Source organism: Frondihabitans cladoniiphilus (assembly GCF_039544345.1).
Taxonomy (GTDB): domain Bacteria; phylum Actinomycetota; class Actinomycetes; order Actinomycetales; family Microbacteriaceae; genus Frondihabitans; species Frondihabitans cladoniiphilus.
Genome location: NZ_BAABLM010000010.1, coordinates 1 through 360,027, shown reverse-complemented (window position 1 = coordinate 360,027; position 360,027 = coordinate 1). Strand labels below are relative to the sequence as shown.

General features: G+C 69.1%; 335 protein-coding genes, 2 tRNA genes and 3 pseudogenes. 193 read left to right on the top strand and 147 right to left on the bottom strand.

The genetic code is table 11. The features are described from left to right. Nucleotides 1-969: 969 nt before the first annotated feature. The 17 genes and pseudogenes from ABEA39_RS17165 (at nt 970) to ABEA39_RS17085 (ending at nt 17,846) form a co-directional block, all read left to right on the top strand. Complete coding sequence (locus tag ABEA39_RS17165; RefSeq protein ID WP_345377176.1) at nt 970-1,800, top strand: hypothetical protein; 831 nt, start codon at nt 970-972, stop codon at nt 1,798-1,800. 28 nt (nt 1,801-1,828) lie between these two features. Next, nucleotides 1,829-2,800, top strand: coding sequence for an HAD-IIA family hydrolase (locus tag ABEA39_RS17160; RefSeq protein WP_345377175.1), 972 nt, complete (start codon nt 1,829-1,831; stop codon nt 2,798-2,800). A 118-nt stretch (nt 2,801-2,918) separates the two neighbouring features. Continuing rightward, nucleotides 2,919-3,065, top strand: coding sequence for a hypothetical protein (locus ABEA39_RS17155; RefSeq protein ID WP_345377174.1), 147 nt, complete (start codon nt 2,919-2,921; stop codon nt 3,063-3,065). Then, the gene (locus ABEA39_RS17150; protein ID WP_345377173.1) at nt 3,065-3,943 is read left to right on the top strand and encodes a TlyA family RNA methyltransferase; all 879 of its coding nucleotides are present in this window, start codon (nt 3,065-3,067) and stop codon (nt 3,941-3,943) included. Before ABEA39_RS17155 ends, ABEA39_RS17150 begins: the two co-directional genes overlap by 1 nt. 39 nt (nt 3,944-3,982) lie before the next feature. Beyond that, nucleotides 3,983-4,930: an NAD kinase gene (locus tag ABEA39_RS17145; protein ID WP_345377172.1), complete on the top strand. Its 948-nt coding sequence runs from the start codon at nt 3,983-3,985 to the stop codon at nt 4,928-4,930. Next, nucleotides 4,930-6,636 (top strand): DNA repair protein RecN, encoded by a 1,707-nt coding sequence (recN, locus tag ABEA39_RS17140; RefSeq protein WP_345377171.1) that lies wholly within the window; start codon nt 4,930-4,932, stop codon nt 6,634-6,636. The genes ABEA39_RS17145 and recN overlap by 1 nt, the downstream gene beginning before the upstream one ends. Before the next feature lie 144 nt (nt 6,637-6,780). Beyond that, nucleotides 6,781-8,436, top strand: coding sequence for a CTP synthase (locus ABEA39_RS17135; RefSeq protein ID WP_345377191.1), 1,656 nt, complete (start codon nt 6,781-6,783; stop codon nt 8,434-8,436). Beyond that, entirely contained in the window at nt 8,429-9,031 is a 603-nt protein-coding gene (locus tag ABEA39_RS17130; RefSeq protein ID WP_345377169.1) for an NUDIX hydrolase, read from the top strand. Before ABEA39_RS17135 ends, ABEA39_RS17130 begins: the two co-directional genes overlap by 8 nt. Nucleotides 9,032-9,082: 51 nt before the next feature. Continuing rightward, nucleotides 9,083-10,060: a site-specific tyrosine recombinase XerD gene (gene xerD / locus ABEA39_RS17125; RefSeq protein WP_345377168.1), complete on the top strand. Its 978-nt coding sequence runs from the start codon at nt 9,083-9,085 to the stop codon at nt 10,058-10,060. 182 nt (nt 10,061-10,242) lie between these two features. Then, a complete protein-coding gene (locus ABEA39_RS17120; protein WP_345377190.1) occupies nt 10,243-11,118 on the top strand; it encodes a ParA family protein in 876 nt (291 codons plus the stop codon). After that, nucleotides 11,102-11,974: a segregation and condensation protein A gene (locus ABEA39_RS17115; protein ID WP_345377167.1), complete on the top strand. Its 873-nt coding sequence runs from the start codon at nt 11,102-11,104 to the stop codon at nt 11,972-11,974. Before ABEA39_RS17120 ends, ABEA39_RS17115 begins: the two co-directional genes overlap by 17 nt. Next, complete coding sequence (scpB, locus tag ABEA39_RS17110; RefSeq protein WP_345377166.1) at nt 11,964-12,575, top strand: SMC-Scp complex subunit ScpB; 612 nt, start codon at nt 11,964-11,966, stop codon at nt 12,573-12,575. The genes ABEA39_RS17115 and scpB overlap by 11 nt, the downstream gene beginning before the upstream one ends. After that, nucleotides 12,565-13,347, top strand: a pseudogene (locus tag ABEA39_RS17105) (pseudouridine synthase); the annotation flags it as partial. The gene scpB and the pseudogene ABEA39_RS17105, both read left to right, overlap by 11 nt. A gap of 398 nt (nt 13,348-13,745) precedes the next feature. Further along, the gene (locus ABEA39_RS17100) at nt 13,746-14,840 is read left to right on the top strand and encodes a prephenate dehydrogenase (RefSeq protein WP_345377165.1); all 1,095 of its coding nucleotides are present in this window, start codon (nt 13,746-13,748) and stop codon (nt 14,838-14,840) included. A gap of 4 nt (nt 14,841-14,844) precedes the next feature. Further along, nucleotides 14,845-15,654, top strand: coding sequence for a (d)CMP kinase (cmk, locus tag ABEA39_RS17095; RefSeq protein ID WP_345377164.1), 810 nt, complete (start codon nt 14,845-14,847; stop codon nt 15,652-15,654). A gap of 54 nt (nt 15,655-15,708) precedes the next feature. Continuing rightward, nucleotides 15,709-17,178, top strand: coding sequence for a ribosome biogenesis GTPase Der (der, locus tag ABEA39_RS17090; protein WP_425556995.1), 1,470 nt, complete (start codon nt 15,709-15,711; stop codon nt 17,176-17,178). A 116-nt stretch (nt 17,179-17,294) separates the two neighbouring features. Beyond that, nucleotides 17,295-17,846: a hypothetical protein gene (locus ABEA39_RS17085; protein ID WP_345377162.1), complete on the top strand. Its 552-nt coding sequence runs from the start codon at nt 17,295-17,297 to the stop codon at nt 17,844-17,846. A gap of 4 nt (nt 17,847-17,850) precedes the next feature. On the opposite strand, the gene ABEA39_RS17080 is transcribed toward ABEA39_RS17085, so the two are convergent. Further along, complete coding sequence (locus tag ABEA39_RS17080; RefSeq protein ID WP_345377161.1) at nt 17,851-18,306, bottom strand: winged helix-turn-helix transcriptional regulator; 456 nt, start codon at nt 18,304-18,306, stop codon at nt 17,851-17,853. Between the two features lie 54 nt (nt 18,307-18,360). Here ABEA39_RS17080 and ABEA39_RS17075 point away from each other — a divergent pair, with 54 nt between their 5' ends. Further along, on the top strand, nt 18,361-19,584 hold the full coding sequence (locus ABEA39_RS17075; protein ID WP_345377160.1) for an MFS transporter: 1,224 nt from the start codon (nt 18,361-18,363) through the stop codon (nt 19,582-19,584). A gap of 10 nt (nt 19,585-19,594) precedes the next feature. Here ABEA39_RS17075 and ABEA39_RS17070 read toward each other — a convergent pair whose 3' ends face one another. Then, nucleotides 19,595-20,350, bottom strand: coding sequence for a dienelactone hydrolase family protein (locus ABEA39_RS17070; protein WP_345377159.1), 756 nt, complete (start codon nt 20,348-20,350; stop codon nt 19,595-19,597). Nucleotides 20,351-20,525: 175 nt separating this feature from the next. On the opposite strand from ABEA39_RS17070, the gene ABEA39_RS17065 reads away from it, so the two are divergent. Both ABEA39_RS17065 and ABEA39_RS17060 read left to right on the top strand, forming a co-directional pair. Next, entirely contained in the window at nt 20,526-20,798 is a 273-nt protein-coding gene (locus ABEA39_RS17065) for a hypothetical protein (RefSeq protein WP_345377158.1), read from the top strand. Continuing rightward, nucleotides 20,795-22,825: a primary-amine oxidase gene (locus ABEA39_RS17060; RefSeq protein WP_345377157.1), complete on the top strand. Its 2,031-nt coding sequence runs from the start codon at nt 20,795-20,797 to the stop codon at nt 22,823-22,825. Before ABEA39_RS17065 ends, ABEA39_RS17060 begins: the two co-directional genes overlap by 4 nt. 270 nt (nt 22,826-23,095) lie before the next feature. On the opposite strand, the gene ABEA39_RS17055 is transcribed toward ABEA39_RS17060, so the two are convergent. Together ABEA39_RS17055 and ABEA39_RS17050 are read right to left on the bottom strand one after the other, a co-directional pair. Then, a complete protein-coding gene (locus ABEA39_RS17055; RefSeq protein WP_345377156.1) occupies nt 23,096-23,479 on the bottom strand; it encodes a hypothetical protein in 384 nt (127 codons plus the stop codon). A 111-nt stretch (nt 23,480-23,590) separates the two neighbouring features. Further along, the gene (locus ABEA39_RS17050; protein ID WP_345377155.1) at nt 23,591-24,643 is read right to left on the bottom strand and encodes an SLAC1 family transporter; all 1,053 of its coding nucleotides are present in this window, start codon (nt 24,641-24,643) and stop codon (nt 23,591-23,593) included. A 273-nt stretch (nt 24,644-24,916) separates the two neighbouring features. On the opposite strand from ABEA39_RS17050, the gene ABEA39_RS17045 reads away from it, so the two are divergent. Further along, nucleotides 24,917-24,993 (top strand) — tRNA-Pro (locus ABEA39_RS17045). A gap of 191 nt (nt 24,994-25,184) precedes the next feature. Here the strand turns inward: ABEA39_RS17045 and ABEA39_RS17040 are convergent. Both ABEA39_RS17040 and ABEA39_RS17035 read right to left on the bottom strand, forming a co-directional pair. Beyond that, a pseudogene (locus tag ABEA39_RS17040) lies at nt 25,185-25,370 on the bottom strand (tyrosine-type recombinase/integrase); the annotation flags it as partial. 691 nt (nt 25,371-26,061) lie between these two features. Continuing rightward, nucleotides 26,062-26,334, bottom strand: coding sequence for a DUF3892 domain-containing protein (locus tag ABEA39_RS17035; protein ID WP_345377154.1), 273 nt, complete (start codon nt 26,332-26,334; stop codon nt 26,062-26,064). Nucleotides 26,335-26,601: 267 nt separating this feature from the next. Here ABEA39_RS17035 and ABEA39_RS17030 point away from each other — a divergent pair, with 267 nt between their 5' ends. The 3 genes from ABEA39_RS17030 (at nt 26,602) to ABEA39_RS17020 (ending at nt 29,743) form a co-directional block, all read left to right on the top strand. Further along, a complete protein-coding gene (locus tag ABEA39_RS17030; protein WP_345377153.1) occupies nt 26,602-27,141 on the top strand; it encodes a hypothetical protein in 540 nt (179 codons plus the stop codon). Between the two features lie 606 nt (nt 27,142-27,747). After that, nucleotides 27,748-29,109, top strand: a complete 1,362-nt coding sequence (locus ABEA39_RS17025; protein WP_345377152.1) for an AAA family ATPase — start codon at nt 27,748-27,750, stop codon at nt 29,107-29,109. Between the two features lies 1 nt (nt 29,110). After that, on the top strand, nt 29,111-29,743 hold the full coding sequence (locus tag ABEA39_RS17020) for an RloB family protein (RefSeq protein ID WP_345377151.1): 633 nt from the start codon (nt 29,111-29,113) through the stop codon (nt 29,741-29,743). 1,413 nt (nt 29,744-31,156) lie between these two features. On the opposite strand, the gene ABEA39_RS17015 is transcribed toward ABEA39_RS17020, so the two are convergent. Beyond that, entirely contained in the window at nt 31,157-31,918 is a 762-nt protein-coding gene (locus tag ABEA39_RS17015; protein WP_345377150.1) for an SDR family NAD(P)-dependent oxidoreductase, read from the bottom strand. A 371-nt stretch (nt 31,919-32,289) separates the two neighbouring features. Between ABEA39_RS17015 and ABEA39_RS17010 the strand changes: the two genes are divergently transcribed. Together ABEA39_RS17010 and ABEA39_RS17005 are read left to right on the top strand one after the other, a co-directional pair. Beyond that, on the top strand, nt 32,290-33,066 hold the full coding sequence (locus ABEA39_RS17010) for an SDR family NAD(P)-dependent oxidoreductase (RefSeq protein WP_345377149.1): 777 nt from the start codon (nt 32,290-32,292) through the stop codon (nt 33,064-33,066). A 60-nt stretch (nt 33,067-33,126) separates the two neighbouring features. After that, complete coding sequence (locus tag ABEA39_RS17005) at nt 33,127-33,426, top strand: hypothetical protein (RefSeq protein WP_345377148.1); 300 nt, start codon at nt 33,127-33,129, stop codon at nt 33,424-33,426. 22 nt (nt 33,427-33,448) lie between these two features. Here ABEA39_RS17005 and ABEA39_RS17000 read toward each other — a convergent pair whose 3' ends face one another. Beyond that, nucleotides 33,449-34,399 carry an aldo/keto reductase gene (locus ABEA39_RS17000; RefSeq protein ID WP_345377147.1) on the bottom strand — a complete coding sequence of 317 codons (951 nt, stop codon included), beginning with the start codon at nt 34,397-34,399 and terminating at the stop codon, nt 33,449-33,451. A 98-nt stretch (nt 34,400-34,497) separates the two neighbouring features. On the opposite strand from ABEA39_RS17000, the gene ABEA39_RS16995 reads away from it, so the two are divergent. Next, complete coding sequence (locus ABEA39_RS16995; RefSeq protein WP_345377146.1) at nt 34,498-35,088, top strand: TetR family transcriptional regulator; 591 nt, start codon at nt 34,498-34,500, stop codon at nt 35,086-35,088. Nucleotides 35,089-35,157: 69 nt separating this feature from the next. Further along, nucleotides 35,158-35,754 (top strand): PH domain-containing protein, encoded by a 597-nt coding sequence (locus ABEA39_RS16990; protein WP_345377145.1) that lies wholly within the window; start codon nt 35,158-35,160, stop codon nt 35,752-35,754. 50 nt (nt 35,755-35,804) lie between these two features. Here the strand turns inward: ABEA39_RS16990 and ABEA39_RS16985 are convergent, their stop codons facing one another. Then, nucleotides 35,805-36,476, bottom strand: coding sequence for a TetR/AcrR family transcriptional regulator (locus tag ABEA39_RS16985; protein WP_345377144.1), 672 nt, complete (start codon nt 36,474-36,476; stop codon nt 35,805-35,807). A gap of 122 nt (nt 36,477-36,598) precedes the next feature. Between ABEA39_RS16985 and ABEA39_RS16980 the strand changes: the two genes are divergently transcribed. Together ABEA39_RS16980 and ABEA39_RS16975 are read left to right on the top strand one after the other, a co-directional pair. Next, on the top strand, nt 36,599-37,534 hold the full coding sequence (locus tag ABEA39_RS16980; protein ID WP_345377143.1) for a zinc-binding dehydrogenase: 936 nt from the start codon (nt 36,599-36,601) through the stop codon (nt 37,532-37,534). Between the two features lie 66 nt (nt 37,535-37,600). Further along, nucleotides 37,601-38,380 (top strand): GntR family transcriptional regulator, encoded by a 780-nt coding sequence (locus ABEA39_RS16975; protein WP_345377142.1) that lies wholly within the window; start codon nt 37,601-37,603, stop codon nt 38,378-38,380. Nucleotides 38,381-38,419: 39 nt separating this feature from the next. Here ABEA39_RS16975 and ABEA39_RS16970 read toward each other — a convergent pair whose 3' ends face one another. Next, complete coding sequence (locus ABEA39_RS16970; protein ID WP_345377141.1) at nt 38,420-38,563, bottom strand: hypothetical protein; 144 nt, start codon at nt 38,561-38,563, stop codon at nt 38,420-38,422. After that, nucleotides 38,560-39,639 carry a DMT family transporter gene (locus tag ABEA39_RS16965; RefSeq protein ID WP_345377140.1) on the bottom strand — a complete coding sequence of 360 codons (1,080 nt, stop codon included), beginning with the start codon at nt 39,637-39,639 and terminating at the stop codon, nt 38,560-38,562. The genes ABEA39_RS16970 and ABEA39_RS16965 overlap by 4 nt, the downstream gene beginning before the upstream one ends. A gap of 71 nt (nt 39,640-39,710) precedes the next feature. Between ABEA39_RS16965 and ABEA39_RS16960 the strand changes: the two genes are divergently transcribed. The 5 genes from ABEA39_RS16960 to ABEA39_RS16940 all read left to right on the top strand — a co-directional run bounded on the left by ABEA39_RS16960 (nt 39,711) and on the right by ABEA39_RS16940 (nt 44,344). After that, nucleotides 39,711-40,259 carry a CGNR zinc finger domain-containing protein gene (locus ABEA39_RS16960; RefSeq protein WP_345377139.1) on the top strand — a complete coding sequence of 183 codons (549 nt, stop codon included), beginning with the start codon at nt 39,711-39,713 and terminating at the stop codon, nt 40,257-40,259. Nucleotides 40,260-40,299: 40 nt separating this feature from the next. Then, nucleotides 40,300-41,931: a molybdopterin-dependent oxidoreductase gene (locus tag ABEA39_RS16955; RefSeq protein ID WP_345377138.1), complete on the top strand. Its 1,632-nt coding sequence runs from the start codon at nt 40,300-40,302 to the stop codon at nt 41,929-41,931. 100 nt (nt 41,932-42,031) lie between these two features. Then, the gene (locus ABEA39_RS16950) at nt 42,032-42,706 is read left to right on the top strand and encodes a TetR/AcrR family transcriptional regulator (protein ID WP_345377137.1); all 675 of its coding nucleotides are present in this window, start codon (nt 42,032-42,034) and stop codon (nt 42,704-42,706) included. Nucleotides 42,707-42,769: 63 nt separating this feature from the next. Continuing rightward, a complete protein-coding gene (locus tag ABEA39_RS16945; RefSeq protein ID WP_345377136.1) occupies nt 42,770-43,555 on the top strand; it encodes an SDR family oxidoreductase in 786 nt (261 codons plus the stop codon). Nucleotides 43,556-43,558: 3 nt separating this feature from the next. Further along, the gene (locus ABEA39_RS16940) at nt 43,559-44,344 is read left to right on the top strand and encodes an SDR family NAD(P)-dependent oxidoreductase (RefSeq protein ID WP_345377135.1); all 786 of its coding nucleotides are present in this window, start codon (nt 43,559-43,561) and stop codon (nt 44,342-44,344) included. A gap of 69 nt (nt 44,345-44,413) precedes the next feature. Here the strand turns inward: ABEA39_RS16940 and ABEA39_RS16935 are convergent, their stop codons facing one another. Continuing rightward, on the bottom strand, nt 44,414-45,253 hold the full coding sequence (locus ABEA39_RS16935; RefSeq protein ID WP_345377134.1) for a hypothetical protein: 840 nt from the start codon (nt 45,251-45,253) through the stop codon (nt 44,414-44,416). 231 nt (nt 45,254-45,484) lie between these two features. On the opposite strand from ABEA39_RS16935, the gene ABEA39_RS16930 reads away from it, so the two are divergent. Continuing rightward, a complete protein-coding gene (locus ABEA39_RS16930) occupies nt 45,485-45,874 on the top strand; it encodes a hypothetical protein (protein ID WP_345377133.1) in 390 nt (129 codons plus the stop codon). 70 nt (nt 45,875-45,944) lie between these two features. On the opposite strand, the gene ABEA39_RS16925 is transcribed toward ABEA39_RS16930, so the two are convergent. Beyond that, nucleotides 45,945-46,163 (bottom strand): hypothetical protein, encoded by a 219-nt coding sequence (locus ABEA39_RS16925; RefSeq protein WP_345377132.1) that lies wholly within the window; start codon nt 46,161-46,163, stop codon nt 45,945-45,947. Between the two features lie 107 nt (nt 46,164-46,270). Here ABEA39_RS16925 and bla point away from each other — a divergent pair, with 107 nt between their 5' ends. Further along, nucleotides 46,271-47,272 (top strand): class A beta-lactamase, encoded by a 1,002-nt coding sequence (gene bla / locus ABEA39_RS16920; RefSeq protein ID WP_345377131.1) that lies wholly within the window; start codon nt 46,271-46,273, stop codon nt 47,270-47,272. Between the two features lie 27 nt (nt 47,273-47,299). On the opposite strand, the gene ABEA39_RS16915 is transcribed toward bla, so the two are convergent. Genes ABEA39_RS16915 through ABEA39_RS16905 form a run of 3 tightly spaced genes read right to left on the bottom strand, consistent with a single transcriptional unit; the run spans nt 47,300 to nt 50,032 of the window. Beyond that, nucleotides 47,300-47,911 carry a hypothetical protein gene (locus tag ABEA39_RS16915; RefSeq protein WP_345377130.1) on the bottom strand — a complete coding sequence of 204 codons (612 nt, stop codon included), beginning with the start codon at nt 47,909-47,911 and terminating at the stop codon, nt 47,300-47,302. Next, complete coding sequence (locus ABEA39_RS16910; protein ID WP_345377129.1) at nt 47,908-49,737, bottom strand: alpha/beta hydrolase; 1,830 nt, start codon at nt 49,735-49,737, stop codon at nt 47,908-47,910. The genes ABEA39_RS16915 and ABEA39_RS16910 overlap by 4 nt, the downstream gene beginning before the upstream one ends. Continuing rightward, complete coding sequence (locus ABEA39_RS16905) at nt 49,730-50,032, bottom strand: hypothetical protein (protein ID WP_345377128.1); 303 nt, start codon at nt 50,030-50,032, stop codon at nt 49,730-49,732. The genes ABEA39_RS16910 and ABEA39_RS16905 overlap by 8 nt, the downstream gene beginning before the upstream one ends. A gap of 76 nt (nt 50,033-50,108) precedes the next feature. Between ABEA39_RS16905 and ABEA39_RS16900 the strand changes: the two genes are divergently transcribed. Beyond that, complete coding sequence (locus tag ABEA39_RS16900; RefSeq protein ID WP_345377127.1) at nt 50,109-50,258, top strand: hypothetical protein; 150 nt, start codon at nt 50,109-50,111, stop codon at nt 50,256-50,258. A gap of 1 nt (nt 50,259) precedes the next feature. Here the strand turns inward: ABEA39_RS16900 and ABEA39_RS16895 are convergent, their stop codons facing one another. The 3 genes from ABEA39_RS16895 to ABEA39_RS16885 all read right to left on the bottom strand — a co-directional run bounded on the left by ABEA39_RS16895 (nt 50,260) and on the right by ABEA39_RS16885 (nt 53,876). Beyond that, on the bottom strand, nt 50,260-50,400 hold the full coding sequence (locus tag ABEA39_RS16895) for a hypothetical protein (RefSeq protein WP_345377126.1): 141 nt from the start codon (nt 50,398-50,400) through the stop codon (nt 50,260-50,262). Between the two features lie 129 nt (nt 50,401-50,529). Further along, complete coding sequence (locus ABEA39_RS16890) at nt 50,530-53,292, bottom strand: glucodextranase DOMON-like domain-containing protein (RefSeq protein WP_345377189.1); 2,763 nt, start codon at nt 53,290-53,292, stop codon at nt 50,530-50,532. Further along, complete coding sequence (locus ABEA39_RS16885) at nt 53,217-53,876, bottom strand: hypothetical protein (RefSeq protein ID WP_345377125.1); 660 nt, start codon at nt 53,874-53,876, stop codon at nt 53,217-53,219. Before ABEA39_RS16885 ends, ABEA39_RS16890 begins: the two co-directional genes overlap by 76 nt. Before the next feature lie 368 nt (nt 53,877-54,244). Here ABEA39_RS16885 and ABEA39_RS16880 point away from each other — a divergent pair, with 368 nt between their 5' ends. Further along, nucleotides 54,245-55,303: an iron-siderophore ABC transporter substrate-binding protein gene (locus ABEA39_RS16880; RefSeq protein WP_345377124.1), complete on the top strand. Its 1,059-nt coding sequence runs from the start codon at nt 54,245-54,247 to the stop codon at nt 55,301-55,303. A 251-nt stretch (nt 55,304-55,554) separates the two neighbouring features. Here the strand turns inward: ABEA39_RS16880 and ABEA39_RS16875 are convergent, their stop codons facing one another. Next, a complete protein-coding gene (locus ABEA39_RS16875; RefSeq protein ID WP_345377123.1) occupies nt 55,555-55,788 on the bottom strand; it encodes a hypothetical protein in 234 nt (77 codons plus the stop codon). 225 nt (nt 55,789-56,013) lie between these two features. Between ABEA39_RS16875 and ABEA39_RS16870 the strand changes: the two genes are divergently transcribed. From ABEA39_RS16870 to ABEA39_RS16850, 5 genes are all read left to right on the top strand, one after another. After that, nucleotides 56,014-57,753 (top strand): alpha/beta hydrolase, encoded by a 1,740-nt coding sequence (locus ABEA39_RS16870; protein WP_345377122.1) that lies wholly within the window; start codon nt 56,014-56,016, stop codon nt 57,751-57,753. Nucleotides 57,754-57,866: 113 nt separating this feature from the next. After that, nucleotides 57,867-58,262 carry a hypothetical protein gene (locus tag ABEA39_RS16865; RefSeq protein ID WP_345377121.1) on the top strand — a complete coding sequence of 132 codons (396 nt, stop codon included), beginning with the start codon at nt 57,867-57,869 and terminating at the stop codon, nt 58,260-58,262. 200 nt (nt 58,263-58,462) lie between these two features. Then, a complete protein-coding gene (locus ABEA39_RS16860) occupies nt 58,463-58,873 on the top strand; it encodes a hypothetical protein (protein ID WP_345377120.1) in 411 nt (136 codons plus the stop codon). Between the two features lie 83 nt (nt 58,874-58,956). Continuing rightward, the gene (locus ABEA39_RS16855; protein ID WP_345377119.1) at nt 58,957-59,400 is read left to right on the top strand and encodes a hypothetical protein; all 444 of its coding nucleotides are present in this window, start codon (nt 58,957-58,959) and stop codon (nt 59,398-59,400) included. Nucleotides 59,401-59,464: 64 nt separating this feature from the next. Continuing rightward, on the top strand, nt 59,465-59,995 hold the full coding sequence (locus ABEA39_RS16850) for a hypothetical protein (protein ID WP_345377118.1): 531 nt from the start codon (nt 59,465-59,467) through the stop codon (nt 59,993-59,995). A gap of 100 nt (nt 59,996-60,095) precedes the next feature. Here ABEA39_RS16850 and ABEA39_RS16845 read toward each other — a convergent pair whose 3' ends face one another. The 9 genes from ABEA39_RS16845 to ABEA39_RS16805 all read right to left on the bottom strand — a co-directional run bounded on the left by ABEA39_RS16845 (nt 60,096) and on the right by ABEA39_RS16805 (nt 70,442). Beyond that, nucleotides 60,096-60,560, bottom strand: a complete 465-nt coding sequence (locus ABEA39_RS16845; protein ID WP_345377117.1) for a hypothetical protein — start codon at nt 60,558-60,560, stop codon at nt 60,096-60,098. Between the two features lie 122 nt (nt 60,561-60,682). Continuing rightward, nucleotides 60,683-61,255, bottom strand: a complete 573-nt coding sequence (locus ABEA39_RS16840; RefSeq protein WP_345377116.1) for a hypothetical protein — start codon at nt 61,253-61,255, stop codon at nt 60,683-60,685. A gap of 427 nt (nt 61,256-61,682) precedes the next feature. After that, nucleotides 61,683-63,050 carry a hypothetical protein gene (locus ABEA39_RS16835; protein ID WP_345377115.1) on the bottom strand — a complete coding sequence of 456 codons (1,368 nt, stop codon included), beginning with the start codon at nt 63,048-63,050 and terminating at the stop codon, nt 61,683-61,685. A 236-nt stretch (nt 63,051-63,286) separates the two neighbouring features. Next, on the bottom strand, nt 63,287-63,754 hold the full coding sequence (locus ABEA39_RS16830) for a hypothetical protein (RefSeq protein WP_345377114.1): 468 nt from the start codon (nt 63,752-63,754) through the stop codon (nt 63,287-63,289). A 110-nt stretch (nt 63,755-63,864) separates the two neighbouring features. Further along, nucleotides 63,865-65,844, bottom strand: coding sequence for an alpha/beta hydrolase (locus ABEA39_RS16825; RefSeq protein ID WP_345377113.1), 1,980 nt, complete (start codon nt 65,842-65,844; stop codon nt 63,865-63,867). Next, on the bottom strand, nt 65,844-66,137 hold the full coding sequence (locus ABEA39_RS16820; RefSeq protein ID WP_345377112.1) for a hypothetical protein: 294 nt from the start codon (nt 66,135-66,137) through the stop codon (nt 65,844-65,846). The genes ABEA39_RS16825 and ABEA39_RS16820 overlap by 1 nt, the downstream gene beginning before the upstream one ends. Nucleotides 66,138-66,723: 586 nt before the next feature. Continuing rightward, on the bottom strand, nt 66,724-68,634 hold the full coding sequence (locus ABEA39_RS16815) for a DUF262 domain-containing protein (RefSeq protein ID WP_345377111.1): 1,911 nt from the start codon (nt 68,632-68,634) through the stop codon (nt 66,724-66,726). A 657-nt stretch (nt 68,635-69,291) separates the two neighbouring features. Further along, on the bottom strand, nt 69,292-69,720 hold the full coding sequence (locus ABEA39_RS16810) for a BRCT domain-containing protein (RefSeq protein WP_345377110.1): 429 nt from the start codon (nt 69,718-69,720) through the stop codon (nt 69,292-69,294). Between the two features lie 92 nt (nt 69,721-69,812). After that, nucleotides 69,813-70,442 carry a hypothetical protein gene (locus ABEA39_RS16805; protein ID WP_345377109.1) on the bottom strand — a complete coding sequence of 210 codons (630 nt, stop codon included), beginning with the start codon at nt 70,440-70,442 and terminating at the stop codon, nt 69,813-69,815. Nucleotides 70,443-70,976: 534 nt separating this feature from the next. Between ABEA39_RS16805 and ABEA39_RS16800 the strand changes: the two genes are divergently transcribed. Beyond that, nucleotides 70,977-71,315 carry a hypothetical protein gene (locus ABEA39_RS16800; RefSeq protein ID WP_345377108.1) on the top strand — a complete coding sequence of 113 codons (339 nt, stop codon included), beginning with the start codon at nt 70,977-70,979 and terminating at the stop codon, nt 71,313-71,315. Between the two features lie 103 nt (nt 71,316-71,418). On the opposite strand, the gene ABEA39_RS16795 is transcribed toward ABEA39_RS16800, so the two are convergent. After that, nucleotides 71,419-71,703, bottom strand: coding sequence for a hypothetical protein (locus ABEA39_RS16795; protein ID WP_345377107.1), 285 nt, complete (start codon nt 71,701-71,703; stop codon nt 71,419-71,421). 403 nt (nt 71,704-72,106) lie between these two features. Between ABEA39_RS16795 and ABEA39_RS16790 the strand changes: the two genes are divergently transcribed. Continuing rightward, entirely contained in the window at nt 72,107-72,454 is a 348-nt protein-coding gene (locus tag ABEA39_RS16790; RefSeq protein WP_345377106.1) for a DUF4234 domain-containing protein, read from the top strand. A 155-nt stretch (nt 72,455-72,609) separates the two neighbouring features. Next, nucleotides 72,610-73,152 carry an HNH endonuclease gene (locus tag ABEA39_RS16785; protein ID WP_345377105.1) on the top strand — a complete coding sequence of 181 codons (543 nt, stop codon included), beginning with the start codon at nt 72,610-72,612 and terminating at the stop codon, nt 73,150-73,152. 152 nt (nt 73,153-73,304) lie between these two features. Here ABEA39_RS16785 and ABEA39_RS16780 read toward each other — a convergent pair whose 3' ends face one another. Beyond that, the gene (locus tag ABEA39_RS16780) at nt 73,305-75,479 is read right to left on the bottom strand and encodes a nuclease-related domain-containing DEAD/DEAH box helicase (protein WP_345377104.1); all 2,175 of its coding nucleotides are present in this window, start codon (nt 75,477-75,479) and stop codon (nt 73,305-73,307) included. Nucleotides 75,480-75,734: 255 nt separating this feature from the next. Further along, entirely contained in the window at nt 75,735-76,301 is a 567-nt protein-coding gene (locus ABEA39_RS16775) for a hypothetical protein (protein WP_345377103.1), read from the bottom strand. Between the two features lie 286 nt (nt 76,302-76,587). Here ABEA39_RS16775 and ABEA39_RS16770 point away from each other — a divergent pair, with 286 nt between their 5' ends. Next, the gene (locus ABEA39_RS16770; RefSeq protein WP_345377102.1) at nt 76,588-80,235 is read left to right on the top strand and encodes a TM0106 family RecB-like putative nuclease; all 3,648 of its coding nucleotides are present in this window, start codon (nt 76,588-76,590) and stop codon (nt 80,233-80,235) included. A gap of 371 nt (nt 80,236-80,606) precedes the next feature. Here ABEA39_RS16770 and ABEA39_RS16765 read toward each other — a convergent pair whose 3' ends face one another. The 5 genes from ABEA39_RS16765 to ABEA39_RS16745 form a co-directional block, all read right to left on the bottom strand. After that, nucleotides 80,607-81,758, bottom strand: a complete 1,152-nt coding sequence (locus ABEA39_RS16765; RefSeq protein WP_345377101.1) for an ABC transporter substrate-binding protein — start codon at nt 81,756-81,758, stop codon at nt 80,607-80,609. Between the two features lie 79 nt (nt 81,759-81,837). Then, on the bottom strand, nt 81,838-83,199 hold the full coding sequence (locus ABEA39_RS16760; RefSeq protein ID WP_345377100.1) for an NtaA/DmoA family FMN-dependent monooxygenase: 1,362 nt from the start codon (nt 83,197-83,199) through the stop codon (nt 81,838-81,840). 79 nt (nt 83,200-83,278) lie between these two features. Then, nucleotides 83,279-84,274, bottom strand: coding sequence for an adenosine deaminase (add, locus tag ABEA39_RS16755; protein ID WP_345377099.1), 996 nt, complete (start codon nt 84,272-84,274; stop codon nt 83,279-83,281). Nucleotides 84,275-84,537: 263 nt separating this feature from the next. Beyond that, entirely contained in the window at nt 84,538-85,137 is a 600-nt protein-coding gene (locus ABEA39_RS16750) for a TetR/AcrR family transcriptional regulator (protein WP_345377098.1), read from the bottom strand. Between the two features lie 322 nt (nt 85,138-85,459). Further along, nucleotides 85,460-86,206, bottom strand: a complete 747-nt coding sequence (locus tag ABEA39_RS16745; protein WP_345377097.1) for an SDR family oxidoreductase — start codon at nt 86,204-86,206, stop codon at nt 85,460-85,462. A 125-nt stretch (nt 86,207-86,331) separates the two neighbouring features. Here ABEA39_RS16745 and ABEA39_RS16740 point away from each other — a divergent pair, with 125 nt between their 5' ends. Further along, nucleotides 86,332-87,186, top strand: coding sequence for a helix-turn-helix domain-containing protein (locus ABEA39_RS16740; protein WP_345377096.1), 855 nt, complete (start codon nt 86,332-86,334; stop codon nt 87,184-87,186). Here ABEA39_RS16740 and ABEA39_RS16735 read toward each other — a convergent pair. From ABEA39_RS16735 to ABEA39_RS16715, 5 genes are all read right to left on the bottom strand, one after another. Next, nucleotides 87,183-88,655: a GmrSD restriction endonuclease domain-containing protein gene (locus tag ABEA39_RS16735; RefSeq protein WP_345377095.1), complete on the bottom strand. Its 1,473-nt coding sequence runs from the start codon at nt 88,653-88,655 to the stop codon at nt 87,183-87,185. The genes ABEA39_RS16740 and ABEA39_RS16735 overlap by 4 nt on opposite strands. A 410-nt stretch (nt 88,656-89,065) precedes the next feature. Then, nucleotides 89,066-90,241: a hypothetical protein gene (locus ABEA39_RS16730; RefSeq protein ID WP_345377094.1), complete on the bottom strand. Its 1,176-nt coding sequence runs from the start codon at nt 90,239-90,241 to the stop codon at nt 89,066-89,068. A 182-nt stretch (nt 90,242-90,423) separates the two neighbouring features. Next, nucleotides 90,424-92,343: a carboxylesterase/lipase family protein gene (locus ABEA39_RS16725; protein WP_345377093.1), complete on the bottom strand. Its 1,920-nt coding sequence runs from the start codon at nt 92,341-92,343 to the stop codon at nt 90,424-90,426. A 674-nt stretch (nt 92,344-93,017) separates the two neighbouring features. Beyond that, nucleotides 93,018-93,395: a hypothetical protein gene (locus tag ABEA39_RS16720; RefSeq protein WP_345377092.1), complete on the bottom strand. Its 378-nt coding sequence runs from the start codon at nt 93,393-93,395 to the stop codon at nt 93,018-93,020. A 461-nt stretch (nt 93,396-93,856) separates the two neighbouring features. Beyond that, on the bottom strand, nt 93,857-95,989 hold the full coding sequence (locus ABEA39_RS16715) for a RecQ family ATP-dependent DNA helicase (protein WP_345377091.1): 2,133 nt from the start codon (nt 95,987-95,989) through the stop codon (nt 93,857-93,859). Nucleotides 95,990-96,133: 144 nt separating this feature from the next. On the opposite strand from ABEA39_RS16715, the gene ABEA39_RS16710 reads away from it, so the two are divergent. Beyond that, nucleotides 96,134-96,547: a VOC family protein gene (locus tag ABEA39_RS16710; RefSeq protein WP_345377090.1), complete on the top strand. Its 414-nt coding sequence runs from the start codon at nt 96,134-96,136 to the stop codon at nt 96,545-96,547. Between the two features lie 49 nt (nt 96,548-96,596). Here the strand turns inward: ABEA39_RS16710 and ABEA39_RS16705 are convergent, their stop codons facing one another. Beyond that, nucleotides 96,597-97,187 (bottom strand): hypothetical protein, encoded by a 591-nt coding sequence (locus ABEA39_RS16705; protein ID WP_345377089.1) that lies wholly within the window; start codon nt 97,185-97,187, stop codon nt 96,597-96,599. A 578-nt stretch (nt 97,188-97,765) separates the two neighbouring features. On the opposite strand from ABEA39_RS16705, the gene ABEA39_RS16700 reads away from it, so the two are divergent. Then, on the top strand, nt 97,766-98,296 hold the full coding sequence (locus tag ABEA39_RS16700; protein WP_345377088.1) for a DUF427 domain-containing protein: 531 nt from the start codon (nt 97,766-97,768) through the stop codon (nt 98,294-98,296). Nucleotides 98,297-98,348: 52 nt separating this feature from the next. Here the strand turns inward: ABEA39_RS16700 and ABEA39_RS16695 are convergent, their stop codons facing one another. From ABEA39_RS16695 to ABEA39_RS16685, 3 genes are all read right to left on the bottom strand, one after another. Next, entirely contained in the window at nt 98,349-98,864 is a 516-nt protein-coding gene (locus tag ABEA39_RS16695; protein ID WP_345377087.1) for a DoxX family protein, read from the bottom strand. Between the two features lie 3 nt (nt 98,865-98,867). Beyond that, nucleotides 98,868-99,167 (bottom strand): hypothetical protein, encoded by a 300-nt coding sequence (locus ABEA39_RS16690; RefSeq protein WP_345377086.1) that lies wholly within the window; start codon nt 99,165-99,167, stop codon nt 98,868-98,870. Nucleotides 99,168-99,228: 61 nt separating this feature from the next. Further along, entirely contained in the window at nt 99,229-100,179 is a 951-nt protein-coding gene (locus ABEA39_RS16685) for an NADP-dependent oxidoreductase (RefSeq protein ID WP_345377085.1), read from the bottom strand. A 163-nt stretch (nt 100,180-100,342) separates the two neighbouring features. Between ABEA39_RS16685 and ABEA39_RS16680 the strand changes: the two genes are divergently transcribed. Further along, the gene (locus tag ABEA39_RS16680) at nt 100,343-100,822 is read left to right on the top strand and encodes an SRPBCC family protein (RefSeq protein ID WP_345377084.1); all 480 of its coding nucleotides are present in this window, start codon (nt 100,343-100,345) and stop codon (nt 100,820-100,822) included. Nucleotides 100,823-100,858: 36 nt separating this feature from the next. On the opposite strand, the pseudogene ABEA39_RS16675 reads toward ABEA39_RS16680, so the two are convergent. After that, a pseudogene (locus ABEA39_RS16675) lies at nt 100,859-101,920 on the bottom strand (ATP-dependent DNA ligase). Between the two features lie 300 nt (nt 101,921-102,220). Here ABEA39_RS16675 and ligD point away from each other — a divergent pair. Continuing rightward, nucleotides 102,221-103,243 carry a non-homologous end-joining DNA ligase gene (ligD, locus tag ABEA39_RS16670; RefSeq protein ID WP_345377083.1) on the top strand — a complete coding sequence of 341 codons (1,023 nt, stop codon included), beginning with the start codon at nt 102,221-102,223 and terminating at the stop codon, nt 103,241-103,243. A 28-nt stretch (nt 103,244-103,271) separates the two neighbouring features. Here ligD and ABEA39_RS16665 read toward each other — a convergent pair whose 3' ends face one another. The 5 genes from ABEA39_RS16665 to ABEA39_RS16645 form a co-directional block, all read right to left on the bottom strand. After that, on the bottom strand, nt 103,272-105,356 hold the full coding sequence (locus ABEA39_RS16665) for an acyltransferase family protein (RefSeq protein WP_345377082.1): 2,085 nt from the start codon (nt 105,354-105,356) through the stop codon (nt 103,272-103,274). A gap of 7 nt (nt 105,357-105,363) precedes the next feature. Next, on the bottom strand, nt 105,364-105,522 hold the full coding sequence (locus tag ABEA39_RS16660; protein WP_345377081.1) for a hypothetical protein: 159 nt from the start codon (nt 105,520-105,522) through the stop codon (nt 105,364-105,366). Then, nucleotides 105,519-107,282 carry a glycosyltransferase family 2 protein gene (locus ABEA39_RS16655; protein ID WP_345377080.1) on the bottom strand — a complete coding sequence of 588 codons (1,764 nt, stop codon included), beginning with the start codon at nt 107,280-107,282 and terminating at the stop codon, nt 105,519-105,521. Before ABEA39_RS16655 ends, ABEA39_RS16660 begins: the two co-directional genes overlap by 4 nt. Nucleotides 107,283-107,424: 142 nt before the next feature. Continuing rightward, nucleotides 107,425-108,015, bottom strand: a complete 591-nt coding sequence (locus ABEA39_RS16650; protein ID WP_345377079.1) for a hypothetical protein — start codon at nt 108,013-108,015, stop codon at nt 107,425-107,427. Then, nucleotides 108,012-108,614 (bottom strand): TetR/AcrR family transcriptional regulator, encoded by a 603-nt coding sequence (locus ABEA39_RS16645; protein ID WP_345377078.1) that lies wholly within the window; start codon nt 108,612-108,614, stop codon nt 108,012-108,014. The genes ABEA39_RS16650 and ABEA39_RS16645 overlap by 4 nt, the downstream gene beginning before the upstream one ends. A 96-nt stretch (nt 108,615-108,710) precedes the next feature. Here ABEA39_RS16645 and ABEA39_RS16640 point away from each other — a divergent pair, with 96 nt between their 5' ends. The 6 genes from ABEA39_RS16640 (at nt 108,711) to ABEA39_RS16615 (ending at nt 116,935) form a co-directional block, all read left to right on the top strand. After that, nucleotides 108,711-110,051: an ABC transporter substrate-binding protein gene (locus ABEA39_RS16640; protein WP_345377077.1), complete on the top strand. Its 1,341-nt coding sequence runs from the start codon at nt 108,711-108,713 to the stop codon at nt 110,049-110,051. Then, nucleotides 110,048-111,004 (top strand): carbohydrate ABC transporter permease, encoded by a 957-nt coding sequence (locus ABEA39_RS16635; RefSeq protein WP_425556988.1) that lies wholly within the window; start codon nt 110,048-110,050, stop codon nt 111,002-111,004. Before ABEA39_RS16640 ends, ABEA39_RS16635 begins: the two co-directional genes overlap by 4 nt. Then, on the top strand, nt 111,001-111,951 hold the full coding sequence (locus ABEA39_RS16630; RefSeq protein ID WP_345377076.1) for a carbohydrate ABC transporter permease: 951 nt from the start codon (nt 111,001-111,003) through the stop codon (nt 111,949-111,951). The genes ABEA39_RS16635 and ABEA39_RS16630 overlap by 4 nt, the downstream gene beginning before the upstream one ends. Beyond that, entirely contained in the window at nt 111,948-115,154 is a 3,207-nt protein-coding gene (locus ABEA39_RS16625) for a glycoside hydrolase family 2 TIM barrel-domain containing protein (protein WP_345377075.1), read from the top strand. The genes ABEA39_RS16630 and ABEA39_RS16625 overlap by 4 nt, the downstream gene beginning before the upstream one ends. 87 nt (nt 115,155-115,241) lie before the next feature. Then, entirely contained in the window at nt 115,242-116,315 is a 1,074-nt protein-coding gene (locus ABEA39_RS16620; RefSeq protein ID WP_345377074.1) for an alkene reductase, read from the top strand. A gap of 95 nt (nt 116,316-116,410) precedes the next feature. Continuing rightward, nucleotides 116,411-116,935, top strand: coding sequence for a MarR family winged helix-turn-helix transcriptional regulator (locus ABEA39_RS16615; protein WP_345377073.1), 525 nt, complete (start codon nt 116,411-116,413; stop codon nt 116,933-116,935). A 177-nt stretch (nt 116,936-117,112) separates the two neighbouring features. Here ABEA39_RS16615 and ABEA39_RS16610 read toward each other — a convergent pair whose 3' ends face one another. Then, the gene (locus tag ABEA39_RS16610) at nt 117,113-118,000 is read right to left on the bottom strand and encodes a patatin-like phospholipase family protein (RefSeq protein WP_345377072.1); all 888 of its coding nucleotides are present in this window, start codon (nt 117,998-118,000) and stop codon (nt 117,113-117,115) included. 190 nt (nt 118,001-118,190) lie between these two features. Between ABEA39_RS16610 and ABEA39_RS16605 the strand changes: the two genes are divergently transcribed. Continuing rightward, a complete protein-coding gene (locus tag ABEA39_RS16605) occupies nt 118,191-118,754 on the top strand; it encodes a hypothetical protein (RefSeq protein ID WP_345377071.1) in 564 nt (187 codons plus the stop codon). 337 nt (nt 118,755-119,091) lie between these two features. On the opposite strand, the gene ABEA39_RS16600 is transcribed toward ABEA39_RS16605, so the two are convergent. Beyond that, nucleotides 119,092-121,254: a S9 family peptidase gene (locus tag ABEA39_RS16600; protein WP_345377070.1), complete on the bottom strand. Its 2,163-nt coding sequence runs from the start codon at nt 121,252-121,254 to the stop codon at nt 119,092-119,094. A gap of 150 nt (nt 121,255-121,404) precedes the next feature. Here ABEA39_RS16600 and ABEA39_RS16595 point away from each other — a divergent pair, with 150 nt between their 5' ends. Then, a complete protein-coding gene (locus ABEA39_RS16595; RefSeq protein ID WP_345377069.1) occupies nt 121,405-122,352 on the top strand; it encodes a type IV toxin-antitoxin system AbiEi family antitoxin domain-containing protein in 948 nt (315 codons plus the stop codon). 998 nt (nt 122,353-123,350) lie between these two features. On the opposite strand, the gene ABEA39_RS16590 is transcribed toward ABEA39_RS16595, so the two are convergent. The 3 genes from ABEA39_RS16590 to ABEA39_RS16580 all read right to left on the bottom strand — a co-directional run bounded on the left by ABEA39_RS16590 (nt 123,351) and on the right by ABEA39_RS16580 (nt 126,108). Further along, nucleotides 123,351-124,991 (bottom strand): long-chain-fatty-acid--CoA ligase, encoded by a 1,641-nt coding sequence (locus ABEA39_RS16590; protein ID WP_345377068.1) that lies wholly within the window; start codon nt 124,989-124,991, stop codon nt 123,351-123,353. Between the two features lie 62 nt (nt 124,992-125,053). Beyond that, complete coding sequence (locus ABEA39_RS16585) at nt 125,054-125,470, bottom strand: acyl-CoA thioesterase (protein ID WP_345377067.1); 417 nt, start codon at nt 125,468-125,470, stop codon at nt 125,054-125,056. Next, nucleotides 125,467-126,108: a QsdR family transcriptional regulator gene (locus ABEA39_RS16580; RefSeq protein WP_345377066.1), complete on the bottom strand. Its 642-nt coding sequence runs from the start codon at nt 126,106-126,108 to the stop codon at nt 125,467-125,469. Before ABEA39_RS16580 ends, ABEA39_RS16585 begins: the two co-directional genes overlap by 4 nt. A 122-nt stretch (nt 126,109-126,230) precedes the next feature. On the opposite strand from ABEA39_RS16580, the gene ABEA39_RS16575 reads away from it, so the two are divergent. The 5 genes from ABEA39_RS16575 (at nt 126,231) to ABEA39_RS16555 (ending at nt 131,144) form a co-directional block, all read left to right on the top strand. After that, complete coding sequence (locus tag ABEA39_RS16575; RefSeq protein WP_345377065.1) at nt 126,231-127,424, top strand: acyl-CoA dehydrogenase family protein; 1,194 nt, start codon at nt 126,231-126,233, stop codon at nt 127,422-127,424. After that, the gene (locus tag ABEA39_RS16570) at nt 127,421-128,647 is read left to right on the top strand and encodes an acetyl-CoA C-acetyltransferase (RefSeq protein ID WP_345377064.1); all 1,227 of its coding nucleotides are present in this window, start codon (nt 127,421-127,423) and stop codon (nt 128,645-128,647) included. Before ABEA39_RS16575 ends, ABEA39_RS16570 begins: the two co-directional genes overlap by 4 nt. 8 nt (nt 128,648-128,655) lie before the next feature. After that, nucleotides 128,656-129,804, top strand: a complete 1,149-nt coding sequence (locus tag ABEA39_RS16565; RefSeq protein WP_345377063.1) for a zinc-binding dehydrogenase — start codon at nt 128,656-128,658, stop codon at nt 129,802-129,804. Between the two features lie 69 nt (nt 129,805-129,873). Then, nucleotides 129,874-130,668: an SDR family oxidoreductase gene (locus ABEA39_RS16560; protein ID WP_345377062.1), complete on the top strand. Its 795-nt coding sequence runs from the start codon at nt 129,874-129,876 to the stop codon at nt 130,666-130,668. Then, the gene (locus ABEA39_RS16555; protein ID WP_345377061.1) at nt 130,665-131,144 is read left to right on the top strand and encodes a MaoC family dehydratase; all 480 of its coding nucleotides are present in this window, start codon (nt 130,665-130,667) and stop codon (nt 131,142-131,144) included. Before ABEA39_RS16560 ends, ABEA39_RS16555 begins: the two co-directional genes overlap by 4 nt. A 300-nt stretch (nt 131,145-131,444) precedes the next feature. Here ABEA39_RS16555 and ABEA39_RS16550 read toward each other — a convergent pair whose 3' ends face one another. Both ABEA39_RS16550 and ABEA39_RS16545 read right to left on the bottom strand, forming a co-directional pair. Then, complete coding sequence (locus ABEA39_RS16550) at nt 131,445-131,924, bottom strand: heme-binding protein (protein ID WP_345377060.1); 480 nt, start codon at nt 131,922-131,924, stop codon at nt 131,445-131,447. 68 nt (nt 131,925-131,992) lie between these two features. Continuing rightward, entirely contained in the window at nt 131,993-132,787 is a 795-nt protein-coding gene (locus ABEA39_RS16545; protein ID WP_345377059.1) for a hypothetical protein, read from the bottom strand. A 198-nt stretch (nt 132,788-132,985) separates the two neighbouring features. Here ABEA39_RS16545 and ABEA39_RS16540 point away from each other — a divergent pair, with 198 nt between their 5' ends. Beyond that, on the top strand, nt 132,986-133,969 hold the full coding sequence (locus ABEA39_RS16540; protein WP_345377058.1) for an NADPH:quinone oxidoreductase family protein: 984 nt from the start codon (nt 132,986-132,988) through the stop codon (nt 133,967-133,969). On the opposite strand, the gene ABEA39_RS16535 is transcribed toward ABEA39_RS16540, so the two are convergent. Next, nucleotides 133,966-135,669, bottom strand: a complete 1,704-nt coding sequence (locus ABEA39_RS16535; protein ID WP_345377057.1) for an AMP-binding protein — start codon at nt 135,667-135,669, stop codon at nt 133,966-133,968. The genes ABEA39_RS16540 and ABEA39_RS16535 overlap by 4 nt on opposite strands. Nucleotides 135,670-135,782: 113 nt before the next feature. Between ABEA39_RS16535 and ABEA39_RS16530 the strand changes: the two genes are divergently transcribed. Then, nucleotides 135,783-136,679: an SDR family oxidoreductase gene (locus tag ABEA39_RS16530; protein ID WP_345377056.1), complete on the top strand. Its 897-nt coding sequence runs from the start codon at nt 135,783-135,785 to the stop codon at nt 136,677-136,679. A gap of 67 nt (nt 136,680-136,746) precedes the next feature. Here the strand turns inward: ABEA39_RS16530 and ABEA39_RS16525 are convergent, their stop codons facing one another. From ABEA39_RS16525 to ABEA39_RS16505, 5 genes are read right to left on the bottom strand one after another with little or no spacing between them, the layout of a single operon-like run. Continuing rightward, entirely contained in the window at nt 136,747-137,889 is a 1,143-nt protein-coding gene (locus tag ABEA39_RS16525) for a phosphotransferase (protein ID WP_345377055.1), read from the bottom strand. Next, nucleotides 137,886-138,791 (bottom strand): DUF7064 domain-containing protein, encoded by a 906-nt coding sequence (locus ABEA39_RS16520; RefSeq protein WP_345377054.1) that lies wholly within the window; start codon nt 138,789-138,791, stop codon nt 137,886-137,888. Before ABEA39_RS16520 ends, ABEA39_RS16525 begins: the two co-directional genes overlap by 4 nt. Nucleotides 138,792-138,838: 47 nt before the next feature. Beyond that, the gene (locus tag ABEA39_RS16515) at nt 138,839-139,672 is read right to left on the bottom strand and encodes an enoyl-CoA hydratase/isomerase family protein (protein WP_345377053.1); all 834 of its coding nucleotides are present in this window, start codon (nt 139,670-139,672) and stop codon (nt 138,839-138,841) included. Beyond that, on the bottom strand, nt 139,669-140,505 hold the full coding sequence (locus ABEA39_RS16510) for an enoyl-CoA hydratase/isomerase family protein (RefSeq protein ID WP_345377052.1): 837 nt from the start codon (nt 140,503-140,505) through the stop codon (nt 139,669-139,671). Before ABEA39_RS16510 ends, ABEA39_RS16515 begins: the two co-directional genes overlap by 4 nt. After that, complete coding sequence (locus ABEA39_RS16505) at nt 140,502-141,626, bottom strand: beta-ketoacyl-ACP synthase III (protein ID WP_345377051.1); 1,125 nt, start codon at nt 141,624-141,626, stop codon at nt 140,502-140,504. Before ABEA39_RS16505 ends, ABEA39_RS16510 begins: the two co-directional genes overlap by 4 nt. Nucleotides 141,627-141,794: 168 nt before the next feature. Here ABEA39_RS16505 and ABEA39_RS16500 point away from each other — a divergent pair, with 168 nt between their 5' ends. Beyond that, nucleotides 141,795-142,004, top strand: coding sequence for a ribonuclease PH (locus ABEA39_RS16500; RefSeq protein WP_345377050.1), 210 nt, complete (start codon nt 141,795-141,797; stop codon nt 142,002-142,004). Then, nucleotides 142,001-142,414 carry a hypothetical protein gene (locus tag ABEA39_RS16495; protein ID WP_345377049.1) on the top strand — a complete coding sequence of 138 codons (414 nt, stop codon included), beginning with the start codon at nt 142,001-142,003 and terminating at the stop codon, nt 142,412-142,414. Before ABEA39_RS16500 ends, ABEA39_RS16495 begins: the two co-directional genes overlap by 4 nt. A 102-nt stretch (nt 142,415-142,516) precedes the next feature. On the opposite strand, the gene ABEA39_RS16490 is transcribed toward ABEA39_RS16495, so the two are convergent. Beyond that, a complete protein-coding gene (locus tag ABEA39_RS16490) occupies nt 142,517-143,530 on the bottom strand; it encodes an NADPH:quinone reductase (protein ID WP_345377048.1) in 1,014 nt (337 codons plus the stop codon). A gap of 72 nt (nt 143,531-143,602) precedes the next feature. Here ABEA39_RS16490 and ABEA39_RS16485 point away from each other — a divergent pair, with 72 nt between their 5' ends. Next, nucleotides 143,603-144,046, top strand: coding sequence for a hypothetical protein (locus ABEA39_RS16485; RefSeq protein ID WP_345377047.1), 444 nt, complete (start codon nt 143,603-143,605; stop codon nt 144,044-144,046). A gap of 176 nt (nt 144,047-144,222) precedes the next feature. Then, a complete protein-coding gene (locus ABEA39_RS16480) occupies nt 144,223-145,593 on the top strand; it encodes an ABC-2 transporter permease (RefSeq protein ID WP_345377046.1) in 1,371 nt (456 codons plus the stop codon). 181 nt (nt 145,594-145,774) lie between these two features. Here the strand turns inward: ABEA39_RS16480 and ABEA39_RS16475 are convergent, their stop codons facing one another. Further along, entirely contained in the window at nt 145,775-147,163 is a 1,389-nt protein-coding gene (locus ABEA39_RS16475; protein ID WP_345377045.1) for an MFS transporter, read from the bottom strand. Between the two features lie 119 nt (nt 147,164-147,282). On the opposite strand from ABEA39_RS16475, the gene ABEA39_RS16470 reads away from it, so the two are divergent. After that, nucleotides 147,283-148,140, top strand: a complete 858-nt coding sequence (locus ABEA39_RS16470; protein WP_345377044.1) for a LysR substrate-binding domain-containing protein — start codon at nt 147,283-147,285, stop codon at nt 148,138-148,140. A gap of 285 nt (nt 148,141-148,425) precedes the next feature. Continuing rightward, nucleotides 148,426-148,824: a DoxX family protein gene (locus ABEA39_RS16465; protein WP_345377043.1), complete on the top strand. Its 399-nt coding sequence runs from the start codon at nt 148,426-148,428 to the stop codon at nt 148,822-148,824. On the opposite strand, the gene ABEA39_RS16460 is transcribed toward ABEA39_RS16465, so the two are convergent. Together ABEA39_RS16460 and ABEA39_RS16455 are read right to left on the bottom strand one after the other, a co-directional pair. After that, nucleotides 148,784-150,067, bottom strand: coding sequence for an MFS transporter (locus ABEA39_RS16460; RefSeq protein WP_345377042.1), 1,284 nt, complete (start codon nt 150,065-150,067; stop codon nt 148,784-148,786). The two genes, ABEA39_RS16465 and ABEA39_RS16460, sit on opposite strands and share 41 nt — an antisense overlap. Further along, nucleotides 150,064-150,660 carry a winged helix-turn-helix domain-containing protein gene (locus ABEA39_RS16455; RefSeq protein ID WP_345377041.1) on the bottom strand — a complete coding sequence of 199 codons (597 nt, stop codon included), beginning with the start codon at nt 150,658-150,660 and terminating at the stop codon, nt 150,064-150,066. Before ABEA39_RS16455 ends, ABEA39_RS16460 begins: the two co-directional genes overlap by 4 nt. 87 nt (nt 150,661-150,747) lie before the next feature. Between ABEA39_RS16455 and ABEA39_RS16450 the strand changes: the two genes are divergently transcribed. Together ABEA39_RS16450 and ABEA39_RS16445 are read left to right on the top strand one after the other, a co-directional pair. Further along, complete coding sequence (locus ABEA39_RS16450) at nt 150,748-152,238, top strand: NCS2 family permease (RefSeq protein WP_345377040.1); 1,491 nt, start codon at nt 150,748-150,750, stop codon at nt 152,236-152,238. A 4-nt stretch (nt 152,239-152,242) separates the two neighbouring features. Further along, a complete protein-coding gene (locus ABEA39_RS16445) occupies nt 152,243-154,021 on the top strand; it encodes a cytochrome c biogenesis protein DipZ (RefSeq protein ID WP_345377187.1) in 1,779 nt (592 codons plus the stop codon). Between the two features lie 138 nt (nt 154,022-154,159). Here ABEA39_RS16445 and ABEA39_RS16440 read toward each other — a convergent pair whose 3' ends face one another. After that, nucleotides 154,160-154,999 carry an aldo/keto reductase gene (locus tag ABEA39_RS16440; RefSeq protein ID WP_345377039.1) on the bottom strand — a complete coding sequence of 280 codons (840 nt, stop codon included), beginning with the start codon at nt 154,997-154,999 and terminating at the stop codon, nt 154,160-154,162. A gap of 189 nt (nt 155,000-155,188) precedes the next feature. On the opposite strand from ABEA39_RS16440, the gene ABEA39_RS16435 reads away from it, so the two are divergent. The 6 genes from ABEA39_RS16435 to ABEA39_RS16410 all read left to right on the top strand — a co-directional run bounded on the left by ABEA39_RS16435 (nt 155,189) and on the right by ABEA39_RS16410 (nt 160,654). Beyond that, nucleotides 155,189-155,686, top strand: coding sequence for an RNA polymerase sigma factor (locus ABEA39_RS16435; protein ID WP_345377038.1), 498 nt, complete (start codon nt 155,189-155,191; stop codon nt 155,684-155,686). After that, nucleotides 155,686-156,288 carry a methylated-DNA--[protein]-cysteine S-methyltransferase gene (locus ABEA39_RS16430; protein ID WP_345377037.1) on the top strand — a complete coding sequence of 201 codons (603 nt, stop codon included), beginning with the start codon at nt 155,686-155,688 and terminating at the stop codon, nt 156,286-156,288. The genes ABEA39_RS16435 and ABEA39_RS16430 overlap by 1 nt, the downstream gene beginning before the upstream one ends. Nucleotides 156,289-156,336: 48 nt before the next feature. Next, entirely contained in the window at nt 156,337-157,047 is a 711-nt protein-coding gene (locus ABEA39_RS16425; protein WP_345377036.1) for a haloacid dehalogenase type II, read from the top strand. Nucleotides 157,048-157,418: 371 nt separating this feature from the next. After that, nucleotides 157,419-157,700, top strand: a complete 282-nt coding sequence (locus ABEA39_RS16420; RefSeq protein WP_345377035.1) for a metal-sensitive transcriptional regulator — start codon at nt 157,419-157,421, stop codon at nt 157,698-157,700. 180 nt (nt 157,701-157,880) lie between these two features. Next, nucleotides 157,881-158,174 carry a heavy-metal-associated domain-containing protein gene (locus ABEA39_RS16415; protein WP_425556987.1) on the top strand — a complete coding sequence of 98 codons (294 nt, stop codon included), beginning with the start codon at nt 157,881-157,883 and terminating at the stop codon, nt 158,172-158,174. Nucleotides 158,175-158,176: 2 nt separating this feature from the next. Then, nucleotides 158,177-160,654 carry a heavy metal translocating P-type ATPase gene (locus tag ABEA39_RS16410; RefSeq protein ID WP_345377034.1) on the top strand — a complete coding sequence of 826 codons (2,478 nt, stop codon included), beginning with the start codon at nt 158,177-158,179 and terminating at the stop codon, nt 160,652-160,654. A gap of 103 nt (nt 160,655-160,757) precedes the next feature. On the opposite strand, the gene ABEA39_RS16405 is transcribed toward ABEA39_RS16410, so the two are convergent. Then, nucleotides 160,758-161,261, bottom strand: coding sequence for a hypothetical protein (locus ABEA39_RS16405; RefSeq protein WP_345377033.1), 504 nt, complete (start codon nt 161,259-161,261; stop codon nt 160,758-160,760). A gap of 48 nt (nt 161,262-161,309) precedes the next feature. Then, entirely contained in the window at nt 161,310-162,245 is a 936-nt protein-coding gene (locus tag ABEA39_RS16400) for an AraC family transcriptional regulator (RefSeq protein ID WP_345377032.1), read from the bottom strand. Between the two features lie 173 nt (nt 162,246-162,418). Here ABEA39_RS16400 and ABEA39_RS16395 point away from each other — a divergent pair, with 173 nt between their 5' ends. Both ABEA39_RS16395 and ABEA39_RS16390 read left to right on the top strand, forming a co-directional pair. After that, nucleotides 162,419-163,162: an SDR family oxidoreductase gene (locus ABEA39_RS16395; protein WP_345377031.1), complete on the top strand. Its 744-nt coding sequence runs from the start codon at nt 162,419-162,421 to the stop codon at nt 163,160-163,162. Nucleotides 163,163-163,339: 177 nt separating this feature from the next. Next, on the top strand, nt 163,340-163,609 hold the full coding sequence (locus ABEA39_RS16390; RefSeq protein ID WP_345377030.1) for a hypothetical protein: 270 nt from the start codon (nt 163,340-163,342) through the stop codon (nt 163,607-163,609). Here the strand turns inward: ABEA39_RS16390 and ABEA39_RS16385 are convergent, their stop codons facing one another. Next, nucleotides 163,610-164,020, bottom strand: a complete 411-nt coding sequence (locus ABEA39_RS16385) for a MarR family winged helix-turn-helix transcriptional regulator (RefSeq protein ID WP_345377029.1) — start codon at nt 164,018-164,020, stop codon at nt 163,610-163,612. A 78-nt stretch (nt 164,021-164,098) separates the two neighbouring features. On the opposite strand from ABEA39_RS16385, the gene ABEA39_RS16380 reads away from it, so the two are divergent. Both ABEA39_RS16380 and ABEA39_RS16375 read left to right on the top strand, forming a co-directional pair. Next, on the top strand, nt 164,099-165,055 hold the full coding sequence (locus tag ABEA39_RS16380; RefSeq protein WP_345377028.1) for a zinc-binding alcohol dehydrogenase family protein: 957 nt from the start codon (nt 164,099-164,101) through the stop codon (nt 165,053-165,055). A gap of 106 nt (nt 165,056-165,161) precedes the next feature. Continuing rightward, the gene (locus ABEA39_RS16375; RefSeq protein ID WP_345377027.1) at nt 165,162-165,953 is read left to right on the top strand and encodes an SDR family oxidoreductase; all 792 of its coding nucleotides are present in this window, start codon (nt 165,162-165,164) and stop codon (nt 165,951-165,953) included. 21 nt (nt 165,954-165,974) lie between these two features. Here the strand turns inward: ABEA39_RS16375 and ABEA39_RS16370 are convergent, their stop codons facing one another. Both ABEA39_RS16370 and pdxA read right to left on the bottom strand, forming a co-directional pair. Then, on the bottom strand, nt 165,975-166,775 hold the full coding sequence (locus tag ABEA39_RS16370; protein ID WP_345377026.1) for a DeoR/GlpR family DNA-binding transcription regulator: 801 nt from the start codon (nt 166,773-166,775) through the stop codon (nt 165,975-165,977). Continuing rightward, a complete protein-coding gene (gene pdxA, locus ABEA39_RS16365) occupies nt 166,772-169,246 on the bottom strand; it encodes a 4-hydroxythreonine-4-phosphate dehydrogenase PdxA (protein WP_345377025.1) in 2,475 nt (824 codons plus the stop codon). The genes ABEA39_RS16370 and pdxA overlap by 4 nt, the downstream gene beginning before the upstream one ends. Nucleotides 169,247-169,367: 121 nt before the next feature. On the opposite strand from pdxA, the gene ABEA39_RS16360 reads away from it, so the two are divergent. Genes ABEA39_RS16360 through ABEA39_RS16330 form a run of 7 tightly spaced genes read left to right on the top strand, consistent with a single transcriptional unit; the run spans nt 169,368 to nt 176,345 of the window. Then, nucleotides 169,368-170,945: an ABC transporter substrate-binding protein gene (locus ABEA39_RS16360; protein WP_345377024.1), complete on the top strand. Its 1,578-nt coding sequence runs from the start codon at nt 169,368-169,370 to the stop codon at nt 170,943-170,945. 3 nt (nt 170,946-170,948) lie between these two features. Then, nucleotides 170,949-171,881 carry an ABC transporter permease gene (locus ABEA39_RS16355; protein WP_345377023.1) on the top strand — a complete coding sequence of 311 codons (933 nt, stop codon included), beginning with the start codon at nt 170,949-170,951 and terminating at the stop codon, nt 171,879-171,881. After that, nucleotides 171,878-172,834 (top strand): ABC transporter permease, encoded by a 957-nt coding sequence (locus ABEA39_RS16350; protein WP_345377022.1) that lies wholly within the window; start codon nt 171,878-171,880, stop codon nt 172,832-172,834. Before ABEA39_RS16355 ends, ABEA39_RS16350 begins: the two co-directional genes overlap by 4 nt. Further along, nucleotides 172,831-173,748, top strand: coding sequence for an ABC transporter ATP-binding protein (locus tag ABEA39_RS16345; protein ID WP_345377021.1), 918 nt, complete (start codon nt 172,831-172,833; stop codon nt 173,746-173,748). The genes ABEA39_RS16350 and ABEA39_RS16345 overlap by 4 nt, the downstream gene beginning before the upstream one ends. 16 nt (nt 173,749-173,764) lie before the next feature. Further along, the gene (locus ABEA39_RS16340) at nt 173,765-174,583 is read left to right on the top strand and encodes an ABC transporter ATP-binding protein (protein WP_345377185.1); all 819 of its coding nucleotides are present in this window, start codon (nt 173,765-173,767) and stop codon (nt 174,581-174,583) included. Further along, nucleotides 174,580-175,524, top strand: a complete 945-nt coding sequence (locus tag ABEA39_RS16335) for an aldo/keto reductase (RefSeq protein WP_345377020.1) — start codon at nt 174,580-174,582, stop codon at nt 175,522-175,524. Before ABEA39_RS16340 ends, ABEA39_RS16335 begins: the two co-directional genes overlap by 4 nt. Before the next feature lie 50 nt (nt 175,525-175,574). Further along, entirely contained in the window at nt 175,575-176,345 is a 771-nt protein-coding gene (locus ABEA39_RS16330; RefSeq protein WP_345377019.1) for an HpcH/HpaI aldolase family protein, read from the top strand. Between the two features lie 16 nt (nt 176,346-176,361). Here ABEA39_RS16330 and ABEA39_RS16325 read toward each other — a convergent pair whose 3' ends face one another. Further along, on the bottom strand, nt 176,362-176,601 hold the full coding sequence (locus ABEA39_RS16325) for a hypothetical protein (protein WP_345377018.1): 240 nt from the start codon (nt 176,599-176,601) through the stop codon (nt 176,362-176,364). Between the two features lie 717 nt (nt 176,602-177,318). On the opposite strand from ABEA39_RS16325, the gene ABEA39_RS16320 reads away from it, so the two are divergent. Then, a complete protein-coding gene (locus ABEA39_RS16320) occupies nt 177,319-178,182 on the top strand; it encodes an IclR family transcriptional regulator (protein WP_345377017.1) in 864 nt (287 codons plus the stop codon). 586 nt (nt 178,183-178,768) lie between these two features. Here the strand turns inward: ABEA39_RS16320 and ABEA39_RS18855 are convergent. From ABEA39_RS18855 to ABEA39_RS16300, 5 genes are all read right to left on the bottom strand, one after another. Further along, nucleotides 178,769-178,981, bottom strand: a complete 213-nt coding sequence (locus ABEA39_RS18855; protein WP_425556994.1) for a pentapeptide repeat-containing protein — start codon at nt 178,979-178,981, stop codon at nt 178,769-178,771. A gap of 3 nt (nt 178,982-178,984) precedes the next feature. After that, a complete protein-coding gene (locus ABEA39_RS16315; RefSeq protein ID WP_345377016.1) occupies nt 178,985-179,527 on the bottom strand; it encodes a YbhB/YbcL family Raf kinase inhibitor-like protein in 543 nt (180 codons plus the stop codon). Between the two features lie 69 nt (nt 179,528-179,596). After that, nucleotides 179,597-181,174 carry a GMC family oxidoreductase gene (locus tag ABEA39_RS16310; protein ID WP_345377015.1) on the bottom strand — a complete coding sequence of 526 codons (1,578 nt, stop codon included), beginning with the start codon at nt 181,172-181,174 and terminating at the stop codon, nt 179,597-179,599. Continuing rightward, complete coding sequence (locus tag ABEA39_RS16305; protein ID WP_345377014.1) at nt 181,171-181,788, bottom strand: hypothetical protein; 618 nt, start codon at nt 181,786-181,788, stop codon at nt 181,171-181,173. Before ABEA39_RS16305 ends, ABEA39_RS16310 begins: the two co-directional genes overlap by 4 nt. A gap of 59 nt (nt 181,789-181,847) precedes the next feature. Continuing rightward, the gene (locus ABEA39_RS16300) at nt 181,848-182,876 is read right to left on the bottom strand and encodes an NAD(P)-dependent alcohol dehydrogenase (RefSeq protein WP_345377013.1); all 1,029 of its coding nucleotides are present in this window, start codon (nt 182,874-182,876) and stop codon (nt 181,848-181,850) included. Between the two features lie 120 nt (nt 182,877-182,996). Here ABEA39_RS16300 and ABEA39_RS16295 point away from each other — a divergent pair, with 120 nt between their 5' ends. Both ABEA39_RS16295 and ABEA39_RS16290 read left to right on the top strand, forming a co-directional pair. Next, nucleotides 182,997-183,725: an alpha/beta fold hydrolase gene (locus tag ABEA39_RS16295; RefSeq protein ID WP_345377012.1), complete on the top strand. Its 729-nt coding sequence runs from the start codon at nt 182,997-182,999 to the stop codon at nt 183,723-183,725. A 2-nt stretch (nt 183,726-183,727) separates the two neighbouring features. Further along, nucleotides 183,728-184,378 (top strand): DUF1345 domain-containing protein, encoded by a 651-nt coding sequence (locus tag ABEA39_RS16290; RefSeq protein WP_345377011.1) that lies wholly within the window; start codon nt 183,728-183,730, stop codon nt 184,376-184,378. A 24-nt stretch (nt 184,379-184,402) separates the two neighbouring features. Here the strand turns inward: ABEA39_RS16290 and ABEA39_RS16285 are convergent, their stop codons facing one another. Then, nucleotides 184,403-184,804, bottom strand: a complete 402-nt coding sequence (locus ABEA39_RS16285) for a DUF3224 domain-containing protein (protein WP_345377010.1) — start codon at nt 184,802-184,804, stop codon at nt 184,403-184,405. 77 nt (nt 184,805-184,881) lie between these two features. Between ABEA39_RS16285 and ABEA39_RS16280 the strand changes: the two genes are divergently transcribed. Next, on the top strand, nt 184,882-185,490 hold the full coding sequence (locus ABEA39_RS16280; RefSeq protein WP_345377009.1) for a hypothetical protein: 609 nt from the start codon (nt 184,882-184,884) through the stop codon (nt 185,488-185,490). Nucleotides 185,491-185,583: 93 nt separating this feature from the next. Here ABEA39_RS16280 and ABEA39_RS16275 read toward each other — a convergent pair whose 3' ends face one another. Then, nucleotides 185,584-186,459, bottom strand: a complete 876-nt coding sequence (locus tag ABEA39_RS16275; protein WP_345377008.1) for an aldo/keto reductase — start codon at nt 186,457-186,459, stop codon at nt 185,584-185,586. A 64-nt stretch (nt 186,460-186,523) separates the two neighbouring features. After that, the gene (locus tag ABEA39_RS16270; protein ID WP_345377007.1) at nt 186,524-187,495 is read right to left on the bottom strand and encodes an aldo/keto reductase; all 972 of its coding nucleotides are present in this window, start codon (nt 187,493-187,495) and stop codon (nt 186,524-186,526) included. A gap of 101 nt (nt 187,496-187,596) precedes the next feature. Between ABEA39_RS16270 and ABEA39_RS16265 the strand changes: the two genes are divergently transcribed. The 4 genes from ABEA39_RS16265 (at nt 187,597) to ABEA39_RS16250 (ending at nt 191,112) form a co-directional block, all read left to right on the top strand. Next, a complete protein-coding gene (locus ABEA39_RS16265; RefSeq protein ID WP_345377006.1) occupies nt 187,597-187,968 on the top strand; it encodes a TIGR02611 family protein in 372 nt (123 codons plus the stop codon). Nucleotides 187,969-188,163: 195 nt separating this feature from the next. After that, nucleotides 188,164-188,676 (top strand): hypothetical protein, encoded by a 513-nt coding sequence (locus ABEA39_RS16260; RefSeq protein WP_345377005.1) that lies wholly within the window; start codon nt 188,164-188,166, stop codon nt 188,674-188,676. A 22-nt stretch (nt 188,677-188,698) separates the two neighbouring features. Next, nucleotides 188,699-189,226 carry a hypothetical protein gene (locus ABEA39_RS16255; protein WP_345377004.1) on the top strand — a complete coding sequence of 176 codons (528 nt, stop codon included), beginning with the start codon at nt 188,699-188,701 and terminating at the stop codon, nt 189,224-189,226. Next, the gene (locus ABEA39_RS16250; RefSeq protein WP_345377003.1) at nt 189,223-191,112 is read left to right on the top strand and encodes a LamG domain-containing protein; all 1,890 of its coding nucleotides are present in this window, start codon (nt 189,223-189,225) and stop codon (nt 191,110-191,112) included. Before ABEA39_RS16255 ends, ABEA39_RS16250 begins: the two co-directional genes overlap by 4 nt. A gap of 9 nt (nt 191,113-191,121) precedes the next feature. On the opposite strand, the gene ABEA39_RS16245 is transcribed toward ABEA39_RS16250, so the two are convergent. Beyond that, complete coding sequence (locus tag ABEA39_RS16245) at nt 191,122-191,673, bottom strand: hypothetical protein (protein ID WP_345377002.1); 552 nt, start codon at nt 191,671-191,673, stop codon at nt 191,122-191,124. A 24-nt stretch (nt 191,674-191,697) separates the two neighbouring features. After that, complete coding sequence (locus ABEA39_RS16240) at nt 191,698-192,843, bottom strand: glycerol dehydrogenase (protein ID WP_345377001.1); 1,146 nt, start codon at nt 192,841-192,843, stop codon at nt 191,698-191,700. Nucleotides 192,844-193,060: 217 nt separating this feature from the next. Here ABEA39_RS16240 and ABEA39_RS16235 point away from each other — a divergent pair, with 217 nt between their 5' ends. From ABEA39_RS16235 to ABEA39_RS16220, 4 genes are all read left to right on the top strand, one after another. Further along, entirely contained in the window at nt 193,061-193,987 is a 927-nt protein-coding gene (locus ABEA39_RS16235; protein ID WP_345377000.1) for a J domain-containing protein, read from the top strand. A gap of 44 nt (nt 193,988-194,031) precedes the next feature. Then, nucleotides 194,032-194,412 (top strand): VOC family protein, encoded by a 381-nt coding sequence (locus tag ABEA39_RS16230; RefSeq protein ID WP_345376999.1) that lies wholly within the window; start codon nt 194,032-194,034, stop codon nt 194,410-194,412. A 67-nt stretch (nt 194,413-194,479) separates the two neighbouring features. Then, on the top strand, nt 194,480-194,869 hold the full coding sequence (locus ABEA39_RS16225) for a hypothetical protein (RefSeq protein WP_345376998.1): 390 nt from the start codon (nt 194,480-194,482) through the stop codon (nt 194,867-194,869). A gap of 51 nt (nt 194,870-194,920) precedes the next feature. Then, nucleotides 194,921-195,829: an NUDIX hydrolase gene (locus tag ABEA39_RS16220; RefSeq protein ID WP_345376997.1), complete on the top strand. Its 909-nt coding sequence runs from the start codon at nt 194,921-194,923 to the stop codon at nt 195,827-195,829. Between the two features lie 238 nt (nt 195,830-196,067). Here the strand turns inward: ABEA39_RS16220 and ABEA39_RS16215 are convergent, their stop codons facing one another. Beyond that, entirely contained in the window at nt 196,068-197,744 is a 1,677-nt protein-coding gene (locus tag ABEA39_RS16215; protein ID WP_345376996.1) for a S1C family serine protease, read from the bottom strand. 190 nt (nt 197,745-197,934) lie between these two features. On the opposite strand from ABEA39_RS16215, the gene ABEA39_RS16210 reads away from it, so the two are divergent. The 3 genes from ABEA39_RS16210 (at nt 197,935) to ABEA39_RS16200 (ending at nt 199,934) form a co-directional block, all read left to right on the top strand. Continuing rightward, nucleotides 197,935-198,435 (top strand): FHA domain-containing protein, encoded by a 501-nt coding sequence (locus ABEA39_RS16210; protein ID WP_345376995.1) that lies wholly within the window; start codon nt 197,935-197,937, stop codon nt 198,433-198,435. Next, a complete protein-coding gene (ftsR, locus tag ABEA39_RS16205) occupies nt 198,435-199,133 on the top strand; it encodes a transcriptional regulator FtsR (protein ID WP_345376994.1) in 699 nt (232 codons plus the stop codon). Before ABEA39_RS16210 ends, ftsR begins: the two co-directional genes overlap by 1 nt. Nucleotides 199,134-199,451: 318 nt before the next feature. After that, a complete protein-coding gene (locus tag ABEA39_RS16200) occupies nt 199,452-199,934 on the top strand; it encodes a MerR family transcriptional regulator (RefSeq protein ID WP_345377184.1) in 483 nt (160 codons plus the stop codon). A gap of 255 nt (nt 199,935-200,189) precedes the next feature. Here the strand turns inward: ABEA39_RS16200 and ABEA39_RS16195 are convergent, their stop codons facing one another. Next, a complete protein-coding gene (locus ABEA39_RS16195) occupies nt 200,190-200,999 on the bottom strand; it encodes a ParA family protein (protein WP_345376993.1) in 810 nt (269 codons plus the stop codon). A gap of 98 nt (nt 201,000-201,097) precedes the next feature. Between ABEA39_RS16195 and ABEA39_RS16190 the strand changes: the two genes are divergently transcribed. Both ABEA39_RS16190 and ABEA39_RS16185 read left to right on the top strand, forming a co-directional pair. After that, nucleotides 201,098-204,499 (top strand): pyruvate carboxylase, encoded by a 3,402-nt coding sequence (locus ABEA39_RS16190; RefSeq protein WP_345376992.1) that lies wholly within the window; start codon nt 201,098-201,100, stop codon nt 204,497-204,499. Between the two features lie 168 nt (nt 204,500-204,667). Further along, on the top strand, nt 204,668-205,159 hold the full coding sequence (locus ABEA39_RS16185; protein ID WP_345376991.1) for a peptide deformylase: 492 nt from the start codon (nt 204,668-204,670) through the stop codon (nt 205,157-205,159). Here ABEA39_RS16185 and ABEA39_RS16180 read toward each other — a convergent pair. After that, nucleotides 205,156-206,769, bottom strand: a complete 1,614-nt coding sequence (locus ABEA39_RS16180; RefSeq protein ID WP_345376990.1) for an AMP-binding protein — start codon at nt 206,767-206,769, stop codon at nt 205,156-205,158. The two genes, ABEA39_RS16185 and ABEA39_RS16180, sit on opposite strands and share 4 nt — an antisense overlap. Nucleotides 206,770-206,897: 128 nt before the next feature. Between ABEA39_RS16180 and ABEA39_RS16175 the strand changes: the two genes are divergently transcribed. The 3 genes from ABEA39_RS16175 (at nt 206,898) to ABEA39_RS16165 (ending at nt 210,062) form a co-directional block, all read left to right on the top strand. Beyond that, nucleotides 206,898-207,848 (top strand): ROK family glucokinase, encoded by a 951-nt coding sequence (locus ABEA39_RS16175; RefSeq protein ID WP_345376989.1) that lies wholly within the window; start codon nt 206,898-206,900, stop codon nt 207,846-207,848. 60 nt (nt 207,849-207,908) lie between these two features. Beyond that, a complete protein-coding gene (locus ABEA39_RS16170) occupies nt 207,909-208,598 on the top strand; it encodes a lysophospholipid acyltransferase family protein (protein ID WP_345376988.1) in 690 nt (229 codons plus the stop codon). A gap of 129 nt (nt 208,599-208,727) precedes the next feature. Beyond that, nucleotides 208,728-210,062: a class II 3-deoxy-7-phosphoheptulonate synthase gene (locus ABEA39_RS16165; protein WP_345376987.1), complete on the top strand. Its 1,335-nt coding sequence runs from the start codon at nt 208,728-208,730 to the stop codon at nt 210,060-210,062. Nucleotides 210,063-210,272: 210 nt separating this feature from the next. On the opposite strand, the gene pknB is transcribed toward ABEA39_RS16165, so the two are convergent. Then, nucleotides 210,273-212,237, bottom strand: a complete 1,965-nt coding sequence (gene pknB, locus ABEA39_RS16160) for a Stk1 family PASTA domain-containing Ser/Thr kinase (protein WP_425556993.1) — start codon at nt 212,235-212,237, stop codon at nt 210,273-210,275. 148 nt (nt 212,238-212,385) lie between these two features. After that, entirely contained in the window at nt 212,386-213,738 is a 1,353-nt protein-coding gene (locus ABEA39_RS16155; protein WP_425556992.1) for a LysM peptidoglycan-binding domain-containing protein, read from the bottom strand. Between the two features lie 125 nt (nt 213,739-213,863). Between ABEA39_RS16155 and ABEA39_RS16150 the strand changes: the two genes are divergently transcribed. Continuing rightward, complete coding sequence (locus tag ABEA39_RS16150) at nt 213,864-214,211, top strand: Rv2175c family DNA-binding protein (protein WP_425556991.1); 348 nt, start codon at nt 213,864-213,866, stop codon at nt 214,209-214,211. A gap of 79 nt (nt 214,212-214,290) precedes the next feature. Here the strand turns inward: ABEA39_RS16150 and ABEA39_RS16145 are convergent, their stop codons facing one another. Then, the gene (locus ABEA39_RS16145) at nt 214,291-215,412 is read right to left on the bottom strand and encodes a polyprenyl synthetase family protein (RefSeq protein ID WP_345376983.1); all 1,122 of its coding nucleotides are present in this window, start codon (nt 215,410-215,412) and stop codon (nt 214,291-214,293) included. Between the two features lie 153 nt (nt 215,413-215,565). On the opposite strand from ABEA39_RS16145, the gene ABEA39_RS16140 reads away from it, so the two are divergent. From ABEA39_RS16140 to ABEA39_RS16025, 24 genes are all read left to right on the top strand, one after another. Next, complete coding sequence (locus ABEA39_RS16140) at nt 215,566-215,967, top strand: DUF3040 domain-containing protein (protein ID WP_345376982.1); 402 nt, start codon at nt 215,566-215,568, stop codon at nt 215,965-215,967. A gap of 238 nt (nt 215,968-216,205) precedes the next feature. Further along, nucleotides 216,206-216,637 (top strand): division/cell wall cluster transcriptional repressor MraZ, encoded by a 432-nt coding sequence (mraZ, locus tag ABEA39_RS16135; RefSeq protein WP_345377183.1) that lies wholly within the window; start codon nt 216,206-216,208, stop codon nt 216,635-216,637. 106 nt (nt 216,638-216,743) lie between these two features. Next, on the top strand, nt 216,744-217,733 hold the full coding sequence (gene rsmH, locus ABEA39_RS16130; RefSeq protein ID WP_345376981.1) for a 16S rRNA (cytosine(1402)-N(4))-methyltransferase RsmH: 990 nt from the start codon (nt 216,744-216,746) through the stop codon (nt 217,731-217,733). After that, nucleotides 217,730-218,359, top strand: a complete 630-nt coding sequence (locus ABEA39_RS16125) for a hypothetical protein (RefSeq protein ID WP_345376980.1) — start codon at nt 217,730-217,732, stop codon at nt 218,357-218,359. Before rsmH ends, ABEA39_RS16125 begins: the two co-directional genes overlap by 4 nt. A gap of 42 nt (nt 218,360-218,401) precedes the next feature. Then, nucleotides 218,402-220,207, top strand: coding sequence for a peptidoglycan D,D-transpeptidase FtsI family protein (locus ABEA39_RS16120; RefSeq protein WP_345376979.1), 1,806 nt, complete (start codon nt 218,402-218,404; stop codon nt 220,205-220,207). A gap of 46 nt (nt 220,208-220,253) precedes the next feature. After that, the gene (locus ABEA39_RS16115) at nt 220,254-221,816 is read left to right on the top strand and encodes a Mur ligase family protein (protein ID WP_345376978.1); all 1,563 of its coding nucleotides are present in this window, start codon (nt 220,254-220,256) and stop codon (nt 221,814-221,816) included. After that, on the top strand, nt 221,813-223,222 hold the full coding sequence (locus ABEA39_RS16110) for a UDP-N-acetylmuramoyl-tripeptide--D-alanyl-D-alanine ligase (protein WP_345376977.1): 1,410 nt from the start codon (nt 221,813-221,815) through the stop codon (nt 223,220-223,222). Before ABEA39_RS16115 ends, ABEA39_RS16110 begins: the two co-directional genes overlap by 4 nt. After that, the gene (mraY, locus tag ABEA39_RS16105; protein WP_345376976.1) at nt 223,219-224,310 is read left to right on the top strand and encodes a phospho-N-acetylmuramoyl-pentapeptide-transferase; all 1,092 of its coding nucleotides are present in this window, start codon (nt 223,219-223,221) and stop codon (nt 224,308-224,310) included. The genes ABEA39_RS16110 and mraY overlap by 4 nt, the downstream gene beginning before the upstream one ends. Beyond that, a complete protein-coding gene (gene murD / locus ABEA39_RS16100; protein ID WP_425556990.1) occupies nt 224,307-225,854 on the top strand; it encodes a UDP-N-acetylmuramoyl-L-alanine--D-glutamate ligase in 1,548 nt (515 codons plus the stop codon). Before mraY ends, murD begins: the two co-directional genes overlap by 4 nt. After that, on the top strand, nt 225,811-227,109 hold the full coding sequence (gene ftsW / locus ABEA39_RS16095) for a putative lipid II flippase FtsW (protein WP_345376974.1): 1,299 nt from the start codon (nt 225,811-225,813) through the stop codon (nt 227,107-227,109). The genes murD and ftsW overlap by 44 nt, the downstream gene beginning before the upstream one ends. Beyond that, a complete protein-coding gene (locus tag ABEA39_RS16090; protein WP_345376973.1) occupies nt 227,106-228,209 on the top strand; it encodes a UDP-N-acetylglucosamine--N-acetylmuramyl-(pentapeptide) pyrophosphoryl-undecaprenol N-acetylglucosamine transferase in 1,104 nt (367 codons plus the stop codon). Before ftsW ends, ABEA39_RS16090 begins: the two co-directional genes overlap by 4 nt. After that, a complete protein-coding gene (murC, locus tag ABEA39_RS16085) occupies nt 228,206-229,672 on the top strand; it encodes a UDP-N-acetylmuramate--L-alanine ligase (RefSeq protein ID WP_345376972.1) in 1,467 nt (488 codons plus the stop codon). The genes ABEA39_RS16090 and murC overlap by 4 nt, the downstream gene beginning before the upstream one ends. Before the next feature lie 182 nt (nt 229,673-229,854). Beyond that, nucleotides 229,855-230,673: an FtsQ-type POTRA domain-containing protein gene (locus ABEA39_RS16080; protein WP_345376971.1), complete on the top strand. Its 819-nt coding sequence runs from the start codon at nt 229,855-229,857 to the stop codon at nt 230,671-230,673. Between the two features lie 171 nt (nt 230,674-230,844). Further along, on the top strand, nt 230,845-231,999 hold the full coding sequence (gene ftsZ / locus ABEA39_RS16075) for a cell division protein FtsZ (protein ID WP_345376970.1): 1,155 nt from the start codon (nt 230,845-230,847) through the stop codon (nt 231,997-231,999). 6 nt (nt 232,000-232,005) lie between these two features. Next, entirely contained in the window at nt 232,006-232,701 is a 696-nt protein-coding gene (locus ABEA39_RS16070; protein WP_345377182.1) for a YggS family pyridoxal phosphate-dependent enzyme, read from the top strand. A gap of 37 nt (nt 232,702-232,738) precedes the next feature. Next, nucleotides 232,739-233,290 (top strand): cell division protein SepF, encoded by a 552-nt coding sequence (locus tag ABEA39_RS16065; protein ID WP_345376969.1) that lies wholly within the window; start codon nt 232,739-232,741, stop codon nt 233,288-233,290. A 107-nt stretch (nt 233,291-233,397) separates the two neighbouring features. Then, nucleotides 233,398-233,703, top strand: coding sequence for a YggT family protein (locus ABEA39_RS16060; RefSeq protein ID WP_345376968.1), 306 nt, complete (start codon nt 233,398-233,400; stop codon nt 233,701-233,703). A 164-nt stretch (nt 233,704-233,867) separates the two neighbouring features. Beyond that, nucleotides 233,868-234,710, top strand: a complete 843-nt coding sequence (locus ABEA39_RS16055; RefSeq protein ID WP_345376967.1) for a DivIVA domain-containing protein — start codon at nt 233,868-233,870, stop codon at nt 234,708-234,710. A 4-nt stretch (nt 234,711-234,714) separates the two neighbouring features. Beyond that, entirely contained in the window at nt 234,715-235,380 is a 666-nt protein-coding gene (gene lspA, locus ABEA39_RS16050) for a signal peptidase II (RefSeq protein WP_345376966.1), read from the top strand. Continuing rightward, nucleotides 235,377-236,300 (top strand): RluA family pseudouridine synthase, encoded by a 924-nt coding sequence (locus ABEA39_RS16045; RefSeq protein ID WP_345376965.1) that lies wholly within the window; start codon nt 235,377-235,379, stop codon nt 236,298-236,300. The genes lspA and ABEA39_RS16045 overlap by 4 nt, the downstream gene beginning before the upstream one ends. A gap of 129 nt (nt 236,301-236,429) precedes the next feature. Then, nucleotides 236,430-239,891, top strand: a complete 3,462-nt coding sequence (dnaE, locus tag ABEA39_RS16040; protein WP_425556989.1) for a DNA polymerase III subunit alpha — start codon at nt 236,430-236,432, stop codon at nt 239,889-239,891. A 98-nt stretch (nt 239,892-239,989) separates the two neighbouring features. Beyond that, complete coding sequence (hisD, locus tag ABEA39_RS16035) at nt 239,990-241,300, top strand: histidinol dehydrogenase (protein ID WP_345376963.1); 1,311 nt, start codon at nt 239,990-239,992, stop codon at nt 241,298-241,300. A gap of 63 nt (nt 241,301-241,363) precedes the next feature. Beyond that, a complete protein-coding gene (nrdR, locus tag ABEA39_RS16030; RefSeq protein WP_345376962.1) occupies nt 241,364-241,897 on the top strand; it encodes a transcriptional regulator NrdR in 534 nt (177 codons plus the stop codon). After that, entirely contained in the window at nt 241,894-242,976 is a 1,083-nt protein-coding gene (locus ABEA39_RS16025; RefSeq protein ID WP_345376961.1) for a quinone-dependent dihydroorotate dehydrogenase, read from the top strand. The genes nrdR and ABEA39_RS16025 overlap by 4 nt, the downstream gene beginning before the upstream one ends. Nucleotides 242,977-243,084: 108 nt before the next feature. On the opposite strand, the gene ABEA39_RS16020 is transcribed toward ABEA39_RS16025, so the two are convergent. After that, a complete protein-coding gene (locus ABEA39_RS16020; protein ID WP_345376960.1) occupies nt 243,085-243,669 on the bottom strand; it encodes a DUF3043 domain-containing protein in 585 nt (194 codons plus the stop codon). 40 nt (nt 243,670-243,709) lie between these two features. On the opposite strand from ABEA39_RS16020, the gene ABEA39_RS16015 reads away from it, so the two are divergent. The 5 genes from ABEA39_RS16015 to ABEA39_RS15995 all read left to right on the top strand — a co-directional run bounded on the left by ABEA39_RS16015 (nt 243,710) and on the right by ABEA39_RS15995 (nt 248,904). Beyond that, complete coding sequence (locus tag ABEA39_RS16015) at nt 243,710-245,131, top strand: dipeptidase (RefSeq protein ID WP_345376959.1); 1,422 nt, start codon at nt 243,710-243,712, stop codon at nt 245,129-245,131. 48 nt (nt 245,132-245,179) lie between these two features. Next, entirely contained in the window at nt 245,180-245,566 is a 387-nt protein-coding gene (erpA, locus tag ABEA39_RS16010; protein WP_345376958.1) for an iron-sulfur cluster insertion protein ErpA, read from the top strand. A 254-nt stretch (nt 245,567-245,820) separates the two neighbouring features. Then, nucleotides 245,821-246,717 carry an aa3-type cytochrome oxidase subunit II gene (ctaC, locus tag ABEA39_RS16005; protein WP_345376957.1) on the top strand — a complete coding sequence of 299 codons (897 nt, stop codon included), beginning with the start codon at nt 245,821-245,823 and terminating at the stop codon, nt 246,715-246,717. Between the two features lie 11 nt (nt 246,718-246,728). Continuing rightward, entirely contained in the window at nt 246,729-248,474 is a 1,746-nt protein-coding gene (gene ctaD, locus ABEA39_RS16000; protein ID WP_345376956.1) for an aa3-type cytochrome oxidase subunit I, read from the top strand. A 7-nt stretch (nt 248,475-248,481) separates the two neighbouring features. After that, nucleotides 248,482-248,904 (top strand): cytochrome c oxidase subunit 4, encoded by a 423-nt coding sequence (locus tag ABEA39_RS15995; RefSeq protein ID WP_345376955.1) that lies wholly within the window; start codon nt 248,482-248,484, stop codon nt 248,902-248,904. Nucleotides 248,905-250,417: 1,513 nt separating this feature from the next. Here ABEA39_RS15995 and qcrB read toward each other — a convergent pair. The 4 genes from qcrB to ctaE form a co-directional block, all read right to left on the bottom strand. Next, nucleotides 250,418-251,989: a cytochrome bc1 complex cytochrome b subunit gene (qcrB, locus tag ABEA39_RS15990; RefSeq protein ID WP_345376954.1), complete on the bottom strand. Its 1,572-nt coding sequence runs from the start codon at nt 251,987-251,989 to the stop codon at nt 250,418-250,420. 59 nt (nt 251,990-252,048) lie between these two features. Further along, nucleotides 252,049-253,116, bottom strand: coding sequence for a cytochrome bc1 complex Rieske iron-sulfur subunit (qcrA, locus tag ABEA39_RS15985; RefSeq protein WP_345376953.1), 1,068 nt, complete (start codon nt 253,114-253,116; stop codon nt 252,049-252,051). A gap of 69 nt (nt 253,117-253,185) precedes the next feature. Further along, on the bottom strand, nt 253,186-253,995 hold the full coding sequence (gene qcrC, locus ABEA39_RS15980) for a cytochrome bc1 complex diheme cytochrome c subunit (protein WP_345376952.1): 810 nt from the start codon (nt 253,993-253,995) through the stop codon (nt 253,186-253,188). 21 nt (nt 253,996-254,016) lie between these two features. Further along, complete coding sequence (gene ctaE, locus ABEA39_RS15975) at nt 254,017-254,661, bottom strand: aa3-type cytochrome oxidase subunit III (RefSeq protein ID WP_345376951.1); 645 nt, start codon at nt 254,659-254,661, stop codon at nt 254,017-254,019. Between the two features lie 176 nt (nt 254,662-254,837). Here ctaE and trpD point away from each other — a divergent pair, with 176 nt between their 5' ends. The 4 genes from trpD (at nt 254,838) to dhaM (ending at nt 258,362) form a co-directional block, all read left to right on the top strand. After that, nucleotides 254,838-255,890, top strand: coding sequence for an anthranilate phosphoribosyltransferase (gene trpD / locus ABEA39_RS15970; RefSeq protein WP_345376950.1), 1,053 nt, complete (start codon nt 254,838-254,840; stop codon nt 255,888-255,890). 95 nt (nt 255,891-255,985) lie between these two features. Further along, a complete protein-coding gene (gene dhaK / locus ABEA39_RS15965; RefSeq protein WP_345376949.1) occupies nt 255,986-256,987 on the top strand; it encodes a dihydroxyacetone kinase subunit DhaK in 1,002 nt (333 codons plus the stop codon). A gap of 47 nt (nt 256,988-257,034) precedes the next feature. Further along, complete coding sequence (gene dhaL, locus ABEA39_RS15960) at nt 257,035-257,676, top strand: dihydroxyacetone kinase subunit DhaL (protein ID WP_345376948.1); 642 nt, start codon at nt 257,035-257,037, stop codon at nt 257,674-257,676. A 2-nt stretch (nt 257,677-257,678) separates the two neighbouring features. After that, nucleotides 257,679-258,362, top strand: coding sequence for a dihydroxyacetone kinase phosphoryl donor subunit DhaM (gene dhaM / locus ABEA39_RS15955; RefSeq protein ID WP_345377181.1), 684 nt, complete (start codon nt 257,679-257,681; stop codon nt 258,360-258,362). A gap of 17 nt (nt 258,363-258,379) precedes the next feature. On the opposite strand, the gene ABEA39_RS15950 is transcribed toward dhaM, so the two are convergent. Further along, nucleotides 258,380-258,790, bottom strand: coding sequence for a YchJ family protein (locus ABEA39_RS15950; protein ID WP_345376947.1), 411 nt, complete (start codon nt 258,788-258,790; stop codon nt 258,380-258,382). A gap of 90 nt (nt 258,791-258,880) precedes the next feature. Here ABEA39_RS15950 and ABEA39_RS15945 point away from each other — a divergent pair, with 90 nt between their 5' ends. Next, nucleotides 258,881-259,072 carry a hypothetical protein gene (locus ABEA39_RS15945; RefSeq protein ID WP_345376946.1) on the top strand — a complete coding sequence of 64 codons (192 nt, stop codon included), beginning with the start codon at nt 258,881-258,883 and terminating at the stop codon, nt 259,070-259,072. Between the two features lie 23 nt (nt 259,073-259,095). Here the strand turns inward: ABEA39_RS15945 and ABEA39_RS15940 are convergent, their stop codons facing one another. After that, nucleotides 259,096-259,689: a hypothetical protein gene (locus tag ABEA39_RS15940; protein WP_345376945.1), complete on the bottom strand. Its 594-nt coding sequence runs from the start codon at nt 259,687-259,689 to the stop codon at nt 259,096-259,098. Then, entirely contained in the window at nt 259,686-260,264 is a 579-nt protein-coding gene (locus ABEA39_RS15935; protein ID WP_345376944.1) for a TetR/AcrR family transcriptional regulator, read from the bottom strand. The genes ABEA39_RS15940 and ABEA39_RS15935 overlap by 4 nt, the downstream gene beginning before the upstream one ends. Nucleotides 260,265-260,342: 78 nt before the next feature. Between ABEA39_RS15935 and ABEA39_RS15930 the strand changes: the two genes are divergently transcribed. Together ABEA39_RS15930 and argG are read left to right on the top strand one after the other, a co-directional pair. Further along, complete coding sequence (locus ABEA39_RS15930) at nt 260,343-261,323, top strand: amidohydrolase family protein (RefSeq protein WP_345376943.1); 981 nt, start codon at nt 260,343-260,345, stop codon at nt 261,321-261,323. Nucleotides 261,324-261,413: 90 nt separating this feature from the next. Further along, complete coding sequence (gene argG, locus ABEA39_RS15925; protein ID WP_345376942.1) at nt 261,414-262,856, top strand: argininosuccinate synthase; 1,443 nt, start codon at nt 261,414-261,416, stop codon at nt 262,854-262,856. Between the two features lie 83 nt (nt 262,857-262,939). Here the strand turns inward: argG and ABEA39_RS15920 are convergent, their stop codons facing one another. The 4 genes from ABEA39_RS15920 to ABEA39_RS15905 form a co-directional block, all read right to left on the bottom strand. Then, the gene (locus ABEA39_RS15920; protein WP_345376941.1) at nt 262,940-264,568 is read right to left on the bottom strand and encodes a glycosyltransferase family 39 protein; all 1,629 of its coding nucleotides are present in this window, start codon (nt 264,566-264,568) and stop codon (nt 262,940-262,942) included. Beyond that, the gene (locus ABEA39_RS15915) at nt 264,565-265,821 is read right to left on the bottom strand and encodes a CDP-glycerol glycerophosphotransferase family protein (protein WP_345376940.1); all 1,257 of its coding nucleotides are present in this window, start codon (nt 265,819-265,821) and stop codon (nt 264,565-264,567) included. The genes ABEA39_RS15920 and ABEA39_RS15915 overlap by 4 nt, the downstream gene beginning before the upstream one ends. 101 nt (nt 265,822-265,922) lie before the next feature. Beyond that, nucleotides 265,923-267,017 carry an acyltransferase family protein gene (locus ABEA39_RS15910; RefSeq protein ID WP_345376939.1) on the bottom strand — a complete coding sequence of 365 codons (1,095 nt, stop codon included), beginning with the start codon at nt 267,015-267,017 and terminating at the stop codon, nt 265,923-265,925. Between the two features lie 244 nt (nt 267,018-267,261). Continuing rightward, nucleotides 267,262-267,873: an NADPH-dependent F420 reductase gene (locus tag ABEA39_RS15905; protein ID WP_345376938.1), complete on the bottom strand. Its 612-nt coding sequence runs from the start codon at nt 267,871-267,873 to the stop codon at nt 267,262-267,264. A 113-nt stretch (nt 267,874-267,986) separates the two neighbouring features. Between ABEA39_RS15905 and ABEA39_RS15900 the strand changes: the two genes are divergently transcribed. After that, nucleotides 267,987-268,649 carry a TetR/AcrR family transcriptional regulator gene (locus ABEA39_RS15900; protein WP_345376937.1) on the top strand — a complete coding sequence of 221 codons (663 nt, stop codon included), beginning with the start codon at nt 267,987-267,989 and terminating at the stop codon, nt 268,647-268,649. A gap of 123 nt (nt 268,650-268,772) precedes the next feature. Here the strand turns inward: ABEA39_RS15900 and ABEA39_RS15895 are convergent, their stop codons facing one another. Together ABEA39_RS15895 and ABEA39_RS15890 are read right to left on the bottom strand one after the other, a co-directional pair. Next, a complete protein-coding gene (locus tag ABEA39_RS15895; RefSeq protein WP_345376936.1) occupies nt 268,773-270,290 on the bottom strand; it encodes a GH25 family lysozyme in 1,518 nt (505 codons plus the stop codon). 124 nt (nt 270,291-270,414) lie between these two features. Continuing rightward, nucleotides 270,415-272,628: an acyltransferase family protein gene (locus ABEA39_RS15890; protein WP_345376935.1), complete on the bottom strand. Its 2,214-nt coding sequence runs from the start codon at nt 272,626-272,628 to the stop codon at nt 270,415-270,417. Nucleotides 272,629-272,838: 210 nt separating this feature from the next. Between ABEA39_RS15890 and ABEA39_RS15885 the strand changes: the two genes are divergently transcribed. Both ABEA39_RS15885 and ABEA39_RS15880 read left to right on the top strand, forming a co-directional pair. Then, on the top strand, nt 272,839-274,125 hold the full coding sequence (locus tag ABEA39_RS15885; protein WP_345376934.1) for a sensor histidine kinase: 1,287 nt from the start codon (nt 272,839-272,841) through the stop codon (nt 274,123-274,125). Further along, complete coding sequence (locus ABEA39_RS15880; protein WP_345376933.1) at nt 274,122-274,793, top strand: response regulator transcription factor; 672 nt, start codon at nt 274,122-274,124, stop codon at nt 274,791-274,793. Before ABEA39_RS15885 ends, ABEA39_RS15880 begins: the two co-directional genes overlap by 4 nt. Nucleotides 274,794-274,817: 24 nt before the next feature. Here ABEA39_RS15880 and ABEA39_RS15875 read toward each other — a convergent pair whose 3' ends face one another. The 4 genes from ABEA39_RS15875 to ABEA39_RS15860 form a co-directional block, all read right to left on the bottom strand. Beyond that, nucleotides 274,818-275,999 carry a glycosyltransferase family 2 protein gene (locus ABEA39_RS15875; protein WP_345376932.1) on the bottom strand — a complete coding sequence of 394 codons (1,182 nt, stop codon included), beginning with the start codon at nt 275,997-275,999 and terminating at the stop codon, nt 274,818-274,820. Nucleotides 276,000-276,179: 180 nt separating this feature from the next. Beyond that, nucleotides 276,180-278,186, bottom strand: coding sequence for a S9 family peptidase (locus ABEA39_RS15870; RefSeq protein WP_345376931.1), 2,007 nt, complete (start codon nt 278,184-278,186; stop codon nt 276,180-276,182). Nucleotides 278,187-278,206: 20 nt separating this feature from the next. Continuing rightward, nucleotides 278,207-278,662, bottom strand: coding sequence for an NUDIX hydrolase (locus tag ABEA39_RS15865; protein ID WP_345376930.1), 456 nt, complete (start codon nt 278,660-278,662; stop codon nt 278,207-278,209). A 6-nt stretch (nt 278,663-278,668) separates the two neighbouring features. Further along, nucleotides 278,669-279,433: an SDR family oxidoreductase gene (locus ABEA39_RS15860; protein ID WP_345376929.1), complete on the bottom strand. Its 765-nt coding sequence runs from the start codon at nt 279,431-279,433 to the stop codon at nt 278,669-278,671. Between the two features lie 143 nt (nt 279,434-279,576). Here ABEA39_RS15860 and ABEA39_RS15855 point away from each other — a divergent pair, with 143 nt between their 5' ends. The 4 genes from ABEA39_RS15855 to ABEA39_RS15840 all read left to right on the top strand — a co-directional run bounded on the left by ABEA39_RS15855 (nt 279,577) and on the right by ABEA39_RS15840 (nt 282,343). Continuing rightward, on the top strand, nt 279,577-280,062 hold the full coding sequence (locus ABEA39_RS15855; protein ID WP_345376928.1) for an NfeD family protein: 486 nt from the start codon (nt 279,577-279,579) through the stop codon (nt 280,060-280,062). After that, nucleotides 280,059-281,045, top strand: a complete 987-nt coding sequence (locus ABEA39_RS15850; RefSeq protein WP_345376927.1) for an SPFH domain-containing protein — start codon at nt 280,059-280,061, stop codon at nt 281,043-281,045. Before ABEA39_RS15855 ends, ABEA39_RS15850 begins: the two co-directional genes overlap by 4 nt. After that, nucleotides 281,042-281,836, top strand: coding sequence for a glycerophosphodiester phosphodiesterase (locus tag ABEA39_RS15845; protein WP_345376926.1), 795 nt, complete (start codon nt 281,042-281,044; stop codon nt 281,834-281,836). Before ABEA39_RS15850 ends, ABEA39_RS15845 begins: the two co-directional genes overlap by 4 nt. Nucleotides 281,837-281,977: 141 nt before the next feature. Then, complete coding sequence (locus ABEA39_RS15840) at nt 281,978-282,343, top strand: RNA polymerase-binding protein RbpA (protein ID WP_345376925.1); 366 nt, start codon at nt 281,978-281,980, stop codon at nt 282,341-282,343. A gap of 104 nt (nt 282,344-282,447) precedes the next feature. Here the strand turns inward: ABEA39_RS15840 and lnt are convergent, their stop codons facing one another. From lnt to ABEA39_RS15795, 9 genes are all read right to left on the bottom strand, one after another. Further along, entirely contained in the window at nt 282,448-284,133 is a 1,686-nt protein-coding gene (lnt, locus tag ABEA39_RS15835; protein ID WP_345376924.1) for an apolipoprotein N-acyltransferase, read from the bottom strand. Beyond that, nucleotides 284,130-286,691: a DEAD/DEAH box helicase gene (locus tag ABEA39_RS15830; protein WP_425556986.1), complete on the bottom strand. Its 2,562-nt coding sequence runs from the start codon at nt 286,689-286,691 to the stop codon at nt 284,130-284,132. Before ABEA39_RS15830 ends, lnt begins: the two co-directional genes overlap by 4 nt. After that, a complete protein-coding gene (gene tatC / locus ABEA39_RS15825) occupies nt 286,657-287,490 on the bottom strand; it encodes a twin-arginine translocase subunit TatC (RefSeq protein WP_345376922.1) in 834 nt (277 codons plus the stop codon). The genes ABEA39_RS15830 and tatC overlap by 35 nt, the downstream gene beginning before the upstream one ends. 77 nt (nt 287,491-287,567) lie before the next feature. Continuing rightward, nucleotides 287,568-288,542, bottom strand: coding sequence for a helix-turn-helix transcriptional regulator (locus ABEA39_RS15820; protein WP_345376921.1), 975 nt, complete (start codon nt 288,540-288,542; stop codon nt 287,568-287,570). A gap of 2 nt (nt 288,543-288,544) precedes the next feature. Continuing rightward, the gene (locus ABEA39_RS15815) at nt 288,545-289,555 is read right to left on the bottom strand and encodes a helix-turn-helix transcriptional regulator (RefSeq protein WP_345376920.1); all 1,011 of its coding nucleotides are present in this window, start codon (nt 289,553-289,555) and stop codon (nt 288,545-288,547) included. Nucleotides 289,556-289,570: 15 nt separating this feature from the next. After that, nucleotides 289,571-290,494, bottom strand: coding sequence for an FKBP-type peptidyl-prolyl cis-trans isomerase (locus tag ABEA39_RS15810; RefSeq protein ID WP_345376919.1), 924 nt, complete (start codon nt 290,492-290,494; stop codon nt 289,571-289,573). A 67-nt stretch (nt 290,495-290,561) separates the two neighbouring features. Further along, nucleotides 290,562-291,527 carry an FKBP-type peptidyl-prolyl cis-trans isomerase gene (locus tag ABEA39_RS15805; RefSeq protein ID WP_345377180.1) on the bottom strand — a complete coding sequence of 322 codons (966 nt, stop codon included), beginning with the start codon at nt 291,525-291,527 and terminating at the stop codon, nt 290,562-290,564. Between the two features lie 10 nt (nt 291,528-291,537). Then, the gene (locus ABEA39_RS15800; RefSeq protein WP_345376918.1) at nt 291,538-292,581 is read right to left on the bottom strand and encodes a tRNA (adenine-N1)-methyltransferase; all 1,044 of its coding nucleotides are present in this window, start codon (nt 292,579-292,581) and stop codon (nt 291,538-291,540) included. Next, the gene (locus ABEA39_RS15795; RefSeq protein ID WP_345376917.1) at nt 292,578-293,333 is read right to left on the bottom strand and encodes an HAD family hydrolase; all 756 of its coding nucleotides are present in this window, start codon (nt 293,331-293,333) and stop codon (nt 292,578-292,580) included. The genes ABEA39_RS15800 and ABEA39_RS15795 overlap by 4 nt, the downstream gene beginning before the upstream one ends. Nucleotides 293,334-293,458: 125 nt before the next feature. Between ABEA39_RS15795 and ABEA39_RS15790 the strand changes: the two genes are divergently transcribed. Next, a complete protein-coding gene (locus ABEA39_RS15790) occupies nt 293,459-294,379 on the top strand; it encodes a proteasome assembly chaperone family protein (protein WP_345376916.1) in 921 nt (306 codons plus the stop codon). 31 nt (nt 294,380-294,410) lie between these two features. Here ABEA39_RS15790 and mshC read toward each other — a convergent pair whose 3' ends face one another. The 3 genes from mshC to ABEA39_RS15775 form a co-directional block, all read right to left on the bottom strand. Next, nucleotides 294,411-295,670 carry a cysteine--1-D-myo-inosityl 2-amino-2-deoxy-alpha-D-glucopyranoside ligase gene (gene mshC / locus ABEA39_RS15785; RefSeq protein ID WP_345376915.1) on the bottom strand — a complete coding sequence of 420 codons (1,260 nt, stop codon included), beginning with the start codon at nt 295,668-295,670 and terminating at the stop codon, nt 294,411-294,413. After that, nucleotides 295,670-296,512, bottom strand: a complete 843-nt coding sequence (locus ABEA39_RS15780) for an undecaprenyl-diphosphate phosphatase (RefSeq protein ID WP_345376914.1) — start codon at nt 296,510-296,512, stop codon at nt 295,670-295,672. Before ABEA39_RS15780 ends, mshC begins: the two co-directional genes overlap by 1 nt. A 68-nt stretch (nt 296,513-296,580) precedes the next feature. Next, on the bottom strand, nt 296,581-297,888 hold the full coding sequence (locus ABEA39_RS15775; protein WP_345376913.1) for a M20/M25/M40 family metallo-hydrolase: 1,308 nt from the start codon (nt 297,886-297,888) through the stop codon (nt 296,581-296,583). 113 nt (nt 297,889-298,001) lie between these two features. Here ABEA39_RS15775 and ABEA39_RS15770 point away from each other — a divergent pair. The 5 genes from ABEA39_RS15770 (at nt 298,002) to ABEA39_RS15750 (ending at nt 303,873) form a co-directional block, all read left to right on the top strand. Beyond that, a tRNA-Leu gene (locus tag ABEA39_RS15770) sits at nt 298,002-298,085 on the top strand. Nucleotides 298,086-298,284: 199 nt separating this feature from the next. After that, on the top strand, nt 298,285-299,262 hold the full coding sequence (locus ABEA39_RS15765; RefSeq protein WP_345376912.1) for an aldo/keto reductase: 978 nt from the start codon (nt 298,285-298,287) through the stop codon (nt 299,260-299,262). A 26-nt stretch (nt 299,263-299,288) separates the two neighbouring features. Next, nucleotides 299,289-300,614, top strand: a complete 1,326-nt coding sequence (locus tag ABEA39_RS15760; protein WP_345376911.1) for an NAD(P)/FAD-dependent oxidoreductase — start codon at nt 299,289-299,291, stop codon at nt 300,612-300,614. 1,390 nt (nt 300,615-302,004) lie between these two features. Further along, a complete protein-coding gene (locus tag ABEA39_RS15755; RefSeq protein ID WP_345376910.1) occupies nt 302,005-303,144 on the top strand; it encodes a hypothetical protein in 1,140 nt (379 codons plus the stop codon). A 123-nt stretch (nt 303,145-303,267) separates the two neighbouring features. Then, nucleotides 303,268-303,873 carry a hypothetical protein gene (locus ABEA39_RS15750; protein WP_345376909.1) on the top strand — a complete coding sequence of 202 codons (606 nt, stop codon included), beginning with the start codon at nt 303,268-303,270 and terminating at the stop codon, nt 303,871-303,873. A 65-nt stretch (nt 303,874-303,938) separates the two neighbouring features. Here the strand turns inward: ABEA39_RS15750 and ABEA39_RS15745 are convergent, their stop codons facing one another. From ABEA39_RS15745 to ABEA39_RS15730, 4 genes are all read right to left on the bottom strand, one after another. After that, the gene (locus ABEA39_RS15745; protein WP_345376908.1) at nt 303,939-304,157 is read right to left on the bottom strand and encodes a hypothetical protein; all 219 of its coding nucleotides are present in this window, start codon (nt 304,155-304,157) and stop codon (nt 303,939-303,941) included. Nucleotides 304,158-304,188: 31 nt separating this feature from the next. Next, complete coding sequence (locus ABEA39_RS15740; protein WP_345377179.1) at nt 304,189-305,970, bottom strand: DEAD/DEAH box helicase; 1,782 nt, start codon at nt 305,968-305,970, stop codon at nt 304,189-304,191. A 119-nt stretch (nt 305,971-306,089) separates the two neighbouring features. After that, complete coding sequence (dinB, locus tag ABEA39_RS15735) at nt 306,090-307,427, bottom strand: DNA polymerase IV (RefSeq protein WP_345376907.1); 1,338 nt, start codon at nt 307,425-307,427, stop codon at nt 306,090-306,092. A gap of 77 nt (nt 307,428-307,504) precedes the next feature. Continuing rightward, nucleotides 307,505-308,695, bottom strand: coding sequence for an acyl-CoA dehydrogenase family protein (locus ABEA39_RS15730; protein WP_345376906.1), 1,191 nt, complete (start codon nt 308,693-308,695; stop codon nt 307,505-307,507). A 22-nt stretch (nt 308,696-308,717) separates the two neighbouring features. Here ABEA39_RS15730 and ABEA39_RS15725 point away from each other — a divergent pair, with 22 nt between their 5' ends. Beyond that, a complete protein-coding gene (locus tag ABEA39_RS15725) occupies nt 308,718-309,524 on the top strand; it encodes an SGNH/GDSL hydrolase family protein (protein WP_345376905.1) in 807 nt (268 codons plus the stop codon). A gap of 12 nt (nt 309,525-309,536) precedes the next feature. On the opposite strand, the gene ABEA39_RS15720 is transcribed toward ABEA39_RS15725, so the two are convergent. Beyond that, on the bottom strand, nt 309,537-310,766 hold the full coding sequence (locus ABEA39_RS15720) for a D-alanyl-D-alanine carboxypeptidase family protein (protein ID WP_345376904.1): 1,230 nt from the start codon (nt 310,764-310,766) through the stop codon (nt 309,537-309,539). Beyond that, nucleotides 310,763-311,575 carry a TrmH family RNA methyltransferase gene (locus tag ABEA39_RS15715; protein ID WP_345376903.1) on the bottom strand — a complete coding sequence of 271 codons (813 nt, stop codon included), beginning with the start codon at nt 311,573-311,575 and terminating at the stop codon, nt 310,763-310,765. The genes ABEA39_RS15720 and ABEA39_RS15715 overlap by 4 nt, the downstream gene beginning before the upstream one ends. 112 nt (nt 311,576-311,687) lie before the next feature. Between ABEA39_RS15715 and ABEA39_RS15710 the strand changes: the two genes are divergently transcribed. Continuing rightward, nucleotides 311,688-312,551, top strand: coding sequence for a Sir2 family NAD-dependent protein deacetylase (locus ABEA39_RS15710; RefSeq protein ID WP_345376902.1), 864 nt, complete (start codon nt 311,688-311,690; stop codon nt 312,549-312,551). A 54-nt stretch (nt 312,552-312,605) separates the two neighbouring features. Continuing rightward, nucleotides 312,606-313,244, top strand: coding sequence for a histidine phosphatase family protein (locus tag ABEA39_RS15705; RefSeq protein WP_345376901.1), 639 nt, complete (start codon nt 312,606-312,608; stop codon nt 313,242-313,244). Between the two features lie 3 nt (nt 313,245-313,247). On the opposite strand, the gene ABEA39_RS15700 is transcribed toward ABEA39_RS15705, so the two are convergent. Next, entirely contained in the window at nt 313,248-314,345 is a 1,098-nt protein-coding gene (locus ABEA39_RS15700; protein ID WP_345377178.1) for a glycosyltransferase family 4 protein, read from the bottom strand. Next, a complete protein-coding gene (locus ABEA39_RS15695) occupies nt 314,345-315,244 on the bottom strand; it encodes an alpha/beta fold hydrolase (RefSeq protein WP_345376900.1) in 900 nt (299 codons plus the stop codon). Before ABEA39_RS15695 ends, ABEA39_RS15700 begins: the two co-directional genes overlap by 1 nt. A 101-nt stretch (nt 315,245-315,345) precedes the next feature. Between ABEA39_RS15695 and treS the strand changes: the two genes are divergently transcribed. The 13 genes from treS (at nt 315,346) to ABEA39_RS15630 (ending at nt 328,896) form a co-directional block, all read left to right on the top strand. Continuing rightward, nucleotides 315,346-317,142 carry a maltose alpha-D-glucosyltransferase gene (gene treS / locus ABEA39_RS15690; RefSeq protein WP_345376899.1) on the top strand — a complete coding sequence of 599 codons (1,797 nt, stop codon included), beginning with the start codon at nt 315,346-315,348 and terminating at the stop codon, nt 317,140-317,142. A gap of 81 nt (nt 317,143-317,223) precedes the next feature. Continuing rightward, nucleotides 317,224-317,922 (top strand): 3'-5' exonuclease, encoded by a 699-nt coding sequence (locus ABEA39_RS15685; RefSeq protein WP_345377177.1) that lies wholly within the window; start codon nt 317,224-317,226, stop codon nt 317,920-317,922. Nucleotides 317,923-318,043: 121 nt separating this feature from the next. After that, nucleotides 318,044-319,189, top strand: a complete 1,146-nt coding sequence (locus ABEA39_RS15680) for a DUF475 domain-containing protein (protein WP_345376898.1) — start codon at nt 318,044-318,046, stop codon at nt 319,187-319,189. Between the two features lie 46 nt (nt 319,190-319,235). Beyond that, nucleotides 319,236-319,826 (top strand): TerD family protein, encoded by a 591-nt coding sequence (locus ABEA39_RS15675; RefSeq protein ID WP_345376897.1) that lies wholly within the window; start codon nt 319,236-319,238, stop codon nt 319,824-319,826. A 58-nt stretch (nt 319,827-319,884) separates the two neighbouring features. Beyond that, a complete protein-coding gene (locus ABEA39_RS15670) occupies nt 319,885-320,466 on the top strand; it encodes a TerD family protein (RefSeq protein ID WP_345376896.1) in 582 nt (193 codons plus the stop codon). A gap of 19 nt (nt 320,467-320,485) precedes the next feature. Further along, nucleotides 320,486-321,064: a TerD family protein gene (locus ABEA39_RS15665; protein ID WP_345376895.1), complete on the top strand. Its 579-nt coding sequence runs from the start codon at nt 320,486-320,488 to the stop codon at nt 321,062-321,064. A gap of 46 nt (nt 321,065-321,110) precedes the next feature. Next, on the top strand, nt 321,111-322,373 hold the full coding sequence (locus ABEA39_RS15660) for a toxic anion resistance protein (protein WP_345376894.1): 1,263 nt from the start codon (nt 321,111-321,113) through the stop codon (nt 322,371-322,373). Between the two features lie 22 nt (nt 322,374-322,395). Beyond that, nucleotides 322,396-322,911, top strand: coding sequence for a hypothetical protein (locus ABEA39_RS15655; protein WP_345376893.1), 516 nt, complete (start codon nt 322,396-322,398; stop codon nt 322,909-322,911). After that, nucleotides 322,911-323,462 (top strand): TerD family protein, encoded by a 552-nt coding sequence (locus ABEA39_RS15650; protein WP_345376892.1) that lies wholly within the window; start codon nt 322,911-322,913, stop codon nt 323,460-323,462. Before ABEA39_RS15655 ends, ABEA39_RS15650 begins: the two co-directional genes overlap by 1 nt. A gap of 288 nt (nt 323,463-323,750) precedes the next feature. After that, the gene (locus tag ABEA39_RS15645) at nt 323,751-324,257 is read left to right on the top strand and encodes a hypothetical protein (protein ID WP_345376891.1); all 507 of its coding nucleotides are present in this window, start codon (nt 323,751-323,753) and stop codon (nt 324,255-324,257) included. 6 nt (nt 324,258-324,263) lie between these two features. Then, nucleotides 324,264-325,436 carry an HpcH/HpaI aldolase/citrate lyase family protein gene (locus ABEA39_RS15640; protein ID WP_345376890.1) on the top strand — a complete coding sequence of 391 codons (1,173 nt, stop codon included), beginning with the start codon at nt 324,264-324,266 and terminating at the stop codon, nt 325,434-325,436. After that, nucleotides 325,433-328,084 carry a phosphoribosyltransferase domain-containing protein gene (locus tag ABEA39_RS15635; protein WP_345376889.1) on the top strand — a complete coding sequence of 884 codons (2,652 nt, stop codon included), beginning with the start codon at nt 325,433-325,435 and terminating at the stop codon, nt 328,082-328,084. Before ABEA39_RS15640 ends, ABEA39_RS15635 begins: the two co-directional genes overlap by 4 nt. Further along, the gene (locus ABEA39_RS15630) at nt 328,081-328,896 is read left to right on the top strand and encodes an HAD family hydrolase (protein WP_345376888.1); all 816 of its coding nucleotides are present in this window, start codon (nt 328,081-328,083) and stop codon (nt 328,894-328,896) included. The genes ABEA39_RS15635 and ABEA39_RS15630 overlap by 4 nt, the downstream gene beginning before the upstream one ends. A gap of 249 nt (nt 328,897-329,145) precedes the next feature. Here ABEA39_RS15630 and ABEA39_RS15625 read toward each other — a convergent pair whose 3' ends face one another. The 3 genes from ABEA39_RS15625 to glgA form a co-directional block, all read right to left on the bottom strand. Beyond that, nucleotides 329,146-329,397, bottom strand: coding sequence for a type B 50S ribosomal protein L31 (locus tag ABEA39_RS15625; RefSeq protein WP_345376887.1), 252 nt, complete (start codon nt 329,395-329,397; stop codon nt 329,146-329,148). Nucleotides 329,398-329,524: 127 nt separating this feature from the next. Continuing rightward, nucleotides 329,525-330,307 carry an ABC transporter ATP-binding protein gene (locus ABEA39_RS15620; protein ID WP_345376886.1) on the bottom strand — a complete coding sequence of 261 codons (783 nt, stop codon included), beginning with the start codon at nt 330,305-330,307 and terminating at the stop codon, nt 329,525-329,527. Between the two features lie 64 nt (nt 330,308-330,371). Continuing rightward, the gene (glgA, locus tag ABEA39_RS15615; RefSeq protein ID WP_345376885.1) at nt 330,372-331,553 is read right to left on the bottom strand and encodes a glycogen synthase; all 1,182 of its coding nucleotides are present in this window, start codon (nt 331,551-331,553) and stop codon (nt 330,372-330,374) included. Between the two features lie 47 nt (nt 331,554-331,600). Between glgA and ABEA39_RS15610 the strand changes: the two genes are divergently transcribed. After that, entirely contained in the window at nt 331,601-332,842 is a 1,242-nt protein-coding gene (locus tag ABEA39_RS15610) for a glucose-1-phosphate adenylyltransferase (protein WP_345376884.1), read from the top strand. A gap of 72 nt (nt 332,843-332,914) precedes the next feature. Beyond that, nucleotides 332,915-333,553 (top strand): phosphoserine phosphatase SerB, encoded by a 639-nt coding sequence (serB, locus tag ABEA39_RS15605; RefSeq protein WP_345376883.1) that lies wholly within the window; start codon nt 332,915-332,917, stop codon nt 333,551-333,553. Between the two features lie 41 nt (nt 333,554-333,594). Here serB and fabG read toward each other — a convergent pair whose 3' ends face one another. Further along, nucleotides 333,595-334,305 (bottom strand): 3-oxoacyl-ACP reductase FabG, encoded by a 711-nt coding sequence (gene fabG, locus ABEA39_RS15600; protein WP_345376882.1) that lies wholly within the window; start codon nt 334,303-334,305, stop codon nt 333,595-333,597. A gap of 162 nt (nt 334,306-334,467) precedes the next feature. Between fabG and ABEA39_RS15595 the strand changes: the two genes are divergently transcribed. From ABEA39_RS15595 to ABEA39_RS15585, 3 genes are read left to right on the top strand one after another with little or no spacing between them, the layout of a single operon-like run. Next, nucleotides 334,468-335,124, top strand: coding sequence for a DUF3099 domain-containing protein (locus ABEA39_RS15595; RefSeq protein ID WP_345376881.1), 657 nt, complete (start codon nt 334,468-334,470; stop codon nt 335,122-335,124). A gap of 11 nt (nt 335,125-335,135) precedes the next feature. Next, nucleotides 335,136-335,390 carry a hypothetical protein gene (locus ABEA39_RS15590; protein WP_345376880.1) on the top strand — a complete coding sequence of 85 codons (255 nt, stop codon included), beginning with the start codon at nt 335,136-335,138 and terminating at the stop codon, nt 335,388-335,390. Continuing rightward, nucleotides 335,390-336,280, top strand: coding sequence for an SURF1 family cytochrome oxidase biogenesis protein (locus ABEA39_RS15585; protein WP_345376879.1), 891 nt, complete (start codon nt 335,390-335,392; stop codon nt 336,278-336,280). Before ABEA39_RS15590 ends, ABEA39_RS15585 begins: the two co-directional genes overlap by 1 nt. A 530-nt stretch (nt 336,281-336,810) precedes the next feature. On the opposite strand, the gene ABEA39_RS15580 is transcribed toward ABEA39_RS15585, so the two are convergent. Next, nucleotides 336,811-338,409, bottom strand: coding sequence for an ABC-F family ATP-binding cassette domain-containing protein (locus tag ABEA39_RS15580; RefSeq protein ID WP_345376877.1), 1,599 nt, complete (start codon nt 338,407-338,409; stop codon nt 336,811-336,813). A gap of 159 nt (nt 338,410-338,568) precedes the next feature. Here ABEA39_RS15580 and ABEA39_RS15575 point away from each other — a divergent pair, with 159 nt between their 5' ends. Together ABEA39_RS15575 and ABEA39_RS15570 are read left to right on the top strand one after the other, a co-directional pair. After that, the gene (locus ABEA39_RS15575; RefSeq protein WP_345376876.1) at nt 338,569-339,195 is read left to right on the top strand and encodes a biotin transporter BioY; all 627 of its coding nucleotides are present in this window, start codon (nt 338,569-338,571) and stop codon (nt 339,193-339,195) included. Nucleotides 339,196-339,319: 124 nt separating this feature from the next. Beyond that, on the top strand, nt 339,320-339,967 hold the full coding sequence (locus ABEA39_RS15570; RefSeq protein WP_345376875.1) for a hypothetical protein: 648 nt from the start codon (nt 339,320-339,322) through the stop codon (nt 339,965-339,967). A 315-nt stretch (nt 339,968-340,282) separates the two neighbouring features. Here ABEA39_RS15570 and ABEA39_RS15565 read toward each other — a convergent pair whose 3' ends face one another. The 5 genes from ABEA39_RS15565 to sufB are packed head-to-tail and all read right to left on the bottom strand — an operon-like array spanning nt 340,283 to nt 344,529. Next, complete coding sequence (locus tag ABEA39_RS15565) at nt 340,283-340,618, bottom strand: metal-sulfur cluster assembly factor (protein WP_345376874.1); 336 nt, start codon at nt 340,616-340,618, stop codon at nt 340,283-340,285. Nucleotides 340,619-340,620: 2 nt separating this feature from the next. Beyond that, the gene (sufC, locus tag ABEA39_RS15560) at nt 340,621-341,418 is read right to left on the bottom strand and encodes a Fe-S cluster assembly ATPase SufC (RefSeq protein ID WP_345376873.1); all 798 of its coding nucleotides are present in this window, start codon (nt 341,416-341,418) and stop codon (nt 340,621-340,623) included. 28 nt (nt 341,419-341,446) lie between these two features. Further along, nucleotides 341,447-341,773 carry a Rieske 2Fe-2S domain-containing protein gene (locus ABEA39_RS15555; protein WP_345376872.1) on the bottom strand — a complete coding sequence of 109 codons (327 nt, stop codon included), beginning with the start codon at nt 341,771-341,773 and terminating at the stop codon, nt 341,447-341,449. After that, nucleotides 341,773-343,110, bottom strand: a complete 1,338-nt coding sequence (gene sufD / locus ABEA39_RS15550) for a Fe-S cluster assembly protein SufD (RefSeq protein ID WP_345376871.1) — start codon at nt 343,108-343,110, stop codon at nt 341,773-341,775. The genes ABEA39_RS15555 and sufD overlap by 1 nt, the downstream gene beginning before the upstream one ends. Then, a complete protein-coding gene (gene sufB, locus ABEA39_RS15545; RefSeq protein ID WP_345376870.1) occupies nt 343,111-344,529 on the bottom strand; it encodes a Fe-S cluster assembly protein SufB in 1,419 nt (472 codons plus the stop codon). A 238-nt stretch (nt 344,530-344,767) separates the two neighbouring features. Between sufB and ABEA39_RS15540 the strand changes: the two genes are divergently transcribed. Further along, entirely contained in the window at nt 344,768-345,733 is a 966-nt protein-coding gene (locus ABEA39_RS15540) for a COX15/CtaA family protein (RefSeq protein ID WP_345376869.1), read from the top strand. Nucleotides 345,734-345,897: 164 nt separating this feature from the next. Here the strand turns inward: ABEA39_RS15540 and ABEA39_RS15535 are convergent, their stop codons facing one another. Further along, on the bottom strand, nt 345,898-346,872 hold the full coding sequence (locus tag ABEA39_RS15535; RefSeq protein ID WP_345376868.1) for a heme o synthase: 975 nt from the start codon (nt 346,870-346,872) through the stop codon (nt 345,898-345,900). A 363-nt stretch (nt 346,873-347,235) separates the two neighbouring features. Here ABEA39_RS15535 and tkt point away from each other — a divergent pair, with 363 nt between their 5' ends. The 6 genes from tkt to pgl all read left to right on the top strand — a co-directional run bounded on the left by tkt (nt 347,236) and on the right by pgl (nt 355,515). Continuing rightward, nucleotides 347,236-349,338: a transketolase gene (gene tkt, locus ABEA39_RS15530; RefSeq protein ID WP_345376867.1), complete on the top strand. Its 2,103-nt coding sequence runs from the start codon at nt 347,236-347,238 to the stop codon at nt 349,336-349,338. Between the two features lie 44 nt (nt 349,339-349,382). Continuing rightward, a complete protein-coding gene (tal, locus tag ABEA39_RS15525) occupies nt 349,383-350,504 on the top strand; it encodes a transaldolase (protein WP_345376866.1) in 1,122 nt (373 codons plus the stop codon). After that, nucleotides 350,501-352,099 (top strand): glucose-6-phosphate isomerase, encoded by a 1,599-nt coding sequence (locus ABEA39_RS15520; RefSeq protein ID WP_345376865.1) that lies wholly within the window; start codon nt 350,501-350,503, stop codon nt 352,097-352,099. Before tal ends, ABEA39_RS15520 begins: the two co-directional genes overlap by 4 nt. A gap of 92 nt (nt 352,100-352,191) precedes the next feature. Beyond that, a complete protein-coding gene (zwf, locus tag ABEA39_RS15515) occupies nt 352,192-353,748 on the top strand; it encodes a glucose-6-phosphate dehydrogenase (protein WP_345376864.1) in 1,557 nt (518 codons plus the stop codon). After that, nucleotides 353,745-354,713: a glucose-6-phosphate dehydrogenase assembly protein OpcA gene (locus ABEA39_RS15510; protein WP_345376863.1), complete on the top strand. Its 969-nt coding sequence runs from the start codon at nt 353,745-353,747 to the stop codon at nt 354,711-354,713. Before zwf ends, ABEA39_RS15510 begins: the two co-directional genes overlap by 4 nt. Before the next feature lie 31 nt (nt 354,714-354,744). Beyond that, nucleotides 354,745-355,515: a 6-phosphogluconolactonase gene (pgl, locus tag ABEA39_RS15505; protein ID WP_345376862.1), complete on the top strand. Its 771-nt coding sequence runs from the start codon at nt 354,745-354,747 to the stop codon at nt 355,513-355,515. A 423-nt stretch (nt 355,516-355,938) separates the two neighbouring features. On the opposite strand, the gene ABEA39_RS15500 is transcribed toward pgl, so the two are convergent. The 6 genes from ABEA39_RS15500 to ABEA39_RS15475 all read right to left on the bottom strand — a co-directional run. Next, the gene (locus tag ABEA39_RS15500; RefSeq protein WP_345376861.1) at nt 355,939-356,307 is read right to left on the bottom strand and encodes an RNA polymerase-binding protein RbpA; all 369 of its coding nucleotides are present in this window, start codon (nt 356,305-356,307) and stop codon (nt 355,939-355,941) included. 2 nt (nt 356,308-356,309) lie between these two features. Beyond that, nucleotides 356,310-356,558 carry a preprotein translocase subunit SecG gene (gene secG, locus ABEA39_RS15495; RefSeq protein ID WP_345376860.1) on the bottom strand — a complete coding sequence of 83 codons (249 nt, stop codon included), beginning with the start codon at nt 356,556-356,558 and terminating at the stop codon, nt 356,310-356,312. A 58-nt stretch (nt 356,559-356,616) separates the two neighbouring features. After that, the gene (tpiA, locus tag ABEA39_RS15490; protein ID WP_345376859.1) at nt 356,617-357,405 is read right to left on the bottom strand and encodes a triose-phosphate isomerase; all 789 of its coding nucleotides are present in this window, start codon (nt 357,403-357,405) and stop codon (nt 356,617-356,619) included. Then, nucleotides 357,399-358,610, bottom strand: a complete 1,212-nt coding sequence (locus ABEA39_RS15485; RefSeq protein WP_345376858.1) for a phosphoglycerate kinase — start codon at nt 358,608-358,610, stop codon at nt 357,399-357,401. The genes tpiA and ABEA39_RS15485 overlap by 7 nt, the downstream gene beginning before the upstream one ends. Nucleotides 358,611-358,634: 24 nt before the next feature. Beyond that, the gene (gene gap / locus ABEA39_RS15480) at nt 358,635-359,639 is read right to left on the bottom strand and encodes a type I glyceraldehyde-3-phosphate dehydrogenase (RefSeq protein WP_345376857.1); all 1,005 of its coding nucleotides are present in this window, start codon (nt 359,637-359,639) and stop codon (nt 358,635-358,637) included. Nucleotides 359,640-359,803: 164 nt separating this feature from the next. After that, the coding region (locus tag ABEA39_RS15475; RefSeq protein WP_345376855.1) for a superoxide dismutase at nt 359,804-360,027 on the bottom strand (224 nt) is incomplete at its 5' end.

Here is a 360,027-nt window from a genome sequence, read left to right as displayed (position 1 = left end):
CCGCCGGACTCAACTTCAGCACCACCAAGAAAGCCACCCCCACAGGGTGGCTTTCTTGCGTTAAGCGGCCACCCTGTGGGGTGGCCGTTCTGCGTTGAGCGAGCCCCTCAGGAGGTGGGGAGTGCCTGGTAGGCTGGCCGTTCATAACACCACAGCAGGCCCCGCAGGGAACTCCGACGGAGCACGTGCATCCCACCTTTCGATGCCGTCTTCGTACGACGCGTTCCCTGCCCCACAGGCAGAGTCACCCATCAGAAGGAGCACCCCGTGAGCGATCGCGACGACGAAAACACCGAGCGTCCGCGACGCTCGAATGACGGAGGCACCGGGGGAGGCGCCCGTGGCGAGGGGGCCGGCCGCGATCGGAGCTGGAGCGCCAGGCCGCCGCGCGGGGGATCGGATCGGCCAGGCGCCGGTCGTCCGTCGTCGGATCGCGGTGCATCCTCGCGTCCGCCTCGGGGTGACGGCCCGGGTGGCAAGCCTCGATTCGATGGTGCTCCGAGAAGCGAGCGGCCGTCGGGGGATCGACCGTTCCGTTCCGGAGATCGGCCTTCGGGTGGGCGCCCTCCACGAGACGGCGACCGTCCGGCCCGCAGTGGCGACCGCCCGAGTGGCGGACGCCCTCCTCGCGACGGCGATCGTCCCGGCAGCGGCCGTCCGTCGTACGGTGATCGCCCGAGTGGCGACCGTTCCGGGCGTCCTACGGGAGACCGCGGCGCCCAGGGGCGACCCAGCAACGGACGACCCGGTACAGGTCGGCCCAGCACAGGACGGCCCGGCGAGGGACGACCCAGCACGGGACGACCCGGCGAGGGACGACCGGGCGCCGGCCGACCGAGCTTCGGCGACCGCAGCGGCAGTCGCACCGGGCGCGATGCGCGGGACAGCGGCGGCCAGTGGGAGGACCGCGATCCGCTGGGTCTTCGTTCGGTCCGCCCGCGGCAGTTCGAGCCGCACCTGCCGGACGAGGTGGAGCCGCGACAGCTCGACAAGGTCGCCCGCGCCGAGCTCAAGACCCTGAGCAAGGAGAACGCCGACTTCGTGGCCCGCCACCTCCTAATGGCCGGGATGATGATCGACGAGGACCCCGCGCTGGCTCACCAGCACGCCCAGGCCGCCGGCCGTCGTGCGGGTCGCGTGGCCGTCGTCCGCGAGACCATCGCCATCACCGCCTACGCGAACGAGGACTACGCGCTCACCCTCCGGGAGCTCCGTACCTACCGTCGCATCTCCGGTCGCAACGACCAGCTTCCCCTGATGGTCGACAGCGAGCGCGGTCTCGGCCGACCCGACCGGGCTCTCGAGCTCGGCCGCTCGGTCGAGGTGGAGACGCTCGACGTGCCCGTTCGCGTGTCGCTGGCCATCGCGATGTCCGGTGCGCGCCTCGATCTCGAGCAGACGGACGCCGCCCTCCGCGAGCTCGAGATCCCCCAACTCGATCGCACCCGGGCCTTCAGCTACAGCCCGGACCTGTTCGATGCCTACGCCACGGTTCTGGAAGAGTTGGACCGTGAGGCGGAGGCTGCCGACTGGCACGCGCTCGCTCGCCGCGCCCGTGGCGCCCTGAACCAGCTGCAGTCCGAGGAGGACGATGAAACTGTCGAGATCGTGGAAGAAGAAGTCGCAGGATTCGACGGAGACGACGTCGCCCTCGACGACGAGCTCGCGGGGGAGCAGCCCGCAGGCGAACCCGTCGACGAGCCCAGCGTCGTCGACCAGCCCGCAGCCGTCGACGAGCCCGGGGACGCCGCAGCAGAACTCGCCGACGACTCCGACGAAGGAGACGAGCCCGTTCGCTGAGCCCCGGTTCCCCCTCGAGGGCGTCGACGTGGTCCTCGCCGACCTCGACGGGGTCGTGTACACGGGCAAGAACGCGATCGATCACGCGGTCGACAGTCTCAATCGCGTGGCTGCCGACCGCCGGATGGGCTACATCACGAACAACGCGTCCCGGACCGCCGAGACGGTGGCCGAGCAGCTGAGCGGGTTCGGACTGACGGTCACGGCGGACGACGTGGTGACGAGCCCGCAGGCGGCGGTCCGACTGCTGGCCACGCTGGTCGACCCGGGAGCGCGCATCCTCGTCGTCGGTGGGGTCGGTCTCACTGCGGTTCTCGAGGAGTCGGGTTATTCCGTGACCCGTTCCGCCGACGATGGTCCCGCCGCAGTCGTCCAGGGGTTCGCCCCGGACGTCAGCTGGAAGGACCTCGCCGAGGCGTCGTTCGCCCTGGGCAAGGCGGACATTCCGTGGGTCGCGACGAACCAGGACTGGACGATCCCGCAGGAGCGCGGCATCGCGCCCGGGAACGGCACGCTGGTGTCGGCCGTGCACACGGCCGTCGGGAAGCTCCCGATCGTGGCGGGCAAGCCCGAGAAGGCCATCTTCGAGGCGGCGATCGACCGCTTCGGAGCCACCAGGCCGCTCTTCATCGGTGATCGGCTCGACACCGACATCATCGGGGCGAATCGCGCCGGGCTGACCTCGGTGCTGGTGCTCACCGGCATCGACCACGCCAAGCAGGTGCTGGCGGCGCCCGAGAACTCGCACCCCGACTTCGTCCTCGCCGACCTCCGCGAGCTGCACGAGGAGTACCCGGCCACGACGGTGACGGTGGATGCGCGCGGCACGAAGACCTTCCGAGTGCGGGATGCACGGGTCGAGCTGGCCGGGAACCGCGTCCGTGCGGTGGCCGAGGGCTCGTCGCGGATCGACCTGCTGCGGGCCGGCGCCGCTGCCGTCTGGGGCAGCGGGCTGAAGATCTACGGGCTGGACGTCGACCCGAAGCTCTACGAGGACTGAGGCGTGCATCCCCCGGCTCGCTCGTGGGGCCGGTGACGCTGTCGGCGTAACCGGGTGGGGCTCGTCCTGTGGAGAGCCTGCCCGGACCGTCGGTGGCAGCGGTTAGTGTGGACCGATCATGAGCGAACCAGAAGAGACGTCCTCGGCCGTCGACGGCCTGATCTCTCGGCTCACGGTCATCGACCAGCAGCCGCTCGATCAGCGTGCCCACGCGTTCGCTCAGGTCCACGACGAACTGCGGGCCGTTCTCGAGGGCCGGGGCTGATGCACGGCCCGGCGACCAGCCATGCGGCGAACCGCTCGGCCGAAGAGGCTGCGGCGAGCGGTGCCACGGCTTCCGAACAGGCTCTCGAGCGTCTCGATCTCGCGCTCACGTCGCGAGGGCTCGCGCGGTCTCGCACCCATGCCCACCGCATTCTGAAAGACGGCCTCGTCACGGTCGACGGCAAGGCGCAGCTCAAGCCCTCCTTCCCGGTGCGGGAGGGCGCCCGGATCGACGTGGCGGGTATCGACCACTACGTCAGTCGTGCCGCGCACAAGCTCGTCGGCGCCCTCGACGCCTTCGCGGTCGACCCCCGGGGGCGCGGCGCCCTCGACGTGGGTGCGTCCACGGGCGGCTTCACGCAGGTGCTCCTCGAGCGCAGCGCCGAGTTCGTTGTCGCCCTCGACGTCGGGCACGCGCAGCTGGCGGCCTCGATCCGGAGCGACCCGCGAGTGACGACGGTCGAGGGGGCGAACGCTCGGTATCTCGACGAGGCGACGCTCGTCGGGTTCGAGCCCCGGGCATCCACCATCGATCTCGTGGTCGGCGACCTGTCGTTCATCTCGCTGACGATGGTGCTTCCGGCACTCGTGGCGAGCGTGGGCCTCGAGGCCGACTACGTGCTGCTGATCAAGCCGCAGTTCGAGGTGGGCCGCCAGGGCATCAAGGAGGGGATCGTGCGTGACGCCGGTCTCCGGGCCGATGCGGTGAACGCCGTGCTCTGGGCCGCGCACGATCAGGGGCTCGGCACGGCCGGGCTGATCCCGTCGCCGATCGTCGGCACGAACGGCAATCGCGAGTACTGCGTCCATCTGTCGGCCTCGCAGGGTGCGAATCCGACAGAATGGATCGCACGAGTCGACACCATGACAGGGGAGTGAACCGCCATCAGCACCGAACGCCCGACGGCGCAGCACCCCATGCAGCAGGGCCCCGTTCCCGACCGACCCGTCCACGAGCGCCACATCCTCATCGTCTCCCACACCGGGCGCCGTGACTCCGTCGACGCCGCTCTCGAGGTGTGCAGCATCCTCGCCGGCGCGGGTCTGGTGCCGGTGCTGCCGCAGGACGAGTTCAACGACATCTGCGCGGCCGAACCGAGCTTCGGCAACGTCGACATCCTCGGCGACCGGGTGCTCGTCGACGAGGTCGAGGCCGTGGTGGTCCTCGGCGGCGACGGCACGATCCTCCGCGCCGCCGAACTGGTCCGGGGCACGACCGCGCCCATCGTCGGGGTCAACCTCGGGCACGTCGGCTTCCTGGCGGAGAGCGAGCGTGACGACCTGCACGACACCGTCAAGCGGGTCCTGGCCTTCGACTACGAGGTCGAAGAGCGCTTCGCCCTCGACGTCGCCGTGATGGTCGACGGCAAGTGCGTCTACCAGACCTGGGCACTGAACGAGGCGACGGTCGAGAAGGCTTCTCGCGAGCGGATGCTCGAGGTCGTCATCGAGGTCGACGGACGCCCGCTGTCCTCCTTCGGCTGCGACGGTGTGGTCATGTCGACGCCGACGGGCTCCACGGCCTACAACTTCTCGGCAGGCGGGCCCGTCGTGTGGCCCGAGGTCGAGGCGATGATCCTCGTCCCGCTGAGTGCCCATGCCCTGTTCGCCCGGCCACTGGTCGTCGGCCCGAACTCGACGTTCGCCGTCGAGGTCCTGAGCCGCACCGACGGGTCGGGCGTGCTTTGGTGCGACGGGCGCCGGGCACACGAGCTCGAGCCGGGCGCTCGAGTCGTCGCCGGTCGTTCCGACCAGCCCGTCCGTCTCGCGCGACTCCGCCGGGCCCCGTTCACCGACCGTCTCGTCGCCAAGTTCCACCTGCCGGTGACCGGGTGGCGCGGTCCGCAGGGGCCCGACAACTCCTGATGATCGAAGACATCTCGATTCGCGACCTCGGGGTCATCGGGCAGGCGTCGCTGCCGCTCGGGCCGGGGTTCACGGCGGTGACCGGCGAGACCGGCGCGGGCAAGACCATGGTGGTGTCGGCGCTGGGTCTCCTCCTCGGTCAACGCGCCGACGGCGGTTCGGTGCGCTCCGGCAGCACGCAGGCCGTGGTGGACGGCCGCTGGTCCGTGCCCGACGATGGGCCGGTCTCGGAGCGGGTCCGCGACGCCGGTGGCGACGTCGACGACGGCGAGCTCTTCCTGAGCCGCATCGTCTCCAGCGAGGGGCGCAGTCGGGCCGTCGTGGGCGGTCGATCCGCACCGGTCGGCGTCCTCGCCGATCTCGCCGATCATCTCGTCGTGGTCCACGGCCAATCCGAGCAGATCCGCCTCAAGTCCGCCACGGCGCAACGCGCAGCGGTCGATGCGCACGGCGGTCCTGCGCTCGCCTCGGCCGCGACCGCCTATCGCCGCGCCTACGACGCCTGGCTCACCGCGCAGGCCGAGCTCGACGAGATCACGAACGACCGCGACGCCCGGGTGGCCGAAGCGACGAGGCTGCGGGCCGCGATCGACGAGATCGAGGCCGTGGCGCCCCAGCCCGGCGAAGACGTCGAGCTCGACGCCACCGCCGAACGGCTGAGCAATGCCGAAGACCTGCGGCTCGCCGCCGGCCTGGCCCACGAGGTGCTCTCCAGCGACGCCCTCGACGGCAGCCGGGACGTCATCACCCTCGTCGAGGAGGCCCGTCGACAGGTCGAGCGGGTGTCGCAGCACGACCCCGAACTGCAATCCATCGCCGACCTGCTGGCCGATGTCGGCGCACAGGTCGCCGAGTCGTCCACCCGGCTGTCGAGCTACCTCGGGTCGCTCGACGCCGATGTGTCGCGCGAGCTCGAACTCGTCCAGACCCGTCGTGCCGACCTGAGCTCGCTCGTGCGCAAGTACGGCCCGACGCTCGACGACACGATCGCCCTCCTCGACGACGGCTCACGCCGGCTGGTCGAGCTGGACGGGGACGACGACCGTGTCGCCCAGCTGACCGAGGAGGTCGTGCTGCACCAGGGCGAGGCGTTGGCGGCGGCGGACGTCCTCAGCGAGCGGCGCCGTGCATCCGGCGCCGATCTCGCCTCGCGAGTGACGAGCGAACTCGCAGCCCTCGCCATGGGAGGCGCCGAACTCGTGGTCGAGGTCGAGCCGCGCGACGAGCTCGGCTCGTCCGGCGCGGACCGGGTCGAACTGCTGTTGCGGCCGCATTCGGGCAGCGAGCCCCGACCTCTCGGCAAGGGTGCGTCGGGCGGTGAGCTGTCGCGCGTCATGCTCGCGATCGAGGTCGTCATGGCGGCATCGAGCGACGTGCCCACCTTCGTGTTCGACGAGGTCGACGCCGGCGTGGGCGGTTCGGCCGCCATCGAGATCGGGCGACGGTTGGCGATGCTCGCCGAGCGGGCGCAGGTCATCGTCGTGACGCACCTGGCCCAGGTCGCCGCGTTCGCGACGAACCACCTGCGCGTCGTCAAGGACGCCTCCGGGGCCGTGACCGCCTCGAGCGTCCAGCAGCTCCACGGCGACGAGCGCGTGGCCGAGATGGCGCGCCTCCTCTCGGGGCTGCCCGACAGCGAGAGCGGTCTCGAACACGCTCGGGAGCTGCTCGAGATGGCTGCCTCGCGGACCGTCACACGCTCGTAACACCGAGCGCTTGGGGCGGGCGGAGAACGTGACGTAGGATGGAAGCCCGTGGTGGTCAATCAGAACTCGGGTCCATTTTCGGAGACTGACAGCGCGGCATCGGCCGGCTCGACAGTCAGCAACAGCGCGAAAGTCACGAAGCACATCTTCGTGACAGGGGGTGTCGTCTCCTCCCTCGGCAAGGGTCTCACCGCCGCCAGCCTCGGCAACCTCCTCACGGCGCGTGGTCTGCACGTCGTCATGCAGAAGCTCGACCCGTACCTCAACGTCGACCCGGGCACCATGAACCCGTTCCAGCACGGCGAGGTCTTCGTCACCGACGACGGCGCCGAGACCGACCTCGACATCGGGCACTACGAGCGGTTCCTCGACATCAACCTGAACCAGGCCGCCAACGTCACGACCGGCCAGGTCTACTCGACGGTCATCGCCAAGGAGCGCCGGGGCGAGTACCTCGGCGACACCGTGCAGGTGATCCCGCACATCACTGACGAGATCAAGCGACGGATGCGCGCGCAGTCCCACGACGCGATCCAGCCCGACGTGATCATCACCGAGGTCGGCGGCACGGTCGGTGACATCGAGAGCCAGCCCTTCCTCGAGTCCGCCCGCCAGGTGCGTCACGAACTCGGCCGCAAGAACGTCTTCTTCGTGCACGTCTCGCTCGTGCCGTTCATGAACGCGTCCGGCGAGCAGAAGACCAAGCCGACCCAGCACTCCGTCGCAGCCCTCCGCTCGATCGGCATGCAGCCCGACGCCCTGGTGCTTCGAAGCGACCGCCCCGTCTCCGACAGCAACAAGCGCAAGATCGCCCTCATGTGCGACGTCGACGAAGACGCCGTCGTCAACTGCATCGACGTGCCGAGCATCTACGAGATCCCCGTCATGCTGAACGACCAGGGTCTCGACGCCTACATCATCGAGCACCTCGGTCTCGGCGACCTGGCCGGCGAGGTCGACTGGTCCGGCTGGAGCACGCTGCTCGACGCCGTCCACGACCCCAAGCACGAGGTCACCATCGGCCTGGTCGGCAAGTACATCGACCTGCCCGACGCCTACCTCTCGGTCACCGAGGCCCTGAAGGCCGGCGGGTTCGCGCACCAGACCAAGGTCGTGCTGCGGTGGATCCCGTCCGACGACTGCGAGACGGTCGAGGGGGCGAGCAAGGCGCTCGCCGAGGTCGACGGCATCTGCGTTCCCGGCGGGTTCGGAATCCGCGGCATCGAGGGCAAGCTCGGCGCGCTCCGCTTCGCCCGTGAGAACGGGATCCCCGCGCTCGGCCTGTGCCTGGGGCTCCAGTGCATGGTCATCGAGTACGCCCGCAACAAGGCCGGCTTCGAAGGCGCCTCGTCGTCGGAGTTCGACCCCGAGACCCGGTTCCCGGTCATCGCGACCATGGCCGAGCAGGTCGAGATCATCTCCGGCGGCGACCTGGGCGGGACCATGCGTCTCGGCCTCTACCCGGCCGCGCTCGACAAGGGCTCGCTCGCCGCTTCGCTGTACGGATCCGAGCTCGTCGAAGAGCGCCACCGTCACCGCTACGAGGTGAACAACTCCTACCGCGACGACATCGCCGCGGCCGGCCTGCGCTTCTCCGGCACCTCGCCCGACGGGAGCCTCGTGGAGTACGTCGAGCTCGATCGGGCCGAGCACCCGTTCTACATCGGAACGCAGGCCCACCCCGAGCTCCGGTCGCGCCCCAACCACGCGCATCCCCTGTTCGCCGGTCTCGTCGAGGCTTCGCTCGAGCGACAGAACGCCACCCGCCTGTTCGAGGTCGAGGCGGTCGAGAATGTCTGACGCTCCCTCGGCATCCGTCTCGGCATCGACTCCCGGGGTCCTGTCCGACGACGACTTCGCAGTCGACGTCACAGAGAACCGGGTCGTCTTCGAAGGCGCGGTCTGGAACATCGTCCGCGACACCTTCCGCTACGGCGACACTTCCCTCAAGCGCGAGTACATGGACCACACGGGTGCCGTGGCGATCGCGGCGCAGGACGACCAGGGCCGCATCCTCCTGATCAAGCAGTACCGGCACCCCGTGCGGTCGCGCGACTGGGAGCTGCCGGCCGGCCTCCTCGACATCCCGGGCGAAGACCCTCTCCTCGCGGCCAAGCGCGAGCTCGCCGAGGAGACCGACCTGCAGGCTGCGACGTGGGAGCACCTCCTTACCTTCAACACGACGCCCGGCGGCAGTAACGAGCACGTCGCCATCTACCTGGCGACCGGGGTGCGCGCCGCCGACGAGGCGTTCGACCGCGAGGCCGAAGAAGCCGACATCGAGAAGCGCTGGGTCCCGGTCGGCGACGTCGTCGACGGGGTGCTCGGCGGTGGGCTGCACAACTCGATCCTGTCGATCGCCGCGCTGGCACTCCACGCGCGCGCGACCCGCTGAGAACCGTCCCGCCTCGGCCGCTCTGACGGTGGCCGGCCCTAGCGTGGAGACATGACGGCGATCGAGGAGGCGCGGGCCCGGTATCTCCGCCACGTCACGGTCGAGCGCGGGCTGTCGCCGAACACGGTCGCGGCGTATCGGCGAGATCTGACGGTGTACGAGGAGTTCCTCGCGACACGGGGGATCGCCGACGCCGCCGGAGTCTCGGCAGGGGACGTCGCGGAGTTCGCCCAGTGGTTGCGGTCGAGGCCCGGGCATCCCCTCGCTGCCTCGTCCGTCTCTCGAATGCTGAGTGCGGTCAAGAGCTTCCATCGGTTCTTGACGGAGGAGGGCCTCGTCGCGGACGACGTGACCACCACGGCCCGGCCACCGAAGCTGCCGGCCCGGTTGCCCAAGGCGATCTCGATCGCCCAGGTCGAGGCGCTGCTCGCGGCGACCGACGGCGACTCGGCGCAGCGTCTGCGCGACAAGGCCCTGCTCGAGCTGATGTACGCCACCGGCGCCCGGGTGTCGGAGGCGGTCGACCTCAACGTGGACGACGTGATCGAGGGCGACGTCGTGCGGCTGTTCGGCAAAGGCAACAAGCAGCGCATCGTTCCGCTCGGCAGCTATGCCCGGAAGGCGCTCGACGCCTATCTCGTGAGGGCGCGACCGGTCTTCTCGGTGCGAGGAACGGCGACGCCGGCCCTGTTCCTCGGGGCTCGCGGGGCGCGGGTGTCGCGGCAGAACGCGTGGTTGATCATCCAGGGTGCGGCTTCGCGCGCGAAGCTCGGAATCGAGGTGTCGCCGCACACGCTGCGGCACTCGTTCGCGACGCACCTGCTCGAGGGCGGGGCCGACGTGCGCGTCGTGCAGGAGCTGCTCGGGCACGCATCGGTCGCCACGACGCAGATCTACACGCTGGTGACGGCGGATGCCCTGCGAGACGCCTACGCGGCGGCTCACCCTCGGGCGCGGTGGGCGCCGGGGGAGCGGGAGGCGCGGGAGGCTGCGGCGATGCGGGCTGGTGCCGCGGCTGTTGGGCGCTGAGATTTGCGGGGGATGCGCGGGGCCGGGCAACAGGCCGGGGGACCGCCCCGGCGACGACGGGGGACGCCGGTAAGCTTGCCGACGTGAGTACGACGCCGAACCCGAGCACCGACGACCGTGCGGCCGCGCCCTCGCGGGGTGCCGCTTCCGGGGCCTCCGTCCCGCTGGACGGCGTCGGCGAGCTGTCGACGGCCCCTGCCCGACCCGCCGGCTCCGACGCCGACCTCGGCCCGACGGGCCGACCCCGCACCGCGTTCCCCGTGCCGGCGCCACTGCCGAGCCACGGCCCGGCCCGCATCATCACGCTCTGCAACCAGAAGGGCGGCGTCGGCAAGACGACGACCACCATCAGCCTGGGTGCCGCGTTCGCCGAATACGGTCGCCGTGTCCTCGCCATCGACTTCGACCCGCAAGGCGCTCTGAGCGCCGGCCTCGGTGTCCGCACCCACGACGTGCCCACGGTCTACGACCTCCTCATCGGCACCGTGAAAGACCCGAACGAGGTCATCCAGACCACCGGCGTGCCCGGTCTCGACGTGATCCCGGCGAACATCGACCTCTCCGCCGCCGAGGTCCACCTCGTCAACGAGGTCGCCCGCGAGCAGATCCTGTCCCGCGTGCTCCGCAAGGTGCGCGACGACTACGACGTCATCCTCATCGACTGCCAGCCGTCGCTCGGCATCCTGACCGTCAATGCCCTCACCGCGGCGCACGGTGTCCTGATCCCCCTCGAGTGCGAGTTCTTCGCCCTGCGCGGCGTCGCCCTGCTCGTCGAGACCATCGACAAGGTGCGCGAGCGCCTCAACGAGGACATCGAGCTCGACGGCATCCTGCCGACCATGTACGACTCCCGCACCCTGCACAGCCGCGAGGTGCTCGAGCGGGTCGTCGACGCGTTCGGCGACGATGTTCTCGAGACGGTTATCACACGCACGGTGAAGTTCCCCGACGCGTCGGTCGCCGCATCCCCCATCACGCAGTTCGCTCCGAACCACCCCGCGGCCGAGGCCTACCGGCAGCTGGCCAGAGAGCTGATCGCCCGTGGCGCCGCAGCGTAGCCTCGGCACCCCCGACAGCGACGTCTCGGCCGACGTTTCTGCCGACGTTTCGGCCGACGTCGAAGCAGCGACGGACTCCTCGTTCTCGGTCAGTCTTGCCAACTTCTCCGGCCCGTTCGACCTCCTGCTCTCGCTGATCACCAAGCGCGAGATGGACATCACCGAGGTGTCGCTCAGCGCGGTCACCGACGAGTTCATCTCGTACCTCCGTGGCCTCGACTCCGACGAGGAGCTCGACAAGGCCAGCGAGTTCCTCGTCGTGGCGGCGACGCTGCTCGACCTCAAGGTCGCCGGCCTCCTGCCCCAGGGCGAACTCGTCGACGCCGAAGACGTCGCCCTGCTCGAGGCCCGCGACCTCCTGTTCGCCCGCCTGCTGCAGTACCGCGCGTTCAAGCAGGCCGCCGAGTGGTTCGCCAGCCGCGGCGAGGCCGAGGGCGACCGGCACTCGCGCAGCGTCCGCCTCGAGCAGAAGTACCGCGTCTCGACGCCCGAGCTCGTGTGGACCCTGTCGCCGGACGACTTCGCCGCGCTCGCCGCGATGGCCCTGTCGCCGAAAGAGGTGCCGACGGTCGGGCTCGACCACCTGCACGCGCCGCTGATCAGCATCCGCGAGCAGGCCGCGATCGTGGTCTCGATGCTGCGACGCGGAGCCGTGATGAGCTTCCGCGAGCTGATCGACGGTGTTGACGTCAAAGGCGTCGTCGTAGCGCGTTTCCTCGCGATCCTCGAGCTCTACCGACACGCGAGCATCAGCTTCGAACAGCTCGAACCGCTCGGCGAGCTCACCCTGCGCTGGACCGCCGAGCACTGGACCGAAGAGAACCTCGCGAACCTGGGGGCCGACTATGATGGATGAGCCGCAGACGGCGGACCACCTCCCGACCCCGGGCGTCGCCATCGCCCGCACGCTCGAGGCCATCCTCATGGTCGCCGACGAGCCGCAGAGCCTCGTCTCCCTCGCGACGGCGATCGGTGCGCCCGTGCCCGCGGTCCGGCAGGCGATCGAGGCGCTCGTGGCCGACTTCGACGGCGTCGCACCCGGCGTCGACGGGGCCTCGGGCATCCGCCGCGGTTTCGAGCTCCGCGAAGTGGGCGGCGGTTGGCGCTTCTACGTGCGCGAGGAGTTCGACCCGATCGTCCGCGACTTCGTGCTGACGCAGAACCCGACGCGCCTTTCGCAGGCCGCCCTCGAGACCCTCGCCGTCATCGCCTACAAGCAGCCCATCACCCGCGGCGCCATCGCGCAGATCCGGGCCGTCAACGTCGACTCCGTGGTCCGCACCCTCCTGGGCCGTGGCCTGATCACCGAGTCCTTCACCGACGCCGAGACCGGCGCCATCAACTACGAGACGACCGAGCTCCTGCTGACGCATCTCGGAATCAACACCCTCGACGAGCTGCCGCTGATCTCACCGCTGCTCGCCGACGGGTCGAAAGGCTTCGACGATGCCCAGTAACACGCACTCCGACGAGGATGCCCGTGCCCCGCAGGGCGAGCGCCTCCAGAAGGTCATGGCCGCGGCCGGCATCGCGAGCCGCCGCGTCTCCGAAGACCTGATCGCCGCCGGCCGAGTGACCGTGAACGGCGAGGTCGTCACCGAGCCCGGACGCCGCGTCGACCCGACCGTCGACCAGGTCGTCGTCGACGGTCAGGCAGTTCAGCTCGACCCGAGCCGCCGCTACCTGATGCTCAACAAGCCGGTCGGCGTCGTCTCGTCCCTGCGCGACGAGCGCGGACGCCCCGACCTGACCGAGTTCACCCGCCACTACGAGGAACGCCTCTTCAACGTGGGCCGCCTCGACGCCGAGACGAGCGGGCTCCTGATCCTCACCAACGACGGCGAGCTGGCGCACGTGCTCGCGCACCCGTCGTTCGGCGTGCTGAAGACGTACATCGCCAAGGTGCAGGGCTCGATCACGCCTGCAACCGTCAAGAAGCTCATCGCCGGCATCGATCTCGACGACGGCCCGATCAACGCCGACTCCGCGCGCATCGTCGACCGCGGAACCGGGCAGGCGGGCGGCACGAGCATCGTCGAGGTGACCCTGCACTCGGGTCGGAATCGAATCGTGCGCAGGATGCTCGAAGCCGTCGGCCACCCGGTGATCGACCTCGTACGGCGGCAGTTCGGCCCCCTCACACTCGGCACCCTCCGTATCGGCGAGGTGCGCGACCTGACCCGCGACGAACTCGGCGACATCCTGACGATCGCGCGCGACGCCGGTCTCGGCTCGACGACGATCGGCGGCGCCTCGGACACCGGTTCGGTCGACGGCGACGGCGACGGCGTCCGCGACATCGTGTCCGACGCGGTCCAGGGTGCCCTAGACGACTCCGGCGCCGACCTCGAGGCCGACGTCGACGACGACCTCGCGGACTCCGAGAAGGAGTATTACGACGAGGACGACGAGGAGTTCGAACCCGAGTTCGACGCGCGCGACGAGAGCCGGCGCGGGCGTGCTCCCGCTGCGGGTGCGGGTGCGGCCTCTCGTGCCGTGCCGAAGCGGCAGTACGACAGCGACGGCAACCGCCGCGTGGCGCTGAACGGCGACGCGTCCGGCGGGCAGGCGCCGAGCCGACGCGCCCAGGTCCGGCGGCAGCAGGAGGATCGCCGGAGGGGCAAGCGATGACGGATGTCCCGCAGCGCCGTCTGCAGGGCACCGTCCGCGTCGTCGGCTCTGGCCTGCTCGGTGCAAGCATCGGCCTCGGTCTCCGGCAGCAGGGGGTCGACGTGATCCTCGAGGACGTCTCGCCCGCGGCCCGGAACCTGGCGATCGATTACGGTGCCGGTCGCGTCGGTGGCGCGGACGATCATCCCACGCTCATCGTCGTCTGCGTGCCGCCCGATGTGACGGCCGACATCGTCGAACGCGAGCTCGCCGCCTACCCGGAAGCGCTCGTCACCGACGTGGCCAGCGTGAAGGTGGCGCCGCTGCGCGAACTGGAGAAGCGCGGCGTCGACGTCTCGCGGTACATCGGCTCGCACCCGATGGCCGGGCGGGAGCGTGGGGGGCCGCTCTCGGCTCGCGCCGACCTGTTCGTCGGGCGCCCGTGGGTGGTCGCCGGCCACGACGGGATCGGCTACCGAGCGGCGGCCGCACTTGAAGACCTCATCCTCGACCTCGGGGCGACGCCGATCGAGATGACTCCCGAAGAGCACGACGCCGGGGTGGCCGTGGTGTCGCACGCTCCTCAGGTCGTCGCGAGCCTCATGGCCGCACGGCTCCGAGACGCCCCCGACACCTCTCTCGGCCTCGCCGGGCAGGGAGTCCGCGACGTCACGCGCATCGCTGCGAGCGATCCGACGCTGTGGGTGCAGATCCTCGGGGCGAACGCAGGCGGCGTGGCGGAGGTGCTGCGGGCCCTGCGGGAGGACCTCGACGGCGTGATCTCGGCACTCGACGAGCCCGAGCATCCCGGCGCCCTGCGGGTTCTCGCCGAGACGATCGGTGCCGGCAACGCGGGAGTCTCGCGGCTGCCCGGCAAGCACGGGCAGTCGAAGACCTATCGCCAGGTGATCGTCATGGTCGACGACACCCCCGGCCAGCTCGGACGCCTCCTCACGGAGATGGGCGAGATCGGGGTGAACCTCGAAGACCTCCGGCTCGAGCACTCGCCCGGAGCCCAGTTCGGGCTCGCGGAAGTGAGCGTCGTGCCCGAGCACGAAGAACGACTGATCGACGACCTGGTCCGCCGCGGCTGGACCATTGCAGGAGCATGAACGCATGACGACCACCCCCGCCGACTCCTCCCCCTTCTCCGACGATCCCGGCGCCACCTCCGACGAGCTGGCCGCCTGGAAGGACGACCTCTTCGCGCGCTACCAGGCGAGCGACCTCTTCCGCCCTGTCGTCGTGGCGGTCGACGGCCCGGCCGGCAGTGGCAAGTCCAGCGTCAGTCGTGCCGCGGCTCGGGCCCTCGGGTTCGACTACCAGGACACCGGGGCGGCCTACCGGGCCTTCGCGCTGCACGCGGTCCAGGAGGGCGTCGATCTGACGAGCTCCGCTGCGGTGGTCGCGACCCTGCCGACCTTCGACTACGAGATCGGTATCGATCCCGGCGACCACTTCGTGAAGGTCGGGGGAGTGGACGTCAGCGAGGAGATCCGGACCCCGCGGGTGACGGCCTCGGTCGCCCACGTCGCGAAGATCCCCGAGGTGCGGGCGTTCCTGGTCGAGCTGTTCCGCTCGGTGATCGCCGGGTCGTCGAAGCCCGGCATCGTGACCGAAGGGCGTGACATCACGACGGTGGTCGCACCCGATGCCCAGGTGCGAATCCTGCTCACGGCGACGGAAGAGGCTAGAATGGCCAGGCGTTCCGCGGAGATCACGGGGCAGAGTGCCGAAGAAACTGCCCGGCAACTGTCGAAACGAGACCAGCAGGACAGCAAGGTAGTCGACTTCATGACAGCCGCCGAAGGCGTCACGACACTCGACTCCACTCATCTCGACTTCGATCAGACGGTGCAGGCCGTGGTCGAGCTCGTCCGGGCCTCCGCAGCGGCGGCCACAGCGGCGGGCACCAACACCCCCTAGGAGCCACCCATGGCACACGACGACGACGACAGCTTCCCCGACCTCGACGACGGCATGGCCGATCGTCTCGCGACGCTCGAAGACGTCGATGCGGACCAGCGGGCGGATGCCCTCCGCCGCGGTCTCGAGGACTTCGAGCTCGACGAAGAAGACGTCGACCTCCTCGAGAACGCCGAATGGGACCCGGACGCGATCACGTACGCGCCGGCCCTTCCCGTCCTCGCCGTCGTCGGGCGCCCGAACGTCGGCAAGTCCCAGCTCGTCAACCGCATCCTCGGCCGCCGCGAGGCCGTCGTCGAGGACAAGCCCGGCGTCACCCGCGACCGCGTCTCGTACAAGGCCGAGTGGGGCGGGCGCCGCTACACGATCGTCGACACCGGCGGGTGGGAGCACGACGCCCTCGGCATCGACGCGTCCGTCGCCATGCAGGCCGAGATCGCGATCGACCTCGCCGACGCCGTCCTCTTCGTCGTCGACGTCAACGTCGGTGCCACCTCGACCGACGAGCACGTCGTCTCGATGCTCCGCAAGACGCACAAGCCCGTGATCCTCGTCGCGAACAAGACCGACGACGACCGCAAGGCCCTCGAGGCGTCCGAGCTCTGGAGCCTGGGTCTCGGAGAGCCGTTCCCCGTCTCCGCCCTCCACGGCCGCGGCGTCGCCGACCTGCTCGACAAGGCGATGGCCACGCTGCCCGCCGTGTCGGCCGTCGCGAAGGAGGAGATCGGCGGCCCCCGCCGCGTCGCCATCCTCGGCCGCCCGAACGTCGGCAAGTCGTCGCTCCTCAACCGCGCTGCAGGCGAGGAGCGCGTCGTCGTCAACGAGCTCGCCGGCACCACCCGCGACCCGGTCGACGAGCAGGTCGAGATCGGCGGTCGCATCTGGACTTTCGTCGACACCGCCGGCATCCGCAAGCGTGTGCACCTGCAGCAGGGCGCCGACTTCTACGCGTCCCTCCGCACCTCGTCCGCGCTCGAGAAGGCGGAAGTCGCGGTCGTGGTGCTCGACGTCTCCGAGACCATCTCCACGCAAGACCTCCGCATCATCGACCTGGTGCTCGAGTCGGGCCGTGCGCTCGTCCTCGCCTTCAACAAGTGGGACCTCCTCGACGACGACCGCCGCCGCTACCTCGAGCGCGAGATCGAGCAGGACCTCGAGCACGTCTCGTGGGCTCCGCGCGTGAACATCTCGGCGAAGACCGGCCGGCACCTCGAGAAGCTGGTGCCCGCGCTCGAGCTGGCTCTCGAGTCGTGGGACACGCGGATCCCGACGGGCAAGTTCAACGCGTTGCTCGCCGAGCTCACGCAGGAGCATCCTCACCCCGTCCGTGGTGGAAAGCAGCCGCGCATCCTCTTCGGCACCCAGGCCGCCAACCGGCCGCCGACATTCGTCCTGTTCACGACCGGGTTCCTCGACCCGCAGTACCGCCGCTTCATCACGAGGCGCCTGCGCGAGATCTTCGGCTTCGAGGGCACGCCGATCAACGTGAACATGCGCGTGCGCGAGAAGCGCAAGCGCTCGTAATCCCGACTCGATCCGCTCGAACACCCTCGGGCGGCACGGACACCCCTCCTCGGAGAGGTGCTCGCGCCGCCCGAGGGTGTTTCGCGTGCCGCGGAGGGTGCGAGAATTGGCCCATCATGGTGGAAGCGTCGGCGCAGCGGAGCGGTCGGTGGGGGCGGGCGGAGCTCGTGCTCGAGCGGCTCTGGCGCACGTGCCAGGTCGACCGGCTGGCGGGCGGCAGGCAGCACGCCTATGTCGTCCGCCAAGACATGCGCGAGCATCCCACGACCGTTCGCACTTTCCGCACTTTTCGGTGGCTGCTCCTCGGCGAGGTGACCGTCGGCGTCTCGGCGATCCTCATCGCGATCGTGCTGACCGCGCACGGCGTGGTCGTGCCGTGGGCGGTGTGGTTCCGGTCGACGGTCGTACTGATGATCACGCTGTCGCTGTACGTGTTCGCCTGGCGCGCGCAACTCGGCTATTACTGGGCGTATGCGCGATTGAAGTTGTTCTCGCGAATCTTTCCGGTCGTGACACTGATCATCGCGTGCATCCCCGGTCTCTACCCGACCTGGATGGTCGTCGAGCAGATCGTCTTCTCCGCCCTGATGGTCGCGATCGCGCTGCTGCTGTCGACGCGGCACATGCGAGCGGTCTTCCCCGCGCCGGCTCGGCTCGGCCGCGGCTGAGGCCTCAGGCCGGGGTCGCCACGCGCACCATGGCGACGTCGGGGGTCTCCACGACGCGACCGGACGAGTCGACGAAGGCCACCCGGAGGTGCTCGCCGCTGGTCTCGTCGACGTACGCGTAGCGACGGGGATGCTCGAGCGGGCGATGCTCGAAGCCCCACGCCCCGAGGGTGGCCACCACGGGCAGCAGGTCGTGCCCCGCCGGCGTGAGGAGGTACTCCTCGCGCTCGCGTTCTCCCGGTGCCTGGTACGACCGTCGCTCGAAGACCCCGTGCTCGACCAGGGTGGCCAGACGCGCCGTGAGGATGTCGGGCGAGACCCCCAGCGACGAGCGGAACTCGGAAAAGCGCGTCGACCCGACCAGGGCGTCGCGCACGATGAGGAGCGCCCAGCGCTCGCCCACGACGTCGAGACTGCGGGCGATGCCGCAGGAGGGATCGAGGCTGGAACGCGGTGACATGCCCTCACCCTAGCTCAGTTGGGTTTTCCTATCCAGCCTGCTAGGTTCGTTCCCATGCCTTCCACAGCCGATGCCCCGGCCTCCACCCGCCTCTCGTTCTGGACCTGCGCCGCCGTCCTGGCCGTCGCCCTCTGGATGAGCGGCGCGGCGACCCCGGTCTACCCGCTCTACGCGAAGGACTGGCACCTCACCCCGATCGTCACGACGTCGATCTTCGCCGTGTACCCGATCGTGCTCGTGATCGTCCTCCTCGTCTTCGGGTCGCTCAGCGACGTGGTCGGGCGGCGCACGAGCATCCTCCTCGGCATCTCCGCGTCACTGATCGGCGTGTTCCTCTTCGCGATCGCGCCGAACGTGGGCATCGTTCTGATCGGCCGCGCCTTCATGGGCATCGGAGTGGGCCTGTCGCTCAGCCCGGCGACCGCCAAGATGATCGACATCGCCGGCCCCCGCAACTCGGCCCGGACCGGCGGCATCAGCACGGCGTCCACCGCGGTCGGCCTGGTCTTCGCCACGCTCGTCGGGGGCGCCCTGGTGCAGTACGCGCCGTTCCCGCTCCACCTGACCTACTGGGTGCTCTTCGTCGTCGAGGCGCTCGTGTTCGCTCTGGTCTGGCGACTGCCCCGGGACCGGGATGCCGAGGCCCCCCGCTGGCGGCCGCGTGGCGTGTCCGTGCCCCGGGCGCTTTGGGGCCCAGTCGCGGCGGCCGCCCTGTGCGTGAGTGCGTCGTACTCCCTCGGAGCCGTGATCCTGTCGCAGGGCGCCTCCATCGGAGTGCAGCTCGTCGGCAGCAGCAACGCGCTAATGACGGGAGCGCTCCTCGCCATCTCCATGCTGGTGATCGGAATCGTCGCCCTGGCCTCCCGCCGGATCCCGCTGCCGATCGCGGCTGTCATCGCCCTCGTGGCCACGGCCCTCGGCTTCGGCTCGCTCGTGCTCGCCGCGTCGCAGCACTCCCTGGCGCTGTTCCTGGTCTTCTGCGTGCTGGGCGGGATCGGCTACAGCCTGTTCTTCGCCGCCGGCCTGCAGATCGTCTCTCGGTTCGCGCCCGAACACCACCGCGGCTCGATGTTCTCGACGGTGTACCTGGTCGGGTACGTCTTCCAGGCGGCGACGGCCCTCTGGCTGGGGAGCGAGGCGACGTCCGGCGGACTCGCGCACGCCGTCGACCTCGGGGCACCGGTCGTCTCGGCGCTCGCCGCCGTCGCGCTGATCCTGGTGCTCGTGCTGGCGGTTCCGCGGCGGACCCGAGGAGCGTCGGTCGTCGAAGCCTCCTGAGAACGGGAGGTCAGTCGGCCTTGACCGTGTGCTCTTCGAGGAAGTGCAGTGTTGCATCCCACGCTCGAGCGGCGTAGCCGGCGTTGTACGCGTGCGGATTCTGGTCGTTGAAGAACGCGTGACCGGTGTTCTCGTAGACGACGGGGGTGAAGTCGACGCCGGCCTCCTCCATCGCGCGAGTGACGTCGGGAAGCCCGGTGATGAGGCGTTCGTCCTGGTCGCCGTAGAACGCGAGGACGGGGGCCTCGATGAGGTCGACGTCGGACTCCTCCGGCGGAGCGCCGTAGAACGGGATCGCGGCGGTCACGCGCGGATCCGCCGCGGCCAGAGCGAAGCTGTAGGTGCCGCCGAAGCAGAAGCCGGTGACGGCGAGGTGGCCGCGGCATCCCGGCTGCTCGTCGAGGAAGTCGAGAACGGACTGCAGCGCGCCGACGGCCCAGGCCGCGTACTCGGGGGAGCGCATGGGGGAGGCGGCCTCGCGCATCCGCGGCTGGACCTCGCTCTTCTTCGCGTCGTCGTCGCCGGCCATGATGGCCAGGAGTTCTTCGCCGAGGTCGGGCTGCATGCCGGCGCGGCTCAGGATGTCGGGTGCCGCGACCAGCCAGCCCTCGGCCGCGAACCGGTCGGCGACGCTGCGGATCTGATCGACCGCGCCCCAGATCTCGTGGATGACGATCAGGCCTCCCTTGACGGGCATGCCTTCGGGCGGCGATGCCAGGTACACGTCGAAGGGGCCGTCGTGGTCGAGCTGCACAGTGTGGGGCATGAGTGTCTCCAGTGGATCGAGGTTCGGGGTCGTTCTCTTGACTACTCCACCCGGGGGATGCGCGGCTGATGTCGGTGCAGAGGTCTAAGTTATTGATTTGTCTGATGAAGGATGCGAAACCGTACTTCGCTCCTCGGCTCGACAGCACGGGCGACTCGTCGTCCGACTCCTGCTGTTGGGTTGCGGCTTTTCGGCGATTCAACTCGCCTTCAAGCTGCTGCACGAGGGGCCGCTCTCCGAAACCCTCACCGAGCCCTACTACGCGACCGGCAGCGGGCTCGTGCTGCTGGCCGGCCTCGGGGCCGTTGGGGTGAGCTTCGAGAGACACGCCTCGAGCCGCCGAGCCGCCTCTCGTCGGGATGACGCCGCCGGCTCCCGCGCCGCCTCCGCCTCCGGCGCCCCGCCGCGGCCGCCTGACGGTGTGGCAGGCGACGACGCCTCGTCGTGACGGAGTGGCACCCGGGTGCGCGCGGCCACCCCACTACGGTCGAACCACCCCGCACCACCGCTGATCGGAGACCCATGCCCAGCCATCCCCTCGAACCGTTGTCCGGGTCGGAGCTCGCGAGCGTCGCGACGATCCTCCGTCGCGACCGGGGTCTCGCGCCGACGGCGCGGTTCGTGTTCGTCGAGCTGGCCGAGCCGCCGAAGGCCGACGTGCTCGCCTGGACTCCCGGCGCCGCGTGGGAGCGGCGCGGGTTCGCCATCGTCCGCGAGAGCGCCGAGCACAAGACCTATGAGGCGGTCGTGTCGCTGACGTCCGACTCCGTCTTGTCGTACGTCGAGATCGTCGACGCGCAGCCGCCGATCACGGTCGAGGAGTTCGACATCTCGGAGCGCCTGGTGCGGAGCGACCCGCGCTGGCAGGCGGCCGTCGCCCTCCGAGGCGTGACCGACTTCGACCTGCCGATGATCGACAAGTGGTCGTCGGGCTACACAGGGCCGGGCGACGAGCCGAGCCGCCGCCTCGCGCGGCTTCTGACGTTCGTCCGCACCGCCCCCGGCGACAACGGCTACGCCCACCCTGTCGAGGGCCTCATCGTCACGATCGACATGGACACCTGGGAGGTGCTCGACGTCGTCGACCACGGTGTCGTCCCGCTGCCGCCGACGAACGGCAACTTCGAGGCGGAGCAATTCGGCGCCGAGGACAACTACCCACGCATCGCCGAACAGCGCGAGGCCATGAAGCCCATCGTCATCACGCAGCCCCAGGGGTCGTCGGTCAAGCTCGACGGGCATTCGCTCGAGTGGGGTCCGTGGCGGTTGCAGGTCGGCTACACGCCGCGGGAGGGAGTGGTCCTGCACGACGTGCGGTACGTCGACAGAGGGGCCGTCCGACCGGTGCTCTACCGAGCATCCCTCGCGGAGATGTACGTGCCGTACGGCGATCCGGCGGCCACGCACTGGAACAAGAACGTGTTCGACGAGGGCGAGTACGGCCTCGGGGTGTTGGCCAACTCGTTGGAGCTCGGCTGCGACTGTGTCGGCGAGATCCTCTACCTCGACGCGGTCGTCAACGACCAGGAGGGGGCGCCGGTCGTGATCCCGAACGGGATCTGCATCCACGAGGAGGACGCGGGGATCGGCTGGAAGCACACGGAGTACCGCGACGGTCGCGGCGAGGTGCGACGCAACCGGCGGCTCGTCATCTCGTTCTTCGTGACGGTCGGCAACTACGACTATGGCTTCTACTGGAACCTGCACCTCGACGGGTCGATCGAACTCGAGATCAAGCTCACCGGCATCATCTCGACCGGGGCGCTGCTGCCGGGGCAGCTGCAGCCGGGCACCGAGCCGGGGCACGGCACGCTCGTCGCGCCGCAGCTCTACGGCCCGCACCACCAGCACTTCTTCAGCGTGCGGCTCGACATGCAGGTCGACGGGCAGCGGAACAACATCGACGAGCTCAACTCGGAGGCCGTGCCCGCAGGGCCGGAGAACCCGTGGGGGAGTGCGTGGCGCCAGACCCGCACCCGGCTGACGTCAGAGAACGAGGGCGCCCGGTCGGCGTCACCGTCGACGGCGCGCGCCTGGCTCGTGACCTCGGCCGACACCGTCAACGGCGTCGGAGGCCGCCCCGGCTACCTGATCGAGCCCGGCACGGCCGCGCCGTTCTTCGCGCAGGAGGGGTCGCAGCAGATGAACCGCGGGCGCTTCGCCACGAAGCAGTTGTGGGTGACGAAGTTCGACCCGGCCGAGCGGTACGCCGCCGGCGACTACATCGCGCAGCGCGAGTTCGCCTCGGGCGTCTCGGAGTACGTCGAGCAGGGGCGCCCGCTCGTCGACGAAGACCTCGTCGCCTGGTACACCGTCGGCGTGCACCACGTGGTGCGGCCCGAGGACTGGCCGGTGATGCCGGTGGCGAAGGCCGGGTTCCACCTCAAGCCGGTGGGCTTCTTCGACGGCAACCCGATGCTCGACCTGGCGCCGGAGCCGATGGGAGACGACGCGAGCTGCCACCACCACGGATGAGGTCGGGGCGGGGGTTCGGCGCTGTGCCTCTGCTTGCACGCTCTGTCTGCAAGTGAGGAAATCCTGACTTCTACTGAGGAACCCTGCGCCGTGTGCGCCAGCAAGTGAGGACTTTCGGCCGCGCGCTGTCTGCGATTGAGGAAATCCTTCGCCGGGTTCCTCGGAAAGCGACAGGGCGCCGAACGGGGCAGCAGGGCGAAGTGGCGACCCGCCGGCCGGCGCAGGGCAACGGGGTGCCGGGCAGTGGGGCGCACCTCCGGGGATGCGCTGTCAGTGCGCGCTGGGCACCTGGGTCAGGGTGACGATCTTCGTCGAGCCCTGAGTGATCGCGATCGTCTTGTCGCCGTTCGAGAAGCTCGCCGTGTAGTTCTGCGCCTTGCCGGCCTGCGTGACGCGCAGCGAATAGGCGCCGTGGTCGGCCGTGCCGGTGATGTGGCACATGCCCGGCACCTGCGATTGGAAGACAGCGCCGCCCCGGTAGAGCATGTTGGTGCAGTTGCCGTCGTCGCTGATCGTCTTGTTCGCCGTGCCGTCGGAGGCCTTCCAGACGCCGGCGATCGAAGGGTAGCCGGTGCTGCACCCGGTGAGAGCAGCGCTGCACCCCACGGCGAGAACGAGGGCGGCGGAGGCGACGAGGGGGAGGCGATGCTTCACGGTGCGGCTTTCGATCGTGCGCCGGACGGGGTGGCGACGCAGCTTCCAGCCTAGCCAGGTGGGGCAGCGCGACCGGCGGGGCGGGCGGGGGAGCGCCGGGCGTGTGCGTGTTCAGGCGGGGGCCGGTGCATCCTGCGCTCGAGGCTTTTCGGTTCTTCGACCCCGGGGGATGCTCCCCAGCGCCACGACCACGACGAACACCGTCGCCGCCCCGAGAATCCCCCACGCCCAGGCCTGCCAGCCGATCAGGTGCGTCGTCGTGAAGAAGCGCACCGCGTAATTCGTGGTGGAGGCGATGGGGAAGGTGAAGATCCAGAACGAGAAGCCCAGGCGGAGCTTGCCGTACTCGGGGATCAGGAGGAACTGCACGACGAGCATGATGACGAGGATCCCCGTCAGTCCGAGCTGGACCTCGTCGATCGGGCCGGGGTGGGAGATGATCCAGGCGAGGCTCGAGGTGGCGGCGGCGGCCAGGAACGCCGACAGAGCGGGGCGGAGCGGGACGGGCAGCGGCTCGTGCGCGACGAGGCGGACGATGACGGCGGTGCCGATGACGAGCCAGAAGAAGAGGCCGGCCGCGAAGGCTCCGATGGCGGCGTCGTGCTGACCGATCTGCGAGAGTCCGATGCTGGCGACGTTGGCCCCGGCGACGACGGGCACGAAGTAGCCGGGGTGGAAGTCCTGCAGGCGGATGCCGCCCGTCATCCAGTGGCTGACGAGTTGCGCGGCGACGATGGCGAGGGCGGCCACCGCGGCGAACGTCACCCAGGGGCCGGCGTTGGGCAGGTACAGCGAGTAGTGGCCGGCGACCAGGATTCCGATCAGGGGGATGTACGCCGCGAACGGTCCGAAGACGGGGTGCTTGAGATCGCTGCGGAAGCCGCCGGTCGTGGCTCGCAGGCCCGAGACGATGTAGACGACGCTCAGCACGATCCACAGCGCGGTGCCGATGCCGTACAGCACCTCGTCGGGCCACGCCGGGGCGCCGAGGTCGGTCCGCGCCGCGTACCAGCCGCCCGCGAGGCCGATGACGCCGAGGGGCATGCCGAACAACGCGAGCGGGAGGGTGGTGCGCTCGCGGGTGGCGGCGTGGTGGTGGTGCGCGGGGTGCCCGGGGTGCGCGGGGTCGCTGTGCTCGGGGTGCGCCTGCTCGGGGGTGCTCATTCGCTCACCATAGCTTGCGGGTCGCAACTCAGCCGGGGCGGTTCTCGCTGGGTGAGCGCCATCGGGCCGTCGTGGCGCACTCGCTCGTGCCGAATGGTCACTTTCGGGGCTCCTCTAGCAATTCCGGGCCCCGAAACTGACCACTCGACCGGGTGCGAGGTGGCCGAGCCGCCGATGACGAGCATGGTGCACGGGGGATGCTCGGGGTCGGGTATGCTTGTCAGGTTGCCTCGGTCGGGGCAACACCAGGGCGCAGGCTTCGGCTGGCGCTCTCGGGCTGTGGCGCAGCTTGGTAGCGCACTTGACTGGGGGTCAAGGGGTCGCAGGTTCAAATCCTGTCAGCCCGACCAGAAAAGCCCCGGAAATACGCGGAATCCGCGTGGACCGGGGCTTGATCTCTTAGGCCGTGGTCATGATTTAGTCATGATGACAGCGTGGGATCGCCAGCAAGGGCGCGACGACGGGCCTCCTCAACAGCATCTGCAACCTCGTCGAGCCAATAGGGCCACAGGAATCCTTATGTGTCCGGCGTCTCGGACGCCTAAGCGTGGCCGAGTCGCCGCTGGATTACTTTCACGTTAGCCCCGCTAGCGATCATTATCGACGCCGCCACGTGACGTAGGTCATGAGGCGTCGGACCCTTGGCGATGAGCCGAGCCCCTCCGACGGCCGACGTCCACATCCGGCGTCGCCAGTTGCCGTCACTGATGTCGTCCCCGGGACTGGCTCGGAAGACAAAAGGATCAGGGTGGGACCACCCGCACCATCCACGGCGTGCCTTACATCGTCTCCCCGCACGTCCTGTCCGGCACGGTCTGGGGTATCCCGAAGAGCCGCGCCTTCAGGGTGCTGCGCGAGGACGTCTCCGTCGATGAGTCGGTCTTCTTCACCTCCGACCAGGTTGCGATCCGCGGAGTCGCCCGTGTCGGCTTCGGCTTCCGCAGCCTGAGGCGATCCTCAGGATCAAGGCAGGCGGCTAACCACCCCTGCGTCAGACCGGGGCGAGCTGGTGACTCGCACGCTGAGGGCCACTGACCAGGGGGCCGACCCGTCAATACCCACGCCGGGCGTCCTCGGCTTCCCCTTTCACATGGAGGCCCGGCACCCTCAACCTCACCGACTGGGGCGCACAGGAATAGCGCCCCCAGGCCGCCCCCAGCAGGCAGGTGCACGGCCAGCCCCATGGCCGGGCATCCGATCCTCTTAGTCGTTGGTCACTGGATGTCCGGCCGCTAGCCCGCCGACGAGACACGCGCGCACCATCCGACCACCGGAGTTCCGAGGCCACTCATGACGCCCACATCATCGAGCCACACCAGCTTGTAAACAGGCGGCGCTCAGCGCCCCGCATCTAATCGGGCCGCCTCGCGGGCACGCGAAAGGCCCCCGGGGACTCTCGAGGGCCTTTCTTTGGCTAGCTAGAAGCGCGGGAGCGACAGGAGGTTGTCGTTCCAGTAGCCGTCCGCATGTGTCCGGAGGTACGGCAGCTTGCCCACCTCCTGCCAAACGCTGACAGCGACGGTGCGGCCACCGTGGTTCACGAAGGTGTCACCGGGGTGGGCGGTGACATAGCTCACGCCCTGCGCCTTGGTCCAGGTGCCGGTGAGGCCGTTCTGGTTCCAGGCATAGTGCGTGATGGTCTCGTGTGAGGCCGGGTCGGCGACGCGGATATGGGTGATCTGTACTGCCATGTTCGTTCCATTCTCGGTGCGGATATGAGTGCCCGTTTTAGAGCTGGGCGGTTGCTCATTACGCAAACGAGAATAGCTCAGTTGACCGAACATGTGTTCGATAACTACACGACTGTTATTAGTCCGTTATGAGGGGGACTGGATGGGGTACATAATGCAGACCAATCAGGCCGAGCTTGGCGAAGCGAAGGATAGAGCTCTCCGAGCAAGAGAAGGAAATCCTGTGGAGAACGGCCGCCTATCTGTCGCAGACGTGACTTCCAACTGATGTTCCCGCTGGTCCTTCACCTTGCCGCAGGTCGGATTTCGATCGCGGTGACCTGCCGGGTGCTGGGCTCTAGCAAGCAAGCGTTCTCCGAATGGCGAGCGAGCCCCGTCTTGCAGCGCGACTGGGACAACGCCCACCTGATGAACGCCGCGATCGATCTGCGCCGCGGAGACCCTGCGTTCGAGTATCGATTCATCTCCGAGGAGATCGAGGCCGAAGCCGGATTGAGAGTCCTTGAGGGGCACACATGGCAACTGAGCTCCGAGCAGCGGCTCTGGTCTTTGCATTGGAAGAAGCGGGGCCTGAACCGCAAGGCCGGCCCACCCGTTCACGACGATCTCGTGCTCTGCGACTTCACCGCGACCGAGCTGAACTGGCTGTGGCTAACCGACATCTCCGAGCATTGGACGGACGAAGGAAAGCTTTGTCTCTGCGCGGTTAGGGGCGTCTGCTCGTATCGGATCGTGGGCTACACGATCGACTCGAGAATGACCGCCGAGCTGGCCGTCGCGGCCCCTTCGGAACGCGGTCGCCCTTAGAGCGCTCCTGCGCTGCACTCGGACAGGGGCTCGCTTCTGCAAAAGAACGTCCTGAACCGACAACGGTGGCATTCACTGCAGGAACTGCGGCTGACGATCGTGACCTGGATCGAGCGGACCTACCACCGCCGCAGACGACGACGTCGCCATGGACGCTCACCTCGATCGAGTTCGAGGTAATGAACTCACAAGCCGCTCACGCGGCCTGAAATCGCCAAGCAAGACGAGTCAGCTCAATCGACCGCAGTCCCATCTGCTTCGACGGTAACCGGCCCTTCCGGGCCACGGCTACGACATCGTCACGGAACGCTCCCGGGTATGCCCTCGCCATGATTGACAACCTTCCAGCGAAAAAGAATCCTCACAGGTTGGCCGACAATCAAATATCTACGCAGACCCCTTCGATCTGATCTACGACCACGCGGAATCGCACATCGTGCTCGGCGAGAATGCTGGCGACAAAATGCCAGCCGTCCGTGCCGGGATGCCACTCACGCCGACTAAGTAGCGCTGGGGCGGATCCTTGAATCGAGGTTTGACTTCTGAAGCAATTGCTCACAGCGAAAAACGTGCAGATTCTAGCCCTCAGGTCTCTAGGATGGTGAAATGATCCTTTTGAGCTTCACGGTGCGCAACCATAAAAGCATTCGGGACGAGATCACCATCGACTTCGTCAAGCCTTCACTGCGCACGCTGGCGCCGAAAGGCGGTACCTGGGCGGACCATACCTACCCGCTCGTCGGCATCTTCGGACCGAATGCCTCTGGCAAGTCGGCGGTGCTCGATGCGATCCTCTATGCGATGGCTGCCATCGAGTACTCATCCACCGCGTGGCAAGCACGATCGAAGTTCACCAGAGAGCCGTTCCGTTTGGATGAACGTTCGCGGCAAGCATCGAGCGTCTACGAGTTCCAATTCGTTCACGAGGAACGTCGCTACAACTACGGTTTCGAAGTTGACGGCAAAGGCGTAGTGAGTGAGTGGCTCCGCGAGGCACCCCTTCGCTGGCGAACGCTGCTCGAGCGTCACCGAGGGGAGAAGCCCGTTAGGAGCCAGAGGACGCTCTTGGCACTCGGCAGCGTCAGTGATCGGGAACTCGCTCTGAGCCGCGCACTCGTGCTGAACGATGGTGTGCTTGCACCGATTGCTCGTGACCTGATTGAGTCATTCGACATCGTCTCAGTGAAAGATGTGCACCGCGACAGCCGGTTGCGAAGCATCGCCGAGTCGCTCGTCGACGGCTCTCTGTCGCCACTTGACATCGAGACATTGCTCCAGGTCGCGGACATCGGTATCCAGAAGGTCACAGTCGAGGAAGACGATCTCCCGTTGCACGTCCGGAAGGCCTTGGCGCAGTTCAAGCGCGCTCTAGAGGTTGAGCCAGAGGGCATTTCTGACGCTGCTGACGAGAACGACCCGCCCGACGGCGACAGCGAAGGGCCAGCCATCGACTCGGCCGAGCTGGATGAGGAAGACTCCAAGCAGATCGTTCGGAACCTCCTGTTCACGCATCGGGGCGAGTCCGGGGACGTGAAGCCTTTCTCCGTGTCACGGGAGAGCGATGGCACGATCGCGTGGCTGGCTCTCATGGTCCCTGTCATTGACACGCTTCGGAAGGGCGGGCTGCTGCTCGTCGACGAACTTGACTCCAGCTTGCACCCGCATCTCCTCGACGTGGTTCTGGGGCTCTTCGTGGATCGTGAACTGAATCGACACCACGCTCAGCTGCTGTTCACGAGTCATGAGACGTATGTGCTCTCGCCGTTGAGCGACACACAGCTCGCACCGGAACAGGTCTGGTTCACCGACAAGAGCTACGACGGAGTCACTGAGTTGACGTGTCTCGCGGACTTCGCGCGGCACGCCGACGCGAACGTCGCAAAGCGGTACCTTGCGGGCCGCTACGGAGGCACACCGAGATTGGCGCCGAGCATGTTGGCGTCGCTGCTCGTGACCGTGGACGCTTGAATTGGCCGGGAAAGCGAAGGGGGCGGGTTCGCGAGGGGATAGCTCGTATGGGCGCTCGGGCAGGCAAAAGCGCCAGACATACCGCAGGATCCTCGTCGCGAGTGAAGGCGAGATCACCGAGAGGCAGTACGTCGAGCGGCTGAGCCAGATCCTGCGGACAAAAGGTGTCAACGTGTCGGTGACGCCGGTGCACGGAGCTTCGGATCCTGTTTCGGTTGTCGAGAAATGCATGGAGGAGCGCGAACGTGAGAAGAGATCCAGGCGGGAACCGTTCGATCACTGCGTGTGCCTGGTCGACGTCGATACCCATGCACATCTTGAGGACGCTATCGATTTGGCCTCGGCAAACGGCATCCAGCTGATCATCACGAACCTAAAGTTCGAAGTCTGGCTGCTCTGGCATGTTAGCGACAGTCTGGGCGAACGAACATCGAAGGAACTCGACGCGCTCACGAAGACGCACTCGCTCTTCCACAAGGACAAGCACCTGGCGGTGGACTTCCCGTTCGATGGAGTCGATCGGGCGACGAAGAACGCCTATAGCGCCGATCCGAATCTTGCGGCCAACAGGAAAGGCCCCGATCCGTCGAGCGCGATGCCGGTGCTCGTTCAATTAATGCGCGGAACGCTCTGAGGCGGCACTCCAAAGGCAAGTTTGTTGAGCACTCACTCTTATTCGAGGTCGTACGGTATCTACCCCGAGGTGTCGGAAGCGCTGCGTGGCCACGCCGCGGGATCGGGTGTTTCTTCAGCGATCATGTCGGAATTCTGGCGCTCATGCTTCGTAACCCAAGAGGCACGTGAGTTAGATGTCCGAAACACTCGCAACCACATTCTGTCGCTTTTGGCGCCGCGACAGTGCTCGCGGACGTCGTAACTTGCGTGTCACGCACTGCGCGGATCACGATGTAGCCAAGTGCTTTCGGGTCCTGTGGATGAGTCACGCGCCGAGTCTCATCGGCCCCAGCCGAGCATGCTGCGGCTAAACACCTTTTGGTCTGACGTCACACGTTGTCGGTAGGGTCCCAGGGGCCTGATGAAATTTGGTTGACTCGGTTTGCATCGTGTTCAGAGTCGTAAGTTCGTGGCGTCTATTGTGCGACCGGGGGCAGGGTGGTCCCAGTGCCGCCTGGAACATCACACAATGCTTTCTGGCCGCTGTGGTCCTTTGGATGAGAGAAGGCGGCGCCTCGCAGGCGAGCTGCGATGTGGTCGAGGACATCGCCGTAATCGTCGTCGCCGTCTTCGTCCTGGCCCAGCACCGCAGGGCTGCGGCGAGATCGAGAAGGAGAGGCCGCCGTGACTGCGGGCGGTTCTCCTTTCCGTCGCACTTGATAGGGCGACGAGGCTGGTCGAACAGCGACTTGCCGCTGCGGAGACGAACTACAGCGCCGGCATGGATGCGTGGTCTCGGTGAAGGTGACGTTCACATCACCTCATTCACGAGCGACGCAGGAATAGACGTCCCGCCCATGATCTTCATCGCCCAGGCGAGGAGCTACTCCGGAACAGTTGACGTCGGCGCGGTCAGCGGATTCTCCCGAGCTGCCACCATGAAGGTCGCCGCTCCCTCTACTTCACCGCCGGTGGGTAAGCCGGGGGAGCCTTGGGTTCGGCGAGGGGTGGGCACTGACATGTTTGTCTAAGGGGTCGCCGTAGGAGGTATCCGAGGAGCAAACCACACCGCGAAAGCCTTTATGAGCGGTGGGCCGCGCCAGGCAAAGCGTCCAACGACCCCAGGAGGGACCTATGACGGCACCGGATAGCGTTCCTTTACCGCTTGAATGCACCGCCCTTCTACAAGACTGAACCGGACAGAGAATTACTGATCAGCGCCAAGTTCGTCTGACTGGCTCGTCGGTCAGAGGTTGGTGCGGTTGTCCGCAGAGGCTAGAGGTTCTCGTCGCCCTCTCGAGATCGCTCGTCAACCCCGAGAATTCAGGGCTATTTGAGTCTTTAAGACAGCCCACCAGAAGAGCAGATCGCCCACGGGCGGTCGGCTCGCCGATGAGGTGGAGCGAACCACTCCACCCCATCCCCTCCGGTGTCAGATGGAGTTGCTGCCGCCGTCGACCGCGTAGAGCGAACCCGTCGAGTAGGCGGAGGCGTCGGACAGCAGCCAGGCGGCCTGCTCGGCGATGTCCTCCGGCTCGCCCGCGTGGCCGATCGGCTGTCCCTTTTCGAGTTCCTCGCCCACCGGGCCGGTGGCGTCGAGCATGGGCGTCTTGATGAGCGCGGGCAGGATCGCGTTGACTCGGATGCCGCGCGCTGCGTACTCCTGCGAGGCCGCGCGAGTGAGTCCGACGACGCCGTGTTTCGAAGCGACATATGCACCCATGCCGAAGACGGATTTGACGCCGGCGAGAGAAGCGGTGTTCACGATCGACGCGTTTCCGTGTTCGAGGAAGTAGGCGATCTCGTGCTTCATCATGTTGAAGATGCCGGTCAGGTTGATGCCGATGATGCGCTGCCAGAGCTCGTCGCTCGTCTCGTGCAAGGGCTGAACCGGGCCGATGCCGGCATTGTTGAAGGCACCGTGGAGCCCGCCGTACTGCGTGACGGCGGCATCGACGAGCGCCTTCGCATCGGCGCTGTTCGACACGTCCGTGTGCACGAACGTGGCGGTGCCGCCCGCTTCGCTAATTTCGGCGACGAGCGCTTCGCCGGCCTCGTCGTTGATGTCACCGAGGGTCAGAAGTGCACCCCGGGCCGCGAACAGGACAGCAGAGGCGTGACCCATACCGGTCGCGGCACCCGTGACGACGATGGAACGACCGGTGAGGTCGAGTTTTTCGTAGGCATTGGACATCTTTTTCTCCCTTGAATAGATCCGGTGCGTTCGAGTCGACATCACCACATCGCACCGTCTTTCATTACGGTACTCTGTTCCGCAATCTCAGTCGCGGGGTCGCGGTTCAGATATCGAGTCCTGGCATGGCTGCGCCTCGAGGAGGATCGGCGACCGCCCTGAGGGCACTATGGACGCCCTCACCGAAGCGATAGTCGCTGCGTTCGAATCGTCGTGCGATCGCCATCTGTGAGGACTGGGCTGCGGCGCCCGATCTCTCGCGTCGCCGCCCTATGACTCCGCGGTGGCCCGATGAACGCTGACGTTAACGGAACGGAGTACCGTAAAACTCACTCGCGACCCCCTACGAAAGGCATGAAATGAACACGGATATGACTGGACGCGTCGCACTCGTCACTGGGGCAGGATCGGGAATCGGCCGAGCCAGCGCACGCAAGTTCGCATCGAACGGCGCCAAGGTCGTTGTCACGGACCTCTCCGCCAAGAGTGCTGCCGAGACCGTGGCGCTCATCACCGAAGATGGTGGGACCGCCATCGCCTACCAGCTCGACGTCTCGGACCACGATCAGGTGGAGGCGGCCGTCGCGTTCGCCGTCGAGACCTACGGCAGCCTCGACTTCGCCCACAACAACGCGGGAATGTCGGGCCGACCGTACCTCCTCGAAAACGTGCCGCTCGAGGCCTGGAATCAGGTCGTCAGCGTCAATCTCAATGGAATCTTCTACTGCCTGAAGTACGAACTCGCGCAGATGAACAAGCAGGGCCACGGTGCGATCGTCAACACGGCGTCCACGGCGGGCCTCGGCGGGACCCCGCTCATGGGCGCCTACTCGGCGACGAAGCACGGTGTGGTCGGGCTCACGAAGACGGCCGCCATCGATTACGCAGCGAAGGGCATCCGCGTCAACGTCATGGCTCCCGGCACGACCGCGACACCGATGCTCGACGCGCTGATCGGCACCAGCGAAGAGCAGAAGGCCTCGTTCGAGTCCTCGTCGCCCATGAACCGTCTCGGCACCGTCGACGAGCTCGGTGCTGCCGCGGTCTGGCTCTGCTCCGACGAAGCCGGCTACATCACCGGACAGGCGCTGGCGGTCGACGGCGGACTCTCGGCGATGATGGGTGCCGGCTCAGGGGAAGAAGGCTAGGCCGCGTTGCACGCGCCTCGGTGACGGCGGGGCCCTGCACTCGATGGCCCCCACTCGGACGTGTCGCTTCGTGACCCCCTGCCGCAGCGACTCGCTGAGCTCGAACTCGTCGCAGCCGGGCTGGGCGTCGCATTGCTGCCCTCGAGCGTGGCGTCGGCCTACACGTCGGTCGACGTCGCCCGGGTCCACGTCCTCGACGCACCCGCCCATGAACTCTGCGTCTCCATCCTCAGCTCCAGGCGTCAGCCGCACGTTCGAGCGTTCTTTCAGGGAGCCGTCGAGATGCTCACGCGGGCAGATGAGACTCGGAACCACCCGGCCGAGCGCAGGCCGGAGGCCGGACTGCACATCGTCGCGTGAGTCGCGACCGGCGCCTCCCTGGCTACTCGCGCGTCCAGACCTGCTCGCCGGCCGCACCGGTGGGCGCGATGCGGGCGATCTCGGCGAGGTCCTGCGCGGTCAGGGTGACGTCGGCCGCACCGACGTTCTGCGCGACACGGTCGGGGTTCTTCGAGCCGGGGATCGGGACGACGTAGGGCCGCTGAGCGAGGAGCCAGGCGAGCGACAGCTGCGAGAGCGAGATGCCCTTGTGTGCCGCGAACTCCGCCAGCGCATCGGCGGTGTGCTTGTTCTCGTCGAAGTGCTCGGGAGCCCACCACGGGTGCATGTGCCGCATGTCGTCCGCGTCGTACTCGGAACGCGGGCGGACGGCGCCGCTCAGGAAGCCGCGGCCCAACGGCGAGTAGGCGACGAGACCGATGCCGAGCTCCTCGAGGACGGGGAAGAAGGCCTCGGACTCGCGGGCGAAGAGGGAGTATTCGGTCTGGAGTGAGGAGATCGGGTGGACGGCGTGCGCCGCGCGCAGTCGCTCGGGCGAGGTGTTCGACAGGCCGAGGTACTTCACCTTGCCGGCCTCGACGTACTCCTGCATCGTGCCGACGACGTCCTCGATCGGAACCTCGGGGTCGTCGATGTGCTGGTAGAGCAGATCGATCGAGTCGACATTCAAGTTCTTCAAGCTGGTGTCGACGACCTCGCGGATGTGGTCGAGCTGCGAGTTCGGCCGATACGTGTCGGGCGTGAACCCGAACTTGGTGGCGATGGTGACCTCGTCGCGAATGGGTGCGAGCGCCTTGCCGAGGAGCCGCTCTCCGGTACCCCAGCCGTAGAGCTCCGCGGTGTCGAAGTGCGTGACGCCGAGGTCGTGGGCGCGGCGGATGGCGGTCGTCGACTCCGTGTCGTCCGTGGCGCCATACGCGAAGGCGGTGCCCATGGCCCCATAGCCGATTGCGGAGGCGGTCAGGCCCTGGCTGCCGAGTGGTCGTTGCTGCATGGCGGTCGTCCTTTCGCGGCGTCCGCTCTGGACGCCTAACGTCAGACTACGCCATAACTGTCAGAGCCTGACAAGTGTGGCTTGGTATGTTCTTCTCCATGGCCACTGAACGAGCGACGACGGGTGGGCTCCGGGCGATCACCCGCGACGCCGTTCGGACCCGCCTGTCCGACGTCGCCGTCGATCTCTTCCTCGAGCACGGGTTCGACAGCGTCACCATCGAGCAGATCGCCGCGGTTGCAGGCGTGTCGGCTCGCAGTGTGCACCGATACTTCCCCACCAAGGAAGACATGGTCGTCGGCGACCCCGCCGCGTATGGATCCGTGGTCTCCGACGTTTTCACCGACAGGCCGGTCGACGAACCCGCCCTCACGTCCCTGCGAGCGGCTTTCACTCTGCTGCTCGAACGGCGCGGACAGGACATCCGCGGCAAGGCGGCCCTGTGCGTCATCACGACCGTCCCGTCGCTTCGGGCGCGAAATCACGAGAAGCATCTCCTCTGGGCGTCGCTCCTGACGCCGCTCGTCGCCGAGCGCCTCTCCGGCGCGGACGCCGGCCTCAGGGCTCAGGTGCTCGTCCAGACCGCACTCGCGTGCTTCGATGTCGCGCTCACTGCGTGGGTGGTGCCGGGCGAGCCTCGGACTCCAGCCGAACTCATTGCGGTGGCCTTCGACGCGCTGCCCGCCTGACGGCTGGAAGTCGTCAGATGACGAGAGCAGCGCGTGCCGGCGGCACCCGCCCCAGCAGCAGTGGCCGGCGTGGCAGCATCAAAGGTGTCCTCTATTCTGGGGCAAATCGAAAGTTGGGGAGACTTGGCAATGGCGAAAGAAAAAACTGATCTGCGAGCCGACATTCAGGCGGCGGCGAATCTTGCGGGTTCAACCTTTGGGGGTAAACGTGAGATCAAAAAGCTTGAGTCACACCTCTGGGAGGGAGAAGTGGTGGTGCAGCTCGCGACCGGAACTTACGGTTCGGGCACCGGCATAATTGCGCTCACAGATCGCCGACTGCTGTTTTTGAAGGACGGCATCATGCAGCAAGTGTCCGAAGATTTCCCTTTCGAGAAGATCTCGTCTATTCAGTGGAACTCTGGCTTGGTGCTGGGCAAGATCACCGTTTTCGTGTCGGGCAATAAGGCAGAGATCACAAATGTCACGAAGCAAACCGGAAAGGCTATCGTGGACGCCGTGCGCAACCGAATCAGCTCTGGAAGTGCCCCCTCCGAAGCGGCAACTACGTCAGCGGCCGATGAAATTTTTGAGCAGATAAGCAAGCTCGGTGCGCTCCGCGACAGTGGCGTTTTGACGGCCGAGGAGTTCGACGCTAAGAAAACGCAGCTTCTCGCTCGACTCTAGGGACCTCAAGATAACGGCCGTCCTCTGGGCGGTCGTTTTCTCTTTGCCACTCAAGCCTTGGCCGCAGCCGTGAATGGTTGCAAAGAGCCGACGGCAGCACCCGCCACCGCACCCGCCGCCAACCGTGCCGGCGGCGGCAGCACGCCGGCACCCGGCGCCGACCGGAACCCCTCCAGTGCCAGCGCTGCAAAGCGCCGCGCCGCAGCCGCACGCGCCGAAACAGGAGCAGCCGCGAGGCCTCGTCCGGCCAGGAGCACCAGCACGAGGTCGTCGAGGACGAAGTCGGCGCGGAGCGATCCGGCAGCCTGGGCGCGAGCGGCGAGCCCGGACAGCTGCCCGAGCAGATCCCGGCGGTGGGCCGCGAAGACGTCGGCCGCGGGGTGCGCCGAGGTGAAGGCGTCGACAAAACCTTGGTTGGCCGTATTGAGCACGGTGAGGTGCTCGAGGACGAAGGCGAATCCCTGCCAGGGGTCGGGGCGCGTGCATCCCACGCTCACGATTCGCCGACAGGCGAGCAGCTCGTCTTCGAAGGCGGCGTCGATGAGCGACTGCTTGGTCGGGAACCGTCGGTAGAGCGTGGCGGGGCCGACCTCGGCGCGGCGGGCGATCTCGCGCATCGGCACAGCGAGGCCGCGGTCGGCGAAGAGGGCGCGGGCGGCTTCGAGGAGGCGGTCGCGGTTCTCGGCGGCGTCGGCACGCAAACGAAGCAGATCGGTGGTCACGGTTCTCACTTCGGCTAAGTGGACGGGTGCGTCCGTTACCGTCACGAAGGTACAGCAGCGAGCGAGAAGAGGACAGCGCAATGCGAGCAGTGGCGATTCAAGAATTCGGGGATCCGAGTGGCATGGCGCTCGTCGACCTGCCCGAGCCCGAAGCGGGCCCCGGTCAGGTCGTCATCGAGACCGAGGCCATCGGGGTGGGAGGAGTGGACGCGGTGATCCGCCGCGGAACGCTCGGCGGGTTTGGGTTCGCTCCGGGGCACGTTCCGGGCAGCGAGGTCGCGGGCACGGTGACGCACGTCGGCGACGGGGTCGACACGACGTGGCTGGACCGCCGCGTCTGGGCCTTCACCGGCACGGGCGGCGGCTACGTCGAGCGGGCCGTGGCGAAAATCGGTGACGTGATCGCGCTCCCCGAGGGGCTTTCGTCCGTCGACGCGGTGACCCTCGGCAGCGCCGCGCCGGTGGCCCACTTCGCACTCGAGCACGCGCGCTTCGCCGCGGGGGAGTCGGTGCTGGTCCGCGGAGCCTCCGGCAGCATCGGGATCGCGGCCGTCGAACTCGCGGCACGCGGCGGTGCGGGCCTCGTCGCGGTGACGACCTCGTCCGCAGAGCGCGGTCAGCGCCTCCGAGGCTTCGGCGCGACGGTGGTCCTCGACCGGCAGGGGCACGAGGCGAACCCCGACAGCCCGCGGGATGCACCCCCGCCCTTCGACGTGATCATCGACATCGTCGGCGGCGCCGACCTCCCGCTGTTCGTGGATCGCCTCGCCCCGAACGGCCGCCTCGTCGTCGTCGGTGTCGTTGCGGGGATGCCTCCGGCGGACTTCGGGATGACGCTCCTGCGAACGTTCCAGCAGTCGCGCTCGATCGCGACCTTCAGTCTCGACACGGTGCCGACAGCCTCCCGCGACGGCTATCGGGCGCAGGCGTTCGCGGCGGCGGCCCGAGGCGAATTGCACGCGGTCGTGGACGACGTGCTGCCGCTCGACCAAGCGGTCGAAGCGCACCGGCGGATGGATGCGGGTTCGGTGTTCGGGCGGATCGTGCTGGTGCCCTGACGGCGAGAGGGAGGCATACGAACCTGTCTGCTTTTGTCGAGAGCGACTCAGGTATATCGTCACGGCATGCCTGTTCCCTCGACGAAGAGAGACCCGAAACTCGCCCACGTCGTCAGCGACGCCACGCGCCTGCACCTGCAGCGCGCGATCCTCGACCGGACTCTGACACCCGGTGAGGTCCTCGATCCGCAGGTCCTCGGCGACTGGCTCGGAGTCACGCCGCGATCGGTGGAGGACGCGACGATCGGCCTCGTGTCGGACGGCATCGCAGAGTACGACCCCGACGGCCTCGCCCGGGTGACGGTTTCGACCCCGGAGAAGGTCGAACAGTCACGACAACTCGACAGTCAGATCTCCGCCATGGTTCTGGAGTGGGCCGCTGTCGCGCCACTGGACAAGCCGACCCGGGTCGACTTGTTCGACAGGCTCATGGCGCTCCAGCCGCAGGTGCAGGAACGCTCCCACGAGGTGTGGGATCGCGCCGATGCCGTCTTCGACGATCTCGTCACGGCGATCGACAATCCCTACCTGACCGAACTCCAGCGTCAGACGGCGGTCCGTGCACGCTTCTTCGGCAGGCCCGCACTGACAGATGAAGAGTGGCAATCGGCTCCCGGCGAACTGGAGGTCATGGCTCTGAATCTGCGCTATCGCGCAGGACGCATGACCATCGGGTATCAGCTCGCCGATCCTTCCACGAACTGGGAGAACCTGGCCGAGAAGCTTGGGGTGATCCTTCGGGAACGCGAAGCGGCCGACGAGAAGGCGAAGGCCGAGGCAGAAGCCGAAGCCGCCCGACCCAAGGAGGTCGCGTTCGACTACCCGATCGACGTGGCCGACAGCTGAACTCACCTGGCCGCAGCGGGTGTCTGCGTGGAGCGGCTGTCAGCCCGCGGCGGAGTCGCTCTTCGCCGTGAGCGCGTCGTCCTCCGGGCTGGGGATCTCGACCGGCACGAAGTCGGCGAGGCGGGGGTCGTCTTCGAGGCTCGCGGGAAGGCCGGGGTTCTTGGGCAGATCGGTGGCGGTCACAGGGCTCCTTGATCGAGGCGGTCGCGGCGCTCGACGGGGAGCGTGCGACCATCATGCCGTGTCGGAGCGGTGGATGCGTCAGCCGGAGAGGAGCCGGCCTCGACGGGTACCGCCTCCACCGGCACGGCGTCGACGGGCACCGCCTCCACCGGCACCGCCGCCACCTCCTTCTCCGACCGCACGAACCCGATCCCGACGAGGATCAGCGCCCCGCCGATCAACTGCGGCAGGTCGAGGCGCTCGCCGAGCAGGAGCCACGCGTAGAGAGTCGCGGCCACCACCTCGAGCAGGCCGACGAACGACGCCAGGCGCGATCCGAGCAACTCGCTCGCCGTGATGCTCAGTGCGTAGGCCGCACCGGTCGCGATGACGCCGACGATCAGGAGCGGCACCCACCACGACACGAGGCCGCCGAACAGATGCACCGACGAGAACGAGACGGTGAAGGGCACCACGCGGGTCAGGCTGACCAGGGCCAGGGCCACTGCGCCGACGACGAGCCCCGAGCCGGCCAGCGCGACCGGGGGGAGGCCGTCGCTGGGGGCGGCCGCGATGATGTAGTAGACCGCGCACCCCACCATCGCAATCCCGGCGAAGCCGAGCCCTAGCAGGTCGAGGGAGCCATGAGCTTCGCCGCCGAGGATGCCGACCACGAGGACGAGGCCGACCAACGCGATGACGGAGCCGACGAGCACGACGGCCTGGGGCATCCGCCGGCTGCGCGCCCAGACGAAGGCCACGAGAAGAAGCGGGGCCATGTACTCGAGCAGGATCGCGGTGGCGACGGGGATGCGGGTGAGGGCGGCGAAGTAGACGAGCTGCGTGCCGGAGACGCCGATCAGCCCCATGGCGAGCACTCGCCAGCGCGCGTGCCAGAGCGCCGCCCAGTTGCCCCGGAGCGACACGATCGTCACCGGCAGCAGCACCACTCCACCGATGAGTGCCCGCACGGTGACCGCGGCGGCGGGGCTCCAGCCGGCCTCGAGGAGCGGCTTGATGAACGCGCCCGACATGCCGAAGGTGAACGCGGAGAGAACCGCGATGAGAAGGCCGCGGGATGCACGGGAACGCTTCATGGGGACGCCTTCGCTGAGGGATTGTCGGGTGGTGATTCCGACGATAGTGTTGCCGTGAGTAAGGAGTCAATTTGCATTTTGCCCCTGACACGGAGGAGTCGCTGGCCTTCGCGGTCGCGCTCGGCAATACAGTCGCCGGCGCTAGCCGAAGTGGTGCTGACGAGCTCGCCACGACGGCCGAGTTGGATGCCCTGCTGACCCGTTATCGCTACTCCGGCCGCATCGACCACGACGGCGACGAGCTCTCCCGAGTCCGCTCGACCCGGGCCCGTCTTCGCCAGGTCTGGCTGCTGCCGCGCGACGAGGCCGTCCTGGCGGTGAACAGCATGCTCGAGGATGCCGCGGCTCTGCCCCGTCTCGTCCGGCACGACGACTTCGACTGGCATCTGCACGCGACCTCGCCCGACGCGCCGCTCGACGAGCGGATGCGCGTGGAGGTGGCCCTGGCGCTGGTCGACGTGCTGCGCTCGGACGAGATGCATCGGCTGCGGGCCTGCGGCGCCCCGGACTGCGAGGGCCTCCTGCTCGACCTGTCGCGCAACGGATCGAAGCACTACTGCAGCGTGCGCTGCGGCAACCGGATGAACATGGTGGCGTTCCGCGAGCGGGCCGGGGGCTGACCCCAGGTCGTTCACCGGTCGGCGTCCTACTCTCGAGGACATGTCCCTCCGCGCCGCCCCGCCGAAGGCGCCCTCGCCCACGCCGTCCTCTCCTGTCGCGCTGCCGCCGCGGGTCGCTCGCGCCTATGCCGCGCTCACCGGCCTCATCGGCATCGCGGTATTCCTCGCCAGTGCCGAGATCGTCGCCCTCTTCGTCGGCGCCCCGTCGAGCCCGCTCTTCGCCGTCGGCTCGGCGGCGATCGACTTCGCCCCGCACGGGGTGAAGCAGATCATGGTCGACCTGTTCAGCACCGGCGACAAGGCGGCGCTGTTCGTGCTGATGGGCGTGATCCTCGTCGTGATCTGCGCGCTCGCCGGCATCGTCGAATGGAAGAAGTCCCCCTGGGGTCGCGCGATCTTCCTGCTGGGAGCGGCGCTCGCCGCCGCCGCAGTCCTGACCCGGTCGGGCAACGGCGTCATCGCGGTGGCGCCGACGGTCGTCGGCCTCGTCGTCACGCTGCTCGTGTTCCGCCGCCTGATCGTGCGGCTTCTCCGCTGGGAGGCGTCCACGGCCGGCGTCGAGTTCCCGACGGCGTTCGTGCCGCCGATGCAGACCCCCGTCATCGAGCGGCGCGCGTTCCTCCGGTTCGCGATCGTCGCAGGCGCGGCCTCGGCCGTGCTGGGCACGGGGGCGCGCCTGATCAACGCCACGGCCGTCAACGCCGTCGCTCTGCGGGCGGCGCTGAAGCTGCCCAAGGCCGCAGTCGCCGAGAAGGCGGTGCCGGCGGGAGCGTCGCTCGACGTCGAGGGCATCACCCCCTACGTCGTCTCGAACGCCGACTTCTACCGCATCGACACGGCGCTCACCGTGCCCCAGATCGACCCGGCCAAGTGGACTCTGAAGATCACCGGCATGGTCGAGAACCCGGTCGAGATCTCGTTCGACGAGTTGATGAAGCTGCCGCTCGTCGAGCACATGGCGACGCTCAGCTGCGTGTCGAACGACGTCGGCGGCAACCTCATCGGCAACGCGCTGTGGCTCGGGTATCCGATCCGCGATCTGCTCGCCCGGGCGAAGCCGACCGCCGGTGCCGACATGGTGCTCTCGCGAAGCCAAGACGGCTTCAGTGCCGGCACGCCGCTCGATGTCCTGCAAGACGAGGGCACCCAAGCCCTTCTCGCGGTCGGCATGAACGGCGTGCCGCTGCCACTCGAGCACGGCTTCCCGGTGCGGATGGTCGTGCCCGGCCTCTTCGGCTACGTCTCGGCGACGAAGTGGGTGGTCTCGATGGAGGTCACTCGCTTCGACAAGGCCGAGGGCTACTGGACGCCGCGCGGCTGGTCCGAGCGAGGGCCGGTCAAACTCGAGTCGCGCATCGACACCCCCTCGAACGGCTACTCGGTGCCGGCGGGCGTCGTCCCGGTTGCGGGTGTCGCCTGGGAACCTCATACCGGCGTCTCGAAGGTCGAGCTCAAGATCGACAAGGACGACTGGGTCGAGGCCACCCTGGCCGACTCCGTGTCGGCCGACACCTGGCGGCAGTGGGTCTACCGGTGGGATGCCCCCAAGGGGTCGCACACGATCCAGGTCCGGGCCACGAGCGCCACGGGCAAGGTCCAGCCGAGCACGTATCGGCCGCCCGCACCGAACGGTGCCGAGGGGTGGGACCAGATCACCGTGACGGTGACCTGAGCCGACTGCCGCTCACCGCATCGAGCCGTCCTCCGAGGACGGCTTGGAAAACGCCGTGACAACTATCGGACACCTGTGCAAGAAGAGTAGCGTCGGCGGCATGGCGATCGACGATGATGCACGCAAGGCCGCGAGGGCGAACCCGACCACGGACCTGTCTCTGGCCGATGTGCGCGACTCGATGCGAGCATCCCGCGACCCCCGCGCGGAGCGCACTCGGCAGGCGATCCTCGAGGCCGTGGAGTCGCTCGACGTCCAGATGGCCGACGAGGCGACGGTCAGCGGCATCGTCCGAGCGGCCGGGATCAGCCGGAGCTCGTTCTACACGCACTTCTCCGGCATCGACGAGTTGGCGCTGACCATGCTGGCGCGCGCGTTCGACGAGATCGGGTCCGGCGACCTCGCCCTCCGACAGGCTCGGGGGATGACCGGGGCCGCCGCCGCCCGCGCGGCACTCGACCGTCTGACGCAACACCTCGACGAGCACCGGGGCCTCTACGTCTCCGTGTTCGGGCTTCCGGCCACCTCGCAAGCGTTCGGGCAGGCCGTGACGCTCTACGCGGAGCACGCCATGGAGACGTTCGCGCTCCTGACCGGAGTGCCGGCGGGCCTGGATCTGCCGACGGTCGCCACCTACATCGCCGGCGGCACGCTCACCGTGCTGAGTGCGTGGCTGCGCTCCGACGCGCCGGCACCGCGAGAAGAGGTCGTCGCGCTGCTGTTCGCGCAGCTCCCGGCGTGGCTCGCCGCGCCGTCGGGCATCGACCGCGCCTGAGGGCACGCCGCACCGAGCTTCCCGGCGACGACGCCGGGATCACCGAGAGAAAGACAGGAATCCATGTCACGGACCTACGTGGTCACCGGTGCCGCCTCCGGCATCGGCAAGGCGCTCACCGAGCGTCTCCGAAGAGAGGGCGACACCGTCATCGGCGTCGACCTGCGCGACACCGACGTCACCGTCGACCTCACGACGGCGGAGGGGCGCACCGCTCTCGTCGATCAGGTCACGGAGAAGTCGGGCGGAACCATCGACGGCATCGCCGCCGTCGCAGGCCTCGCCCTCCCCATCCCCGCCACGGTCGGAGTCAACTACTTCGGCATGATCGCAACGCTTGAAGGGCTGCAGCCGCTGCTCGCCACCTCGTCGGCGCCCCGAGCCGCGCTGGTCGCGTCGCTCGCCGCCATCGAACCTTTCGACGACGAGCTCCACGCCGCCCTGGTCGCGGGAGACGAGCAGGCCGCTCTGACTCGCGCCGCCGCGATCGCCGCCGACTCCGGCAGCGGCGCCAGCAACACCATCTACAACTCCACCAAGAACGCGATCGCTCTGTGGATGCGCCGAGTCGCGCCGACCGAGACCTGGGCGGGAGCGTCCATCCCCCTGAACGCCATCGGCCCCGGTGTCATCGCCACACCGATGACCGCGGATCTGCTCGCGACCGAAGAGGGCCGCGCCGCCCTCGGCGCCGGCGCTCCGTCGCCGCTGAACGGTCCCGCGGCCCCGCCGACGGCACCCGCCGCACTCCTGCACTGGTTGATCAGCGAGGAGAACACGCACGTGACCGGACAACTCATCTTCATCGACGGCGGTGCCGAGAGCATCCGTCGCGGAAAGGACATCTGACCCATGGCAGACATCACTCGACCCGGACGCCTCGACGGCAAGGTCGCCCTCATCACCGGAGCCGCCAGCGGCATGGGCCTCGCGGCCGCCCAGATCTTCGCCGCCGAAGGTGCCAAGGTCGTCGCGACCGACGTCTCCATCAAGGCTCTGAACGACGCGGTGGATGCGATCACGGCCGACGGCCACGACGCCCTGGCGTTGGAACTGAACGTGGCCTCGCCCGAGTCGTGGGCCTCGGTCGTCGAAGCCACGCTCGCGAAGTACGGCACCGTCGACGTGCTCGTCAACAACGCGGGGATCCACAAGGCCAAGGGAATCCTCGACGCCGAGCTCGACGACTGGAACCTCGTCATGGCTGTCAACTCGACCGGCGTGTGGCTCGGCATGAAATCCGTGATCCCGATCATGCAGAAGAACGGGGGAGGCTCCATCGTCAACGTGTCGTCGATCGCCGGCATCGTCGGGGGTCTGCCCGACGCCGGGGGAGCGGCGTACAGCGCGTCCAAGGGCGCCGTCCGCTCGCTGACCAAGCACGCCGCGCAGTGGTTCGGCAAGGACGACATCCGGGTCAACTCGATCCACCCTGGATCGATCTACACCGGGTTGGCCGTCGCGGCCGGCGTCAGCCGTGAGCAGGCCGCGGAATCCGTGGCGAACGAGGTGCCGCTGCCGGGGAAGGTCGGCGACCCCTCGGACATCGCCTACGGGATGCTCTACCTCGCGTCGTCGGAGTCCAAGTACGTGACCGGCACGGAGCTCGTCATCGACGGCGGGTGGATCTCGCACTAGACGAGGTCGAGGGCGGCACGCTGCGGGTCAGGGGCAGCGTGCCGCTCCGGGGGGAGACGGGCGACGCGACTACTGGGTGAAGGAGACGGCCGTCAGAGTGAGGTTGCCGTAGGCCCAGCCCGCGGTCGTGCTGCCGGCCACCACGGGGGTGCACTTCACGGTCAGGGTGGTCGGCGCCGCGAAGTGGACGAGGGTGGTCGCGTTCAGGGTGTTGGTGACCGCGGCGCGACTGGCGTTCACGGCGACGGGGCTCGTCGTGAGCACAACCGCGCCTCCGGCGTCGATCGCGCTGCAGTAGATCGTGTCCGCCTGGGTGTCGGCGGGTGCGGACCCGGCGGCGCCGCCCCAGGTCAGACCCAGCGAGACGCTCACCTCGGACGTGCCGGCGGCGACCGCGAGCTGGGTGGAGGGCGACGCGGCGATGGCCATCGCACCGTCGCTCGTCGGCTGGAGGGAGCCGGTGGCCGAGGTGACGGGGGCGCCGGCCGTCACGCCGGACTTGCCCTGGGGCCCCACGGCTCCGGTTGCGCCAGTGGCACCCGGGGCCCCGGTAGCACCTGTCGCGCCCGTGGCACCGGTCGCACCGGTGGCTCCCGTGGCGCCGTTCGCTCCGGTCGCGCCCGTCTTGCCTGCGGATCCGGCCGTGCCGGACTGGCCGAGGAGCCCCATCAGGCCCGCGGCTCCCGTCGCTCCGGTGGCTCCGGTCGCGCCGGCGGGCCCGGTGGCCCCTGTCGCTCCGGCTGCACCGTTCAGCCCGTTGACGCCGTCCGCGCCGTTCACGCCGGCCGGCCCGACGACGACCTTGGCGGCCGCTGCCGTGGGGGTGGGCGACGCGGAGGCGCTGGACACGCCCCACGCGCCCCCGACGACGACGAGGGTGCAGACGACGGAGAGAAGCACTGTGCGCACGAGGAAACCTTTCGAGTCCGGATCCGGGAAGGTCGGGGACGCCTCTGACCCTAGGGAGCGAAACCCCTTCTGACCAGCGTTTCCGTACCCCCAGGTCGGGGCGGCCGACCACCCAATCCGGGTGACGCCGCGCTCCGAACACTCTTCTTCGCCCGTCGGCCGGATCCCAGACTCGAGGGGCAGACTGAAGGGTAAGAGGTCGTCTTCCGAGAAGACGACGGAAGGGCCGACATGGAACTGCTCAGTACGAGTCTCTCCGCGGTCCTCTTCGCGCTCATCCTTGCCGAGACCGGGGTCTCGCTGCGCGCGCGGCAGGCGGTGAAGGGCTCCCGAGAGAGGTACGTCGCGCTCACGCAGCGTCGCATCCTCAGCTGGGCCGTGACGATCGGCTTCGTGGTCCAAGGCGTTCTCGGCCTCGCGACCGGATCGACCTGGGGCGGGTTCAACCTCCTGTTCGCCCTCTACCTGGCGTACGTCGAGATCAAGAACCACAAAGACGACGACGACTGGTTCAAAGGGCGCGGGAAGAAGATCTGGAAGGGCGTCAAGTCGGGCCTCGCGAAGCTGCGTCCGAAGCCGATCCACCTCCCCTCGCCGGTGCCCTCGCCCGTCTTCGGCTAGGACGCCTCGAGGGTCGAGACCGGCAGGTCGAGCGGTGTCAGTGCAAAATCAGTGCAGAGTCGATGCGACGTCAGTGCAGCGTTAACAGCATCTGCGCGAAAAAGAGCGCTGAGCCGGCGGCCGCACCGAACGCGCTCACGCCGAGGATGGTCGAGAGGCGCTCGCGGCGGCGCTCCTGCAAGCGAGCGAGGCGGCGGCCCGCAGCGGAACGGGCATCCTCGACGTCGGCGACCAGATCGGCCATGCTCGAGCGTGCGGTGACTGCGAAGCTCATCGTGGTGTCGGTCATGGTGTTCCCGTCGGTCGGAGGGCGGCTGCGGTGCCGTTCACAGGAGATTCGGAGGTCGAGGCCGGACGGATTGGTCGCTTCTCGCCGGGCATGACATCGTGGGCGGGATGCCCGTCCCGAACCACCTGAGAACTGCCCGCCCGGCCGCCCGCCGAACTGCCCGGCGAGCCACTTTCGCCGCCGCCGGACTGCTGCTCGTGGCGCCCCTGGTGGCGTGCTCGGCGGGAGCCTCCTCGACCGGCCGGCCAGTGCATCCCCCGCTCTGGACGCCCCGCTCGACCTCGGCCTCGCCGTCGGTCACGCCCGCGCCCGTCGACGACGACGCCGCGTTCGCCGCCCTCGAGACGTCGCACTCCGCGAGGGTCGGAGTCTTCGCGATCGACACCGGCACCGGCGCCTCGGTCGGCTACCGCGCCGACGAGCGGTTCGCGTTCGACTCCACCTACAAGGCGCTGGCCTGCGGGGTCGTGCTGAAGACCGAGTCCGATGCCGAGCTCGCGGCGGTCGTCCACTACTCGGCAACCGACCTGGTCGCGAACTCGCCGATCACCGGCCAGCACGTCGCCACCGGCCTGTCGGTCAGCGCCCTCTGCGACGCTGCGATCCGCTACAGCGACAACACCGCCGCGAACCTGCTGTTCGGCGTGCTCGGCAGCCCGTCGGGGTTGCAGGCGAAATGGCGGATGCTCGGCGACACCACCACGAACAGCGACCGGACCGAGACGGCCCTCAACGAGGCCGCTCCCGGCGATCCGCGCGACACGAGTACGCCGCGGGTGCTGGCGACGGACCTTCGGGGGTTCGCCGTCGACGACACGGGTTCGTTCGCGCTGACGGCGGCTCGTCGCGCCGTGTTGAACGGCTGGCTCGACGCGAACACCACCGGGGCCACCCTGATCCGTGCGGCGGTGCCGGCCGGGTGGACGGTCGGCGACAAGTCGGGGTCGGGGGGACACGGCTCGCGGAACGACATCGCCGTGCTGACGCCTCCCACCGGGGCACCCATCGTGATCGCGGTGACGACCACGCACGCGGCGAGCGATGCGGCGACCGACGATGCGCTCGTCGCGGCTGTCGCGGGGGAGGCCCTCAAAGCGTTGGGGCGCTGAGTCTCTCGCGCCGCGTGCGGGACCGGGCTACTTCGTCGTCTCGTCCATCGCCGGGTCGGTCGAGCACTCGCTCTGGGCCTCGATGCCCGTGATGTCGTGCGACACGGTGAAGACCAGTCCGCCTCCGTCGGCGTCGGTCGTGAAGTCGGCGGCGACCTCCGTGTAGTCGGCGTTGGCCGCCTGGACCGGCACCACCGTGCGCACGATCCAGCCCTGCTTCTTCCAGAGGGCGGTGACCGTGGCGGCAGAACCGGCGGGATCCGCCGACCCCTTCGTCGTGAGCGTGACCTTGTACTGCTGCGGCCCGGCGTCGTCGATGCCGCAGGGCTCGGCGGTGTAGCCGGCCGTGGCGGTGGTCCACCCCGGCCACGTGCCTCCCGCCGCCTTCACGGTCGCGTCGGTGCGGGCGATCAGGTCGCGGAGCACGTCGTCGGCCGGGCGTGCTCCGGCCGCCGCCGTGGACGGGGATGCCGACGCGGGCGAGGACGTGACGCCGGCGCCGGGCGTCGAGGAGGGATGGGACACGAGCACTCCGATCACGAGGGCGAGGACGACGAGGGCCGCGACTCCGAGCCAGAGCCCGGGCTGTGTGCGCAGAGGTCGGCGGGGGCGGGGCGGTCGCGGCGCGCTGGTCGTCATCCCGACGGGACCGGGGCCGGAGAGGCGCCCGGCGTCGGGATCGGGACGTCTTGGAGCAGCAGATCAGTGCGCCCGAGCGACGCGGCCGCCGTGTTGTAGAGCGACTCCGTGCCCGTGTCGAGGTAGCCGTGGCCGCGGGTCGCCTGCGACCCGGTCAAGCCGTAGCCGATGGGGTCGTGGCCCGTGACCGGCTTGTAGTACGTGCCGTCGACCTGCGTGCCGCTCGACCCGTAGCGGATGGTGTCGGCCAGAGGCCCGTCCGGGTTCCAACGCAGACTGCCCACACGCCCGAGGGTGGCGACGCTGTCGTGGACCGACTGCGTGGCGTAGATCTGCGGTGCCCCACCGACGGTGTCGACGTGCATCGAGCCGGTCGTCGGCACCTGGTCGGAGTCGATGCCGGCGGACGCCAGCAGTTCGACGTTGGTCACGTCGTGCTTCGTCTGCACGAGGGCGTCCGCCACCGTCGTCGTCCCGTACGAGTGACCGAGAGCCGAGACCTGGGGGATGCCCTGGCCGCCGTTCGCGCGCGTGTCGTGCAGGGCGTCCAGCTCGCTCGCCAGTCTCGTTCCGCCGTCGTAGGCGAGGCCCGAGGTGAGCACGCTGTCCGCGCCCGCAGGCGAGTGCTCCGTCTCGGCGAGCGTCGGCGTCTTGTAGCCGATCCACGAGACGACGGCGAGCGACTCGCTCGGGTCGATCGAACGCTGCTGGTCGTAGAGGTTCTGCGCGGCGCCGGTCCAGCCGGCCATCGCCGTCGAGACCTTCGTGTCCATTCCGGGAACGGCCCAGGTCACGTGCCCTGCCGTGTCGAGGTCGCCGATGACGACGGCGGCGAGCGGGGGATCGGACTCGAGGGTGAAGTCGAGGAGACCGCGCGGGGCGGGCGGGACCGACTTGCGGGCCTTCAGCGCCTTGGCGGTCTGCTCGACCGCGGTTCGCTGTTCCTTCGTCAGGTCGGTCCGCGCCTGGGCGTCGCGGAGCTGCAGGCGGTTCGCCTCGAGCCGGATCGAGTAGGGCACGCCGCCGAGGTTGCCGATGATCGACGAGGCGCCGGCGGTCAGTGCCGCCTTCTGCTCGTCGGAGAGGGTGCTCCACCACGATGCGACCTGCGCTGCAGGCGGGGGTTTCTTCCAGAAGGTCTGAGCCAGCGAGGGGTCGGCCTCGAGCACGTCGTTCAGGTCGGTCGCCGAGAGGGAGCCGAGCGTGGTCAGGAGGTCGGTGGTCGACATCGAGTCGAGGCCCGACACGGTCAGGCCGCCCGGGAGAGCGACCAGCCCGGCGGCGCGGGCGTCGAGGCGGGCGTCGTGGATGCTCGACACGAGAGCACTGTCGGCCGCCTGCCGCTCCTCGGCCAGCTTCTGGAGGGCGAACTGGGCCGCGAGCCTGTCGCTCGAGGCCTGCGACCGGGCGGTGAGGTCGAGGCCGGACGCCGTCGCGTCGGTCGAGTCCGTCGTGCCGGTCAGCGTCGGGTCGGCGAGCATCGAGTGCGGCGCCGCCAGGACCTGCTCGGCGCTCGCCAGTCGCCCTTTCGCCTTGGCGGCGCGCTCCTTGATGTCCTGCACTGTCGCGACGTACCGCCCGAGAGCGCTGTATTCGTTCTGGGCCCAGGTGTGGAGGGTGTTCCAGGCGACCTCGGCCTCGGCGGCCTTGCGAGCCCAGGCCGCGTGGCCGGTGCCGGTCCAGGCGGCGTCGACCCGTGCATCCTGCGTGCCGACCAGGTTCTTCAGGTCGAGGGCGTGATCGAGCTGCTTCTGGAGCTTGGTCATGCGGGTCTGGAGAGGCTCGAGGTCGCCCGCACCGGGATCGGTGGTGGTCCAGTCAGCCACGGCCGTGCCCCGTGCCGGCGGAGGCCCCCTTGCTCGCCTTGGCGACCTCGGCTTCGGCGTTCCGGTAGGCGTCGACGGCCTTGACCGCCCCGGTGGAGAGCGACATGGTGAGGTCGGTGGCCTGCTTCCAGGCGGTGTCGAAGTCGGTGCCGTCTTCGCCGAGCAGGCTCTCGACGCGCGGGCTGCCGCAGCCCCAGGCCTGGGGCAGGTCGCCGCTCGGCCCCGTGTCGGCGCCGGCACTGAGCGAGTGCGCAGCGGCGAGGACGAGATCTGCGTCGACTCGGTAGGTCGTCATCGTTCCCCCTGTTTCTCTGCGTCCTCGACGTTACACGACGGTAGACAGGAGGGTGCACCCCACGTTCGCGTGGTGCGTGCCCGCCTCAACGGCCATCGACACCCCCGTGCCCGGCGCCTTCGTGCCGGGCGCCTTCGTGCCGGGCGCCTTCGTGCCGGGCGCCTTCGTGCCGGGCGCCTTCGTGCCGGGCGCCTTCGTGCCCGGCGCCTTCGCGCCCGACGAGTGAGCTACATGCCCAGCAGCGACGTCAACCCGAAGGTGCCCGCGCTCGCGACCAGGACCAGCGCCGTCGTCATCAGGCTGATCCGGCGCTCGCGCTCGCGATCGGTCTCGGCTTTGGCGGACGGCTGCGTCAGGCGGCGGAACATGAGACTCCCGGATGTCTCGAGGACGGATGGACTGCGTGGTGTTCGCAGCCCATCCGCCTCGGGTTTGGTCCGGTGGGACGCCGGGACGCCCCCAGAACAGGATTCGCACGTCTCCGGCAGCGGCACGCCCTACGGCAGCGGCACCCCCTGCAGCACGACCGGCCCGGCCGTGTAGTCCAGTTCGGACGCCTGCGAGACACCCGCAGGCGTCAGCGTGTCGACCACCTTCGGCACCGAGTCGGGGGATGCACTGCACAGTGCCGACGCCGGAGCGCCCGCCGCGCAGACCCCGAACGAGTACGCCCCCGGCGTCGCCGTGAAGGCTCGGGTCTGGTCCGTGCCGTGCGTGCCGTCCTGGCCGGTGAGCGCCACCGTGAACGCCCAGCCGCTGCCGGGCGTCCCGCCGAGCGCGGCCTTGTCCACGCTGAACGTGATGTAGCGGGTCACCGAGTTCGCGCTCGACGTGACCGTGCCGAGCGACGCGCCGGATGCACTGGCGAAGGTCCCGGCCGTGAAGCCGTTCACCTCCACCCTGCTCGACCACGCGTCCGCGGGGCTCACCGTGTAGTTCATCCCCGGGTAGGCCGCGGCGGTCGACGTCGCCGCCGCACCCGGCGTGTGCACGTACAGGTCGACGAGCTGCGCGCCGTTCGTCGACCCGAAGGTGCCGGTGAGGTCGGCCGTCTGCACCCGGAACGTGACCGTCGAGCCGGTGTCGTACACCTGGAACTGCCTCAGGTCGAAGGCGCCGGCGTGGAAGTCGGACGCGGTCGGATAGGCGTAGGTGCCCGGCCCGTTGTCGTCGCCCGCGGGGTCGGCCTGGCTGAACAGCAGCGTGCCGGCGACCTGGTCGTTGATCACGGCGCGGGTCAGCTGCGCGGTCGCTCCGGCCTTCGTCGTCGAGCTCACCACGAGCTGGTTGCCGCCGGGGAGCGACTTCACGGTGACGCTCCAGGTGCCCGATGCCGGGACGATGGTGGTCGCAGTGGAAGCGGCGGAATCGCCATCGGTGGCGATGTCGGAGACGTCCACCGTGGATCCCGCCGTCGCCGTTCCGGTCACGGTGACGCTGCCGGCGGTGCTTCCGGTGCCGTTTCCGACCACGCTGCCGTCGGCCGGCGAGGTGATGGTCAGCGGCGTCGTGCCCTGCGTGTGCGTCACGTACCGGTTGCGCACCTCGGCCGGCTGCTCGAGCGAGCGCCCGGCACCGAGGTCGGCGGTGAGGCGGACCTGCGACGCGGAGCCCCAGCTCAGCGGGGAGGCGCTCCCGTCGGCCTGGCCGTTCACGAAGCCGATCGAGGCCGTGGCCGGGTCGGTGCCGAAGGGAGAGGCGGCGACGTCGGGGTAGTCCCAGACCTGTTCGGGGACGAGGCCGGGGCCCGAGTTCTCCTTGTTGATCGTCGCGAGCTGCGCGGTCGCGCTGGTGAGCTGCCCGGTGGCGAGGTACTGCTGCGCACGCTCGGCTCCGAGCACGGGCCACGGGTGTCCGGTGCCGATGTTGCCGTTCGTCCAGGGCGCGCCGGTCGTCGTGCAGCTCGTGTCGCTCGGCTGGTAGCAGTCGCCGTAGCCGTCGCCGTTGTACCGCAGCCAGCCCGGGCCGGAGGCGGTCTGCCGCTGGAGCGTCGCATCCGCCACCTTCACGGAGTTCGCGATCGTCGGGTCGGTGGCAGGCAGGATGCCCAGCCGCACGTACTCGAGGAACCCGAGGTCCATGACGCTGCGCTGGTCGAGCGTCGGACCGCCGTTGCCCACGTTGTAGCTGATCGCGGCGTTCGGGTCGCCCGTCTTCGAGAGGCGGATGAAGTACGGCTGTTTGCTCAGCGACCCGGTCGTCGTGACGCCCCAGGCCTTGATCGTGCGCTGGTACTGGTCCGCGGTCGCCAGGTAGAGACGCTGGTCGGCAGTGTCGCCGTGCTGGCCGGCGATCGTTCCAGCAGCTACCAGACCGGCGATCTCGGCGGCGATCGTCGAGGGGGAGTAGCCGGTCTGCTCCTCCCAGCGCTCGACGCCGAAGCTCGGGCCGTGGCTGACGAGGAAGTCCGCTTCCTTCTTGATGTGCGGCCAAAGCGTGGCGTCACCGCCGAGGCCCGATTGCAGTGCCATCAGGATCGGGTAGCTCGACTCGTCGAGCTGGTCGTTGAACGAGTCCGCCGCCTTCGTGCCGTCGAGGTAGGAGTTGCGCGGCTGCGAGCCGTTCGCCTGCTGCGACTTCGTGAGGAGGTAGCGGACGGTGTCCTGAGCCGTCGCGCGGTCGCCGTCGGTGTAGAGAGCGGTCCAGGCCTCGTAGAGGTCGCGAGCGAACACTTCGCCGTAGCCCGCGTGGAACTGGTCGGCCGGGTCGGTCGCCGAGACGCTCTGCCCCCACGGAGCGTCGAGCCCCGCCACGATCGCGCCGGGGAACGTCTTGTCCTCCGACGCCTTCACCACGTTCGCCGACTGGTAGTAGTTTTTCGCGGCGGTGAGCTTCTGGGTCGTCGTCAGACCGGTGAGCGAGAAGCTCGGGTGCGTGAGGCGGGCGTCGTAGTCGAGCCACTGGGAGACGTACCGGGTGAGCATCCCCGGTTCGCTGCTGGCGCTCGTCGCCTTGGCGGTCGAGACTGCGGCCGCCTGCGAGGTGCCGAAGCCGAGGCTCAGCGTCGTCGTGCTGTTTCCGGGATCGAGCGAGACGGCAACGGTCTGCTCGACGTTGCCGTTGGTGGCGGTCTTCGTCGTGGTGCCGTTCGTGCCGAGGGTGTGCGTCGCGTCGAGCTGCGTCATGCCATCGCTCGCGGTGCCGACGAAGCCGCTGCTCACGGCTGCGAACGCCCGGTCGGCGGTCAGCGCGAGATAGCTGGGCACCGCGTAGGCGCGGTTCGCCTGGCTGGTCGTCTTCGTGTCGAAGGAGACGGGGATGCTCGTGCCGGTCGTGGTGTCGACCGTTGCCGTGTCGCCCCCGCGTTCGTGGCGCCGCCACCGCCGTTGCCGCCTGCCGTGGCGTCGAGCCTCACGTACAGATTAAAGCTCTTCGCGGCTTTGGTCAGGGGGATGAACGTCGTGCGGGCGACGACGCTGGCGCGAGCCGGGTCGGCGAAGTAGGTCGTCTTCAGCTGGTAGGCCTTCGACTTGGCCGTGCTGAGGACCGTGCAGGTCATGCCGGTCGGGTCGCTCGAGACCGTGTACGTGGTGTCGCGGGTCTGGAGGTCGGTGAAGGTCGAGCCGTCGGTGACCAGATACTGCAGGTCTTTCACGTTCGTCGCGTCGACGGTCGGGGCGTAGACGTCGGAGAGGACGCCGTTCGCCACCGTGAACCAGATCTTGCTGGTCGTGTTGCGGGCGGTGTCGACGCAGTCCTTGCGGGACTGGTCGTGGGTGGAGGCGATGCCGGGGGAGCCCGGAGCCTCGCCGGTGGCGGGCGCGGTGGTGGCTGCTGTGGCGGCGACCGCTGCTGCGGTGGCGGCGTTCGCTGGGGACGCCGAGACAGCTAGTGCGGCTATCACTGCTGCGCTCGTCGCGATCGGGATGATTCGGGTGATTGCTCTGTTGCTTGCTCGACGCTGAGGCAGCACGGCTTCTCCTGCGGGTTCGATGCGCCCGCGACGATGCGGGTGGGCGGCCCGCGCCAGTGCGGGTGCTGTGGGGAGCCTATGAGCGGCGAGGTTGCTCGTCAACGGGCACGAGCATCCCCCTGTACCCCGTTCTACCGTTTTCGCAGTCGGGGCGCGCAGACCGAACGCCGCCCCCGTCGTCGGTAACGGTCGGGTGACGGTTGCGTGGATCTGGCCTGAGAACTTGGTTAGGTAAGCCTATCCTTAACGCCGTTCGCGCTTCTCTGCGAGCATCCCCCGACCCCCTCGAAAGGGCCTCCATGTTCCGTTCACCGCTCCGTCGACGCCTCGGTGTCGTCGCCGCTGCCGCTGCCGTCGTCGCGCTGTCGCTCAGCGCGTGCAGCACCTCGTCCACCTCGTCGTCGGGCTCGTCCGCCGGTTCTTCGGGCTCGTCGTCGTCCGTCGACGCGTCGGCGTTCCCCGTCACGATCAAGTCGGCCCTCGGCTCGGCGACCATTCCCGCGGAGCCGAAGCGCGTCGTCACGCTGGGCTGGGGCTCGGCCGACACGGTCGTCGCGCTCGGCACGACGCCGGTCGGCATCGAGAACGTCACCTGGGGCGGCGACAGCCACGGCGACTACCCGTGGGTCACCTCGGCGATCGAGAAGAAGGGGGATGCCCTTCCCGCAACCTTCAACGTGTACCCCGACATCGACGTCTCGGCGATCGCGGCTCTCACCCCCGACGTGATCATCGCCCCGCAGTCGGGCCTCACGGCGGCGCAGTTCACGACCCTCAGCGCGCTCGCCCCGACCGTGGCCTTCCCCGACAAGGAGTGGGGCACCCCGTGGGACGAGCAGATCGCCATCATCGGCAAGGCGCTCGGGAAATCGACGAAGGCGGCGTCGCTCGTCACCTCCCTGAAGGACAAGCTGGCGGCGACCGCGGCGGCTAATCCGTCGTTCTCCGAGTTGACCTTCTCGTACGTGTACACGGCCGAGCCCGGCTCGCTGTCGATCTACCAGAAGGGGGATCCGCGGGTCGACATCATCTCGGGCCTCGGCCTGAAGGAGGACAAGACCACCTCCGCGCTGCCTCTCACCGCCGGCACCTTCGTGTCGACGGTCGGTCTCGAGAAGGCGAACGTGCTCGACAAGACCGACGTGCTCTTCACCTGGTTCAACGATGAAGCGAACGAGAAGGAGATCGAGGCGCAGCCCCTCTTCGCGCAGATCCCCGCGGTGGAGCGCGGCTCGTACGTCGCGAACGTCGACCAGCAGCTCGCGACGGCGTCGACGGTCATCACGCCGCTGAGTCTGCCGTACGCGCTCGACCGCTACGTCGGGATGATCAAGGCGGCGGCGGCGAAGGTGGGGTAGGGGGGCGCGGCGCTTTGCGCCTTTCGCGGCCGCTCGGACGCGCGCGGCTCGCGCCTGCGCGGCATCGCGCGGCCCTGCGGCTCGAGACACCGGTTACGGCTCGAAACACCAGTCGTTACAGGTGTTTCGGGCCGTTTGTGGTGTCGGGAGGGTTCTTCGGTGGCTTGGTACTCGAATGGGACAGGAGGCTTGCCGGATGCGCCTGTGGAGAACCGAACGCGCGACGTGTGACATGCATATTTAACGCTACGCTAGCCGGGCTGCAGGGGTGTCAGCGAGCTGCGAGGGGTGTCCATGTCCGAGTACCGGGTCGATCCGGAGGCGTTGCACGGGGTCGCGTCGATGGTGAGTTCGTCGGCCGATTCGGGGCCGCCCGGCCGCCTGCCCGAGGTCGATGACTGCGGCAGCGGCGCGGTCGCGTCGGCCTGCGACGAGAGCGGCATCGCGTTCGCCTCGAACTGGTCGGCGGCGCTGGAGGAGGCCACGGGGCTCGGGGTGGCGGCGGCTCTGGCTGCGCAACAGTACCGGGAGGCCGAGGCACGGGTAGAGCGGTCGGCGCGGTCCGCGCAGGCGCCGCACTCGTCGGGTTCGTCCGGCGGGGGTGGTCGATGAGCCCGCAGTGGACCACAGCCGATCCGGGGTGCGGTTCGAGTGAGGGGATTGCCTGCAGGCGCACCCGCCTCTCGGACGTCGCGGAGCACGCGGCTGAGATGCAGCAGGGGTTCCGCCGCGTAGCCTCCGACATCGACGCCTACTGGTCCGGCGGCGGGCACGACAGCTGGGTCGCTCGGGCTGTGGCACAGGCCGCGGTCTGGGGTCGGCTGCATGAATGGGCCGCGAGTGAACGACAGACGCTGGCCCGCTACGCCGACGACGTCGAATCGATCGCGCGGCGGGCCGAGCGCCAGAAGGCCATTCGTGCCGACGCAGTCGTCATCCTGGCGCAGGCATCGCTCGTCGGCGTGGGCGGTGGGTTAGGCGCCGCGGGTCTCGGTGACTGGCTCGTCGACAAGGCCGAGAGCGCGCGGGATCCCCGTGCCGACGACGCCCGAGACGCTTCCCTCGCGGCGGAACGGGCCCTGGCGGCGCTGGCCCTCGAACGGAAAGAGGCCGATGCACGGGCCGTCGCCGCCCTCCGCGCTGTCCGCGAGACGTTTCACGGCGTCCGGCGCCCGTCGATGCCGCACGGGATCGACACCGACGACCTGGCCGTGTTGTCGCCCGTGCAGCTCCTGGTCACCCTCGCTGCCCTGTCGCCGACGGACCTCCGCCGGGTGGCGGCCGCCGCACCGGATCTCGCCGACCTGGTGCGACAGGCCGATCCGGCTGTGGTCGTCGGGTGGTGGGCGAGCCTGGACGACCGGCAGCGTGCATCCTTCGTGCGAGACGCTCCGAACCTGGTCGGCACCCTCGAGGGCGTCGACTACGCCAACCGCGACCGGGCAAACCGGAACGTGCTCGCCGCCTCGAGGCAGCGGCTCGAGGGGGAGCGGGCGATGCTTCGCGAGCACCGCGAATGGCTGGTGGCTCATTCGACGGGGCATTCCGTGATGGAATCGCCCGACTGGCTCGCGACCGAGGCGCGGCTCGTCACGGTGGCGTCCGCGCTGGCCGCGGTCAGCTCTGTCGAAAAGACGCTGACGAAGGGCACGAAGACGCGGCCTCGCCAACTCGTGAGTCTCACCGATCTCGAGACGCACCCCAAGGCGGCCGTCGCGATCGGCGACCTCGACTCGGCCGATCACGTCACTTTCGTCGTGCCGGGCATGGGGACGACGGTCGCGGGGTCGTTGGGGGCGTATTCGAGGGGTGCCGAGAATCTGGCGACTCAGCAGGCGACCATCCTGCAGTCGAGGGGCGTCCACGAGTCGGTCGCAACCGTGGCGTGGCTCGGCTACGAAGCGCCCGGCGAGTCCGACGTGGGTGGAGTCCTCGGCAACGACCTGGCGAGCAAGGGCGGCCACCGCCTGAGTGGCTCTCTCGGGGGGATGAAAGCGCGGCGGGGATGGCCCGCCAACGGTTCACCGATCTCGGTCGTCGGGCACTCGTACGGATCGATTGCCGCAGCTTACGCCGCGACCGAAACCGGTATGGGGTCTCTCGTTCTGCTCGGTTCGGCCGGGATGCCACCCGCGATTTCCAGGGCCGGCGGGCTCAGGGTTCCTGACGGCAGGGTGTTCGCCAGCCTTTCGTGGCGTGATGGCTGGGCCCCGATCGGGCAGAAATTCGGGTTGCGCCGGGCACCGACCGATCCACTTTTCGGGGCGCAGGTCTTCTCATCCGGCGCCGGTGTCGTCGATGGCCAGGCCTATCCCGGAGTCACTAAACACGGCCCGCTGATTCATCACGGGGAGGGTGACGGCTTCAGCTACCTCGACAAGGGGACGTACTCGCTGTACAACACCGCAATCGCGTCCCTCTCCCTGCCTCCGCAGGAGATCGACCGGTGATGCGCCCCACGCCCTCGGCCCAGGCACGACGTGCTGGTCTCATGCTGTCCTTTGTCCTCCCGTCCGCCGTGATATCGGGTTGCACCGCATCACACCATTTTGAGGATCCCCACATGTCTCCGAAAGCGGCGAAAGCCGAACTGTCCGACCTCTTCGAGGAGACCAAGCAGGAACTCGGCGTCACGGACTGGCGGTACGACGAGAGCGGCGCTGTCGAGTGCACGACAGCGGAGGGGCATGACGGCCAACAATTCGGCATGAGATGGGTCGGACCTGGAACGTTGGAGCCCGATGCGGCTGTCGCTACGGTCTCGGAACTGTGGCTGCGGCATGGCATCGAGACCACCCGGGGGACATTGGACGGCGGGCATGTGCAACATCTGCTTCACGCGAGGGACTCACAGCGACTCGTCCTGGAATTCACCGCCAACGAGCACGCGATGATTCTTGATGGCGAGAGCGTCTGCGCCCCCGTCGAGATCGTCTCGCCTGGGCCGGATGACGACTGAGCTACTCGTTCGACGTCAATGAGAACGCGCTTTTTGTCTTGGATCACACCATCTGCGTTCCGGGCGCCGCCGGCCCGACCGCTGTGATGGGTCGGCGGGGCCCGCACGACCCTTGGCGCGCACGATGCGTCCCGCTCTCCCTGTTTTTCCCCTTGATGCTCGCCGGCTGCTCCGTCGCCTTTGAAAGAGAGAACCCATCCATGTCGCTCGATTCTTCGCGCGAGGAAGTCGCCGGCCTCTTTTCTCAAACGGTCACCAGGCTGGGTGGCGGGGGATGGTCCGATGACGTCTCTGCTCCTCGAGAGTGCGAACTCGGTTCGGGTGCCCCTGGTCAGCAATACCGCATTCAGCGCAGGGGCCCTGGTTCGGCTGACTTCCGGACGGCAGCAACGAAGGTCCAGGCCCTGTGGAGCGATCGCGGCTACGAGGCGGCGTTGTCGACGATCGACAGAGGTGGGGCTGTGGAGGTTCGACACGTCGAAGTCGGTAACGGGCTCTTTCTGCGCCTCCTCCTGAACGAAAATGCGGCGATTCTCACTGGTGTGAGCCGCTGCGCTCCGACTGTGACTTCCGACGACGCAGCCCTGGACGGCGATTCGAGCGAGACGTGAATCAGAAAAATGACTCTTCTTCTGAAGTTTTCTCAGGCCCTAGGCTCGGTCGTTTCCTTTTGAGCGCGAGCGTCTCAGCGTCTATGGCGCTCGCCCTGTCGGGCTGCGCCCGCTTCGAAAAGAAGGATCCCGACATGACGCCGGAAGAATCAAACGCCCAGATCACCGAACTCTTCGAGCGGACGATCGTGGCGCTGGGAGGTGGGGAGTGGTCCAACAGCATCGGAGGGGCAGAAGCCTGCGTCACTGCCGCCGGAAACCAGGGCGCTCAGTTCATCATTCAGCGGATCGGGCCGGGTAGCCGAGATCCGGAGGGCGATACCGAACTGGTTCGCAGGCTCTGGGTCGACGCCGGCTTCGCGACGACGCACGCGTTGCTGGACCGGGGCACTGTTCAGCAACTCCTGCACCCGCGCGATGCGAACGGACTCGTGCTCGAGTTCAATGCGACCGAACACGCGTTGATCGTCTTCGGCCAGACCGTCTGCGCTCCGGGCGACGACGCCGACTACCCCGGCGAGGGGTGACGGGCCTCGACAAGACGGGTGTCCGAATCCGCCCGACCGCACCCCCGCCGCCGTACAGTGGACCATGGCCGTCCAGAACGCAACCATCGTCGCCGTCATCGGAGAGCAGTCCGCCGAGGTCATCGAGAAGCTCAGCGTGCTGCGGGGTGTGGACGCACTGCAGCTGGGGGAACCCGACGCCGACGGCACACGGCGGATCAGTGCATCCCGCGGGCCTTACGTCGTTCACGACTCCGACCCGCTCGGGCACGTCGCCCACGCCTGGGTGGAGTTCTTCGACGACCGCTCGACCGGCGGCACGCTCGACCTCGAGGTGACCACGGCGCTCGCCGCGTTCAAGGCCGGCGAGCGGGTGATGCCCGACTACTACGTGATCCTCGAACCCGAGTCGCTCGAACCGACCTGGCGGCACTGGTGGTTCGGGGCCCTCGCCGAACGCGCACCCCGGCGTGTGCTGCCGCAGCCCGCGGCGGCCGGGTCGATCCGTCGGCTGCTCCGGCAACTGCCGACCGGCCCGGGCTGGTCGGACCCGGAGTCGTGGCTGCCCGGCCTGCAGTTCACGATCCCCGATGGGCGCGGGATGCTCGGGGCTTAGCGCCGCCGGTGGCTACCCCCGTGGTGGCCGAATGGTCGGTTTCGGGGCTCCGCCGTCGAACCGGAGCCCTGAAACCGACCACTCGACGCCCGACGACGGATCACGGTGCGGGGGTCGGCGTGGGCGTAGTCGACTGCTCGTCGCGGTGCTTCTCGACGGCGTCACCGAGCTTCTCGGAGTCGCCGGGCACGCAGGTCGTCACGATGGAGATGAAGGCGCGATCGCCGTTGACCACGTACTGCGCGTTGAGCTTCACATCGACGCCGGTGACGGTGATCCGGTCGTTCTTCGGGTTGGAGGACTTCGCCACGGTCGCCTCCAGCCCGAGCGACTTCCAGTACGACTGGACGTTCTCGGCCGCAGCGACCGCATCCACGTGCCCCGGCCCGAGCCCGCCACCGTCGTAGGTGACGCCCTCGGAACCGTCGTCGAGAGTGCAGGACTCGGGCGTCACGCCCAGCACGGTCGCGTCGACTGGGGGCGCCTCCCACCCGGACTCGCCGAGATGGGCGGTGGTCTTCGTGTAGAGGTCGTAGAGCGTGGCGACGGATGCTGCGGGCGTCATGGCCGGCCGGGATGGTGCTGCCGATCCCGCCGCACCAGTCCTCGGCGTGGCCGTCGAGCACGCGGTCATCAGAGCGACGGAGGCGAGCGCCACAACGCAGGCAGCCGCACGCCGAGAACGCCTCACGGTGTCGGCGTCGGTGTCGGCGTCGGGGTGGCCGACTGCTCGTCCCGGTGTTTCTGAACACCCTCGGTCAGTTCGTCGGCGTTCCCCGGCACGCACGACGTCACGATCGAGAGAGACGACCTGTCGCCATTGACCGTGTACTGCGCCGTCAGGGCGGAACTGGCACCGTCCGTCGTGATGCGATCGTTCTTCTCGTTCGCCGACTTCGTCAGGTCGGTGGTGAGGCCGATCGACTTCCAGAATGCGGCGACATTGCCTGCCGAACTCGTGGCATCGGGATGTCCGGGGCCGAGTCCGACGGTGCTGTATTTGACTCCTGCTTTTCCGTCGCGCAGCGAACACACTTGAGGGGGGATGCCCAGCACGCTCGCGTCGGAGGGCGGCGCATCCCACCCGCTCTCGCTCAAATGAGAGACGGTGCGCGAGTAGAGCGAGAAGACGGACGCGACAGCTTCTTCCGGGGTCACCTGAGAGTCGTGACTTCTGGTCGTCTTGGGGGGAGAGGTCGTCGACGTGCAGCCCGTTGTGAGGAGCAGGGCGGCCAGAAGGACACCCGTGAGAGAAGACACGTGCTTGGTTCGGGTCGATGGACTCATCGAGCGCCGCCCGTATGCAGCGCGCCGTCCAGCCGCCCGTCTGGGTCGTCGCCGCCGCGGTGCGCCGCCGGTGTCGGGAGTGCGCTGGCGCCCCCGAGATCCGCTGAACAGTCGGCCATGATCTCTCCCCGTCGCCGTACCCCACGGCGCCCCCTCCAAGCTAGCAAGCGCGTGGGATGCCCGGGGCCGGCCTCCGGGGGACGGTTCCTGTCCCCCTGCCCGCCTCCTCGCGGGCCGCTGGTGCCGAGTGTCCAGGTGATGCCGCTTTTCGGCGCGGTGGGGACCGCAACTGAACACTCGTGGAAGCGCGTGCGCAGCCCGCCGTCGAATCGCGCAGGTGTCGTCATTCCTCGCGCGAGCGTCGACTTCAACTCGATACCTTCCGCCGACGAGCGACGAGCTACGAGCAGCTGCCGGCGATGGAGTCGGGGCCGCGCTCGCGTGTGGGAGCGAGCCAATACGTGGACAAGGTTCTGACGACTGGGTCGGGTGTCACGAGAGAGTAAATCTGGCCCCCTGTCGGTTTCGCCTTGCCGCACAAGGCACTGTCCAGGACCGAGATTTGCGTGTTGCCCCGCAGATCGATGCCGGTGTCTTGGCGCGGGTCGAAGGGATCAATCGAAAAGTTTTCCCCGAAGAAGCCGACGCCGAAGAGGAATGGGACGCCCTGGACATCGAGCGCGTCAATCGTCCTCGTGATGGCGGGCCAGGCTGGGGATCCTGTGAGCTCGACCTCGGTGGGATTGCGCATACCGAAAATGCGAAGGGCGACGTCGTGGCGCGGGGTGGTGGGGGGAGCAGTCCACGTGCCGGTCGTCGGTGCGCCGGAACCGTCATTCTCGGCTAGCTCCTGGATCGTGCCACTCGTGACGAGTACGTACCCGGCGTCGCCAAAGCCGTTACTCGCCGCGACGGCGAGGTCGACGAGTGTCGAAGTCGGGAAGCCCGAGTTCGACGAGATCGTGGCTGCTGTTCGAGCAGTGGAATTGGCTCCCCTGTAGCTGGAGTCGGGGGCATGCGCATCGACGGTGACCGACCAGGGATGCGCCCGAAGGCTCGCCAGAAGAGTCTCGCGGAGTCGAGGCAGGTCGTTCTGTTTGACGTTCGCCTGGAGGTACTCGATCGGGTGAGAGCCGGTGTGGTCTTCACCGAGAGTGACCTGCGCGTTCGGATCGACGTCGCGTTGCAGGGTCAACCAGTGAGAGGCCGCACGGCGGATGTCGACAGTGGATGCAATCGTGCTCCCGATGTCGAGCTGAGCGATCGTCGTCGGCGTGATGCCGTCGAAGACTCCGCCGCTGGAGTTGCCGAGATTGTCGGTCGTCGGGCTGAAGTCGTCGAACCTTTTGCTCGCAGCGTCCTGTCGTGTGCCTGTCGAGCTCGGCGTGACAAAGAAGTCGAAGGCGTAAAGGCGAGTGTGAGTGAAAGCGTGTTTGACGTAGTCGTACACATCCGAGATCTGAGCGGCCGTGCATGACTTACTCAGCCCGACCTGAATGTCGCCACCGGGACCTGTCGATTCGCCGCCGGCACCGGTGCTGCCGGTCGCCCACGTCACGCAGGGCATGGACGCGACGTGATTCGTGACTGGTATGACGGGTTCTCGGCTGTACTGATGGAGCAGGGTGGCGAGATAGACGACGGGAACGCCGACGACGACCGCGGTGACGACGCCCACTGTGATGAGAACTATTTTGATTGTTCTCGAGAAGCCCCGCTTAGAAGGACGGATCGGTTGGCCGGACTCCGTCGTCGCGTCGTCATTCATTGCTCCTCCTGCCGAGCGCTCAGCCTCTGCTCCTGCGAACTAAAGGAGGTGAGTGACAACGAAGCCAGAACAGTTGCGCCCGCGACCGCTACGGCTACATAAATCGAGGACCGCGTCATCGTGGCGCAGCCTCGTACTCGGGAAGCTGGAGACGCCGCTGGAGGCGACTCTCCTGCGGCCGAGACCAGCAAACCCGTTTTGGTCCAGCCAGCCGACATGGCATCTGTCCCATAGGGCTATCCCGCATGCGGATCGGGCGTTGGCTTGGTGCTCTTCGCTTCGCGATGTGCCCGGACCTCGGCAATGATGGCCAGCCAGTCACCAGGGACGCATGAAGTGACAAGGTCGATCGACGAGCGATCGCCGTTGACGGTGTACTCGACACCAATGCGGGCGTCGTCGCCCTCAACTCGTATCCGATCGTTCCGCGGATTCGAGGAATGGACGACGTACGTCTCCATCCCGAGAGACGACCAGTAGTCGGCCATGGCTTGCGCGGACGCATCGGGGTCGGTGCTCGCCGGTCCGAGGAACATATCGGAGTACCGGACACCCTGTTCACCGGATCGAAGCTGGCACACTTCGGGTGGAACCCCCAGGTACGTCGCGTGCTCGGGCACGGGTTCCCACCCTTCCTGGCCGAAGTAGGCGATGGTCTTGGCGTAGAAGTCGTAGAGCAATGTCACTGATTCGGCAGGCGTCATATCGGGGCCTTTCGGTGAACGCGTCGCCGAGCACCCGGCGAGGGCAGAGGGAAGCAGGAGGGCAAGGACACAGATCCAGACTGGTAGGCCGCGGACGGCTGAGAACAATGTCATCCCGCCACCCCGGGATTGCCGTTGCTATTGAGTAACCCTTCCTCGAACGGCGTAAGTGGAGGTGTTGTGTATCTCGATGCCTCGTCTCCTCGACCTGTGGTTGCAAGGCCAATGTTGTCGAGGGACTCGGTCTTCTTGTCGAAATACCCGAACTCCTCAGGGTGCTCAAGATCTCGCGTGGCGCTGTGAGTGTTGACGCCTTGGCGCTCCCGGTCGCCAGAGACACCGTCGGCGTTCATGCGCTCGGCCCCAAAATCATCCTGCATTGGGTCCGCCCGTCCGCTGAACAGGCGGCCATACCGGGCAGTGTTGTCCCCGACCCCGACGAGCAAGACGTCTTTTGCCTGCTCGGCGTAGACGTGCGTGGCGTGGATCGCGTTCACGTTTGGAATCCACCGCTCGATTCCTGCCGACGCCACGCTGACGAACGATGCAACGCCTAAATCGGCTTCCGCGAGTGCTCGGGAGGCGACCGTCGTTCCATAGGAGTGACCTACGACGTTGAGAGCCGTCAAGGTGTCGCGGCGAGTCGTGGTCAAAGCGGAGAGATCCGCGATCAGGCGCTGTGCGCCGTCTTCCGCATATCCACCGAGCAACACACCTAGATCCGGGTTGCCGAGTGACGGCAACGGCGGGCTGGTGTAGCCGATCCAGGCGACGACCGCATGGTTGCCCTGGCCCATGAGGTTGGACTGCTTGTCATATAAGTTCTGCGCCGGCCCGACCCAGCCCGACATGTACTTCGTGGAGGACCCCATGCCCGGCACCATGTACGTCACGTTCGAGGCCGTGTCGAGATCTCCGATCGATACAGCTCCGAGAGGCGGGCTGTCTCGAGAGAAGGAGATGAGCTGCCTCGTGATGGAGCCGCTTGACTCACCCATTTCTATAGCTCCGATGACGTCCTCACACGACGCCTTGTCGACCCGAAGCTCGTCCAGGCGCCGGATGTACTGCGACATCAGGTAGCTCCCGTACGGCGCACCCTCGGCCTCCATCCGTGCGATCTCGGCCTTCGTCCAATCGAGGCGCGCTGTGAGCGTCGCCTGATTGGCCTGATCTCGCGCCCAATAGGCGACGCCGTCGAGGTTGCCGAGGACCTCCGGGAGCGCTTTGACGAGCTTGAGCTGAGCCGCCGAGTGCGACGGCGAAGCAGTGTCGGGGGCGGCGGGATCGTCGAGGCCTCGCCACCACTCCGCGACGACGGCGGGGTCCACGGCCGAAAGTTTGCGGGCCAGCGTGGGATGCGCGGTGAGCAAGGCGAGTACGCGCTCGGGGGAGAGTTCGCCGCGCTGCGCGAAGACGAGCAGGGCGGAGGCTTCGGCTGCCGTGTAGGAGCGGCCACGTGCATCCAACGTTTCCAGGAAGTCGTCGACCCGGTGGTCGATCTCGGCGGCGCTGAGGCGTTCGGGGTGCGCGATTCCGAAGGCCAGGAATGCGGCGCGTTCGGCTGGCCAGGACGAGGGCAGTGAGCCCGTCACCGACGCGACGAGTGCGTCGTCGGCAGCTCGGCGCTGGTCGGCGAGCCGGCCGAGAGCGGACCGGGCGGAGGTGAGCTGCGTCGCTGCATCCGCGTGGTCGCGCTCGCGGCGGCGGACCTGCGACTCGGTCGGGGGCGAATCGACCGAGTCGAGGTAGCTCCGGCTGACGGTGTGCTGCGCCTCGTCGAGGAGGCGGATCTGCGTGGCTGCCTCGCGCTGGATACCGTCGACGGCTGCCGCGTACGCCCGCGCCGCGCTCGAGGCCGGGCCGGCTGCCCGAAGGAGTGCCTGAATGCCGTCCCGCTCGGTGTCGAGGGTGGCCGCCCAGGCTGCCGCACCGGCCCCCGTCCAGTACGACGGCTGCGCTGCGAGAGCACCGCCCAGTGCCGACACGATGCCGGCCCCGGCATCCTCATCGTCGGCCACTCGTGAGGCCCAGCGGGCGACGACCTCCGTGTCGCCGAGCCCCGGTGCGGTGTCGGTCCAGGTCCGCATCAGCGGCGAGCCCCGACGGCCTCGGCTCCGGCTTGGATTTCGATGGACTGGTCGGCGGCTGCGTACTCCTCGGCAGCTCGGCGAGCGTTCGTCGAGAGGGACGACAGGGATGCCCGGGCCTGGTTGCAGAGGACCCGTCGCCACATCGAGTACTCGCTCAGCGCTTCGGCGACCCGGTGGCTCCCGCAGGCGTCGGCGTCGGGCAGGTCGCCCTCGGGGAGCGCATCGCTGCAGTGGCCCACCGCCGTCGCCATGTTCGCCACGGCTTCGGGGTCGACGGAGTAGTCGGGCATGCAGCGTGCTCCTCGAAGATCGCCCGCGAGCCCGAGCGGCCCGCATGAGAAGCAACACTATTCATTTCGTGTGTGAAATGTCTACTCGAAACGACGACAGCGCAATCGGGCCGTGAACTGCCGGGGTACGCCCGAACCCGAGGCCCGTGGGATGCACCTGCCAGCGTCTCGCGAAGCACCCGCCGTCACTGCCTCCGCCGCCGGTGTTGCCCGGTCAGCGCCGGAAGCGCCACCGGAACGTCGACTCCCACCGCTCCACCGGAACCGCCGCCAGCTTCGCAGTCGCCTCGGCAGCCATCCGCTCGGGGGAGTCCGAGGCGACCTTGACGTCGAGCAGGATCTGCTGCTGCGATCCACGCCCGGGTCGGCGAACCGTCGTGTCGAGGCCGATCGTGACCCGGATGAGGCCCTTCTTGGCAGGCTCTCAACTTCCGCACGACAGAGCGAATCAAACTGAATGGCCTTGTCGAGCGGGGCGTGGTCCACCTCCCAGGTTGAGGTGTCCCGACCGCGTTCGGTACGCCCTTCTTGAGCCGCAGGTATGACTTTGGATCGAGTCAGCGCGATGCTCGATCTAGCCGAGCCCCTAGTTGGACGTAACCGACAAGAGGTCGTCAGGGTTCCAGACGCGCTTCGCCAATTCTCGGTAGAGAACGCCGCGCTCAAGGACATCGGCTGCGCGAAACGTCTCGTGAGATTTAAATTCGAGTCCACTTCGCTTTACGAACGATGCAAATCCGGGATTCCTCTCGTAACTCAGCGGGTTGAGGCTCGAGGCCAATAGGTTCTGCCCAAAATAATGGGGAAGTTTTTCCTCGTACGTATCGTCGTTATAGCTCCCGTTGAACGGCTTGGGAAGCAAGAGGAGGGCACCGAAGCGGTTGCGGTGGCGACTGAAGTCGGCCTCGTGAGAAAACTCGTCTGCGTGACGTTCGGGGTGGTTGGCCCAAATGTGCTCGATCTCGTACTGGACTCCGGCGCTGCTTGTCAGCTCGATGTAACTGGAAGCTTGGCCCGATTGAACGGTGACGTAGTCGGTCATCCTTGCCAGCAGATGATGAAGTTGACTTCTGTTTTGCTGATGGACGTATAAGTCATCTCGAGAGTCGAAATTTTCATCGACGCGTATGAGATAGTCCCGCAGGGTGGTCGCGAGCTGGTGGCTTGAGAGTCCGCGTATGTCACGCATTACTGTGAACATGGCGTATTGCATCGTGGAGTATGCCGTTGAACGGGAGTTCCAAATGCGCCAGGCAAGCAAGATGTCGACGAAGCGGCCCACAATTTCAATCTTCTGATCGATGGTGCGCTGATCGTCGCTCGTATTTAGCGGGGCAAGAATCAATTGATTTTGAAGGGTGAAACCAAGATCGGCGTTGTAGCGCACGAAGCGGAGCGGTCCGGTCGCATCGACGCCCGTGGACCCGGCCGCGAGGACACGCGAATATTGAGCCCCGTAGAACTGCATGTCTTCCGCGATAAACCGGTAGTAGGAATCAGGTGTGCCCAGACCCATCTCTGCGTGCGCCTCGCGGAGCCAACGGTGGAACTCCGTTCCGATCCGATCCCAGTCCTCTGCGCGCGCGCCACGGCGTCGCTCCCGAATCTTGGTGGAGTAACGGCTACGGAGCCAAGTTTTGAGGAAGTCGGCACCAGCATCATCTGAGCTGTCGTCCAAGGCCTTGAGGCGGCGTCGCCAGAGCGCGTTTGCACTATCCCGAGGCTTCCCTTCGTCGGTATTGGTGAGTAAATAGCCCTTCAGCATGTCGGCTGGGGTGAGTTTGAGACCCCGGTCGTTCATCGTCTCGAAGATGGCGTATGCATCGTCGTCCGTGAATGCCGTGATCTGCACGAGCTGTACCCGGTCCTTTAGCCAGTCGAGGAAGTACGGCAGCGCTTCGTAACGTAGCTCGTCGGGAAAAAGTGCGTCGAATTCGCCGTATCGCGCAACGAGTACGTGAACCGATTCGGGCGCATCCGCCGGCGGTTCGTATTCGCCGCGTTCGAACAGCGCTTCCATGCACTCGTTCCGATCCGCGACATCGAGGTTGAACGATTTCTCGCCGTACTTTTCAGAGAAAATCATGGGGTCTATGTCCACCTGGTCCTCGCGCCCAAGCTGCAGTCGCCGCAAGTACGTGAGAAACAGGGTCAGGCTGGTGATGCGTTGCTGGCCATCGACGATGAAAGGCTGGCCGCCCTTCTGGGACATGATGACTGCACCTAGGTAATAGCCGGGATAGTGCGCGACATCGCGACGCGTATGAGTCGGACTGTAGATCTGTAAGAATTTGCCAGTTAGATCAGTCACGAGCTCGGCAATTTGCTTCGATTCCCACTTGTACTCGCGCTGGTAGTAGTCGATCGAGTACTTCTTCTTCTCGAGTACCTCGGCCACGGTCTTGGCGACGCCGTCAATAGTCCGGTCCGCGTCGTTCATTAGGGAGTCCCCCAGTTCTGTCGGTTCAATTCGAGGTGGCTGCGGTACGCCTGCCATGGACCGAGCCTAGGTGCTAGGGCTCTCGCGGTTTGCCGTGCGGGATGCCGCGGAGGAGGTCTTCCTGAGCAGTGGAACACATTGGTCCCGAAATGCGAGCGTTTTGGCTGGCAGGCCAGTTGTGCACGACGACTATGCCCCCTCCCGGCTCTCCGTGACTGACGATCGCAATCGAGCTGTCAAACAGATCGGAAATCTGAGGCTCGTAACTGCCTCCTTCAACTGTCATGTATTTAACGGCTCGTGGGCCGCCAAACGAGCCCAATTTGCCAAGCAGAACACTCTTGCTTATGGCGACTCTTTTGGGACAGGACTCGCATCCTCGACCGAGCTATTGAATCGTCTCTCGTTGCGACGAAGATCTGGCTGCCAGCGGACGAACTCCGCCCGTAGAGGCCTCATATCTGCGGTGCCGTCGTCCGCTACGCGGGCACGTCTGCTCTAAACTGCGGATTTTCAGCGCGTCGTTGTGCACATTGGGACGGGAACCTGGGTGAACTTATGTGACCGAACGCAACAAGAGGGCCCAGTTGCGAGCCAATACGCTCATAGGTGAGCAGTTGCGCGAAGGGAGCCAAAATCCCACCGCACTTTTTCTGCGTGTGGTCTCTCCGGCGCGCAGCCGGGACATTCTCGTCCTAGTATCCCCAACAGGCGTCACGTCACCCAACCACCCCCTCGACTGCCCCCTGCCGCGACCGGCACGCCGTAGTCGCGGCCCTTGCGGGCCTTGCCGGAGAGGCTCGTGACGTCGGCGGCGACGAGCAGGGTCGTCTTCTTCGTGGTGCCGGGCCGGACGACGACGCCGCGTGCCAGGAGGAGCTGCTCGAGGTCGTGACGGGGGAGCCACATGTCGCCCGTGAGGACCACCACGTTGCCGGGCTGGAGGTACTGCGCGATGTCGACGGGGGCCGCCTGCAAAGAGTGCAGAGCGGTGGCAGGCCGGGGCGGGAGGGCGGCGAGGAACAGCTCTTCGTCGATGTCCAACATCGCGGCGACAGCCTCGAGCTCACGCAGTTCGAGGTCGGTGAGCTCGGCGGCCTCCTTGACCGTGAGGTAGCCGTCCGAAAGGGCGCGGTCGAGCATCCCCGCGTATCCGGTTTCGGTGTGCCGGTACCTCGTCGGCGAGCAGGACGGCGCGGGGGAGGGTGTGGTCTCGGAGAAAGGGGCGTGACGCGTCAGGGAAGCCAGGGAGTTATCGTGCCGCTGGCTGAGTCGTACCGCACGGTCGCTCCGAAGCGTGAGCCGACCAGCTCGAAGCCGAACTCCGAGCCGTCCGAGCTGACCGAATAGATCACCTGCGTGCCTGCAGGGCCATCCTGCAGAACGCGGCCGGTCGGGAGAGTGATCCTCAGAAGAGTGGGCTCGTGGATGAGCTCCAGAGAAGCCGGCCAGGCGGCGCCGCTCGGGTGGGTAAGGCGGAGGTTCTGCTCCAGGCCGGCGGCGAGAGGTTCGAGTTGCGCGAGCTCTGCGGAAGCCGTGGCGGGTGTGGCGAACAGCGGGGCCGCCGGTGTTGCGACGGGCGCGGGAACCACCGCCGGCGCCGCGGCCGGTGCGGCCGCCGGAGCTGCCGGAACTGCGGCCGGTGACGAGGCGACCGAGACCGGCGCGGCGGCGGCACCCACCGGTTCGGCTCGGTTGATCGTCGACCCCTCGAGGGCGCTGGCGGCGGTCGGGGCCACGTGCGCGAGCGTCAAGGGATTTGCCGGGAGCGTGACTCCGAGCGGCGACATGCCCACGACCAGGTAGGAGTAGAGAAGCGCCGCCGAGCCGATGATGCCGAAGGCGATGCCAAGTTTGCCCCGCACGCGTGTTCCGGAGGGACCGTAGCGGGCGACCTGGAGGGCGCGGGCTCCCGCGATGATTGCGGAGATGCCGACCGTCGAGACGATGTAACCAGTGCTGTGTCCGCTGCCCGGCTGGAGGAATGCGACGGCGAGCGCGCAGAGTCCGAGAACGAGAGCCAGGGCTCCGGTCGGCCGGCGGCGAGCTGTCGGGCTTCGTGTGGGCGGGTACCGTCCCGGCGAGCGGCTTGCGGCACCGCCGAAATCCCCGGGCGTCCAGTCCCTCGGCCCTGGTCCTGCTAGTGGCATTTCTCCATCCCCCCGGACCATGTTGTTCGGTCCACAGACCATCGTGGCGGGGCCGGTGGTCGCGGGGGAGTCCCCAGACCGGGGGCGAGCCTTCGGGTCTGTCGGCGGTGCGGTCTACCTTTGAGGCATGAGCGCTTTCGTCCCTGACGCCACCGCCTCCTTCCGTGCCCTCGGGCGAGATGTCCAAGCGACTTCGGTCGTGCTACCGAGAGATTCCTCTCGGCTGACATCCCTTTGGAAGGAACAGAAATGCAGTTCTACAACCTGAACATCGAGTTCGAAAAACGTGATCTCTCCGAGCAGGAGATCGACGAGATGTACGACAACCCGATCAGGAGCGAGCTCCATGGCGCTCTGGGCGTCAATCCCGACGGTTGGGTCGAGCTGACGGCCACGGTCGAAGCATCGGGCATGGTGGCAGCCATGGCCACAGCCCTGGATCGCGTCTCGGATCTGACCGCGTGGCAGGTGAGATTCGCGGACGTCATGACGACGATCGACTTCGACAAGAAGTGGGGTCTCGACGAGATGCCGTTCCGACGCTACCCGAAGAAGCCTTGGCTGCGTCGGCTCCTGACGCGGTCGTAGCTGCTTCTTGTGCGCGGCTGCGCCGGCCATTCGTGCCGGCGTGGCCGCGTCGTCGCCTGTGCAGTGGAAATTGGCGTGTTCTTCCGACGCGCGTCGCGTGCTGTCAGCGGCTGGTGCCAGCGACGAGGCCAGAGAAGACGAGCAGGCCGAAGACCGTGATGGGGATCGGCAGGAGTCCGCAGATGATGCCCCACACGGCCGAAGACTTACGGTATCCACCGATTCGGTTAGCAGTGCCGATGCCGATGCAGCCGAAGATGATGGCGAGGAGAGCCGGGAGCCAACACAGGAACGGGCCGACGAGCGGGATCAGGGCGAGCGCAGCGCTCACGATGCCGAGGACAAGCGACGCTACCGCCAGGCCGTTCGTGACGGGCCGGGGAGCCATCTGCACAGTGAACGACGCCGACCCGCTGAAGCTGGATCCGTAGGGCGGGACCGGGGGCGGGTTGTAGGGGAGCGGTTGTGGGGCGACTGGTCCTCTCGGGCCGCCGCCGCGCATCCCACGCTCATCTGCCGAGTGCCCTGCAGCCGAATTCGGCGACCAGTCTCGGGGCCCCTTGCCTGCCAACGCCATGAATCGATCCTCCCCGGACCGCTTCGTTCGGCCCCCGTGTCCATGGTGGCCGAGCGGGTCGCCGGGTCACCATCCCCAGGGGAGGGGGCACCGGGCAAGCGCGGGATCTGCGGAGAGGGCGCGTCGTCAGCACGGCTGGCACCGGCCCCGCCCGCCACGTGGTCACCCGAAGTGGGGCGCGTGGACCCATCGGCCCGAACGCTAGCTTTCAGCAATGACGAATTATCTTCACCTTAAGCGTCGGTCCGCCGTCGCCGTTTTCTTCCTCCAAGTCATCACGATCGGCATCTACTCCATCGTGTGGCTCGCGAAGACCCGCGGCGAGGTGAACCGGAGCGGTGCCCGGGCGATCACCACGTGGTGGATCCTCTGCCCGTTCGGCGTCTTCTGGTACCTCTGGTCACTTGCCAAGGGCATCAGTGTTGCCACGGGCCTCGGTACCGGAGGCAACTACGCCCTTCTCCTCCTGCTCGGCAACCTCGGGGCAGCCATCGTGCAGGCGCGCATCAACGATCGCATCGCCGTTCCGTTCGTCGCCTCCGGCGTTCCTGCCGTTGCCTGACCCGACCTGAGCCGATTGGGGGTGGGCGAGGGGGATGCCCCGGACCCGCCCCTTTGTCGTGGACACCTCAATCGTGTCCCACGATCGGGGTCCTAGACCGAACGAACCGACCTGGATACCGTCGAAGGATCAGGTCACGAGAGGGAGGGCTCGCCTTGTTGCGTCGCGCCGAGAACATCAGAATTACCCACAAGACCGGACTTTTCAGCAAGAAGGGCCCGGTATCGCTGTGGATCGGTAAGAAGGAAGTCATTCCGTTTCGGAAGATTCCGAAAGATCAGTTTGCAGGCTGGATCGCTGCCTCGAATGAACAGCCGGTACTCCTTGGCAAATCCGGAGACAGGAACTACTGGCTCTTTCAAGGCCAGTGGCATTGGGACAACGACGGGCTCTCCGCCGATCAAATTCATGCGCTGATCGTGACGCGAACCCAGCGTCGCGATGCAACGATCAGGCGCGCACAAACGATGGTGGCGATGGCCCAGGAGCCCGTCGCGAGCCGACGCGGCGCCATTCCCGGCGACCTTCGACAGCTCGTGTGGCAGAGGGATCGAGGTCAGTGCCGGCAATGCGGGAGCAACACCGAGTTGCAGATGGATCACATCATCCCCATCGCCTACGGCGGCGCGACGAACGAAGACAATCTTCAAATCCTTTGCGGGCCGTGCAATCGTCGGAAGGGCGCAAGCGTCGCCTGACGCCGGTCCGAGTGGTCGCACCCGATCAGGGGGGATACGTGCCCGGGACCGGCGGAGCAGGCGCGGCCTGCGCAGGAAAATCGGCACGGAACGGGCCCGCAGCGCGGGTTTTGTGCCGAAATTCCTTTGGAAGCCAGCGCGAGCGCCAGCGCCTACCGCACCCCCACCCACAGCCCGTCGCGCGCCCGCGTCATCGCCACGTAGAGCTCGCGCCGCGACAGCTCGAGCTTCTCCAGGTCGCTGGGGGAGAGCACCTCGGGGTTGGGGCGACGGAGGGTCTGGCGGTCGAGACGCGAGACCAGGACCTGCTTGAACTCGAGGCCCTTCGAGCGCTTGATGGTGCCGACCTTGACCGCCGCGACGGGGGTGCCGTCGTAGCCGGCGAGGTCGAGGTAGGGCACCTCGGCACGCTGCAGGAGTGCCACCGTGGCCGCGAGCTGCCACGTCGTAGCGGCGAGGATGGCGATGTCGCCGAGCCGTGCATCCCCGTTTCGGAGGATCTCGCGGAGCCGCTCGAGCAGCGCCTCGTCGTGAGCGCTGTTGCTGGAGAAGGTGCGGAGCTCGGGGGTGGGGCCCGTCCGGGAGACGGTGGCCACGGCATCCCGCCCGCTCGCCCCGCCCTCGATGTCGCCGAACTCGTCGCCGTCGACGACCGCATTGGCGAAGTCCAGGATCTCGGCCGTGTTGCGGTGATTGACGGTCATCACGACACCGCGGCCGGCCAGCGAGATGCCGAGCTCGCCGAGGGTGTAACCGCCGGGATAGATGGTCTGCTGGCCGTCGCCGATCAGGGTGAGTCCGTCGGGGCGGTCGCCGACGAGGCCGTGAAGCAGGTCGACCATGGCGGCCGACAGGTCTTGCGCCTCGTCGATGAGCACCGCGTCGTAGTCGGTGACGGGGGATGCACGGAGCGAGTCCCGCGCGAGAAGCACGATGTCCTCGAAGTCGGTGATGCCCCGACGGCGAAGGCCCTCGGTGTAGGCGACGAAGAGGTCCCAGACGGCTTGACGCTGGTCGATCGTGACGCGGTGCCGGCGCCCGACTCGGGCGAGGTCGGCGTAGGCGTCGAACGTGGTGATGCCGCGGCCCTTGATCACCTTCGTGATCTCCTCGTGCCAGTAGCTCCTCGTCAGGCCGCCCTTGGTGAGGGGACCGGAGCCCTCGAGCCGCGACCAGGCGTCGTCGAACGCGGCAGTCGCGCCCATCGGGTCGATGCGATGCGGGATGCCGCGCTGCCGGAGCAGGTCGACAGCGAACCCGTGCACGTGGACGAACTCGACCCGGTCGGCGACTTCCGGAGCCAGACGGGCGAGGAGGGTCGCGAGCACCGGCGGCAGGGTCTTCACGTAGGTGGTGAAGAGGATCCGGCGAGGCCGGCTGAGCTGGTGCGCCAGATACGCCGCGCGATGGAGTCCGACGACGGTCTTGCCGGTGCCCGCCGCGCCGCGGATTCGAGCGGGGCCGTTGAAGCTGCGGCGCACGAGCTTGGCCTGGGCGGGGTCGAGGAAGGCCATCCACTCCTCGATCGGAGCGGCGAGCAGGGCCTCGAGGAGCGCCTGGTCGACATCGGCTTCGAGGGTCGCTTCGGGTTCGGCGGTTTCGGCGCGGCCGTCTGCGGGGCCGTGGGCGGCATCGGCGCCGAAGCCCGGGGCGGTGCTCGGGTCGAACCCCGGCTCGCGGGGGAGGACCGGTTCGAGGAGGGTCGGGTCGTGCATCCCACGGGCTTGCGGGGTCGTCGACTCGTCGAGCACGGGGAAGTAGTCGGCGAGCCGAAGCAGGAGCCGATTGACCTGGGTCGGCGTGAGGCGGTGCCCGCGGCGGGTGAGGTGGCGGAGGACGTCGTGCTCGCCGACGACGTCGACCGAGTCGACGCGGTGTGCGAAGCCGCTGCGTCCGGCCAGGACGGCCACGGCGTGGACCTCTCCGGGCGCGAGGCCGAGTTCGGCGAGGACGTCTTCGGTCTTCCAGGCGAGGTCGGCCAGTCGGTCGAGGTCGTCGGCGGCGTCGGCCTGCCCGTGGAACAGCCGGCCACCCTGCACGCTGACGTCGGCCCAGGCCTTGGTGTCGACGATGAACACGCCCGACTCGCCCACCACGACGAGATCGACCTGCGCGGTCTTGCTGCCCGGCCAGCCGCGATCGGCGAGGAGATGGAATCCGTGGGATGCGAGGGGCGCGAGCCGGTCGACCACCCGCCGCTCGGTGATGCTCGCCAGGCCGAAGCGGGCGGCGCGTTGCCGAGCGTCGTAGCTCTGCCGGTCGAGCTGCTCGACCAGCGCGAGCTGTCGCGCCTGCTCGCGCGCGGCGGATCCGCCTGCGATGGTCACGTCGTCTCCCCGGTCGTCACGGTTTCTCTCGTCGTGGTGCATGCCGGTCGGAGGGGTTCGGCTGGTGATTCGAGCAGCGTGCGTCGGCACGGTGCGCGCGATGTGCGGATCATCTCCTCCGGTCAGGCGTTGATCTGCCTGATCAGATTCGCAGGCGGGCGGCCCACTGCGGAACGCCCACTAGGGGTGATCCCACAAGGGGTGACAGTAACCCTTCAGTTCGAGGCGGGCCCGAGTCTTCGGGCAATCCGCAGGTCACCCTGTCGCTGCGTCGAGGGCGAGCGCGAAGTGCATCGAAGGGACGTCGCGCCACGTCGCCGCAGAGACGACGAGACAGGACGGGCTGACGCGAGAGGCGAAGGGTGTCGCGATGGGCAGGATGGTCACAGCGAACAGGCCCGCGTGCCACGCGTCGATGAGAGCTCTCGAGATGGCCGGACCGACCGTCAGATCAGTTGCCTCGTCGATCGCCGCCAACCACCGTTCATAGGCGGCGGCGTCGAAGGAGTCGCCATGGACGTCGCGCCACCGTGGGCGACGGAGGAGTCGGTCCTTTCGGAGTGCTTCATGCAGGTCCGGTGCCGCGACGACTTCTCCGGGGTGGCGTTGTGTCGCCAGCTCGTCGAGGCGTGTCAGCCAATGAGCGTCCCAGTCGTCGGCTTGGGGTGTCTGCCGCGAGCCACCGGACGTCGGCACGAGCCATGAATCTGGTGACGGCGCCAGCTTTTCTGGGACGTCGCGACCGGACCGGATGCCCAGCGTCGAACGGGCGAACAAGAGTGGAAGGAGGACAGGATCGAGGTGCTCGAAATAGACGACCATGTCGGGCGGCCACTCATCTCGCGTCGGTGCGCTATCGGAATGCACTGGGGTCGTCCTCCTTGCCGTGATTGGGGGCCTTGATCGACACAGGAAATAATTAACCACTTCAGATTGTCAATGAAGAATGTTGGTATATCAGATTGCCTAATTGTGGGTGGCTGGTTGGGCGCGCCGTGGGTCCCACGGCCGACCCGTTGGTGGAGACGGGGGTGCTCGGATGTCGGAGGGTGGCGCTAGTTTCGGTGGCACCGCAGAGCGCGGCACGAGCATCCACCGGGGGGCCTTTTTGTACGTTGACGGAGACCACGTCGTCACCAGCCCGTCCGACTTGAGCACCTGGGCGGCGTGCGAGTGGGCGTTCGTGCGCCGGCTCGACGCGAAGCTGGGGCGGATCGAGGCGGTGGCCGTCGACGAAGACGACATGCTGAAGCGCACGGCCGTGCTGGGCATCGCGCACGAAGAGCGGTATCTCGAGGGGCTGCGGGCACGGTACGGGGCCGAGCGCATCGTCGAGTTCACTGATCGGCCCTCGCCCTCGCAGTACCGCGAGGCCGCGGAAGCCGCCCGAGCGGCCATGGAACGCGGCGTCGACGTGCTCTACCAGGCCACCTTCTTCGACGGATGGTTCCTCGGCTTCTCCGACTTCCTCATCCGCAACGACGCCGGCGCGTACGAGGTGTACGACACCAAGCTCGCCCGGCACGCCAAGATCCCCGCCCTGCTGCAGCTCGCGGGCTACGCCGAGCAGATCGCCGCCCTGGGGCTGCCCGTGGGCGACCGCGTGCACCTCGTGCTGGGCGACAACTCCGTCTCCTCCCACGACCTCCGCGACCTGCTGCCGGTCTACCGGGTGCAGCTGGCCCGATTGCGCGGGATGCTCGCTGCCCGACTCACCGCGTCAGGCGCCGTCGAATGGGGCGACCCCGGTTTCGCCGCCTGCGGCCGGTGCACCGCCTGCACTGCCGAAGTCGAGAAGCACCGCGACCTCGTGCTCGTCGCCGGCATGCGGCTCGATCAGCGGTCTCGGCTGGTCGATGCGGGCATCACCACCATCGACGACCTCGCCGCCTCGACAGGGCCGGTCGACGGGCTCAGCAACTCGGTCCTGACGAAGCTGCGGCGGCAGGCCGCTGCGCAGATCGCGACGTCCTCGGGCGCCGGCGGTGCTGTCGCGGGTGGTGCTGTTGCGGGCGGCGTTGTCGCGGGTGGCGCTGGTGCGGGTGGCGCTGCTTCGAGCGGCGCGCCCGCCTACGAGGTGCTCGACGCCCGCGCTCTCGGCGCCATCCCGCCACCCGACGACGGAGACCTCTTCTTCGACTTCGAGGGCGACCCGCTCTATACGGAGGACAACGAGACCTGGGGGCTCGACTACCTGTTCGGGTCGGTCGAGGCCGACGAGACGTTCGTGCCGTTCTGGGCGTACGACCTCGCGGCGGAGCGGCAGGCGCTGATCGACTTCCTCGCCTACGTCGGCGCTCGCCGTGCCGCGCACCCGGGCATGCACGTCTACCACTACGCCTCGTACGAACGGACGCACCTGCTCTCGCTCGCCGCCCGGCACGGTGTCGGTGAAGAGCAGGTCGACGAGCTGCTGCGCGACAACGTCCTCGTCGACCTCTATCCGATCGTCCGGCAGGGGCTCGTAATCGGGTCCCACAGCTACTCCCTGAAGAAGCTCGAACCCCTCTACATGGACACCACCCGCGCCGGCTACGACGTGGCGAATGCGGCCGACAGCATCCAGGCGTACGTGGATGCCCGAGCCGAACAGGTCGACGGCGACCCGGTGCTCGGGCAACGCATGCTCGACCAGGTCGGCGCGTACAACGAGTACGACTGCGTGTCGACGCTGCGCTTGCGCGACTGGCTGCTCGAGGTGCGGGCGTCGGCGGCGGTCGAGGGGCCCGGCGCTTCAGGCGTGGGTTCCTCCGGCTCGGACGGTTCCGGACCCGGCGCGTTCGGTCAGGCGCTGCTCGACCTCGACCGGGACGTCATCGAGCGGATCGTCCGCGAACCCGACCCCGTGTACGTCGGGCTGATGGCGCACCTCGAGGGCGTCGACGCTCTCGATCGGACCCCCGATCAGACCGCCATCGCGTTGGCTGCGGCCGCGATCGACTATCACCGCCGCGAGGAGAAGAGCTACTGGCAGGAGCACTTCGCCCGCCTCCGCGACCCGATCGACGAGTTCGCCGACACCAAGGACGTGTTCGTCGTCGAGCGCGCCTCCGTCGAACGCGACTGGACCGCTCCGGTCGGTCGGGCTCGCACCTGGTCGCGCGAACTACGGCTGTCACTGCGTCCCGCGCCCGGCAGCAAGCTCAAGGCGGGTGGTCCGATCGGGCCGCTGCTGTACGAGTTCCCGGCGCCGCTCGGCCTGCGCGATGCCGGCTACGGGTCCCGCGGCTACACCTCCCGCGTCTCGCTCGACGACGTCGAGACGACCCCCACCGGCTTCGAGGTGTTGGTCACTGAGAAGGTACCTGCCGAAGAAGACGCCTACGATGCCCTGCCCGTCGTGCTGGGGCCGGCAGCGCCGCCGCGTGCCGCTCCGCAACCGGAGGCGATCTCGGAGTGGGGCTCGCGGCTGCTCGACGCCCTCGACGAGGGGGCGGCCGAGTTGCCCGCCGACCCGGCGCTCGACCTCCTCCGCCGAGTGCCGCCGCGAGGAGCGATCGCGCCCATCCTCGACGACGACACGATCGACGCGGTGGTCACGACGCTGCTGGGGCTCGACCACTCGTCGCTCGCGGTGCAGGGGCCACCCGGCACGGGCAAGACGTACGTCGGATCCCGCGTCATCGCCCGGCTCGTGAAAGAACACGGCTGGAGGATCGGCGTCGTCGCGCAGTCGCACGCCGCCGTCGAGAATGTCCTCGACGCGGTCGTCGCCGCGGGGCTCGCGCCCGAACGGGTCGGCAAAGAGCCCAAAGACCCCGCGACCTTCGCGGGGGAGTGGACGCCGCTCGCCAAGGGCAAAGCCGGAGGGCTCGCCGACTTCACGGCGCAGAGCGGCGGGTTCGTCGTCGGCGGCACCGCCTGGACCTTCGCGAACGCCACCAAGTTCGCGCGTCGCTCCCTCGACCTGCTCGTCGTCGAGGAGGCCGGGCAGTTCTCTCTCGCGCCGACGATCGCGGCTTCGGTGGCCGCCACGCGCATCCTCCTTCTCGGAGATCCTCAGCAGTTGCCGCAGGTCAGTCAGGGCACCCACCCCGAGCCTGTCGACCAGTCCGCCCTCGGTTGGCTCGCCGACGGTCACGACGTGCTGCCGCCCGAGTTCGGCTACTTCCTCGCCCACACGCGGCGCATGCACGCCGCCGTCTGCGAGCCCGTGTCGCAGCTCTCGTACGCGGGCGAACTGTCGTCCATCGCGCCCGCACGCTCGCTCGCGGGGGTCGAACCGGGGCTGCACGTCGTGCCGGTCGAGCACCGGCACAACACGACGTCGTCGGTGGAGGAGGCGGCGCAGGTCGTGACGATCGCGCTCGACCTGATGGGGCGCCCGTGGTCGTCGTCCCCGACGTCGCCGCCCCGGCCGCTCGAGCCCGGCGACGTGATCGTCGTGGCGCCGTACAACGCCCAGGTCGGGTTGCTGCGCGAGGCGCTCGACGCGGTCGGGCTGGGGGAGACCCAGGTCGGCACGGTCGACATGTTCCAGGGGCGCGAAGCCGCGGTCGCGATCGTCTCCCTCGCTGCGTCGTCGGCGGCCGACATCCCGCGCGGCCTCGAGTTCCTGCTCATGCCGAACCGACTCAACGTGGCCATCTCGCGTGCGCAGTGGGCCGCCTACCTCGTCGCCTCGCCCGGGCTCGCATCCGGGCTGCCGCGGTCGGTGGGCGAGCTGCGGCTGCTCAGTGGCTACCTGCGTTTGCTCGACGGGGCGGTTGCCGCAGGGCCAGAGACGGCCACGCGGGATGCCCTTGCCGCGGTCTAGCTGACCCGTGTCGTTCGCGCCCCACCTCCCGCAGGCTCTGCGCGTCGCGTCGGTGGGGCGGGCTCGTGCGGCCTGAAGAGAGGTGAGGTTCGTTTTTCGCTGATTGACTCCGGAGTCAATCAACGAAAAACGATCGTGCGTGCCCGGTCCCTTGCGCTCGGGCGGACTGCGAGACGTCGAGCGATGGGGCGCCGATCGAACCAGACGCCGAACGGTCAACGAGACGTGCCGCGGCGCGTCTCGTTGACCGTCATACGTCGCGCGGCTACCCGCGCGACCCGCGCGACCCGCGCGACCCGCGCGACCCGCGCGACCCGCGCGACCCGCGCGACCCGCGCGACCCGCGCGACCCGCGCGACCCGCGCATCCCCCTACGACGCGCTCGTCGGCAGCGTCACGATCAGGTCCGGGTTCTCCTTGTAGACCTCCTCGAGAAGGGTCAGGTCGAACAGCTTCGAGGCGGTCAGCGAGGTGCCGAGCTCCTTCAAGGCTTTGATGTTGCCGGCGACGAGGGAGTCGGTCATCGTGAAGAGGCCGTGCTTGTTGGTGTCGGCGGTCGACATGAGGGCGACCTGGGCCTTGGCCTCGTCGGTGGCCGAGCCGATCGCGAGGTTCTGGTCCTTGCCGTACTTGTCGACGGCGAAACCGGCGCCCTTGGCGGGGTCCTTGACGGCGTCCGCCCAGCCCTGCGCCTCCGCCTTCAGGAACGCCTTCAGCTCGTCGCGCTTGTTGGCGATCGTGTCGGTGAGCACGACGAAGCAGTCGCCCACGAGCGGCTGGCCGTAGTCGGAGAACTCCAGCAGCACGGGCGTGTAGCCGTCGGCCTTGGCGAGCAGGGGCTCGTTGGTCGAGAACGACAGGAAGCAGTCGACCTTGCCGGCGATGAGCGGCGCGATGTCGTACTGCACCGTCACGCCGTTGATGTCGGTCGGCTTGAGGCCGTTGGCCGCGAGGAACGCGTTCACCTGGTCGCCCGCACCCGCCTGGATGCCGACGTTCTTGCCCTTCAGATCGGCGGGCTTGCGGATCGGCGTCTTCTCGGCGAGCGACAGGAAGCACGACGGGTTCCGCACGAAGTGGGCGCCGATCACCTTGACCGCCGCTCCCTGGGCGATCGACGACGCGGGCTCCTGGATCGACGCGGCGATGCCGACCAGCGCCTGACCGGCGAGCACGTCGGAGGTGGGCGTCGTCTGGCCGCCGCCGGCGAGCAAGGTGACGCCTGTGAATCCCGCCTTCGTGTAGTAGCCGTTCTCGACGGCGAAGTACTCGCCGGCGAACTCGCTGTTCTTGATCCAGCTCAGTGCGACCGAGATGGTGCCGAACGCGCCGGCCTTGGCGGTGGCGCCGGCGGCGGCCGACGAACCGGACGAGGACGAGCCGGACGACGAGCCCGAGCCCGAGTCGGTCGAGCAGGCCGCCAGCAGCAGGCCGGCTCCGGCGACGGTTCCGCCGGCTCCGATCAGGCGCAGGAACCCGCGGCGGTCGAGAACGGACGAGGTCAGGGAAGAGCGATCGGGCACGGGGTTCTCCTGGGGGATGGGGTGTGAGAGAGGCGGGTGGAACGGGGGATGCAGAGCGGTACGAACGGGAGGGTGCAGGTCAGGCCGGAATCGAGTTCTTGCGGAACGCCGCCCCCGGGTGCGTCTCGGGAAGCCGGTTGTTGCCCGCCCCGAACAGTTGCTCGCGCAGGGTCAGCCCCGGCTGCGACTCGTTCAGCACGCCGCGGCGGCGGAGCTCGGGGAGGACGAACTCGAGGAAGTCGTCCTGACCGCCCGCGACTTCCGGCTGCAGGAGGAACCCGTCGGCCCCGGTCGCCTCGATGTAGGCGATGGCCTGGTCGGTGACCTCGATCGGGTCGCCCACGAACGGCGAGGCCATGACGCTGTTGCGCTGGAACTCCTCGAGGATCTGCCGCACGGTCAACGCGGGAGCGCCGTCCTTGCCGGAGAAGCGGTCGATGTTGGTCTGCCCCTGGTCGGAGTTCGTCTGGGCCAGCGGCTTGTCGAGGTCCATCGACATCAGGTCGAGGCCGGTGAAGTAGGCGTAGAGCACGGCGGCGTCCTCGAGCGAGGTGCGTCCGACGGCGGCCTCGCGCTTCGCGACGGCCTCCTCGTGGGTGGCGGCGACGAAGAAGGTGCCGGCGGCGAGGATCGAGATGGCGTCGCGTCCACGACCGTTGGCCTCCAGCCGGTCGCGGATGTCGGCGATCTGCTTCGTGACCGTGTCGGGCTCGGCGGCGACGAAGACGGCCTCGGCGAAGTCGGCGGCGAACTGGCGGCCGCGGGACGACGTGCCGGCCTGGAACAGCGTGGGCGTGCGCTGCGGCGACGGCGGGACGGTCAGCACTCCGCGGGCCTTGAAGAACGTGCCGTCGTGTTCGACCTCATGCACCTTCGACGAGTCGGTGAAGGTGCCGGTCTCGGCATCCACCTTGAGCGCGTCGTCCTCCCACGACCCCTCCCACAGCTCGAGCGAGAGCTGCACGTGCTCCTCGGCGCGGGCGTACCGGTCGTCGTGAGCGGTGAGCTCCTCACCGAACAGGAGTGCCGACGCCGACTGGCCGGACCCGGTCACGACGTTCCAGCCGACGCGGCCCTTCGTGAAGTGGTCGAGGGTCGCGAAGCGGCGGGCGACGGTCTGCGGCTTCTCGATCATGGTCGAGACGGTGGTGACGAGGCCGATCCGGTCGGTCGTCGCAGCCAGGGCGGTGAGCAGGACGGTCGGGTCGGCCGCCGGGAACTGAATGCCCCGCTCGACCGCCAACGGGATCACGTGGTCGTGCAGCACGGGGTAGCCGTAGGAGTCGGCGAAGAAGACGAAGTCGAGGCCCGCCTCCTCGTACCCCTTGACGGTGTCGATCCAGTGCTGCAGGTCGAGGTACCGCATCGGGTCCTCGGTGAGGTACCACTTCGCGCCGACGCCGAGGGTGTGGAACGCGCCGAGGGTGATCTTCGTGGGCATCTGGGTTCTCCTGTCGTCGGGGTGCGGGGTGCGGGGTGCGGGGTGCGGGGTGCGGGCGCTCGGCGGCGGCCCGTGCGGGTCAGGCGGAGGCGAGGGCGGGGTCGGCGGCGAGCCAGGCTGCGACGGAGGCCCGTGCATCCCGCCTGACGTGCTCGGGGGCTCCCGAGGCCTCGATCGAATCGAGGGCACAGGCGGCCAACTGGTCGTCGGTCAGGCCGAGCGTCTCGCGGCAGAGTTCGTATTCGGCGAGGATGCTCGGGCCGAACAGCGTCGGATCGTCGGCGTTGATCGAGCACCTCACCCCTGCCGCGAGCAGAGCGGGCAGCGGATGCGCGGCGAGCGACTCGACCACGCCCAGCAGCTTGTTCGACGACGGGCACACGTCGAGGCAGGTGCCGCGTTCGGCGAGCTCGGCGACCAGGTCGGGGTCTTCGACGCTGCGGACGCCGTGCTGGATTCGGGTGGCTCCGAGGTCGAGGCAGGCGCGGACGGACGAGGGGCCGTCGAACTCGCCCGCGTGCGGGGCGATGATCAGGCCGGCGTCGCGGGCGGTGGCGAACGCCTCGGCGAAGACCCCTGCCGGGAATCCGCGCTCGTCGTTGGCGAGTCCGAACGACCAGACGCCGCGGCCGGCCCAGCGCGAGGCGAGCGCGGCGACCTGGTTCGCCTCCTCGGGGGAGCCGGTGCGGTTGACGGTGAGGAGCAGCCCGACCGCGACGCCGTGCTTGGCGCCCGCTCGGGCGGCGGCCTCGGCCGCGGCTTCGACGACGGCGTCCTCGCTGCCGTAGAGGTCGGCGTAGTAGCTGGTGGAGAGGCCGAGCTCGAGGGCGACGACGCCATCGGCTGCCGCGTCCTCGACGGCCTCCTCGACGAGGCGGGCGACGACCGGCGTGCGGCGGAGGATGGCGACGAGGTCGATGAACGCGTCGACGAAGGGGTCCCAGCCGCCGAAGTCGCCGGTCTTCGGGAGCGGAAGGTCGGCGGCCCCGGCCAGCTCGGCGAGCGTGGCCGGGCGGGTGGTGGCGTCGAGGTGCAGGTGGAGGTGGCCCTTGGGCAGGGTTCGGAGATCGCGCACGGGGGCTCCCATCGGCTGCGGCGCCCCCTTGTCTTCGGGGCTCCGGCGTTGGTTGAACTGAACAGTTCAACGCTAGGGCCGCATTGTTTCCGCTCGATTTCGGCAGCGTGACCGTGTGGGGACGATTCGTGATCGGGGGTTCGGAACGCGCTGGTGGTCGCGGGGCGGGCTGCGGGAATGCGTCTTCGTCTTCGTTGATCGACTCCGGAATCACACAACGAAAAGCGAAGGACGTCTCCCTGGGAGGGAGCGGTCGTGGTGCGTCAGGCGGCGGGCAGGACGCTGACGATCATCGCGTCGTAGGCGGCGTCGAGCACCTCGCGGGGGGTGCCGAGCAGAAGGGAGAACTGCAGCCCGCGCCAGGTAGCGATGATCTGCGTCGCGACGAGGTGGGCGTCGGCGCTCGGGATCCCGGCCTCGACCAGGACGGTCTGCACTTCGGGCACCCAGCTGGCGGCGATGTGCTCGAAGAAGCTGCGGTTGCGGTTCGGGTGGTGGAGGGCGATGCCGAACGACTCGAAGAAGAGGGCCAGGAACGGCCGGTTGTCGGGGTGGGCGATGTCGCGCCAGGCAGCCTCGAGGCGCTGGCGCGGGGTGCCCGGGCCACGCTGGAGCCGGTCGATCATGCCCTCGACGTGCGGGAAGCGGGCGAAGGCGACGAGGCAGGCGGCGTTGAGGAGCTGCTCCTTCGAGCCGAAGTAGTAAAGAAGCATCCGGTTGTTCGACCCGATGAACCGCGCGACCTCGCTCAGGCTGAGCTCGCCGACGCCGCGCTCCAGGATCAGGTCGGCCACGCTCGACAGGAGCCGTTCACGCGACGAGACCTCGGCGGCGGTGCTGCTCTCGTGCGCCTGGGTGGTCATGGTGGTCCAGGGTAGTCGCGGAAACGCCGCTGTCGCCCTCCGTCGAACGGACGACCCCACGTGCCGCGGCGCGTGGGATTGTCCGTCGAACGTTGGGCGAGCAGAGGGAGCTAAGGCGTGTCTCCTGATCGGGGTGGTGGGTGTCGGTGATGCTTCAGGGGTGTCTCGTCCTTCTGTTTTGAGTGGTCCCCAGTGGTCGCGTATTCAGCCGGTGTTGCCGACCGGGGCCCTGCGCAAGCAGACGTTGGTCGACCTCGTCGCCTCTCGAAAGGACACCGATCGGAAGCACGGCACCGACCGGCGGCACGGCACCGATCGGAGGCTAGGCGATGCCGCCGTTGGCGTGGATGACCTGCCCGTTGATCCACCGGCCGGCGGTCGTCAAGAACGTGACGATCTCCGCGATGTCGCGGGGCTCGCCGATCCTGCCGAGCGGTGAGCGCGATTCGAGGTCACCGCGCACCGTCTCGCCTCCTGGTCCGGCGAGGTACGAGCCGAGCATGTCGGTCAGGATCGGGCCCGGCGACACGGCGTTGACCGTGATGTCGCGGCCCGCGAGTTCGCGCGCGAACGCGAGGGTGATGGCTTCGACGGCCCCCTTCGAGGCGATGTAGGCGATGTTGCCCGCTGCCTGCATCCGGGTCGCCGAGCTGGCGATGTTGACGATGGCCCCGCCGGGTCCGACCCGGCGGGCCGCCTGCTGGTCGACGACGAGTGTTCCTCGGACGTTTGTGCGCAAGACGGCATCGAGCTCGCCGAGGTCGAGTTCGCTCAGTGTCGTCAGGGAACTCGTCCCGGCCGCGTGCGCCACGACCTGAATGGTGCCGAAGGCTTCTTCAGCCGCGGTGAAGAGCCTCTCGACGGCTTCCGCGTCGGCCACGTCGGCCTGAACGGCAATGGCTCTGCCTCCCGCCGTTACGATTCGGTCGACGGTGTCGGCAGCCCCGGTCACGGATCCCGAGTACGCGACCGCAACCCCGAAGCCCTCTCCTCCCAAGGCGATGGCTATCGCTTGCCCGATTCCGCGCGATCCGCCGGTGACGATCGCGGCCGTCGTCTCGTTCTGCATCCTGGTCTCCCTCAGCTGTCGTTGCCGTCAGCGTGACGCGAAGCACGGGCGCCGTGAAGAGCCGAGATCGTGCCAGGGAAGAATCCGTCCCTCCCCCGTTCGAGAACGAAAGCGAGAATGGATGCATGGCAACAGTGAGCGCGCGAGCACGACAGATCGGCGACTTCCTGCGCGCCCGACGTGCCGGCCTCTCGCCCACCGACGTGAGTCTGCCGGAGTCGGGTTCGCCCCGACGCGTGCCAGGCCTCCGGCGTGAGGAAGTCGCCCACCTGGCCGCCATCAGTGTCGACTACCTCACTCGCCTCGAACAGGGCCGCGTAGCAGCGTCGACCGCAGTCATCGCCACCCTCGGTGTCGCCCTCCGCTTGGGCCACGACGACAGGACCTACCTCAGCCGGCTCCTCCGCCCGACGACAGGCGCAGCCACTCGCAGCGCACCGTCGGAGATCCGCCCCGCGCTCCGCCGTCTCCTCGACCAGCTCAGCGAGACGCCCGCACTACTTCTGGGGAACCGAATGGACATCCTCGCCTGGAACGAGTGCGCGACCGCCCTCTACCTCGACTTCGAAGCGCTCCCCCTCGAGCAGCGGAACTACGTGTGGCTGCTCTTCACTCACCCAGCCATGCGCGCTCTTCACCTCGAGTGGGAACATGACGCGCGCAGTTGCGTCGCGGCGCTTCGGATGGAGAGCTCTCGATCTCCGGAGGACCCGCAGCTGGAGGCCCTCGTCGATCGCCTGTCCACTCACAGCCGCGACTTCGCGCGCTGGTGGGCAGAACACAGGGTGTCGTCTGCGACGTACGGAAGCAAGCAGTACCGGCATCCGCTCGTTGGCCGGCTCGCGCTCGATTGTGATCTCTGGGGTGGCTCGGAGGACGACGGCCAGAGGCTCATGGTGTTGACCGCCGAGAGCGGGACTCCGTCCGCGGATGCGCTGAGGCTGCTCACCTCGTGGGACAGGACGGTGCCGGCCCCCTAGTTCTCGCAGGCCACCCCGTCGCCGTCGCGGTCGAGCTTGGACGAGTAGCCGGGCTGGCCGCGGAGAAGCGGCGCCTTGCCGGCGGCCCGGACGGCGTCGCAGTTCTGGTAGTACGCGGCTGCGGGAGCAGGTGCCGCAGGGGCCGGTGCCGGAGCGACCGGAGCCACGGGGGCCGCCTTCTTGGCGGCGGCGGCGGCTCGCGCGGCGGCAGCCGCAGCGGCAGCAGCGCGCTGCTGCTGGGCCTGCGCGGCGGCAGCGGCGTCGGCCTGCGCCTTCGCCTGGGCGGCGGCCTGAGCGGCGGCGGCAGCCTGGGCCGCGGCAGCCGCATCGGCGGCCGCCTTGGCCTGAGCGGCAGCGGCGGCGTCGGCGGCAGCCTTCGCTGCGGCGGCGGCATCCGCGGCTGCCTTCTTGCGGGCGGCGGTCTCCGTGGCGATCGTCGAGGCGCTCTTGTGGACGACGTTCAGGACGACGACGGAGCCGGGGCGTGCATCCCACGTGGCTTTCGGGGTCTGCGAGACGACGGTCCAGTTGCGGGTCACGTGGACGGTGGCGTGGTTCGGCGCAGCGAAGCGGTAGGCGAGCGAGGCGGCGACGACGGACGAGACGGCGGCGTCGGCAGAGCCGTGCGAGACGGCGGGGACGGAGACGGTGCCGGACGCGGAGACGGTGGCTGCTCCGGTGCCGGCCGCGACGGGCTGGCCGGCGCAGGACGACAGCACGCGAGCGAGGGCGTCGTGCTCGGCCTGGGTGACCCAGAGCCCGTAGCGCGACTTGACCGAGATCTGGTGCGCGACGTAGGTGCAGCGGAACGCCTTGTTCGCCGGGAGCCAGGTCGCTGCATCCCCGCTGCCCTTCTGGTCGTTCGAGGTCCCGTCGACGGCGAAGAGGTTGAGGGGATCGTTGGCGAGCGACTCCCGCTGCTCGAGGGTGAGCTGCTGTGCGCCGGTGACCCAGGCGTTCTCGAGGGCGACGACGTGGTCGATCTGCACCAGGGCGGATGTCTTCACGCCGCGGACGAAGGCGACCTTCTGGTTCGTGTACGGAGAGATCAGGGTGCCGGCGGTGACCTTGCAGGATCCCGACTTGGCGATGCCCGTCAGGTCGCGCGCGAGGACGTCGTCGCGCGTGTCGCAGCCGTTGCCGTCGACATCGAGCCAGGCCTCGCCGAAGTCGGCGGTGCGCGCGTAGCCCGTGGCTGGCGCCTTGCCCTTGATCGGCAGGGTGGCGAGGAGGGCTGCAGCGGTCGCCGTCGCCGGATCGGTGGGATCGGGCTGGACGACCTGGAGACCGGTGCTGGGTGCGGTTGCTGCTGCCGCTGGTGCGGCTGTCGCCGGGCCGACGCCGGTGAGGGCGGAGGTGGCGGCCACGGCGGCGAGGACGACCGACGCCAGCAGAGCGCGCGAGCGTCGGGGGGAGTCGGCGCGCTCGGACGAGTTCGGGTGCTTCGGGTGTTTCGGGCGGGAGATCACGCTGATCCTTTCGGGTGCCGCTACGGGGCGGCGGACGCTCGACGCGCGCGCGGACGTGCGGGCCGGACGGGGGCCCGATACTCCGACGCTCGGCCGATTCGGGTGGCGCGGGCGTGTGATCCGGAGTCGAGGATCCCCCAACTGCTGAGTGCAGCGAACCGATCATGCCAGACGCGGCGGTTCGGTGCTGACGCCCGGAAGGGGGTGTGTCGCGGGGCTGGGTGTCGGGGCGCTGTGGTGTCGGGGTTTCCGCGGGGGATGTCGCAAATCGCGAGTGAATCGCGCACCGCCTGAGACGAAACGGGGGATGCTCGCGCCGGCGCCCACGGATCACTCGCCATTTGCGCAGGGGTGGGGCCGAACCGGCGGACGGGAGGTGGGGTCGGAACGGGCGGACGGGCAGGGCGGGCTCAGGGCGCGAGGGCGGCCGACGTCAGCACGTAGTCGTTCCACGCAGCGAAGATCAGACGGAACGAGACCGAACCGGGAGCGTGCGACGAGTCCGAGGCGAGATCCGCGGTGCATGCGACCGTCGGGCCCGAGAGCGGAGTCGCCAGCGTGACGCTGGATTCCGAGCCGGCGCCGCCCGCGCCAGCCGAGCCTGCGCCGGCCGCGCCATCGCCGCCCGCGCCCGCGGCGGAGTCGGCCGGCGGTACGACGCCAGAGCAGCGCGCGGTCCCGGGCGCGAACGTCACCCCGGACTTCACGAGGTCGGCGAGCTGTGTCCGAGCCGACTCGGTGCCGACCACTGCCGCCGCGTTCTTCTCGACCGCCGCGGCGACGTCCGCTTCGACGGCCTGATGACCGTCCGCCACCCTCAGGTCGCCCGAGACAGGGCGGCCGCCGGCGATCTGGAACGACGCCTCGGCCGAGAGCGGCTGACCGGAGGTCGCCGTGGCGGTTCCGGCGGCACCGGCCCCGGCTCGGGCTCCGGCCGTCGACCCCGCGCCGACGCCCGCGACCCAGCGCACGTGGAACCCGGCGCTCGACACGCTGACGTCTTGCACGACGCCGACCGGGCCCGGCGCGAAGTCGAGGAGGTCTGCGGACGCGACCACGTGCATCCCACGGTCCCAGAAGACGACCGTGTCGGGATACTCGAGGCCGCCCCGGGTGCACTGGACGACGGCGGCGATGACCGCGGTGCCGGTGGGCTGTGAGGTGATCGCGGCCGAGGTCGGCGCCGTGGCGGTCTTCGGGTTGCGGGCCGTGCCGGCGGCGATGATGTCCTGGGCGAGTCGCACCGTGCCGGCGCCAGAGCTGGTCGCCCCGGTCTCTAGGCCGCGTTTCAGGGTGCCGGCCCGGTTGCCGCAGAGTGCGGGCACCGGTGCCGACAGCAGCGAGGTCCAGGTGGGCTGACCGGTGCCGGAACCCGTGCTGGAGCCCGACGTCGCGGACTTCTGCTGCGTGCACGCCGTCAACGCGATCGTCACCGTCAGCGCGATCAGGCCCAGCGCGACGACGGGGCCGACGGCGACCGGGGCGAACGAGGCCAGGCGTGGGCGGCGCCGACGCAGACGCGCCGAGGAGAGCGTGGGATGCTCGGGCGGAGCGCTCGGGCGCGCGGAACGATTTGGCTGCGACATCGTCGTCGCCCCCTTCGGGTCGGGGAACGTGGTGCGGGGTGCTGGTCGAACTGCTACGTGATTGCCGAACTGCTCATTTCGGGTGAGCATTCGTCAGGACGATAACTCGCGTTTGCGGCGAGCGGCAGTGGACCAGTCGGTCTGCCGCCACGTGGCATGGCCCCGTTACGAACCGAGTCGGGTCACCACAGGGTCTCGAAGATGGGCAGGAACGCCTTCCAGGCCAGACGGGCGTCGTGGCGCGGGTCGTCCTCCAGACGGTCTTCGACGTCGATGATGCGCGTGGTGCGAGTCTCCTCGCCGTAGGCCGGCCAGTCGTCGGGGAACGAGCCGTCCTTCGCGAACGCCAACCAGGCGTCGCGCATCCTCCGCCCCGCTGCCGCGTACGACTCGCGGCCGCCCAGCGAAGTCATCGCCCGGACGAGCGGAAGGTCGAAGCGGTCGAAGGGGGCGAACATCTCGACCCCGTGGGTGGCGTCGAGCCCGACGAGCCGGAGCAGGCGGGGCGCGAAGTCGAAGCGGTAGGCCCGAGTCGGGGCGTGGCGTGAATGCCAGTCGGCGAGCAGGGTGCTCGGGTACCAGAAGGCGTAGTCGCCGCCGAACGTGAGTCCGTCGTGGCGGGAGGGCAAGCCGGGGTAGGAGGCGTGCATCCTCTTCTTGCCCGCCGAAGGCGCACGGGAGAACATGCCGCCGATGCGAGGAGCGGTGGTCGGGAGGATGTCGAGCGGGCCGCGGAAGACGGAGCCCTCGCGGAAGTTCGTGCCGATGATGAGGGGGACTTGAATCCCGCGCCCCTCGCGCACGGCGCGCATCGGATGCTCGGGAACGAATTCGCCGTCGACCGTGGGTGCGAGGCAGAAGGCTCCCGGGTAGGCGTCGGGCGTTTGTCGGGAGAGCTCGCTCGTCGCGGCGACCAGCTCGTCGGGGGTCGCCTCGAGCAGGAGGGCGAGGTCGGAGGGGTCGGGGGCCGCTTGGGAGGCCTGGGTGACCTGCGTCGCGTGGGCAGCCTGCGGTGCATGCGCTCGGGCTGCACGGGCGTCGCGCGTGCGGGTGACGACCGGAATCCGGAAGCGGTGCTCGCGCGGGGCGTCGGACTTCCGGCCCCCGTTGTTCGAGGCATCGGCAGACTGCGCGAAGGCGCTATGCGCAACATCGTCGTGCGCCTCCGGATCGTAGCCGGGCTCGGACGCGGCCCGTTCGAGCTCCTCGAGGCGAAGCCGGCGCTGCTCGCGGAGGATCGTGACGAATTCCTCGGCCCAGGTCTGCGACAGCCGGGAGCGGAACACGGCCGACGGCGGCGCGCTCTGGGCGATGGCCCGGGCGAAGAGCCCGTCGGCGCGGGGCACGCCGAGCAGGGTGGTCACCGAGCCGGCGCCCGCGGACTCGCCGAAGATTGTCACGTTGGCGGGGTCGCCTCCGAACTGGGCGATGTTGTCGCGCACCCACTCGAGTGCGGCGAGCTGATCGCGAAGGCCGAGGTTGCTCTCGATGGGACGCTCGGGCGTCGCGTAGCGGGTGAAGTCGAGGTAGCCCAGCGAACCGAGGCGGTAGTTGAAGCTGACGTAGAGCACGCCGCCCTCGAGCACGAAGGACTCCCCGTGGCCCGAGAAGTCGCGGCTCGAACCGCCGCTGTAGCCGCCGCCGTGGATGAACACCATGACGGGGCGCCCCTCGCCCGGCTGCACTCCTGCCGGGGCTTGGATGTTGAGCGTCAGGCTGTCCTCGTCGGCCCCCACCGGCGCCGGGGAGTTCTGCGACCGGCGCCGCACCGGCTGCGGGTTGATGGCCCCGAAGTCGCCGGCGCTGCGCACTCCGCTCCACGGTACGACGGGCTGCGGTGCCCGGAAGCGGAGGTCGCCGACCGGGGGAGCGGCGAACGGAATGCCCCGCCACGTGTCGATCGGACCCTGCCGGGTGCCTTCGATGGTGCCGCCGGTGACGTCACGGCGGAGGAGGGGTGAGGTGAGGGTCCGTGGGATGCTCGGGCCTGCGTTCGCGGCCTCGGTGCCCGCTTCCGTGCCGGCCCCTGAGGAGGCATCGGTCAGGGCTTCGGTCAGTTCGTTCTCGTTCGTCTGGAGCTCCGTTTCTTCCCCACCAGCCAACACCCGTTGTGTGGTTCATGGTGCGATGTCGTGTGTGTGTCTGTGTATGTGTGTGTCGGGCAGCGTTGCACTCTCGTCGTCTGGGCTTGCACGCCGCTCGCGTGGAGCTGCACCCTGCTTGCGTGGAGCTGCACCCTGCTCGCGCGGAGCCGCACCCTGCTCACGTGGAGCTGCACCCTGCTCGCGCGGAGCCGCACCCCGTTCGCTCGCGCCGACCCCTAGTCGACCGTGGGTCGGGAGCGGTTTCGGGGGTGCGGCTGTGCGGCCCCCGGTCGTGTCCTCTCTCCTGCTTCGCATGTCATGGCAGCCCCGGTCTGCACCCTGCTCCCGCGGACCGGCACCCCATTCCCGCGCACCTGCACCCTGCTCCCGCGGGCCCGCACCCCGTTTGCTCGCGCCGACCCCCGGTCGACAATGGGTTCGCGGCGGTTTCGGGGGTGCGGCCGCGCAATCCCCGGGCGGGTCCCGTATTTTGCTGCGCACGTCAGGGCAGCCCCGGTCTGCACCCTGCTCCCGCGGGCCCGCACCCCGTTCGCTCGCGGCGACCCGTAGTCGACCATGGGTCGGGAGCGGTTTCGGGGGTGCGGCTGTGCAGCCCCGAGCGTGTCGTGCGCCGCGAGCCGGTGGGGCTCGCAGAGCTCCTGGAGCCTCAGGACAGCAGCCGCCGCCGGTCGTCAGCGCATGGCAGGAAGCTGCGGCAGGCCGATCGCGGGGAGGCCCGATGCGAGGAGCGAATAGGCGAGCGCGAGCAGTGAGAGGAGACCGAGAGCAAAGCCGATGCGCGCGGGAATCCGTACCGCCTTGGGAGCCGGCCCGGGCATCCGCAGCGCACTGATTGCCACAGCGAGGGCGCCGGCGGCGTCGAGCGCGACGAGAAGACCGAAGGGGAGGATGCGAGAGCTCGGCTCGAGCCAGAGCAGCGCCACTCCGAGGAGAGCCAAGAGGAACGCGATGCTCGAGCGTCCGGCGACAGTCGCCCGCTTCGGGAGGCCGAGGCTGGTGCGTTCTTGGCGGTAGGCGGGATCACGCCACCACGGGACTGTTTCGTCCACCAGCGGCGAAGCCAGCGGGCTGACCGTCCGGCCGACTGCGGGGGAGCCGGTCCTGTCGACTGTTGGGGAGCCCGTCCTGCTCGCGGACCGCCGGTCACTTGCGGACCGCCGGTCGCCTGCGGACCGTCGATCATCTGCAGACCGCCGATCGTCCACAGAACGCCGACCGTTCACGGAACGCTGCTGCCTCATCGAGGTGCGTCGGGTGGAGGCCATCGGGGTGTCCAGTCGTCGGAGGATCGGGCGGTGTCTGCTCAGTCTCGCGGGCCGAGGGCGGGCTGCGGCAGCCCCCGTGCGGGGCATCCACCAGCGGCGATCATGACCCGTCCGACCGCCGGCTGTGCCCGCCGACTGCGCCCGTCGGCTTCGACCGCCGACTGGACCCGTCGGCTGCGCCCGTCGGCTGCGCCCGTCGGCTGCGCCCGTCGACTCCGGCCGCCGGCTGTGCCCGTCGGCTCGGGCTACCCGACGACCCCGAGCGAGAAGGGCAGCACTGCGGCGACGCCCGCTTGCCGGAGAGCGCGGCCCGCCACCGTCATCGTCCAGCGGCTGTCGACGAGATCGTCGACCAGCAGAACCGGCCCCTCGTTCGAGGAGAGGCTCGCTTCGAGTTCGCTGCCCACCACCAGAGAGCCCCACAGGTCTGCCAGACGGTAGGCGCTGTTGCCGCCGCCCTGCCGGGGTGCGCCCTCCGGCCGTGCCAGGCTGAGTTCGCCGAGGAGGGGCAGTCGCCCCACAGCCGAGAGCGCGGCGGCCAGCGACCCGACGAGCTGAGGGCGCGACCGCGACGGAACCACGACGATGCCGGTGGGCCGCTCGGCCCACGGCCAGTCGGCCAGAACGCGGATGCATCCGCCCACGAGCGCCTCCGTCACCGGACGATCGGGTGCGCCGGGCGCGAAGAGTTCGCGGAGTGTGGTGCCCCAGCCGAGGTCGGTAAGCCGGGCGAGTGCCCGCCCCTCTTCGACTCGCTGGGCAGGCGGGATGTTCCCCTTGACCGGGAGCCCGAGACGATCGGCGCCCGTCGGCCACTGTGCTCGCGCGGGGATCTCCACTCCGACCCGGTCGAGGGACGACGAGGCGGCGACGGTCGCGGTCTCGGCGATGGCCGTCGGGTACCAGGCCCCCGCGCAGATGTCGCACCGGCCGCAGGGCATCGCGTTCGGGTCGTCGAGATCGTTCTGGAGCATCTGCATGCGGCAGGTGGTCGCCTGCTCGTATCGAAGCATCGACTCCTGTTCCGCTACCCGTGCCGACGCGATGCGCTCGTAGCGCTCGCGGTCGTAGACCCACGGTTTGCCCGTGCCCACCCAGCCACCCTGCACACGGTGAACAGCGCCGTCGACGTCCAACACCTTCAGCATGAGCTCGAGAGGAGTGCGTTTCAGATCGACCCGGGCCTCGAGGGCGGGCGTCGACAGGGGGGTCGTGCCGAGTTCTGCCAGCACGGCATTGGCGCGCGTCTCGGAGGGCATCGATGCCGTCGCGAAGTACTGCCAGATCTCGGCGTCTTCGCGACCGGGAAGCAGGAGGACGTCGGCGTTGTCGGTCGCCCGGCCCGCACGACCGATCTGCTGGTAATACGCGACGGGGGAGGACGGAGCGCCGAGGTGGATGACGAAACCGAGATCGGGCTTGTCGAACCCCATGCCCAAGGCACTCGTGGCCACCAGTGCCTTGAGGTCGTTGTGCTTGAGTCGCTGCTCGAGGCGCTCCCGCTCGTCGGGGTCGGTTCGCCCCGAGTAGGACTCGACGGCATGCCCGGCATCGCGGAGGAGACGGGCGGTGTCGTCGGCGGCCGAGATGGTAAGTGCGTAGATGATGCCGCTGCCGGGCAGGTCGCCGAGATGGCTCAGCAACCAGGCCAGGCGCTCGCGGCTCGTGGGCAGGTCGAGCACCCCGAGGCGGAGGGATGCACGGGCCAACGACCCTCGGATCGTGAGCACTTCGCGACCCGGCCCCGCCGTGAGCTGCTCTTCGACGTCGGCTACGACTCGGGCGTTGGCGGTGGCGGTCGTGGCGAGGACCGGGACCGTCTCGGGAAGCTCACGGATGAGTTCGGCCAGTCGGCGGTAGTCGGGCCGGAAATCATGCCCCCAGTCGGAGATGCAGTGGGCTTCGTCGACCACGAGCATGCCGAGGCGGTCGACGAGGACGGGCATCTGCTCGTCTCGGAAACGGGGATTGTTGAGGCGCTCCGGGCTGACGAGGAGGACGTCGATCTCGTCGGCGGCGAGTCTCTGCTGGATGTCGCCCCACTCGTGAGCGTTGGCCGAGTTGATCGCGACGGCCCGGACCCCGGCTCGCGCAGCGGCCTCGACCTGATCGCGCATGAGCGCAAGAAGGGGAGAGACGAGCAGGGTCGGCCCCGCTCCGCGACGGCGGAGCAGGAGCGTGGCGATGAAGTAGACGGCGGACTTGCCCCACCCCGTGCGCTGCACGACGAGCGCTCGCCGACGATCTCGGACGAGAGCGGTGATGGCCTCGAACTGGCCGTCGTGGAACACGGCGTCGGCGCGATCGGTCAACGCGCGGAGGAGGGAGGTGGCTTCGTCGGTCAGGTCGGTGGTAACGGTGTCGGTGCTGGTCGGCATGTCGTCATGATGGCAGGTACGGCCGACGTTCCGGGGAGGTTATCCACAGGCTCGGATCAGTTCTCCCCACGCGGAAATTCGACCCGCCGTGGTGTCGGTGGAATGCGTCATACTCGTTCCACCAACCCCGAGTGAGGAGTCATCATGGCCAGCGTTCTCAACCCGTACATCAACTTCCGCGGCACGGCTGCCGAGGCGATGACCTTCTACCAGAGAGTGTTCGGCGGCGAGCTCGTCCTGACGACGTTCGGCGATTTCGGCGTCACCGACTACCCGGGCGCCGAGGCGCAGATCATGCACTCGAAACTCGAAACGCCTTCGGGCTTCGTCCTCATGGCCTCCGACACGCCGGAGCCGCGCGAACTGACCTTCGGCACGAACGTGTCCGTCTCGCTCGGAGGTGACGACACCGACGAGCTCACCGGCTACTGGGAGAAGCTCGTCGAAGGCGCGACGGTTTTGGCTCCGCTGACGAAGGCGCCGTGGGGCGACAGCTTCGGAATGCTCACCGACCGCTTCGGAGTGCAGTGGCTGGTCAACATCGCCGGGGCCGCTTGAGGAGACTGGATCGGTGCTGCCTGACGAGTCGGCGCCGCGCCGCTCCGACTCAGGGCGCTGAGAGGCCGTCGACGACCTGCTCGGCGGCGGGCCAGTACTTCGCGTAGTGGTAGGGGTCGGCGTTGATCTGCACGGCGTGAGCCGCCAGAGTCGGAGCCTCCGTGTTCCAGTTCGGCACGCCGATCAGCCGGGAGAAGAAACTGGTGGCGGCGACCTCGGGTGTCATGCGCTGTTCGTAGGTGCCCCAGGTACCGTTCGCGCGCTGCTGGAAGAGTCCTCGGCTGTCCGGTCCGACGGCGTCGCCGTGGTCGACGTTGACGAGACTCGACTCGCCCATCGCCGTCATGACGCCAATGGCCTGGGCATGGGTGTCGAGCCCCATGGCCTTGCCGGCCACCATGATGTGAGCCGCGTTCACGAGGCGGTCCTGGCAGTAGCCGGCGACCGGTCCGGCGGGCACGGTGATGGTGCCGATCACGACGGGGGCCGCGGCGGGGCAGGTGACACCGGCGCCAAGTCCCGAGCTCGTGCCGCCGACGCTCGAGGGTGCGGAGGCGCCCGCCCCGGCGATGCTGGCAGCGGCGGCACCGACGACTGCCGGGAAGCTCTGATGAGTTGCCGCACTGACTGTGAGCCCCACGATGACGAGCCCCCCGATGCCCACCGCCGCTACGAGACCGAGGAACCGCGTGAAGAGACTGGGACGACGACTCGCCTGCGAGGAGCGGCTGCGCCGGCGAGAACCGCCGGGTCGGCCACTGCCGGGTCGGGCACTGCCGCGTCGGCCACTGCCGGGTCGGGCAGTGGCGGATCGGCCACTGCCAGCTCGTCCGGTGCTCCGGCTCGCGCCGCTCGGTCGAGCGTTGTTGCGGTGGGTGGTTCCCGGCTGGGGGCCGCTGCGGCGACGGGGGTTCGAACCGGCGCCACCCGCGGGACTGCTCTGCGGAGAGGCCTTCTGCGCACCCGCCGGGCGGCTGGTCGACGGGCGTCGGGCGGGGGAGGTGGGCATGACGGGGTCGAGTCTTCCATGCACGGGGGGATCGTGCATCCCCCGTTCGACGGATCGCCAGGAGGGCGCCCCGCCGAGGCGCGGCACGCCTGCCCCGCGGGCGGGCGGCAATCCTGCCCCGCGGGCGCGCGGCAATCCTGCCTCGCCGACACGCGGCAACTCTGCCCCGTCGGCGCGCGGCAATCCCCAGGAGGGCGCACGATGGTCCGATGCGACACGAGACCCGATCGAAGCCCTGGCCGACACCGCTCCCGGCCGGCCCCGGGCAAGAATCCGTCTGGAGCTATCCCCGCCCACCGCGAGTGGAACCCAGCACCGAGCACGTGGTCGTGCGCCTCGGCGGGCAGGTCGTCGCCGAGACCCGCGAGTCGTGGCGCGTGCTCGAGACGAGTCACCCTCCCGGCTACTACCTGCCCCGGGCATCCTTCGCCGCCGGTGTTCTGAGCCCAGCTCCTGGGCGCAGCCTGTGCGAGTTCAAGGGGCAGGCCGGATACCTCGACGTCTCGGGAGGAGAGGGCGGCGACCGGATCGTCGCCGACGCCGCCGCCTGGTTCTACCGGGAGCCGTGGCCTGGTTACGAGATGCTGGCCGACCACGTGTCGCTCTACCCGGGCGCCATGGACTCCTGCGAGGTCGACGGAGAACGAGTCCAGCCTCAAGAAGGAGCCTTCTACGGCGGCTGGATCACGTCGCGCATCGTCGGCCCGTTCAAGGGCGGCCCGGGCACCATGGGCTGGTAGCCCGGCCCGCGGGCCCCGCGATTGCAACGCAGGCGTGGGGCCCATGGACGAGTTACGCGGCGGGCTCTTCCGCCACGGCCGCGGGAGCGTTCCGCTTGCCTGCCTCGATCACGAGTACGGAGCTCGCGGCACCGACAGCCAGCGCGAACAGCGTGCCGCCGACACCCCACTTCTTCTTGCCGAACATCGCGTCGAACGAGACGATGCCCGGGCCCGCGGCGATCGTGCCGAGAGCGGCGATCAGGGTGGCGTTGTACTCGAAGCCGCCGCCGGAGTTGAAGAAGCCGTTGTTCCAGTGCACCTTGCGAATCGCGGTGACCATCGTCGCGACCAGACCGGCTGCAGCGAGAGGGGTGCCGGCACCGAGCACGATCGCCGCGCCTCCGGCTGTCTCGGTCAACGCCGCGAGACGGGCGTTCAGCGGAGCCGGATGCATGTCGAGACTCGTCATCATCTGCTCGACGCCCTTCAGGCCGGGGCCGTCGAACGATCCGTTGAGTTTTTGGAGGCCGTGGGCGACGAAACCGCCGCCGACCACTGCACGAAGTAGGAATGTCCCGAGGCTCATGGTTCAGTGGTACTCGCTTCCGGCGCGCGATGCGCGGGGCGCGCCGTGCCGGGGGATGCACAGAGTACCGCGGGTGGGCGCGCGCCGGGCCACCGCGTGGCGACTCCAGAAGGTGCGGGCCTGGGCGAAGGTGAGCGGCGTGTTCTGGAGTCGACGCCACGAGGGTGCGTCAGGGCCAGGCCGACTCCAGAAGAAGCAGGTCTCGGCGAAGGTGAGCGGCGTGTTCTGGAGTCGACGCCACGAGGGTGCGTCAGGGCCAGGCCGACTCCAGAAGGTGCGGGCCCGGGCGAAGGTGAGCGGCATGTCCTGGAGTCGCCCCGACGAGTCGGCACATCGGGCCGCCGCCGCCCCTCCGCACCAGGGCTCAGGGCACCAGCGCCAGCTTGCCGCCCGGGTGCCCCGTTCGCAGCAGCTCGAGGGCGTCGACGGCCGACGTGAACGAGAAGGTGCGGGCCATCGGCACGACGAGATCGCCCGAGGCGGCCAGGTGGATCAGGTGGGCCCGGGCGTGGTCGCGGAACGCCGCGCTCGCGGGCATCGCTCCGCCGATCACGCGGAAGCCGTCATCGGCCGCCCGACCGAAGGCAGCGATGCTGACCAGTCGTCGGCGGTCGTCGATCAGTGCGAGGGAGACGTCGACGGCCTCGTCCGTGCCGACGGTGTCGAGGGCTGCGGCGATCCCCTCGGGAGCCTCGTCGCGGATCCGCTGCTCCAAGCCGTCGCCGTACAGCACCGGGTCGCCGCCGAACCGCCTCACGACGTCGAACCGGTCCTGGCTCGCGGTGCCGATCACCCGCACGCCGAAGAGGCGCGCCTGCTGCAGCACGCTCACGCCCACTGCTCCCGAGGCTCCGTGGACCACGATCGTGTCGCCCTTCTGCACCCCGACCACGTCGAGCATCTCGGCCGCGGTCGCCCCGGCGAGCAACAGGTTGGCCGCCTCCGGGAAGCCGAGCGACGCCGGCTTGGCGAAGACGTCGTCGGCCGAGACGGTGAGCGCGGTCGTGTAGCCGCCCGAGATCCGGAACGCCAGGACCTCGTCGCCGACCGCACCGCCACCGCTCGCGATCTCGGTGTCGGGGCCGACCGCCGAGAGCACGCCGGCCACCTCGTAACCGATCGACAGCGGCAGCTTCGACGGGTCGTCACCAGCGGCGAACCCTTTGTAGTCGGCGGGGTTCATGCCGACGGCACGCACATCGATGGTGACCTGGCCGGGCCCGGGCGAGGGCACGTCGGCGTCGACGAGTTCGAGGACGCCGGGCCCTCCGTAGGTCGGGGCGATCCAGGTGCGGGCGGTCTTCGTATCAGGCATGCTCCGATCCAACTCCGCACGCCGGACCCGTTCTCGCAGACGAGCCGAAACGGGCGCGCAGAGAATCCGAGACGGTCGCGAACGAAGCCCACGAGCCGAGGGATGCCCGTTCCGTTCCGGCCCTCCCCGGAGGAAGATGAATCCACCGACGAAGGAGACGGCCATGAGCGATCGATCGAGCAACGAAGCGCACAGCGGCACCACCACCCACGCCCCTCGAGGGTGCGTCGCGACGGCCATGAAGGTCGTCGACGCCGATCCCGAGCAGATCTGGCGGGCACTCACCGATCCCGTGCTCGTCGAGCAGTACTTCTTCGGTACCCACGTCGAGAGCGACTGGCAGCCCGGCAGCCCGATCACCTACCGCGGCGAATGGAACGGGCAACCCTACGAGGATCGCGGCACCGTCCTCGAGATCCGCGAGCCGCTCCGCCTCGTCACCGACTTCTTCAGCCCGCAGAGCGGTCTGCCCGACGAGCCCGCGAACCACCAGGTCGTGAGCTACCGGATCCAGCCGATCGACGGGGGATGCCGCGTCACGGTCGAACAGGACAACAACGCGGACGACGAGGCGGCGGCCCTCTCGTCGAGCAACTGGCAGACGATCCTCGACGGGCTCGCGACGGTGGCGCCCACGGCCTGAGCCCCCGAGCGGACGGAGGCTAGCCCAACACCACGACTAGGCCAACACCTCGTTCAAGTCATAGGCGGCCGGTATCTCGAGCTGCTCGTACGTGCAGCTCCGTGCATCCCGGTCGCCTCGCCAGCGCTCGATCTGCACCGTGTGCCGGAACCGATCGCCCTCCATCTGGTCGTACCGCACCTCCACCACGAGCGAATCGTCGAGCTTGACGAAGCCCGTGTCCTTGCCGGAGGAGAAGCGGCTGCGCTCGGTCGCCCCATGGACCACGGTTCCGTCGTCCTCGCGGAGGACGTGCGGGTCGAGTTCCGCCACGAGCTCCTGCCGCCGCTTGTCGGTGAACGCGCTGGCGCCGCCGACGTTGCGGAGATGCCCCTCGGCGTCGTACAGCCCGAGGAGCAGCGACCCGACGCCCGAACCGCTGGTGTGCACGCGGTACCCCAGCACGACGGCGTCGGCGGTCCGATGGTGCTTGGTCTTGAGCATCCGGCGCTTGCCAGGTTCGTAGACGGCGTCCAGCGGCTTGGCGACCACGCCGTCGAGACCCGCACCCTCGAACTGCTCCAGCCACTGCCGGGCGAGGGACACGTCGACAGTGGTCTGGCTGAGGTGCAGGGGTGCATCCCACCGTTTCGAGGTCTCTTCGAGGGCCGCTCGCCGCTCGCGGAACGGCCGGTCCGTGTAATCGGTGGAACCCTCCGCGAGCAGGTCGAAGGCGACGAACGACGCAGGCGTCTACTCGGAGAAGAGGTGGATGCGCGACTCGGCCGGGTGGATCCGCTGCGACAGGGCCTCCCAGTCGAGGTGTTCGTGGCCCGGGTCGCCCCGCCGCACGACGATCTCCCCGTCGAGCACGCACGGCCCATCCACCTGCGCTGCGATGGCGGCCACCAGCTCGGGGAAGTACCGCGTCAGCATCTTCGTGCCGCGGCTGCCGATCTCGACCGTGCCGTCGGCGGCGACGTAGACGAGGCCGCGAAAGCCGTCCCACTTCGGTTCGTAGACGAGGCCGCCCGCGACCGAATCGGGCTCGGGGACGGTGGTGACAGCCTTGGCGAGCATCGGGGCGATCGGGTCGGCGGCGGAGGGGAGCGGGCTCATGTTCCGAGCATGCTCCTGCGTCGGGCGCGAAGGGCGGGTGGTCCCGGGCGCTGGCCCGGGGTGGTGCGCAAATCGCGAGTGATCTCGAGGGCCGGCCCCGCCGTTGCAAGGCGGAAGCGTCCCGGCGGCGCGAATCGCTCGACATTTGCGCAATCAGGGGAGGAAGACAGGAGGGAGGGGCGCGGGAGGGAGGGAGGGAGGGAGGGAGGGAGGGAGGGAGGGAGGGAGGGGGAGGGAGGGGCAGTGCAGGGGGGTGAAGACCGAAGGCGCAGCAGACGGACGGCCGCAGTACGGTGAGGCATGGCGAGCGACGCAGTGGTGCTGACCGTTCCGGGCCCGAACGGCGACCGGGAGGTGCGCGTGTCGAGCCCCGGCCGCGTGCTGTGGCCCGACCTCGGCATCACCAAGCTCGACCTCGCGAACTACTTCATCGCGGTGGGTGAGGCGTTCCTGCGCGCGAACGGCGACCGCCCGGTGAGTCTGCAGCGTTTCGGCGGAGGGATCGACGGCGAGCAGTTCTTCTCCAAGAATCCGCCGAAGGGCACTCCCGACTACGTGCGGGCCGTCGACGTGCCCTATCCGAGCCGCCGCGTGCATCCCCAGTTGGTGCTCGACGAGCCGGCCGCCGTGGTCTGGGCGGCGCAGATGAACACCGTCGTGTTCCACCCGTGGGCCTCGCAGGCCGAGGCGCCCGACTTCCCCGACGAACTGCGGATCGACCTCGACCCTCAGCCGGGCACCGACTTCGGCGACGCCGTCGCGGCAGCGCTCGAACTGCGGAAGGTGCTGAAGGACGGCGGCCTCGACGCCTTCGTCAAGACCAGCGGCAACCGCGGCGTCCACGTCTTCGCGGCCATCGCTCCCGAGCACGAGTTCCTCGAGGTGCGGCACGCCGTCATCGCGATCGCCCGCGAGCTCGAGCGGCGGATGCCGGACCGCGTCACCACGGCCTGGTGGAAGGAGGAGCGCGGAGCCCGCATTTTCGTCGACTTCAACCAGGCCAACCGCGACCGGACCATGGCCGGCGCCTGGTCTCCTCGTGCGCTGCCCCGAGCATCCGTGTCCTTGCCGGTCACGTGGGATGCCCTGCCCGACGTCGATCCGGCCACGCACACCGTGCTGACCGTCCCCGGCCGCCTGTCCGCCGAGGGCGATCCCTGGGAGGCGCTGCATGCGTCCGCGGGCCCGAGCATCGCCCCCTTCTTGGAGTGGTGGGAGCGCGACGTCGCCGACGGGCTCGGGGAACTGCCGTTCCCGCCGGACTTCCCGAAGATGCCGGGGGAGCCGCCGCGCGTGCAGCCGAGCCGCGCCCGCAAGCCGTAGCCCGAGCCGGCCGCCGCAGCCGCCGCACCTACTTCTTCTCGAGCAACCCCGCCTTCGCGAACAGCGCGCTCATGGCGGGCTCGAGCGCCGTCGCGGCCGACGCGGTGATGTGCGACTCGTCACGGTAGAGGAGCAGGCCGTTCCGGACCGCCGGGCACATCTTCGTGTTGCAGAGGTAGGCCGAGAGGTTGATCAGCGAAACCTGCTTCTGGTTGCCGAGGAGCGCCTGGTCTTCGACCGGTTCCTTGACGTCGCCGCGCGGGAAGTCGCACTTCGACCAGTCGGAGAGGGCCGACGACATGCAGGTCGGGATGTCCTTGTTCGGGTACGGGGTGTCCTGGATGTAGGCGATCGGCGAGCCGACGGTACGGAGCTGGTCGAGCGAGTGGTTCCAGTCGGCGAGGATCTTGGCCTCGCCCGCGGCCGAGGACCCCGAGATGTAGTTGTTGTACGACGAGACGATGATCAGCTTCGGCTTGATCGCCGTGATCTGGTCGATCGCCGCCTGCCGCCAGGTCACGCAGCTCGCGCTCGAGAGGCGGCTGCCGTCGCCGTCGGGTGCGTAGTCCGCAACGGGGCAGCCGGACTTCGCGAACATCGTCAGGTGCCACTCGTTGGCCGTGGCCATCGTCTGGAACGCGGGCAACCATTGATTCACGTGGCTGTCGCCGAACGCCACGACCTGCTCGCCGTCGGCCGGGCCGATCTCGCACCCCGCGACGCGGGCGACCGGGGCATCGAGGATGCACGCGGTCGGGTGGGGGATGTCATTGGTCGCCGCGAGGGGGTTCGGTGACACGGGGCCCGAGTTCTTGCCGGTGTCGGGCCCGAACGCCGCAGTGAGGAGGGAGGTCGAGACGGTGGCGGTCGAGGTGCCGAGCGCGTTGATGGCACCGCTCCCGACGACGAGCGGGGTCGCGACGGTGACGACCATGCAGAGCATGCCGATGGCGAGCGTCGGGCCGATGCGCTTGATCGACTTCCACGCCTTCGAGAGGGGGATCTCGACCAGGTGCAGCGTCAGGGCCGCGAGGACGAACGCGACGGCCATCAGCAGGCAGCGCGTCTGCCAGTCGAGCGTGCCCGTCTTCACCTCGACGAGGATCAGGAGCGGCCAGTGCCAGAGGTACCAGGCGTAGGAGACGCGTCCGACGTAGCGGATCGGTCGCAGCGACAGGAGTGAGCCGACGGAGCCCGGGGAGGTGCCCGCGAGCAACCCGCCCGCGATGACGGCGGTGGTGCCGAGGACCGGCAGGAGCGCCGCGAATCCGGGGAACGGCGTCGACGCGTCGTAGGCGAGGCACGCGACGACGATGGCGGCGAGACCGGCCCAGCCGAGCATCCTGCCCACCAACCGGCCGGCACGCCGGTCGCCGCCCGCCTGCAGCACGTGGGCGACGATGGCGAGGAGGCCGCCGAAGCCGAACTCCCACCCGCGGGTCTGGGTGGCCATGTAGGCCCACTTCGACTCCGACGGCGTCAGGGCGATCGAGGCGACGAGGGATGCGGCGGTCACCGCCCCGATGAGGCTCGCGAAGATCGCGGTGCCGCGCATCGGGCTCTTCTTGGCGAGCCAGACCGATCCGATGATGAGGAGGGGCCAGACGAGGTAGAACTGCTCCTCGACGGCAAGCGACCAGAAGTGGAGCACGGGCGAGTCGTCGGTGGACTGCGCCAGGTAGTCGGTGCCGAGGGCGATGAAATGCCAGTTGGCGGTGTAGAGGGCCGCGGCGAGCAGGTCCTGGGCCGTGTGGAAGACGCCCAGCAGCGGTTCGAGGACCGCGGTGGCCACGGCGGTGGCGACGAGGACGATGCCGGCGGCGGGCAGCAGTCGACGCGCGCGGCGGGCGTAGAAGCTCAGGAGCTGCACGCGCCCGGTCCGCAGCACCTCGCGGCTGAGCTGGCCCGTGATGAGGTAGCCGGAGATGACGAAGAAGACGTCCACTCCCGCGAAGCCGCCGGAGAGTCCGGGGACGGCCGCGTGGAACGCCACGACGGCGAACACGGCGAAGGCGCGCAGGCCCTCGATGTCGGGGCGGAAATGGGAGGGGCGCGGAGCCGACGTCGTGGTTCCGCGAGAGGCGGCGGCGGGGCGCGGGAGGACAGCGGTCACGGCGGGGCTACTTCCAGGTGAGCATGGCGTCGAACGCGCCGAGGGCGAGGGCGGCCACGAACGCGAGGCCGGCCGTGTAGCCGACGACCTCGATCACGGTGATGCGGCCTCCTTCGTCGGGATTCTCGGGGGATGCCCCGCGACGAATCGTGCGCCGACGGCTCATGCGTCGACCTCCTCGGTGTCGGACGACAGGATCGGCGAGACCGGGGCGGTCCTGGCGAGCGCGACGGGCGTGGCGGGCAGGGGGGACGGGAGGGCTGCGGGCTCGGCCGCGACGAGGTCCGCCACGACGTTCACCACGTCGTCCGTCGAGGTCAGGGCGTCGGGGGCGACGTCAGTTGCGGCCCGGGTGCGGACGAGCCCCGGGAACCGGATCTTCATGAACTCCACCAGGAGCGGCAGGCCGAGGTAGGCGTAGCCGAGGTCGAACAACCCCATCGGCCAGAACTGCTTGATGCCGACCGTGGCGACGTCGTAGATCAGGGCGGCCCAGGACCAGCCGAGCGTGACCGTGATCGTCACGATGCCCATCGTCGCGATGGTCCGCGAGAGGCTCGAGGACTTGCCGACGGCGCCGGTCGCCACCCAGCCGGCCGAACGGCCCGTGAGCTTGTGGATGCACGCGAGGGCGTGGGCGAACGAGTACGCCATCTGGATTCGCATCACCTCGAAGCGCCACTGCGACTTCGACATTCGAGGCAGGAGCACGAAGTACACCCACGCCCCGGCCAGGAACGGCACGAAGTGGGAGGCGCGCACGTCGTGGGCGAACCAGGTCGCCATGACGATGCCGGGGATGTGGAGGACGAAGACGTTCAGCGCCGTCGAGATGTAGTAGGCGAACCCGGAGAAGAAGCAGAGGCGCTGGATGAACGACAGCGGCCGCCTCGAGGCCTTGCCGCTCTTCATCAGCGTGAGCGATCCGTTGGCCCACCGGTACTGCTGGTTGAGGAATCCGCTGAGGTCGGACGGGCACAGGCCCTTGGAGACGATCACGGGCAGGTAGCGGAGGCTGTAGCCGCCGCGGGTCAGCTGCAGGCCCGTGAAGACGTCCTCGCTGTGCTCGATCTGCACGAAGCCGCCGACCGAGGCCAGAGCGGAACGGCGGTAGACGGCGCAGGTGCCGACGCAGATGGGAGCGCCGAGGCGGTCGCGGGACGGCTGGATCCACCGGTAGAAGAGCTCCTGCGTCGAGCCGGCCGTTCGCTCGATCCAGTTCATGCTCTCGCCACGCGTCTCGAAGAACTGCGGCGTCTGCACGATGGCGATCTGCTCGTCGTCCATGTACGGGATCGTGTGGAAGAGGAAGTCGGTGCGGGGCACGAAGTCGGCGTCGAAGATGACGATGAAGTCGCCGGCCGTCACCCCGAAGGCCGACGCGAGGTTGCCGGCCTTCTTCATGTACCCGCGGTCCTCCCGCACCCGGTAGTGGAAGCCGAACTCGGCGGCGAGCACCTCCACCTCCGGCTTGTCGGCGTCGTCCATCACCCAGACGTCGAGCTGCCCCGGCCAGTCGAGCCGGCTCACGTGCGTGAACGTGTTGCGGAGCACCGCCATCGGTTCGCCGCAGGAGGGCAGGAAGACGTCGACCGAGGGGTGGGCGGTGGGATCGGTGGCGGCGCGCCAGGCGTCGATGGTGGCGAAGTGGGTGCGTTCGCTCATTCGTCGGCCGCGGAAGCCGGTGATGATCGAGAGGAGGGAGGCGAACACGGTGACGGCGACGACGATCAGGATCGGCCACATCAGCGGCGAGCTGATGCCGAATTCGGTGAGGCTGACGGCGGCGAGGCCGAAGGAGACGAGCGTGACGACCTGGACCCAGCGCCGCTGCGGACCCAGGTACCAGACGAGCTCGGAGTCGCTCGGCGGCGAGACGGGCCCGTCGACGGCGGTGCGATTCGGGATGGTCGCTGTTTCGGGCAAGAGGTGTCCTTCGGCAGGCGGAATCCGCTCAACGTATGTCGGGCCCCGTACCCCGTCAACGGGGGACACGGCGCTTAACGCGATGTTTACAACCTGTGTCGGAAACGGGGGACGCCCGGGTCCCCGCAAGAGTGGACGGGGGTCAGCCTTCCGGGGTCGCGCCGGGATCGAAGGTGCTCTCGAGGTCGAGGAGGGCGGCGCGTTCCTCGAGGTAGGGCTCGAGCATCCGCCGGTCCGGCACCGTCGCGCTCCAGCGGACGAGGATCGCGCCCTCTCGGGTCGAACCGGCCTCGCCGACCGACAGGGGGCCGCTGCCAAGGCGTAGAGACTCGGAATCGGTCGTCAGGGGCGTCCACTCGTAGTTGACGACCTCGCCCTCCACGAACTTGCCGCGCGAGGCGGCCATCCGGTCGGCCCGACGCTGCTCCACCATGGCGGAGAACCCCTGCGGCCGCCCGGGCTCGACGGCGCGCGTCAGCTTGCCGGTGGCGTAGAGCCGTCCGTCTCGGTCGACGAGGAGCACGCCGAGCCGCCAGGCCCGCCCGACGGGCGACATCGACGAGGATGCTCGGAACGGTCCGATCCCCCGGCCCGCCTTGGGCACCGCCAGGGCCTCGTCTCGCGCGCCCCGCTCGATCAGCCCCGTCAGGATCCGCCCCACGATCGCGGAGAGGGTCTCGGCGGGATCCGGCGCGGGGCTCCGGGTGGCCGGACGACCCGGGACGTCGCTCACGGCAGGATCACCAGGTCGAGGTGGTCTCGCAGGACGGCCACGACGTCGACGGCCTCGGGGTCGAGAAGCCACTGCAGTTGGATGCCGTCCCAGAGGGCGACGAAGCCGGCCGCGGCTCGCGCGGGATCGATGCCGTCGCGGAGGCGACCCGCGTCTTTCAGGGCCTGGAATTCGGCCTCGTAGTTGCCGCGCAGGGTGGTGAACCGCTCGATGAACCAGGCACGGCCCGGGTGGTCCTGGGTCGCGGCCTCGCCGGCGAGGACGGAGTACAGCTCGATCAGGCCGGGGACCCCGGAGTTGTACTCGGCCTGCCGGAGGACCCCGGTTCGGAAGTCGGGGCCCGGCGTCCGCTGCACGCTGCCGCCGAGCAGGGAGTCGCGATGGTCGAGCACCGCCAGGAGGAGGGCCTGTTTGGAGGGGAAGTAGTGGAGAAGGCTCGTCTGGCTCATGCCGACGACGTCAGCCACCTCCTGGAACGATCCGGCCCGATAGCCCCGGGCGGCGAACACGCCGGAGGCGGCTTCGACGATGGCGGCCCGCCGCTCGGCCGACTTCGCGTAGGGTCCGCGGGGTCCGCGTCGTCGCGCCTCGGTGGTCATGGACACGAACCTACGCCCTCGGGCGTGAAATTCGAGTGAGCGCTCGAATTTAGTGTTACGTTCGATTCACCGTCCCTCCACGAAGAAGTGAGAAGAATGTCACCGCTGACACGACGTCAACTCCTGGCCACTGGGCTCTCCCTCAGCACCGTCGCCCTCCTGGCCGCCTGCGCCACCCCCGGGACGACCTCGGTCAACTCCCTCGCGAAGGTGGCCGCGGCCGCCCCGGGCGAGAAGGTCCAGCTCACCTACTGGGCCTGGCTCAAGGGGCTCGACAAGGTCTGTGCGATCTGGAACGCCGGCCATCCCGACATCCAGGTCGAAGCGGTCTTCATCCCCGGCGGCAACGCCGGCGGGTACCAGAAGATGTACTCGGCGCTCGCGGCCGGGGCGGGCCCGGACATCGCACAGGTCGAGATGCGCTCCGTGCCGGAGTTCGTGCTGGTCAACGGTCTGGTCGACCTCCGGCGGTACGGCGCCGACTCGTACGAGCACCTGTACGACCCCACCCTCTGGAAGCAGGCCAGCTACACCGGAGGGCTGTACGGAATCCCGCAGGACTCCGGCCCGATGGCCACCTTCTACCGTCCCGACCTGCTTGACGCCGTGGGTGCCGCGCCCCCGAAGACGTGGGACGAGTGGACCCAGGTCGCCACGGAGCTGCAGAAGACGAAGGTCTTCATGGACTCCTTCGCCCTCGCCGACGCCTCCGTCTTCGCTGCGTTCGCCACCCAGGCCGGAGCGCAGTGGCTGACCCCGGAGAAGGACGGCTGGGTCATCGACATGACCGACGACGCGACTCTTCAGGTGGCGCGCTTCTTCGACACCGCGATCGACAAGAACCTCGTCACGACGGCCTACGCCGCCTACTCGCCCGGGTGGTTCGCGGCCGCCGCCGACAACCAGCTGGCGACGATCACGACGGCGAGCTGGGGCGACGCACTGATCGAGGGCGTCGCGAACGCGAGCGGCAAGTGGAAGGTGGCGCCGATGCCGACCTGGGGGTCGACCGGCTACGGATCGAGCTATGTCGGCGGCTCGACGGCCGCGGTCCTCGCGAACAGCAAGCACCCCCGCGAGGCCCTCGAGTTCACGGTCTGGATGACCACGACTAAGGAGGGCATCGACGCCCTCATCAAGTACTGCGGCATCGGCTGGTCGCCGGCGTCGGACTTCATCGGCACCACGCGCGAGCAGCCGAGCACGTTCTTCAGCGGCCAGAACTACAACGAGGAGGTCTTCGTGCCGGCCACGAAGCAGCAGAACGCGGACTGGTCCTGGTGGCCCGTCACGCAGCAGTCGTTCAACATCCTGAGCGACGGCTTCCGCAAGAAGGGCTCCGGCGGCACCCTGGTCGACGCCGTCGTCTCGGCGGAGAAGCAGATCATGACCGTCTTCCAGAACAAGGGTCTCAGCATCCGGAAGGCTTCGAAATGAGCGCCGCCACCGAGACACGTCGCACGGCCGCCCGTGCCGGGCACGGTTCCACGGGCCCGTCTCGCAAGCGCACGGGCTCCATGAAACGGGCCCCGTGGATCCTCCTCGCCCCGTTCCTCGTCATGTTCGTGCTCACCTTCGTGGTGCCGATCCTGATCGCTCTCGGCTCGAGCTTCACCAAGGTGACGCGCTCCGGCCTCTTCGGCGAGAAGGGCGTGACGACGTCGTTCGCGGGCTTCGCCAACTACGCGGAGGCGCTCCAGGACGGCAACTTCATCGCGTCGCTCTGGCGCATGCTGCTCTTCGGCGTGGTGCAGGTGCCGGTCATGCTGATCTTCTGCACCGTCCTCGCCCTGCTGATGGAGTCGGCCTCCGCCAAGTGGCCCGGGTTCTTCCGGGCGGCGTACTTCCTGCCCTACGGGGTGCCGGGCGTCATCGCCACGATCCTCTGGTCGTTCCTCTACGTGCCCGGGCTCAGTCCGCTCTTCGACGTCGCCAAGCTGGTCGGCGTGACCCCGGACTTCCTCGGCCCGAACACGGTGCTGTGGTCGATCGCCAACATCGTCACCTGGAGCTACACCGGCTACAACATGCTGATCATCATCGCCCAGCTGAAGTCGATCCCGGTCGAGGTGTACGAGGCGGCGAAGGTCGACGGGGCCTCGCCGTTCCGCATCGCCACGAGCATCCAGCTGCCCCTGATCCGACCGGCGCTCCTGCTCACCGCCGTCTTCTCGATCATCGGCACCCTGCAGCTGTTCGCCGAGGCGCAGGTGCTGCAGAAGGTCGCCCCGGCGGTGGACAGCGAGTTCACCCCCAACCTCGCGGCCTACACGACCGCGTTCGCCTACAACGACTACAACGTGGCCGCGGCCCAGGCGGTGCTGATCGCGCTCGTCGCGTTCACCCTCAGCATCGTGTTCCTCAAGGTGACGAACAGGAAGGAATCATGACCCGGTCGAGCGTCGCCTTCGAGGGCACGAAACGCGAGCAGAAGGCGGTGGCACGCAAAGTCGCGCGCTCCGTCAAGACGTCGAGCGGCAAGCTGGACCGGTCGGCGGGGAAGCGTCGAACGACGACGATCATCGTGACGGGCATCCTCGTCATCGTCGCCGTGTACTTCCTGGTGCCGGTCTACTGGGTCGTCGTCGCCGCGACCAAGTCGTCGCAAGACCTCTTCGGCACCTTCGGCTTCTGGTTCGCGCCGAAGATCTCGCTGTGGTCGAACCTGCACGACGTGCTCACCTACGACGGCGGCATCTTCGTGCGCTGGCTGCTGAACTCCGTGCTCTACGCCGGGGTGGGCGCGCTGGTCGCCACCTACCTCGCCGCGGCCGGTGGCTATGCACTCGCGAAGTACGAGTTCAAGGGCCGCAACCTCGTGTTCGGCACGATCCTCGGCGGCGTGCTCGTGCCCGGCACCGCGACCGCGCTGCCGCTGTTCCTCCTGTTCAGCCAGCTGCACCTCGCGAACACGTATTGGAGTGTGCTGCTCCCGTCGATCGTCTCGCCGTTCGGCCTGTTCCTCTGCCGGATCTACGCGCAGGCCACGGTCGACACCTCGCTGATGGAGGCGGCGCGCCTGGACGGGGCTTCGGAGCTGCGCATCTTCCACACGCTCGGCCTCCGCATCCTGTCGCCCGCTCTGGTCACGGTGTTCCTATTCCAGCTCGTCGGCATCTGGAACAACTACTTCCTGCCGCTCGTCATGCTGAGCGACCCGAAGAAGTTCCCGGTCACACTCGGGCTCAACAACTGGCTCAGCCAGGTCGACCGCCTGCCGGAGTTCTACCAGCTCACCACCGGCGGCGTGCTGCTGTCGATCATCCCCCTCGGCATCGCCATGGTCGTGCTGCAGCGCTTCTGGCGCGGCGGCCTCACCGAAGGAAGCGTCAAATGACCCTCGTCTCGCCCCGCTCGTCCGCTCCCGCCGAGGACGCTCCCGCCGAGGACGCCTCCGCCACGGCCGACGCGGATCCCACCTCCTCCTACCTCACCGACACCGGCCCGGGCTCGGGCGCCCGGACGGCTGCCCGCTCCTGGCTGCACACCGACGCGCCCACTCTGTCGCTCGACGGGCAGTGGAGGTTCCGGCTGCTGCCCGCGGCGCCCGGCACGCTCGGCGGTCGCGGTGTCCTGCCCGAGGGCGAGACGACCGAGGGTGTTGCCGCCATCGACTACGACGACTCGTCCTGGGGAGAGCTGCCGGTGCCCGCGCACTGGGTGCTGGAAGGCGACGGCGCCTACGGCCGGCCGATCTACACGAACGTCCAGTTCCCGTTCGCGACCGACGCGCCGAACGTTCCCGACGAGAACCCGACGGGCGACTACCGCCGCTCCTTCGAGGTGCCGAGCGACTGGCCCGCCTCTCCTGCGGCCTTCCTCCTCCGCTTCGACGGCGTCGAGTCGCGCTACCGCGTCTGGCTCAACGGCTCGCTCGTCGGGGTCGGGGTCGGCAGCCGTCTCGCGCAGGAGTTCGACGTCACGGCCTTGGTTCGGCCGGGCGCCAACCTCCTCGTCGTCCGGGTGCACCAGTGGTCGGCGTCGAGCTACGTCGAGGATCAGGACCAGTGGTGGCTCCCCGGCATCTTCCGCAGTGTCAGCCTGCAGGCGCGGCCGGTGGGCGGCCTCGAGGACGTCTGGCTCGACGCGTCGTTCGACCCCGAGACGGGCGGGGGATGCGTCACCAGCGAAGTCCGTGCATCCCCCGATTCGTATCCGGTCACCGTGCGCATCGCCGACCTCGGCGTGGAGGTGACCTGGCAGTCGCCGACCGATGTCGCACCGATCGAGGTTCCCGGCGTCGAACCGTGGTCGGCCGAGACGCCCCGGCTGTACGCGGCGACGGTGTCGTCGGCGGAGGGCGCGGAGACCGTCGCGCTGCGCCTCGGCTTCCGTACCGTGCGGATCGTCGGCGACCGGTTCGAGGTCAACGGCCGCCGCGTCGTCTTCCACGGCGTGAACCGGCACGAGACGCATCCCGACCGCGGCCGCGTGTTCGACGAGGCCTGGGCCCGAGACGACCTCGCCCGAATGAAGCGGTTCAACGTCAACGCGATCCGCACCTCGCACTACCCGCCGCACCCGCGCCTGCTCGATCTCGCCGACGAACTCGGCTTCTGGGTCGTGCTCGAGTGCGACCTCGAGACGCACGGCTTCGAGCACCGGCACCAGCGCTCGCCCTGGGAGGGCAACCCGAGCGACGACCCGGCCTGGCGCGACGCCTACGTCGACCGGATCGAGCGGACCGTCGAACGCGACAAGAACCACCCGTCGATCGTGATGTGGTCGCTGGGCAACGAGTCCGGCACCGGTGCCAACCTCGCCGCGATGTCGGCCTGGGTGCATGCGCGCGACCGCTCTCGACCGGTGCACTACGAAGGCGACTACACGGGCGCCTACACCGACGTCTACTCGCGGATGTACTCGTCCGTGCCCGAGACCGAGTCGATCGGGCGGGATCCGGGGCTGGCCACGGGGACGGGCGAACTCCTGCTGGGATGCTCGGCCACCGAGTCGATCCGTCAGCGCTCCAAGCCGTTCCTGCTGTGCGAGTACGTGCACGCCATGGGCAACGGCCCCGGCGCCATCGACCAGTACGAGGACCTCGTCGACCGCTACCCGCGCCTGCACGGCGGCTTCGTCTGGGAGTGGCGCGACCACGGCCTCCGCTCCACGACGGCCGACGGGCGGGACTTCTTCGCCTACGGCGGCGACTTCGACGAGGTGGTGCACGACGGCAACTTCGTGATGGACGGCCTCGTCCTCTCCGACGACACGCCGACGCCCGGCCTGCACGAGTACGCCGCGGTCGTCGCGCCGGTGCGGTTCGGGTTCTCCGGGTCTGTCTCCGGGTCTGGCTCCGGCTCGGCCTCCGTGTCGGTCGACAACCGCCGCCACTCGGCGGACACCTCCGACCTCGCCTTCGAGTGGGACGTCAGCCACGACGGGATCGTGGTCGACTCGGGCCGCCTCGACGTCCCGGTCGTCGCAGCCGGGTCATCTACTCCCGTGCCGCTTCCGTCGACGACGGTCTCGGACTCCGCCGAGACCTGGCTCACCGTCCGCGCGGTCCTGGCCTCTCCGACCGCCTGGGCTCCGGCAGGCCACATCGTCGCCACCGCCCAGCTCGATCGAACGCCGGCGGCGGTGCGCACACGGCTGTCGACCCCGCCCCGTCCGGCCTCGTCCGTCCTCCCGTCGGCGGCGCCAGCGGCTTCCATCGCCCCGGACGGCCTCCTCGAACTCGGCCCGGCCACCTTCCGCGACGGTCGCCTGGTCGCGCTCGCCGGCCGTCCGGTCGACGGCCCCCGCCTCGAGCTCTGGCGGGCCCCGACCGACAACGACGAGGGGGACATGTCGGGCAGCTACGACCTCGGCGACCCCTGGGCGAACCTCGGCCACGGGGTGCTCGCACCGTCGCACGCCGAGCGCTGGCGGACGGCCGGCCTGGATCGACTCGTGGGCCGGGTCACGTCGGTGTCGCAGACGGAACGGGGGATGCGCATCCTCACCCGGTGGTCGGCCGCCGACCTGCGCGAGTCCGTCGACGTCGACGAGCACTGGGAGCTGATCGACGGCGAGCTGTGGCTCCGTGCCGACCTGACTCCGTCGGCGCACTGGGACCTCGTCTGGCCGCGGGTGGGGCTCCGCTTCGACCTGCCGCAGGAGGTGACGGAGGCGTCGTGGTTCGGCACGGGCCCACTGGAGTCCTACCCCGACAGCAGGCGGGCATCCCACGTCGGGCGGTTCTCGTCGGCTGTGGACGACCTCGTGTTCCCGTATGCACGGCCGCAGGAGAGCGGGCATCGCAGTGATCTCCGGTCGCTGACCGTCTCGGTGGGGGACCAGCCCTGGCTGACGATCGATGCGACGCGGGATGCCCGGGGTCGGCTTCCCGGGTTCACCCTCGCCCGCCACACCGCGCAGCAGACGGCTCGGGCGCAGCACCCGCACGAACTGCCGCCGTCGACCGGCGCCTACCTCTACCTCGACGCGGCGCAGAACGGGCTCGGGTCGCGAGCCTGCGGACCGGACGTGTGGCCGGAGTTCCTGCTGCGGCCGGAGGCGCGGTCGATCGTGGTGCGGGTGTCGGGGGCGTAGTCGGGCGGCTGTCGTTCATCGGTTGTCGCCAGTCGACGTGTGGAAAGAATAGTTGCATGTACACGCAAGTGTTGTACAGTGAGACTCATGACTGAACTCTTCTCTCCCTTCTCGCTCGGACGACTCGAGCTTCCCCACCACTTCGTCATGGCGCCCATGACGCGCAATCGGGCGAATCCCGATGGCGTTCCGGGTGAGTTCACGCCCGAGTACTACGCGCAGCGTGCCTCCCTCGGCCTCCTGATCACGGAGGGCACCCAGCCCAACGCCGACGGGCAGGGCTACGTGAACACCCCCGGCATCTACACCGACGAGCACGTCGCCGGGTGGCGCCGGGTCACCGACGCCCTGCACGACGCCGGTGCCGCCACGTACGTGCAGCTCATGCACGCGGGGCGGATCGCGCACGTCGACAACACTCCGCACCACCGGCAGCCGGTGGCGCCCTCGGCCATCGCTTCGGGTACCGACATGTACACGCCCTCGGGCAAGGCGCCGACGTCGACGCCGCGGGCGCTGACCACGGCCGAGGTCGAGCAGACCGTGCAGGACTTCCGGCACGCGGCGGCGTCGGCCATCGCCGCCGGGGCCGACGGCGTCGAGATCCACGGTGCCAACAACTACCTGGTCCAGCAGTTCTTCGCCCCCAACGCCAACGAGCGCACCGATCAGTACGGCGGCTCGATCGAGAACCGCGCTCGCTTCGCCCTCGAGGTGGCCGCCGCCGTCGCGGACGAGATCGGAGCCGACCGCACCGGGTTCCGCATCAGCCCCGGTTCGCAGGGCGGCGGGCTCGACGAGGGGCCGTCGGGGAACGACCTCTACCGCCACCTCGTCGGCTCGCTGAACGACCTGGGGCTCGCGTACCTGCACGTCTTCCACTTCGGCGACGACGAACTGCTCGCCGACCTCCGGTCCCTCTGGAAGCAGCCGCTGCTCGTCCTCCGCGGCGGCCGGCAGCTCGACGAGTACGAGCGCGACCTCGCCTCCGGGCTCGCCGACGGCGTCCCGGTCGGGCACCTCGCCCTCGCGAACCCCGACTTCGTCGAGCGCTACCGCGCCGGTGCCCCGATGAACGACGCCGACGTGGCCACCTTCTTCAACGGCGGGGCGCACGGCTACGTGGACTACCCGACGCTGTCGGCTGCTGCCGGGGCGTGAGCGGGGTGTCGGGGTCAGGTTCGTCTGGGGCCGGGTCGTCGGGGTCGGGTGCGTCGCCTGCCGGGTCGCCGGGGGCTGAGTCGTCGCGGTCGGGCGTGTCGGGGGCTGGGTCGTCGGGGTCGGGTGCGTCGCCTGCCGGGTCGTCGCCTGCCGGTGGTGAGCTCGGCATCGCCGACACCGCACCGGTCAGCTTCGCGATCTTCGACCTGGCGCGCAGTCATCGTGCGGTCGCCGACGGCCTGCTGACTCCGCTCGGAATGCACGCCAGCCAGGAGATCCTCCTGATGCGCCTCTTCGGCACGGAAGGCCTCTCGCAGAAGGACCTGGCCGCCGCCGTCCGATTGGACGCATCGACGGTCGCGCGTTCGGTGCAGCGGCTCGAGACGCTCGGCTACGTGACCCGGGCCCCCTCGCCGGACGACGGTCGCGTGCAGCTCGTAGCGCTGACCGAGGCCGGACGCGGGGTGCACTCGCGGACGCGCGACGCCTGGGCCGCCCTCGAGGAGCGGACGACGCAGAGCCTCTCGGCCGATGAGGCGGCGGCGTTCCGGGCGTTGGCCGCGAAAGTGGTCGCCGGGCTCGGCGCCGGTCTCGGGCCGGGTGGAATTCCGGTGGTCTGAGGGGCGTCCGCGGCCGCGGCGGCCGCCGTTACGGCCGGTCGAGTGGGCGGAAACGGCCGTTCTCTGCGCTCAGGTGGCCGATTGCGCCCACTCGAGACCGCGGCGAAGGTCCGCGCGACAGGAGACCCTTGCGTGCGGCCTCCGCGCGCGGCGCCCGCGAGCGAGCTCGAATGGCCGTCAGCCCCAGAAGGCCCGCACGGCGTCCAGCTCGCCCGCCGCCTGCCGCCGACCGGCCTGCGCGGAGGGCACGCGGCTCGTCGGAGCCAGCGAATTCGTGCCGAAGGCCGCGAGGCTGTCGGCATCGGCCCCGAGCAACAGGACATCGGCGCCGGAGTTGCGGAGCCCCGCGACGGCCGCGTCGAGCTGCGGTCCCATCGGGCTCGCGGGATCCTCCGGTCCGCACGACAGCACCAGGACCTTGTCGAACCCGGCGACCACGTCGGCGTTGGTGGCCGACCGCGCGCCGCCGTCGATGTACGGGACCCCGTCGATCTCGACCGGCGGGAAGACGAGCGGCACCGAGCAACTCGCGGCGACGGCTCGGGAGAGTGCCACTCCCGACGACTTGTCGAGCACGCGGAACTCGCCGGTGGTGGCGTCGACCACGCAGATGCCCAGGGCGCTTGCGGGCCAGCCGAACAGAGCAGGGAACTGCGCCGCCAGAGTCGAGACGAGAACCGACTCCGAGCCTCCGGCCGAGGACTCGACGGCTGCCCGCCCGAGTCGGGCCCGGGCATCCTCCGCGCTCGTGGCCCCTTGGATCGCGGTGACGAGCCGGTCTCGGAAGGTCGCCATGTCGACGGGCGCGACGGTCGGGTCGCCGGACGGCAGGTCGGGCATGTCGGCGGTGGCCTGCATCGAGTAGACGAGTTGGACCTGGCCGAAACGGAGGATGCTCCCCGCCACGGAACCCGCGGAGGTGCCGATCACCAGGTCCGCCTCGCCGAGCGGGACGCCACCGTCGAGCAGTTCGGCGAGCATGCCCAGATGCCAGGCGATCCCGGCGATCCCGCCTCCTCCCAGGACGATGGCGCGACGGGGGGACTCGGGGCTTTCGGGTGTCATGGGCTCGACTGTAGCGAGCCCGGGTTGCGGGATCGTTCAGGTGGCGGGGTGCCGCCGTTCGGGTGCCGCCGTTCGGGTGCCGCGAGTCTTGCGGTGGCCGCCCGCGTGTCGGGTCGTTCAGGCGGAGTGCCAGGAACGCCGCAGCAAAGCGAGAGGGTGCGCCCATCCGCGTCGAGTACGGTCGGGCCCTATGAGCTCCCGCCTGCCTCTCGCCGTGACCGTCGCCTCAGCTGTCGTCGCCGTCGTCTTCGCGCTGACCGGCTGCACCGGAGCAGCGACGACGCCCGCCAGCACGACGCCGGTCATCGTCCCGACTGGCGGCACGTCGACTGGTGGCACGTCGAGCGGCAGCGGCACAGGATCCGGATCCGGTGCGGCCACCGACGGCAGCTCGTCGGGAACCGGCACCACGGCAGGCGGAGCGCAGACCAAGGCAGAGGCCTGCACGATCCTGGCTAACTCGCTGCAGACGGTGAGTTCGGGGCTCCAGACGGCCTACACGACCCTGCAGACGAACCCGACGAAGGCCGTCGCACAATTGGAGGCGGCCGCGACGATGTTCCAGGCGAGCATCTCCACCGTCACCGCACCCGACGCCAAGACTCTGTCCGATAAGGCCAACGCCGACCTCCTGACTCTCGTGACGGAGACCAAGGGCGTGTTGTCGAACCCGCTGGCTGGCACGAGCGCGGCCGAGAAGCAGGCCACTGTGATCGAGGCGGATCTCACCGCCATCGGCACGTACTGCCAATAGTGCCGCTGCGCTGGTTCGGTCGGCGTTGGTCTGCGCGGCTCGGCCCGGCTCGGCTCTGGGCTGGTTTGCCGTCCGCGCCGTCGTAACCGGGTTCTTGGTTCGCCGACTCCAGAAAGTGCGGCTCGCCAGCAAGGTGAGCGGCGTGTTCTGGAGTCCAGGGCCCGCGCGCACCGGCCCGTGTGACTGACTCCAGAAGGTGCGGCTCGCGCGCAAGGTGAGCGGCGTGTTCTGGAGTCCAGCGCCCGCGCGCGCCGGCCGACTGCGCCGCGCGCTCCGTTCCGGTCCGGCCCGGTCCGGCCCGGTCCGGCCCGGTCCGGCCCGGTCCGGCCGCGCAGCCTCACCCGAGCAGTTCCGGCCGCTTCCACTCGGCCCCGTGGACGTGCACGTCGAGGAACGCGAGCACCGTCTCGTACCAGACCACCGCGTGCTGCGGTTTGAGCACCCAGTGGTTCTCGTCGGGGAAGTACAGGAACCGATGCACGGTCGACCCGTCGTCCTCCGCGTGATGCTCGGTCAGCTCCGACCAGAGCCGCAGCCCTTCGCCGATCGGCACCCGGTAGTCGCGGTCGCCGTGGACCACGAGCATCGGCGTCGAGATCTGTTCGACGAATCGGTGCGGCGAGTTCTCGATCATCGCCTCCGGGGTGAAGATGCTCTGCCAGTAGTACGGATTGTCGGTCGTGCCGGCGAACTGATCGAGAGCCCAGAGCGAGGCGTGCGTGACGATGGCGCGGAACCGGTCGGTGTGCCCGGCCACCCAGTTCGCCATGTAGCCCCCGAACGATCCGCCCATCGCCGCAGTCCGCGTCTCGTCGATGTCGTCGCGCGCGTCGACGGCGTCCGTGATCGCCAGTAGGTCGGTGTAGGGCGCGGCGCCCCAGGCGTTCCACCCGCGCGCGATGAAGTCGAGGCCGTAGCCGGTCGACAGCGCCGGGTCGGGCAGCAGCACGGCGTAGCCCTTCGCTGCCATCAGCAGAGCGTTCCAGCGCCAGCTCCAAGCGTTCCAACTCCCGAGCGGACCCCCGTGGATCCAGAGCAGCAACGGGGCGGGATGCTCGGGAGAAGCCCCCTCGGGAAGCACCAGCCAGCCCCGCACCCGTGACCCATCGGCGGTCGTCGTCTCGACTTCGGTCAGGCTGCCCGGCACCTCCGGCAGCGGCGCCGGAGTCGCCAGAGGCAGCACACGCCCCTCCCGGTCGAGGCGCACGGGGTGCGAGGGCGTCGTCCACGAGGATCGCAGCGCCACGAGGTCTCCCGTCCGTTCGTCGATCGCGACGTGCGTGTAGGCGAAGACGTCGTCGGTCAGACGTTCGACTTGGCCGGCGCCGACCTCGGTGTCGGTGAGCGGGATCCGGAAGATCGGCCCACGACCCTCGTGGTCGGCGGTGACGACGAGTGCGTCGTCGCCCAGGTCGAAGACGAGGCTGGTCACCCAGTGGTCCCACTCGGCGGCGAGGCGGACGGGGTCCGTTCCGTCGATGGCGCTGACCCAGAGCTCGGAGTCGCGAGGGGCCTCGGGCGTGCTGCGCGGCGTGCGGAGGTAGGCGAGTCGGGTCCCGTCGCGGCTCACCGTCGGGCTCTCGAAGTCGACGCCCGGCTCCTCGACGAGCAGGGTGCGCTCGCCCGTCGCGACATCGATCGAGAACAGGACCGTGCGCCCGGTGCGCTGCTCGGGCACCTGTGCGGCCACGACGAGAGTGCGCCCGTCGGGGGTGAGAGCCTGGCCCGCCGTATCGGCGAACAGCGGACCGGGATGCGGCGTCAAGTCGCGCGGGCGAGGCAGGTCGGGGGCGTAGAGGGTGGGATGCGCATCCCCCTCTTTCTCGGTCGCCACCGAATCGGCACCAGCGTCGCCGCCTCCGTTGTCGCGGTGCCCGGCTGCCTTCGCCACCGTCTCGGCCAGGGCGCCCTCGCTCAGGTCGAGCGCCAGGAGATGACTCTCGTCGGGCCCCAGATCGTGGTCCCAGAAGCGGACGGGGCTGCGATCGTGGAGGATGGCCCGGACCTTCTTGTCGTCGCGCTTCGCTCGGAGGGCGGCATCGGCTTCGAAGTCGTCGGCCCCGGGCAGCAGGGACGCGGACACGACGACCGTGTCGGAGTCTCGGGCCGTCGCGGCGACACCGGACACCCCGCCCGCCAGCCGTGTGACGGCTCGCGCCTCACCGCCCGCAGCGGGCAGGATCCACAGTTGAGAGGCCTCGCTCGAGTCGCTCGCTGCCGAGTCGGGCCGACCCGAGACGAACAGGACGTCGCCGGAGGCCGTGAACGCGGAACCCGCCTCGCCCTTGGCAGACCTCGTGAGGCGGGTGGGGACGCCCGATCCGTCGGCCGGCACCGACCACAACGACCGCTGGTACGCCGTCGCGTCGGACGAGAGCGTGGCCACGGTCAGGACGGCGCGCTGGCCGTCGGGGGAGAGCGCGAGGCTCTCGACCCGGGGGAGCGCGATGTAATCGTCGAGGCGGTGGAAGGGGGTGGGATTCGAGGTCGATTCCGGCATGACTCCAACCTAGGGCGACCCGGTGACACGCGTCGGAGGTTGTCCACAGGGCCCGCTCACGATCCCTCCACAGGCCCGTGACTCAGGGTGGTTATCCACAGATGTCTCGCCGAGCCGATTGCGGATGCGACGATGCTCGATCGTGGACGAATGCAGACCTCGACACTTCTCTACGCCGCTGACTCGACCCGACTGGGGCTGCGCTCGGACGCGCTCGCGCGGGCCGCGCACCGGGGCGACCTTCATCGCGTGGCTCGCGGCGTCTACCTTGCGGCGGAGGAGTGGGCGGAACTGGATCCGATAGATCGCTATCGAGCCCGCATCGCTGCCGTCTCGACGCCGTTGCGTGAGGGCCTGGTCCTCAGCCATGACTCCGCCGCGGCGCTGTGGGACTTCCCCGTGCTCGACGAATGGCCGCCACAGGTGCACCTTCTGGATCCTGCTCGGAGCACTGGCAAACGATCCCGGCTGGTCGTCCGGCATCCGGCTGCGGCAGCACTCCTCTCTCCGGACGACCTCACGTCGATCGACGGGCTCGTCTGCACATCGGCCCCGCGCACGGCCGTCGACATCGCGCTGTCGCAGGGTTTCGTCGCGGCGACGATGATGTTCGACGATGGTCTGCGACGTGGCCTGTTCACTCTCGACGAGATCGATCGTTTTCTCTCCCGGCGGCCTCGAGCGCGGCGAAGGCGAGACGCGTTCGCGGCCCTCCGAATCGCTTCGGCCTTGAGCGCGACCGCGGGAGAGTCGATCAGCAAGGCCGAGATGCACCTCCTCGGCTTCCCCCGGGCTGTTCTCCAGAAACGCTTCGACCATCGCGATGGAACCTGCTCGTACGCCGACTTCTGGTGGGAGAAATGGGGGCTCGTCGGCGAATTCGACGGGGCCTGGAAGTACCTCGACGCGAGTCGTCGATCGGGGCGCTCCGTCGAACAATGCATGCTCGACGAGAAGGCGCGAGACGAAAGATTGTCAGAGCAGCCCGGCGTGCGACGAGTCGTGCACTGGAACTACGCAACGGCACGCAATCCGTTCGCTCTCGCCGAGCGCCTGCTCGCTGCTGGCCTGCCGCGGCTCGGGCCTGGGGTCCGCTGAGCGGGGTCTGCTGAGCGGGGTTCGCTGACCGGCGGTGCGTTGCTCAGGAGGCGTGCTGACGGGCGGTGCGCTGACCGGGGAGCGTGCTGACCGGCGGTGCGCTGCTCGGTGGTGCGCTGCTCAGGCGGCGTGCTGACCGGCGGTGCGCTGCTCAGGCGGCGTGCTGACCGGCGGTGCGCTGCTCGGGAGGCGTGCTGACCTAGAGGCAGGCTTGCCAAGAGGCAGGCCTACTGGGAGACAGTCTGACAAGCGGCGTGCTGTCCGGTCGACGGGTTGATGGGTAGGCGCGGGGCGGATGCGCGCCCGCTCGGTTCGGGTTGCTCCGATGGTCCGCCATGTCCAGGCGAGCCAGACGTGCGGCCCTGCGCGACGGGGATGGAAAGCCGGCGCTGCGTGCATCCCGGCTCCAGGAGATCCTTTTCGGTCCGTCGAGCGTGTGCCGCGATGCGGAGTGGGGCGCCGCTCTGGGTACCCGGGGGAGTCGATCCGCCGGTTGGGGGTGTGGCTCGGCGGGGCGGGGGTGCGGGTGGGGGCTCGGAACGACCCGCACCCCTGAGCCCGCGAGGGACCCCCGGTCGACGGGGGAGCGGTGTGGGGAGGAGGGTGCGGGTCCGCGGGAGTGGGGTGCAGGGCTGCGGAGCGGGGGTGCGAGTTTCACGGCCACGCGGGACGGAGATCGCCGAGTTCGCAGTGCAACTCTGGCGGGGGAGCAGGAGGCGTGCGCTCCGACGGTGAGGCGTGCAGTTCCGCGGGCATCCGGGTGGGGGGTGCGGCTCCGCGGGGCGAGGGTGCGGGTGGGGGCTCGGAACGACCCGCACCCTTGAGCCCGCGGGGGACCCCCGGTCGACAGGGGTTCCGGGCAGGGAAGAGGGTGCGCCTCCGCGGGGCCGGGGTGCAGGTCCGCGCGAGCAGGGTGCAGTTCGCGCGAGCAGGGTGCAGGTCCGCGCGAGCGGGGTGCAGGTCCGCGCGAGCAGGGTGCGAACAAGCGGCCGCAGCACCTACGCCGAGGCACCCTCCGCCGCGAACTGCCCCACGAGCTCGCGCTTCAGCACCTTGCCGCTCGCACCGATCGGCAGCGCCTCCATCACGTGCACGACGCGCGGGTACTTGTAGGCCGCGAGGTGGTCCTTCACGAACGCGACGATCTCGTCGCAGTCGACCCGTGCGCCCGGGCGGGCGACGACGGCCGCGTGCACTTCCTGTCCGTGGACGTCGTCCGGCACCCCGAAGACGGCGACGTTCGACACGGAGGGGTGCCGCATGATGACGTCCTCGACCTCGGACGGGTACACGTTGTAGCCGTTCCGGACGATCATGTCCTTCTTGCGGTCGACGACCGTGACGATGCCCTCGGCGTCCTTGGTCCCCAAGTCGCCGGTGTGGAACCAGCCGTCGATCATGGCGGCCTCCGTCGCCTCCGGCTTGCCGAGGTAGCCCTTCATGAGGTTGTGGCCGCGGATGACGATCTCGCCGAGCTCGCCGGCGGGGAGGAACTCCACGTGGTCGGCGTCCGATTCCGAGTCGTCGCCCGCCCCCTCCGAAGCGGCGAACGCCCGCGCGATCTCGACGTCGACGCCCCAGATCGCCTTGCCGATCGTGCCGGGCCGCGGGTCCGCGAGGTCGTTGACCGTCGCGACGGGGCTGGTCTCGGTGAGGCCGTAGCCCTCCTGGACCGGGGCCCCGAACGCCTTCTCGAATCGCTCCAGTACTGCGACGGGCAGCGCCGACCCGCCCGAGACGGCGTAACGCAGCGGCGGCAGCGCCCCGGTGACCCCGCGCGTGGAGACCGCTCCGAGCAGTCCGATGTACATCGTCGGCACGGCCGTGAAGATCGTCGTCTTCGTCGCGACCATGAGATCGAGCGCGGCGGCCGGGTCGAACTTCGGCAGCAGCACGATGGAGGCGCCCCGGCGGAACACCGTGTTCATCACCGAGGTCTGCCCGAAGGCGTGGAAGAACGGCAGGCCCCCGAAGACGACGTCGTCGACGTTCATGTCGGTGCAGTCGAGGAGCTCGGCACTGACCTGCTCCACCATCGCGAGGTGGGAGCCGACGGCGCCCTTGGGATGGCCGGTCGTGCCCGAGGTGTAGAGGATCGTGGCCGCGGCGAGCGGGTTCACCGACTCGTACCGGTCGATCGGCGCGGCGGAAGCGGCTTCCACTTCGAGTCGGGCGACAGAGGCGGCGGCCGGGTGATCCCCGGGCAGCAGCACCGAGACGACGGGCACTCCGGCGCGGGTGGCAGCCGGCACGGCTTCGCCGAGCTGAGGGGCCGCGACGATGGCGAGGACGGCGCCCGAGTCGCGAAGCACGTATTCGATCTCCTCCGACTTGAACAGCAGGTGGATCGGCACGACGATCGCTCCGAGGGAGAGCACTGCGTAGTAGGCGCGGCAGAAGTCCGGAACGTTCGGGATGATCAGGGCGACGCGGTCGCCCGGGCCCACACCTCGGTCGCGGAGGGCCCCGGCGTAGGCGCGGGTCTGGTCCCACAGCTCGCCATAGGTGGTCGTCGTCCCGGCGAAGTGCAGCGCCGGCCGGTCGTGGTGGCGGCGCGCGCTCTCGCTGAGGATCGCCGCGATCGACATCGTGCCGAGGCCGGGCCCGGTGAGGAGCTCTTCGGTGGTGGTGAACGTCATTGTTCGTTCCTTTCATCAACGCTGACGACGGGGGTGGAGCAGATACAGAAAACGGGGTGGGATCAGGGTGCGGGCACCGCGAACGTGGCGGCCAACGAGTCTCGGATCGACGCTGGCACGGGAACCGGCCGCCGAGTCTGGCGGTCGACGTAGACGCTGACGAACTCACCGTCGACGAGCAGTTCCCGATTCGATTCACGAAGGATCCGAGGAGTCCAGACGACGCTCGAGTTCCCGATCTTCGCCACCTGGAGCTCGACGACGATCCGCTCGGGGAACGACGCCGACGCGCGGAACTGGCACGACGACGACACGCACAGCGCCAGCGGGTCGCCGGCCATCAGGTCGAACCCGGCCTCTTCGACCAGCCAGGTGTTGATCGTGGTGTCCATCGCCTGGTTGTACACGGCGTTGTTGAGGTGGCCGTAGACGTCGTTGTCGTTCCAGCGCGAGGCGAAGGTGTACTCGTAGCCGCTCATGACTCCCTCAGGACGTATTCGAAGGCGGCCCGGGCGCGCTCCGCGCTGGGCTTCTCACCCGTGATCAGATCGGCGTAGGTGAACGACTCGGAGATGCGCACGAGGAGGTAGGCGAGGTCGTGCGTGGAAAGCGAGTAGTGCATCCTGCCCGCCCCGGTCTCGGCTTCGAGCATGGCTTCGACGACGGCCAGGTAGCGCTGCTGCACCTGGCTCTCCTTGGTCGTGAGCACCCGCAGCGCCCGGGCCGGCTCGTGGCTCAGGAAGCCCTGGAAGTACGGGGCGGTGATCAGCGACTCGACGAAATCGCCGAGGATCGACGTGAGCCGGGCGGAGCCGGTGGCCGGGGATGCGCGTTCCAGCCGCACCAGCGTCGGCTCGGCCAGCGACCACAGCACTTCGCTCAAGAGCGCGTCGCGGTTGCCGAGCCACCGGAAGAGGGAGGTGCGATCGACGCCGAGGCTGGCGGCCAACACGTTCATGTCGACCCGTTCGCCGGCCAGGAAGGTGCGGCGGGCGAGGACGAACGCCCGGACGGTGTCGGTGTGCGAGCCCGCTTCGAGCCTCGCGGCCAACTCGGACGGCACCCGGGTCGTGGCAACGCTCGCCCACGCGGTGGGGGCGGCGGTCTGCATCGACATGCCAGCACTCTAAGCGCTGGCGACTCACCTGTGCAACATTCTCGAATTTGATGCAGGAGAGCGGAAACGGATGCACAATGGCTTCATCGGTTGTCATCCGTCAAGCAATGGAGCTGAATTCAATGACCGTCACCACCGCCACGTCGTATCTCTCGAGTGACTTCTACTACGCGCAAGACGCGTTGACCCCCCGAGAGAACGAGAACATCCACGAGCTGCGCTCCTACCTCGAAGCCGAGGTCGCGCCGATCGCCGACGACTACTGGGAGCGTGCCGAGTTCCCGATGCACGTGATCAAGCCTCTCGCCGAGCTCGGTGCCTACGGCCCGCTCTGGGAGGAGTCGCGGCTCTTCGAGAACAGCGCGAAATACCGCGGCTGGGCAGCCCTCGAGTCCGGTCGCGTCGACGCCTCGGTGTCGACGTTCATCGGCGTCACCTCCGGCCTCGCCATGGGCTCCATCGGCGTTGGCGGCAGCCCCGCCCAGCGTGCCGAGTGGCTCCCGAAGATGGCCACGGGTGAGACGATCGGCGCCTTCGGCCTGACCGAACCGCTCTCGGGATCCGACTCGGCCGGCGGTCTCCGCACGACCGCCACGCGCAACGGCGACTCCTGGACCCTCAATGGCCAGAAGCGCTGGATCGGCAACGCGACCTTCGCCGACGTCATCGTCATCTGGGCCCGCGACACGGCCGACGGCCAGGTCAAGGGCTTCCTCGTCACGAGCGACACCCCCGGCTTCGTCGCCACCAGGATCGAGCGCAAGCAGTCGCTTCGCATGGTGCAGAACGCCGACATCACCCTCACCGACGTCGTGGTCCCCGAAGAGCGTCGCCTGCAGCAGGTCAACTCGTTCAAAGACACGGCGAAGGTGCTGCTCCTGACCCGTGCCGACGTCGCCTGGCAGGCCATCGGCAACGCGATCGGCGCGTACGAGTCCGCCGTCGCCTACGTGAAGGAGCGCGAGCAGTTCGGCAAGTCGCTGTCGTCGTTCCAGCTCGTTCAAGACCTCCTGGCGAAATCGCTCGCCAACATCTCGTCGTCGATCGCTCTCTGCATGCAGACCTCCGACCTCCTCGACCAGGGGCGTCAGACCGACGCCCACGCGTCCATGGCCAAGTCGTTCGCCACCAGCCGCATGCGCGAGACCGTCGCCTGGTGCCGTGAGGTGATGGGCGGCAACGGCATCGTGCTCGACTACGGGGTCGCCCGCCGCTTCGCCGATGCCGAGGCCATCTACTCGTTCGAAGGCACTCGCGAGATGAACTCCCTCATCGTCGGCCGTGCCATCACCGGGAAGAGCGCGTTCGTCTCATGACCGAAGCAGTCATCGTGGCGACCTCGCGGTCGCCGATCGGTCGCGCCTTCAAGGGGTCGCTCGTCGACTTCCGGCCCGACGACCTGGCCACCCTCATCGTGCGCGACGTCCTCGACAAGGTGCCGTCCTTGGATCCTCGTGACATCTCCGACTTGATGATGGGGTGCGGGATGCCCGGCGGCGAGCAGGGCATGAACATCGCCCGGATCGTCGCCGTCCAGCTCGGCTACGACTTCTTGCCGGGCACCACCGTCAACCGGTACTGCTCGTCGAGCCTCCAGACCACGCGCATGGCGTTCCACGCGATCAAGGCCGGGGAGGGCGACGTGTTCCTGTCGGCCGGCGTCGAGTCGGTCTCGCACTCGGCCCGCGGATCGTCCGACTACATCCCCGGCGAGTCGCTGGAGAACCCGCGGTTCGCCGACGCCATGGCGCGCACGGCCTCCCGTAAGGCGGGCGGCCAGGGCGTCTGGCACGACCCCCGCGAAGACGACGAGTTGCCCGACCCGTACATCGCCATGGGCGAGACGGCCGAGAACGTCGCCGGCCTGATGAAGATCAGCCGCGAGGAGCAGGACGAGTTCGCGGCGCTCAGCCAGAACCGGGCCGAGCAGGCGATCGCCGACGGCTTCTGGGCGCGCGAGATCACGCCGGTCACGCGCCCCGACGGAAGGGTCGTCTCCCTCGACGACGGCCCTCGTGCCGGCACCACGGTCGAGACCCTTTCCGGACTCAAGCCGGTGTTCCGCCCCGACGGCACCGTCACGGCCGGAAACGCCTGCCCGCTCAACGACGGCGCGGCAGCGGTCGTCATCATGAGCGACACCAAGGCCCGCGAGCTCGGCCTGACCCCGCTCGCCCGCATCGTGTCCACCGGCGTCACCGGCCTGAGCCCCGAGATCATGGGCCTCGGTCCCGTCGAGGCCTCGCGCCAGGCACTGAAGCGGGCGGGCCTCACCATCGACGACATCGACCTGGTCGAGATCAACGAGGCGTTCGCGGCTCAGGTGATCCCGTCGGCCCGCGAGCTCGGAGTCGACTACGACACGCTCAACGTCCACGGCGGTGCCATCGCGGTCGGCCACCCCTTCGGCATGACGGGCGCCCGCATCACGGGCACGCTCCTCAACGGCCTGAAGACGCGGGATGCACGGTTCGGCCTCGAGACGATGTGCGTCGGCGGCGGACAGGGCATGGCCATGATCGTCGAGCGACTGTCGTAGGGGGGCGCATGCAGATCGAAGGAGCCGTCCTCGAACGGACCGACGCCGAGCGCCCGTTCACGGCGTCGCGGCCGCTGACCCTCTCCACGATCGAGCTCGACCCGCCCGGGCCCGGCGAGGTGCTGGTGCGGATCGAAGCGGCAGGAGTGTGCCACAGCGACCTCTCGGTGGTGGACGGCAACCGCATCCGCCCGGTTCCGATGCTTCTCGGCCACGAGGCCGCCGGCATCGTCGAGGAGCTGGGCGCCGGGGCCGACGCTGCGGGGGCCGACGGATCATCGGGGCTCGCCGTGGGCGACCGGGTCGTCATGACGTTCCTCCCGCGCTGCGGCAGGTGCCCGGAGTGCCTCACCGACGGGCGGCTGCCCTGCCGCGTCGGGAGCGCCGCCAACAACGACGGCACCCTCGTCGGCGGCGGAGACCGGCTGCACCGAGCTTCGTCGGGCTCGGTCGCGTCGGAGGTCGTCAAGCACCACCTCGGCGTCTCCGCCTTCGCCACGCACGCCGTGGTCTCCACGACCTCCGTCGTGCGAGTCGACGCCGACGTGCCGCCCGAAGTCGCGGCACTGCTGGGGTGCGCCGTCCTGACCGGCGGTGGGGCCGTGCTCAACGCGGGCCGACCGCGCGACGGGGAGGACGTCCTCGTCGTCGGGCTCGGCGGCGTCGGCATGGCCGCCGTGCTGGTCGCGGTCGCCACCGGCCACCGGGTCATCGGCGTCGACGCGATCCCCGAGAAGCTCGAGCAGGCACTGGCCCTCGATGCGAGTGAGGTGCACAGTCCGGACGAGGCGAAGGAGCGGGGCACGAAGGCCCCCGTCGTGATCGAGGCGGCCGGGCATCCCGCGGCCTTCGAGACGGCCTTCGCTCTGACGGCACCCGGCGGCACCACGGTGACCGTCGGTCTCCCCCGGCCGGACGCCCGCTCGTCGATCGCGCCGCTCACCCTGACCTCGGAGGCGCGCACCGTGGTCGGCAGCTACCTCGGCTCGTCGGTGCCGTCGCGCGACATCCCGATCTACGTCGACCTGTGGCGGCGCGGGCTGCTGCCCGTGGAGAAGCTCGTCTCCGCGCACGTCGGCCTCGGAGACCTCAACGAGGCGATGGACGCCCTCGCTTCGGGGCGAGCGCTCCGGCAGCTCATCGTCTTCCCGCACTGACTTCTCGCCTTTTTTCATCCTTTTTTCGTCACCCGTACCGCTTCGGAACCACTGCAAGGAGAACCACCCATGACCGACTCACCCATCGAGGACCGCACCGTTCCGGCCCCGTCCGACCAGCGCGTCGCCATCGTCACCGGCGGAGGCCGCGGCATCGGCGCCGCGGTCGGCAAGCGCCTGGCCGAGGACGGCTTCGCGGTCGCGCTGCTCGACTTGAACGAGCACGACGTCGCCGAGACCGCCCAAGACATCGTCGAGCTCGGCCACCGTGCGATCGGTCTCACCGCCGATGTGGCCGACGAGGCGAGTGTCACCGCCGCCGTCGACGCCGTCGTCGCGCAGCTCGGCGAGCCGACCGTGCTGATCAACAACGCCGGTGTGCTCCGCGACAACCTGCTCTTCAAGATGAGCGTCTCCGACTGGGACACCGTGCTCGGCGTCCACCTGCGCGGCGCGTTCCTGATGAGCCGCGAGGTGCAGAAGTACCAGACCAAGGCCGGCTGGGGGCGCATCGTCAACCTGTCGTCGTCGTCGGCCCTCGGCAACCGCGGCCAGGCCAACTACTCGGCGGCGAAGGCGGGCATGCAGGGGTTCACGAAGACGCTCGCGATCGAGCTCGGCCCGTTCGGCGTGACCGTCAACGCGATCGCACCGGGGTTCATCCAGACCGCGATGATCGAGGAGACCGCCCGTCGCATGAAGGTGCCGCTGGACCAGTTCCTCGAGGGGGCCGCCAAGGAGATCGCCGTCCGTCGCATCGGCCAGCCCGAGGACATCGCGGCCGTGGCCTCGTTCTTCTGCTCCGAGGGGGCCGGCTACGTCTCGGGCCAGGTGCTCTACGCGGCGGGCGGGCCTCTCTCGTGAGCGGGGAGTCGGGCGGCGCCACGGTCTTCGCCACGCCTCAGGACCTGATCGGCTCGGAAGGGACCACGCTCGGGCCGTCCGAGTGGGTGACGATCGACCAGGAGCGCATCCAGGCCTTCGCCGACGCGACCGGCGACCAGCAGTGGATCCACACCGACCCCGCCCGAGCGGCCACCGGCCCGTTCGGTGCGACGATCGCGCACGGCTACCTCACCCTGTCGCTCACCGCAGCATTCGTGTTCGAGCTGCTGCAGGTCGAGGGCACGCAGAACGTCATCAACTACGGGGCGGACAAGCTGCGGTTCTTGCAGCCCGTCATCGTCGGCAGCCGCGTGCGGGCGGTCGGCGAGATCACCTCGGCCGTAGCGGGAGCGGGCGGCGTGCGGCTCGGCTACCGACTGACCGTCGAGATCGAGGGGTCGGAGCGGCCGGCGCTGGTCGTCGACACGATCACGCTGTTCGTGCCTGCGGCGTAGCGCTGCTGAGGGTGGGATGCCCGGCCCCCCGCCGTCTGGAGGGGGCGCACCCCGTTCCCGCGCGGCCGTGGCACCCCCCCCGTTGTGCGCAGGGGCACCCCGTTCCCGCGGAGCGGTGGCACCCGCACCCTCGTCTCACGGAGGGGCACCCCGTTCCCGCGGAACGGCACCCCGCTCGCTGCACCGCACCCTCGTCGACCGGGGGTCCCTCGCGGAATGAGGGGTGCGCGTCGCGGCGAGCCCCCAGCCGCCCCCTGCCCCGAGCCCCCGAACCGGGGCGCGGGGCGGGGCGCGGCGACCTCAGTTGAACAGGTAGCTCCGCACCGCCGCCACGACGACCTCGTGGTCGACGACGTCCGCCGCCCCCGACGTCGTGATCGTGCCGACCAGCTCGCCGCCGACGAGGATCGGGAACGACCCGCCGTAGGCAGCGAAGTCGCGATCGTTCCAGCCGAGCTGCTCCGCGGTCCGGCCCGATTCCTCGAGGCGCAGCCGCACGAGCAGCGACGGCAGCCGGTCGCGCTTCGTCACGTTGGCCTTGCGGCGGAGCCAGTCGGTGGTTCCCTGGGGCACCCCGCCGAGCGCCGCCTTGTAGACGATGTGGTCGCCTAGCACGACCTGCACTGCCAGGGCGACCTCGCGCTCGCGGATGATCTCGGCGGCGAGGGTCCCCAGCGCGTAGGCGGCCGACTGGTCCACGACTCCGATGTCGTCGAAGCGCAGGTCGGCGAGTTCCTGCTCGAGCTGCGCGATGGAGTAGGTGGGCAGGTCGTCGGTCATGCGCCCATTCTGCCGTGACGACCTGCCCCCTCGGTTACTTCGCGGCAGCGACCACCGCGCTGCAGCGGCTACTTCGCGGCAGCGACCACTGCGTTGACGGCGTCCTCGATGGACGGCGACGGGGCGGTCGTGTCGGTGGCCGTGCCGGTCAGCCCCGCAGGAGTGGACGTGGCCGTGATCAGCAGGTTGCCCTGGACCGCGGTGATCGTCGTGATCGTGGCCGTGGTGCCGCCGGCGGCAGCGGGCAGCGTGAGGGTCTCGTCGATCGAGTACGTCTTCTCGGCGTTCGTCGTCGCGGTGCCCTTGGCGAGCTTCAGGGCGATGGCGACCGGCGTGGTCGTCCCGGCGGGCTGGACCGAGATCGACATCGTCGAGCACTTGGCGAGCGCGTCGTTCTGCTGCGCCTCGGTGCTGCTGTTGAAGGTGGCGCCCAGCGGCTTCTTGTCGTTGGCGAGCACACCCACCACGGTCGAGCCGTAGGTCAGGTCGCTGCCGATGTAGTTCGTGGACGGCGTGACGCTGAGCTTCTTGAACTCGTCGGCGCAGGCGGCCGGCTGGATGGTCACACCCGACTGGCTGAGGAGGCTCGAGAGGCCGCCGGCCCCGCCCGCCTTCTTGATGGTGGCCTGCACGGTGGCGTTGTCGAGGATCTTGCCGTCGGTCACGCCGAGCGTCTTCTCCGCTTTAGTGAGCACGGTGGTCAGGTCGTCGGCCGAGTAGGTCTTCGCGGCGGCGGCAGCGGTCTTCGTCGTGGCGGAGGTCGACGACGACCCCGACGTGGACGAGCTGGTCGAGCAGCCGGTGACGGCGGCGAGAAGGGCAGCGGCCGAGACGGCGACGACTGCAGTGGTGCGGAGCTTCATCGATACAACTTTCCCTGGAAGGTTCTGCGAAGAGCCGGGGGAAACGGAGGATGCACGGGCCGGCCCCCCACGGACTCGAATTCTGCGTACTCCGCAAGAGTATCCCCAGAGCGAGCCATGAGGGTGCGCCCGTCACGAGGGGGCTTTCGAGCGGGGGACGGGACCGTGCATCCCGCGGGCCCCGATATTCTGTACAGCGTGCAAGCAGTCGTCATCGAGAGCCTCGGGGGGCCGGAAGCGGCTCGTCTCGGGGACTTCCCCGCCCCCACCGGTAGCCACGAGCGTGCGAAGGGCGAGCGAGTCGTCGTCGACGTGCACGCTGCGGGGCTGAGCGTGATCGACGGGTTGCAGACCCGCGGGGCCTACCAGTACGGCACCCGGGTGCCCTACGTGCTCGGCAGCGAAGTGGCCGGAGTGGTGGTCGAGTCGGCGAGTGATTCCTTCGCCGTCGGCGATCGCGTAGGCGGCATCGTGTTCTGGGGCGGCGTCGCGGAGCAGTGCCTGGTCGCGCCCGAATACACCGTCAAGCTGCCCGATGCGATGTCGTACGCCGACGGCGCCGCCGTCTACCTCAACTACTCGACCGCCTGGTTCGCCTACCACCGCAGCGGCGTGCAGCCGGGCGGCACGGTCCTCGTGCAGGGCGCCGCCGGGGGAGTGGGCACGGCCGCCCTCGACCTCGCCGCAGCCTTCGGGGTCCGCGCCATCGCGGTGGTGTCGTCCGACGAGAAAGAAGAGGTCGCCCGCCGAGCCGGGGCCGCCGAGGTCGTCCGCAGCGACCGCAACTGGCTCGCCGAAGTGCAGCGCCTCACCGACGGGCACGGGGTCGACGTGGTCCTCGACCCGGTCGGCGGCGATCGCTTCGTCGACTCGCTGCGCGCCCTCCGCACCGGAGGAACCCTCGTCGTGATCGGCTTCGTCGGCGGCTCGATCCCCGAGGTCAAGGTCAACCGGCTGCTGCTGCGCAACCTGACGGTCACGGGCATCTCGATGGACACCATGGACGCCGAATACCCCGGCACCCTGCTGCAGGTGCGCGACGCCGTGCAGGCGCTGCTCGACGCCGGGCGGATCCACCCGATCGTCGGAGCGACCTATCCGATGGAGCGGAGCGCCGATGCCCTCCTCGCCCTCGAGCAACGCTCCACCCTCGGCAAGGTCGTCGTCGAGGTCCGCTCCTAGCGCTCCGCGGCGGCGGCCCGCTCGTCGGCCAGCGTCGCCGCGATCCGCTCGCGCAGCAGCTGCTTCGAGACCTTGCCCGTGGCCGTCATCGGCAGGCCCTCGACGACCTCGATGCGCTCCGGGTGCTTCTGCACGGCGATCTTCTTCGCCGTCAGGAAGGCGCTGACCGACTCGACGGTCGCCGGCGGGAAGCCGGGCTCGGTCACGACGAAGGCGCAGGCGCGCTCGCCGAGGCGCGGGTCGGGCATCGACACGATGGCCACGTCGCGGATCGACTCGTGCGTGATCAGCAGGTCTTCCACCTCACGCGACGAGATGTTGATGCCACCGCGGATGATGATGTCCTTGATGCGGCCCGAGACGCGGACGAAGCCGCCCTCGTCCATGTAGCCGAGGTCGCCCGAGCGGGAGTAGCCCCGGGGCGTGAACAGCGCCTCGGTCTGCGCGGGATCGTCGAAGTAGCCGACCATGTGCGACGGGCCACGATAGGCGATGTCGCCGTCTTCGCCGCGGGGCACCTCGAGGCCGTCGGGGCCGACGACGATGATCTCGGCGTCGGGAAGGGCGCGGCCGTCGCTCAGCACGGACTTCTCGGGGGCGTCTTCCGGCGCGCACATCGCCGTCGTGAGGTTCTCGGACCGGCCGTAGAGGCTGAGCACGCTGAGACCGCCGAACATGGTGCGGGCGTTCTGGACGACCGAGCCCGGGATCGGCGCACCCGCGCAGATCCAGTACTTCATGCCGCTCAGGTCGTGCTCGTCGGCGCGGTAGGACTGCATCACCGTGGTCAGGAACGTCGTCGACGTGACGGTCATGGTGCACTTGTTGTCGCGGATCCGTGCCATGCCCTCGTCGGGGTTCCACGCCGCCATGAAGTGCGTGCCGCCCCCGGCGAGCAACGGCACGAGGACGCCGGTGACGAGGCCGGTGGTGTGGCTGACCGGCGACGGATTGAAGAACACGTCGTCGCTGGTGACGTGCAGGCGGTCGACCATGGCCTTGCTGCCCGCGTAGAAGGTGTTGAACGTGTGGAAGCAGCCCTTGGGGCGCGACGTCGTGCCCGAGGTGTAGATGATCACGAAGCCGTCGTCGGCGCCCGCGGCCTGGCCGAGGGACTCGTCCAGCTCGGTCAGGGGACCGCTGGCGAGGAGGGAGTCGAACGCGAGCGCCGGGCCGAGGTCGTTCGCGGGCTCGGGGCGGGCGATGATCACGTGCTCGAGGGTCTCGATCTCGTCGCGGAGGTCGAGGTAGAGCTCGCGGTGGCTGAACTTGTGGAAGAAGTCGGGCCCGATCAGCACACGGGCGCCCGAGTGCTCGAGATTGAAGCGCACCTCGTCGTGCCGGAAGATCGGCATGATCGGCAGCAGGACGGCACCCAGCCGTGACACTGCGACGGCGATGGTCGTGAACTCGGCCCAGTTCGGCATCTGCGCCGCGACGATGTCGCCCCGCCCGATGCCGAGACCCTTGAGACCGGCGGCCAGGCGGATCCCCTGCTCATAAAGGTCGGCGTAGGTGAAGCTCACCGTGCCGTCGGTGACGAAGACCCGGTCGGGATGCTCGGCCACCCGGTCGGCAAGGAGCTGATAGAGCACCTTCTCCTGCCAGTCGCCGGCTTCGTAGTAGTGGGCGATGTCGTCGGCCGAATAGGGGCCGAAGGGATCGATGCTGGTGGTATCGGTTGCCGTCGTCTGGGTCACGATGCTCCTGTCCGCTGTCGGTGAGTCCGGGGGAAACGGGGCAGCGATCGTCGCTCATGAATGCCCCGCCCGGCAGATCCTCACTGAGTCCAAATTATCAGGGGAATGCCAGCATGGTTCACACTTGGGGCATGCCGAACGCCGTGTTCTCTCCCTCTCTGCTCGACGGATCCCGAATCCTGGTGACCGGGGGAGGCTCGGGGCTGGGGCTCGCGATCGCCACCGCGCTGCGGCGGCATGGGGCTGCGGTGCATCTCTGGGGCCGTCGGCCGGGTGTGCTCGAGGCCGCTGCCGACGGGATCGGCGCGACGTGGGAGTCGGTCGACGTGCGCGACGCCGAGGCCGTCGAGCTATCCGTTTCGCGCACCTGGGAGACCGACGGACCGATCACCGGTCTCGTGAACAGCGCCGCCGCCAACTTCATCGCCCCGACCGAGTCCCTCAGCCCCCGAGCGTTCCGGGCCGTCACCTCGACGGTCATGGACGGCTCGTTCTTCACCACCCACGCCCTCGGCAAGAGGTGGATCGACGCGGGAACAGCGGGGAGCGTCGTGTCCCTGCTCACCACCTGGGTCGACACCGGTTCGGCCTTCGTCGTGCCCTCCGCGATGGCGAAGGCGGCCGTCAACGCGATGACGATGTCGCTCGCCGTGGAGTGGGCGCGGTACGGCATCCGCCTGAACGCCATCGCCCCCGGCCCGATCCCGACCGACTTCGCCTGGGACGTCCTCGACCCTGGTTCGTCCAGCGTCATCGGGGCGACCGACGTGCGCGGGATCCCCGCGGGTCGCCACGGAACGACGACCGAGGTCGCCAACCTCGCCCTGTTCCTCCTGTCCGACGCCTGCGACTACCTCACCGGCGAGACGGTCGCGATGGACGGCGGGCAGCGGCTCGCCGGGCCGGGCACGTTCGCCGGACTGACCGCTCTGTCAGCCGACGACTGGGCGGCGATCCGCGAGCGGGGCAAGGCTGCCGCCGCCGCGACGAAGGCGCAGCAGCAGCACTGACGAAGGCGCAGCAGCAGCACTAGCCGCGGCCGCAGCGGTAACCGCAGCGGGTCGGGCGCGTCGGACGTCAGGCGAGGCGGGCCGCGCCCCGCGCCGCGGCGAGGAACCGCGCCACGAGCGACGGGTCGGCGTAGTACTCGTCGCCGTCGCCCGCTTCGAAACGCCGTCGGCTGTACTCGTAGAGCGCAGCGAGCTTGAAGTGGGCGAACGCCACGTACCAGTCGAGCGCACCGAGGTCGGCCCCGGTGCGGGACGCGTAGCGGGCGGCCAGCTCGTCCCGTGATGGGAACCCCGCCACGGCGGTCGCGACCCCCAGCTCTTCGATCGGCGTCGGAGCCTCGCCGGGCACGGCCCACGTCGCCAACAGATAGCCCAGGTCGACGAGCGGGTCGCCGACTGTGGCCAGCTCCCAGTCGAGCACGGCCGCGACGCGGGGCAGCGTGGGATGCGCGACCACGTTCCCGAGGCGATAGTCGCCGTGCAGCAGCGCGGCTCCCGATTCCGGCGGAACGGTGCTGTCGAGCCACGCCTCCACCTCCCGGAACGGTTCGGGCAGGGCATCCTCGCCGAACGATGCCAGGGCCGCCATGCGGGCGAGCTGACGCCGGTTCGAGCCTTCCGGGCGACCGCGGAGGCCGAGTCCGGTCCACTCGAGCGAGTGCAGGGCGGCCAGGCCGTCGATCAGGTCGAAGGCGAAGGATGCTCGGGCCGAGGCTGCCCGGAGGGACTCCGGCAGGTCCGTGGTGATCACGGGCCCCTCGACGTACGACATCACGAACAGAGGGGACTCGAGCACCTCGCCGGCCTCGGCCGTCGCCAGGACTTCCGGAACCGGCACGCGACGCCCGGCGGGGAGGCCTGCCGACGAGGCACCGACGGCCGCCATGACCCGGGCCTCGCGCAGCACGTCGTTGGCGCCGGGCGGGAGCGGGGGAGGGGGAGGTCGGCGGACCACGACGGAGCGCACCGCGCCCGCTCGAGCGGAGGACGGCGTGGCGTCGGCCGGCCGGGTGTCGTGAGGGCGGGCATCCCGCGGGCGTGTCTCGGGGGGTCGAGCGGAGGGTACGGCGACCGGAGTGGCCAGGTAGGTCAGGTTCGCGTGGCCGTCGCCGATGCGTCGCACCGTGATGCCGGAGTCGGCGGCGCCGGGCCGAGCCAGACCCTGCCGTTCGAGGAAGCCGCCGAGGGCTCGGACGTCGTCGGGAGTCACACGCCCGCCAGGTGCTCGAAGTACGACGTGGGCCAGAGGGTCTCGAACTGGCCGGCGCCGGGTTCGCCGTCGATGGTCGCGATCGAGGCGCCCTCGAGGACCGTCGTGCCGGTGCGCTCGTCGGGCAGGTGCAGGACGCCGTAGACGTCGAGCGTCAGACGGGTCGTGCCGCCGTCCACGTCGTGGAGGACGGCGTCGAGGTGCTCCTGTTCGAACGACTCGGAGTAGCGCGTCGTGGCCTCGATGGTCGAGACCGCCACCGGGCGGCCGTCGCGGGTCACGTAGCCGGCGAAGCCCCACTCGCCCCGGGCCTGCCAGATCCAGCCGTTGACCGCGCGACCGGACGGGGTGTAGGCGACCAGCCACTTCCAGTGCTGGGGTGCGCGCCAGTCGCGCAGGCCCCAGGAGTGGTCGCGGTGGCCGACGGGCCCGAGCTCCACGGTGCGGGACTCGGAGGCTCCGGTCGTGGTGAATGTCAGGCGGCCCGAGACGTGCCCGGTCTGCTCCAGACGGTCGTCGGCGAACCACGTCGGCAGGCCGTCGGGGTTGTCGCGGAAGCTGAAGGCCTCGTGCGCGCCGCGGAACGCGAGGTCGAGCTGGATCTCGGCACCGGCGACGGAGACGGACGAGGTGAGCAGCGGCTCCTCGTTGCGAATCGTCAGGGCGCCGACCGTGAAGTCGTCGAAGTCCATCGAGTCGGGGACACGACCGCCGCCCTGCTCGAGCACGAGCGTGTCGGGGCCCCAGACGGCGACGTTGTAGCCGGCCGCGCCGGTGCCGGTGACGAAGAGGTAGACCTGCACGGCGAGGCGCTCCTCGGGGAGGGCGACTTGCCAGAAGAGCGAATCGCGCATGCGTTCGCCGGGCTCGGGGCGGTGGCGGAGGTCGTCGGAGGGCTTCACGGGTGGACTCGATTCATGACTCGACTCGATTCACGCACGGTCGCGCTTCAGGCACGGTCGCCGAGCCCCGCCCGGAGCGAGACTTCGAACGAGGCCGTCTCAGAGGCCGTGGTCAGCGTGCGCTTGCCGATCCGCGCTTCGGCGAGTGAGGCGCCGCCCGAGGCCCGCACGGGGTCGGCGAGCCGGGTGGCCAGCTCGAGGGCCGTCGCCTGCAGGTCGGCGGGTGAGACGACCCGGTCGGCCAGCCCGATCGCCAGGGCCTCGTCGGCTCGGACGATGCGGCCGGTGAACGACAGTTCGGCGGCGAGCCCGGGCCCGACCGTGCGGGTGAGCATCCACGACGTGCCGAGTTCGCCGACCGAGAAGCCGACCTTGACGAAGGCCGCGTTGAAGCTGGCAGTCGACGACGCCACGCGGATGTCGGCGGCGAGGGCGAGGGAGAGCCCGCCGCCCGAGGCCGCTCCGTTGACCGCGGCGACCACGGGGAACGGGAGCTGCTGCAGCGCACGGACGGCGCCGCTGGCAACGTCTTCGATCGTGAGGAACTCGGGAACGCTCGTCGCCAGCAGTCCGCCCAACTCGGCCAGGTCGTAGCCCGCGCAGAACGCCCGATCGCCGGCGCCGGTCAGCACCAGGGCGCGGGTCCCGTCGCGCGAGACCACGCGGGCCGCCTCGCCCAGGTCGCGGAACACGTCGCGGGTCACCGAGTTCATCCGCTCGGGCCGATTCAGGGTGAGGATGCTCACGCCGTCGTGGTTCTGCGTGAGGGTCAGGCCGTCCCACTCGTGACGAGTCGTCGTGCCCTCGCCCTCGGTGGTCGTCGTGCCGTCGCTCTCGGCGGTCGCCCGGCTCGCCGCGCCCGCTGCCTCGGTGGCGCTCATTCGTTCGTGAACGAGGCCGGGCGCTTCTCGAGGAACGCCTGGAGGGCCTCGCCCATGTCCTTGGTGCGAGTGAGGAGCGTCTGACCGCGGTTCTCGAGTTCGGTCGCGGCCATGTACGACGGCACCTCGAGGTTGGCCTGCAGGGCGCGCTTCGACAGACGGACGCCGGCGGGGGAGTTGCGCGTGATCGAGGTCGCGAGGGCGATCGCCTCGTCGAGCAGGGCGTCGGGCTCGACCACACGGTTGACGAGGCGCATGGTCACGGCCTCGTCCGCCGTCACCGTGCGTCCGGTGTAGGCGATGTCGGCGGCGTGGCCGGGGCCCACCAGTCGGGGGAGCAGCCAGGACGCCCCGAGGTCGCCGGCCGACAAGCCGATCTTGGCGAACGCCGCGACGAACTTCGCGGTCGTCGAGGCGAGGCGGATGTCGGCCACCAGCGCGAGTGAGAGACCGCCGCCCGCAGCGGCGCCGTTCACGGCGGCGATCACCGGGATGCGCAGGGTGCGGATGGCCGACAGGGCGTCGGAGGCGCGCTCCTGCAGGTCCATCATCGTCATCGGCGACAGCGCACTCAGGTCGCCGGCCGCGTCGAGGTCGTAGCCGGAGCAGAATCCGCGCCCGGCACCGGTGATGATCAGCACGCGGGCCGAGTCGTCGCGGTCGAGATCGTGGGCGAGCTGCTCAAGTCGGCCGAACAGCTCGAGCGTCAGCGCGTTGAGACGTGCCGGGCGATTGAGGGTCGCGACGACGACCCCCTCGGCGGGGCGGTGGATCAGGAGCTCGTCGGGCTGCCCCGCGTCGGGCTGGGCTGCGGGCTGCGCTGCGTCGGTCATTCGGCGGCGCTCAGGTCGGCGGCGTCCTGCTCGGCGGCGGCCTCGGCAGCGGCGATGCCGGCCGCCTTGCTCTCGCCGGTCAGCACGGTCTCGGGTGCCCAGGCGTCGGGCAGCACGACGACCTGCGCCGCGTAGGCGAGGCCGGCGCCGAAGCCGAACTGCAGGGCGATCTGACCGCCCTTGGCACGGCCCTCCCGCAGGAGTCGTTCCGTCGCGAGGGGCACGGAGGCGCCGGACGTGTTGCCGGTGTCGACGATGTCGTGCGCCACGACGACGTCGTCGCGCATGCCGAGCTTCTGGGCCATGCCCTCGACGATGCGGAGGTTCGCCTGGTGCGGGATGAAGACGTCGATGTCTTCGGGCAGCAGCCCGGCGGCCTCGATGGCTCGGGCGGCCATCTTCGGCATCTCGGAGACGGCCCAGCGGTAGACGCTCGGCCCCTCCTGGCGCGCGGTCGGCCACTCGATCTCGGAACCCGGAGCGGCGTTCTTGTAGTCGAGCCAGGTGTGGGTCATGGTGATCGCGTCGGCGTGAGTGCCGTCGGAGCCCCAGATCGTCGGCCCGATGCCGGGGGTCTCGCTCGGTCCGAGCAGGGCGGCTCCGGCGCCGTCCGCGATGATGAACGAGATCGACCGGTCGGTCGGGTCGGCGTAGTCGGAGAGCTTCTCGGCACCGATCACGAGCACGTACTTGGCGAGACCGGAACGGATCATGCCGTCGGCCTGACCGATCCCGTAGCAGTAGCCCGCGCATCCCGCGTTCACGTCGTAGGCGGCAGCCGAGGGGGAGGCGCCGATCGCCGCCGCGACGATGGGTGCCATGCCCGGGGTCGGCTGCATCCACGAGACGGTCGAGATGATGACCACGTCGATGAGCGAGGGATCCACGCCCGCGGCTTCGACGGCGGCGCGCCCCGCCCCTTCTGCCAGGTCTTGGACCAGCACCGACTGGGATGCCCGGCGGCGGCTGACGATGCCCGTGCGCCGTTGGATCCACTCGTCCGACGAGTTGATCGGCTCGACGATGTCGTCGTTCATCACCGTGTACTCGCCGCGGACGCCGCCGACGGCGAGGATCCGGGAGAAAGTGGTCGGTTGTGCGCTCTGCAGGGTGCGGGACACGGGACTCCTCTGGTGCTCGACGGGCTCGCGCACGAGGGGCGAGTCCGTCTCGAAAGCCTAGTCCCCGGCTCGGGTGGCGGGATGCACGGCTCCCGGCCGCCGTCGCAGCAGAGGGATGCTGTCTATTTGTACTAGACGGCACCTGTCTAGTATGAATAGACTGCACCGATGAAGAGGCGTGCTGTTCTGACGAAGATCCGGATCGCAGCTCGAAAATCCGGGCTCGAGTTCCGGGAGGTCGAGTTGACGAACCACACGGGCGTCATCGTCGGCCAGACACGGTCGACTCTGTCGCGGCATGCCGAGATCGACGACGTCACGGCGCGAAAATTCTTCGACCAATTCACGAACGAACTCGGAAGGGGATGGTGGCGATGACGACCTACACGGTCACGGCAGAACGCTCGGGCAAGTGGTGGGTACTTCAGGCTCTCGAGGTACCCGGCGCCCTGTCGCAAGTCGCGCGGCTGGCCCAGGCCGACGAGATCAAGGAGGCGATCTCGTTCGTCGCCGGAATGCCGGTTGACGAGGTCGAGATCCGAGTCCTGCCGGTGCTTCCTCTGGCGCCGTCCAACCATCTCGATCGTGCACGTGTCCTTCAGGCCGAGGCTGCACGAGTCGAGGCGGAGGCGTCGCTCGAACTCCGCGCCGCGATCGACGGGTTCATCGAAGACGGGCTTTCGCTGCGAGACATCGGCTGGGTACTCGGCCTGTCGCACCAGCGAGTGCATCAGATCGTGAACCAGGCGCCTGCCAAGCTCCCCTCCACGACACCCAGGGCGTCCTGACGACGAGGGGCGGGAGCGCTTCCAAGGGTGCAGGCCTCGGGCGGCCGTGGCTGCGGCGGCGGTCGCAGCCACAGCCGCAGCCGCAGTCACCCGCCCGCCCGGCTAGGACGCCACGGTGATGAGCACCTTGCCCACGACGTCGTCCTGGACCGCCTGGTGCGCGGCGGCCGTCTCGGCGAGCGAGAAGTGGTGCAGCGGCAACCCGAACTCCTCGCCGACGGGAAGCGCGCCGTCGATCAGTGCTCGCGTCACGTCTTCGGCCGCCTCCTGCAGCGCCTTCTCGCCGACCGTGTAGAGCAGGACGAACTGGTAGCGGAGGTTCTTCGACATGTTGGGACGGATCGGCAGCGTGAACTCGTCGCCGCCGTTGTTCGCGTAGATGGCGATGGAGGCCCGTGTCGATGCCACGGCCAGGTCGAGCTCGACGTTCTGTGGGATCGAGACCTCGACGATCAGGTCGACGCCGTCGGGGGCGATGCTCTGGATCACGGCCGCAGCGTCTTCGGTCTTGTAGTCGACGACGTGGTGGGCGCCGGCCGCCGAGGCCAGAGCGGCCTTGGCGTCGCTCGAGATCGTGGTGATCACCGTGGCGCCGGCCCAGCGTGCCAACTGGATCGCTGCGTGGCCCACGGCCCCGGCGCCGCCCGCCACGAGGACGGTCGTGCCCGACAGGGCGCCCGGCTCGAGGCGCCGGGGACCGTCTTCGGCGACGGTGAGCGCGCGGTGCGCCGTCATCGCCGGGACGCCGAGCGAGGCGCCGACGTCGAAGCCGGTCTCGGCGGGGAGCTTGACGACGTGGGCGGCCAGAACGGTCGCGTACTCCTGCGCGGTGCCGGACGGGCGCTGGTAGGCCGACAGGTAGAGCCAGACGCGGTCGCCGACGTCGAGCCCGGAGACCCCGTCGCCCACGGCGTCGACGACTCCGGCGCCGTCCTGGTTCGGGGTGACCTCGGCGAACGGGACGTCGCCCGCGCTGCGCGACTTCCAGTCGGTCGGGTTGACGCCCGACACGACGATGCGCACCCGCACCTCGCCCGGGCCGGGTTCGACCTGTTCGCGGTCGACGAGGTGGAGCACGTCGGGCGTGCCGGTCTGGCTGTAGACGATCGATTTCATGATTCGAGTCAACACCGCGGTGGTGCATCCCATGCCCGGAGACGGCGAGCCCGTCTTGGATACGGTGAGCCTGTGGAGAATCGCTTCCGAATCGACGGTGTGGAGAACGGAGTCGACCGACGGCGGTCGGTCGCGAGCCTCGACGGCGACGGGGTGCTCGATGCGACCGTGGTGGCGGAGTCGATTCCCGAGAGCGCGGCGGAGTGGGCGACGGTGCCGCCTCGACTGCTCATCACGCGGATCCCCGTCCGGTTCGACGGAGAGGCGTTCGGGGCGCGGGTCGACCAGGACCTCGTCGACGAGCTGTCCTTCCAAGACGACGAAGACGACGGGCGAGTCGGTGACGCCGGAGTCGTCTTCCTGTTCGGCTCGCGCTTCGAGGTCTTCGGTCGCGTGACGCTGCAGGCGGGGGATCGCCTGCGATTCCGCGGGGACGTGCATCCGCCCGGCTCCCTCGAGCCGTGGGTGCTGGACGTGTCACTGGGGTTCGGCGGGCGTCGGGGTCCGAGGATCTGAGGCCCGGGCATCCCGCGAGCCGGTCTTCGGGGTCTTCAGGGGATGCTCAGCCGGGGTGGCCCCATGCCGACCCGCCCGATCGGACCCTTTTGTTGTAGTCTGTTAACTAAATACTTGAACACCCTCGGTGGAGCCTGCTCGCCGAGAGAACCCGAAGGGCCGGACGAGCCAGCAGAATGACGACGACGATCACCAAGACGCCCGCGACCGGGCATGCGGAGCACCGCCACGCCGAACACAAGCGCGGGGCGTACGACCGGTTCCGCGACCAGTACGAGAAGCTGCCGCCGGGGGTCCAGCTGATCGGTCTCCAGCTGTGGCTGCCCGTGTTCTTCGTGATCGCCTTCTGCTTCTGCTACGTCCTCGCGTTCCACGCGCCGAGCCCGCACAACATCCCGGTGCAGATCGTCTCGTCGAACAGCCAGACGAACGACGCGGTGGCCTCGGGCCTGACGAAGTCGGCGGGCGGCGAACTTCTCGTGAGCACGTCGACCGACCTCGCGACGGCCAAGACTCAGGTCATGAACGGCACCTACGCCGGCGTCTACGTGCCGGGAGCGACCTCGTCGACGCTGTACATCGCCTCGGGCAACCAGTACCAGCTCGCGACCCTCACGAAGACCGTCTTCACCGCCGTGGCCACCGCGTCGAAGACGACGCTCACCGTCGACGACCTCGCGCCGCTGCCCGCGCACGACTCGTTCGGCACCACGCTGTTCTACGTCACGCTCGCGACCACCATCGGCGGCTACATGGTCGCGATGTTCATCGGCATGATGGGGGCGGCTCTGCGCCACCGGACCCGCTTCGCGATCCTCGGCGGCGCAGCGATCGTGCTGCCGTTCATCGTGACGCTGATCACACACCTCATCGGTGCGGTCACCGCGAACTTCTTCGTGACCTGGGGGATCGCCTCCGCGACCGCGATCACGATCGGCGTGGTCGTGAACGGCCTGTCGTACTTCCTCGGCCGATTCGTGACCGGAGCCGCCCTGCTGATCTTCGTGTTCATGACCGTGCCCGCCTCGGGTGGCGCCTACCCGCCGGAGTTCCTGCCCGGATTCTTCCGCTGGGTGCACCCGTTCGTCTCCGGCACCGCGACCATCAACCTGTTCCGGCACGCGGCCTACGGAGTCGGCCCCTCGCCTCTGCTCGGCTACCTCCTGCTGGCCTGCTACGCCGCGGTCGGTCTCATCCTCACCTTCGTCGGGCGTCCGCTGTGGGTGCGTCGTCAGCGCAAGGCCGCCATCCACCACAAGCGTCCGACCATGATGGCCGCCGCGCAGATGGCCGCCATGTCGGCCGGACGCAAGGCCGCCGAAGAGGCTGCGAACAGCGTCGCGGCAGGCGGGGGATCCGGGGCGTCGCCCTCCGACGGCGAACTCGACCACTACGCCCCCGAGGTGCACGTCGAGACGGAGTCGATCCGCGTCCAGGCCCAGAACGACGGCCAGCTCAACCGCGATCACCGCGTGCCCGTGACGAGCGACGCGACCGGCGGGCCCGCTGCGGCGGCCGGTGTCGTCGCGGGCGGGGGCCACGACTAGCCCTCCCGAAGCGCCGAACGGCCCGCCGTCCCTTCGGGGATGGCGGGCCGTTCTGGGTGCGGGCGGATGGTCCACGCTGTGCGGGCGAGTGGTCGCCCTCGGTGCGCGCGAGTGGTCGCTCTCGGGGCTCCGCCGGGCAGGCAGGGCCCCGGATCTGACCACTCGGCGCCGCGAGAGCGGGTCAGCCGACGCGCTGCGCGATGTGCAGCGTCGGCACGTGGTGCAGCATCCGCACCTGCAGCGTGAGGTGGCCGCGCCGTGCGAGCACCACCCCGGCCACGAGAGCGGCGAGGGCCGGCACGCCACCGGACACGAGCATGCCGATGTGCACCCCGAAGGTCGACACGATCCAGCCCATCAGGGGTCCGCCGACGGCCTGGCCGCCGAGCAGCACCAGGACGTACAGCGACATGACCCGACCGCGCACGGCGATGTTGCTCGACAGTTGCACGAGCGAGTTCGACGCGGTCTGGAACAGGAGCGAGGCCATACCCACCGTCACGAGCAGCAGCGCGAACGGCACGATCGCCGGCATCTGACTCGTCACGGCCTGGAGCAGCCCGGTCACACCCACGCCGATCACGACCGTGCGCAGGCGGATGGACGCCCGTCGCGTCGAGAGGAGCGCGCCGGTGAGCGCGCCGATGGCGATCATGGAGTTGAAGAGGCCGTAACCGCCGGCGCCGACGTGGAAGACGGAGGAGGCGTAGGTCGCGAGGATCACCGGCATGGTCAGCCCGAACACGGCGAAGAACGCCACCAGGATCACCGGCCAGATGATCGTCGGCTTGCCCACGGCGTAGCGGAGGCCTGCACGGAGTTGCCCGGCAGCTCGCGGCGGTGGCGCGAGACGGGTCATCTGCGACGCGTTCAGCAGGGTCAGCATGACGACGACGAGGATGCACGCCGCGCCGTTGATCGCGAAAGCCCACCCGGCCCCGACCGCCAGCAGCAACGCTCCTGCGATGGCCGGCCCGATCATCCCACCCAACTGGAACACCGAGGAATTCACGCTGATCGCGTTCCGGAGGTTCTTCTGCCCGACCAGCTCGGACACGATCACCTGCCGAGCGGGGTTGTCGATGACGGTGACCAGGCCGGTGAGGAACGCGATGCCCCAGACCATCCACGCCTCGACGTTGCCCGACAGGGTGAGGGCGGCCAGCCCGAGGGCGAGGACGGCGAACACCGACTGCGTGATCATCATCAGCATGCGCTTGGAGAAGCGGTCGACGATGACCCCGCCGAGGAGGCCGAAGAACAGCATCGGGGCGAACTGGGCGGCGACCGTGATGCCGACGGCCGTGGAGCTGTGCGTCAGCTCGAGCACGAGCCAGTCCTGCGCCACGCGCTGCATCCACCCGGCGGTCATCGCCACGAGGTTGCCGGCGGTCCAGATGCGGAAGTTCGGCACCTTCAGCGCGATGAAGGTGTGACGCCACGGCGGCCGGGTCTGGACGATGGACATCGGCTCGGTGGGCGGCGAGGCCGCGAGGGTGGCGGCTCGTGCGGCCGCGGTCTCTTCGGTGGGGGAGGTGATGACGGGGATGGTCGACGTCGACGTGGTCAAGCTGATCCTGAGGTCGTGGTGGGAGATGATCTCCCACCACGGTAGGGAAGACGTTGTCATTTCGACCCGCAATGGTCAGTATTAGTGCCATTGGACTTCGTAATGAGAGGCGCCCGCACATGTACGACCCGACCCTCCTCCGCACCTTCCTGGTGGTGGCCGAGACGCACTCGTTCACCCAGGCGGGCATGCGGCTCGGCATCAGCCAGCCGACTGTCAGCCAGCACGTCTCGAAGCTCGAGAAGGCGGCGGGGCGCACCCTCGTGGCCCGCGACACCCGCGAGGTCGCCCTCACCGACAACGGCGACGCCATGGCCGGTTTCGCTCGGACGATCCTGGCCGCCCATGCGGCCGCCGAGAGCTACTTCTCGGGATCGGCGATGCGCGGTCGACTCCGGTTCGGGGCTGCGGACGACCTCGCGATCACGCAGATCCCGCGCATCCTGCGTCATTTCCGGCAGTTGTACCCGCAGATCAACCTCGAGCTGACCGTCAATCAGAGCGGTCCGTTGAGACGGCGTCTGGCCGGCGGGATGCTCGACCTCATCTTCATCAAGCAGAACACCGGCGAGTCCGACGACGGCACCCGCGTCGCCGGCGACCCCATGGTCTGGATGGCGCAGGAGCGTCTGCAGATCGACGACGGCCAGCCCGTGCCGCTGATCACCTACCAGGGCCCCAGCCTCAGTCGGCAGATGGCCATCGATGCGCTCGAGGCGGCCGGCCGCACCTGGCGGATCACCTGCAACACCCGCGACGTGAACGGGATCCTCGCGGCGGTCCGTGCCGGGATCGGGGTAGCGGTGTTCCCGTACTCGCTGATCCCGAGCGACCTCATCAAGGTGTCGAACCGCTTCGAACTGCCCGACCTCGGCGACGTCGACTACGTGCTCATCGAGAACCCGAACGGGCCGACCGAGCCGGTGCGGGCGCTCATGTCGGCGATCACGAGCCGCGGGGTCAACCGGGCGGTGTGACGGCGCGCTTCGCCTGCGGGGTTCGCCTCCGCGCTTCGTCTGCGCGCTTCGTCTGCGCGGCCGTGCGCTCTTTCGTCGTCCCGTCCTCGTGCGTCCCGCGCGCCCCGCCGACTCCAGAACACGCCGCTCATGTTCCGTCCTGCCTGTTCGTTCTGGAGTTGCCGACGGCCGCTTGGCGCGCCGCCTCCAGGAAATGCCGCTCCGCGGGAAGGTGGGCGGCGTGTTCTGGAGTCGAGGCCGCCGGGCCGCAGTCAGGGCACAGGAGGCGAGAGAAGGATGCACGTCATGAGTTCCACGAAGAAGAGCAAGAAGTCCGCGCGCCGCGACGTCACCCGCATGATCGGCCTGCTGGGCGGTTCGGGCGCGATCCACCTGGCTCGGCCCAAGACCTACGAGGGCATCGTGCCGGAGGTCATGCCCGGGTCGGCCAATGCCTGGGTCAAGGTCTCGGGTGTCGCCGAACTCGGTATCGCGGGGCTCCTGCTGTTGCCGCCGACCCGCAAGCTCGGCGCGACCCTCGCGGCGCTGCTGCTCGTCGCCGTGTTCCCGGCCAACGTCAAGATGGCCCGCGACTTCGCGGCCGACCCGACCAAGTCGAGCGCCGCCCGGGCGGTGTCGATCGCTCGGCTCCCGTTGCAGGTGCCTATGGTGACGCGGGCGCTCCGGATCCGTCGCGCCGCGTAGCCCCGCCACGGGCCGAGGCGGTGGCCCGGGGGAGAAGGACGACGGCGAGAACGGCCGCCACGGCGTAGAGACCGCCCTGGACCTCGAGGAGCGGGAGGACCCCGACGGGCCCGGTCAGAAGCCCTGCCCCGAGCATCCCCACCGCTTGGCCCACGGCCACGACGAGGCCCAGGGCGGTGAACACGCTGCCCCTCTCGTTGTCGTCCGACGCCTGCTGCAACAGGCTCGTCAACCCGGCGCCGATGAACACCGCAGGCACCCCGGCGAGGATGAAGAGCGCGACGTAGAAGCCGAGGGCGTGGGTCACGAAGACCAGGTTCCAGATGACGAGGGTGACGGCCGCGAACGACCCGACGCCGACCACGGCCAGTCGACGGACGTCGACCCGCGACGCCACGAACCCCAACGCGGCGCCGGCGACGATGGCGCCGATGGCCTGGACTCCGCGGAGGAGGCCGACGTCGGCGTCCGTCCCGCCGAGGGGGCCCCGTACGAAGAGGACGAACAGCACGACGAACAAGCCCTGGGGGATCGACGAGACGGCCATGACCACGAGGGGGCCCCGGAGTCGCCGATCTCGGAGCAGGGCCAGCAGCCCCCGGGATCGTGCACGCTCTTCTGCTCGGGGCCGCTCTCGCCCTTTCGCCCGATCCCCTACGAGCGTCGCCACGAGCACGGCCGACGCGATATAGCTCACCAGGTCGACGGCCACGACGAGTTCGAGGCCTCCTGTGACGAGGAGGACACCGCCGAGCGGCCCGCCGATCAGCCGGCCGAGGTCTTGGTTGACGGCGACGAGAGCGTTCGCCGAGACGATGCGATCTCGGCCGACGAGTGTCGGCAGAAGGGCGTTCTTCGCCGGTTCGAAGGCGGAGCTGAAGACGGCCTGGGCGATGATGACGCCGTAGATGACCGGCAGTTCGCCCGGGCCGTGCACGAAGAGCAGCGGCAGGAGCGAGAGGCCCTGCCCGACGTTGACGCCCACCATCAGGGTTCGGCGGTCGACCCGGTCGACGAGGCGCGCGACGAACGGGGCCAGGACGACCGCCGGGACGAGCTCGAGCAGGAAGGCCAGGGACGTGCCGAGCGCGGACCCGCTCAGCTTCAGCACGACGAGCGGCAGCGCGATGAACAGGAGCCAGTCGCCGCCGTCGGAGACGAGCCCCGCTACCCAGAGACGTCGGAACGCGGGGACCGCGAAGGCGGACGGAGGCCGGGTGCTCGTGCGGGACACGCTCGTCATCGCGGGCCCCAGGAGCGGGGGAACGCCATGGTCGACAGGTGCACGTGGCGGGCCTCGTCGGGGGCGTCGGAGCGGGTGGCGGAGATGTAGGGGCGGACGACGGTGTCGATCGCCTTCTGGATCTCGGTGAGCTCTTCGGGCGTGGCCAGGAGGCCGTAGGTGGCCTGGAAGTCGACCTCGCGCCACTCCGGCGGCAGGGTCTCTCGCACCCGGATGTGCTCGCGGGCGAGCTGGTGGTCGAGCTGGAGCGTCGCCGCGGCGAGAGTGTCGATGCCGTGTCGGGTCTCGGGGTCGGACTGGTCGAGGTCGAAGCCCGTGATCGTCGACCGCCATGGCTTGGTGCGCGCGTCGCCGTCGCCCTCGGCCCTCTCGACCAGACCGAACGCGCTCAGGATTCGCAGGTGGTAGCTGCAGTTGGAGGGGGTGTCGCCGACGGCCCGAGCGCACTCGGAGGCGGTCGCAGGCCCCGCGGACATGAGGTAGCCGAGGACGTCGAGCCGGACCGGATGCGACAGCGCGTCGAGAGCGCGCGGGTCGCTGAGAAGAGGGCGCTGCTCGATGAGGCGTGGTCGACGAGGGGGTTCGGCCGACATGAGGACTCCGATCTGAAAGGCTCTTTCAGACTTTAGTCGACGAGCCGTACGCTTGTCACGGCCGAATCCCCTGTCGTGGAGAAGATCATGAGCACCACCCCTGGCACCAGCCGCACCGGCACCGCCCCCACCGAGCCTCGCCCCACCGGCGTCCTGCCGCGTGTCGACCGGTTCTTCGAGATCTCGGGCCGCGGCTCGACCTACGCCCGGGAGATCCGCGGCGGCGTCGTTACCTTCGTCACGATGGCGTACATCGTCATCCTCAACCCGCTCATCCTCGGCGGTTTCTCGGGCAGTCAGGCAGCGAAGGACATCGCCGGCAACTGGCTGCAGAACGGTCAGGTCGCCGCCGTCACCGCCTTGACGGCCGGCGTCATGACGATCCTGTTCGGCCTCATCGCCCGGCTCCCGTTCGGCCTCGCCGCGGGGCTCGGCATCAACTCGTTCCTGGCCGTGAGCGTCGTGAAAGACGTCACCTGGCCCGAGGCCATGGGGCTCGTCGTGGTCGAGGGCCTCGTGATCGTCGTGCTCGCGGCCACGGGCCTCCGCTCCATGATCTTCCGGGCCGTGCCGCCCGCCCTCAAGACCGCGATCACGGTCGGCATCGGCCTCTTCATCGCCTTCATCGGCCTGGTCGACTCCGGCTTCGTGCGCTCCTCGGGTGCGGACTCGCCTCCCGTGCAGCTCGGCGACGCCGGCTCCATCGCCACGCTGCCGACCCTCGTCTTCGTCATCGGGCTCATCGTCATCGGAATCCTGATGGCACGGAAGGTCAAGGCCGCCCTCCTCATCGGCATCGTGGCGACCACGATCATCGCCATCGTGCTCGAGGCGATCTTCCACGTCGGGCCGTCCCTCGGAACGAACCCGGCGGGGTGGAACCTCAACGCTCCGGTGCTGCCCAGCGCCCTGGCGTCGCTGCCCGACCTCTCCCTCCTGGGGCACTTCTCCTTCGGCGCCTTCGGTCGGATCGGCGGCGTCGCGGCCACGATGCTGGTGTTCACGCTGGTCTTCACCAACTTCTTCGACGCGATGGGCACCATGACCGGCCTCGCCCGTCAGGCCGACGTCGCGGCCGAAGACGGCACCTTCCCCCGCCTCCGCCCGGCCCTCATCGTCGAGGGCATCGGCGCCGTGGCCGGCGGTGCGTCGTCGGGATCCTCGAACACGGTGTTCGTCGAATCGGCCGCGGGCATCGGCGAGGGTGCTCGCACCGGGCTGGCCTCCGTCGTCACCGGGGTGCTGTTCCTCCTGGCCATGTTCTTCACGCCCCTCACCGAGGTCGTCCCGCTCGAGGTCGCCGCGAGTGCCCTGGTCGTCGTCGGTGCCCTGATGGTCAGCCAGGTGGTGAACATCGACTGGACGGAGTTCTCCGTCGCCCTGCCCGTGTTCCTCACCATCATCGTCATGCCCCTGACCTACTCCATCTCGAACGGCATCGGGGCGGGCTTCATCTCGTGGGTGCTCATCCGCTCGCTCTCCGGAAAGGCCCGGGAGATCAGTCCTCTCCTCTGGGTCGTCGCAGCGGGTTTTCTCATCTACTTCGCACGGGGGCCGATTCAGGCCTGGCTAGGCTGAAACCATCGTCACGCTCATCTTCCTCGGCCTCGTCGGGGGCCTCATCACGGGCATCTCCCCGTGCATCCTGCCGGTCCTGCCGGTCATCTTCCTGTCGGGCGGCGCGCAGTCCGCTCGGCGTCGAGCGGCCGACGGCACGGTCTCCCCGGCCGACGAGAAACGCGTCGGGTGGCGACCGTTCCTCGTCGTGGCCGGCCTGGCCCTGAGCTTCAGCGTGTTCACGCTCTTCGGCACGCTGGTCCTGAGCGCTCTGCCCGTGCCGCAGGACATCATCCGGTGGATCGGGCTCGTCGCGCTCGTCCTGCTCGGCATCGGCATGATCGTGCCCGCTTTCCAACACGTGCTCGAGAAGCCGTTCGGCTGGATCCCGCAGCGCCAGGTCGGCACCGAGAAGGGCGGCTTCCTGCTCGGCCTCACGCTCGGTGCGGTCTACGTGCCCTGCGCCGGTCCCGTTCTCGCCGCGATCACCGTGGCGGGGGCGACCGGTCGAATCGGCATCGAGACCGTGCTCCTCACGGTGGCCTTCGCGGTGGGCACCGCGGCTCCTCTGCTCTTCTTCGCCCTCGCCGGCCGGGGCGTGGCCGAGCGGGTCAAAGCCTTCCGGGTTCGACAGCGCGCCATCCGCATCGGCGCCGGCGTCGTCGTCATCGGCCTCGCGGTCGCTCTGACGTTCAACGCCACCGACGCGATCCAGCGAGCGATCCCCGACTACACCGCGGCGCTCAACCACTCCCTCGAGGGCACGGGCTCCACGTCGGCCCTGAGCGGTACCGGGAGCGGGTCCGGCACCGCGAGCGGGTCCGGCTCCGGCACGTCCACGGGCGGCACCGGGACGCTCGCCGCCTGCCAGCAGGAGGCCGCCTTCACGACGCCGACGACGCTGCGCGACTGCGGTTCCGCCCCGGCGTTCACCGGCATCCAGCAGTGGTTCAACACGGCGGACGACCAGCCGGTCACCCTCGCATCGCTCAAGGGGAAGGTCGTCCTCGTCGACTTCTGGGCGTACTCCTGCATCAACTGCCAGCGCGCCATCCAGCACGTCGAGCAGTGGTACAAGACCTACTCGCCCGACGGATTCGTCGTGGTCGGGGTCCACACGCCCGAGTACGCGTTCGAGCACGTGCCCGCGAACATCCAGGCCGGAGCCGAGCGGCTGGGCGTCACCTACCCGGTCGCCGTCGACAACGACTACAAGACTTGGACCGCCTACAGCAACACCTCGTGGCCCTCCGACTACCTCGTCGATGCGACCGGCACCATCCGCCATGTCTCGCTGGGCGAGGGCGGTTACTCGACCTTCGAATCCATGATCCGCTCGCTCCTGACCACGGCCGATCCCACCGTGAGCCTGCCGCAGGCGACCGATGTCCCCGACACCACCCCGACCGACCGGGCGCAGACTCCCGAGACGTACCTCGGCTCCAAGCGCGCCAGCAACTACGCGGGGTCGCCGGCGCTCACGAACGGGGCAGGCACGTTCACCACGCCGAAGTCGTTCGACGCGTCGTCGTTCGCGCTCGGCGGTGCGTGGACGGTCGGCGACGAAGACCTCACCAGCGGCTCCGGTGCGTCCATCACGCTGAACTACACGGCGAGCAAGGTGTACCTCGACGTCGGCGGCACCGGAACGATGACGGCGACGGTGGGCGGCACGAGCACCACGTTCTCGGTGTCGGGAGCGCCCAACATCCAGACGGTGGTGTCGTCGCCCGGCGTCGGCACCGGGCAGGTCACGGTGACACTGTCGGCGGGGCTGCAGGTGTATTCGTTCACCTTCGGCTGAGCATCCCGCGTTCTTTCTGGCCCTTTTGTCTCGAATGCGGCGGGCAGGCAGGGCAGACAGGCCGGCAGGCGGGCAGCAAGCGCGGCGCGGCGGCCGGAACGAGCGGGGGAGACGGCGGGATGCGAGGGCGGGCCGCGGCTACAGCATCTCGAGCGGCGTCGCCCGGGTCGGCGCCGGGAACGCCTCATCGAGGAGATCGCGCTCGGCCTCGGTGAACGTGACGTCGCGGGCCGCGGCGTTCTGCTCGACGTGCGCGCGCGTCGAGGCCTTCACCACGACGAGCCCGTCGGGCAGCGCCTGAAGCACCCAGGCCAAGGCGAGTTGGGCCGGTGTGACTCCCTTGTCTTCGGCGATCTCGTCCAGGGTCGTGTCGTCGAGCAGCTCGCCGTGGTCGACGGGGGAGTAGGCCATCAGGGGGATGGACGAGGCGCGCTGGCGGGGCAGCAGGTCGAACTCCGGCCCTCGTCGTGCCAGGTTGAAGAGGACCTGGTTCGTCTGCAGGTTCGAGCCGCCGGAGAGGCCCTCGAGCTCGGCGAGGTCGGCCACGTCGAAGTTGCTGACGCCCCAGCCGAGGATCGACCCCTCCTGCACGAGCTCTTCCAGACCGGCGACGGTCTCCTGCAGCGGATACGCCCCTCGCCAATGCAGCAGGTACAGGTCGAGCCGGTCCGTTCCCAGCCGGTCGAGGCTCGCGTGGCAGGCCTCGATCGTGCCGGTGCGGCTGGCATTGCTCGGCAGTACCTTGCTGACCAGGAACACCTCGTCCCGTCGCCCGGAGATCGCCTCGCCGACCAACTGCTCGGCCAGACCGCCCCCGTACATCTCGGCGGTGTCGACGAGCGTGAGCCCCAGGTCGAGTCCGTGCCGGAGCGCGTCGATCTCCGACTCTCGGCGAGCGGGATCCTCGCCCATCAACCAGGTGCCCTGGCCCAGGCGGGGTGTCGTGGTGCCGTTCGGGAGTGTCACGGTAGTGGGCATGCCTCGGATGCTACTGGCGCCCGGTGTCTCCAGCCCGACCACCCTGCTTCTCCCCAGGCGGGGCGAGTCCCCGCCGAGACCGGCCATGAACGGGGGATGCACGACCCCCTGTCCGGCCGAACGGCGGGTCTGTGACACTGATCTCGTGAACGACCTCACGTTTCAGCTCCCCCCATCGTCTCCAGAACGATGAACACGAAGCAGCCATTCGAGAAGGTCGTCGCGTCGCACGCCACGACGGTGTTGCGCGTCTGCCGGGCAGTCCTCGACGTGAGCGAGGCCGACGACGCCTGGTCGGAGACGTTCCTGGCGGCCCTTCGCGCCTACCCCGACCTGCCGGCCGACGCCAACGTGCAGGCGTGGCTGGTGACCATCGCCCACCGCAAGTCGATCGACATCGTCCGCGCACGAAGTCGGGCGGCGATTCCTCTGGCCGACCTGCCCGACCGGGTGTCGACGCTCGGGGTCCCCGGGGCTGGTGATGGCGGCGATCTCATCGATGCCCTGGCCCGCCTCCCCGACAAGCAGAGACGGGCCGTCGCCTATCACCACCTCGGTGGTCTTCCCTATCTCGAAGTCGCCCAACTCCTCGGTGGCACCCCCGAGGCTGCGCGCCGAGCAGCCGCCGACGGCATCAAATCCCTGCGAACCTCCCTCGCCGACACGACCTCGAAAGGGGCGCTCTGATGGCACCCGACGACCTCTTCACCCTTCCCGCACCCTCGTCCGATCTTCTCGATCGTCTCCACCGCAGTCTCGAAGACGCAGCCGTCGCCGAGGGCATCCTCGATGTCGCCTACACGACGACCGACACGCCCGTGGGCTCTCTGCTCCTCGCGGCGACCGAGCGAGGCGTGGTCCGCATCGCCTACGACGTCGAAGACCATGAGCGCGTGCTCGAGTCGTTGTCGACTCGACTCAGCAGTCGAATCCTGAAGTCACCCCGTCGACTCGATGGCCTGCGGCGCGAGCTCGACGAATACTTCGCGGGTACCCGACGCGCGTTCGACCTCGACCTCGACCTCTCGCTGTCGAAGGGCTTCCGTCAGCTCGTCCAGCAGCACCTGCCCGACATCGCCTACGGCCACACCGAGAGCTACAAGCTGCTGGCCGAGTTCGTCGGCAACCCCAAAGCGGTCCGCGCGGTCGGCACGGCGTGCGCGACCAACCCTCTGCCGATTGTCGTCCCGTGCCACCGCGTCCTCCGAAGCGACGGCACGCTCGGCGGCTACGTGGGTGGGCTCGCGGCCAAGACCGCCCTGCTCGAGCTCGAGTCAGCGCATGCGTGAGGCATGGGCACCGAATGAGCGACAGCAACCCCGCGTAACGTCGCCCGCATGCCGCTGAGCTTTCGCCCCACCGCACTCGTGTTCGACGTCCTCGGAACGGTGGTGGACGAAGACGGCACGGTGATCCGCGCCAGCGCGGCACTTCTCGCCGGATCGACCGCCCGCACGCCCATCGCGACGAGCAGGGCCGAAGCCGAAGCATTCGCTCAGGAGTGGATGGCCCGCCACTCCGCCGACCTGCAGGCCGTCGTCGCGGGCGACCGCCCGTGGCTGAGCGGCGACGCCCTCCGCCGGGAGGCCCTCGAATCGACGCTGACGATGCATCCCGAGGTCCGCCCCACGCCCGAAGGGCTCGACGAGGCCGCGAACGTCGGCTACCGTCTCGACCCCTGGCCCGACTCGGTCGCGGCCATCAACAGGTTGGCCGACGTGTACACGGTGATCGCGCTGACCAACGGCGGCACCGAGCAGACCGAAGCCATGTCGGAGCGCGCCGGCATCAACTGGACCCACGTGCTCACCGGCGACGACGCCCGCCAGTTCAAGCCGCATCCCGCGATGTACCGGCTCCCCCTCGACGAATACCGCCTTGACCCCGAGGTCACGCTCTTCGTCGCGGCCCACCCGTGGGATCTCGACGCCGCAGCCGAGGCCGGCTACCGCACCGCACTCGTCCTGCGTCCCGAGGTCGAAGCACCCGCCGACGCCTACGACCTGCAGGTGGCCGATCTGGGGGCCCTCGCCGACGCCCTCCTCTGACCAGGCCCGCCCGCCCGGTCCCTCCACGAGGAGGTCCTCCTCTGCGCGCCGACTCCGGCCGTCAGCGCAAACGCGTGTCGCTTCGCGAGGAACTCCTGACTTCGTCTGAGGAGATCGCCCCGCAAAGTAACAACAACCGAGGAACTGGGCACCGCAGGTGCACCCAGCCGAGGAAGTCCTCCATCGAGTTCCTCGGCAAGCGACACCGGAGGCCGGCCCCACGACGACCGCCCACCCGTCGGCGGGGGCCCGCCCATCAGCATCCACCCGCTGATACCCCCTGAGGGTATCCTGGCAAACGGGGGATGCACGGGGTCGGGCCCGCCGTGCACGTGTAACGTCGATACCCCCGGAGGGTATTGGAGAGCATCATGCACGGCTACGTGGACCACAAAGACGACCTGCTGAAACGGCTGCGCCGGGCCGAAGGGCAGGTGCGGGGGATCCAGCGCATGGTCGAGGACGACACCTACTGCATCGACATCCTCACCCAGGTCTCGGCTGCGACGAAGGCCCTCGAGACCGTCGCCCTCGCCCTCCTCGACGACCACCTCAGCCACTGCGTCGCCGAGGCCACCGCGCAGGGCGGTCCCGTCGCCGAGGAGAAGATCCGCGAAGCCTCCGCCGCGATCGCCCGCCTCGTCCGCTCCTGACCGGGGCCGACCCAGCGCCCCGGCGCCTACCCAGCGACCAGGGGTCGACCCAGCTACGCCGGGCCGACCCAGATACCCGAGGCCGACCCAGCGACCGGGGCGCCGACCCAGCGACACACACATCGCCCGACTGACCGGGGGCCCACCGGCCTCCCCACCGTCTCACCGAAAGGCACGACCATGACCGACGACACCACCAGCATCAGCACCAGCACCAGCGCCACCACCACCCCCAGCACCACCCCCAGCACCACCGCCGCCACCCAGGACTTCCTCGTCGAGGGCATGACCTGCGCTCACTGCGTCGCGAGCGTCACCGAAGAAGTCTCCGAAATCCCCGGCGCCCTGGCCGTCGACGTCGACCTGCAGGTCGGGGGGCGTTCCCGGGTCGCCGTCACCAGCGACGGGCCGCTCGACGTCGAAGCCGTCCGCGAAGCCGTCACGGAAGCGGGCTACACGCTGGTCGAGGTCTGACGATGCAGCCCGACGCCGACGGTCTCACCCCGACCACGCCGATCGCCCCGACCACGCCGATCGCCCCGACCACGCCGATCGCCCCGACCACCCCGCTCGCGAGCATCACCCTCGAGATCGGCGGCATGACCTGCGCGTCCTGCGCCAATCGGATCGAGCGCAAGCTCAACAAACTCGACGGAGTGACCGCCGAGGTCAACTACGCGACCGAGAAGGCTCGGGTCCGCACCGCGTCCGTCGAGGCCGACCGGCTCATCGCCGCGGTCGAGGCCGCCGGGTACACGGCGAAGCTGCCCCCGCTCCCGGCCTCACCGGCGCCCCTTCCCGGCTCCGAGAACGCAGGCGCACAGGAACCAGGCGCACACGGGCCAGGCGCGCGCAAGGCAGGCGCGCACGACGCAGACCCCGCCACCCGCGACCTCCGCCACCGCCTCCTCGTCTCCGCCGCGCTCGCCCTGCCCGTCGTCGTGCTCTCGATGGTGCCGCTCTTCCAGTTCCCGAACTGGCAGTGGCTGGCCCTCAGCCTCGCAGCCCCCGTCGCCGTCTGGGGAGCCTGGCCCTTCCACCGCGCCGCCGCCCTCAACGCCCGCCACGGCGGCACGACGATGGACACCCTCGTCAGCGTCGGCATCATCGCTGCCTTCGGCTGGTCGCTCTACGCCCTGTTCGTCGGCGGCGCCGGCGAGACCGGCATGCACATGACGTTTCAATTCCTGGCCACGAGCGCCGGGGCGACGAACACTGGCACAGCGGGTGCCGGGGCGACGAGCGCCGCCAGCCACCCCGCCGCCGAGATCTACCTCGAGGTCGCCTCGGCCGTCACGGTGTTCCTGCTCGCAGGCCGGTACATCGAGGCGCGGGCGAAACGCGAGTCCGGCGCAGCACTGCGCGCTCTGCTCGAGCTGGGGGCCAAGGACGCGCGTGTCCTCCGAGCAGGCGTCGAGGCGAGCATCCCCGTCTCCGCCCTCGCCGTCGGCGACCGCATAGTCGTACGCCCCGGCGAGAAGATCGCCACCGACGGCCTGGTCGTCGAGGGGTCCAGCGCGGTCGACGCGAGTCTCCTGACAGGCGAATCGATCCCGGTCGAGGTCGGCCCCGGCGACCGGGTCGTCGGAGCCACCGTCAACGTCGGCGGACGGCTCGTTATCGAGGCAACGCGGGTCGGGTCCGAGACGGAACTCGCGCGCCTGGGCCGCCTCGTCGAAAACGCGCAGACCGGCAAGGCCGACGTCCAGCGCCTGGCCGACCGCGTCTCCGGCGTCTTCGTCCCGATCGTGTTCGGCCTGGCGGTCGTGGCCTTCGTCGGCTGGCTCGTCGTCGGCGGCAGCCTCGAGTCCGCGTTCACTGCGGGCGTCGCGACGCTCATCATCGCCTGCCCGTGCGCGCTCGGCCTCGCCACCCCGACGGCCCTGCTCGTCGGCACCGGTCGCGGCTCGCAGCTCGGCATCCTGATCGCCGGGCCGCAGGTGCTCGAGCGGACACGCGCCGTCGACACGATCGTCCTCGACAAGACCGGCACGCTCACCTCGGGGGCCATGGCGGTCGTCGCTGTGCACGTCGTCGCGCCGGGCGTCACGGAGCGGGGGATGCTCGAGCTCGCCGCCGCCGTCGAAAGCGGCTCCGAGCATCCCCTCGCCTCGGCCGTCGTCGCCCATGCCCAAGAGCTGGCCGGCGCCGCGCTGCTCGCAGCAGACCTGCCCGGCGCCGCCCTGCCCGCCGCCGCCCTCGTCGACTTCGCCAGCACCCCGGGCCAGGGGGTGACCGCGACGATCGACGGCCATACCGTCGTCGTCGGACGCCTCGACTGGCTCGCCACGGAGTGGTCGATCGAGGTGCCGGGGGATGCCCGGTCCCTCGCCGCCGCCCACGAAACCGCCGGCGCCACCGTCGTCGGGGTCGCCGCGGGCGGAGTCCTCCTCGGGCTCCTCGCCGTCGGCGACACTCTCAAGCCGAGCACTCCAGCGGCGATCCGTCGTTTTCGCGAGCTCGGCCTGACTCCCGTGCTGCTCACGGGCGACAACTCCGGGGCCGCCGCGCACGTCGCCGCCGAGGTGGGCATCGCCGGCGACGCCGTTCACGCGGGGCAGACGCCCGAAGGCAAGCTCGAGGTGATCCGATCGCTGCAAGCCGCGGGGCACGTCGTGGCGATGGTCGGCGACGGCGTGAACGACGCCGCGGCCCTTGCCGCCGCCGATCTCGGCATCGCGCTCGGCACGGGCACGGACGCCGCCATCGCCGCCAGCGACATCACGGTCGTCTCCGGCGACCTGCTGGTCGTCGTCGACGCGATCCGCCTGGCTCGCTCCACTCTCGGCACGATCAAGGGCAACCTCTTCTGGGCCTTCGCCTACAACGTCGCGGCGCTCCCGATCGCGATGCTCGGGCTGCTCGACCCGCTGCTCGCGGGAGCGGCGATGGCGTTCTCGTCGGTCTTCGTGGTGACGAACTCGCTGCGACTGCGGCGCTTCCGCCGGGCGTAGGTCTTGCGAGCGCACGGTGCGCGTGATCCAGTGCGCACACCGGCGCGGGCTACCGGCGCGCGACCGGCGCGCCACTGGCTCGAGACGGTGCGCCGCCCGCCGCTCAGCCCGCCGGCACCGCCAGCGCGAGCGGCGGAGTGGCCCGTGTGATGTCGCAGGAGTCGGCCGGTGCCGCCCGGGTCCAGGACGGCGTGAACGCCTGGGCCGCCACGGTCTGTCCGGCCGCGTCCAGCGCAGTGACGTCGATCTCCCTGGCATAGCCGCCGAGGTCGTAGCTCCAGATCGCCCCGGTCGCGTCGGTGAGCACGGGAATCGAACCCGACGCCGAGGTCGGAGTCGGGGACGCCGAAGGGGCATCCGGGGTGGGCGAAAGCGTCGGAGTCGCTGAGGGAGAGGGGGAGCATCCCGCGTCCGTGCAGATCCGGACCAGGGCGACCCGAGCCGTGGCTCCCGAGAGCTCGACCTGCACGGTGGCGATCCGCGCGACACCGGGGCAGCCGTTCGCCGTCTCCGGAGTCGTGGCGGCGAACACGACGATGAGCGCGATCAACCCCAGCGTGAGCAGCCCCGCCGCGACGGCGGCCACCCGGGTCGTGATGCTCCCCATGGCCCGATCTTCACACCGGCGGGCCGTCCGCGTCCAGCAGGACCGCGCTCAGGCCACGCGCCCCGCCGACCGCACCTGCGCACGGAACCGCCCGGGAGCAACCGCCCGCGCGCGACTGAACGCCCGATTGAACGCGTAGACCGAGGTGTAGCCGACGGAGGCGGCGATCGCCTCGAGTGGGTCGTCGCCGTCGCGGAGCCGGACCGCCGCGAGATCCATTCGCAGCCGGGTGAGATAGGCGCCCGGGCTCTCGCCGAGTCGGGCCGCGAATCGTCTCGCGAGGGTGGCTCGCGACACGGCGAGTTCGGCCGCGAGCAGCTCGGTGGTCCAGGGCCGCTCGGGCGAGGAGTGGAGCCGGGTCAGGGCGACGCTGAGCAGCGGATCGCCGAGGACGCCGAGGATGGTGCCCTCGGCCTCGGACGGCCGGGTCGCCAGCCAGGCCCGCAGGAGTTGCACGAGGAGGACGTCGACGAGGCTGTTCAGTACGACCTCGGTGCCGATCTGGGGCGAGGCCAGTTCGCGCGCGAGGAGGCGGACCGTGTCGCCCAGGCAGCTTCCGCCGTTGTCGCCTCGGATGTGGACGACCTCGGGGAGGAGCGCGAGGATCTGCGAGTCGACCAGGGGATCGTGGCGGTATCCGGCGCCGAGGATGTGGGTCTGGACGGCTCCCGTCCCGAAACGGAGCAGGCCGCCCGTCACGCGCGCGTGCTCGGCCGCTCCGGCGTCGCAGGAGGCCGCGGCGCTGCCGGCGTCACTGGTGAGGCTGTGCGGCGACCCGCTGGGAAGCAGGACGACGTCGCCCGGCATCATCAGGATCGGCTCGCGATCGGCCAGGCCGAGCCAGGCGGTGCCCGAGGTGACGGCGTAGAACGCCGAGCCGCGTACGTCCTCCCAGCGCACACCCCACGAGTCGGCGGCCTCGATCCGGGCGCCGAGGGTGCCGCTGACGCCGGACAGCGTGAGCACGTTCGAGAGGAGATCCATCCACGGAGTCTACCGATCGGCTCAGGTACCGCGAGGGAGTGAGCGGAACGGACACAGATGTGACTCTTTCGAGCATCGACACGTGCATCCCTCGATTTCTAGGCTCGAGGAGCGGGTCGGACGTCCGGTCCGCGGCTCGACCCTCGCACGACCGACTCAGAAAGACACCACCCATGAAGATCGAAGGATCCATCGCCCTCGTCACCGGCTCGAACCGCGGCATCGGCCGCCGGTTCGCCGAAGCGCTGCTCGCCCGCGGCGCGGCGAAGGTCTACGCCACGGCTCGCACCCCCGAGAAGATCGACATCCCCGGCGTCGAGACCCTGCAGCTCGACATCACCGACCCGGCCTCGGTCGAAGCCGCCGCTGCGGTCGCGACCGACGTCACGCTGCTGATCAACAACGCCGGCATCTCGACGCCGACCAACTTCCTCACCGGGAGCCTCGCCGACATCCGCCGCGAGATGGACACGCACTTCTACGGCACCCTCGACGTGGTCCGGGCCTTCGCGCCCATCCTCGGGGCGAACGGCGGTGGAGCGATCGTGAACGTCCTGTCGGCGCTGTCCTGGTTCTCGTACAACGGGTCGAACGCGTACGGCGCGGCCAAGTCGGCCGAGTGGAGCCTCACGAACGGCATCCGGCTCGAGCTCGAGTCGCAGGGCACCCTGGTCACGGGCCTGCACCTCGGCGCCGCCGACACCGACATCATGGCCGCCCACGAGTACGAGGGGGATCTCATCGATCCGGCCGAGGTCGCTCGTCTCGCCCTCGACGGGGTCGAGAACGACGCGTTCGAGGTCGTGGCCGACGACTGGAGCGCGATGGTCAAGGCGTCGCTGGCAGGGGAGCCGGGCGCGTTCTACCGGAGCATCGGGATGCTCGGGCAGGAGTCCGAGGCGGCTGCCACCCGCTGAGAACCGCGGCCCGGGCATCCCGCGATCAGGGCCCTGGACAGGCCGTGATCGCACGTCGTCCGTGCCCCCTCAATTGGGCTGATTTTTCGATTGTCAAGTAGTTCGTTCGTAGAGTAACTTTGCGGACAACCACCTTGATGATGAAACGAATGGGGGCGGTACGCGATGCAGGGTTACGTGCTCTTCAGAGATGCCGACGGTCAGGTCCACCGTCTGACCGAGAACGCGGCCTCGCGCGCTCGCCTGGTCCGGGAGCTGACCGAGTCGGTTCCCGCCCTGATGACGATCGTCGGGATCGTGCTCGGGCCGGAGGTCAATCGCGCCCTCCGCATCGTGCCCGAGTCGCCCCTCGTCGAGCGGCCCGTCATCGACCGGCCCCCCGTCGACCGGCCCCTCGCCGACCGGATGGCGGACGACGCACTGGGCGACGAGGTCCTGACCGGCTGATCACGGTTCGAGCAGCCGCCAGAGCAGGTGTTCGAGCATGTGCTGGTCGTCTTTCGGCAGCCGGTCGATCCACGGCCGAAGGGCCTCGGTGACCTCGCCGTAGACCCGGGTCGCCAGCTCCTGTCCGCTCGGGGTGAGCGCCACGTCGACGGCGCGTTTGTCGTCGGCGTTGGGCGCTCGTTCGACGAGGCCGCGCTGCTCGGCGCGGTCGACGAGCCCGGAGAGACTCGACTTCTCGAGCCCGAGCAGGTCGGCGAGCGTCGACATGCGGAGGCGTTCGCGGTCGCGCAGAATGCCGAAGACCCGCAGCTGCGTGAGCGAGAGATCGTTCTCAGCACCGATGCGGCTCAGCGATGCGGTGATCACGAAGGAGGTCTGGGCCAGTCCGTCGACCAGGTTGTCGGTGCTCATGGGATCAGTCTAGTTGTAATGGTTGGTGTTACGAACTACAGTGATTCGTATCACCAACCATTTACCTCGGGAGTCCTCATGCACGCCGCACTCGTCACCTCGTTCGATTCCGCCCCTCGCGACCAGGTCGTCGACGAGCCCGTCGCCGTCCGCGACACCGAGATGGTCGTCGACGTCCTTGCTGCGGGCCTGCACCCGCGGGTCCGGTCGCAGGCCGACGGCTCGCACTACACCAGCACCGACGAGCTGCCGTTGATCCCGGGCATCGACGGCGTCGGCCGGGGGAGCGACGGGCGGCTGCGCTACTTCCTGCTGCCCGACACGACGAGGGGATCGATGGCCGAGCGCGCCCTCATCGACACGAGGCGGAGCATCCCCCTCGCCGAAGGCACCGACCCGGTCGCGGTGGCCGCCGCGATGAACCCGGCCATGTCGTCGTGGGTGGCGCTCCGGCAGCGGATCTCGTTCGAGGCCGGTCAGAGCGTGCTGATCCTCGGCGCGACCGGCAGCGCCGGGCGCATGGCGATCGGTGTGGCGAGGATGCTCGGGGCGAGTCGCATCGTGGCCGCCGGTCGCGACGCGGCACGGCTCGCCGAGCTTCCCGCGCTGGGGGCCACCGAAACGGTCTCCCTCGCCGGCCCGGCCGCCGAGGTCGGGGCTCGGCTCGCTGCCGCGGCGGCCGACGTCGACGTCGTGCTCGACGTGTTCTGGGGCGAGCCCACGGCGGCCGCGATGGCCGCGATCGTCTCGGGCCGCACCGACCCCGGCCGGCCGCTCGCCTGGATCGAGATCGGGTCGCTCGCCGGGCCGACCGCGAGCATCCCCTCAGCCGCTTTGCGCGCAGCGCGCCTGCAGATCGTCGGCAGCGGTCAGGGCTCGGTGACGGCCCGCGAGATCCTGGCCGAGCTGCCGGCGCTCGCCGAGGCGATCACCGCGGGAGAGTTCGACGTGACGACCCGCACCGTGCCGCTGGCCGACGTGGAGCAGGCGTGGCTGGCGGCCGGGGATTCGTCGCGTGTCGTCATCGTCCCCTGACGTGAGCGCTCTCACTGGGTGAGACGGGCGCAAGCGAACCGGTCGGTTCGGCTGCTTCACTCCGGGAGTGCTCGCGAACGACGCGGGCCGGATCGAGGAGGATCCCATGAGTGATCAGAAGACCCAGAAGACCGTCGTCGTCACCGGAGCCGCGCGCGGCATCGGCGAGGGCATCGCCCAGCGTCTGGGAAAGGACGGCCACCACGTCGTCGTCGCCGATCTCGGCATCCAGGAGGAGGCTCTCCACGAGACGGTGAAGTCCATCACCGACGCCGGCGGCACGGCCACGGCGGTCATCGCCGACGTGACCGACCCCGACTCCGTCACCAACCTCGTGCAGACCGCCGCCAAGGTCGGCGACGGGCTGGACGCCTTCGTCGCCAACGCGGGGATCGCCCAGGTCGAGGCCCTGCTCGACTACAAGCTGGAGGACTTCAACAAGATCCTCAACGTGAACGTCGGCGGGCTCTTCCTGTCGTACCAGGCGGCGGCGAAACAGTTCATCGCGCAGGGCACGAAGGGCAAGATCATCGGCGCCGCGTCGATCGTGGCGTTCCGCCCGTTCGCCTACCTCGGCCCGTATTCGGCCACGAAGTGGGCGGTCCGCGGCCTGACGCAGGCCGCGGCGATGGAGTGGGCCGAATACGGCATCACCGTCAACGCCTACGGCCCCGGCATCGTCGGCACCGCGATGTGGGATCTCATCGACGAGAAGCTCGCGGCGCGCAACGGTCAGCAGAAGGGCGAGGCGCTCGCGGAGAACGCCAAGAGCATCCTCCTCGGGCGCGTGTCGGTGCCGAACGACGTGGCCCAGCTCGTCTCGTTCCTGGCGTCGCCCGACTCCGACTACATCACGGGGCAGACGATCCTCGTCGACGGCGGGATCCAGTTCTCCTGACCCGGCGGTGAGCGGACGGGGTCAGCGGGTGACGAGGGTCCCGTCCGCACCGACGACCCGGACGTCGACTCCGACACCGGCGAATTCGGCGACGACGTCGTCTCCGGCCGTCGCGTCGGTCACGAGCATCCAGCCGGCCGGCAACGAGGCTCGGGCGTGGAACAGCTCCCGCCCGAGCTTCGTGGCGTCGGCCAGCACGTAGACCGCCGCCGCCTGCCGGCACATCAGCTCTTTCAGTCGCGTCTGCTGCAGATCGGCCTCACAGATCTCGCCCGAGCCGCGCGTCGTGACGCCGTCGGCGCCGAGGAACACGCTGTCGAACGTCATCCGTTCGAGAGCCGCCTCGGTGAGGGGGCCGACGAAGCCGCTGGAGGCCTGACGGAGGGTGCCGCCGAGGCACTCGACGTGGAGCTGGTCGCTCTCGGCGAGCTCTTCGACGACGGCGATCGAGGTCGTGGCGACGGTGAGCGAGATGCCGCTGCGGATCTCGCGAGCGAGGGCGGCCACCGACGAACCGGCGTCCAGCAGCACGGTCTCGCCGTCCGCGATGAGTGTGCGCGCGTAGTGGGCCATGGCGGCCTTCGCCTCGGAGTGCTCCAGGTTCCGCTGCCGGAACGACGACTCGCCCGCCTGGGCGCCGATCGCCATGGCGCCGCCGTATGTACGGGCGATCTTGCCGTCGGCCGTGAGGATCGCGAGGTCGCGTCGGATGGTGGAGGCCGTGACCTCGAAGCGCGCCGAGAGCTCGTCGACACTCGTCAGGCCCGAGGTGTGGGCCAGCTCGACGATGTCGAGGCGCCGGGCCGACGCGCTCGAGATCATGCGGCGACCGGGCTCGGCGACATCTCGACGGCCTGACGCAGCGCCTCGATCATGCTGCCGACGGCGACGACGCCCTTCCCGGCGATGTCGAACGCGGTGCCGTGGTCGACCGAAGTGCGGATGACGGGCAGCCCGACGGTGATGTTGACGCCGGCTTCGATCCCGAGGACCTTGACGGGGCCGTGCCCCTGGTCGTGATACATGGCCACGATGAGATCGTAGTCACCCCGACCGCCGAGGAAGAAGGCGGTGTCGGCGGGCAGCGGGCCGGCCACGCGCATCCCCTCGGCCTGGAGGATCTCGATCGCGGGCGTGATCTTCTCGGCCTCCTCGCCGTACCCGAACAGGCCGTTCTCGCCGGCGTGCGGGTTGATCGCGCAGACACCGATGATCGGGTCCTCGACGCCCGCGCGTCGGAGGGCCTCCCACCCGCGGCGGACCGTGCGCTCGACGAGGCCCGGCTCGATCTTGGCGATCGCGTCGATCAGGCCGATGTGGGTCGTGACGTGAATCACCTTGATCTTCGGGGTGGACAGCATCATCGACACCTCGCCGACGCCCATGAAGTGCGCCAGCAGTTCGGTGTGGCCCGGGAACACGTGTCCGGCCTCGTGCAGCGCCGCCTTGTTCAGCGGAGCCGTGCAGATGCCCTGAACCTTCCCGGCCATGCCGAGTTCGCAGGCGATGCGGATGTAGTGGAACGCGGCGTTGCCGGCCTCGGCCGAGACCTTTCCCCAGGGCAGATCGGGCGAGAGCAGATGCGGGTCGATCACGTTGATGCGACCGGGCGTGAACACCGCCTCCTCGACCTCGTCGATCTCGACCACGTCGGCCTCGACGCCCAGCGCGGCCGCTCCGAGGCGGAGCCGGTAGGCGTCCCCGATCACGATCGGGCGGGCGTCGCGGTAGGCGGCCTCGTCGAGAAGTGCTCCGACGGTCACCTCCGGGCCGACTCCGGCGCCGTCGCCCATCGTGACGGCGATGAACGGCCGGGTGTCGAACGCGGTATCGGCCGACGTGTCGGACGACGCGGTGTCGACCGACGCGGTGTCGACCGACGCGGTGTCGACCGACGCGGTGTCGACCGACGTCTGGGCGGCGGGCTGGGCGGGGGTGTCGAGAGTGTCCACGGGATCTCCTGAGGGGTGGGGGAGCGACGGATGCGAGGCGCGCGGTTCGCGCAGGGCGGTGAGGGCGTCGCGCAGGGCGACGAGAACGGCGGGGCTGCCGAAGCTGCCGGGCTTGGTGGCGACGAGACGGCCGTCGGGGGTGGTCGACACGACGGCGCCGTGTTCCACCTGGCCGAGGGGTCGGAGCGTGTCGACGCCGAGGAGGTCGAGGACGCAGCGCGCCGTCTCGCCCCCGGTCAGGACGAGATCGAGCGGGGGATGCCCGGCGACCGTCTCGGCGACGATCCGAGCCAGGCGGTGCACGGAGACGTGGGCATCCACCCGCTCGTCGCTCACCAGGGCCAGGGCGACCCCGAGTCGGCCATCACGGTCGGGGGCGCAGGTGCTTTCCAGTGCGGCCGACAGATCGGCGAGCACGTCGTCGTCGGTCGTGTCGGCTCGGCCGGGGTCGAAGGTGACGACGGGCGTGCCGGAGGCGCGGAGCGCGTCGAGCTGGGCGGCCACCCGGTGGGAACCGGAGCCCACCACGATCAGGGCGGGGCGGGGACCGGAGTCGGTGAGGTCGGAGGGAGTGATGGCGGCGGAGGCCGGCCGAGGGGCCGGTGCGACGTGGGCGGCGACCGCGGCGGCGAGCGCCGCGCTGCCGACGAGGGCGATCCGTCCACCAGCGGCAGGAGATCCTTCGGCAGTCCCTGTCGAGGTGCCTGCAGCGATAGGAAGGACGAGGCCGATGGTGGCCGCGGCGACGAGGGCGAGGTCGGCGTCGGTCTCGCCGTCGGCCACGATGACGTCGGACTCGACGAGCGCCTTCGCCAGGGCAGCCGACAGCTGGGAGGACCGGAGGGTGGGGAGCGGGAGATGGCCGGCGTCGCGGATGCCGAGGGCTTCGCTTACCGTGGCGGGTGCGGGCCGCGCCTCGAGGTGCCAGTGGGGGGAGTCGGCCAGGGGTGCGCAGTCGGCGGTGGGCCGGCCGTGGACGACGGTGCGGCCGAGGGCCGGGAGGGCTCCGGCGACCACGAGGCGGTAGCCGGCGCGCCTCAGGGCGTCGATCTCGGTCGGGAGGTTGCCGCGCCACAGGGAGTCGATCTTCTTGACGAGGAGGCGGTCGCCGGTCAGGGCGTGGATCGCTCGGTGGACGGCGTCGAACGCCTGCTGCGGCGGGACGGCCCGGGAGTCCGTGTCGATGACGCGGACGGTCTCGCCGGGCACGTCGACAGGGGAGTGGTTCGTACGGTCGTCGTCACCGTTCGCAAGCCGCACGACGACGGCGTGGCCGTGCAGTCGGAACTGCTCGGCGGCCTCGGCGGCGCCGGAGAGGTCGTCTGCGATGACGGTGATCATGCGGCCATCCTGACACGACTGCGCGTTTCGCGCCAGAGCCATTGCGCGAAACACGCAGCCGTGCCACAGTGGTCGACGGACCCGACGCCGGGCCCCCGACTCACCACTCGAGAGGTCAACGATGACCGTTCCCTTCGCCGATCGTCAGCTGTCGCGCCGCGACCTGCTGCGCTGGGGCGCTGCCGCAGGCGCTTTCGTCAGCGTCGCCACGCTCGCCACCGCCTGCGCCGGCCCCACCGGGCTCCCCGGCCCCGGCACCCTCACCCTCGCGCTGAACCGCTCGCTGGTCAGCCTCGACAACAAGCTGAACCAGTTCGACGCCGCAGTCACCGTGCAGCGCGCGGTGCGTCAGGCCCTGACCGAGATCGGGCCGAACATCACTCCGCGACTTGTCCTCGCCGACCGGTTCGAGCTGACCGCCCCGACGGAGTGGACCGTGCACCTCCGCGAGGGCATCCGGTACTCCGACGGGACCCCGGTCACCGTCGAGGACGTCTCCACGGCGCTCCGCATGTACTCGCAGGTGCAGGGCGGCTTCGTGTCGAGCTTCTTCCCGGAGTTCCCCACCGTCCGCAAGATCGACGACCGCACCTTCACCCTCGACACGCAGAAGCCGCTTCCGGTGCTGGACGCGTTGATGGCCAACATCCTGATCACGCCCGCCGCCGCGAACAAACCCGCCGAACTCCAGACGGGCGTCGGCAGCGGCCCCTACGTGGTCACGAAGTTCAACCGCGGAGCCGGCACCTACAGCCTCCGACGCAACGAGAACTACTGGGGCACGCCCGCCGGGGTCGAACGCGTCGAGGTCCAGTTCCTCTCCGAGGAGTCGAGTCGCGTCATCGCCCTCCGCAGCGGGCAGGTCGATGTGATCGACAGCATCACCCCCGACTCGGCGACCCAGTTGAGCGGGCTCCCCGGCATCACCATCGACCACGCCTCGGCGCTGCGGATGAACCAGATCTTCTTCAACTTCCGCCAGCCGGCCGGTCACCCCCTCGCCGACCCGCGCGTCCGACAGGCCCTGACGATGGCGGTCGACGGTGACTCGCTCGTGCACGACGTCCTCGTGAACAGCGTCGTGCAGGCCGACAGCGTCGTCCCGCCGAGCATGAAGGGCTACGTCAAGACGGGCGAGTACGTCTACGACCCCGACCAGGCGCGCTCGCAGCTCAAGGCCCTGGGCGCCGAGAACCTGACGATGCGCATCATCTGGGAGACGGGCGAGTTCGCCGGCGACGCCTCGATCATGGAGGCGCTCGCCGAGATGTTCGGCAAGGTCGGCGTCAAGACGACGCTGCTGCAGTTCGAGCCCGGTGGCGACATCGCGACATGGCGCCAGGGCAAGGGCGGCGAGTGGGATCTCCTCGGCAACGGCTTCGGCGGACCCACCGGCCAGGCGATCAACATGCTCCAGGGCATGTACGCCGGCACCGCCGAGAAGGAGAGCACTCGCGACACCTACCAGGGCTACGTGCAGCCCGCCGTGGCCGCTCTCATCGCCCAGGCCTCCAGCGAACCCGATCCGGTCGCCCGCCAGGCGTACCTGACCCAGGCCCAGCAGGCGGCGTGGAACACCTGGCCCTGCGCCTGGCAGTTCGTGCCGAAGTCGATCCTCGCCCGCCGCACCCGGGTCGAAGGCCTCCGGCTCGACGACTCGAACTCCTATCCCCTCGCCGCCGTCCACCTGGAGAGCTGACTCATGGTCTACGTGCTGAAGCGCCTCGGACAGGGTCTCCTGACCGTGTTCCTCACCGTCTCGGTGGTCTTCATCCTCATCCGTCTCGCGCCCGGCGACCCCGCCGTCGCCTATGCCGGTCCGCTCGCCACCAGCGCCGAGCTGGCCAAGGTCCGAACCCAGTTCGGCCTCGATCAGCCGGTGCTCGTGCAGTACGGCACATTCCTCAAGGAGCTCGTCACGGGCAACCTGGGCACGTCGTACTCGTTCCAGGCCCCGGCGCTCCAGGTGGTGCTCGAGCGGCTCCCGTTCACGCTGACCCTCGCCTTCGCCTCGATCCTCCTCGCCGCGCTCGTCTCGATCCCGCTGGGCGTCTGGATGGCCCGTCGCACCGACACGAAGAAGGAACTCGGCGTCAACGTCGTGTCGATCGCCGGTCAGTCGATGCCCGACTTCTGGATCGGCATCCTTCTGCTCAGCCTCTTCGCGATCGTCTTCCCGATCCTGCCCGCCTCCGGGTTCGCCACCTGGGCGGGCCTGATCCTGCCGACCGTCACCATCGCCATCCTTCAAGTGGCTCTGATCTCGCGTCTCGTCCGACGGGAGATGGCCACGAACTTCGCGTCGCCCTACCTGACGATCGCCCGCTCGCGGGGCGTCTCCGAGCGGACCCTGACCTGGAAGTACGCGATGGGCAACTCCGCCATCCCGGTGTTCACGGCGCTCGGCACCCGGTTCGCCGCGATGTTGAACGGCGTCGTCGTGGTCGAGGTCGTGTTCGGCTGGCCCGGCGTCGGCTCGCTCATCGTCCGGGCCCTCTCCACCCGCGACTACCCGCTCATCCAGGCCACCGTGCTGGTGACCGCCGTCCTCGCCGTCGCCGTCCAGCTCCTCGTCGACCTGGCGTACCCCCTGCTGGATCCCCGCGTGCGACTCGGAAAGGCGAACGCATCATGACCACTCCCGGAGTCACCCTCACGCCCGGCCCGTCCGGTCCGGTCACGCCGTCCGCCCGGGCGAGCGCCCTCGACCGCAAGCGCGTCAAGTACTCGGAGGCCGCGAGGCGTCGGTCGGCCTCACGTCTCAAGCTCTGGATCGGGGCCGTCTGCGCCCTCGTCGTCATCGTGCCGATCGTCATCGCGCAGCTCCTACCGCTCGCCGACCCGAACGCCCAGGACCTCGGCGACCGCCTCGGCGCACCCCTCGTCGCCGGCCACCTGTTCGGCACGGATCAGCTCGGCCGCGACCTGCTCTCCCGCGTGCTCCACGGCGGGCAGGTGTCGCTGGCCATCGGCGTGCTCGCGGTGGTCGTGTCGGGCCTGATCGGAGTGGTCCTCGGCTCCATCGCGGGGTTCTACGGACGCTGGGCGGACGTGATCATCTCCCGCCTGCTCGAGGCGCAACTGTCGCTGCCGCTGCTGATGATGCTGCTCCTCGTCGTCGCCCTGTTCGGCCCGAGCATCCCCGTCATCACCTTCGTGATCGCCATCGCCCAGTGGCCCGAGGTGGCCCGCCTCACCCGATCGCTGGTGCTCGTCGAACGCGAGAAGCCCTACGTGGCCGCCGCCCGCACCCTGGGGCTGCACCGGATGCTGATCCTGCTGCGTCACGTCGTGCCGAACGTCTTCAAGCAGGCGAGCCTCGTGATCCTTCTCCTGCTCGCGCAGGCCGTGCTCCTCGAGAGCGCGCTCAGCTTCCTCGGCGCCGGACCGCAGCGGCCCTTCGCCACCTGGGGAAGCATCATCTCCGACGGCCAGGACTACATCACCACCGCCTGGTGGATGGTGACCGTGCCCGGCCTGTTCATCGTGCTGCTCGTCGTCGGAGTGAACCTCCTCGGGGACGGCCTCCGTGACCGCCCCCGCCGGACCAAGGGCCTCGTCGCCCTCCTGAAGGGAACGAAACGATGACCGACACCGAACGCCTCCTCGACGTCCGCGACCTCATGATCGAGCTGATCACCACCAACGGCATCGTCCGAGCGGTCGACGGGGTGACCTTCCACATCGACCGCGGCGAGACCGTCACGATCATCGGAGAGTCCGGCTCCGGCAAGTCGACGACCGCCATGGGCGTCCTCCAGCTCCTGCCCGACGACCTGGCAGTGCTGTCCGGCCACGTCGAGATCACCGGCATCGACATGCTGGCCGACCGGAAGGCGATCCGGAAGGTCCGCGGCCGCACGATCGCGCTGATCCCGCAGGACCCGATGACGGCCCTCAGCCCCGTCCACTCCATCGGCGGGCAGCTCTCGGAGGCGATCCGCATCGCGGGCGCCGCCTCCGGCCGCACCGCGGTCGAGGCCCGGGCCGTCCGCCTCCTCGAACAGGTGCACATCCCCGAGCCCGAAGCGGTCCTGGCCAAGTTCCCCCACCAGCTCTCCGGCGGGATGCTCCAGCGCGTCCTCATCGCAGCCGCCCTCGCCTGCGAGCCGCAGCTGATCGTCGCGGACGAGCCCACGAGCGCCCTCGACGTCACCGTGCAGGCGGGCATCCTCGACCTCCTCCTCGAACTCCAGGAGCAACGGGGGATCGGAATCCTGATGATCACCCACGACCTGGGCGTCGCGCGACTCGTCTCCGACCGCATCCACGTCATGAAGAACGGCGTGTTCGTCGAGTCCGGCGACGTCCGCCAGATCGTCGAGCATCCCGCCGAGCAGTACACCGCCGACCTCCTGGCCGCCGTGCCCACGCTCGGCGACTGGGACGAGACCATCGCCCATGCCGTCGACACCCTGCCCGCTCCGCGCGACCACGCCGACGCTCGCGCCGGTGCCTCTGCCGGAAGCCACACCGATTCGAAGGAGCCCGAACGTGCCTGACACACCGACCGGCGTCATGCTCTCCGTCCAGAACCTCTCCGTCGACTACGCCGTCAAGGGCGGCACCACCCGCGCCGTCTCCGACGTCTCGTTCGACGTGCCCCGGGGAGGCACCCTCGCCATCGTCGGCGAATCCGGGTGCGGCAAGTCGACCATCGCGAAGGCGATCATGCGTCTGCTCGAACCGGCCGAGGGGCGGATCCTCCTCGACGGAACCGACATCGCGCACCTGTCGGAGCGCAGGCTCCGGCCGCTGCGTCACTCCTTCCAGATGGTCTTCCAAGACCCCTACGGCTCGCTCGACCCCCACCTGACCGCCCGCGACATCGTCGCCGAGCCTCTCAAGAAGAAGGGCATGCGCTCCGCCGCCGAACGAGCGACCGAGGCGGCCCGCCTCATCGACCGCGTGGGCCTGCCCTCCACAGCCCTCGAGCGCCGCCCGAACGAGTTCTCGGGCGGCCAGCGGCAACGCATCGGCATCGCCCGCGCCCTCGCCTCGAAACCCGAACTCCTCATCTGCGACGAGGCCACCAGCGCCCTGGACGTCTCGGTGCAGGCCCAGGTCCTGGCCCTCCTGCGCGAGTTGCAGCAGGACGAAGGCCTCACCTACCTCGTCATCTCCCACAACCTCGGCGTCGTGCAGGAGATCAGCGACTCCGTCGTCGTCATGCGTCGCGGCGCGGTCGTCGAACAGGGCGAGACCGCCGACGTGCTCACCGCCCCCACCGAGGACTACACCCGCCGCCTCCGTCGCGCGGCGCTCGACCCGTCCACCATGAGCGGTCTCAAGCCGCGCCACCTCGTCTCCTCCCTCGCCCTCGGAAAGGCCTCATGACCCCGCGACTCGTCCTCGGCACCATGACCTTCGCCGACACCGTCGACGAGACCACGGCCCGGGGGATGCTCGACACGGCCCTCGACCACGGCGTCACCGAGATCGACACGGCCAACGCCTACGTCGGCGGCGCCACCGAGGAGATGCTCGGCCGTCTCCTCGACGGACGCCGCGACCGCGTCACGCTCGCCTCCAAGGCGGGCATGCCGCACCCCGACGCCGGACCGGACGGACCCCTCTCGGCCACCGCCCTCCGCGCCAGTCTCGAGGGCAGCCTCCGCCGCCTCGGCACCGACCACCTCGACCTCTACTACCTGCACCAGCCCGACCGGAGGACGCCCCTCGAGGAGACCCTCGGCACCATCGCGGAGTTCGTCGCCGAGGGCAAGGTCCGGGAGCTCGGCGTCTCCAACTACGCCGCCTGGCAGATCGCCGACGTCGAGCGCGTCGCCGCCGCGGTCGGAGCCCCGAAACCGGTCGTCGCCCAGCAGCTCTACAACCTCGTCGCCCGCCGCGTCGAAGAGGAGTACGTCGAGTTCGCCGCCGTCCACCACCTCGACACCATGGTCTACAACCCTCTCGGCGGCGGCCTCCTCACCGGGCGCCACCACTTCGACGCCCCACCGGCGGACGGCCGCTTCGGCGACTCCAAGCTCGCGGCCATGTACACGCAGCGCTACTGGAACGAGCAGCTCTTCACCGCCCTCGAGGCGATGGGCGCGCTCGCCGCGGAGGCCGGCCTGTCGCTGGTCGAGGTCGCCTTCCGCTGGGTCGCGTACCGACCGGGCGTCGCCGCCGTGCTGCTCGGGGGCTCGCGCGAGTCGCAGGTCTCGGGCAACATCGAGACCGTGCGGAAGGGGCCCCTGCCCGCCGACCTCGTCGCGCGGCTCGACGCCGTCGGCGAAGGCCTGCGCGGCCCGAGCCCGGCCTACAACCGCTGACCGCGCATCCCCCGTCTCTCTCTTCACCCACCGAACCGGAAGCAGGACCCATGACCTCCGCCGTCGCCACCGAATTCGCCCGAGCGATCCGAGCCCGCGAGCGACTCGTCGGCTACTGGATCACCCTCGACTCCCCGCCGTCGACGGAACGCATCGCCCGGCTGGGCTACGACTACGTGGCGTTGGATGCCCAGCACGGCCTCTTCGGCTACTCCGGCATGATGCACGGCCTGCTCGCCATCGACGCCGGCGCCACCTCGGCGGGACTGGTGCGGGTCGAGGCCAACGACATCACCCCGATCGGCAAGGCGTTGGACGCGGGCGCCGTCGGGATCATCGTGCCGCTGGTCGACACGGCCGAGGACGCCGCGTCGGCGGTCCGCAGCGCGAAGTACCCGCCTCGAGGGGGTCGCTCGTACGGCCCGATGCGGTCATCGTTGCGCGTCGGGCCGATCCCCGGCGACTCGAACGACACCACGCTCGTGTTCGCCATGATCGAGACGCCCCAGGGACTGGCGAACGTCGAGGCGATCGCCGCGACTCCCGGGCTCGACGGGCTGTACGTCGGGCCGAGCGACCTGGCGATCGCCGTCGGAGCGGCCTATCCGGGCGATCCGTCGGTCGACGACGAATTCGAGGAGGCCTTGGTGCGCGTCGCCGCTGCTGCGGAGGCCGCCGGGATCGCGGCCGGCATCCACACTCCGCACGGCGACGTCGCCGCCCGCCGCCTCGGCGAGGGCTACACGTTCGCCACCGTCGCCGGCGACCTCAACCACCTGGAGATCGCGGCGCGCGAGCACCTCGAGCGCGCCCGCGGTTGAGCGGACGCGCCCTGTGCTACTCGTCCTGCTCTCCCGGATCGCGCTCAGTTCGTCGCCCGGCCGCCCGCTTCTTCAGCGCAGCGATACCGGCAGCCATTGAGCACGACCCTGCAATGAGTACGACGATGCCGAGTGCGTGACTCCGGCCGCTGAAAGCGGCGAAGCCGAGCCAATAGAGCACGAGTGCAACGGGGAGCCAGAGCGGGCTGCGGCGGGCTCGGAACGCCCGGATCAGCGCGGAGCGGAGGTTCGACATTCGATCACACTTCCGCCGCGGACGTCGTACCAGTAGAGCTGTCGATTATTGGAACAGACGCCGTGCTTGTGGACGCAGGAGACGCCGACGCTGACGACGGCCCCGGCCAGGGCGCACGCTACTGCCCCGACCCCCGGTATGGCACAGATGGCCGCCGTCAATGCTCCCGCGATCACGACGTTGGAGAGTGTGTTCTGATCGAACTGATTGAACGAGAACCAGTACCCGCTCGAGGTTCGCCCTACTCCGAGTCTTGCGTGGGGGTCGACTGGTGCTGGAGTCACTTCTTCAGGGTCCGTCAGGGTGAGGAGAACTCCCTGGGGGAGATGAAAGGTCGCGCGCCTCGACCCATCCACGTCCGAGTACTCACGCTGAAGTCCTGTGGCGTCGAACTCCCGGAACGCTTCCTCCAGCTGGTCGGGAGTGAAGGTTGGAGCGTTCGGAATCACCGAGCTCTGATCCGGCCTAGGGGCGGAGTGGGCCGAACTTGCAGTCGCGGGTGTCAGGCTCAGTGTCGCTGCGCCGCAAGCCAGGGCCGCGGCAAAAGACATGCTTTTCAGAATCGTCATCGTTTCCTCTCTCTGCGCACGGTGCGCGTGGTGTGGAAGCATCATGACAGAAATTAAACTTTCATGTTTGTATTTCAGTTCCTGCGGATTCTCGCAGAGTGAGACGGGCGCCCTGCCACCACGGCCCGCCCCAGGCCACACTTGAGCCATGCGAATCGATGAAGCTTCGGCAGTGTTCAGCGTCCTCAAAGAGCCCCTCGGCCCCCGCCCGGCACCGGCGCCGCGAGACGGCGGGGTGGCCACGGTCGAGAAGACCCTCGCCATCCTCGAGGCGGTCGCCGAGCGCGGAGGAGCCACGGCTCGCGAGGTCTCGGAGGCCCTCGGCTTCCCCCTCCCGACCGTGTACCGCCTGCTCCAGGCGCTGGTCCAGAGCGACTACCTCGTCCACCTCACGGGGCAGCACCGCTTCGAGCTCGGCTACAAGCTCGACCGCCTCGGTGTCAGCCTGCACCGCCAGATCGGCATTCCGACCACGGTCCGCCAGGAGGTCGCCAACCTCCACCGCCTGACCCAGACGGCCGCCTACTTCGCCGTGTACCGCGGGGCCGACGTGGTCGTCGCCTACGTGGTCGACTCGCCCGCGCATCCCCGGCTCACGCCCTTGAATTTCGGGTTCCACGAGGCGACGCACGCGACGGCGTTCGGCAAGATCATGCTCTCGGGCATGTCGAGCGAACAGCGCGACCAGTACCTCGACGTGCACGGCATGGGGCGGCTGACCGACACGACGAAGACCGACCGGTCCCTGCTGTACGACGAGCTCGCCCACGTGGCGTCGAGCGGGGTGGCCTGGGAGATCGAGGAGTTCGTGCCCGGCATGACCTGTGCCGCCACCGCGGTGCGCAACGCCGCGGGCATGATCGTCGGCTCGGTCGCGATCAGCGCGCCGTCGGCGGAATTGTCCGAACGGCGGCGGCACGAGGTGGAGAGGCACCTGCGCGACTCCTCCAACGTCGTCAGCCGCTACTACCGCTCGGGTGCGCTGCGGCGGGCCAGCACCGCCACGCTGTAGGTCGCGGCGGGGCCGGTGGGTCGCTCGCACTGAAGTCTCGCGCACGGGCGCCCCGCAGCGGCGCGCACCGCACACGCGCGCCCCGCGCACCTCGGTGCCGCGCACCCGCACCCCGGTCCCGCGGAGCCGCACCCTCCGCACTTGTTTCGACCCCTTGTCCTGCGGGGTGCCGTGCGGTTCCCGGGGTGCTCTTCCCTCTCGCCGGGCACCTGCACCCCGTCCCGCGCACCCGCACCCTGCGCGGCGGAAACGCGCGCACCCGCACCGCGCGCACCTTGGTTCCGCGCACCTGCACCCCGGTCCCGCGGAGCCGCACCCTCCGGACCTGTTTCGACCCCTTGTCCTGCGGGGTGCCGTGCGGTTCCCGGGGTGCTCTTCCCTCTCGCCGGGCACCTGCACCCCCGTGCCGCGCACCCGCACCCTGCGCGGCGGAAACTCGCGCACCCGCACTGCGCGCACCTCGGTTCCGGGCACCTGCACCCCGGTCCCGCGGAGCCGCACCCCCCCCCGCACCCCGTCCGAATTCGCGAGTGATCTGCCCCGTGCAAGCGGTTGCAGCAGTAACCAGCGGGGTCGGCCGGCCGAATCACTCGCGAAATCGGAGCGATCCCGCACCGATCGCAGACCCTGCTCCGACGGCACCCGCTGCACACGCCGAAGCGGCGACCCTCCCGAAGGAGAGCCGCCGCCGCGAACCGTGAAGCGAAGTGCCGTGAAGCGAAGTGCCGTGAAGTGAAGTGCCGTGAAGCGAAGTGCCGTGAAGCGAAGTGCCGTGAAGCGAAGAGCGAGAGCGGGGGATGCCCTACTTCGCCTCCCACCAGGGCGCGATCACTGCGCGAGCCAGCGTGTGACCGCTCATGTTGAAGCCCAGGAACGCCGGGGTGGCCGATGCGTCGATGCCGAGGGTGTCGACGTCGAGAGCGTGCACGGCGACGAAGTACGTGTGCTTGCCGTGGCCGGCCGGGGGAGCGGCGCCGAGGTAGTGGGCCAGGCCGCCGTCGTTCTTCAACTGGAACGAGCCCGCCGGCAGGCCGGATCCGGCGGCATCGCCGGCACCGGTGTCGAGCGAGGTCGTCGACGCGGGCACGTCGACGACGGCCCAGTGCCAGAAGCCGGAGCCGGTGGGGGCCGAGGGGTCGTAGACGGTGATGGCGAAGCTCTTCGTCTCGGGCGGGAAGCCCGACCAGGACAGCTGCGGCGAGACGTCCTCGCCGCCGGCCCCGAAGATGCCCGAGACCTGCGCGGTGGGGAGCTCGGCGCCGTCGGAGACGTCGGTCGAGGTGAGTTCGAACGACGGGACCTCGGCGATCTGGTCGTAGGGCGAGGTGGTTGCGGTCGTGCTCATGATGGTTCCTTTCGAGGAAGGTCGATTCGGTACAGGCAACACCCGTCGACTGACGGGCGGATGGACGGGTCAGATGCCGCCGGTCTTCAGCTGCTGGGCGATGTACTCCGCCTGGCGGATGGCGAGGGCGACGATCGTCAGCGTCGGGTTCGCCGCCGCCGACGACGTGAACTGCGAGCCGTCGCTGACGAACAGGTTGGGCACGTCGTGGGCGCGGCCGTTCTTGTCGACGACGCCGTCCTGCGCGTTCTCGCTCATCCGTGCGGTGCCGAGGTTGTGGGTCGACGGGTACGGGGGAGTCCGGTGCGACGAGACCGATCCGACGGCGTCGTAGAGGAGTTCGGCCTGCTGGTAGCCGTGGTTCCGCATCGCGACGTCGTTGGGGTGGTCGTCGAAGTGCACGTTCGGCACCGGCAGGCCGTTCTTGTCGGTGACGGACGAGTTGAGCGTGACCCGGTTCGACTCCTGCGGGAGGTCTTCGCCGACGACCCAGAGGCCGGCGGTGCGGACGTAGCCGTCGATGAGCTTGGTGAACTCGCGGCCCCAGGTGCCCGGCTCGCCGAAGCTGGCGAGGAACGCCGGCCCGAGAGAGATGGTCTCCAGGTAGTAGCCGCCCGCGAAGCCGCGGTCGGGGTCGTGGCGGGATTCGTCGGCGATCACGCCGGCCATCGTCTCGCCGCGGTACATGCGCACCGGCTGCTCGAACTGGGCGTACACCGACCCGGTCGTGTGCCGCATGTAGTTGCGGCCCACCTGCCCGGAGGAGTTCGCGAGGCCGTCGGGGAACATCGGCGAGGCGCTCTGCAGCAGGAGCCGGGGCGTCTCGATCGAGTTGCCCGCGACGCAGACGAGCGCCGCCTCCTGACGCTGCAGGTCGCCGTTCTCGTCGAGGTAGAGCACGGCGTCGACGCGGCCGTCGGCGTCGTGGGTGATCTGGACCACGTGCGAGTCGGCGCGGAGGTCGAGGAGCCCGGTCTCCAGCGCACGCGGGATCTCGCGGACGAGCGTCGACCACTTCGACTTGTTCTTGTCGCCCTGGAAGTTGAAGCCGTCCTGGATGGAGGCGGGACGCCCGTCGTACTCCTCAGCGTTCGTCGCGTACGGGCCGGTCGAGTAGTGCTTGTAGCCGATCCGTTCCGCTCCGTTGGCGAAGACCTTGTAGTTGTTGTTCGCCGGGAGGGGCTTGCGGCCGTGGACGTGCGTGGATCCCATCGCGATCTCGGCCTTGTCGTAGTACGGCTCGAGTTCGGCCAGGGTGATCGGCCAGTCGAGCAGGTTCGCCCCTTCGAGACGGCCGTAGGTCGACCTGACGGCGAACTCGTGCGCCTTGAAGCGCGGCGTGGCACCGGACCAGTGGGTCGTCGTGCCCCCGACGGCCTTCACGATCCAGGCCGGCAGGTTCGGGAAGTCGCGCGCGATGCGCCATGATCCCGACGTCGTCCGCGGATCGAGCCAGGCCATCTGATTGAAGGCCTCCCACTCGTTGTTCACGTAGTCGTCGTTCGTGAGGTAGGAGCCGGCTTCGAGCACGATGACGGGGATGCCCTGCTTCGTCAGTTCGTAGGCGAGGGTCCCCCCACCCGCCCCGGATCCGACGATGACGACGCTCTTCGTCGAGTGCTCGATCGGCTTGCCGTGCTGACTCATTTCTGTGCCTCCGCGTGCGCGAGGGATCCGGCGGTGGAATTCGTGGATCCGGGCTGGGTATTGGTGTCGGACTCCGTGGAGGCGGCGCTCTGCGATCCGCCGTGAGCCGCATGCGTCGGACGCAGCGGCACGGACGAGGCGATCTCGACGATCGGCTCGCCTTCGTAGGTCTCGATCCGGGGTTCGGGCAGCCAGTCGAGGTCGTTGAAGCCGCGGTCCACGTAGCCGCCCTTCTCGACCGACGAGCCCTCGTAGCCGACGGCCTCCCAGACCTCGGGGTCGTCGTACAGGTTCAGCACGGTGGTGCGGCGGATGAAGCCGAAGAACTCCGTGGACTCGATGCGACGCAGGACGCTGGTCGCGGCGTCCTCGTCGAGGTCGCGGAAGTCCCCGCCGGCCAGGTGGGCCAGGGTCAGAAGGCCCTGGGTGAGGGCGACCCGGAACCAGGTGCTCTCCTCGGCCGCCTTCAGGATGGTGTCGGCGGTGCGCTCGTAGGGGCCGTCGGGGAACGAGTCGTGGGGGAACGCGACCCGGATGACCCGGATCAGCGTCGACCGCGCCTCGTCCGTGAGCGCCGTCTCGTTCAGGGACGGGTACTTGGCGGGAAATGCCATTTCAAGCTCCTTCGCTTGAGGGGTGGATGGGGTGTGGATTTCTCGGGGTGTCCCAGGGGCTAGGGGACGAGGATGCCTCGGCCGATGAGGCGGCCGGCGTCGAGGTCGGCGATCGCGTCGTCGAAGTTCGCGAGCGGGTAGGTCTGCGTGTGCAGCTTCACCCGGCCCTGGGCGGTGAGCGCCATCAGCTCGACGAGGTCGTTGTAGGTGCCGACGAGGTTGCCGACGACACTGATCTCGCGGGAGATGATCTCGATGGTGTCGAGCTCGACGCGACCGCCGTAGCCGATCACGTAGTGCGAGCCGCCGTTGTGGATCAGCTTCGGCGCGAGCTTCTCGGCACCCTTCTCACCCACGAAGTCGAAGGCGATCTGCGCGCCCCCGCCGGTGATGTCGAGCACCTGCTTCTCGACCGTCGCGTCGTCGGTCGCCAGCACCGTGTGGTGAGCGCCGAGCTCCTTTGCGAGCTCCAGGGCCTTCTCGCTGCGGTCGACCACCGTGATCTCGGCACTCGTGATCGCGGCGAGCGACTGGATGCCGATGTGCCCGAGGCCCCCCGCGCCCTGAACCACCGCGTGGGTGCCCGGGAACAGTTGCGAGGCCGCCTTCCGCACCGCGTGGTACGCCGTGAGCCCGGCGTCCGCGAGAGCCGCGACGTCCTTCGGCTCGAGGCCCTTGTCGAGCTTGACGACTGCGCGGGCGTTGGTCTTCAGCAGCTCGGCCATGCCGCCGTTCGCGTTCAGTCCCGGGAACGTCGCGTTCTCGCAGTGCGAGTCCTGGCCGACGCGACAGGCGGGGCAGAGGCCGCAGCTCGTCAGCGGGTGCATGATCACGGTGTCGCCCACGACGACGTTCGTCACGGCGCTTCCGACTTCGCGCACCCACCCGGCGTTCTCGTGCCCGAGGATGTACGGCAGCGACGGGTGCTGGATCGCCTCCCACTGCCCCTCGATGATGTGCAGGTCGGTGCGGCAGAGACCGGCGGCGCCGACGTCGACGATCACGTCCCACGGCCCGGTGATGGTCGGCTCCGCCACGCTGTCGAGCGTGGGCGTCTGGTCGTAGTGATGAAGCTGGACTGCCTTCACGGGTTCCTCCTCGTCGAGGTGTTCGTTCGTGTCTCCATGGTGGTCGCGGAGCCTGACAGCTGCCATCGCGTTTACCACGGAGTGAGAAAACAGCGTCTCCGGATTCGGTAGGGTCCGGGCATGGCTCCACACCTCCCCGAGACGACGCCCGTCGTCGGCATCCCCGGCACCCTCTGCTCGCCCTCGATCTTTGCGCCGCTCGAGCACGCGCTCGCCTCGGACACCGCCTTCGACGGCATCGACTGGATGACCGGAACCGGGCCGTGGGATCTCGCGAGCGTCGCCGATCGGATCGCCACGGGCATCCCGCGCTCCGCCCCTGCCGTCGTGGTCGGCCACTCGACCGGCGGCGCCATCGCCCTGCAGCTCGCTCTCGACCACCCCGACGCCCTCGCCGGGCTCGTGCTCGTCGACACCGGCGCGCACATGAACGACCACGGCGACGTCGGCGCGATCATCGACGCCCTCCGCGAGAACTGGGGCCCGGAGCTCTGGGCGTCGGTGCTCGACCGCTCGTTCGCAGAACCCCTGCCGCGGGATGCCCGGGCCGGGTTCCTGGAGTACGCCGCGTCGACCCCGCGACAGTCCGCCCTCGACGTGCTCACGAGCCAGCGGGCGACCGACTGTACGTCCCGCCTCCGGCGCCTCACGATCCCGGTCGCCGTCGTCCACGGCCGCCTCGACCCGACGCGCACCCTGGCGCAGGCCACCGCGTTCGCCGGCGGGTTCCCGGACGCATCCCTCACCCTCCTCGACTGCGGCCACACGCCGGTCTTCGAGAGACCGACCGAGACGGCGGCCGTGGTGCGTGGCGTGATCGCTGCGGCCCGGGAGCGGGCCAGACTCTGACCATGTCCTCGTTCCAGACCGACGTCCGCAGCCAGACCTCCCGCATCCGCCTCGTGGTGATGCTCGTCGTCGGGGTGATCGGGGTCGTCGTCGCCTACCTCCTCGGCGCCGGGAGCATCTCCATCGTCATCGGATGGGCGGCGGCCTGCGCCGTCTTCCTCATCTGGGTGTGGGCGGTGGTGGGTCGTTTCGACGGAGACCGGACGCGCACGCACGCCAAGCGCGAGGACCCGTCACGGCCGACGAGTCACCTCCTGCTCGTGCTCGCGAGCCTCGGAAGCCTCGTCGTCGTCGGGATCACCGTGGTGGAGGCGTCCGACAGCAAGGGGGTGCAGGCCGGGCTCCTCGCCGGGCTCGCCGTCGTCAGCGTCGTGCTCTCCTGGTTCCTGGTGCACACGCTCTACATGCTCCGCTACGCCGTGCTCTACTACTCGGGCGACAAGGAGGGCGGCATCGACTTCAACCAGGACGAGCGGCCCGACTACCACGACTTCGCCTACGTGGCCTTCGACCTCGGCATGACGTTCCAGATCAGCGACACGACGGTGACCTCGAGCGTGATCCGCCGGGTCGTGACGAAGCACTGCCTGCTGTCATACCTGTTCGGGTCGGTGATCCTCGCGACGCTGATCAACCTGGTCGCCGGCCTGTAGTCGCGGCGCCCGTCGGTGGCCCGACTAGTGCGAGAGCAGCGCGATCACGAAGAACGGGCCGTCGTCGTCGTGCTGGATGTTCGCACTGCCGGTGAAGTGTGCGAAGTCGCCGGTGCCCGTGCCCGGCACGATGTTGCCGAACGACCCCGAGTCGCTCGGCGTCTGCATCGCTCCGTGGTGCACCGTGAAGGCCCCCTGCCGGCCGTCGTCGAGCGTGCCCACGATGCGCTCGACGGCGAGGTAGCCGCGGCCGGTCTCCTCTTCGCCCGAGCTCAAGAACACCAGGTCGCTCTTGCCGGTCAGGCCCGCCGTGAACGTCTTGTGCATGGCGAGACCCGACGCCCATCCGTCGCGCACCCCGGGGAGGTCGAAGGGCGTGGCCGCCGTCACGTCGAAGCGGGCCTTGATCGTCTCCACGATGTCCATCCCGCAACGCTACCCGGTGGGGGATGCACGTCCCGTGTCGCCGCTCGGACGTCGGTGGCCCGTGGCAGGCTCGCCCCATGGATGGAACCCTGGTGGTCGAAGTAGTCGAAGTGGTCTCGACGGTCATCGCGTTCGTGGCGCTCGCGGTGTCCTTCTGGTTCTCGCGTCGACAACTCCTGCTCCAAGAGCAGCAGGCCAAAGACGCCCAGAAGCAGGCCGAGGCGACGGCGGCGCAGGCCGCCGAGTCGAACCGCGAGGCGCAGGCGGCGGCGCGGCGGGCGGCGGCGTCGGCGGCGCTCACCATCGACGACCTGAGCCGGATCGCGGGGGCGTTGGAGCAGTTGGCGGCGCATCCGGGGTCGGCCGGTCCCGCGCATCCCACCGGCTTCGAGGCTCGTACGGCGGTGCCCGTGGTGGCGTGGTCGCTGACACCCGACGGCCCGGGTCGGTTCCGTCTGGCCAACACCGGCACGGCGACGGCGCACGACGTCTGGGTCGGGGGTGCCGCGAGTCTCGACGGCCCGCACGGCATCGCGCCCGGCGCTTCTCTCGCGCCGGGGGCGGCGGCGACGTTCACCGCGACCGTTCTGCCCACGACGACCGACTCGACGCTCACGGTGACCTGGGCCGACACGACCGGCTCCTCCGAGCGGCGGTCGTGGCGGTACCCGCTGCCCGGGGTGTGAGCGGCAGCACGCGAAAACCCTCCGTTTCGGCAGGAACCCGCCGTCTGAACGACGGGTTCGTGCCGAATCGAAGGGTTTCGGTGGAGAGACCGCTTACGAAGCGGAATCGAGCCGGGCGAACTCGTCGTCGCTCAGCTTGATCGAGGCCGCGGTGGCCGAGTCCATGATCGACTGCGGGCGTGACGCCCCGGGGATCGGGATCACGGTCGACGACTTCTTGAGCTCCCAGGCGAGCGTCAGCACCTGCGGGCTGACCCGGCGGGCGTTGGCGATCTCGGCGAAGACGGCGTGGTTCGTGCCGAGGTCGGCCGCGTTGGTGATGCCGCCGAGGGGGCTCCAGGGCAGGAACGCGATGCTCATCTCGTCGCAGAGTTCGAGCTCGGGCGTCGACGACAGGAACTTCGGCGAGAACTGGTTCTGCACCGACACGAGCCGGTCGTCGAGGATCTCGTTCGCCTGCTTGATCTGGTCGACGTTCGCATTCGAGATGCCGGCCATCCTGATCACGCCCTCGTCGAGCAGCTCGACGAGCGCGCCGATCGAGTCGGCGTAGGGGACCTTGGGGTCGGGTCGGTGGAACTGGTAGAGCCCGATCGCGTCGACTCCGAGGCGCTTGGCCGACGCCTTCGCGGCCTCCTTGAGGTGTGCGGGAGAACCGTCCTGGTCCCAGCCGCCGTCCTTGGCGTGGGCGCGGGTGTGGCCGCCCTTGGTGGCGATGAGGATGTCGTCCGTGTTGCCGTGCCACTCCTTGAGCGCCTCGGCGATGAGGATCTCGTTGTGCCCCTCGTCCTCCGGCTTCCCGGCGAGGCTGTAGGCATCGGCCGTGTCGATGAACGTGATCCCCGCCTCGAGGGCGGCGTGGATCGTGGCGATCGAGCGCGTGCGGTCGGGGCGGCCCTCGATCGACATGGGCATGCCGCCCAGGCCGATGGCGCTGACCGTGACGTCTCCGATGGTGCGTGTCTTCATTCGATTCCTTACTTCGTGGTTCGTGACTGCGGTGTCGAGGCAGCGAGAGCGTGGGATGCGCGGCTCACCACGCGTAGTCCTCCGGCGCCGTCTTGTGGCCGGGGAACAACTCGTCGAGCTTGGCGAGCGCGCTGGAGTCGAGCTTCACGTCGACGGCCGCGACGGCCGAGTCGAGCTGCTCCATCGTGCGCGGGCCCGTGATCGGCCCGGTGACGCCCGGCTGGTGCAGGAGCCAGGCGAGAGCGACCTCGCCCGGGGTGTGGCCGAGCTCCTTGGCGAAGGCTTCGTAGGAGGCGAGCTGGTCGTGGTGCGTCTCGATGAAGCTCTTGTGGCGGTCGTCGAGTCGGCGGCTGCCCGACTCGGTCTTGTCGATGATCCCGCCGAGGAGTCCGCCCTGGAGGGGCGACCACGGGATGACGCCGAGGCCGTAGTGCTGCGCGGCCGGAAGCACCTCGAGCTCGATCTCGCGCTGCAGCAGGTTGTAGATCGACTGCTCGCTCACCAGGCCGACGAAGTGCCGCTGCTTCGCGGCCTCCTGCGCCTGAGCGATGTGCCAGCCGGCGAAGTTGCTGGAGCCCGTGTAGAGGATCTTGCCCTGGGCGACGGCGACCTCCATCGCCTGCCAGATCTCCTCCCAGGGGGTGGCCCGGTCGACGTGGTGGAACTGGTAGAGGTCGATGTGGTCGGTCTGCAGGCGCGTGAGGCTCGCGTCGAGGGCCCGACGGATGTTGAGGGCCGAGAGCTTGCCCTCGTTCGGCCAGTCGCCCATGTCGCCGTACAACTTCGTGGCGAGCACGGTCTTCTCGCGGCGTCCGCCGCCCTTGGCGAACCACCGGCCGACGATCTCCTCGGTGGCGCCCTTGCCCTTGTCCTGTCCGTACACGTTGGCCGTGTCGAAGAAGTTGATGCCCGACTCGTGGGCCTTGTCCATGATCGCGTGCGAGTCCTCCTCGGTCGTCTGCGGACCGAAGTTCATCGTGCCGAGGATCGCGCGGGAGACGGAGAGGCCGGTACGGCCCAGATGCGTATAGTCCATGCTTCCTGCCTAGACCCCTCCCAGCGGGCATGTCCATCGCGTACAGGAAGCTGCCACACTCCGTGGCGCCTCCGTGCATGTGTCGTGCGTACGATCGACGCATGACGACCGAATCGGAGCCTCAGGCGCACGTCCCGGTCGTCCACCACCGCCTCCGGAACACCCGTGTGGCGAAGCGAGCCCGGCTCTTCCGGGCGCGATTGAACCTCTACCCTCGGCTCCGCACGGCCTACAAGGTGGTGATCGGGGTCTTCGGGTTCCTCGTGATCATCGTCGGGATCATCATGATCCCGCTGCCCGGGCCCGGCTGGCTCGTCGTGTTCCTCGGGCTCGCCATCCTCGGCACCGAGTTCCCGGCGGCGCATCGGCTCAACATGTGGGTGCAGCGGAGACTGCACGCGATCTGGGCCTGGATCCGCGGAAAGCGGGCCGCTCGCGTCGCCAAGCGTCAGCAGCGGCTGAACGCGCGTTGACCAGGTCTTCCTCGGTGCTCGTCCGCCGTCCGGCCGACCGCGGGGCGTACCCCCAAATCGGGTGAAGATCGCTCATGAGCATTCCTGAAACGCGTCGGGGTTCGTAGCCTCGGAAGTGCCACGGATGGCGTTCAGGGGAAAACAGGACGTCGTCCCGTGACCTCCCTGATCACACCCACCCGAAGAGGCACACCCATGTCCACTGCAAGTCACGCAGCGACGACGCGCCCGAAGCGCTCGCGCAAACCCTTCATCGTCATCGCGGCTCTCGCCCTGCTCCTGGTCGGCGGCGGTACCGGCGCCTACGCGTTCTGGTCGATCACCGGGACCGGTACCGGCTCCGCAGCGACGGGCAACCCGGCATCCACCCTCACCGTGAACCAGACCAGCTCCGTCTCCGGAATGGGCCCGGGAGCGGCGGCTCAGACGCTTTCCGGAACGTTCTCCAACCCCAACTCGGGCCCGGTCTACGTCACGAACGTCGTGGTCGGGACGATCACGGTGCTCAACGCGCAAGGCGCCGTCGCCACGGGATGCGACTCCACGGACTTCACCGTCGCCGGCGGCACGATGGCAGTCAAGGCCGAGGTGCCTTCGGGGAGCTCGAAGGGCGCTTGGACCGGCGCCACGGTCGCGTTCAACGACAAGGCGACCAACCAGGACGCCTGCAAGGGCACCACGCTGAGCATCGCCTACACGTCCAACTGACCCTCCTACCGACCCCAGACCGATGAAGCACTCCCGCCGCCGAGCCCGCCGAGCGCCGTCCGCGCTGCGCCGCGGCGCGCTCGGCGCGGCGGTCGCTGCGGTCGTGGCCATCGGCGCCGGCGCTCTGCTCGTCGGCCCGGCCGCGTTCGGTTTCTGGACCCAGACCGGCGCCGGGTCCGGAGCGGCGACGTCGGCCGTGACCTCCGCGGTGACGCTCTCCCCGGGCGCCGGCGGGGGCGACCTGCTCCCCGGCGGCTCCGGCACGGTGACCACGGTGGCGGCGAATACGGCGACGACTCGAGCCCACGTCGTCGCCCTCGTGGTCGACACCTCTCACGGAACCAACGGCTTCGCCGTGGACGCGGCACACAGCGGCTGCGACACCTCCGTCCTGGCCTTCCCGAACCAGACCCATGGCGGATCCGGCTGGGACGTCGGGGCGTCGTCCTCCGTCACCATCACGATTCCGGCGTCGGTGACCATGACGACGGCTGCTGCCGCCGCCTGCCAGGGCGCCTCGATCACCGTCTACCTGAAGGCGTCCCAATGATCCGCGCCGGGCACCGTCGCCCCTCGCTCGATCGACGACGCGGACCCGTGCGTCGATCGACCTGGGTCGCCGTCGCGCCACCGGCCAGACCTGCCGCCCAGGCTCCCTGGCGAGTGCGGACGGCCGTCGTGGCCGTCGTCGGAGTCCTCGTCGGCGCGGCGCTCGTCGCCAGCCCTGCTGCAGCCTTCTGGAGCGCCGTCTCGACGGGAACCGGTTCGGGCAGCGCCACGACAGCGACGGTCGGACGCGGTGTTGCTCCCACCGCCACCGTGTCGCAGGCCTCGATCAGCGTGAGCTGGTCGGCCGCCACCGCCTCCACCGGCAGCGCGGCCACCGGCTACACCGTCGTCCGATACGACTCGAACGGGGTGGCGCAGACCCCGCTCGCCTCCTGCGCCGGGACCGTGGCGGCGACCAGTTGCACGGAGACCGGGGTTCCCGACGGGTCGTGGTCCTACACGGTGACGCCCCGCTACCAGAACTGGGTCGGCACCGAGGGGCCGAAGAGCACGGCCGTGCGGGTCGACACCACGCCTCCCGTCAACCACCTGAGCATCGTCAACGTCACCGGTGGAGCGATCCTCACCGGCACCACGCTGTGGTACCAGGGCACTTCGGCCGGATCCTTCAACGTCTCGAACGCGGTCACCGACTCCGGATCCGGGCCGGGCGGCAGCAACACGGGCGCGCTCCCCTCCCAGAGTCAGTGGCAGCACACGGCCGACTCGGTGTACATGCCCACGGGCGGCCCCTACGTCTCCTCGGTCTTCAGCTGGGCGGCCGTCCCCGCCGGCACGGCCTCCCAGTCGTTCGGCGTGGGCATCGAAGGGGGTGACGTCGCCGGCAATCGGACCCCGACCACCATCGACTTCCGCCCCGACGTCACGGCTCCGACCGGTGCCTCGATCAGCTACGCGAATGGCACCGGGTACGGCAAGACGGTCCCGATCACCCTCGGCGCCCCCTCCGATGCCGAGTCGGGAGTGAACCCGACCGCGAGTGTCTTGCAGAGTGCGGCGGCGTCGCTCGGTCCCGACAACAGCACGTGCGGCACATACAGCGCGTTCGCCACGATTGCCACCAACCCGGCGACCACCACCAGCGCGACCGTGGCCCCCGGCTCCTGCTACCAGTTCCGCTACGTGGTCGCCGACCGCGTCGGCAACTCGGCCACGGCGACCAGCGCGAGCGTCGTGAAGGTGCCCGGCTACGCATCGACGGTCCAGGCGACACCCGGCCTCCTCAGCTTCTACCGCCTCTCCGAGACGGGGACCGCGACCACCATCGCCGACTCCCAGACGCCCGCGAACCCCGGCACCTACGTCGGATCTCCGACTCTCGGGACTCCCGGAGCCCACGCCGGCGACCCCTCGACCGCCGTCACGTTCGACGGCGTCGACGACTACGGACACGTCACCCGGCAGATCTCCGACGACTTCTCGATCGAGTTCTGGTTCAAATCCACCCAGGGGCTCGCCTCCGGCACCAACTGGTTCAACGGCGCCGGTCTGGTCGACGCCGACGTGTCCGGCACCAACAACGACTTCGGCACGGGCCTCTTCTCGGACGGTCGCGTCGCGGTGGGCACCGGCACGCCGGACGTCTCCGCCATCTCGCCGAACTCGTACAACGACGGAGTCTGGCATCACGTCGTCATGACCCGGACCCGGTCGACGGGGAGCATCGTCCTCTTCGTCGACGGAGCACAGGTGGCCACGGCGACCGGCGGCACCCAGTCGCTCACCAGCCCGACCGAGATCGACTTCGGGCGCCTCGCCAACGACAAGGGCAACTACTACCGGGGCTCGCTCGACGACATCGCGCTGTACACGAGCGCCCTCACTCCCGCGCAGGTGCTGAGCCACTACCAGGCGGGTTCGCCCTGACCCGGTGGATCAGACGTCGGCGGCGGCCTCGTTCCCCCAGGAGCTGATCTCGCGGGGCACGCCGAGCTCGTGCGAACCGGCCTCGGCCACGACCGTCAGGCTGCGGACGCGCGGAGCGGTCACGCCGGCGGTGGACGCGATCCAGCCGCCCACCAGGAGGCTGTCGTCGACGGCGCTGCGGACAGCGACCCCGCGGACGTCGAACTCGCCGTAGGCCTCTTCGGCGAAGACGACGCGGACGAGGTCGCCGTGGGTGAGGGAGGCGGCGTCCGACGGAGTGGCGGCGGGTGCATCCCCCGCTTCTTCGCGTTCTGCGGAGTGGAAGGTGCGCAGGAGTTGCAGCGCCTTCTGCGGCTTCTTGTTCGAGTCGAGGGGATGGCCGCCGATCGTGAACGAGCCCAGGACCTGCGACCAGACGGCCGTGCCGCGAAGCGCGAACACGCCGTAGCGGTCGGTCGCGAGCGTGGCGACGACGGCGTCGCCGGCCTCGAGGTCGGCCAGGAACGCAGTGAGGTTCTTGACGTTGCGCTTGGCCGGGGGAGTGAGGTCGTCGTCAGTCACCCGGCCAGCGTAACGGCCCGTGGATCAGTGCGGGGCGTGGTACAGGACCGGCTCCGCGAGACCCTTCTCGGCGCGGATCGACCGCGACAGACGCTCGATCGCCTTGAGCGCGTCGACGACGAGCTCGGGGGTGACCTCGAACGGCATGTTGTGGATCGTGTCGCTCGGCAGGCACGCGGCCTCGGCCACGGCGCGGAGCTCGGCGTCGTCGTCGATCGACAGCCCGATCTCGGTCAGGGTGTTCGGCAGGCCGACCTTGGTCGTGAAGACGACGAAGTCCTCGATCTCCTCGCGAGGAGCGCCCTCCAGCACGAGCTGTGCGATGGAGCCGATGTTGACCTTCTGGCCGTGCGCGAGACCGTGCGTCTGCGGGGCGGCGGTCAGGCCGTTGTGGATGGCGTGCGCCGCCGCGAGTCCACCCGATTCGAAGCCGAGGCCGGAGAGGAGCGTGTTCGCCTCGATGAGGTTCTCTAGAGCCGGCGTGACGAGGTGGTCTCGGACGGCGTCGAGGGCCGAGAACGCGTTCTCGTGGATGATGTCCCACGAGAGCTTGGCGAGCGCGGTACCCGTCTGCGTCGGCTGCCCGCCGGCCATCGTCAGCGAGTTCGAGCGCGACGTCGCGCGGGCCTCGAGCCAGGTGGCGAGGGCGTCGCCGATCCCGGCGACGAGGAACGCGACCGGCGCGTTGGCGACCAACTGCGAGTCGATCAGCACGAGGTCGGGGTTGTGCGGGAAGAAGCGGTATTCGATGAACTCGCCCTCCTCCGTGTAGATGACCGCCAGGGCGCTGGTGGGGGCGTCGGTGGACGCCACCGTCGGCACGCTGACCCAGCGGATGCCCGCGAGGTGTCCGGCCGACTTCGCCGCATCGATGGCGCTGCCGCCGCCGAGTCCGACGATGACGTCCACTCCGCCGGCCGTGATCTTCTCGACCAGCGCGTCGACGGCCGCCGGGGTGGCGAACCGGCCGAAGCCGACCCGTTCGAACGAGATGCCGTTCTCTCCGAAATCGGAGGCGACCTGATCGCCGACGACGCCCCAGACGAAGTCGTCCGCGACGAGGAGTGCGGTGGTGCCGATCTGCTTGACGTAGCCGCCGAGGTGCGTCATTGCACCCTTGCCCTGGACGTAGCGACCAGGGCTGATGACCGTGCGGATGGGTGTGCTCATGGTGAGGTTCTTCCTGTGAGTGAGCGTCCGGCCGAGAAGTCGACCAGAGGTAGGTTTTGGCGACCCACGGGGTCAGCGTAGTGCGCCGGGCGGACCCGGAGGCAGCGCTCTCTCAGATGGCGAGAGAGGTGCGAGAACGGGGGATGCACGGCTCCCCGCAACCACGCCGGTCCCGTCCTGCCGTTCCCAGGCTCGGCCCGGTAACGTCGGTCGCCAGATGACCGACAGCCCCGCGTCCGCCACCCCCTACGAGGTGCTCGGGGTCAGCGCTGCCGCCTCGCAGGAAGAGCTCCGACGCGCCTACCGGAAGCTCGCCCGCGAGACCCACCCCGACCTCGGCGGCAGCCCCGAACGCTTCCGCCGCGTTCAACTCGCCTGGGAACGCATCGGCACAGCCGAAGACCGAGCGGCGTTCGACCGCGGACAGGCCACCCGCACCTCCCAGCCCGCAGCCCCCACGTCGAGCTGGGCCCCCGCCGCTCCCCGCCCGACCCAGCAGTCGAGGCCCCGCGCCCGCGCCTACGGCCACCCCGGAGGCCGCGCGCGCGAGCTCTACCTCACCCTGCTCCGCGAATGGGTCGGCCGCGGCGAAGAGATCGACGACCCGTACGATCCCGTCCTCGTCCGGAGCGCCCCCGGCGAGATCCGGCGCTGTCTCGCCAAGGCGCTCGCCGAGGAGGCGACGGCGACCACGATCACCGAGCTCGGCATCGGCTACACCATCTGGAGCGACGTCGCCGCAGGTGCCGAGGAGAAGATCGACCACGTCGTGCTGGCTCCCACCGGGCTCTACGCGATCCGCTCCGACGACTGGGGCGGCACCGTCACGGCCAGCCGGGGCGAGATCGTCGGCGAGGGCGTCGCCGTCGACGAGCAGCCGGTCCGGGCCCTCGCCCGGAGCGCACGGGCATTCACCAAGCGCACGCGGGTGCCGTTCGTCGCCCAGTTGATCGTGGTGCCCGACGACGATCTCGTCGACCCGGTCGAGCCCGTCAGCCTCGGGCGCCGCAACTCCGCCTTCCTCGTTCGGCGCTCGGTGCTGGCGCACGTCCTTCGCGGCGGCCTGACCGGCGGGGAGCGCACCTCGAGCGTCGACGTGTTCGAGATCCGCTCCCGGCTGACCCACGAGGTCGAATTCGTCTGACGCACCCCCTGGACGCGGCGGCGGAGAGCCGTTAGACCTGTCGCATGATCACCACCACCTCCGCCTTCAGCGGCTACAGCGTCGGCGACATCGAGGTCGCCCGCACGTTCTACGGCTCCCAGCTCGGGCTGGACGTCTCCGACGGCCAGATGGGCAATCTGTCGATCACCCTCCCGGGAGGCGCCCCCGTGCTCCTCTACCCCAAGGACGATCACGTCCCGGCGACGTTCACGGTGCTCAACCTGGTGGTGCCGGAGATCGACGCGGCGGTCGCCGAGCTCGAGGCGGCGGGCATCCCCCTCGAGAACTACGGCGGGTACGCCGACGAGCGGGGGATCCTCCGCGGCAAGTCGGTCGGAATGGGCCCGAACATCGCCTGGTTCCTCGACCCGTCGGGCAACATCCTCTCGATCCTGGAGGAGTGACGGCTCCCGGTCGTCCTCGGGCGCCGGGCACGTATCCTTGTCGGGTGCGAAAAGCAGGCAGGGCTCGATGAGCGACGAGCGACCCCGTGAGGTCACGGCGATGTCGCTCCGGGCGGAGAAGCTCCGTCGGACGATGCTCCGCGCATCCGGCGGCCACTCGGCTCGTGACGACCCCGGTCTGTCTCCGGCCCGGCCTCCGAAGAACCCCGAGCTCGTCAACCGCTGGGCCAACCTCGGTCTCGCCGTCGGTGTACTCGCCCTCTTCGTCGACTTCGCCGCGGTACCCTCCGTCGTCGCGGTCGTGCTCTGCGTGTTCGGCCTGCGCCAAGCCCGTGCGCTCGATCGACGAGACCTCGGTCGCTACGGTCGGCGCCGCTCGCTCTGGGGCATCGGCTTCGCGGCGTTCGGTGTGGCGGGCATCCTCTTCAACCTGCTGATCCGGCCGCTCTACGCCTGAGCCGACCGAGTCGTGGTGCGTTCGCCCGGCCGGACGTGGCAAGCTCGACCCGTGAGCATCCACGGACCCGCCGACGGCTGGGTCGTTGCGCCCGACGGCCAGAAATACTGGGGCAAGAACGGCGCGGCCGGCCTCGTGGTGGTCGACGCCGACGAACGCGTGCTCCTGCAGCACCGGGTCGGCTGGAGTCACCACGGCGGCACCTGGGGTGTGCCCGGCGGTGCGCGCCAGTTCGACGAGTCCGCCGTCGAGGGGGCCCTCCGCGAGTCCGCCGAAGAGGCGGCCGTGCCGCGCGACGCCCTCCGTCTCCTCTTCACCTCCGCCGTCGATCTCGGCTTCTGGTCGTACACGACGGTCGTCGCCCGCGCCACGCGCTCGTTCGACCCGGTCATCTCCGACGGCGAGAGCGAGGACCTCGCCTGGGTACCGCTGGCCGACGTCGAATCGCTGCCCCTGCACCCCGGATTCGCCGCCTCCTGGCCCCGCCTCGCCGAGACTCTCCGTCACCCGCTCCACCTCGTCGTCGACGGCGCCAACGTCGTCGGCTCGCGTCCCGACGGCTGGTGGCGCGACCGTGCCGGCGCCGCCGGTCGTCTCCTCGGTGCGCTGGAGGTCCTGGCGGCCAACGGCGTGCCGGCCTCGGCGCTCGTCGCGGTCGAGCCCGCTCTGGCCGGAGCGGTCGACGCCTGGTTCCCCGATGTGACGCTCGTCGTCGAAGGCGAGGCGAAGAGCGTGGGGGATCCCCGTCCCGGCTCCCTCGTCGAGCTGCTTCGTGCGCCGACCGACGGCGACTCCGCAGTGGTCGCCGCCGTGCAGGGTCTGCTCGCCCCCGAGTCCGGCCCCGCCGCGGCGGCACCTCGGGTCGTGGTGGTCACGGCCGACCGCGAGCTGGCGGCACGGGTGGCTGCGCTCGGTGCCTCGGTGGTCGGGCCGGGCATCCTGCTCGCCCTCCTGCCCTAGCTCTTCGTTCCGGCTGCCGCCCCCGCCTCTCCCGCCCCGCCTTCGGCCCCCTTCCTCGTAATTGCGAGGAGATTCCCGCGCGAGCGTCCCCGGTTCCGCGGAACCGCGCCCCGACCGATCCGATCTCCTCGAAATTGTGCGGCGGGCCTCGCGACCGGACCGCACCGCCCGCCCGCACGGAAACGACGAACCGCCGCCTCCCCGAGGGAAGACGGCGGTTCGACTGAGACGCGGGGGATCAGGCGGCGGGGCCCGACCCGAGCGTCACAGTGACGTTCTGCGTGGCACCCGAGGCGTCGGTGTACGTGACCACGACGCTGTCGCCGACCTTGTGCGACTGGATCACCTGGGTGAGGGTCGTCGAGTCGGGCGTGGCCGTTCCGCCGACCGCCGTGATGGTGTCGCCCGCGGTCAGACCGGCCTTGGCGGCGGCGCTGCCCGTGACGGTGCCGGCGATCGTGACACCGGAGCCGGTGGTGCCCGTCGAGGTCGAGGCGATCTCGGCGCCGAGGAAGGCGGGGAGACCGATCACGATGGTGGAGGACGATTTGCCGGCCAGGATGCTGTCGGCGATGGTCAGCGCACCCGAGATCGGGATCGCGTAGCCGGTCACGGCGGAGGTGCCGGACGACGCGGCGGTGACGATGCCGATGACCTGCCCGCTGGCGTTGCGGAGGGGCCCGCCGGAGTCGCCGGAGACGACGTCGGCGCTGATCTCGATCAGGTTCGACAGCGACTCGGTGCCGGTGCCGGACTCGCTCTGCACCTGGATGGACTGCTTGGTGGCGACGACGGTGCCGGTCGCGGTGACGAGGCTGCCGGTGCCTTCGGCGTTGCCGGTGGAGTGGATGGCGTCGCCGGCCGCGACCGTGGCGTTCTTTCCGAACGTGACGGGGGTGAGGCCCGAGGCGTCCTGCAACTTCAGCACGGCGACGTCGTTGGTCGCGTCGGTGCCCACCACGTCCGCGGTGTACGTCTTTCCGGTCGAGACGACGGTGACCTGGATGCTCGTGGCGCCCTGGACGACGTGGTTATTCGTGAGGATCTCGCCGTTCGCGGTCATGATCATGCCCGTACCGGCGGACTTGGTGGACTCGTCGTAGTTGAGCGTCGAGACGATCGTGACGAGGCCCACCTTCTCGGCGGCGGTGGCTGCGGTGGCGGCGGTCGGGACGGTGCCCGTGCCGCTGTCGCTCGAACCGCTGCCCGAGGAGTCGCCGCCGCTGCCGTAGAGCGAGGATCCGCCGCTACCGAAGGGGCTGGTCTGGGTTCCGGAGGATCCACTGCCACCCGGCAGCGTCAGCTTCTGCTGGTTCGCGGCGGCCGAGGCGGCCTGCTCGCCGGTGGTGTGGCCGATGGCGAACGCCGCCCCGCCGGCGGCACCGGCGACGATGACGGTCGCGACGGCCGCGCCGGTGACGATCATCCACGGCTTGAAGTGACGACGCTCCTTCTTGAAGGCCGGCGGCACCTGGCCGAAGAGGTACTGGCCGTTGTTCGGGCCGTACTGCGGCTGCTGCCCGGGCTGGCCGGGCTGCTGGCCGTAGGGCGCCTGGCCGTAGCCCTGCTGCCCGTAGGGCGCCTGCGGCGTCGCGTTCTGACCGGCGTACCCGTCGGCGCCCATGGTCGCGTAGGGATCGGCGATGGGGCGGCCCGCTGCGTCGTACGCCTGGTTCACGAAGTGGGCGGGGGTGGGGCCGGTGCGGTACGGAAGGGTGTGGGCCGTGGGCTGCTCGGTGGTCGGCTCGTGGCCGTCGATCGGCGCCGTGTCGGCGGGGGTGCGGGTCTCGGAGAGGTTCTCGGTCGGCGTGCCGTCGGCTGCGGTCGACGGCGTCGTCGTGCGCTCCTGACCGTTCTCGTTCTCCGGCTCCGGGGTTCCAGTCGCGCCGTGGTCGGCGTTGTGGCTGTCGTTCATGATGGCCTTCCTGGGGCTGTGGGGTGGTGACTTGAGACCATCCAACGGCCCGACCCATGGAAAACCCTATGACGCTTCTGAGCGCCTGTGGTGAAGACCGAAAGAGCACGCTTGAAACGGGGGATGCACGGAATCGGTCTTCGGACACGGTAACGATTCCGCTACGCTTGACCGTCACAGGAGGTCCACGATGGCAGAGCCCGCCAACCCATTCGCCCGACGGCCCGGCGACGCCGAACCAGGCACGCAGAGCACCCCGTCGCAGGTCGACACCACCCTCAGCTTCAACGAGGAGTTCCAGGCGCAGCTCGCCGCCCTCGAAGGCGGGGTCTCCACCGACGAACGCGAGGCCGTCTCCGCGCTCCCGTCCGGGTCCGCACTCCTGGTGGTCCGTCGCGGCCCCAACATCGGCGCTCGCTTCCTCCTCGACGCCGACGTGACGGTCGCCGGGCGCCACCCCGACGCCGGCATCTTCCTCGACGACGTCACGGTCAGCCGCAAGCACGCCGAGTTCCACCGGCACGGCACCACGTTCAGCGTCAAGGACCTCGGGTCCTTGAACGGCACGTACTTCGACGGTGTCCGCATCGACGAAGCCCTTCTCAGCGATGGCGCCGAGGTCCAGGTCGGCAAGTTCCGTCTCACCTTCTACGCATCTCGAGTCGATCTCGCGAACCTGGCGATCAAGTAGTGCCCCGCGCACTGGCCCGGGCGTCCCATGCCCCGGGTGGTCCCGACCTGTTGACCATCGGCCAGGTCCTGGCTCGCCTCAAGCCCGAGTTCCCCGACCTCAGCAACTCGAAGCTCCGCTTCCTCGAAGAGCGGCAGCTCGTCACTCCTGTCCGCACCGAATCGGGCTACCGCAAGTTCTCCGCCGCCGACGTCGAGCGTCTCCGCTTCATCCTCGCGCTGCAGCGTGACCACTACCTGCCGCTCAAGGTCATCCGTCAGCACTTGGACGACCTCGACGCCGGTCGGCCGTCGACGCTGCCCACAGGGGCCGCTCCGGCGTCGATGCTGACGGGCGCGCGCCGGGTGGGGCGCGAGGACCTGCTGGCCGAGTCGGGCGCGACCGGCGCCCTCCTCGACGACGCGATCGGTGCATCCCTCGTTCCCGCTTCCGAGTTCTACGGCGATGAGAACGTGCAGGTGGTCTCCGCCCTGGCCGAGTTGGCCAAGTCGGGCATCGAACCGCGGCACCTCCGGGCGTTCCGTGCGGCGGCCGAGCGTGAATTCGGCCTCATCGAGAGCGCTGTCGGCACGACTGCGCGGCGTCGCGATGCGGCCGGCAAGGCCCGCGTCGCCGAGCTCGCGCGGGAGATCGCCGAGCAGCTCGAGATCGTGCGCACGAGCCTCATCCGCCAGGCGCTGGGGCGTCTCGACTCCTAGGGCGCGACCGCCTCGGGGCCTAGACTCGGGGGGTCGTCGAGCAATCTTCTCGACACGCCGCACGGCGAAGACGAATGTCGTCGTCCGGCACCGGGGTTGTGGGTACCGTTGACCCCGGTACAACCATCAACCCAGACTTGAAAGTTTGGCCGGTCGTACGACACCAAACTCAGCAGTGGAAGGCAGTCGATGAGCGAGACAGGTTCTCCCGAGGGATCCCTCGATGACGGGCTCGGCACCGACGAGATCAAGGCTCGCCTCGCTCAGTCGTCGGGATCCCCGTCGGCCTACGGCCAGGACGTCCTGTTCACCGACGGCATGGTCGAGCTCGAAGACGACCACGGCTACCGCGGCACCGCAGCCGCCCGCGCCGCCGGCATCAGCTACCGCCAACTCGACTACTGGGCGCGCACCGGCCTGGTCGAGCCGACCGTCCGGGGTGCCGCCGGCTCGGGATCGCAGCGACTGTACGGCTTCCGCGACATCCTGGTCCTGAAGCTCGTCAAGCGGCTCCTCGACACCGGCATCTCGCTCCAGCAGATCCGCACCGCCGTCAATCAGCTTCGCGAGTCGGGTGTGAGCGATCTCGCCCAGACGACGCTCATGAGCGACGGTGCCTCTGTGTACCTCTGCACCTCCAACGACGAGGTCATCGACCTCGTCTCGCGCGGCCAAGGCGTCTTCGGCATCGCCGTGGGCAAGGTGCTCCGCGAGGTCGAGCACAGCCTCGTCGAGCTCGACTCCACGCCGGCCGTCGATCCGGCCGACGAACTCGCCGCCCGCCGCACCCGAGCCTCCTGACGCGGCGCCCTCCGGCGTCGTCCTCGCCCGGCACGGCTCCGGCCTAGCTGCCGCGCGACGTATGACGGTCACGCAGACGTGCCGCGGCACGTCGCTTAGACCGCGATACGTGTTGCGGACGCTCGCTCGTGCCGTCCGCCGCATTTGCGCCGCGCAACGGATCACGGTCACGCAGACGTGCCGCGGCACGTCGGTGAGACCGCGACACGTATCGCGGCGCCGCGCACCGAGCGCAGCGGCGGGGAGAAATGGCCCCTACGCGACGGGCTCGGCGTAGTCGCCGATCTTGGCCGTGCGCATGATCCGCTCGAGCAGCTGGTCGAAGTTGCGAGCCATCTCCTGCGCGCTCTCGCCGGGCCAGACGTGCAGCGGCTTCGCGGCACCCTGCGCCTGCTGGAGCGACGTGCGCTCGGGCAGTTGCGGCGAGAGCACGAGCGGCCCGAACATGTCGCGAAGCTCTTTGATGCGGAACTGGTGCTCGAGCGACTGCACGCGAGCCCGGTTGACGATGATGCCGAGGGGCTGGAGGCGCGGCGAGAGGCCGCGGCGGATCTCCTCGATGGCGCGGAGGGCGCGGTCGGCGGCGGCGACGCTGAACAGGCCGGGTTCGGTGACCACGGTGACTCGGTCGGAAGCCGCCCACGCGGTACGCGTGAGGGCGTTGAGCGAGGGGGCGCAGTCGATGAGCACGAGGTCGTAGTCGGCCTCCACGTTGGCCAACGCCTCTTCCAGCTTCCAGATGTCGCGGATCGAGGGATGCGGGCCGTCGAAGTTGATGGCCGACGGGCTGCCGATCATCACGTCGATCTTGCCGGTGCGACCCTTCGTCCACCCGCTGGGAGCGATGGCCGCGCGGACCGTCTTCTCCTTCGGGGAGGCCAGCACGTCGGCGACGTTGAGATGGCCCGCCGTGTTGATGTCGAGGCCCGTCGAGACGTCGGACTGGGGGTCGAGATCGACGACGAGGGTACGGAGACCCTTGGCGAAGGCAGCCGACGTGAGTCCGAGCGTCACGGTCGTCTTGCCGACGCCGCCTTTGAGAGAGCTGACGCTGAGTACATGCACGATCAAGACGATACCTTCACTACTGTTGAAGCACCTAAAGGCGCCTGCATGTCGGCGCCACAGCCCCGACGTCGGGGCACAGAGAAAGGTCCCTCCCTTTGTTCACGAAGATCCTCGTCGCCAACCGTGGAGAGATCGCGATCCGCGCGTTCCGTGCCGCTTTCGAGCTGGGGGCCCGCACCGTCGCCGTCTACCCCTGGGAAGACCGCAACTCGATGCACCGCCTGAAGGCCGACGAGGCGTATCAGATCGGCGAGATCGGCCACCCGGTCCGCGCATACCTCGATGTTGCTGAGATCGTGCGTGTCGCGGTCGAGTCGGGTGCCGACGCGATCTACCCGGGCTACGGGTTCCTCTCCGAGAACCCCGAGCTCGCCGAAGCCGCGGCCACGGCCGGCATCACGTTCATCGGGCCCGGCCAGCACGTGCTCGAGATGGCCGGCAACAAGGTCACCGCGAAAGAGATGGCGATCGCCGCCGGCGTGCCTGTGCTGAAGTCCACCCCGGCCAGCCGCGACATCGACGAGTTGATCGCGGGCGCCGACGAGATCGGGTTCCCGGTCTTCGCCAAGGCGGTCGCCGGTGGCGGCGGGCGGGGGATGCGTCGGGTCGACACCCCAGGCGAGTTGCGCTCCGCTCTCGAGGCCGCCATGCGCGAGGCCGACAGCGCGTTCGGCGACCCGACCATGTTCATCGAGCAGGCCGTCGTCCGCCCCCGTCACATCGAGGTGCAGATCCTGGCCGACGCGACCGGCGAGACCGTGCACCTGTTCGAGCGCGACTGCTCCGTGCAGCGTCGTCACCAGAAAGTCGTCGAGATCGCGCCCGCTCCGAACCTCGACGAGGGCACGCGTCAGGCCATGTACCGCGACGCCATCGCCTTCGCCAAGTCGATCGGCTACGTCAACGCCGGCACGGTCGAGTTCCTCCTCGACACCGCGGGGGAGCGCAAGGGCCAGCACGTCTTCATCGAGATGAACCCGCGCATCCAGGTCGAGCACACCGTCACCGAAGAGGTCACCGACGTCGACCTCGTCCTGTCGCAGATGCGCATCGCCTCCGGCCAGACCCTCGCCGACCTGCACCTCCAGCAGCCGGACATCCACCTGCGCGGGGCGGCGCTGCAGACGCGCATCACCACGGAAGATCCGAACGCCGGCTTCCGCCCCGACACCGGGCGGATCACGACCTACCGCTCGCCGGGCGGAGCGGGCATCCGCCTCGACGGCGGCACGGTCAACCCGGGCACGCAGATCAGCCCCCACTTCGACTCGATGCTGGCCAAGATGACCGCCCGCGGACGCGACTTCCCGGCTGCGGTCGTGCGGGCCAAGCGCGGTCTGGCGGAGTTCCGCATCCGCGGCGTCTCCACGAACATCCCCTTCCTGCAGGCCGTCCTCGACGACCCGTCGTTCGCCGCAGGCGACCTCAGCACCAGTTTTATCGAAGAGCGACCCGAGCTGTTCGAGGCCCACAAGTCGAAAGACCGCGGCACGAAGATCCTCACCTGGCTCGCCGACGTCACGGTCAACCAGCCGAACGGCAAGGGCGAAGGCGCCATCGACCCGGCCCTGAAGCTCCCGAAGGTCGACCTGTCGACCCCGCCGCCCGCGGGCTCGCGGCAGCGCCTCCTCGAGCTCGGCCCGGTGGCCTTCGCGGCCGACCTCCGTGCCCAGACCCGGCTGGCGGTCACCGAGACCACCATGCGCGACGCGCACCAGTCGCTGCTCGCGACTCGGGTCCGCACTCGCGACCTCGTCACAGTCGCGCCGTACGTCGCCCGACTGACCCCCGAGCTGTTGAGCGTCGAGGCCTGGGGCGGTGCGACCTACGACGTCGCGCTCCGCTTCCTCGGCGAAGACCCCTGGAAGCGCCTGGCATCCCTCCGCGAGGCTCTGCCCAACATCGCGATCCAGATGCTGCTCCGGGGGCGGAACACCGTCGGGTACACGCCCTACCCGACCGAGGTGACGAGCGCCTTCGTCAAGGAGGCCGCCGACACGGGCGTCGACATCTTCCGGATCTTCGACGCCCTGAACGACGTGTCCCAGATGCGACCGGCCATCGACGCGGTGCTCGAGACCGGCACCACCGTCGCCGAGGTGGCCCTCTGCTATACGGCGGACCTCCTCGACCCGAACGAGACGCTCTACACGCTCGACTACTACCTCCGCCTCGCCGAGCAGATCGTCGAGGCCGGCGCGCACGTCATCGGCATCAAGGACATGGCGGGGCTCCTGCGTGCCGGCGCGGCCGAGAAACTCGTCGGCGCGCTTCGCGACCGATTCGACCTCCCGGTGCACGTGCACACGCACGACACCGCCGGCGGCCAGCTCGCCACGCTGCTGTCCGCAAGCCGTGCCGGTGCCGACGCGGTCGACGTCGCGAGCGCCCCGATGGCCGGCACCACGTCGCAGCCCTCCGCGTCCGCTCTCGTCGCCGCTCTCGCGCACACCGACCGCGACACGGGCCTCTCGCTCGAGGCCGTCTCCGACCTCGAGCCGTACTGGGAGGCCGTCCGCCGCGTCTACAAGCCGTTCGAGTCGGGGCTGCCCGGCCCCACCGGCCGCGTCTACAAGCACGAGATCCCCGGCGGCCAGCTGTCGAACCTGCGTCAGCAGGCGATCGCGCTCGGGCTCGGCGACCAGTTCGAGAAGGTCGAGGACTGGTACGCCGCGGCGAACCGCATCCTCGGCCGGCCGACGAAGGTCACGCCGTCGTCGAAGGTCGTGGGCGACCTCGCCCTCCAGCTCGCCGCCGCCAACGCCGACCCGGCCGAGTTCGAGGCCGACCCCGGCAAGTTCGACATCCCCGACAGCGTGATCGGCTTCATGGCAGGTGAGCTGGGCGACCTGCCCGGCGGATGGCCCGAGCCCTTCCGCAGCAAGGTCCTCGCCGGGCGCGACGTCAAGATCGGCGTCGAGCCGCTCGACCCGGCCGACGCCGCCGCCCTCGAGATTCCCGGCCGCGAGCGTCAAGAGCTGCTGAACCGCCTGCTCTTCGCCGGGCCCACGAAGGCCTACCAGAACGTCGTCGACACGTACGGCGACCTCTCCGTCGTGGCGACCCCCGACTACCTCTACGGCCTCCAGCAGGGCGTCGAGCACACGGTGCCCGTCTCGAAGGGCGTCAATCTCTACATCGGCCTCGAGGCCATCGGCGAGGCGGACGACAAGGGCGTCCGCACCGTCATGACCACGATCAACGGGCAGTTGCGGCCGGTCTTCATCCGGGACCGTTCCATCGAGGTCTCGGCGAAGTCGGCGGAGAAGGCCGATCGGACCGTGCCCGGCGAGGTCGCGGCACCGTTCTCCGGTGTCGTCACGCTGAAGGTCGCCGTCGGAGATCGGGTCGAACCAGGCGCGCCCGTCGCCACGATCGAGGCCATGAAGATGGAGGCGGCGATCACCAGCCCTGTCGGCGGGACCGTGAAGCGCCTGGCGATCCCCGTCACCCAGCAGGTCGACGCCGGCGATCTGCTCGTCATCGTCGCCCCGTAGGCGGCCTGGTCCCCTCCCCGCCCCCACTTTTTTCGAGGAGATCCGGTACTTGCCGCGCGCATTTGGGAGATCTCCGGGGCCCGTTCCGTCGATCTCCTCGAAATTCGTGAGACCCAGACCCGAACTCAGCCCCACCAGCCACAGCAACTGCAACCAGGAGTGCCAGAAGTGAGCGAACGCCCCATCCGCCTGTTCGGAGACCCTGTGCTCCGGTCCCCGTCCGACCCGGTGAAACTCGGCGACCCCGGCCTCGCGGCGCTCGTCCAGGACTTGATCGACACCGTCACTCTGCCTGGCCGGGCCGGGGTCGCCGCGTGCCAGATCGGCGTGGGCCTCCGGGCCTTCAGCTACAACGTCGACGGCGAGATCGGCTACGTGCTCAACCCCGAGATCGTCGAGCTGGGCGGCGAGCCCGAACTCGTCGAGGAAGGCTGCCTGTCGGTGCCCGGCTTCTACTTCCCGCGCCGGCGATACCCGTTCGCCCGCGTCGAGGGCGTCGACCTCGACGGCAACCGCGTCGAGCTCGAGGGTGACGGGCTGATGGCCCAGGCCTTGCAGCACGAGACGGATCACCTCGACGGCACCCTCTACATCATGGGGCTCGACCCCGAGATCAAGAGGGATGCAATGCGGCAGATCCGCGAGAGCGACTGGTTCTAACCGGCCGCGCCGTCTCCCTTCGGCGCCGAACCCTGGGTCGGGGCGACCTCGCCGTTCCACCCAGGAGCCTCGTCGCCCTCGGGTGCCGCCTCGTCGTCCTGAAGAATGTCGTCGCCGTCGTCCTCGAGGTCCCCGTCGCCTGAAGCATCCTCGTCGTGCGAACCGTCGTCCGTCTCCTGCAGCAGCAACCCCTCCCGGTCGTCGAGGAACAGTCGCCCGTCGTCGTCGAGCCTCCCGGTCAGCCCGAGGTCGAGCCACTCGCCCGACGCACCGGAGCCCGCAGCGACAGAGCCCGACGCACCGGAGCCCGCAGCGACAGAGCCCGCAACAGCGGAGCCAGACCCGGCCGCGGGGTCCTCGATGCCGACCCCGTGCATCCTCACCGCCCCGTCGCTCTCGACCTGGACCTCGACGCCGTCGAGCGCACGCCCCACTCCGCCGGCTGCTCGGCCGGACGCGTCGTCGAAGTGCTCGATCGTCGCGAAGCCGCTGGTCTCCGGCGTTCCGTACGACTCGAGGGGGTGCACATCGAGGGCGCGCATCAGCAACCGCAGTCGGGTCGGGAGCGACGCGGTGCCGGCCAGTGCCACGGCGTGCCGCAGTCGCCCTCCGGCCGTCTTGCGCAGCCCGCGCAGCACCAAGGCGTCGGCCAGAGCGAACCGGGTCTTCAACCAGGTCGGCACGGAACCGCTCTCGAGCGCCGTGGCGTACTCGAGGGCGACGTCACGGGCCTGACGGAGGGCCGTGGTGCGGCCGGACTCCTGGGCGCGGACCGATGCCGCCTCGTCGATCCCCTCGAAGAGTGCGGGGTCGGCGACGAGCAGGGTCGGCCGGAAGGACGCCAGGGTGGGGAGGAGAGCGGACGGATCGGCGAGGTGACCGAGCCGAGTGCCGGTGAAGAGCGCCAGCAGGGTCGTGAGCCGAGCGTGCGGATCGGTCGCGGGCAGCACCAGGAGGGTCGACGCCGATGGGCCGGTCGCTTCGGCGAGGACTTCGGCGAGAGCCCGTACGCGGATCGCCGCGACAGCGTGCGTCAGAGTGTGGAGCCGGAGTCCGCCGTCGGGCGTCGTCTCGTAGTGCCGGCTCAGGACGGTGTCGGCGCCCGCGGTCGCGACGGCGGCCTCGAAGTCGGGGTCGGGCAGGCGCCGCCCGGCGAGGACGAGCTTGTCGAGGTCGGCGAGCCCGATCTGCCACACGTCGATCACCAGCGGCAGATCGCCGTGGATCTCGTCGAAGCGCGCGAAGTCGGCCGGCGTCTCGACCACCACGGCCCGGGCGCCCGAGGCCTCGAGCACGGCCGTGAGCTCGGTCTCGCCGGCCTCTGGGGGCAGAGGGACCGTCGCGATCCCGACCAGGCCGGTGGCGGCGTCGACGAGGGTGGACTCGAAGCGGGTGGAACAGAGCACCCCGATCCGGTCGCCGGGCTCGAGGCCGGAAGCCAGGAATCCTCGAGCGAGCGCCTCCGCCCGGTCCAGGAACTCGGCCAGCGAGAGGTCGAACCAGCCGCCGAACGAGTCGGGGATCGCGATCGCGGCGTGCGTGGCTGACTCGGCGAGGGCTTCGGTGAGGAGCGCCGTCACCGAGTCGTCTCGGGTGGCTGCCAGCGGCATGGAAGGCTCCTCTCGGGCTTGCGGATCGTCTCGTTCACTGTACCGACACCCCTCATCGAGAGCGGGGGATGCACGGCTCGCTCGCTGGCGTTCGGACTGTTCGAAGCACGGCAGTAGAGTGATTTCTCGTGCAGGCAATCGGAATCGACATCGGCGGAACCAAGATCGCGGGCGGTGTCGTCACCGAACTCGGCGAGATCGTCGCCGAACGGCGGGTGCCGACTCCCACCGGCGACTCCCAGGCCATCGTCGACGCCGTCGTCGAGATGATCCGCGAACTCCAGTCCGAGCACGAGGTCGTCGCCGCCGGGGTCGCGGCGCCCGGCTTCATCGACGCTGCCCAGTCGACCGTGTACTACACGCCGAACATCCCCTGGCGCAACGAGCCCCTTCGAGCTCGCCTCAACGACGAGCTCGACCTCCACATCACCATCGACAACGACGCCAACGCGGCCGGCTGGGCCGAGTTCCGGTTCGGCGCCGGTCGCCTCGTCAGCGACATGACCATGCTCACGATCGGAACCGGCGTCGGGGGCGCGATCGTCGCTCAAGACAAGCTGCTCCGCGGCGGCTTCGGCACGGGGGGCGAGCTCGGCCACGTCCGCATCGTGCCCGACGGCCTGCCCTGCGGCTGTGGCGCCTTCGGGTGCATCGAGCAGTACGGGTCCGGTCGCGCCCTGCTCCGCATGGCCGGCGAGGTCGCCGACCGCGGGGGAGCGACGGGCAAGGCCCTGGCCGACCTCCGCACCGCGAAGGGGTCGCTCTCCGGGCACGACGTCAGCGCCCTTCTCGCGTCGGGCGATGCCGGGGCGGTCGAAGCCCTCACCGAGCTCGGCACCTGGTTGGGCCAGGCCTGCGCCTCGCTCAGCGTGGTGCTCGACCCCCAGCTCTTCGTCTTCGGCGGCGGTGTCGCCCAGGCGGGCGAGCTGCTGCTGGCTCCGGTCCGCGCCGCCTACCTCTCGCACCTCCCCGCCCGCGGCTTCCACCCCGAGCCCGACTTCGTCATCGCCGAGCTCGTGAACGACGCCGGAGTGGTGGGCGCCGCCGACCTCGCCCGGCTCCACGTCTCCACCCTCTGACTTCCGGTTAGACTGCACCGACTCAGGCGGCGCCGCAGCGCCCGACGGAAGGAGACGACGATGTTCTACTGGATCATGAAGACGTTCCTCTTCCGGCCCGTGCTGCTGTCGATCTTCCGCCCCTGGGTGATCGGTCGGCAGAACATCCCCGAGACCGGTCCCGTCATCTTCGCCAGCAACCACCTGTCGTTCGTCGACTCGGTGTTCCTGCCCCTCGTCCTCGACCGCCGGCTGTCGTTCCTGGCCAAGAGCGACTACTTCACCGGTCGCGGCATCCGCGGCTGGGCCACCCGGGTGTTCTTCAACGCCACCGGGCAGCTCTCGATCGACCGCTCCGGCGGCAAGGCGTCGGAGGCCTCTCTCAAGACCGGGCTCGGCGTCCTCGCCAAGGGCGAGCAGCTCGGCATCTACCCCGAGGGCACTCGCAGCCCTGACGGCCGCCTCTACCGCGGTCGCACCGGCATCGCTCGAATGGTCCTCGAGGGGCGCGTCCGGGTCGTGCCCGTCGCCATGATCGGCACGCAGCGCGTCATGGTCACGGGCTCGAAGAGGCCGCACCTGCACCGCATCGGCGTCGTCTTCGGCGAGCCGCTCGACTTCAGCCGCTTCGAGGGCCTCGAGGGGGACCGCTTCATCCTGCGTTCCATCACGGACGAGATCATGTACGAACTGAACAAGCTCGGTGGTCAGGAATATGCCGATGTCTACGCCTCTTCGGTCAAAGAGAGGCGTGCTGCGCTTTCGCGCTAGGCTCGATCCTCGTGGCGTGCGGCCTGTTCGGGCTGCCGCCGTGCATCCCACGATGCCGTTTCCACCCCTTCTAGACGAGGACACCGAGTGCTCCAGACCACAGACCCAGTCATTTCTGCAGATCCTTCCGTGATCGCAGGACTGGACTATTGGCGGACGCTCCCCATCAAGCAGCAGCCGCAGTGGAACGACTCGGGCGCGGTCGAGGCGGCCTCCGCCGAGATCGCCACCTACCCGCCCCTGGTCTTCGCGGGCGAGGTCGACACGCTGCGCGAGCGCCTGGCCTCCGCAGCCCAGGGGGAAGCGTTCCTCCTGCAGGGCGGCGACTGCGCCGAGACGTTCGCCGACGCCACGGCCGACAACATCCGCAACCGCGTGAAGACGCTGCTGCAGATGGCCGTCGTGCTCACGTACGGCGCCAGCGTGCCCGTCATCAAGATGGGCCGCATGGCCGGGCAGTTCGCCAAGCCCCGCTCCAGCGACACCGAGACCCGCGACGGCGTGACCCTGCCGGCCTACCGCGGCGACATCATCAACGGCTACGACTTCACGCCCGAGTCGCGTCAGCCCGACCCGGCGCGTCTGGTCCGCGGCTACCACACGTCGGCCTCGACGCTGAACCTGATCCGCGCCTTCACGCAGGGCGGGTTCGCCGATCTGCGCCAGGTGCACTCCTGGAACAAGGGCTTCGCCTCGAACCCGGCCAACGTCATGTACGAGCACATGGCTCGCGAGATCGACAAGGCCGTCCGTTTCATGGTCGCCGCCGGCGCCGACTTCGACGAGATGAAGCGCGCCGAGTTCTACACCAGCCACGAGGCGCTGCTGATGGACTACGAGCGACCGATGACCCGCATCGACTCGCGCACGGGCACGCCCTACGTCCTGTCGAGCCACTTCGTCTGGATCGGCGAACGGACCCGCGACCTCGACGGCGCCCACGTCGACTTCCTCAGCCGGGTGCGCAACCCGATCGGCGTGAAGCTCGGCCCGACGACGAGCCCCGACGACATGCTGCGGCTCATCGACAAGCTCGACCCGAACCGCGAGCCCGGTCGGCTGACGTTCATCACGCGCATGGGCGCCGGCAAGATCCGTGAGGCCCTGCCGCCGCTGCTCGAGGCCATCAAGGGCGCCGACGCCACTCCGCTGTGGGTGTCCGACCCGATGCACGGCAACGGCATGACCACGCCGTCGGGCTACAAGACTCGTCGCTTCGAAGAGATCGTCGACGAGGTCAAGGGCTTCTTCGAGGCGCACCGCGACGCGGGCACGCACCCGGGCGGCATCCACATCGAGCTGACGGGCGACGACGTGACAGAGTGCCTCGGCGGATCCGAGCACATCGACGAGGCGACCCTGGCCACCCGCTACGAGAGCCTCTGCGACCCGCGTCTGAACCACATGCAGTCGCTCGAGCTGGCGTTCCTGGTCGCCGAAGAGCTGTCGAGCGCGCAGGCCTGACCCGCGGTCTCACGACGAGCCCCTTCGCTTCGGCGGAGGGGCTCGCCGCGTCTCGGGCGGTGGTCGCCGCGTGCAAATGTCGAGTGATTCTGCGATCCGGGCGCGCCGAGGCCCGAGCCGGCGTGCACCTGTCGACGGATCGCTCGCGATGTGCGCACCGAAAACAGCGCGAGAGCGTGGGATGCACGGGGCCGGCTCGCCCCGGACGGGTCAGCCGCCGATCCCGATCGCGTTGTACGTCAGCGTGATCGTGTCGCCCTTGTGCGCGGTCGCCGCACCGGCGGGACTCTGCGTGGCGACGGTCAAGATGTTCTTCCAGTTGAGCGCGGTGCAGATCGCGGCCGGCTTGCAGTCTTTGTAGGTGACCTGGAGGCCAAGGGCCTTGAGGGCTGTCTCGGCTCCGGAGATCGTCTGGCCGGTCTCGTCGGGGACGGTGATCGGCTGGGGCCCTTTGGAGACGACGAGGCCGACGGTGGCCCCCTGGTGGACCGGTGCGGCCGGGTCGGCCTGGCTGATGACCGCGCCGGAGGGGACGCCGTCGGAATACTGGCTGTCGGTCTGCTGCCCCTTGAGGCCCACGGCTTCGAGATCGGCCTGAGCGGTCGCCAGCGCCTCGCCGGTCACGTCGGGGACCGGGCCGAGCGAGACCGTCAGGGTGACGGGCTGCTTTTCGCCGTAGGTCGTCGCGTGGCTCAGGTCCTCGGTGCCGCCGGTCGCGTCCTTGCCGGTGATCGCAAGGACGGACCCTTTCGCCTCGGTGGAGAACTGGTAGCTGGAGTCGCCGACGGTGAAGGCCGCGAGGGCGGCCTTGGCTCCCTCCTCCTGGGTGCCGAGAACTGTGGGCACGGGCAGGAGTCGGGGACCCTGCGACACGACGAGTGAGACGGTCGAGCCCTTCTGGATGCTGGCGCCGCCCTGGGGACGAGTGCCGGTCACGGAGCCGGAGGGGATGGCGACGTCGAAGGTCTTGACCTGGTTCGACGAGACGGCGAAGCCGGCCGCCTTGAGTTTCGCCGTCGCGTCGGGGACGGAGACGTTGGACATGCTGGGGACGGCGACGCGCCCGCCGGGGCCGAAGTTGAACCACCATCCGGTGCCACCGGCCAGGAGGGCGAGCACGACGACGACGACCAGGAGCACGAAGCCGCTGCGGCGGCGCCGGTGCGCCTTGCGGGCGAGGGCCTCGGCGTTGGTGTCGCCTCCGAGGACGGGCCCCGTGCGGTGGCGAGCCTGGCCGGCTGCCGGCGCCTGGCCGAGGATCTGCGTGTCGCCGGTGGGGCCCTGGGGGAGCGTCGGGTTGCGGAGCGTCGGTGCCATGGCGGCGGGTAGGACCCGGGTCTGCTGCATGCCGGGCTGGACCGTGCCGCGCTGGAGGTCGAAGAGGTGATCGAGCATGGCCCGGGCATCCCGCGGCCTGTCGTCGGGGTCGCGCGCGGTCGCCCATTGGACGAGCTCGTCGAGATCGACCGGGACGCGCGGGTTGACGGCCGAGGGCATCGGCACGGTGTCGTTCGCGTGCTGGTAGGCGATCTGCATCGGCTGGTCGCCCTTGTAGGGCTGCTCGCCGGTGAGCATCTCGTAGAGCATGATGCCGAGCGCGTAGATGTCGCTGCGGGTGTCGGCGATGCCGCGGGTCACGAGTTCGGGGGAGAGGTAGGCGATGGTGCCGAGCAGGGCGGCACCGGTCGCGGTGTTGGCGCTGGCGGCCCGGGCGAGGCCGAAGTCGCCGATCTTGATGCGGCCGTCGTCGGCGAGCAGGACGTTCTCGGGTTTGAGGTCGCGGTGGACGATGCCGGACTTGTGGGCGGCGGCGAGGCCGGCGAGCACGGCTTCGAGGATGTCGGTCGCCTGTTCGGGCGTCAGGACCTTGTGCTCCTGGAGGAGCTCTCGGAGGGTGATGCCGGGCAGGTACTCCATGACGATGTAGGCGGACTCGTCGTCCTGGCCCTGGTCGTAGACGTTGACCACGTTGGGGTGGGCGAGACGAGCGGCCGAGCGGGCCTCTTGGATGAAGCGCTCTTTGAAGTTCTCGTCGTCGGCGAGGTGCCCGTGCATGATCTTGACGGCCACGGGTCGTTCGAGCCGGAGGTCGGAGGCGAGGTAGACGGTCGCCATGCCGCCGCGGGCGATGCGTGAGCGCACCTGGTATCGGCCGTCGATGAGTCGGCCGATCATCGGGTCAGTCTGGTTGACGCTCACCTCGGTGATTTTACGGATGACACGCCGGGGAGAGCGTCCAACTCACCGCGCCCGACCAAACCGTTATGCGCCGTCCGAGGGGAATCGTCCGGAGGCATGACGGTCGCAGGCGGAAGGGTCGTCGTCAGAGGGTCGCGAGCCAGGTGCGGGCCGAGCTCTCCCACTTGCCGTAGGCATCGGGGTAGGCGGAGTTCTGCACGGCCTGAGCGGCCTGCGTGACCGTGAGAGTGGACCAGCCGCGGATGTCGAGCAGGCCGCGGGTCTTGCCGGGGTTGGGGTTGCGGCTGCCGCCGAAGAAGAGCTTGGTCGCGTACGTGGTGTCGGTGAGCTGCGCGCGCGTGCCCCAGCCCTGACTCGGGCGCTGCTGGAAGAGCCCGACCGAGTCGGCGTCGCCGGAGGGCAGGTTGCGGAGACCGGACTCCTGGGCGGCGGCGGCGAGGGCGACGACGATGCCCTGGTCGCTGACGCCGAGGGTGCGGCCGACCTGGATGATGGTGCGGGCATTGGCCTGCTGGGTGCTGTCGAGGGCCGTCGAGACGATCGTCGTGGCGCCGGTGCCGGCGGTGGTGACGGTGGCGGCGACGACGGTGCTCGGGATGGTGAGCTGCTTGCCGGCGTAGATCATGCTGGTCCAGCTCAGGCCGTTGGCCGTGAGGAGCTTGTCGACGGTGGTGCCGTTGGCCTTGGCGATCGACGAGAGCGTGTCTCCGGTCTTGATGACGTAGGTCGTCGCGGCGGTGCCGGTCGTCGAGGTGATCGTCTTGGTCGGCGTCGCGACGGTCGTGGTGGCGACGGGCGACGTGGTGGCAGCAAGGGCGACGGTGCCCGGGATCGTGAGGTGCTGGCCGGGGTACACGATGCTCGACCAGCCGAGGCCGTTCGCAGCCAGCAGTGCCGTCGTGGCGACGCCGTGCCGGGCGGCGATCGACGAGAGCGTGTCGCCGCGGACGATCGTGTACGAGCCGGCCTGCGCCGTCGGGGCCGGAGCCGGCGTGGCGACGGGGGATGCGGCTACCGCAGCGGCCGGGTTCGTCGCCTTGGCCGCGCTCAGGCTGAGGCTCTGGCCGGGGAAGATCGTGGACTTCCAGCTGAGCCCGTTGAGGGCGAGCACCGAGGCGGTGGAGAGTCCGAAGCGGCCGGCGATGCTCGAGACGGTGTCGCCGGTCTTGACCGTGTAGGTGGTCGGGACGGCGGAGGCCGTGCTGAGAACGGCGCTCGTCAGCTCGACGGCGGGCTGGTCGTCGGGCGCGGACCGCGTGGCGCTCAGGTCGATGCGGGTCGCCGGCGCGGCTTTCGTGTCGGGGCTGACGCCCGGACGCTTGGTGAGCGGCTGGACGTGGTCGGTGGTGACTAGGGGCCCGGTCAGGGTCATCGCCATCGAACCGGCGAGAACGATCGGCACGGTTCCGAGCATGCCCCGACCGATGCGGTAGGCGGCAGATCTCGAGGGTTGCGGGTCGGATTCGTTCATAGGGATTCACGCTGACACAGAAGTAAGTGCAAGTCAATTAACGAGACGGGTGTGACTGGAGTGAAACGCACCCAATCCGGGGGGAGGCGGACTCGGCCGCCCGTCCGTGGGAAGGTAGTGCCGTGACAGACATCTCCACGCGCCCCTGGTTCGACTCCATCACCTGGCTCACGCTGCCCGCTGCGGCCGAGCAACTCGGCACGACGGCGAGCCGGGTCCGCCGCCTCCTCGAGGAGAACGTCCTCCTCGCGACGCGGGTCGACGACGTCCGCAAGATCCCCGCCGTCTTCCTGGTCGGGAACGAGCCGATGCACGAGCTCCGCGGCACGATCACCGTCCTTCACGACAACCACTTCACCGACGACGAGGCCATCGACTGGCTCCTGTCGGACGAGGAGTCGCTGGGCACGAGCCCGATCCAGGCGCTGCTGGCCGGTCGCAAGGCTGAGGTCCGCCGCGTCGCGCAGTCGCTGCTCTGATCCGTCGCAGTTTCTGCTCTGATCGGCGGGCCGTCGCCGCTCCGAGCCGTGCGCGGTCGCCCGGCCGTCGTCGCCCCGATCAGGCGGTGCGGCGCGTGACGGTGTCGGCGAGCTGAGACAACTGCGCCTTGGCGCTCGGTGCGAGCGGTGCCGAGCCGATGGCGCTCTGAGCGGCAGCCACCTGCTCGCTGATCAGGGCCTCGACCGCGTCGACCGCGCCCGAGTCGCGGATCGTCGCCTGCAGCATCCGGATCTGGTCGTCGTCGAGGTCGGGATCGCCGAGGAGCTCGTCGAGCAGCCGGACGGAGCCCACGGGCAACGACTGCCGGGCCAGCGCGATCAGAACGGTGCGCTTGCCCTCGCGGAGATCGTCACCGGCCGGCTTGCCGGTCACCGCGGGGTCGCCGAAGACGCCGAGGAGATCGTCGCGGAGCTGATAGGCGATGCCGAGCGGGAGGCCGAAGGCGCTGAGGCTCTTCAGGTGCTCGGCCGAGCCGCCGGCCATGGCCGCGCCGACGAGCAGGGGTGCCTCGACGGAGTACTTGGCGGACTTGTAGACGATGACGCGCTGCGCTCGGGCCAGGAGCTCGTCGTCCGGTGCGGTGCCCCAGGCGCTTTCTTCGAGGATGTCGAGGTACTGCCCGACGGTGACCTCGGTGCGCATGCGATTGAATTCGCGACGGGCGGTGCGAGCGGCATCTCGCGACTCGAGCGAGTCGAAGGCGTCCGCCAGGAGCTCGTCGCTCCAACTCAGCAGGAGGTCGCCGAAGAGAAGAGCGCCCGAGGTGCCGAACGCGGCGGCGTCGCCGAGCCAGCCGCCGTCGCGGTGCAGCTCTTCGAACCGACGGTGCGCCGCGGGCAGGCCTCGACGGGTGTCGGAATTATCCATGATGTCGTCGTGCACGAGGGCCGCGGCGTGGAAGAACTCCAGCCCGACGGAGGCGGTGACGACGGCGTCGAATTGGGCTTTGTCCGGCGAGGTGGCGAGGACGTCGGCGGCGGCCTCGAGACCCGCCACGGACTGCCAGCCCCAGTAGCAGAACAACGCTCGGAACCGCTTGCCGCCCTGGAGCAGATCGGCCGAGAATCGGGCGAACGGATGGAGGTCGGAGGCGATGCCGTCGAGCTCCGGCCGTCGGGCTTGGAGGAAGCCGTCGATCCGGTCTTGAAGGACGTCTACTAACCGCGTACTCTCAGCCACGCCGCCTAGCCTAACCATTGCTTGCGGTTCTAGAATCGTGAGCTAACAACGGTGCTCGTCACGAGTGCACTCGAGGTCCTTCATCGGAGGCCGCGGGGGCTCTTTCCCGGCCACTGATTGGCAGCCCAATTGGCCTCCCTGAAGGGAACACAAATGCCTCTTTCCGAACAGGAGCAGCGGCTGCTCGAAGAGATGGAGCGCAGCCTCTACAACAACGACTCCGATTTCGTCACCACCATGAGCTCGCGTCGAGGACGACCGAGCTACACGATGGTCGTTCTCGGTATCGTCGCTGCTCTGATCGGCGTCGCCGTCATCGTCGCCGGCGTCGCCTTCCGCATGCCGTTGATCGGTGTCGCGGGCTTCATCGTCCTCCTGGCAGGCGCGCTCTTCGCAATCGCTCCTCCCCGTCGCCGTCTCGGTTCGCTCGGGCCCGCACCCGTTCCTCCCCGTTCCTCCACTTCGCGTGGTCGTGCCGGAGGCCGTGGCCGCGGTTCGATGATGGACCGCCTCAACGAGCGATGGGACAAGCGTCAGGGCGGAGACGACAACTGACGCAGTCCCGCCGGTGATCTGACCGGCACGAAACGAGGTCGACCCCTGGGTCGGCCTTTTTTCATGTCCACTGACGAGCCGTGAGCCTCCCTTTTCCTCCACCCCGTGCATCCCCGTGATGCCGGGGTTTTTTCGCGCGTCCGACCCCCCTTTCGGGGCCCGGTCGTTGTTTGGTGGGGGAATGTGGAGTAAAGTGGAGGAATAGCCCAGGCCGGGGCGTGGAGCGGGGGTGACGCGAGTGTTCCTCGGTACCTACGCGCCCAAGCTCGACGAGAAAGGCCGCATCATCCTTCCTGCGAAGTACCGCGACGAGCTGGCCTCCGGTCTGGTCATGACGCGCGGGCAGGAGCGCTGCGTCTACGTCTTCAGTCAGCGTGAGTTCGAAGACCTTCATGGGCGCATCCGGCAGGCGCCGGTCACGAGCAAGCAGGCTCGCGACTACCTGCGCCTGTTCCTCTCGGGCGCCTCCGACGAGATCCCCGACAAGCAGAACCGCGTCACCATCCCGGCCACTCTTCGCGAGTACGCCGGCCTCGGCCGCGATCTGACCGTGATCGGTGCGGGCAGCCGCGTCGAGATCTGGGCCACCGAGGCCTGGAACACCTACTACGCCGAGCAAGAGGCCTCGTTCGCCGACACCACCGAGGAGGTGATCCCCGGGCTCTTCTAGAGTCGCGGGTCCTGACTCCCAGCCGTCCACCCCTGGCACACTTCCCCGGTGCCAGGTGGGATGGATGGGGATCAGGCCCCACGAACAAAGAAGCGCAGGGCTCTCCATGGCAGAAGCAGACGACTCCACGCAGGCGGAAGACGCCGCCGGCAACCGCATCCACCAGCCGGTGCTCCTCGAGCGCACCCTCGAGCTGCTCGCTCCGGCGATCGAGAAGCCCGGCGCCGTCGTCGTCGACGGCACACTCGGCATGGGCGGCCACTCCTCGGCGATGCTCAGCCGGTTCCCCGAACTCACCCTCGTCGGTCTCGACCGAGACACCGAGGCCCTGGCGATCGCCGGTGAGCGACTGGCGCCGTTCGGCGACCGGGTCAAGCTGGTCCACACCGAGTACGACGGCATCGAGAGCGCCCTCGACTCCCTCGGCATCCCCGAGATCGACGGAATCCTGTTCGACCTCGGCGTCTCGTCGCTGCAGCTCGACCGGGTCGAGCGCGGGTTCTCGTATTCCAAAGACGCCCCGCTCGACATGCGGATGGACGGCACGGCCGGCGTCACCGCCGAGACCGTCCTCGCGAGCTACAGCGAGGCCGAGCTGCGCCGCATCTTCTACCAGTACGGCGAAGAGAAACTGGCCCCCCGCTACGCGCGCCGCATCGTCGAACGCCGTGAGGCCACCCCGCTCGTCCGCAGCGGGCAGCTCGTCGACCTCCTCATCGACGCGACCCCGGCGGCCCTCCAGCGCGCGGGGCACCCCGCGAAACGTGTCTTCCAGGCGTTGCGGATCGAGGTGAACGGCGAACTGGCGTCCCTCGAGAAGGCGCTTCCCGCCTCCCTCGATCGGATCGCGCTCGGCGGCCGGATCGTGGTCCTCGCCTACCAGTCGCTCGAAGACCGCCTCGTGAAGCGCGAGTTCGCCGCGCGGTCGAAGTCGACCGCGCCCGCCGGCCTTCCCGTCGAATTGCCCGAGCACCGACCCGAGTTCTCCCTCCTGGTCCGCGGCGCCGAACTGGCGAGCGACGAAGAGAAAGACCTGAACCCCCGAGCCAAGCCCGTGCGTCTGCGTGCGGCCGAGCGAATCCGGAGACACGCATGAGCACCAACCACGCCCTTGCCACGCCGCTCAGTACGCGGGCCCAGCCGTCGTCCGAGCCGGCCGAGACCCGCCGCCGCCGGCTCAACCCGATCGAAATCATCACCAGTCGCAGCCAGCGGAAGGCGCGACCGAAGATCGTCTACGCGCTCGTGGCAACGGCCGCCCTGTTCGTGCTCCTGCTCACGCAGTTGGGCATCAGCATCGCCGTCAGCAAGGGTGCGTACCAGATCTCGTCGCTGCAGAACTCGCAGACGGTGCTCGACCGCACCCAGCAGAAGTACACCGAGAAGCTCGGGGTCCTCGCTTCGCCGCAGAACATCGCGAACAACGCCACGGCCCTCGGCATGGTCCGCAACCAGAACCCGGTCTACCTCGACCTCGGCACCGAGACGGTCTACGGCACCCCCACGGCCGCGGCCACTCCCGCCACCACGCCGAGCAACCTGATCGCGAACAGCCTCCTCGACGGCGTCCCGGTGATCAGCAAGAGCCCCGACGGCACGACGACGCCGGCGACCACGACGGCACCTACGAGTTCCTCCACGACGGGCGCGGCAGCCACCGATTCCAGCGGGTCGTCGGTAGCGTCGTCGGCGAATCAACTGGCGGCTCCCGAGACCCGGTAACGGTCCTGGTCGGACGGCGGCTTTGCAAGTGAGGAACCTCTCGTGAGACCAACCACCCCAGGGCGCGGCAGCAGCGGGCACTTCGGTGCAGCCGCTCAGCGGTCCCGTCGACGTCGGGCCACGATCGCCGGCATCGTGATCTTCGCCCTCGTGGCCGTGTTCGTCGTCCGTCTCGTCGACATCCAGGTCGTCCAGGCGGCGAGCCTCAACGCCGACGCCGTCGGCAAGCGCTCCATCTCGACCACGGTCTACGGCGACCGGGGCGAGATCCTCGACGCCAACGGCAAGGTCCTCGCAGCCACCGTGCTCCGCTACGACATCACGGCCGCACCCAAGTTCGCCGCCGGCTACACGACCAAGGTCGACGGCAAGAGCGTCACCTACACGCTGCAGCAGACCGTCGACCAGCTCGCGAAAGCCACCGGCGGCGACTCGGCCACGATGTACAAGGCCCTCACCACCGACAAGACCTCGCTCTACACGATGCTCGTCAAGGGCGTCGACGTCGACGCGTACAACCGGGTGGTGAAGCTCGGCATCACTTGGGTCTACCCCCAGCGCGCCACGGCCCGCACCTATCCCGACGGCGCCGTCGCGGGCAACCTCGTCGGCTTCGTCGGCACCGACGGCGCCCAGGCGGGTCTCGAGTACGAGTACGACAAGTGCCTCGCCGGCACGAACGGCTCCGAGACCTACGAACGCGGTCTCGACGGGGTCAAGCTGCCCGGCAGCACGGTGACCACGAAGAAGGCGGTCGCCGGGGGCACGCTCGAGACGACCATCAACTCCGACCTCCAGTACCAGGTGCAGCAAGACCTGAATGAGCAGGTGACCGCCCTCGGGGCCGTCTCCGGCACCGCGGTGGTCGTCAAAGTCTCCGACGGCTCCCTCGTCGCCGTGGCCGACTCCGGCAGCGTCGACCCGAACAACGTCAGTGCGACGGACACCGGCGACCTGGGCTCCAAGGCGTTCACGCAGAGCTACGAGCCCGGCTCGGTCTTCAAGGCGATGACCGCGGCCTCGCTCATCGACGCGGGGCTCGCGACGCCGACGAGCCAGGCCACGGTTCCCGACACCCGCACCTTCCCGTTCGGGGCGACCATCGGCGACGCCGAGTACCACCCCACCGAGAAGCTCACCCTCGCGGGCATCCTCGCCACCTCGTCGAACGTCGGCATCTCGTACCTCGGCGAGAAGATGTCGGCGAAGCAGCGTTACGAGTACATGCAGAAGTTCGGCATCGGCACCAAGACCGAGGTCGACTTCCCCGGCGAGGCCGACGGCATCCTGAACGACTACACCAAGTGGGACCAGCTCACGAACTACACCACCATGTTCGGTCAGGGCGTCGCCTCGACAGCCGTGCAGACCGCGAGCATCTTCCAGACCCTGGCCAACGGCGGCGTCCGCATGCCGCTGAAGCTCGTGAAGGCCTGCAAACTCGCCGACGGCACCGTCATCGACGCCCCGAGCGAGACGGGCACCCGCGTCGTGTCGCAGAAGGCGGCGAACGACGTCGTCGACATGCTCGAGAACACGATCCCCGAGGGCACGCTGAAGGGCATGCAACCCATCTCGGGCTACAACGTGGCCGCCAAGACCGGTACCGCGCAGGTGCCCGGTGCCAACGGAAAGTACGAGGCCGGGCAGTACGTGATCTCGGTCGCGGGCATCGCCCCGGCGGAGAACCCCCAGTACGTCGTGCTCGTGACATTCACGAAGCCCAGTACCATGAAGACTTCGTTCGCGGCGGCACCCGCCTTCCGCGAGATCATGTCCCAGGTCCTCGAGACGTACCGAGTGAAGCCGTCCACGACGCCCCTGACCGACATCCCCGACACCTGGTAGACGACAGACCCGATGCAGACTTCTGCTGGTAAGAAATGAGGATTCATTGAGTGCCCGGATCCCCCCGGTCCTACGACCGGAACATCCCTCGGCGAGGTCTCTCGGCCAACTCGTCACCGAGTTCGGACTCGACCACGTGGGGTCGCTCGACGGCATCGAGATCACCGGTGTGACCCTCTCGACCGGTGACCTGCATCCCGGCGACCTCTACGTCGGCATGCCCGGGGCACACCGCCACGGTGCCGAGTTCGCCGCCGAGGCCCGCGAGGGTGGCGCCGTCGCCCTGCTGACCGACGCGAAGGGGGCCGAGATCGCGCGCGACAGCGGTCTGCCCGTCGTCCTGGTCGACTCGCCTCGCGCCGCTCTGGGCGAGGTGTCGGCATGGATCTACCGCACCCACGAGCAGCCCCCGCTCCTCTTCGCCGTCACCGGCACCAACGGCAAGACCTCGACCTCGTATCTCCTCGAAGGCATCCTCAAGCAGCTCGGCCTCGTCACCGGCCTGAGCTCGACCGCCGAGCGCCACATCGGCGAGCTCGTCGTCGTGTCGCGCCTCACGACACCGGAGGCGAGCGAGATGCACGCCCTCCTGGCCCGGATGCGCGAGAGCGAGGTCCGCGCGGTCGCCGTCGAAGTGAGCGCCCAGGCCCTCAGCCGGAACCGCGTCGACGGCCTCGTGTTCGACGTCGCCGGCTTCACGAACCTGAGTCACGACCACCTCGACGACTACGCCGACATGGAGGAGTACTTCGCGGCCAAGCTGCCCCTCTTCCAGCCCGACCGCGCCAAGCGTGCCGTCGTCTCGCTCGACTCGCCCTACGGCCAACGTGTGGTCGAAGAGAGCCGCATCCCCGTCACCACGATCCAGGTCGTGACCCCCGGTGCCGACACTCCCAGCGACGCCGACTGGAAGGTGACCGTCACCGAGGAGGCCGCGGCCTACACCGCCTTCACGCTCGACGGCCCCGAGGGCCGCTCGCTGTCGACGCGAGTGCCCATGATCGGCATCCACATGGCCGCCGACGCGGCACTCGCCATCGTCATGCTGGTCGAGGCCTCGTTCGAGCTCGAGGCCATCGGCCAGGCGCTCGAGGCCGACGGCGGCATCGTCGCCTACCTCCCGGGCCGAACCGAGCGCGTCTCGGGCGACCGGGGCCCCAGCGTCTTCGTCGACTTCGGGCACAGCCCCGACGCGTTCCTGAACACGCTGGCCGCCGTCCGCCGCTTCACTCCGGGCAAGGTCATCATGCTGTTCGGGGCCGACGGCGACCGCGACACGACCAAGCGTCCCGAGATGGCCCGCGTCGCCGCCGCCGGCTCGGACATCCTCGTCATCACCGATCACCACCCCCGCTTCGAAGACCCCGACTCGATCCGCAAGACCCTGGTCGACGCGGCTCGCGAGGCCTACCCGGAGCACGAGATCCACGAGGTGAGCCCGCCCGAGGCGGCCATTCGTGCGGCCGTCGTCCTCGCCGGCGAAGGCGACTCGATCCTGTGGGCCGGCCCCGGTCACCAGGACTACCGCGACATCGAGGGCGTGCGCACGCCCTACTCGGCTCGCGACGAAGCGCGCGACGCGCTCCGAGAGGCCGGGTGGGCCGAGTGATCGCTCTCACGCTTTCCGAGATCGCCGCGATCGTCGGAGGCCGTCTCGTCCTGGGCTCCGGCGACACCGTCGTCGACGGCTCCGTCGAGACCGACTCCCGCCTCGTCCGACCGGGGTCGATCTTCTTCGCGCTGCCCGGCGAGGTCACCGACGGCCGTGTGTTCGTGCCGTCGGCCGTCGAGAACGGTGCGGCACTGGTCGTCGCCGAGGACAACCTCGACACGAGCATTCCCCTGATCGTCGTCGCCGACGGCGTGGTCGCCCTGGCCGACCTCGCCCGAGAGGTCGTCGCACGAGTGCGCGCAGGGCGCGGGAGCGAGCGCGGGATGCACGTGGTCGGCATCACCGGCAGCAACGGCAAGACGAGCACCAAGAACATGCTGCGCGCCATCCTCTCCGACCTGGGCGAGACCGTCGCTCCCGAGGGGTCCTTCAACAACCACGTCGGCGCGCCGATCTCGATGCTGCGGGTGACGCCCGACACCGAGTACCTCGTGGTCGAGATGGGTGCCTCGGGTTCGGGCGAGATCGCCCGGCTCGTGTCCATCGCGAAGCCCGACACGGGCGTCGTCCTCAAGGTGGGCCTCGCGCACGCCGGCGAGTTCGGCGGCATCGAAGCGACCCAGCGCGCCAAGTCCGAGATGGTGACCGACCTGCCCGCGACGGCGACCGCCGTGCTCAACGCCGACGACTTCCGCGTCATGGCCATGGCCGAGCAGACCGCCGCCCGCGTCGTCACCTTCGGGTTCGGCGACGCGGCGACCTACCGGGCCAGCGACATCGACGTGGTCACGAGCGGCACCTCGTTCGTGCTGCACGCCCCCGGCGTCACGCGTCCGGTCCACCTCCGCATCCTGGGCGAGCACCATGTCATGAACGCCCTCGCGGCACTGACCGTCGTGGGGGAGTGGGGTCTCGACGTCTCGCGCGCCGCCGACGTCCTCGAAGGTGTCACGCGGGCCGAGCGCTGGCGCATGGAGGTCCTCGACGGCGGCGACGGGGTCACCGTCATCAACGACGCCTACAACGCCAGCCCCGACTCGGTCGCCGCGGCCCTGAAGACGCTCGCGCAGATCATCGGCCCCGATCAGCGATCGGTCGCCGTCCTCGGCGAGATGGCCGAACTCGGCGAGTTCGCTCAGGAGGAGCACGACCGCATCGGTCGTCTCGTGGTCCGCCTGAACATCCACAAGCTCGTCGTCGTCGGCGACGCCGCACGGCACGTGCACATGGCGGCCGGGCTGGAAGGGTCGTGGGACGGCGAGTCGATCCTCGTCCCCGACATCGAGAGCGCCTACGACCTCCTCAAGGCCGATCAACGGCCCGGCGACGTGGTCCTCGTCAAGTCGTCGAAGTCGGCGAATCTCCGCTTCCTCGGCGATCGTCTGGCCGGAGTCCCCGCATGATCGCCCTGCTCGTCGGCGGCGCGGTCTCGCTCGTCTTCACCCTCCTGCTCACGCCGTGGTTCATCAAACTGTTCCATCGCCTCGGCTGGGGCCAGTTCATTCGCAGCGACGGACCGCAGTCGCACCACACCAAGCGCGGGACCGCCACCATGGGCGGCATCGTCCTGATCCTCGGCACGGTGCTCGGCTATTTCGTCGGGCACCTCGCCGGCGGCGACCGTCTCACCCCGAGCGGCCTCCTCGTGCTGCTGATGATGGTGGGGCTCGGGTTCATCGGCTTCCTCGACGACTTCACGAAGGTGCGCAACCAGCGCAGCCTCGGGCTGGGCGGCTGGGCCAAGATCCTGGGCCAGGTCATCGTCGCGGTGATCTTCGCCGTCCTGGCGATCACCGTCCACAGCCGGGTGGGGCAGACCTCCGCGTCGCACTTCATCTCCGGTGTGCGCGACATCCCCTGGCTGAACCTGTTCTTCGCCGGCTCCCTCATCGGCGGGGTGCTGTTCGCCATCTGGGTGATCATGATCACCGTCTCGGCCTCGAACGGCGTCAACGTCGCCGACGGTCTCGACGGCCTCGCGACCGGAGCCTCGATCCTCGCGATCGGCTCCTACATCGTGATCGGCTTCTGGCAGAACAACCAGCTCTGCGGGAGCGTCCGAGCGGTCGGCAGCGCCTGCTACACCACCACCAACCCGCTCGACCTGGCTGTCGTCGCCGCGTGCATCTCGGGCGGCCTGATCGGCTTCCTGTGGTGGAACACCTCGCCGGCGCAGATCTTCCTCGGCGACACCGGGTCCCTGGGCCTGGGCGGCGCGGTCGCGGCTCTCGCCATCCTGACCCGCACCGAGCTCCTCCTCGTGCTGATCGGCGGCCTGTTCCTGGTGGTCACCGGTTCGGTCATCCTGCAGCGCATCTACTTCAAACTGACGCACGGCAAGCGCATCTTCCTGATGAGCCCCCTGCATCACCACTTCGAGCTCAAGGGCTGGGCCGAGGTGACGGTCGTGGTGCGGTTCTGGATCATCGCAGGCCTCTTCGTCGCCGCGGCGCTCGGGGTCTTCTACCTCGAGTGGATCTCGAGGACGTGACCGTGGGCATCCCCACCTCCGGGCGTCTCGACGGCCTCGTCAGCTGGCACGCCGACTGGACGGGCCTCCGCGTCGCCGTCCTCGGCCTGGGCGTGAGCGGCTTCTCCGTCGCCGACACCCTCGCCGAGCTCGGTGCCGAGGTCCTGGTCGTGGCGCCCTCCGGCGACTCCGACGCCGCCGGCCTGCTGCCGGTCATCGGCGCCCGTCTCGTCGTGCAGCCCGACCTCACGACACCACCCGCCGAACTCGTCGAGTTCGACGCCGAGGTCGTCGTGGTCAGCCCCGGTTTCCCCCCGACCCACCCGCTCGTCGTCTGGGCGAGCGCATCCGGCGCGGCGATCTGGGGCGACGTCGAGCTCGCCTGGCGTGTCCGCGACAAGACGCAGCGTCTCGCCGAATGGGTGCTCGTGACCGGCACCAACGGCAAGACGACGACGACGCAGCTCGCGGCGGCCATGTTCGCCGCCGACGAGCGGACGGTCGCGGCCTGCGGCAACATCGGCCTGCCGGTGCTCGACGCGATCCGCGAGCCCGACGGATTCGACGTCCTCGTCGTCGAGCTCTCCAGCCATCAGCTGCACTACCTGCCCCTCGAGGGCCCGGGTTCTCTGCGGCCGGCCGCCACCGTCTGTCTGAACGTCGAGGAGGACCACCTCGAATGGCACGGCTCGTTCGAGGCCTACCGCGCCTCGAAGGGCCGGGTCTACGCGAACACCCGGGTCGCCTGCATCTACAACCGCGCGGACGAGACCACGCGCGAGCTGGTGCAGGAGGCCGACGTCCAAGAGGGCTGCCGGGCCGTGGGCTTCGGTCTCGGCTCGCCGCCGATCAGCGACTTCGGCGTCGTCGAGGGCCTGCTCGTCGACCGGGCGTTCCTGGCCGACCGTCAGCACCGGGCTCTCGAGCTCACGTCGATCGACACGCTCCGCGGCTCGGGCCTCGCAGCCGACCACCTCGTCGAGGACGTGCTGGCCGCATCCGCGCTGGCTCGGTCGCTCGACGTCGCCCCCGACTCCATCGAGCTGGCCGTCGCGGCGTTCCGCGCCGACCACCACCGCTCCGAGATCGTGCCCACCGACGACGGGATCGAGTGGGTCGACGACTCGAAGGCCACGAATCCGCATGCGGCACGGGCATCCCTCGCTGCCGCCTCGTCGGTCGTCTGGATCGTCGGCGGTCTCTTCAAAGGCGTCGACATCGCTCCGCTCGTCCGCGACGAGACGGCACACGTGAAGGCCGCGGTGCTGATCGGTGCCGATCGCTCGGAGGTTGCTGAGGCCTTCCGGCGACACGCCCCCGGCATACCGGTCTTCGAGGTCGACGAGGCCGACACTGAACGAGTGATGCCGGAGGCCGTCAGGCTGGCGGCCGTGGTCGCCGAACCGGGCGACACCGTCCTGCTGGCCCCCGCTGCGGCATCGTTCGACCAGTTCGCCGACTACGGCGCCCGCGGCACGGCATTCGCCCGGGCCGTCCAAGACCACCTGGGAGGTGACTCCGATGGCCGACACCCCATCGAACCTCCCGCGACGCCTGCTGGCTAGCGCCGCCTCGCGCCGCGGGGGAGCAGCCAAGCGCACCTACGCGACCGACGGCGAGCGCACCGCGGCCGCGGTGGTGCGCGTGAAGAAGATCTTCGCCGCCGAGACCGGCACGTTCTTCGTCCTGCTCGGCACCGCGCTCTTCCTCGTCGTGTTCGGCGTGGTGATGGTGCTCTCGTCGTCCTCGGTCGAGCAGTTCGTCGCGACGAAGGACTTCTTCGGCGCCTTCGTTCGGCAGGGCATCTTCGCGGCCGTCGGAATCCCCCTGATGCTGTTGGCCTCCCGGGTCTCGTCCCGCACCTGGCAGAAGTACGCCTGGCACCTGCTCGTGGCGTCGATGGTCCTGCAGCTCCTGGTCTTCAGCCCTCTCGGTGTGACGGTCAACGGCAACCGGAACTGGATTCACATCGGCTCGTTCAGCGCCCAGCCCTCGGAGTTCATGAAGCTGAGCCTCGCGATCTGGATCGGCATGATCCTGGTCAAGAAGGGCGACAAGCTCCTCGACTGGCGTCAGGTGGCCGTGCCGCTCGTGCCCGTCGTGATCATCGCCCTGGCCCTGGTCCTGCGCGGCGGCGACCTCGGGACCAGTCTGATCCTGATGATGCTCGTGGCGGTCGCCGTCTTCATCGCCGGTGTCCCGCTCAAGTTCTTCATCGTGCCGCTCATCGTGATCGCCGTGGCTCTGCCGGTCATCACGCACAGCGCCAGCAGCCGGACGAGCCGCATCTCCGCCTGGCTCGACGGCTGCTCGTCGGCCGCCGACTACCAGTCGACCTGCTGGCAGACGACCCACGGGTTGTGGGCCCTCGCCTCCGGCGGCGTCTTCGGCGTCGGCCTCGGCAACTCCAAGGCCAAGTGGTCCTGGCTCCCCGAGGCGGACAACGACTTCATCTTCGCCATCATCGGCGAAGAGCTCGGCCTGATCGGCGCCTGCGTCGTGCTCGCCCTCTTCATCGTGCTCGCCGTGTCGTTCGTCAAGGTCGTTCGTCGTTCCGACGACCCGTTCGTCCGGATCGTGACCGGCGGCATCATGGCCTGGATCGTCGGCGAGGCCCTGGTCAACATCGCGGTGGTGCTCGGCCTCCTGCCGGTCCTCGGGGTGCCCTTACCGCTGATCAGTGCAGGGGGATCCTCGCTCGTCTTCACCCTCCTGGGGCTCGGTGTCGTCCTCTCGTTCGTCCGGCAGCACGACGACGCCGACCTGCCTGTGGAGAACTCACGAGGCCGTGCGCGCGAGCAGGTAGGGTCTCTCCGGTGACGACGTACCTCCTCGCCGGCGGCGGCACCGCCGGCCACGTGAATCCCCTTCTGGCCACGGCCGATCGCCTGCGGCGCCGCGACCCCGGGGCGACCATCCTGGTGCTCGGCACGGCCGAGGGGCTCGAAGCCCGACTGGTCCCCGAGCGGGGCTACGAACTCATCACGGTGCCCCGTCTCCCGTTCCCGCGCAAGCCGAACGTCGCCGCCCTGCGCTTCCCCGGGCGCATCGTCTCCGCCATCTCCGGGGTCCGTCGTCAGCTCGCCCAGCGCCACGTCGACGTCGTCGTGGGTTTCGGCGGGTACGCCGCCGCCCCGGCCTATCTCGCGGCCTGGCGCTCCAAGGTCCCGATCGTCGTCCACGAGGCGAACGCCAAGCCCGGCATGGCAAACGTGCTCGGCTCGTACCTCACCCGCCACGTCGGCGTCGTGTTCGAGTCGACGAAGATGCGGCACGCGCGTCAGGTGGGCATGCCGCTCCGTGACGAGATCGAGAACCTCGATCGGCCGGCCGTGAAGTCCGAGGCGCTCCAGTTCTTCGGGCTCGATGCTCAGAAGCCGACGCTCCTCGTGACGGGCGGCTCCACGGGGGCGCGAAAGCTCAACGAGACGATCTCGCGATCCACCTCCCAGCTGCTCGGGGCCGGGTGGCAGATCCTCCACATCACCGGCGAGAAGTCCGACCTGACCTCGAGCCCTCTCGCCGACTACCACCTGTTGAAGTACTGCGATCGCATGGACTTCGCTCTGGCCGCCGCCGACTTCGTCGTCTCGCGCGCGGGCTCGGCCACTGTCGCCGAGCTCACCGCGCTGGGGCTGCCGGCGGTCCTCGTCCCCTACCCCGTCGGCAACGGCGAACAGCGCTTCAACGCCTCCGACGTCGTGGCCGCGGGCGGAGCCGAGCTGGTGACCGACGCCGACTTCACCCCGGCCTGGGTGCGCAAGCAGCTCGTCCCGATCCTCCTCGACCGCGCGCGCATCGCCGACATGGCTGCGCGCACCGCGTCCGTCGGCTTCCGCGACGGGGCCGATCGCACGGTCGACCTCGTGCTCGAAGCCACCATCCCGACCCCCCACGAGACCTTCAGCGAGACGTCATGATCAAGCCCGACCTCACCCAGCCCCTGCCCGAGAAGCTCGGCAAGGTGCACTTCGTCGGCATCGGCGGCTCCGGCATGAGCGGCATCGCACGGGTGTTCCTGGCCGCGGGGCACCGCGTCACCGGCTCCGACGTGCGCGAGAGCGCGGCGGTCGACACTCTCCGCGGTCTCGGCGCCACGGTCGCCATCGGCCACGACGCCGCCAACGTGGGCGACGCCGACACCCTCGTCGTCACCGGCGCCCTCTGGCAGGACAACCCCGAATACCAGTACGCCCTCGCGCACGAACTGCCGGTGCTCCACCGCTCTCAGGCCCTCGCCTGGCTCATCGGCGGCCATCGTCTCGTCTCCGTCGCCGGTGCGCACGGCAAGACGACCTCCACGGGCATGGTCGTGACCGCTCTCCTCGACGCGGGCCGCGACCCCAACTTCGTCAACGGCGGCGTGATCCAGTCGCTCGGGTTGAGCGCTCGGGGCGGCTCCGACGACCTCTTCGTCATCGAGGCCGACGAGTCCGACGGCTCGTTCCTGCTCTACGACACCTCGATCGCCCTGATCACCAACGTCGACGCCGACCACCTCGACCACTACGGCTCGCGCGAGGCCTTCGACCAGGCCTTCGTCGACTTCGCGGGCGCGGCCTCCGAGTTCGTCGCGATCTCGAGCGACGACCCCGGGGCCGTCGCGGTGACCGCCTCGCTCGACCCCGCCAAGGTGGTCACCTTCGGCACCGCCGAGGGCGCCGACGTCCGGGTCGTGGGCACCACCGACGAGGGCCCGGTCGCCTTCCGCCTCGAGCACGACGGTCGCTCCTACCCGGTCCAGCTCCGCGTCCCCGGCCATCACAACGCCCTGAACGCGGCCGGCGCCTACGCCGTCCTGGTCGGTCTCGGCCTGACGCCCGAAGAGGCGATCAGCGGGCTGGAGGCCTTCGGCGGCACGCAGCGCCGCTTCGAGCTCCACGGCACGGTCCGCGGCGTCAGCGTGTACGACGACTACGCCCACCACCCGACCGAGGTCGCCGCGGCTCTGCAGGCCGCCCGCTCCGTGGTCGGCGACGGGCACCTCATCGCCGTCCACCAGCCGCACCTCTACAGCCGCACGCGAATGATGGCGGGCGAGTTCGCCGAGGCCTACGAGGCGCTGGCCGACCACACCGTCGTCCTCGACGTGTACGGTGCCCGCGAAGACCCGGAGCCGGGCGTCACGGGCGCCCTCGTCTCGGGCCGATTCCACGACGCGTCCCGGGTCGACTACGTGCCCGACTGGCAGTCCGCGGCCGACCGCGTGGCCGAGATCGCGCACGAGGGCGACTTCGTCATCACGCTCGGCTGCGGCGATGTCTACCGCATCGTCCCGCAACTCCTCGGCAGCCTCGAGAAGTCGAGCGAGACGGAGACCGAGACGAATACCGAGTCCGAGGGCCTGCAGGCCGGAAGCCAGGCGTCGGAGCACCTGGCGTGAAAAGGCCGGAGGGTTTCGACCGCACGCCGCCCCCTCCGGTCGCCGAACCCGGCGAGGTCGAGACCGAGAGCGCAGAGCCGGGGGAGGCACGGAGCTCACGCTCGAAGAGCAAGCAGCCCCGGGCATCCCGCGTTCCCCCCTCGCGGCCTGCCGCGCCCACCCCGCAGCCGGCCTTCCTCGACGTGCCCGACACCTCGGCCGACGAAGCCCGCGAACGTGCCCGGGAGACCCGCCGGGCCGCCCGCCGAGCAGCCGCCGAACGCCGGGCCGTCGAGCGCACCGAGGTGCGCCGGTTCACCCGCCGCACCCGTCATCGCCGCGCCGGCTGGATCACCGCCGGAGCGATCGTGGTCGTGCTGGTCGGCGGGGTCACCCTCGGGGTCTTCTCTCCGCTGCTCTCCCTCCAGACGATCTCCGTGCAGGGGACGAGTCGTGTCGACCGCGGCGCCGTCCTCACGTCGCTCAAGGGGCAGGTCGGCAAACCGCTGGCGCTCATCGACTTCGGCGCCGTCAAGAGCGACCTCTCGAACTTCCCTTTGATCGAGAGCTACGTCACCGAGACGAAGCCGCCGCACACCCTCGTCATCCGGATCACCGAACGGCAGCCGATCGCCTCGGTATTGGTCGGCAAGACCTACGAACTGGTCGACCCCGCCGGTGTCATCATCACGACCTCGACGACCCAGCCCGCCGACGTCCCGCTCGTCGACGTGAAGGGCGCGACCCTCGACGGCAACGTGTACCGGGCCGCCGCCGAGGTGCTCCTGTCGTTGCCGACGAGCCTGCGCACCACGGTCAAGGGGGTCAGCGCGTCGACGGCGGACGACGTCACGCTCATGCTCTCGACGGGCGAGGAGGTGGTGTGGGGGAGTGCCGAGGCCTCGACCCAGAAGGCCGAACTCCTCACCGGGCTCATCAAGAGCCACAAGGCGACCAACCCCACCCAGTCGGTCGAGTACGACGTGTCGGCCCCCGACAACGGGATCATCCGAACGAAATAGGCACTGTTCCCGCCGCGTGTTTCACGACACGCGGATCACATCGAGGCAGCAGCAGGGCGGGCCACCTACCTTGTGACTGCAGATATGCATACTGAGGATAACTTTAAGCCTCAAGTAGAACTTTAAGCTTGATCCCAGAACTTGAGCTCGTAATTTTGGCGGAGGCCGGACGTGACAACGAACCATAACTACCTAGCCGTGATCAAGGTCGTCGGTGTCGGCGGCGGCGGCGTCAACGCCGTGAACCGCATGATCGAGCTCGGCCTCCGCGGAGTCGAGTTCATCGCGATCAACACCGATGCGCAGGCTCTGCTCCTCAGCGATGCCGACGTGAAGCTCGACGTCGGTCGTGAGCTCACGCGCGGCCTCGGTGCCGGTGCGGACCCCGAGGTCGGCCGTCGTGCCGCCGAGGACCACGCCGAAGAGATCGAAGAGGCCCTTGCGGGAGCCGACATGGTCTTCGTCACCGCCGGCGAGGGGGGCGGCACCGGAACGGGTGGCGCGCCCGTCGTGGCCCGCATCGCCAAGTCGATCGGCGCTCTGACCATCGGTGTCGTCACGAAGCCGTTCGGCTTCGAGGGTCGCCGCCGCCAGGCTCAGGCCGAGGCCGGTGTCGCCCAGCTGAAAGAAGAGGTCGACACCCTCATCGTCGTGCCGAACGACCGCCTCCTCGAGATCTCGGAGCGCGGCATCTCGATGGTCGAGGCCTTCGGCACCGCCGACCAGGTCCTTCTCGCCGGTGTGCAGGGCATCACCGACCTCATCACGACCCCGGGTCTGATCAACCTCGACTTCGCCGACGTGAAGAGCGTCATGCAGGGCGCCGGTTCGGCCCTCATGGGCATCGGCTCGTCCCGAGGCGCCGACCGCGCGATCAAGGCCGCCGAGCTCGCCGTGGCTTCACCGCTGCTCGAAGCCTCGATCGACGGGGCGCACGGCGTTCTCCTCTCCATCCAGGGCGGATCGAACCTCGGCATCTTCGAGATCAACGACGCCGCTCGTCTCGTGCAGGAGGCCGTGCATCCCGAGGCCAACATCATCTTCGGCGCCGTGATCGACGACACCCTCGGCGACGAGGTGCGCGTCACCGTCATCGCCGCCGGATTCGACGGCGGCGAGCCGACGACCAAGAGCGCCGAACGCCGCTCGAGCTTCGTCGAGACCGCCGAACCCGCCACCACCACGGTCGCCGGGGTCAGCGCGATCGCCGACAGCGGCGCGGTGCCGAGCTGGCAGCGCCCCGAGCAGGCTCCCGCCGCCCCGGCCGTCGACCCGGCCTTCGACGGCGGCGACGACGACCTCGACGTCCCGGACTTCCTGAAGTAGGTCATCATCTCCGAGGTCTCCGCCTCTGCCGAACTGCGCGAGCGCGTCGACACCGTCTTCGGACGGATCGCCGACGCGACTCGCGCAGTCGGTCGTGAGCCGGACGAGATCACGACCATCGTGGTGACGAAGTTCCACCCGGTGTCGCTCGTCCGAGAGCTGCATGCCCTCGGCGTCCGCGACGTCGGTGAGAACCGGCACCAGGAGGCGCAGGCGAAGGCTCGCGACACGGCCGACCTCGACGGTCTCCGGTGGCACTTCGTGGGGCAGCTGCAGTCGAAGAAGGCCCGTCAGGCTCGCGCGTACGTCCATGCGGTCCACTCGCTCGACCGGGCGAGCGTCGTCGACGCCCTCTCGGCTGAGACGGGGGATGCCCTGCGGGGCTTCGTCCAGGTCAACCTGACCGACGATCCCGCCCGCGGCGGTGTCGCTCCCGACGATCTCGAGGTGCTCGTCGAGCGCGTCCTCGCGACCCCGGGTCTCCGCCTCCGCGGGGTCATGGCCGTGGCGCCCCTCGACGAGGAGCCCCGACGCGCGTTCGCCCGACTCCGCGACCTCTCCGAACGGGTGCGTCGCCTGGACCCCGCCGCCGACCGGATCTCGGCCGGGATGTCGCACGATTTCGCGGACGCGATCGCCGAAGGCGCGACACACCTACGAATCGGTACGGCAATCACGGGAAACAGGCCCGACGCTGGTTAATGTCGTGGCAGACGCGCAACCATCCGGAGGAAGAAAAATGGCGAACCCGCTGAAGAAGACCATGGTCTACCTGGGCCTCGCCGACGAGGAACTCGAGTACGACGAAGAGCCCCGTCAGGCCCCCGCTGCCCAGCAGCAGACCGCTCCGCAGCCCGTGGCCGCCCCGGCCGCCGCTCCCGTGGCCCGCCGCGTCGCCCCCGTGGCACCGGCTCCGGCCGCAGCCCCCGCGCCGGTCCAGAACCGCGCACCCGTGACGCCCCTGCGTCGCACCACGACGACGACCAAGATTGCGGCACCCACCGAGATGAACGAGATCCTCACAGTCCACCCTCGCGAGTACAAGGACGCCCAGACGATCGCCGAGAGCTTCCGCGACGGCATCCCCGTGATCATCAACCTCTCGCAGATGTCCGAGGGGGATGCCCGGCGCCTCGTCGACTTCGCCAGTGGGCTCTCGCAGGGCCTGCTCGGAAAGATCGAGCGCGTCACGAACAAGGTGTTCCTCCTCTCGCCCGCCCACATCGCAGTGAGTGGAGATGCGCCTGAGGTAGAGTCCGACATCGAGGCGTCGTTCTTCGCTCAGTCCTGAGCCGCCGGCCCGGGTCCGGGCGCTCCGAGGGTTCGGAGTGACGCCCCTCTGTCCGATCCGCCGTGGCGCGTGCCCGGTCCCGAGCCGTACGAGATGATGTCTCCCTCATGATCGTCCACCTGGTCGCCTCCGTGGTCTACGTCGTCCTGCTCGTCTTCTTCCTGTTGATGTGGGCGCGGTTCGTCTTCGACCTCACGCAGTCGGTGAGCCGCAGCTATCGCCCCAAGGGTGGTCTGCTGGTGCTCGCCGAGGCCACGTACACGACGACCGACCCGCCCATCAAGGCGATCCGTCGCATCCTGCCGCCCATCCGTCTCGGGTCGGTCGCTCTCGACTTCGGCTGGAGCATCGTCATGCTGGCCGTCGTCATCCTGATGAGCGTCGCGTCGGCGCTGTCGCGCTCCGCCTTCTGACGACCCGGCGCGTCGCTGATCAGGCCACGTGCCCGAGGGCGTTGTAGTCTTGACGGGAGCACGTCGTGAGACGTGCCGCAACTTTCTTTTCACAATCGGGTCGGGTGTCTCCACAGGGGGGTGCCACTATCGGTCCGATCCAGCAGATTCACGAGGTGACGGCAATGGCTTTGACGCCTGAAGACGTAGTCAACAAGCGGTTCCAGCCGACGAAGTTCCGTGAGGGCTACGACCAAGACGAGGTGGACGACTTCCTCGACGAGGTCGTCGTCGAGCTTCGTCGTCTCGGCCAGGAGAACGACGAGCTCCGTCAGCGCCTCGCCGCGAGCGAGTCCAAGAGCGTCGAGCTCGAGAAGAACGCGTCGGCCGCTCCGGCCCCCGTGGCCGCAGCTCCCGAGCCCGTCGCGGCGCCCGAGCCGGAGCCCACCCCCGAGCCCGTCGCAGCAGCGCCCGCTCCGGTAGCGGCCCCCGCCGCCGTCGCACCCGAGACCGCTGCCTACGCGGCGCCGAGCGTCGACGAGACCACCAGCACGAACAACCTCCTCCAGCTGGCCCGCCGCCTTCACGAGGAGCACGTCCGCGAGGGCATCGAGAAGCGTGACTCCCTCATCGCCGAGGGTCACGCCACCGCCGCTCGCATCGTCTCCGACGCCGAGACCGCCCAGCGGGCACAGGCCGAGCAGTTCGAGAACGAGCACCGCGCTCTCGTCGAGCAGACCGAGGCCGAGCAGCGCGCCAAGGTCGAGGCGTTCGAGAACGAGCACCGCGCCCGCGCCGAGAAGATCGACACCGAGCAGCGTGCCCTGGTCGAGCGTCTCGACAACGAGCGCATCGGTCTCGAGCACCGCATCGACGACCTCCGCACCTTCGAGCGCGAGTACCGCGCGAAGCTGAAGAGCTACATCGAGGGCCAGCTCCACGAGCTCGAGGGCGACTCCTCGACGCCCGAGCCCGTCTCGGCTCAGACGAACGCTCCGGCCAGCTACCAGGGCTTCGGCTCCAACTAGGGGTTTGGCCAAGACCTCCGAGGCAGTCTCCAAGAAGGCCAGTGTCCGCGTCCTGCTGACACTGGCCTTCGTGGCTGTCATCGTCTACATCCTCGACCAGGGCACCAAGTTCCTGATCGTCAAGAATCTCCGGGAGTACCAGGACGTCGAGCTCGGCCCCGTCCTGCACCTCCACTTCGTGAAGAACCCGGGAGCGGCGTTCTCGCTCGCCACCGGCTCCACCTGGATCTTCTCCATCGCCGCGGCTGTCGTAGTCGTCGCGATCATCGTGTTGATCCGCCGCATCCGCTCCACCCGCTGGGCACTCATGCTCGGCATGCTCCTGGGCGGCACCTGCGGCAACCTCACCGATCGCCTCTTCCGCGAGCCGGGATTCGGGGTGGGCCACGTGGTCGACTTCATCTACCTGCCGTGGATCCTCCCCGCGATCTTCAACCTCGCCGACACCTTCATCGTCTCGAGCATGGGGCTCCTGCTCCTCCTGACCCTTCTCGGCGTCGGGCTCGACGGGCGCCGGACGCAGTCGAAGAAGCCGGTCCCCGGCAGCGACGACGCCGACGTGGTGCAGATCGTGGCCGGGCCGGACGGCACCGTCCACGTCGAGGGCGAGCCCGGCGACGTCGCCCACCCCGCCACCGCGCACACCCGACCGACCGGAGACGAGCGATGAGCGAAACCCGTTCCCTGCCCGTACCTGACGGCCTCGCGGGCGAACGCGTCGACGCCGCCCTCGCCAAGCTCCTCGGTTTCAGCCGGACCTTCGCCGCCGAAGTGGCGGGCGCCGACGGCGTGACCGTCGACGGCCGCACTCTCGGCAAGTCCGACCGCCTCGAGGCGGGTTCGTGGCTCGAAGTCACCTGGACCCCGAAGCAGGAGCCGACCGTCGTCCCGGTCGAGGTCCCCGGCATGGCCATCGTCCACGACGACGACGACATCGTCGTCGTCGACAAACCGGTCGGGGTCGCCGCTCATCCCTCCGTGGGATGGACCGGGCCCACCGTGCTGGGCGGGCTCGCCGGCGCCGGCTTCCGCATCTCGACGAGCGGGGCGACCGAGCGCGCGGGCATCGTGCATCGCCTCGACGTCGGCACCAGCGGGCTGATGGTCGTCGCGAAGAGCGAGCGCGCCTACACGCTGCTCAAGCAGGCCTTCCGCGAACGCACCGTCGAGAAGGTCTACAACGCCGTCGTCCAGGGTCACCCCGATCCCCTCACCGGCACGATCGATGCTCCCCTCGGCCGACACCCTTCGTCGTCGTGGAAGTTCGCGGTCGTCGTCGACGGCAAGCCCTCCGTCACGCACTACGAGACCGTCGAGGCGTTCCCCGCCGCTTCGCTCCTCGAAGTGCACCTCGAGACGGGTCGGACTCACCAGATCCGCGTGCACATGGCGGCCCAGAGGCACCCCTGCGTCGGCGACGCGCTCTACGGCGCCGACCCCACCCTCTCGACCAAGCTGGGGCTCACCCGGCAGTGGTTGCATGCGGTCCGGCTGGGCTTCGCGCACCCGGGCACGGGGGAATGGGTGGAGTTCCGGTCGACCTACCCGGCCGACCTTCAACACGCACTCGAGGTCCTCCGCGCCTCCTGACGACGACACGCCCGTCGACGTCGGTGGTCGCGGCTACTCTTGGAAAACGCCTTCGATCCTTCTTCTAGGAGTGCCTTGTCTTCGAGCAACGATTCCTTCGTGCACCTGCACGTCCACAGCGAATACTCGATGCTCGACGGGGCGGCGCGCGTGGCGCCCATGGTCGAAGAGGCGGTCCGGCAGGGCATGCCGGCTGTCGCCGTGACCGACCACGGCAACATGTTCGGCGCCTTCGACTTCTACAAGACCGCGACGGCCGCGGGCATCAAACCGATCATCGGCACCGAGGCGTACATCACCCCGGGCACCCACCGCGGCGACAAGACCCGGGTCAAGTGGGGCGACGGCGGCCGCGACGACGTGTCGGGCGCCGGCTCGTACACGCACATGACCCTGTTGTCGCAGTCCACCGAGGGCATGCACAACCTCTTCCGGCTGTCGTCGAAGGCGTCGCTCGAGGGGTACTACTTCAAGCCGCGAATGGACCGCGAACTGCTCTCCGAGTACTCGGCCGGGCTCATCGCGACCACCGGCTGCCCGAGCGGCGAGGTGCAGACGAGGCTCCGTCTCGGCCAGTACGACGAGGCCGTCAAGGCGGCCTCCGACTTCCGTGACATCTTCGGCAAAGAGAACTACTTCGCCGAGATCATGGACCACGGCCTGGGCATCGAACGCCGCATCTTGGGCGACCTGATCAAGCTCGCCAAGCAGCTCGACCTCCCGCTTGTGGCCACGAACGACCTCCACTACACGCACGAGCACGACGCCACGAGCCACGCCGCGCTCCTCTGCGTGCAGTCGGGCTCGACCCTGAGCGACCCCAATCGGTTCAAGTTCGACGCCGACGAGTTCTACCTCAAGACCGCCGCCCAGATGCGCCACCTGTTCCGTGATCACCCCGAAGCCTGCGACAACACGCTGCTGATCGCCGAGCGCTGCGAGGTCAAATTCGACACCGAGGCGAACTACATGCCGCGGTTCCCGGTGCCCGAGGGGGAGACCGAAGACACCTGGTTCGTCAAAGAGGTCGAGAAGGGCCTCGAGTTCCGGTACCCCGACGGCATCCCGCAAGCGGTGCGCGAGCGGGCCGACTACGAGGTCGGCGTCATCCGCCAGATGGGCTTCCCCGGCTACTTCCTGGTCGTCGCCGACTTCATCAACTGGTCCAAAGACAACGGCATCCGGGTCGGGCCGGGCCGTGGTTCCGGCGCCGGTTCCATGGCCGCCTACGCCATGCGCATCACCGACCTCGACCCGCTGCGCCACGGCCTCATCTTCGAGCGGTTCCTCAACCCCGACCGCGTCTCCATGCCCGACTTCGACGTCGACTTCGACGACCGTCGGCGCACCGAGGTCATCAACTACGTCACCGACAAGTACGGTTCGGAGCGCGTCGCCCAGATCGTCACGTACGGCACGATCAAGGCCAAGCAGGCCCTGAAAGACTCCTCCCGGGTACTCGGCTTCCCGTTCGGCATGGGGGAGAAGCTCACCAAGGCGATGCCTCCCGCGATCATGGGGAAGGACATCCCCCTCACCGGCATCTTCGACCGTGACCACGCCCGCTACAAGGAGGCCGGCGACATCCGCGCGGTCGTCGAGGGCGACCCGGAGGCGAAGACCGTCTTCGACACGGCCCTCGGCCTCGAAGGTCTGAAGCGGCAGTGGGGCGTCCACGCGGCCGGCGTCATCATGTCGAGCGACCCCCTGATCGACATCATCCCGATCATGAAGCGGGAGCAGGACGGCCAGATCGTCACGCAGTTCGACTACCCGGCCAGCGAAGCCCTCGGGCTCATCAAGATGGACTTTCTGGGGCTCCGCAACCTCACGATCATCAACGACGCCCTCGACAACATCAAGACGAACCGCGACATCGACCTCGTCCTCGAAGATCTCGAGCTCGAAGACAAGGGCGCCTACGACCTTCTGTCGTCCGGCGACACGCTCGGCGTCTTCCAGCTCGACGGCGGGCCCATGCGCGGCCTGCTGCGACTGATGAAGCCCGACAACTTCGAAGACATCTCGGCCGTCATCGCGCTCTACCGGCCGGGCCCCATGGGGGCGAACTCGCACACGAACTACGCCCTGCGCAAGAACGGCCTGCAAGAGATCACGGCCATCCACCCCGAACTCGAAGAGCCCCTGTCCGAAGTCCTCGGCGGCACGTACGGCCTGATCATCTATCAGGAGCAGGTCATGAGCGTCGCGCAGAAACTGGCGGGGTTCAGCCTCGGCCAGGCCGACATCCTCCGTCGCGCGATGGGCAAGAAGAAGAAGTCCGAGCTCGACAAGCAGTACGCGGGCTTTCAGCAGGGCATGCTCGACAACGGCTACTCGGCCGACGCCGTGCAGAAGATCTGGGACATCCTTCTGCCCTTCTCCGACTACGCCTTCAACAAGGCCCACTCGGCCGCGTACGGCGTGGTCTCCTACTGGACCGCCTATCTCAAGGCGCACTATCCGGCCGAGTACATGGCCGCGCTGCTCACGAGCGTCGGCGACTCGCGCGACAAGCTGGGGCTCTACCTCAACGAGTGCCGCCGCATGGGCATCAAGGTGCTGCCGCCCGACGTCAACGAGTCGATCGGCTTCTTCGCCGCCGTCGGCGAAGACATCCGCTTCGGCATGGGCGCCGTCCGCAACGTGGGCTTCAACGTCGTCGACCACATCATCGCGGCGCGGCAGGAGAAGGGCGCCTTCACGTCGTTCCACGACTTCCTGCGCAAGGTGCCCATCCCCGTCGCGAACAAGCGCACCGTCGAGTCCCTCGTCAAGGCCGGCGCCTTCGACTCCCTCGGCGACACCCGACGGTCCCTCGTCGAGATCCACGAGAGCGCGGTCGAAGCGGCCGTGAGTGAGAAGCGGGCCGAGGCCAACGGCCAGGTCGGCTTCGACTTCGACTCCCTGTGGGACGAACCGGCGCAGGTCCAGCAGGTGCCCGTCCGGCCGGAGTGGTCGAAACGCGACAAACTCGCGTTCGAGCGCGACATGCTGGGCCTGTACGTCTCCGACCACCCGCTGGCGGGTCTCGAGCTCCAGTTGGCCAAGCACGCGTCGACCACGATCGCGCACATCACCTCGAGCGACGACTCGATCGACGGTGAGACGGTCGTCGTGGCCGGCCTCATCACCAGCGTCCAGCACCGCGTCGCGCGCAACTCCGGCAACCCCTACGGCATCATCACGGTCGAGGACTTCTCCGGCGAGATCAGTGCGATGTTCCTGGGCAAGACCTACCAAGAGTTCGGTCCGACCCTGGTGGGCGATGCGATCATCGTGCTCCGCGGTCGGGTCAGCGTGCGCGACGACGGCATGAACATGCACGCCGTGAGCATGATGATGCCCGACCTCGGCGCGTCGGTGAGCAACGGGCCGCTCGTCTTGAGTATGCCGGAGTTCCGGGCCACGACCGACGTCGTGACCGAGCTCGGGGCCGTCCTCGGTCGCCACGCGGGCGACACCGAGGTCCGGCTGCGCCTGCTCCGGGGCGACAACGCGCGCACGTTCGAGATCCCGTACCCGGTCGACATCACGGCCGACCTCTACGGCGAGTTGAAGAGTCTGCTCGGGCCGAGCTGCCTGGCCTGACGGCGCTGTCAGGCCGGCGAACGAGCCGGCTGGCGACCGCTCCGATGACCAGTGGTCGCTCCGACGGCCGGCGGCCGCCCCGATAGGCTGAGGGGGCCATGATGCAGACGACCGATCTCCGGGGTCGCGCCCTCTCGAGCGCGCAACTCCTCGCCCTCATTCCCCGCGCAGTCGCCGACGTGACCGCAGCCTCCGACGCTGCCGAGGCCCTGATCGACGACGTCCGTCGGCGCGGCTCCGCGGCACTGCTCGACCAGGCCGAGCGGTTCGACCACGTGCGTCCGGCCACCCTCCGCGTGCCGGCCGACGCGATCGCGCGCGCCGTCGCCGAACTCGACCCGCTGGTGCGGGCGGCCCTGGAGGAGTCGATCGCGCGGGTGACCGTGTCGAGTCGCGCCCAGGTCCCTGCCGCGCAGGTGACGCATCCCGCGCCCGGCGCCACGATCGAACAGCGCTGGCAGCCGGTGGCCCGTGCCGGCGTCTACGTTCCCGGCGGCAAGGCGGTCTACCCGTCGAGCGTCGCCATGAACGTCGTTCCGGCGCAGGTGGCCGGGGTCGGATCGATCGCGCTGGTCTCACCGGCACAGGCCGAATTCGGCGGGAACGTGCATCCCGCGATTCTCGCCGCCGCAGGCCTGCTCGGCATCGACGAGGTGTACGCCATCGGCGGGGCGGGGGCGATCGGGGCGCTGGCCTACGGGGTCGACGACCTCGGACTCGAGCCGGTGCAGGTCATCACCGGGCCGGGCAACAACTTCGTCGCGGCGGCCAAGCGGCTGGTGCGCGGTCGGGTCGGCATCGACGCCGAGGCCGGGGCGACCGAGATCCTCGTGATCGCCGACGACTCCGCCGACGCCACGTTCGTCGCGGTCGACCTGATCAGCCAGGCCGAACACGACGAGGAGGCATCGGCGGTGCTGGTGACGGATTCGCCGGCGTTCGCCGAGCGCGTCTCGGCCGAAGTCGATCGCCTCGCGCCGCTGACCCACAGCGCCGAGCGCGTCGCCACCGCCCTCGGCGGGCCGCAGTCGCAGATCTTCCTGGTCGACGACCTCGCCGGCGCCGTGGCGTTCAGCAACGCCTACGGTCCGGAGCACCTCGAGATCCAGACGTCGCGCGACGAGGAGGTGCTCGCCGGCATCGAGAACGCCGGGGCGGTCTTCGTCGGGCCGCACACCCCGGTGAGCCTCGGCGACTACCTCGCCGGGTCGAATCACGTGCTGCCGACCGGCGGGCAGGCTCGCTACTCGCCGGGCTTGGGCGCCTACACCTTCCTCCGGCCGCAGCAGATCGTCACCTACTCGGCCGAACCGCTCCGCGACGTGGTCGATCGGCTCGTCGCCCTGTCGAAGGCCGAACGCCTGCCTGCGCACGGCGAGGCCGTGTCGGCGCGATTCGACCGCCCCTAGGTTCTCCCCAGGCGACGGTTCCCGGGCCTTCGTCACCAGCAGTCACGATAATCTGAGGCCACCATGTTCTGCCCCTTCTGCCGCCATCCCGACTCCCGAGTCGTCGACTCCCGAACGAGCGACGACGGCACGTCGATCCGGCGACGCCGACAGTGCCCCAACTGCGGCCGACGGTTCTCGACCACCGAGACCGCGAGCCTCGCGGTGATCAAGCGCAACGGGGTCCTCGAGCCGTTCAGTCGCGAGAAGATCATCTCCGGGGTGCGCAAGGCCTGCCAGGGCCGACCCGTCACCGACGGCGACCTGGCCGTCCTCGCCCAGAAGGTCGAGGAGGCGGTGCGTGCCAGCGGTGCGTCCCAGATCGACGCCAACGAGGTCGGTCTCGCGATCCTGCCGCCCTTGCGCGAGCTCGACGAGGTCGCCTACCTCCGTTACGCCAGCGTGTACCAGGCCTTCGAGTCGCTCGACGACTTCGAGGAGTCGATCCGTCAATTGCGCGAAGAGCACGCCGGCGCAGCACGCCGCGAGGCCGACGCTTCGGCGACAGGTGCCGAGCAGGCCTCCTCGTCCTCCGCCGGTCGGGGGGTCGGCGAGTGAGCGACGAGGCAGATGCCGGTGGCACAAGCCTCGACGGTCTCTACGCCTTCGTCTTCCGTCACTTCTTCCGCCGGATGGACCCGGAGGCGGCTCATCACTTCGCCTTCTCGTTCATCCGCGCGCTGCCCCGCATCCCGTTCGTCGGTCGTGCGGTGCGCACCTCCACCAAGCCCCATCGCACGTTGAAGGTCACCACTCTCGGTCTGACGTTCCCGTCGCCCTTCGGCGTCGCCGCCGGGTTCGACAAAGACGCCCGAGGCATCGCGGGTCTCGGCACCCTCGGCTTCGGCCACGTCGAGGTCGGCACGATCACGGCCCGAGCCCAGCCGGGTAACGATCGGCCGCGCCTGTTCCGTCTCGTCGACGATCTCGCCGTGGTCAACCGCATGGGGTTCAACAACGGCGGCGCCCTCAAGGCCGCGGGTGAGATCGGTCGTGCACGCCACCTGCGCAACCGTCCCGTGATCGGCGTCAACATCGGCAAGAGTCGAGTCGTGGCCGTCGACGACGCCGTCGACGACTACCTCGTGTCGACGCGACTGCTGGCTCCTCTGGCCGACTACCTCGCCGTCAACGTCTCGTCGCCCAACACCCCCGGCCTCCGAGGGCTGCAGGAGCTCGACAAGCTGGCGCCTCTGCTGACCGCGGTCCGCGACACCGCGGGGTCGACGCCCGTCCTCGTGAAGATCGCCCCCGACCTCGAAGACGATGCTGTCCGCAAGGTGTCCGCGCTCGTCGTCGAGCTCGGCCTCGACGGCATCATCGCGACCAACACCACGCTGTCCCGTGAGGGGCTCGCAACCGACCCGAAGGTCGTGACCGCTGCCGGCGCGGGCGGTCTCTCGGGGGCCCCGCTGGCCGACCGGTCACTTGCTGTGCTCCGAGTCATCCGCGAGGTCGTCCCCGAGACGCTCTGCGTGATCAGCGTCGGGGGAGTGTTCACGGCGGACGACGTCCACGAGCGCCTCCTCGCCGGGGCGACGCTGGTGCAGGGCTACACGGCATTCCTCTACAAGGGGCCGCTCTGGGCGCGCGAGATCAACCGCGGGCTGCTGCGTCTGCGGCGTCGCGCGTCCTGACGCTGGGCGGATCATCCGGCCCCATCTGCAGGCGGTACGACGAAGGCCCCTCCGCACGGCGGAGGGGCCTTGGTCGTTTCGGCCCGATAAAGACCCGGCGAACCCGAGTCAGAGCTCGGGGTACTGCCCGCGCTTGATCTGCGACTTGGGCATGCGCATGATCTTCAGCTGCAGGGCGCGCATCGAGGCGTACCAGCGCAGCCCGCGCTCGACGTTCTCCTTGCCGTACTTCGCCGCGAGCTTCGTGTGGATGCGCTGACCGACCAGAAGGCAGTCGACGACGGCGACCACGACGAACGCCCACAGCACGTAGAGGGTGACGGCCTGCGCCTTGGGGATCAGGCTGGAGATGAGGATGATCACCATGACGGGGATCATCAGCTCGCCGACGCTCCACCGAGCGTCGATGTAGTCGCGGACGTACTTGCGCTGCGGGCCCTTGTCGCGGGCGGGCAGGAACTTCTCTTCGCCGTTGGCGAGGCCGATGCGGGCCCGGTTGCGCTGGTCGGCGACGCGGTCGCGCTGAGCCTTGCGCTCCTCTTTGCCGACGGCGACGAGGGGGCGGAGGTTCGCGGCCTCGCGCTCTTTGCGGGTCGGGGTCGGACGACCCTTGCCGGTGTTCTGGGCTTCCTTGCCCTTGATGGTGCTGGTCTCCGCTGAGTTGTCGGGGGAGACGATCGGTGCCTTGGCCACGAGTGATCCTTGCGTCGGTGAGAAACTAAGATTACCCGTCATGACCGCGAATCAGCACCTCGTCCAGCCGACCGACGCCGAACTTGCAGCGAAGCTGAGAGAGTCGGTCCACGGGGCGCTCCCCGCATCGATCGCCGATCTGTCCGCGCTGGTGCGCATCCCGTCCGTCTCGTGGGACGCGTTCGACGCGAGCCACGTCCGCCGGAGCGCCGACGCCGTGGCCGCATTGGTCGAGGGCACCGGCCTGTTCGACTCCGTGGCCACGAGCCAGGCGCCGATCGACGGCGGCGGGCTCGGCCAGCCGGCCGTCCTCGCCACCCGCACCGCGAAGAACGGACGCCCGACCGTGCTCCTCTACGCACACCACGACGTGCAGCCGCAGGGGGCCGACGAGCTGTGGGAGACCCCGCCGTTCGAGCCCACCGTGCGTGGCGACCGCCTCTACGGTCGCGGCGCCTCCGACGACAAGGCCGGCGTCATGACTCACGTGGCGGCCCTGCGTGCCGTGAAAGAAGTGCTCGGCGACGATCTCCAGCTCGGACTCGTCCTGTTCATCGAGGGCGAAGAGGAGTTCGGCTCGCGCTCGTTCACGAACTTCCTGGCCCAGCACCGCGCGCAGCTGGCAGCGGACGTGATCGTGGTGGCCGACGCCGACAACTGGTCCACGAGCATCCCCGCGCTGACCGTCGCCCTTCGTGGCAACGTCACGTTCAAGCTGACCGTCACGACGCTGGAGCACGCTTCGCACTCGGGGATGTTCGGCGGCGCGGTGCCGGACGCGATGCTGGCGACGATCAAGCTCCTCGCCACCCTCCACGACGACAACGGTTCCGTCGCGGTCGAGGGCCTCACGACCCGTGAGACGGAGTACCCGGACTACGAAGAGGCGCAGCTCCGGCGCGACACCGGCCTGCTCGACGGGGTCGAGACGATCGGGACGGGCCCTCTCCTGAGCCGCCTCTGGTCGCAGCCCTCCCTGACCGTGACCGGCATCGACGCCCCGACCGTGGCCAACGCATCGAACACTCTCAGCCCGGAGATCTCCGTCCGCATCAGCGCCCGCATCGCACCGGGGCAGACGGCCGACGCCGCCTACGAGGCCCTGGCGGCCCACGTCCGTTCCCACGCCCCCTTCGGCGCGCACGTCGAGATCTCCGAAGTCGACCGGGGCAACCCGTTCCTGGTCGACACCTCCGGCTGGGCCCTCGCCGAGGCGACCCAGGCGCTGGCCGAAGGCTGGGGCGAATCGCCCGTCCAGACCGGCATCGGCGGCTCCATCCCCTTCATCAGCGACCTCGCCGACACGTTCCCCGAAGCGCAGATCCTCGTGACGGGAGTGGAAGACCCCGACACACGCGCGCACAGCCCGAACGAGTCCCAGCACCTCGGCGTCTTCCACCGGTCGATCCTCAGCGAGGCGCTCCTGCTGGCGAGGCTCGACGCTCGCAGCCTCGACGCCTAGAATCAGACCATCGTGCGTTCGCGCACCCCATCGCTCGAAGGAGGCACCATGACGGACATCGCAACTGCTCCCGCCACCACTGCAACCGAATCCGGTGCAGACAGCAAGGCCCACGGGGTCCTGCTCACCGACACCGCCGCCGTCAAGGTCAAGAACCTCCTCATGCAGGAGGGGCGCGACGACCTGCGCCTCCGCGTCGCAGTCCAACCGGGGGGATGCTCGGGGCTCATCTACCAGCTCTACTTCGACGAGCGACTTCTCGACAACGACGCGACCGTCGACTTCGACGGTGTCGAGGTCGTCGTCGACAAGATGAGCGTGCCGTACCTCGACGGGGCCTCGATCGACTTCGAAGACACGATCCAGAAGCAGGGCTTCACGATCGACAACCCCAACGCTCAGGGCTCCTGCGCCTGCGGTGACAGCTTCCACTGAGCCTCCGTTCAGACAGGTTCGAGAAGGCATTCAGACACTGAAGGGGAACCATCCAGACGGATGGTTCCCCTTCGGCGTTTCGCGGGGCGACGTGTTCGAGCACGCCTCTCCTGCGAGTAGGCTAAGTATGTTCCGTCACTTACTGTGAAGTTCACGCCGCAGTGATCCTCGAGCACTTCGAGAGCCTCGCTACCAGGGGCCTCTCGCTCGGGTGAGACGGCAAGCCCCACACTCGCATCATCCGAGAGGTAACAGTGCGCTCCAATCGCCGCATTCGCTGGGCAGCCATTCCCGTGGCCGCCGCCCTGGTCTTCGTTCTGGCGGGCTGTTCCACGCAGCAACTCCAGGGCTGGCTCCCCACCACCCCTGGCACCACGAACCACGTGAACAGCGTGATCGGTCTGTGGGTCACCTCGTGGATCGTCCTCCTCGGCGTCGGCATCATCACCTGGGTGCTCATCATCTGGGCGATCGTCGTCTACCGCCGTCGCAAGAACCAGACCGGCCTGCCCGTTCAGCTGCGCTACAACATGCCGATCGAGATCTTCTACACGATCGTGCCCCTGTTCCTCGTGCTGGGCTTCTTCTTCTTCACCGCCCGCGACCAGGCCGACATCGAGAAGCCGACCGCGAACCCCGATACGACCATCACGGTCTACGGCAAGCGCTGGGCCTGGGACTTCAACTACATGAACACCAGCGACAAGTCGAAGAGCGTCTACTACCAGGGCATCCAGGCGCAGGAGCTCGGCAACGGCAACGTCGACGAGTCCAAGCTTCCGGTCCTCTACCTGCCCAAGGGCAAGTCGGTCAAGATCGTCCTCAAGTCGCGCGACGTGATCCACTCCTTCTGGGTCGTGAACTTCCTCTACAAGAAGGACATGATCCCCGGCAAGACCAACTACGAGTACTTCACCCCGTTGAAGGAGGGGACCTTCACCGGCAAGTGCGCCGAGCTCTGCGGCGAGTACCACTCGCTCATGCTGTTCAACGTGAAGGTCGTCTCCCCGACCGAGTACCAGGCCTACCTGGACAAGCTCGCCGCCGAGGGCAACGTCGGCGACCTGGGCGACCAGTACAACACCAACACCAACCAGCCCAACAACCAGGCTCCCGAGGCGTCCGCCGCCGGTAGCACCTCCTCGAAGTAAGGCGGCGTTCGATGAGCTCAGCCACTGCCACTCGCCCCGCAACGGGCGGACAGTCTCAACCTCAGAACTTCAACACCACACGCGTCGGCCGTAAGGGCAACGTCGTCATCCGCTGGGTGACCTCGACCGACCACAAGGTCCTCGGGTACATGTACCTGATCACGTCCTTCGTCTACTTCCTCGTCGGCGGGGTGATGGCGCTCGTGATCCGCGCCCAGCTCTTCGAGCCCGGCCTGTCGGTCGTGGCGACGAAGGAGCAGTACAACCAGCTCTTCACGATGCACGGCACGATCATGCTGCTGCTGTTCGCGACACCGCTGTTCTCCGGCTTCGCGAACGCCCTGATGCCGCTGCAGATCGGTGCTCCCGACGTCGCGTTCCCGCGGCTGAACGGTTTCGCGTTCTGGCTCTACTTCTTCGGCGCGATCGTCGTCGTCGCCGGCTTCCTCACACCGCAGGGTGCCGCGTCGTTCGGGTGGTTCGCTTACGCGCCACTTTCCGATACGACGTTCACTCCAGGCTTAGGAGGGAACCTCTGGGTGATGGGCTTGGCCTTGACAGGGTTCTCCACCATCTTGGGCGGCGTGAACTTCATCACCACGATCATCACGATGCGCGCCCCCGGCATGACGATGTTCCGTATGCCGATCTTCACGTGGAACACTTTGGTCACCTCGATCCTCGTGATCATGGCCTTCCCGGTCCTCGCTGCCGCTCTGTTCGGTCTCGGCTTCGACCGCATCTTCGACGCGAACGTCTTCAATCCGGCCAACGGCGGCGCCATCCTTTGGCAGCACCTGTTCTGGTTCTTCGGGCACCCCGAGGTGTACATCATCGCGCTGCCGTTCTTCGGCATCGTGTCCGAGGTGTTCCCGGTCTTCAGCCGTAAGCCGATCTTCGGCTACAAGACCCTGATCTACGCGACCATCGCGATCGCCGCCCTTTCCGTCACCGTGTGGGCTCACCACATGTACGTCACCGGTTCGGTCCTCCTGCCCTTCTTCTCCCTGATGACCATGCTCATCGCGGTTCCGACGGGCGTGAAGATCTTCAACTGGGTCGGCACCATGTGGCGAGGCTCGATCACGTTCGAGACCCCGATGCTGTGGGCGATCGGCTTCCTGATCACCTTCACCTTCGGTGGTCTGACCGGTGTCATCCTCGCGTCGCCGCCGCTCGACTTCCACGTCTCCGACTCGTACTTCGTGGTCGCGCACTTCCACTACGTGGTCTTCGGAACCGTCGTCTTCGCGATGTTCTCCGGCTTCTACTTCTGGTGGCCGAAGTGGACGGGCAAGATGCTCAACGAGCGTCTCGGCAAGGTGCACTTCTGGCTGCTGTTCATCGGCTTCCACACGACGTTCCTGATCCAGCACTGGCTCGGCGTCGAGGGCATGCCGCGTCGGTACGCGACCTACCAGCCCGAAGACGGCTTCACGTGGATGAACCAGCTCTCCACCACCGGCGCCATGCTGCTCGGTGTCTCGATGCTGCCCTTCATCTACAACGTGTACATCACGGCGCGTCTCGCTCCGAAGGTCGAAGTGAACGACCCCTGGGGCTACGGCCGCTCGCTCGAGTGGGCCACTTCCTGCCCGCCTCCCCGCCACAACTTCACGTCGATCCCGCGTATCCGCTCGGAGTCCCCGGCCTTCGACTTGAACCACCCCGAGGCAGGCCTCCCGGTCGGCATCGGCCCGTTGAAGGATGCCCCCGACGCCCCTACGTACGACGCGTCCGACGAGAAAGTGAAGTAGAAGTCCGATGAGAGCACAAGCGAACATCCTCTGGGTGCTGGCCGGGTTCTTCCTGGTCGCCGACGCGGCCTACACGGTCTGGAGCCTCCTCTCCACGGAGTTCCATGCCGTCGAGTGGGCCGGCACGCTCGGCATCGGGCTCGCCGCAGTTCTGGCCATCTTCCTGGCCTTCTACATGAACCGCTCGCACGCCGCCCAGTCGGGTGAGCTGCCGGAAGACCGCCTCGACGCCAACATCGACGACGGCGACCCCGAGATCGGCTTCTTCAGCCCCTGGAGCTGGTGGCCCATCGTCCTCGCGGCCGGCTGCAGCATCGCGTTCCTCGGCCTCGCCGTCGGCCTGTGGCTGTGCTTCTTCGCGGCGGTCTTCGTCGCGGTGGCGCTGGTCGGGTGGGTCTTCGAGGCGTACCGCGGCAACTTCGCGCACTGATCGACTCCGGTCCGGCTTTGTGCCGAGCCGAATGAAGCGGGGCATCACCTTCGGGTGGTGCCCCGCTTTCGTGTCGGTGGAGCGCGTGTCGCTGGAGCGCGGGGCGTCGGGCGGCAGGGTGCCGGTGGGGTGGTAGGGCCAGGTGCGTCCGCTGATGGACTCCAGGACATGCCGCTCAGGTTCGTGCTGAGCTGCATCTTCTGGAGTCGGCCCGGGGCTGGGTGTGGGTGCTCGGGTGGGGGACTCCAGGACGTGCCGCTCAGGTTCGTGCTGAGCCGCATCTTCTGGAGTCGGCGCATGGCTGCGAGTGAGGCTCGGCTGGGGGACTCCAGGACGTGCCGCTCGGGTTCGTGTTGTGCTGCATCTTCTGGAGTCGGCCCGGGTTTGGGTGTGGAGGCTTGGGTAGCGAACTCCAGGACATGCCGCTCGGGTTTGTGTTGAGCTGCATCTTCTGGAGTCGGCGCACGGCCGCGGGGGAGACACGCTCGGATGAGCAACTCCAGGACATGCCGCGCATGCTCCTGTTGAGCTGCATCTTCTGGAGTCGGCGCACGGCCGCGGGGGAGACACGCTCGGATGAGCAACTCCAGGACATGCCGCTCACGTTCGCGCTGAGCCGCGTGTTCTGGAGTCGGCACGGGATGGGCGCATTGAGGCTCGGGCGGTGGACTCCAGGACATGCCGCTCACGTTCGTGCTGAGCCGCGTGTTCTGGAGTCGGCCCGGGCTGGGTGTGGAGGCTCGGGTGGGGACTCCAGGACATGCCGCGCATGCTCCTGCAGCGCGGCACCTCGTGAAGACGCATGCCAGCCAGGTGCCGGGGGGCGAGCAGACGGGGAGCAGCGACTGCCGACTGGGCGGACGCGGCCCGGGCGCGCCGCGGAAGTGACCGTCTGCGCCCAGTCGGCGAGCCGATCCTGCTGCTGCCGCTGCCGCTGCCGCTGCCGCTGCCGCTGCCGCTGCCGCTGCGCTGCGCTGCCCCTGCCGCTGCCGCTGCGCCGTGGCTGATGCGACTTCAGGATCCCCGTAGCGGCGCTCTGGCATAGAGCGTGAGGCTCAACGGGACGATCGGGCAGGTTCGGGCTCCACGGCAAGCCCAGAGCCTGCGAGAGGGCCTTTGCGGCCTCGGCATGCGCTGACGGACACCTACGAGCTCCTATGCGTACAGCGCCGGCGGTGGACGCCGGACGTGCGGCTCGGGGCGACACAGCGGCCTGCCACCGACGCGAGACCAGGGGGAGGGCCGAGGATCCCCCCGCAGGATGCGCCGCAGGGCGAGCGGCGAGGGCAGGCACCGCCCTCAACTTGGGTCCGGCGGTAGCGGTGGGGAGTGCTGCTGCCCAGCGCCGGGGTTCGGCTGGCGTGGGCGCGTGCATCCCACGCTCTCGGTTTCGTTCGTTCGGTGCCGTCATGGGCGGGTCCAACGGCGAAGAGAGCGATGCCGCGAGCCCACAGCCAACGCAAAAGGCCCGCCCAGCGTAAAGGTGGACGGGCCTAGTGCGGGGGAGGGGAGCCTAGTGCTCGTCTCCGTGGGACGCTTCGATCTCGTTCTTGGTGACGGGCGAGATGCGGTCCTGGAAGAAGAAGCCGGACACGGATGCGCGGACACGCTCGAGCGTCGTGATCTGACCCTTCTCGTTGGGACGGGCCATGAGGGGCTCGTACTCGTTGAAGCTCACCAGACGCCAGCGCTCGTAGTCGTCGAGCTGCTCGTGGACCTCGATGTACTCGCCACCGGGGAGGCGGACGATGCGGCCCGACTCGTAGCCGTGGAGAGCGATCTCGCGGTCTTTCTTCTGGAGGCCGAGGCAGACGCGCTTCGTGATCCAGAAGGCGACGAACGGGCCGAGGACGACGATCGCCTGCATCACGTGGATGACTTGATCGATCGACAACTTGAAGTGCGTCGCCATGAGGTCGGAGCTCGCAGCCGCCCAGAGGCCGGCGTAGAGGGTCATCATCGCGGCACCGAAGGCCGTGCGCGTCGGAGCGTTGCGCGGCCGGTCGAGGATGTGGTGCTCACGCTTGTCTCCGGTGACCCAGCCCTCGATGAAGGGGTAGAGCGCGACGGAGCCCAGCAGGCCGAGCAGCACGACGATCGGCACGAGGATGTTGAACGAGATCGTGTAGCCGAACCAGACGACCTCCCAGTGCGGCGGCACCAGTCGGAGCGCGCCGTCGGCGAAGCCGATGTACCAGTCGGGCTGCGTACCCGCCGACACCGGGGAGGGGTCGTAGGGGCCGTAGGTCCAGATCGGGTTGATCGTGAAGAGCGACGCGATCAGGACGATGACGCCGAACACGATGAAGAAGAATCCACCGGCCTTCGCGGCGAACACCGGCATGACCGGGACGCCCACGACGTTGTCGTTGGTCTTGCCGGGGCCTGCCCACTGCGTGTGCTTGTTGATGACCAGCAGCAGGAGGTGAGCGCCGAGCATGGCGATCAGCAGAGCCGGCAGCAGCATGATGTGCAACGAGTAGAGGCGACCGACGATGGCGGTGCCGGGGAACTCGCCGCCGAAGAGCAGGTAGCTGATCCAGACGCCGACGACGGGGATGCCCTTCACCATGCCGTCGATGATCCGCAGGCCGTTGCCGGACAGCAGGTCGTCGGGGAGCGAGTAGCCGGTGAAGCCCTCGGCCAGGGCCAGGACGAACAGCACGAAGCCGATGAACCAGTTGATCTCACGGGGCTTGCGGAACGCACCGGTGAAGTAGATGCGGAGCATGTGCAGGCCGATGGAGGCGATGAAGAGCAGCGCCGCCCAGTGGTGGATCTGGCGGAACAGGAGACCGCCGCGGACGTCGAACGAGATGTTCAGCGCCGAGTTCATGGCCGCGGACATGTGGATGCCCTTGAGCGGGACCCACGATCCGTTGTAGACGACCTCCGCCATCGACGGCTGGAAGAAGAAGGTCAGGAAGGTGCCGGACAGCAGGATGACGACGAAGCTGTAGAGCGCGACCTCGCCGAGCATGAAGGACCAGTGGTCGGGGAAGATCTTGCGACCGACCTCTTTGACCAGGCCCGAGACGCTCGTGCGCTCGTCGACGTAGTTCGCGGCGGCGCCGACGAACTTCATGCCACGACTGGACTGCTGCGCAGCCGGCGCCGTGGTGGTGCGAGGGGATGTGGTGGTACTCAACGCTGACGCTCCCAGAAGCTAGGCCCGACGGGTTCGTGGAAATCGCTCTGCGCGATGAGGTAGCCGTCGGCGTCGACCGTGATGGGCAGCTGCGGGAGAGGCCTGTTGGCCGGCCCGAAGATGACCTCGCAGTTCTGGGTGACGTCGAACGTCGACTGGTGGCAGGGGCAGAGGAGGTGGTGGGTCTGCTGCTCGTAGAGTGCCACAGGGCATCCGACGTGCGTGCAGATCTTCGAATAGGCGACGATCCCGTTGTACTGCCAGTTCTCGCGACCCGCGGGCTCGTGCAGGTCGGACGGGTCCAGCCTCATGAGGAGGACCGCGGCCTTGGCTTTCTCTTCGAGCAGGTCATCCGAATCGAGAAGGGTCTCGGGGATGATGTGGAACGCGGAACCCAGAGTCACGTCGGCCGCCTTGACACGGATGCCGGACGGGTCGAGCGTGAGGTGGGTGCCCTTCTTCCAAATCGTATGCTTCAAAACGACGTTCGGGTCGACTTTCGGACCCAGATCACGGAAGATCACGACGCCGGGGAGCACGAACGCGATGAGGGCGCCGAAAAGGCTGTTACGAATGAGGGCGCGACGGCCGAAGCCGGACTCCTGGTTGCCGAGCGTGAACACCTCGGCGGCCTTGGTGCGAGTGACTTCGCTGCCCTTGGTGAGGTGGCGCATCTCGGTGATCTCGCGGTCGCTCATCAGCGTCTTGGACCAGTGCACCGCACCGATGCCGATGGAGAGCAGACCGAGGGCGATGCCCAGGCCGAGGAAGAGCGTGTTCAGACGGACCGAGGCGATGTCGCCGGTCTTGATCGGGAACACGATGTAGGCAGCGACGGCCGCGCAGCTGAAGATGATCGAGAGGAAGAACAGGCCCGAGACCTGTCGCTCGGCCGACTTCTCCTCTTTGGGATCGGTGTCCGTGATCCGCAGCTTGTGCGGCGGGTGGCCGGGGTTCTCGAAGGTGTCCGTCGGAACGACCGCAGTACCGGCCGATGCCTGACGAGGCTCACTCTTCTCGACAGCCGAGCCCGTTGCCGGGGTCTCGTCGTCGTGATCTGCCATGGTGTTGCCTTTCAGTGAGTACAGAACTCGGGGAGTGGGAGGGCTCCGAGGGTGGGCTGCGTGGTGTCGCTAGTTCGACTTGGCAGTGAGCCAGACGGTGATGGCGACGACCGCACCGAGACCGAAGATCCAGATGAACAGACCCTCCGACACCGGACCGAGGTTGCCGAGTTCGAATCCGCCCGGGGACGGGTTCTTCTCGAGGTACTTGAGGTACGTGATGATGTCCGCTTTGTCTTGCGGGGTGATGTTCAGGTCGTTGAAGACCGGCATGTTCTGCGGGCCGGTGAGCATGGCCTCGTAGATGTGCTTGGCGCTGACGCCCTTGAGCGGCGGGGCGAACTTGCCCTCGGTCAGGGCGCCACCGGCGCCGGCGACGTTGTGGCACATGGCGCAGTTGATGCGGAAGAGCTCGGCGCCTTTCGCGGCGTTGCCGGTCGCGGTCAGGTACTTCGACGCGGGCTCCGACGGGCCGGTGCCGAGCGAGGAGACGTAGGCGGCCATGGCCTGGACCTGCGAGTTGCTGAACTGGGTCGGCTTCTCGAGGGCCTGGGGGCCGTCGGCCGCGAGGGGCATGCGGCCCGTGCCGACCTGGAAGTCGACTGCGGCGGCGCCGACGCCGATGAGGCTGGGGCCGGCCGTGGTACCGGAGGCCGCCATGCCGTGGCAGGTGGCGCAGTTCGCGGCGAAGAGCTTCTTGCCCTCGTTGACGGACGCCTGCGAGGTGGTGCTGCTCGTGTCGGCGGTGGCGGTCGACGTGAAGAGCGCGTACGCGCCACCCGTCGTCAGAAGCCCGACGAGGATGAGCGAGACGGTCGCGACGGGGCTGCGACGGCCGACGGCACGCTTGGACTTGGTGGAGTTCTTCTTGCTAAACATTCTCGAGTATTTGTCCAATGCCTATTTGAGGACGTAGATGACCAGGAACAGGCCGATCCACACCACGTCGACGAAGTGCCAGTAGTACGACACCACGATCGCGCTCGTGGCCTCCTTGTGACCGAAGTTCTTCACGGCGTACGCGCGGCCGATGATGAACAGGAAGCAGATGAGACCACCGGTGACGTGGGCGGCGTGGAAGCCGGTCGTCAGGTAGAAGGCGGACCCGTAGGCGCTGGACTGCAGCGTGACGTGGTCGGCGATGAGGTTCGTGTATTCGTACATCTGCAGCGCGATGAAGGTCGCGCCCATGGAGTACGTCAGGAAGAACCACTCGACGAGGCCCCACTGCCCGACCTGGAACAGCTTGCCGGTGCGCTTGCCCTGCAGGCGCTCCGCGGCGAAGACGCCGAACTGACAGGTCACGCTCGAGAGCACCAGGGTGATGGTGTTGAACGCGGCGAATGGGACGTCCAGCTTGGGCGTCTGAGACGCCCAGAGAGCGGGCGAGGTGCTTCGCAAGGTGAAGTAGATCGCGAACAGACCGGCGAAGAACATCACCTCGCTACCCAGCCAGACGATGGTGCCTACGGCAGCGGTGCTGGGCCGGTTGACAACCGGTCCGCCAGATGGTCTCGAGAGAGAGGTACTTGTCACAAGTTCCATTATGGCCGAAAAAATGCCCAGAGTTTCCGCTTGACAGCCTGCCAGTCGCGTCGGGGGGAAGTCTGAATGCTTGTCCTCAATACGCTGAACGGCGTCGAACGGGACTCCGACCGGCGGTGAAGAAATGCGAAGGTCCCGAAAAGGCGGGATGCACGGGGATCGCTAGCATGACAGCCATGCAGTCCGACCTCACCTGGCCCGTCGTCATCGATTCCCTCCTCGAAAGAAAAGACCTCTCGATCTCGGAGGCGACCTGGGCGATGGAGCGGGTCATGGTGGGGGAGAGCACCCCGGCTCAGCTCGCCGCGTTCCTGGTCGCCCTGCGTGCGAAGGGGGAGACCGTCGACGAGATCGTCGGGTTCCGCGACGCGATCCTGGCGCATGCCCTGCCCCTGCCCGTCGATTCCATGGGCGTCGACATCGTCGGCACCGGTGGCGACCGGTTCGGGACCGTCAACGTGTCCACGATGGCGTCCATCGTCGTCGCGGCGTCCGGCGTGCCGGTGATCAAGCACGGCAACCGCGCCGCCAGCTCGGCATCGGGGTCGTCCGACGTCCTCTCGGCCCTCGGAATCGACCTGACCCGCGACCCGGCGCGCGTCGCCGAGGTCTTACGAGAGGTGGGGATCACCTTCGCCTACGCCGCGGCCTTCCACCCCGGGTTCGGAAACGCGGCGGAGACTCGTCGCGAGATCGGGGTCCCGACCGTCTTCAATTTCCTGGGGCCCTTGACCAACCCCGCCCGCCCGGAGGCGAGTGCCGTCGGGGTCGCCTCGCTCGACAAGGTCGGTCTCATCGTCGGCGTCTTCCAGACCCGCGGTGCGACCGCTCTGGTCTTCCGCGGCGACGACGGCCTCGACGAGCTGACCACCACGGGCCACAGCCACATCTGGGAGGTCACGGGGGGCTCGGTCACCGAGCACGACCTCGACCCCATGGATCTGGGCATCCCCCGGGCCTCGATCTCCGATCTGCTGGGCGGCGACGCCGTGCACAACGCCGGTGTCGCCCGAGACGTCCTCGGGGGAGCCGTGGGGCCCGTCCGCGACATCGTCCTGCTCAATGCAGCGGCCGGCCTGGTGTCGTTCGGGCTCGCCCAGGACCCGACGCAGCGCGATCGTCCGATCGTGACGCGGTTCCGCGAGCAACTCGACGTCGCGGCGCGCACGATCGACGACGGGAGCGCCCTGCGCAAGCTGGACCAGTGGGTCGAGGCGACTCGCTCCTGACGACTTGCCCCGAGCATCCTCGCCTCGTGTCGGCTCGGGTCTAATTTGAAGACAGCCGACACCGGCCAGTCCCAGCACAAGAGGAGAGTCCTTCGATGAAGAAGCTCATCAACGATCCGAAGAACGTCGTCGACGAGAGCGTGGCGGGTTTCGGCCTCGCGCATCCCGACATCGTCACCGTCTCGGCGGATCCCCTGTTCGTGGCCCGAGCCCAGGGGGCCAGCCAGGGCAAGGTCGGAATCGTCAGCGGCGGGGGCAGCGGCCATGAGCCGCTGCACGCCGGCTTCGTCGGTTTCGGCATGCTCAGCGCAGCGGTCCCGGGGCCCGTCTTCACCTCCCCGACGCCCGACCCCATCGTCGCGGCCACGCTCGCCTCCGACGGCGGAGCGGGCGTGCTGCACATCGTGAAGAACTACACGGGCGACGTCTTGAACTTCGAGACCGCCGCCGACCTGGCCGACGCCGAGGGCGTCCGCGTCGTGTCCGTGATCGTCGACGACGACGTCGCCGTGAAGGACAGCCTCTACACCGCCGGCCGCCGTGGCGTCGCAGGCACCGTCGTGGTCGAGAAGGTGGCCGGAGCCGCCGCCGAGCGCGGCGACGACCTCGACGCGGTGGCCGCCATCGCCACGCGCGCCAACGCGAACACCCGGTCGATGGGCGTGGCGCTGACGTCGGGTACCGTGCCGCACGCCGGCGAGCCGAGTTTCGTGCTGCCGGAGGACGAGATCGAGATCGGCATCGGGATCCACGGCGAGCCGGGTCGCGAGCGGATCAAGCTCGAACCCGCCGACGGAATCGTCGATCGCCTGCTCGCCCCCATCCTCGAGGACCTGCCCTTCGCCTCGGGCGACAAGGTGCTGCTCTTCGTCAACGGCATGGGCGGAACCCCGCTGGTCGAGCAGTACATCGTTTACCGTCATGCCGCCGAGGTGCTGGCCGAGAAGGGCATCGAGGTCGCGCGTAGCCTGGTGGGCAGCTTCGTCACCTCGCTCGAGATGCAGGGGGTCTCCCTCACGGTGACCCGCCTCGACGACGAGCTCACCGAGCTCTGGGACGCCCCCGTCGAGACCGCCGCCCTGCGGTGGGGTCGATGACCGCCCCCGAAGCAGGATCCACCACGCACGAGAGGAACACCCGACAGATGAGTTTGGGAATCAACTGGGTCACGACCTGGGTCGCCAAGACGGTCGACGTCGTCTCCACCAACCGGCTGCGCCTGGTCGACCTCGACCGGGAGATCGGCGACGGCGACCACGGCGAGAACCTCGATCGCGGGTTCACGGCCGTGGCGACGAAGTTCGCGAGCCTTCCGGACGACTCCACCCCCGGCGCGGCCCTCAAGCTGGTCGCCACGACGCTGATCTCGACGGTCGGGGGAGCATCGGGCCCTCTGCTCGGGACCGCTTATCTGAAGGGCGCCCAGGCCGTCGGCGACGCCACCGAGCTCGACTCCGACGCCGTGGTGGCGTTCCTCACCGCTGCGCGCGACGGAGTGGTCCTCCGGGGCAAGGCGGAGGTCGGTGACAAGACGATGATCGACGCCTGGACTCCCGCCGTCGACGCCGCGACCGCTGCGGCTGCCGACGGGAAGTCCCCGGTCGAAGTCCTCCGTGCCGCCGCCGACGCCGCCGCACAGGGAGCGGTCGCCACCGAGCCCCTCGTCGCGCACAAGGGGCGAGCCAGTTATCTCGGCGACCGCGCGATCGGTCACCGTGACCCGGGAGCCGAGTCGTCCTCGCTCATCCTCGCTGCCGCGGCCGACGCTGCCGACGAGGTGAAGTGACCATGGCGAAGGGTGTCGGAATCGTCGTCGTCTCGCACAGCTCGAAGATCGCCGAAGGCGTCGTCGAGTTGGCGGCTCAGATGGCGCCCACCACGTCGATCGTGGCCGCCGGCGGTACGGACGAAGGGGGGATCGGAACGAGTTTCGACAAGATCTCCGCCGCTCTCACCGAGGCCCAGGCGGGCAAGGGCGTCGTGCTCCTGTGCGACCTGGGGTCCGCGATCCTCACGGCCGAGACCGTCGTCGACTTCCTCGACGACGCCGAGAAGGCGCTGGTGATCATCGCCGACGCACCGGTCGTCGAAGGGACCGTCGCCGCCGCCGTCGCCGCCGAGACCGGAGGGGACCTCGCCGCCGTGGCCGCCGCCGCGCGAACGGCCACCGGGGTCGCCGACGCCCATGCCGACGAGAAGGACCTCAGCAGAGCTGCAGCCGTCGAGCGCTCCGCCGTCCTGATCAACCCCTCCGGGCTCCATGCCCGCCCGGCCGCCGAACTCGTCAAGAACGCTTCGACGTTCGACGCGAGCATCCAGCTCAACGGCGTCGACGCGAAGAGCCTGCTGCGGATCATGGGGCTCGGCCTGGCCAAAGGCTCGTCGGTCAGCATCGTGGCCACCGGTCCCGACGCCGAGAAGGCCGTCGACGCCCTGATCGCCCTGATCGAAAGCGGGTTCGGAGAGGTCTGACCGACAGCCAGCGCGGATCAGATCGCGTCGACGTAGACCCAGGCGCCGTCGTGCCGCACGAAACGACTGTTCTCGTGCTGCTCGGCGGCGCTTCCGTCTGCCCGATAGCGAGCGCTGAATTCGACGGTCCCCACCGTGTCGAGCAGGCCGCCACCGGTCGAACCGAGGATCTCGAGACGGAACCACCGGATACCCGGATCGAGTTCGAGAGACCCGGGGCGGGTCGTGGGATGCCAGGTGCGCAGCAGATACGGCGCGTCACCTGTCACGAAGGCCGAGTAGCGGGACCGCATGAGCCGCACCGCCGTCGGGGCCGCGGCGCCCCGATGGAACGGACCGCAGCAGGAGCCGTAGGTCTCGCCGCTGAGGCACGGGCAGCGGGTGTCGTCGTCGAGGAGCGGCCAGGTCGGGGAGGACGAGTCGTGCATCCCCCGAGTATGCCCGTCGGGCGAGCATCGGGCGGGTCGGCCGGTGCGGGCCTAGCGTGGAGGGGTCCACCCCACTCGAAGGAGTCCTCGATGCGTCGCATCCTCATCGCCCTGGCCATCGGCCTCGGCCTCTACGGCTTCGTCAAGGGGCGTCGCACAGTGGAGATCGCCGAGACGAACGTCAAGCGGACGAGGCGCAAGCAGAAGCTCGAGAACGCGGCGCGACAGAAGCCGGGCCAGGTCAAGGCCCCCAAGATCCCGAAGATCAAGAGAGCCAAGTAGGGCTCGTTCGGCCCGACCGCCGCCTACTCGACGTAGAACGGCGCCCAGAGCCCGGCGATCATCTCGGCGTAGGTGCCTTCCATGAAGTCGGCGGCCTGCCACGCGAGAGCCCCGTCGCGGCCGAGGTCTTTGAGTGCGCCGGCGTCGACCTCGTCGAGTTCGGGGACGGTGAGCGTCGTCACGACGACGTGAGCGGCGTTCTCCATCTCGCCCGGGCGGGGCATCGAGAACGAGTTGCCGTTGAGGATGTCGTCTTTGATGCGCTCGGACGCGTCCATGACGAGGCTCTCGTTCTGGCTGATGAGGACGAAGCTGCGCTTGAGCCACGAGATGGTCTCGTCGAGCGTCTCGGTCGACCAGTCGAGACTGGCCACGGCCGTCGCCGCGCCTTCCACGGTGATGTCGTCTTCGGAGGCGCCCGAGCCCTTGAGGGTGAACCGGACGTCGTCGTCGTCCTGGTTGGGCAGGAATTCGAGCTCGTTGCCGGTCTTGAGCATCGACCAGAAGAACATCGGCCCCTCGAAGGTGTCGATCAACTCGTCGCGGACGTCTTCGGTCGTATCGGGGATGGCGTAGCCCACGTAGACGAGGTCGCCCTCGGTCACTCGATTGCTCATGGGTCCAGTCTGTCAGGGTCTGGCCCGGGCGCGGCACCGGTGGCCACCTCCCTCAGCCAGGCGGCGCCCGCCGCGCGGAGGGTCTCCGGTGGGATCCGCTCGAAGGCCTCGAGTCGGAGGAAGTGCCGGGCGATGGTGAGGCCGAGGATGCTGCTCACGGTCAGGGCGGCGCGAGCCCGGGCATCCTCGTCGCTGCTCTCGAGGGACTGCTCGAGATTGTCGATGCGTTCGTCGAGGAAGCTCCGCATGGTCTCGGCCGCCTCGGGGGAGGTGAGCATCGAGCGGACCAGCGCGCGCGTCTCCGGCGGGAGCTCGCCCAGCCGGACGTCGAGGACGTCGGCGAGGTGGTCCGCGGCGGCGTTCGAATCATCGGAGGGGAGTTGCACGGCGGTCGCGAACAAGGCCGCCTTCGAGCCGTAGTGCTGCATGACGAGGGAGGCGTGGACACCCGCCCGCGCGGCGATGGACCGGATGGTGGCGCCCTCGAAGCCGAGGAGCGCGAATTCTTCCTGCGCGGCCGCGAGGATCTTCCGCGACGACTCGGCCCGTTTCGCGTCTCTCGTCTCGTTCGGCATGAGTCGACTCTACAAGCGTTTAGCGACGGTGGTATGGTCTGCTAAACAACTGTTTAGCAAACCGTCGAGAAGAGTCTCATGCCGATCATCGCCATCGAGGAACACTGGTCCACGCCGACCCTGCGGGCGGCCCTCACCACTCTGCCGCGGGGGAGCGGCGACGACAGCCTGGTGCTCGACGAGCACGGCGACAACCTCGAAAGACTCGAAGATCTCGAGGATGCGCGGCTGCGGCACATGGACGAACAGGGCGTCGACGTCCAGATCGTCTCGCTCGCGCCTCCCGCGACGGGTCCGTTGACCCCTGCCGACGCGGTGGCCTTCAGTCGCGACGTCAACGACGTGGCAGCCGGGGCCGTCGGTCGTCATCCGACGAGGCTTCGAGCCTTCGCGACGCTCCCGATGCCGTCGCCCGCCGACGTCGCCGGCGAACTCGAGCGGGCGGTGGGGCTCGGCGCGGTCGGGGCGATGGTCTATGGGCGCACGGGGGAGCGGATGCTCGACGACCCCGCTTACGAGGATCTCTTCGCGGCCGCGGCGGCCCTCGGCACGCCGATCTTCATCCACCCGCAGATCGCTCCGGCTCCCGTGCGCGACGCCTCCTACTCGGGCTTCGACCCCATGACGAACCTGGCCCTGTCCACCTTCGGCTGGGGCTGGCACCTCGAGGCGGCGACGGCGGCCCTGCGTCTGATCGCGCGAGGAACCTTCGACCGTCACCCGAACCTTCAACTCGTCCTGGGGCACTGGGGCGAGCTGCTGCTGTTCTGGCTCGATCGGGCCGATGCCGTCGCCCGGGTGGCCGGGCTCGACCGCACGGTGTCGGAGTACGTCCGGTCGAACGTCTTCGTGACCAGCTCGGGCATGTTCAATCCGGCCCTGCTCCGACACGTCCTGGAGGTCACGACGGTCGACCGGCTGATGTTCTCGACCGACTACCCGTTCCAGCGACCGACCGCCGGCGACGTCCAGGCGTTCCTCGGAGCGTTCGACGCCGACGCCGATCGTGACGCCTTCACCCATCTCACCGCCCGGAAGGTCTTCGGGATCACCGACTGACGGCGGGATCCCTCTCGGCGTTCCCGGGTGAGCCGGCGTCCGGCCGGGCAGCGGCCCTTCGACGGGTCGCGGAGACCCTAGGCTTGGAGCATGTCCAAGGTCTTGAGCTCTCTTCCTGTCGGTGAACGAGTCGGCATCGCATTCTCCGGCGGTCTCGACACGTCGTGCGCGGTCGCGTGGATGCGCGAGAAGGGTGCCGTTCCGTGCACCTACACCGCCGACATCGGCCAGTACGACGAGCCCGACATCGACGCCGTGCCCGATCGCGCCAAGGAGTACGGAGCCGAGATCGCCCGTCTCGTCGACGCCAAGAGCGCTCTCGTCGAGGAGGGCCTCGTCGCCCTGCAGTGCGGCGCCTTCCACATCCGCTCCGGCGGCAAGACCTACTTCAACACCACGCCGCTCGGGCGCGCCGTCACCGGCACCATGCTCGTGCGGGCCATGAAGGAGGACGGCGTCGACATCTGGGGCGACGGCTCGACCTACAAGGGCAACGACATCGAGCGGTTCTACCGCTACGGTCTCATGGCCAACCCGCGTCTGCGCGTCTACAAGCCGTGGCTCGACGCCGACTTCGTGAACGAGCTCGGCGGCCGCACCGAGATGAGCGAGTGGCTCGTCGCCCGCGGCTTCCCGTACCGCGACTCGACCGAGAAGGCCTACTCCACCGACGCCAACATCTGGGGCGCCACCCACGAGGCCAAGCGTCTCGAAGAGCTCTCGTCCGGTCTCGACCTGATCGAGCCGATCATGGGCGTCGCCGCCTGGCGCGAGGACGTCGAGGTCGCCACCGAGGTCGTCACCGTTCGCTTCGAGGCCGGCCGACCGGTCGCGCTGAACGGCGTCGAATTCGCCGACGCCGTCGCTCTGGTGCTCGAGGCCAACGCCATCGGCGGCCGTCACGGTCTCGGCGTGTCCGACCAGATCGAGAACCGCATCATCGAGGCGAAGAGCCGCGGCATCTACGAAGCCCCGGGCATGGCCCTTCTGCACATCGCCTACGAGCGCCTGCTCAATGCGATCCACAACGAAGACACCGTGGCGAACTATCACAACGAGGGCCGCAAGCTCGGGCGTCTGATGTACGAGGGGCGGTGGCTCGACCCGCAGTCGCTCATGGTGCGCGAGTCGATCCAGCGCTGGGTCGGTTCCGCAGTGACCGGCGAGGTCACTCTGCGTCTCCGCCGCGGCGACGACTACACGATCCTCGACACCACTGGCCCCTCGCTCAGCTACCAGCCCGAGAAGCTGTCGATGGAGGTCGTGGGCGACTCCGCCTTCGGCCCCGGCGACCGCATCGGGCAGCTCACCATGCGCAACCTCGACATCGCCGACTCGCGTCTGCGGCTCGAGCAGTACGCCGCCGCCGGCCTCATCGGGGGAGCGACGGCCGAACTGGTCGGGGCGCTCGAATCCGGCGAGGCCCACGCCATCTTCGGCAGTGCATCCCCCGTCTCGGCGGCCGCAGGCGAGCTGGCGAGTGCCACCGACGCGGCCTCCGAAGGCGCTGCGTTCGACGCCGGCACCGACTGAGCGGCGGCCGACTGAGCAGCATCGGCTGAGCGCCAGCGATTGACCGGTAGGGCGTCGCGGCGACTTCGTGTCGGTGCGGCGCCCTACTTCTCGTAGCGGACGACGTTCGTGCGCGAGAAGTGCCACTGCTCGTCGACGTGGAACCCTTCGGTGGCGAGGTCGGCGGTGACGCGTGGCCGCCAGTCGTTCTTGTCGCTCGTGATGAGCCAGACGGTGTCGACGGCGGCGGTCTTGTCGAGGACGTCTTCGAGCGGGTACTGCGTCGACCACAGGCCGTCGGTGTCTTCGGCCTTCTGGTCGAGCGTGATGTCGTCGATGCCGGTGAAGGCCGACGGGTAGGTGTCTTGGATGATGCGGGACGTGGTCGCGGGGTGCCGGCGCACGGGGCCGTAGACGACTGCGTCCTTCGATCCCGGCTTCTCGAGCGCACGCTGCTTCGCTACGAGGGCTGCCACCTCGTTCCACGCGGAGGCGTCTTTCGCGGTCGGCTGCCGCTGCGCCAGATAGGTGGGCACGGAGAGCATGATCGAGACGACGACGACGGCGGCGATCACGAGGCGAGGGCGGATCCAGGAGAGGCCGAGGGCCATCAGGATCGCCACCCCGGGGGCCGCGAACGAGACGTATCGCGGCGAGTACAGCGGAGTGCGCACCAGCGAATAGGCGATGAGACCGAGTGTCGGGACGAAGATCCAGGGGAGGGCGAGAGCGAGGAGGGTCGTCTTCGCGCGCGTGCTCCGGACGATCGCGAACACGAAGCCGGCGGCCATGAGAAGCCAGGCGAGGGTCGCGAACCAGGTGTTGCCGGGGAACCACTGCGTCGTGAAGACCTCGGAGACCGCGTGGAGCGTCGGACGCGTGATCCAGCTGATCTGCTTCGACTGATCGGACGAGAGGCGGGCGAGGGGGATGCATCCCACCGCAGTGATGACGGCGGCGACGGCCCAACGGAGCGCCGGTCGCCAGCGGTGCGGAGCCTCGGCGACGGTGTCGGGTGCGCCGGTGTCGGGGGAGGGGCGAGCCTCTTCGTCGGGGTCGACGGAGCGGTCGCGTCGCAGGGTCAGGACGAGGGCCGTCACGCCGTGACCGACCACGACCAGTGCGACGTAGAGGAACACCGCACACGACAGCAGGGCGACGACCGTGTACGCGACCCACCACCGGGCCGAAGGGGATCCCGCCGTCGTGCGCCGCCAGGCCGTGAGGAAGAGGATCGAGGCGACCACGCAGAGGAGGGTCGCGAGGGCGAAGGAGCGGCCTTCGCCGCCCATCCAGGTCACGCGGGGGATGACGCAGAAGAGCAGGCCCGCGAGCAGTCCGACCCGCCGCCCGGCGAGCATCCGCCCCAGGACGGCGGTGAGGCCGGCCGCGATGCCGACCGCGAGCGCACTGGGAAGGCGCAGCGTGACGGGGGTGTACGTGAAGAGGTCGAACCAGACGTGCATGAACGAGTAGTAGGTCGCGTGCACGGCGTCGACCGTCGTGAGCATGCGCGCGAGATCGGGCCACGGCCGGGTGGCGGCCACGACCGTGGCCGCCTCGTCGAACCAGAGCGACGGCGTCCAGCTCCAGGCGAAGGCGACGAGGGCGCCGAACACGGCGATGATCGCGGGCTCTCGGACCCGGCCGCGGTCGTCGGCATCGACGGTGCGAACGGTCGTCGTCCGCGGCGGTGCAGTGGCGGGGTCGGCGACGGGGGAGTGGGCCGTCACGGACGGCTCTCGGGCGTCGAGGCGACTGCCGTCGAGCGAGCCGCGAAGTCGTTCCAGCGCTCGACGAGGGTGTCGACCGCTCTCTGGAAGCGGGCGGTGGCGACGCCAGGAGTCGTCTCGCCGAAGTGGTGCCGGGCCCAGAACTCGAGCCGAACACGCGCGTCCTCGTCGAGGAGGACCCGGTCGACGGCCGCGACGATGTCGGCGGCGTCGTCGGCGCGAAGCCACTCGGCCGCCGACAGGTAGCCGGTCTCGTCGACATCGGCCGCGGGGGAGGCGGGGCGGGTCACGAGCAGGGGGCGCCCCGTGGCGAGACGGTCGTAGACCATCGCCGAGATGTCGGTGATCGCGACGTCGGCGGCGGCGAGCTGCCACCCGAGCGCCGGACCGTCGTCGTAGACGTGCTGGGCCGTCGAGTCGCTCTTGTTCTGCTCGTCGAGGAGGGCCACGATCGCGAGGTGGGCCGCACGGTAGGCGGGGTCCGCGACACCGCTCCGGGGGTGCGGGCGGTAGATCACCCGGAATCGAGGATCGGCCGTCAACGCTCGGACGAGGGCCGTGCCGTGGGTGGCGATGGAGCCGTAGGCCGCGGCCGCGCGGTCGCCCTCCCAGGTCGGCGCGTAGAGGACGACGGTGCGGTCGTCGGGCGTGTACGGAAGCGTGCCGGCGAAGTGATCGGCCTGCGGGCGGCCGATCGCGAGGGTGCGCTTCTCGACGTCGTAGTCCCAGAGGTTGGCCGACAGTCGGGCCCGGGCCGCGTCGCCTGCGACGAACGCGTAGTCGTACGCCTTGAACTGGTTCGTCGTCATGTACATCTTGTCGCTCTCGCCGTGATTGATGAACACGTGCCACATGCGGCCGTAGCGCATCATCTGGAAGTTGCGGGAGTTCTGGTTGACGTACAGGGTCATGGCGACGGGCTGCTGGGCGACGAAGGTCTCGAGATCGACGGTCTGTCGCGCGTAGACGACCGGAACAGGCGATTCCTCGAGGAGGGTGAGCATCGTGGCGGGGTTGCGCACGACGATGGCGACCGGGTGGGTCTTCGCGAGCTCGGCGAGAGGGGCGTACCACTGACGGATCTGGTAGAGGTTCACGGGGCCGTCGGCGTAGTACACGGCGATGCGGATCGTGCCGGGCCGCAGACGGGAGGTCTGCTCGAGCCGACCGGCCAGCTTCCGTCGGGTGGACCACGAACGGCCCATGCGGCGGACAAGTTTGTACGCCAGTCCGATGTCGCGAGAGACGGCCACGAGAGATTTCCGTTCTTCCTGAGGTGCGACGCCGCCTTCGGCGGTACCTGACGATCTTAGAGGTCCCGCTCGGGCGACCTGCCCGCGGGGGCTCGGTCCGGTCAGGCCTTCGCCAGCTCGCGTTCCCGCTTCGCCGGGGCCGACCACGAGGCCGGCTCGAACCGCGCTTTGACCTTGAGGAACGGTCGCTCGATGGCGTAGTGGCTGCCGATCGCCACTGCGATCGAGGCCGCGACGAGGACGAGCTGTCCGAGGAATCCCGAGACGAAGGGTTCGAGCAGCGCGATGACGAGCATGTGCCAGAGGTAGAGGGAGTACGAGACGTTCCGGCCGAACCAGGACAGGGGCTTCCAGGAGAGGACCGAGCCGAGGACCGAGGGACGCGAGACGAGCCCGGCCACGAGGAAGGCCGTCGCGAGGGCCACGGCGGGGAGAGTGAGGCCGAACACGTGGGCCTCTTGCTGCCAGTTGTCTTCGATCGTGATCTGCACCATGAGCCCGACGATTCCGACGAACCCGAGCCAGATCGCGACGCGGCCCCAGACGCCGGCGAAGAAGCTGCGAGCCCGCTCGTGCGTCAACGTCAGGGCGAGCACGGCACCGAGGAGCAGGGGAGCAGCGCTCGAGATCGGGTTGAAGTAGATGTCCGGGGTCGCGCCGGGGTTCGGCGGAACGAAGAGCAGGCCGGAGGTGACGGAGAACGCGACGACGAGGACCGCCAGAGCCCAGGCGATCGTGCGGCGGCGAAGCCCCTTGGAGAGGAGAAGAAGAAGCGCCGGCGGCCAGAGGAGGTAGAACTGCTCCTCCATCGCGAGGCTCCAGGTCGGGGCGAACACGCCCTGGGAGAGGTGGCCGAAGGCGCGCGCGATGTTGCCGGTGTAGGTCAGCGCGATCAGAGCGGCACCGCCCGCGTCGAGACGGAGGCTGGCACCGTCGCTGCGGACGAGGAACCACAGCGACGCGCCGACGATCACGACGCCGATCAGGGTCGGGTACAGCCGGAGGACCCGGCGGAACCAGAACCGGCCGAGGTGGATCGACCCGGTCTGCATCTGCTCCTTCAGGAGGAGGGACGTGATGAGGTAACCGGAGAGCACGAAGAAGACGTTCACCCCGATGAATCCGCCGCTCCATCCGGCGAATCCGAGGTGGTACAGGATGACTGCGAGGATTGCGAGGGCACGGATGCCGTCCAAGGACGCGACTCGGGAGCTTGCCGAGCGCGTTTTCGCGGGGGGTTGCTGGATGTCGGTTGCGACCATTCGTGTATGCAATGCCTCCGGGCTAAGAGCGACCTGTACGTTCGGGGTGCACCCCGGACGCGGTTGTGACGCTCAGGCGACCTATTCCATCACGGGGAGGGGACCTGTTCGAATGTCAACACGCTCGCGCTCGTGGCCTCGCCGACCATGGCGAGCTCGCCCTCGAGCTTTCCCATCGTCACTTCACTCCCAGGGCACTGCCGAAGCCGGCGCCGTTGTTCGCCAAGCCCATCAGGAGGATCCCGGCCCATTCGAGAGCGTGGGCTGCGCCGAGGCCTCCGGCGTCGAGTGGCCGCATTCCCATGCTGCTCAGAAGGGCCGCGAACTCGGCCTTCGCCGCCACGTCGTCTCCGGCGAAGAACACGTCGAGGGGCTCGTCCCGCGCTATGACCCCTCCGAAGATGGTGTTGAAGGCCTTCACGACGTGGGCGCTCTCCGGAGCGACCTTCGCGATCCGCTCCGAGACGGAGTCGCCGGGGGTGGTCACGACGCCACTTGCATCGTCGTTGAAGGGATTGCTGATGTCGACGAGGGTCTTGCCCGCCAACGACTCGCCGAACTGTGCGACCGCGTCCGCCGCTCCGGCGAAGAGGACGGCGACGATGACGATCTCGCCCGCCGGCCGTGAGCCGAATGTGCCCACCGAGGCGCGGCCGCCGATCCGCTGCGCGAGAGCCTCGGCCTTGGCGGGATTGCGACTGATGATCTCCACGGTGTGGCCGTGCTTCGCTGCCCGGGTGCCGATGGCATCGGCCATGTTCCCGGAGCCGATGATGCTGATGGTGGTCATGGGGTCTTCTTTCTCCTGAGTGAGGGCGAAAAGGAGGCTACCCTCCGTTTCGAGAACGACAACCGGAGGGGTACCTCCTTCTATTCCCGTCGACTTCCCGGTAGGTTGACGAAATGATCACGAGCGACGTCGAGTCCAGGCCCGTTCCTCGGCGCCGAGACGCTGTGAGGAGCCACGAGAGGCTGATCGAAGCGGCGCAGCTCGAGTTCGCCGTCCGGGGCGCCGACGCGTCTCTGGAGAAGATCGCGCGAGGTGCCGGCGTCTCGATCGGAACGCTGTACCGGCATTTCCCGAGCCGCCTGGATCTGCTCGTCGCCGCCTTCGAGCCCCGACTCCAGGAGTTCCTCGACGGCGCAGGGGAGGCCCTCGCGGTGGACGACCCCTGGGAGGGCTTCGTCTCCTATCTCGAGAACCTGTTTCGCGTCCAGGCGGGGGATCGGGGGTTCAACGACTTCCTGTCGCGCCGTTTTCCCGGCAATGCCGAGACCGAGCGCATCCACGACCTGCTCTGTCGCCAGATCGACCAGGTGCTCGCGCGCGCTCAACGAGCGGGCCGGGTCCGGGACGACATCGCGCTCGCCGACATCGTCAACCTGATCTGGTCGAACGGTCGGATGATCGATGCCACCCGCGCGACCGCGCCGGGTGCTTGGCGGCGCTACCTCCACCTGATGCTCGACGCCTACCGGGCCGAGGCGGCGCACGCGCTTCCCGAGCCGCCCATGTCTCAAGAACAGCTTTATCGCGCCATGGTCCAGCTCAACGAAGGGGACTGAGCTCTACGCCTCCGAGAGGGGCGATTATCGATTACTTGACATAATGTGCATTATCGGCGCATTACACGATCTCGGAAGTTCGATATGGCGAGGCCCGCAACGTGGGATGCACCACGCGACGATTCAGGCGTGCGGCCCGGTGTTCCAGAGCGCTCGACCCGAGGCACTGTAGAGGACGAGGTTACCGTCGGTCTGCAGAGCCAAGTGGGCTCCGGCGCCGTTGCCGTCCGTGCCGGTGAACCACAGTGCAGCACCCGAGCTGCTGTAGAGGACGAGGTTGCCGTCTCCCTGTAGGACGAGACGACTGTTCGAATTGCCGCTCGCGCCCGAGTTCCACCGGGCCACGCCGTTCACGTAGAGGACGAGGTTGCCGTCCGGTTGGAGCACGAGGACGTCCGTGCCGGAGGGCGTGTGGAGGTAGTCGCCTGCCACGAGAGACGCACCCGCCTGCAGGGTGTTGGACCCGGGGGCTCCTGCACGCCACGTGACGGCTCCGGAGGGAGCCGAGCGGTTCACGATGTCGCCGTCGTTGCCGATGGAGAGCAGGGACGCGCCGGCGATTCCGACCGCTCCCGAGTTCCAGAGCACGGCCCCGGAGGATGAGTAGAGAACGGCGTTGCCGTCGCCCTGGAGGCGGAGGAACGCGCCCGGGTTGCCCGAGGTGCTCGTGTTCCAGGTGGCACTGCCGTTGCCGTAGGCGACCAGGTTGCCATCCCCCTGGAGAGTCAATCGGTACTGGCCGTTGTTCGACGAGATGCTCGAGCCGGAGTACACGGTCGTGGCGCCCGACCAGGTGTTCCGCGATGTCGAACCGTCTGCCCCGACACTGGGGGCTCCGACTCCCCCGGAGGCGAGAGCGGTCAGCGAAGCCACTGTTCCGTTGAAGTAGTCCTGGTCGCCCGGGAAGGTCCCGCTCGCGGCGTGCTGCCAGAAGGTCCAGTGCGTCCACCCACCGGGAAGGGGCCCGGGGTCGGATGCGGTGGTCCAGTTGACGAGGAACAGCGGGTTGCTCGTGAACGCGGTGCTGTTGCCGGTGCACTCGATCCACCAGGCGGGCGTCACATAGATGACGGGACGGACGCCGTTGACCGCCAGCATGGTGTTCGAGAAGTCGGAGATCCACTTGACCATGGCGCCGGGGGTCAGCCCGAAGCAGTCGCCGTTGTTCGTGCTGTTCTCGAGGTCGAGCATCGGAGGGAGCGTCGTCGAGTCCGGGCTCCAGCGACCGCCTCGCTGCAAGAAGTAGGCGGCCTGCGTCGTTCCGTCGGAAGCGAGAGGATCGGCGAAATGATAGGCGCCGCGAATCAGACCGGCTCCTCGAGCGCCGCTGTACTGCGGCGCGAAGACCGAGCTGTCGTTCGCGGCATAGGTGCCCTGAGTCGCTTTGACGTAGCTGAAGCTCGCGCCGGCTGCGGCGACGGATTTCCAATCGACCGTTCCCTGCGCGTAGCTGACGTCATTGCCTTGAAGGACGCCCGGCGGGACGACGGCGGGCATCGCTGCGGGCACAGCCGTGGGCGCCGACGGGACGAGGCTCGGCGTCTCGGCGTTCGCCGCGGTCACTCCCCCGAAGCCCGCAGCGCAGGCGACGACGAGGGCGACTCCGGTCAATACGGTTCGTCCGAATCGAATCCCGCTCATGTCGTCCCCGATCCTGCCGGAACTCCGTAGTCCGGCCAACCCGACGATCCTATCCATGGCTCCGGACGGAACGGGGCCGACCGGCATGGTTGCCGACTCGAGATCCTCCCGCAAGCGGTACACCCTAGAGTGCCCCGGCTGTCGTCAGGAGTTCGCGCAGAGCCGGCGTGATCTTCTTGCTGTAGGTCGCCGTCAGATGGAATCTGTCGAGTTTGACGGGAACCGTTCCGACGAAGGCCGGGCACAGGTCGTCGAGACAGAGCGTTGGACGAGCGTCGACGAACGTGCCCGATTTGGCCTCGATGGTCTGACGGTCGGCGGTTGCTCGCGTCTTCCACAGCGACTGGGTTCTCGTCACGCAGTCGTTCGGCGTACTCGTCTTCGTGTAGCAGGCGGCGATGTCGGCACTGTCGGGTGGCGACGTGAGCGCAGCCAGTCGTGCACCGGATGCCGCGGCGCGGTCGACGTAGGTCGTCAGCGCGGCGGTCCAGGCGTCTTGCGTCGCTCGACGGTTCGTGGCGTTGTCTTTGAAATCCTGATAGGAGTTCGTGACGAGGACCAGGTCGGGTTTGGTGCTCGCGATGTAGTCGAGCGTCGCTTGGTTGTGGGCCTTGCACTTCTCGATGGTGTCGGCCGAACCCGCCTGGACCTCGAGATCGAGGAACGGGCAGGCGAACATCGCCCGGTTCTCCAGTCGCCACGTCGAACCTTCGGCCTCTACCACTCCGATGAGCCCTTCGAGGTAGTGCACCGCGGTGGAGTCTCCGACGAGAACCACCCGCTTCGCGGCACTTCGCGGACCCCAGCTGCACTGCTGCTGGGTTCGGCCGTTGGTATCGCTGGCGCCGCACGCCAGATGCGGACTGCCCTCGCGGGTGCCGTCGAGTACTGCATCGATGCTCGGCTCGAGGTCGGTCGGCCAGGCGCTCGCTTCCAGGGCCGCGTGGATCTCGCCTTGGAGGGCGGCGACGGCGGGACCCGCGGCTGCCGGTGCTCCTTCTCCCCCGCTCGGGGTCGCTCCGGCCTCCACCGGCGCGGCGCTCGAGGGCTTTCCCGCCGCGGAGGACGAGCCGGAGACGGGGATGCTCGTAGGAGTTCGTGCAGGGATCAGGGCCAATACGGTGATCAGCGCCGTGGTCGCGGCCAGCGTCGCGATACCGGTGTGCTTGACCTCGGGCCCCACCTCCCCGAGCCAGGCGCGCCAGGGATGCCTCGGCCGTGTCGGGTCGGCCCGCGGCGTCAACCAGGGTGAGTGCATGAGCGGCTTCTCGACCAGATGGTGTGTGCAGATCGCGACTCCGAAAGCTGCCGCCAGTATGAGGGTCGTCTGCACGGGGTTTGACGAGCCGAGAGCGGCAGAGCCGAGGATGAGGGCCGGGAAGTGCCAGAGGTAGATCGAATACGAGACGGTGCCGAGGTAGAGGGCGATGGGGTTGGTCAGCGGGGCGCACCACCAGCGGTGGCGCCCGCACCCGGCAACGATGACGAGCCCCTTGCCGAGAACCGGAAGTGCCGCCCAGGGGGCCGGAAGGACGTTCGACGAATCGATGGTGGCGATGCCGGCCACGAGGACGAACAGGCCGAGCCATCGCAGGACGTGGGACACGGCGCCGGGAATCCGTTCGAGCAGGGGTTCGCCGAGGGCCAGGAGTGCTCCGAAGCCCAACTGCCAGACCCGAGAGGGCGTGGCGAAGTAGGCGACGGTCGGCTCGGTCGCGGCGAGGTGCAGGGACACCAGGAAGGAGGCGATGACGGCCATCGTCATGACCGTCGAGAGGATCACGGTGACGGCTCGGCGCCCGATCCGAGACACTGCGGCAGTGACGGCGAACAGCCCGAGGGGCCAGACGAAGTAGAACTGCTCTTCGACGGACAGCGACCAGAAATGCTGGAGGGGCGACATGGGACCCTGGCTCGCGAAATAGTCGGTGCCGATCTGCCCCAAGCGGATGTTGAGGCCGAAGCCGGCTGCCCAGGCCGCGTCGATCGCGACCGATGTCAGGCGAGCTCGAGGAAAGATCAGGCTGGAGCAGAGCATCACGACGAGCACCGTGACGACGGCCAACGGCAGAATTCGTCGAGCGCGACGCGCGTAGAAGTTGCGGATGCTGATCTTCCCCGTCTGCTCGACCTCTCGCAGCAGAAGCCTCGTGATGAGGAACCCGGACAGCACGAAGAAGACGTCGACACCCAGGAAGCCGCCCACGGGCCATCCGAAGGCGTGGTCGGCGACGACGGCGCCGACGGCGAATGCCCGCAGACCCTGGATGTCGGAGCGCAGGCGCGACAGGCGAGGAGGCACGGTGAGTGCGAGCGAGGCCTCTGGAGGTGTAGGCATGGCGGCCTTCGGGGTCGGGGGGCTCGCGGTCACTTCGTCGGGACTCCTCGAACTCCAGGGAGGGCATCGGTCGCCACAAGGTGATTCATCACCCAGGCATGTAGAAGGCATACTACATGTTCACATCACTGCAACGTGCGCAAGCCAGCAGGCTGTGGATAACTCGCTCGAGCTCGGGCTGTGGAACTGGTTCGGGATAGCGTTGTCCGCGTGTGGACCTGGATCGAGCGACGCCCCGTGGTCTTCGACGTGCTCGCGGCCGTCATCGGCTTCGTCTTCTTCGCCGGACTCGACGTCACGCGTACCGGGCCGTCGACCATCGCCGTCGATGCGATCTACGCTCTGGCGGTCGCATTCCGGCGGGCTCCGGGCCTGGCCCTGACCATCGCCTGGATCGGCGCCGTCACTCAGCTCGTCATCCTGCCGTCGTTCATCAACGGCAACGTCCTCATCGTGGTGGTCATCGCGGCCACGAGCCTCTCTCAGAGCCCGACGGTGCGGAGGCTCGGCCTGGCCTCCAGTATCGGCGGCGGCCTCATCGCCGGCGTCAAGCTCGTCCTGATCACCGGCGACTTCCTCCCGGCCGGCCATCACGGCACCGAAGAGAGCCTGACGCGGATCATCTACTTCCTCGGAGTGACCGGCGTCGTGGCAGCGGCCCTGATGCTCTTCTGGCTCTTCGGTGCCGTGACCCGTGTGCGCCGGGCCTTCGCCAGCGAGCGACTCGTCCGCCTCGAAAGCGACCGGGAACGTCTTCGTGCCGAGTTGCGCGTCGCCCAGGAGACCGAGCGGATGCGCATCACGAGAGAGATGCACGATGCGATCGGGCATTCCCTCGCCGTCGTCATCGCACAATCCGATGGGGCTCGGTACGCGATCGCCAAGAATCCGGCGGCGGCGGCGGATGCCCTCGCGGTCATCAACCGGTCCGCGCGCGATGCACTCGACGACGTCAGCGCTCTTCTCGCCGTCCTCCAGTCGAGCGACGCCCACGAGGGATCCCCCGGGGTGGCGGATCTCGAAGGGCTCGTCGAGAACATGGCGTCGTCCGGGTTGACCGTGGCGCTCAACGAGACGGGTGACCGCGTCGGACTGCCGACCTCGGCCGACCTCGCCGTCTACCGCGTTCTCCAAGAGGCGCTGACCAACGCCCTGAAGCACGGCGGCCCCGGGACGAAGATCGACCTCTGGCTCTCCTGGCGGGGCGACGCCGTCGATCTCCACACCCTGACGAGCGAGGCCGACGGGCGGCGTCTCATCGCCCCGAGGACGCCGACGCCGCACACAGGCTCCGCGCAGGGCCGCGGCGCCGGCAGCGGCTACGGTGTGGCGGGCATGATCGAGCGCGTCCGCCTGCTGGGCGGCACGGTCGAGGCCGGTTTCCGCACGGATGGCCCGACCGGCTACGAGATCCGAGCCGCCATCCCCTACGGACAACTTCCTGGAGACCACTCCCCCATGTCAGGCCACTCCTCGCGCCCCGAGGTCTCCTCGTGAGCGCCATCCGCGTCGGACTCGCGGACGATCAGCCCCTGTTCCGCGCCGGCATCCGGATGATCCTCGACTCGCAGGACGACATCGAGGTCGTCTGGGAGGCGTCCGACGGCGCCGAGGCCATCCACTCCGCGGGCGAGCGGCCAGTGGACCTCATCCTGATGGACGTGGAGATGCCCGGCGTCGACGGGGTCGAGGCGACCACGCGCATCCTCGCCTCCGCTCCCCCGGCCGACGGCCGACAGACGCGCGTCGTGGTCCTCACCACGTTCGAGCTCAACGACAAGACGTTCAAGGCGATCCAGGCGGGGGCCAGCGGCTTCCTGCTCAAGAACGCCGACCCGGAGTTCCTGCTCGCATCGATCCGCACGGTCCACTCGGGCTCGGCGGTCATCGCCCCGTCGGTCATGACGGGGCTCGTCGAGCGCTTCGCGCGGAAGACGACCCGGATCGACACGGATGCCCTCGCCGAACTGACCACGAGGGAGCGCGACATCTTCTCGCTCATCGTGGGAGGCCTCAGCAACAACGAGATCGCGCTCGAACGCCACGTCAGCGACGCCACGGTCAAGTCGCACGTGAGTCGCATCCTCGGAAAGCTGGAGCTGCGCGACCGCGTCCAGCTGGTCATCTACGCCTACGAGAACGGGCTGGTCACCCCGGAGGAGTGACCAGCCCGAATCGAGTGGAGGGAGCTAGGCGACCGGCAGCTTCTCGGCGGCGATCCCGGCACGCTCGGCCTCGACGGCCTCGAACGCGGTTGCAGTCGAGACGGGGACGGCGGTGCCGGTCTCCTCTGTCTCGGTGTCGATCTGCTTGTAGACGACGATCGAGTGGTAGGCGAAGCGGAGACCGAAGCCGACGACGAGCAGGGCCGCCTGGACGTAGACGACGTTGAAGTCGGTGTCTTTCGTCACGAGCCAGAGCACGGCGGTGCGAATCGCCGTCTCGACGACGTTGAAGCCGGCCGAGTGCACGAAGCGCATCCAGGTGCTGCGCCCGCCCGCCATGCGGTCGTGGAACACGAACTTCTCCTGGAGGAGGAAGTTGCTGAGGATGGTCACGGCCCCCGCGATGACGGCCGCAGGCAGGTTCGCCATGCCGACCCAGTGGGTCAGGACTGCCAGGATGACCAGGTTGGCGACGGCGCCGAAGGCCCCGATCGCCGCGAAACCGGAGATCTTGCTGATGCGGAGGTCGAAGAGCTGACGGAGGAGCGCGAAACCCTGCTTCATGTCGGCCTTGGACGTGCCGGCCTGTCGCGCTTCGAACACCAGCGGGACCTCGACGACCTCGTGCTGCTTGCGGGCGAGGATCTCCAGCAGGATCTTGAAGCCGCGAGGGCGGAGGTCGGACAGGTCGACCGTGTCGCGGCGGACTGCGAAAAAGCCCGACATCGGGTCGGTCGTGCCGTTGAGCTTGCCGGGGAAGAGGGCCTTGGTGAGCTTGATCGACCCTTTGGAGACGGCGCGACGGAGGCCGTTGGACAGGCCGTCGCTCGAGCCGCCCTCGACACGGCGCGAGGCCACGACGATGTCGGCACCCGTCGCACGGGCCGCTTCGAGCATCGAGGGGATCGTCTCGGGTCGGTGCTGCAGATCGCCGTCCATGACGACGGAGATGTCGCCGAGGCCGGCCGTCAGGCCCTCGATGACTGCGCCGGAGAGACCGCCGACCGGGGTCTCGCGGTGGATCAGGCGAACGGGGATCTCGTGCTTGGTGGCCGTCGCCCGGATGACGTCGGGGGTGTCGTCCTTCGAGTCGTCCACGAACAGGATCTCGGCATCGACGCCCTGCGTAGCGGCTTCGATCCGTCGGACCAGCTCCTCGACGTTGGGGGCTTCGTTGAAGGTGGGGATGACGACGGTGAGTTCCACGTGCGTTCTCCTTGACTGGGACGGTCGTGCTCGGGCTTGCTCAGCCTACGGAGACGACCTCACCCGGCGAATCGGCCGACCGGCCCAAATGCGGCCTCAACACATGTGATGAGACCGGAGGTCGAGTAGCCACGCCCAAGGACCCGGCCGAGCACAGGAGCGAGGTGCTCGGCCGCCCCGTCACGCCGCTTCGACGGGCAGGTACTGGCTCCACCAGTCGAGGATCGCCTCGAATCGCTGCACCCGGTGGCGGGGTCGACCGCTGCGGCTGAGTTCGTGGTTCTCGCCGGGGAAGACCAGCATCTTCGTGTCGACGCCCGCGCGGACGAGCCCGAGGTGGTAGCGCTGTGCCTGCGAGAGCGGGCAGCGGAGATCGTCTTCGGAGTGGATGACGAAGGTCGGCGTCGTCACCTGCGAGACGAACGCCTGCGGGCTCTGCTCGGCCATCTTCGCCGGATCGGAGGAGGCGTACTCCTCGCTGAAGTAGGTGCCGATGTCGGAGACGCCGATGAAGAACTCGGGGTCGAGGAAGCCGCGCTCGACGATGGCGCCGGCGAAGCGGTGCTCGTGCGCGATCGTCCACGCCGTGAGGTAGCCACCGTACGAGCCGCCCATGATGCCGACGCGGGACGCGTCCAGGCGGGAGTTCTCGGCGAGGGCGCCGTCGAGGAAGTCGAGCACGTCGTCCATGTCGACGGTGCCCATGGCCTCCTTGATGGACCGGCCGAAGCTCTGCCCGTAGCCGGCCGCGCCCCGCGGGTTGCACATCACGACGCCGTAGCCCGCGCCGACGTAGACCTGCGCCTCGTCGAAGAGCGAGCCCGTGTACTGCGAGTACGGCCCGCCGTGGATCACCAGGAGCGTCGGGTGCGGCCCCTCCCCCTCGGGCGTCAGGACCCAGCCGTGGACGGGAGATCCGTCGCGGGCGGTCACGACCAGCTCGGGAGCGGCTGCCGTTCCGGCCAAGCGGAGAGCGGCGGAGAAGTCGGTGAGGGTGTCGAGCCCGCCGTCGCGCACGACGGCGACGTCGCCGGCCGACTCGGGCGTGGCGAGGCTCACGGCCGTCGTGCCGGCGGCGGTGGCGTAGCCGGAGACCTCGACCGGACCGTCGGTGAGGCGGGTGACGGTGCCTTGCGAATCGACGCGGAGGAGCTGGACGGTGCCCCGGGTGGTGTCGACGACGAGCACGGCGTCGTCGTCGATGGGCACGAGCGCGGAGGCGCCGAGGTCGACGGTCTCCGGATCGGTCAGCCGTCGAGGCTCGGCACCCGCCTCGGTGAGGGCGTACAGCGCCGCGTTCGTGCCGACGAAGTCGCGGCCGGAGGCGCCGAGGTCCGAGGCGAGAACGAAGGTCGTGCCCGACTCGGTCGCCACGACGTCGTCGACGCCGAGGTCGCCGCCGAGGATCTCGGTCGTGGTCGTGAACGCCCCGTCGGCCGAGATCCCCACGGCCCAGGCGCTCGAGCGCAGGTCGGTGTCGCGACCGGCGTGGAGGGCTGCGACGAAGGTCACGGCGCGATTGTCGGGCGTGAACCGGGGATGCGCGTGGTCGGCGTCGTCGCTCGTGACCTGCACCGGCGTGGGCACCTCGCCCCGCGCCTCCTTGTCGCCGTCGCTCTCGTCGTCGATCGATGGGACCGTCTTGACGAAGGGTTCGCCGAACACGTCGGGGACGTCGGCGACGAAGATCTGCGCGCGGCGGTCGGTCGTGTAGCCGAGGCCGTTGGCGAGGTAGCGCGTGGTGGTGATGAGACGCGCGGGCTCGGCGGAGGCGCCGACGCCCTCGACGGTGCCGTAGCGGCCGTGTTCGGGCACGCGCGACACGAAGACGATGCGGCGGCCGTCGGGCGACCAGGAGAACTCGGACACGCCGAGCTTCTGGTCGGTCACGGCGACGGGCTCGCCGCCGACCGCGTCGATCACGTGCAGCTGCGGGGCGCCGTCGGCCGTCGAGCGGAGGAACGCCAGCAGGCTGCCGTCGGGCGAGAAGCTCGGAGCGGCGTCGTGGAAGCCGCGGGTCAGCCGGCGTGCCGGGGCCGACCCGTCGCTCGGCACCTGCCAGAGCTGCCCGACGGAGGTGTCGGCGCCGAGGTCGGGCCGGGAGACGGCGAAGACGACGCGGGATCCGTCGGGCGAGACGGTGGGATGCGAGACGGACTGGAGGAGGGAGATGTCTGTGGGCTTCATCCCCTCCACCCTATTCGCCGCTACGGACGAGCGAGCTGTTCTCGCAGCAACGGCAGGAGTGCCGCCGGCTCGAGCGGTTCGTCGGTCGCCTCCAGTTCGGCGAGGCTCCACCAGCGGGACGCCAGGATGTCGACGCGCTCGTCGTCGGTCCATTCGTCGTCGACGATCTCGAAATGCGGGAGACGGACGACGAAGAACTCGGCATGGCCGTGCGTGTGGTCCGCGCGATCCCACGGCACCTCGAAGTCCTCGACGTAGACGACCGGGCCGGGATCGGAGATAACCTGCCCGGTCTCCTCGTGCAGCTCGCGGACGGCGGCCTGGACGTGGTCCTCTCCGGGGTCCACTCCCCCGCCGGGCGTGATCCAGCGGGAGGACCCGCTGGAGTCGGGTGCCTTCGTCAGCATGAGGAGGACGCGGTCGTCGGGATCGACGACCAGGAGCCGCGACGTGCGGCGGAGGATCCGCTCGGCCATGGAAGGTCAGACCGCCGCGAAGCCGGACACGTCGCCGACGTACCGCGTGTGGTCGGCGGGGATCGGGTCGACGGCTGCCGAAGCCACCTCGGCGGCGAACTCCGACACGTTGTACAGGCGACCGGCGGCCTCCTTGCGCGCCTCGAGGGCGCCCGGGTTCGAGCGCTCGAGGAGCGTCGCCGTGATGGTGCCGGCGATCATGTCGCCCGAGACCACGACGAACTCGACGCCCTTCTCGGTCAGTTCGGGGACGAGCGCACGCAGGGCATCCTCGCCGGCTCGCTTCGACAGGGCCACGGGAAGGTATTCGGGCATCGTCTCGGTGGTGTGGATGAAGTGCGCCTGGTGGCTGGTGACGAAGACCACGCGCGAGCCGGGAGCCAGCAGAGGCAGGGCCTGCGTGAGGACGTCGACCTGCGCGTCGCGGTTGAGCAGCAGGGCGTAGTCGTCGGCCATGCCGGACTCCATGCCGCCGGAGGCGTTGAGGACGAGGACGTCGAGGCCACCCCATTCGCGAGAGACGGTGCCGAGCATCTCGGCGACCGACGCGGGGTCGGTGAGGTCGGCTCCGATGGCGAGCGCCTCGCCTCCCGCCTGCTGGATCTTGTCGACCAGCTGGACGGCGCGCTTCTCCTTGTTGCGGAAGTTGATGACGACCTTGGCACCCGCCTCGGCGAGGTAGGCGGCGGTGTCGGCGCCGATGCCGCGGGACGACCCGGTGACGAGGGCGCGCTTGCCCGAGAGGGATCCGGCGGCGAGGGGGTTGGACACGAATGGCTCCTTCTGGTCGAGACGGTCGTCGGAAAGGGGGATCCTGACGACCAGCCCCGAGGATACCAACCGGGGGTGCTTCGCTTCGGCCGGGCTGCTAGCTTGGTGGAATAACACACACCAATGAAGGAGGGTTGAGACGCATGGAAGATCTCCTCACCTATTCATGGGTTCTCTGGCTGGCACTGATCCTGGTCTTCGTGATCGTCGAGGTCGCGACCGTCGAGTTCACGTTCCTGATGCTGGCGCTCGGCAGTGTCGCCGGGCTTCTGACCGCCGCCTTCGGCGGTCCGTTCTGGCTTCAGGTGCTCGTCGCCGCGCTCGTGTCCGTCCTGCTGCTCTTCGCCGTCCGGCCCCGCATGCTCCGCGCTCTGAAGCGAGGCGGCGATCCCACCCTCAGCAACATCGAGGCTCTTCTCGGCACGCGAGCAGAGGTCATCCTGCCGATCGTCGACGGCGCGGGTCCGCGCAATCTCGGTCAGGTGAAGCTCGCCAACGGCGAGACGTGGACCGCGCGGCTCCTCGCGCCCGAGGGTGCCGGCGTGATCGAGTCGGGCACCACCGTCGTCGTCACCGCAATCGAGGGGTCGACCGCAGTCGTCGTCCCCGCTGAAAGGAACGTCTCGTGATCACCGGTTCGGACATCGGCGGCATCGTGCTCGCCATCTTCCTCATCATCGTCATCATCTTCGTGCTGGTGATCTTGTTCCGGTCGATCCGGATCATCCCGCAGGCGACCGCGGGCGTGGTCGAGCGGCTGGGCAAGTACCACAAGACGTTGACCCCGGGGCTGAACATCCTCGTGCCGTTCATCGACCGTGTGAGGCCGCTGCTCGACATGCGCGAGCAGGTCGTCTCGTTCCCCCCGCAGCCGGTGATCACCGAGGACAACCTGGTCGTCTCGATCGACACCGTCGTCTACTTCCAGGTCACGGATGCCCGGGCTGCGACCTACGAGATCGCCAACTACCTCGGGGCGGTCGAGCAGCTCACCACCACGACGCTCCGAAACGTCGTGGGTGGCCTCAACCTCGAAGAGGCCCTCACCAGCCGTGACAACATCAACGGCCAGCTCCGCATCGTCCTCGACGAAGCGACCGGAAAGTGGGGCATCCGCGTCGGTCGGGTCGAGCTCAAGGCCATCGAGCCGCCCCTGTCGATCCAGGACTCCATGGAGCAGCAGATGCGTGCCGAGCGTGACCGTCGCGCTCAGATCCTCCGTGCCGAGGGCACCAAGCAGGCCGCGATCCTCCAGGCGGAGGGCTCCCGGCAGGCGAGCATCCTCGAAGCCGAGGGGTCCGCGCAGGCGCAGGTGCTCCGAGCGAAGGGCGAGGCCGAGGCCATCGCCACGGTGTTCCAGGCGATTCACGACGGCGATGCCGACCCCAAGCTGCTCGCGTACCAGTACCTCCAGACCCTGCCGAAGATCGCCGACGGTCAGGCGAGCAAGGTGTGGATGATCCCCTCCGAGTTCACCGAGGCCCTCTCCGGGGTCGCGGCCGGGTTCCTCGGCGGACGCGACGCCCTGAAGTTCGATCCGAAGGCGGCCGCTGCGGCTGCATCCGCTGCGGCCGCCGCGACTCCCGCCGCCCCGTCCGAGCCGGGCGCTTGAGCCCTCGCGCGCCGATGCGTCGACGGGCCACCCGGTGGTTCGACTCGCCGACGCCCCGGGTGATCGCCCATCGGGGGCTCGCGACGGATGCGCCCGAAAACACCCTGCTGGCGTTCCTCTCCGCCCTGAACGCGGGTGCCACGCACCTCGAGACGGACGTCCACGGCACCCGCGACGGCGTGGCCGTCATCAGCCACGATCCCGACCTGGCCAGGGTCGGCGGTTCGGGCACGCCCATCGTGGCTCTGACGAGCTCGGAGGTCCGGGCGATCCGCCTGCCGAGCGAACAGGGCGTCCCGACTCTCGTCGAGGCTCTGGACGCTTTCCCCGAAGCGTTCTTCAACATCGACATCAAGGCGGAGGAGGCACTGGTCCCGACCATCGACGCGGTCCGGCTCCTGAAGGCGACCGATCGCGTGCTCGTGACGTCGTTCGACGACGCTCGGCGCAAGCGCGCCGTCGAGGCCCTCCCGGGAGTCGCCACCTCCCCCTCGTCGGTCGGGGTGATCAAGGCGGCTCTGGCCTCGCGACTCCCCCACGGCCTCCTCGGGTTCGTGCAGCGGGCCGCCCTCGCCGACGTGGACGCCCTGCAGGTCCCCGAGCGGTTCCGCGGCGTGCCCATCGTCACCCCGGCGCTGATCTCCGCGGCTCACCGGAACGGCGTCGAGGTCCAGGTCTGGACCGTGAACGAGCCGGCTGACATGCGGCGGCTCCTCGCCCTCGGCGTCGACGGTCTGATTACGGACAGGGCCGATCTCGCGGTCGGGATCGTGTCAGGCGGAGCACACTGAAGTCGTGCATCCCTGAAACCGGAATTTTGAATTCAATGCTCCGGATCGCCTGTGTGCGCACTGGGAATGGTCGTAAACGGAAACAATCGCAGGCGATATGACGTTATAACGGGAGATTGCAGCGCGAGAGGAGACCACACAATGGCAGATCGCAGTTTGCGCGGAATGAGGCTCGGAAGCCAGAGCCTCCAAAGCGAAGAGGGAGTGGAGTTCTCTCCCCGCAAGAAGGCCGTCTATCAGACGGCTGACGGAGCCACGTTCGATGTCGTGTTCGCGGCAGAAGCCGAGATCCCTGAATCTTGGCAGTCACCCAAGAGCGGCCAGGAGGGCCTTCTGCTATCCGCCGACGGCAAGCCGGTCGAGATCGACCGAGGCGCCGAGAAGGTCGCCCGGACCCACTGGGACATGTTGCTGGAGCGCCGCACGCGCCCCGAGCTCGAGGAGCTCCTTCAAGAGCGGCTCGACTTCTTGCGGGCACGCAAGGGCAAGCAGAAGATCGGCGCCTGACGTCGGTCCCCTCATCATCCGCACCGGGTGGTGAACAGAGAAGCGCCGGTTCTGGGCCGGCGCTTTTTTCGTGCCCGGAGTCGCCAGCCGGAGGGGCGCGATCGTCACGCGGCGCGAGCGAGACGCCGAGCCCGGCGACGGGCACGGCGAGACACACGCTTCGCCTTTGCGGCCTCGCCGTACCCGGTGCCGACGAGCAGCAGCCGTGCCAACACGAGGGTCGCGAGCCCGAACAGCATCACGAAGCCCTCCATCGCCGCGCTTGCGGCGATGGCCGGCGTGATGCCTTTGCCGAGCGTGATCGTGTGCAGCAGGACCCCCGGCTCGTAGGCCGGGATCGTCTGCACCGTGCTGCCGTCCGCGGCGATGATCGCGCTCGAGCCGACCGTGGAGATGTTCACCAGGGGGCGCGACGACTCGATGGCACGCAGGCGGGCGATGGCCAGTTGCTGCGCGTTCTCGTTCGACCTGCCGAAGTCGGCGTTGTTGGTCTGAGCGAGGATCACCTGTGCTCCGCCCTGAACCATCTGCGTCGTCAAGGCGTCGTCGACGATGTCGAAGCAGATCGAGATGCCGGCCTTGATCCTGCCGACGTCGAGCACGTTGCCGCGGGTGCCGGGCGTGAGGTCGCGGGTCAGGAGGTCGACCAGCGACGGCGCCAGCATGCGGAAGAACGACCGGTTGGGCACGTACTCGCCGAACGGCACGAGGTGCTTCTTGTCGTACTGCCCCGTGACCTTGCCGCCGGACCAGACGATCGACGAGTTGTAGAGCTTCGACCCCTTCTGCGTGATCACCCCCGACACCAGCGGCGCCTTGTACGCCTTCGTGAGCACGTTGAAGATGTATTGCCCGTAGACGTCGCGGGTGGGATCGCGATCGCTCGCCCCCTCGGGCCAGACGAGCATGTCGATCTTGGCCGACGGCTGCACCCCGTTGTAGGTCGCGTTGACCTGGGCGTCGGTCAGGTCGCCGTACGAGCGCTGCTGGAAGAACCCGGCCTTGCCGTTGCCCTGGGCGGCCGCGATGGTCGCGGTCCCGGCGGACTGCGCGGGCCAGGCGGGCACGGCGAAGACCGCCACGATCGCCGTCGCACCGATCAGGAACCGCCACGAGCCGACGACCGGCTGGTACCGGACCAGTTCGATGACGAGCGCGACGAGACCCACCATCAGGAAGCTGAGACCGGAGATGCCGACCCAGGCCACCAGGGAGGCGAGCGGGCCGGTCGACTGGCTCTCGGCGACCCGGCCCCACGAGAAGCCGCCGTACGGCCAATGGCCCGAGGCGTATTCGCGGGCCACCCAGAGACCGGAGACGACCACGGGCAGGAGGACGAGCCTCCCCCAGACGCCCGGCCAGACCCGGGGCACCCAGCGGTACGCCAGTGTGAGGGCCACGGCCCCCGCCGAGAAGAAGAGCGCTTCGAAGAGCGTGAGCGCGATCCACGGGACCGGCCCGAGATAGGTGCTGATCCAGTCGATGTGGACGACGAGGAACGAGGCCCCGCCCACGTAGCCGACCAGAATCGCTCCGCCGATGCTGCGCCCGAGCACCGACACCAGGTACAGGCCGACGCCGAGGAAGGCGAGCGGCCAGATGTCGTGGTTCGGAAAGGCCGCATTGAGGATCGGGCCGGCGCAGGCGGCGACCACCAGGGCGACCCACAGCGGCAGACGGAAGTCGCGGGGCCGCTCCACGCGCGACCGTGTGGCCGCCGAACCGAAACGGCCACTGCGAAGCGGGGGATGCACGGGCCGGGCCTCGCGCAGGGCGTCGACGCCGCTCATACCGCGCTGTACGAGACGATGCCCCGCCGGACCGCGTCGAGCGCCTTCCGCGCCGTCGTGCCCACCGGCGAGTCGGCCACGATGGAGAGCTGGTCGAGCATGTCGATCGTCTGCTTGGTCCAGCGGACGAAGTCGCCTGCCGCGAGGTCGGCGTCGTCGAGCACGGAGTCGAGGGTCGCGCCCCGCGCCCAGCGGTGCATGGCGAGGGCCAGGCCGGGAGCCGGCTGCGAGGTGCCGGGCAGCTTGTGCGCCTGCTCGAGGTCGTCGAGCTCGCTCCAGATGGTCTGGGTGCGATCGAGGGCCGTCCGGTATTCGCCCCGGGGCAGGTAGCGCTCGGAGACGGTGCCCTCGTCACGACGCGGCTCGTAGACGAGGGTCGCGGCCATGGCGGCGAGCGACGGGACGTCGAGGGAGTTCCAGGAACCGCGGCGGAGGCATTCGGCCACGAGCAGGTCGCGGTCGCCGTAGATGCGTCGCAGGGTGCGCCCCGGTCCGGCCACGTCGACCTCGGCGACCCGCGAGACGTTCGACGAGTCGTAGGTCGCCGCCTCGGCGCTGTTGGAGCCGTCGCGCGGCACGAGGTAGCCGAGGTCGAGGAGGACGTCGGTGACCCGGTCGAAGATCTTGGCGACCGCACCGGTGCGGCTGCGGATCTGCGCCGAGAGCTGGTCGGTCTGCTTCTTCAGCTTGTACCAGCGCTCGGCCCAGCGGGCGTGCTGCTCGCGCTCGGGGCAGGCGTGGCACGGGTGCTGCCGCATCTCGCGTCGGAGGCCGGTGATCTTGTCCTGGCGGCGCTCGCGTTCGCCACGACTCTGTACGTCCGCGCGTGAGGCGCCCTGGCGCTCGAGGTCGGCGATCTCCTGGCGGAGCAGGATGTACTCGCGGAAGTCGCCGAGGTGGCACTCCATCGACTTCGCGTAGCCGTCGAGCGACTCCTGCTGCGTGCGGACCTTGCGGGCCAGGTCGACGACGGCCCGGTCGGCCTGGAACTGCGCGAACGACGTCTCGAGCACCTCGCGGGTGCGGGAGCGCCCGAACTGCTCGATGAGGTTCACGGCCATGTTGTAGGTCGGACGGAAGCTCGAGTTGAGCGGGTAGGTGCGGCGGGAGGCCAGAGCAGCGACAGCCTGGGGGTCGAGGCCCTGGGTCCACTGGATCACCGAGTGGCCCTCGACGTCGATGCCCCGCCGACCGGCGCGCCCGGTCAGCTGCGTGTACTCCCCCGGCGTGATCGGCACCCGCGCTTCGCCGTTGAACTTCTCGAGCTTCTCGAGGACGACGGAGCGGGCAGGCATGTTGATGCCGAGGGCCAACGTCTCGGTCGCGAACACGGCCTTGACCAGCTTGCGCTGGAAGAGGATCTCGACCACTTCTTTGAAGGCCGGCAGCATGCCCGCGTGGTGGGCGGCCACCCCGCGCTCGAGCCCCTCGAGCCACTCGTAGTAGCCGAGCACGGCGAGGTCTTCGTCGCGGAGCGTGCGGCAGTGCTCGTCGACGATCTCGCGGATCTCCTCGCGTTCGGCGGCGGTGGTGAGCCGGACGCCGGAGCGGAGCACCTGGCGGACGGCCTGGTCGCAGCCGACGCGACTGAAGACGAAGAAGATCGCGGGCAGGAGGTTCAGCCCGTCGAGCATGTCGACGATCTTCCAGCGGTCCATCCGCCCGGGGACCGCCTGGGGGTGCGGCGCAGGGCGGGATCCGCCACGGCGGTTCGAGTAGCCGTGGCTGCCCGTCCCGGGGCGACCACCGCCGGCTCGGCCCCCGGAGCGGCGCTGGAGCGACGTGGCGCGGACCACTTCGGGGTTCACCCGGTTCGTCGCGGCCTGACCGGAGGAGTCGAACAGGTCGAGGTACTTGGAGCCGACGAGCACGTGCTGCTGGAGCGGCACCGGGCGCTCTTCGGAGACGATGACGTCCGTCTCGCCCCGCACGGCCTGGAGCCAGTCGCCGAACTCCTCCGCATTCGAGACGGTGGCGCTGAGCGAGACCATCCGCACGTCGAGGGGCAGGTGGATGATCACTTCCTCCCACACGGCGCCGCGGAACCGGTCGCCGAGGAAGTGCACCTCGTCGAGCACGACGTAGCGGAGGTCGGTCAGCAGGTCGCTACCCGCGTAGAGCATGTTGCGGAGCACCTCGGTCGTCATGACGACGATGCGGGCGCGGGAGTTGACGTTGGTGTCGCCGGTCAGCAGGCCGACCTCGGAGGCGCCGTACTCGGCGACGAGCTCCTGGAATTTCTGGTTGCTGAGGGCCTTCATGGGCGCCGTGTAGAACACCTTGTCGCGTGCATCCTGCATCGCGAGATGGATCGCGAACTCGGCGACGAGGGTCTTGCCGGCACCGGTGGGGGCGGCGACCAGAACGCTTCGCCCGGCCTCGACGACCTCGCACGCGGCGAGCTGGAACTCGTCGAGGGGGAAGGTCAGCCGGGAGCGGAAGGCCTGCAGCTGCGGGGTTCGGGTGCGGATCTTCGAGGCGGCGAACCGCTCGGCGGGAGACAGCTCGCTACTCGTCACCCGTCTATTCTCCGGCCACTTCGGCGTCGAGCGCCGCATCGAGGGCTGCGGCGCGCTTCGCGGCGCGTCGGTCGTGGATCCAGGAGACGACGCAGGCGACCAGGTAGAGGATCACCATCGGGATCGCCAGGAGCACCATCGAGAAGACGTCGGCCGACGGCGTGACCAGGGCGGAGAACACGACGATGCAGATGATCGCGATGCGCCAGCCCTTGATGATCGCTGCGGCGGAGACGACGCCGATGAAGTTCAGGAGGACGAGGAAGACCGGGAGGACGAACGCGACGCCGACCGCGAGGACGAGCTTGAGCACGAAGCTGTAGTACTGCTTGGCGTCGATGATGCTCGAACTGCCGGCGGAGACGAAGCTCGTCATCACCTGCACGATGTGCGGGAAGACGTAGAAGCCGCCGGCGCAGCCGATCAGGAAGAGCGGGATGGCGGTGAGCAGGAAGCCGAGGGCGTAGAGCTTCTCCTTGCGCACGAGGGCCGGGACCACGAACGCCCAGATCTGGTACAGCCAGACCGGGCTCGAGATGACGACGCCGATCGTGATGCTGATCGTGATCTTGAGGTCGAAGGCCCCGGTGACCACGCCGTAGTTGAGCGACGCCTCGTGGTTCGAGTTCGCCAGCTGCTGCACCGGTGCGCTCAGCGCGACGAGCACGTAGTCGGACAGGAACCAGCCGGCCACGGCGCCGAGCACGATTCCGAGAGCGATCCGGACGGCGCGCTTGCGGAGTTCGACGAGGTGCGACCCGAGCGACATCTGGCTCGCGTCGCGGGCGGGCTTGGGGGCCTGGCTCTGCCGGTCACCACCCAGGTCTGTCGCGGCCAAGGATGCCTCCTAGGGAGAAGTCGGGAGTTCCTCGCGACTGCAAGGCAGATGCCAGTGTAACGCGCCGCTCGTGACGATCAGATGTCGTAGCGGGCCGCGGCTCGGGCCGCCCACTCGGCCACGGCGGCCCGGGCGGACTCCGGTTCGAGCACCACGGCGCGCCCCGGAAGGCCGGCCACGAGGCGTGCCAGCGAGCCGAACTGCGAGACCCGGAGGCGCATCCGGCACCGCCCGTCGGCGGTGCGCTCGATCTCGTCGGGGGCGTAGTCGGCGAGCATCGTCGAGGCCTCGGTGTCGATCTCGACGGTGACGACGACGTCGTCGGGCGAGCCCTCGAACAGGGTCTCGGGCAGGGTGACGTCGGCCGCGCGGAACGAGATCGGCTGGTCGCTGACTCGTGTGTTGCTCATCCGGTCCAGCCGGAAGGTGCGCAGGGCCTCGCGCAGGTGGTCGTAGCCGCGCAGGTACCAGTCCGCGTCGACCGACTCGACCCGGAGCGGGTCCACCCGGCGGCGTTCGGACTGCCCGCGCACACCGGAGTAGTCGAACTCGACCTGGACCCCTTCGTCGACGGCGGCGCGGATCAGGCCGAGCACTTCGCTGGTCTCGGTGTTCTCGACCGCCACCTGGGTGGGTTCAGCCGAGGCGCCCCGCGACAGCTTCGACATCAGCGTGGCGATGGCCTGCCGGTCGGCGTTCTCCGGCAGTGAGGAGAGGTACTGCAGCCCGGCGATCAGGGCCGCGGCCTCGCGCGCCGAGAACCGCGGCGAGTCGTCGATGGCGACGAGGTTGGTCAACACGATGACGTCGTTCTGCTCGAAGTCGTCCCAGGCGATGTCGAAGAGGTCGCCGTGCTGGTACTGGTTCGTCTCGCCGGGGATCCCCGAGACGGCGATCAGCTCGACGGCGCGGCGGATCTGCGCGACCGGCACGCCGAAGTGGGTGGCGGCCTCGGCGACGCTGACGCTCCCCCTGTCCATCAGGTACGGCACCAGCGAGAGCAGGAAGGCGAGCTTGTCGGTCGCGTGCTGCGCGGGGACGCGGTCGGCCACGGTCAGACACCCCCGAGGGTGGGATGCACGTGGTCGGCGACCAGGAGGGCGAGACGCTCTCGGACCAGCCCCTGAACGTCGGCCGGAGACTCCACGAAGGCTTCGGGTCCGTACGACGCCAGCTCGTCGGCCAGGAGGTGTCGGTCGGAGAAGTGCACGACGAGGCGGTGGTCGTCGAGCCGGGTCGTGCCGCGGCGCTTGGCCAGTCGGGTCTCGGCGTCGGAGGCCGGATCGACCCGCACGAGGGCGGTCTGGGCATCCCACAGCGCTTCGAGGTCGGCGAGGGAGGTCTCCGCGTTGGCGTCCGTCGGACGATCGACCACCTCGTTCGTCACGACCACCGGCCCCGTGATGCGCGAGAGGAGGAAGGTGCGACGACCGCCGGACTCCTGCTCGATCGCGGAGCACATCCACCGGCCCTGGAACTGGACCAGCGCGTAGGGCGCCACCCGCCGCTCGCGCGCGGAAGCCTCGCCGGGCTTGAGGTACGGGAAGCGGACGACCACGGACCGGTCGAGGGCCGTGCGCAGCGGGTCGAAAGCGGTGTCGCGCGAGCGGATGCGCGGGGCGTAGGCCAGCTCGGGCACTCCGGTCGCTCCGCCGAGACTGCGCAGCTTCAGGAGGGCGCGTCGGGACTCCCCCGACACCGAGCCCTCCTGCCAGACCATGGCGGCGAGCGTCAGCAGCGCGGTCTCCTCGGAGGAGAACGTGATGTCGTCGGGCAACTCGTAGGCTCCGCGCGGGATCCGGTAGCGGAGGTTCTGGTTGTTCCCGCTCGACCCGGGCTCCTCGAGCGTCTCGAGCGGCACGCCGAGCTCGCGGATGTCGTCTTTGTCGCGCTCGAACTGGCGCTCGAGGGCGGCGTTGTCGCCCGCCGACCAGCGCTGCCGATAGCCCTGCACCGTCGAGAGGATCTCGGTCTTCGTGAGGCCGGTCTCGGTCGCGAGCAGCGCGAGGACCAGGCTGAAGAGACGCTCTTCGACGGGGATGCGCGGGGTTCGGGCTGCGGGCATGGACACGACCTCGGGCTAGAGCGTGCCCAGGAGGTCGAAGACGAAGACGTAGGTCGTGGGTGCTCCGGTCGTCTGATCCGTTCCGGGGATGACGGCCATGACCTGAGAGCCGACCGTCTGGCCGACGAGCGCCTTCTTGACCGGGTCGGAGACCTTCGAGATCTCTACCGCTTCGGCGGCGCCGCCCTTCGTCCAGGTGGACTGCACGACCGTGGGGCTCGGGGCCCAGTCGATCTGAGTGAACTGCAGGACGACCGTGTCTTTCGCCGTGATCTTCCGGCCCGCGCCTTCGCGGACCACCTGGACCTTCTCGGTCTTCGGGGCGTCGACATTCGGCAGCGAGATGCCGGGGGCGCCGTTGGCGGCCGTCACGACGGCGGGCATGTTGTTGACGCCGAAGCGGAGCGAACCGTTGGCCTTGGGCAGGAACGCCTTGACGACGTCGACGACGGCCACGTACGCCGGCTCAGATTTGTCGCCGGTGTCGCCGGTCGTCGCACTGGCGTCGCTCTCGCGGATGGCGATGGCGAGCCTCGAGCCGACGGTCGAGCACCGGAGTGCGTCGGTCAGGGCCTTGGCCGTCGTGGTGCTGGTGGAACCCACCGTGAGGGGAGCCGAGGGAGTCTTATAGCTCGACTGCAGCAGCTTGCCCGTCGTGCCCGAGTAGAGGGCCAGCTTGATAAGCGCCGGGGTGCCGTCGGTCAGGATCTGGCCGTGGCCCTGGATCAGCGTGGACACCTCGGTGTGGCTGGTGACGATCGGCGACGGCAGCTTCACCTTCGGCGCGGAGCCGAACTTGCCGGTCGCAGTGACGACCGAGGAGGCGTTGCCCGAAGCCGGAGTCGTGCAGCCGGCGGAGCCGGGGGCCGAGGCGGTGGAGCAAGCGGTGAGCGACGCCAGAAGGCCGGCCACAACGATCAGCGCGGAGATCTTGCGCACGAATCCTCTTCTTTCATCAAGCAGTTTCAGCCTGGTCAGCCTAGCGGGTGAACGGAACGCGACCGGTTCAGCCGACCTTGCCGAGGACGTCGATCACGAACACCAGCGTGGAGCCGGCGGGGATGCCCGTCTGGGCCTGGTCGCCGTAGCCCTCGGCCGGCGGGATCGTCAAGAGCACCTGGCTGCCGACCGTCTTGCCGGCGAGGCCGTCGACCCAGCCGTCGATGAGCTGCCCCTTGGTGAGGCTGCCGACGAACGGCTGCCCCTTGGTCCAGGAGGAGTCGAAGACCTTGCCGTCGGCGTAGGTGACGCCGGTGTACTGCATCATCAGCGAGTCGCCGGCCTTGATGGCCGCGCCCTTGCCCTTGATGAGCGTGGTCGACTGGAGGGTCGTGGGCGCCGGGGTCGTCGGAACCGTGATGGTGGGGGCGCCGTCCTTCGCGAGCTTCACCGTCGACTGTCCGGCGACGGGCTTCTCGGCGGTGCCGGTGGCGCGGCTCGGGAAAGCCTTGAGGATGTCCGCGACGAAGACGACCGAGTCGGTCGCGCCGATCTTGTAGGTGGAGATGCCCTGGCCGTCGGTGGAGTCCTTCGCGCTGCCGGCGATGGCGATGCGGTCGCCGACGTGCGAGCAGGTGAGGCCCTCGCTGAGGGCGCCGAGGCTCGTCGCCGGGCCGGCCACGAGGTAGGTGCCGCTCGAGGTGTAGTCGGTGGCCGTCGCCTTGGCTCCGGTCTTGCCGTCGTAGAGCGAGACCTGGAAGATCACCGGGTCGCCCTTCTCGACGAGCGCGCCCTTGCCCTGGATCAGGGTCGACTTCTGGGTGGTCTTGGTCGACAGGCCCTTGTCGAATTTGACGGTCGGGGCCTTGCCGAAGTCGCCGGTGGCCTTGATCGAGTCGGAGACGCTGCCGGAGGCCGTGCCGCCGGAGCAGGACTCGCTCGAGGTCGTCGACGACGAGGAGCAGCCCGCGAGAGCGAGGCTCACGACGACTCCGACGGCCGCGGCGGCGGCGAGGGCTTTGGTGAACTTCATGGTGGGCACGTCAGTTGCCTCCGTCGGTGGTCGGGTCGCCCGGAGCGGGCTCGAGAGGGGAACGGGAGAGGGTCTCTCCGGCGACGGCCTTGGCTGCTGCATCCTGCGCCTGCCGGGCCGTCTTTCGAAGCTTCTTGTCGCTGGCGGATCGCTCGCCGAGGGCGCCCGGGGTCCAGAGTTCGACGTCTTCCTCGCTGTAGTCGGACTTCGAGGCGCGGCGCTTGAGCTGGGGCAGGACGACCCCGGGAGCGAGGCGGCGTGCGGTGAGGAGGAAGCCGGTGTGCGCGATCATGCGGTGGTCGGGTCGGACCGCGAGGCCCTCGACGTGCCAGGTGCGGACGAGGGTCTCGGACGAGTCGGGCTCGGTGAAGAGCCCGGAGTCGCGGATCGCCTCGGCGGTGCGCGAGAGCTGCGTGACCGTGGCGACGTAGCAGACGACCAGCCCGCCCGGCTTGAGCACGGTGGCGGTGGCGTCGACGCACTCCCACGGGGCGAGCATGTCGAGCACGACGCGGTCGGCCTCGCCGTCGGCCACGACGGCGGGCAGGGACTCGACGAGGTCGCCGACCGTGACCGACCAGTTCTCCGGCTCGGAGCCGAGGAAGCTCGTGACGTTGCCGCGGGCGACGGCGGCGAACTCGTCGCGGCGCTCGAACGAGGCGAGGCGCCCCTCCGGCCCGACGGCGCGGAGCAGGGAGAGCGAGAGGGCGCCGGATCCGACGCCGGCCTCGACGACGGTCGCGCCGGGGAAGACGTCGGCGAAGGTCACGATCATGGCCGCGTCTTTGGGGTAGACGATGGCGGCGCCGCGGGGCATCGACATGACGAAGTCGGCGAGCAGCGGCCGCAGGGCGAGGTACTCGTCGCCGGTGGTGGAGATCAGGACGGAGCCGTCGGGCATGCCCACGACGTCGTCGTGCGCGATCATGCCGCGGTGCGTGTGGAAGATCGCGCCCTCGGTGAGCGTGATGGTGTGCATCCTGCCCTTGGGGCCCGTCAGCTGCACCTTGTCGCCCAGCAGGAACGGGCCGGACTGCCGCCGCACCGCGCTCATTCGGAGTCTCCGGTGGCGGCGGTCGCCAGCGACGACCCCGTGCGCAGGATGCCCCGCAGATCGTCGAGGGTGACTCCGGCCAGGGTGTCCCGCTGCTGGTACCCGCCCTCGCCGTCGAGGGGGGCATGGTGCTCGACCCCCACTGCCACGGCCCCGGACGCCACGGCGGAGGCCAGGCCGGTGGGGCTGTCCTCGATCGCGATGCACCGCTCGATCGGGACGCCGAGGAGATCGGCCCCGGTGAGGTAGGGCTCGGGGTGGGGCTTGGCGTGCTCGACCTCGTCGCCGGAGACGATGGCGTCGAAGACCGGGCCGGAGAAGCCGGGGAGGTCGATGGCGTCGACGATGAACTCGGCCATCTTGCGGAACGACATGGTGACGAGGGCGACGGGCACGCCCGCCTCCTTCAACTGCTGGAGCAGATCGTGGGCGCCGGGACGCCAGGGCATGTCGCCCTTGATGTGCTTCATCACGTCGGCCGTCATCCGGTCGATGATCTCGGCCGGGGGCAGATCGACGCCATGATCCTGCAACACCTTCGCGGAGTGCCAGAGGCCCGAGCCGATGAGGCTGTCGCCGTCTTCGCGGCTCCAGGTGCCTCCGAACTCGGCGACGAGCTCGATCTGCGACTGCTGCCAGTAGGGCTCGGTGTCGACGAGCGTGCCGTCCATGTCCCACAGGACCGCGGCCGGAAGGGGCCCGAGGCCTCGGGCGTCGTCGGCTGTGCGGTCGGCGGCTTCTGAATCGGTCACGACGGACGAGTCTAACGGCGTGCGGCGGACGGCCGGACGGCGCGCGCACGACGGCGAGGAGCGCACGGTCTATCGTGGAGGGTCAGCGCGAGGCCGTAAGCCGGGTCCGCGCAGTGAGGATATACGTGTCGACACCGTCTGGATTCGCCGAGGGGCGCCTGCTCGTCGTCGCCTTCGAGGGCTGGAACGACGCCGGCGAGGCCGCTTCCGGCGTCGCGCGGGCGCTCGTGGAGAGCCTCGACATGGACGAGCTCGCCGAGCTCGACGGCGAGGCGTACATCGACTTCCAGTTCAACCGGCCGCAGGCCGCGCACGACGACGAGGGCAACTCGATCCTCGAGTGGCCCCGCATCGTGCTGCACGGCACCCCCGCCGTGTCCTCCCCCGTCGCCGACGCCGACGGCTCGATCCCGACCTCCGACGGCCCGGCCGACGGAGGCCTGCTCGTCCTCCTCGGGGCCGAACCCTCCCGGAGCTGGCGCGGCTTCGCTGCCGAGATCGTCGATCTCGCCGACGTCCACGATGTCGCCGGCGTCGTCTTCCTCGGCGCGATGCTCGCCGACGTGCCGCACACGCGCCCGATCTCGATCTTCATCGGCAGCGAGAACCCCGGCGTCCGCCTCGAGTTCACCGTCGAGCGCTCGACCTACGAGGGGCCGGTCGGCATCCTCTCGGTGCTGTCCGCGGCGCTCGAGGCAGCGGGCATCCCCACTCTCTCGATCTGGGCGAGTGTTCCGCACTACGTGCACAACGCGCCCTCCCCCAAGGCCAGCCTCGCCCTGCTCGACAAGCTCGAGGAGATCACCGGCGTCGCCGTTCCTCGTGCCGAGCTCGTCGACGAGGCCGCCGCGTGGGAGTCGGGGATCGACGCCCTCGCCTCGGAGGACGAAGACATGGCGGGCTACATCGAGCAGCTCGAACAGGCGCGCGACACGGTCGACTCCCCCGAGGCGAGCGGCGAGGCCATCGCTCAGGAGTTCGAGCGGTACCTGCGCAAGCGCGACGGCAAGTCGGGCGACGACCCGTGGCGACCGCCGGCTCCGTGAGCCGCCGGCCTGAGACGGCCCCGTCTGGCTCTCAGGCCCGGAGGTCGATGCCCAGGAGGGTCTGCACCGCGTCGACGTCGATCGAGGTCGGCGTCTGCTCGGCGGCCACGAAACGCTCGACGGCGGCCACGGCGGCGGGTGTGTCGAGGTCGTCGGCCAGTGCTTCGCGGAGCTCGACGAGCAACGCGCTCGGCTCGGCCTGTTCCTCGGCCGAGGTCGTCTCGGTCGTCGCCCACTCGATCCAGTGCGTGAGCCGGGCGATCGCCGTCATCACGTCGTCGTCGAACCACTCCCAGTCGCTCCGGTAGTGGTGCCCGAGCAGGGCGAGGCGGATGGCCCGGGGATCCACGCCCTCATGGACGAGTTCGCTCACCTTGACGAGGTTGCCGAGCGACTTCGACATCTTCTCGCCCTGGTACGCGACCATGCCGGCGTGGGCGTAGTGGGTGGCGAACGGATCGCCGGTGAGTGCCGTGCCGTGGCCCGCGCTCATCTCGTGGTGGGGGAAGACGAGGTCGCTGCCGCCGCCGTTGACGGAGATCGGCAGGGAGAGGTGCTGGAGCGCGATGACCGTGCACTCGATGTGCCAGCCCGGGCGGCCGTCGCCGACGGCGGACTCCCACGACGGCTCGCCGTCGCGCGCCGAGCGCCAGAGCAGGGGGTCGAGCGGGTCGCGCTTGCCCTCGCGGTCGGGGTCGCCGCCCCGCTCGCTGAAGAACCGCATCATGGTCTCGTCGTCCAGACGGCTCTCGATGCCGAGGTGCCAGGTCGTCGAAGCCGTTGCGGCTGCCACGTCGAAGTAGACGTCGTCGCCCGCGTCGGAGTCGGGGGTCGCCACCCGGTAGGCGAAGCCCGTGTCGAGGAGGCGGGCCACCGCGTCGGCGATGTCGCCGACCACGTCGGTCACGGCGACGTAGTGGTCGGGCGGGATGATCGCGAGGTGCGTCATGTCCGAGCGGAACAGATCGGTCTGGGAGGCCGCGAGCTCGCGCCAGTCGACGTCGGTGGCGGCGGCGCGCTCGAGCAGAGGGTCGTCCACATCGGTGGTGTTCTGGGCGTAGGTGACCTCGACCCCGGCGTCTCGCCAGACCCGGCCGAGCGTGTCGAACGCCAGATAGGTCGAGGCGTGCCCCAGGTGGGTGGCGTCGTACGGCGTGATGCCGCACACGTAGAGCTGACCGCCGCGGCTGACGTCGGTGGCCCGCTTCTCGCCCGTGGCCGTGTCGTACAGCAGGGGGATGCTCCCCGCACCGGGCAGGACGGGGACGGTCGGGGTCGGCCAGGACTCCATCAGCCGATCACCCCGACGCCCAGGAGGACGAACAGGACGATGCCGAGGACGATGCGGTAGACGACGAAGGGCATGAAGCTGCGCTTCGAGATGTAGTTCATGAAGAACGCGATCACGACGAAGCCGACGACGAAGGCGACGACGGTCGCCGCGAGGGTGTCGACCGTGTTGTAGGGGTTGTGCGCGTGCGAGTGGATCGACTGGTACGCCTCGAACAGGCCGGAACCGAAGACCGCCGGGATCGCCAGAAGGAACGAGAACCGTGCCGCCGCCGGGCGGGTGTACCCCAGAGCCAGACCCGCGGACGTCGTCGCACCGGAGCGAGAGACGCCGGGGATGAGGGCGAGGACCTGGGCGATGCCGATCGCGATGCCGTGCTTCCAGGTCATCTTCTCGAAGCTCTGCACCTTGCGGCCGTAGATGTCGGCCGCGCCGAGCACCACGCCGAAGACGATGAACACCGTGGCCAGAAGCCACAGCGAACGGAAGTCGGTCGCGATGAGGTCTTGGGTGAGGACGCCGACGATGATGATCGGGAACGTGCCGATGATCACCAGCCAGCCCATGCGGTAGTCCACGTCGCTGCGTGGGATCCGACCGAAGAGGCCGAGGAAGAACCGCCCCACGATCCGCTTGACGTCGCCCCAGAAGTAGATCAGGACGGCCAGCTCGGTGCCGAGCTGGATGATCGCGGTGAACGCGGCGCCGGGGTCGAACTCCTTGCCGGCCGTGTGCGGGAAGAACAGGGCGACGAGGCGGATGTGCGCGCTCGAGGAGATCGGCAAGAACTCCGTCAGGCCCTGGACCAGGCCGAGCAGGAGGGCTTGGAGGAAGTGTTCCACGTGGCGGCGGGACCTCTCAGTAGGTCGACGGTGTCGGTCGGTGGAGTCGCGTCACCGGGTCGAGGGGGTCAGTAGTTCGTCAGCAGGTCGCGGAGCACGCGACTGCCAAAGGTTAGTGCCTCCAACGGCACGCGTTCGTCGACGCCGTGGAACATCGCCGGGAAGTCCATCTCTTCGGGCAGGCGGAGGGGTGCGAAACCGTACCCCTTGATGCCGAGGAGGCTCAGGGCCTTGTTGTCGGTGCCGCCCGACAGGAGGTAAGGGAGGACGGGCGCGCCGGGGTCGTGGCGGTCGAGCGTCGCGACGATCGAGTCGACGAGCGGGCCGCCGAACTCGGTCTCGAGGCCGATGTCGGTGTGCAGCGTGACGATCTCGATGTCGTCGCCGATCAGCTCCTGCACCTGGGCCAGCACGGTCTCCTCTTCACCGGGCATGCAGCGGATGTCGACGAGCGCCTCGGCGGTGTCGGGGATCACGTTGTGCTTGTAGCCCGCGGTGAGGACCGTCGGGTTCGTCGTGACGCGCAGGCTGCCCTTGATGAAGCCCGACGCGGTGCCGGTGTGCAGGACGAGTTCGTCGGGCGAGGTCCGCTCCGGGTCGACGCCGAGGATGCGAGCCACCTCGGAGAGCAGCTCGGTGGTCGTCTGAGTGAGGGCGACCGGCCACTCCTGACGACCGATGGCGGCGACGGCCTCGGCCAGGCGGGTGACCGCGTTCGCCGAGATCATCTGCGAACCGTGGCCGGCGGTGCCCCGCGCGATGAGCTTGATCCAGATCAACGCCTTCTCGCCCGTCTGCAGCAGGTAGGCGCGCTTGCCGTCGATGAAGGTCGAGTACCCGCCGACCTCGCTGATGGCCTCTCCCATGCCGTCGAACAGCTCCGGGTGGTTTTTCACCAGGAAGTGGGAGCCCAGGACTCCCCCGGCCTCCTCGTCGGCCAGGAAGCCGAGGACGAGATCGCGGGCCGGGCGCTCGCCCAAGGCGAGGAGATCGCCGACGGCCGTCAGCATCATGGCGTCCATGTTCTTCATGTCGACCGCGCCGCGGCCCCAGAGCATGCCGTCTTTCACGACGCCGCCGAACGGATCGACCGTCCAGTTGGCGGGATCGGCCGGGACGACGTCGAGGTGGCCGTGGACGACCAGGCCCGGCTTCGACGAGTCGCGCCCCTCGACCCGCGCCACGACACTGGTGCGCCCGGGCTCCGAGTCGAAGACCTGCGGGGAGAGCCCCATCGCCTCGAGCTTCGCGACGACGTACTCCGCCGCATCCGTCTCGCCGTTGGACTTGCCGCCGCCGTAATTGGTGGTGTCGAAGCGGATCAGGTCGCGCGCGATCTCGGCAGTTGCGTCGAGAGTGGTCTCGTCGGAAGTCATGCCTCCACGCTACCGGCCAGGCGTGGTCCGAACGGCCCCGAGGATCGTGCTAATCTCTCTGAGGCGGAAAACGCTGCAACGAAAAGCACCACGGTTACACAGCAACAACACCTGTCCGGGTGGCGGAAATGGCAGACGCGCTAGCTTGAGGTGCTAGTGCCCTAACGGGCGTGGGGGTTCAAGTCCCCCTTCGGACACGAAGACAGAAAGGCCTTGCCCTCCACTGGGCAGGGCCTTTCTTCGTGTTGAGCCCATTGCGGCCCTACCGGGCCGCGTCGCTCCGCTGGGGCCCTGCGGGCGAGGCCGCGTCGCTCCGCTGGGCCCTCCGGGCAGGGGGCTGCGTCGCTCCGCTGGGGCCCTCCGGGCAGGGCGGGGGGCCGCGCGTAGGGTGCGGGGATGGACTACGTACGCCTCGGCACCTCCGGACTCAAGATCTCCTCCATCACCCTCGGCATGATGAGCTACGGCGACCCCGCCCGGGGCAACCACGAGTGGAGCCTCCCCGAGGAGGAGAGCCGCCCGTTCATCAAGCAGGCCCTCGAGGCCGGCATCACGACCTTCGACACCGCCAACGCCTACAGCAACGGCTCGAGCGAGGAGATCACGGGGCGCGCGCTCGCCGATTTCGCGAAGCGCGACGAGGTCGTCATCGCCACCAAGGTCTTCAACCGGATGCGGCCCGGCCCCTACGGGGCGGGTCTCTCCCGCCTGGCGATCATGACCGAGATCGACAACTCGCTCCGCCGCCTCGGCACCGACTACGTCGACCTCTACCAGATCCACCGGTGGGATCCCGAGACGCCGATCGAAGAGACCATGGAGGCCCTTCACGACGTGGTGAAGGCCGGCAAGGCCCGCTACATCGGCGCCTCGAGCATGTACGCGTGGCAGTTCGCCCAGGCGCAGTACACCGCTGACCTCGGCGGCTGGACCCGGTTCGTGTCGATGCAGGACCAGTACAACCTGATCAACCGCGAGGAGGAGCGGGAGATGCACCCGTTCTGTCTCGACCAGGGCGTCGGGGTCCTCCCCTGGAGCCCCCTCGCCCGCGGCAAGCTCACGCGCGACTGGGACGACACCACGGCCCGCAGCGAGACCGACGAATTCGGCAAGACGCTCTACAAGCAGCAGGAGGACGGCGACCGGCGCATCTCCGAAGCCGTCCGAGCGATAGCGGATGCCCGGGGCGTCTCCCGGGCGCAGGTGGCCCTCGCCTGGGTGCGCCAGCAGGAAGCCGTCACCTCGCCCATCGTCGGCGCCACGAAGCCGCTCCATCTGCAGGACGCGATCGCCTCCCTCGACGTCGTTCTGACGCCGGAAGAAACCTCGACTCTCGAGGCACCCTACGTCGCGCGGGCCGTGGAAGGGTTCTAGCCGATTTTGGGAGTAGCGTTCTTGTCATGACAACACGAATCGTTATTCTGGGTGGTGGTTCGGCGGGTCTCCACACCGCCTTGGCTCTTCAAAAGAAGCGGCCTCCGCAGAGTGCGAGCATCACCGTCATCGACCCGAGCCCGTACATGACGTACCAGCCCTTCCTCCCCGAGGTCGTCGGCGGTCACATCGACCCGAAGGACGTCACCGTCCCGCTGCGCAAGACGCTGCGCCGCTCGAAGTTCATCCAGGGCGCCTTCACCGGCGTGGACACCGAGGCCAAGAAGGTCACGGTCGACCTCGTCGACGGCAAGACGACCGAGGTCGCCTACGACCACCTGGTCGTGGCTCTCGGCGCCGTCACGCGCACCTTCCCGACCCCCGGCCTCGCCGAGAACGCCGTCGGGTTCAAGAGCGTCGAAGAGGCCTCCTACGTGCGTCAGCGCGTGCTGTCCAACATCGAGAAGGCCGCCGCGACGACCGACCCGGCCGAGCGCGCCAAGCTCCTCACGATCCTGTTCGTCGGCGGCGGCTACACCGGCGTCGAGGCTCTCGGAGAGCTGAACGACGCGGCCAACGCCGCCGTCGACCAGTACCCCGTCCTGTCGCGCCACGAACTCCGCTTCGTCCTCGTCGAGGCGCTCGACCGCGTCGCCCCCGAGGTCGGCCCCGAGCTGTCCAAGTGGACCCTCGGCGCCCTCCGTGCCCGCGGAATCGACATCCGCCTCAAGACGACGATGCCCTCCTGCGAGAACAGCGACGCCGTCCTCAGCGACGGCGAGACCATCCCCGCCGGCATCATCGTCTGGACGGCCGGCGTCAAGCCCAACCCGGTCCTCGACAAGACCGACCTCCCGCGCGGTCCGAAGGGCCACGTCAACGCCAACGCCAAGCTCGAGGTCGTGACCGAAGACGGCAAGCGCGTCGACGGCGTCTGGGCCCTCGGCGACAACGCTCAGGTCCCCGACCTGACCGCTGCGAAGCAGCCGGCCTACTACCCGCCGAACGCCCAGAACGCCGTGCGTCAGGCGGTGACCCTCGCCGACAACATCCTCGCCTCGATGGCCGGCGAACCCCTTCAGGAGTACCGCCACGAGTCCGTCGGAACCGTCGCCAGCTACGGCATCGGCAAGGGCGCGGCGCTCATCAAGGGCATCCACCTGAAGAACCTCTTCGCGTGGCTCGCTCACCGGGGCTACCACCTGCTCGCCATGCCGACCTACACGCGCAAGTGGCGCATCCTCACCGGCTGGATTACGAACTTCGTGGGCGGTCGCGACGAGACCGTCATCGAGAACGCGACGGATCCCCGTGCCGGATTCATCGCCCTGGCCGGCGGCGTCAAGAAGTAGCACCCGCCTCTCGAGACCCCCGCGACGCGATCTGCATGGATCGTTTCGCGGGGGTTTCCTGTGTGTGTCGGCGGGGCATCCCCCGACGCGTTTCGCGGCTGTTTCGTCACGAAGGGAACGGGTGATTGATCGGGGTACAGAAATCACCCGTTGTCCTGACCGAACGGGTGAGGGGTACGCCCGTTGCGGGCCTTCGCGGGGACAGGCTCGGGTATTCCGGGGCTCCACACGGCGACGGTCGTCGGCCAGCGTGCCGACCGGGCAACCTTCCTGGGGCGCGAGATCCCCGGCACTTCGGGGATCGGCGGCCCTCGAGGGCAGCGGCCGACGTCGTCGAACAGCGACGCGTCGTTTCGGGCGAGAGGCGACGGGTGGCAGCCCCGGAGGCGACTCACCCGCGACGGGTGGTCCTCACCCGTTCCGGCGTGCCCCGAGCGGGGGGCATCAGGACCCCCGAAGTGGGGACAGTGGGGGTCACCGGCCATCCCGTAGCGTCCTAGACGAACCCCCTCGAAAGGGGTTCACCGCCGGATCCTCCACCCTCGGGCTCGTCGCCCCCGAAAAGCGACGAACCCGGAGGTCGGACCGACGGACGGCACCATCGGATCAGGAACAACTGCACAACCCGAAACCACCCGAACGTCGACATCGAGACGATCTCGGGGAGGCCGTACCCGACGACTTCCCCGTTCCCGACCGTCTCTGCTGTCGTCACCGGGGGGTGCGTGTCCGGACTCGTCCGGCCCGTACTCCTCGCCCCGTTCCACGTCGGCCGCCCTGGCCTCGTGGGGCATCAGTGTCGCCTACCCGATCCCGAGATCCATGCCCACCCTGATCAGAGCCTTCGCTCCGTCGCTCCGTCACAGCCGACCCGAATCGGTTGTGACGGCATGACCGGACTCGTCCCCTCCCCCGGCGCAGCCCGCCGGGAGGGGTGCCGAGCGCCGATGCGGCGCGATCACGCGGCTCGATCGGATTCCGGGGCTCGGGTGGGCGACGCTGCGGGTTCGCCCCCGCCCCTCCCTTCCGGGCCGCGAGGCTCGTCCCAGCCTGGGGGGATCCGGCCTCGGGTAGGCCTCGTCCCTCCGGCGCACGCGACTTCGGCTCTCGAGTCGGCTTCGCGTGTGGTCCTCGGCGTGTCGGGTCTCGCCGAGGGCCCGAGGGCGGTGGTGGTCCACAATGGCGTGCGCCATCCCTCTTGTGACGGCGTTCCCACCCGTTCCCTCCGGGCGCACCCGATGGGCAGGGCCTCCCCCACCGGGGTCCCGTCTCGGATCGCGTTCCCGTCCCCGATCCCGATCGCCGTCCAGTGCGCTTTCGAGATCACGCCGACCGAGAGGTGCTTCGTGTCCGACGTCCGTTTCGCGACAGTCCCCCACGAGGCGCGCGCGTGAGCGCCCGCGAGAGCTCCGACCGTCGGGGGTTCACGGACGTCGTCGTGCAGCTCGGGCGGCGCTGGTTCGTCGTGCTGGGCGGGGCGGTAGCCGGTCTCGTGGTGGCGACGGTGCTCGTCGACATCCTCCCGGGGCTCAGGTCGGCGTCGTACTCCGAACGCCTGGCCGTCGTCGGTGTGCTGGTGCTCCTCGGCGTTGCCGGCGGATTCTTCTTCGCGATCGCCCTCCTGTCCCTCCGGCCCGTCGTGACGACGGTCGACGACGTCCGTCGGGTCACAGGCCTGCCCGTGGTCGCTCAGGTGCCATCCCTCCGCCTCGACGGCGACGACTTCGAATTGCAGACGGAGGATGCACGGGGCGCGGCTCACAGGCTTCAGGCGGCCCTGCGCGAGGCCGTCCTGAACACGCGGGCCCTCAACGGCGGATCGGTGCCGCGGCGGCTCGTCGTGGCGCGCACGGACACCGTCGCCGAGTCGGCGGGCGTCGATGGGGGGCTCGCTCGGGCTCTCGTCGACAGCGGCCTCGTGACGGGCATCCTCCACTCCGATTTCGACAGCCGCATGGTCTCGCGCCCGTCGACGCTGGAAGACCTCCCGTACGCCCGGGGGCAATGGTCGGACGGTGCGGGCTACCAGCACCTGCCTGTGCCGACGGGGGTGTCGTCCTCCTCGCGGGCCGATCGTCTCGCCGCTGTGGACCTGCATCTCGACGGTCTCGGCGACCGGTACGACGTCGTCGTGGCGCAGGCGTCGACGGCCTCCCTGCCGCTCGATCTGCGGTCGATCGCTCCCGTGGCCGACGCGGTCCTCCTCGTCGTGGCGTCCAACCGGACGAGCGAGGAGGCGCTCCTGGCGCTCCAGGCCGAATTGCTCAGCCTCGACGTCGCTCCCTTGGGCGTCGTCATGACGGCGGTCGCTCCGAGGCACTTCCGGCTGCTGCGGAACACGTGGGCGGTGTCGGACTTCCGGGCGCAGAAGAAGACGGCGGTTCGGCCGACCGCTCCCTCGAGCCCGGTGGCGCCCTCGGTGTCGCCTGCGGCCTCCGAGGAACAGGCCGCCCCCAGACGGAGCGGCTTCTCGATCGCCGACCTCGCGCGGATGGCGGAGGCCAACGGGGCGCAGACCGACGAGTCCTGAGAGGTTCGGACGCGTTTCCGCGTCCGCTCCACCTCTTCTCCACAGGTCCGGTTCCGGCTGCGTCCGGCTGCTCGCCTGGGGAGAGACGTCGGCGGGATGCGCGTCCTGCTGCATCCTCGTCGCATGACACTCACCGCCTCCGCCCCGCAGTCCGATCTCGACCCGTCCCTCCTCGACTCCCACCTGCCGCTGACCTCACCCGTCCTTCTCGACCAGAGGGTGCGGCAACTCGTGCCCTGCGCCGTGCAGACGCAGCTCTGGCTCCTGCTCCTCGATGCGGACGACGTCCAGTTGCCGGTCATGATCCCGATCGGCGACCTGCCCCTCCGAGCGAGCGCTGCCGCCGGTGAGGGCCTCACCGAGCTCCTCGGCACCCTTCATCGGGAGTTCGGGGCAGCGTCGTTCGTCTTCATCGTCGAGCGGCCGGGCCCGGCTCGTCCGAGCGAGTCCGATTGCGAGTGGATCCGGCACCTCTGCGCGGCCGGGTCCGAGGTGTACTCGATTCGGCGCGTGTACCTCTGCCACGACGAGGGCATCGCCTCGTACGACGAGTCCGATCTCGACGAGCTGCCGCCGATGGCGGCCCCTAGCGGCTCGGGAGCGACGTCGGGCACTTCGTCGGGTGCGGCACCCTGTCCGGCACCTGCGCGGCCTCGGTCGGAGTGCGACGGCGCCTGCGGCTGCGACGACGACTGCGGGTCGGAATGCGAGTGCGACGAGGCCGCTTAGTCGGGGTCGCCGCGACCGCTCAGTCGGGGTCGCCGCGACCGCTCAGTCGGGGTCGCCGCGACCGCTCAGTCGGCCGGGCGAGGGTCCGCGCGATCGAGGTGGCGCCACCAGGCGGTCTCGGCGAGGCCCGGCGTCATGAACACGCCGAGGCTCTGTCGCTCTGCTTCGACGAGCGACCAGCTGCTCAGACGATAGCCGCGCGAGAACGCTTCGACGACGGCCTCGGGTGGGGCCTCCGGTGCCGCGCGGACGAGCCAGGTGTCGGGTCCGGTCTCGTCGAGCATCCGTCGATCTTACGGCGAGGTCGGGCGGCGGCTACTTGCCCTGGCCGATGCGACCCCGCAGCACGTCGATGCGCTTCTGGATCTGCTCGGTCGAGGCCTGAGCGACCGACGGCCCGCCGCTCACGCGGCGGAGTTCGGCGTGGATGACGCCGTGCGGCTCGTTCGAGTGGCGCGACCAGATCGAGACGAGGCGGCTCAGCTCCTGCCGCTGCTCCTTGATGGTCTGGTAGAGGGGACGGGCCTGCGCCTCCACCTGCGTCGGCAGGCCGGTCTTGGGGCGGCGAGCGGCGCGGCCCGCCTGCGTGGCCTGGCGCTGGCGGAGGAGGTCGCGCACCTGGTCGGGTTCGAGTAGGCCGGGGATGCCGATGAAGTCGAGCTCTTCGAGGCTGCCGATCTCGCCGCCGGTGCCGAATTCGCCGCCGTCGTAGAGCACCCGGTCGAACGAGGCCTGCGCGTCGAGGGCCTCGAACGGCTGCTGCTCGAGCAGGCTCGACGCCTTCTCCTCGCGGTTGGCCGCAGCCACCATGGCGTCCTCTTCGGGGGCGAAGATGCCGTCGTCGGCCGAGGTGGGGCGGTCGAGAGCATGGTCGCGCTCGAGCTCGAGCTGCCCGGCGAGCGCCATGAGGCCCGGAACGCTGGGGAGGAAGATCGACGCGGTCTCGCCCCGGCGTCGGGCCCGGACGAAGCGACCGACGGCCTGCGCGAAGAACAGGGGCGTCGAGGCCGACGTGGCGTAGACGCCGACAGCCAGGCGCGGCACGTCGACGCCTTCGGAGACCATGCGGACCGCGACCATCCACCGGCTCTCGCCGTCGGAGAATGCTTGGATGCGGTCGCTGGCCGCTTTCTCGTCGGAGAGGACGACGGTCGGGCGCTCTCCCGTCAGCTTCGTCAGAAGCGCCGAATAGGCCCGTGCGGCGGTGGTGTCGGTCGCGATCACGAGGCCCCCGGCGTCGGGCACACCCCGTCGCACCTCGGTCAGGCGTTTGTCGGCCGCGTAGAGCACCGCAGCGATCCAGTCGCCCTGCGGCGACAGGGCGGTCCGCCACGCCTGGGCCGTGATGTCTTTGGTGACGGCCTCGCCGAGGGAGGCGCTCATCTCGTCGCCCATCCGGGTCCGCCAGCGCATCTGGCCGGCGTAGGCCATGAACAGCACCGGCCGGACCACTCCGTCGGCGAGGGCACGACCGTAGCCGTAGGCGTAGTCGGACTGCGACGTGCGGATGCCGTGCTCGTCGGGCGAATAGGACACGAAGGGGATGGGGGCGGTGTCGGACCGGAACGGGGTCCCGGTCAGGGAGAGCCTTCGGGTGGCGTTCTGGAACGCTTCTCGGATGCCGTCGCCCCAGGTGAGCGCGTCGCCGCCGTGGTGCACCTCGTCGAGGATGACCAGGGTGCGGCCGGCTGCGGTGATGTCGCGCAGCACCTCGGGCTTCATGCCGACCTGGGCATAGGTGACGGCGACGCCGTGGTAGTGCCGCCCGAAGGTGACGTCGGCGTTCTTGAACAGGGGGTCGAGGCGGAGGTTGACGCGGTCGGCCGCATCGGCCCACTGGCGTTTGAGGTGCTCGGTCGGCGCGACGACGACGACCCGATCGACCTCGCCGCGCGACAGCAGCTCGGTCGCCAAGCGGAGGGCGAACGTCGTCTTGCCGGCGCCAGGGGTCGCCGCCGCGAGGAAGTCGCGGGGCATCTTCGAGAAGTAGAGCTCGAGAGCCTCGGCCTGCCAAGCGCGCAGCTTGGCGGCCGTGCCCCAGGCGGCTCGTTCGGGGAAGGCCGGTGAGAGGTGCTCCGCCGCCGAATTGCCGGCGATCTGGCCGACCTCCGGGCTCTGCTGACCGGAGGGAGCGGGTTCGCCCGACCCGGCCCCGACCGGCTGGTCGTCGGGCGAAGAGAAATCGAAGGGTTGCGAGGTACTCACTGACGACAAGATTACTCGCCGTCGTCGCCGTGTCGGGACGCCCAGCCGGCCTCGTGGTCTCGGGCCTGAGGGTCGTTCATCGGGACGCGTTCGGGTGGGCGGGTGCCACGGCTGATCCGCTTCGTCGACGTGCCGAGCAGGCTGGCGGAGGTGACGCTGCCCGGCCCGAAGCGAGCACGCAGGGCGTCCATCGTGCTCTCGGCTTCACGCCAGTCGGCGTCGTCGTCCCAGAGCCCGACGGCGCCGGTCGCCGACGCGTCGTCGCTGAAGGTCAGTTGTTCGACTCGGACCCCGACAAGGCGAATCGGGGTGTCCTGCTTGCCGGTGGCCTCGTAGACGCCTCGGACCTCTTCGTAGATGCGACGGCCGAGATCGGTGGGGTCGGCGAGCGTCTTCGACCGGGTGATCGTTTGGAAGTCGCCGAACCGGAGCTTCAATACGACCGTCCGGCCGACGGCACCGGCGGCGCGGAGACGCCGCCCCACCTGGTCGCTCAGCCGGAACAGCTCTCGGCGGATGTGGTCGGCGCCGAGCACGTCGTTCTCGAACGTGACCTCGTGGCCGACGCTCTTCTCGTCGACTCGGGTCGTGACCTGTCGGCTGTCGCGGCCCCAGGAGAGGTCGTGGATCTTCTGCCCGCCGGCCATGCCGATGGCCTGTTGAAGCACGGCCAGGGGGGTCGAGGCGACGTCGCCGATGGTCGAGAGCCCGTAGCCACGGAGGACTTCTTCGGTGCGGCCACCCACACCCCAGAGGGCGCTGATGGGACGGGGATGCAAGAAGGCGAGCGTCTCGTCGTGCGGCACGACGAGCAGGCCGTCGGGTTTGGCGACGCTGGACGCCAGCTTCGCGACGAACTTGGTCGAGGCGGCCCCGATGCTGCAGTGCAGCCCCGTCTCGGCGTGGACGCGCTTGCGGAGGGCGGTGGCGATGTCGAACGACGACCCGAGCAGGCGCCTCGACCCCGTGACGTCGAGGAACGCCTCGTCGATGCCGAGACGTTCGACGTGCGGGGTGACGTCGTCGAACATGGCCATGACCTGCGACGAGAAGTGGCGGTATCGCTCGAAATGCGGCTCGAGGATGATCGCCTGCGGGCAGCGTCGGAGGGCGACGGCCATGGGCATGGCGGAGTTGACCCCGAACTTGCGGGCCTCGTAGGTGGCGGCGGTGACGACCGACCGGAGCGAGTTGTGGCCGACGACGACCGGCTTGCCGCGCAGCTCGGGGTGCTCGAGGAGTTCGACGGAGGCGAAGAAGGCGTCCATGTCGACGTGCAGGATCGTGGCGCGGGGGTCGTCGAGAGGCGTCGCGGTGACTTGTCTGCCACTGCCGTCCTGTTTGCTCACCCGTGCCTCCTTCCAGCCCGATCATCCTCACACGAGCCCCCGACATCGCCGGGCGTCGACGGCCGAGCGGTGCGACCTCAGGCGGGTCCGAGAAGCCGACTCGCCACCGTCGCGTGCGCCGAGTCGCTCGACGACGGATGGAACCTCCCCGCCAGCACGTCGCGGTAGAGCCGCCCCAGCTCGGTGTCGGCGCGGTACGACGACCCACCGGCCACGGTGACGGCCCGATCGACCACCCGTGCCGCCGTCTCCGTCGCCCGCACCTTCAGCCCGACGAGAGCCGGGAACCAGTCCGCGCCCCGGTCGACCAGGGCGTCGAGGTCGGACGCGATCCGATCGACCTGCGGCTCCAGCCCGTCCAGATCCATGGCCGCGTCGGCCACCCGCCACCGCACCACGGGGTCGAGCGCGAGCGGGTCTCCCCCGGCTCGACGCGAGGTCCGCGACGAGGCGGACGCGATGGCCAGGGCGAGGGCTCGCCGGGCGATCCCGCGGTAGACGGCGGCGATCAACGTCTCGAAGGCCGCGAAGACGCCGAAGACGAGCGGGTCGGCGCTGGGCCCCACGGGCAGCTTCCGCACGATCCGCGAGGCGGGGACGACGGCTCCCGAGAGACGGGTCGTGTGCGACTGCGTGGCGCGCATCCCCACGGTGTCCCAATCTCCGAGCGAGGTGTGCCCGGGCGTCGTGCGATCGAGGAAACCGTGGACGACGAGCGGTGCCGACGGGTCGCCGTCGTCGCGGCCGAAGACGCCGAGCCTCGTCCACACGGGCGACAGCGAGGTGAAGATCTTGGTGCCGGTGAACGCGTACGCCCCGTCGTCCAGCCGCTCCGCCCGCGTCACCGAGTCGAACAGCACGAGGTCGTTGCCGGGTTCGCTCACCCCGAACGCGAACACCTCGCCCGCCGCGGCGTCGTCGAGCACGAGCGCGAGCGAGTCGTCGCCCCGAGAGCGCAGGATGCTCGCCGTCACCGTCCAGACCAGGTGCATGTTCACCGCCAGCGCTGTGGCCGGCGCCGCCGTCGCCAGACGACTCTGCAGGGCGGCGATGTCGAGCACGCCCAATCCCCGCCCGCCCTGAGCGACCGGGACCGCCAGCGTCAGGTAGCCGAGCTCCCGCAGCTCCTCGAAGTCCTCGGTCGGAAAGACGTTCCGGGCGTCGTAGTCCGCGGCCCGGGATCGGAAGCGCTCGAGCAGCTCGTCGTCGAGCAGCGAGGTCGGGTCGAAGGGCGCGAGGGGCGTGGGATGCGCGGCTGAGGTGGTCACGACACGAGGGTAGTTTGGTGGCATGACTCGCGCCCACCCCTGGTCCCGCTACGTCGCCATCGGTGACTCCTTCACGGAGGGGATCGGCGATCCCGAGCCCTCGGTGCCCGGCGGGTACCGCGGCTGGGCCGACCGCGTGGCCGAGGTCCTCGGCTCCACGACCGACGACTTCGCCTACGCCAACCTCGCCGTGCGCGGGCGCCTCCTGCAGCAGATCATCGACGAGCAGACCGACGCCGCTCTCGACCTCAAGCCCGACCTGATCAGCGTCTCGGCGGGCGGCAACGACATCATTCGCCCCGGCACCGACCCCGACGAGGTGGCATCCCGCCTCGAGGGTCTTGTCGAGCGCCTCTCGTCGCAGGGCGCGACGGTCGTCCTCTTCACCGGCCCCGACATCGGAGCGACGCCGGTGCTCGGCCGGATCCGCGGCAAGGTCGCCGTCTACAACGAGAACGTCCACGCCATCGCGCTCCGCAACGACGCGGTCGTCGCCGACATGTGGGCTCTGCGCGAACTCGCCGACTCGCGCATGTGGGCACCCGACCGGCTGCACTTCTCTCCGCTCGGCCATCACACGATCGCGCGGATGGTGCTGGCCTCGCTCGCGGTCGACAACGACCTCCTCGAGTACACCGTGCCGCCGGTCGCCGCTCGCCGATGGCGCGAGGCCCGCCGGGAGGACGTCAGCTGGGCCCGCGAGTACCTCGTGCCCTGGGTGCTGCGCCGGGTGCGGCACCAGTCGTCCGGCGACGGGCGCAGCGCGAAGCGGCCGGACGCCGTGTCGGTCGTGTACCGCGAGGCGGCCCGGCCACGCGACGACGCCTGACGGCAGAAAGGGCTAGAGCGTCACGCTCGGGTTGGTGATGCGCCACCAGGCGTCCGGCCCCGGGAGGTCCGACGCCAGTTCGAGCGGCACCTTCTCGCTGGTGCCGCCGATCGACACCGTGAGCGAGCCGACGTCCTCGCCCGCTTTCGCCTGATGGACCTTCTCGGTCGTGATCCGCGCCTTCACCGAGACGTCGCCGTACACCAGCTTGTCGACGGCCTTCGTCGTGACGAGCTTCGCGGTGGCCCCCCACTTCGTCGAGTAGCTCCCGTAGGTCGCGCCCTTCGCCACGGCGTGGACCGTGTGGAACCCCGCTTTCACCCCGGCCAGCAGTTTCTGCACGTCGACGTCGAGCGACGGGTGGTCCTTCCCGCCGAGCATCGCGCCGACGACGGTGACGTCCTGCCCGTCGATCTGCTCCTTCACGGCGAAGAGCAGGCAGGCGCCGGCCTGGTCGAGCGTGCCGGTCTTGATGCCGACGACCCCGTCGATGCCGAGGAGCTTGTTCGAGTTCTGGATCGTTCCGGCGTAGGGCAGCGTGATCGAGGTCGTCGAGACGATCGAGGCGATGTCGGGGTCGGCGACCGCGAGCTTGCCGAGCTTCACGAGATCGCTGGCGGTGCTCTGGTTGGCCGGGTTCAGGCCGGTCGGTTCGGCGAGGCTCGTGTGGTCGAGGCCGTGGGCCTTCAGCCACTTCGTCGCGGCCGTCACGTAGCCCTGGTTCGATCCGAAGGCCCAGAACGCGAGGGTGGCCGCGTAGTTGTTGGCCGACTTGATCAGGGCGACCTGCATCACCTGCTTCTCGGTGAGCTGACCGCCGGTCGGCATCGCGGCGACTTCGCCGTCTTGCGCGAGGTAGGTCGAGTAGAGGGCGGTGTCGGCCGCGCTGAAGGTGATCGTCGGCCCGTCACCGCCGTTCAGCGGCTTGGCGTCGAGGACGACGAGTGCCGTGACGATCTTGCTGATCGAAGCGATCGACCGCGGACTCGTGTCTCCGCTGGTCTGCAGGCTGTTCTCGAAGCCGACGGCCTCGACGGCACTCCCGCCGTAGGTCGGGAACGTGAGATCGAGCTTCGACTCCGTCGGGGCGGCGAACGACGTGACGACGGCGGCGGTCGACGGCAGGGGCGCGAGCAGGGTGGCCGGCAGGTACACGCCGACGGCCACGACGAGAGCGAGGAGGGCGATCCAGCCCGTGCGCCGCGCCGCCCGCCTCGGTCGCAGGGCACGGGTGCGGCTCATGCCCCGACTCCCGTCCGCAGTGCCCACAGCACGACCGCGGAGGCCGCCGCCACGTTGAGGCTGTCCACCCCGTGAAGCATCGGGATCGTCACCACGGTGTCGGCCGCCGAGAGCGCATGACGGCTGAGGCCATCGCCCTCCGTCCCGAACAGCATCGCCACCTTCTCCGGGGGATGCGCGGCGTACGCATCGAGGGTCACCGCATCGTCGCTGAGTGCGAGGGCCGCGATCTCGAACCCGAGCCCGTGCAGCAGCTCGGCACCCTCGGGCCACTCCGGCAGCCGGGTCCAGGGCACCTGCAGCACCGTGCCCATGCTGACGCGCACGCTCCGCCGGTACAGAGGGTCGGCACAGCGGGGGGTGATCAGGACCGCGTCGGCACCGAGGCCCGCCACCGCCCGGAAGATGGCGCCGACGTTGGTGTGATCGACGATGTCTTCGAGCACGACGATGCGACGGGCATCCCGCGTGATCTCCTCGACCGTCGGCAGCGCCGGACGATGCATCGAAGCCAGGGCGCCGCGGTGCAGGTGGAACCCGGTGAGCTGCTCGAGGAGCGCGGACTCGCCGACGAAGACGTCGCCCTCGTAGTCGGCGACCAGCGGCTCGATGTCGGCCAGCCACTTCTCCGAAAGCAGCACGGAGCGCGGCACGTGACCCGCCCGCAGAGCGCGCTCGATCACCTTCGACGACTCGGCGATGTACAGGCCACCCTCGGGCTCCGTCTTGCGGCGCAGCACGACGTCGGTGAGGCCCGAATAGTCGGCCAACTCGGGGCGATCGAGATCGGTGATGCGGGTGATGCGCAAGGCACGCTCCAAGCGGGCTCCCGGGCGCCGTGGTCGGGCGCTCGCAGGAGACGGAAACATATCGGAAAGAGTCGTTGTTTAGGCTAGCGTCACCGATCCGAGGAGTTCCCGCATGCCGCACGTCACCGCGCCGCCGTCCTCGGTCGAGGGCTCCTCCGACTCCGTCCTCCTCGACAGGGCGGTCGACGTCCTCCGAGGCCGACGCGTCGCCGTGCTCACCGGAGCCGGCGTCAGCACCGACTCCGGCATCCCCGACTACCGCGGCGAGGGCGCCCCGGTCCGGCACCCGATGACCTTCCAGCAGTTCCAGGGCAACGAGGAGTTCCGCAAGCGCTACTGGGCCGGCAGCCACCTCGGCTACCTGACCTTCGCGTCGTCGAAGCCCAACGCGGGGCACCGGGCACTCGCGACACTCGAGGCCGCGGGCGTCACCAACGGCGTCGTCACGCAGAACGTCGACGGTCTCCACCTCCGCGCCGGCTCCAGCCGGGTCGTCGACCTGCACGGCACCGTCGACCGCGTCGTCTGCCTGGTCTGCGGCCAGGCGTTCGCCCGCGACACCATCGCCGCGCGCATGGCCGAGGCCAACCCCTGGCTCGACCACCCCGACCAGGTCCGCCTCAACCCCGACGGCGACGTCGAGGTCGACGACATCGACTCGTTCACCATTCCCGTCTGCACGGTCTGCGGCGGCATCCTGAAGCCCGACGTGGTCTTCTTCGGCGAGTTCGTCCCCGTCGAGCGCTTCGCCGAGGCCCGCTCCATGGTCGCCGGTGCCGAGGCGCTCCTCGTCGCGGGTTCCTCCCTCGTCGTGAACTCCGGCATCCGCCTGCTCGAGACCGCCCTGCGCAAGAAGCTGCCGGTGGTCGTCGTCAACCGGGGCGTCACCAAGGGGGATGCCCGGGCCACCGTTAAGCTGAACGCCGGCACGTCGGAGACCCTGACGGCCCTGGTCGACCGCCTCGTCGTCGCGTAGGTCCCCCTCGCGGGTTCCCGAGCGCAGCCGAGCATCGGCCGCACGGAGGACCCCATGACCCTGCTCTACCTGGTGCGCCACGGCGAGACCGACTGGAACCGCGCTCGCCGGATCCAGGGCTCCACCGACATCCCCCTGAACGATCTCGGTCGCGAGCAGGCCGCGTCCGCCGCCGACCTGCTCTCCCGCCGGCGCTTCGACGCCGTCGTCGCCAGCCCGCTCGTCCGGGCCTTCGAGACCGGCTCGATCATCGCCGAGCGGCTGGGTCTCCCCGTTCCCGCAACCCTCGACGCGCTTGTCGAACGCGCCTACGGCGAGGCCGAGGGCATGGTGTTCGACGAGGTCGAGAGGGCGTTCCCGAACGGAGCCGACGTGCCCGGCCGCGAGAGCGTCGACGATCTTCTCCGACGGGTGATCCCGGCGCTCCTCGCGATCGCCCACGAATACCAGGGCGGAGCCGTCGTCGTGGCGACCCACGGCGCCGTCATCCGCGCGGTCGTCGGCCACGTGGCTCCCGACGAGGGGCCGGCCGTCGGGCAGCCGATCCGCAACGGATCGATCCACTCGTTCGAACTCGTCGACGGCGACCTCGCCCTGTGCGAGTTCGACGACCCGATCGAGGCGCAGTCCGAGGCTCCGGGCCGCTACGAGTTCGGCTACCAGAACGCGCTCGAGAACCAGCCCGACGCGTAGACGTCACTCGTCGCCGACGCGCTCCAGCAGCTCGAGGAGGGTGTCGGCACTGGTCTCCCACGAGAACCGCGCGGCCTGCTCGACCGAGGCGGCGCTCCGCGCGGCCCACTCCCCCGGCTCCTCGAGGCGGCGCACCGCGGCCGCGATCGACGCCGGCGACTCCGGGTCGAAGTACACCGCCGCGTCGCCGCCGATCTCGCGGAAGATCGGGATGTCGCTGACGACGGCAGGCGTGCCGAGCGTCATGCCCTCGACCAGGGGGATCCCGAAGCCCTCGGCTCGCGAGGCGGTCACCACGGCGGTGGCCCCGAGCAGCACCGACCGGTACTCCTCGTCGCTCGCCCCGTCGTGGAACACCAGCGCGCCCTCGGGTGCCACCTGCGCAAGGGCCAGGCGCTCCCGGGGCGACACCCGGCTCAGCAGGTGCAGGCGGTAGCCGTCGAGCATCGGGAGGGCGCGAGCCAGCGCCGTCACGTTCTTGTACGGCATGAACGAGCCCATGTACACGAGGTCGCGGGTCGCGGGCTCGGTGCGGGGTATGGCCGGGGCATCCCCCGCTGCGGTGTCGGCCGCGTTGTACACGACCGTCACCGGCTTCGACGTCAGCCGGTGCTCGGCGATCTCGGCGGCCGTGGTGCCGCTCACGGTGACGATCGCGTCGGCCCGGTTCAGGAGCATCCGCTGCGGCCACCAGGCCAGGTGGTAGAGGCGCCAGAGCAGCCGGATCGGCGGGGCGAACTCGGGTGGCGGAGTCCGGTTCGTGTAGTAGATGAGGTCGTGCAGGGTCAGGACGAGCCGGTAGCGGCGACCGAGCGTGCCCATGGTCTGCATCGGCGACCACACGACGTCCGGCTTCAGACGGTTCACCTGCAGTGCCACGAGCGGCTCGAGGGCACTCGTCGGCGCGGAGACCAGCCGGTGCGGTGCGTCGGGCAGCTTGTCGAGCTGTCGCACGTCGTTGACCAGCATCGTCACGTCGTGCCGCTTCGCCAGAGCCGTCACGACCCCGGCGGTGAACCGGCTGATGCCGTCGTGACGACCGACGCGCACGTACCGGCAGTCCACAACGATCGAGAGCGCGGGATGCCCGCCCCGCGCCATCACGCGAGGAACCCCTCGATGGCGGCGGCGGCCTCGGCCGGCTTCTCGTAGTGGATCAGGTGCCCGACCCCCTCGATTACGGCGAGCCGGGCGTTCGGGAACAGCTTCTGCAGCTCGTACTGAGCCGGGAGCGCCGTGATGTCGTCACGGTCGGCGGCGATCAGCAGGGTCGGGGTGTGGATGCGGGACGCGTAGGTCGAGACGTCGCTCGACACGGAGGCCTTGAACGATTCGAGGACGACCTGCCGCGTCGCGAAACGGGAGAAGTAGACGTCGTGCTGGTCGTTGATCCACCGTCGGAGCGAGGCGCTCTTCGACTTGATCATGCTTCCGGTCGAGAGACGCACGATCACGCCGTTCCGCAGGAGGCCCAGCCCGACCCGCTCCGGCAGGACGGCTCCGAGCCAGAAGTAGAAGATCGCCAGCCGGGTCGCGATGCCGCGCGGACCTTTGAGGGCCGGCGCCGCGATCGGGTTGACCAGGATCAGCTTCGACGCCTTCACCCCCGAGGCCAGGGCGGCACTCGTCACGATCGAGCCGAAGCTGTGCCCGAGGATCACGACGTCGTCACCCAGCCCCAACGCCCGGAGGAAGGCCCCGAGCCACTCGGCGTAGGTGGCGGTCGAGTGCTCCCGCCCGCCGAGAGCCGGGGAGTCGCCGAAGCCGGGGAGATCGGGGGCGATGACGCGCACGTCGTGAAGGTGCGCGACGACGGGCTCGAGGCCGTGGTGCTCGCCGCGGAACCCGTGCACCGCGACCAGGGTGACCCGTGCATCCCGCGGCCCGTAGACCCAGTAATGCGTCGACGAGCCGAGCACCTCCACCGAGTGCTCCTCTTGTGGGAGAGCGGCCAGGCGGCTCGCGTACGGGGAGGGCACGGTCGGGCTCGGTGGAATCACCGGGCCAGTCTAAGGAGCGATCTGGACGGGCGGCCGGAGGCGGGTCCTAGAGTGGGGCGAGATCGTCCGCCCGGGTCACAGCCCCTGCTCAGAGGAGACCAGTGAGCTTCACTGCCCCCATCCAATTGCCCGGCTTGACCCTCGACCCGCAGTGGTATCGGCGAAGCGTCTTCTACGAGGTGATGGTCCGGTCGTTCGTCGACAGCAACGGCGACGGCGCCGGCGACATCGCCGGTCTCTCCTCGAAGCTCGACTACCTGCAGTGGCTCGGCATCGACGCGCTGTGGATGCCGCCGTTCTTCCAGTCGCCCCTGCGCGACGGCGGCTACGACATCTCCGACTACAAGGCGATCCTGCCCGAATTCGGCACCCTCGACGAGTTCCGCGACCTGGTCACGAAGGCGCACGAGCGCAACATGCGCATCGTCATCGACATGGTCATCAACCACACCTCGGACCAGCACGACTGGTTCCAGCAGTCGCGCGAAGACCCCGACGGGCCCTACGGCGACTTCTACACCTGGAGCGACACCGACGAGAAGTACGAGAACATCCGGATCATCTTCGTCGACACCGAAGAGTCGAACTGGACCTTCGACCCGGTCCGCCGCCAGTTCTTCTTCCACCGCTTCTTCTCGCACCAGCCCGACCTCAACTACGAGAACCCCAAGGTGCACGAGGCGATCTACGACGTCATCCGGCACTGGCTCGACCTGGGCGTCGACGGCATCCGCCTCGACGCGATCCCCTACCTGTACCAGTCCGACGAGGGCAACGGCGAGGGCGAGCCCGAGACGCACGAGTTCGTCAAGAAGCTCCGCACCATGATCGACGACGAGTACCCCGGCCGCATCATGATCGCCGAGGCCAACCAGTGGCCCCGCGAGGTCGCCGCCTTCTTCGGCACCGAGGAGGAGCCCGAGTGCCACATGGCCTTCGACTTCCCCGTCATGCCGCGCATCTTCTATTCCCTGCGCTCGCAGAACGCGCAGGAGCTGATCCGCATCCTGTCCGAGACCACGGACGTGCCCGAGAACGCCGGCTGGGGAGTCTTCCTCCGCAACCACGACGAGCTCACCCTCGAGATGGTCTCGGAGGAGTACCGGCAGGCGATGTACGGCTGGTACGCGTACGACCCTCGCATGCGCAGCAACATCGGCATCCGCCGTCGCCTCGCTCCGCTGCTCGACAATTCGCGCGCCGAGCTCGAACTCGCGCACGCCCTGCTGTTCAGTCTCAAGGGCTCGCCGTTCCTCTACTACGGCGACGAGATCGGCATGGGCGACAACATCTGGCTCAACGACCGCGACGCCTCCCGCACGCCCATGCAATGGACGCCCGACCGCAATGCCGGCTTCTCGACCGCCGACCCGGGCAAGCTCTACCTGCCGGTCGTCCAGTCGCTCGTCTACAACTACAACCTGGTCAACGTCGAGAGCCAGCTCGCCCAGTCGCGGTCGCTCCTGCACTGGATCCGCAACGTGATCCACGTGCGCAAGGCGCACCCGACGTTCGGCCTCGGCACCATGGCCGTGCTCGAGAATGACCATGAGTCGGTCCTCTCGTTCGTCCGCTCGTACGCCGGGTCGGGTACCCAGTTCGGCGACTCGGCCGAAGACGTCCTGTGCGTGTTCTCCTTCGCCCACAACCCGGCGTCCGTCACCATCACCGCGCCCCAGTTCGCCGGCCGCAAGCTGTTCGACCTGTTCGGCGGCGCGACCTTCCCGTCGTTCGACGCCGAAGGCAAGGTCACGCTGACGATGGGCACCCAGGCGTTCTTCTGGCTGCACATCGGTGGGCCGGACCCCGACGTGACGCCGCTGGCGGTCCCGCCGGTGACGGCCGCGCTGCCCGTCGTCCCGTCCGACGCGACCGACGGTGACGGTGGTGCCCTCTAGGCTCGTGGCGTGAGTGATTCGTCCCTGCCCCCGGTCCCCGCGGCGCCCGTCTCGGTTCCGGGTGCACCCGTCGTCGGCGAGCTGCCTCCGGTCCCCACGGCCTGGTGGAAGGCGCTCGGCGTCTTCGATCTCGAGACGACCGGCGTCGACGTCGAGACCGCGCGCATCGTCACGGCGCACGTGGGCCTGATCGACGCGACCGGTGCGAGCATCGCCCACGGCGAGTGGCTGGCCGACCCCGGAGTCGACATCCCGGCCGGAGCCTCCGCCGTGCACGGCATCTCGACGGAGAAGGCGCAGGCGGAGGGTCGACCCGCTTCCGAGGTCGTGTCCGAGATCATCGCGGCCCTCCGCGCGGTCTTCACCCGGGGCATCCCCCTGGTCATCTACAACGCGCCCTACGACCTGACCGTCCTCGACCGCGAGGCCCGTCGGTACGGCCTCGAGCCCCTCGGCGACGACGGCTGCGTCGTCGACCCGCTCGTGATCGACAAGGCCGTCGACAAATACCGCAAGGGCAAGCGAACCCTCGAGGCGGCCGCCGAGTTCTACGAGGTCTCCCTCACCGACGCCCACGACGCCGGGGCCGATGCGATCGCCGCCGGCCGGGTGGCGCAGGCGATGGCCCGTCGGCACGCCGACAAGCTCGACGTCCCCGCGCGCGACCTCCACACCCTCCAGGTCGGCTGGTGCGGCGAGCAGGCCGCCAGCTTCCAGGAGTACATGCGTCGCAAAGACCCGGCGTTCACCGCGACGGGCGAATGGCCCAAGCGCGCCTGACGAGCACAACCTCTCCCTGCGATCTCCCCGCAGGTTCACAGAAATGCCATCCACCGTCCTCTAACATGGCTCTCTGGGTGATCGACGCCCATGCTTCATCCATTCGGGGGGCCCTGCACCTGTGTTCTTGAAGACGTTCGGGTGGTCCCTCGTGATCACCGTCATCGCCCTGGCCATCGCACTCGTCTACGGCGGGCCCAGCGGGCTGGTCGTCGCCGCCATCCTCGGTGTGCTCGAGATCAGCCTCAGCTTCGACAACGCGGTGGTCAACGCCCGGATCCTCGAGCGGATGAGCGCCTTCTGGCAGCGCATCTTCCTGACGGTCGGTGTGCTCATCGCCGTTCTCGGCATGCGCATCGTCTTCCCGCTGGTGATCGTCGCCGTCACGGCGGGCCTCAACCCGGTGGCCGCCGTCCGCCTCGCCCTCGAGAAGGGCTCGATCGACACGCCCGGCAGCTACGCCTACCTCCTGCACGACGCTCACCCGCAGATCGCTGCCTTCGGCGGCATCTTCCTGCTGATGATCTTCCTCGACTTCATGTTCGAAGAGCGCGACATCCACTGGCTCGGCTTCCTCGAGAAGCCGCTGGCGTTCATCGGCCGCCTGAACAGCGTCAGCGTCATCGTGGGTCTCCTCGCGCTCATCGCCGCCTCTCTCTGGGCCGGCGACAAGCAGGCCATCGTCCTCATCTCGGGCGCAGCCGGCATGGTGCTCTACTTCTTGGTCAACGGTCTCGGCGCGATCTTCGAGGCGGACGACGACGACCTCGACGGGCACGTCGACGCCGACGAGGTCGAAGAGCGAGCCGAGAAGATCAGCGGGCAGACGGGCAGCGGCCAGAAGGGCGGCTCCGGGTCCGGTGTCGTCGGCGTCGGCAAAGTCGTCGGCAAGGCGGCGTTCCTGCTCTTCCTCTACCTCGAGGTCATCGACGCGTCGTTCTCGTTCGACGGGGTCATCGGCGCCTTCGCGATCACGTCCGACCCGATCCTCATCGCCCTCGGCCTCGGCCTCATCGGTGCCATCTTCGTCCGGTCGCTCACGGTGTTCCTGGTGCGCCAGGGCACCCTCGACGAGTTCGTCTTCCTCGACCACGGTGCGCACTGGGCGATCGGTGCCCTGGCGGTCATCCTCCTCGTCACCATCACCACCGAGGTGAGCGAGGTCGTCACCGGCCTCATCGGCGTCGTCTTCATCCTCGGGGCGTTCATCACCTCCGTGGTGAGAAATCGGCGCCTCGCCGCGAGCGAACACTCCGTACCGGCCTAGGCCGGAGCAGTACAGTCCAGACAACAGCAATCGAAGGAGATCGAGCATGGGTTTGAGCCTGACCAAGGGCCAGTCGCTGTCCCTGACGAAGAAAGACGGCGGCAACCTCTCGAAGGTCCGCCTGGGGCTCGGCTGGGATGCCGCGGCTCCCGCCAAACGCGGCTTCTTCGGTCGCTCGAAAGAGGCCGAGGTCGACCTCGACGCATCCGCCATCTTCTTCGACGCGTCGGGTCAGCCCGTCGACACCGTGTGGTTCAACCAGCTGGCCAGCAAAGACGGCTCGGCCAAGCACACCGGCGACAACCTCACGGGGGCCGGTGACGGCGACGACGAGACGATCCTCGTCGACCTCTCGAAGGTCGCCGCCACCACCACGCAGATCGTGTTCGTCATCTCGAGCTACAGCGGCCAGACCTTCGACTCGGTCAAGAACGCGTTCTGCCGCCTCGTCGACGAGTCGACTCCCGGCGCACCCGAGGTCGCCCGCTACGAGCTGACCGACGCCGGCACCCACACCGCCATGATCATGGCGAAGGTCTCGCGCGAGGGGTCGGGCTGGTCGTTCAAGGCGATCGGCGACCGCGCGACGGGCCGCCACGTCGGCGAGCTCATCACGCCGGCGATCCAGGCGCTCTGACCCGCCGCGGGGTCGGCGAACCGGCCCCGCGCATCCCTCGTTCGAAAGGAAACATGCAATGGCAAGCCTGACGCTCTCGAAGGGGCACAACCTCTCCCTCTCGAAAGCCGACCCCGGGCTCCGCCGGGCGATGGTCGGCCTGGGCTGGGACCCTCGCACCACCGCCGGCACGGAGTTCGACCTCGACGCTTCGGCGATCCTCGTCACCGCTGCCGGCAGGGTCCGGTCGAACGACGACTTCATCTTCTACAACCAGCTCGCGGCCGCCGACGGCTCGGTCGTGCACCAGGGCGACAACCGCACCGGCGAGGGCGACGGCGACGACGAGCAGATCCTCATCGACCTGAGTCTCGTCTCGCCCGACATCGCGCGCATCGTCATCACCGTGACGATCGACCAGGGCGACGTCCGCGGCCAGAACTTCGGTCAGGTCCGCGAGGCGTTCTGCCGCGTCGTCAACGAAGAGAGCCAGCAGGAGGTCGTCCGATACGACCTCTCCGAAGACGCGGCCGCCGAGACCGCGATGATCTTCGCGGAGATCTACCGCAACGGGTCGGAGTGGAAATTCAGGGCAGTGGGCCAGGGTTATGCCACGGGCCTGCGCGGTATCGCCACCGACTTCGGCATCCAGCTCGACTAGAGAAAGCGACACGAGAATCATGGCAGGACTCAGCCTCGAAAAGGGCAACAACCTCTCGCTCACCAAGACCAGCCCCGGTCTCACCATCGCCACCGTCGGCCTCGGCTGGGACCCCCGGACGACCAGCGGCGAGGCGTTCGACCTCGACGCCTCGGCTCTGCTCCTCGGCGCCGACGGCAAGGTCCGCTCGTCTGCCGACTTCATCTTCTACAACCAGAAGTCGAGTGCCGACGGTTCCGTCGTGCACCAGGGCGACAACCGCTCCGGCGAGGGCGACGGCGACGACGAGCAGATCAACGTCGACCTGCGCATCGTGGCGCCCGACGTCCAGCGCGTCGTCATCGCGGTGTCGATCGACCAGGCCGACGCCCGCCGCCAGAACTTCGGGCAGGTGCGGGGCGCGTACTGCCGCGTCGTCGATCAGGACGGAGCCGAGGTCGTCCGCTTCGACCTCAGCGAAGACGCCGCCCCCGAGACCGCCATGGTCTTCGCCGAGATCTACCGGAACGGCTCCGAATGGAAATTCAAGGCCGTCGGGCAGGGCTACACCACGGGTCTCGCGGGCATCGCGGACGACTTCGGCGTGCAGCTCGGCTGACCAGCCCTCCCCCACCCCAGTCCTTCGACCAAGGCAGGTAACCAGAATGGCGTCACCCCTCACCCCGCCGAGTGAAGACGATCAGGCCGCGGCCCTCGTCCTCCGCGCCCCCGACGCTCCGGAGGTCGTCGAGGTCGACGACGCGCCCGGCATGGTCCCCGTCCCCGCCGAGCGGCAGGTCGAGATCCAGCGTCAGGCCCGCGAGTTCGTCGCGGATCTCGCGAACCTCGACCCGCGCTCCCCCGCCTTCACCGAGAAGGTCGACGGCATCTCGTCGATCGCCGGCAAAGAGATGACGGCCTCCGGCGGGTTCTCCAGCCGGATGCTCGACCGCTCGTCGACGTCGGTGGCCGGGGCCAAGCGGTCCGGCAACAACGCCCAGGCAGCCGTCGCGGGCACGCTGGGGCAGCTCCGCTCGACCGTCGAAGACCTGACGCCGAACCAGGCCGACCTCGGCGTCGGTCGCAAGATCCTGGGCTTCATCCCCGGGGGCAATAAACTCGCCAAGTACTTCCAGAAATACGAGTCGGCCCAGACCCAGCTCGACGCGATCATCAAATCGCTGATGTCGGGCCAGGACGAGTTGATGAAGGACAACGCCTCGCTCGCCGCCGAGAAGGTCCAGCTGTGGGAGACCATGCAGTCCCTCAGCGAGTACGCCACCTTCGCCAAGGCCCTCGACGCCGCGACGGTCGAGAAGATCGACTCGTTCAAGACGACGGGGCGGATGGAGGAGGCGCAGAAGCTCGAGGCCGACGTGCTGTTCCCGGTCCGCCAGCGGCACCAGGACATCCTGACCCAGCTCGCCGTCTCCGTTCAGGCCTACCTCGCGATGGACCTCATCCGGAAGAACAACCTCGAGCTGATCAAGGGCGTCGACCGCGCCCGGACCACCACCATCGCGGCCCTGCGCACGGCGGTCGTCGTCGCCCAGGCTCTGGCCAACCAGAAGATGGTCCTCGACCAGATCGACGCGATCAACACGACGACCAACAACATGATCCTCAAGACCAGCGAGATGCTGCGCGATCAAACCACGCGCATCCAGGAGCAGGCGTCCACGTCGGGCGTCAGCGTCGAGACCCTCCAGAAGGCCTTCGACAACGTCTTCGCCACAATGGACGCCATCGACACCTTCCGGTCGACTGCGGCGAACAACATGCAGGGCACCGTCACCGCCCTCGAGCAGGGCATCCAGAAGGCCAAGCCGTACCTCGAACGGAGTCGTCAGAGCGAGGGCCAGGAGGTCGGCACCGCGCGTCAGCTCGGCACGTCCGGCACCCCGGGGCAGATCGGCACCGGGCGCTGACATCGATGAGCGAGGTTCCCGCGTGATCCGGCGTTTCGTCGACTCGTTCCGTTCCCGGCCCGAGACGGGCGTCGTCGAGACACCCGACTCGGTGGTCGAGACCGAAGCGGAGGCGACCGCGCGGGCTCTCGACGAGCTCGGGGTGCGCATCCGCAGCCTGGGAGCCCTCATGCCGCCGCTGGTCACGTCGCGCCTCCGTCAACTCGACGACCTTCTGCGGGTGGTCCTCGTGACCGCCTCGGCAGAAGACGCCTCGACCGAGCAGCGTTTCCTCCTCGACACGATGATCCGCGACCACATCCCGACTCCCCTCGAGGCGTACGTCGCACTGTCCGCCGACGACCGCCGATCGGACTCCCGGGCCACCGGGCTGCTGCTCGAGCAGACCGCACTGATCCGCGAGACCCTCGACGACCTCCTGAACCAGATCCGCACTCACGCCGTGGCCGAGTTGTCGGTGCACGGACGCTTCCTGGCCGACAAGTTCCAGGCACCCGCCTTGACCTTGGACTCCGGGTCCTTTGCCGGCGGCCGTTGATGGCGACCATGGTGGCCGGCGCCAACGCCGCGCTCACGGCCGAGAACCCGGGGCTGTCCTCGGTCGTCGTCGCCCTCGGCTGGGAGCAGATCGAGAGCCGCGGTCCGCAGGCCGAGCTCGTCCCGCTCACGGTGCTGTGCGGGAGCGACGGCAAAGCGCTGTCGAACGAGCACCTCGTGTTCTTCAACCAGCTCGTCAGCGAGGACGGCTCCGTCGAGTTCGTCGACTCGGGCGACGCCGAAGAGATCGACGTCGACCTCTCTGGTGTGCCCGCCGAGGTCGCCAAGATCGTCTTCATCGTCTACGTCGACCCCGAGCTCCGGGGCCCCGGCACCTTCGCCTCGATCCGGTCCGCGTTCATCCGCATCGCGACGCCCGCCGGGGTCGAACTGGTCCGCTTCACCGTCTCGGCGGCTGACAACCGCAGCATCAACGCGATGATCTTCGGCGAGCTCTACCGGCACCGTGACGAGTGGAAGTTCCGCGCCCTCGGGCAGGGCTACACGACCGGACTGGCCGGCGTCGCCGCCGACTTCCGGATCGACTTCTAAGCCGTGGCGCTCGTCTCCCGCGGAGGAGTCCGCTCCGACCTGCCCTACCTGCGACGACGGGTCGCGCCACAAGCCGTTCGTCCGGAGCCGCCGACGCGTTCGGTGCCTTCAACGCCACGCGAGCCGGACGGGGTGGAGCCGCAGGGGGCCGCGGGGCGTTCACCCGCGAGCGAACCTCCGAGGCCGACAGGGCTCGTGCTGGGCGGAACCGTCGCAGCAGCCGAGGCGCCGGCCCGTGCATCCCGCCCTCGCTCACCCCAGCCCTTCGACGCACCTGCGCCTCGCGACGTGACCGGCATCGACGCCCGAGTGCCGATGGTGCGCCTCGACCGTCTGCAGTCGGCCATCGGCAGCCTCGTCGTGACCGGTGCGTCGTCGGTGGCCTGGGAGTCCGTCACCGGCCTGACCGGGGCGGCGAGCGACGAGAGCTCGGCCGAGGGTTCCCACAGCGGCAGCCACGTCGGCGCGGTCGTGCCCACCTCGGGCAACCGGCCCCTCGTCGGCTTCGACGAGGGCGCCGTCCTGGTGGCCCTCCGGCACGTCGGAGAACTGCGTCGGGGGCTCGTCGTCGGTCGCGGCGCCGGGGTGCTGGGCGTCCGCCTCCTCGACGGCGTGACCCTCACCGTCTCGGCCTGGGGGGAAGGCGATGTGCCCGCTCTCTCGCTGCTGGTCGTCGACGGACTTCTCGAACTGCGCGCCGAGCGGGTCGCGGCGGCGACGACCGACCCGGAAGTTCACCGAGAGTTCGGTTTCGCGATGACCCCGCAGTTCGACTTTCCCGAGCGCCGTCCCTGACAATCGATGATGCGCCACTTCGGATTCCTCGACGACGAGCACCGCGCTCGGCTGTTCCACGTCCCGCCGACCGACCTCTCGCTCGCGTCCGACCCGGCGCTCCTCGCGGTCGCGCTTGGCGCAACGCTCTACTCCCCCGGCATCCGCTCCTCTCTGGCCGACGACGTCCGCAAACAGGCGGCGCGCGGCGCTCTCAGCATGGTGCTCTGCCTGGAGGACAGCGTGCCCGACGACCGGGTGCCCGAGGCCGAGCGCAACGTCGTGCAGGCTCTGGCCGACCTCCAGGAGAGCGGCGACGGTGCCCTGCTGCAGTTGTTCGTCCGGGTGCGGACCCCCGAGCAGCTCCGATTCGTGGCCGACGCCGCCGGAGACTCGCTCGGCGTCCTCAGCGGTTTCGTCGTGCCCAAGTTCGAGAACGAGGACGGCTACGCCCTCCGCTTCCTCGACGCGCTGCACGACGCTCAGGCCTCCCGGCCCAGCGGGGCGCCGCGCCTCCGCATCATGCCGATCCTCGAGTCCCCCTCGATGGTTCACTCCGAGACACGCACCGACGCCCTGTCGCGCATCGGCGACGTGCTCCGCGACCATCGCGACGACGTCCTCGCCGTCCGCATCGGCGCGACCGACCTCTCCAGCGCCTACGGTCTGCGCCGCTCGCGCGACCTCACCATCTACGACGTGAAGGTCGTCTCCGCGGTCATCGGCGACATCGTCAACGTCCTCGGCCGACGCGACGGCGGCTACGTCATCTCCGGCCCGGTCTGGGAGCACTTCGCCGACACCGAGCGGATCCTCCGGCCTCAACTGCGCCTGACGCCGTTCGTCGAGGCCAGCGACGAAGAGCTGCGCCGCCGCATCCTGCTCGCCAACGTCGATGGGTTGATCCGCGAGATCACGCTCGACCAGGCCAACGGGCTGGTCGGCAAGACCGTGATCCACCCGTCGCACGTGCCCGTCGTGCACGCCTTGTCGGTCGTGAGCCACGAGGAGTACCTCGACGCTCAGGCCATCGTGGGGCGAACCGGCGGAGGGGCGGCCGCCTCGCCCTACGGCAACAAGATGAACGAGATGAAGCCGCATCAGGCCTGGGCGACGAAGACGTTGCTGCGGGCCGAGGCGTTCGGTGTCGCGGCATCGACGGCGACCTTCGTCGACCTCCTGGAAGCGAGCATGCGATGACCCCGTCCACCCGCGACACGTCGACCCCCGACACGTCGACATCCGACACGACCGACCACGACTCGACCGGCGTCGTGTGGTCTGGGGCCTGGGTCCGCGACCGTCTCGGCATCACCCTCACCTCCGACGACTCGGCCGGGCTCATCCCGCTCGAGGCGCTCGTGGGCCTCGCCCTGCGCCGCAACCCCCGGCGGGCGCACCTGCTCGTCTCCACGGTCCTTGCCAAGCACGTGCCGACCGTGCCCGAGCTCGCGCGGGCGGCCGGCGAACTCCTCGGCCTTCTGACCGCCGAACGCCTCGAGGGTGGCGCGCTGCCTTCGGGCAGCGGCGGTGCTGAGGGCACGACAGGGGCCGCGGGATGCTCGGTGCGGGTCGCAGCGCTCGGACGGGAGCTCGCCGCGTTGCTGAGCGTCGAGGAGCCGACGAGGGGCGCGGTCGCCCGGCTGCGGGGGCGCCTCGACGAGGTGAGGGGCGTGCATCCCACGGTCACGGTTCTCGGCTACGCGGAGACGGCCACGGGGCTCGGACGCCTGGTGGCCGACGCGCTCGGCTCGCCGTACCTGCACTCGACGAGGCACGCCGCCCCCGGCATGCCGGAGTTCGGCCGCTTCGAGGAGGAGCACTCGCATGCCACCGGGCACCGTCTGCTGCCGACCGATGCCACCTGGATCCGCCCTGGCGGCACGATCGTGCTGGTCGACGACGAGCTGAGCACGGGGCGGACGGTGCTGAACACGATCCGCGAGCTGCAGGCGCTGGTGCCGCAGGAGCGCTGGGTCGTGTCGGCGCTGGTGGATCTGCGCGACGATTCCGACCGGCAGGCGTTCGACGAGGTGGCCGCCGAGCTCGGGGTGAGCCTCGAGGTCGTGGCGCTGGGAGTCGGGCGCGTGACCTTGCCCGCCGACGTGCTGTCACTGGCCGACGAGCTGATCGCGGAGCTGCCCGGGCCGGCGTCGGCGGGCGAGGCGTCGACCGCCCTGTCGGCGGGCGGGGTCGAAGCCGGCGTCGTCGACTTCCTCGACCTCTCCGACGAGGTCGACGAGATCCGCAGCGACCGCTTCGGCAACCCCGCCGGGGTCTTCGACGACGCGGCGGCGGAGATCGCCCGACAGCTCGACGTCCCGGACGACGGCACGGCCCTCCTCGTCCTCGGCACGGAGGAGTTCATGGCCCTCCCCCTGGCCGTCGCCGAACGCTTCCCGGGCGACGGCGTCCGCTTCTCGACGACCACGCGCTCGCCCATCGCCGCGGTCGACTCCCCCGGCTACGCGATCCGATCGGAGATCGCCTTCGCCTCGCACGACGCCGTGGTCGACGGCCCGGGAACCCGCCACGCCTACAACCTGACGCCGGATGGTCGACGGTTCGCGCGCATCCTCCTGTTCCCCGAACCGGGCACCGAGACGGACGCGGTCACTGGCCCCGGCAGCCTGACCGAGGCCCTGGCGCGGGTCGCCGATCGCGTGACCGTCGTGCTGCTTCCCGCGGACGAGCCCGAGCGCCTGCCCGAGCCGCTGCGGGGCCCGGACTTCGGATCGTACGAGCCGTCCGATGTGCTGTGGCTGCTGCAGGATCTCGGCGACGTCGCGCTCGAGGCCCCTGCGGCGGAGCGGGAGGCCGCGATCCAGAGCGGCACGGCCAACTACGCCGAGTCCCTGCCCGTCGAGTACGTGCCCTCGGCGGAGTACCAGGAGCTCTACGCATCGGCCCTCGATCGATCGGCGCGGCGCGTGGCCGAGGCCGTCGGGGTCGTGACGGAGCTGTGCCTCGACGCTCGCGACGGCGCCCCGGTGCTCGTCAGCCTCGCCCGCGCCGGCACGCCGATCGGGGTGCTGATGCGGCGGTGGGCCCAGCAGGTGCACGGGATCGACCTGCCTCACCACACGATGAGCATCGTGCGGGGCGTGGGCATCGACACCACCGCCCTGCGCTGGCTCGCCGCCCACTACGACCCCGCCCGAGTGGTGTTCGTCGACGGATGGACGGGCAAGGGCGCGATCGCACGCGAACTGGCCGCCGCCCTGGCGAAGCACGCCGACGAGGAGGGCGCCCGGTTCGGCGCCGACCTGGCCGTCCTCGCCGACCCGGGGCACTGTGTGACGACTTTCGGCACGCGCGACGACTACCTGATTCCCTCGGCCTGTCTCAACTCGACCGTCTCGGGGCTCGTGTCGCGGACCGTCTACAGCCGCGCGCTCATCGGGCCGGGCGAGTTCCACGGGGCGAAGTTCTACCGCGAGCTGCAGGGCAGCGACGTGTCCCGTGACTTCATCGAGGCGGTGGCCGGGCAGTTCGACGAGGTTCGCGACGGTGTCGCCTCCATCGCCGCCATGCGTCGATCGGCCCCGCCGTCGGCGACGACCTGGGCCGGCTGGGCGGCGGTCGAGTCGATCGCCGCCGAGTACGGCATCGACGACGTCAACCTCGTCAAGCCGGGCGTCGGCGAGACGACACGGGTGCTGCTGCGGCGGGTGCCGTGGAAGGTGCTCGTTCGGCCGGACGCCCGCGACGACGTCGCGCACGTGCTGCTGCTGGCCGAACAGCGCGGTGTCGAGGTGGTCGAGGTGCCCGATCTGCCGTACAGCTGCGTCGGGTTGATCCATCCCGTCGGTGCTCCGGGCGCGACCGGCCCGACCGGTGCCCTGTGACGAGCATCCTCTTCGCCTCCGACCTCGACCGCACGCTCATCTATTCCGCCCGCGCCTTCTGGCTCGAGACGCGTGACGAGGATGCCCCGGCCATCGCCGTGGCGGAGATCTACCAGGGCGCACCCCTGTCGTACCTGACCCGTGCGTCCGAGACGTTGCTCCTGGGCCTGCGCGCCCGCGCGACCTTCGTCCCCGTCACCACCCGGACGGTCGCGCAGTACCGCCGTGTGCGCCTCCCCGGCGGCACGCCGGAGTGGGCCGTGACGACGAACGGCGGCGTGCTGCTGCATCACGGCGAGCCCGACGAGGCGTGGAGCGCCTCCGTCCGTCGGCGGACCGCCGAGCGCAGCGCGCCGCTTCCCGAGGTCCTGGCCTTGCTGTCGGCGCCCGCACTGGCCGCCTGGATCCTCCGGACCCACGATGCGGAGGGCCTGTTCCTCTACGCGATCGTCTCGCGTGACGATGTCGTCGATGCCGAGCTGACCGAGCTGACCACCGCCTGTGCGGATCGCGGGTGGACCGTTTCGCTTCAGGGGCGGAAGCTCTACTGCGTGCCTCGGACGATCGACAAGGCGTCGGCGGTCGACGAGGTGCGGCGCAGGGTGGGTGCATCGGCGGTGGTCGCCGCGGGCGATTCTCTGCTCGATCGGTCGATGCTCGAGCAGGCCACGGTTGCGCTCCGTCCGGCGCACGGCGAACTGCACGACGTCGCGTTCGAGGCGTCGAACTTGACGGTCACGGTCTCGCGGGGCATTCTCGCCGGCGAGGAGCTGCTCGGACTTGCCGCGGCCGCGGTGGAGCGCCTGGGCTGAGCGGAGCGGCACCCCGTGCCCGCGGAGCCGCACCCCGCTCCCGCGGAGCCGCACCCCACCGCACGCCGGCACCCCCTCGTCGACCGGGGTTCCCAGTGGCGAGCGGGGTGCAGGTCATCCACCGAACCGGGCCGGAGGCCGCAGGCCGCAGGCCGCAGGTCGCGCGCGCGACGCACACAGAACACCCGCTTGCCGCGCACGAAGAAGGCCCCCGACCGGAGTCGAGGGCCTTTCTGCTGCAGCGGAGTCTTACTTGCTGCCGAAGTTCTTGAAGCGCTGATTGAACTTCTCCACGCGACCGGCGGAGTCGAGGATGCGCTGCTTGCCCGTGTAGAACGGGTGCGAAGCCGACGAGATCTCGACGTCGATGACGGGGTACTCGACGCCGTCGAGCTCGATGGTCTTGTCGCTGGTGGCCGTCGAACGCGTGAGGAACGTCTCACCCGAGGCGAGGTCGCGGAAAACGATGGCGTTGTACGCGGGATGCGTGTCGGTCTTCATGGGGATCCTTTGGTCTGTGCGCACTGGTTTTTGCCAGCGCCGGTGTGAAAATCACGGAGGCCGAACGGCCAACCATCAACGGTACCAGATCGACGCCGCGGTGAGGGGTGAGGGAGGACGGGACGCGTCAGACCGCGCGCGCGGTGTAGCGGCCGTCTTCCGCCGTGACGGTGAGGCTCAACCCGAACGCCTCGCCCAGCGTCTCGGCAGTGACGACCTCGTCGAGCGGCCCGGAGGCCACGACGGCGCCCTTGCTGAGGAGCAGGGCGTGGGTGAAGCCGCGCGGGATCTCTTCGACGTGGTGCGTGACCATGACGATGGCGGGCGACCCCTCGGAGGACGCGTAGCCGCCGAGCATGCGCAGCAGCTCTTCGCGCGAGCCGAGGTCGAGCGACGCGGCCGGCTCGTCGAGCAGCAGCAACTCGGGGTCGGTCATGACCGACCGGGCGATCTGCACCCGCTTCTGCTCGCCGTCGCTGAGGTCGCCGAACGAGCGCTCGGCCAGGTGGTCGAGGTTCCATTCGTCGAGCACGCGGTGGGCGCGACGGACGTCGACGCCCTCGTACTCCTCGTTCCAGCGGCCCGTGACCGAGTAGGCGGCCGTCAAGACGACGTCGACGACCTTCTCCTTCGGTGGGATGCGTCGCGCGATCGTCGTCGACGCGAAACCGATGCGCGGACGGAGGTCGAACAGGTCGACGCTGCCGAGGTCGTCGCCCAGCACCTCGGCGCTGCCCGAGGACGGGTGCGTCTGTGCGGCCGCGACCTGGAGGAGCGTGGTCTTGCCGGCGCCGTTGGGGCCGAGGACCACCCAGCGCTCTTCCGACTCGACCGTCCAGTCGACCGAATCGACAACGGGTGTGCCGTTGCGGACGACGGAGACATCGGACAGCTTCAGGACGGTGGGCATGGCAGAACTCTATTCCACGGGAGGGGGCGGGAAGCCGAGTGAATCGGTGCTGTGAAGAAGTGCTTCACACCAGTTTTCGGTAGACCTCGAGGGTGCGCTCGGCGATGCTCGACCAGGAGAAGTCCTGTTCGGCTCGCAGGCGCCCGGCGCGACCCATGAGAGCAGCCAGGCCGGGGTCGGCGACGGTCTCGGTCAGGGCGGCGGCCAGGTCGTTCACGAACTTGTCGGGATCGAGCGGGGTGCCCGTGCCGTCGGTCGCCTGCTCGATCGGGACCAGGCGCCCGGTCAGTCCGTCGGCGACGACCTCGGGGATGCCTCCGGTCGCCGTTCCCACCACCGGGAGGCCGCAGGCCATCGCCTCGAGGTTGACGATGCCGAGCGGCTCGTAAATCGAGGGGCAGACGAACACGGTCGCCGACGAGAGGACGGCGCAGAGCTGGTCGCGGGGCAGGATCTTCTCGATCCAGACGACGCCGGTCCGGGTCTCCTGGAGCTCCCGGACGAGACCGCTGACTTCGGCCATGATCTCGGGGGTGTCCGGGGCTCCGGCGCAGAGGATCAGCTGGACGTCGGCGGGCAGCAGGGCGGCCGCGCGCAGGAGGTACGGCAGGCCCTTCTGACGCGTGATCCGCCCGACGAACACCACGGCGGGCCGGTCCGGGTCGATTCCCAGGGAGCGGACCAGTTCGGGTTCGTCCAGACGGCGCCAGCCTTCGAGGTCGATGCCGTTGTAGACGACCTCGACCTTGGACTCGTCGATGGTCGGGTACGAGCGGAGGATGTCGCGGCGCATTCCGTCGCTGACGGCGATGACCCGGTCGGCCGTCTCGTAGGCCTGACGCTCGATCCAGCTCGACACGCGGTAGCCACCGCCGAGCTGTTCGGCCTTCCACGGCCGCAGGGGCTCGAGGCTGTGGGCGGTGAGCACGTGAGGGATTCCGTGCAGCATCTGCGCCAATTGCCCGGCGGCGTTGGCGTACCAGGTGTGGGAGTGCACCAGGTCGGCGCCTTGGACGTCGCCGGCGATGGCCACGTCGACCCCGAGGGTCTTGAGGGCGCCGTTCTGCTCGGCCAGCTCTGGAAGGTCGGGGTAGCCCGTCGTGCCGTCTTCTTCGACGGCATTTCCGAACGCCCGGACCCGGACGTCGATGGAGGGCCGGAGCGCCTTCACCAGCTCCGTCACGTGGACGCCCGCCCCGCCGTAGACGTTCGGAGGGTATTCCTTGGTGATCACATCGACTCGCACGTCGCTTACCGTAGTCGCCCGCACGCGAAACGTGCCATTCTGGCGTCATGGCATCAAAGAAGATCTTCGGCATCGTGCTGGCCGGCGGCGAGGGCAAGCGCCTCATGCCGCTCACCGCGGATCGCGCGAAGCCCGCAGTCCCGTTCGGTGGCAACTACCGTCTGATCGACTTCGCCCTGTCCAACCTCATCAATTCGGGCCTCCGCCAGATCGTGGTGCTGACCCAGTACAAGTCGCACAGCCTCGACCGGCACGTGTCGCAGACCTGGAGCATCGAGGGTCTCCTCGGCGCCTACGTCGCTTCCGTGCCCGCGCAGCAGCGGCTCGGCAAGCGCTGGTTCGCCGGCAGCGCCGACGCCATCCTCCAGAGTCTCAACCTGGTGCGCGACGAGAAGCCGGACATCATCGTCGTGGTCGGCGCCGACCACGTCTACCGGATGGACTTCGCCCAGATGGTCGAGGCGCACATCGCCTCGGGCAAGAGCGCCACCGTCGCGGCGATCCGCCAGCCCATCTCGCTGGCCGACCAGTTCGGCGTGATCCAGACGAACGCCGACGACGCGACGCTCATCGACGCGTTCCTCGAGAAGCCGAAAGACGCGGTCGGTCTCTCCGACTCCCCCGACGAGGTCCTTGCCTCGATGGGCAACTACATCTTCAATGCCGACGCCCTCATCGACGCGGTGCTCCGCGACGGCGAGAACCCCGACTCCGCGCACGACATGGGCGGCGACATCATCCCCGACTTCGTGTCTCGGGGCGACGCGGCGGTGTACGACCTGAACCGCAACGAGGTCCCCGGGTCGACCGAGCGCGACCGCTACTACTGGCGCGACGTCGGCACGATCGACTCGTTCTACGACGCGCACCGCGACCTCATCGCCGCCCTCCCGGTGTTCAATCTCTACAACACGGATTGGCCGATCTTCAGCCAGCAGCTCAACTCGCCCCCGGCGAAGTTCGGCCGCGACGAGCACGGAAACCCGGGCTCGGTCATCGAGTCGATCGTCTCGCTCGGCACGGTCGCCGTCGGCTCGCACATCGAGCGCAGCGTCATCGGCCCCTGGAACACCCTCGATTCGGGCAGCCGCGTCGTCGACTCGGTGCTGTTTGACCGGATCTACGTCGGCAAGAACTCGATCGTCAATCGGGCCATCCTCGACAAGGACGTCGTGATCGTCGACGGCGCGCACGTCGGTCTCGACGCCGAAGCGGACCGGGCCCGAGGCTTCACCGTCACCGAGTCCGGCATCACCGTCGTGGGCAAGGGCGTGCGGATCGAGCCGTAGCGCTCGAGTCCGCCGGCGTCCGGCTTCCCGCCCCTGTCGGAGCGCGGCACGCACCGCCAGTAGGGTGGTCGCGTGCCGCGCTTCCTCCTCGTCCTCGACGTCGATTCCACGCTCATCGAGAACGAGGTGATCGAGATGATCGCCGACGCCGCGGGGTCCCACGACGCGGTCAAGGCCATCACCGACCGGGCCATGGCGGGCGAGATCGACTTCGCCGAGAGCCTGCGCGAGAGGGTCGCCACGCTCGAGGGGCTCGACGTCGGCGCCCTCGACTCCGTCCGTCGTGACGTCGTCGTCACGCGCGGGGTGCCCGAGCTCGTCGAGGGCGTCCACGCGGCCGGCGGTCTCGTCGGGGTCGTGTCCGGCGGCTTCCACGAGATCCTCGACCCCCTTGCGGAACGGCTCGGGCTCGACTTCTGGCACGCCAACCGGCTCGAAGCGGTCGCCGGGCGTCTCACTGGCTTCGTCGACGGCCCGATCGTCGATGCGGCGGCCAAGGCCGAGGCGCTTCGCGAATGGGCGCGGGATGCCCGGGTCGACCTCGCGCACACGGTCGCGATCGGCGACGGTGCCAACGACCTCGCCATGATGGAGGTCGCCGCACTCTCCGTGGCCTTCGACGCCAAGCCGCGGGTGCGGGCGGCGGCCGACGTGGCGATCGCGACCCGCGACCTCGCCCAGGTGCTGCCCCTGCTCGGCCTCCGAGGCTGATTCGCCCGGGCCCGTGCATCCCGCCTTCTGGCCCTGAGGGGCTAGTGGCCCATGCCGAGCCCGCCGTCGACGGGGATGACAGCGCCCGAGATGTAGCCGGCGTCGTCGCCGGAGAGCCACGACACGACGCCCGCGACCTCGTCGGTCGACCCGAAGCGCCCGGCCGGGATGCTCTTCTTGTAGTCGGCCTGCTGCTGCTCGGGCAGGACGGCGGTCATGTCGGTCTCGATGAAGCCGGGCGCCACCACGTTGGCGGTGATGCCGCGCGCGCCGAGCTCGCGCGTCAGGGAGCGCGCAAAGCCGACGAGAGCGCTCTTCGACGCCGAGTAGTTGGCCTGGCCCGCGCCGCCGTAGAGGCCGACCACGCTGGAGATCAAGACGATGCGGCCGAAGCGCGCCTTGAGCATGCCCTTGCTGGCTCGCTTGACGACGCGGAACGCTCCCCCGAGGTTCGTGTCGACGACGGAGGTGAAGTCGTCGTCGGACATGCGCATCAGGAGCATGTCCTTGGTGATGCCGGCGTTGGCGACGACGACCTCGATCGGCCCGAGGGCCTGCTCGACCTCGGTGAACGCGGCGTCGACGCTGGCCCAGTCGGTGACGTCGGCCGTGACGGTGAGAGTGCCCTCGGGGCCTTCGCCGGAGCGGGCGGTCACGGCGACGCGGTGGCCCTCGGCGACGAATCGCTCGGCGATCGCGAAGCCGATCCCTCGGTTGCCGCCGGTGACCAGAACGGTTCGGGACGTCGTCATGTGCTTCTCCAAAGATCGGTCCGCCGGAGGTCGGCGGTGGCGCCGGCTGCGGGAACGATGGGAGCTGCGCCCCACGGCCGCCGACAAGCCTAGTGTTCGAGGGGAACGACTTAGCATTGTCCTGTGTGTGTCCGATCGAGACGCCCGTGAGCCCGTGAGTGGATGAAGACCAAGACGAAGACCCAGAGCAACTACGCCATCACCTCCCTGCCGCCGTCGGCCGCCGACGACCGTCACGGGCGGATGATGCGCTACTTGATCGCCATGCTCATCCGCATGGTCTGCATCATCCTGTGCTTCCCGCTGCCCGGCTGGTGGAAGATCCTGCCCGCGATCGGCGCCGTCGTCCTCCCCTACGTCGCTGTGGTGCTCGCCAATGTCGGTCAAGACACGAAGGGCGCCGAGGTCGAGCGTCCCGGCGGTCTGCAGGTCTACCGGCCCGAGGCCCAGCCGTCGTCCGCGTTCCCGTCGGGCGAGCAGGCGACCCCGGGCGGCCGATACGCCGGCGAGGGGCGGTCCACCCCGTGGGCCTCCGATCCCGGCGAGACCTTCCCGACGGCGTCCGGGCAATCGACCGGGGCATCCCGTCCTGCGCCTGGCACGGCTCGCCCGGCCGGCTCACGTCCTGCTCCGGCCGGATCCCGTCCCGCACCCGCCGGGGCCCGTCCGGCTCCCGCAGCTACCCGTCCCGCAGCGGCCGACGACTCGTCCGACATCGTCGTACACCCGTCCGAGGCCCGCGGCGACGGTCGTCAGGCTCCCATCCGGCCGATCGTGATCCACCCCTCCGACACGCAGCCTCCCGAGCGCGGGCAGTGAGCCTGGGCGGGATGCTCGGTGGGGGCCTCTTCGGCGGTGCCGGCCCGAGCATCCCCCAGTGCTCTCGCGCCGGCTGCCGTGAAGACGCGACGCAGAGCATCCACTGGCGGAACCCCAAGATCCACGGGATCGACCGGGTGAAGGTCTGGGGTGCTTGCGACGAGCACGTAGAATTCCTCTCGGAGTTCCTGCGGACCCGCGACTTCCCCGTCGTCGTCACCCCGCTGGGCGAGACGGTCGAATCGGTCGGAGTGGAGGGCCCCTGATGCGCGAGTGGCGCTTCGTGCTCTCGAAGAAGTGGCTCGGCTACTTGGGCGTCGCAGTGGCCTTCGCCCTCATCTGTGTGATCCTGTCGCACTGGCAATGGGACCGCCGCACCGAGAACCTCACCGAGTTGAATCGCCTGAACGCCAACTACAACGCGAAGCCGGTCGAGGTGACGAGCATCCTGCCGTCCCTGACGTCCTACACGGCGAACGACGAGTACCGCCCGGTGAAGGTCACGGGCACATACCTCGCCGACAAGTTCTTCCTCGCGCGCGACCGTTCGTACAACGGCTTCCCGGGCTTCGAGGTGCTGGTGCCGCTCAAGACCGCATCGGGCGACGTCTTCATCGTCGACCGCGGCTGGGTCGCGACCGGCAACACGCACGACTACCCCGACTCGATCCCCGCTCCCCCGACCGGCACCGTCACCGTGACCGCCCGGCTCGCGGCCTCCGAGCCGCAGATCTCCGGACGCACCGACGTGCCGAACAGCAACGAGGTCGCCGTCATCGGGCTGAAAGACCTGCAGTCGAAGCTGCAGCTGCCGACCTACACCGGCGCCTACGGGCAGCTCGTGCGCGAGAGCCCGTCGGTGGCCAAGCTGCCGTTCCTCGCGCAGAAGCCGACGATCGACTACGGCTTGAACCTGTCGTACGCGATCCAGTGGGTCATGTTCGCGGTGGCGGCCTTCGGCTTCCTGATCTACGTCATCCGTCGCGAATACGACCTCCGGTACAGCGACGAAGAGGACCAGCAGTGGCTCGACGAGATGCGGGCCTACAAGAAGGCCAAGCGCGGGCCCGACGACAAAGAGATCGAAGACGAGCTGCTCGACAAGGCCGGCTACGAGAAGTCGCGGCCCGGCGAGCAGGTCGGCACCGGTCGGTAGCGGCTCTGGCTGTGGCTCCGGCTCCGGCGCCGGCTCCGGCATGGCGTCGGGGCGGCTGCGCCGGGAAGCTGCGCTGCGTAGCTGCGCCGTGCCACGTATCACGGACTCCGCACCGTGCCGCGGCACGTCTCAGTGTCCGTCTCCGGTGGCGTGGGGTTCCGGCACCTCAGGTAGCTCCGAAGCCTCGCGGCGTCTTCCGGCGAGCCCCCGACAATCCGGCGTGTCTCCGTCGAGCCGGCGTGCGTCAGCGGTAACGGCAGTCCCCCGTCGATTCGGCGGGCCCCCGCAAGAGGGGCGGGTCCCTGCAAGAACGGCGGGCCCCCTCAATCCCGGCTCACCCCGCCCTCGTTCTCGGCGGAAACCCCCCGCCAATACGAGGGGTTCGTGCCGAAACGGCGGGGTGACGGAGAGCAGCAGCCGGCCCGCCGCACAGCCCTGCCCGCCCCACAGCCAGGCCCGCGCACGCTCCGGCCCGGCGCACAGCAGAGCCCGCGCACAGCCCGGCGGGCGCACGCTCCGCAGGCGCGCGACTACGCCAGCGTGATCAGATCCGAGTAGTCGGGCGTCCAGTGGTCTTCGGTGCCTTCGGGCATGATCAGCACGCGCTCGGGGTTGAGCGCCTCGACCGCGCCCTCGTCGTGGCTGACGAGCACCACGGCGCCCTCGTAGTTGTTGAGCGCGTCGAGGATCTCGAGGCGCGACGCCGGGTCGAGGTTGTTGGTGGGCTCGTCGAGCAGCAGTACATTGGCGCCCGAGACGACAATCATCGCCAGGGCGAGGCGGGTCTTCTCGCCACCGGAGAGCACGCCGGCCGGCTTGGCCGAGTCGTCGCCCGTGAAGAGGAAAGAGCCGAGGACGCGCCGCGCCTCCATCTCGGTGATGTTCGGCGACGACGAGACCATGTTCTCGAGCACGCTGCGCTTCACGTCGATCGTCTCGTGCTCCTGGGCGTAGTAGCCCACGCGGAGGCCGTGCCCGGGCTCGAGCTGCCCGGTGTCGGGCTCGTCCACACCGGCGAGGATGCGCAGCAGCGTGGTCTTTCCGGCGCCGTTCAGCCCGAGGATGACCACCTTCGAACCGCGGTCGATCGCGAGGTCGACGGCGGTGAAGATCTCGAGCGAGCCGTAGCTCTTCGAGAGGTTCGTGGCCATGAGCGGGGTGCGGCCGCAGGCCGCCGGGGTCGGGAACCGCAGCTTCGCGACGCGATCGACGACGCGCACGTCGTCGAGACCCGCGAGCAGCTTCTCGGCGCGCGCGACCATCTGGTGCGCCGCGGCGGCCTTGGACGCCTTCGCACCGAACCGGGCGGCCTGCTTCTGCAGCTGACCGGCCTGCTTCTCGGCGGTGGCCCGCTCCTTCTTGCGACGCTCCTCGTCGGACGCGCGCTGGCGCTGGTAGTGCTTCCAGCCCATGTTGTAGATGTCGATCTGCTGCCGGTTGGCGTCGAGGTAGAAGACCCGGTTGACGACCTCGTCGACGAGTTCGATGTCGTGGCTGATCACGATCACGCCGCCCTGATAGGTTTTCAGGTACTCGCGCAGCCAGACGATCGAGTCGGCGTCGAGGTGGTTGGTGGGCTCGTCGAGGATCATCGTCTCGGCGGCGGAGAAGAGGATGCGCGCCAATTCGATGCGGCGGCGCTGGCCACCCGAGAGAGTCGACAGCGGCTGATCGAGAATGCGGTCGGGCAGGCTCAGGTTGCTGGCGATCGAAGCCGCTTCGGCCTCAGCGGAGTAGCCGCCGAGCGCGTTGAATCGGTCGTCGAGGTCGCCGTACCGCTTCATAGCCTTCGCCGCGACCTCCGGGTCGTCGCTGCCCATCTCCATGGTGGCCTTCTGGATTCCGAGCAGGATCTGACCGAGACCCCGGGCATCGAGGATGCGCGTGCGGGCCAGGTCTTCCGGGTTGCCGCTGCGAGGGTCTTGAGGCAGGTAGCCGATCTCGCCCGTCTTCTCGATGGTGCCGCCGGTCGGCATGGTCTCACCGGCCAGCGTCTTGGTCATGGTGGTCTTGCCGGCGCCGTTCCGGCCGACGAGGCCGATCTTGTCGCCCTTTTCGACTCGGAACGTGACGCCTTCCATGAGGAGGCGGGCGCCTACGCGAATCTCGAGGTCGTGCACGGAGAGCACAGCAAAAGTCCAATCATCTGAGGAGGTGTCCACAACGCCGCCCGACGATGGGCCGCCCCTAGGATGAGAGGGATCGAAGCGTGGAACCAGAGCGCGCGACGACATTCGCCGCGCGGCGCCCCTAGTCTACGTGGCCCACAGCCCTCTCAAGGAGATTGCATGACGACTGCAACCGCACCCCTGTCTCGCCCGTCCGGGCGCACGGTCCTCGCCGACCGTTTCGTCTCCAGGAGCGTGGCGTCCGACGCGCTCCTGATCGCCTCCGGCGTCGCGCTCATGGGCGTCCTGGCGCAGGTGTCCGTGCCGCTCTGGCCGGTCCCCATCACCGGCCAGACGCTCGGCGTGCTGCTGGTCGGCGCCTCCCTCGGTGCGCGTCGCGGGTCGCTCGCTCTGATCGCGTACGCCGTCGTCGGCCTCCTCGGCATCCCGCTGTTCGCCGAGCACAACGGCGGCCTCGCGTCCCTCTCGCTTCCGAGCTTCGGCTTCATCCTGGGCTTCATCCCGGCCGCCTACGCCATCGGCTGGCTCTCCGAGCGCAACTGGGACAAGCACGTTGTCCGCTCCCTCGTCGGCTTCCTCGTCGCCTCGCTGATCCCCTTCGCGATCGGGCTCCCCTACCTCGGCTTCGCCCTGGCCCGTCTCGGCTACCCGCACGACGTCGCCGCGGTCCTGGCCGCCGGCTTCACCCCGTTCATCGTCGGCGGCGTCGTTAAGTGGCTGATCGCCGCCGGCGTCCTGCCGCTCGCGTGGCGGGCCGTGAAGGCGTTCGACCGCCGCACGAAGTAGCTTCCCGTACGCCTCGCGGAGGCCCCCGGCACGTGCTGCCGGGGGCCTTCGCACACCTAGGCCCGGGCATCCCCCGTTTCGCCTCTCTCCTCCACCCGTTCCGACACCGAGCCCGGAGGGCTCAATGAGCAGCAGACACACCAGTGACGAGGTCATCGAGCGCGCCCTTCGCAACCATGCGGACGGCAACAAGCGCAGTGCGTACGACTCGCTTCGAGCGGCGGTACGTCGCAACCCCTCCGACCTCGCGGTGCGTCGAACTCTTGTGGGCCTGTCCCGACAGGACAACCACCCCGACCAGGCTGCGCGCTGGGGTGCGCTCGAGCCCGAGCTGCTCGAATTCCGCGAGCTGCGGCTTCTCAGAAGGGAGATCCGTCATGCCTGGACGGACGCGCGGATCCGCGAGATCTTGGTGCTCAGCGGAGACCTGCCCCCTGCACTCGTGAGGCTCCTCCCCTCCGAGGCCGAGAGGCGGAGCCGTCGTCGCTCGGAGAGAGGCAACGACATCGCCGGGTTCGGCATCCTGGCAGCCGTGCTGGGCTCCGTGGTCGTCGTCGTGGGCGTCGGGTCGACGGTTCAAGACGCCTTCGCCGGCGCTTCGAGCGCACAGTCGACCGCTCGCTGGACCGTGTGGCTCGCCCTGGCCTTCCTCTTCGTCACGGCAGCACTCCTGGTCATCGCGGGAGTGGTCCGTCGTCGACGCCGACCAACTGTGCTCGCCGCGGTGCTTGCGGCCGCTGCCGTCGTCGGCCTGGTCCTCGCGTATCCCTGAGGTCCCCTGCCTCGCGGTCTCTGACCTGCCCTTTCCCCCGTCCCATCCGCCGTCGCGCCCATCCCGCCCTATCTCCCGCCCCATCCCCCGCCCTGCCGGCCTGCGCGCCCCAGCCTCCCCCTCGCCCGCGCCCGTCCGCAAATGTCGAGTGATCCCGCCGACTCCGCGTCCGGAGGCCCGAATTGTCGGGGGTGGTCCAGCGAATCACTCGCGATTTGCAACGAAGAGACGGCGAGAGCGCGGGATGCACGGACCCGAGCACGACGAAGGCCCCCGACCACGAGGTCGGGGGCCTTCACAAACCGGCGGAACGAATCAGATACTGAATCCGATGGCCCGCATCATGTCGCGACCGTCGTCGGTGATGCGGTCGGGGCCCCACGGCGGCATCCACACCCAGTTGATGCGGAACGCGTCGACGACTCCGTCGAGGGCGTTGGCCGTCTCCGACTCGATCACGTCGGTCAGGGGGCAGCCGGCACTGGTAAGCGTCATGCTGATGATCAGCGCGTTCTCGTGCTCGTCGTCCATGGCCAGGTCGTAGATCAGACCGAGGTCGACGACATTGACGCCCAACTCGGGGTCCATGACCTCTTTGAGCGCCTCTTCGACGGCGTCGAACTTCTCGGGCGCGAGAGCGATGGCGCCCACGGTCAGGCCCCCGCGACGGCGCCGGCCGCAGCAGCACCGGCAGCGGCGCTGGCGGCGACGTAGCGGTCGTAGCCCTCGTTCTCGAGCTGGTCGGCCAGCTCGGGGCCGCCCTGCTCGGCGACGTGGCCGTCGACGAAGACGTGGACGAAGTCGGGGCGGATGTACCGGAGGATGCGCGTGTAGTGCGTGATCATCAGGATGCCGAGGTCGGTCGACGAGTGTGCGCGGTTGACACCCTCGCTGACGATCTTCAGGGCATCGACATCGAGGCCGGAGTCGGTCTCGTCGAGGATGGCGAACTTCGGCTTGAGCAGTTCGAGCTGCATGATCTCGTGACGCTTCTTCTCGCCGCCCGAGAAGCCCTCGTTGACGTTGCGCTCGGCGAACGAGGAGTCCATCTTGAGGTCGGCCATGTGGCTGCGGAGGTCTTTCACCCAGGTGCGGAGCGCGGGCGCTTCGCCGTCGAGGGCGGTCTTCGCGGTGCGCAGGAAGTTCGCGACCGTGACGCCCGGGATCTCGACCGGGTACTGCATGGCCAGGAAGAGGCCCGCCTTCGCGCGCTGGTCGACCGTCATGTCGAGGACCTCTTCGCCGTCGAGCTTGATCGAGCCGCCGTCGACCTTGTAGCGGGGGTGGCCGGCGATCGTGTACGCGAGGGTCGACTTGCCGGAGCCGTTGGGGCCCATGACGGCGTGGATCTCGCCCTGCTTGATGGTGAGGTCGACGCCCTTGAGGATGGGCTTGTTGCCCTGCTCGGTGTCGATCGAGACCTGGAGGTCGCGGATTTCGAGAGTGGACATGCTGTTCCTTTTGCTGGAAGTGAAAACTTTAGGAGGCGGCGACGTTCGTGGAGACGTCCACGAACACGTCGCCGTCGACGACCGACACGGCGAAGACCGGCACCGGCTCGTAGGCGGGAAGGGTGAGCGGCTTGCCCGTGGTCAGCTCGAATTTCGAGCCGTGGGCCCAGCACTCGAGGGTGTCGTCCTCGACGAAGCCCTCCGAGAGCGAGATGTCGCCGTGCGTGCAGGTGTCTCCGAGGGCGTGGAGCGCCCCCGCCGAGTCGCGCACGACCGCGACGGGCACGCCGTCGACGACGACCCGGAGGGCCTCCGACACGCTCACGTCGCCTTCGGCGCAGACCTTGGTGGCCATCAGGCGTTCGCTCCTGCTTCGCCGCCCTCGGCCGGGTGCTGCACGCCGCCGGCTGCGTGGACGGGAGTCGCTCCCGAACCGGGCTGCGAGTCCACGTACGCGGGATGCACGGCTCCGGTGGCAACGGAACGCGCCTCCGCTCCGCCCGCGAGCTCGGCCTCGATGGTCTCGATCAGGCGCTCCTGCAGGGCCGGGTCGCCGATCCGCTGCACGATCTCGCTGAGGAAGCCGAGCACGACGATCCGGCGGGCCTCCTCCTCGGGGATGCCGCGCGACTCGAGGTAGAAGAGGTGCTCGTCGTCGAAGCGACCGGTCGCACTCGCGTGGCCGGCGCCGAGGATGTCGCCCGTCTCGATCTCGAGGTTCGGGATGGAGTCGGCACGCGTGCCCTCGGACAGCACAAGGTTGCGGTTCTGCTCGTAGCTGTCGGTGCCGGGTGCCGTGCGTCCGATGAGCACGTCGCCGATCCAGACGGTCCGTGCGCCCTCGCCCTGAAGCGCGCCCTTGTAGTTGACACGGCTCTTCGTGTTCGGAGCGTCGTGGTTCACGTACACCTGCTGTTCGAGATGCTGGCCGGCGTCGGCGAAGTACACGCCGTTGAGGTCGCCGTCGGCCCCCTGCTCGGCGAGGTGCGCCGAGGGGTTGATGCGGACGATCGAGCCGCCGAGACTGATCACGAAGTGCTTCAGGACGGCGTCGCGGCCGATGCGGGCGAAGTGGCTCGCGAGGTGGATCGCGTCGTCGTTCCATTCCTGCACGGTCACGACGGTGAGGTGCGCACCCTCGTCGACCACGATCTCGACGTTCTCGACCAGAGTCGCGTCGCCGCTGTTCTGGAGGATGACGAGCCCGCGGGAGTTCGGCTTCGCGTGCACGACGGTGTGGCCGGCGCGCGGGGCCTTGTCGAGTCCCGAGCGGCCGATGGTGATGCTCGACGGCTCTTCGCCGTCGACGGTCACCATCAGGACGTTGTCGACGCTGGACCAGGCGTTGGCCGACGCCTTGTCTTCGGGTGTGCCGGCGCGGCCGACCAGTTCGTGCTGAGGCGAGACCCACTCGACGGCCGCACCGGTCGTCTCGCGAGCGAGGTAGGCGTACGGCGAGCCGTCCAGCGGACCGTCGATGAGAGGGCGAAGACGCGGCACGGGGCTGAGCTTCCAGTCGACCTCGCGGCCGGTCACCTCGGGAAAGGCGGCCGGGTCGGTGGATGCGAAGCGCTCGGAGCGCGTCTGGACGGGCACTTTGCGGTTCGCCCAATCGCCGTCGGTGTGGGCGCCGGCCCCGTGCTGGACGGGGGCGTCGACGAGAGGTTCGGTTGGTGCAGGAGTTGCGGACATCTAGCCGACGGATCCTTCCATGCTCATCTCGATGAGCTTGTTGAGTTCGAGCGCGTATTCCATCGGGAGTTCGCGGGCGATGGGCTCGATGAACCCTCGCACGATCATGGCCATCGCCTCGTCCTCGGCCATGCCGCGGGACATCAGGTAGAAGAGCTGCTCTTCGCTGACTCGCGAGACCGTGGCCTCGTGGCCGAGCTGGACGTCGTCGACGCGGATGTCGATGGCCGGGTAGGTGTCGGAGCGCGACACCGTGTCGACCAGCAGCGCGTCGCACCGGACGGTGTTGGCGGCGTGGTGCGCACCCTCGTCGACGCGGACCTCGCCTCGGTAACCGGCGCGACCGCCACCGCGGGCGATCGACTTCGAGACGATCGACGACGTCGTGTACGGCGCCATGTGGATCATCTTCGCGCCGGCGTCCTGGTGCTGGCCGGGGCCCGCGAAGGCGACCGAGAGCGTCTCGCCCTTGGCGTGCTCGCCCGCGAGGTAGATCGAGGGGTACTTCATGGTGACCTTGGAACCGATGTTGCCGTCGATCCACTCCATCGTCGCGCCCTCGTGGGCGATGGCGCGCTTGGTGACGAGGTTGTAGACGTTGTTCGACCAGTTCTGGATCGTCGTGTAGCGAACGCGAGCGTTCTTCTTGACGATGATCTCGACGACCGCGCTGTGAAGCGAGTCGGACTTGTAGATCGGAGCCGTGCATCCCTCGATGTAGTGCACGTAGCTGCCCTCGTCGGCGATGATCAGCGTGCGCTCGAACTGGCCCATGTTCTCGGTGTTGATCCGGAAGTAGGCCTGGAGGGGGATCTCGACCTGGACGTTCTTGGGCACGTAGACGAACGAGCCGCCCGACCAGACTGCGGTGTTCAGCGCCGCGAACTTGTTGTCGCCGGCCGGGATCACGCTGCCGAAGTATTCCTCGAAGAACTCGGGGTGCTCGCGCAGCGCCGTGTCGGTGTCCATGAAGATGACGCCCTGGGCCTCGAGGTCTTCGCGGATCTGGTGGTAGACCACCTCGGACTCGTACTGCGCGGCGACGCCGGCGACGAGACGGTTGCGCTCGGCCTCGGGAATGCCGAGCTTCTCGTAGGTCGCCTTGATGTCGTCGGGAAGCTCTTCCCAGCTGGTGGCCTGCTTCTCCGTGGAGCGCACGAAGTACTTGATGTTGTCGAAGTCGATGCCCGAGAGGTCTGCGCCCCAGGTCGGCATGGGCTTGCGCTCGAACAGGGTCAGACCCTTGAGGCGGTTCTTGAGCATCCATGCGGGTTCGCTCTTGAGGTTCGAGATGTCGGTGACGACCTCGGGGTTCACGCCACGACGGGCGGAGGCTCCGGCAGCGTCGGAGTCGGCCCACCCGAATTCGTATTGGCCGAGGCCTTCGAGTTCCGGACGGTCGATCAGTACGTCTGACATGCCTTACCTCTTTCTGTAGACAGCAGCTGTCTTGTGTCAGGTGGAACGTGGGGTTCGGAACAGTCATTCCCGTGGAAAGGAGAGAGCGGGCTCTCGTCGCGATATCTCGGGAGAAGTCGCCCAGTCTTCGCTGTTTAGACTTGTCGAGGTTCGCCGTCGACTCGTCTGTTCCGGTGTGTTTCCTGAACCCGACGATTCTACAGGTCGAGACCCGAAAAGACACGAAGGGCAACAATCCGTGACCAATGCACAGGCTCGACCGCTCTCGCCTCTGACCCGTCTGTGGTCCTGGCTCCCCGAGAGGGTCGACTCGCGCATCCGCATCGTGGCCTGGGCCTCGCTCGTCTGCCAGATCGTCCTCGTCGGTACCGGCGGCCTCGTCCGCCTCACCGGCTCGGGGCTGGGATGCCCCACCTGGCCGGAATGCAGCACCGGGTCGTTCGTGACCACTCCTGCGATGGGTCTGCACGGGGTGATCGAGTTCGGCAACCGGATGCTGACCTTCGTTCTCGTGATCATCGTGATCGCGGCCTTCCTCAGCATCCTCCGCATCCGCCGTCAGCGCCGCGATCTGTTCTGGCTCACGCTCATCCAGGGGCTGAGCATCCCGTTCCAGGCCGTCCTCGGCGGAGTGAGCGTGCTGGCCAAGCTGAACCCGTACGTCGTCGGCTCCCACTTCATCGTCTCGATGATCCTGGTCCGACTGACCGCGACCCTGGTCTTCCGCGTCCTGCGCGGCCCCCGCGGCGACACGGCGGCCACCCCGCGCTGGTTCGCGATCGTCACCCACGTCACCGCCGCGTTCGTGGGCGTCACCGTGATCCTCGGCATCCTCACCACCGGCGCCGGCCCGCACGCCGGCGACGCGAACACGCACCGCAACGGCTTCGACCCGCGCGTCATCGAGGTGGTCCATGCCGTGCCCGCGTTCGTCGTGTTCGCACTGACGATCGTCCTCGTGGTCGCGTCGGTCCGCCTCGCCCTCCCCCGTCTGTTCCCCGTGCTCCTGCTCTGCGTCGAGGTCGCGCAGATCGCCGTCGGCCTGATCCAGGCCAACACCGGTCTGCCGTCGTTCCTCGTCGGATCGCACCTCGTGCTCGCCGCCCTGCTCGTCGCGGCCATGACCGCGGTGCTGATGAGTCTGCGGAACCCGGCCGACGTCTCCGAGCCCCTCGAGAAGGCGGCGGTCGCCGCCGCCGTGTGACGCCCGGTTCGCGCCGTGTGACGCACGGTTCGTCCCGTGCAACGCCGAAGGGCCCCTCCCGCAGGAGGGGCCCTTCGTGGCATGAGCGTGGGATGCACCCCGGCGGCTCGATCGCAGGCACCGGTCTGCCGGTGCCCCGGCTCGAGCGCCGCCCCGCTCGCGCCCTACAGGAAGTGCGGCAGCAGCGGGTCGATGCCCACCGCGATGAACAGCAGCGTCAGGTAGGTGATGGAGCTGTGGAAGACCTTCATCGGCTTGACCTCGGCCACGTGGGTGATCGCGCGACCGTAGAGGCGGTGCGACTCGAAGACGAACCAGAATCCCGCTCCGATGGCGACGACCGAGTAGAGGACGCCCATGTGCGCGACGGGGATGAGGAGCACGGAGCAGATCACGGTGGCCCAGGCGTAGAGGATGACCTGCAGACCGACGTGGGCGCGGCCGCGGACGACTGCGAGCATCGGCACGTTGACGGAGGCGTAGTCGTCTCGGTAGCGCATCGACAGGGGCCAGTAGTGCGGCGGGGTCCAGAGGAAGATGACCATGAACAGGATGACCGGAGGCCAGGAGAGCGAGTTCGTGACGGCGGACCAGCCGATGAGGACCGGCATGCAGCCCGCGATCCCGCCCCAGACGATGTTCTGCGGGGTGCGACGCTTGAGCCACAGCGTGTAGACGAACACGTAGAACAGGATGGCGACGAGCGAGAGGGCGGCCGACAGGTAATTGACCGTGAGGGCCAGCCAGACGATCGACGCGACTCCCATGACGTAGGAGAAGATCAGGGCTTCGCGATCGCTGACGTCGCCGGTGACCAGGGCGCGGTCCTGGGTCCGCTTCATGATCCGGTCGATGTCGCGGTCGATGTAGCAGTTGAAGGCCGACGCGGATCCGGCGCTGAGCGCGCCGCCGATCAGGGTCGCAGCGATCAGCCAGAGGTTGGGCACCCCGCCCTGGGCGAGGAACATGGTCGGAGCCGTCGTCACGAGCAGGAGTTCCATGACCCGGGGCTTGGTCAGCGAGATGTAGGCGCGGACCTTGCGCTTGACGCCGATCTTGGGGCGACCGGATGAGGATCCGCCGGTGCCGTTGGATGTGGCGCCGTTCGAACCGGACCGAGTGTCGACAGCTGCAGTCATTCGTCCTCTTGTAATCGCGGCCTACCACGGATCGGTACGACCGCCCTAAGTCTATGGGAAGAACCTGCTTCAGCAGGCTTTCACATGGGTAACAGCAGTCGTTCAGACAGTATCTGCGTGCTGGTCGGGCAAAGGGTGAGGAGCGGTCTCTATACTTGCAGTTGCTTGCCAGTTGCGGGTCTCTGAACGACGGTCGCGCGCGGTGTATCAGCCGCTGCGTGACGAACATCTTCCGACCCACCCTGCAGCCGGGCCCGATCTCACGCTCAGCGTGACACGGCTGAGTCAACGACGCCTCGGCAAGCGCCGTCAGCGCGGGAGACAAACCCCGCGCAATCTCGCAATAAGAAGGGTCATCTTCAAGTGGCAGATCTGCAATGGGAACCCATTGACGAAAAGGCAGTCAACACCGTCCGCGTCCTCGCGGCCGACGCAGTGGAGAAGGTGGGAAACGGCCACCCGGGCACGGCGATGAGCCTTGCACCTGCTGCTTACCTCCTCTTCCAGAAAGTCATGCGCCGTGACCCGAGCGACAGCACGTGGATCGGTCGCGACCGATTCATCCTCTCGGTCGGTCACTCCTCGCTGACCCAGTACATCCAGTTCTACCTCGGTGGCTACGGCCTCGAGCTGAAGGACCTCGAAGAGCTCCGCACCTGGGGTTCGAAGACGCCCGGCCACCCCGAGTACGGCCACACCGACGGCATCGAGATCACGACCGGCCCTCTCGGTCAGGGCTTCGCCAGCTCCGTCGGCTTCGCCTACGCGTCGCGTTTCGAGCGCGGGCTGTTCGACCCCGAGGCCGCGCCCGGCACGAGCCCCTTCGACCACTTCATCTACGTGATCGCCGGCGACGGCGACATGGAAGAGGGTGTCACCAGCGAGGCCGCTTCGCTCGCCGGCCACCAGCAGCTCGGCAACCTCATCGCGATCTACGACTCCAACCAGATCTCGATCGAGGACGACACCAACATCGCCTTCACCGAGGACGTCCACAAGCGCTTCCTCGCCTACGACTGGGACGTCCGCGTCGTCGACTGGAAGAAGACCGGCGAGTACGTCGAAGACGTCGCCGAGCTCAACGCCGCCATCGAGGCCGCCAAGGGCGTCACCGACAAGCCGTCGCTGATCATCCTCAAGACCATCATCGCGTGGCCCTCCCCCACGAAGCAGGGCTCGGGCAAGTCCCACGGCTCGGCTCTCGGCAAGGACGAGATCGCCGGCCTCAAGAAGATCCTCGATTTCGACCCGGAGAAGTCCTTCGACGTCGACCCCGAGGTCCTCGCGCACACCCGCAAGGCCGTCGAGCGCGGCCAGGCGCAGCACGCCGAGTGGAACGAGAAGCTCGAGGCCTGGGCCGCGGCTCACCCCGACAAGAACGCTCTCCTCAACCGCATGCTCGCGGGCGACCTGCCCGAAGAGCTCGAGGGTGCCCTCCCCGTGTTCGAGCCCGGCAAGGACGTCTCGACCCGTGCCGCCTCCGGCAAGGTCATCAACGCCATCGCCGGCGTCCTCCCCGAGTTCTGGGGCGGATCGGCCGACCTGGCCGAGTCGAACCTCACCACGATCACCAGCGGCGAGTCCTTCGTGCCGACCGAATGGTCGACCCACGAGTGGAACGGCAACCCCTACGGCCGCGTGCTGCACTTCGGCATCCGCGAGCACGCCATGGGCTCGATCCTCAACGGCATCTCGCTCCACGGCAACACTCGCCCCTTCGGCGGAACGTTCCTGATCTTCTCCGACTACATGCGTCCGGCCGTCCGTCTCGCCGCCCTCATGAAGTCGCCGGTCACCTACGTCTGGACCCACGACTCCGTCGCTCTCGGCGAAGACGGCCCGACGCACCAGCCCGTCGAGCAGCTCACGGCTCTCCGCGCCATCCCTGACTTCTCCATGGTCCGCCCGGCCGACGCCAACGAGACCTCGTACGCCTGGCTGACGATCCTGCAGCGCTTCAACGGCCCCGCCGGTCTCGCGCTCAGCCGTCAGAACCTCCCCGTGTTCGAGCGCGGCGACGGCGAGGCGACGGGCGAGACCTTCGCCTCCGCCAAGTACGTGGCGAAGGGCGCCTACGTGCTCGCCGAGGCTCCGAACGGAACGCCCGACGTCATCTTCATCGCCACCGGATCCGAGGTGCAGATCGCTGTCGAGGCCCGTGAGGTCCTCCGTGGCGAGGGCATCAACGCCCGCGTGGTGTCCGCTCCGAGCCTCGAGTGGTTCGCCGAGCAGACCGACGAGTACAAGGAGTCGGTGCTGCCCTCCGGCATCAAGGCCCGCGTCTCCATCGAGGCGGGCATCGCCCTCGGCTGGCGCGGAATCGTCGGCGACGCCGGCCGCAGCGTCTCGATCGAGCACTTCGGTGCGTCGGCCGACTACAAGACGCTCTTCGAGAAGTTCGGCATGACGACCGAAGCGGCCGTCGCCGCCGCGAAAGACTCCCTGTCCGCTCTCGCCGCTCTCTAACCCAGCCGCGGCATCGCGACTTCCAGCAAAGAAGGTTGAAAGAAATGACTGACACTTCCACTTCCACGCCCACCGCAGAGCTCTCTGCCGCCGGCGTGAGCATCTGGCTCGACGACCTGTCGCGCGAGCGCATCAAGTCCGAAGGGCTCCAGAAGCTCATCGCCGAGAAGAACGTCGTCGGCGTCACCACCAACCCGACGATCTTCGCGTCGGCTCTCGCCAAGGGCGAGGCCTACGACGAGCAGGTCGCCGAGCTGGCCAAGGCCGGCACCGGCGTGACCGACGCGGTCTTCGACATCACGACCTCCGACGTCGCCTACGCGTGCGACATCTTCAAGCCGATCTACGACTCGACCGCCGGCTTCGACGGTCGTGTCTCGATCGAGGTCGAGCCCGGCTTCGCTCACGACGCCGCGAAGACGATCGCTCAGGCCAAGAGCCTCTTCGCTCAGGTCGACAAAGAGAACGTCCTGATCAAGATCCCCGCCACCGTCGAGGGTCTCGAGGCCATCACCGCCACGATCGCCGAGGGCATCAGCGTCAACGTGACCCTGATCTTCTCGCTCGACCGGTACCGCGCCGTCATCAACGCCTACCTGACGGGTCTCGAGCAGGCCAAGGCCGCCGGCAAGGACATCTCGAAGATCCACTCCGTCGCCTCCTTCTTCGTGTCGCGTGTCGACACCGAGATCGACAAGCGCCTCGAGGCGATCGGCACGGACGAGGCCAAGGCCCTGAAGTCCAAGGCCGGCGTAGCCAACGCCCAGCTCGCGTACCAGGTCTACGAGCAGTCCTTCGCGACCGAGCGCGCCACGGGCCTCCTGGCCGCGGGTGCGAACAAGCAGCGTCCCCTCTGGGCCTCGACCGGCGTGAAGGACCCTAACGTCCTCGACACCACGTACGTCGTCGAGCTCGTCGCGGCGGACGTCGTCAACACGATGCCGGAGAAGACCCTCGACGCCACGTTCGACCACGGCGTCATCGCGGGCGACACCATCACGGGTTCCTACGACGCCGCCAACAAGGTCATGGACGCCGTCGCCGCTCAGGGCATCTCGTACGACGAGGTGACCGCGCTCCTCGAGAAGGAGGGCGTCGAGAAGTTCATCGTCTCCTGGAACGAACTGCTGGACACCGTCACCGCGGCCCTGGAATCCGCTAAGTGACAGTAGCCATCACTGCGAGCGGCGCCGCCGCTGAGGCCGTCGAATCCGTCGTGCCTCAGCTGGTGGGCGACCTCGTCGCTTCCGGCATCACCGGCCTCATCCCCGATCTCTGGGGGCCCGAGGCCGAGTCCGAAGCCGAGAAGCGACTGGGTTGGACCGAGGCCGTTGCGGTCTCGGCCCCGCTCGTCCCCCGGATCGTCGCGCTTCGAGAGAAGCTCGCCGCGAAGGGCTTGAACCACATCGTGCTGGCCGGAATGGGCGGGTCGTCGCTCGCTCCCGAGGTCATCACGAAGACGTACGGCGTCGAGCTCACCGTGCTCGACGCCACCCAGCCGACCCAGGTGCTCACGGCGCTGGGCGACGACCTCGAGCACACCGTGCTCGTGGTCTCGTCCAAGTCGGGCTCCACGGTCGAGACGGCCAGTCAGCGGAAGGCGTTCGAGAAGGCCTTCTCGGATGCCGGTTACTCCGACGTCGCGGATCGCATCGTGGTCGTCACCGACCCCGGATCCCCGCTCGAGGCATCCGCGCTCGAGGCGGGCTATGTGGTCTTCACCGCGGACCCGAACATCGGTGGTCGCTATTCGGCGCTGTCGGCGTTCGGGCTGGTCCCCTCGGGGCTCGCCGGAGCCGACATCGGCGAACTCCTCGGCGAGGCCGACGCGGTGACGGTCGAACTCGCTCAGGACCGCGCGGACAACCCCGGGCTCGTGCTCGGGGCTGTCCTCGCGGGCACCAAGCCGCTGCGCGACAAGATCGTGCTCGTGGCCGACGGCACTCACATCCACGGTTTCCCGGACTGGGCGGAGCAGTTGATCGCCGAGTCCACCGGAAAGCAGGGTCGCGGGCTGCTGCCCGTCGTCGTCGGCCTCGACTCCCCCGAGATCACGGAGGGGTTGCACGACGTGCAGGTCGTCCGTCTCGTCGCCAGCACGGAGGAGACCCGCGAGGTCGCCCCCGGCGAGGTGGAGATCTCGGGTTCCCTTGGGGCGCAGTTCCTGGTCTGGGAGTACGCGGTCGCCGTGGCCGGACGCCTCCTCGGCATCAACCCGTTCGATCAACCCGACGTCGAGTCGGCCAAGGTCGCCACTCGAGCCCTGCTCGATGCGCAGCCCGAAGCGACTCCTCCGGCGATCACGGTCGACGGCGTCGAGGTCCGGCAGGTCGGCGGTCTCCCGGTCGGAGACTCGTTGGAGAGCGCCGTCGACGCTCTCCTCGATCACCTCTCGGACGACGGCTATCTCGCCGTCCAGGCGTACGTCGACCGAGTGCACCACTCCGAACTCGAAGAGCTCCGCGACCTGCTCGCAGCACGGACTCACCGGCCGGTCACCTTCGGGTGGGGGCCGCGGTTCCTGCACTCGACCGGGCAGTACCACAAGGGCGGACCCGCCAACGGCGTGTTCCTCCAGATCACCCAGGTCGCCGACGACGACCTCGCGATTCCCGACAGCCCCTTCACCTTCGGTACCCTCGTGGCGGCTCAGGCCGCCGGCGACGCCGAGGTGCTCTCGGAGCACGGTCGGCCCGTCCTCACCTTCACGGTGAAAGACGTTCAGGCAGCGTTGCCCTCCCTCATCAACGCTCTCCGCTGATCGACACGGCCGGCGCCACCCACTCGGGTCGGCGCCGGTCGCATGTCGGGCGAAGAGCTGTGACTTCTCAACGCAAGGACACGAATACACACATGCCACCGGTAGAAATCACGCCGGAGTACAACCCTCTCCGGGTTCCCTCCGACCGACGACTCAACCGGATCGCCGGTCCGAGCGCCCTCATCATCTTCGGCGTGACAGGCGACCTGTCCCGCAAGAAGGTCATGCCGGCGATCTACGACCTCGCGAACCGCGGTCTGCTCCCCCCGGGCTTCGCCCTCGTCGGCTTCGCCCGGCGCGAATGGGAGGACCAGGACTTCGAGCAGGTCGTCTACGAGGCGGTCAAGCAGCACGCGCGCACTCCCTTCGACGAGGACGTCTGGCGTCAGTTGAAGGAGGGCATCCGTTTCGTCCAAGGAAACTTCGACGACGCGGCCGCCTTCCAGCAGTTGAAGCAGACGATCGACCAGCTGGACGCCGAACGCGGCACCATGGGCAACCACGCCTTCTACCTCTCGATCCCGCCGAAGTTCTTCCCGCTCGTGACCGAGCAGCTCCGCGACGCGGGCCTGGCGGAGGACACCCTCGACGCGAACGGCGAGCGTCCCTGGCGCCGGGTCGTCATCGAGAAGCCCTTCGGCAGCGACCTCAAGACGGCTCGGGAACTCAACGCCGTGGTGGAGACGGTCTTCGAGCCCGACTCGGTCTTCCGGATCGACCACTACCTGGGCAAGGAGACGGTCCAGAACCTCCTGACGCTCCGCTTCGCCAACCAGATGTACGAGCCGCTGTGGAACAGCACCTACGTCGACCACGTGCAGATCACGATGGCCGAGGACATCGGAGTCGCCGGGCGAGCCGCCTACTACGACGGCATCGGTGCGGCGCGCGACGTCATCCAGAACCACCTCCTGCAGCTCCTCGCCCTCACGGCGATGGAGGAGCCCGTCAGCTTCAAGGCGAAGGACCTCCGCGCCGAGAAGGAGAAGGTCCTCTCCGCAGTGCGTCTCCCCGACGATCTCGCCACGGGCACCGCCCGAGGGCAGTACGCCGGCGGTTGGCAGGGCGGCGAGAAGGTCCTCGGGTTCCTCGACGAGGCCGGGATGAACCCCGAATCCGTCACCGAGACCTTCGCGGCCATCAAGCTCGAGATCGCGACCCGTCGCTGGTCGGGCGTTCCGTTCTACCTCCGCGCCGGCAAGCGTCTCGGCCGTCGGGTGACTGAGATCGCGGTCGTGTTCAAGCGCGTCCCCGAGAACGTCTTCGGTCTCCAGGACGGCGCCGAGCTCGGCCAGAACGCACTCGTCATCCGGGTTCAGCCGGACGAGGGCGTCACCCTGCGGTTCGGCTCCAAGGTCCCCGGCATCGGCACGCAGGTCCGCGACGTCACGATGGACTTCGGCTACGGCCACGCGTTCACCGAGGCGAGCCCCGAGGCCTACGAGCGTCTCATCCTGGACGTCCTCCTGGGCGATCCTCCCCTCTTCCCCCGTCACGAGGAGGTCGAGCTCTCCTGGAAGATCCTCGACCCGATCGAGGCATTCTGGGCGGCGCAGGGCCAACCTGAACAGTACCGACCCGGTACCTGGGGGCCCTCGACCGCCGACGACCTGATGGCCCGCGACGGCCGTACCTGGAGGCGACCGTGATCGTCGATCTGCCCGACAGCAACATCAGCCGAGTCTCGAAGGCTCTCGTCAAGATCCGCGAGGAGGGCGGCGTCGTCGCCCTCGGGCGCGTTCTGACGCTCGTCATCTCGACGAACCTCGGCCATGAAGAAGAGGCCATCGAGGCCGCCAACGAGGCCTCGCGCGAGCACCCGATGCGTGTCATCGTGATCTCCACCGACCACGACGGCGGCAAGGCCGAAGAAGCGCGACTCGACGCGCAGATTCGCGTGGGCGGCGACGCCGGCGCGAGCGAGGTCATCCTCCTCCGCGCCTACGGCGAGATGGCCAGCGACGAAGAGGGCCTCGTCACCGGACTGCTCCTCCCCGACGCCCCGGTCGTGGCCTGGTGGCCCGGCAAGGCGCCCGCGGTGGTGTCCGAGTCGCCGCTCGGCCGCATCGCGCAGCGGCGGATCACCGATGCCGCCGCGCAGAGCAACCCGCGTCAGTCGATCATCGACTTGGCCGGCACCTATGCGCCTGGCGACACCGACTTCGCCTGGACCCGCCTCACCCTGTGGCGAACCCAGTTGGCAGCCGCGCTCGATCAGCCGCCGTACGAGCCGATCACCAGCGTCGAGGTGAGCGGTGCCGCCGACTCCCCCTCCACGCTGCTGCTGGCCGCATGGTTGCGTCTGCAGCTCCAGGTGCCGGTCGATCACTCGCTGACGACACGCGCCACGGGCTCGAGCGGGATCCACGGGGTCAAGCTGCACCGTGCCTCCGGCGCCATCGAGCTGGAGCGTTCGCTCGTCAATGTGGCTACCCTCTCGCAGCCCGGTCAGCCGACGCACGACCTGTCGCTGCCACGCCGCAGCCTGCGCGACTGCCTCGCCGAAGAACTCCGTAGACTCGACCCCGACACCCTCTTCGGAAACGTCGTGAAGAGTGGAGTGTCGCAGCTTCGCGCAGACGGAGTGAGCAGCTCCCCCGCCGAGAACAACTGATCCCTACGACCCGACCGAGGCCAGTGAGAACGTGACGAACGAACGCCGGGTGCTCGTGCACCCCGACAAACAATCCCTGGGCGCATCCGTTGCCGCTCGCTTCATCACCAAGATCATCGACGTGATCGAGGAGCAAGACTCGGCGTCGGTCGTGTTGAGCGGTGGGTCGGTGAGCACTCTGGTGCTCGCCGCAATCAACGAGTCCGGGGCTCGCGACAGCGTCGACTGGTCGAAGGTCTCGTTCTGGTGGTCCGACGAGCGCTGGGTGGAGGCCGACTCCCCCGACCGCAACGACCGTCAGAACGGCATCGATCTGCTGGACCACATCGGCGTCCTGCCCGAGAACGTCCACCGCTTCGCCGCGGTGGGCGAGCTCGGCTCCGTCGAAGAGGCCGCCGCGGCGTACTCGGCCGAACTGCTGGCGAACGCGCAGGGTGACGACGAGTCCCCTCGCTTCGACATCACGCTGCTCGGCGTGGGTCCCGACGGTCACGTCGCGTCGCTGTTCCCCGACAAGCCCCAGGTCTCTCTGACGGAGCCGACGGTGCTGACCATCAAAGACAGCCCCAAGCCGCCGCCGGAGCGCCTCAGCCTGAGCTTGCCGGTCATCAACAACTCTCAGCGGGTGTGGATGATCCTGGCGGGCGCCGAGAAGGCCGCCTCCCTCGGGCTGGCCCTCGCGGGTGCCGGGGCCGACCAGGTGCCCGTGGCCGGCGTGAAGGGCCGCAAGCGCACGGTGTTCTTCGTCGACAAAGACGCTGCGGCCGAGGTGCCCGAGCAGCTCATCGCCTCGACGTACTAGCGCGACGCACGAGCGGCAGGCCGCCGAAGCGCCGCGAAACGGGGGATGCCCGGAGCACACGTTGCTCCGGGCATCCCCCGTTTCGTGTTCCCGCCGCCTTGCTCCCCGTTGCTGGCACCACTCCCGTTTGCCGCCCCCTCGGCCCCCGGCCTGCCCCGTCGACTCCAGAACACGCTGCTCATGTTTTGCCGATCGCGCATCTCGTGGAGTCGCCGTCGGTGCCGCGGTCGGTGGACTCCCGAAGATGCCGCTCGCGGCAAAGGTGAGCGGCGTGTTCTGGAGTCGAGCCACGACGCGGTGGACCGGGAGTGGAGCCACGACGCGGTGGCCCCGGGGTCCAGTGGAGGCGGAGACCGAAAGCCCGCGCACGACGAAGGCCCGGCCCCTTCAAAGGGACCGGGCCTCGTGACGCCGGGGGTGGAGCTACTTCTTGGCGGGAACCTTGCCGCGTCGCTCGCGCAACTGCTGGAGAGCCTCGTCGAGGAGCTGTGCCGCCTCTTCTTCGGTGCGGCGCTCTTTGACGTAAGCGAGGTGTGTCTTATACGGCTCGAGCTTCGCCACGACGGGCGGGTTGTTTTTGTCGCGACCGGCGGGAAGGCCGGAGGACGGCGAGTCGACCGTCTCGGGGATCTCCTCTTCGGGCACGTTGGCCGCGAAGTGGCGGACGACCTCGTTGCCGAGGGCGTCCCAGTAGGAGATGGTGATCCGCTCGGCGTGGAAACCCCGATCCTGTTCACCCATCGGACCCGCGCCTACGCGCGAGCCTCGGATTGCGCTACCGCCTGCAGCCATGCTTATGCCCCCGTGAACTTCGTGATGAGACCCAGAACCACGATCGACGCGATCCAGATGAGACCCAGGATGACGGTGATGCGGTTGAGGTTGCGTTCGGCCACACCGGACGCCCCGAGGTTGCTCGTCACGCCACCACCGAACATGTCGGAGAGACCGCCGCCGCGACCGCGGTGGAGCAGGATGAGCAGGGTCAGCAGGAGACTCGTGATGCCGAGAATCACCTGCAGGATGACCTGGAGAATTTGCACGGAGAACCTTTCGAAGCGGTATGACCGAAAACGATTATAACCGGGCTGGGAGCGGAACTCAGACTCCGACGTGGTTCTGGTAGCGCACGATGCTCGCGAACTCCGTGATGTCGAGGCTCGCACCGCCGACGAGAGCGCCGTCGACGTTGGGCTCGCGGAGGAACGAAGCGATGTTGTTGGCCTTGACGGAACCGCCGTAGAGGATGCGCGTGGCAGCCGCGGAGTCGGCCCCCGCGATCTCGACGAGGGCGTCACGCAATGCGGCGCAGACCTGTTCCGCCTGGTCGGGCGTCGCAGCCTGACCCGAGCCGATGGCCCAGACGGGCTCGTAGGCCACGACGATCTCGGCACCCGCCGGAAGGGTCGTGAGTGCCGCACGAAGTTGGGCGACCGGAACGGCGCTGGGGCCGTGCTTCTCCAGGTCTTCCGCCGTCTCACCGACGCACAGGACCGGGACGAGGCCGTGACGGTGCGCAGCGGCGACCTTGGCCCCGACGACCTCGTCGGTCTCCCCGTGGATGGTGCGTCGCTCGGAGTGGCCGACGATGACGTACTTCACGTCGAGCCGTGCCAGGAAGGCACCCGAGATGTCGCCCGTGTACGCACCGGAGTCGTTGTCGGAGAGGTCTTGGGCGCCGAGCTCCAGGTCGAGCTTGTCGGCGTCGATGAGGGTCTGCACCGAGCGGAGGTCGGTGAACGGCGGGAAGATGGCCGCCTCGACCTTGCCGAAGTCGTGCTTGGCGTCCTTCAGGCTCCAGGCGAGCTTCTGGACGAAGGCGATCGACTGCAGGTGGTCGAGGTTCATCTTCCAGTTGCCGGCGATGAACGGGCGACGTGCGGTTACCATCCGAGGACCTCCAGGCCGGGAAGTTTCTTGCCCTCGAGGAACTCGAGGCTGGCGCCACCTCCGGTGGAGATGTGCCCGAACTGGTCGTCGGTGAATCCGAGGGCGCGGACGGCGGAGGCGGAGTCGCCACCTCCGACGACGCCCAGGCCGTCGACCTTGGTGAGAGCGTCGGCCACGACACGGGTGCCGGCGCTGAACGCCTCGAACTCGAACACGCCCATGGGGCCGTTCCAGAACACGGTTTTCGAGTCGCTGATGATCTTCGCGAACGCCGACGCGGTGTCGGGCCCGATGTCGAGGCCGATCCCGTCGGCACCGAACGCAGTCGTCTCGATGGAGTCGGCGGCGACCGTCTCGTGCGAGGCCTCGGCTGCGAAGCCGGAGGCCACCACGACGTCGGTCGGGAGGACGAGAGTGACGCCCTTCGCCTCGGCGTCGGCGATGTAACCGCGGACGCGGTCGAGCTGGTCCTCTTCGAGGAGGCTCTTGCCCACGGCGTGCCCCTGAGCGGCGAGGAACGTGAAGAGCATTCCCCCGCCGATCAGGAGGTTGTCGACCCGCGGCAGCAGGTGCTCGATCACTCCGAGCTTGTCGGAGACCTTCGAGCCTCCGAGCACGACCGTGTAGGGGCGCTCGGGGTTCTCGGTCAGTCGGTCGAGCACTCGGAGCTCGGTCTCGATCAGCGAGCCCGCCGCACTCGGCAGGAGTTGCGGCAGGTCGTACACGCTGGCCTGCTTGCGGTGGACGACACCGAAGCCGTCGGAGACGAAGACGTCGCCGAGCGCCGCGAGCTCGCCGGCGAAGGCCTGGCGCTCGTCGTCGCTCTTCGACGTCTCGGCCCCCTGGAACCGGAGGTTCTCGAGCACGATCACCTCGCCGTCGGCGAGAGCCGCGACCGCCTCGGTCGTGGCCTCGCCGATGGTCTCGGAGGCGAACGCGACGGGCTTGCCGAGGAGTTCGCCGAGACGCGCGGCGACGGGAGCCAAGCTGTACTGCGGCTTGACCTCGCCGTCGGGGCGCCCGAGGTGGGAGATGACGACGACGCGAGCGCCGGCGTCGATCAAGGTGCGGAGCGTTCCGAGGGATGCGCGGATACGGCCGTCGTCGGTGATCGTTCCGTCTTTCAACGGGACGTTCAGGTCGCAGCGGACGATGACGCGCTTCCCGGCGAGGGTGCCCAGGGAGTCGAGAGTACGAAGAGCCATGAGTGCGTGGTGCTTTCTACCGGCTCAGAGCTTGGCGGCGACGAACTCGGCGAGGTCGACGAGACGGTTGGAGTAGCCCCACTCGTTGTCGTACCACGACGTGATCTTGACCATGTTGCCGATGACCTTGGTCAGGCCGGAGTCGTAGATCGACGAGTGCGGGTCGGTGCGGATGTCGCTCGAGACCAGCGGGTCTTCGGAGTACAGCAGGATGCCCTTGAGCGGGCCTTCGGCCGCCTCCTTGTACGCGGCGTTGATCTGGTCGACGGTCAGCGTCTCGGTGGTCGTGAGCGTGACGTCGGTGATCGAACCGGTCGGCACCGGAACGCGCAGGGCGTAGCCGTCGAGCTTGCCGGCCAGCTCGGGGATGACGAGGCCGATGGCCTTGGCGGCACCGGTCGAGGTGGGGACGATGTTGAGTGCGGCGGCGCGGGCACGGCGCGGGTCTTTGTGCGGGCCGTCCTGAAGGTTCTGGTCGGCGGTGTACGCGTGCACGGTCGTCATCAGGCCGCGCTCGACGCCGAAGTTGTCGAGGAAGACCTTCATCAGCGGCGCGAGGCTGTTCGTGGTGCACGACGCGTTGGAGATGATGTGGTGGTTCGCCGCGTCGTAGCCCGACTCGTTGACGCCGAGGACGATGGTGATGTCGTCACCGGTGGCGGGGGCGGAGATGATGACCTTCTTGGCGCCGGCGTCGATGTGCTTCTGCGCGTCGGCGGCCTTGGTGAAGAAGCCGGTCGACTCGATGACGATGTCGACGCCCAGCTCGCCCCAGGGCAGGTTGGCGGGATCGCGCTCTTCGAAGACCTTGATGGCCTTGCCGTTGACGACGATGTTGTCGCCGTCGAGCTCGACGGTGGCGTCGAGACGCCCGGTGATCGAGTCGAACTTGAGGAGGTTGGCAAGCGTGGCGTTGTCGGTCAGGTCGTTGACGGCGACGATCTCGAGGTCACTCCCCTTGGCGAGTGCTGCGCGGAAGTAGTTGCGGCCGATACGACCGAAGCCGTTGATTCCGATCTTGACGCTCAATGGAACTCCAGATTTTTCAGGCGTCTGGACGACGCTCGTTTTTGTGTGCAGAACATGCGGAAGGAGCCTCCTCGAGGCCTCCCCCGGTGCCCGGAAGACGGTGGTCTCCCTGGGCGGTTTCGCTCCTACGACAGTACCAGCGCAGGGAGCGGTGTTTCGGGCCTCTAGGGGGTGAGGAGGCCCTGGGTCTTGGTGGTGGCGGCGGTGAAACGCTCGGCGACGTTGTCCCAGTTGACGATGTTCCAGAACGCCTTGACGTAGTCGGCGCGGACGTTGAGGTAGTCGAGGTAGTAGGCGTGCTCCCAGACGTCGAGCAGCAGAAGCGGGACGATGCCGAAGGGGATGTTGCCCTGCTGGTCGAAGAGCTGGAAGATGACGATCTTCTGCC

What these genes read in the sequence shown, in the direction of transcription:
- ABEA39_RS17155 (WP_345377174.1), top strand. Translation starts at nt 2,919, where the DNA reads ATGAGCGAACCAGAAGAGACGTCCTCGGCCGTCGACGGCCTGATCTCT.
- ABEA39_RS17150 (WP_345377173.1), top strand. Translation starts at nt 3,065, where the DNA reads ATGCACGGCCCGGCGACCAGCCATGCGGCGAACCGCTCGGCCGAAGAG.
- ABEA39_RS17145 (WP_345377172.1), top strand. Translation starts at nt 3,983, where the DNA reads ATGCAGCAGGGCCCCGTTCCCGACCGACCCGTCCACGAGCGCCACATC.
- recN (WP_345377171.1), top strand. Translation starts at nt 4,930, where the DNA reads ATGATCGAAGACATCTCGATTCGCGACCTCGGGGTCATCGGGCAGGCG.
- ABEA39_RS17130 (WP_345377169.1), top strand. Translation starts at nt 8,429, where the DNA reads ATGTCTGACGCTCCCTCGGCATCCGTCTCGGCATCGACTCCCGGGGTC.
- xerD (WP_345377168.1), top strand. Translation starts at nt 9,083, where the DNA reads ATGACGGCGATCGAGGAGGCGCGGGCCCGGTATCTCCGCCACGTCACG.
- scpB (WP_345377166.1), top strand. Translation starts at nt 11,964, where the DNA reads ATGATGGATGAGCCGCAGACGGCGGACCACCTCCCGACCCCGGGCGTC.
- ABEA39_RS17100 (WP_345377165.1), top strand. Translation starts at nt 13,746, where the DNA reads ATGACGGATGTCCCGCAGCGCCGTCTGCAGGGCACCGTCCGCGTCGTC.
- cmk (WP_345377164.1), top strand. Translation starts at nt 14,845, where the DNA reads ATGACGACCACCCCCGCCGACTCCTCCCCCTTCTCCGACGATCCCGGC.
- der (WP_425556995.1), top strand. Translation starts at nt 15,709, where the DNA reads ATGGCCGATCGTCTCGCGACGCTCGAAGACGTCGATGCGGACCAGCGG.
- ABEA39_RS17085 (WP_345377162.1), top strand. Translation starts at nt 17,295, where the DNA reads ATGGTGGAAGCGTCGGCGCAGCGGAGCGGTCGGTGGGGGCGGGCGGAG.
- ABEA39_RS17080 (WP_345377161.1), bottom strand. Translation starts at nt 18,306, where the DNA reads ATGTCACCGCGTTCCAGCCTCGATCCCTCCTGCGGCATCGCCCGCAGT.
- ABEA39_RS17075 (WP_345377160.1), top strand. Translation starts at nt 18,361, where the DNA reads ATGCCTTCCACAGCCGATGCCCCGGCCTCCACCCGCCTCTCGTTCTGG.
- ABEA39_RS17070 (WP_345377159.1), bottom strand. Translation starts at nt 20,350, where the DNA reads ATGCCCCACACTGTGCAGCTCGACCACGACGGCCCCTTCGACGTGTAC.
- ABEA39_RS17050 (WP_345377155.1), bottom strand. Translation starts at nt 24,643, where the DNA reads ATGAGCACCCCCGAGCAGGCGCACCCCGAGCACAGCGACCCCGCGCAC.
- ABEA39_RS17035 (WP_345377154.1), bottom strand. Translation starts at nt 26,334, where the DNA reads ATGGCAGTACAGATCACCCATATCCGCGTCGCCGACCCGGCCTCACAC.
- ABEA39_RS17030 (WP_345377153.1), top strand. Translation starts at nt 26,602, where the DNA reads ATGTTCCCGCTGGTCCTTCACCTTGCCGCAGGTCGGATTTCGATCGCG.
- ABEA39_RS17025 (WP_345377152.1), top strand. Translation starts at nt 27,748, where the DNA reads ATGATCCTTTTGAGCTTCACGGTGCGCAACCATAAAAGCATTCGGGAC.
- ABEA39_RS17015 (WP_345377150.1), bottom strand. Translation starts at nt 31,918, where the DNA reads ATGTCCAATGCCTACGAAAAACTCGACCTCACCGGTCGTTCCATCGTC.
- ABEA39_RS17010 (WP_345377149.1), top strand. Translation starts at nt 32,290, where the DNA reads ATGACTGGACGCGTCGCACTCGTCACTGGGGCAGGATCGGGAATCGGC.
- ABEA39_RS17000 (WP_345377147.1), bottom strand. Translation starts at nt 34,399, where the DNA reads ATGCAGCAACGACCACTCGGCAGCCAGGGCCTGACCGCCTCCGCAATC.
- ABEA39_RS16995 (WP_345377146.1), top strand. Translation starts at nt 34,498, where the DNA reads ATGGCCACTGAACGAGCGACGACGGGTGGGCTCCGGGCGATCACCCGC.
- ABEA39_RS16980 (WP_345377143.1), top strand. Translation starts at nt 36,599, where the DNA reads ATGGCGCTCGTCGACCTGCCCGAGCCCGAAGCGGGCCCCGGTCAGGTC.
- ABEA39_RS16975 (WP_345377142.1), top strand. Translation starts at nt 37,601, where the DNA reads ATGCCTGTTCCCTCGACGAAGAGAGACCCGAAACTCGCCCACGTCGTC.
- ABEA39_RS16965 (WP_345377140.1), bottom strand. Translation starts at nt 39,639, where the DNA reads ATGAAGCGTTCCCGTGCATCCCGCGGCCTTCTCATCGCGGTTCTCTCC.
- ABEA39_RS16955 (WP_345377138.1), top strand. Translation starts at nt 40,300, where the DNA reads ATGTCCCTCCGCGCCGCCCCGCCGAAGGCGCCCTCGCCCACGCCGTCC.
- ABEA39_RS16950 (WP_345377137.1), top strand. Translation starts at nt 42,032, where the DNA reads ATGGCGATCGACGATGATGCACGCAAGGCCGCGAGGGCGAACCCGACC.
- ABEA39_RS16945 (WP_345377136.1), top strand. Translation starts at nt 42,770, where the DNA reads ATGTCACGGACCTACGTGGTCACCGGTGCCGCCTCCGGCATCGGCAAG.
- ABEA39_RS16940 (WP_345377135.1), top strand. Translation starts at nt 43,559, where the DNA reads ATGGCAGACATCACTCGACCCGGACGCCTCGACGGCAAGGTCGCCCTC.
- ABEA39_RS16930 (WP_345377133.1), top strand. Translation starts at nt 45,485, where the DNA reads ATGGAACTGCTCAGTACGAGTCTCTCCGCGGTCCTCTTCGCGCTCATC.
- ABEA39_RS16925 (WP_345377132.1), bottom strand. Translation starts at nt 46,163, where the DNA reads ATGACCGACACCACGATGAGCTTCGCAGTCACCGCACGCTCGAGCATG.
- bla (WP_345377131.1), top strand. Translation starts at nt 46,271, where the DNA reads ATGCCCGTCCCGAACCACCTGAGAACTGCCCGCCCGGCCGCCCGCCGA.
- ABEA39_RS16915 (WP_345377130.1), bottom strand. Translation starts at nt 47,911, where the DNA reads ATGACGACCAGCGCGCCGCGACCGCCCCGCCCCCGCCGACCTCTGCGC.
- ABEA39_RS16905 (WP_345377128.1), bottom strand. Translation starts at nt 50,032, where the DNA reads ATGACGACCTACCGAGTCGACGCAGATCTCGTCCTCGCCGCTGCGCAC.
- ABEA39_RS16895 (WP_345377126.1), bottom strand. Translation starts at nt 50,400, where the DNA reads ATGTTCCGCCGCCTGACGCAGCCGTCCGCCAAAGCCGAGACCGATCGC.
- ABEA39_RS16880 (WP_345377124.1), top strand. Translation starts at nt 54,245, where the DNA reads ATGTTCCGTTCACCGCTCCGTCGACGCCTCGGTGTCGTCGCCGCTGCC.
- ABEA39_RS16870 (WP_345377122.1), top strand. Translation starts at nt 56,014, where the DNA reads ATGCAGCAGGGGTTCCGCCGCGTAGCCTCCGACATCGACGCCTACTGG.
- ABEA39_RS16865 (WP_345377121.1), top strand. Translation starts at nt 57,867, where the DNA reads ATGTCTCCGAAAGCGGCGAAAGCCGAACTGTCCGACCTCTTCGAGGAG.
- ABEA39_RS16860 (WP_345377120.1), top strand. Translation starts at nt 58,463, where the DNA reads ATGTCGCTCGATTCTTCGCGCGAGGAAGTCGCCGGCCTCTTTTCTCAA.
- ABEA39_RS16855 (WP_345377119.1), top strand. Translation starts at nt 58,957, where the DNA reads ATGGCGCTCGCCCTGTCGGGCTGCGCCCGCTTCGAAAAGAAGGATCCC.
- ABEA39_RS16850 (WP_345377118.1), top strand. Translation starts at nt 59,465, where the DNA reads ATGGCCGTCCAGAACGCAACCATCGTCGCCGTCATCGGAGAGCAGTCC.
- ABEA39_RS16845 (WP_345377117.1), bottom strand. Translation starts at nt 60,560, where the DNA reads ATGACGCCCGCAGCATCCGTCGCCACGCTCTACGACCTCTACACGAAG.
- ABEA39_RS16835 (WP_345377115.1), bottom strand. Translation starts at nt 63,050, where the DNA reads ATGAATGACGACGCGACGACGGAGTCCGGCCAACCGATCCGTCCTTCT.
- ABEA39_RS16830 (WP_345377114.1), bottom strand. Translation starts at nt 63,754, where the DNA reads ATGACGCCTGCCGAATCAGTGACATTGCTCTACGACTTCTACGCCAAG.
- ABEA39_RS16825 (WP_345377113.1), bottom strand. Translation starts at nt 65,844, where the DNA reads ATGCGGACCTGGACCGACACCGCACCGGGGCTCGGCGACACGGAGGTC.
- ABEA39_RS16820 (WP_345377112.1), bottom strand. Translation starts at nt 66,137, where the DNA reads ATGCCCGACTACTCCGTCGACCCCGAAGCCGTGGCGAACATGGCGACG.
- ABEA39_RS16815 (WP_345377111.1), bottom strand. Translation starts at nt 68,634, where the DNA reads ATGGCAGGCGTACCGCAGCCACCTCGAATTGAACCGACAGAACTGGGG.
- ABEA39_RS16810 (WP_345377110.1), bottom strand. Translation starts at nt 69,720, where the DNA reads ATGCTCGACCGCGCCCTTTCGGACGGCTACCTCACGGTCAAGGAGGCC.
- ABEA39_RS16800 (WP_345377108.1), top strand. Translation starts at nt 70,977, where the DNA reads ATGCAGTTCTACAACCTGAACATCGAGTTCGAAAAACGTGATCTCTCC.
- ABEA39_RS16795 (WP_345377107.1), bottom strand. Translation starts at nt 71,703, where the DNA reads ATGGCTCCCCGGCCCGTCACGAACGGCCTGGCGGTAGCGTCGCTTGTC.
- ABEA39_RS16790 (WP_345377106.1), top strand. Translation starts at nt 72,107, where the DNA reads ATGACGAATTATCTTCACCTTAAGCGTCGGTCCGCCGTCGCCGTTTTC.
- ABEA39_RS16775 (WP_345377103.1), bottom strand. Translation starts at nt 76,301, where the DNA reads ATGGTCGTCTATTTCGAGCACCTCGATCCTGTCCTCCTTCCACTCTTG.
- ABEA39_RS16760 (WP_345377100.1), bottom strand. Translation starts at nt 83,199, where the DNA reads ATGCCCACGAAGATCACCCTCGGCGCGTTCCACACCCTCGGCGTCGGC.
- ABEA39_RS16750 (WP_345377098.1), bottom strand. Translation starts at nt 85,137, where the DNA reads ATGACCACCCAGGCGCACGAGAGCAGCACCGCCGCCGAGGTCTCGTCG.
- ABEA39_RS16745 (WP_345377097.1), bottom strand. Translation starts at nt 86,206, where the DNA reads ATGCAGAACGAGACGACGGCCGCGATCGTCACCGGCGGATCGCGCGGA.
- ABEA39_RS16740 (WP_345377096.1), top strand. Translation starts at nt 86,332, where the DNA reads ATGGCAACAGTGAGCGCGCGAGCACGACAGATCGGCGACTTCCTGCGC.
- ABEA39_RS16730 (WP_345377094.1), bottom strand. Translation starts at nt 90,241, where the DNA reads ATGTCGCAGCCAAATCGTTCCGCGCGCCCGAGCGCTCCGCCCGAGCAT.
- ABEA39_RS16715 (WP_345377091.1), bottom strand. Translation starts at nt 95,989, where the DNA reads ATGCCGACCAGCACCGACACCGTTACCACCGACCTGACCGACGAAGCC.
- ABEA39_RS16710 (WP_345377090.1), top strand. Translation starts at nt 96,134, where the DNA reads ATGGCCAGCGTTCTCAACCCGTACATCAACTTCCGCGGCACGGCTGCC.
- ABEA39_RS16700 (WP_345377088.1), top strand. Translation starts at nt 97,766, where the DNA reads ATGCGACACGAGACCCGATCGAAGCCCTGGCCGACACCGCTCCCGGCC.
- ABEA39_RS16695 (WP_345377087.1), bottom strand. Translation starts at nt 98,864, where the DNA reads ATGAGCCTCGGGACATTCCTACTTCGTGCAGTGGTCGGCGGCGGTTTC.
- ABEA39_RS16690 (WP_345377086.1), bottom strand. Translation starts at nt 99,167, where the DNA reads ATGCCGCTCACCTTCGCCCGGGCCCGCACCTTCTGGAGTCGGCCTGGC.
- ABEA39_RS16685 (WP_345377085.1), bottom strand. Translation starts at nt 100,179, where the DNA reads ATGCCTGATACGAAGACCGCCCGCACCTGGATCGCCCCGACCTACGGA.
- ABEA39_RS16680 (WP_345377084.1), top strand. Translation starts at nt 100,343, where the DNA reads ATGAGCGATCGATCGAGCAACGAAGCGCACAGCGGCACCACCACCCAC.
- ligD (WP_345377083.1), top strand. Translation starts at nt 102,221, where the DNA reads ATGGCGAGCGACGCAGTGGTGCTGACCGTTCCGGGCCCGAACGGCGAC.
- ABEA39_RS16660 (WP_345377081.1), bottom strand. Translation starts at nt 105,522, where the DNA reads ATGAGCCGTCGGCGCACGATTCGTCGCGGGGCATCCCCCGAGAATCCC.
- ABEA39_RS16645 (WP_345377078.1), bottom strand. Translation starts at nt 108,614, where the DNA reads ATGACCACCGAGGCGCGACGACGCGGACCCCGCGGACCCTACGCGAAG.
- ABEA39_RS16640 (WP_345377077.1), top strand. Translation starts at nt 108,711, where the DNA reads ATGTCACCGCTGACACGACGTCAACTCCTGGCCACTGGGCTCTCCCTC.
- ABEA39_RS16635 (WP_425556988.1), top strand. Translation starts at nt 110,048, where the DNA reads ATGAGCGCCGCCACCGAGACACGTCGCACGGCCGCCCGTGCCGGGCAC.
- ABEA39_RS16630 (WP_345377076.1), top strand. Translation starts at nt 111,001, where the DNA reads ATGACCCGGTCGAGCGTCGCCTTCGAGGGCACGAAACGCGAGCAGAAG.
- ABEA39_RS16625 (WP_345377075.1), top strand. Translation starts at nt 111,948, where the DNA reads ATGACCCTCGTCTCGCCCCGCTCGTCCGCTCCCGCCGAGGACGCTCCC.
- ABEA39_RS16620 (WP_345377074.1), top strand. Translation starts at nt 115,242, where the DNA reads ATGACTGAACTCTTCTCTCCCTTCTCGCTCGGACGACTCGAGCTTCCC.
- ABEA39_RS16610 (WP_345377072.1), bottom strand. Translation starts at nt 118,000, where the DNA reads ATGACACCCGAAAGCCCCGAGTCCCCCCGTCGCGCCATCGTCCTGGGA.
- ABEA39_RS16605 (WP_345377071.1), top strand. Translation starts at nt 118,191, where the DNA reads ATGAGCTCCCGCCTGCCTCTCGCCGTGACCGTCGCCTCAGCTGTCGTC.
- ABEA39_RS16600 (WP_345377070.1), bottom strand. Translation starts at nt 121,254, where the DNA reads ATGCCGGAATCGACCTCGAATCCCACCCCCTTCCACCGCCTCGACGAT.
- ABEA39_RS16595 (WP_345377069.1), top strand. Translation starts at nt 121,405, where the DNA reads ATGCAGACCTCGACACTTCTCTACGCCGCTGACTCGACCCGACTGGGG.
- ABEA39_RS16590 (WP_345377068.1), bottom strand. Translation starts at nt 124,991, where the DNA reads ATGACGTTCACCACCACCGAAGAGCTCCTCACCGGGCCCGGCCTCGGC.
- ABEA39_RS16585 (WP_345377067.1), bottom strand. Translation starts at nt 125,470, where the DNA reads ATGAGCGGCTACGAGTACACCTTCGCCTCGCGCTGGAACGACAACGAC.
- ABEA39_RS16580 (WP_345377066.1), bottom strand. Translation starts at nt 126,108, where the DNA reads ATGTCGATGCAGACCGCCGCCCCCACCGCGTGGGCGAGCGTTGCCACG.
- ABEA39_RS16575 (WP_345377065.1), top strand. Translation starts at nt 126,231, where the DNA reads ATGACCGTCACCACCGCCACGTCGTATCTCTCGAGTGACTTCTACTAC.
- ABEA39_RS16570 (WP_345377064.1), top strand. Translation starts at nt 127,421, where the DNA reads ATGACCGAAGCAGTCATCGTGGCGACCTCGCGGTCGCCGATCGGTCGC.
- ABEA39_RS16565 (WP_345377063.1), top strand. Translation starts at nt 128,656, where the DNA reads ATGCAGATCGAAGGAGCCGTCCTCGAACGGACCGACGCCGAGCGCCCG.
- ABEA39_RS16560 (WP_345377062.1), top strand. Translation starts at nt 129,874, where the DNA reads ATGACCGACTCACCCATCGAGGACCGCACCGTTCCGGCCCCGTCCGAC.
- ABEA39_RS16550 (WP_345377060.1), bottom strand. Translation starts at nt 131,924, where the DNA reads ATGACCGACGACCTGCCCACCTACTCCATCGCGCAGCTCGAGCAGGAA.
- ABEA39_RS16545 (WP_345377059.1), bottom strand. Translation starts at nt 132,787, where the DNA reads ATGAAGCTCCGCACCACTGCAGTCGTCGCCGTCTCGGCCGCTGCCCTT.
- ABEA39_RS16530 (WP_345377056.1), top strand. Translation starts at nt 135,783, where the DNA reads ATGGTTCACACTTGGGGCATGCCGAACGCCGTGTTCTCTCCCTCTCTG.
- ABEA39_RS16515 (WP_345377053.1), bottom strand. Translation starts at nt 139,672, where the DNA reads ATGAGCGCCACCGAGGCAGCGGGCGCGGCGAGCCGGGCGACCGCCGAG.
- ABEA39_RS16510 (WP_345377052.1), bottom strand. Translation starts at nt 140,505, where the DNA reads ATGACCGACGCAGCGCAGCCCGCAGCCCAGCCCGACGCGGGGCAGCCC.
- ABEA39_RS16500 (WP_345377050.1), top strand. Translation starts at nt 141,795, where the DNA reads ATGAAGAGGCGTGCTGTTCTGACGAAGATCCGGATCGCAGCTCGAAAA.
- ABEA39_RS16495 (WP_345377049.1), top strand. Translation starts at nt 142,001, where the DNA reads ATGACGACCTACACGGTCACGGCAGAACGCTCGGGCAAGTGGTGGGTA.
- ABEA39_RS16490 (WP_345377048.1), bottom strand. Translation starts at nt 143,530, where the DNA reads ATGAAATCGATCGTCTACAGCCAGACCGGCACGCCCGACGTGCTCCAC.
- ABEA39_RS16480 (WP_345377046.1), top strand. Translation starts at nt 144,223, where the DNA reads ATGACGACGACGATCACCAAGACGCCCGCGACCGGGCATGCGGAGCAC.
- ABEA39_RS16470 (WP_345377044.1), top strand. Translation starts at nt 147,283, where the DNA reads ATGTACGACCCGACCCTCCTCCGCACCTTCCTGGTGGTGGCCGAGACG.
- ABEA39_RS16465 (WP_345377043.1), top strand. Translation starts at nt 148,426, where the DNA reads ATGAGTTCCACGAAGAAGAGCAAGAAGTCCGCGCGCCGCGACGTCACC.
- ABEA39_RS16460 (WP_345377042.1), bottom strand. Translation starts at nt 150,067, where the DNA reads ATGACGAGCGTGTCCCGCACGAGCACCCGGCCTCCGTCCGCCTTCGCG.
- ABEA39_RS16455 (WP_345377041.1), bottom strand. Translation starts at nt 150,660, where the DNA reads ATGTCGGCCGAACCCCCTCGTCGACCACGCCTCATCGAGCAGCGCCCT.
- ABEA39_RS16450 (WP_345377040.1), top strand. Translation starts at nt 150,748, where the DNA reads ATGAGCACCACCCCTGGCACCAGCCGCACCGGCACCGCCCCCACCGAG.
- ABEA39_RS16440 (WP_345377039.1), bottom strand. Translation starts at nt 154,999, where the DNA reads ATGCCCACTACCGTGACACTCCCGAACGGCACCACGACACCCCGCCTG.
- ABEA39_RS16435 (WP_345377038.1), top strand. Translation starts at nt 155,189, where the DNA reads ATGAACACGAAGCAGCCATTCGAGAAGGTCGTCGCGTCGCACGCCACG.
- ABEA39_RS16430 (WP_345377037.1), top strand. Translation starts at nt 155,686, where the DNA reads ATGGCACCCGACGACCTCTTCACCCTTCCCGCACCCTCGTCCGATCTT.
- ABEA39_RS16425 (WP_345377036.1), top strand. Translation starts at nt 156,337, where the DNA reads ATGCCGCTGAGCTTTCGCCCCACCGCACTCGTGTTCGACGTCCTCGGA.
- ABEA39_RS16420 (WP_345377035.1), top strand. Translation starts at nt 157,419, where the DNA reads ATGCACGGCTACGTGGACCACAAAGACGACCTGCTGAAACGGCTGCGC.
- ABEA39_RS16415 (WP_425556987.1), top strand. Translation starts at nt 157,881, where the DNA reads ATGACCGACGACACCACCAGCATCAGCACCAGCACCAGCGCCACCACC.
- ABEA39_RS16410 (WP_345377034.1), top strand. Translation starts at nt 158,177, where the DNA reads ATGCAGCCCGACGCCGACGGTCTCACCCCGACCACGCCGATCGCCCCG.
- ABEA39_RS16405 (WP_345377033.1), bottom strand. Translation starts at nt 161,261, where the DNA reads ATGGGGAGCATCACGACCCGGGTGGCCGCCGTCGCGGCGGGGCTGCTC.
- ABEA39_RS16400 (WP_345377032.1), bottom strand. Translation starts at nt 162,245, where the DNA reads ATGGATCTCCTCTCGAACGTGCTCACGCTGTCCGGCGTCAGCGGCACC.
- ABEA39_RS16395 (WP_345377031.1), top strand. Translation starts at nt 162,419, where the DNA reads ATGAAGATCGAAGGATCCATCGCCCTCGTCACCGGCTCGAACCGCGGC.
- ABEA39_RS16385 (WP_345377029.1), bottom strand. Translation starts at nt 164,020, where the DNA reads ATGAGCACCGACAACCTGGTCGACGGACTGGCCCAGACCTCCTTCGTG.
- ABEA39_RS16380 (WP_345377028.1), top strand. Translation starts at nt 164,099, where the DNA reads ATGCACGCCGCACTCGTCACCTCGTTCGATTCCGCCCCTCGCGACCAG.
- ABEA39_RS16375 (WP_345377027.1), top strand. Translation starts at nt 165,162, where the DNA reads ATGAGTGATCAGAAGACCCAGAAGACCGTCGTCGTCACCGGAGCCGCG.
- ABEA39_RS16370 (WP_345377026.1), bottom strand. Translation starts at nt 166,775, where the DNA reads ATGATCTCGAGCGCGTCGGCCCGGCGCCTCGACATCGTCGAGCTGGCC.
- pdxA (WP_345377025.1), bottom strand. Translation starts at nt 169,246, where the DNA reads ATGATCACCGTCATCGCAGACGACCTCTCCGGCGCCGCCGAGGCCGCC.
- ABEA39_RS16360 (WP_345377024.1), top strand. Translation starts at nt 169,368, where the DNA reads ATGACCGTTCCCTTCGCCGATCGTCAGCTGTCGCGCCGCGACCTGCTG.
- ABEA39_RS16355 (WP_345377023.1), top strand. Translation starts at nt 170,949, where the DNA reads ATGGTCTACGTGCTGAAGCGCCTCGGACAGGGTCTCCTGACCGTGTTC.
- ABEA39_RS16350 (WP_345377022.1), top strand. Translation starts at nt 171,878, where the DNA reads ATGACCACTCCCGGAGTCACCCTCACGCCCGGCCCGTCCGGTCCGGTC.
- ABEA39_RS16345 (WP_345377021.1), top strand. Translation starts at nt 172,831, where the DNA reads ATGACCGACACCGAACGCCTCCTCGACGTCCGCGACCTCATGATCGAG.
- ABEA39_RS16340 (WP_345377185.1), top strand. Translation starts at nt 173,765, where the DNA reads ATGCTCTCCGTCCAGAACCTCTCCGTCGACTACGCCGTCAAGGGCGGC.
- ABEA39_RS16335 (WP_345377020.1), top strand. Translation starts at nt 174,580, where the DNA reads ATGACCCCGCGACTCGTCCTCGGCACCATGACCTTCGCCGACACCGTC.
- ABEA39_RS16330 (WP_345377019.1), top strand. Translation starts at nt 175,575, where the DNA reads ATGACCTCCGCCGTCGCCACCGAATTCGCCCGAGCGATCCGAGCCCGC.
- ABEA39_RS16325 (WP_345377018.1), bottom strand. Translation starts at nt 176,601, where the DNA reads ATGTCGAACCTCCGCTCCGCGCTGATCCGGGCGTTCCGAGCCCGCCGC.
- ABEA39_RS16320 (WP_345377017.1), top strand. Translation starts at nt 177,319, where the DNA reads ATGCGAATCGATGAAGCTTCGGCAGTGTTCAGCGTCCTCAAAGAGCCC.
- ABEA39_RS16315 (WP_345377016.1), bottom strand. Translation starts at nt 179,527, where the DNA reads ATGAGCACGACCGCAACCACCTCGCCCTACGACCAGATCGCCGAGGTC.
- ABEA39_RS16310 (WP_345377015.1), bottom strand. Translation starts at nt 181,174, where the DNA reads ATGAGTCAGCACGGCAAGCCGATCGAGCACTCGACGAAGAGCGTCGTC.
- ABEA39_RS16305 (WP_345377014.1), bottom strand. Translation starts at nt 181,788, where the DNA reads ATGGCATTTCCCGCCAAGTACCCGTCCCTGAACGAGACGGCGCTCACG.
- ABEA39_RS16295 (WP_345377012.1), top strand. Translation starts at nt 182,997, where the DNA reads ATGGCTCCACACCTCCCCGAGACGACGCCCGTCGTCGGCATCCCCGGC.
- ABEA39_RS16290 (WP_345377011.1), top strand. Translation starts at nt 183,728, where the DNA reads ATGTCCTCGTTCCAGACCGACGTCCGCAGCCAGACCTCCCGCATCCGC.
- ABEA39_RS16285 (WP_345377010.1), bottom strand. Translation starts at nt 184,804, where the DNA reads ATGGACATCGTGGAGACGATCAAGGCCCGCTTCGACGTGACGGCGGCC.
- ABEA39_RS16280 (WP_345377009.1), top strand. Translation starts at nt 184,882, where the DNA reads ATGGATGGAACCCTGGTGGTCGAAGTAGTCGAAGTGGTCTCGACGGTC.
- ABEA39_RS16275 (WP_345377008.1), bottom strand. Translation starts at nt 186,459, where the DNA reads ATGAAGACACGCACCATCGGAGACGTCACGGTCAGCGCCATCGGCCTG.
- ABEA39_RS16270 (WP_345377007.1), bottom strand. Translation starts at nt 187,495, where the DNA reads ATGGACTATACGCATCTGGGCCGTACCGGCCTCTCCGTCTCCCGCGCG.
- ABEA39_RS16265 (WP_345377006.1), top strand. Translation starts at nt 187,597, where the DNA reads ATGACGACCGAATCGGAGCCTCAGGCGCACGTCCCGGTCGTCCACCAC.
- ABEA39_RS16260 (WP_345377005.1), top strand. Translation starts at nt 188,164, where the DNA reads ATGTCCACTGCAAGTCACGCAGCGACGACGCGCCCGAAGCGCTCGCGC.
- ABEA39_RS16255 (WP_345377004.1), top strand. Translation starts at nt 188,699, where the DNA reads ATGAAGCACTCCCGCCGCCGAGCCCGCCGAGCGCCGTCCGCGCTGCGC.
- ABEA39_RS16250 (WP_345377003.1), top strand. Translation starts at nt 189,223, where the DNA reads ATGATCCGCGCCGGGCACCGTCGCCCCTCGCTCGATCGACGACGCGGA.
- ABEA39_RS16240 (WP_345377001.1), bottom strand. Translation starts at nt 192,843, where the DNA reads ATGAGCACACCCATCCGCACGGTCATCAGCCCTGGTCGCTACGTCCAG.
- ABEA39_RS16235 (WP_345377000.1), top strand. Translation starts at nt 193,061, where the DNA reads ATGACCGACAGCCCCGCGTCCGCCACCCCCTACGAGGTGCTCGGGGTC.
- ABEA39_RS16230 (WP_345376999.1), top strand. Translation starts at nt 194,032, where the DNA reads ATGATCACCACCACCTCCGCCTTCAGCGGCTACAGCGTCGGCGACATC.
- ABEA39_RS16225 (WP_345376998.1), top strand. Translation starts at nt 194,480, where the DNA reads ATGAGCGACGAGCGACCCCGTGAGGTCACGGCGATGTCGCTCCGGGCG.
- ABEA39_RS16215 (WP_345376996.1), bottom strand. Translation starts at nt 197,744, where the DNA reads ATGAACGACAGCCACAACGCCGACCACGGCGCGACTGGAACCCCGGAG.
- ABEA39_RS16210 (WP_345376995.1), top strand. Translation starts at nt 197,935, where the DNA reads ATGGCAGAGCCCGCCAACCCATTCGCCCGACGGCCCGGCGACGCCGAA.
- ABEA39_RS16200 (WP_345377184.1), top strand. Translation starts at nt 199,452, where the DNA reads ATGGTCGAGCTCGAAGACGACCACGGCTACCGCGGCACCGCAGCCGCC.
- ABEA39_RS16180 (WP_345376990.1), bottom strand. Translation starts at nt 206,769, where the DNA reads ATGCCGCTGGCAGCCACCCGAGACGACTCGGTGACGGCGCTCCTCACC.
- ABEA39_RS16170 (WP_345376988.1), top strand. Translation starts at nt 207,909, where the DNA reads ATGTTCTACTGGATCATGAAGACGTTCCTCTTCCGGCCCGTGCTGCTG.
- pknB (WP_425556993.1), bottom strand. Translation starts at nt 212,237, where the DNA reads ATGATCGGCCGACTCATCGACGGCCGATACCAGGTGCGCTCACGCATC.
- ABEA39_RS16140 (WP_345376982.1), top strand. Translation starts at nt 215,566, where the DNA reads ATGCCTCTTTCCGAACAGGAGCAGCGGCTGCTCGAAGAGATGGAGCGC.
- rsmH (WP_345376981.1), top strand. Translation starts at nt 216,744, where the DNA reads ATGGCAGAAGCAGACGACTCCACGCAGGCGGAAGACGCCGCCGGCAAC.
- ABEA39_RS16125 (WP_345376980.1), top strand. Translation starts at nt 217,730, where the DNA reads ATGAGCACCAACCACGCCCTTGCCACGCCGCTCAGTACGCGGGCCCAG.
- mraY (WP_345376976.1), top strand. Translation starts at nt 223,219, where the DNA reads ATGATCGCCCTGCTCGTCGGCGGCGCGGTCTCGCTCGTCTTCACCCTC.
- ftsW (WP_345376974.1), top strand. Translation starts at nt 225,811, where the DNA reads ATGGCCGACACCCCATCGAACCTCCCGCGACGCCTGCTGGCTAGCGCC.
- murC (WP_345376972.1), top strand. Translation starts at nt 228,206, where the DNA reads ATGATCAAGCCCGACCTCACCCAGCCCCTGCCCGAGAAGCTCGGCAAG.
- ABEA39_RS16065 (WP_345376969.1), top strand. Translation starts at nt 232,739, where the DNA reads ATGGCGAACCCGCTGAAGAAGACCATGGTCTACCTGGGCCTCGCCGAC.
- ABEA39_RS16060 (WP_345376968.1), top strand. Translation starts at nt 233,398, where the DNA reads ATGATCGTCCACCTGGTCGCCTCCGTGGTCTACGTCGTCCTGCTCGTC.
- ABEA39_RS16055 (WP_345376967.1), top strand. Translation starts at nt 233,868, where the DNA reads ATGGCTTTGACGCCTGAAGACGTAGTCAACAAGCGGTTCCAGCCGACG.
- ABEA39_RS16045 (WP_345376965.1), top strand. Translation starts at nt 235,377, where the DNA reads ATGAGCGAAACCCGTTCCCTGCCCGTACCTGACGGCCTCGCGGGCGAA.
- dnaE (WP_425556989.1), top strand. Translation starts at nt 236,430, where the DNA reads ATGCTCGACGGGGCGGCGCGCGTGGCGCCCATGGTCGAAGAGGCGGTC.
- hisD (WP_345376963.1), top strand. Translation starts at nt 239,990, where the DNA reads ATGATGCAGACGACCGATCTCCGGGGTCGCGCCCTCTCGAGCGCGCAA.
- nrdR (WP_345376962.1), top strand. Translation starts at nt 241,364, where the DNA reads ATGTTCTGCCCCTTCTGCCGCCATCCCGACTCCCGAGTCGTCGACTCC.
- ABEA39_RS16015 (WP_345376959.1), top strand. Translation starts at nt 243,710, where the DNA reads ATGACCGCGAATCAGCACCTCGTCCAGCCGACCGACGCCGAACTTGCA.
- erpA (WP_345376958.1), top strand. Translation starts at nt 245,180, where the DNA reads ATGACGGACATCGCAACTGCTCCCGCCACCACTGCAACCGAATCCGGT.
- ctaD (WP_345376956.1), top strand. Translation starts at nt 246,729, where the DNA reads ATGAGCTCAGCCACTGCCACTCGCCCCGCAACGGGCGGACAGTCTCAA.
- ABEA39_RS15995 (WP_345376955.1), top strand. Translation starts at nt 248,482, where the DNA reads ATGAGAGCACAAGCGAACATCCTCTGGGTGCTGGCCGGGTTCTTCCTG.
- qcrB (WP_345376954.1), bottom strand. Translation starts at nt 251,989, where the DNA reads ATGAAGTTCGTCGGCGCCGCCGCGAACTACGTCGACGAGCGCACGAGC.
- qcrA (WP_345376953.1), bottom strand. Translation starts at nt 253,116, where the DNA reads ATGGCAGATCACGACGACGAGACCCCGGCAACGGGCTCGGCTGTCGAG.
- qcrC (WP_345376952.1), bottom strand. Translation starts at nt 253,995, where the DNA reads ATGTTTAGCAAGAAGAACTCCACCAAGTCCAAGCGTGCCGTCGGCCGT.
- ctaE (WP_345376951.1), bottom strand. Translation starts at nt 254,661, where the DNA reads ATGGAACTTGTGACAAGTACCTCTCTCTCGAGACCATCTGGCGGACCG.
- trpD (WP_345376950.1), top strand. Translation starts at nt 254,838, where the DNA reads ATGCAGTCCGACCTCACCTGGCCCGTCGTCATCGATTCCCTCCTCGAA.
- dhaK (WP_345376949.1), top strand. Translation starts at nt 255,986, where the DNA reads ATGAAGAAGCTCATCAACGATCCGAAGAACGTCGTCGACGAGAGCGTG.
- dhaL (WP_345376948.1), top strand. Translation starts at nt 257,035, where the DNA reads ATGAGTTTGGGAATCAACTGGGTCACGACCTGGGTCGCCAAGACGGTC.
- dhaM (WP_345377181.1), top strand. Translation starts at nt 257,679, where the DNA reads ATGGCGAAGGGTGTCGGAATCGTCGTCGTCTCGCACAGCTCGAAGATC.
- ABEA39_RS15950 (WP_345376947.1), bottom strand. Translation starts at nt 258,790, where the DNA reads ATGCACGACTCGTCCTCCCCGACCTGGCCGCTCCTCGACGACGACACC.
- ABEA39_RS15945 (WP_345376946.1), top strand. Translation starts at nt 258,881, where the DNA reads ATGCGTCGCATCCTCATCGCCCTGGCCATCGGCCTCGGCCTCTACGGC.
- ABEA39_RS15940 (WP_345376945.1), bottom strand. Translation starts at nt 259,689, where the DNA reads ATGAGCAATCGAGTGACCGAGGGCGACCTCGTCTACGTGGGCTACGCC.
- ABEA39_RS15935 (WP_345376944.1), bottom strand. Translation starts at nt 260,264, where the DNA reads ATGCCGAACGAGACGAGAGACGCGAAACGGGCCGAGTCGTCGCGGAAG.
- ABEA39_RS15930 (WP_345376943.1), top strand. Translation starts at nt 260,343, where the DNA reads ATGCCGATCATCGCCATCGAGGAACACTGGTCCACGCCGACCCTGCGG.
- argG (WP_345376942.1), top strand. Translation starts at nt 261,414, where the DNA reads ATGTCCAAGGTCTTGAGCTCTCTTCCTGTCGGTGAACGAGTCGGCATC.
- ABEA39_RS15905 (WP_345376938.1), bottom strand. Translation starts at nt 267,873, where the DNA reads ATGACCACCATCAGCATCATCGGCTCCGGGAACATGGCCGATGCCATC.
- ABEA39_RS15900 (WP_345376937.1), top strand. Translation starts at nt 267,987, where the DNA reads ATGATCACGAGCGACGTCGAGTCCAGGCCCGTTCCTCGGCGCCGAGAC.
- ABEA39_RS15895 (WP_345376936.1), bottom strand. Translation starts at nt 270,290, where the DNA reads ATGAGCGGGATTCGATTCGGACGAACCGTATTGACCGGAGTCGCCCTC.
- ABEA39_RS15890 (WP_345376935.1), bottom strand. Translation starts at nt 272,628, where the DNA reads ATGCCTACACCTCCAGAGGCCTCGCTCGCACTCACCGTGCCTCCTCGC.
- ABEA39_RS15870 (WP_345376931.1), bottom strand. Translation starts at nt 278,186, where the DNA reads ATGAAGCCCACAGACATCTCCCTCCTCCAGTCCGTCTCGCATCCCACC.
- ABEA39_RS15865 (WP_345376930.1), bottom strand. Translation starts at nt 278,662, where the DNA reads ATGGCCGAGCGGATCCTCCGCCGCACGTCGCGGCTCCTGGTCGTCGAT.
- ABEA39_RS15855 (WP_345376928.1), top strand. Translation starts at nt 279,577, where the DNA reads ATGGAAGATCTCCTCACCTATTCATGGGTTCTCTGGCTGGCACTGATC.
- ABEA39_RS15840 (WP_345376925.1), top strand. Translation starts at nt 281,978, where the DNA reads ATGGCAGATCGCAGTTTGCGCGGAATGAGGCTCGGAAGCCAGAGCCTC.
- lnt (WP_345376924.1), bottom strand. Translation starts at nt 284,133, where the DNA reads ATGAGCGGCGTCGACGCCCTGCGCGAGGCCCGGCCCGTGCATCCCCCG.
- ABEA39_RS15830 (WP_425556986.1), bottom strand. Translation starts at nt 286,691, where the DNA reads ATGCGGCGCTCGACGCCGAAGTGGCCGGAGAATAGACGGGTGACGAGT.
- ABEA39_RS15815 (WP_345376920.1), bottom strand. Translation starts at nt 289,555, where the DNA reads ATGCCCGCAGCCCGAACCCCGCGCATCCCCGTCGAAGAGCGTCTCTTC.
- ABEA39_RS15805 (WP_345377180.1), bottom strand. Translation starts at nt 291,527, where the DNA reads ATGAAGTTCACCAAAGCCCTCGCCGCCGCCGCGGCCGTCGGAGTCGTC.
- ABEA39_RS15800 (WP_345376918.1), bottom strand. Translation starts at nt 292,581, where the DNA reads ATGAGCGCGGTGCGGCGGCAGTCCGGCCCGTTCCTGCTGGGCGACAAG.
- mshC (WP_345376915.1), bottom strand. Translation starts at nt 295,670, where the DNA reads ATGGAGTCCTGGCCGACCCCGACCGTCCCCGTCCTGCCCGGTGCGGGG.
- ABEA39_RS15775 (WP_345376913.1), bottom strand. Translation starts at nt 297,888, where the DNA reads ATGACTTCCGACGAGACCACTCTCGACGCAACTGCCGAGATCGCGCGC.
- ABEA39_RS15765 (WP_345376912.1), top strand. Translation starts at nt 298,285, where the DNA reads ATGGACTACGTACGCCTCGGCACCTCCGGACTCAAGATCTCCTCCATC.
- ABEA39_RS15760 (WP_345376911.1), top strand. Translation starts at nt 299,289, where the DNA reads ATGACAACACGAATCGTTATTCTGGGTGGTGGTTCGGCGGGTCTCCAC.
- ABEA39_RS15750 (WP_345376909.1), top strand. Translation starts at nt 303,268, where the DNA reads ATGACACTCACCGCCTCCGCCCCGCAGTCCGATCTCGACCCGTCCCTC.
- ABEA39_RS15745 (WP_345376908.1), bottom strand. Translation starts at nt 304,157, where the DNA reads ATGCTCGACGAGACCGGACCCGACACCTGGCTCGTCCGCGCGGCACCG.
- ABEA39_RS15725 (WP_345376905.1), top strand. Translation starts at nt 308,718, where the DNA reads ATGACTCGCGCCCACCCCTGGTCCCGCTACGTCGCCATCGGTGACTCC.
- ABEA39_RS15720 (WP_345376904.1), bottom strand. Translation starts at nt 310,766, where the DNA reads ATGAGCCGCACCCGTGCCCTGCGACCGAGGCGGGCGGCGCGGCGCACG.
- ABEA39_RS15710 (WP_345376902.1), top strand. Translation starts at nt 311,688, where the DNA reads ATGCCGCACGTCACCGCGCCGCCGTCCTCGGTCGAGGGCTCCTCCGAC.
- ABEA39_RS15705 (WP_345376901.1), top strand. Translation starts at nt 312,606, where the DNA reads ATGACCCTGCTCTACCTGGTGCGCCACGGCGAGACCGACTGGAACCGC.
- ABEA39_RS15700 (WP_345377178.1), bottom strand. Translation starts at nt 314,345, where the DNA reads ATGGCGCGGGGCGGGCATCCCGCGCTCTCGATCGTTGTGGACTGCCGG.
- ABEA39_RS15675 (WP_345376897.1), top strand. Translation starts at nt 319,236, where the DNA reads ATGGGTTTGAGCCTGACCAAGGGCCAGTCGCTGTCCCTGACGAAGAAA.
- ABEA39_RS15670 (WP_345376896.1), top strand. Translation starts at nt 319,885, where the DNA reads ATGGCAAGCCTGACGCTCTCGAAGGGGCACAACCTCTCCCTCTCGAAA.
- ABEA39_RS15665 (WP_345376895.1), top strand. Translation starts at nt 320,486, where the DNA reads ATGGCAGGACTCAGCCTCGAAAAGGGCAACAACCTCTCGCTCACCAAG.
- ABEA39_RS15660 (WP_345376894.1), top strand. Translation starts at nt 321,111, where the DNA reads ATGGCGTCACCCCTCACCCCGCCGAGTGAAGACGATCAGGCCGCGGCC.
- ABEA39_RS15650 (WP_345376892.1), top strand. Translation starts at nt 322,911, where the DNA reads ATGGCGACCATGGTGGCCGGCGCCAACGCCGCGCTCACGGCCGAGAAC.
- ABEA39_RS15640 (WP_345376890.1), top strand. Translation starts at nt 324,264, where the DNA reads ATGATGCGCCACTTCGGATTCCTCGACGACGAGCACCGCGCTCGGCTG.
- ABEA39_RS15635 (WP_345376889.1), top strand. Translation starts at nt 325,433, where the DNA reads ATGACCCCGTCCACCCGCGACACGTCGACCCCCGACACGTCGACATCC.
- ABEA39_RS15625 (WP_345376887.1), bottom strand. Translation starts at nt 329,397, where the DNA reads ATGAAGACCGACACGCATCCCGCGTACAACGCCATCGTTTTCCGCGAC.
- ABEA39_RS15620 (WP_345376886.1), bottom strand. Translation starts at nt 330,307, where the DNA reads ATGCCCACCGTCCTGAAGCTGTCCGATGTCTCCGTCGTCCGCAACGGC.
- ABEA39_RS15610 (WP_345376884.1), top strand. Translation starts at nt 331,601, where the DNA reads ATGGCATCAAAGAAGATCTTCGGCATCGTGCTGGCCGGCGGCGAGGGC.
- fabG (WP_345376882.1), bottom strand. Translation starts at nt 334,305, where the DNA reads ATGACGACGTCCCGAACCGTTCTGGTCACCGGCGGCAACCGAGGGATC.
- ABEA39_RS15595 (WP_345376881.1), top strand. Translation starts at nt 334,468, where the DNA reads ATGAAGACCAAGACGAAGACCCAGAGCAACTACGCCATCACCTCCCTG.
- ABEA39_RS15590 (WP_345376880.1), top strand. Translation starts at nt 335,136, where the DNA reads ATGCTCGGTGGGGGCCTCTTCGGCGGTGCCGGCCCGAGCATCCCCCAG.
- ABEA39_RS15585 (WP_345376879.1), top strand. Translation starts at nt 335,390, where the DNA reads ATGCGCGAGTGGCGCTTCGTGCTCTCGAAGAAGTGGCTCGGCTACTTG.
- ABEA39_RS15575 (WP_345376876.1), top strand. Translation starts at nt 338,569, where the DNA reads ATGACGACTGCAACCGCACCCCTGTCTCGCCCGTCCGGGCGCACGGTC.
- ABEA39_RS15570 (WP_345376875.1), top strand. Translation starts at nt 339,320, where the DNA reads ATGAGCAGCAGACACACCAGTGACGAGGTCATCGAGCGCGCCCTTCGC.
- sufC (WP_345376873.1), bottom strand. Translation starts at nt 341,418, where the DNA reads ATGTCCACTCTCGAAATCCGCGACCTCCAGGTCTCGATCGACACCGAG.
- ABEA39_RS15555 (WP_345376872.1), bottom strand. Translation starts at nt 341,773, where the DNA reads ATGGCCACCAAGGTCTGCGCCGAAGGCGACGTGAGCGTGTCGGAGGCC.
- sufD (WP_345376871.1), bottom strand. Translation starts at nt 343,110, where the DNA reads ATGTCCGCAACTCCTGCACCAACCGAACCTCTCGTCGACGCCCCCGTC.
- sufB (WP_345376870.1), bottom strand. Translation starts at nt 344,529, where the DNA reads ATGTCAGACGTACTGATCGACCGTCCGGAACTCGAAGGCCTCGGCCAA.
- ABEA39_RS15535 (WP_345376868.1), bottom strand. Translation starts at nt 346,872, where the DNA reads ATGACTGCAGCTGTCGACACTCGGTCCGGTTCGAACGGCGCCACATCC.
- tal (WP_345376866.1), top strand. Translation starts at nt 349,383, where the DNA reads ATGACTGACACTTCCACTTCCACGCCCACCGCAGAGCTCTCTGCCGCC.
- zwf (WP_345376864.1), top strand. Translation starts at nt 352,192, where the DNA reads ATGCCACCGGTAGAAATCACGCCGGAGTACAACCCTCTCCGGGTTCCC.
- ABEA39_RS15500 (WP_345376861.1), bottom strand. Translation starts at nt 356,307, where the DNA reads ATGGCTGCAGGCGGTAGCGCAATCCGAGGCTCGCGCGTAGGCGCGGGT.
- tpiA (WP_345376859.1), bottom strand. Translation starts at nt 357,405, where the DNA reads ATGGTAACCGCACGTCGCCCGTTCATCGCCGGCAACTGGAAGATGAAC.
- ABEA39_RS15485 (WP_345376858.1), bottom strand. Translation starts at nt 358,610, where the DNA reads ATGGCTCTTCGTACTCTCGACTCCCTGGGCACCCTCGCCGGGAAGCGC.